This window comes from Geothrix sp. (assembly GCF_030219325.1).
GTDB lineage: Bacteria > Acidobacteriota > Holophagae > Holophagales > Holophagaceae > Geothrix.
Window position 1 is genome coordinate 1350694 of sequence record NZ_CP126625.1, and the last position, 446766, is coordinate 1797459.

Genomic DNA, 446766 nt, shown 5'->3' on the forward strand with positions numbered 1-446766 from the left:
GATGATGGCCAGCTTCCTCAACAAGCTGGGCATGGTGCCCTGGTTCAGCAAGACCATGGGCGGCATGGTGGCGGGCAAGGGCTGGATCGCCGCCTTCCTGGTGCTGGCCCTGGTGTACTTCTACAGCCACTATTTCTTCGCCAGCAACACGGCCCACGTGGCCTCGATGTACGCGGCCTTCCTCGGCGTGTCCATCGCGGCGGGGGCGCCGCCCGTGCTGGCCGCCCTGGTGCTCGCCTTCTTCAGCAACCTCTTCGCGGGCATGACCCACTACGGGACGGGCCCCGCGCCGGTGCTCTTCGGCACGGGCTACGTGGAGGTCGGCACCTGGTGGCGCCTGGGGCTGCTCGTCAGCCTCGTCAACATCGTCATCTGGGTGGGCATCGGCGGGCTGTGGTGGAAGGTGCTGGGCCTCTGGTAGCTTTTCTCACCTACGAAAAAGCCCCGCCATCTGGCGGGGCTTTCTGTTTCAGGACAGGCCTCAGGCGAAGAGCCTGGACAATCCGTAGGCGACCACAGTGGAGGTGCTCACGCCGATGAGGCCGGGGACCATGAAACTGTGGTTGAGGAGATACTTGCCGATCCGCGTGGTGCCGGTGCGGTCCATGTTGATGGCGGCGAGGTCGCTGGGGTAGAAGGCGAAGAAGAAGTAGGCGTAGCTGGCGGGGATCAGGCCCAGCAGCAGGGGCGTGGGCAGGCCCAGGGCGTAGCCGAAGGGCAGCATGATGGTGAGCGTGGCGGCCTGGCTCTTCACGAAGGCGGACACGCAGAACATGGCGATGGCGAAGGTCCAGGGGGCGTGCTGCACCATGGCCTTGATGTTGGCGATGAGGTAGCCCTCGTTGGCCTTGATGAAGGTCTCGCTCATCCACGCGATGCCGAAGATGGAGACGACGGCGATCATGCCCGCGATGAACACGCTGGAACGGGCGATGTCGGGCGCCTTCACCTTGGTGGCGAAGAGGATGAACGACCCGAAGGCCAGCATGATGATCTGCACCACCGTGGTCATGGGCACGGGCTTGCCGCCCACCAGAGGCAGCAGGCCGGGCTTGAGCGCGATGATCACGATGCTGATGACGCCCGCGAAGAACAGAGCCACGGAGAGCTTGGCCGTGAAGGGGATCTCCATGCCCAGGGTGCTCACGTTGGCGTCGAGCGCCTTGGCGAAGTCGGGATCCTTCATGCGCTCGAGGAACTCGGGATCCTGGTCCAGCTCCTTGCCGCGGTTGTAGCTCCAGGCCGCGGCGGCCAGCACGCCGATGATGCCGGCGGGGAGGGTGATGCGGATGATCTCGAAGAGGCCCACGGGGTGGCCGTTCTTGGCGGCCATGGCCAGGAAGGTGGTGACGGCGGCGGCCACGGGGCTGGCGGTGATGCCCATCTGCGAGGCCACGCTGGAAATCGCCATGGGGCGCTCGGGCCGAATGCGGGTCTTCAGGGCCACGTCCGAGATGACCGGCAGCAGCGCATACACCGCATGGCCGGTGCCCACGCAGACCGTGAGCAGGAAGGTGGACAGGGGCGCCAGGATGGTGACCTGCTTGGGGTGCGCCCGGAGCACGCGCTCCGTGAGCTGCACCAGGTAGTCCAGTCCGCCCGCCACCTGCAGGGTGGCCGAGGCAGTCACCACCGCGAGGATGATGAGCATCACGTCGATGGGGGGCACGCCCGGCGCCACGCGGAAGCCGAGCACCAGCACGGCCACGCCCAGGCCGCCGATGAGGCCGAGGGCGACGCCGCCCTTGCGGATGCCGATGAGGATGGCGCCCAGCACGAGCACGAATTGGATCCAGAACATCAAGGCGGGGGACATGGCCGGTTCTCCTGTTTTCATGCGCTCGTGGTCTGACCACTGACGCCGGACTGTGAAAAGCGTAGCAGATATCGTGGTAATGAATGAGTCGGGGGTGGTTTTTTAAGTTGCTTTAAGGTCCTGCCCCACCCCGGGCCGGGCGCCTGTCCATGAGTCGTCCCGGCGCAGGGCCCCATGCCAGGATAGGATGGCCCCTTCTGGATGCCACCCGTGAGCCCCCTTCCTTTCCACCTCGTGACGCTCACCCACCCCGAGTGGGAGCAGGCCCTGGCCTGCGGGCGGCGCCTGGGCGACGACGCCCTGCCCGAGCTGAGACTGGACCTCTTTCCGGAGGCGGACCCCGAGGCCCTGGTGGATGCCCTGAAGCGCCGCTGCCTGGTGACCTGCCGCCGGGTCTCCGAGGGCGGGCGCTGGCCCGATGACGACGAAGCCGGGCGCCTCGCGCGGCTGGTGAAGGCCCTCAAGGGCAGGCCGCACTGGCTGGACCTGGAGTGGGACCTTCCGGTTCCCCCCGAGATCCAGGCGGCCCGCACCCACGTGCGCCTGCTGCGCTCCATCCATGTGGCACCGGGCGTCTTCGACCTGGAGGCGCGGCTCCGGGACCTGCCCGACGGCGAGGCCTTCAAGTGGGTGGGCTGGGCGGGGCGTCTGGGCGACAGCGGCCGGCTGCGGGCACCCCTGGCCTGGGCCCGGGATCACGGCTTGCGCCTCGCGGCCTTCCTCATGGGCCCCAAGGGCCTGCCCAGCCGCGTGCTGCAAGCCGCCTGGGGCGGGGCCTTCACCTACGCAGCGCCGGACGACGGCCCCCCGGCCGCCCCGGGGCAGCTGCCCCTGGCCACCCTGCGGGACTGGCGCAGCGCCAGGCTGCATCCGGGTCATGGCCTCTGCGGCGTCATCGGCGATCCCGTCCTGCACTCCCGCGGGCCGGCCTTCCACAACCCACGCTTCCAGTACGCCTTCAAGGACCTCGTGTACCTGCCCCTCGTCTGCGGCGAGGCGGAGGAGGCCGTCGAGGCCCTGGACGCCCTCGGCATCCTGGGCCTCAGCATCACCGCACCGCTGAAGCTGGCCCTGCCCCGGGCCCTCGGCCTGGCGGGCCCACTGAATACCCTCTGGCGCCGGGCGCCCGGCGCCCCCTGGCAGGGCGCCAACACGGATGCCGAGGCCTTCGGACAGTCCCTGTCGAACCTGGCGCTGGGGCCCGTGCTGCTCCTCGGGGAAGGTGGCGTGGGCGCCACCAGCCGAGCCGTATTGGAAGCCGCGGGGCGGCCCGTGCTCCAGGCCTCCCGCCGCGCCCCGGTGACGCCGGAGGCGGTGGCCGCTTTCGCGCCCGCGGGCCTCGTCCAGGCCACCAGCCTGGGCATGGCCCCCGATGATTCCGCGCCCTTTCCGGAGCTGCTGGAGGCGGCCCGCCCGAGCGCCCGCTGGGCCGTGGAGTGGATCTACAAGGAGGACACCGCCTTCGCCCTCTGGGCGCGGGAGGCGGGACTGTCGCTGGTGGCGGGCGCGGCCCTCTTCGAGGCCCAGGCCGAGGCCCAGAGCCGGCGCTTCATCGAGGGCTGCGGCGGCGCCAGTTGAACCCGGATAGCTGCTAATTTCAACGCATGGACCTCCTGCTGGTCGAGGACAAGGACAGCTTCCGGCGCCTGCTGAGCCAGGCTCTGGCGGGCTCGCTCTGGAAGGTCGAGGCCGTGGCCGATCCCCAGGCGGCGCTGCGGGCCCTGGAGGCCCGGCCCTTCCAGGTGCTGGTCACGGACCTGCGGCTGCCGGGCATGAGCGGCCTCGAGCTGATCCGCCGGGCCCGGCGCCTGCACCCCGCCCTGCGCGTGGTGCTCATGTCGGCATTCGGCGAACCGAAGGACATCGTCGAGGCCATGCGATTGGGCGCCGACGACTTCCTGCCCAAGCCCTTTGATCTCGACGCCTTCCTGGCCCTGCTGGACCGCCTGCGGGCCCTGGTGGGGGCGCCGCCGCCGGATCCAGCCGAACCCTGGATCGCGCACAGCCCCGCCATGCAGGCCCTGGACGCGACCCTGCGCCAGGCCGCCGCCGCCCGGCTGCCCGTGGTGTTCCGGGGCCCGCGCGGGACCGGCCGCGAGCGCAGCGCCCGCCGCCTCCACACCCTCCGCCACCCGGCCGCGCCCTACCTGAGCCTGCCCGCGGCCACCCTGGGTCCCGAGGGGCCGGATCTCCCCACGCTGCAGCTCCTCGAAGGCGGCAGCCTCTTCCTGGGTGGGCTCGAGCACCTGGCCCCGGCCGCCGCCGGTCCCCTCGCCCGGACCATGGATGGCAACGCGGGGCGCCGCATCGACTGGATGGGGAGCATCGAGGCCGATGGGGTCCTGGCGCCCGAGGTCGCCCAGCGCCTGGGTTCGCTGGAGCTGCGGGTGCCGGCCCTGGTGGAACGCCGCGAGGACCTGCTGGCCCTCACCCGGCTGCTGCTGGACCAGGCCGCCCGGCGGGAGGGACGCCCGACCCCGTGGCTGGAGCGTAGCGCCGAGCGCCAGCTGCTGGAGCACGCCTGGCCGGGCCACGTCCGCGAGCTGGAGGTGCTGGTGGGGCGGACCCTCCTGTTCTCCGAAGGCCGCGCCATCCGGACCTTCCCGGGCCTGGGCCTCGGGCTGGAGGCGCCCCTCTGCCTGGCCTGGCCCGAGCCGGGCGGGCTCGAGGCCATGCTCAAGACCGTGACCCGCTCCGCCGAGGCCCAGCTCCTGCTGCGGGCCATGGATCAGGGCGGCGGGGACCTGCCCCGGGCGGCCGAGGCCCTGGGGCTGACGGTGCGGACCCTGGCCCAGCGCTTGCGGGAGCACGCCATTCCTCTGGAAGATGGAGGCACCACCTCCGCGAGTCCGATCCTTGGCGAAGGCACGCCGTCCCGGAAGGCCCCATGACCCAAGCCCCGCCCATCCTCATCCCCCCGGTCCGCAGCGCGGAGGGGATCCGTCCGGCCGCCCGGGCCGGCCTGACGGCCCTGCAGGCCGTGGTGGTGGGCAAGGAGGCCCAGGTGCGGCGCGCCTTCGCGGCCATGCTGGCCGGCGGCCACGTCCTGCTGGAGGACCTGCCTGGCGTGGGCAAGACCACCCTGGCCAAGGGCCTCTCCCGCATCCTGGGCGGCACCTTCCAGCGGGTGCAGGGCACCAACGACCTGCTGCCCTCGGACCTGCTGGGCGTGCACCTCTGGGATGCGAAGGAGCAGGGCTTCCGCTTCCAGCCCGGCCCCGTGTTCTGCCACGTGCTGCTGCTGGACGAGCTGAACCGCATCGGCCCCAAGACCCAGAGCGCCATGCTCGAGGCCATGGTCGAAGGCCAGGTCACCCTGGATCGCAGCACCCACAAGCTGCCCGAGCCCTTCTTCGTCATCGCCACCCAGAATCCGCTGGATCACGCCGGCACCTTCCCCCTGCCCGAGAGCCAGCTGGATCGCTTCTCATGCACCATCCACCTGGGCTATCCGGATCGCGCGGCGGAGCGGCGCATCCTCACCGGGGAGGCCGGGGCCGAGCGGCTGGACACCCTGTTCCCCGTGCTCGACCTGGAGGGCTGGCGCCAGGCCCGCGCCGCGGTGCGGGCCGTGAAGGTGGCCGAGGCCGTGCTCGACTACGTGGAGCGCATGGTGGAGCGCATCCGCGCCGGGGGGGGCTTCTGCTCCACCCGCGCCGCCAAGCACTGGCTGGGCCTGGCCCAGGCCGAGGCCTGGCTGGACGGCCGCGACTTCATCACGCCGGACGACCTGCAGCGCACCCTCGCCGACACCATGGCGCATCGTGGCAGCCTGGATGACCGCCGCCTCAACCGCGGCGACCGGCGCGAGCAGCTGGCCCGCCTGCTCAAGGAACTGCCCGTGGGGTGGTCCTGATGCGGGAGGACGGGTCCGTCGGCCAGCTCATCCGCGAGGCCCGCGAAGCCCGGGGCCTGAGCCTCGAGGCCCTGGCCAAGGAACTCAAGCTGCCGGTGCGCCACCTGGAGGCCATCGAGGCCGACGACTGGGTGGCCCTGCCGCCCGGCCGCCCCCGGCCCCTGGCCCGGCAGCTGGCCGAGCGGCTCGGCGTGGACCTGGAGTTCCACACCGGGGCTTTCCAGATCGTGCCGGGCGTGCAGGAACTGGAACCGCCGGACCCCCGGCGCGAGCGGCTCGAGCGCATCGTGATGGGCGCGCTCACCGGAACTTCGGTGATCGTGGTCCTGTGGCTGGTGGTGCCGGGGCCCAGCCTGGGCCACAAGCCCCCGCCCAGCTACCTCGTGGCGCTCAGCAGGCCCTCCCTGCCGCCCCCCCCGGCGCCCTCCGCCTCGCCCTATCCCGTCCTGGGGGAGCTCCTGCCCGAGGCGCCCGTGAACGAACAGGGTCTGCTGGTGAGCCTGCGGGCCATGGACACCGCCGACATCCGCATCGAGCCCCAGACCCCGGAAGGCGGCCTGCCCATGGTGCGCACCCTGCGCGTCTCGGAGGCCTGGCGGTTCCGGGTGAAGGGGGCCTTTCTCATCCGTGTCGAGAATGCCGGCGTGGTGAGCGTCGAGGTGGCCGGCCGCCGCATCCCCCATGGCCAGAGCGTCGGCGAGGGCTGGATTGGCACTTTCGACGGCGAGGGCCGCTGGCTCCGGCCGACCCAGCCTGAACTCCCGGACGAGCCCGTCGTTCCCGATGAAGATGAGGAAGTCACCCGGCCATGAGCATGCATCCCATCGTTGAACGGTTCCTCCAGGGCGGTCTGCCCGAGCCCATGGCCATGGCCCTGGTGGGGGGCAGCCTCCCCGTGCCGACCGCAGACCTGCTGCAGGCCCTGGCCCACGCCTGCCTGAGGGAGACCAATTACACCCAGCGGGGCCTGGACTTCTTCGCGACCATGCCCGAGTCCCTCCTGACCGGCGTGATGGTCGAGCGGGTGGATCCGCCCGCGCCCCTGCAGCTGGTGCTCTGCCACCGCAAGGAACCCGCCCTGCTGGAGACCACCCTACTGAACCCGGCGCTCACCGCGGCCATCGTGGAGGCCTCGGTGCCCAGCCTGCCCGGCTCGGTGCTCGAGATCGTGCTGAACAACCAGGTGCTCTGGATGGAGCGCCACCGGATCCTGGATCTGCTGGAGGAGCACCCCGAAGGCGAATACGTCATCAAGCGCCGTGTCAACGAGTTCCGCTTCGACGTGCTGCGCCTCATTCCCGAAGAGGTGAAGCGCCAGCGGCTGGAGATCATCGACGAGGTCGAGGCCGGCCACCTGGACCGCTCCTGGTCCGAGCTGCCCCTGCCCAGGGAGAAGTCGAAGGAGGAGGCCGAGGCCGAGGTCGAGACCGAGGAGATGGCCGCGGAGCGCCGCCTGCTGGCCCAGAAACCCATCCTGGACGACGAGGGCAACGAGATCACCCTCACCCTCACCCAGCGCATGATGAAGCTCACCACCAACCAGAAGATCATGCTGGCCATCAAGGGTGGCAAGGAGGAGCGCACCTTCCTCATCCGCGAGGCCAACCGCCTGATCCAGGTGAACGTGATCCGCAATGGCCGCATCACCGAGGGCGAGGTGGCCTACATCGCCAACATGCGCACCGTGAACGAGGAGGTGCTGCGGATCATCTCCAACAGCCGCGAGTGGATGAAGAAGTACCCCATCACCAAGTCGCTGGTCATGAACCCCCGCACCCCGCTGCCCGTGGCCATGACCCACTTCAAGCGACTCTACGAGAGCGACATGAAGCTGCTCATGAAGGACCGCAACGTGGCCGAGCTGCTCCGCCGCGAGGCCAAGCGGCTGGTGGAGATGAAGGCCCACGGCAAGGGCTAGGGATCCTTGGGGGCTAGCCGTTCAGAATCGTGATGTGGACGGGCTCATTCCGGTCCAGGGCCGCCTGCACCTTGGTCTTCAGGGCGACCAGCGCGCCGGTGGACGTGCTGCCGGCGATGGTGTCCCCGGCCAGCCTGCTCCCCACGAGGATGCAGCCATGCGTGTCGGCATCCGTGTTGCCACTGTGGATGAGGATCCCGTCGAAGAAGGGCACGTCCAGCAGGCGCATCATGGGTTTGCCCAGGCGCGGGCTCATGTTGATGATCACCTGGTAGGTGCCGGGCGGGATGGCGGTTTCATCCTGCACCTTACCCGCGCCCGTGGGGCCCAGGTCGCGGACCAGGTCCTCCAGGGTGTAGCACTCGAACTGGCCATCCACCGTGAGCGTGCCCGTGGTGGCGTGGGCGCTGGAGGGGTTGCGCTGCAGGCGGAGCTCCATGGATTACCTCGCGGGTCTGGCTGGATGTCTGGACGTGGACTGGTGGAACAGCCTAGCGAAAGGGGGCCTGTCCGTCCCGAAAAACCTGTCTGAAACCCCAAGTGATGTCCGGACATCCATTTCTTCTGATGGTCCCTTCAGACAGAGCGGATCCACTGCCGGGGGAAGACCTCAGCGGGGGAGCCGCTCGAGCAGGATGCCGGCTCCCGGGGACTCGGGCCGGTAGTAGGCGAGGCGCCCGGGAAGGCAGGACAGGACGGCGCCGGAGCTGTGCAGGCAGATGGCCTGGAGCGCCTCGGCGAGGGGCAGTTCCCGGCCGTCGAGCTTCAGTCCGGCCACCATCACATGGCAGGTGGGGCCGGCCCCCTTGGCTTTGAGCAGCTTCTCCAGCTCGGCGGGGTAGTCCTGGTGGCTGGGGACCAGGGTGCCCAGGGCGGATTGGTAGGGCAGGTCTCGGCCAAGGCGAGCCAGGATCTCGTGGCGGCGCTTGGCGCTGGCCAGGAACTGGGTCCACCGCGCCTGTTTTTCCGATCGGAGGAAGGCCTTCACGAACGGCCCTTCGTGATCCGTGGGGCCCTCTCCGGTGATGGGATCGGGCCTCAAGGCCGCCGCCGCTTGAAGTGGTTGCGGCTGTAGACCGCGAAGGGCTTGTCGGGCTGGGCGAGCTCGAAGGTCTCAGTGAACTCGTCGGCGGAGATCCAGTCATAGGTCTCCCGTGCCTTCCAGGTGCTGGGGATGTTCTCGACCTGCTCGCTGTCGAACACGCTGCGGGTGGGCGTGCTCAGGGCCGGGTTGAGGGCGTAGGTGACGACGAAGCCCTCCTGGTGGAACTGCCGGAACAGGAGCGTCTTCCGCTTCTTGTCGTAGCTGAACAGGCTCCAATGCTCGTGGACTTCGCCGGTCTTGTTCTTCTCCTGGGGCGGGAAGGTCGAGGTGTTGCGCTCGTGGAGGAAGCGGCCGTTCAGGACGAACTCGTAGCGCCGTGCCGCCGTGCCCGTCCCCGGCTCGCCCGAGGCCGCGCCCTGCCACTCGCCGGCCAGGGGCCGAAGGGGCGCCCAGGGATCTGGCTTCGCCTCCGGCGCCTGGGCCAGGAGGGTGGCGCCGAGGAGGCAGAACAGGGCCGCGGCGGGTCGGGTCATGGCGTTCCTTCCGGAGGGGATCAGGGCTGGGTGGGGCCGTCGATGGCCATGATTCTAACCCGCAGCGAGGTCTCGACCCTCGCGGCGCGGGTGATGCCGATGCTCAGGGTGTAGCGGTAGAGCCTGCGGGAGGCGGACTCCACCGTCCAGGTCTCGAGGGTGGCCTCCGACTCCTGGTCGTCAGGCCTCAGCCTTCTTTCGATGACGACCTGGCTGACCCGGCTGAAGCGATCCTGAGGGAACCGGGCGTCGTGGAAGGCCCTGATGCCGTAGTAGAGCTCCGGAAGGCAGCCTTCGCCCCGGGCGATCGACTGGAATGCGCCCTCGGGCGGCAGCTGGAGGGGCTGGCAGCCCAGGAGCAGCAGGGGCAGGAGCAGGACGGCCTTCACGGGGCGGGGATCAGGGACAACCCCAGGAACCGCGCCCCGGGGACGGGGTTCGGGCGATAGGGCGGGATGTCGCGGAAACCGAAGGCCAGGTACAGGCCCTGGGCCTCGGCCATGCTGGGCAGGGTGTCCAGGACGAGCTCCGCATAGCCGGCGGCCCGGGCCTCGTTGATGAGGCGGGTGACGAGCCGCCGGCCCAGTCCCAGCCCCCGGCCCTGGGGCCGGACGAAGAGTCGCTTCATCTCACCTCGGATGGGACTGAGGCCCCGGAGCGCGATGCAGCCCACGGGCCGGCCATCCTGCTTCGCGAGGAGCAGCCGCCCCGCGGGCGGTGCGTAGTCGCCGGGCAGGCGCCTCACCTCCTCGTCGAAGGACTGGAACCCGAGGTCGATGCCCAGGCCCGCCTGGTATTCCAGGAACAGCCCCCGGACCGCCTCGAGGTCCTGGCTGCATCCGGCGGGGTCGATGCTGAGCATGGAAAGGCTCCGGTCGCGGCTGGGAGTCAGCCGGGGCCGCCGGCGGAGGGCGGCACCTCGGCGCGGTAGACGAGGAAGTCGGTGGCGGGGGCGGGGCTTCCGAGCCGGCGGAGCATGGCGGCGAGCTGGCCGCGGTGGTAGGTCGAGTGGTTGGCGGCGTGGACGAGGAGGTCCCGCAGCGCGTGCGAGGCCGCCTTGCCGCTGAGCAGGGTGAACGCGCAGGTGGCCCCCAGGTCCGCCTCGGAGAGTCCCGCGAGGAAGGCGTCCCGCTCCGCTTCGACCTCCTTCAGTTGCCCCACCAGCTGGGCCAGGTCCGCGGACGCGACCCAGCCGGGCGCCGCCGTGGGATGGCTGCCCCGCCAGCGCTCCAGCCACAGCCACTCGGCGGAGACGATGTGGGCGAAAGTGGTGCGCAGGGTGGGGAAGCTGCCCCCGAGATCCTGGGCGGCCGCCTCCGGTGGGAGCTGCAGGATGGCCGAGGCGAGGCGCGCGTTGGCCCAGGCGTCGTAGCGGAAGAGGTCGAGGAGGTCGGCGGGGGTCATGGTGGCTCCGGATGGCGCATCGCCGGATGGAAGGGATCAAGCATAAGCGAAGGCGCGGGGGCCCGATGGGTGGGCCGGCTTCTTTTCCTGCGTGCCTACCTGGTGCCCGACCGCTGGTTCTGGGCCACTGCGGCTTGGATCAGATCTTTGAACGCCCCGGCATCCAGTGACTCGCCTTCGCGAAGGTCAATGGCCCGGCGCGTGCTCCCCTCCAGGCTGGAGTTGAAGAGGTGTCGAGGGTCATCCAAGGAAGCACCCCGGGCGAAGGTCAGCTTGACGACCTGCTTGTAGGCCTCTCCCGTGCAGACGATCCCGGCGCGGGACCAGGTGGGAACACCCAGGGGATTGGTGGGTTTGATCCATTTGCAGTCCTCCTCGATCTCCGGAACCGCCTCGTGGATGAGGCGGCGGATCTCCGCCAGGGTTCCGGCCCGCCAGCCGCCGAGAGACTGGATCTTCGCGTCAATTTGAGCAGAGGTGATGGGTGCCTGCTGAGAGGATGCGCCGGGCCGGGCCTCTGCCTTCACCCCTGGCCCGTTGCGCTTGGATGGGATCGCCACAGATCATCCTCCGATGGCTTGTGATGCCCGATGGGAGCAGTCCCGTGGCTCGGCCCGCACCGGGGAGACGGGCAGCCGGGATGGCAGGAAGGTGAGAGAGAGCGGAGGGTTGGGCCGAACGGTTTCATGTGAGTACCGCGAGCAACCCAAAGAGAAGAAGGAATACCCCAAGGAACCGGACTCCGAGAACCGTTGTGGGGTAGATGACCAATGCCCGGCGCTTGTTGATTTCGGCGAGTTGACCAGGCCACACCTGATGCGCGAGGCCTATGAGAACCACCACGATGCCGATGAGATGTTGTTGCGTTTGCTTGTCCATCGAGCGGTACCTGCTTGGTGAGGCCTAACGATGTGGCTAACTGGCCGCGTCTGCACTGAGGCGATGAGCGAAGCCGAGAACGCGAAATGACGAGAGAGAGCGGAAGGCAATGCAGGCGGGGACTGCGTTGAGCGGAAGGTTAGGGCGACGGGAAGCCCATGGCTTTTGACACACGCTCCATTGCTGCTCTCATTTCCTGAGCTTCTGACTCCAACAGGTGATCCGATATCTGATTCAATCTGTGATTCTCGCTGAATAGAATCATCAAAATAATTTCCATTGATTTGCGTGACATTTTGAATTTGTCATTCCAGGCACCACCGCAATCTCGAGTAAAGTAGACCTCACCGCGTTGAACTTCATTATCAAATTCATCCATATGATTCTTCCTGGCTTCATGGTCTCCCCATTTCCAGTAGTCACCGAATAAAGAATTGAATTTCTTGTACAACTCCCAGAACTGCTCATCCGTGTAAGCTGGCTGAAACGGCATGAAACTTCCTCCTGGATGTGATGAGCCCTAACGATGTGGTGTGTTTGAAAGCAGGGTACTGGAAACTTTTCTTGCGCGGGCAAATGATCGCACGGCCCCAGTGCGGGCCAAGGGCGCAATGGCTGCGCTGTGACCGTCACATCCATGGCGGCCCCGCGGGGCTTTGTCCCGCGCTGTGTACTACTGGTGGGCTCCTCTGTGCAGGAAAAGCTGGGCGTCAGGCTGGCTAGCTGAATAGGGTTTGTCCTGGATGAGGACGACCCGCATGACCAGGACCAGTTTCCTCATGAGACCGCCGACCGATCTACCGCCACGCCACCACCAGCTGATACTCCTTCTGATACGGCGGACTCCAGGCGGACTCCACGTGAAAATTCGGGGCGCTTTTCAGCACTTACGAACGCCTGCGATCACTCAAAAATGGCCCGAAACCAGGACAAGCGAAAGCCCCGAAACCTAGTGGTGACGGGGCTTTGCGGGTGGAGCGGGCGACCAGGATTGAACTGGCGACATTCAGCTTGGGAAGCTGACGTTCTACCACTGAACTACGCCCGCGGCAGGGGTCCATGCTAGCGCAAGTGGCGGCCTTGGGGCCAGTCCTGGTCAGCCCAGGTAGGCGGCGATGACGCGCTCGTTGCGGGCCAGCTCGGCGGGGGTGCCTTCCACGGCGATGCGGCCGCGCTCCATGACGTAGGCGTAGTCGGCCACTTCGAGGGCGCTCTTGGCGAACTGCTCCACCAGCAGGAGGGTGATGCCTTCCTCTTTCAGGCGCCGGATGGTGCGGAAGACCTCCTGCACGATGACCGGGGCGAGGCCCATGGAGGGCTCGTCCAGCAGCATGACCTTGGGCCGGGCCATGAGGGCGCGGCCGATGGCCAGCATCTGCTGCTCGCCGCCGGACAGGGTGCCCGCGGCCTGCTTCATCCGCTCCTTCAGCTTGGGGAACAGCTCGTAGACGCGGTCCAGGTCGGCCTGGGCCTTGGCGCGGAAGCCCAGGAAGCGGGGCAGGCGGCTGTAGGCGCCCAGCAGGAGGTTGTCCTCCACCGAGAGCGGCCCGAAGACCTTGCGGCCCTCGGGCGAGTGCGCCAGGCCCAGGCGCGCGATGCGCGAGGCATCGAGGCCCTGCACCTCATGGCCATCCAGCAGGACCCTGCCGCGGCTGGGCTTGAGGCCGCCGGAGATGGCCCGCATGGTGGTGGTCTTGCCAGCACCGTTGGCGCCGATGAGGGCCACCAGGGTGCCCTGCTTCACGGTCAGCGTGGTGCCCGTCAGCACCTCGCTGGCGCCGTAGCCTGCATGGAGATCTTCCACTTGAAGCATGGATGCCTCCTAGGCCGGCTGCGGCGAGGGTTCGCCGGGGAGATCGGTTTGCGGGGGCTGGCCCAGGTAGGCCTCCACCACCTTGGGATGGCGCTTCACCTCGTCAGGCGTGCCCTCGGCGATGACTTTGCCGCCGTCCAGCACGGTCACGGTGTCGCAGAGCTCGCTCACCACGTCCATGTGGTGCTCGATGAGGAGGATGCTGATGCCGCGCCTGTGGACCCGCTTGATGATCTCGATGAGCTGGACCACGTCCGGGTGGGCCAGGCCCGCGGCGGGCTCGTCGAGGATGAGCAGGTCGGGCTTGCGGGCCAGGGCGCGGGCCACTTCCAGGAAGCGCTGGGCGCCATAGGTCAGGTCCTTGGCCTTGGTGAGGGCCTGGTCCTTCAGCCCGATGCGGTCCAGCAGGCAGAGCGCGTCGGCCTGGGCCTGGCGTTCTTCTTTGCGGGCCAGGCCCAGCAGCACCAGGGGCAGGGGGCTGCGGTACACGCCCTTCAGCGCCACCATGACGTTCTCCAGGGCCGTGAGCTCGGCGAAGAGCTGCAGGTTCTGGAAGGTCCGCGCCACGCCGGACTTGGACACCTGGTAGAGGCTGCCCGAGGGCAGGACCGAGCCCCGGAGCAGGATGCGCCCGGCGCTGGGCGTGTAGAGCCCGGAGATGACGTTCACCACGGTGCTCTTGCCGGAGCCGTTGGGTCCGATGAGGCCGTGGATGGCGCCGGACTTGATCGTCATGGAGAGGCCGTCCACAGCCTTCACACCGCCGAAGTACCGCTTGAGGTCCTCGATGACCAGCAGGGGCGCGCCATCGGCGCTGCGGGGCGGCAGGATGGCCTCGATGTCCGAGGCTTCGGGCAGGGGCGCGTGGGGCACCCGGAACAGCTTCGCCAGGAAGAGGGACAGGAAGCCCATGAGACCCTCGGGCAGGCCCACCACCACGGAGAAGAGCATCAGGGCGAAGATGGCCTTGCGCCAATCCTCGGTGTTCTCCACGAAGAGGCCGCCCACCACCAGCAGTCCCATGGCCACGACGGGGGCCAGGGCCTGGAAGGGCCGCGTGGTCTTCTTCACCAGGCCGCGCAGGCCCGCCGCCAGGGCCATGGCGAAGCCCAGGCCGGAGAAGATCTGGAAGAGGTGGCGATTCGACAGCAGGTTGGGCAGCAGCACGATGACCGTGGCGCCCACGAAGGCGCCCCACAGGCTCTTGCGGCCGCCCAGCACCACGCCCAGCAGCAGGATGATCATCAGGTCATAGGTGAAGCTCTGGGGCTGCAGGTACTGGAAGTTGAAGGCGTAGAGCCCGCCCGCCAGGCCGCCGAGACTCGAGCCCAGGGCGAAGGCGGCCACCTTGTGCCGGTAGGTGCCCACGCCCATGGCGTCCGTGGCGATGGGGCTGTCCCGCAGGGCCTCGAAGGCCCGGCCCCACTGCGAGGCCAGCAGGTTGCGCATCACCATCCACACCAGGGCCAGCAGGGCCAGGCAGAGCCAGAAGAACAGGGGCGGGGTGAGCGCGTGCCCCCAGACCGGCGGCCGGCTGAGGCTCAGGCCCTGGGCGCCGCCCGTGAGGCTCTCCAGCTCGTTCAGCGCCGTGGTGCTGAGGGCGGCGAAGCTGAGGGTGGCCAGGGCGAACTGGGGGCCTTCCAGGCGCAGCGCGGGCAGGGCCAGCAGACCACCCAGCAGCAGGCCCACGGCCATGGCCGCCAGCAGGGCCGGAGCCATGCCCAGGCCGAACTTGGTGACGGTGAGGCCGGCCGCGTAGGCGCCCAGGCCCAGGAAGGCCACGTGGGCGAGGTTCACCTGGCCCAGGTAGCCCACGGTGACGTCCAGGCCGATGAGGAGGATGCCGTAGATGGCCAGCAGGGTGAGCAGGCCCAGGGCGTAGGGATTCACCACCAGGAGCGGGATGGTGGCCAGGAAGGCGAAGACGATGAGCTCGGCACCGCGGAGGAGGAGGATGCGCTTCATCTCACACCTTCCGGATGATGGCTTTGCCGAACACGCCCGTGGGCCGCACGGCCAGGGCGAGGATCAGCAGCACCAGGCCCGGCGCCTCGCGCCAGCCGCTGCCCAGGTAGAAGCTGGCCAGGCTTTCCAGCGCCCCCAGGAACATGCCGATGAGCACCACGCCGAAGCCCGAATCCAGGCCCGCCACCACGGCCACGGAGAAGGCCTTGAGGATGAGCGCCGAAGCCATGGTGGGGCCCACGGTGGTGATGGGCGAGACCAGGATGCCCGCCAGGGCCGCCACGGCGCCCGACAGGGCGTAGGACAGCATGACGGTGCGGGTGGCCGAGATGCCCATGAGCTCGGCGGCGTCGCGGTCCGCGGACACGGCCTCGAAGGCCTTGCCCAGCAGGGTGCGGCGCTTGAACAGTTCGATGGCGCCCATGATGGCCAGCACGCCCACGGCCACGGACAGCTCGAGCCGGGTCACGTCCACGCCCAGCACGTGGATGGGATCGGCGGAGATGGGGGTGGGGAAGGGGCGGTCGTCCCGGCCCCAGAGGTTCTCGGCGGCGGAGAAGAAGAAGAGGCCGATGATGATCGTGAGCAGGATCCAGCCTTCGCTCTTCTGCTCCAGCGCCAGCCGCACGCCGGCGCGCTCGACCACCAGGCCCATGATGGCGCCGAAGAGCAGGCCGCCGGGAATCATGGCCCAGTAGGGCACGCCAAGGTTGAGCAGGGTGAGGCTGAAGAAGGCCGAGACCATCACCAGCTCGCCCTGGCCGAAGTTGATGCTCTTGCTGGTGGCGAAGGTCAGCTGGAAGCCGTAGGCGATGAGGGCGTAGACCAGCCCCATCAAGGCGCCGCTGACGGCCATCTGCCCAATGATCGATGCATTCATGCGCGGCCTGTCCGGGGGAAAAAGCGGGGGGCCGAAGCCCCCCGGGTTCACGGGTTGGGAAAGCTACTTCTTCTTGCCCTTGATCTTGGCGGGCGTGGCGCTCAGCGCGGACTTGCGGAGGCGCTCGCGGTCGGCGTCGTTGCCGAAGACCACGTGGCCGTCCTTCACCATGCCCATGACCGTCTGCTCGCGGCGGAAGGCCTCGTGGGTGGTCACGTCGGCGGGATCCCACTTGGTGTAGGGGTGGTTCCAGGTGGCGATGACGCCCTGCACGGGCTCCTTCAGGTCCTCCAGGGCCTCCTTGACCTTCTTCGTGTCGGTGCTGCCGGCCTGCTTCACGGCGGCGGCCATGAGGTAGACGGCGTCATAGCCCTGGGCGGCGGCCACGGGGGAGGGGATGCGGCCCACCTTGAAGGTCTTGTGGTAGCCGTCGATGAAGGCCTTGGCCTTGGGGGTGATGGGCTCTTCGATGAAGGTCTGCGGCATCAGCGTGCCGTTGCCGTTCTTGCCGGCGTTGTCGATGTAGTTGGACATGGAGAGCGTCCAGCCGCCGATGAGCGGGGCCTTCATGCCGATCTTGGCCATGCCGTTGGAAATGGCGGCCAGCTCGGGCCCGATGCCCCAGATGAGGATGGCCTGGGCGCCGGCGGACTTGGCCCGCAGCAGCTGGGCGGTCATGTCCTTGTCGCCGATGTTGAACTTCTCCTGGGCCACGACCTCCAGCTTGCTGCCCTGCTTCTTGATCTGGTCCAGCATGTCGTCGCGGCCGGAGACGCCGTAGTTGGTGGAATCGAAGACCACCGCCACCTTGGTGAACTTGCGGTTGATGGCCTCCTCCACCACCATGGCCGCCTGGATGCCGTCATGGGCGGCGAAGCGGAAGATGGAGCAGTCCTTCACGCCGGCCTTGCTCCACTGCGTCATGGAGGCCGAGCCCGCGGCGGGGCAGATGATCTTGGTGATGCCCTTCTCCTGCAGGTGCTTGTCGCCGGCCATGCAGACGCCGGTGTTCACGGTGCCGATGACGCCCGTCAGGTCGCTCATGGCGGCCAGCTCCTGGGCGATGAGGGCGCCGCGCTCGTTCTTGGCCTCGTCATCGCGCTCGACGATCTCGATCTTCATCTTCTTGCCGCCCACCAGGATGCCGCCGGCGGCGTTGATCTCGGCGATGGCGAGCTTGGAGCCGTCCCGCGCGGAGGTGCCCATGGGGGCGGAGCCGCCGCTGAAGGGTCCCGTGAGGGCGATCTTCACGGTGTCTCCGGCCGTGAGGCCGAGGGCCGTGAGCAGGAGCGATCCCTGGACGATCTGCTTGAACATCGTGTCCTCCTCAGAGGCGGTGGATTGGGTGGATGGATGGGCGCAAGCATAGCGGCCCTGGGCCCTTCCGGGAAGGTGGGCCTGTTCCTTCCAAGCTTCGAAATCAGATCAATCGGGCCAGCACCCAGGCGAGCAATGACTCGCCGCCGGCCACCCGCTGCTCCGCCACGAGGAGGGGCAGGTCCAGGGCCCGCGCATGGTCGGGGCCGAGCTTCACCGCGTCCTTCTCGGTGCAGACCAGCCAGGCGGCGCCTTCGGCCCGGGCCTGCGCCTGCAGCCGGCGCAGGTCCGCCGGCGAGGGGCCCCGGTGGTCCGGGAAGCTGCGCGAGCCGGTCCAGGCATGCCCGGCCAGCAGCAGGTCGGCGTAGAAGGCCTCGGGGTGGCCCAGGCCGCACCAGGCGAAGGCCGGGCCCTGGACCTCGGCCGCCGGCAGCTCCGCCGGCCAGCGGCGCAGGCCGCCCAGGGCGAAGTCCACCCAGAAGACGGGGCCACCCGAACCGTGGCGGGCCCACCAGGCTTCGATCTCAGGGCGGTCCTGCACCCGCGCGGCGCGGGTTACCACCAGGGCCTGGGCGCGGCGGGCGCTGTCCACGGGCTCGCGCAGGTCACCCAGGGGCAGCATCCGCCCGTCGCCCCAGCGGCGCACGCCATCGAGCACCAGCAGGTCCAGGTCGCGGTGCAGGGCCCGGTGCTGGAAGCCGTCGTCCAGCAGCAGGCAGCGGAGGCCCGGCCGCTGGGATTGGGCCCGCATGGCCGCCGCCTCGCGCTTCCGGCCCACCACCACGCGGCGGGCGCCCAGGCGCCGGGCCATGAGCAGGGGCTCGTCGCCGGTCTGCCGGGGATCGGAGTCGGCCTCGACGCTCATGGGATCCACGTTCCGCCGCCCGCCGTAGCCACGCGAGAGCACGGCATTGGTCCAGCCGGCGGCCTCCAGCCCTTCGGCCAGGAACAGGGTGAGGGGCGTCTTGCCGGTGCCCCCGGCGCTGAGGTTGCCGATGGAGATCACGGGGACCGTGGCATGGGCGACCCGCTCGGGGTGGGCGTCGAAGCCCCGGTTGCGGGCGCGCACCACGGCCCCGTAGAGGGGTGCCAGCGGGGCAGCCAGGAGGCGCAGGAGGGACATGCACCCAGGGTAGCGGAGGTCGGCGGCGGGAATGGATTTCGTCCCGGGTCCCGAGGGGAGGTTTCCATCCGACCCTGGCCCTGGGTTAAGCTAGGGGCCTCCCCGGGACCTGCATGGCTGAACCCAGCTTCATCGACCAAAGCAAGCTGCGCTTCCGCGAAGGCGAGCTGATCTTCCGCAAGGGGGAGATGGCCCAGCAGATGTACATCATCCTGTCGGGCAAGGTGCGCCTGTATGTCTCAGAGGAGGCGCAGGGGGAGTGGGCCGAGGAGCTCGCCAAGGGGGATTTCTTCGGGGAAGGCAGTCTGCTGGAGGCTTTGCCGCGCCAGCACACGGCCCTGGCCCTGGAGGATTCGGACCTCATCGCCATCAACCGCGGCACCTTCATGCGGATGATCCGGCAGAACCCCGAAGTCTCCGTGAAGATGATGCAGCGCCTGGCCCAGCGGCACCGCGAAGTCGGCGAGCGGCTGGAGTCCATGGACGCCAACCGCCCCGCCAAGGTCGTCACGGCCCCGGTGGCCAACCTGGTGTCCGTGCTGAGCGGCAAGCCCCACCCGATCCTGTCGCACGGTTCGCTCATCGGGCGCTTCGATCCCACCACGGGCGTCCACCCCGACATCGACCTGACGGACGAGGACCACAACCTCAGCGTGTCCCGGCGCCATGCCCGCATCCTCTGCGAGCACGGCCGCTACTTCCTGCTGGAGGAACCCGGCGTGGCCAACGGCACCTTCGTGCGCGGCGAGCGCATCCAGCCGGGCGAGCCCCGGGAGCTGAAGCACGGCGACCGCGTGGGCTTCGGCATGGTGGTGCTGTTCTTCGAAAAGACGTAACCTTCCGGCGGGCAGGAGACGGGAGGCGCTCATGGGGACGGATCTGCTGGTCGAGTTGTGGCGGGATGAGCACGGCGTCATCCGGGAATTGGTGCAGTTCGGGCTGGATGAGGTGGGCGGGGCCTGCATCATCCGCGAGCGCAACAGCCTGGATGCCCTCGATGGCGACGCGAACGAAGGGGACATGGTGATCGCCCGTTTCGGCGATCCTGAAGATGCGCGGGATTTCCTTCGGGATGAGGGCTTCGAGCCACTGTGACCGTCTGGCGGGACGATCCGGATTATCGTGGAAGCCATAGGCTCTCGGAGGTTCCCATGCATTCGCTGTTCGTTCCCGCCGACCGGGATGCCCTGGCCCGGCGGTTCGCGGAGCTGGAGCCGGGTGCACAGCGCCAGTGGGGGAAGATGGACGCGGCCCAGATGCTGAGGCACTGCTCCATCGCCCTGGGCGATCTCCTGGGGGATCGTCCGGTGAAGCAACTCTTCCTGGGGAAGCTGATCACACCTTTGATCCGGGGCCAGATCTTCGGGGAGAAACCCTTCCGTCGCAACTCCCCCACCGATCCCATCTACGTGGTGTCCGATCCCCGGGATTTTGAGACTGAGCGCACGCAGCTGGCCACCTTCATCGACCGCGTGGTCCAGCGTGGCACCGCCAAGACCGAGGGCATGGTCCACCCCTTCTTCGGCCGCCTGAGTGGCGAGCAGTGGGGACGCCTGATCTACAAGCACTTCGACCATCACCTGAGGCAATTCGGCGTTTGAGCCTTCTCATATCTGCAAAATGGCCCGGCGACTGCCGGGCCATTTTGCAGCAGGGAAGGGCGGCTAGTTCGAGCCGATACCCAGCGCCTTGGCGGCCTTGGTGAGTTCGGGAACGACCTCGAACAGGTCGCCCACTATCCCGTAGTTCGCCAGCTTGAAGATGGGCGCCTCGGGATCCTTGTTGATGGCGACGATGAACTTCGAGCCGCTCATGCCGGCGATGTGCTGGATGGCGCCGCTGATGCCACAGGCGATGTAGAGGGTGGGGCTCACGACCTTGCCGGTCTGGCCCACCTGCATGCTGTGGGGCAGGCCCCAGCCCGCGTCCACGGCCGCCCGGGAGGCGCCCACGACGCCGCCGATGGCGTCCGCCAGCTCTTCGAGGATCTTGAAGTTGGCGCCGTCCTTCATGCCGCGGCCGCCGCTCACGATGACGTTGGCTTCGCTCAGGTCCACCTTGCCGCTGGCCTTGGCCAGAATCTCCTTCACCACGGACTTGAAGTCCCCGGCGGGAGCGGCGAGGGATTCCATCGTGCCGGCGCCGGCCTTCTCGGCGGCGGCGAACACGTTGGGCCGGGTGGTGGCCACCTGGATGGCACTGGCGAAGCTGGTGGTGGCAAAGGCCTTCCCGGCGTAGACGGGGCGGACAGCCTGGAGCTTGCCATCCACGATGGAGAGCCCGGTGACGTCCGACGCGTAGCCGGCACCCAGACGGGCGGCGGCCCGGGGGGCCATGTCCTTGCCCACGGCGGTCGCCGCGGCGAGCAGCACGGTGGCGCCCTTGGCCTTCATGGCCTCGGCAATGACGGCGGCGAAAGCGTCACTGGAGTAGGAGGCCAGCGTGGCGCCTTCGGCGGTGAGGATCAGGTCGGCGCCGTACTTGGCGGCCTCGGCGGCACCCGCGCAGGAGGCGCCGGCGAAGAGCGCGCCCAGCTGCCTGCCCGCGGCATCCGCGAGGCGGCGGCCTTCGCTCAGGGCTTCGGCGCTGGGCTTGCGGATCTGGCCATCCTTCAGTTCACAGAACACGAGAATCATGGAGTCGTCCTTTCGAATCGGAATCGGCGGGGAGCGGCCTAGAAGACCTTGGCTTCGTCCTTGAGGGCCTGGATCAGGGCCTGGGCCTGGGCGGCGGCATCGCCTTCCAGCTTGCGGCCGGCGGGGCGCTCGGGCGGCAGGGCCAGGGCGATGGTTTGGGTGCCGACCGTCGCGGGCACCGCGTCCACTTCCTCGATGGTCTTCTTCTTGGCGGCCATGATGCCCTTGAGGCTGGCGTAGCGGGGCTCGTTGAGGCCCTTCTGGGCGGTGATCACGGCGGGCAGCTGGCCCTCCACGATCTCGGAGCCGCCTTCGATCTCGCGCTCGGCCTTGAAGGTGCCTTCACCCAGTTCCAGCATCACGATCACGTTGGCCTGGGCGACGCCCAGCAGCTCCGCGAGCATCGGTCCCATGGCGGCATTGTCGCCGCCGAGGCCCTTGTTGCCGCAGAGGATCAGGTCGAAGCCCTTGTCCTTGGCGTAGCCGGCGATGATCTGTGCCACGGCGAAGGCGTCGCCCTGGCCATCGCCCCGGAGCAGCACGGCGCTGTCGGCGCCGAGGGCCAGCGCGTTCTTCAGCACGTCCTTGGCGCTGTCGCCGCCCACGGAGAGGGCCACCACCTCGGCGCCCTTGCCCTCCTTGGTGCGGATGGCCTCTTCCAGCGCGTACTCGTCATAGGGGCTGGTGATCCACTTGACGTCGGCCGGGTCGAGGGACCGGCCATCGGCGGCGACTTTGATCTTGGTTTCGGTGTCGGGTACCTGCTTGAGGGCGACGAGGATCTTCATGGGCGCTCCCTGATGCGTCTTGGACAGGCCGGCGGATAGCCGACCCAAAGGAAGAGTTTAGCCTGAGGAAGTCCAGATCCCATCGGGGTTTCGCAGGTTTTTGGAGGTCATCACGCCTGCCTCAGGGTAGGTTGGAACACTCCGGTGAGGTGGACGGTACATGCGCGACGCGACGCCGAATTTCCAGGATGCGCTGGTCCTTACGGGGGGCGGCACGGGTGGCCACTACTTTCCGGCCATCGCCCTGGCGGAGGGGGCCCGGGCCCGGTGGTCTGACCGTCTGATCACTTTCGTGGGCGCGCAGCGTGGCATCGAGGCGAGAGAGCTGCCCGCCACCACCTGGCCCCACCTGCTGCTGGACGTGGAGGGTTTCCTCGGCCGCTCGCCTTTGCGGGCCGCGCGGTCGACCTGGAAACTCGGGCGCGCCGTCTTCCGCCTGAAGGCCCTCTGGCGCCGGGAGCGGCCCTGGGCCGTGATCGGCACCGGCGGCTACGGTGCCGCGCCCGCGCTGCTGGCCGCCCGCTCACTGGGCATCCCCTTCTTCCTGCACGAGAGCAACGCCGCGCCGGGCGCCCTGGTGAAGCTGGTGGCGCCGAAGGCCCGGCGCGTGTGGTGCGGCATGGAGGCCGTGCGTCCGCTGCTGCCGGGCGCCGACTGCCGCGTGGTGGGGACGCCGGTGCGGGGGGCCTTCCTGCGCACCTTCCGGCCCGTCGCAGAGCTGGCGCCACCCTTCCGCGTGCTGGTGCTGGGCGGCAGTGGCGGGGCCCGCGCCCTCAATGAGGCGCTGCTGGAACTGGCGTCAGCGCTGCTGGAGCGCCAGCCCGACTGGGAGATCCTGCACCAGACGGGGCCGGCGGAACTGGAGCGCCTGAAGGCGCGGCCGCGCCATCCGCGCCACGCGCTGGTGCCCTTCATCGCCCGCATGGACGAGGCCATGGAAGCTGCGAGCCTGGTGGTGGGCCGCTCCGGCGCCAGCACCTGCGCCGAGCTGAAGGCCGCCGGGCGCGGCGGGCTCCTGATCCCCCTGCCCACCAGCGCGAACGACCATCAGCGCAGGAACGCCCTGGCCCTGGCGGCGGAGGGGCGGGCCCTCGTCCTCGAACAGGGGCCGGAGTTCATCCCGCGGCTCGAGGCGGCCCTCCTGCCGTTGCTGGAGGATCCCTTGGCGCGACAATCACTGTCCAGCGAGCCCGAATCCAACCGGGCGGTGCAGCTCTGCCTGGATGATCTGGGCGCCTGTCTCGGCTGAGAGCTGTCGGGGCTACCTGGGCTGGCGGGGTTCGGCGAGCCAGGCTACGGCGACGGAGATGAAGTAGAGGCCCAGCAGCACGATGCTGAAGAAGATGGTCGTGACCACCACGTCGCCGGGCGTGAAGAAGGCGCTGAAGATCAGGATGACCATGGTGGCGTGGCGCCAGTACTTCAGCATCCACCGGGCGGTCACGATGCGGAACCGGGCCAGGAAGAAGAACAGCACCGGCAGCTCGAACATGATGCCGGTGATGAGGGTGGTCGAGATGAACAGGTCGAGGTAGTCCGAGGCGTGCAGGTTCGCCCGCAGGCCGGCGGCGGCGGCTTCCTGGAAGAGGATGTCGCCCAGGAACTTGAAGGCCTGGGTGTAGGCGAAGGCGGAGCCAAGGAGGAAACAGCCTGAAGTCACCACCACGAAGGGGATGACGAGGCGGCGTTCCTTGGGCAGCAGGCCGGGCCGGATGAAGGCCCATAGCTGGTAGAACAGGAAGGGTGCCGCAACGAAGGCGGCCGCCCACAGCGAGAGCCGCATCATGCTGAAGAACGGCTCGGTGAGATCCGTGAAGGCGAAGGGTTGCAGCTCCGAGATGGGCTTGTGGGTCTGGGCCGCCATGGCCTCCATGAAGGGCTTCTGGGCCCAGGCCCAGAGCTTGAAGCGGAGGGGGGGGATGTCCCGGTAGCCGAACGGGAAGCCGTACGTGAAGGCGAAGGCGCCCGCCACGATGAGCAGGGAGCGCACGATGCGCACCCGCAGCTCCTGCAGGTGCTCCCAGAAGCTCATTTTCTCGGGCGGGGTGGCCGGAATCGCCATGGGCCTCAGTCAGGAAAAGAGCCCGGCCCCCCGCGGGGAGGCCGGGCTGTGGGGATTCAGCAGGCTACTTCTTGTCCTTGTCGGCCGTGACGTCTTCCTTCACGGAATCGGTGAGCTCGCGGCTGGCCTTCTTGAACTCCTGGATGCCCTTGCCCAGGCTCTTGCCCAGTTCCGGCAACCGCGAAGGCCCGAAGAAGATCAGCAGCGCGATGCCGATCAGCAGGATTTCCATCATTCCCAGGTTGCCCATGGTGTGCTCCAGTTGCGGTGCTGCGGGTTCAGGGTCGCAGATCGGCCAGCGACACGTCGCCCGGCAGGTCCAGTTCCATTCTAAGCAGGGCCTGCCCGTGAGTCTTGCCCTGGGCGTCGGTTTTCACGCTTTCGCTGCCGCCCCCGCCGAGGGAGTCGTGCAGGATGAAATTGATGGCCTTGAGGTTAGGAACTTCGAATCGATCAACACCACCTTTGCATATGCTTGAAAAGTGATGCTTCACGCGCTCGGCCGTGAGCTCCCGCTGCAGGAGGCGGAACCCCGCCTCGGTGTAGGCGATGATGCCCACGTTGGAGCCGTCGCCCTTGTCGCCGCTGCGGGCGTGGGCGATGTCTTCCAGCCTGATCCTGGTCATTTCGCTTCCACGGCGCGGCGACCCAGGGAGTGGTAGGTCCAGCCCTTGGCCTCCATGGCCTCGGGACGGAACAGGTTGCGGCCGTCGAAGATGCGGCGGGCCTTGAGGGCCTTGGCCACGGCCTCCAGGTCGGCCTCGCGGTACTGGGCCCACTCGGTGGCGATGAGGAGGGCATCGGCACCCTCGCAGGCCGCCAGGGGGGACTCCGCATAGCGCACCTTGTCGCCGATCCTGGCCCGCACGGCCTCCATGGCGGCGAAGTCGTGGACCACCACCTCGGCGCCCAGGTTCACCAGGCCTTCGATGAGCTCCAGGGCCATGCTTTCCCGGATGTCGTCCGTATCGGCCTTGAAGGCCAGGCCCCAGAGGGCGAAGCGCCTGTTCTTCAGCGGAGCCGGCACGCCGGACTTCACGCCGAAGTGGGCCTTCACCTTCCGGAGGAGCACCTGCTTCTGGTGGCGGTTGGCTTCCACGGTGGCGGCGAGCGTCATGAGCGGGTGACCCTGCTCTCGGCCCACCTTCAGGAGCGCCTGCAGGTCCTTGGGGAAGCAGGAGCCGCCGAAGCCGGGGCCGGGGTTGAGGAAGGCGGGGCCGATGCGGTGGTCCGCGCCGATGGCGGTCTTCACGTGGTCCACGTCCGCACCCACGGACTCGGCCAGGTTGGCGATCTCGTTGATGAAGCTGATGCGCAGGGCCAGCATGGCGTTGGCCGCGTACTTGGTCAGCTCGGCGCTGGGCGGATCCATGCGGAACCACTTGCCGCCGCTGCGGTCCAGGAAGGGCTGGTAGAGGGCCTTCATGACGGTCTCGGCATGATCCGAGCGGCAGCCCACCACCACGCGGTCGGGCTCCAGGAAGTCGCCGATGGCCGAGCCTTCGCGCAGGAACTCGGGGTTGCTCACGACCTCGAAGGCGCGGTCCGTGTGCACGGCGATCTCCGCGTGGACTCGGGCCGCCGTGCCCACGGGCACCGTGCTCTTGTCCACCACGATGAGGGGTTTGGCGTCCGTGGCGCGCAGGGCCATGGCGTCACCCAGCTGGCCGGCCACGGCCAGCACGTACTTCATGTCGGCGCTGCCGTCTTCGCTCTGGGGGGTGCCCACGCAGATGAAGGCGGCATCCGCCTCGGCGATGCCCGCCTTGAGGTCGGTGGTGAAGCGCAGGGCGCCGGAGGCCAGGTGCTTGGTGAGCAGGTCGTCCAGGCCCGGCTCGAAGATGGGGGACTCGCCCCGGGAGAGGGTGGCCACCTTGGCCGCGTCCACGTCCACGCCGAGGATGCGGTGACCCGCCTCCGCGAAGCAGGCGGCGGCGACCAGCCCCACGTAACCTGAACCGATGACCAGCACCTGCATGACAGCCTCGCGCAAAGCAACCAGTGTAGCTTGCTATCATTCGGGAGAGGAGGCGGCATGGTGATCCTGATGGCACCCACGGGCAGCGAGGTCAATCTGCTGGAGGTCATGCTCCATGCGGGGCCGGTCTCCAAGTCGGTGCTCGTGATCCTGGCGGCGTTCTCCCTCCTCAGCTGGGTGGTGATCCTGCGCAAGGGCCTGCTCTACCACCGCAGCCGCACCGTCTCCGAGGCGTTCCGGGGCGCGTTCAAGCGGGCCACGGACTGGCGCGAGTTCAAGCAGCAGGTGGAGAAGTTCTCCCTCAGCCCCCTGGTGGGCCTCTTCGTGGCCGGCTACGGTGAGGTGACCTACCAGCTGCGGCAGGTGGGCCAGGACGGCAGGCCCCAGCTGCGCAGCATGGAAGCCGTGGAGCGCAGCCTCCAGCGGGCCAGCGTGGTGGAGATGGGCCGGCTGGAGCGCTCCCTCGGAAGCCTGGCCACCGTGGCGGCCGTGAGCCCCTTCATCGGGCTCTTCGGCACCGTGTGGGGCATCATCGACGCCTTCCGCGGCATCGGTGCGACCGGCAACGCCAACCTTGCCACCGTGGCCCCCGGCATCTCGGAGGCCCTGGTGGCCACGGCCATCGGCCTGGTGGCGGCCATCCCCGCGCTCATGGCCTACAACTTCTTCCAGGGCCAGCTGAAGCAGTTCCAGACGGAGCTGGACGACTTCTCCCTGGAGTTCATCAGTCTTTCCGAACGGAACTTCACCTGAGCAAACGACTGCCCCTCTCCCTGGATTGGGAGGACTGGTTCCAGCTCTGCTGCCCGCCCTACGACCAGCCTGAGGCCCTGGACCGCTTCGAGTGCCGGCTGCCCCTGGCCACGGAGCACTCCCTGGCGCTCTGCGCGGACCTGGGCGCCACGGCCACCTGGTTCTGCCTGGGCGACCAGGCCCGGCGCCACCCCGCGCTGCTGCACCGCATCGCCGGCGCCGGCCACGCCATCGGCCTGCACGGGTTGACGCACCGGCGGGCCTTCGAGATGGACCGCGGGGCCTGGCGGGCTTCATTGCGCGACGGCAAGGCCCTGCTGGAGGACCTCAGCGGGCAACCCGTGGTGGGCTACCGGGCCCCGGAGTGGAGCCTGCGCGGAGTTGCCGCCGACTGGTGGCGGGACCTGCCCGAGCTGGGCTTCCGCTACGACTCCAGCCGCGTGCCCCTCGCCGTGATCGGAAACCCTGCCGCCCCGCGCCGCCCCCACCTGCTGACCGAAGGCCTGTGGGAGCTGCCGCCGCCCGTGCTCTGGTCCGGGCCGGTGCGCATGCCGCTCTGGGGCTGGGGCCCGCGCGTCATGCCCTTCAGCCTGGTGCGCCGGGCCCTGGAGACCCTGGCCCTGGAGGACGCGGGCACGCCCCTGGTGCTGCACCCCTGGGAACTGGACGCGGAGCAGCCGCGCCTGCCGGGCCTGTCCCTGGGGCATCGCTACACCCACAGCATCGGGCTCCGGGGCTACGGGGGCCGGCTCCGGGAGCTCCTCGACGGCTTCCGGCTCACGAGCCTCGAGGCCTGGGTGGACGCGCAATGACGGCCGTCCCGCTCATCCTGCTGGCCCCCTCCGAGGAGAAGGCCTCCGGCGGCGTTCCGGGCCGCCTGATGGAAACCCCCGCCCAGCGCTGGGCCCGGGAGCAGCTGGTGGCCCTGGCGAAGCAGGGCTCGCCCGAGGCCCTGCGGAAGGCCTTCGACGTGAAGGACCTGGCCCTGGACAAGGCCCGCAGCGAGGCGCTGGCGCTCTCGGGCCGGGTGCCGCTGCTGCCGGCCCTCTCGCGCTATGCGGGCGTGGCCTTCCAGGCACTGGCGGCGGCCTCGCTCCCGCCGGCGGCCTGGACCCAGGTCTACATCCTCTCCAACCTCCGCGGCCTGGTGCGCGGCGATGAGGCCGTCCCGCCCTACAAGCTGAAGCTCGGGGCGATCCCCGGCCTCAAGGCCCATTGGCGGAAGGCCCTCCGGACGCAGCTGGCGGCCCTGCCCGAGGGGCCCGTGTGGGAGCTGCTGCCGGGCGATGCCGCCGACCTGCTGAAGGGGTGGGCGCGGCCGCGGCACACCGTGGAGATCTTCGACGCGCAGGGCCGGGCCATCAGCCACTTCTCGAAGTTGTACCGGGGCCTGGTGGCCCACTGGATCCTGAAACATCAGCAGGGCGATCCCCGGCGGGTGCTGAAGGGCCGGCTGCCCGGATGCCAGTGGGCGGGCGTCGCCGAGAACGATCGCGGCGGGCTTTGCCTGCGCCTGGTGGTGGAACGGTGAGCGACGACTGCAACCGCACCCCCTTCTGGCAGCGCCAGCCGCGGCTCCCCCTGGAGATCCACCGCTTCCTGCAGGACCGCACGGAGGCGGCGCTCCAGGATCCCGAGGACCGCCAGGCGCTCGTGTGGCCCACCATCCTCGCGGCACCGGGGCTGCGGCGGGCCCACCCTGCGGGCCTTCCGCAGCCTGAGCTGCTGGGGCATGCCACGCGCATGCTGGGGGCCCTGGGCCACCACGATCCGGCCGACGCCTGGCGCACGCATCGCACGGCCTGGCCGGACACGGCCGAGGGCGACGCGGCAGGCTGGCGGCCCGCATCCGCCTGGGGTGCCTGGGGCCCCCTCGTGAGCCTGCGCTGCGGCTGGCAGCTGGCGGCGCTCACTCCGCTGCCCCTGGGTGAGCCCTACCCGCTGGCCTGTGGCGTGTCGCTCTTCAATCACGGTCTCTACCACGAGTGCCACGATGCCCTGGAACCACTATGGGCGCGGGCGGAGGGGGACCTGAAGCAGGGGCTGCAAGGCCTCATCCTCCTGGCGGGCGGCTATCACCACCTCCAGCAGCACAACCTGGCCGGCCTGCTGTCCCTGTGGGAGGAGGCCCTGGTCCGTCTGGGGCCTGGCGGCGGGCGCGTGGGCACGCCCTGGGGCGAGGTGTGCGCGGAGTCGGCCCTGGACCTGACGGCACGGAGGCTGGACCATGGAAGGTGCATGACCGAGGACGCAGACGATGATGCGGTATTCGGGCCCCTCTGGGCCCTGGACCGCCCCACCTGGGAGCTGGCATGAGCCACACGGTTGACCTGCTGGTCCTGGGCGCGGGCATCGCCGGGTGTTCCGCGGCCCTGCGTGCGGCGGACCTGGGCGCCTCGGTGGTGCTGGTGGCCAAGGACGAGCTGGGCGGCACCAACACCTCCTGGGCCCAGGGCGGCATCATCGGGCTGGCGCCCCCCGAGGAGGGGGATTCCCCCGACCTGCTGGCCGCGGACATCGAGGGGGCCGGCGGCGGACTCTGCCGGCATGAGGCGGTGCGGCTGCTCGCCGAGGAGGGGCCGAAGCTCTGCCGGAGCTTCCTCTGGGAGCGCCTGGGCGTGCCCTTCGACCTGGGGGAGAACGGCACACCGGATCCCACGGCCGAGGCGGCTCACAGTGCCCGGCGCATCTACCACGCCAAGGACGCCACGGGGCTCGCGATCCAGTCGGCCCTCAGCGAGGCCGTCCGGCAGCACCCGAACATCGAGGTCCGCGAGCGGCTCTGCCTGGTGGACCTGATCACGAGCCCCCACCACTGCCTCAGCCCGGTGCGGGTGTACGATCCCATCCGCGTCCATGGCGCCTTCCTCTTCGATCCCGCCACCGGCCAGGTGGAGGGGGCCCTGGCCCGGCGCACGCTCCTGGCCACCGGCGGCCTCGGCTACCTGTACCTGCACACCACCAACCCGCCCAGCGCCACCGGAGACGGGCTCGCCGCCGCCTACCGGGCCAGCGCGCGCATCGTGAACTGCGAGTACATCCAGTTCCATCCCACGGCGCTCTACGTGCCGGGCAAGCCGCGGACGCTGCTCACCGAGGCGCTGCGCGGCGAAGGCGCCCACCTGGTGAACCGCAAGGGCGAGCGCTTCATGGCCAAGTACGAGCCGGAGCACATGGAGCTGGCGCCCCGCGACGTGGTGAGCCGGGCCATCTTCCAGGAGATGGCAGCCAGCGGCGAGGCCAGCGTCTACCTGGACCTGGCGCCCCTGGCCGCGAAGCTGGACCTGGACGAGCACTTCCCCACGGTGATGGCAGCCTGCCGCGCCGAGGGCCTGGATCCCAGCCGCCAGCGCATCCCCGTGGTGCCCGCGGCCCACTACTTCTGCGGCGGCGTGCTGGTGGACCTGGATGGGCACACCTCCCTGCCGGGGCTCTTCGCCGCGGGCGAGGTGGCCTGCACCGGGCTGCACGGCGCCAACCGGCTGGCCTCCACCAGCCTGCTGGAAGGCCTGCTATGGGGCTTCCGCGGGGCGGAGGCCGCGGTGCGCGAGCTGGCCGATGGCAACCTCCCCGACCCGGGTGACCTGGCCCAGTGGCGGATGCCCGAGGCCCCAGAACCCACCGATCCCCTGCTCATCGACCAGGACTGGGGGCTCATCCGCAGCACGCTCTGGAACTACGCCGGCATCGTGCGCACCGGGGACCGCCTGCAGCGCGCCAAGGCGGACCTGCACTACCTGGCCCACCGCATTGAGCGCTTCTACCATGAGTCTTCCCTGAGCCGGGAGCTGCTGGAGCTGCGCAGCGGCATCCTCTGCGCCCGCCTGATCCTCAACGCCGCCCTGCAGAACCCCGAAAGCCGGGGCTGCCACTACCGGGTGGACTGAGCGGGGAAGGGCGGGGACGCCGACCGCCCGTCATCCGAAGAGCGCCGGAACCCGGGTCCGGAGAAGGGCCAGCGCCGCCTCCTGCGCAGAGGCCGACGCTGCGATGGACGCCTCCGTCCCGGGTTCCCGCCAGTCGAAGCGGGGATCCGGCCCCACTGCGGCCAGGGGCCTGGGCGTCCCTTCCGCGCCACTCCGGTGCAGGTTCTCGAGGCCCTGGTAGAGGATCGCCTGGGCCACCAGCACCCGCCAGAGCACCGGCAGCCGGGCGGGATGGAAGGGCCGGAAGAATTCCTCCCACGCCTGCAGGAGGGCGTGGTCGTCCTTTCCCGACTTGTCGCCCTTGCGGAAGTGCTTGTCGAATTCGCCGTAGCTGACGAGCTGGAGCCGCCCCTTACCGTCCTCGCGGATCAGGAGGTCCAGCGAGCGTTCCAGGTCGCCATGGGCCCAGCCCTGCCAGCGGTAGATCGCCGGGGCCGCGGCAACCTGCTCTCGGGTGGGTTCGGAGTGGGGATCGTAGGCGAGCTTCGGTTCGCAGCCGGCCAGTTCGAAATCCCGCGTGAACATCCCGGCCGCCTCCTTCAGCAGGGCGTAGTGGGTCCCGATGGCGGGCTCCAGGCTGAGGTCCAGCCAGGTCATGCGGGACCGCAGCAGGCGGAACACGGCCATGGGCGCCAGCAGGTAGTAGATGGTGGATCGCAGGTAGTAGGGATCGATCTCCAGCCAGCTGCCCTCGCCGGGTTTCAGCCGCCCCTGGGCGGCCGTCCTGGCCAGGCTGGCGATGCGGTCTCTGGCCTTTGCCGCGGCTTCCGTGGCCTGGAAGAGGAGTGGCTCGCATTCCTCGTAGATCCGCTTCCTGGCTTCATATTCATAGTCCCGCCGCGCATCCCGCTCCTTGGCCGCGCTCTGGAGCCGGTCCTTCAGCGTCTCGAGCTCCCGGTCCGTCTCCCGCTTGTGCCGGGCGGCCAGCACCGCGCTCACGACGCTCACCAGCAGGGAGGCGCCCGCAGCGATGAGCGAACCCGTGAGCTTGGCCTCCCCCTCCAGAATCCACACGCCGCACCTCCCGGGTTTGGTTGTCGGAACAGCCAGGATTGTGGCCCCGATGCTCCGGCCTGGATAGTCCCGGCGGGGCCCCTTGGCGCATCCCGAGGGGGCTCCGGTAGACTGCACCATGCCCCTTTCCGGAGAGCTGATGCGACGATCCGCCCTGTTCCTCTTCGTCTCCGGCCTGCTGGTCGGGCAATCCACGGGCCTGGATGACGGCCGCCTGGATCCTGCGTGGTTCGGCGCCGGTGTGGTCTTCCAACCTTCCAAGGCCCTCGGCTTCCAGTGGCTCAAGCCCAACCTGGACCTGCGCAACCGCAGCCTCCGCCTCCGGGCCTGGGAACCGGCCGCCTGGGTGCAGGGCCCACGGGTCGGAAAGGACCAGGCCTTCCTGTCGCGGGTGGCGCCGGGACTTCCGGCCGACCTGGAGCGGGGCCTCAAGCGGGGCCTCAAGGGCGCCCTGCCAGTGTCCACCACCCTCGGGGACGTGGTCCTCGTGGGAAGGGTGGCGGACGCGCTCGGCAGCGACGATGACTACATGTCCGTCCGGCCCATGACCCTCTCCTTCGACCTCAAGCTCGTCGATGGCGATTCGGGGGAGGTGCTCGCGGCCTTCCACGACACGCTCACGGGGCCGAACACCGAGGCGATCTCCTACCACTTCGGCCGATGGTGCGAGGCGATGGGCCGGGCCCTCGCCCCGGCTGCCGCCGCTCCGGTGTTGGCCGCGCCGGCCGCCGCCAAGCCGCTTCCTGTGCCATCGAAGCCGGCCTTCGACCTGGAGGGCGCGCTCCGGCGCATCGATGCCCTTGGGCGCGATGGCCTGCTCAGCGAAGCGGAATGCGAAGCGCTGCGCAAGAAGGCCCGCGCCAAAGCCCAGTGATCAGAGAGGCCAGGGGCCGGCGCCTTCGCGCACCAGGAGGGGCTCGTCGCCGCTGAGGTCCACGATGGTGCTGTGGATGCCCAGGGGCTGGCCGCAGTCCACGACCAGGTCCAGGGCATGGCCCTGTTCCTCCTCGATCTCCCAGGCGGTGTTGAGCACGGGCTGGTCGGGCAGGGCGACGCTGGTGGTGATGATGGGCTCACCGAGCAGGGCCACCAAGGCGTGGCAGAAGGGCTGGCTGGGGATGCGGAGGCCCACCACCTGCTTGTTCTGGAGGTAGCGGGGCACCTCGCGGCTGGCGGGCAGCAGCACGGTGTAGGGCCCGGGCAGCATCTGCTTGAGGAGGCGGAAGGTGGGGGTGTCCAGGTGCCGGGTGTAGCGGCAGAACATCTCCATGTCCGAGCAGAGGATGGACATGGGCTTCTTGGGGTCGCGCCCCTTGATCTGCTGGATCCGGTCCACGGCCTTCTTGCGGGAGGCGAGGCAGCCCAGTCCGAAGAGGGTGTCGGTCGGATAGGCGATGACGCCATCGCGCTGCAGCAGCTCGACGATGCGCTCGAGATGGCGCACCTGGGGCGTCTCGGGGTGCAGGGTGAGGATCATGGCGCGCCCAGCTCCCCCCAGCGGGCCCGCCCGGCCGAGGGCCGCTCGGCGGGCCGCTGAAAGAAGCGCTCCGCCAGGGCGGCGTCCAGCTCGGCAGACATGCCGGAGCGCCGGGCCTGAAGGGCCAGCAGGGCGACGGTGGTGAGGCCGTCGGTGATCTCGCCACCCAGTACGCGCCGGAGGCAGTCCCGGAAGGGCTCGCGGTGGACCAGCAGCTCCTCGTCCTCCTCGGCGTGGTGTCCGTCCACCGGACTCAGGCCTGTGGCCAGGAACAGGAAGGCCTCCTCATCCGTGGAGGAATTGCTGGGATGGAAGAAGCAGAGCGGCTCCCAGACCCGCGCGCTGAGCCCCGCCTCCTCGGCCAGCTCCCGCCGGATGGCCTCGAAGGGGCTCTCCGTGGCGTCGCCACCGCCCTCCGGAAGCTCCCAGGAGTAGGTTTCCAGCGGATAGCGCCACTGGCCCACCAGGACCACGCGGTCCTCCTCGTCCAGCGCCACGACGCCACAGGCGGTGCGGTGGAAGCCGCAGACTGCGTAGCGGCCCTCGGCGCCCTTCCGGTGCCTGAAGCGGTCCTCGCGGACGCGGATCCAGGGCGAGTCGTACACCAGCCGCCGGTCCAGGACCGTGTAGGGGTCCGGGTGAGCGGGCTGGGGCAGGGGCTTCAATTGCATGCTTTAAACATAACAAAATGCCCGCTTTCGCGGGCATTTTGCAGGGATGGGGGACGGTCTACCGACGGAGGCCCAGGCGCTCGATCAGGGTCGCGTAGCGATCCTTGTTCTTCTTCTTGAGGTAGTCGAGCAGGCGGCGGCGCTGGCCGACCATGATCATGAGGCCGCGGCGGCTGTGGTAGTCCTTGGTGTGGGTCTTGAAGTGCTCGGTCAGGTCGTTGATGCGCTTGGTGAGGATCGCGACCTGCACCTCGGGCGAACCCGTGTCCGACTCGTGCTGCTTGTAGTCGTCGATGATGATCTTCTTCTGTTCAACGTTGAGGGCCATGGTGGCTCCTGTTCGGGGGATCGCCCGTCACCCGTTCTTCAGTCCCGTACCGAAGGTGGGTCGAACCTGGTGAAGGCCAGGTGCCTTTATCAATTTTGCTTTTGGCTACCATTTTCTTGCCGGCGCAGCCGGTGAGAAAATGGTGCGGATAGAGGGACTCGAACCCCCACGTCTTGTGAACACTAGTACCTGAAACTAGCGCGTCTACCAATTCCGCCATATCCGCTTGAAAGATCGGTTCGGGCCCCGCGGGATCCGAAACAGCCGAACTCCAAGCCTAGCAAAGTGCGCCGTTAGAGGCAACACCGTTTCTCACCACTCGCGGTAGGGGATGCCGTTCATCCCCGTGCCCTGGGAGAGGGTGTAGACGTCGTAGACATGCCCGCCCCCCCAGCTGGTGCTGTTGGCGTCATCGCTGGTGTTCCGGAGCCCCCACTCGGCCTTGCCGGTCATGGGATCCACCGGGATGCGCCGGAGGAAGCGGATCTTCTTGCTGAGGGACCCGGTGGCGGGGGCCCCCTCCACCAGGAGCTCGAGGCTCTCGGGATAGAAATTCGCCTCCGGGGGGGGCGCCTTGATCTTCTGCTGTTCCGCCTGCTTCTTGTACTCGTCGATGGCGGTGCGGATCTCCCGCAGCGAGCGCCGCAGCTCCAGCTCCTGCTGCCGCTTCAGGCCGTTGCGGGCCAGGGGCACCGTCACCGAGGCCAGGATCATCAGCACCGTGGCCGTGACGACCAGCTCGAGGAGGGTGAAGCCGCGCTGCCGGCTCACTGCACCGTCACGAGGGCGTTGGACCAGCGCCCGGAGATCGGGGCGGTGCCGACGAGGAACTGCCCGCTCTGGATCAGGACCGGGGCGTTGCCGGCGGTGAGGCCCTCCAGGTCCAGGGTGACGAAGGGACCGGCATCGGTGCCGGCGGGGTTCCGCCGGAAGACCAGCTTCAGGAGTCCGTCCTTGCCCGGAAACTGTTCGAGACTGCCGCCCTCGCCGGTGATGAACTCGCCGGGGGACACGGCCTGGAGGCGCAGTCCCGGGGGCAGGCGCAGTTCCAGGGTGCCGGAGCTGAGGCCGCCACCGCCGCTTACGGTGAGGCTGATGCGCACCTTCTCCCCGACCTTGATTTCCGAGGCCACGGGGGACATGAAGATGACCAGGTCGGAGGGGGCGGGGGGCGGGTCGCTGGGGGCCGCGGGCTTCTTGTCCTGGATGGCGTCCGGCGCTGCAGGCGGCGTGGCGGGGGGAGGAACCGGGGCCGGCGCGACCGGAGAAACCGGCACGGGCGCGGGCTGGGACACGGGCGGGGCGATCACCGGGGCGGCCGGCTTGGGGGCCGGAGCCGGGGCCTTTTTCACGGGTTCCGGGGCGAAGGGGCCGGCCTTGGCCGTGGCGTCCTCGGGGTTGAAGGGGGCCATGTCCTGCTCCGTCATGACGGGCTTGCGGACCAGGACCGCCCGGATGGTGAGGATGACGTCGGTCTTCGCCTTGCTGTTGCGGGTGTTGCCGATCAGCCGGCCGATGAGGGGGATGTCGGAGAGGCCCCACACGCCCTGCAGGCTCTTCTGCTCCTCGTCCTTCAGCAGGCCGCCGAAGATGGCGGTCTCGCCATCCCGGAGGCGGGCGGAGGTCTTGATTTCGCGCTTGCCGAGGTCGGGGCGGCCGGGCGTGGAGCCCGACTTGAGGGTGGTGACGAGGCTGTCGATCTTCAGGGTGATCTCGCCGTTGTTGTGGACCCGTGGCTCCACCTTGATCTTCACGCCCACGTCCTCGTAGGAGAACGAGGTCTGGGCCGCGCCTGCCAGCAGGGACGAGGCCGCGGTGTTGGTGCCGGTGGCGCCGCCGAGCCCGGAGATCTGGCTCTGGGTGGTGGAGATCTTCTCGCCGATGTTGACTTCGCCGGTCTCGCCGGAAACCACCCGCACGTTGGGGCTGGCCACCAGGCGGGCGTCGCCGTTGCTCTTGAGGAAGTCCAGGGCGAGGTTCGGGAACAGGACGCGGATGTCGGCGGTGTGGATCTTGGTGAAGCCCGAGTTGGTGTTCATGCCGGACGTGTTGTTCACCGTGGTGGCGCCGAAGCGGTAGGTGCCGGACGTATCGGAGGCGTTCAGCACCGGCAGCAGGCCGATCTGCTCCAGACTGTTCTCGGTGACCTCCATCAGCTCGAGGTAGACCATGATCTCGGCCTTGCCCTTGTCCAGGGTGCGGATCACCTGGTCCACGATGGCCAGTTCCAGGGGCTTGGCCTTCACGATGAGGGCGTTGACCCGCTTGTCCGTGAAGACCCTCAGCTGCGGGTTGATGGTCGTGAGGGTGGAGCGCAGCTCGTTGGGGTCGGCGAAGGAGAGGTAGTAGGTCTTGATGATCTGGTTCTCGAAGGCCTCGCGGTTCTGCGGGGTGGCCTTGAACACCATGATGGTGTTCTTGTCGATGACCTTGTAGAACAGGTCGTTCTGGAGCATCAGCGTGTCCAGCACCCGCTGGAAGGACAGGCCCCGCAGGTCGATGGAGACGCTCTGATCCTGGTACGAGGTGTGGGCGATGATGTTCACGCCCGAGGCCTTGCTCAGGGTCGCGAAGATCTCCCGCAGGCTGGTCTTGCGGCTGAAGTTCAGGTCGATGCCTTCGAGGGAGCGCGGGTTGAGCTGGACGACGTTCACGCTGTCGGCCTTGGCCTTCATCACTTCGAGATCATCCACGGCGTCGGCCTCGGCCTTGTCCCTGGCCGCTTTGGTCTCCAGCTTGATGAGCCAGTCCTGGGCGATCTGGTTGTCCGGATCCAGCACCAGGGCCTTGCGGACCTCCAGGAGCACCGTGTCGGTGAAGCCCCGCGCCTCCGCCTGGCGGGCCAGGGAGAGGTGGGCCTCCGCGGCCCGCTGGGAGGCGCGCTTGATGCCGATCCTCGCCTTGGTGTTGTTGGGATCGCTGCGGAGGGCGGCCCGGTACTCGGCCACGGCCTCGTCGTAGCGGCCCTCGTCGAAGGCCTTGTTGGCCTTGTGGAGGCTGCAGCCGATGGCCAGCAGCAGCACGGCGGTGATCAGCAGGAGCTTGCGGACCGGGGCGAAGGAGGGAATCGGCATCGGGGGCATCCTTCGGATCAGAACTGGTTCACGGGCGCGCCGCCGGAGGCCTCGCGGACCTCCAGGACGAGCCGCATCTTGGGATACTTGGTGTTCTGGAACTCCGCCTTGGTGTCCAGGATGGACACCAGCTTCCAGCGCTCCTTGAGCACGGTCCCCGAGGTCAAGGTGACGGGTTCTTCGCCCTTCATGAAGGCGCCCACGGCGCCGGACGGGGCCCCCTTGAAGAACCCGAGGTAGCGCAGGTCCTGGGGACGGCCCGCGTACTCCCGGGCCTCCTCTTCCTGCTTCCGCTTGGCCTCGAGCTCTTCGGCGGTGGGCTGCGGCGGAGGTGGCAACGGCTTCTGCGGAGGGGGGGGCGGAGGCGGGGCTTCGAACATGAAGAGGTCGCGCTGGACCTTCGCGGCGGGCGGCAGCTCGCCGGCCTTGCCCAGGGCGGCGAGGTCGGGAAGGCGACGCAGGCCCTGGAGCTGCCGCGGATCCAGGTTCGATCCGGTCCTGGCCGCGACGGTCTTCCTCCCGCCCTTGGGTGAATCAGGGGAGAAGAAGGTGTAGAGGGCGTAGATCATGACAAGGGCGAAGGCCGCCAGCGCGATCTGGGTCCTGGGGTTGGCCCGCAGCTCCTGGCGCATGGCCTGGAAGTCGAAGTTCGAGGAGGCTGCGTTCATGCCTCGCCCTCCTCTCGTTCAGGCGCGCCGGCCTTGCGGAAGGCCCGGAGCACGATGTTGAGCCGGGCCCCTTCGGGGCTTTCCTCCAGCCGCCCGTCCCGCACGGCGAAGGGGAGGCCGGAGCCCTCGAGGTCGCGCATGAAGGCCTTGTGGTTGGCGTAGACGCCCAAGGCGACGAACTCCACTTCGACCGCCTCGAGATCCGTGCCCTTGGCGCCTTCGCGGCTGGGCAGGCCGTACTTCACGCTCTGCAGCCTCAGGCCATGCTTCTGGGCCATGGCATGAAGGGTCTTGCTGAGGCTCCACTGGAGCTCTCCGGCTGAGCCCTTGGGCAGGCGGCTCTCCAGGTCGGCCAGGGTGTCCTGGCCCCGGCGGATGCGATCCGCCAGCTGCTGGAGTTCCTGGAGCCGCTGCACCTGCTGATTCCGGCTGAGCTCCGCCTCCCGCTTGGCCCGCTGCTTCTGGGCCAGCTGCTGCGAGGCGTCCGGGAGGAGGAAGAAGGCCACGCCGAGGCCCGCCGCCATGCCCAGGATGCCGAGGGCCAAGCGGAGGCGGCTGGCGCGAAGGGGGCTGCTCATTGGGGGACCCTCGGATCGGTCGGGCGCGCACGGGCGGGGCGTCGACGGCGGCTGCCCTGCTCGTCGTCGTCCGCGGGTGGCGGGACCGGCGCCGGCCGGGCCTGTACGCCCAGGGGCGCGGGCTTCACGGGCGCTGCAGGATGCGTGGGCGGGGGCGGGGCGATCGCGGGGCGCGCGGCTGCCGTGGCGATGGGCCGTCCGGGGACCGCGACCGGGGGGCGGACCGGGGTGCCCGCTTTGATCGGGGTGGCCGGTCCCTGCTTGATGGGCTTCACGCGGAAGGGGGGTGGCACCGCCGCGGCAGGCAGGCTGATCTCGAAGTCCCAGCCCCCGCCGACCCGCTCGACCTCCCGTTCCAGCACGACCTGGGCGAAGACAGGGGTGATCCGCAGAGCCTCCACGAATTCAGCCTCCGCCTGCCGGGTACGCGCCTCGCCCTTGAGCTTTAGTACCACCTGCTGGGCACTGCTGCGGGCCCGCTGGATGCCCTTCAGCCGCATGTCGGGCACCATGCACTGCTCGAGCTCCGCCGTCAGCCGGGACCAGGGCAGGCTGCGCTCCTGGAGGATCCGCTCCGCGAGCTTCCACCGGGACTGCTCCCGGCTGGCGTCCATGTCCTGCAGTGAGGTCTGGAGCTGCTGCTCCTGCCGGCCCGCGCGCCGGGCCTCTTCGGTGAGGCTCACGGCGTCGCGCCCCGCCCGGTTCGCCTGGTGATAGGCGCGCCAGGTCATCCCGATGGCGGCCGCCAGGAAGAGCCCGCCGAGGCCCAGGGCGATCCAGCCCAGGAGCGCATGGCGCTGGCGCCACAGGCTGGGACGGGGGGCCAGGTTGAGGTGGAGGACCGGCACGGCCATCAGCGCGCCTCCCCGAACACGGAGCGGTCATCCAGGATGCGCGTGGGCAGGCTGCTCTCGGGCCAGGCGGCGGCCCCCCAGACGTAGAGCTGCTGGGGGGTGCGGGATTCCCGCTGGAGGAAGGCGGCGCTGGGGGCGATGCGCTCTTCGAGCCAGGCCTCCGGCGTCAGGGGCTCGGACCACTGGCGCAACAGGCAGAGGGTGCGTCCCCAGGCCACGAGGGTGCCGGCGTACCGCCCGGAGTCCATGGGGCTGAGGGAGAGCAGCATGCCGGGGAGGTCGAGCGAGGGGGCCAGCAGGTTGTAGAGGTGCAGCCACCGGGGGGTGAGGTTGTGGAGGTTGCGCTCAAGGCGCAGGCCCAGCTGGAGAAGGGTCTCCCGCAGCTCCTCGGGGATGCCGGAAGCCAGCCAGACGCCGGGATCGATTTCCATGGCCTGGACGAAGTGGGGAACCTCCAGGGCCAGGGCCTGCATGAAGCGCCAGCGGAAGAAGGCCTCCTGGGCCTCAGCCCCCTTGGGCAGCTCGGTCAAGTCGCGGAGCAGGATCGAGGGCGTCCAGAGGTCTTCCACGACCCAGCGCGTGGGTCCGAGGGGCAGGGCGGCCAGGGCCTGGGCCAGCTGATCGTCGGTGGGGGGCGCGCTCAGGGGACGCCGGTGGGTGCCTGCGACGACCCGGTGGGCTTCCAGCCAGAGCAGGGAGGCATCCGGTGGAGCCAGGAGGGGGAGTTTCACGATCGGTCCCCTGCCTCGGGGCGGCTTTTCCCGCATGCGATGCCGCCGGCTCCTGGCCGGTCAGGTGCCGCCAAGTCGCGCGGGGGGGCTGGAAAAGGCTGCACAGGTGACTCCTGACTGGCCTGGGGAAACCCGAGTCTACCGGGCTTCCGGCCGTTTCCCAAGGGGGCCATCCGCAAGCAGAGCTCGGTTCTTACGCGTCATGTGGAATGATGGGGGGAGATGTTCCCATCCGCCTGACCCGGAGCGCTGACAGCGTGCGCCTGATCTCCCTCGAACTCCATGGATTCAAGTCCTTCGCCGACGCCCAGAAGCTGAGCTTCCCGGGCGGGATGACGGCGGTGGTGGGGCCGAACGGCTGCGGCAAGTCGAACATCTCCGACAGCCTGGCCTGGGTGCTGGGGGAGCAGCGGGCCTCCATGATGCGCGGCTCCGAGATGGCCGACGTGATCTTCGCGGGCACGGCCCAGCGACGTCCCATGGGCCTCTCCGAGGTGAAGCTGATCCTCGAGATGCCCGATCCCGCCCTGCCCGGGGCCTCGCGCGAGGTGGCCATCTCGCGCCGCCTCTACCGGGACACCGGCAGCGAGTACCGCATCAACGGCCGCGAGGCCCGGCTCAAGGACGTCCAGGACCTGCTGCTCGACACGGGCATGGGCACGCGGGCCTACAGCTTCATCCAGCAGGGGCAGATCGACCTCATCCTGAGCAGCAAGCCGAAGGACCGGCGCCTGCTGCTGGAGGAGGCTGCCGGCATCACGCGCTACAAGCTTCGCCGCACCGATGCGGAGAAACGGCTCGAAGAGACCAAGGCCAACCTCCAGCGGCTCGATGACATCCTCTTCGAACTGAACAAGCAGATGGATTCGCTGCGGCGCCAGGCCTCACGGGCCCGCAAGGCCAAGGAGCTCGACGCGGAGATCAAGTCCACCCAGCGCATCCTCCTCGCCGGGAAGGCCGTGGAACTGGAGGCGGCCAAGCTCCGCATCCTCGACCAGCTGGACCAGACCGAGCGCCGCGTGGCGGAGCTCACGGCCCAGGTCTCCGAGAAGGCCTCCGAGGTCGAGGCCCTGCGACTGTCCGTGGACGAGCAGCAGCAGGCCCAGGCCAAGCGGGCCAGCGCGATGCTGGCCCTGGATCAGCGCCTCCAGCTGGCGGACCAGGAACGGGGGTTCCAGGAGGAACGCCGGAGCGAGGCCGAGGGACAGCGGAGCCGCCTGCAGGAGCGCATCCAGGCCCTCTCCGACCGGCTGGCCGAATCCGGTGATTCCTTCTCGGCGCTGGAGGCCCTGCTGAAGGAGGCGTCGGATCGCCTCGCCAGTTGGGAGGCCCAGCTGGCCAAAGCCGAGGAGACCGTGGCCCTGGCCCAGGGCGCCCTCCGCCACATGGAAACGGAACTCCACGCCCTCCGGGAGCGCAAGGCCGAGAGCCAGAAGGAGGCCCTGGCCCGCCAGAAGCAGAGGCTGGCCTTCCAGAGCCAGATCGCCCAGCTCGAGGGGCGCCTCGATGCGCTGAACCACGAGGAATCCGTCCGCGCCCCGCGCCTGGAGAGCCTGCAGGCGGAAGCGACCCAGGTGAACCGCTCCCTGGAGGGGCATCTGGCCCAGCTGGCCCAGGCCGAGGAGGCCGCCTTCGACCAGCGCCGGCGCACCGAGGCCCTGGAGGAGGCCCAGCGGACGCTGGCCCAGGACCACCATCGCGCTGAGGCGGAACTGGATGCCGCCGAGCGGCGCCTCCGCCAGATCTCCGACCTGCTCGCCCAGAGCTTCGGTGACGAGGAACTGCGCAAGGGGCTCACCTGGCTGCGCGAGCAGGGAGTCCGCCCCAACGCCCTGGTGGAGCTGCTGACCGTGGACGAGGCCCTGCGGCCGGACCTGGAGCGGCTGCTCGGGGTGTGGCTCCAGGCCCTTTCCGCCGACCCGGAACTGGCGCTCCGGGCCGCAGAAGCTCCGGGCCACCTGCTGCTGGCCCTGGAAGGCGAGGTGCCCGTGCCACCCACGCCGGCTGATTGCGAGCCGTTGCGGAACCACGTGCGCTGGACCTCCACCGACCGGCCGCTCCAGGCCCTCCTGGACCGCTCGTTCCGGTGTGCCGACGAGGCCCTGCCCCAGCTCGCGGTCCTGCACCCGGATCTGGCCTTCGTCTCCCCGGGCTTCATCCGGCTGCCCTTCGGCCCCCTGCAGCTGGGCATCTCCGCGCCCGCCGCCTCTCCCATCAAGCTGCGGGCCGAGCAGGAGGAGGCCAGGGCCACCCGCGAGGCGCTGCTGGATCGGCTGGAGGAGCTGGAGGCCCAGCGCGGACGCGGCGGCGACGATGCCCGGGCCGCGAGGGCGCGGTCCCTGGAGATCGACGAGGACCTCCGCTCCCTCCGCCGGCGGGCGGACAGCCTCAAATCCCAGCAGACATCGCTCGCGGCGCAGCTGTCGGAGATCCGCGCTGCGAGCGAGCGGGCCGACGCCCTCTGGGAGCAGATCGAAACGGAGATCAAGCGGCTGCAGGGCCTGCTGCGCGAATTGGATGAGCATCCCGAGGAGGCCGGTGATGTGGCCCTGGACCAGGCCGTCCTGGAGGCCGAGAACCAGGTCCGCGAGGCCCGCCAGCGCCTGGACGAGCGCCGCGAGGAGCGCCTGGAGGCCGCGCGGGGGCGCGATGCTGCGTGGGCCGAGCGGGACGGCCATGAGCGCCATCTCCAGCTGGCCCAGCGGGGCCGCTTCGACCTGGAGGCCGAACGGCAGCGGCTGGGGGGCGAAGCCACCGAGCAGGCGGAACGCATGGAGGCCTGCCAGCGGCGCCTCGCCGAACTGGAATCGGAAGCCCAGGTCCTGCTGCTGGAGCGGGAGGGCGTGCAGACCCAGGCCCGCGAGGCCCAGCCCCGGCTCGAGCTGGATCAGGAGACCCTGCGGGTCCAGGAGCGCTCGGCCCGTGAATTCCAGGAGGCCCTGGAGAACGCCCGCGCCCAGCACCAGGAGGTGCTCCTCCACGGCGCGCAGGTGCAGGGCAGCCAGGAGGCCCTGGCCAAGGAAGTGGAGCTCGCACTGGGGCTGGAGGTGCCCGCCTTCCTGAACGGGCTCAGCGAGCCGGAGCGGGAGGCTTGGGAAGAGGGCGAGTTGGTCCACCAGACGCGCCTGAATGAGCTGCAGGGTCGGCGCATGGATCTGGGGGGCGTGAATCCCCTGGCCATCCAGGAGCTCGAGGAGGCCGAGACGCGCATGGCCTTCATGAATGAGCAGCGTGCCGACGTCACGGCGGCCATCGGCAACCTCGAGGCCACCATCCAGGAGATCAACGCCACCAGCGAGGAGCGGTTCCGCGAGGCCTTCGATTTCGTGAACAGCCGCTTCCAGGAGGTCTTCCGGGAGGCCTTCGGCGGCGGCAGCGCCCACCTCAGCCTCGAGGATCCCAAGAACCTGCTGGAGTGCGGCATCGAGATCACCGCCCAGCCGCCCGGCAAGACCGCCAAGGCCCTGACCCTGCTGAGCGGCGGCGAGAAGGCGCTCACCGCCATCTCCCTGCTCTTCGCCATCTTCCACTTCAAGCCCAGCCCCTTCTGCGTGCTGGACGAGGTGGACGCGCCGCTGGACGAGGCGAACGTGGGCCGCTTCGCCGCCATGGTGCAGAAGATGAAGGCCGACACCCAGTTCATCGTCATCACCCACCAGAAGCCGACCATGGTCGCGGCCGATACCCTCTACGGCGTCACCATGGAGGAAGCCGGTTGCTCACGCCTGGTGAGCGTCCAATTGCGGGAAGCGGAAGCCCTGGTTTGAAGGCGGTCCGGCCGTATAGTCGGTGTAACTAAAAAGGGTTGACAGGCTGGTTTTCGCCTCTTCCCCCAAGGGGTCCAAGGCCTTTTTCGTGTCAATGCGAAAGAAAGCGGAAAATGTGGAAAACCCCGAAGTCCGGCCATTCGGCAGATTCTGCTGGCGTCGTCAATTTAAAGATTGATATTAAACGATTAACATTGATGGGAATTTACCCTGCTTATGTTAGGAAATCTGTATCCGGACAGGGTTTAGCACCGGTCCAGGGGGTCAATCCGCAGGCTTTTCCACAGGGACTTTTGCCCTCAGCGTAACTGGCTGGAAACGCTCAGGTGACGAATCTGTGACCGGAGGATCAGACTTCAGATTCGGCCAGGAACCCCGGTCGCAGCCACTCGCGGATGGTGTCGTCGTCGATGCCGAGATTCGCGAGGTGCTCAGTGGCCATCTTCAGGCTCTGGTCCTCGTCGCGGCAGATGAGAAGGCGCTGTTTCCAGGCCTCGGTCGCCCGGGCCCGCAGGCTGGGCTCGCCGCCATTCATCCGCTTCTCGAGGACGAAGCCGAGGTTGTTGGCGGCTTTGCGATGGTGCGGCTCGAGGGCGAGGGCCTTCTCGTAGGCCTCGGTGGCCTCCTGCCAGCGGTTGGTGACCTCGAGGGCGACGCCCCTGGCGTTCCAGACGTCGGCGTCCTGGGGGGCCAGGGCCATGGCCTGCTCGACCATGCTCATCTGGTCTTCGCGCCGGTTGGCGAAGCGGTACACCTCGGAGAGGCCCAGGTAGGCGCTGTATTCGCCGGGATCCAGCTCCAGGGCCTGGAGGAAGGCCTGCTCGGCGGCGGTGCCCTGGTGGGTCTCCACGAGGACGTAGCCGAGCTGGACCTGGAGGTCCGCGGCATCGGGCTCGCGCATCAGGGCTTCGCGGTAGCAGCGCAGGGCATCGTCCCAGCGGCACTCTTCGCGGGCCATGTCACCCAGGGCCGCCCAGGGATTCGCAGCATCGGGATCGGTTTCGGCGGCAAGGCTGAAGTAGGACAGCGCGCCGTCCCGATCGCCCATATCCCGCTTGAGTTCACCCAGCAGGGCCTGCGCCTCGGCCAGCACCGGGGCGGGGGGCGCCAGCAGCATGAGCGTGTGGAGCTGGCCCTGGGCCAGTTCCAGGTGGCCCTGCTCGCTGAAGATCTCGGCGAGGATGAAGTAGCTGGTGGGATCGCAGACGTGGAGGCTGCGGGCCCGCTGGATGCAGCGCAGGCCCTCCGCGAGTTCTCCGCGCTTCAGGAGCAGCTCGCCCAGGGCGTGCCAGCCCCAGTAGTAGGTCTCTTCGGCGTGGAGGGCCGCCATGAGCTGGGCTTCCGCACCGCAGAGGTCCCCCAGCTGCTCCATGGCGATGGCCAGCAGGCGCAGGGTGCGCGGGTCCTTCGGGTTGAGGCTGAGGGCCTTCAGCAGCCAGGCCTTCGCGTCGGAAGGCTGGTTCAGGTGCAGCTGCACGAGGCCCGCCAGCTCCAGGGCCTTCGGATCCTGGCCGTTCAGGGCCAGGGCCTGCTGCAGCGTGAGCTCCGCCCCGTCGAGATCCTGCATGAGGAGCCGCAGGTAGCCCAGGTTGCGGAGATGACCTCCCGTGGCGGGGTGCTCATCGCGGAGGGACTCCAGCTGCCCCATCAGCTCCAGGCCCTCCTCGTCTCCCGTGTGGTTGCTGAAGCAGAGCAGGCGTTCGAACCAGGCCTCGGCGTTCGAGCGGTCCTCGGCCAGCAGCTGGTCCAGGACCTCCCGGGCCTCCTCGTGGCGGGCGCGGACGTTGTAGGCGCGGGCCAGGGCCAGGCGGCCTTCGAAGGTGGTACTGGCGGCGGTCTTGAGCGCCGTCAGGCCGGGGTCCAGCAGCTTGAGCCAGGGGCGTGCCATGGGATGCCTCGTGAGGGAGTCCAGGGTATCACCCAAGGGCGGCGGCGAGTCCGTCGCATAGCAGGCCGGCCATCGCCGCGCGCGTTTCCACGGTGGCGGATCCGAGGTGGGGCAGGAGCACGGCGCGGGGCGCCTGCAGCCAGCGAGGGTTGACTTCCGGTTCCCTGTCGTAGACATCCAGCCCCACGCCGCCGAGCCGTCCCGCCCCCAGCAGATCGATGGCGGCGTGCTCATCCAGGATGCCGCCGCGGGCGGTGTTGATGATCACGGCTCCATCCGGCAGCCGCTCCAGGGCCGCGCGATCCAGCAGGCCGCGGGTCTGATCCGTCAGGGGGCAGTGGAGGGAGACCACGGCGCTGCGGGACAGCAGGTCGGGCAGGATCATGCGCGGGGCGCGGCCGGGGCCGAAGTCCACGTCGCCTCCCTGGCCATCGCGGTCCCAGAAGACCGGGGCCATGCCCAGCGCCCAGGTGCGCCGCGCGAAGGCCTGGCCGATGGGGCCGCTGCCGAGGATGCCGCAGGTCTTGCCGGCAAGGCCGGTGCCCAGGAGCTGGTCCGGCGCCCAGCCCTTCCATGCGCCGGAGCGCACCAGGGCTTCGCCCTCGGCCACGCGCCGGGTCAGGGCCAGCAGCAGCGCCAAGGCCGTGTCGGCGGTGGCGTCCGTCAGCACGCCGGGGGTGTTCACCACTGTGATGCCGCGGGCCTGGCAGGCTTTCAGGGGCAGGTGGTTCACGCCCACGGAGTAGGTGCCGAGGGCCTTCAGGTTCGGCGCGGCGTCCAGATCCGCCTCGGTGATGGGCTCGGACACCATGGCCACCAGCACCTCGGTCTCACTCAGGGCCGTGGTCCATTCCGCCGAGCGGAAGGGGGCCAGGAGCAGGTCCGGGAACCGCGCGCCGAGGTCGGCCAGGGCCGGGCCCACGAGGGGGGAGGTGGCGAGAATGCGGACGCTCATCGCTGCAGGGCCTTCAGGGCCTGGCGGATGGCCTCGGCCAGGGGCGGCTTCGCGGCGCGGAGCTCGGCCACCACGGGCAGCACCGCATCCTCCCTGAAGCCCAGGTTCGTGAGGGCGGAGCGCAGGCTCTCCTCCCAGGGATCGCCCGAAGATCCGCCGGAAAGCCCGTCCAGCCCCGAAAGCCCGCCCATCTTCTCCGACAGCTCGAAGCACATCTTCTCGGCGGTCTTCCTGCCCACGCCGGGAATGCGCGTGAGGGCCTTGACGTCCCGTCCGCGGATGGCCTGCACCAGATCCTCCAGGGACAGCGCGCCCAGGGCCGCCAGGGCCATCTTCGGGCCCACGCCATCCACCTTGATCAGCATGCGGTAGAGCTCCCGTTCCTGGGTCGCGTAGAAACCGAGCAGCGAAATCTCGTTCTCGCGCACCAGGAGTTCCGTATGCAGCACCACCATGGCACCCACCTCCGGCAGCAGCCCGTAGGTCGAGAGGCTGATGGCCGCGGCGTAGCCCACCCCCCCGCACTCGACGAGCGCCAGGTTCGGCAGCTTCTGGATGAGTTCCCCGCGCAGTCGTCCGATCATCCTTCGAGGATAGCGGAAGCTCAGAACCAGTAGCGGAGCAGGGAGTCCAACAGGCGGTCCACCACGTCCCGGTTGCGGCGGGCGCGCTCCTCTCGGCCCGGGAACTCGGGATAGGCCGGCACCGGATCGTGAAGGGTGTGGCCGACCTCAGGCCCGAGCAGGTGCTTCCAGCGCACCAGCCAATCCGCGGGCAGGTCCTCCGGGATGGGGAGGTCCATCAGGGTGAGGTAGAGGATCGTCCAGACCCGGGCCACCACCTGGGCCTCGTAGCCGCCGCCCAGCGTGAACAGCACCCGACCCTGGGTGTGCTCGCCGGCCAGGGCGAGGATCCTGCGGTAGAGCGTCTCGAAGGCCTGGGTGGTGAGGGCGAGGTCCCCCAGGGGATCGGCGAAATGCGCATCCGCCCCGGCCTGGATCACCAGGACGTGGGGCGAGAACTGCTCCAGGGCCCGCGGCACCACGGCCTCGAAGGCCTCCAGGTAGCTCTCGGATTCCGTGAAGGGCTCCAGGGGGACGTTCAGGCTGAGGCCCCGCGCCGCACCGGTGCCCAGCTCATGGATGTGGCCGGTGCCCGGGTAGAGGTAGTGCCCCGTCTCGTGGAGGCTGAGGGTGAGCACCCGGTCCTGGTCGTAGAACAGGTTCTGCACGCCGTCGCCGTGGTGGAGGTCGATGTCCAGGTAGGCCACGCGCCACCCGTGATCCACGAAGGCGCGGATGGCCACGGCCAGGTCGTTGTACAGGCAGAAGCCCGCGGCCCGGTCCTTCTGGGCGTGGTGCAACCCGCCGCCCAGCTGGAGCACGCGCGTCTCCGCCCCCTCCATCAGCAGCCGGGCCCCGTGGAGGGCCCCACCCGCCAGCCACCGGCCGGCGAGATCCATGCCCGGGAAGATGGGGTTGTCCTGCGTGCCCAGGCCGAAGCGTCCGGCCTCCGGCTGGGACTCGCCCCGGTCGAGGGCTTCGACCGTCGCCACGAAGGCCTCGTCGTGGACCGAGAGGATGTCCTCCCGGGTTGCGGCGGGCGCTGCGACGGTGGGGGCCCCGTGGCCCAGGCTCCGGATGAGGTCCAGGAGCATGGCGAGCCGGGCGGGCGTGAAGGGATGCTCCGGACCGAAGTCGTACCCGGCGTACTCCGGGCGGTGGATCAGGGTTGCCATGGCTTGGACGTCAAGTGCAGCTGGGAGCTCTTGGGAATGGGCCAGAGGATCGTGAACCCGGCGCCGCGGAGCTCCTCCGCCAGGGGGCGGATCTGGTTCGAGTCCACCCGCAGCACCGTGCGCACCGTGGCGTCGGGCGTGGGGTAGGTGAGGATGGAGTGGATGTTCACGTGGCGCTCGGCGAGGAAGGTCGTGAGGCGGGCCAGCTCGCCCGGCTGGTCCCTGAGGGCCACTTCGAGCCGGGAGGAGGGCTTGGTCACGCCCGTGAGCGTCATCAGGGCGTCGAGCAGGTCCATGCCCGTGAGGATGCCCACCAGTTCGCCGCCGTCCAGGACGGGCAGGCAGCCTATTTTGTTTTCCCGCATGATCCGGGCGGCGTCCTCCACCGGGTCCAGCGGATCCGCCGTCAGCGGGGGGCTGCTCATGGCGAGGGTGACGGAATCCCCTCCACTGCGTGGCGTCGGGCTGAGGCTGCTGGTGGCGAACCGGATGTCCCGGTCGGTGAGGATGCCCACCAGCCGTCCCTGGTCCACCACGGGCAGGTGGCGGAAGCCGCGGGAGTGGAGGAGCTGATCAGCCTCGCCGAGGGTGGCCCCGACCGCGATCACCGTCACCGGCTTCCGCATCATTTCCTTCACGAGCATGGGGCCTCCACAGGTCGGGATGGGCGTTCAGGGCTTGCGGGAACCGGACTGGCTGAAGGTCAGGCGCAGGCCCGGCGATAGCGGCAGCGGGCCGCCGGCCTCGGCTTCGCCACGGATGGCCACCGTGGCCTCCAGGGTGTGCAGCCAGGGCAGCTCTTCCACGAGTTGTGTCAGGCGGCCCAGGGTCTCGCCCAGCCCGCTGCCCGGACGCAGGCGCATGCGCTCGAGGACCTCGGCGATGTCGAGGTCCGTCAGCGGCGTGAGGCGGAGGATGGAGTCCACCCCCTGGCGGTGGAAGCGCCAGATGGGCCCGAAGTCCGGGTCCGACGACAAGTGGAGCGAGACCTGCGGTCCCTTCCGGTTCGAAGGTTCCACCGTCTCGGCGATGGGAATGCCGAAGGCCCCCAGGAGCTCCCGGGTCTCCACCTCCGAGAAAGGCGCGGGCGCGGGGCTGGGCAGCGCCTCGACGAGCTGCTCCACGCGCCGGCGGGCCTCGCCGCCATTGAGGTCCGCGTAGCCCAGGATGCGCCCCGGCGGCAGCTGGCGGAACCGCGCGTACTCCACCACCTTGGAGAGGGCCAGGGCCGCGGATTCCGGGAAGCGGTACGAGGGGAAGGTGCGGTGCCTGCCCCCGCTCTCGGCCAGGGCGGCCGAGCCCACGGGCACGGCGCCGCTCATGCCCATGAGGGAGAGCAGGGTCGGCTTGGCGATGCCCGTGGTCTGCTCGGCCCGCACCGCGGCCCGGCGGATGGCCCGGGCCACCACGGTGGGATCGCAGGTTCCGAGACAGGCGAAGGAGGCGATGAGGGCGTCCACCTGGGGATGCTCCAGGGCTTCGCGGCAGGCCTGCTCATAGTGCTCGGGCGTGGCCATGGCATGCAGGTTCACCACGCCGGTGCCGGAGATCTCCATGCCGTGCGTTTCGCAGGCGTCCGCGCAGATGGTCGCCACTCCGCCGGAGTTGCTCACGATGGCCACGCGGTTCCCCCGGGGCAGGGGCTGGTGGGCCAGGAGCAGCGCGATGTCGAACAGATCCTCCAGGGTGTCGGCGCGGATCACGCCCGCCTGGTGGAACAGGGCCTCCACTTCCGCATCGTCCCGGGGGGCCGCCGCGATGTGGGCCAGGGCCACGCGCCGTCCGGCATGGCTCCGGGCGCTCTTGACGCAGAGGATGGGCTTGCGCCGCGAGATCCGGCGGGCCAGCCGGGCGAAGCGCCGCGGGTTGCCGAAGGTTTCCAGGTAGAGCAGGGCCAGGTCCGTGTCCGGGTCCTCGTCCCAGTACTGCAGCAGGTCGTTGCCGGAGACGTCGGCCCGGTTCCCCGCGGAGACGAAGGTGGAGAAGCCCAGGCCGCGCTCGGCCGCGTACTGCAGGATGACCACGCCCAGGGCCGCCGAGTGGCTGAAGAAGCCCACCCGACCCCGCGGCGGCATGGCCGTGGCCAGGCTGGCATTGAGCTGGACCGCCTCGTGGGTGTTCAGCAGTCCCAGGCAGTTGGGGCCCACCAGCCGCGCGCCGTGGCTGCGGGTGAGGCGCAGCAGGCGCTCCTGCCGCCGGGCGCCCTCGGGCCCTGTCTCGGCGAACCCGGCCGCGAGGACCAGGAGGCCCCGGGCGCCCCGCTCCAGGGCCCGCTTGGCGAGGGCGGAAACCTTGGTCGCCGGCACCGCGAGGATGACCAGGTCCGGGGTCTCCGGCAGGGCCGCCAGGGACTGGTAGGCCTGCACCCCTTCGATGGAGGTGGCCTTGGGATTGACGGGATAGACCGAGCCCTGGAACCGGCTCTGGAGGATGTTCCGGAAGATGGCGTTGCCGACGGAACCGGGATCCCGGGAGGCCCCGGCCACCGCCACGACGCGGGGGCGCAGGAGCGGTACCAGGGAGTTGGCGGTGGCCACGCGCTCGCGCAGGTCCGTGCGCTCGCGCAGGGCCTCGGGGGCGCTCAGGGGGAACTGCACGTGGATGACGCCGTCCTCCAGGGCGCGCCGGGTCTCGAAGCCCGTGTCCATGAAGACGTTCCCCATCTTCTTGTTGCCCGTGAGGTGCTCCGCCTCGAAGCCCAGGTAGCCGACCCCCGCCGCCAGTCCCGCCAGGCGCTCGAGGATCAGGGTGCCGATGCCCCGGCCCTGGTGAGCGTCGCCGATCATGAAGGCCACCTCGGCCACGGGTCCGCCGCCACCGATGTAGTTGCCCAGCCCCAGCACCTGCTCATCCTCGCCTTCCCCCTCCACGGCCAGCAGGCAGGCCTGCAGGCGGAGGTTGGGCGTGCAGAGCTCCTCCACGAACTTGCGGGAGACGCTGGCCACGCCGCCCATGAAGCGCATGGCCAGGCTCTCCCGGGACAGGCCCCGGATGAAGGCCTCCACCCGGTCGATGTCCTCGGCGAAGGCGATGCGTAGCAGCACGCCCCGCCCGTCCTTGAGCAGGACGAATTCCCGGTAGGCGGCCCCCTCTGGGATGATGCTGAACACCTTGTGCCTCGCACGGTTGCTATGTTGCGACCACCCTACCACGACCCCGCGGGAGGTCGGTCCGTGCTGAAAGTCATGATTCCCCTGTCGGCCGGGTTTGGTTCTGGACGCTCCCTGGGCAGCGCTATAGATTGGCCTCATCACTCAATCAACCAGGGGGCGTCATGACCGCACGCGAGGCTTTCCTCCAGGCCCGGGACTTCCTTGTCGAGCGACGGGACGACTACGCTGGAGCCCGCCGGGATTTCCGCTGGCCGGTCCTGGATGACTTCAACTGGGCCCTGGATCACTTCGATGCCTACGCCAGGGGCAACGCCCGTCCGGCCCTCTGGATCGTGGAGGAAGGTGGCACCGAAACGAAGGTCAGCTTCCAGGATCTGTCCACCCGCAGCAACCAGGTTGCCAACGCCCTGCGGGCCCTGGGCGTCCGCCGGGGCGAGGGCGTGCTCATCATGCTGGACAACGTCCTCCCGCTCTGGGAGGTGATGCTGGCCTGCATGAAGCTGGGGGCCATCCTGGTGCCTTCCACCCTGCTGCTCTCCCAGGCGGATCTGCTGGATCGCATCGAGCGGGGCGGCATCCGGCACCTGGTGGTGGACGCCGCCCAGACAGGCAAGTTCGAGACCATGGACCCGAGCCTCACCCGCATCTGCGTCGGGGGCGAGGCTCCGGGTTGGCGGGGCATGGCCTCGCTCTATGAAGGCAGCCCCTCGTACGAACCCGATGCCGTGACCCGCGCCACCGATCCCATGCTGCTCTACTTCACGTCGGGCACCACGGCGAAGCCCAAGCTGGTGCTCCACACCCACCAGTCCTACCCGGTGGGGCACCTCAGCACGATGTACTGGGTGGGTCTGCGCGAGGGCGACGTCCACTACAACATCAGCTCGCCCGGCTGGGCGAAGCACGCCTGGAGCAGCTTCTTCGCGCCCTGGAACGCCGGGGCCTGCATCTTCGTTTACCGCGCCGCCCGGTTCAGCGCCGCCGCCACGCTGCAGGCGATCGTGGACAAGGGCGTCACCACCCTCTGCGCCCCCCCCACGGTGTGGCGCCTGTTCATCCAGGAGGACCTCGCCGCCTACCCGGTGAAGCTGCGGGAGCTGGTGGGAGCCGGCGAGCCCCTGAACCCCGAGGTCATCAGCCAGGTCCAGAAGGCCTGGGGCCTCACCATCCGCGATGGCTACGGCCAGACCGAGACCACGGCCCAGGTGGGCAACCCGCCCGGGCAGCCGGTGAAGGCCGGATCCATGGGCCGCTCCCTCCCCGGCTACGAGGTGGTGCTGCTGGATGCCGATGGCCGCGAAGCGCAGGAGGGCGAGATCTCCCTGAAGCTGAACCCCAGGCCGCTGGGCCTCATGGCGGGCTACAAGGACGATCCCTCGAAGATGGCGAAGGCCGAGGCCGAGGGCTTCTACCGCACGGGCGACGTGGCGACGCGCGACGAGGATGGCTACCTGTTCTTCGTGGGCCGGGCGGACGATGTCTTCAAGAGCTCCGACTACCGCATCAGCCCCTTCGAGCTGGAGTCCTTCCTCATCGAGCACGAGTCCGTGGCCGAGGCGGCGGTGGTGCCCAGCCCCGATCCCCTGAAGCTCACGGTGCCCAAGGCCTACGTCATCCTCCGCGCCGGGTGGGAGCCGAACCGCGAGACGGCCCTGGCCCTCTTCCGATTCATCCGCGAGCGGCTGTCGCCCTACAAGCGCATCCGCATCCTGGAGTTCGGCGATCTGCCGAAGACCATCTCCGGCAAGATCCGGCGCGTGGAGCTCCGCAAGCGGGCCGCGGAGCAGACCCAATCCCCCACGGAATTCCGGGAAGAGCAGTTTCCTGAACTGAAGTAACCCGAGCACGACGACGCCTCCGGGCCGAAACTGGTCCCTGGCGACGCCACCCCTGATGGCCAGATGGAGGTCCCATGAAGTACCTCGACGATGATCGCGACATCCGCTTCAACCTCTTCGAGTGGCTGGACCTGGATCCGCTGCTGAAATCGGGGCCCTACGGGGAGATCGACCGGGACCAGCTGGGCATGGTGCTGGACGAGGCCCTGAAGGTGGCCCGGGGCAGCATCGCCGCCTGCAACGAGACGGGGGATCGCGTCGGCGCCCGCTTCGACCACGGCAAGGTGGAACTGCCCGAGGGTTTTGCCGGGGCCTTCCACGATCTGGCCGAGGGCGGCTGGATCAGCGCCACCATGAGTCCCGAGTTTGGCGGCATGGGCCTGCCGGAGTCCGTGGGGGCCGGCATCAGCGAGTTCCTCATGGGCGCCAACACGGCGCTGGGCCTCAAGGCCCTGCTTACCCGCGGCGCCGCGCACCTCATCGAGACCTTCGGCAGCGACGAGCTCAAGGGCACCTTCTGCGAGCGGATGTACTCCGGCGAGTGGACCGGCACCATGTGTCTCACCGAGGCCGGGGCCGGCAGCGACCTGGGGGCCCTCAACACCAAGGCCGTGCCTCAGGCCGACGGCACCTACCTGATCACCGGCGAGAAGATCTTCATCACCAGCGGGGATCACGAGCTGACCTCGAACATCATCCACGCGGTGCTGGCCCGGACGCCGGGCGCACCTGCCGGGCCCAAGGGCATCAGCCTATTCGTCGTGCCCAAGGTGCGGGTGAAGCCGGACGGCTCCCTGGGCGAGGCCAACGACGTCGTCTGCGCGGGCATCGAGCACAAGCTGGGCATCCACGGCTCGCCCACGTGCAGTCTGGTGTTCGGCACCACGACTGGCAGCCAGGGCTTCCTGCTGGGCGAGGAGAACCAGGGGCTCGCCCACATGTTCCAGATGATGAACGCCGCGCGCTGGGAGGTGGGGGTCCAGGGGCTCAGCAATGCCTCGGCGGCCCACCAGGCCGCGCTGGCCTACGCGAAGGAGCGCCTGCAGGGCCGAGGCCCCAGCGCGGGCAAGAGCTCCAGCCAATCCCTGATCATCGAGCACCCGGATATCCGGCGCTCGCTCCTGCTGCAGTCAGCCTACGTGCAGGCCATGCGGGCTCTGGTGACCTACACGGCCTGGTGCATGGACATGGCCCACGTGTCGGAGGGCGACGAACGGGATCGCTGGCAGGGCCTGGTGGAACTCCTCACGCCCATCAGCAAGGCCTGGTGCTCGGACTGGGGTTTCCGCGTCACGGAGTGGGCCCTCCAGGTGTACGGCGGGTATGGCTACACCATGGACTACCCGGCCGAGCAGTACCTGCGGGACTGCAAGATCGCCTCGATCTACGAAGGCACCAACGGCATCCAGGCCCTCGACCTCGTAGGGCGGAAGTTCCGGATGCAGGAGGGGCGGCCGGTGAAAGCCCTGCTGAAGCTGGCGGCCGACGCGGCCCAGACCCTGGTGGAAGACCCCGTGCTCGGCGCCTCCGCCCGGCAGTTGGGCGAGGCCGTGAAGGCCATGGGTGCCGTCCTGACCCAGATCCCGGCGCGCGAGAACGCCCTGCAGCTGACCCTCCTGAACGCCGTGCCCATCCTCGACATGCTCGGGCACGTGGTGGGGGGCTACCTCCTCCTGCAGCAGGCCGAGGTGGCCAAGGGCAGGGCCCAGGCGCTCCTGGTCGAACGCGGGGTGGACCCGGCCGACCCCGCCGCCGTCCGTGCCCATCTGGCCGGGAGCAGGGAGGCGGCCTTCTACCAGAACAAGGTGCAGGCTGCGATCCACTTCGCCCACCGGGGCCTGCCCCTGGTCGCCGCCCACGCCGTGGGCCTGCTGGCCGGCGAGACGGCGCCCATGGAGGCGGTGTTCTAGGCGGGTTAACAAGATAAAGAGTGCCTGTGGCAACGAAGAAGACCATAGCAGACATGCATAACCTGGCCAGTCAGCACCCTGGCGGAGAGTGTATTTCCCCTCAGTACCTGGGTGATACCGGGAAGCTTCAATGGCGATGTGAGCATGGCCATGGCTTCCTTATGGCCCCAGGAAAGGTAAAAGCAGGCCAATGGTGCCCTCGATGTCGCGGGATGTATTCAACCATCGAAGACATGAAAGCCCTTGCCCGGCTTCACCCAGGTGGGGAATGTCTTTCAACCGAATTCCGGGGTAACAAAGTCCCCCTGATGTGGCGATGCGAAAAGGGCCATGAATGGGACATGCCCCCCGAATATGTGAAATCAGGGTGCTGGTGTCCACATTGCCAAGGTCGAAGGGCCACCATTGAAAAGTTGCAGAAGTGTGCGCTCGAACGAGGTGGGAAGTGCCTTTCTCCCGAATACCTTGGAACCCAGGCTCATCACCTTTGGGAGTGCTCATCAGGCCACTCATGGCGAGCGACTGCCAGCAATGTTCTTCGGGGTAGTTGGTGCCCGGTATGCAGCAGAACCGTGCGAAAAACCATTGATGAAATGAAGAACTTGGCAAAGGCGCGAGGGGGAGAATGCCTCTCGGAGGTCTACAAGAACAAGGATGCCAAACTCCGCTGGAAATGTTCTGAAGGGCATGAATGGGAGACCAGCTCTGCACCGGTTAGAAAGGGATCGTGGTGCCCCCACTGTGCAGGGACAGCTCGAAAATCTATGCAGGACATGCATGATCTCGCGAGTCTCCATCCAGGCGGGGAATGTATCTCTACTGAATATTTGGGTGACACTGGGAAATTGTGGTGGCGGTGTGAGAAGGGCCACGAATGGGACATGGCCCCAGGAGCGGTAAAGGCTGGGCACTGGTGCCCGCTTTGTCGTGGCAAACGAGCAAATATTGAGAAGCTCCAACTCCTAGCCGCCGAAAGAGGAGGGCGCTGCCTTTCACCAAAGTATCTAGGTGCTCTGAGCCATCACCTCTGGGAGTGCAACAAGGGTCATTCCTGGAGCGCCGCCGTCAACAATATTGTAACTGGCTACTGGTGTCCGGAGTGTGCAGGGAACCGCCGTTTGACCATTGAAATGGTTCGTGCTTTTGCCCGCGAGAAGGGCGGTGAGTGCCTCTCCGACTCATATCAGAACAACTCAGATCATCTTAGCTGGCGATGTAACGAAGGCCATGAATGGAGCACAGGCTTTGGCAGCATTCAGCAGGGATCTTGGTGTCCAAAGTGCTCTGGAGTGGGCAGAATCACCATCGAGGAGCTTAAGGATCTCGCACGACTGAGAGGCGGAGAGTGCCTTTCGGATCAAGTCGAATCTGGTGATAGACACCTTCGTTGGAGGTGCTCTGACGGACACGAATGGATGGCTAGTCCATTCTCGATCAAGAGGGGGTCTTGGTGTCCAGAATGTTCAGCAGGCATTTCTGAACGCGCTTGCCGAGCAATATTGGAACAATTGTTAAATGTCCCTTTCAAAAAATCTCCGCTTGGCAGAATTCCATGGCTGAAAAATAGCCGTGGGAAAGCCATGGAACTTGACGGGTATTCTTCCCAACTAGCGCTTGCATTTGAGTACCACGGAAGACAGCACTACGAGTTTCTCCCTCACTTCCATCGCAATGAGAACGCTCTACAACGCCGAAAGGAGGATGACGAAACCAAACTGGCTCTCTGCGAACAGCACGGAGTTCGACTAATTGTTGTTCCCTACTGGATCGAACTTGAGGAAATGGAACTCTTCCTTCGGAGGGTTCTCGAAGAACTAGGGATTTACTGTGCCCCAGGCCCTCCCATCTCGATCGAATCAATAAGTGAAGCCATCTACTCTCGAAATCGAATCGAGGGCCTCCGGAAGCTAGCTCAAGAGCGGGGAGGGACTCTGCTTTCCGAGACCTATCTTGGCTTCACCCGAAATCACCGCTTTCGGTGCGCTCAGGGTCATGAATGGTCAACTTCCCCAGCGACCTTGAAAACCGGGGCCTGGTGCAAACGATGCAGCCAAGGTCAAGCTTGGAGCCGTCGAAGGATCGAGAAGGCCCGCCTAGCTCCAGGCGACCAACCTCGACTATTAGAAGAAGAGCCCCTGTAGCGGCCACAGGCTCTATCGGCCAAGAGATCCTATAAAGGTGAAATTCTGTTAGGCAGGCAACATGCTATTGTTGTAATAGTAAGAATTGCTATGGATTAAATTGTAAATGACCGCTCAGCTCGCCAAATGGATAGCCCAGGTCTATGGGGCTACAGGCTATCTACAGCGCCTATACAAGGGACTCAAAGACCCATTACAGAGAGAACGAGCTGAAGCTGCTGGTGCATAGCCCATCCCATGACAGCCATATGAACCCACAGTAAGAGCGTCCTCCTACTGTCTACCTGCAATCGAGCGACCTGGTGGAGAGCGCCTCACCACGCCAGATCGCCAGGTTTGTATTACAGGTTGTATTACAGGGTCGCCACCGCCGAATTCCCTTAGTCTGGCTTAACCTTCTCTTGAATTAGCGTATTACACCCACTTGAAATTGATTAATTATTGGTTCGTTAAATAAATACAAAAATACCTCTAGATGTTTGAATCTAGAGGCATTTAAGTTGGTGGACCTGATCAGGATCGAACTGACGACCTCTGCATTGCGAACGCAGCGCTCTCCCAGCTGAGCTACAGGCCCATGAAGTCTCAGTTTACCGTGCCTGCAATAACCGTCAATCCTTGGGGCTGTACCAAACTGCCGCCCGTGCGGGCGGCAGCAGGAACGGGCGCTCGTTCGATTACATGAGGCTCTGCATGATCTCCTCCAGCACGGCCGGGCTGGGCTTCACCTGGGCTTCGGTCAGGGTGGCCAGGGGCTGGTCCACCAAGTTCAGCACCTGGGGCAGGGGGGGCTGGGTGGGGTTGATGTAGAGCAGGCCCGTGAGGAACTCGCCCTTGGCCATGGACTCGTGGATGGCCTTCATGGCGCCGAAGCGGTCCGTGGGGTCGTAGTCCTCGTGGATGGCCTTGATGGCGACCTTGGAACCATCGGGGAAGGTGACGACCTCGGTCGCGCCGGCGGCGATGTCCATGTCCTCCACTTCGGAGTACTGGACGAAGCCCAGGTCATGGAGGGGGAAGTCGTGGTCCTTGACGTGCTTGTAGGAGCGGGTGGAGGCGTCGTGGTTGTTGAAGGTGACGCAGGGGCTGATGATGTCCAGCACCACGGTGCCGTCATAGGCGAAGGCGGCCTTGAGGATGGCATTCAGCTGCTTGGGGTTGCCCGAGAAGCAGCGGGCCACGAAGCCGCAGCCCAGCTCGATGGCCAGGGTGCAGGGGTCGATGGGTGGCAGGTCATTCTTGGCGCCGCTCTTGAGGAAGGAACCCTTGTCGGCGGTGGCGGAGAACTGGCCCTTGGTGAGGCCGTAAACGCCGTTGTCCTCGATGATGTAGATCATGGGAATGTTGCGGCGGACGGCGTGGACGAACTGGCCCATGCCGATGGACATGGAATCGCCGTCGCCCGAGACGCCGATGTTGATGAGGTTCCGGTTGGCCAGGGACGCGCCCGTGGCGATGGCCGGCATGCGCCCGTGGACGCTGTTGAAGCCCCAGCCCTGGTTGATGAAGTAGGCCGGCGTCTTCGATGAACAGCCGATGCCGGAGTACTTGGTGACGAGGTGCCCCTCGATGTTGGACTCGAAGGCGGCGTTGATGATCTGCGCCGTGATGGCGTCATGGCCGCAGCCGGCACAGAGGGTGGACTTGGAGCCCACGTAGTCCTGCTTCGTGAAGCCGAGCCTGTTGGTGGGAGCGGAAGGTGTCGCGGTGGTCATGGTCGGCTTCTCCTACTTCTGCTCGAAGGCGGTGATCTGGTCCACGATGCACTTGGCGTCGATGGCGTGGCCGTTGTAGTGGAGGACGCTCTTGAACTTGGCGGCGTGCTCCGGGTAGGTCTCGCGGAACAGGTTCGCCATCTGGCCATCGCGGTTCTGCTCCACCACGTAGACCACCTGCTTCTCCCTCACGAAGGCATCCACCTCGGCGGTGAAGGGCAGGGCGCGGAGGCGCAGGTAGTCGGTCTTCAGGCCGCCCTCAGCGAGGAGATCCTGGGCCTCGATGACGGCGGGATCGCTGGAGCCGAAGGCCAGGACGCCCTTGGCGGAGCCGAGGTTGCGGAAGACGGGCGTGGGCACGTGGGTTTTGGCGGTCTCGTACTTCCGGCGGAGGCGGTCCACCACCTCGACGTAGTCCTCGGGCTTCTCGGAATACTGGGCGTAGGCGTTGTGGCCGGACCCACGGGTGAAGTAGGACCCCTTGCCGCCGGCGGTGCCGGGCAGGGAGCGGTAGCAGATGCCGTCGCCATCCACGTCCTTGTAGCGGCCCCAGTCCTTGGCCTCGGCCAGCTGCTGCTGGTTGAGGACCTTGCCGCGGTCGTAGGCCTTGGCGGGATAGGTGAAGGGCTTCGAGGACCAGTTCTGCATGCCCAGGTCGAGGTCGGTGACCACGAAGATGGGCGTCTGGAAGCGCTCAGCCAGGTCGAAGGCATCATAGGCGAACTGGAAGCACTCCTCCATGGTCCCTGGGTAGAGGTTGATGTGCTGGGTGTCGCCGTGGCTGCACTTGGCGCAGAGTTCCACGTCGGACTGCTGGGTGCGGGTGGGCAGGCCCGTGCTGGGCCCGGTGCGCGCCACGTTGAAGAAGACGCCGGGCGCCTCCACGTAATAGCCGAGGCCGATGAACTCGCTCATCAGCGACACGCCGGGGCCGGCGGTGGAGGTCATGGAGCGGGCGCCGGCCCAGCCGGCGGCGAGCACCACGCCGGCGGAGGCCAGTTCGTCCTCCATCTGCACGATGGCCACGGTGGACTTGCCGGTGGCCGGATCCTTTCGGTATTCCTCGGCGTATTCGATGAAGGTCTCGACCAGGCTGGAGGCGGGGGTGATGGGATACCAGCCCACCACGGTGACGCCGGCGAAGAGGGCGCCCAGGGCGCAGGCCTCGTTGCCGTCCACGATGATCAGGCCGTTGGTCTTGTTGTCGCGCACGACCTTGATGTGGTCCTGGTCCTGGAGGTTCTCCATGGCCCAGTCGTAGCCCGCCACGGCCGCGGCCTGGTTGATCTCGATGGCCTTGGCCTTGCCCTTCAGCTGCTTGGTGATGGCCTTCTTCACCTCTTCCATGTCCACGCCCAGCAGACGCGCCGCCACACCGACGTAGATCATGTTCTTCACCAGCTTGTGCAGCTTGGGCTCGGGACAGGAGGCCGTCACGAGCTTCTGGAAGGGCACGGGGATGTAGGCGAGGTCAGCGCGGAGCTTGTCCAGCTGCAGGGGTTCGTCGTAGATCACCAGGGCACCGGCATCGGCTTTCGCGATGTCCTCCTTGGCGGTCTCGGCATTCATGAGGATCAGCATCTCGTTGCTGGCCTTGCGGGCCACGTAGCCCTTGGCACTGGCGCGGATGGTGAACCAGGTGGGCAGACCCGCGATGTTCGAGGGGAAGAGGTTCTTGCCACTGACGAAGACGCCCATCTGGAAGATGGCGCGCAACAGCACCGTGTTCGCCGTCTGGGAACCCGACCCGTTGACCGTGGCCACCTGGATGGAAAAATCATTGATCCGGGTTTTCGCCCCCACAGGCGCAGAGGGGGCGGCAAGGCTGGCAGTCATGGAGACTCCTTTCTCATCGGGGCACAGGCAACGAGTGGGGCCAAAAGAGGACGAGAAGGGCGTAAATACTTGACCCTCAAGGCCGTCGATCAGTATGACATAGGTCACAGGTGGGTTCCACGGAGGGTCCGGAACCGGGCCCGATCCGGGATCTTAAATAAAGCGAAAAAAAAGGGATTGACGACCTGCGCCTCAACTCTTACCTTGAAGCCCATGAAAGCCAGCGATCTCACCAAACGCCAGCAGGCCGTGCTGAAGTTCATCCGCACCTTCGTGCAGAGCGAAGGGCGAAGCCCAACCCTGGCTGAAATTGCCAAGGGGGTGGGTTCCAGCGCAGTGTCCACCATCCACAAGCACGTCCAGCACCTCATGGACAAGGGCTTCCTCGTCCGCAGCCATGGCAAGGGCAACAACCTGGTCGTGGCGACGGGAACGGAGGACGATCCGTCCTCCACCCGCGCCGCACGCAGCGATGCCCGTCCGGAGGGGGCACCCGCGGTGCGGATCTTCCCCTTCTGCGGTGACGTCGCCGCGGGCTCGCCGATCCTGCCGGAGAGCCGCGCCCTGCCCATCGAGGTGCCCAACAGCATCCACCGCCAGCGCGACGAGTTGTTCGTGCTGCGCGTGCGGGGTGACTCCATGGTTGATGACGCCATCCTCGACGGGGACCTGGTGGTGTTGCAGCGCAAGGGCGAGTACCGGAATGGCGACCGCGTGGTGGCCCTAATCGACCGGGAGGAGGTCACCCTCAAGGAGTTCCGCCGGGACGCCAAGGGTGTGTGGCTCATCCCCCACAACCCCGCGCTGCAGCCCCGCTGCTACCCGCCCCAGCTCATCGACATCCAGGGCATCCTCGTGGGCGTCATGCGCAGCTGCTGAAAACGAATAACAAGAACCGCGAAAGACACCAAAGGGGCGCGAAAGGAAAGACAAGCAATCTCCTTTCGCGCGCCCGAAGGGCGATTTCGCGAATTTCGCGGTTCCTGTTTTTCGATGGCCTCAGCTGGGCAATCGATCCCGGATGGCCTTGCCCATGGCCGTCGTGCTGAGTGTGCCGCCGAGATCGCTTGTTTTCGCACCGGCGGCCAGGGCGCCTGATACCGCAGCCTCCAAGGTTTTGGCCTCGGGTTCCCACCCCAAATGCCGGAACAGCAGGGCCGTGCTGAGCATCATGCCCACGGGATTGGCCAATCCCTTCCCGGCGATGTCCGGTGCGGAGCCGTGCACGGGCTCGGCCAGGGCCGTGCAGCGGAAGGGACGGTGGGGGGCCCAGCTGAGGGAGGGCGCCACACCCATGCCGCCGATGAAGGCGGCGCAGAGGTCGCTGATGAGGTCGCCCAGGTAGTTGTCGGCCGCGATCACGCCGAAGGAGGCCGGATCCTGCACCAGCGCGCAGAGCAGCGCATCGGCATGCATGCCGCGGGCGGCCACGCGCGGATGCAGCGGCTTCAGGTCTTCAAACACCCGCATCCATAGACCATGTCCGTGCTTGAGCACGTTGGCCTTGTGGGCCAGGGTGAGGGGGCGGTCCAGGGCCTCGGCCCGCTGGAACGCGGCAGTCAGCAGCCGACCGACGGCGGACTCCGTGTGGATCGCCAGGTCCACCGCACGACCCGGTTCGGTGGAACCCTGCAGACAGTAGGGGCCCTCGGTGTTCTCCCGGAAGACTTCCAGGTCCAGGTCGGGACCCGCTCCCGGCACCCAGGCCCGGCAGGGCCTGAAGTTCACCGTCAGGTCCAGGTCCTGCCTCAGCCGCAGCAGGATGGCCTCCGCGTGGCGCCCGTCGGGAATCCGGGGATCGCCCACTGCGCCGAAGAGGATGGCGTCGCAACCGTCCCTGATCGCCGTGAAGGCGGTTTCGGGCAGGGTCTCCCCCGTGGTCAGGTAGTGCCCGGCTCCATAGGGGAGCTGGAGGGTCTCCAGAACGTGGCCGCGGGAACGGGCCCAGGTCAGGCAGGGAAGAACCTCTGCCATGACTTCGGTTCCGACGCCGTCGCCGGGGATGAGGGCGATGCGAATCGGTTTGTCCAAGTCTCCGGCTCCTCCTCAAGAGCCGATGGTGCCACACTCCAGGATCTTTCCGGAGGACCACATGAGTCGGAACTGGAGGGTGGGCATGGGCATCATGGCAACGCTGGGATTGGCCTCGGCCGCAGACATCACCGAAGGCACCAAGGCCCCGGCCTTTGAAGCGCAGGATCAGAACGGAGCCACGATCCGCCTGGCGGATTTCCAAGGCAAGTCCGTCGTGGTGCTCTACTTCTATCCCAAGGACGACACGCCGGGCTGCACTGCCGAGGCCTGCAGCCTGCGGGACGGTTTCGCAGAACTCAAGGCCGCGGGCGCCGTGGTCCTGGGCGTCAGCGCGGACAGCACCCAGAGCCACAAGGCTTTCGCGGAGAAGTTCCACCTGCCCTTCAGCATCCTGGCCGACCCCGACAAGCGCATCATCGAGGCCTATGGCGTGAAAATGCCCCTGCTGGGGTTTGCCAAACGGGTCACCTTCCTCATCGATCGGCAGGGCATCGTGAGGAAGGTCCTCACCGATGTCCAGACCCGGGCGCATGACCAGCAGGTGCTCGCCCTCCTGAAGGGAATCTCCTAAGGAATTCCTGCATTTGCATTGAGCAGGGGGCGCTTTCCAAGCTAGACTTCGTGACAGCACACGAGGTTATGGAATGGTGTTCTTCAACCACGCCACCCGGCAGATGACGGCGAAAATCGTCTACTACGGCCCGGGCCTGTGCGGGAAGACCACCAACCTGAACACCATCTATGGCAAGACGAGCCAGAAGGCCCGCGGCGAGATGGTGAGCCTGAACACCGAGACCGACCGCACGCTCTTCTTCGACCTGCTGCCCATGGACGTGGGCATGGTGGGCGGCTTCAAGACCAAGCTCCAGCTCTACACGGTGCCCGGCCAGGTGTTCTACAACAGCACCCGCAAGCTGGTGCTGAAGGGCGTGGACGGCATCGTCTTCGTGGTGGACAGCCAGACGCCCATGCTGGATGCCTGCAAAGAGAGCTACCAGAACCTCGAGGAGAACCTCCGCGAACTCGGCCTGATCCTGGGGGACATCCCCACCGTCTTCCAGTGGAACAAGCGCGACCTCCGGAACGTGGTCCCCGTGGACGAGCTTGAGGCGGTCTTCAATCCCAAGGGCGTGCCCAGCTTCCAGTCCGTGGCCTCCGATGGCTCAGGCGTTTTCGAGACGCTGCGCGGCATCACCAAGCTCTCCCTCTCCCACATCAAGGCCCATGTCCTGGGCGAGTCCCAGGTGGCGGCCCCGGCGCCCCCGGCCGACGTGCGGCCGGCCCGTCCGGAGATCGAGGCCCTCACCCTGTCGGACCTTCCCTCCGTCACCGACCTGCTGGATCTGGAGGGCTCGGCCCCCGCCGGACCCTCGGCCGGTTCCACGCCCCTGCCGGACGAGGACGACGACAGCGGGTTCTTCATCGAGGCGCCGGTGCTCCCGGAGCATCCCGGGATGGCCGCAGACGACATCGCCTTCCTGATGGACGAGGGGGAATCCCTGCCTCCGGCGGCCCTGCCCGAGGTTGAAGAGCTTCCCGTTCCAGCCTTCGAGCCTGAGCCTGTGCAGGCGTCTGAACTGGTCCCACCTCCAGCCGAGGTCGCCCCGGAGGTGGCGGAGGAGCCGGAACCGGCAATTCCCGTTGAAGTCCATACAACTCCGCGTCCCGCCAAGGTCGGCGTGAAGATGGACCCGCTGGCCGCCCTGGCCTCCCTGAATGTGGAGACCAAGCGCCTCCCCGCCAAGCCCAAGGCCGTGGACCACAAGGATGCGATCAACTCCCTCATGGGCGAGCTGACTCTGGTGGGACGATCCGGTGCCCCTTCGGTCCTGCGCCTGGAGGTCCCCCCGGAAGTGGATGGGCATGAGATCGAGGTCGTGGTCCAGCTTCGGCACCAGGGTCAGGTTCTGGTGGAAGGCCAAGTCCGCCGTCCGGCGCCCGGGAAGGGCAGCACGGCCAAGCTCAGCGTCGAGATGAAGCGGAGCTGAGGTGCGCCTGCCCATCCTGATCTGGCTGGCGGTGTCCCCGTGCTTCGCGTCCATGCCCGGCTGGTGGACCACCTTCACCAGGATGCCCTCCCTGGAGAGCCGCTTCCGGCAGGAGAGCGACAGCCTGGTGTTCGGCAAGCTGGCCCGTCAGGGGCGCCTGGCCCTGGCCCGGGGCGGGCGGCTGCGGGTCACCTACGAGGGCGGGCTCACCGTCACCTGTGATGGGCGCCATCTGGTGCAGTACGACCCGGATACGCGGACGGCCCAGCGGGTGGAGCTGGCCCGGGCGGTGCGCGATTTTCCCCTGCTGGGCATCCTCCTGGATCCGGCCCGCCTCGACCGGCTGTACAAGGCGGAGTCCCTCGGTGGCGAGGCCGTGAAGCTCTCGCCCAGGGAGCCGGGCCTGCCCGAACTGAACCTCACGGGGCGCAAGGGTCTCCTGCATTCCCTGGCCTGGACCGATCCCTCCGGGGCGCGCCAGACCCTGGAGCTGCTCGATCCGAAGTCGCCGGCCCCCTTGGCGCCGGACGCATTCAAGCTACAGGTTCCGGCGGGCACCCGCTGGTCTACTCCGAACGGCTGAAGGCGTCGAAGCGCTCGGGCTGCGGAAAGCGGATCCGGAGCCAGGCATCGAGGTCGGCGACCGTGTCGAAGATCCTGGCGGCCCCGGCCCTGGTCAGTTCTTCGCGGCTGCCGTAGCCCCAGCCCACGCCGATGGCCTCCAGGCCATGATCCAGGGCGGCCACCATGTCCAGGCCCCGGTCGCCGATGAAGACGCCCCCGGGCCAGATGGTGCCCCGCTCCGCCAGACCTCCCAGCACCTCGGTCTTGGGCTGCCAGCGGCCTTTCAAGGTGCTGCCGAAGATGTCGTCGAAGATCAGGTTCAGGTCGAACTGGTAGGCGATGCGCCGGGCGAAGAGGCTGGGCTTGGCGGATACGACGTAGATGCGGTGGCCCTGGCGCTTCAGGCGGTGCAGCAGGTGGAAGACGCCTGGGTAGAGCTCGTGCTCGAAGACCCCGTCCTGCCGGTAGCGCTCCCAGTAGAAGTCGAGGGCCGCCTCCAGCCGCTCGGGGTCCTCGAGGCCCCGGAGGGAAGCCAGGGACTCCCGCATGCCCAAGCCGATCCAGCCCCGGATGGTGGCCTCGTCCGGCAGCTGCAGGTCGAAGGCCTCGCAGGTCTTCGCAAGGCAGTTTTGCACGCCGAGCAGGGGATCCACGAGGGTCCCGTCGAGGTCGAAGCAGACGAGCCCGGGAGTCGCCGCGGTCATGCAGCCCTACTTCTTCTGCTGCTGCTTGGTGTAATTCTCGATGGAAGCTCGCACGAAGGCGTGGGCCTCGTCCTTGCCGCCCCAGCCGTCGCTGGAGACGCTCTTCCGCTCGAGATCCTTGTAGGTGAGGAAGAAGTGCTCCACCTCGAGGAGGAAGTGCGGCGGCAGGTCGCTGCGCGACGTCACGTGGGCGTAGGTGGGGTCGTCCGTGGCCACGGCGAGGATCTTGGCGTCATGGCCCTTGTCGTCGGTCATGCGCAGCAGGCCGATGGGCCGGGCGCGGATCACCACGCCGGGGTAGGTGGAGCCGTTGATGAGCACGAGGATGTCGGCCGGATCGCCATCATCCGCGAGGGTGCCCGGAATGAACCCGTACTCGGCCGGGTAGTGGAAGGGCGAGAAGAGCACGCGGTCCACGTGCACCAGGCCCGTGTGGTGGTCGATTTCGTACTTGATGCGCGATCCGGTCGGGATTTCGATGATCGCGTTGACGATTTCGGGCGCCTGGTTGCCGGGGTGGAGATGGATGAAGGACATGGGCGCTCCGCGAGGGATCGATGTTCGCATGGTCCACGACCGGCGTCACGCGCGGGAGGCCGCCGCCAGCCGCAGGTGCACCGTGGTTCCGCGGCCCATCTGGCTTTCGATGAAGAGCAGGCCGCCGTGGGCCACGATGATGCGGTGGCAGACGGCGAGCCCCAGTCCGGTGCCGCCTCCGAAGGTGCTGAAGAAGGGATCGAACACCTTCGCCAGGGCCTCCTCCGGGATGCCGCAGCCGTTGTCGGTGAGCGTCAGGTGCCAGCAGGGCTGGCCCTCCAGCCGCTCCTCGACGGCGGACAGGATGATGCGCGGGGCCTCGGCATCCTCGAGCGCGCGGATGGCGTTCTGGAGCAGGTTCTGGGCGACCTGGCGCAGGAGGTCGGGATCGCCGAGCCAGGTGGCCTGCTCGGGGATCTGGTTCTCCCAGGGGACGGCTTCGGCCAGCGTCGCGCTGCGCAGCGTCTCCTCCCAGAAGCTCCGCAGGGGCAGGGTGCCCTCCTTGGGGTGCAGGTCCCGGGTGAAGGCCAGGGTGTTGCCGACCACGCTGTTCAGCCGGCCCACGCCCTCCTGCATCTTCCGGGCGAGCTCCAGCGGGCCGGCCTGCTCCGCGAGATCCTCCACGAGCATCCCGGAGAAGAGGGCCAGGCTGCCCAGGGGATTCCGGATCTCGTGGGCCAGCTCCGCGGCCATGCGGCCCATGGCGGCCAGGCGGTCTTCGCGGGTGGCCTGCTGGGCGCGCAGCACGGCCTCCGTGACGTCCCGCAGCGTGACGATGGTGCCACCGTGGGGGGCGGACCGCCGCTCCTCCTCGAAGATCAGCTCGCGCCCTTCCGCGGTCTGGACCCGGCGCTGGCCACCTGGGCTGCCGGCTTCCCAGGGCGCAGGTCCCTGCAGGAAGCGGCCCTCCAGGCCCTGGGGCCGGTTGGTGAACCGCAGGGAGCCGTCTTCGGCCAGCACCCAGATGGCGAAGGGGACCGCTTCGAGGACGGTCTGCAACTCGCCCTGGAGCTGCCCCAGCTGGGACTGGAGGGCCTCGTAGCGGGTCTGGAGGTGTTCGGAGGCCGCCGTGAAGGCCTCGAAGGCTTCGAGCAGCTGGCGGGGATCGGGATGGGTCTGGGCCCCCGTCACGGCTGCACCGGGCGGTCCAGCAGGCGACGCATGACCTCGCGATCTTCGCCCTTGGATTCGCCTTCCACGGCCTTCCTCAGGGCCGCAAGGGCATCCGGCGTGCCCAGGGCGGCCAGGGCCTTCGCGGCGGCCAACCGGATGGGCTGCGATTCGCCACCGCCGAAGAAGCCCTTGCGGCGCAGGCACTCCAGGAGGACCGGCAGGGACTTCGCGGAGGCGATGTGGCCGAGGGTGTCCAGGGCCTGGATGCGCAGCTTCTCGATGATGCGTTTGTCCTGGGCCAGCTCCGTGACCTGGGGCAGGCTGCCCTCCGATCTCAGCTGCCCCAGGGCGAAGAGGATCTCCTGCATGGTCTCCAGGTCGGTGTCCTTCATCTGGGCGACCAGGTGCGGTTCGGCCACGGGACCGCCCAGCTTCCAGAGGGCGCGCACCGCCGTGCGGCGCACCCTGGGCTCGGGGTGGCGGAGCAGGGGGAGGATGGCGGGGACGCAGCCGGCATCGCCGAGGTCCGAGAGGAGCATGAGGGCGTTCCGCACCAGGAACCAGGCCGGCGCGGTCAGGGCGTGCATCAGGGCGGGCAGGGCCATGGGTCCCATGCTCCGGACCGACTCGACCAGGCGGCCGCGCCGCGTGCGGTCGTTCTCCTCTCCGAGCCGGGCCACCAGGTGCCGGGCCATGGGATCGCCGATGAATTCGAAGTAGGGATGGACCTCGAGGATCATCTGATCCCGTTCCAGGGCGAAGGCCCGGGCGATGGCCGCGTCGAGCAGGGGGGGGCGCTGGAGGGAGGTCCGGAGCCGGGCGAGGGCATCGTTCCGCCAGGGATGCTGCTCCTCCAGGAAGGCGCAGAGCCCCTCGAGTTCGTGGAGATCGGAAAGCACCGGGGCGAGCTCTCCACGCTGGACCAGGGCCGCGAGCAGGGACTCCAGGGCCTCGGTGGACCAGCGGTGGACCGGGGGCTCCGGTTCCCAGGCGAAGTGGGCCCTCAGCCCTTCTGCGAGGGGGCCCTCGCCTTCCGGTGGCAGGCCCGGATCGTGGGCCCAGCGGGTCACGCCGTTGAGGGTCTGGATGGCCTTGAGGCGGAGCTCCGACTGGTCACTGCGGAGGGTCTCCAGGAGCACTTCCTGGATGCGGACGAAGTCGTCGAAGCGCCGCAGGTCCAGCAGCTCGCGCAGGAGGGCCAGGCGCTCCTCCAGGCTCAGCTCGAACAGATGGCCCTGCTCGAGCACCTTGAGCAGCTTGGCCTCCAGGCTGAGGGCCTCCCACTCCAGGTGACGCAGGATGGCCTCGGCCTGGGTGGGGTCCTGTCCGGCCAGGCGCAGGTGCGAGGACAGGGTGCGGACGAGCCGCTCCCGGTCGGCGATGGGTCGGAGGATGTCCTGGAGGGGGCCCCGCAGCTGGGCCCAGGTGGTTCCCTGGGCCAGGACCGTGCTGGTGGCCACGGCGAGGACCTCACCCGCCAGGGCCTTCACCCCCAGGGCCAGCCCCGCGGGATGTTCGGGGAGGCTGCCCAGGCCGGCCAGGAGGCCCAGCTGGGCTTCCGGGCTGAGTCCCATCAGCACCTGGCGCAGGGTCCCGAGCTGGCCGGGGGTCGGCATGCCCTCGCCGAGCCCGAGCTCCCGTCCCAGGGGGCCGAGGCCGCTCAGGTCCGAGGGGCCGAAGCCGGCCAGGGGCCCGGAGCCCCCATCGTCGAAGAGACCCCCGATGGATCCGCTGTCCCCGCCCAGGGTGCCGCTGCTGGTTCCTCCCGCCGCAGGGCCGAACGATGAGGCTCCGGTCGCCCGTTGGGTCGAGCCGCTCGTGGAGGTGGCCCCTTTGGCGATGGAGCTCAGCATGGCGTCCCGGATGAACTTGACGAGGTTCTCCGGTGAGGGGGAGGGCGCGACCGGCGGGGCCGGTGACAGGGCCGGCGCCTTCTCCGAGCCGAAGTCCTCCCCTTCGGAAATCTCCTGGTAGCGGGTCTGGGAAACCTTGATGTTCACCACGCCCGAGGATCGGAGCAGGGCCTCGAAGCCACCCTGCTCCTCCAGCTTCGGGGGCTTGGTGGCCAGGCCCTCGAGGAAGGTGAGCAGCTCGTCCGGCCGGACGCCCCGCTCGAAGACGAAGCCGCTGATGCCCCGCTCGGAGACCAGCCTCACGAGGGCAGCGACGTGGGGGCTGCGGGTGTCCTGCACCTGCCCGTCCACGAAGGCCTTGGTGCCGGACACCACGAACTGCAGGCGCCCCGGCTGGAGCAGCCACCGCTCGAAGGCGGCATGGGCTCCGGCGAGGCCCTCCTGGGCCCGGGGGTGCTGGGCGGTGTACATCTGCAGCGCCTTGAGGGCCACGGCCAGACTCTGGGCGAGCTGCAGGAAGTCGCTCATGGGGGCGTCATCTCCGCAGGGTCGGACCACTCGCGCCGGAGCTGGGCGTAGTGGGCTTCGAGGAAGGCGAGGCGGCGCCGGCCCTCCTCCCGGGCCGGTTCGGTGTTGAAGCTGGTGGTGATGCTCCGGGCCAGATCCAGCCAGGCCGTGCCGCGGCGGAGGATCTCCGCCGTGGTGATGGGCTGGAAGGCCCCGCTGATGCAGCCGAAGTGGATGAGGCTGGCCGCGCCGATCTTGCTGAGCTTGTCGCAGTCCCAGAGACAGGCCGTCTCGAGGGGCTCCAGCCGCTTCGTGAGCTTGAGGCCGACGTGGTGCTCGATGGCATGGCGCACGGCGGGGATCTTTTCCGCCGGGAAGTCGGTCCCGGCCAGGATCTCCGCCACCTTGGCGGAGGCGTCCTGGGCATGCGAATCCTTCGCGTGGGGATCCTTCAGGCGCTTGGCCACGTCGTGCAGCCAGGCCGCGCACTCCACCACTTCGGCATCGGCCCCCGTGGCGGGGGCCAGCCAGCGCGCCAGCAGCACGGCTGCGTAGGTGTGCTCGAAACGGTAGTTGAAGATGGGTTGGTAGGTGCCTTCCACTTCATGGCCGATGCCCCAGAACCGGATCGAGTCCGCGTCTGAGAAACGCCGCAGCGCTTGTTCGCAGGCGCTCCGCCAGGGAGTGGGCTGGGTCATGGTTGGGCTGCCTCATAGGCGCAGAGGGCGCCGAGGGTTTTGTTGATCTCCTCAAACATGACCCGGTCGGCCCAGGGTGCGCAAGCCTCGGATAGGCGGTCCATCAAAGGCTGCAGGCCCTTGGCCGGGGCCAGGCCGATGATGCGGAGGCCCTCCAGGGCCATGCGGGCCTCGATGGCCAGCACCTGCTCCAGGGCATCCACGGCCCGCAGCAGCTTGCGGGCTGCGATGGGGCCCATGCTCACATGGTCCTCCTTGCCGGCGCTGGTGGGGATGGTGTCCACGCAGGCCGGGTGGGCCAGGCCCTTCATCTCGCTGACCAAGGCGGCCGAGGTGACGTGGGCCATCATGAACCCGGATTCCAGACCGCCGTTCTGGGTGAGGAAGGCAGGCAGGTCCGAGTAGGCCGGGTTCACCAGGCGCTCCTGGCGCCGCTCGGAGATGCTGGCGAGATCGGCCGCCGCGATGGCGAGCACGTCGCAGGCGAAGGCGGGGTACTGGCCGTGGAAGTTGCCGCCGGAGCGGGATTCCTGGGTATCCGTGAAGATCATGGGATTGTCGGTGGCACTGTTGAGTTCCCGCTCAAGAATGGCACCGGCAAATTGAAGCGCATCGCGGGTGACGCCGTGCACCTGGGGGATGCAGCGCAGGCTGTAGGCGTCCTGCACGCGGTGGCAGTCCTGGTGGCTGTCGGCGATGGCGCTGGTGGTGCCGAGGATGCTGCGCATGTGCTCGGCCACGGCGATCTGGCCGGGGTGGGGACGGGCGGCGTGGATGCGCGGATCGAAGGCGGCGCGGGTGCCCCGCAGGGCCTCCAGGCTGAGGGCGGCGATCTCGTCCGCCAGTCCCGCCAGGCGCGTGAACTTCTCCACCGCCAGGTTGCCCAGCGACGTGATGAGCTGGGTGCCGTTGATGAGGGCCAGGCCCTCCTTGGCCTGCAGCGTCACAGGCTGAAGGCCGGCCTGGGCCAGGGCTGCTCCACCGGGAACCTGCTTTTCACCAGACCAGGCCAAGCCTTCACCGACCAGCAGCAGGGCCATGTGGGCCAGGGGGGCCAGGTCGCCGCTGGCGCCGACGCTGCCCTGGCTGGGCACCACGGGCACCACGTCGCGGTTTAGGCACTCCGTGAGCAGGCGGATGGGCTCGGGGCGGATGCCGCTGTGGGCCTTCAGCAGGCAGTTGATGCGGGCGGCCATGAGGGCGCGGGTCTGGTGCCTGGGCAGGGGCTCACCCACGCCGGCGGCGTGGCTGCGGATGAGGTTGAGCTGCAGCTGCTGCAGCTGGTCCGGCGCGATGACCACGGTGGCGAACTGGCCAAAGCCGGTGTTGATGCCATAGACCGTGCGGCCCTCAGCCACGATGCGGTCCACCACGGCGCGGTTCTCGGCGACGAGGGCGAGCGCGCCCTCGTCGAGCGTGACGCCTTCTCCGGCGGCGATGCGCGCCAACAGGGGCGCGGTCAGTGAGTGGCCATCGAGGTGGATCATCGGGATTCCTTGGGGGAGAGCGTCAGTGCCAGTGCGAGGGCCAGGCCCAGGGTGAGTCCGGCGACGGTGTAGGTGGTCTGGCCGCCCCAGCGGGCGAAGGTGAAGGTGCCCACCGCGGGGCCGATGATGCGGCCCATGCCGGTCATGGCGTTGAGCACGCCGAAGAGCGCGCCCTGGTCCTCGGGGGGCGTCAGCTGGCTGGCCAGGGCCGAGCCCGCCGTATTGCCCATGCCGCTGCCCCAGGAGAGGGGGATGAAGAGCAGCACGAAGGGCCACATCCAGGGGGCCATGGGCATCAGGGGCAGGGCGATGCCCATGAGCAGCAGGCCGGTGATGAGGGCCGCGCGCTCCGGGAAGCGCTTGGCCACGAGCCGGACGAGGCCACCCTGGTAGATCACCATCAGGATGCCGATGCCCGCGAAGAGGAAACCCACCTCCCGCTGGTGGAAGTCGAAGCGCTGGTGGACCAGCAGGGCGAAGGTGCCCTCCATCATGGCGAAGCCGGCCATGGCCAGCAGGGACACCATGAGCAGCTGCGCCATGCCTGGGATCTTCATCGCCTTCACCAGGGCGTGGCCGCGGCTTTCGTGGGCGCGGGCGCGGGCGCGGACCTCGGGCGTGAGGGTCTCCGGCAGCCAGAACAACACCATGAGCGAGGCCAGCAGGGAGAGCCCCGCCGCCACGAAGAAGGGCAGGTGCCAGCCGCGGGTCTGCAGGAGCTGCATGCCGAAGTGGCTGCCGCTCAGGACCCCTGCCATGGCAGGCCCGAGCACGAAGCCGAGGCCGAAGGCGGCGCCGATCATGCCAAGGACTTTGGAGCGCTCTTCCGGTGTCGAGGTGTCCGCCATGGCCGCCTGGGCCACGGAGATGTTGCCGCCGGTGATGCCGTCCAGGATGCGGGCCGCGAGCATCCACTCGAAGCGGCTGGTGAGGGCGAGCATCAGGTAGCCGAGGGCGGAGCCCACGAGGCTGATCCAGAGCACGGGCTTGCGTCCCACCTTGTCCGAGGCGCGGCCCAGGATCGGCGATGCGATGAACTGCATGACGCTGAAGCTGAGGAAGCCCACGCCGGCCCAGAAGGCGCCGGGGGTGGTGCCCGTGCCACCGAGTCCCAGGAAGTGGTTGACGCTGGCCATCCAGGCACTGGGATGGTCGGCGATGGCCTGCGCATAGAGCGGGAGGATGGGAATGACGATGCCGAAGCCCAGGAGGTCGACGAAGACCGTGAGAAAGATGGCCGTCCGGGCGCGTTTGGTCGACTGCATGAGGCTCTCCAGCCCCCAGTGTAGCCCGGCTGCAGGGCCGGCTCCTCAGCCCCCCAGCACTCGCTGCAGCAGCAGGCGGAGTTCCTTGATCTGATAGGGCTTCTGCATGAATCCGGCGGGTCCCTGCCCGGAGAGGGTCTGCAGGGAGTCCCCTTCCGTGAAGCCGCTGCTCAGCACGATGGGCACGGTGGGGTCCAGGTCGTGCATGGCGCCGAAGGCCTCCCGGCCATCCATCCGGGGCATGGTCAGGTCCATGAGGACCAGGTCAGGCCGCGGATCGGCGTCCCTGAACCGCTCCAGGGCCTCCAGTCCATCCCGGGCCATGGTGACCTCCAGGCCGATGGCCTGCAGGGCGGCGCCGATGGTCTGGAGGATGAGGTCCTCGTCGTCCACGAGCAGGACCCGCCCGTGGAGCCTGGGGGCGACGGTCTTCTCGCGGGCTGGATCCGTCGCGGCCACCGCCTCGCCCGAGGCCGGGAAGCACAGGCGGAACGAGCTGCCGCGCCCCACCTCGCTCTGGATCCTGAGCCCCGCCCCGTGGCCCCGCAGGATGCCCAGCATGGCGGACAGCCCGAGGCCCCGACCCGAGGCCTTGGTGGTGAAGAAGGGATCGAAGATCCGCGCGAGCACATCCGGCGGCATGCCAATGCCGGTATCCACGACCTCGAGCAGCACGTAGCGGCCCGGGGGCAGGGAGTCGATGGTGTAGGCGGAGTGCAGGTCCTGCTCGTCGAGCAGGGCCGAGGAGGTGGTGAGATGGATGGCGCCCTCCCGGTCTCCGATGGCGTCGGCGGCGTTGGTCACCAGGTTCATGACCACCTGCTGTATCTGGGCGGCATCGGCCTGGATGGCGGGCAGTCCTGGCTCGAGGTCGAACCGCAGGCGGATCTTCTTGGGGATGGACACTTCCAGGAGGTGCGTGACCTCCTGCACGACCTCGTTGAGGTCATGGGGTTTCACCAGGAAGTGGCCGCGTCCGGAATAGGCCAGCATCTGCTTGGTCAGCTCGGTGGCCCGCAGTACCGTCGCCTCCATCCTGGCCAGGTAGGGCTGGGCCGGGGCGGTTTCCGCCAGGTTCATCTGGGCGAGGTTCAGGTTGCCAAGGACCACCGTGAGCAGGTTGTTGAAGTCGTGGGCGATGCCGCCGGCGAGAATGCCCAGGCTCTCCAGCTTCTGGGACTGCCGGAGGGCCTCCTCCACCTGGAGGCGGTCCGTGATGTCCAGCATGTAGCCGAGGTAGTAGGAGGCGTTGGTTTCCGGGCTGGCCTGGGCCGTGAAATCCTGGAACCAGCGGTACTCGCCGGCCGCATTCCGGAGGCGGTATCGCTGTTCGAAGTGGCTGACACCCTTGCGCCGAAGGCTCTCGGATTCCCGATGGACGCGGTCCCGGTCCTCGGGGTGGACCAGGTCGTCGAACATGATCCGTCCGGAGGTCAGCTCGACCGGGGCGTAACCAAGGAGCTTCTCCACGTTGGGGCTGATGTAGTCCACGGGCCAGGGCGGGGCGGCGCCCCACCGAATGACCATCACCGGCCCGCCCACGAAGAGCCCACGCTCTGCCCGGAGGGCCTCCTCCACCCGTTGGCGTTCCGTCACGTCCGTGGCGATGCCGATGACGCTATCGACCTGCCCCTGGTCGTTGAAGACGGGGGTCAGGAAGTTGTCGAACAGGCGCTCTCCCACCGGGGTGATCTGACGTGAGGCCTCCCCACCCAGGGCCGCCCGGATCTGGTCCACCGTCTGGAGGTCGCCCTGGTAGAGGTCGAGGGCGTTCATGCCCACCATCTGGCCGGGCGCGAGGCCCAGGTGGGCCAGGCCGAGCCCCTCGGAGAGCATGAACCGGCCTTCGGGATCCAGCTGGTAGATCACGGCCTCAGAGTTGGCCAGCACGGTCCTGAGGCGCTGCTCCGCGGCCCGCAGCGCCGACTCGGCGAGCTTCCGGTCCGTGATGTCGCGGGTGACGGACAGGAGACAGGGGACGCCGCCCACCTCCATGACCTTCCCGGACATCTGGCCGGTGATGATGCGGCCATCCTTCCGGCGGAAGGCGATCTCTAGTCCCGTGTACTCACCGTGATTCCGGATGAGCTCCACGGCCCGCTCGCGGTCCTTCGGATCCACCCAGATGTTCAGCTCCAGGGCTGTGCGGCCGATGGCCTCTTCGCGGGTCCAGCCGCTGATCTTCTCGAAGCCCTCGCTGACTTCGAAGTAGGTCCCGTCGCTCAGCCGCGTGAGGTTGATGGCATCGGGGCTGGCGTGGAAGGCCCGGGTGAACTTGTCCTCGTTGTAGCGGATGGCGGCTTCCGCCTCCTTGCGCTCCGTGATGTCCCGGGTGACGCTGAGCAGGCAGGTCTCCCCGCCCACCTGGATGAAGGCGCCGGAGACGAGCCCGGTCCGGAGTGAGCCGTCCTTCATGCGGAAGGGCGCCTCCAGGTCGCTGAAACGGCCCTCGGCCTGGAGCAGGCGCCGCATCCGCTCGCGGTCCTCCGGGTCGGCCCAGAGGCCCAGTTCCAGGGTGGTCCGGCCGAGGTACTCCTCGCGGGTCCAGCCGCTCATGCGGGTGAAGGCGGGGTTGGCGTCCAGGTAGGTGCCATCCAGCCGGTTGATGTTGATGGCGTCCGGGCTGGCCTGGAAGGCCTTGGAGAACTTGTCCTCGCTGGCGCGCAGGGCCTCCTCGGCAGCCCTCCTCTCCGTCATGTCACGGACGTGGGTGAACGCTACCTCCTGGCCCTCGACGGTCAGGAAAGTGCTGCTGATGTCGACCGGGAAGACGGAACCATCCTTGCGCTGGTGCCAGGTCTCCTCCCGGTTGGACCCGCGGGACCGGAGCCGCTCCCAGCGGAGGGGCCACTGGTCTGGAAGGACCTTGGGGTCCACGTCCCACACGTGCCTGCCGAGGAGCTCCTCCCGGGAATAGCCCAGCGAGGCGCTGGCCGCCTGGTTGACGAAGACGAAGCCCCCCCATTCATCCGAGCCGAATACCGGATCGATGGCGCTGTCCATGGCGGCCTTCAGGACGCGCTGCTCGGACTGGGCCCTGGTCCGCTCCACGGCCAGGGCCACCTGGGTCGAGACGAAGACCAGCAGGTCCCGCTCCTCGGCGCTGTAGCGGTGTCCTCCTTCGTAGCTCTGGATGACCAGGGCGCCGAACACCCCGGCCTTCCCCTTGAGGGGGACGCCCAGCCAATCCAGGGACAGGGTGCCGAGGGGCTCCACCTCGCCGGCGGCCTCGAGGGCAAGCAGGGCCTCCTGGTCCACCAGCAGGGGCAGGCCCCGGCGCAGGACCCAGGCCGTCAGGCCGCGGCCGAGGCGGTGCGGGGGGGGCGCCGGATCCGACTGATCGATCCAGTAGGGGAAGGACACCATCTCGGACACCGGGTCCCAGAGGGCGAAGTAGAGGTTCTCCGCGGGCATCAGGTCCCGGACGATGGCGTGGACGCGGGGGAACAGGTCCGCGGTGTGCCTGGACTCCAGGGCCGCCTCAGCGATGCGATAGGTGGCCTTCTGGGTCATCTCCGCCCGCTTCCGGGCCGAGATGTCCTGGGCGACCGCGATGACCACGGGCCGCCCCAGGTGCAGGCCCGGGTAGAGCCGCACCTCCTTCGGGAAGACAGTGCCATCCTGCTTCCGGCCCCAGTACTCGAACTGCTGCGGCACGCCCTGCAGGGCCCTGCCGAAGGCCCCGGCCACGGCGTCCATGTCGTTCCGCCCCGGGGCGGAAAGCACCTCCGGCGTCTTCCCGAGGAAGAAGTCCCGCGGGTAGCCGTACATCCTCGCGGCCCCCTCGTTCACGTCGACGAATCGCCCTTCGGCATCCTGGATGTAGATGGCCTCCGAGATCGCATCCAGCATGCCCTGGGTGCTTTCGAGGCGGGCCTGCAGGCCCTCGGCCCGCTGTCGGAGGATCTCGAGCGACTCCTGGGGCATCCCTGCTGGCGGGCCTGAGGTCATGCCCCCATCATCGGCCCGGAACAGGCCGGGGCAAAGTCCTGTGGATCAGGCCCAGCGGAAGCGCCGGACGGCCAGCACGAAGGCCGCCAGGCCCCAGGCGAGGACGATGACCAGGCCCACGCCGTGACCCGCCAGTCCGGCGCCGTCGTTGAACACGGCCCGCAGGGCCCGGATGAAGGGCGCGAGGGGCATCCCGGCCACCAGGTGCTGCAGCCAGGCGGGGGCGGAATCCAGGGTGAAGTAGACGCCGCTCAGCATCATGAGGGGGAAGAAGACCAGGTTCGAGATGGCCGCATAGCCTTCGGAGGTCTCGGCGAAGCCGCTCAGGGCGAAGCCGAAGGCCATGAAGCAGCCGGTCCCCAGGGTCATGACGAGCAGCAGGTCGAGGAAGGAGCCCTGGTTCTGGATGCCGAAGACCACCCGTCCGACCAGCAGCAGGATGGCGGCCTGGACCACGGTCACCGTCAGGCGGTGCAGCACCTGGCCCAGAAGGAAGATCCACTTGGGCAGCGGCGTGACGGCCAGGCGCCGGAACTTGCCCTTCTCGCGGTAGGACACGTTCACCATGCCCACGCTGAAGAGGCCCATGCTGACGAGGTTCAGGCCCAGCAGGCCCGGCAGCAGGAACGAGGCGTAGTTGGTGGAGCGCTTGTGGCCGGGGCTCTCCACCTGCACGGGAATCCGCTGGGGTTCCGGGGCGCCGCTCAGGCGGGCCTGGGCCACCAGCCAGGCCTGGTTCGCCAGCCCTGCCGTGGCGCCCGCCTGGGCCATGAGGTAGCTGTTCAGGCGCAGGCGGTAGCCCGCGCCATCGGGCTCCAGCTGCGCGGCGGTCTCGCCCCGGGACCAGCGTGCTTCGGCCTCAGCCTTGGGGAGGGACTGGACCTGGAGGTGGAGGTCCTTCAGGGCCTGGTCGAGGGCCTCGTCCCGGGGCGTGGGGACGGGGGACTGCACGCGCACCACGGAGAGCTTCGGGCCCCCGCCATCCCGGAAGATCGTCCCGAAGCCCAGCAGCAGGACCACCGGGAAGGCGAAGGTCCAGAACATGGCCACGCGGTCCCGGCTGTAGAGCCGCCACTCCATCACGAACTGCCGCCAGATCATCATGGCTACTCCCTCAGGCTCCGGCCCGTGCGATGCAGGAACACGTCCTCCAGGGTGGCCCGGCGGATGTGGACCTGCTGGAAGGGGACGGCGGTCGATTCAGCGGCTTCCAGCAGCCGGGGCAGCAGGGCCTTGGGGTCCGGCGTGGGGATCTCCCAGAGGTCGGCCCGAGGCTCCACGGCCTGGCCCAGCCGGGTCGCGAAGGCGGCGGGATCCGGAGCGGCCCCCTCGAAGGTGAGCTCCACCACGCTGGGGAGCTCCAGATCCGCGATCAGCGAGGCGGGCGTGCCCGTGGCGATGACCTTGCCGTGGTCCATGATGGACAGCCGGTCGCAGAGGGCTTCGGCCTCGTCCATGTAGTGCGTGGTCAGCACCACGGTGCGGCCCTCGCCCTTCATGCGGCGCACCACGTCCCAGAGGCTGCGCCGGGCCTGGGGATCGAGGCCCGTGGTGGGCTCATCGAGAAACACCATCTCCGGATCGTTGACCAGGGCCAGGGCCAGGGCCAGTCGCTGCTGCTGCCCGCCGCTGAGGGTGATGTGGTAGGCGTCGGCCTTGTCCTCGAGCTGCACGAGCTCCAGCAGATCCTTGGAGGTCCGGCACTTGGGGTAGTAGCTCCCGTAGAGATCCAGGGCCTCCCGGGGGGTGATCTTGTTGAAGAGGCTGGTGCTCTGCAGCTGGACGCCGATGCGGGACCGGATCTCCTGTCCGTCCCTCTCCCAGGTCAGGCCCAGGATCTCGATCTCGCCGGCATCTGAGCTGGTGAGGCCCTCGATGATCTCCAGCGTCGTGGTCTTCCCCGCGCCGTTGGGCCCCAGCAGCCCGAAGACTTCGCCCCGGGCGACCTCCAGGTCCACGCCGTCCACGGCGACCACCTTGGGGAAGGCCTTGCGGAGACCGCGGATGCGAAGGGCCGGAACTGACATGGAAACCTCGGATGTCACAGATACCACAGGGAATGGCTGTCGGGACAGGGTCAGAGCGTCCAGACGCGCCAGGCCCTGTGGAAGGAGCGCAGGGACTCGGCGGCGGCATCCCGGCGGCCGATCGAATCGTATCGGGCCGCCCAGCAGCTGCCGGAGCCGCAGAGCAGGGGTTCGCCGCCGCTGGCGCGCAGGGCATCGCGCACCGCGCTCAGGGGTGGGCAGACCCGCAGGGCCGCCTCGGTCAGGTCGTTGCGCCAGGGCGGCGGGGCGCCCTCCGGCAGGGAGGACAGCGGCTCGGGATCGGGGTACCCCACCTCCTGCAGGGCCCGGTACACGGCCGGGGTGCTGACGTGCAGACCGGGATGGGCGATCAGGATCGGCTCCAGGGGCGCGGGGCGGAGCGGGAAGACCCGCTCGCCGCGGTCCAGCCCCAGAACGGTTCCGCCCAGGAGGAAGAGGGGGACGTCGCTGCCGAGTTCGCTGGCCAGGATCAGGAGGGCCTGGTCTTCCAGCCCCAGGTCGAACAGACGGTTGCCCAGGCGCAGGGCGGCGGCGGCGTCACTGCTGCCCCCGCCGAGCCCGGCGCCATGGGGGATGTGCTTCTCCAGCTTCAGCAGGGCGGGCAGGGGACGGTCTGCCACGCGCTCCAGCTGGCGCCAGGCCCGGAGGACCAGGTTGGATTCGTCGGCCGTCAGGCCGTGTCCGGCGGGGCCGGAGATCTGCAGCGAAAGGCTGGCCGCAGGTTCCCCGGACAGCAGGTCCGTGAGCCCCGGCACGCCCGCCAGCACCGTGGTCACCAGCTCCAGGTCGTGGAAGCCGTCGGCCCGCCGTCCGAGCACGGCGAGGAAGCGGTTGAGCTTGGCGGGGGCCTGGACCTTGAGCGCCATGGCTCCTACAGCCCGTCTTCCAGCTCGAACTCGGGATCCGGGATGCTCAGAATCTCCGGACCGTTCCGGGTGATGGCGATGTCGTGCTCGAACTGGGCGGAGAGGCCGCCGTCCTTGGTGCGCACGGTCCAGCCGTCGGATTCCACCAGGCACTTGTGGCTGCCGGTGTTGAGGATCGGCTCGATGGTGATGGTCATGCCCGGTTCCATGCGGAAGCCCGTGCCGACCTTCTGCTCGGCGAACACCACCTGGGGGTCCTCGTGCAGATCGCGGCCGAGGCCGTGGCCGATGTACTCGCGCACCACGGAATAGCCCCGCTCCTCGGCGAAGGACTGCACGGCGGTGGCCATGTCGCCCAGGCGCAGGCCGGGCCGGCAGTGCTCGATGCCCACGAACATGGCCAGCTGCGCCGTCTGGATGAGCATCCGGGCTTCTTCGGTGATCTTCCCCACCCCCACCGTAAGGCAGGTGTCGCCGTGGAAGCCATCCAGCTTGGCCCCGCAGTCGATGGCGATGATGTCGCCCTCCTGCAGCACGTATTTGGAGGGGATGCCATGCACGACCTTGTCGTTCACGGACGTGCAGAGGGTGCCGGGGAAGCCGTGGTAGCCCTTGAAGCTGGGGGTGGCGCCCTGCTGGCGGATGTAGGTCTCGGCGATCTTGTCCAGCTCCAGGAGGCTCACGCCGGGTCGGGCGGCCCGGGCGGCGATGCGCAGGGCATTGGCTGCCAGCCGGCAGGATTCCCTGAGCTTGTCGATCTCCTTCTTGCTCTTGTAGCGGATCTGTTCGCGGATCAGGGCGGCGCCCTCCTCCCGTCCAGTCTAACGGGTAGAATGTCGGCATGGCGCGACCTTCGATGATTCCAGTGATGACAGCGGTTCTGGCGGGGCTCCTCCTCGGTTGCCGCGGCATTCCCGCCCGGCCCGCCTCGGTGCCGCCTGAGGCCGCCTGGGGGGGCGAGGGGCCCCGGGGCGTCTTCCTGAAGGTCGATGGGCACCAGGGCACGCTTTGGCAGCTGCAGGTCTGGGACCGGAAGGGCCAGCCGCTGGGCTCGGGATCGTTCCGGCTCCGGGGCTTTGCCAAGGCGCGGATCATCCCTGAAGAGGTACTCGGCTGGGAGCAGGGGGCGCTGCACCTGAAGGACGGCACCTGGCTCGTGCCCGAAGCGCCGGCCTCGAAGTGACCGCCTATACCCGCGAGGAGAAGGACTGGCTGGAGCGCGAGTGGGCCTTCCGGGCCTGGGGCCGGGCCGGACTGCTCTCCACCGACGACTACCGGCAGGTGCTGGCCTGGGAGGCGGAGGCCGTGCCCATGGACCTGGTGGTGGCCGCGCTCAACACCTTCTTCGACCGCCGGGAGAAGCGCGAAAAGCTGCGCACCTTCGTGGCCCTCAAGCACCTGGACCGGGACGTGGCCAAGGCCGTGAAGCTGCGCGAATCCCTGCTGCGCGCGGGACCCGCCATGGATGCCGGCAAAGAGTGGGCCCAGGTCAAGGCGCCCCTGCGGGACGACCCCGCCGCCAAGGCGGCCTTCGAGGTCTGGCAGCGCCTCCAGGCCTCGGCCCCTTCGCCGGAGGCCGCGGGCTACCTGGCTCACCACGACCAGGAGCGCGAAGCCCGTGCCACCCTGCTGGGCCTGGCCGAGGCCGCCCTGGGCCCGGCCGCCGAGGCCCTGCGGGAAGAACTCCGCCAGCGGCTCGAGGCTGCGGACATGAAGGAGGGCAGCCTCGTCTGGAAGCGGGCCTGGAACCACCACTGGGCCCGGCTGGTGGCTTCGGCCTGGGGACTGCCGCTGGGGGGCGCGTGAACACGGAATCGACGTGGATCCAGGAACTCGAGACGCCTTCCGAGGCCTTCTTCACGGCCTTCGCTGAGCGCGTGGCCGCCCCAGATGGCCAGCGGGACCTCCTGCGCGAGGCCTTGAAGACCCTCATCCCCCGCATCGACTGGGAGGCCTACCAGCCCCATGTCCCCCATGGCCTGCTGGGCCTGCGGGCCGTGCTGCGGCTCCAGCCCCTGCTCGGAGAGCACAGCTTCCTCCGGGCCCTGGCCATCCAGCTGCACATGGCGGCCACGGAGGGAAGGCGCGCGGCCCCGGCGGCCGCCCAGGTCCTGGCGGCCAAGGGCAGCGGCAGCTGGCGCAACCTGGAGGGTTTCATCCAGTCCCGCCGACCGGGCCTGGCCTACGCCGAGGCCCAGGGCTTCGAGCTGCCGGGCCCGGAGGACTTCCAGCGGCTGGGGCGGCTGACGGAACTGGATATGGCCAATGTCGGGCACAAGGCCGTCGTCTGTGATCACTTCGCGGATCTGCACGAGCGGCTGGAGCGCCCGAAGGCCACGGGCCGGCGCTTGTTCGGCCTCGCGGCCTGGCTGGCGGGCACGCCGGAGGACACCTTCTGGGCCCGCCGGGCCGCGAAGCGGCTGGTGGGTTCAGAGGCATCGGTGCCCTGGACCGATGCCAGCCTCGGCGCCGACGCCCTCGAAGGCCAGGTGCGCGACCTCTGCGACCTGGGCCTGGTGGCCCTGCTGGATCGCTTCGCGGAGCGCCTGAAGGCCGGGCAGGGGGCCGGGGACACCCTGGCCGCCCTGGTCCTGGCCGCCGCGGAGAAGCAGCTGGATGCGCGGCGTGATCTCGAAGGCAAGACCGCCTGGACCTTCGCCTACCTGGCCACCCTCGCCCGCACCCGTCCCGCCGATCCCCGCGTCTGGTGCCAGGCCGCGGCCCTGGTGAACCTCTTCCCCACGGACGAGCCCGAGGACCGGGTGCAGCCGGGGCTGGTGCCTGCCGTCGCGCCGGAAGCCCTGCTGGAGGCCATCCTGGACAGCGAGGCCGCGCTGGCCATGGGCCAGGCCCAGAGCCTCATGCGGGGCGGCAAGGCCGAGGCCGTGCTGGCGACCCTGGCCGAAGCCGCCACCCGCAACGACCCCACCTTCAACCACGCCCACCAGCTGATCGCCGTGGCCGCCGCCGCGGACCTGGCGCCGCACCTGCCGACCATGGCGAGCGAGGCCATGCTGGTGGCCCTGGCCAAGAGCCTGGCCAACAGCCAGGGCAGCGGGGATCTGGGCCGCCTGGCGGACCGGGCGCTGGATGCCCGGGGCGCATCATGAGCCGCACCTTCGCCTTCCTGCGGGCCATCAACGTCGGTGGCCACACCGTGACCATGGCGCAGCTGAAGGACCTGTTCGAGGCGCTGGGCCTGAAGCGGGTGGAGACCTTCATCGCCAGCGGCAACGTCGTCTTCGATGGACCGACGTCCAGCGAGGCGGCCCTGCGCAAGCGCATCGAAGGCCACCTGGAGAAGGCCCTGGGCTATGAGGTGGCCACCTTCCTCCGGTCGGACCGGGAGCTGGCCGCCCTGGTGAAGGGCTGTCCCTTCAGCCCTGCCGAGGTGGCCGAGGCCCAGGCCCTGAACGTGGCCTTCCTCCAGGAGCCCCTGACGACCACGGCCGAGGCGCGGCTCCAGGGGCTGCGCACGGAGCTGGATGCCTTCCGCACCCGGGGCCGTGAAGTGTGGTGGCTCTGCCAGGCGAAGCAGAGCGAGTCCACCTTCTCCAACAAGGTCTTCGAGAAGGCCCTGGGCGTGAAGGCCACCTTCCGCGGGTTCTCCACCCTGCAGCGCCTGGCGGCGAAATACCTGGAACCCTGACCGGCGGCTTCGAAGGGAGGTACCCATGACGATGCACGGTATCCGACGGCTTCGCGCCCTCATCCTGGCGTTGGCTGGTCTGTGGGTCTCGGCCCAGGCACCGGCACCGGAGTCCCAACCCAGGACCGCCGTCTACGGCCCGGAGCTGGAGGGCTTCGACTACCCCTTCCCGGTGCGGCGCTTCGAGTTCACCTCCCAGGGGGTGAAGCTCCGCATGGCCTTCATGGAGGTGGCGCCCGAGAAACCGAATGGCCAGACCGTGGTGCTGCTCCACGGGAAGAACTTCACGGCCGCCACCTGGGAGCGCAGCATCCGCGTCCTCGCGCAGGCCGGGTACCGGGTGGTGGCCCCGGATCAGATCGGGTTCGGCAAGTCCACCAAGCCGGCCCACTACCAGTACAGCTTCCAGCAGCTGGCCTCGAACACCCGGGCCCTGCTGGCCTCCCTCGGCATCGAGCGCGCCATCCTGGTGGGGCACTCCACGGGCGGGATGCTGGCCGTGCGTCATGCCCTGATGTATCCGCAGCAGGTGGACCAGCTCGTCCTGGTGAACCCCATCGGGCTGGAGGACTGGAAGGCCGAGGGCGTGCCGTCCCTCACGGTGGACCAGTGGTACCAGCGCGAGCTGGGCGTCACGGCCCAGCGGATCCGCGCCTACGAGCAGGCCACCTACTACGCCGGCCAGTGGCGGCCCGAGTTCGAGGCGCCGGTGCAGATGCTGGCCGGCCTGTTCCAGGGGCCGGGCAGGGAGCTCGTGGCCTGGAACTCGGCCCTCCTCTACGACATGATCTGCACCCAGCCCGTGGTCTACGAGTTCGAGCGCCTGAAGGTGCCGACCCTGCTGCTCATCGGCCAGCGCGACACCACGGCCATCGGCAAGGACCTGGCGCCGCCCGAGGTGGCGGCGCGGCTCGGCCACTACCCGGAGCTGGGCCGGCGGGCCGCCCAGCGCATTCCCGGGGCCAAGCTGGTGGAGTTCCCCAGCCTCGGCCACGCGCCGCAGATCCAGGATCCCGAGGCCTTCCACGCGGTGCTCCTGAAGGGGCTGGTGCACTAGACCGGGCAAAGGCTCTGGAGCCTTGACGCGAAGCCGTGGAACAATCGCGGATCGAATTCGAGGTCATGCATGGGCAAGAATCGGCTCGAGGCCTTCAGCGACGGCGTGCTGGCCATCATCCTCACCATCATGGTGCTGGAGCTGAAGGTGCCCCACGGCGACTCGTTCGCGGCTCTGGGCGCGCTGCTGCCCACCTTCGTGAGCTACGCGCTGAGCTTCATCTACATCGCCATCTACTGGAACAACCACCACCACCTGCTCCACGCCGTGAAGAAGGTGAACGGGCCCATCCTCTGGGCCAACACCCACCTGCTGTTCTGGTTGTCGCTCGTTCCCTTCGCCACGGCCTGGATGGGTGAGAACCACTTCGCGGCCCGGCCCGTGGCGCTCTACGGCGGTGTGCTGCTCATGGCAGGGCTGGCCTACTACCTGCTGAGCCAGTGCCTCATCCACTACCACAGGGAGGGCTCGCTCCTGGGCACCGCCGTGGGCAGCGACTTCAAGGGCAAGGTCTCCATCGCCATCTACGCCGCGGCCATCCTGCTGTCCTTCGCCAATCGCTGGCTGGGCTTCGGCCTCTACTGGGTGGTGGCCCTGATCTGGCTGGTGCCGGATCGGCGCATCGAGCGCGTCATTTCTGAATAAACCCGCCTACTGCAGCTCAATGGTAACGGCCGCCGCCATGGCCTTGGCGTTGGAGCGGGCTTCTTCCAGGGTTGCGGCGGCGGCGATGGCCACTGCCAGGCGGCGGTGGCCCCTGCATTCGGGCTTGCCGAACAGCCGCAGCTGACTGTCCGGAATCTCCAGGGCCTTTTCCAGGCCATGGAAACTCGGGACACCTTCGCCGTGCCCCAGCAAGGGCACGCTGGCGGCGGGAGACGACAACCGGATGGAGGGAACCGGCAGGCCCAGGATGGCGCGGGCGTGCAGGGCGAATTCGCTCATGTTCTGGCTGCCCAAGGTCACCAGGCCCGTGTCGTGGGGGCGGGGGCTCACCTCGCTGAAGATGACCTCCTCCCCGCGGATGAAGAGCTCCACCCCGAAGATGCCGTAGCCGCCGAGGCCCTTCACGACCTTCCGGGCGATGGTCTGGGCCTTGTCCCAGGTGGCTTCGCTCATGGGCATGGGCTGCCAGCTCTCGCGGTAATCGCCGTCGATCTGGATGTGCCCGATGGGAGGGCAGCACTGGATGCCGTTCACGGCGGATACCGTCAGGGCCGTGATTTCGTAGTCGAAGGGAATGAATCCCTCCACGATGCAGCGTCCGGCTCCGGTGCGGCCGCCCTCCTGAGCGTAGGCCCAGGCCTGGTCGATCTGGTCCTCGGCCTTGATGACACTCTGCCCTTTGCCGGAGCTGGACATGATGGGCTTCACCACGCAGGGCAGGCCCAGGGCCTCCACCGCCTCGCGCAGCTCGGCCTCCGTGGAGACGAACCGGTAGGGAGATGTGGGCAAGCCCAGTTCTTCCGCGGCGAACCGCCGGATGCCCTCGCGGTTCATGGTGAGGTTCGCGGCGCGAGCCGAGGGGATCACGGTGTGTCCCTCGGCCTCCAGCTTCAGCAGCTCCTGGGTGGCGATGGCCTCGATCTCCGGCACGATGAGGTGCGGTTTCTCCAAATCCACGATCCGGCGAAGCTCAGCGGCGTCCAGCATGGAGAACACATGGCTCCGGTGGGCTACCTGCATGGCGGGGGCGTTGGCGTAGCGGTCGCAGGCGATCACTTCGCAGCCCAGCCGCTGGAGCTCGATGGCGACTTCCTTGCCGAGCTCGCCGGAGCCGAGGAGCAGGACGCGCGTGGCGGAGGGGGACAGGGGCGTGCCGAGGGTGGTCATGGCGATTCCCGAAAGGCCCCATTCTGCCCTGGAATCCACGGCTTGAGGCTGTCGCCAGCGCCCCGCGGTCAGCGGCCAGCGGCCCGGTAATTCGGCATCACCTTGCCCTTGGCGCACTCGAAGATGAGGCTGGTCTGGATGTGGGCCACTTCGGGGCGGGTGGTGAAGGCGTCCAGGGCCAGGTCGCGCAGGTGGTGGGCGTCGCGCACGGCCACGTGGACCTGGAAGTCGTGGGTGCCCGCCACATGGAAGACGGTGAGGACTTCCGGCAAGCCGAGCACGTGCTTCCAGAAGGCCTTCACCTGGGCCCGGCTGTGCTGGCGGAGCTGCACGGCGATGAGGGCCTGGAGGCCCACGCCGAGAGCGTCCGGATCCACTTCGGCGTGGGCCCCCTTCAGCACCCCCTCGCTGCGCAGGCGCTGCACCCGGGCCAGGCAGGAGGAGGGCGCCAGACCCACGGCCGAGGCGAGTTCCTTGTTGGAGAGCCGAGCATCATTCTGCAAATGCTCGATCAATTCGCAGTCAATTCGGTCAAGTTCCATATTTGGCATTGTTTCACGAAATCAATTCGGCGGATCGCCGAATTGATCGAACCTACATTGGGGACATAGGAGTCCTGTCATGGCCCACCCCGCCCGTCCCCAGTCGCTGGAAACCCAGGCCGTCCACGCGGGCCGTGAGGTGCTGCACGAGCAGGGCATCCACGCCATGCCCATCGACCTCAGCAGCACCTATCCCGTGCAGGATCTGGATGAGGGCGGCCGCAGCCTCGAAGCCATGGCCATGGGTGGCCTGCCCATCGGCAGCCCGGTCTACGCCCGCCTCTACAACCCCACCGTGGCCCGTTACGAGCAGGCCCTGGCCCAGCTGGAAGGCGCGGAGGAGTGCGTGGCCTTCGGTTCTGGCATGGCCGCGGTGACCGCCAGCCTCATGGCCGCCAAGCAGCGCGGCAACCACATCGTGGCCGTGCGTCCCCTTTACGGTGGCACGGACCACCTGCTGGCCTCGGGCATGCTGGGCCTGGAGGTGACCTGGGCCGAGGCCGATGGCATCGCGGCGGCGATTCGTCCCGACACGGCCATGGTGATCGTGGAAACCCCTGCGAATCCGACCCTGGCCTTGCTGGACCTCGAGGACGTGGTGCGCCAGGCGGGCAAGGTGCCCGTGCTGGTGGACAACACCTTCGCCACGCCCGTGCTGCAGAACCCCATCCAGCAGGGCGCCACCCTGGTCCTCCACAGCGCCACGAAGTTCCTGGGCGGCCATGGCGACGTGCTGGCGGGCCTGGTGGCCACCAACAACGACTGGGCCACGGAGCTGCGCAAGGTCCGCGTCATCACCGGCAACGTCCTGCACCCGCTGGCGGCCTACCTGCTGCACCGCAGCCTGCCCACGCTACCCCTGCGCGTGCGCAGCCAGCAGGCGGGCGCCCAGATCCTCGCCGAGCGCCTGGCCAAGCATCCGGCCGTATCCGCCGTGCACTTCCCCGGCCTCACGGGCCAGGATCCCAAGGGCCTGCTGGGCCGCCAGATGAAGGGCCCCGGCTCGCTGATGGCCTTCGAGCTGGTGGGCGGCTTCGAGGCCGCCTCGGTGGTGATGTCCGAGGTGAAGCTCATGACGCCGGCCGTGTCGCTGGGCAGCGTGGACACGCTGATCCAGCATCCCGCCGCCCTCACGCACCGCGTGGTGAATGCCGATGCCCGCGAGCACGCCGGCGTGTCCCAGTCCCTCATGCGGATGTCCGTGGGCCTCGAGAGCCCCGAGGACCTCTGGGCCGATCTGGAGCAGGCCCTGGTGAAGGCCATGGCCCGCACCGCTGCGCACGTCTAGCCCGGTTCCTTCCGCGTAACCTTTCGGGGCCACCCTGGGCACGGGGTGGCCCCGGTCGTATGCTGGGGGCCCCTTCCCGGACAAGAGGAGACCCCATGGCGGACAAACCCGTGCCCACCGGCTTCGGCGCCTTCTGCTGGAGCCAGGTGAACGCCAGCGGTGCGGTGACGGACCCCACGGGCGGAACCTTCACCTTGTTCAAGGGCCTGGCGTGACCCGTCCTTCCCAGGGGCTGATCCACCTGCACTGTGGCGATGCCGCCGCGGCGGTCCACCGGAAGTCCGGGCTTCCGGGCGAGCTTCGCATCTGGCGGGATTCCCCGGCGGTGGGTCCCTGGACGGCGGCGGAGGACGGTCTGATCCCGCTGCGGGCCACCTGGTGGGGCCTTGTCCCGGTCGACATGGGCGACATCCCCCACCTCCGGGATCTGGCACGGTCCACGGAGCCGGTGCTGTGGTTCGGCCCGGATCCCTGGGAACAGGCCTGCCTGCTCTGGGTGCTGGGGGCCCTGCCGGAAGGCACCCTGCCGGATCTCGTCCCCCTCGGGATCGGGGTCGGCCGGATGGCCCCCGGTGCGCTGCCCCGCTGCTTCGCCGAGAGGAACCTCCTCGAGGCCGACACCCTCGCGGAGGCCAGGCTTCTCTGGCACGCCTTCCTGCAGGGTGGCTGGGGCGCCCTGGCCGGTGCCGGCCAGGCGGCGCTGCCCTGGCTGGGCCCGGCCCTGGCCCGGCTCGCGGAAGACCACCCGGCCGTCGGCCCCGGGCGGACGCGGCTCCAGATCCAGGGGCTGGTGGATGCCGGTGTGCGGGACCTCCCCGGACTCATGAAGGGCCTGGGAGAGTTGGAGCATCCCGCCCACGGGGCCTGGTACGGGGACCTCTTCGTCGCCCGGATGGTGGAGGCCATGGGGGTGCGGATAGGCTGAGTCAGCTGCCATGTCGCTCGCTCCGCTCCCCCTCTCATCCAAGGTCACGGTCCTCCGGGGCCTGGGACCGGCGCGGGCCGCGGCGCTGCAGGAGGCGGGCATCGACACGCTCCAGGACCTGCTCTGGAGCCTGCCCTACCGCTACGTGGACCGGGGCAGCCTGCGCTCCCTGGGCAGTCTGGAGATGCGGGGCTTCGAGGCCCAGGAACCGGGTCTGGTTACGGTGCTGGGAACCATCCAGGACCTGCGCCAGAGCACGACGCGGGTGCAGCGCATGGCCCTCACGGAGGTGCTGCTGGCGGACGGCACCGGCACCCTGCGCCTGCTCTGGTTCAACCAGCCCTACCTGGGTCGCAGCTTGAAGGTGGGCGACCGGCTGCTGGTGTTCGGAACCCTCGCGGGGGGGCGGCACGGGGTCGAGATGCGCGGCCCGCAGTTCGAGGTGATGGAGCGCAGTGGGGACGTCGGCTGGGTGCAGCGCCACCTCCCCCTCTACCGGAAGCTGGGGCCCCTCCCGGGCCGGGTGCGCCAGAAGCTCGTGGCCGAGGCCCTGGGCCGGGTCCACCTCGGCGAGGACTGGCTGCCCCTGGAGCTCTCCAAGGATCTGCCGGACACCCTCACGGCCCTGCGCCTGTTGCACGATCCTCCGGACCAGAGCGAGGCGCGGGACCTGGAGGAGGGGACGACGCCGGCCCACCGGCGCCTGGCCTCGGAGGAACTCTTCGCCTTCTCCCTGGGGGTGGCGCTCCGGCGAGCGGGGCGCCTGCAGAGGCCGGGACAGAAGGTCCCCACCTCTCCGGAACTGCGGGAGCGCCTCCGCTCCTTCCTGCCCTTCCACCTCACCGGCGCCCAGCGGCGCTCCTTCAAGGAGATCGTGGGGGATCTCACCTCGGGCCGGGTGATGAACCGCCTCCTGCAGGGCGACGTGGGCAGCGGCAAGACCCTGGTGGCCCTGCTCGCCATGGCCATGGTGGCCGAGACGGGCGGGCAGGGCGCGCTCCTGGTGCCCACGGAAGTCCTGGCGCGCCAGCATGCCGCCAGCTTCCGCCGCTACCTGGGTGACGAGGCGGGCGCCCTCCAGCTGCTGCTGGGCGGCATGAAGGCCGCGGAGAAGCGCGCCGCCCTGGCCCGCATCGCCAGCGGCGAGGCGCGCTACGTGATCGGAACCCACGCCCTGTTCCAGGAGTCGGTGGCCTTCCACCGGCTCCAGCTGGTGGTGGTGGATGAGCAGCACCGCTTCGGGGTGAAGCAGCGCGAGGCCCTGAAGGAGAAGGGCGGGGATCCCCACTGGCTGGTCATGAGTGCCACGCCCATCCCCCGTTCGCTGGCCCTGGCGGTCTTCGGCGACCTGGACCAGAGCGTGCTGGACGAGCTGCCGCCAGGCCGCCAGCCCATCACCTCCAAGCTGTATTCCACCGGAACGGCGGGCCGGGCCTGGGAGCAGGTGCGCCGGGAACTGGCCGAGGGCCGCCAGGCCTTCGTGGTGAGCCCGAGCATCGACCCTTCGGACGAAGGCAAGGTGCAGCTCCGCGACATTCAGGCCATGGAGGCCCTGCTGCGGGGCGTCTTCCCGGACGAGGCCATCGAGGTGGTCCATGGCCGCCTGAAGGCTGATGACATGGCCGCGCGCATGGGCCGCTTCGTGGCCGGCGGGGCGAAGATCCTCCTCGCCACCACGGTGATCGAGGTGGGCGTGGACGTGCCCAATGCCACGGTGATGGTGGTGGACCACGCCGAGCGCTTCGGCCTGAGCCAGCTGCACCAGCTGCGCGGCCGCGTGGGTCGTGGCGAATACCGCAGCCACTTCCTCATGATTAGTGATTCGGAGAGCGAGCGTCTGCAGACCCTCGTCGAGACGCAGGACGGTTTCCGCATCGCCCAGCGGGACCTCGAACTGCGCGGGCCCGGCGAGTTCTTCGGCGTCCGGCAGGCGGGGTTGCCGCAGTTCCAGGTGGCGGATCTCGTCCGGGACCGGGATCTCCTGCTGCGCTGCCGCGAGGCCGCGGGCCGAGCCCTGGCCATCGGTCTCAGCGAGGCCCAGGCTGGATGGCTGAAGCGGGAGCAGGTCCGGCTGAAGCTGGCGGACGTGAGCTGAGGCCGGGGCGGCCGTTCATGAAATTGGTGCGGGTTCCACCGGATGGGACCCTGAGGCCTGGCTGGACTGCGGGCCGCCGCAGGGCAGATGCAGGGTGAAGGTCGTGCCCTTGCCCGGCTCGGACTGCAGGGTGAGGCTCCCGCCCAGCAGATCCGTGAACTTCTTCACGAGCGTGAGCCCCAGGCCGGTGCCGCCGTACTTCCGGGTGGTGCTCTCATCGGCCTGCACGAACTCCTCGAACACCTTGGCCTGCTGGGGCTGCGTCATCCCGATGCCATCGTCCTGGACCATCACCATGAGGTGGTCCCCCTCGGACCAGGCCTTCAGGAGGACCAGCCCCCCGGTCGTGAACTTGGCCGAGTTGCTGAGGAGGTTGACGAGGATCTGTCGCAGGCGGGTGGGATCCGAATGGATGCTCACGGGAACGTCCAGGATCTCCAGCGCGAAGCGGTTGCCCTTCTTCTCGACCAGGGGCCGGATGGTGGCATCCAGGTCATGCAGGAAGGGGCGGAGCTCGATCTCCTGGAGCTCCAGGCGCAGGCGGCCCGCTTCGATCTTCGACATGTCCAGGATGTCGTCGATGAGGCCCAGCAGGTGCTGGCCGGCACTCTGGATCTTGCCGGCGTCCTGCCTGAGTCCACCGAGGGCGGGATCCTTCATGTCCTCCTGCAGGATCTCCGAATAGAGCAGGATGGCGTTGAGGGGCGTGCGCAGCTCGTGGCTCATGTTGGCCAGGAATGCGCTCTTCGCCTTGGAGGCCGCCACCAGGGCGGAGGTCTGCCGGGCCACCTCGTCGATGAGCTCCCGGTTGCGCTGCTCCAGCTGGGCCTGGCGGACTTTCACGAGGATGAGGACCAGACCCGCCAGCCCGAAGACTCCCAGCACGCGGACCCACCAGCGCTCCCACCAGGCCGGGCGCACCCGGAAGTGGAACCGGGTCACGGGACCAAGGACGCCTTCCCGGGTCTGGCCGCGAAGTTCAAGGACGTGGGGACCGGCAGGCAGCCCGACATAGCGGAGGTAGGGAGTCTCCGGGCGGGTCCAGCTGGCATCCACGCCGGACAGCCTGGCCTCGTAGATCAGGGCATCCTGGATCTGGTAGTTGGGGACCATGAACAGCACTTCGAGTTCGTTGCGATCCCGGGGCAGCTCCGGGTCGGGATCGAGCAGGTTCAGGTCGCGGGAGGCCACGCGGACCGAGAGGATGACCGGTGGCCGCAGCTGCTGCGGTGAGGAGAGGGAGCCCGGGTTGTAGCTCATCAGGCCGGATGGCGTGCCGATCCAGACCCGGCCTGATTCCACCAGCAGGGCGCCCTGGTTGCATTCGGGGTGGATGATGCGGTCCTCGGACCCGAGGAGGCGCATCCGCCTCGGATCCCTGCCGTCCACGAAGCCCAACCCGAGCCCCGTGCCGACCCAGATCCGCCCATCGGTGTCCAGGCCCAGGGAATAGATGACCAGGTTCTTCTGGCTGGCCGCAAAGTCGAGCACTTCGGTGCGGGTGAGGGCTTCGCCCCGCAGGTGGTGCAGGGTGAGCGCCGGGCGGGTCTTGTAGCCGAGAACGACCCTGCCGTCCGGACCCGCGGCGGCGATGTAGGGCAATTCAGGCAGCACGTCCGGGACGACCTGCCAGGCTCCGTGGCGGAAGAGGGCCGCGGACTGGTCGTACAGCACCAGGACCTCCCCGCCGGACAGGGTGGTAAGGGTCCGCAGTTCCCGGATGGGTGGCCCCGGCAACGGCATGGGTTCCCAATCCCATCCCCGGCTGGTCGGGTTGCCCCGCACCACGCCGCCGTACTCGTTGGCGACCCAGGGGCGGCCCTCCCCGTCGATGGTCAATCCGGCGGTGATGCGCGTGGCCGGAAGGGCCTCGATGCGGAAGGTCCTGATGGCGAGGGTCCTCGTGTCCACCAGGTGGACGGTGCCCCCCGGACTTCCCGTCGCCCATACGGTGTCGCCTTTGCCGACGCAGAGATTCAGGATCCGGCCCGGCAGCATGCGCTTGAACCGGCGGCCCTGTTCGACCCACAGGCCCTTGTCCGTGCCCACCCAGAGCCGGTTCCGGCGATCCCGGATCATCTGCCAGGTCGTGTCGAGCGGGAGTCCGTCCGGGGGGCTGTAGAGGTTCCACTGGGTGTGGCCCAGCACACGCAGGACCCCCTTGTCCGTGCGGAACCAGAAGCCCCCCTCCTGGTCCACCATGCCGCCCCGCGCATCGTCCTGGGCGTGGCCGAACTGCACGCGGCGATTGCCTTTGAGGCGCCAGAGCCCTTCCGTGTTGTCCACCCAGACCCAGCCTTCCGCGTCCCGGCTGAGCTTGGACAGGTGGCTGTACCCGCCGGCCATCTGGATGCTGGACCAGGCGCGGGGGCCTTCGGCCGGCAGCCGCCAGACGGCACTGTTGGTGCGCACCCAGAGGTTCCTGTTCCCGTCCACGGCGATGTCGCGCAGGGTATCCCCGGGGGCGATGCGGGGTGAATCCACGCGGACCCAGCCATCCTGCTCCCAGTGCCAGATGGTCCGCGAGGTGGTCACCCAGGCGCCGGGCAACGAGGGATCGGCGAACAGATGGGTCGGCACTTCCTGGCCCGGCCAGGGCGTCGGGGCGACGAAGCCGCCCGGGGCCTGCTCCACCCGGATGCCCGCGGAAGTGAGCACCCAGAGGTGGCCCTCGGAGTCCCGGAAGGCGTCCTGGACGGGGCCCCGGGGGACCCCGTCGGCTTCGCCGAAGACGCGGGACTGGAGGTGGTTGATGCGGGCCAGGCCGCCATCCGTGCCGACCCAGAGGGACCCATCCCGATCGATCGAGAGGCTCTGGACGAACCCCGTGGGCAAGGGCCCCGCGAAGGGCGAGAAGCGGCTTCCATCGAAGAAGCAGAGGCCGCCCTCGGTGCCGACCCACAATCGGCCCTCATGGTCCTGGACCATGGCGGTCACCACCTCGCTGCCCAGGCCCTGGTCGGTCCCGTAACGGCGGACAGGGAAGTTGCCCTCCACCTGGGCCGCCAGGGGGAGGGCCAGGAGCAGGCAGAGCAGCCAGAGGGTGCGTGAGAGGTGGAGCAGCATCTTGCTTGGGATATCGGTTGATCGGGCTGGCCGCTTCAATTTCCGGCTCCGTGGCGGAGGCAGCCCCCTACTTGGCCAGCCGGCGGGCCACGCGCTCCCGGAGGGCCTCAGGCACCAGCTCGGAGAGGTTGCCCCCCATGGTGCCGATCTCGCGGACCAGGCGGCTGCTGACGGCGCTGTACTTCTCCTTGGGCATGAGGAAGACGGTCTCCAGCTCCGGGGCCAGCTTGCGGTTCATGAGAGCCATCTGGAACTCGTACTCGAAGTCGCTGAAGGCCCGCACGCCGCGGACGATGAACTGGGCGTTCTGGGCCTTGGCGAAATCCACGAGCAGGCCGTGGAAGGTGGTGATCTCCACGTTCGGCAGGGAGGTCGTCAGCTCCTCGAGCATGGCCGCCCGCTCTTCGACGGTGAAGGCGGGCGTCTTGGCGGGGTTGTGCAGCACGGCCACCACCAGACGGTCCACGAGCTTGGCCGCCCGCTGGATGAGGTCCCAGTGGCCGAGGGTCACGGGATCGAAAGAGCCTGGATAGATGGCCGACCGCACGGTTGCTCCGAAGGTAGGCCCTCAGCCTAGCGCATCGGCCGCGCGCGGGTGTCAAAGTACCTGGGGTTCGGAGTACAGTGGACGCATGCACAAGACCCTGAGCATCGGCCTCCTCTTCGGCGGGGAATCCCCCGAGCACGAAGTCTCCATCGTCACGGCCCGGGCCATCGCGGAGCACCTGGATCCGGCCCGCTTCACCGTGCGTCCCATGGGCATCGCGCGGAACGGCGTGTGGGTGGTGACCGGCGATCCCTTCGCGCGCCTGGCCGCGGGTGAGCTGCCACGGCGCAGCGACCACCCCTTCCTGCCATTGGAACAGGGGGCGGAAGCGGCGCCCCTGCCGGACCTCTTCTTCAATGCGCTCCATGGGGCCGGCGGCGAGGACGGGCAGATCCAGGGCTACCTGGAGCTGCTGCACCGCCCCTACACCGGCGCGGGTCTGCTGGCCATGGCGGCGGGCATGGACAAGTGGATCACCAAGCGCCTGTGGGAATCCGAAGGGCTGCCCGTGGTGCCCTACGTGGGCCTCACCGAGGAACGCTGGACCCGCGAACGGGCCGTCTGCCTCGCGGACTGCGGGAAGCTGGGCCTGCCGCTGTTCGTGAAGCCCGCCAACCTGGGCAGCAGCATCGGCGTCGAGAAGGTGAAGCAGGCCGGAGACCTGGCCCCAGCCCTCGACCGGGCCTTCACCTTCGACCGCCGGGTGCTGGTGGAGCAGGGGCTGGACATCCGCGAAATCGAGGTAGCGGTGCTGGGCGGGGACGAGCCCCTGGTCTCCCAGCCCGGCGAAGTGATCGTGGCCGACGAGTTCTACACCTTCGAGGACAAGTACCTCCACGGCAAGAGCCGCACGGAGATCCCGGCCCAGATCCCCGAGGAGCTGGCCGACCTGGTCCGCAAGCTGGCCGCCCGGGCCTTCGCGGCCTCGGATGGCCACGGCATGGCCCGGGTGGACTTCTTCCTCGAGCGGCTGACGGGACGGATTTTCCTCAATGAGCTGAACTTCATCCCCGGATTCACCAGCATCTCCATGTATCCGAAAATGATGGCGGCCAGCGGCGTGCCCTACGGGGAGCTGCTGACCCGGCTCATCCAGCTCGCCCAGGACCGGCATGCCCAGATGGCGGCCAAGCAGAAGGGTTTCCAGTCCGGCAGCAACTGGTTCCAGGGATCTAAGAAGGCCTGATGAAAAACCGTCAAGTCCTACCCGGAGGCAGCCGATAGGTTCCTCATGGACGTCGTCGGCATCGCACTCTCCGGTCTCCGCGCCTCGGGCGCAGGGCTGGCCGTGCAGGCCAGCAACGTGGCCAACCAGCTGTCGGACGGATACAAGGCCAAGCGCGTCGACCTGGTGGCTGAAGCCTCGGGGGGGGTGCGGGTGTCAGGGGTCTCTGCGGACCCCTCACCCGCCGGCCCCGCCCCCTCGAACGTCGATCTCGCCACTGAAGCCGTGCAGGGCATGGGCTTCGAGCTGATGTACAAGGCCAACCTCAAGGTCCTCAAGACCGCGGACGAGCTGGCCCAGGCCACCCTGGACCTGAAGGCGTAGGTCCTACCCGGACTCGACTCGATAGCCGACGGCCCCAGGGCCGTTTCCTCGTACACTGTCCGCATGCACGCGCGCACCTGGCTCTCGGTCCTGTCGCTCCCCCTGGTGGCGGCCTTCACCCTGCCGGTGGTGCAGCAGGGCAATCCGCCGAAGCCCCAGCCGAAGGCCGGCGCGAAGGCCGCGCCCCAGGATCCCCTCGCCGGGCTCTCGGACATCCAGGACGTGCTGTCGCTGGTGCAGCAGAACTACGTGGACCCCCCCGACATGGAGAAGGTCGTCTCGGGTGGCGTCCAGGCGGTCCTGGAACGCTCCCATCCCCTGAATGCCTACCTGACCGCCGAGGACGTGCGGCTGCCCGACCCGGGCCCGGCCGAGGCCGGCCTCATCGTCGTGAAACGCGGGATCTATGGCACGGTCGTCGCCGTGACGCCCGGGGGACCCGCTGCCAAGGCGGGGCTCCAGGCCGGTGACGTCATCCGCAAGGTGGATGGCGACTCCGTGGGTCGGCTCAGCGCCTGGGCCCTGGAGCGCAAGCTGCGCGGCCCCGAAGGATCCTCCCTCGATCTCTACCGCTACAACGCCACCGGGGACCTCACCAAGACGACCATCACGCGGCAGCGGCTGGCCCCCGGCGCCCTGACCCTCAAGCAGGGGCAGGGATCGCTGCTCCTGTCCCTGCCGGACCTTGGGCCTGGACGGGCTGAAGAAGTCCGGAAGACCCTCGCCACTGCGGATCATGGACAGACCCTGGTGCTGGATCTGCGCCAGTGCCAGAAGGGCTCCGTGGAGGAAGCCGCCTCGCTGGCCGGCCTGCTGGGCATGAAGGGCACCTTCGCCACGCTCCAGGAGGCCGGCAAGCCTGAGCGGAGCCTTGCGGTGGCAGGCTCCGGCACGCCCTTCGTCCGCCTGGCCCTCCTTGTGGGGCGCTCCACCCTCGGAGCCTCGGAGGTCCTCGCCTCCTGTCTGAAGAAGGCGGGGGTCCGCAGCTTCGGTGAGCGCACGCCGGGCCTGGGCGTGGAACGCATGCGCTTCGCCCTCAAGCAGGGCGGGGCGGTCGAACTGGTCTCCCGGCGCTGGGTGGGCCTGGGGGGCGAGAAGCTGGATCGCCAGGGCATCGTCCCGGACCAGGTGCTTCGCATGGCCGATACGGAGGATGCGCTGGCCCGCGTCATGGCGGCCCTCCAGGCCCCCCCCGCGGCACCGCCCGCCGCCGTGAAGGCCTCCTAGCTTGGCCCGAGCCAAGGGCCGGCGCACGTCCACCCTGGCCCTGGTGGGATGGGCCCTGCTCATGCTCGCCCTTGGGCTGGGTGCAGGATTGCTGCTGGGACAACAGGGCTGCAACCGTCGGGAGGCTCCGGCCAAGCGCGAGGGACCCAAACCCGCCGTCAAGAAACCCGAGCTCAGACAGGCCGAACCGAAACCCGCTGAGCCGAAGGCGAAGCCTCCGAGTCCGGAACCGGAACGCCCGCTGCCCCGCCTGGCCCTCGTCATCGATGACCTCGGCTACATCCAGCCGGAGCTGGTCACGCGCCTGTGCAGCCAGCCCGTGCCCTTCAGCGTGGCGGTCCTGCCCTACCAGGAGCACACCCGCGAGAGCGCCGACATCGCCCATCGTCTCGGCAAGGAGGTGATGCTCCACCTGCCCATGGAGCCCATCGGCTATCCTGGGCCGGGCCGCGATCCGGGCCCCAACGCAATCCTCTACAACCTGACCGAATCCGAAGTCCGCCGCCGGGTGCGCATGGCCCTGGACGACATCCCCCACCGCACCGGCGTGAACAACCACATGGGCAGCCGCATCACGCCCGACCGGACGCGCATGGGCTGGGTCCTCCAGGAGGTCAAGGCCCGGAAGTATTTCTTCGTGGACAGCCGCACGGAGAAGGACAGCGTGGCCTACGACCTGGCGGAGGAGCTGGGCGTTCCCGCCGTGCAGCGCCGGGTCTTCCTCGATGACGACAAGGCCTTCCCGGAAATGGAGAAGCAGTGGGAGCGGGCCCTCAAGCTGGCCGAGAAGGAAGGGGCGGCGCTGATCATCGGGCACATCTATCCTGAGACGGTGGAGGCCCTGGAGAAGCTCGTGCCCCGCAGCAAGGGGCGGGTGCGCTTCGTGAGGGCAGGGGAGCTGGTGAAATGACACACGCATGGCTGGATCCGCTGGCTGGGGAGGCACCCCGATGAATCCGGCACCGGCCCTGGCCGTGGGCATCGGCGCGGCGCTGGGCGCTTGGCTGCGGTGGGGCTTCGGGGCCTGGCTGAACGCCCATTTCCCCACGCTGCCCCTGGGCACCCTTTCGGCGAACCTGGTCGGGGGCTATCTGGTGGGCCTGGCCGTGGCCTTCTTCTCGCAGCACCCGGGGCTTTCCCCGGAGCTGCGCCTGTTCGTGATCACGGGCTTCCTCGGCGGATTGACCACCTTTTCCACCTTCTCCGCCGAAGCCGTGAGCCTGCTGGGCCGCGGGGAATATGGCTGGGCCCTGGCGCACGTGTCATCCCACCTGGCGGGATCGCTGCTGCTGACCTTCCTGGGCATGGCGACCGTCAAGGCTGTCCTGAGAGGCTGAGGGAGGTGCCATGCAGGGAATCTGCCTGAAGTTCTACGTCCAGGAAGACCGGAAGCACCACCATGTCCTGGTCTACGAGTGGCTGCTGGAGCAGGCGCGGCAGCTGGGCCTGAACGGCGGTTCGGCGTTCAAGGCCATGGCAGGCTTCGGCCGCCACGGCCTGCTGCACGAGGATCATTTCTTCGAACTGGCCGGGAAGCTGCCGATGGTGGTGGAGTTCATCGTGACCGAGGCGGAGGCGGATCGGCTCCTGACCCGGGTCCAGGCCGAGGAGGTCACGCTCTTCTACGCCAAGACGGTCGTGGAATTCGGCTGGGTGAAGGGCCCGAAAGCCTGAGGCTCCGCGGCTAGTGTCCGCAGCCGCAGCCGCCCGTGAAGGCGGCGCTGCGGGCCGCCTTCACCATGCCGAGGCCCTCCTTGCCGATGAGCAGGGCGAGGCCCAGGGCCGCCGCCGCATCCACCCACCACAGCGCGGGCAGGAGCAGGAACAGCAGACTGCCGGCGAAGAGCACGGCCGAAAGCTGGATGCAGGCCAGGCTGCAGGCGGCGTCGGCTTCCAGGGTGGCACTGTCCAGGGCCCTGGCGGCTGCCCGCTTGGCGCGCCACAGGAAGAACATGCAGGAGAGGGACAGGGCCGAGATGACCAGGCCTGGAGCGGTGGTGGGCGGATGGCGCCGGGCCGCCATCTGCAGGATCGCGCCCCCGGCGATGCCCATGGCCAGGGCGAGGAAGAGCCAGCCGATGCCCAGGGTGGCCTTCCGTTCGCGGGCGAGGTTGCCGTGGTCCAGTAGCTTCCAGAGCACCAGCAGGGCCGAGGCCACCTCGATGAAGCTGTCGGCGCCGAAGCCGAAGAGGGCGATGGAGTCGTCGGCCCAGCCGAAGGCCATGGAGACGAGCCCCTCGACGAGGTTGTAGGCGATGGTCAGGGCGCAGAGCCAGAGGGCCCGCCGGCGCCACTGGTCAGGATTCACGGATGGGGCTCGCGCACCTTGCGCGCCTTCACCAGCACGAGGGTGGAGCCTTCGGGCCGGCGCTCCATGTGAACCTCGTCCATCACCTGGCGCATGAAGAAGACGCCGCGGCCGCCGGGTTTGAGCAGGTTCTCCGGCAGGTTCGGGTCCGGCAGGGCCTCCAGGTCAACGCCCGGCCCCCGGTCCTCGATGCGGATCTCGAAGCGGTCCACCCGGGGCGTGAAGGTGACCTTCACGGGCTTGTCCTTCTGCAGCTTGTTCCCGTGGCGCATGGCGTTGGCGATGCCCTCCTGGATGGCCAGCCAGAGGCGCTCACCGTCCTCCTGGGTGAAGCTGAGGTGCTTGAGGAACTCCGCACCCACCACCTGGATCAGGTCAATGAAGCGCAGGTCTGTGTTGCACGTGAGGACGACGGGCAGAAGGGCGGGGTGGGCCATGGACGCGGATTCCCTTTCACAGACCAGAAGAGCCAAGCCCAAGGTACTTGGAATCCCGGCGATTGGGCAGGGGTTTTGCCAGAAGGGCCCGCCCCGGGGAGGGGGCGTGCGTGTCCTGGATCACAATTAAGAATAGTTGGTCTTAAATATGGAAAATCATGAAACACTGCTTTCCGGCGAGCAGATCCGCCCTGATGGAGGTTCCAATGAAGGCAAGGTGGTGGCTGGTATTGCTGGTGCTCCTGGCAGGCTTCGGCGTGCTGGGATTGGGTGGGCGGCAGATTGCCCAGAACGCACCGCCGATTCCGCAGCGGGTGGTGGCCGAGGATGGCACCCTGCTCGTGGGGCCAGGCCAGATCCTCGAGGGCCAGGTCAGCTACCTGGGCCATGGCGGCCAGCACATCGGTTCCATCTGGGGCCACGGAGCCTACCTGGCGCCCGACTGGACGGCCAAGGCCCTGCATCAGTGGGCCTCCCACACCCTCGATGGCGTGAAGGCCCAGGGCGGATCGGTCGCGGACGCCAAGGCCGGCACCATTTCCTTATTTCAGAATAATAGGTATGAATCATCTACCGGCACCCTCACCCTGGGCGCCGCCCAGGCGGTTGCCTACCTGAAGACCCGTGGTGAGTTGGCTAAGATCGCGGTGGAAGGGGACAAGGGCGCCGCCATCCCGGCCCGCTGGATTCCCACGCTGCAGGAAGGCGAGCGCGTGGCCGATTTCTGGCTCTGGACCGCCTGGACCGCAGCGGCCCGCCGGCCCGGCGCCGACCACAGCTTCACCCAGAACTGGCCCCAGGAACCGCTCGTGGGCAACACCATCACGCCCATCAGCCACTTGTGGAGCATCCTCTCGATCATCCTGCTGATCCTGGGCGTGGGCCTCATGATCTGGCACCACGCCAGCCAGCCTGCGGAGGAATTCCCCGCGCCCCAGGCCATTCCCGCGGCACCTGCCACTCCCAGCCAGCGCTGGTCGGCCATCTATTTCGCCGTGGCCATGGCCTTGTTCCTGGTGCAGATCGGCATGGGCGTCCTGACGGCCCACGACGCGGTGGAAGGCAACGGCCTCTACGGCGTGGACCTCTCCCACATCCTGCCCTACGCGGCCTCCCGCACCTGGCACCTGCAGCTGGCCGTGTTCTGGATCGCCACCTGCTGGCTGGCCACGGGCCTCTACTTGGGCCCCAAGCTCAGCGCCAAGGAGCCCAAGGGCCAGTGGCTGGGCGTGGCGGGCCTGCTGGCAGCGCTCGTGGTGGTCGTGGTCGGGGCCCTGACCGGCGCGCACCAGGCCATCGTGGGCAAGCTCTCCGGCTCCTTCATGCTGGGCCACCAGGGCTATGAATACGTGGAACTGGGCCGCCTCTGGCAGATCCTGCTGACGGTCGGCATGCTCATCTGGCTGGTGCTGGTGGTGCGCGCCCTGATTCCGGCCCTGAAGGGCGAGAAGGGCCGCCTGGGTTTGCTCAAGCTCTTCGTGCTGTCGGCCATCGCCATCCCGCTCTTCTACTCCGCGGGCTTCATGTACACCCGCGAGACCCACGTCGCCCTCGCCGAATACTGGCGCTGGTGGGTGGTCCACCTCTGGGTGGAAGGGTTCTTCGAAGTCTTCGCCACCGTCGCCATCGCGCTGCTCTCCACCCGCATGGGCCTGCTGCGCGAAAGCACCGCGCTGCGTGCCGTGAGCACCTCCATGGGCCTCTTCCTGGGCAGCGGCGTCATCGGCACCTTCCACCACCTCTACTACACCGGTTCCCCGGCCTCCATCTCGGCCCTGGGTTCCGTGTTCAGTGCCCTGGAGATCGTGCCCCTCACCATCGTGGGCTTCGAGATCGCCCAGAGCCTGAAAGCCGGCAAGGCCATCGGCAGCGGCTACGAGTGGCCCTTCAAGTTCTTCGCGGCGGTCTGCTTCTGGAACCTCATCGGCGCGGGCGTCTTCGGCATGCTCATCAACCCGCCCTCGGTGCTCTACTTCGGCCAGGGCCTCAACACCACACCCATCCACAGCCATGCCGCGCTCTTCGGCGTCTACGGCTTCCTCGCCATCTCGCTCATGCTCTTCGCCCTGCGCGGCATGACGCCGGACAAGGCCTGGGATGAGAAGTGGCTGAAGGTGGGCTTCTGGGGCCTGAACATCGGCCTCGTGCTGATGCTGGTGTTCTCGCTGATCCCCAGCGGCTTCTATCAGATCGCCCAGAGCCTCGAACACGGCACCTGGTATGCGCGCAGCGCCGAGGTGGTGCAGAGCCCCCTCATGCGCACCTTCACCTGGCTGCGCATGCCTGGCGACGTCCTCTTCGGCATCGGCGCCCTCGCCGTCATCCTCTTCACCTTCAAGGCGGTCATCGGCGCCTGGGGCTGGAGGACGGCGGAGGAGATCGAGCCCGCCAAGGAACACCTGCCCGTGGCTCCCGCCTTTGCGGTGGCCGAGGACTGAAGCTATTTGGACTAAGGAAGGGGTCCCTGCCGGAAGGTGGGGGCCTCGTTCTGTCAGCCGCTGTTGCGGAGACCCGCGGCGATGCCATTGATGGTGAGCAGGATGCCGCGCGCGGTGCGGTCGTCGCCATCCCCGGAGCGGTAGCGGCGGAGCAATTCCACCTGAAGGTGGTTCAGGGGATCCAGGTAGGGGAAGCGATGCTGGATGGACCGCCGGAGGGTCGCATTGTCCTCCAGGAGATCGGCCTGGCCGGTGATGGCCTTCAGGGCCGCGATGGAAGCCTCGCACTCTTCCTGCAGGCGGCCGAAGATCCGGTCGCGCAGCGCCGGGTCGCGCACCAGATCCGCATAGCGGGAGGCGATGGCCAGGTCCACCTTGGCGAGCACCATGTCCATGTTGGAGAGCAGGCTCCGGAAATAGGGCCAGCGGGCGTGCATCTCCTTCAGCAGAACCAGGCCGTCCTCGCCACGCTCCCGCCGGAAGGCGCGGACCGCCGCGCCGAACCCGTACCAGCCCGGCAGCATCAGGCGGCACTGGCTCCAGCTGAACACCCAGGGGATGGCCCGCAGGTCCGTGATGGCGCGCCCGGCCTTCCGGCTGGCGGGCCGCGAGCCGATGTTGAGCTGGGCGATCTCGGCGATGGGGGTGGATTCCCAGAAGAAGCGCTCGAAGTCCGGGGTGCCGTATACGAGGTCCCGGTAGGCCCCGCAGGCGTGATCCGACAGGGCATCCATGACCTGCAGGAAGCGTGGATCCGGTCCTGCGCTGCTTCCGGCCGGGAGGCTGGCCTCCAGGGCGGCCGCCACCAGCACCTCGAGGTTGCGCCGCCCCACGGCCGGGTGGCCGTACTTGGCGGCGACGACCTCGCCCTGCTCGGTCAGGCGGATCTGGCCCTGCACGGCCCCGGGCGGTTGGGCGAGGATGGCTTCGTAACTGGGGCCGCCACCGCGGCCCACGGATCCGCCACGGCCGTGGAACAGGCGCAACCGGATGCCATGGCGCTGCGCCACCGCCACCAGGTTCAGCTCGGCCTTGTAGAGTTCCCAGCGCGAGGTGAGGAATCCCCCGTCCTTGTTGCTGTCCGAATAGCCCAACATGACTTCCTGAATGCCATCGCGGCCATCCAACATGCGCCGGTAGAGGGGAACGCGCAGCAGGCCATCCATGATGTCGCCGCAGCGCTGGAGGTCCTCGATGGTCTCGAAGAGCGGGATGAGGTTGAGGTCCAGGCGGGCCTCGGCCGGGCGCAGGATCCCCGCCTCCCGCAGCATCACGGCCGCCTCGAGCAGGTCGGAGACGCCTTCGGTGTGGCTGATGATGCAGCTGGGCAGGGCCTCGGTCCCCAGGCGCTGCTGGGCCTCTGCGGCCGTCCGGAACAGGGCCAGCTCCTGGCGGGTCTCCTCGCCGTAGGGGAGGTAGGGCGAGGCCAGGGGGCGCGGGCTTTCCAGCTCGGCCGCCAGCAGGTCGATCTTCTGCGGCTCATCCAGCGAGAGGTAGCCTGTGCCCGGGCGGACCGCCTCCAGCAGCTCGGCCACCACGCGGCCGTGGACTTCCGAAGCCTGCCGCAGGTCCACGGGGGCCATGTGGAAGCCGAAGACCGACACCGCGCGCCGCAGCCCCCGCAGGCGCCCCCGGGCCAGCCGCCGTCCTCCATGTTTGCGGAGGGAATCATCCAGCGTGTCCAGGTCGGCCTTCAGGTCCTCCGGGGTCTGGTACGGTGCCAGTCCCCGGGGGCCGGTGGGTTCGGGATCGGATACTCCCTGCCGGGTCGCGGCCAGCCGTCCCGAGATCAGGGTCAGGGCGAGACGGTAGGTTTCGTCGGCCCGCTGGGGGGACGGGTCCGGGGCGCGCGCCGCGAGGTCCAGCACCGCCTGGGAGGCGCGGGACACCTGGAGACTGAGGGAGAGTTCCGAGGCCAGCGCCTGCAGTTCCTGCAGCAGGAAGTCCAGGACGGTCCGGGACTGGGTGCGCAGGGTCTGTTCCAGCACCTCGGCGGTGACGAAGGGGTGGCCATCCCGGTCACCGCCGATCCAGCTGCCCAGCCGGAAGAAGGGTGGCAGCTCGGCGTCACCCCAGGCGGGGTCCAGCGCGAGTCGGTCCTCCAGGTCTGCGTAGAGGGCCGGGATCTCCCGCAGGAAGGTGCGGTCGAAGTAGGAGAGGGCGCTGGCGACTTCGTCGGCGACGGCGGGTCGCTGGGGGCGCAGCATGCGGGTCTGCCACAGCAGCAGCACCTGGCGCTGGAGGTGCTCGTCGCGGAGCGCGGTTTCCCGGGGCGTCGAGGCGCTGCGGTCCCGCTCGTCCAGCAGGCGGGCGATCTCCATCTGCGCGTTGAGGATGCTCTTGCGCTGCACTTCGGTGGGGTGGGCGGTGAGCACCGGGCGCACCTGGGCGCTGGCAAAGAAGGTGCGCAGGTCCGCCGCGTTCCACCCCGCCTCGCCGGCCCGGAGCAGGGCATGGCCCAGGGAGCTGGGCCGGGGCAGGGCGTTCCCCATGCGGTGGGCCCGGGAGCGCCGGATGTGGTGCTGGTCTTCGGCCAGATTGGCCAGCTGGGAGAAGTAACTGAAGGCACGGACCACCAGGATGGCGCGGCCGGGGCTGAGTGCCTTCAGGATGCTCCGGAGCTCATCGCCCGCGCCGGAGTCCTGGGCCCGGCGGAAGCGCACGGCGCTCTGCCGGATCCGCTCGATGAGCTGGAAGGTCTCGTCGCCCTCCTGCTCCCGCACCGTATCTCCCAGCACCCGGCCCAGGAGGCGGATGTCCTCCTTCAGGGGCAGGTCCTTGTCGGGGGGGGCAGGGTCCATGGAGCCTCTCTGGGGTGGAGGGGGCGGTGGGTTCCAGAGTAGTGGATGCCTGGGCCCCCAGGCTTCTTGGATGTTGAGACAGCTAGACCCGGCCCGGTCCATCGCTCCGTGCGTCGACGCCCTGCTGGCGGTATGATAAGTAACCTGACAAACCTGGTCAGGATTGTGGAGTCGGGATGAAGGTCATCGTCGCCAAGACCGCGGGGTTCTGCTGGGGCGTCAAGCGCGCCATGGACGCGGTGCTGGAGGCCTCGGTGCGCAACGACGGCCGCGTCGTGCAGACGCTGGGCCCGCTCATCCACAATCCCCAGGCCCTGGACCTCATCGGGAAGCGGGGCGTGGCCGTGGCGGAGGCGCCGGACAAGGTGCAGAACGGCACGGTGGTGATCCGGGCCCACGGCATCCCCATCCAGGACCTGCGGGGCCTCAAGGAACGGCAGGCCAGGGGCGAGCTGAAGATCGTGAACGCCACCTGCCCCGAGGTGGCCAAGGTCCACCACAAGATCAAGAAGTGGAGCCCCAAGGGCTACTTCACGGTGATCCTGGGCAGTCACGGCCATGCCGAGAGCGTGGCCCACCGCAGCTTCGCGGAGAGTGGTTCGGTGATCGTCTCGAACCTGGCCGAAGCCGAGGCCCTGACGGACGAGCAGCTGCGGAAAGTTCTGGTGGTGGCCCAGACCACCTTCACGGTGAAGGATTACCACGTCATCAGCGACTACATCCGGAACCGCGCGGGCGAGGCGGTCCTGGAGAACACCATCTGCGAGGACACCTGGATGCGCCAGGACGAGGCCGGGGAACTGGCCCGGACCGTGGACGTGGTGATCGTCGTGGGCGGCAAGGCCTCCAGCAACACCAAGCACCTGGCCGAGCTGGCCCAGCACTACGGCAAGCCCGTCCAGTACGTGGAGACCGCCTCGGAGCTGGATCTGGGCGGCTTCACCGGCCAGGAGACCGTGGGCGTGCTGGCGGGAGCCTCCACGCCCACCTGGCTGGTGGACGAGGTGGTGGACGTGCTCGAGCAGCTGGGCGACGGTCCCAGCCGGTGGCGCAGCTTCCTGCAGGGAGCCTACGGCAGTTCCTCCCTGATGGCCGTGGGGGCCGGGCTGATGACCCTGGGCGTCCACCGCTGGCTCGGCCTGCCCCTGGGCTGGCGCTATCCCGTCCTGACGGCGGCCTACGTGGTGGCCATGTACCTGCTCAGCCCCTTCCTGGACCCGCTCGGCCTCGGAGCCAAAGGCCCGGCGCGGGCCCGGTTTCTCGAGCGCCACCGGAACGTCCTGCTGATCTCCGCCACCGCGGCGCTGGTGATCACCCTGGGGCTGGCCGCCAGCCTGGGCGTGAAGGTGCTGACGGTCGTCCTGGGGGCAAGTCTGGTGGGAGCGGCCTACAAGCGGCGTTTCCGCGTGGGCCACCGGGAGATCAGCCTGCGGAGCATCCCCGGATCCAAGGATGTGGTGGTGTCCCTGGCCCTGGCCACGGTGGCCGTCATCACCCCGGTCTGGCAGGAGGGGCGGACCTGGGACCTGCGGGCCTTCGCGGCGGTCTTCCTGGTGGGGGTCCTGGCCTTCGTGCGCACGGTGATCTATGAATTCCGCGACATGCAGAACGATCAGATCGTGGGCAAGGAGACCCTGCCGATCCTGCTGGGCAAGCGCGCCACCAAGGTCGTGCTCATCGCCCTGCTGGGGACCCTGCTGGCGGGCACCCTCTGGCTGACCTACGAAAACCGGAGCCAGGGCCATCCGCTGGCCGTGGCCCTGGTGCTGGTCACCTGTGCCGCCTACCCGGTGCTCTACCTGTGGCTCTACCATGAGCGCTTCACGACCGGGAAGAACCGCTTTGAACTGAGCGTGGACTTCAGCTTCTACCTGGTGGGGCTGCTGGCCCTGGTCTGAGGCCAGAGCCATGGCTGCAAACGGGGCGCCAACGGCGCCCCGTTTGCAGGATGTGAAAGGATGGACGGATGCGCCACTGGGTCCTCATCACGGGCTGTTCCACGGGCATCGGGCGGGCTCTGGTGCCGCTCTGCCGCGAGGCGGGCTGGGGCGTGGTGGCCACAGCCAGGAACCCAGATTCCCTGGCGGAGCTGCCGCCGGGAGAGGACCTGCGCGTCCTGCCGCTGGACGTGACCGATGCCGCCAGCATCGCCGCGGCGGCCGCTGCCTGCGCGGACCTGCCGCTCAAGGCCCTGGTGAACAACGCCGGGTACGCCCAGGTGGGTCCCCTGGAACTCATCCGTCCGGAGGAACTCCGGGCGCAGTTCGAGACCAATGTCGTTGGCCTGCACATGGTGACCAACGCCTTCCTGCCCCTGCTGCGCCGCGAGCCCGGCGCGCGGATCCTGCAGGTGGCCTCCATGCTCGGGCGCCTGTCCATCCCCCTGGCCGGGCCCTACAACGCCTCGAAGCATGCCGTGGTGGCCCTGACGGAAAGCCTGCGGCTGGAGGTGGGCCGCGAGGTGGCCGTGGTGCTGGTGGAGCCGGGGGCCGTCCGGACCGCGTTCCGCGACACCCTGGCCAGGGCCTGGGGGGACCTGCCGGAGCGGGCCCGGGGCACGCGGTACGAGGCCGTCCTCGCCCACTACCTGCAAGGGCGGAACCGGCAGGCGGAGCGCTATGGCATGGACGCGGAGGCCTGCGCGCGCAAGCTGCTCCGCGCCCTCGATGCCGAACGACCGCCGCGCCGGGTAACGGTGGGCTGGGATGCCTTCTGGGTTGGCAAGCTGAAGGCCCTGCTGCCGGCGGCCTGGTGGGAGAAGGTGATGCGCCGCTTCTACGGCCTGGCTTGAGCTACTTGTAGATGCCGCAGCCCACCATCCAGCCGTCCAGGGACTCCACGTACGAGGTCTTGGCCTCGATCTTCCCGCTCTTGGGGTTGGGGTACTTGTAGTCCACCCAGCCGCTGCCCTTGGTCTTGGCGAGGTTGATCATCTCCTGGAGGAAGAGCTTCCCGTCCGGGTCCTTCACGCCCCAGCGGTTCACGCCCACCATCTGGCTCTGGAAGCCGATGGCCTGGCAGACGCCCGCCATGTCGTAGATGAAGATGTAGAGGTCATCGCCGCTCTTCACGTGGAAGCGTCCCTGGCCTTGGTTGGTCTCCTTCAGGAGGGCGTCCTTGCCGTTCTTCTTGGCGAAGGCCACGGCCTCCTTGACGAGGGCCTGGGCCTTCGGCTTCTGATCCTGGGCCTGAAGGGTGCCGGCCAGGCAGATGGTGGCGATGGTCAGGATGGATCGCAGGTTCATGGCGGACTCCCCCAGGTAGGTGGTGCGCCAACCGTATCGTCCAGGCGGCCGGGGGGCTTGATTTCCGGCCCGCCCTGCCAGACTGGAGACATGTCCGAAGACCGCCTCTACCTGATCGATACCTTCGCCTTCATTTTTCGGGCCTACTTCGCCAATCCACGGCTGAAGAACGGGGCGGCGTACACGTTCACGCGGCTGGTGCTGCAGCTGCTGGAGAAGCACAAGCCGACGCACATCGCCTGCGTGTTCGACACGCCGGAACCCACCTTCCGGCACGAGATCTATCCGGAGTACAAGGCCAACCGGGATGCCATGCCCGAGGACCTGCGCCCGCAGATCCCGATGATCCGGCAGCTGGTGGAGGCCCTGAACATCCCCATCGTGGAGCTGCACGGCTACGAGGCCGACGACGTCATGGGCACATTGGCGCGGGAATCCGCAGCCATGGGCCTGCCGGCCGTCATCGTCAGTCCGGACAAGGACCTGCTGCAGCTGGTGGACGATGACCTCCGCATCCAAGTGCTGAACACCAAGGACGGCGAGGTCTGGCACGACCGCGAGGGCGTGAAGGCCCGCATGGGCGTGTGGCCTGAGCAGGTGGTGGACTTCCTCAGCCTGGTGGGCGACGCCTCCGACAACGTGAAGGGCGTGCCCGGCATCGGCGAGAAGGGCGCCGCGCTCCTGCTGGAAAAGTTCCACAGCCTCGACGGGGTGATCGCCTCCAAGGCGGAGCTGAAGCCCAAGCAGCGCGAAGGGCTCGAAACCGCTTCCGAGTGGCTGGACCTCACGAAGCGCCTCGTCACCGTGGTGACGGACCTCAACCTCGCCCTGCATCCCAAAGACCTGGCCTATCCCGGCGTGGACGAGGCCAAGGCCCGCGAAACCTTCAAGGAGCTGGGCTTCCAATCCCTCACCAAGGAGTTCACCCAGAGCGCCGAGCAGGCGGGCAGCGCGCGGAAATACCGGTCGGCGGCCACCCTCGGCGATCTCGAAGCGGCCGTGGCCGCCTGCCGGGCCGCCGGCCGGTTCGGCCTGGATACCGAAACCACCAGCATCGATCCCACGCGGGGCCACCTCGTGGGTCTGAGTTTGGCCTGGGCGCCCAATGAGGGGCTCTACGTGCCCCTGGCCCACCTCAAGCCCGCGACGGCGGATACGGAGGGTTCGCTGCCCGGGCTGCTGCCCGACAGCGGCCTGCCGGAGGCCCTGCTCGACCTTCGGGGCGATGCGGCGGCCTTCTTCGCGGAGCTGGCGCCCCACCTGGATTCCCGGAACCTTCCCTTTGCGGAGGCCCGGCGCATCCTGGCCCCCCTGCTGGCGGACCCCGCCGTCGGGAAGTGCGGCCAGAACCTCAAGTACGACCTCCAGGTCCTGGCCCGTCACGGTCTGCCGGTGGTTGGCCTGGCCGATGACAGCATGATCCTGAGCTTCCTGCTGGAGAGCGGCGTCCGCCACAACCTGGATGATCTGTCCGTCCGCCTGCTGGACGTGAAGCCCATCGCCTTCGAGGAGGTGGTGGGCAAGGGCAAGGCCCAGAAGCGCTTCGACGAAGCCGACTTCGACCACGCCGTGCAGTACGCCGCCGAGGATGCCGACCTCGCCCTGCAGCTCTGCGACAAGCTGCGGGCGACCTTCCCCGATGACCAGCTGAAGCGGCTCTACGAGGAGGTGGATCTGCCCCTGGTGGAGGTCCTCGCGGCCCTGGAAGGGCACGGAGTCAGGCTCGACCTTGAGGTCCTCTCCAAGCTCGGCGTGCAGATGAACGGTGAGCGGAAGCGGGCCGAAGCCCGGGTTCTCGAACTCGCCGGCGAGCCCTTCAACCTCAACAGCCCCACCCAGCTGGGGGCCATCCTCTTTGGCAAGCTGGGCTACCAGCCCGTGAAGTACACGGGCAAGACCAAGGTGCCCAGCACCGACGAGGAGACCCTGGAGGAGCTGGCCACCAGGCACGACGCCGAGATCGCCCGGGAGCTGCTGCGCCACCGCCAGATGGTGAAGCTGCTGGGCACCTACGTGGAGGCCCTGCCGCAGATGGTGAATCCCGTGACGGGTCGTGTGCACACCAAGCTGCACCAGGCGGTGGTGGCCTCGGGCCGCCTCGCCTCCAACGATCCGAACCTGCAGAACATTCCCATCCGCACGGAGGAGGGCCGCGCCATCCGCGGCGCCTTCGTGCCCGAGCCTGGCTGGGTGCTGCTGGACGCGGACTACAGCCAGATCGAGCTGCGGGTGGTGGCGGCCGTGGCGGAGGACCCCGTGCTGCTGGGCGCCTTCGAGGCCGGCGAGGATATCCACCGCCGCACCGCCTCGGAAGTCTTCAACGTCCCCATGGACCAGGTCACCTCGGACCAGCGCAGCGCCTCCAAGGCGGTCAATTTCGGCCTGCTCTACGGCCAGGGGGCCTTCGCCCTCGCCGCCAACATCGGCGTCAGTCAGAAGGAGGCCAAGGCCTTCATCGAGCGCTATTTCGAGCGCATGCCCAAGGTGGCGGAGTGGATCGAGACCACCAAGGCCCGGGCCATCGCCGAAGGCCTGGTCCGCACCCACTGGGGCCGCATCCGCCGCATCCCGGAGCTGCAGAGCAGTGACAAGCGCTTCCAGGCCGGGGGCCTGCGAGAAGCGGTGAACACCGTCATCCAGGGCACCGCGGCGGACTTGATGCGCCGGGCCATGGTGCGCCTGCATCGCAGCCTCCAGGCCGCAGGCCTGAAGGCGCGGCTGCTGCTGCAGGTTCACGACGAGCTGCTGATGGAGGCCCCGCCGGAGGAAGTGGAGCGTGCTTCGGCCCTGCTGAAGGAGGCCATGGAGGGCGCCGACGACCTCGGAGCCCTGGGCGTGAAGCTGGCCGCCGAGGTCAGGACTGGAGACAGCTGGCTGGCCTGCAAGTGATTTGACACTTTGTCGGGCAGGCTCCCCGGATCATGCGATTTCGGGGGGTTTTGTGATGGCTGTCCGGGTCCGAATTTAACGGGGAGGTCATCATTGGCGGGTCCGGTGCTTTGGCGCACCGCAGCCCCAGTCCCCTTCTGCAGGAGCCCAACATGAGCCAGTTCAACATCGCGTGGTTGCCCGGTGACGGCGTCGGCGTCGAAGTCATGGAGGCGGCCAAGATCTGCCTCGATGCCCTGAAGTTCGATGCCAAGTACACCCATGGCGACATCGGCTGGGAGTTCTGGTGCAAGGAGGGCGAGTCCTTCCCTCAGCGCACCATCGACCTGCTCCACAGCAGCCACGCCGCCATGTTCGGCGCCATCACCTCCAAGCCCGTGAAAGACGCCGAGGCCGAGTTGGTGCCCGAGCTCAAGGGCAAGGGCCTCATCTACCGCAGCCCCATCGTCCGCATGCGCCAGATGTTCGACCTTTTCACCTGCCTGCGGCCCTGCAAGGCCTACCCCGGCAATCCCCTGAACTACAAGGAAGGCATCGACATGGTGGTGTTCCGCGAGAACACCGAGGATCTCTACGCCGGCGTGGAATTCAGCCCCGTGCCCGACGAGCTGAAGGAGAGCCTGCGGAAGCTCAGCAAGCCCTTCGGCCACTTCGCCGACATCCCCGGCGACCAGTTCGCCATCACCTGCAAGGTGAACACGCAGAAGGGCTGCGACCGCATCATCCGCGCCGCCTTCGAATACGCGAAGACGTTCGGCTATCCCAAGGTCACGGTCATCCACAAGGCCAACGTGGTGCGCGCCACCGAGGGCATGTTCCTGGAGACCGGCAAGCGCATCGCCAAGGAATATCCGGGCATCGAGATGGACGACGCCAACGTCGATGCCATCACCATGTGGATGCTGAAGAACCCCAAGAACTACGGCGTGATGGTGGCCACCAACCTCTTCGGCGACATCATCAGCGACCTGGCGGCCCAGATGGTGGGCGGCCTGGGCTTCGGCTGCTCCGGCAACATCGGCGAGAAGCTGGCCGTGTTCGAACCGAGCCACGGCAGCGCGCCGAAGTACGCCGGCCAGTACAAGGTGAACCCCATCGCCACCATCCTGGCCGCCAAGATGATGCTGGACTGGCTGGGCGAGACCGAGAAGGGCGCCCGCCTCGAAGCCGCCACTGCCGCCGTCATCGCCGAGGGCAAGGTCCGCACCTACGACATGGGCGGCAGCGCCACCACGCTCGACATGGGCGAAGCGATTGCCCGAAAGCTATAAATTGAAACCGCAGATGATGCAGATTTCGCAGATGCAGTTCTGAAGTTTTTATCTGCGCCATCTGCGTCATCTGCGGTTAAAGAAAAGAGTCCGCTTATGAAGCAGATCCTCATCCACGAAGTCGGTCCCCGCGATGGCCTCCAGGCCGAATCCGCCGTGGTGCCGACGGAGGTCAAGCTCGACTGGATCCGCCGCGTGGCGGCATCCGGCGTGGACATCGTCCAGGTGGGCTCCTTCGTGCGGGGCGACAAGATGCCCCAGATGGCGGACACGGACGAGCTGTTCCGCATTCTCTCGAAGGAAACCCACCGGGCCATGCTGTCGGGTCTGGTGCTCAACGAGAAGGGGCTCGAACGGGCCCTGGAGGTGGGCGTCCATCTCATCTGCATGGGCGTGTCGGCCTCTGACACCCACAGCCGCAAGAACACGGGCATGAGCACCGAGGATGCCACCCGCCGCATCGTCGCCACGGCTCTCGAGGCGAAGAAGGTCGGCCGCAAGGTGCAGGTGAGCGTGCAGAGCGCCTTTGGCTGCGGTTTCGAAGGCGCCATCGATGAGGCTCGCGTGCTGGCCATCGTGGCCGCCTATCTGGAGGCAGGGTTGACCTCCATCAGCCTGGCGGACACGGCGGGCCACGCCCATCCCGCCCAGGTTCGGCGCTACGTGCAGAAGGTGCTGGAGCTGGATCCGGCCGCCGAGATCACGGCCCACATCCACGATACCTATGGCCTGGGCATGGCCAGCGTCTATGCGGCCATGGAGGCCGGAGCCAAGGCCATCGAGACCAGCTTCGGCGGCCTCGGTGGCTGCCCCTTTACGAAGGTCGCCGCGGGTAACGTCGCCACCGAGGATCTGGTGCACGGCCTCCAGCGCACCGGGCAGCGCCTGGACATCGACCTGGCGGCGCTGGTGGGCATCACCAGGGATGTGGCCCGGCACTTCGGTCGTGAACTGCCCGGCTGCGTCTACAAGACCGGTCCCATTCAAGCGAAGGTCACCGCATGAGCAGGAAGATTCTCGAAGGCATCAAGGTCCTGGACCTCACGAACGTCTTGTCCGGCCCCTTCACGACGCTCCACATGGCGCTGCTCGGCGCCGAGGTCATCAAGGTGGAGAACCCCAAGGATGGGGACCTGGCCCGCAAGCTGGGCATCGTGCCTGGGCTGAACAAGCAGCTCATGGGCACCAGCTTCCTGGCCCAGAACTGCAACAAGCTGTCCATCACGCTCAACACCAAGTCGTCGGAGGGCAAGGAGCTCTTCCGCAAGCTGGTGAAGGACGCCGATGTGGTGGTGGAGAACTTCCGCCCCGGCGTCATGGATCGGCTGGGCCTGGGCTACAGGACCTTGGCTGAGATCAATCCGAAGCTCATCTACTGCGCCATTTCGGGATTCGGCCAGACGGGCCCCGATGCCCTCAAGCCCGCCTACGACCAGATCATCCAGGGCCTGTCGGGTGAGATGGCGGTGAACGGCGACGAGCGTCTGAATCCCCTCCGCACGGGCTTTCCCGTCTGCGACACGGTGGGCGGTCTCAACGCGGCCTTCGCCGTGATGGCGGCCCTCTTCCACCGCGAGCGCACAGGCGAAGGCCAGTTCATCGACGTGGCGCTGCTGGACAGCATCATGCCCCTCATGGGCTGGGTGGCGGCCAACCTGCTCATCGGCGGCGAGCAGCCGGTGCTCATGGGCAACGACAACTTCACGGCGGCGCCCAGCGGCACCTTCCGCACTCAGGACGGCCACATCAACATTGCGGCCAACAAGCAGGAGCAGTGGGAGGCGGTCTGCGACGTGTTGGAGGTCCCCGAGCTGAAGACGGATCCCCGGTTCCAGGAGCGCGACACTCGCAAGAAGAATCGCAAGGCCCTTACGCCACTGCTGGAGGCCAAGCTGGCCCAGCGGCCCACCGCGCACTGGGTGGAGGCACTGAACGCCAAGGATGTGCCCAGCGGCGACATCCTCAGCCTGGAGGACGCCCTGCGCCAGCCCCAGGTGCAGCACCGGCAGGTGCTCCAGAAGGTGACCGTGGCGGGCGTGGGCGACGTGGAGGTCTTCGGGCTCACGGCGCTGTTCGAGAAGACGCCGGGCTCGGTGGATGCGCCGCCGCCGACCCTGGGCGAGCACAATGCGAGGATCTTCGGGGCCCTGGGCCTGTCGGAAGCAGAGCAAGCTGAACTGAAAGCCAAAGGCGTCATCTAGGAGGTTCCCATGGGCATGACAGTTGTTGAAAAGATCCTGGCCCGCGCAGCGGGACAGGCATCCGTGAAGGTCGGCGACGTGGTGGAGCCCAAGGTGGACCTCGCCATGTCCCATGAGAACGCGGCGCTGGTGATCAACCAGTTCCAGGAGGTGTTCCAGGGCACGGGGATCGAACCCAAGGTGTGGGACCCCTCCCGCATCGCCATCATCTTCGACCACCGCGTCCCGGCGGAATCGCCGAAGACCGCCACCAACCACAAGAAGATCCGCGGCTTCGTGGCGGCCAACGGCATCACCAAGTTCCACGACGTGCGCGGCGACGTGGGGGGCATCTGCCACCAGATCCTCCCCGAGTACGGCTACGTGCGGCCAGGCTTCGTGGTGCTGGGCACGGACTCCCACACCACCAGCCACGGCGCCCTGGGCGCCTTCAGCTTCGGGGTGGGCGCCACGGAGATGGCCTCGGCCTGGAGCCTGGGCATCGCCGTGAACATCGAAGTGCCCGCCACCATCAAGGTGGTGGTGAAGGGCGCGTTCCCGCCCATGGTGGGCCCCAAGGACCTGATCCTGCACCTCATCGGCAAGCTCACGGCCCAGGGTGCCAACTTCAAGGTGCTGGAGTTCCACGGCGAGACCATCCGCAACATGAGCACCAGCGGCCGCATCGCCATCTGCAACATGAGCGTGGAAGCCGGTGCCACCTCGGGCATCGTGCCCGGCGACGAGGAGACGGTCCGCTACCTTCGCGAAGAGGCGGGCGTCACGGAAGCCATCCCCTGCGTCACGCCGGATGCGGATGCCACCTACGTGCAGACCGTGGAGATCGACGTGTCAGCCCTGGCCCCCCAGATCGCCTGCCCGCACATGGTGGACAACGTGAAGTCCATCGAGCACGTGGTCGGCACCAAGGTCCAGCAGATCGTCATCGGCAGCTGCACCAACGGCCGCCTGGACGATCTGGCGGATGCTGCCGCCATCCTGCGGGGCAAGAAGGTCGCGGAAGGCACCCGCATGCTGGTGTTCCCGGCGTCGAGCAAGATCTTCGCGAAGGCCCTGGACATGGGCTACATCCACGACTTCATGAAGGCCGGCGCCGTGGTGATGAACTCCGGCTGTGGCCCCTGCCTCGGCGTCCACGAGGGCGCCCTGGGCGATAACGAGGTGGCGCTCAGCACCACGAACCGCAACTTCAAGGGCCGCATGGGCAACCCCACGGGCGAGGTCTACCTCTGCAGCCCCGTGGTGGCCGCGGCCTCTGCCATCACCGGCGTCATCACCGATCCGCGAAAGGGCTGAACCATGTCCAAGGTCATCATCAAGCTCGAGAACGACATCAGCACGGATGACATCTATCCGGGCCGCTTCATGGCCACGGTGCTGCCCACGGAGACGCCCCAGTTCGCCTTCTTCGACCGCACGGAGTTCAATGCTCAGCTCAAGGCCAAGGCCTTCCCCGCGGGCTCCATCATCGTGGGCGGCGAGAACTTCGGCTGCGGCTCCAGCCGCGAGCAGGCCTGCTCCACGCTGAAGGGCCACGAGGTGGCCGTGGTGGCGAAGAGCATCTCGCGCATCTTCCTGCAGAACAGCATCAACCTGGGCCTGCAGGTCGTGATCTGCCCCAGCATCGAGGCCAGCGAAGGCGACGAGCTGGAGATCACCGCGGATCAGGTGCTCAACAAGACCACGGGCAAGGCCTTCGAGCAGGTGAAGCTGCCCGCCGCCCGCAAGGGCATCATGGATGCGGGGGGGCTGATTCCCTACACCCGCGCCCGGCTGATGGCCAGGGCCTGAGCGACCCAGAACAGGAAGAGGGCCGGTGGGATCACCGGCCATCTTCCTCTATTCGGAGCTCTCAAGCGCGTCTTCGGGACAGGGGTGGTGCCGGTTCCGGATGGCGTGGATGGCCAGGTCGTAGTCTGGTTCCCGGGTGAGCTCCGACACCAGCTCCGTGTGCACCACCGTTCCGTTCTCGTCCAGGGCCACCACGGCCCGGGCAAGGAGGCCGCGCATGGGGCCATCAATGAGGGTGACGCCGAAGGCCGTGCCGAAGTCGAGATGCCGGAAGGCGGAGGCGGGCACGACCCGCTCCAGGTGCTCAGCCCCGCAGAACTGGGACTGGGCGAAGGGCAGGTCCATGGATACGCACAGCATCACCGCGTCCTGGAGGTCGGCCGTCAGGTGGTTGAACTTCCGGACACTCTCCGCGCAGGTGGAAGTGTCCAGGCTGGGGAAGATGCTGAGGATCACCCGCTGGCCCGCCAGATCCACACTGCTGACTTCACTCAGGTCCTTGCGGGTGAGGGTGAAGGAGGGGGTGGCATGGCCGACGAGCGGCAGCTCTCCGCAGGTGTGGGTGGGGTTACCGTTCAGGGTGATGGTGGCCATGTGGAACCTCCCGGCGGGGCCATGCTACTCCCAAGACCGCCGTGATGGGAGGCATTCCTGACCCAGGTATCCGCTCGACCTGCGGGTCACCCCCCGGAACCCTCGCCTCGCCCCTGGATCGCTGGTGGGAACCCGTTCACTCATCTAGGCTTTGGGGTATGGAACGAGTGCAACCGAAGTGGGGGTGGTATTGGGGCATCTGGGCCCTGATGGGGCTCTACATGGCCAGCTGGGACCTGGCCATGTACCCCTCGGCTTCGATTTTCCGCATGCTGGTGCTGAACCTGCTCCAGAACGGAACCTGGGGCCTGCTGGGCCTCTTCCTGCTCTGGCTCGCCAACCGAAGGCCCATCGAGACCCTGGCCTGGTCCCATTGGCGGGTCTGGGCGCTCCACCTGCTGGCCAGCGTGGCCGTGGCCGCCCTGGGCCTCTTCCTCGCCTACCTGATCTCCCTGTGGGTGCAGTCCGACGAATGGAAGAAGCCCCTGGACCTGGCCATGGTGTTGAAGGGCCTGCCCCGCTTCTACCGGGCCTACTTCCACACGAACCTGCTCTTCATGTGGGCGGTGGTGGCGGCCTTCCACGGCCTGAGGATCTACCGGAAGTACAAGGCCCGGGAGGTGGAGGCCGCCCGCCTGGAGACCCGCTTCGCAGAGGCCCAGAACCTGGCCCTCCGCATGCAGCTGCAACCCCACTTCCTCTTCAACACGCTCAACTCCATCTCGGCCCTGGTCCACTCGAATCCCGATGGGGCGGATGAGATGATCAGCCGCCTGGGGGACTTCCTCCGGACCACCCTGGACGCCCCGCACGAGCAGCTGCTGACGCTCCGGCGGGAGCTGGCCTTCATCCAGGACTACCTGGCCATCGAGCAGATCCGCTTCCAGGACCGGCTCCGGGTCGAGGTCCAGATTCCGGCCGACCTGATGGAACTCCGGGTCCCGAGCTTCATCCTCCAGCCCCTGGTGGAGAACGCCCTGAAACACGGACTGGCCGATCGGCCGCAAGGCGGGACCCTGACGATCCGGGGCCGCCGGGAGCCCGGCAGCCTGGTCCTGGAAGTCCAGGACGATGGCGAGGGCTTCGTGCCGGGCCGGGAAGGCGTCGGCCTGGCCAACGTGAGATCCCGCCTGGGCCTGCTCTACAAGGGCAGGGGGCAGCTGGACCTTCTCGGCGCCGCCGGCCGGGGAACCCTGGTCGTCCTGCGCCTGCCCATCGATCCGCCCGGTGGTGACCTTTGAACCTCCGGGCCCTGGTGGTGGATGACGAACCGTTGGCCCGGCAGCGGATCCGGCATCTGCTGCGCAGGGCCACGGACATCGACGTGGCGGGGGAATGTGGCAATGGCCTCGAGGCGGTGAAGGCCATCGAGGACCTCAAGCCGGACCTGGTGTTCCTGGACATCCAGATGCCCGAGCTCGATGGCTTCGGGGTGGTGGAGGCCGTGGGCGCCGAGGCCATGCCGCCCACCCTCTTCATCACCGCCTACGACCAGCATGCCCTCCGCGCCTTCGAGGTCCATGCCCTCGACTACCTCCTGAAGCCCTTCTCGGTGGAGCGCTTCCACCAGGCCCTGGAGCGGGCCCGCCGCTGGTGCATCCACCAGAAGGATGGGACCGGCCCCAACCTGGAGGCTCTCATCGATGGCCTCCGCCAGGAGCGGCCCTGGGTGGACCGCCTGCTGGTGAAGCAGGGCGACCGGCACGTCCTGGTCCGGACCGCCGCCATCCAGTGGATCGAGGCCGAGGACAACTACGTGCGCCTGCACGTGGAGGGCACCTCCCACCTGCTCCGCCAGACCATGACGGGGGTCCTGGGTCGTCTGGATCCGGCCCAGTTCCGCCGCATCCACCGCTCCGCCATCGTGAACCTGGACTGCATCAAGGAATTCCAGCCCTGGTCCGGCGGGGACCACCTGGTGATCATGCGGGACGGCACCAAGCTGACCCTGAGCCGCACCTTCCGGGACCAGTTCGGGGAGTGGCTCTGAACCACCAAAAAAGCCCGGCGGCGCCGGGCTTTTTCTTTGATGGCTGGCGGTCATTCGGCGGCGCGCACCGAGACGGTGGCCATGCCCTCCCGCCGCAGGACCAGGCTGGCCTTCTCGCTGGCCTTGGGATCCGGCAGGATCACGTCCACGGTGCCGATGAGCCGGTCCGTGACGAGGATCTGGCCCTCGGTGCCGTCGCCCACGCTGAAGACGGCCCCCTGCTTCAGGGCCACGGGCGTGGTGCCGATGGCGGGCACACCCCGGCTTGCCAGGTGGTTCACGGCCACCGTCGCGGCGAAGGAACCGTCACGGAAATAGCGGTCTCCGGGCATGAGGACGAGGTAGTCGGCCTTCTGGTTGGCCAGGAGGAGGGCCGCGGCGCCGGACTGGTCCGCCGTGCGGGCGTCCACCACGGTGATGAGGGCGCCCTCTCCGGCAGCCCTGGCCAGGGCCCACACCTGGGCTTCGTTCGCCCGGTAGTTGCAGATCACGCCGATGTGGCGCTTCTCGGGCCAGGTGGCCTGGGTGGTCTTCATCAGCGGCTGGAAATCCTCCGCGGAAAGGGCGAGGCTGGCCAGCGCGAGGGCGGCCACACTGAGCGACATGGAAAGGCGGTTCATGGTGCCTCCGGACTGTGGGCCACCGGCATCCCCTTCGGCGGCTGGATAGGATGGGGCCCGGAGCGGCGATCCGACGGGCGGGGGATGACGCCCACCAGGATGGGGAGGGGCTGGCCCCCCAGCCAGGATCCTGGGGCGGGGCGACGCCCGGCACGGCAAGAGGAGCGTCCATTGGGGTGAGCCGTCCGGGGCATTCGGACCCCGGCCACCGTCTGGCTCGGCGATACTGGAAGCCCCAGGAGGTTCCATGAAGATCCTGCTCCTCGGCTCCGGCGGCCGGGAATACGCACTGGCCCTGAAGCTCAGGGCCTCGGCGACGCCCGTGGAGCTGGTCTCGGCGCCAGGCAGCGATGCCCTGGCCGAGCTGGGCCAGCGAGTGGAGCTGGACCTCGAGCAGCCCGCCAGCGTCGCCGAGTGGTGCGCGCTCCACCACCCGGATCTGGTCGTGGCCGGGCCCGAGGTTCCGCTCGTCGCCGGGGTCGCGGACGCGGTCCGGGCGCTCGGGATCCCCTGTTTCGGCCACGATGCGGCCACGGCGAGGCTGGAGGGCAGCAAGGCCTTTGCCAAGGATTTCATGTCAAGGCATGGCATCCCCTGCGCCGCCAGCCACACCGTATCCGACCTGGCCACCGGCGAGGCGCTGATCGGCTCCTGGTCCCACGGCTTCCCCATCGTGCTGAAGGCCGATGGCCTGGCTGCGGGCAAGGGCGTGGTGCTGGCCCAGAGCGAGGCCGAGGCGCTGGACACCTTCCGCGCCTTCATGGCCGGGCAGTTCGGGGACGCCAGCCGCACGGTGGTCTTCGAAGCGCCCCTGGTGGGCATGGAGCTGTCCCTGCACGTGCTGGTGGACGTGGACGCCGACCATGCCGCCTACGCCCTGCTCCCCGCCTGCCAGGATCACAAGCGCATCTTCGAACAGGACCGGGGACCCAACACCGGCGGCATGGGTGCCTTCGGACCGCTGCCCTTCCTGCACTCCGGTGACATCGAGCGCATGCGCGTGGACCTGGTGCAACCCACGGTGCGAGGCCTCCAGAAAGATGGCCTGACCGGGCGCGGCGTTCTGTTCCTGGGCGTCATGTGGACGGCCAAGGGCCCCGAGCTGCTCGAATACAACGTCCGCTTCGGCGATCCCGAAACCCAGGTGCTCATGCAGCTGCTGGACGAGGACCTGGCGGCCCTGCTGCTGGAGGTGGCCGAGGGCCGACTCGCTTCCCGGGACCTGAAGCTCAAGCCCCACACCGCCATCGCCGTGGTGCTGGCGGCGGAGGATTATCCCGAGGGCGCCAGGAAGGGCGTGTCCATCACCATCGGGAATCCCCAAGCCACGCTCATCCATGCGGGCACCCGGAAGCAGGATGGACAGTGGCTCACGAACGGGGGCCGGGTGCTGAACCTGGCCACCTCGGCGCCGGACCTGGCCGCGGCCCGCGCCGTGATCGAGGCCTCCCTGCCCGAGGTCCACTGGCCCGGCATGCAGGTCCGCCGCGACATCGGCCTCAAGGCCCTAAGGCACGCGGAGGCGGGCAGGACCGTTCAAGACCCCTGGTGAACTCGCCTAGGTCCGGTTGCGAAGCAGCCACACGAGGGTGGTCAAGGCCAACCCGATCAGGGTCAAGGCGCCCATGGTCCGGTGGACGCGGGGATAGACCGTTTGAGTGCTGCGCGCTTCCCGCCAGGCCAGGGCCTTCCGGCCGAGGAGGAGCGTGGTGCCGGCCAGACCGAGGGTCGCGAGCCAGAGGGCGAAGTGCTGGGGCCTGAGTGCGCGGGGATGGAGCAGGACGCGCAGGCCGATGAAGGTGAACGCGGCCGTCATCAGGTGGCCATGCAGCCGATGCTCACCCCGGCGGACGGCTCCCAGGGCGAACGCCAGCAGCAGGGCGGCGGGGATCAGCAGGAGGTCGAGCATGCCGCCAGCCTACCCGGAGTGGGTCAAAGAGGCATGGCCTCCTGGCGCTTCTCGCCCTCCCAGCGGTAGAACCCCGAGCCGGTCTTGCGTCCCAGCCGGCCGGAGGCGACCAGCTGCCGGAGTAGGGCGGGCGCCTTGAACCGCGGCTCGCCGAAGGCCTCGAACAGCACCTCGGCCACGCTCTGCATGGTGTCGAGGCCGATGAAGTCGCTGAGGTGGAGGGGCCCCATGGGGTGCCCGCAGCCCAGCTTCATGCCGGTGTCGATGTCCTCCACGCTGGCCAGCCGCTGCTCGGCGCAGCGCATGGCGTCCAGCAGGTAGGGCACCAGCAGGCGGTTCACGATGAACCCGGGCGCATCTGGGGCCATGACGGCAGTCTTGCCGAGCTGCTGGACGAAGGTCCGCAGGGAGGCGAGGGTGTTCTCCTCCGTGGCGAGGGTGCGGATGACCTCCACCAGGGGCATGGCCGGCACGGGGTTGAAGAAGTGCAGTCCGGCGAGGCGGGGCAGGCGGTGGGGCGCCAGGACGGGGCTGAGCTGGGCCACGGAGAGGCTGGAGGTGTTCGTGCAGAGGAGGGCCGAGGCGCCCAGCACGCGGTCGAGCTCGGCGAAGGTCTGCAGCTTGAGGTCGAGCCGCTCCGGGATGGCCTCCACCACCAGGTCGCAGGTGGCCAGGTCCGGGAAGGCGAGGGTGCCTCGCAAGTTCCCGGTCCAGGTGTCCCGTTGCGCATCCGTCGCCTTGCCCTTGGCCACGGCCCGGTCCCAGGCGCCGTGGACGCGGGCCAGGCCCCGGGTCAGCAGGGCCTCGTCGGCCTCCTTCACCCAGACTTCGCACCCGGATTCTGCCGCGCACTGGGCGATGCCCGAGCCCATGAGTCCGCAGCCGACGACGCCGACGCGATGGATGTCCATTCGTTCCTCCAGGTGGCTGTAGGGGATGACCTGGGCCCATTGTCCGGGAAATCCCGGATCCCCGGGGGTATGACCTCCGGTAGAATCCGCCCAGCGATGGGGGGACCATGATCGGCCCGCTGAAGGACCTGCTCGGCCACCACGCCTGGGCGGACGCGATGTTCTTCCGGGCCTGGGAGGGTTCCGCGTTGTTGGAGGATGAGGAGCTGCGGACCCGGACCGACCATCTGGTGACCACCCAGGAGGCCTTCCTGAAGGTCCTGAAGGGGGACCCCGTACTCTTCCCCGAGCGGCCCCTGCCGGACTTCCAGCAGCTGAAGGGCCGGTGCGAGGTCGTCCACCAGGTCTTCAAGGCCCTGGGCCACGGGCTGGATGCGGACTCGCTGGCCCGCACCGTCCGGGTGCCCTGGTTTCCGGATCCCCCCTGCGTGGTCTCGGTCTCCGATGCGCTCCTGCAGGTCTGCCTGCACAGCCAGCACCACCGTGGCCAGAACATGGCCCGGCTGAAGGCCCTGGGCGCCGTGCCCAAGAATGTGGACTACATCATCTGGCTCTGGAAGCAGAAGCCCGAGGCGCGCTGGACCCGGTGAATCAGATCTCCAGATAGGTGTGCAGGTTCCGCTCCTCGGTGAGAAGGGTGCGGAGGGCCTCGGCGGCGTCGTTCTTGACGCTGGCCCGCCGCTTGGTCTGGGGGCCCTGGATCAGCACGTCGGGATCGTAGTGGACGCTGCGCAGGACGTGGTCCACCGTGTCGCCCTTGACGATGTGCTGGACCTTGAACGTGTCGTCCTCGTGGACCATGATGTGCGCCTCGTTGGGCGCCCCGAACAGGTTGTGCCGCATGCCCAGGATGTCCTGGTACGCGCCGGTCAGGAAGAAGGCCACGTAGTAGGATTCGCCGCCCCGGGGCTCGTGGAGCGGGATCTCGTCGCGCACGTCCTTCAGGTCGATGAACTTCTCCATCTTGCCGTCGCTGTCGCAGGTGATGTCGCAGAGCGTGGCGGAGAGGCCCGGCTTCTCCTTCAGGCGGTGGATGGGCATCACCGGGAAGAGCTGTTCGATGGCCCAGTGGTCGGGCATGGACTGGAAGATGCTGAAGTTGGCGATGAGCTTGTCGGCCAGGCTCTTGTTGAGGTCCTGGAACTCCTCCGGCACGTATTTCAGGCTCTTGTTGCTGAGGATGCGCGAGAGCTTGCGGCAGACCTCCCAGAACAGTGTCTCGCCCTTGCTGCGGTCCTCCAGACCCAGGTAGCCCAGGTTGAAGAGCGTGAGCATCTCGTCCTTCTGGGTGATGGCGTCGTGGTACATCTCCGAGAAGTTCTTGATAGAGATGTTGTCCCGCGTGTAGGCCAGCTCCTTTAGGATCTGGGGTTCGTTGCCCGTGAGCGTCACGGTGTATTTCGTGTGCGTGGTGTCGATGAGGCCGATGATGTCCACCACCACCACCTGGTGGTAGGCCACGATGGCGCGGCCCGACTCGCTGAGCAGGTCCGGCATGGGCACCTGCTCCTGGGCGCAGATGTCCTTGGTGGTGTAGACCACGTCGGCGGCGTACTCGGAGATGGTGTAGTTCATGGAGCTGCTGAAGGTGGTCTTGGAGCCGTCGTAGTCCACGCCGAGGCCGCCGCCCACGTTGAGGTAGCGGATGGGCACGCCCATCTTGCGGAGCTTGGCGTAGATGCGGGTAGCCTCCTTCATGGCCGACTTGATCTTGCGGATGTCCGTGATCTGGCTGCCGATGTGGAAGTGCAGCTCGATGACGCTGTCCAGCAGGTCGCGCTTCTCCAGCACCTCGATGGCGTCGAGGATCTCGCGGGTGGTGAGGCCGAACTTGGCGTGGTCGCCGGCGCTGGTCTCCCACTTGCCCGAGCCCTGGGCGTTGAGCTTGGCCCGCAGGCCGATGAGGGGCTCGACCTTGAGTTCCTTGGCCACCTTGAGGATGAGAGGCAGCTCGGTCATCTTTTCGACCGTGATGACCACCTTGCGCCCGGCCTTGCGGGCCAGCAGGGCCATGCGGATGAAGGACTCGTCCTTGTAGCCGTTGCACAGCACCAGAGCCTCGGGGTGGAGGTCGAGGCTGAGCGCGATCATCAGTTCGGGCTTGGAGCCCGCCTCCAGGCCGTAGTGGTACTTGTTCCCGGCCCGGATGATCTCCTCGACCACTTCCTTGGTCTGGTTGGTCTTCACCGGGTAGACGCCCTGGTAGCCACCCTCGTAGCCGAACTCGATGATGGCGTGGCGGAAGGCCTCGTTCACTTCGATCACCCGGTGGGCCAGGACCTGGGGGAAGCGGAGGTTCACGGGAGTGCGGATGCCCTTCTTCTTGAGGTGCTGGACGATCTCGTAGACGTCGCAACTCAGGGACTCGTCCTTGGTGGGGGTGATCTCCAGATGGCCCTTGGCGTTGATGCCGAAGTAGCCGTTTCCCCACTCGCGGATGCCGTACAGGCTCGCGGCGTCCTGGACCGTCCAGTGCTTCATGGGCATCCGAGGGGCCTCCTCAAACCGGGGCGGCCACCTTTGGCCGGAAGTTCGTTTATATGGGCAAAAGCCAAACACTTCCAATGAAAAATCACGGGCCGAGGATCCGAGTCAGGGTGGCCCGCCAGTGGCGGTCCCGCACGCGCCTCAGGGCGGTCCGCCGGGTGAGCTTCCGCCACTGGGCGGCGCCTCGGGGCAATTCATCCGCAGAACGGGTGTGGAGCGGGCTCGGACCGCCCCAGAGGGCCGGGTCGCCCCAGACCGGCGCCCGGTTCCAGGGGCAGGCCTCCTGGCAGGCATCGCAGCCGGCGGCCCAGCGGCTGTGGGCCAGGGCGGCAACCACCCCGGCGGGTGGCTCCGCCTCGGTTTCGATGGTGTAGGTGGTGAGGCAGCGGGCCGGATCCAGGAGGAAGGGCTCCAGGGCCCCGGAGGGGCAGGCCTCCAGGCAGGCCGTGCAGGTGCCGCAGAATTCGGTGGCCACGGGCTCGTCCGGAGGCAGGTCCACCGACAGCAGCAGCACGCCGAGGAAACCCCAGGAGCCGTCCTTGCCGGCGATGAGCAGGGTGTGCTTGCCCTGCCAGCCCAGCCCGGCCCGGGCCGCCAGCTGGCGCTCGAGCAGGGGGGCCGTGTCCACGCACACGCGGCCCTCGAGCCCGGGCCAGCGGGCCTGGGCCGCCTCCAGCAAGCGGGTCAGCCGGGGCTTCAGGAGCATGTGATAGTCGGGGCCCCAGAGGTAGCGGCTCAGCTTGAGGCTGCCCGGGACCGAGCCCGGGATGGCCTCGGGCCGGGCGTAGGGGAAGAAACCCACCAGGGCGGTGCGGGCCAGGGGCCAGAGGGCCCTGGGCTCCAAAAGGGTTGTCGGATCCAAGTAAGGCAGGAGGGTGCCGCGGCCCTCCTGGAACCAGGCCTGGAGCCGCGCCTCCTCCGCCTGGAACGCCTCGCAGGCCGCGAAGCCGACCCGCGCCAAGCCCGCGGACAGGGCCTCGGATCGAAGCCAGGCCTTGAACGCCAGCGGATCCAGGTGTTCAACTGGCACGAGAAGGCCACCTCCCATGGATATCCTCACCCTCGAGCTGCTTGATGTCACGGTCTTCCAGGCCCTCCTCGAGCTGCGGGGCCTGCTGGCAGACCACCCGGGCGAAGCCATGCTCATCCGGGGCGAGGACGACCTCCTCCGCGTGAACGTCACGGGATTTCTCGAGAAACAGGGGCGGGCGGTCCGGGTGGTCCGCCAGGGCGCGCTGTGGGAGCTGCAGGTGGCCCAGGCTTCCCGGCCGGTGCCCCTGGTGTCGCCCGCGGCTCCGACGGTTCGGCCCGTGCTGCTGCTGCGCTCCGCCTTCGCCCCCGGCGACCGTGCCCTGGGCCGACGCCTGCTGTTGGAGACCCTCGAACAGCTTGAGCCGGGTACGCCCTGGCTCTGCCTGGCCCACCAGGCGGTGGAGCTGCTGGACGATCCCGGCGCGGTGGGCATCCTGGAGGGCCTGAGGGCCCGGGGCATCCCGGTCCACCTTTCCGCCGCGAGCCTGGCCCATGGCGGACAGGAGGCTGGCGGGTTCGACCAGGTCCCGGACGGCGGCTGGCAGAAGCTCCTGGCGCGCGGCGGGGTGACCGTCCTGTAAAAGGCGTTAGGCTGGAAGCGGAGTCGATCCCCACCCCATGAACCTGCCGAACCTGCTCTCGCTCGCACGCATCCTGATGGTTCCCGTCCTGGTCGTGGTGCTCATGACCAAGGTGACGAACCATGAGGTCATCGGCGTGGTGGTGTTCTGGGTGGCCTCGATCACCGACTGGCTGGACGGCTACCTGGCCCGCCGCTGGAAGCAGGTGACGACCCTGGGCAAGCTGCTGGATCCGCTGGCGGACAAGCTGCTGGTGGCCGGCGCCCTGATCTCCCTGGTGGAACTGAACCTGGCCCCGGCGTGGATGACCTTCATCATCCTCTCCCGGGAATTCGCGATCACCGGGCTGCGCGGCATCGCCAGCGAGGAGGGCCTGACCATCCCCGCGGGCACCATCGGGAAGTGGAAGATGGGCTTCCAGGTGGCGGCCATCTCCTGCCTCATCCTCGGTCCGCGTCTCGACTACTGGCTCTATGACTGGACCCAGCGGGAGATCTTCCACTTCTTCATCCAGCTGAACCGCCCCTACAGCTTCTTCTGGGGCATGGGCGTCCTGCTCCTGTGGGGTGCCGTGATCCTGGCGATCTGGAGCGCCATCTCCTACTTCCACGGCTTCTGGAAGGTGGTGGGGCCGCGCATCATGGCCGAGAACAGCCACCTGACCGGGCCAAAGGATTCCTGATGCTCCGCAAGTATCTCCTCGCCGGCCTGTTCACTCTGCTGCCCCTGGTGGTGACGCTCTGGATCCTCAAGGCAATCTTCGAGGCCCTGGTGGGCATCTTCCGGGGTCCCCTGACCTGGATGGCCCATCAGATCCACGTGCCGGATCCGCCGACCTGGGGCCTGGCCCTGTTCTCGGCCCTGACCACGATCCTGCTGCTGCTCCTGGTGGGGGCCCTGGTGGGCAACTTCATCGGGCGCCAGGTCCTGTCCTGGCTCGACGAGCTGATGCTCCACGTGCCGGTCGTGAAATCCATCTACGGCGCCACCCGCCAGCTCATGGGCGCCATCCAGTCGGGGCAGGGTGGCAGCTTCAAGGATGTGGTCCTGGTGGAGTGGCCGCACGCAGGGGCCTTCACCCTGGGTTTCGTGGCCAGCCGGGATTGTTCCTGGGCCGTCCCCGGCGGGGAGGGCATGATCGCGGTCTACGTCCCGACCTCGCCCAATCCCACCTCCGGCTACGTGATCATGCTCGAGGCCTCCAAAGTGCGGCCCGTGGACCTCAACGCGGACCAGGCCCTGACCTGGGCCGTCAGCGGCGGGGTCGTGGTGCCGGACGTCCTCCGCGGGCGATGAGAGCCGGATTACGGGTTTCCCCCCGGATTCCCGTGCAGATTCCCTAGACTGAAGCAGGCGTTCATCACCGGAGGGGCCCGATGAGCATGGTGATCTGGAATCCGGCCTGGGAGACGGGCATTCCGCTCATCGACCAGCAGCACCAGGCGTTGCTGGCCCAGTTCGAGGCGCTTCTGGTCGCGATCCACGAGAACCATCCGGATGACCGGATTCCGCCCCTGCTCCAGTTCCTGGCCGACTACGTGGAGACGCACTTCGCCCTGGAGGAGGGCTTGATGCAGGTGGCAGACTACCCGGGCTTCGCGGGCCACAAGGCGATCCATGACCGCATGCGCGCCCGGGTGGGACAGCTGGTGGAGGCGGCCAGAGGCAATCCCGCCACCCTGACCGAGGAGGTCATCGACTTCCTGACGGACTGGCTGCTGCGCCACATCAACGAGGAGGACCGGCGCATGGCCCAGCATGTCCACCATGCCGGCGGCACCCAGGCAAGGCCAGAATCCGGGATCGTGCCGTGACCTCGCTGGCCGGCAAGCGGATCCTGGTGACGGGCGCAGGGAGCGGCATCGGGCGGGCCGCGGTCCGGATGTTCCGGGACCACGGCGCGGAGCTGATCCTGGTCGGACGCCGGCTGGCCGCGCTGCAGGAGTCCCTCCCGGACGCCGAGCATGTGGTGCTGGATCACACGCTGGATGCTGCCGTGGCCGCCTTTGCCGATCATTGCGGGGCCCTGGATGGCATGTTCCTCGCGGCTGGTGCGCTGAAGACGGGTTCGGTGGCGGGCACCTCCACCTCCGATTTCGAGGCCATGCTGGCCGCCAACCTGACGGGGACCTGGCTGATGGCCCACCATCTGGGGCCGCGGCTCAAGGACGCGGCCAGCGTCGTGCTCGTGGGTTCCAACATCGGCCTCCGCGCCATCCCCGACAGCGCGGCCTACAGCGTGGCCAAGGCCGGCGTCCACATGCTGGCAAAGGTGCTGGCCCTGGAGTGGGCTCCCCGGGGGATCCGCTGCAACGCCATCGCCCCGGGGCCCATCCACACCCCGATGGTGGATGCCCGCCTGGCGGCCAGTGCCGATCCCGCGGGGGAGCTGGCAAGGCTGTCCGGCGTGAACCCACTCAGGCGACTCGGGACGACCCAGGAGGTTGCCGCCCTGGCCGTCCACCTGCTGAGTGATGAGAGCACCTGGACGACAGGGACGGTGATGACGCTCGACGGCGGAGCCGACGCCGTCTTCTAGGGCCACGGCGTCGGCCTTACCGCTGTCAGGGCGGAGCAGGCGCTCAGCCGGTGGTGACCTTGATGTCCACCGGGTTGCGCAGGGTGTCGTAGATGGGGGATGTCCTCAGCACCTGGGCATGGAGCTCCTCGATCTGCTTGGGGGTTCCGTTGCAGGCGAGGTTGACCTTGACGCGGATCTGGGAGAGTCCGGGGCGGACATCCTTGTCCAGTTCCATGAAGCCCCGCAGGTCCGTGTCGGTCTCCAGCTCGAAGCTGAGGCTGGAGATGTCGATGCCCATGGCGGCGGCCGTGTAGGCATAGGTCACGCTCATGCAGGAGCTGAGCGCATGCAGCGCTGCTTCGCCCGCGTTGGGCGCCAAATCGGTTCCGAGGAGCGCCGCGGGTTCGTCGCACTCCTGGAAGAGGGGGGTGGCCCGCTTGTGGTTCACCCCCACGCCGTAGAGGGAATCGAAGGTGCTCTGGGAGTGGGCCCGGTTGATCCACCTGGCTTTGGAGCGGAACTGGAACTTGCCGAGGGCCGGGTTCGCCTTGACCCGGGACACGAGGGCGCCGAGTTCCTCGACGTTCACGCCGTTGTGCATGGTTGCGGTGTTGCCCATGGTTCCTCCTTTGGAAAGCACGCTTCCTGGCGCAGGACGACCCATCGACAGGTCGCCGCGGGGGAAGCGCTGGGTCGGCATCCACAGAGCCCCCTCGCGGTTGGCGCAGGGTGCCTTGGATGAAGATCCCCAACATGGGGCGTTTTGATCCTGAATCAAGGTTGCAAGATTCAAACCAGGCGCCCGGTCAATCCACCTCGAGGAAGTCCAGGTCCTTCGCGTGGGTCTCCTCCATGCCCCAGAGGCTGAGGGCCGCGAAAGCCAGGCAGCACAAACCGATGAAGAGGGCGGAGTGGACGATGCCCCAGTGCGCCTTCAGGGCCAGGAAGCTGGTGGTGATGGGGACGACGGCCCCCCGCACGAAGTTGGGCACCGTGACCGTGACGGTGGCCCGCATGTTGGTGCCGAACTGTTCGCTGGCGATGGTGACGAACACCGCCCAGTAGCCGGCGGAGAAGCCGAGCGCCACGCACAGGAGGTAGTAGGTCTGGGCGGAGACGCCGCGGCTGAAGAGCGTGATCAGGACGGTCACCAGTGTGAGGGCCTGGAACAGCAGGACAGTCTTCTTCCGGCTGGCGATCCACTGGCTGATGAAGCCCGAGCCGAGGTCGCCGACGGCCAGCCCCAGGTAGCACGAGGCGATGGCATGGCCCGGGTTCACGGCGCCCACGACGCCCAGGCTCCTGGAAAGCTCCGGCGAGGAGGCCACCAGGATCGCCACCACGTACCAGATGGGAACGCCGATGAGGATGGCGCGCAGGTAGCGGACGAACCGGGCGCGGTTGGTGAAGAGCATCCGGAAGTCGCCCTTGGCCACGTTTTGGTGGGCCAGCTGCTTGAACATGCCCGAGTCCGTCACCTTGATGCGGAGGACCAGCAGCATCAGGCCCATCACGCCGCCCGTGATGAAGGCCCCCCGCCAGCCGAGCTTGTTCCCCACGAGATCGGCCACGAGGGCCCCGGTGATGCCCAGGCTCGCCACCACTGCCGTGCCGTAGCTGCGCACCTCCTTGGGCAGGACCTCGCTCACCAGGGTGATGGCGGCGCCGAGCTCGCCCGAGAGCCCCAGGCCCGCCAGGAAGCGCATGGCCGCGTAGGCGGGGATGGTGGTCACGAAGGCGTTGGCGATGTTGGCCAGGGAGTAGAGCGTGATGCTGCCGAAGAGCACCGACATGCGGCCCTTCTTGTCGCCCAGGACACCCCAGAGCACGCCGCCCACGAGCATGCCGATCATCTGGAAATTGAACAGGTAGACGAAGGTGGGGAGGATCCGGTCCGGGGCCACGCCCAGGTCCGACAGGCTGGCCGTCCGCACGATGGGGAAGAGGATCAGGTCGAAGATGTCGACGAAGTACCCCAGCGCACCGACGATCACGGTCAGGTTGATGATGGCCTTCCAGGGGTGTTTCAAGGGCTGCTCCGATGCTGGGGAGGATGAATCCATGGTTCATGCGAATGCATCTACAGACAAGAGGCGGCGCCGGGGCAGACGACAGGGGGGGCTCCGCTCGGGCACACTGGGCCGAGGAGGAGCCCGTGCCCGAGACCGCCTGGCCCGCACCACCTGAAGGCCTCTGCACGCTGCCCCGGACCCTGGATGCCGACATCGCCATCCTAGGTGCGGGGATCCACGGCGCAGCCCTGGCGAGGGAGCTGACCCTGCGTGGCGTGTCCTGCGCCCTGGTGGACCGGGGCGAGGTCGGGGGCGGCACCAGCCAGTGGTCGAGCCAGCTCCTGCACGGTGGCATCCGCTACATGCTCACGGGCGACATCGCCCAGATGCGGGAGGGCCTGGCCGAGCGTGCCAACTGGGCCCGCATCGCGCCCCGCCGCTGCCGCTGGGAGGCCTTCTGGATGCCCCACCGGTTCTGGGGAGAGGGCCTGGCCCACCGGTTCGGCATCGGGCTCTACGACCACTGGGGCGCCGATCGGCCAGACTGGCCCCCGCACCTGACCCTGGGCAAGGTGCCGCGCGCCGCATTCGAGGCCGATCCCCGTGGGGCGCGGAGCCCTTTCCGGGGCGCCACGGCCTACGCCGACCTCATTACCTGGGATCGTGAGCTGACCCGGGACCTGGCGGCCTCCAGCCAGGCCCTCCGCCTGGATTTCCATGAGCCGGAGGCCTTCGGGGATGCGGGTGGCGAGTTGAAGACCCTGCGCCTCCGGGATCGCCGGGATGGTTCGACCCGCGCCCTCTCCGCCCGGCGCTGGGTGGTTGCCCTGGGGCCCTGGACGGATGGGGCCTTGGGCCAGTGGTTCGGCGAGACGCGGAAGCGCCTGCGCCTGTCCTCGGGCATCCACCTCTGGTTCGACGCCGTACCCGGTTGCGACCGGCCCTGGGCCATCCGCCGCCCCAAGGGGCGCATCCTCTTCGTCATCCCCCGGGACGGTCTGCTCCAGGTGGGAACCACCGAGCGCGAGGTCGAGGATGGCTGGGTGCCCATCGTCGCCTCCGAGCGGGCGGAGCTGTTCGAGGCCCTCGAAGCCAACCTGCCGGCCATCCCCTGGCGCCAGCTGCCCGTGCGTGCCGAGGAACTGGGTGTGCGCCCCCTGGTCGCGGCGGACGGCCAGACCACCCACCTCAGCCGCGAGGCTGTCCTCGAACGGCACGCCCGCTTCGCGAACCTCACCCTGGTGCTCGGTGGCAAGCTGACCACCGCCCGGGCCCTCATGGACCGCCTGGCCACGGACCTCACCGGCCTCCACTGCCCGGCCTCTACCACCGAGCCCCTCAGCCTTTGGGATGGACAGCCCGCGCAGATCCGGTAGAATCATTCTTTCAATGCGGTCCCGTAGCTCAGCTGGATAGAGCATCAGACTACGAATCTGAGGGTCGGGCGTTCGAGTCGCTCCGGGACCACCACTCAAGCCCCTGATCATTCAGGGGCTTTTTAGTGTCTAAGCCTTGAAGTCGAAGCCCCCGGCAGGGGTGAACGGCTTCTCGGCCGGTTTGGCGCTCGGGGGCGGCTGGGAAGCTGCCAGCCTCCGGACGGCTGCTGGATCTCCGCTCGCGGCCTCGATCCGAGTCACGGCCGGTGACTCATTGGCTTCTTCTTTGATGGCCGCCGCCGCAGAGGCCGCCGCGGATACACCCTGAATTCCACTCATAGCATCCTCCATGATGGGAAGCGGGGGGCGTCTTTGCCTCCGACAGGTATTCTTCGGGTTGGCGCGATAGATACATGAATTTTATTTTATGGCCCCGACCCGAGCGAATTGCAACCAGGTCTCAAACCCTGTCCACTGGCGGGCCCGGAAAGGGGACCACGCCATCACGGAATGACCAAAGCTGGGCCAGAGGATGATTCAGCCGATAGGACTCGGGTGAGCCCTCCGGCCAGCGGCTCGCGATCCAACCGAGGCTCTCCAGCGCGCGTGCAATGCCCGGCCAGAGGGATGCACCATGGCAAGTCCAGCACCCATCCAGATCCTGTTGGTCGAAGATTCGGAAGAGGATGCCCTGCTGCTCCAGACTCACCTGAAGGGGGAGGGGCTGGCCTGCGAGGTGGTCCGGGTCGAGGAGATGGAACCGCTCCGGGCCGCCCTCACGACCCGTACCTGGGACCTCCTGCTCACGGATTTCGCCCTGCCCACCCTCGATGGATTCGATGTGCTGAAGGAGGCCAGGCGGCTGGTTCCCGGGCTGCCCTGCATCGTCGTCTCGGGCCGCATCGGCGAGGAGGCGGCGGTCGAGGCGCTGCGGGCGGGGGCCAAGGATTTCGTGAGCAAATTCAGGCTGGCCCGCCTCATGCCCGCCATCCAACGCGAACTGTCCGAGAGCCAGGTGCGAGCCGGCGCAGTCGAGGCCAGGACCGAGCTGAAGGCGACGGAAGACCGCTTCCGGGCCATCACGGGGGCAGCCCTGGATGGCATCGTGATGATGGACCCGAGGGGACGGGTGTCCTTCTGGAACCAGTCTGCTGAGCGCATCTTCGGATTCAATGAGCAGGAGGCCATGGGGCGGGACCTCCACGAGCTCATCGCCCCCGTCCGCTTCCATGTGGCCTTCCGCAGGGCCTTCGCGACGTTCAGCGCCAACGGGCGGGGCAGTGCGATCGGCAAGGTGACGGAGCTGATCGCCCAGCGCCAGGACGGCGAGGAGTTCCCGGTGGAGTTCAGCCTCTCGGCGCTCCAGGAAGGCGACGCGTGGTCCGCCGTGGGCGTCGTCCGGGACATCAGCGAGCGGAAGGCGCTCGAGCGGGAGCAGTTCGAGAACCTCCAGTTCCTCCGCACGCTCATCGAGACCCTGCCGAACCCGCTCTATTACGAGGATCCGAACGGCCTCATCCTGGGCTGCAACCAGGCCTTCCAGGATTTCCTGGGCCGGCCCACCCGCGAGATCCTCGGACTGGCGGCGCGGGATGTGCTCCCCGAAGCGGAGCTCCAGGGGACCGACGGCTCTGGCCTCCTTGAGGCCTCCTTCAGGCGGACGCTGCCCAATGGGGCCGTCCACCACGCGATCTTCCGCAAGGCGCCGTTCTTCCAGGCGGATGGGGACATTGCCGGGTACGTGGCGACCTTCCTCGACATCACCCGGCTGAAGGAGACGGAGGAAGCCCTGCGGCAGAACGAGTCGTTGTTCTCGGCCATCCACCGCCACGTGGTGGACTTGATCGCCATCATCGACAGCGAAGGGCGGCGACTCTACAACAGCCCCTCCTACCAGTTCGTACTCGGCTATTCAGAGCAGGAAATGCTGTCGCTGTCCTCCATGGACCTGCTCCACCCCGATGACCTCGACCGCGTGTCCCAGGCCATCCGGGACCTGATGAACGGGTACCTGACCCAGGGGCTGGAATACCGCCTGAGGCACAAGGATGGCCGCTGGCTCCACTTCGAGAGCACCGCCGCGATCATCCCCGACCAGGACACCGGCAACGTCCGGGCGCTGGTGGTCGCGCGGAACGTGACCGAGCGCAAGGAGGCCGAGCAGAACCGGGCGGCCATGGAAGTCCAGCTGCGGCAGTCCCAGAAACTGGAGGCCATCGGTCAGCTGGCGGCTGGCATCGCCCACGAGATCAACACCCCCACGCAGTACATCGGTGACAATGCCACGTTCCTGCGGGACTCCTTTGATGAGGCCTTCTCCCTGATGGGCCGCCTGATGGCCCACCTCATGGAGATCCGGGTCATGGGCGGGAGCGCGGGCGAAGCCGCGGGGAAGGCGTTGGACGACCTGGCAGGCACGGATCTGGACTACCTCGGGACCGAGATTCCAAAGGCCATCCAGCAGAGCCTGGATGGTGTGTCGCGGATCTCGAAGATCGTCAGCGCCATGAAGGATTTCTCCCACCCCGGCAGCGAATCCAAGGTGATGGCTGATCTGCATAGGGCCATCGAGAGCACCATCACAGTGTCCAGGAATGAATGGAAGTACGTGGCGGAACTGGATATGAAATTCGATGAGGCGGTTCCCATGGTGCCCTGCTTCCCCGGGGAGCTGAACCAGGTGGTGCTCAACCTCATCGTCAACGCGGCCCATGCCATCGAGGCCTCGAAGGAGCGGCGCCCAGCCGGCGGGCTGGGGAAGATCACCGTGAGGACCGCCCTCCATTCAGGGGAAGTCGAAGTATCCGTGTCGGACGATGGGACCGGCATTCCGGAGGAGATCCAGCAACGGATCTTCGAACCCTTCTTCACCACCAAGCCCGTGGGGAAGGGCACTGGCCAGGGCCTGGCCATCGCCTACAAGGTCATCGTGGACAAGCATGGAGGAAGGATCCTCGTGGACTCCACCCCGGGCCGGGGGACCACCTTCCGGCTGTTCCTGCCCCTCCCCCAGCCGGGCACCTGAGGCCCCGATGCTGAAACAGCAGATCCTCTTCGTGGATGACGAGCCCATGGTGCTCCAGGGGCTCCAGCGGATCCTCCGGCCCCTGCGGGGCGAATGGGACATGGTCTTCGCGGAAAGCGGGGGCAGGGCCCTGGAGCTGATGGCCGGCCATCCCTTCGATGTGATCGTCTCGGACATGCGGATGCCCGGCATGAACGGCGCCGAGCTGCTGCGGGAGGTCATGCGGCGCCATCCGACCACGGTCCGGATGGTGTTGTCCGGCCATGCCGACAAGGACCTGGTGACCCAGTGCGTGGGCGTGGCCCACCAGTACATTTCGAAGCCCTGCGACCCCGAGCAGCTCAAGGCCATGGTCAGGAACGCCTGCGCCCTGGCGGGCAAGCTCGTGGATGACGAGGTGAAGCGGGTGATCGGTGCCATCGACCGGCTCCCCAATGTCCCGGAAGTCTACGTCGAGCTGAAGCAGGCCCTCTCCCGGGAGGAATCCGATCCCAGGGTTCTCGGGGAGATCATCCAGAAGGATCCCGGGATGACCGCGAAGATCCTGAAGCTCGTCAACAGCGCCTTCTTCGGGCTGCGGAGGACCATCAACCACCCCCAGGAGGCCGTGGCCTACCTGGGCATCGACATCGTCAAGACCCTGGTGCTCTCCAACAGCATCTTCCAGCAGTCCCAGCCCTTCCAGACGCGGACCTTCGGCATTTCCGACGTCTGGCACCACAGCATGGCCGTGGCCGCCGGAGCCAAGGCCATCGCGCAGGCCGAGGGCCTGGACCGCGTGCTCCAGGAGGAGGCCTTCGTCGGCGGGATCCTCCATGACGTCGGCGTGCTGATCCTTGCCTCGAATTTTCCGGACCTGTACAACCGGGCCGTCGAGCTCGTCACGGAAGAGCATGTCCTGCTGCCTACGGCGGAGCAGGAGATGTTCGGCGTCACCCACGCGGAAGTCGGCGCCTATCTGCTGGGGCTGTGGGGGCTGCCCGCCGGCATCCTCAAGATCGTGAGCCTCCACCATCGGCCCCACGCCTTCGAGAGCGAGGGCATGTGCTCGGCCATGGCGGTCCATGCGGCCGACGTGATCTGCGGCGCGAAGGGGGGGCAGGCCCTGTTCGAATCGGGCCGTTTCAACCAGGAGTCCCTGGAGCGCGCAGGGCTTGCCGGGCACCAGGACGCGTGGGCCGCTGCCTGCGCATCCGCGTCGGAAAAGGAGCTTCCATGACCCACAGAACCCTGCTGGTGGACGACGACCGGAACATCCTGAGCGGCTATCAGCGCGTGCTGCGCAAGAACATCATCCTCGACGTGGCCCAGGGGGGGCAGGAGGCCCTCCGGATGCTTCTCGAGCAGGGGCCCTACGGCGTGGTGGTGGCCGACATGCAGATGCCGGGGATGTCCGGGCTGGAGCTGCTGGCCAAGGCCCAATTCGCCTGCCCGGACACGGTGCGCATCATGCTCACCGGGAACACGGACCAGAAGACCGCGGCGGATGCCGTGAATCAGGGCCAGGTCTTCCGGTTCCTCACCAAGCCCTGCTCTCCCCAGGATCTCGAGCTGGCGATCCACGCGGGGCAGCGGCAGTACGACCTGGTCCGGGCGGAACGGGAACTGCTGGAGGGCACCCTCACGGGGGCCATCGAAGTGCTGGCGGAGCTGCTCGCCAGCGTGGACCCCGCCGCCTTCAGCCTCGGCCTGTCCGTGCGTGGCCGGTGCGGCGAAGTGGCCCGGGCCCTTGGATCCGGCGATGTCTGGGCCATCGAGGTGGCCGCCATGCTGGCCCCCATCGGCAGGATCGCGCTCCCGAGGGAGGTGCTGAAAGCCGAGGCCTACAAGCCCGAGACCCAGGCCATCCTCATCCGGGTCCCCGAGCTGGGGGCGAGCATGATCCAGACGATCCCGCGCCTGGAGTCGGTGGCCGACATCATCCGGTATCAGGCCAAGGGATTCGACGGGTCGGGCATTCCCGAAGAGGGCCTGACGGGAGAGGACATTCCGCTCGGGGCGCGGATCCTCAAGGCGGTGCAGGATTTCACCACCCTCGAGACCCAACGCCACAGCGGGGCGGTCGCCCTCGAGGAGTTGAAGCTCCATGGGAAGGCCTACGATCCGGCGGTCCTGAAGGCCATGGAGCAGTGCTTCGGCAACTCCGTCCGGACCAGGCCGGCGCCCAGGCTGGTGCGGCGGGAGGACCTCGTCCCGGGGCTGATCCTGGCCGGTGACCTCCATACCACCGCGGGGCAGCTGGTGCTGGGGCAGGGGCTCCGCCTCGGCCATGGCCACCTCGAGCTGCTGAGGAACCTGGTGGACATCCTGGGGATTCCGGACCGGATCCCGGTCCTCGACGGCCCGGCCCAGGGGTAGCCCATGAAGCCGAAGATCCTGCTGGTGGATGACGAGGCGAATGTCCTTCAGGCCTACGCCCGGGTTCTGCGCGGGCGGTTCGCCCTCGACACGGCTCTGGGGGGGGAAGCGGCGCTGGAGTGCATGGCGGACCGCGGGCCCTACGCGGTGGTCGTGTCTGATATGCGGATGCCGGGAATGGATGGCGTGACCTTCCTCGCCTGGTCCATGGCCCAGCATCCTGACACGGTCCGCATCATGCTTACGGGCAACGCCGACCAGGGCACGGCCATGGAAGCCGTGAACCGCGGCTCGATCTTCCGCTTTCTCACCAAGCCCTGCGACTCGGAGCTGCTCAGCCAGACCCTGGATCTGGCCGTGCGCCAGCATCAGCTGATCACGGCCGAGAAGTCCCTGGTGGAGGACACGCTCAAGGGCGCCATCCGGATGCTGGTGGAACTGCTCTCGTGCCTCGACCCCATCTCCTTCGGCCGGGCCCAGGCCATGGCTGCCCATGCGGAGGCCATCGCGCGGGAGATGAGCATGGAGAATCCCTGGGTGCTGGGCATCGCGTCGATCCTGTCCCAGATCGGCATCCTCACGGTGCCCGAGGGCGTGGCCACCAAGCTTCAGACCGGGACCTTCCTCACCAGCGCCGAGAGGGATCTCGCCAATCGGATCCCCGAGATCGGTGCGGACCTCATCCGGAACATCCCCCGCCTTGAGGAAGTGGCCGAGGCCGTGCTCTACATGAACAAGAACCTGAACGGGACCGGCTACCCCCCCGACGACAAGAAGGATCAGGACATCCCCCTGGGCGGCCGCATCCTCCGGGTGGTCTGGGACTACGAGCGCCTGCTTCCGAAGTTCAGCGGTCCCCTCTCGGCCCTCCGCGACATGGAGGGCCGGACGACCTGGTACGACCTGGATGTCCTGCGCGCCTTCAAGCGCTGCCTGGAGCGCGAGGACACGGAGGCCCCGTCCACGCCCACCCAGCGGATTGGCCTCCATGAACTCAGGATCGGCCACGTGCTCCTGGCAGGCATCGAGACCGTGGATGGCCTGCTCGTGGTTCCCGAAGCCACGGTGATCGGACTGGCCCACCTCCAGAAACTCCGCAATTTCGCCCGTCTTTCCGGAATCCGGGAACCGCTGATCGTGAAGGGGGAACCGGCATGACGCGGCCCCGCCCCTGCCGGCGGTACCGGGTGGCTTCGTCTGCAATGCAGGCGAGGGTGCGGGAGCCCGGAGAACCCCAGGCCGGGCTGCGGGAAGAGGAAAGGATCTACCAGGACCTCGTCAGGGCCCTGCCTTCGGGGATTTACCGCCTTCGAGTGGAACCGAGCCGGGCCATGACGGCCAGCGAGTGGGAGGACATCTGCCGCTCCACCTACACCATCGAATTCGTCAGCGACCGGTTCTGCGAGATTTCCGGCCTCGGCCGGGAAGCCTTCCAGGCCTCGCCGGGCCTGATCCTGGACCACATCCACCCCGAGGACCGGGCGAATTTCAGCGAGCGCAACGCGGAGGCCCTGACCCGGATGTCGCCGTTCCAGTGGGAGGGGCGCATGGGGTTTGGCCGGGACTGGCGATGGGTCCGGTTCGAGTCCCAGCCCCGGGTCCTTCCAGATGGCGCGTCACTGTGGACGGGCGTCCTGACGGACCTCACGGAACGCCGGAAGAGCAGCAGCGACTACCGCCGGATGCACCGGCTGCTGCGCCAGGCGGAATCCATCGCCAAGGTGGGAGGGTGGGAGATCGATCTGGAGGCGGGCACCCTCTACTGGTCCGAAGAGGTCTTCCGCATCCACGAACTGGACCCTGCCACCTACGCACCCACGGTCGAGACCTCGATCCAGTTCTATGCCCCGGAATGGCGGCCGGTCATCACCCGGGCGGTTCAGCTGGCCATCGACCGGGGTGAGAACTTCGATCTGGACTTGGAGCTCCTCACTGCCACCGGCCGGCGCATCTGGATCCATGCCACGAGCCAGGTCGTCATGAGGGACGGCCAGGTGGTGAAGGTGGTGGGCGCCTTCCGGGACATCGCCGAGGAGCGCCTGGCCGCCGAGACCCTGGCCAAGAACCACGCGGTGCTGGCAAGCATCATGGAGAGCGCCGAGGGGCCGATCTTCTCACTGGATCGCGAATACCGCTACACCAGCTTCAACCGGGCCCACGCCGCGGCCATGAAGCTCCTGTACGGCGCTGAGATCAGCCTCGGCTCCTGCCTTCTCGATTACCAGACCGCCCCGGCGGACCGTGCCGTCGCGAAGGCCAACCTGGATCGGGCGCTGGATGGGGAATCCTTCGTGGAAGAGGGCATGTCCGGCGCGGAAGATCATGCGCGGCGCTACTTCGAAGTGTGGCATACCCCCACCCGTAACGATGGTGGCGAAGTCATCGGCGTGGCGGTCACCGCGCGCGATACCACCCGGCGCCGGAGGTCAGAGGAGGCTCTCCGTGAGAGCGAACAGCGCTACCACACGCTCTTCGACAACAACCACGCGATCAAGATGCTCATCGATCCGTCGGATGGCAGCATCGTGGACGCGAATCCGGCCGCCATCCGCTTCTACGGCTGGTCGCGGGATCAGCTCCAGGGGATGAACATCAATGAGATCAACACCCTGCCTTCGGACCAGCTTCAGAGTGCCATCGGCTCCGCGGCAGGAATATTCCAGGACTACTTCGAGTTCGTCCATCGCCGGGCCGACGGGTCGCTGAGGAACGTGGATGTCTACAGCGGTCCGATCGTCATCGAAGGCCGGACGCTGCTCTACTCCATCATCCATGACACCACTGACCGGGTGCGCGCCGTGGAGGCCAATGCCCGCCTCCTCCACATCCTGGAGTCCAGCTTCAACGAGATCTACATCTTCAACCGGGAAAACCTGCATTTCGAGTACGTCAACCGCGCGGCGCTCGGGAACCTCGGCTATTCGGCCGGGGACATTGGCACGATGACCCCCCTGGACCTGAAGCCGGAGTTCACCGAAGCGGCCTTCAGGGCAGTCCTGACTCCTCTGCTGCGGCATGAACAGAAGCTGGTCTCCTTCGAGACCATGCATCGCCGGGCGGACGGGTCCCTCTACCCGGTCGAGGTCCATGTCCAGCTGGCCGGTCCGGGTGGCCTGGAGGTCTTCCTGGCCGTGGTCCTGGACATCTCGGAGCGCCGTGCCGCCGAACTGGCGTTGCACAGCCGGGTGAGCCAACTCCAGGTCATGCTCGACCTGGCCTCGCTCCCCGACAGCCATTCGGGCAAGGACCTGCTGAAGGAAGGGCTCGAGTGCATCGCCAGGATCTCGGGCAGCCGGGTGGGGTTCCTCCATCTGCTCCTGGAAGATCAGGAGACCCTCGAACTCACGGCCTGGACCGCCGACACCATGAAGCACTGCACGGCCAGCTTCGATACCCACTATCCCGTGGCCATGGCCGGGATCTGGGCCGATGCGGTCAGGCTGAGGAAACCGGTGATCCACAACGACTATGCGGAGCGGACGGATCGGAAGGGCATGCCCGAGGGGCACTTCCCCCTGACCCGGGAAGTGGTGGTGCCCGTCGTGGAATCCGGCAAGGTCCGGATGATCGTGGGTGTGGGTAACAAGCCGACCGACTATGACGACTTGGACGTGGGTCAGCTCGAGGTGGTGGCGGGGGACCTCTGGAATGCCTATGCCCGGCAGATGGTGGTCAAGCAGTTGATGTCCAGCGAGGCGAGCCTGAGGGCTACCTTCGATCAGGCCCTCGTGGGCATCGTCCACCTCGGCTTCGATGGGAGGATCCTGAGGGCGAACAAGCGGTTCGCGGACATCCTGGGACTCGACCCGCAGGACCTGGCCGGCATGGAGATCTCCCGGATCACCCATCCCGGGGATCAGCTGCCCGACGGCGTCATGTTCCAGGACATCCTGCAGGACATGGGGGGCAGTTTCATCCAGGAGAAGCGCTACCTGGGTTCGGGTGGCGCGATCGTCTGGGTCCAGCTGCTGGCTTCCCTCGTCGCCCCGAGCGAGAACGAAGCCGGGTACATCCTGAACGTGGTGGAGGACATCACGGAACGCAAGCGAATGGAATCGGAGATCCAGCACCTGAACCGAGACCTGGAGCACCGGGTGGAGGTGAGGACGCACCAGCTCGAGTCGGCAAACCAGGAACTGGAGGCCTTCGCCTACAGCGTGTCGCACGATCTGCGGGCCCCCCTCAGGACCATCAGCGGATTCAGCGAAGCCCTGAGCCGGGACGGGGACTCCGTGCTGTCATCCGAGGGCCTTGGCCACCTGAATCGGATCCAGGGAGGCGCCATCCGGATGGCCCAGCTCATCGAGGATCTGCTGCAGCTGTCCCGCGTCGGGCGGGATGACTTCGTTGCGATGCCACTGGACCTTGGCGGCCTGGCCGAGCAGGTGCTGGCCAAACTCAAGGAAGCGGACCCGGGCCGCCCAGTGATCTGGCAAGTGGAGCGCCCCATCCTCGTGAAGGGGGATCCGAGGCTGCTTCGGATCCTCCTGGAGAATCTGCTGGGCAATGCCTGGAAGTTCACCTCCCACACGCCGGATCCACGCATCTGGGTGGCGGCCCATTCCGTGAACGGCAGCTCCGTGGAGGTGGCCATCCGCGACAATGGCGTCGGTTTCGTGTCCTCCCAGGCCAACCGGCTGTTCACCCCGTTCCAGCGCCTCCACAAGGCTGAGGAGTTCCCGGGGACGGGCATCGGGTTGGCCATCGTCAAGCGCATCGTGAACCGCCATGGGGGATGGATCGCGGCCAAAGGGGAATTGGGTCATGGCGCCACCCTGTCCTTCACGCTGCCCAAGCCTGAGGGGGGCCTGCTATGAAGCGCCCGGTCGTGCTCATCGTGGAGGATTGTCCGAACGACCTGGCCCTGCTCATGCTGGCCATCGAGAAGGCCGGTGTCCCCTTCGAGACCGCGGTGGCCACGGACGGGCAGGAGGCCCTGGACTGGCTGTTCCGGAAGGGGGCCCACGAGGATCGGGACGAGGAGGTCTATCCGGCCCTGGTCCTGATGGACCTGAAACTCCCCCGCCTGAGTGGCCTGGACGTGCTTCGGGCGCTCCGGCAGGAGCCCAGGGGGTGGCTGACTCCCGTGGTGGCCATGACAACCTCCGAAATGCCCTCCGACATCCAGAAGGCCTATGCGTTCGGAGCCAACGCTTACGTCCAGAAGCCCATGGACTTCAACGGGCTGGTGCGTCTGGTGGAAGCCCTCCGGGCCTTCTGGCTCTCGTTCAATGTCATCCATCCCATGATGAGGTGAACGATGAATTCCGCCCTCCGTCTGCTTCTGGTTGAAGACTCCCTGGAGGATGCCGAGCTGATCCTGATGCACCTGAGAAGCCACGGGATCGCGTTTACCAGCTTCCAGGTGGATTCCATGGAGGGTTTTGCCGCCGCGCTCGGGACGGAACCCTGGGATCTGGTCCTGTCCGACTTCAGCCTGCCCGGGACTGATGGCCTGAAAATCCTGGCCTGCCTGCGGGAGAGGGATCCCGACCTGCCCTTCATCCTCCTGTCCGGCGTGCTTGACGAGGAGGCCGCCGTCGAAGCCATGCGGAACGGGGCCAATGACTTCCTGCTCAAGGGCAACCTGTCGCGCCTGGTTCCCGCCATCGAGCGCGAGATGAAGGACGCGGACCTGCGCCGGAAGCAGCGCGGGTTCGAGGAGGAGCTGAGGCTGCTGCACACGGCCATGGAGCAGACGCCCGACATGGTGGTCATCACGGATCGCGACGGCGTGATGCTCTACGCCAACGCTGCGGCCTCGGCGGTCACGGGCTTCTCCCGCGCGGAACTCATCGGCCAGAACCCGCGGATCTTCAAGAGCGGCCAGCATGAGATGGCCTTCTACCACAGCATGTGGGAGGCCCTTCTCAGCGGTGAGACCTGGAGGGGCCACATCGTGAACCGCCGGAAGGACGGAACCCCCTGGGATGCCGAGGCGGTGATCGCCCCGGTGTTCAGTACCAGCGGAGATCTGCAGAACTACCTGTGCACCGCCCGGGACATCACCCTGGAACGGCAGCTGCAGGGCTTCCTGGAGCAGACGCAGCGGCTGGAGACCATCGGCACCCTCACCAGCGGCATCGCCCACGACTTCAACAACATCCTGATGCCGATTCTCGGTCACGCCGAACTCGGCCTGACCCGTGCCGTGGGGGACCCGAAGCTCAAGCATGACCTGGAGATCATCCAGGCCTCGACCTACCGGGCCCGGGATCTGGTTCGCCAGATCCTCACGTTCAGCCGGAAAAGCGAGGAAGAAGAGGCGCCCATCGAAGTCCAGGGCCTGCTCTCGGAGTCCCTCAAGCTGCTGCGGGCCACCGTGCCCAGCTCCATCCGGTTCGAGGTGGGCCTCGACGCGAAGGGGGCCTTCGCCAAGGTGGATCCGACCAAGCTGCACCAGATCATCCTCAACCTCTGCACCAACGCCAGCCACGCCATGCGGGGCATCGCCGGCAAGCTCATCGTGCAACTCAGGCGGGAACGGCTCCCGGCCACCGACTGCGCCATGAATGTCCAGCTCGAAGCAGGCGAGTATCTCCATCTGGAGGTGACCGATACGGGCCGGGGCATTCCTCCCGAGCATCTGGACAAGGTCTTCCTGCCCTTCTTCACCACCAAGCCACCGCGCGAGGGCACGGGCCTCGGCTTGTCGGTGACCCACGGCATCGTGTGCGCTGCGGGAGGCGGGATCAAGGTCACCAGCCAGCCAGGCGCCGGGGCCTCCTTCAGCGTGTATCTGCCTCTCTCGGTCAAGGCCTCCGATCAGCCTTCCCCGAGCGAGGACGGATCGGTGCGGGGCCAGGGCCACATCCTCCTGGTGGATGATGAATCGGCTCTGGTGGAGGCCGTGTGCGCCAACCTGATCCAGATGGGGTTCGAGGTCTCGCCCTTCACCGACCCAGAGCTGGCCTTGCGTACGTTCGCGGCGCACCCCCGGGCATTCCAGATGGTCCTCACGGACCAGGTCATGCCTGGCCTGTCTGGGCTCCAGCTGGCCAAGGCCCTCTGGACCATCCGGCCCGATGTCCCGATCATCCTGCTGTCCGGAGATCCCGACATGGGGGTGCTCACGCCCCGCATCGAGCAGGCCGGTTTCAAGGCCTGTCTCACCAAGCCCATGTCGACCAGGGAGATCGCCAAGGCCATCCTGCGGGTGCTTCCCGAACTGACCCGAACCCCCCTGGAGACGCCTCGATGATCCCGGGGTGACTCCCACCATGCCCCTCTGGATTCCCGGGGGGCGCCACGCACGCGTAACGGAGAAGGGAGCTGGCGATGAAGATCAGGCACCTTGTCGCAGGCGCACTGGCAGTGGCAGTGGGGGGCATGGCGCTGGTGGGCTGGGCCGCCGACGTCGTCGTCCTGAAGAGCCTCCTCCCGGGCTGGGTAAGCATGAAGCCGAACACGGCCCTTGCGTTCCTGCTGATGGGAAGCGCGATGCTGCTGTCTTCCCCCCAGGCGCCGTCGCCCAGCCCTCGGAAACCATCCGCAGTCTTCTATCTCTCACAGGCCTGCGCCCTGCTTGCCGGTCTGATCGGTCTGCTGACCTTGTGCGAGTACGCCCTCGGCTGGAATCCGGGCTTTGATCAGTGGCTGTTCAAGGAACCGGCCGGGGCGGTGGGGACGTCCAATCCAGGCCGAATGGCGCCGGACACGGCCGTGAGTTTCCTTCTCCTTGCAGCGGCCCGGCTCGCCGAAGGCTGGCACGCCATGCGGAGGGCCCGGGTCTTCTCCGTCATCGTCGGGTCCCTGGTGACGACGCTGGCGCTGGTGGAGATCTTCTCGTATTTCACGCCGGTCCTCCGGACCTATGGCTGGGGCGGTCTGACGATGATGGCGCTTCCCACCGCGACGCTGTTCGCAGTGCTGGGCCTTGCCATCATCCAGGCCTCCTGGCGGGAGGCCCTGAGTCCACGGCTGGCCGAATTCTCCAATTACCTCTGGTGGCTGTCGGGTTCTTTCGGCGCCCTGGCCGTATCCTTCGCGCTGTACGTCCGGGCGGAGAATCAGGTCGACCGGTCCAATACTCTGCGCCTGCAGTCCATGCTCATGGCCGATGAGCTGCGCCAGTCCACGGACGATCTCACACGGATGGCGAGGACCTACGTGATGACCGGTGATGCTGCCTACAAGCGTCATTTCCGGGACATCCTGGCCATCCGGGAGGGGGAGAAACCCCGGCCCGAGCACTATCAGAGGCCCTATTGGGATCTGGTGCTTGGGGATGGCCCGGCGCCGCGCGGCGATGGACAGGCTGTGCCACTGCTGGAGTCGATGCGGAAGACCGGGTTCACCCGCGAGGAATTCCGCTTGTTGCTGGAGGCCAAGGCCAACTCGGACAAGACCGCCACCCTGGAATCCGAGGCGATGGCCCTGGCCGAGTCCTCAGGGCCAGGGGCGGACGCTGACCGGGCGAAGGCCCGCAGGATGCTGTATGACGCCCGGTACCACGAGGCCAAAGCGGCCACCATGGTGCCGATCCTCGACTTTCTGAACCTGGTGGACAAGCGCACCCTTGCCCATGTCCAGGCGGCGGAGAACACCGCGACAATCTTCCGTTACCTCCTGGCGGCGTTCGGCTTCGGCTTGGCCTTCGTGCTCTGGCGCACCTACCGGGCCCTGGGCGACATCCTCGGGGGTGCGGTGGACGAGGTGTATCGGCAGATCGCCACCCTCGGAGCCGGGGACTTCTCGAAAGACATCCCGGTGCGGGCGGGCCTGGAGAACAGCGTACTGGGCTGGTTGTCGGAAACGCAGACCAAGCTGAAGGGAAGTGAACAGGAGCGTCAGCAGGCCGAAGCAGCCTTGCGTGCGAGCGAGGAGCGGTTCCGGATGGCCGCCGAGACTGCCAACGACGTGGTCTATGAATGGGACCTGAAGCAGAACGTCGAATGGTTCGGGAACATTGATGCGCTGCTCGGCTATGACCCGGGAGAGTTCCCCCGGACCTTGGACGGATGGACGTCATCCCTCCACCCACAGGACCTGGGCCGGACGATGGCGGCGATCCAGGCCCGCCTGGAGGGCTGCTCACCCTATATCGTCGAATACCGCGTCAGGCGGAAGGACGGAAGCTACCGGTGGTGGTCCGCCCGGGGCGCGGCTGCCAGGAACGCGGAAGGAGTCCCGATCCGATGGATCGGTTCGGTCACCGACATCACCGAGCGGAAGCTGGCCGAGGCCGAGATCCTCGCCTTCAACAAGGACCTGGAACACCGCGTCCAGGAGCGCACGGCGAAGCTGAACGACCTCAACGCCTACAACCGCAGCCTTCTGGAAGCCAGCCTTGATTCCCTGGTCACCATCGGCCTGGATGGCCGGATCCAGGATGTCAACGAGGCGACGGTGAAGGCCACGGGGGCCTCCCGCGCCGAGCTCGTCGGCTCCGATTTCTCCGACTACTTCACCGATCCGGACAAGGCAAAGGCAGGCTACGAAGCCGTCTTCCGGGATGGGTTCGTGCGGGACTATCCCCTCGCCCTCAGGCACCGGGTGGGAGAGACCCGGCAGGTCCTCTACAACGCCTCGGTGTACCGGAACAAGGAAGGTCAAGTGGCCGGGGTCTTCGCTGCCGCCCGGGACGTGACGGACATGAAGAGGATCGAGGGGGAGCTCAGGGAGGCTCTCGAGCTCAATCAGAAGATCATTTCCGCCTCGCCCCTGGGCATGTTCGCCTGCCGGGCGGATGGGCCCTGCGTGTTCGCCAATGAGGCCATCGCCCGGATCTCCGGGGCCTCCCTCGAGACGATGCAGAGCCTCAACTTCCACGATCTCGCCTCCTGGCATGAGAACGGACTCATGGAGAAGGTCAACGGGGTGCTCTCCACCGGTGCGGACGCGGGTGAGACTGTCAGACTGGTCACCACCTTCGGCCGCGAGATCTGGATGAAATATCAGATCACCAGGTTCATCCGGGACAACTTCCCCCATTTCCTCATGGTCTCGGAGGACGTGACCGCGCAGAAGAAGGCCGAGGAGGCGATCCAGGCCTTCAGTGCCTACAACCGCAGCCTCCTCGAGGCCAGCCTCGATCCCCTGGTCACCATCGCGGCGGATGGCAGGATCCAGGATGTCAACGATGCGACCGTCAGGGCCACTGGTGTCTCGCGTGAGGGCCTGATCGGGTCGGACTTCACGAGCTACTTCACCGAGCCTGGCAAGGCCAGGGCAGGCTACGAAAAGGTCTTCGAAGAGGGAATGGTCAGGGACTACGAGCTCTCCATCAAGCACCGGGACGGTGGTGTCATGGCGGTTCTCTACAACGCCTCGCTCTACCGGAACAAGGATGGCCAGATCGGGGGCATCTTCGCAGCGGCCCGCGACATCACGGAACGGCGGCAGGCTGAACGCGCCATGGCCAGGACCACCGCGATCCTGGATGAAGCGGGGCGGTTGGCCCGGATTGGCGGCTGGGAGATCGACCTCGGCACCCGCGAATTGACCTGGACGGAAACGACCTATGCCATCCATGAAATCGGAACCGACTACAAGCCGACGGTGGAAGAGGGGTTCCGGTTCTATGCTCCGGAATCTGCTCCCATCATTTCGGAGGCCGTGAGATCGGCCATGGAGGACGGGACGCCCTTCGATGAGGAACTGGAGTTCATAACTGCGAAACAGAACCGCATTTGGGTAAGGGCCATCGGGAAGGGCTACCGGGAGAACGGGAGGATTGCCCGGGTGGGCGGGGTCTTCCAGGACATCACAGCCCGGAAGAGAAGCGAGGCCATCAAGACCATCCAGAGCGACCTGGTGCAGCTTCTGGGGGGCCACACCGACCTCATGGGCGCCTACTCCGCCTTCCTGGATGCGGCGATCGAAATTTCCGGCCTGGATTGCGGAGGCATCTACGCCGTGGATGAGGCGGCAGAGTGCCTCGAGCTCTTGATCGCCAAGGACCTTCCCGAGGATTTCATCAAGAGCTCCTCCCCGTTCGAGCGGCCTTCGCTGGACGCCAGCCTGGTGTTGGCCGGCCGGCCTGCGTACGTCACACTCCCGGCTCCCCCCGGAAGCGGCGAGGCCGGCCCTGGCCACTTGAAGGCCCTGGCCGTCGTTCCCCTTCGCGCCTCACAAACCGTCCTGGGCTGCCTGAGTGCGGGCTCCTTCACGCTGCCATCGGTGCCGGAGACCACGAGGGAGGCCCTCGAGACGCTCGCCTCCAGGGCTGCTCCGGTCATCGCGCGCATCAAAGCAGACATGGCCAACCTTGCGCTGAACCGGGAACTGTCCGTCAAGACGGTGCAGCTCGAAGCCGCCAACAAGGAGCTTGAGGCCTTTTCCTACAGCGTCTCCCACGATTTGAGGGCACCCTTGCGGCACATGACGGGCTTTGTGGAGTTGCTTGGAAAGAGGGAAATGGATGGGCTGGACGAGAAGAGCCGGCACTACCTGAAAGTCGTGTCGGATTCCGCCCAGAAGATGGGCTGCCTGATCGACGACCTGCTCTCCTTCTCGCGGATGGGACGCGCGGAGATGATGAAGCAGAGCGTCGACCTGAAACGGCTCGCCCAGGAGGCCATCGAAGAGCTCTCCAGGGACCTGCCGGCGGAAAGAGCCATCCAATGGCGCGTCGGCGACCTGCCGGTGGTCACCGGAGACCGCGCGATGCTGCGCCAGGTCTTCGCCAACCTGTTTTCCAACGCGGTGAAATACTCCAGGCATGTGGAAACCGCCCTGATCGAAGTGGATGCACGGACCTCCCAGGACAACAACGGATGGACCGTGAGCGTCCGGGACAATGGCGCCGGATTCGACATGAAATACGTGGACAAGTTGTTCGGCCTGTTCCAGCGTCTTCATGCCATCGAGGAATACGAAGGGACGGGGGTGGGCCTGGCCAATGTGCGCCGCATCGTCGCCCGGCATGGCGGCAGGACCTGGGCCGAAGGAGAACTCGGCAGGGGGGCGGCCATCTACTTCACGTTGCCATGCGACAAGGAGGCGGGGACATGAGAATCGACCTCAAGAAGATCCTTCTGGTGGAAGACAATCCACATGACGCCGAACTGACCTTGGAGGCCCTCGGGGAGAGGAACCTGGCCAACGAGGTGATCTGGCTGAAGGACGGCCAGGAGGCCCTGGATTTTCTGTACTGCAGGGACGCCTACGCCGGTCGTGATCCGGTCAACCCGGTCCTGGTCCTCCTGGATATCAAGATGCCCCGCGTGGACGGCCTGGAGGTGCTGAGGATCGTCAAGTCGGATCCCAGGCTCCATACCATCCCCATGGTCATCCTCACCTCGTCGCGGGAGGAGACCGACCTCATCGAAAGCTACAACCATGGCGTGAACGCCTTCGTGGTGAAGCCCGTGAACTTCGCAGACTTCGTGCATGCGGTGTCCTCCCTGGGCGCCTTCTGGGCGGTGGTGAACGAGGCGCCGCCGATCAGGCTGTGAACCGGAACGAGGCCTAGGACTCGGATCCAGCCTCCCCGATGAGGGCGGCCACCGCCGTGTTGAGGTCCACGGGGCTGATGGGCTTGTGCAGGACGGCGTGCACGCCGAGCTTCTCCATGCGGTGTTCCAGGTCCTCATTCCGGTGGGCCGTGAGCATCATGACCTTCACCGTGGAAAGGAGGTCATCTTCGAAGCAGGCCCGGACCAGGCTGGAACCTGAGAAGGTGGGCATCTGCTGGTCGAGCACCAGGAGCTCCGGCCTCAGGTCTCGCAGGGACTCCAGCACCTGGCCGAGGCTGACGGGCTCGATTTCAGCGACCTCGTGCCCGGTCTGCTTCAGTGAGGCGGCCACGAAGGACCTCGCCAGCCTGCTGTCGTCCACGATCGCAATGACTGCCACGGGTCGGGCTCCTGCTCGAAGTATGGGCCGACTGGCAAGAGATCCAAGGTCCTACCGGGTATTGAGGTGTGTGACGAGTCTGCGGTCCACCTCGCGGATGTGATGCTCGAGCCAGTCTTTCAGGAAGGCCATCACGGTCAGGGAAAGCGTCATGGATCCGGCAGCGTGCTTCTCTTCCAGCTCCTTGACCTGGCGGACCAGGTCGTCGTGTTCGGCCGTGTGCGCCACCACCCCCGGGTAGTCCGTGTCCCGCATGAAGGTTTCCTCCGTCTGGAAATGCTCGACGGTGTAGGTCCGCAGAAACGCCAGGATGCCGGCGAGCTCATGGCGCGAGCTTCCGAGGCGCAGCGCCTCATGGAGCTGGTTCACGGCCTCGAACAGGGCGGCGTGCTGGCCGTCGATCCGCTCATGGCCGAGCCGGAGGTCCTCCGTGAATGTGGCAAAGGGCATGGCCGCCTCCCCAGATCCCATGAGCGCGGATGCATCCCACTCTTCGGGCGCGCCTGATCTCCCTCTCGTTATCGGGGGCAGGAACGGCGAACTGAATAATAGGGAGCAGATACTTCGCGGCGGGGAAAGGAGCGGAAAGCCGGGCTTCTAACACCGGTGGGTCGGCCAGCCGATGAAGCACTCCAGGAACCCCCTCAGCGACCCTCCTCCACGCCGGAGAACGCCGGTGTCCAACGCCTCGGAACGCCCCGCGCCGCCTCCCGACACCGGGGATGGAATCCTCATCGTGGAGGACGACCCCCATTTTTCGGACCTGCTGGCGGGGTTCCTGTCACCCAAGGCGGGCTTCGGCGAGATCAAGCGGGCCAAGACCCTCGCACAGGCCCTGGAATTCTTGGAGGCAGGGGGGTTCGCCCTGGTCTTCCTGGACCTCCACCTGAGGGACTCCCGTGGCCTGGATACCCTGATCGCCGTGCAGGCCAAGGCCAGGGACGCGAACGTGCTGGTGATGACCAGCGTGGCGGATGAGGAATTGGGCCTCCAGGCCATGCGGGAGGGGGCCCATGACTATTTCATGAAGGGCCGGATCCCTCCGGATGGGATGCGGCGCATGGCCCGCTATGCCATCGAGCGGCGCTCGGCGGGCCTGGCTCTGAAAAAGTCCCAGGCCGCCATGGAGATCCAGCTGCGCCATGCCCAGAAGATGGAGGCCATCGGCCAGCTGGCCGCGGGGATCGCCCACGAGATCAACACGCCCATCCAGTTCATCGGGGACAACTGCCAGTTCCTGGGACAGGGTTTCACCGAGCTGATCGCCTTCTTCGAAGGTTTCGCGGCGGGGCGGGTCCCGGCGCCCGAGGACCTGCAGCGGCGGCTGGAGGCTCTGGATCTCGACTACCTCAGCCTCGAGATCCCGAAGGCCATCCAGCAATCCCTCGACGGCGTCGCCCGGGTCTCCAAGATCGTGTCGGCCATGAAGGACTTCTCGCATCCAGGCAACGCGATCCGCCAGGCCGTGGATCTCAACAAGGCCATCGAGAGCACCCTCACGGTCTCCAACAACGCCTGGAAATACTGCGCGGTCCTGGAGACCCACTTCGCGACGGACCTTCCCCTGGTGCCCTGCTTCCAGGGGGAGTTCAACCAAGTGATCCTCAACCTGGTCGTGAACGCCGCCCATGCCATTGAGGAGTCGCGGTCGAAGAGAGGCGAGGCCACCCCGGGACGCATCGTCATCCGGACGCAGCGGATCGGGGACGAGGTGGTCGTGGAGGTCTCCGACAACGGTGCGGGGATGCCCCCCGATATCCAGGCCCGGATCTTCGATCCCTTCTTCACGACGAAGGAGGTCGGCAAAGGCACCGGCCAGGGGCTCTCCATCGCCCGTGCGGTGATGGTCGATCAGCACAAGGGGCGCATCAGCGTCCAATCCAGGCCCGGCGAGGGGACCACATTCACGCTGGGGCTGCCGCTGCATCCAGTCACCTGAGAAGCGCCCAGGTGGCGATCTCCACCTTCCGCCAGAACAGCCGCCATCGGAGTAACCTGATGGGCATGCCCACCCGTGTCCCCACGCAGACCCGAATGCCGGAGCTCAGGCGCCCGGGTCTCGTCTGCTCCTGGACCTGCACGGGGCATTGCCCGACCTGCCAGGCTGAGCGGGGAGACCACCGCGTGTCTCATCCGACCCCAGACCCCCGGTCGACCCGTCATCCTGCCCCGGATGCCACTCTTCACCCTCCCGTGAACGGCTTCCGATAGGCGGGTTACCTGCTGGCTCAGCAGGGGCCCGAACCTGGCCCAGTGAAGATCAGGCTGTGGCCCGTCCGAAGGGAGCGCGCCGATGACTGCCGGACCCCGAAACATCCCCACGCCCCGAGCCGGGGGCATGCATGTGCCTGAGATCATCGATGCCTTCGCCCACCGGATGATGTACTCGATCGCCAAGGACTCGCACACGGCGTCCGACTTCGATGTCTACCAGGGGCTGGCCTTCGCCGTCCGCGATCGCCTCATGGAGCGCTGGTTCGGCACCCAGAGTGCCTACTACCGCCAGGACGCCAAGCGGGTCTACTACCTGTCGCTGGAGTTCCTCATGGGGCGGGCGCTCCTCAACAACGTGGTGAACCTCGGTGCCGGGGATGCCTACAGCCAGGCCATGGGGGAGCTCGGCTTCCGGCTCGAGGACATCACGGAGCAGGAGTGGGACGCGGGGCTGGGCAACGGGGGCCTCGGCCGCCTGGCCGCCTGCATCCTGGATGCCGCGGCCACGCTTGAGCTGCCCTTCTACGGCTACGGGATCCGCTACGAGTACGGGATCTTCTACCAGAAGATCATCGACGGCCAGCAGACGGAGTTCCCGGACGGGTGGCTCCGCTACGGGAATCCCTGGGAGATCCAGCGCCCGGACGCCATCTTTCCGGTGCGTTTCTACGGCCGGACCCAGGGCCACTTCGACGCCGATGGTCGCTACCGGGTGGAGTGGCTGGATACCCAGGATGTCTGGGCCATGGCCTACGACACGCCCATCGCGGGGTACCGCAACGGCACGGTCAACACCCTGCGGCTCTGGTCCGCCAAGTCCAGCCGCGAGTTCGACCTGGCGCGGTTCAATTCGGGTCAGTACGTCCGGGCCGTGGAGGACAAGACCATCTCCGAGAACATCTCGAAGGTGCTCTATCCCGCGGACGATCAGAGCGCCGGGAAGGAGCTGCGCCTGAAGCAGCAGTACTTCTTCGTGTCGGCCACCCTTCAGGACGTGGTGCGCCGGTTCAAGAAGCGGCCCAGCTGGCGCTGGGAGGACCTGCCGGACAAGGTGGCCGTCCAGATGAACGACACCCATCCGGCGCTGGTGGTCCCGGAGCTGATGCGCGTGCTCCTGGACCAGGAGGGCCTCGAGTGGGACCTGGCCTGGGGCCTCACCCAGCAGGTGTGCGCCTACACCAACCACACCATCCTGCCGGAGGCCATGGAGGTCTGGCCCATGGAGCTGTGGCGCAACCTGCTGCCCCGCCATGCGGAGATCGTCGAGGAGGTTGATCGCCGCTTCCGGTTGACGGTGCGGGAGCGCTACCCCTTCGACGATGCCAAGCTCCAGCGCCTGGCCATCGTCGACAATGGCCACAGCGTGCGCATGGCCAACCTGGCCATCGTGGGCAGCCACTCCGTCAACGGTGTGGCCCAGCTCCACACGGACATCCTGAAGGCCTCCACCTTTGCCGAGATGAACGAGCTCTTTCCCGGCCGCCTCAACAACAAGACCAACGGCATCACCCCCCGGCGCTGGCTGCTCAAGTGCAACCCCGGCCTGGCCAGCCTGGTGACGGAGGCCATCGGTGAAGGCTGGACCCGCGACTTGGATGCCCTGCGGGGCCTGGAGCGCTTCGCCGGTGATGCGGCCTTCCAGGAGCGCTGGACCCAGGTCAAGCGGGCCAACAAGGAGGCACTGGCCACCTGGGCCGGGCAGACCCTGGAATCGGGCCTGGATCCGGCCTTCCTGTTCGATGTCCAGGTGAAGCGGATCCATGAATACAAGCGGCAGCTGCTGAACCTCCTGCACGTCGCGACGCTCTGGAACCGCCTGCGGGACGGCGGCGACGCCGGGGTGCCCAGGGCGGTCATGATCGGTGGGAAGGCCGCCCCGGCCTACTGGGTGGCCAAGCAGATCATCCACCTGACGAATGCCATGGCCCAGGCGATCCAGGCCGACCCGGCCACCCGGGGCCGCCTCAGCCTCGCCTTCCTGCCGAACTACCGGGTGACTCTGGCCGAGCTGATCTTCCCGGCGGCGGAGCTTTCCGAGCAGATCTCCACGGCCGGCACCGAGGCCTCGGGCACCGGCAACATGAAAGCGGCCCTCAACGGCGCCCTCACCATCGGCACGCTGGACGGCGCCAACATCGAGATCAAGGAAGAGGTGGGCGAAGCCAACATCTTCATCTTCGGGCACACGGCGGAAGGCATCGTCCGGCTGCGGGACTCGGGCCACCGGCCCGGGAACTGGATCCAGGCCAACCCTGAGCTGCGGCGGGCCATCGACACCATCTCGACCCTGGACGGGGGGCGCTTCCAGTCCCTGGGCCAGATCCTGCTGGATTCGGACCACTACTTCCACTGCGCGGACTACGCCTCGTACCTGGAAGGCCAGGAGCAGGTCTCGGCCACCTATGCGGATCCCCGGGAGTGGGCCCGCAGATCCATCCTGAACGTGGCCGGAATGGGGAAGTTCTCCATCGACCGCACCGTCCGGGAATACGCCCGGGACATCTGGAAGGCCGCGGCCGTTCCCGTCCCGCTGCCCTAGCCCGATCCACCCCTCAAAACCTCATCCAGGAAGTGCCGCCATGTCCAATCCCATCCGACGCATCGCCATCTGCACCGGAGGCGGCGACGCCCCTGGCCTCAACGCCGTCATCCGCGCCGTGGTCATCGCCGCCTCCAACCGCGGCTGGGAGTGCTATGGCATCCGGGAGGGCTTCAACGGCATCCTCTTTCCCGAACGCTTTCCGGAAGGGGGCGTGTTCCGCCTGACGCGGGATCGCGTGCGGGGCATCGGCCATCTGGGGGGCACGATCCTCGGCACCACCAACAAGGGCAACCCGCTGCACTTCCCCATGAAGATGCCGGACGGCTCGGTGAAGGACGTGGACCGGACGGACGAGATCCTGGAGTGCTTCGCGCGCAAGGAATTGGATGCCCTGATCTCCATCGGAGGGGATGGCTCCCTCACCATTGCCCATGCCCTCTTCCAGAAGGGGCTGCGGGTGGTGGGTGTCCCGAAGACCATCGACAACGACCTCGACAAGACCTACACCACCTTCGGTTTCGATACGGCCGTGGGATTCGCCACGGAATGCCTGGACCGCCTGCATAGCACCGCCGAGAGCCACCAGCGGGTGTTCGTGGTGGAGATGATGGGGCGCTACGCGGGCTGGATCGCCCTGAATTCGGGCATCTCCGGCAGCGCCCACGCCATCCTGATTCCCGAAATCCCCTTCGACCTGGACAAGGTCGCCGCCAAGATCCGGGCGCGCGACCAGGTGGGGCGCATGTACTCACTGGTGGTGGTGGCCGAGGGCGCCACCCCCGCGCACGGCCACCGCTCGGTGCTGGAGCAGGCCGAGGTCGGACACGCCGAGCGCCTGGGCGGCATCGGCGAGTGGGTCGCCAAGGAACTGCAGGCCCGCACGGGCAAGGAGTCCAGGGTGGTGGTCCTGGGGCATCTGCTGCGCGGCGGCCGCCCCACCAGCTTCGACAGACTCGCGGCCCTGCGCTTCGGCACGGCCGCCGTGCGGGCCCTGGAGGAGGGCCAGAACGGCATCATGGTGGCCCTGGCCCTCGCGGGTGTGAACTACGTGCCGCTCGAGGAGGTCGCGGGCCGCATGAAGGCCGTGCCGCTGGACTGCGACACCCTGCAGACCGGGCGGGACCTGGGGATCGCCTTCGGCGATTAGCGGGTTTTTTCATGTCGAATCAGGACCAGGGGTTCTGCAACCAGTCCGGATCCTTGTGGATGCAGATTTTTTTCCAAGGCGATGACGAAAATGAACTCAGTGCCGACAGAGATTTAGCGGTCGATTGATTTGTTTGGGCATCAATTCGTAACATCCTTGTTTCCACGAATTCACCGGGACCTGGATACCCTTTTGTGCGTTGCATCACAAGGGTGGGAACCTTCAGGGTTTTTTGATGGACGCCATCCTGAGGCCCGTTTAGCTTGAACTCGACAGTTCCCCCTAAGGCAGATTGGTCCGTTGGTCAGACCGCCCTTTGCCTGCTCCTCCCCTCGCCCCCCAACCCTCCCTCTAAGGAGAACACCTATGAAGATCTCCCGCATCGCCGGCATCGCCGCGCTGCTCACCGCCGGGTTCGCCTCGGCCCAGACCCCCACCATCAAGCTGGATGGCGTCCTCCTCGAGTTCTGGGCCACCCAGATGATGGACAACAACCTGCGCATGAATGCCACAGCCGCACCTGGGGCCGGGAATACCTCCAAGTACTACGCGCTCGACTCCCGTTTCCAGGAGAACACTTTCGCCGTCAAGCGCTCTGAGGTCTACCTGAGCGGCACGGTCACGGACACGATCAGCTGGAACATCATGTTCGACCCGAACAATTCCAACGCCGCCGCCCCTGGTGCCCCCAACAACGTCCTGCAGGACTTCGTGCTGACCTGGGCCTTCGCCCCCGGCTTCAACGTCAAGGCCGGCCAGTTCAAGATGCCCACCTCCTATGAGGCCACCCTCGTCGCCGCGCGCGAGATCCTCTTCTTCGAGCGCAACCAGATCAACCGCCGCTTCGCCGATGCCCGCGACCGCGGCCTCTGGTTCAGCTACACCTACGGCGATGCGAAGGCCTTCCAGGGCAAGCTGAACCTCGCCATCTCCAACGGCACCACCGATGACGGCGCCGGCGGCAAGAACAACGAGAACACCGTGGCCGGTTCCGGCAACGCCCAGAAGGACTTCACCCTCCGCTTCGAGAGCACCTTCCTGTCCCAGCACAAGGCTGGTGCCTACTACCGCGAGGGCGTGACGAACCTGAAGGACTCCACCATGTCGGCGGCCGCTGTTCCGGCCTCCTGGACCGTCGGAGCCCCTTCCGCCACCCAGATCAAGGACAACAAGGACAAGACCACCCTCGAGGGCGTGTACTACGCCTTCAACTGCCCCACCTGGCAGGTGAGCGCTGAGTACGCCACGGGCCTGCTGGGCCGCCGCTACCCCACCCTCTTCACCGCCGCCGGCACTGCGCCCCTGCGCGAGCACCTGGACCAGAAGTTCACCGGCTACGTGGTGGACGGCGCCCTCAAGTTCGGCAACCACTGGATCACCGGCCGCTACGACATGCTGAACTACAACTCCGGGGACAACTGGTATACCGCCTTCAACCCCTACAAGAACACGACCGCTGGCGTGGCGACTGGCAACGACTACAGCCCGAAGTACACCGAAATCACCGTGGGCTACAACTACGTGTTCATCCCCACCAAGCAGTCCGCGGGCAAGATCAAGCTCGACTACGTCATGCGCAGCAAGAACTTCCTGGCTCCTCGCGCCGGCCAGACCGGCGAGCAGGGCGGCAACAGCCTCGTCGCCTCCCTGATGTGGTCCTACTGAGTCAGTTCTCCTAGCTGAATTCCTTCAGCCCTGAAAACCACGGAGCCCCTGGGTTGCCACCCATGGGCTCCGTGGTTTTTTTTGCCAACGGGTGTAGAATTCCCAATACCACCCATCCATATCTTCTTTGTTCAGGAGCAGCCATGCGCAAGCACCTCTTGGCCTTTGGCGTCACTTTGGCGCTGTCACCGTGCCTGCTGGCACAGAAGATCGGTGTCATCAACTCCATGAGCGGGCCCGAGGCGCCCATCGGCGAGAACATCACCAACGGCATCAAGCTGGCGGAGGAGGATCTCAAGAAGAAGGGCATCAACTTCCAGCTCGTGTGGGAGGACGACACGGGCAAGCCCCAGATTTCCATGAGCGCCATGGAGAAGCTGGCCACGCGGGACAACGTGGTCGGCGTGGTGGGCCCCTACACGTCGGCCTGTTCCAACGCCGTGGCGAAGCTGGCCGAGAAGTACAAGGTGTCGCTGCTCATCCCGGCTGCCGCCAAGGAGGAGATCACGCGCCAGGGACTGAAGTACGTCTTCCGCATGAACGCGCCGGCCGACAAGTACGCCTCCAGCCTCATCGATGCGGCATTGTCACTGGGCAAGCCGAAGTCCATCGCCTTCGTCTACGAGAACACGGATTTCGGCACGTCCACCTCGAAGACCGCGAAGGACTACGTGGCCTCCAAGGGCATCCAGGTGGTATCGGACGTCTCCTATCCCAAGGGTTCGGCGGACTACCGGTCCACCCTGGCCCAGATCAAGTCGAAGAATCCGGATCTGGTCTTCATGGTCTCCTACGTGGCCGACGCCATCCTGCTGATGCGGCAGTCGAAGGAAGTGGGGCTTCAGCCCCAGGCCTTCCTCGGCGCCGGCGCGGGCTTCACGACCGCCGAGTTCGCCAGGGAGAAGGCCATCTCCGAGAGCGTCATCTCCTGCACCCAGTGGACCGATGACGTGACCTGGCCCGGCGCGAAGGATTTTGGCGCCCGGTACAAGGCCAAGTTCGGCAAGGAGCCCACCTACCACGCAGCCTGTGCCTACGCATCGATGATGATCATGGCGGAGACCGCGAAGCACACCGGGGGCGATCGGGCCAAGACCCGCGACGCGCTCAAGGCCGGCAAGTGGAACGGCGTGATGGGTGAAGTGCAGTTCGCGGACTACGAGGGCTTCACGAACCAGAACAACCACCAGATGCTCGTGCAGCAGATCATCGCCGGGAACTACGAGACGATCCTGCCCGCCAAGTTCGCCACGAAGAAGCCGGTCTACCCCTTCCCCAAGTGGAAGTGATGGCGGATCTGCCCGGAAAATCCGTGCTGCGCGCACGTTCCCGGGCCCCCGCGCAAGCATTCGGCTGAGCTGGACTTTTGTTTCATTCCTGGAGGTCAAGCCCCCATGGCCGTCTTCATGCAGTCCCTCATCAGCGGCATCCTGATCGGCGGAGTGTACGCGCTCATCGGCATCGGCCTCACGCTGATCTTCGGGGTGATGCGGGTCATCAACTTCGCCCACGGAGACATCCTGATGGTCGGGATGTACCTCACCTACATCATCTTCACGATGCTGGGCATCGACCCCTTCGTCTCGGTGCTGATCACGTTCCCTCTCATGTTCCTCTTCGGGGGCTTCCTCCAGAAGGTGTTCATCAACCGGGTGCTCAATGCGCTGGCCCAGAACCAGATCCTCCTGACCATCGGCCTCGGGCTCATCATGAGCAACACGGTGATGCTGATCTTCACGTCGGACTACAAGATCCTCACCACGACCTACTCCTCGTCCACGATTCAGGTGGGCGGCGGCGTCTCGGTGTCCACGCCCCTGCTGATCTCCTTCCTGATTACCTCGGCCATCACGGCGGCGCTGTACTGGTTCCTCCTGAAGACCGATACGGGGCAGGCCATCCGCGCCACGGCCCAGGACCGGGATGCGGCCCAGCTCATGGGCATCAACGTCAAGCGCATGTCGATCATCGCGTTCGGTCTCGGGTCGGCCCTTGCGGGCACGGCGGGCGCGCTGATCTCGCCGACCTATTACATCTTCCCCCAGGTGGGCGGGGTCTTCACGCTCAAGGCCTTCGTCATCACGGTGCTGGGCGGCATGGGAAGCGTGGTGGGCGCCACGCTGGGTGGAATCCTGATCGGTGTCACCGAATCCATGAGCGCGGTCTACATCTCCTCGGGATGGAAGGATGTGATCGTCTTTGTGCTCTTCCTGCTGGTACTCCTCTTCAAGCCTTCGGGCCTGATGGGCAAGTCGCGGACCTAGGAGACCACCGTGAACAAGACCATCCTCAAGGCCATTGCCATTCTCGCGGTCCTCGGCGGCCTCCTGATCATTCCGAGGTTCGTGGACAGCCCCTATGCGCTCCACATGATGATCCTGCTGTTCATGAGCGTGATGATGGGGCAGAGCTGGAACATCCTCGGCGGCTATGCCGGACAGCATTCCGTCGGTCATGCGGCCTACTTCGGCGTGGGTGCCTACACCACCATGATGCTCATGCACACCAGGCAGATCGCCCCCTGGTTCGGGGTGTGGGCCGGCATGGCCCTGGTGATCGTGGTGGCGCTGGCCATTGGCAGCATCTGCTTCCGTCTGCGAGGCCCCTACTTCGTGCTGGCCTCCATCGCCGTGGCGGAGATCCTCCGGCTGTCGGCCATCAACCTGACCACCCTGACCAACGGCGCCGAGGGCATCCTGGCCACTGAACTTCCTGCCTTCAAGATTGGCGGGACCATCGTCACAGACTTCGCCACCAAGGTGCCGTTCTACTACATCGGCCTCTTCCTGGTGGCGCTCACCATCGCCGTCACTTACCTGGTCCAGCATTCCAAGTTGGGGTACTTCTTTCAGGCCATCCGCGAGGACCAGGATGCGGCCCACTCGCTGGGCATCTCCATCTCCCTCTACAAGAACATCGCGCTCGTCATCTCGGCGGTGCTCACCTCCCTGGCGGGCAGCTTCTACGGCATCTACGTGGGGTTCGTGGATCCACCGACGGTGCTCGGCCTGGATGTCTCGGTCCAGATCATGCTCATCTGCATCATCGGCGGCATGGGGACGCTCTGGGGACCTGTGCTCGGATCCCTGGTCCTGGTACCGCTCTCCGAGGCCCTGCGCAGCAACATGATCACCGAGGCGCTCGTGAAGGTCGGCCTGGTGAACGCGGAATCGAAACTCGGGATCTTCCTGAAGGACAACCTGTCCCACGCCCACGTCCTGCTCTACGGCATCCTCGTGGTCGTGGTCATCCTCTTCATGCCGGACGGGCTCATGGGGTTCATCAAGAAGCTGGCCAGGCGCCGGCAGCCGGAGGCGGTCTGATGGCCATCCTGGAGATCAAGAACGTCAGCAAGTTCTTCGGGGGTCTGGCGGCCAACTCGAACGTCTCCTTCTCCGTGGAGGAGGGGATGATCATGGGCCTCATCGGGCCCAACGGCGCCGGCAAGACGACCCTCTTCAACTGCATCACCGGCTACTACCCGCCCTCGAAGGGGGAAATCATCTTCGATGGCCGGCGCATGAACGGACTGGATCCGGACAAGGTCTGCATGCTGGGTATGGTGCGGACCTGGCAGAAGGTGCGGCCCCTGGCCAAGCTGTCCGTGCTGGACAACGTCATGGTGGGCGCCCTGGCGCGCACGTCGTCCCTGAAGGTCGCCCGGGAACTGGCCATGGAACAGATCAAGGTGGTCCGCATGGAGCACCGGGCGGATTTCATCGCCGGCGGTCTGCCCATCGGCGAACGGAAGAAGCTGGAAGTGGCCCGCGCCCTGGCCACCCAGCCCAAGCTGCTGCTGCTGGACGAGGTGATGGGCGGTCTGAACCCGGCCGAGAGCGAGGAGATCATCCAGCTCATCCTCGACATCAAGAAGCGCGGTCTCACCCAGATGGTCATCGAGCACGACATGAAGGCCATCATGCGCATCTCCGACCGGATCGTCGTCCTGACCTCCGGCGAGAAGCTCACGGAGGGATCCCCCCAGGAGGTCGTCAGCAACCCCGAAGTGATCAGCGCCTACCTGGGTGAAGCCCATGCTTAAGATCGAGAAGCTCAATTTCGCCTACGGCGACCTCAAGGTGCTCTGGGACGTCGACCTGGTGGTGAGCCAGGGGGAGATCGTCACCGTCGTCGGCGCCAATGGCGCCGGCAAGTCCACGACCCTCAAGAACATCTCCCGGCTGGTCAAGCCGAGCTCGGGCACCATCACCTTCATGGGCAAGGATCTGGGCAAGATGCAGTCCCATCATGTGGTCGAGGCGGGACTGGTCCAGGTGCCTGAAGGCCGGCGCATCTTCCCCGAGATGACCGTGATGGAGAACCTCCGCATGGGGTCCTACGTCAAGGCGACCCGGGCCGACCGGCAGAAGAACATCGACTGGGTCTTCGATCTGTTCCCCAGGCTCAAGGAGCGCGAAAAGCAGCTGGGCGGCACCATGTCGGGCGGCGAACAGCAGATGCTGGCCATCGCCCGGGGCCTCATGGCCAACCCGAAGATCCTGCTGCTGGATGAGCCGTCCCTCGGTCTTTCCCCACTGCTGGTGAAGAACATCTTCGACATCATCACCGGCATCAACAAGGAGGGGGTTACCATTCTCCTGGTGGAGCAGAACGTCTACCAGTCCCTCCGCATCTCTCACCGGGCCTATGTCATGGAAACCGGCCGGGTGGTGCTCACGGGGAAAGGTGACGAACTGCTCAACAACGATCATATTAAGAAGGCCTTCCTGGGCATGTAAGGAGCAGACGATGACTTCCGTCGAAAAGTGGATGACCAAGAACCCCATCACCATCGATCAGGACGCCTCGATCATCGAAGCCATCCACCTCATGAAGGAGAAGGGCATCCGCCGCCTTCCCGTCATGGCCAAGGGCCGGTTCACCGGACTGATCACGGAGCGGATGATCAAGGACTACACACCCGGGAAGGCCACCTCCCTGGATACCTGGGAAGTCCACTACCTGCTCTCGAAGACCCCGGTCAAGGACGTGATGAACCCCTCGCCTCGGACCATCACGCCTGAAGAGGACCTCGCCACCGCGGCCCAGGCCATCCTGGACCACAAGCTCTACGGCCTCTGCGTGGTGGATGGCAAGGGCGAGCTCGTGGGCATCATGTCCGTCGGCGACATGCTCCGCGCCGTCGTGGAGTTCGCGAAATCAGGCAGGTAAGGACCATCAGGCGGGGCGGGTGGGTTGACCCTGCCTCCGGTTCCCCGGGAAGATCGAAGGGCAATCCCCTGCTCCTGGAGGAACCTTGAGTCCAGCTCAGCGCCTGCGCGACATCCGCGAAGGATTTGAACGACCCTTCTGGGTGGCGAACGTCAGCGAGCTCTTCGAGCGCCTCTCGTACTACGCGGCCTTCGCCTCCCTGGCTCGCTACCTGAACGAGTCGCTCGGATTTCCGACGCAGGATGCCAGCAGCCTGGCCGGCCTCTTCGGAGGGCTGGTCTGGTTCCTGGCGGCCTTCGGGGGTGCCATCGCAGACCGCCTCGGCTTCCGCCGGGCGCTCTCCCTGGCGTACCTGATCCTCAGCTGCTCCTATTTCCTGCTGGGGTCGCTGGGTTCCTCGTGGATGCTGCCGATCCGAGGCCTGGTGCCTCTCGGCGTGCTGGTCGCGTTCCTGCTCATGCTGCCGGCCCTGGGCATCGCGCTGGTGAAACCGGCCGTGGTCGGGACCACGGCGCGGGCCTCGAAGGACAACGTCCGCTCCATCGGCTATTCGATCTACTACACGCTGGTGAACATCGGCGGCGCGGCCGGCCCCTTCGTCGCGTCCTACGTCCACCGGCACATGAGCGTGGAGAACGTCTTCCGCGTGGCCGCGGTCAGCGTGTTCGTGATGTTCTTCGCGGTGCTGATGATGTTCAAGGAGCCGCGCAAGGAGGGCGATGCGCCACCGCCTTCCCTGGCGGAAACCGGCAGGAACTTCGCCACCGTGATCTCGAACCCGAAGTTCATGCTGTTCCTGCTGATCTTCACGGGGTACTGGGTGGTGTACTGGCAGGAGTTCATCACGCTGCCCCTGTACGTCGCGAAGTACATCGACCCGAAGGCGGACACGGAGCTCCTGCTGATGACCGGTCCCCTGGCGGTGATCTCGCTGACGGTCCTGATCAACCTGGCCACGCAGAAGATCGCGTCCGTGAAGGCCGTCACGCTGGGAACCCTGATGTCCTCCCTGGCCTGGATCGTGCTGATCTTCATGCCGACCGTGACCGGCGTGATCATCACGCTCGTCTGCGTCGCGCTCGGGGAGATCGTGCAGTCGCCGCGCTACTACGAGTACATCTCGCGTCTGGCCCCCCCGGGGCAGCAGGGCACCTACATGGGCTTCGCTTTCCTTCCGATCGGCCTCGGTTCGCTGATCGGCGGCTGGTTCGGCGGGAAGCTGATGCACCACTTCGGAGAAGTGAGACACCAGCCGACCGGCATGCTCTGGACGATCATCGGGGTGGGCGTGCTCACGGCCGCGCTGCTGTGGGCGTACGACCGCATGCTGCCTGCGAAGGCGGACTAGAGATACCTGGAGATGAAGTCCCAGCGGGCACGGACGATGTCCCAATTCTGCCAGGGCCTGCCGAAGGCGCTCACGTGGTCGGCGCCCGGGTAGAGGCGCAGGTCGAAGTCCTTGCCGGCCTTCTGCAGGGCGTCGATGAGCATCACGGTGTTCTGGGGATGCACGTTGTCGTCCAGGGTGCCGTGCAGGATGAGGAGCCGCCCTGAGAGGTCCTTGGCGGCCTTCACCACGGAACTGGCCTCGTAGCCGGCTTTATTTTCGGCAGGAAGCCCCATGTAGCGCTCGGTGTAGATGCTGTCGTAGAGGGACCAGTCCACCACGGGGGCGCCGGCGATGCCCAGCTTCCAGCCCTTGCTGTGGGTGAGGGCGAAGGCGGTCATGAAGCCGCCGTAGCTCCAGCCATCCAGGCAGATGCGGTCCATGTCCGCCCAGCCCTGGGACTTGAGCCAGGCATGGCCGTCCAGCAGATCCTGCAGCTCCTGGACGCCCAGGTTCCGGTGGACGCCGTAGGCGCTGGCCAAGCCCTTGGCGGAGGCGCTGCGGTTGTCGCAGATCCAGGTGGCAATGCCCTGCTGGGCCAGGAACTGGAACCAGAGCATGTCCCGGCTCCAGGCGTTGCGCACGGTGGGCGCCGCCGGGCCGCTGTAGGTGTGCTGGAAGACCGGGTATTTCTTCGACGGATCGAAGTCCACTGGGAGCACGAGCATCGTCTCCATGGGGAAGCCGTCCCGGGTCTTCACCTGCTGGAACCGGACCTCGCCCAGCTTCAGGTTCTTCAGGTTCTCGCTGGGGTTGGCGTCGATGAGGCGCACCTGCTTCCCGGCACCATCATGCAGTGACTGCTGCGCGGGGGTATGGATGTCGCTCCAGGTGTCCAGGAAGGCGGTCCGGGTTGCATTGAACCTCACCCGGTGCGTGCCGGGCTGGGCCGTCAATCGCGTCAGGCCCTTGCCATCCAGGCCGATGCGGTAGACGTCCAGGCCGATGGGGCTGCGCTCGGTGGCGTCGAAGTAGAGCAGGCGACCCTTGGCATCCACGCCATGGATCTTCCTGACGTCCCAGTCGCCCGCAGTGACCGCGCCGAGCAGGCGCCCGCCCTGGTCGTAGCGGTAGACGTGGTGGTGGCCTGTCCGCTCGGACTCCCAGAGGAAGGTGCCGTCGGGAAGGAACAGGGGCAGGGGCAGGCGCTCCTGCCAGGCCTTCCGCTCCTCCCGGATCAGCACCGAGGAGGCGGGGCCCTCGTAGCGGCGGAGATCCAGCCAGGACTGCACCCGGTCCTGATGGGCGGCGAGCAGGCGGCCGGTCGGATCCCAGCCCACCTGCACGATGAGGGTCTCCCGTTCCGCGTAGGCATCCTCCAGCCACGCGGTGTGGCCATCCAGGTCCACCACGCCCAGGCGGGCGGTGGGGTTGGGATCGCCGGCCTTGGGATAGCGGGCCTTCACGAACTGCTGGGGCTGGGTGCGATCGTCCACGAGGGTGAAGACCGGGACCTTGGTCTCGTCGAGGCTCAGGTAGGCCAGCCGCCTCGAGTCCGGCGACCACCAGAAGGCCCGGAAGCTGCCGCGGCCATAGACCTCTTCCTGGTACACCCAGTCCAGTCGGCCATTGAAGACGGTCTCGCTGCCCCCGCTGGTCAGGCGGGTCTCCCTGGCTGTGGCCACGTCCACGCGGTAGAGATCGTTTCCGCGCAGGTAGGCCACCTGGGTGCCGTCGGGGCTGAAGGTGGGCTCGTCGGGCTTGCCGCCCGCCAGGCGCCTGGCGGTGGAGGCCTTCACATCCACATGGAAGAGCGTCTCGGCCACGGAGATCAGGAAGGCGTTGCGGCCGTCGTTCCAGGTGAGGTTCCCCCGGCCGAGGGCGGTCCGGGCATCCGCGTCGGTGGCCCCCGCGGCCACCAGGGCCGCCTGCAGCGGAGCCGCCTCGATCAGCGGCTTGGATTCCCAGGTGGCGGGGTCCAGTCGGAGGAGGGTGACCTGGTCGCCCTCCCGTCGGGTCTGCATCAGCCCTCCATCGGGAAGCCACTCCAGCCGGGTGGCTGGCGTCCCCACGAAGGTCTTCTTGAGGGTGGGGTGGGCGATGGCCTCGAGGGTGAGGCGCTCCGTCCCCTGGCCGAGCAGGCAGGGCACAAGGATCAGGCAGGCCAAGCTGGCGCGGAAGGACATGGCGCTCTCCGAAGGGGACCTTATATATATCGCATATTGAGGCCTCCATGGGCCTCGCGCAGGTCTCTGCCGACCGGCCTAGAGGGGCAGGTGGGGCCGGGTGAGGTTGCGGTGCCCATCGGCGGTCACCAGAAGGTTGTCCTCGATCCGGATGCCGCCACAGGGGGTGAGCTCGTCGATGAGGGTCCAGTCGAACTTGGCCTTGTGCTCGTTCTCGCGGAAGGGGCGGAGCAGCATGGGGATGAAGTAGAGGCCCGGCTCCACCGTGAAGACCTGATCCGCGTCGATGGCGCGCGTGGTGCGCAGCGTGGGGTGCTGGGGCGGGGGCGGGGCCGGCGTCCCGTCCGGCGTGCCCTGGCGGCCGGCCACGTCGTGGACCTGGATCCCCAGGTGGTGGCCCAGGCCGTGGGGGAAGAAGGGCCGGCTGAGGCCCTTTTCCACGGCCTCCTCAGGCGTGGCGTGGAGGATGCCGCTCTCCTTCAGCAGGCCCGCGATGAGCAGGTGCCCCTGGTGGTGGAGGTCGCCATAGGGCATCTTCGGCTTCACCAGATCGCAGAGCTGCAGCTCGATCTTCTCCATGCCCGCGACGAGGGCCGCGAAGCGACTGTCGCAGCGGGGCGCGGCTACCGTGCGGGTGATGTCGGCGGCGTAGCCGCGCACCTGGGCGCCGGCATCGATGAGCAGCACGGCGCCGTTCCCCACCTTGCGCTTGCCCTCGTAGTGCAGGATGGCGCCCTTCTCGTTGAGGGCCACGATGCTGCCGTAGGGCATCTCATGGTCCACGATGCCCACCGCCTGCACGTAGGCGTGGTGGACCTCCAGCTCGCTGGCTCCCGCCAGGAAGGCGGCCCGGGCGGCGTCGTGGCCCCTGGCCGCCAGCACCGTGGCCTCCTCGATGCACTGGACCTCGTAGGCCGATTTCGTGGTGCGGTGCCAGTCCAGGTGGGCCGTCAGTGGGGCGGGGTTCAGCTCGAGGCCTGCGGTCTCGGCCCGGTCCGTCTCGGGGCCGATGTAGGCGGTGCGGCTCAGGGTGCCCAGCCGGCTCCAGACCTCGTCGATGTTCCCGGCCTCTTCGATCTCGAATGCCGAGGCCCAGAAGGGGTTCCCCAGGGGGGCCTGCTCGTACCAGAAGTCTTCGGGGGCGAACCGGATCAGTTTTGGACGGTGACCGGGGCGGATCACGAGGACGTGGTGGGGGCCGGCCACTGGGCACCAGTGGGCGAAGTGGGGCGTGGGGTGGAAGGGGGCTTCTTGGTCGTCGGCAAAGTGGGTGTAGGCCTTGCCGCTGGAGATGACCAGGGCTTCGTATCCGGTCCGGGCCAGGGCCTCGGCCGTGGTGCGCTGGCGCTCGGCGATGTGCGCGGGGAAGAGGGCGGCAAGGTCGGTCATGTGAGGTGTCCAGGTGGGGGGTTCAGGGGATCAGAGGAACCGCAGGGGCTTCATGTCGGGGGCGAAGCCATGGCGGACGGCCTTCTCGAAGAATAGGGCCAAACTCTCCCGTTCGGCCTCGCCCAGGGTGTAGCTGATGTTCTCGGTCAGGTACTCGTGCAGCTCGATCTTGGTCCAGCCGATGGTGCGCCGGGCCTCCTCGACGATGGCCGGCAGCTGGGCCAGGCCGATCTCCAGGCTCTTGTGGAAGAAGGGGGCCACGCCGCCCGGTACGGGCAGCTCCGCAGCATCCTTCCGGACCAGCCACAGGGCGAAGACGAAGGGCAGGCCGGTCCAGGCGTGCCATTCCTCCGCCAGGTCCAGGACAAAGAGACCCTGTTTGGGCGCCCGCATGGCGGCGTCGCCGATCATGAGGGCCGCATCGTTCGCCTCCAGCATGGCGGGCAGATCGGGTCCCATGTCCACCACCGCGGGGGTCACGCCGTAGCGCTCGCGCAGCAGCAGCTGGGCCAGGACCACGCTGGTGCGGCTGGAGGTGTCCAGGGCCAGGCTGCGGATCTGCTCGGGCGGCACCTTGGACAGGATCAGCACGCTCCGCACGCGCTTGGGCGAGGCGATGCAGAGCCCCGGCACGATGCGCAGATCCGGGATCCTCAGGTATTCGATGGAGCTCACGATGCCGGCGTCGACCTCGCCATCCCGCAGCCGGTCGGCGCAGGCGGAGGGATAGTGGAATTTCAGGTGGAAGTGCTCCCAGCCCAGCCCGTGCTTGAAACCGTGGTTCAGGGGGGCGGCGTTGAGGTAGTCGATGATGGACAGGCGGAAGGGTGCGGCAGTCATATCCTCAGTATGCGATGATTCACGCATGATCCTCTGGCACTACGAGTTGAACACTCCGATGGGGCCCATGCGGGCCGCCTTTGATGGCCGGGGGCGGCTTCTGGAGCTGGTGCTGGAAGGCTTCGACCCCCGCAAGACCAGTCCCCTCCCGCCCAGGGAACAGCGGGAGGCCAAGCGGTTCCTGGATCGCCAGATCGATGCCTACCTGGCCGGCACCCTCCGCACCTTCACGGTTCCGCTCGACCCCCAGGGCAGGCCCTCCCACCTGCGGATCTGGGACACGGTGCGCACCATCCCCTACGGCCAGACCCGGCAACCCTCGGATTTCGCAGCCTGGCTGGGACTCGACGAGGAGGTGGTGGTGATGGCCTGTGCCAGCAATCCCATCGCCCTCCTGATCCCCGCCCACAGGGTGGTCCTGCCGGGCGAGGGCCCCCTGCCCAAGGCCCTGCGGGACCTCGAATCGGGCCTGGGCTGGCGCAAGCCCGGGGCGTGATGGGCACCCCCGATTTGCCGCCCAGGCTGACTCGTCATCCCAAAAAACCGCGATTCTGACATGCTTGGTTCCATGCCTGGTTCCTTCCATCCCATCGTTTCACCCGTCGGGGACCTGGGAGCCGTCTTTGATGACGAAGGGAAGCTGCTCCAGCTCATCCGGTTCCATGGGGCGCCACCCCCGGAACCTCCGGGCCCGGCCCCGAAGTGCCTCCCCTTCCTGAAGCGCCAGCTGGAGTCCTATTTCTCCGGCAACCTCCGGGACTTCAACATCCCCACCCACGTGGAGGGCACCGACTTCCAGCGGCGGGTCTGGAAGGAACTCCTGAAAATCCCCTACGGCCAGGCGATCTCCTACCTGGAACTGGCCCGCCGCCTGGGCGATGAGAAGTGCATCCGCGCCGCTGCCCGGGCCAACGGCGCCAACCCCATCTCCATCCTGATCCCCTGCCATCGCGTCATCGGCTCGGATGGTTCCCTCGTGGGCTATGGTGGTGGCCTGGACATGAAGGAGTTCCTCCTCCGCCTCGAAGGCGTGCTGCCGAAGTCCCCCCCCCAGCCGCGGCTGCCCCTCACCTGGGATTGAAAAAATTCCGGCGCCGCCCAGCGGAGGACGGCCCTGGCGTGAGCCCGTAGCATGAAGCCATGCGCTGGTCGGATGAGCACCTCTACGAACGGATCCTGGCGAAGGACGCCTCCTTCAACGGCAGGGTCCTGACGGGCGTCCTCACCACCGGGATCTACTGCCTGCCCTCCTGCCCCGCCCGGAAACCCCTGGCCATCAACGTGCGGTTCTTTCCGGACGAACCGGCCGCCCAGGCTGCGGGGCTCCGTCCCTGCAAGCGCTGCCGCCCCGATGCCTTCTACCGGGGCGAGGATGCTGACCTGGCCCGACTGGAATCCGCCCTGGCCCAGGCCGTGGCGGACCCGGCCGCCTTTCCCGAGGTCGAGGCCCTGGCCGAGGCGGCCGGCGTGGGCGTCACGAAGCTGAAGGACCTGTTCCGCGATCATGTCCACCTCCAGCCCGCGGCATTCCTCCAGCGCATCCGAATCCAGTCGGCCTGCGTCCGGCTCGCGGCGGGGCAGGGCGAGCTGACGGACCTGGCCATGGACTCCGGCTACGAAAGCGCGTCGGGGTTCCACGAGGCCTTCCGCCGGCAGACGGGACTGAGCCCCGGCGCCTTCCGCACCATGCTGGGTTCGGACCACTTCACCTTGTCCATGCCCGCAGGCCTGCGGGTGCAGGACGTGCTGGCCTTCCACGGTCGCGATGGCCAGAGCGTGTCCGAGCGTGTGGACGGGAAGCGACTGCACAAGGCCTTCCTCTGCGAAGGCAAGCCTTCCGTGCTCAGCCTGGCCTTTCAGGAAGAGGCCGTGGACGTGTCCCTGCAGGGGGCGACGGGTCCCGCCGCCATGGCGACGGCCCATGGTGCGGCCCTCCGCCTGCTGGGCTGGCAGGGCGATCCCTCCGCCTTCGAAACGGCCCATCCCCGACTGGCGCGGGGCCGTGAGGGACTGCGCGTGTTGCTCACGCTGGATCCCTTCGAGGCCCTGGTGTGGGCGATCCTGGGGCAGCAGGTGAACCTGGCCTTCGCCTACGCCCTGCGCCGTGACCTGATCCGGCTGGCGGGCGACCCAGTAGAAGGCGGCCTCTTCGCCCATCCTGATGCGGCCCGGATCGCCGGGTTGCAGGTCGAGGAGCTCCTGGCCCTGCGCTTCTCCCGCCGCAAGGCCGAGTACCTGCTGCATGCCGCCGCCGAGGTGGCCTCGGGCCGGCTGCTCCTGGAAGGGCGGACCACGGCCACGGGCCTGGCCCGAGACCTGCTCGCCCTGCGGGGCTGCGGGCCCTGGACGGCGCAGTACGCGCTGATGCGGGGCTTCGGTTTCCGCGATTGCGTGCCCGTGGGGGATGCGGGCCTCACTCTGGCCCTGCAGCGCTGGTTCAAGCTCGACACGCGCCCGGATGCCGCGGAGACGCTGCGCCTGATGGCGCCCTTCGCGCCCCACCGCAGCCTCGCCACCTTCCACCTCTGGTCCAGCTTGAAAGGAACTCCCGCATGAATGGCATCCGCTTGATCGATACCTCCCTCGGCCCCGTGCAGGCGGCCTTCGACGCCGAGGGCGCCGTGATCTACCTGGGCTTTGCGGATCACGAATTCCGGGAGGCCCTGCTGGCGAAGGTGGCCCGACTGGGCCCCGCATCCCGACTGGATGCCGCCGTGGTGGATCGCCTCCACGAGCAGCTGGAAGCCTATGTCTCGGGAGGGCGCAAGGCCTTCGACATCCTCTTCCGCCTGCACGGCAGTCCCTTCGAACAGCGGGTGTGGGCGGGCCTCCAGCGCATCCCCTTCGGCGAGACCCGCAGCTACGGTCAGCTGGCGGCCGAGCTGGGCGATCCGAACCTCAGCCGCGCCGTGGGTCGGGCCAACGGCGCCAACCCCGTGTCCATCCTGGTGCCCTGCCACCGGGTGATCGGTGCCAATGGCACCCTCACGGGCTACGCAGGCGGACTGGCCATGAAGGAGCGGTTGCTGCGGCTGGAAGGCGCGCTCAGACCCGGACTGTTCCCAGGGGACCGCGCTCCAGTTCGAGCCGGGTCTCTGCGGTAGCGCCGAAAGCCTGCTTCAGCACCGCCAAGCCCCGGTCCATGTCCACCTTGCCGCAGCTGAAGAAATCCACGGCGGCGAAACCGTGTTCGGGCCAGGTGTGGATGGCCAGGTGGCTCTCGGCGATGATCACGGCGCCGCTCACGCCATGGGGGCTGAAGTGGTGGAAGCTGTGGGTGACGATGGTGGCGCCGGAGGCTTCCGCAGCCTGGAGCATGGCGGAGGTGACCCGTTCCAGGTCCGCCAGCGAGGCGGCGTCGCAGCCGGTGAACTCGGCCAGCAGGTGATGGCCCAGGGCCGTCATGGGCGCTTCGTCATCAGGGCCACGCACTCCACGAGGCTGGTGAGGGGGAAGAGATCGAGCACGGCCAGCTGATCGAGGCTCCAGGCCCCGGACAGGCGCTTCACGTCGCGGCAGAAGGCCGCGCCATCGCAGCCCACCAGCACCAGGGTGCCGGCGCCCGCGGTGGCGAGGCGGTCGCAGAGGGTTGCTTCGAGCCCCGCCCGTGGCGGGTCCAGGAGGATCACATCCTCCGGAACGCCCAGGCCTTCGGGCACCCAGGCCGCCACATCCGCCACCAGGCATTCGGCGGGAAGCCCTGCGGCCTCCAGGTTGCGCCGGGCCCAGGCCACGGCCGTTTCGCCGGATTCGACCAGGACCCGATGGCTGAAGCGGTCGCCCAGCATGGCCGAGAAGAGGCCGACTCCGCCGTAGAGGTCATACAGGGTGTGCCCCTTCACCTCCCAGGACTTCAGGAGGCCACCGAAGGCCTCCGCGGCCCAGGGCGGGCTGACCTGGAAGAAGGCGCCGGGCTCATGCTGCAAGGTGGCGTCACCCAGGCGGTGGCGGATGGGCTCGGCGTTGCGGTGCCAGCCATCCGGCTCCAGGATCCAGGTGCGTCCCCGCTCGTCGGTGGCCCACACGGTGTCGGCGGGAGTGCCCGTGGACAGCTCCCAGCGGCCGGGGCGGGCGGGCAGGGCGCGGCCATCCAGTGCGGCCAGGAGCCGCGGAATCGCATGCGACAGGGGCTGGGCCGCGGCGGGACATTCCGTGACCGGGACCAGGGCGTGGCTATGCCGCTTGAAGTAGCCCAGCTCCGCGCCGTCCCAGTGGAGCTGGATGCGATGGCGGCGGGCCGTGTCCGGGGCCGGGTGCCAGGTCCAGGGCACGCCCTCTCCCACCTGGCGGCGCAGCAGGTCAGCGACCATCTGGCGCTTTAGCTCCGAGGTGTGCCGGCCCGCCTCCCACAGCTCGCAGCCGCCGCAGGACTCCGCGACGGGGCAGGTGGCCTGGGCCCGGCGGGGATCCCGGGTGACCCAGTGGGTGATGCGGCCTTCGCCGTGCCGGGCCTTCCAGATGACCTCGGCCTCGACGACCTCGCCCGGGAAGAGGGCCAGGGGTGCCTCCAGCAGCAGCAGGCGGCCATCCTCGGAACGGCCCACGCCCATGCCGCCCCAGGCCAGCCGTTCGATGGGGCCCCGCCAGGCTTCCTTGCGGGAAGGGGAATTCCGATATGCTGGCGGCACCTTCTTCGTCCCAGAGCCTGCATCGACCTTTCTGGAGCCTGATTCCGCCTTGCGCTTCACCGTCGCCATCCCCCCAGAGCACCGTAACACCCTCCTGGATTGCGTTGCCGGGGAGATGCGCGGGGCCCTGGTCTTCGTGGATGAGGCCCCGGCGGACGTGGTGCTCGGCCTGGCGGGAGACGGGCAGTTCGCGGGCTGCGGGACCTGGCCCGGGGCCGAGGCGGCCCTGGCCCTCACGAAGGCGGGCTGGGAGCGGGCCAAGGATCGGCAATCCATGGAGCGGCTCCACGAGGTGGGCCGGGCCCTGGTCTCAGAGCAGAACCTGGACCGGCTGCTGGACCTCATCCTCACCAAGGCCCGGGAACTGCTCAAGGCCGAGGCCGGCTCCATCTACCTCCTCTCGGGAGAAGGGGAGCGGCGAGACCTGCTCTTCGCCCACACGCAGAACGCCCGGGTGAAGCTGCCCTTCCACCGCATCGTGATGCCGGTCTCCGATCGGACCCTGGCCGGCTTCGTCGCCCTGACCCGCGAGAGCCTGAACATCCGGGACGTCTATCACATCCCGGAGGAAGCCCCCTACCGGTTCAACGACAGCTTCGACCGGCAGGCGGGCTACCGCACGACCTCGGTGCTGGTGGTGCCCATGCTGGACACCGGGGGTCAGGTGCTGGGCATCCTCCAGCTGCTGAACCGCCTGGACGACGATTCCGCAGGCGCCGGAACCTTCTCCTCCGAAGACCAGAACCTGGCCCAGAGTCTGGCCGGCCAGGCCGCCGTGGCCGTGAAGAACGCCCAGCTGCGCCTGGAGATCGAGCAGCTCTTCGAGGGCTTCGTGGCGGCTTCGGTGACGGCCATCGAGGCCCGCGATCCAGTCACCAGTGGCCACTCGGGCCGCGTGGCGGACCTGACCGTGGGCCTGGCCGAGGCGGTCAACGCCACGCCCAACGGGACCTACGGCGAGCTGCTGTTCACAGACCGCCAGCTCCGGGAGATCCGGTACGCCAGCCTGCTCCACGATTTCGGCAAAGTGGGCGTGCGCGAGCAGGTGCTGGTGAAGGCCAAGAAGCTGGACCCCAGCCAGCTGGAGCTCATCCTCCAGCGTCTGCGGCAGCGGGAGCTGGAGGAGGCCCTGGACCTGCTGTCCCAGTCCTGGCGGGTGGGTCATTCCTTCGATGGCGACCGATGGGAGCAGATCATCCGCGACCGCCAGGTGGAGACCGAGCGGCTCATGCACCTCATCCGGCAGAGCAACGAGCCCACGGTCATGGCGCAGGAGGTGGCCGAGGGCCTGGGCCTGCTGGAGACCCTCACCTTCACCCACTGGAGTGGCGAGCGCCGGGAGGTGGTGGAGCCGGAGTCCATGGCCAGCCTGCGGATCCGGCGGGGCAGCCTTTCCGAGGCCGAGCGGCTCGAGATCGAGAGCCACGTCACCCACACCTTCCGGTTCCTGGAGCGCATCCCCTGGACCAAGGACCTGGCGGGCGTGCCGGAGATCGCCTATGCCCACCACGAGCGCCTGAGCGGCCGGGGCTATCCCCGTCAACTCGGGGCCGCCGGAATCCCGGTCCAGAGCCGCGCCATGGCCATCGCCGACGTGTTCGACGCCTTGACCGCCCGGGACCGGCCCTACAAGGGTGCCGTGCCCCTGGAGCGCAGCCTGGCCATCCTGGACGAGGAGGCCCGCGAGGGGGCCCTCGACCGGCCCCTGCTGGACTTGTTCATGGAAGCCAAAGTGTTTGAACGGACTGTGCCTCGGGGCTAAGGCTGGAGGCAGGAGGCCGGAGACGGTAGGCTAGAGAATTGGAGTGTCCATGTCTGAACGCGAACCACGCACAATCGATCTGCAGGGGATCATGGACCTGCTGCCCCACCGCTATCCGATCCTCCTGGTGGACCGGATCCTGGACTTCGAGCCCAAGGCGTGGATCCGGGGCCTGAAGAACGTCAGCTTCAACGAGGCGGTCTTCCAGGGGCACTTCCCCAGCCGGCCGGTGTTCCCGGGCGTCTACATCGTGGAGGCCATGGCTCAGACCGGCGGTTGTCTCCTCATGCAGGAATACGAGGATCGCGCCCGCAAGGTGATCTATTTCATGGGCATCGACGCGGTGAAATTCCGGAAACCCGTGCTCCCCGGCGATCAGCTGGTCATGGAAGTGAAGGTGGTCCAGTTCAAGGGCCGCATCTGCAAGATGCGGGGCGAGGCTTTCGTGGACGGCCAGAAGGTCGCCGAGGCCGAATTCATGTCCATGCTGATGGACCTGGCGGAGGGAGAGGGACAATGAGCGCACAGATCCATCCGAGCAGCGTGGTGAGCCCGGAGGCCCGACTGGGCGAGGGGGTCGTCGTGGGCCCCTTCTGTGTCATCGAGGGCAATGCCGTCATCGGTGCCCGTACCCTGCTGCGCAGCCACGTCGTCATCGGCCCCCATACCGAGATCGGTGAGGACAACGACATCTATCCCCATGCCACGCTGGGCATGGGCCCCCAGGACCTGAAGTTCAAGGGTGCCCCCACGCGCCTGCAGGTGGGGAACCGCAACGTGATCCGCGAGGGCTGCACCCTCCACCGGGGCACCGAGGGCGGCGGCGGGCTGACCACCATGGGCGATGACAACTTCCTGATGACGGGCTCGCACGTCGCCCACGACTGCCATGTGGGCCACAAGAACATCTTCGCCAACTGCGCCACGCTGGCGGGGCACGTGGAGGTGGGCGACGGCTGCAACATCGGCGCCTTCTCGGCGGTGCACCAGTTCTGCCGGGTGGGCCACCATGCCTTCATGGGCGGCTTCACCGTGGCCACCCAGGACGTGCTGCCCTTCATGAAGACGGCCGGCGCCCGGGATACCAAGAGCTACGGCGTGAACACCATCGGCCTGCAGCGGAAGGGCTTCCCCGTCGAGGTGGTCGAAGGCCTGAAGAAGGCCCACCGCCTGCTCTTCCACGCGGGGCTCCTGCGGGAAGAGGCCATGGCCCAGACCGAGAAGGAAGTGGGCCACATCGCCGAGGTCGTCTACCTGCTGACCTTCATCCGAGAGGCCAAGCGGGGCGTGCACCGTGGCTGAGCCCACGCGCCGCCACGCGACCCTCGCCATCATCGGCCTTCCCAACGCCGGCAAGTCCACCCTGCTGAACGCCCTGCTGGGCCAGAAGCTGGCGGCCACCAGCCAGATCCCCCAGACCACCCGGACCCGCGTCCTCGGTGTCGTGGATCGCGGTGACGTGCAGCTGGCCTTCCTGGACACCCCCGGCATCCACCTGCCCAAGCACGCCCTCAACGAGCGCATGATGGCCCACGTGGAGCAGGCCCTCGAAGAGGCTGACCTCCTGCTGTGGGTCGTGGACGCGGACGACTACCTGGGCACCGGCGAGCATGCCCTGGCCAAGCGCCTCCGGAAGCTGGGCCGCCCCACCTACCTGCTGCTGAACAAGATCGACCTGTTGTCCAAGGGCCGCCTGCTGGAGAAGATCGCCACTTACAAGGACCTGCTCCCCTTCAAGGAGATCGTCCCCATCGGCGCCAAGATGGGCCTGAACCTGGACCCCCTCTGGACCATCCTGGAGCGGGATGCGACCCAGCCCGGCTGGCTCCACGACGAGGAGGTCTTCACGGACCAGACCGAGCGCTCCCTGGCCTCCGAGTTCATCCGGGAGAAGGTGCTCCGCAAGACCCGCGAGGAAGTGCCCCACGGCGTGGCGGTGCTCATCGAGCAGTGGCTGGAGCCGGGCCATGAGGACTATCCCGAGGATCTCGGCCCCGAGGGCGTCCTCATCGCGGCCCAGATCCTGGTGGATCGGGATGGCCACCGCAAGATCCTCCTGGGCAGCGGCGGCGAGATGATCAAGGACATCCGCCAGAGCGCCCAGCGCGAGCTGAAGAAGCTGCTCCAGCGTCCCGTGCGCCTGGAGCTCTTCGTGAAGGTGGACGAGGGCTGGCGAGACCGGCCGGAACGGCTGGACCGATTGTCCATCTAGCCCGACGGCGGCATAGCCTCCTCGCCGGAGCCTCGCTGCGCTGGCCAGCCCCGCAGGCCGCTTCGCGATCCGGCGGTCGGCTAAATCGAGAGATCCGTCGCCCGGTGTTCCTCGTTCAGCGGGGCGAGGCCCTCCGTGCCGGTGACCGAGACGTATTGCCCACGCCCGGGATCGAAGGCGAAGACTTCCCCGGTCTCGATCTTGTAGTACCAGGCGTGGAGATGCAGCATGCCGTTCGCCATGGCCTTGGCCACCGCGGGGTGTCGGCGCAGGTTCTCCAGCTGGACGAGGACGTTCTCCTCCACCGTGGCGTGGAGCAGCTCGTTGCCCTTGAGGTGCCCGTAGCTCTCCCAGATGATGCGTTCGGTGGTCCGGGCATGGGCCAGCCAAGCCTTGGTGGCCGGCAGCTCGCCCACCGTCTCGGGTTCCAGCAGGGCCTTCATGGCCCCGCAGTTGGAGTGGCCGCAGATGATGATGTCCTTCACCTGGAGGCTGGCCACGGCGAACTCGATGCCGGCCGCCATGCCGCCCATGCTTTCGTAGGGCGGGATCAGGTTCCCCACGTTGCGGAGAATGAAGAGCTCCCCGGGCTGGGTCTGCGTGATCAGGTTCGGACTGATGCGCGAGTCCGAGCAGGTGATGAACAGCGTCTCGGGGGTCTGGTCCTGGTCCAGACGCTCGAACAGCTCTTTGTGGGAGCTGAAGATCTGGGTCTGGAAGTGGTGGATGCCTTGGACGAGCTTCTGCATCCGAAGATTCTACCGGAGGTCAGGTCCTGTCATCACGCCTATAGGCTCAGGTTGGCCAGGTGCTCTTCGGGGGTGATCGGGGTGTTCGGCTCATCGTGGATGATCTTGCCGTCGCGCAGCTTCACGATGCGGTGGGCATGGCGGGCGATGTCCTCCTCGTGGGTCACGAGGATGATGGTGTTGCCCTTCTGGTACAACTCCTCGAACAAGGCCATGATCTCGATGCTGGTCTTGGAGTCCAGGGCGCCCGTGGGCTCGTCCGCCAGGAGGATGGAGGGGTCGTTCACCAGGGCCCGGGCGATGGCCACGCGCTGGCGCTGACCACCGGAGAGCTGGTTGGGCATGTGGTCGCTGCGGGTGCCGAGGCCCACGTTCTCCAGGGCCTTCTGGGCCATCTCGTGCCGCTCGGCGGGGGTCTTGCCCGCGTAGATCAGGGGCAGCTCCACGTTCTGCAGCGAGGTGGTGCGGGCCAGGAGGTTGAAGGTCTGGAAGACGAAGCCGATCTCCTCGTTGCGGATCTGGGCCAGGTTGTCGTCCGTCATGGCCGAGGCCAGCTTGCCATTCAGCTCATAGGTGCCATCGGTGGGGGTGTCCAGGCAGCCGATGACGTTCATCATCGTGGATTTGCCGGAGCCCGAGGGCCCCATGATGGCCACGTACTCCCCACGGGCGATCTCCATGGACACACCGTCCAGGGCCCGCACTTCCATATCACCCATCTGATAGACCTTGGTGATGTTAGTGAGTCGGATCAGGGGGGCGTCGGACATGAAGACCTCAAGGGGCCGCGCAGGAGCCCCATCTATCTTCGCAGATGTGTGCGAACCCGTTTAGGGCTTGGAAATAATTCCCGCTACAATCCTGGATTCCTCCGTTTTCCGGTAGGCAGGTCCTGATTCCCGATGATTGCATTCCTGATCCGAGCCCTGGGTCGGCCGCTGTTGCGGCTGCGCTACCGAATCCACCGGGAGGGCGGCGACCCACCCCCCTGCGGGGGCGGGAAGGGCATCCTCTTTCTGGCCAGCCATCCGACCCTGGTGGACCCCTTCCTCCTCAGCTCCGAGCTGCACCATCGGTATGCTCCCACCCTGGTTGCCGGGCGGGATCACGCCGCACCGGCGCCCCTGAGGTGGTTGGCGCGCCTGATGGGTGCAAGGGCTCTGCCCGATCCCGTCACGCATGGGGATCGCTGCCGTGAGGTCCTGGACCGCGAACTGACCTCCCTGGCCGGGTGTCTCGATTCCGGACAGAACCTGCTGCTGTTTCCCGGGGGGCGCCTGGCCCGCCAGAAGACCGAGGACCTGTCCGACAACAGCGTGGTGAACTCCATCCTTCGGCAGGCGCCCGGAACAAGGGTGGTCATCGTCCGGCTCCAGGGCCTCTGGGGCAGCCGGCTCAGCGCCGCCTCGGGGCGCCGGCCCGCGTTGGGGCTTGAACTGGTCAAGAGTCTTGGCTACCTCTTCGCCAACGGCGTCTTCTTCATGCCCCGCCGGGAAGTCCGGCTGGTCCTGGAGGAGGTGTTCGGATTGCCGGTCGAAGAGGGGCGCGCCTCCCTGAATCAGGCCCTGGAAGCCCGCCTGAACCGGGAGGCCACGCCCCGGACCTTCGTGCCCTACCTGGTGTGGAAGGACCATGCCCCCCGCACCCTGCCGGAACCGCCGAGGCCCCGGGTCGAAGGCAATCCCCGCAACGTGCCGCCGACCGTGCGGGATGCCGTGCGCCGGCACCTTCAGGCCGTGACGGGCCAAGCCGACATCCAGGAACCCCACTCGCTGGTCCGGGATCTCGGCTTGGACGCCCTGGGCCATCGGGAACTGGAGCTCTGGATCCAGCGGGCCTACGGGTACGCCTGCAGCGATCCGGCCTCGCTCCAGAGCGTCTCCGACGTGATGCTGGCCGCCACCGGGGCCGCCGTTTCTTTGCGACAGGGCGAGCTCAAGGCCGTTCCCCACGCCTGGTTCCACTCCCGCACGGACCTCCCCATCGAGATGCCGGACGGCGACACCATTCCGGAAGTGTTCCTCAAGCAGGCCAGGCGGGATCCCCGCCGCGTGGTGCTTGCGGACCAGACCGGCGGGGTGAAGACCTACCGCGACGTCATCACCGCCATCATGGTCCTGAAGCCCATCTTCGAGACCCTGGATGGCTCCCACGTGGGGCTGATGCTGCCCGCCTCGGGCGGCGCCAGCATCCTCTACCTGGCCCTGCTCTTCGCCGGGAAGACGCCGGTGCTGGTGAACTGGACCGCCGGTGCCAGGAGCATGGGCTACGGGCTGGACCTGGTGGGTGTCAAGCACGTCATCACGGTCTCCACGCTCGTGAACCGGCTGGATGCGCAGGGGGTCGATCTCGGGGCCGTCAAGGGCCGCCTGCTGCTGCTGGATGAGGTTGGCAAGAAGATCACCCTGCCGACCAAGCTGGCCGCGGCCTTCCGGGCCCGGTTCAATTGGGTCTCCCTCCTGGCCGCCAAGCCCCCGGAGACCGCTGCGGTGCTCTTCACCAGCGGCAGCGAGAGCCTGCCCAAGGCTGTGCCGCTGAGCCACGGGAACATCCTGGCCAACATCCGGGACTCGGCCCAGGCCCTGAACTTCCGCGAGGACGAGCGGGTGATGGGCTGCCTGCCGCCCTTCCACGCCTTCGGCCTGACCACCACGACCATCCTGCCGCTCCTGGTGGGACTGCGCGTGGTCTACCACCCCAATCCCACGGAGGGCCGGATGCTGGCCCGCCTCATCGAGGCTTACCATGCGACGCTGCTGGTCGGCACGCCCACCTTCCTGGGGGGCATCCTCCGCATGGCCGAGGACCGGCACCTGGAGTCCCTGCGCATCGTCGTGTCCGGCGCGGAGAAGTGCCCCGAGCAGGTCTACGCCACCCTGGCGCGGCGGTGGCCGAAGACCACCGTGCTGGAAGGCTATGGCATCACGGAATGCTCTCCCGTGGTGGCAGTGAATCGGGACGATGATCCCCGGACCGGCACCATCGGGAAACCGCTGCTTTCCGTGGAGTGGGCCATCGTCGATCTGGAGTCCGGCCGGAGGGTCGAACCCGGGCAGCCTGGCATGCTCCTGGTGCGCGGACCCAGCATTTTTTCCGGCTACCTCAACCCGGATGTGGAATCACCGTTCGAGACCTTCGAGGGGCGCCAGTGGTATCGCACGGGTGACCTCGTCTTCCAGGACCGCGGTGTGCTCGTGTTCTCGGGACGCCTGAAGCGCTTCGTGAAGCTCGGCGGCGAGATGGTTTCCCTGCCGGCCATCGAGGAGGCCCTGTCCCGGCGCTTCCAGGGGGAGGAGGAGACGGAGCCGTTGCTGGCGGTCGAGTCCTCGGCGGAGGAGCTGAATCCCGACTTGATCCTCTTCTCGGTGTCCGGCATCGCCCGGGATGAAGCCAATGCGGCTATCCGGGCCGCCGGGCTCTCCTCACTGCACAACATCCGGGTGGTCCGCCAGGTCGATCAGATCCCCACCCTGGGCACCGGCAAGACCGACTACCGGGCGCTGAAGGCTCTGCTGGCCGAGGCGGCAGTCTAGGCTTCGGTTTCGATCAGCAGAGCCAGCCCCAGCCCCCCTCCGATGCCGAGGGTGGCGATGCCCAGCCCGCCGCCGCGCTGCCGCAGCTGGTGGACCAGTGTGCAGACGATGCGAGCGCCGGTGGCACCGATGGGGTGGCCCAGGGCCACGCCGCCGCCCGCCACGTTCAACCGCTCGGCTGGAATCGAGAGCTGTCGCTGGCAGACGAGCAATTGGGCGGAGAAGGCCTCGTTCAGCTCCCATAGATCGATGTCGCCCACTGTCATCCCATGGTCGGTGAGCAGGCGCTGAACGGCTGGTACGGGGGCCTCGCCCATGTCCAGGGGATCCACGCCCGCTTCGCTCCAGCCCAGGATCCGGGCGAGGGGCCTGGCATCGCCCGCCTGCTCCCGGCGGGCCAGCAGAAGCGCCGCGGCGCCGTCGGAGAGGGCCGAGGCATTGCCCGGCGTGACTTGGCCGGCGGGGTCGAAGGCAGGTGCCAGACGGGCCAGCGAGGCCTCCGAGACCTCTGAGCGGATGCACTCGTCGTGATCGAGCTTGGGGTGCGGCAGGCGCTCGGCGCGCGTGTCTCCGAGCCGGGCGCGACGGTGGCTCTCCGCGGCCCAGGTGTCTGCGTCCAGGCGCGTGATGCCGCGTTTCCTGGCCAGCAGCTCGATGGTCTCTCCCATCAGCAGGCCCGTGACGGGGCAGCGGAGGCCGTCCTGGTGCATCACGTCCGGAAGCTGGCGGTGGCCCATGCGGAAGCCCCAGCGGAGCCCCGGGACCAGATGGGGCGTGTCGGACATGGCCTCACTCCCGCCGACCAGCACGGGATTGCCGTCGCCCGCCAGGCGCTGGACTCCGAGGATGAGGGCCTGGAGGCTGGAGCCGCAGGCCATGTTGAGGGTGAAGGCGGGGGTGTCGTGGGGCAATCCAGCCTTCAGGGCCAGGGTCCGGGCCGGGTTCATGCCCTGGGTGTGGCTGCGGGCCATGCCCCACAGCAGGCTGCGGGGTTGCGGGAGGGCGGCGTTCCCGGTAATTCCCTCCACCACGGTCAGTCCGAGGCTGGTCGCGCCGAGGCCGGCGAGGGTTCCCCCGTAGCGCCCCTGAGGCAGCCTCCGGGCCTCGAGGATGACCCCATCGCGCGCTCCCTTCATCGGACGGGATCCCAGTCGTCCGGGGTGGGTTCCCGGGGGCCGAGCCGGGCGTCCGGGGGGAACCAGGCGTCCCACAGGGCCAGATGCCGCGCGATGTATTCCCGGGTCCAGAACCGGAACCTGGAAGCCCAGGGGCGGTCGTCCGTCCTGGCGGGGACGCCCCAGGCCATGAGCCCCATGTGATCCGCCAAATACAAGGCCCTCGGCAGGTGGAAATCCGACGTCACGATCACGACCTGACGCTGTCCGAACACCACCTGGGCCCGCCGCAGGCTGTCCCAGGTGCGCAGCCCCGCGTAGTCGCTGACGATGTGGGTGGGTGGAACGCCTTGCTTGACCAGCCAGCGCCGCATGGCCTGGGGTTCGTTGTAGGTGGGGTGGCGGTTGTCGCCGGAGACCAGGAACCACCGCACCCGGCCACTCCGGTAGAGGTCCAGGGCCGTCCGGAGCCGGCCCTCCAGGATCGACGTGGGTTCCCCATCGCCGTAGACACCGGCCCCGAGCACCAGGACCGCCCCACCCACCACGGGCATGCGGTCTGCGGGGAAGATCTGGAGGCGATGCATGGTGGGGAACCTTCCCAGGGTCCACAGCAAATCTCCCAGGAGGGCCAGCGTCGGGACCAGGATCAGGGGCCACCGGCGTTGCCAGCAGCGATGAAGGAAGGCGGAGATCGGCATCGTGAGTTAGCATAGACCTTTCGTCCGCCCAGACCCATGGACCTCCGCTTCCTGCGAGATCGATTGATGAACATGAGCCCTGCTTCCGCTGCCACCCCCCTCCGGGACCTCCGTCCGCTCCATCGACGGATCCTGGTGCCCCTCGCCCTGCTGGTCTCGGCCGGAGGGATGGGGTGCTTCAGGGCCACCGGTGTGGCCCGTCCCGCCGTGGCCGTGGAGGAAATCCCCGCCATCGGTGGTGACCGAATTCTGGGCCTGAAGGCGACGGCAGGACCTGGCGATTTCTACCTGGGCAATGACTCCATCCAGTTGGCCGTCGATGGGGCAGCCTTCGGCGACCGGGAGGGCCAGTTCGGGGCCGCCTCGGGCGGGGCCGTGCTCGATGTGGGCTCCATCGCCCTGGACCAGAGCTTCCACCGAGTGTCGATGCCCACGGACCTGCTTGAGCGCCTCGGCCCGGTGGCCAACCAGGATCCCGACCTGCCCCTGGTGTTCGACCGGTACGTCCCGGGCACCGACGTCAATTCAGTCCACCTCGACATGCAGGGCTACCTGCTGGACCCCAAGGGGAAACTCGGCGTGGTCACGGACCTGCAGGGACGCGTGGCTGGAGTCTCCGTGCTCCACAGGATCACCCTCAACAAGGGGGAGCTTTTCTTTACCCTGGAGACGACCCTGACGCCAGCCAGCGGGACGACCCTGCCCGTGCAGAGCGTGGGCGACTTCCTGTCCCAGCGCGGAGGCGGATTCCGCTTCAACGTGCCCGCGAAGTTTGCCTTCGATGGCACGACCCCGATCAACACCTGGGGCGTCGAAATCCCGGGATCCGATTTCGCCGACCCCCTGCACACCAGCGTCCACGCCTCCATGGTGGCGCTCATGGGGGCCGAGTCGGCCGGGAATACGGAGGATTTCCACGCCTCTCTCGGCATCCTTCCTCTCAACGATGAAGGCTCGGCGCTGGTGGCATCCGATCCCCAGCATGCCCTGACAGAATGCCGGCCGCAATTCCCGGCCCGCCTGGTCGTTGGCAGCCCCGCAAAAGCCGGATTGGGCGCTGGAGAACCCATCACCTATCGTCGCCGCCTCTACATCCTGGGCGGACCGAGTTATTCCACGGTCGCGCCCGCGCAGGGGACCGCCGTATTCAGTCTGATGACCCAGGCCCGGGCGGGCTTCCGCAACGAAGATGTGGGCTACCTCGCCTATAGCGCCTTCGGAACCGCCCTTCGCAACGGCCCCCTCCAGACCGAGATCAAGTTCGAGAGATACACCTACGACTGGAAGAAGGACCCTACGGTCGATCCCAACAACCCGCCCAAATTCGACCCCACAGACCCGACCAATCCCACGAGAAACCCCAACAATTGGCAGTTGGAACGTGTCGACTGGCGGGAGCCGACGGACATACCAGCTGGTCAGGATGCCATTGGGATGTTCCTTCCGGTGATCTACCCTACCGATCCTACTTTCTCCTTCCCGTACCGCATCACCGCCCGCAATGCCAACCAGGTGAGCGACCCGCTCTATTTCGGCACCAATGCGAGCGATACCACGAGGTTCATCCTCCCTACTCCCATCACTCTCTCCAAGACACAGCTTTGGCGTCTGGCTGAAGCCATTAGCCCGGAGCGTGGGGAGGTGCTTGATGCGGCCGGGAATATCATAAAGTACAAGCAAACCGCCCACGGGTTCTCCGCGAGGCAATCTGGGACGCTTGAATATGCAGGCCTCACTCCGTTGCGGATCACCTTCCTGGGGGTGGGGGTTGCGGATCCCAAGATGCAGAGGATTCGGGGACTCTCAAGCAGCTACAGCGAAATCTATAAATCGAAGTTCGGGGTCGGACGGAATTACGGGGCCTATCAATACACTGCCGGGAATCAGATTTTCGGCACCGCATTCGGATCCACCGCCGCGACGGCTGTCATGTTCTTCCCGCCTGGTGACTATCTGGCCTACGCCACACGCGGCCCCATGTCCCACCTCGATTCATTGCCAGTCAAGGCCTTCGATGGTCAACAGAACATCGCCCACGGCTTTGTGGTGAGCCCTCCCACCCTGCCGACCGATTGGACCAGCTTCGATGTTCCGGCTCCGACCCAGGTGACGACCGGAGGTTTCAATCCCGGCGAACTGCTGAGTTCCTCGGTGGCAGAAGGCATCCAGGTGGTGGCCCGCACGGAGGAGGATGTCCTCACGGATCCCACCGCCCTGCGGACGGAGTTCAGGGCCGAGATCGACATTGCCGCCGTGACCGACGCCCAGCGCGTACCCCTTGGATTGGATCCCTTCGTGGTGGGCGCCCGCAGCGCATCCCTCGGGGACGGTTTCGTAACGGCGCTCTTCACGCCCGCGCCCAACACCGACCGCAATGGCGGGGCCCGACCCTCCAAGGGCTGGAACCTGGCGGAGTTCATCACCCAGGCCGAGGGTGGCTATACCGTCATCCATCAACCCAGAGGTGCGAAGGGTCTGTTCACCGTGCGCGGATTCGACCGGACCGTGCCGCTCGGAACGGGCGTCAACGCCTGGTGGACCCAGACCGGTCCCTCTTCTCTCGGGAAGCGGGTGGGCGACTTCGACGCCCTCGAATTGCTGCGGGCCGAAGGCTGCGATCCCGTGGACCCCTCAGTCTGGTACGCCGAATTCAGCACCGTCCGGAATGACTGGTTCGCCATCCTGAACCAGCAGACCCCCGCGGCCTTCACGAAGGGGCTCGGGTTGTCCGCGGCCCGCTACAGCCTGGACACCCCTGTGGGGCTGGCCCGAACCTACCTGAAGCTCGCTCCTTCCACCACGCTCAGTCAGACCGCCCTGGACCCCGTCCTGACGGCTCTCCGCGCCGGCGCCGCCGTCGCCTCCACAGGGCCGCTGCTGGACGTGTCGGTGGGTGCCATCGGGCCCGGCGGGCTCGTCACCGGCACCAACACGACAGTGACCGTGACCATCTCGCTCTACGCCCCCGACTGGGTCCCCGTGGACGAAGTGCGCCTCGTAGTGAACGGTTCGGCACCCATTCCCGTGCCCCTGGCCAGTTTCACGGCCTCCGCCACGGACCCCCGGCTCAGGACCGCCACGGTCAACCTGCCCATGCCCACGGGCAAGGATGCCTGGTTTGTCGCCGAGGCCGGGGTGGCGCGGAACCAGTCCGGGCCCTACCGGGTCGGCACCCCCTGGAACAAGATCATGCGGGGGATTTATCCCATTGCCGTGACCAACCCCATCTTTGTGGATGTGGATGGCGGCGGCTACACTCCTCCAGGACTCTGATTCGGGAGTGGTGATGGCGGACTGGCTTCCGGAACGGCTTCCGGAGGATATCGACGCGGAGCGGTCCTTCCTGGCGACCTGCTGTGCTCCCGGGGCCGGTTTCGTGGCCAGCGAGGCGGTATTCACGCTGGCCGAGGAGGACTTCGTCCACCCTTCGCACCGAGCGGTGTTCCGGGCCCTGAAGACCCTCATCGAGGCCCAGGTCGAGGTCAACTCCCTCACCCTGAAGGATGCCCTGGACCAGGACGACAGCCTGAACAAAGTGGGCGGTTATCCTGGGCTGGTCGAGCTCCTGGCGGGAGAGGACGTGGAGCGGCCCCAGGTGCTGGCGGACGTGATCCGTCGCAAGGCCAAGCTCCGGCGGCTGGTGCATCTGGGCGCCCAGCTGGTGCGCCAGGCCGCCGAAGAGGACGAGGCGCCTGAAGTGCTGGTCGACCAGACGGCCCAGAGCCTCTTCCACCTGGCTCAGGGCGACGCCAAGGCCCGGGGCCTGCTCAGCATCCAGGCCGTTGCCGATGACACGATGGAGCGGCTGTCGGACCGGATGGAGGGTCGTCTGTCCCCGGGTGTACGCGTGGGATTCGCCCGTTTCGATGAGCTCACCCAGGGCTTCCAGCCTGGCAACCTCATCGTCCTGGCGGCGAGACCGGGCATCGGCAAGACCGCCCTGGCCCTGAACTGGATCCTGCGGGCGGCCCAGGATCGGGATGGCCGCCCGGGGCATTGTGGCGCTTTCTTCAGCCTGGAGATGAGCCACGAGGAGGTCTTCATGCGCCTGCTCGCCGCCAAGAGCCAGACCAACATGAAGGACCTCCAATCCGGTCGCGCCACCGGCCGCATGAACGACGTGATGAAGGCGCGGGACGAGCTGACCCAGATGCCCCTGTTCATCTGCGATCGGGCCTCGATCACGGTGCCGCAGATCCAGAACATGATCGTGAAACAGGGCAGCCAGAGCAACCGGCGGGTGGAGTTCGTCATCATAGACTACCTGCAGCTGCTCAGCAGCCCGGAGGGGAGCCGCGGCGCCAAGCAGAACGAGGCCGTCCGCATCGGCGAGATCAGCCGTGGCCTCAAGCTCATGGCCAAGGACTTCGGCATCCCCGTGGTGGTGCTGTCCCAGCTGAACCGCGAGGTCGAACACCGCACCGGCGGGCGCCCCCAGCTCAGCGACCTCCGGGATTCCGGCGCCATCGAGCAGGACGCGGACATGGTGGCTTTCATCCACCGGAAGATGATGCCCTCGGCCACCGAGGAGCCGGACCCATCGGCGGAACTCATCGTGGCCAAGCACCGCAACGGCCCCACCGCCATCATCCAGCTGCACTTCCAGGGCGAGTACGCCATGTACCGGGAGATGGTGCGGGAAACCGCATCCTACGGATAGCAGAACGGCGGCTATTCGAGGCCGAAAGTCGAAGTCTCCAGCTCCTTCTTCTCGGTATCACCCCCTGGCGGGGGCGATACGCGAGACCTCTCCTTCAGGCTTTGAGACGACGCTTAGCTCCTACTCCAACCCGAAGGTCGAAGTCTCCAGCTCCATCATCTCGGTATCACCCCCTGGCGGGGGCGATACGCGAGACTTCTCCTTCGGGCTTTGAGACGACGCTTAGGTCCTACTCCAACCCGAAAGTCGAAGTCTCCAGCTCCTTCTTCACAAAAGCCATGAAGAGGTCGCCGGTGGCGCCGTCGATGATCCGGTGATCGAAGCCCAGGCTGCTGAACATCATCTGGCGGATGGCGATGAAGTCGGTGCCGTCGGGGCCAGTGATGACCACGGGACGCTTCACGATGGCGCCCACGCCCTGGATGGCCACCTGGGGCTGGTTGATGATGGGCAAACCGAAGGTGTCGCCGTAGACGCCGGGGTTGGTGATGGTGAAGGTACCGCCGCTGATCTCGTCGGGCTTCAACTGCTTGGTGCGGGCGCGCTCGGCCAGATCGTTGAGGCTGCGGGCCAGGCCCCCCAGGTTCATCATGTCGGCGTTCTTGACCACGGGCACGATGAGGCCCCAGTCCAGGCTCACGGCGATGCCCAGGTTGATGTCCTGCTTGTAGACGATGTTGTCGCCGTCCACGGAGGCATTGGCCACGGGATAGGCGCGCAGGGCCTTGCAGGCGGCCATCATCACGAAGGGCATGAAGCTGAGCTTGGTGCCGAACTGGGATCCGAAGGCCTGCTTGTGCTTGTTGCGCAGCTGGGCCACGTGCGTCATGTCGATCTCGAAGACCGTGTAGACGTGGGCCGAGGTGCGCTTGCTGGCCACCATGCCGTCGGCGATGATCTTCCGCATGCGGCTCATGGGCTCGACCTTGACCCGCTCGCCTGGTGCAAAGGCCGGGGCCACGGGAGTGGGTGGGACGGCCAGGGCCGGGGTGATCCCCATGGTCGGCGCGGAGGGGTCATGGACTGCCGGCAGGGCGGGGGCGATGGACGGAGCCGGCGCTGCAGGGCTCTTGGCGAGGAAGGCCTCGAGGTCCTCCTTGGTGACGCGACCGGCTTGGCCGGTTCCCTGGACCTTCGCGAGATCCACGCCATGCTGTTTGGCCATCTCACGGACCAGGGGGCTGCTCTTGGCTTTCAGGCGGCCCTCGAGGCTGTTCTCATCCTCCAGGGGTGCCTGGATGATGGCTGCGGCTGCGACCTGTTCCACCGGAGTGGCCGGGGGGAGCAAAGCCGGGGCGCCCGCCGGCTTTTCCGAGGCATCGCCGATGCGGGCGACCACGGTGCCCACGGGAACGGTGACGTTCACGTCCACGAGGATTTCCAGCAAGGTGCCGGCGGCGGGAGCCGGGATCTCCGCGTCCACCTTGTCCGTGCTGATCTCGTAGAGGGTGTCGTCCTTGGCGATCGCCTCTCCCACCTGCTTGTGCCACTTCAGCACAGTGGCTTCGGCGATGCTCTCGCCCATCTGGGGCATGACGACGTCAAAGGCCATGGTTCGCTCCTATGCGGAAAGGGGGGGGGGGATCTCGAGGTGGTGGGTGGTGAGCAGCTGGAAGGCGTGGGCCGTCTCAAGCAGCATGACATCCGAGAAAGCGGGTCCGATGAGTTGGATGCCGGCCGGCAGCCCCGCGGTGAATCCTGCGGGCATGGACAGGCAGGGTAGCCCAGCCAGGGGAGCGGTCACCGTGAAGGCATCCGCGAGGTACATGGCCATGGGGTCCTCTGTCTTGACTCCGAAAGGGAAGGCCACCCCGGGGCTGACCGGGGTGGCAAGCACGTCCACCGACTCGAAGACCTGCTCGAAGTCCCTGGCGATGAGGGTCCGGGCCTTCATGGCCTTGAGGTAGAAGGCGTCGTAGTAGCCCTTGGAAAGGCAGAACGCCCCGAGCAGGATGCGGCGCTTGACCTCGGCGCCCAGGCCCTCGTCCCGGGTCTCGGCGATCATCTCCCGCAGGTTCCCGCCCTTGGCGCGGTGACCATAGCGGACCCCATCGAAGCGGCTGAGGTTGCTGGAGACTTCGCTGGTGCAGATTAGGTAATAGGTATCGATGGCGTACCGGGTGTGGGGAAGGCTCACTTCCCGGATCTCGGCCCCCTGGTCGGCGTACACGCGCAGCGCCCCCTCGAGGAGGCTGCGCACGCCAGCCTCCAGACCATCCCCGAAGTATTCCCTGGGGAGTCCGATGCGGAGCCCCTTGAGGTCCTTCGGTCGGAAGGAGGCCAAGCGTTCCGCGCCAGGAAGGTCGGAAGATGTGCTGTCCAGGGGGTCCCGGCCGACCATGGCGCCCAGGGCCAGAGCCAGGTCCGCGGCCGTGGCGGCGATCGGCCCGACCTGATCCAGGCTGGAGGCCATGGCCGTCAGGCCGAATCGACTCAGGACGCCATAGGTCGGGCGCAGGGCGGTGACATTGCAGAAGCTGGCCGGCAGGCGGACGGAACCCCCGGTGTCGCTTCCGAGAGCCAGGGGGGCATAGCCCGCTGCCACGGCGACCACCGAACCGCTGCTGCTGCCTCCGGGGACCCGCGTTGTGTCCCAGGGATTGCGGGCCGGCCCGAAGGCGCTGTATTCGCCACTGGAACCCATGGCGAACTCATCCATGTTGGCCTTGGCCACGGGTACCGCCCCGGCCTGGAGGAGGCGATCCACGACCGTGGCGTCGTACGGCGTCATGTAGCCGTCGAGCACCCGGGAGCCGCAGGAAACCGGGAGCCCCCTCCAGTTCAGGTTGTCCTTGAGCACGATGGGCAGACCCAGCACGGGAGAGCGTTCTCCGGCCCGCAGCCGCGCATCGGCGGCCCGGGCGAGCTGGAGGCTGCGTTCTTCATTCACGGCGAGGATCGCGCCGAGGAGCGGGTCCAGCCTGCGGATGCGCTCGAAGGCTGTCTTGACCAGGATTTCGGAGGACACGTCGCCGGCATCGAGGCCTTCGCGCCAATCCACCGCCGTGCCTGCCGCCATGCCTGCGCCTCCGGAGCCTTCTACTGTGCCATCGAGCCTGAGGCACTGCCAGCCTCGTGACGGGGGCCCGCGGCCCATCTCACGAAGCGAATCCCCCCCGTTTCGAAGCTCAGGAACTGCGCTCAGGATGGAAATAGGCTACCATCCTCTGCTCAAGCCCTGTCCTTCCATCCCGTTCGGTTCGCTGGTGGCTTGCCTCCCTGGAAACTCATGAATCCCTTCAATGTCCTGGAAATTTCGCCCGACGCCTCGCCCGAGGACATCAAGGCCGCGTACCACCGGCTTGCCAAGCGCTGGCACCCGGATCGCTATGTCGGGGCCGAGAAGGAGGAGGCCGAATCGAAGTTCCGCGAACTGGCCGAGGCATTCAGCATCCTAAAGGATCCGGCCAAACGGCTGGGGCTGCAGCAGCAGATGCCGAAACCCCAATCTCCCGTCACCGCGGAACGGGAACCCGAGTCCGCGCAGGAACGGACCCCCGAAGACTGGGCCTCCCTGGCGAAGGCTGCCTTCGAAGAGGGGAATGTCGATCAGGCGCGCGCGCTCATCCACTACGCGATCCGCTTGGACGATGAGAAGGCGCACTATCACTCCCTGCTCGCCTCCATCCTCGAGCGGGAAGGGGGGGATCTCCGCGCCGTGGTGAAGGCGCTCGAGACGGCCGTGCGCCTCGCGCCCCGCGACGTGGACAGCCACATCCGCCTTGCCCACCATTTCCAGACCCTGGGCATGGAGGCCCGGGCTCAGCGCCACCTCCAGACGGCCCGCGAGATCTCCCCCAATCACCCGAAGCTGCGCATGCCGGCCCCCAAAGGGCCAAAAGGTGGCCAGGGAGCCAAGGGGAGGCCCGCCCCGGGCCAGAAGGCCAAGGGATCTGCACCGCCCAAGGGCCTCCTCGATCAACTAAAGGACCTGTGGGGCCGACTGACGGGAAAGGGTTGATCATGGGGATCCGCGCCGCGGGCGTTACCGATGTGGGTTGTGTCCGGAAACACAACGAAGACAGTTTCCTTTCGGATCCGGGCCTGGGGCTCTTCATCGTGGCCGATGGCCTGGGCGGTCATGCCGCCGGTGAAGTCGCCAGCCAGATCGTGGTGGAGACCGTGGCCCGCTTCGTCGGGGAGACGCTCGAGAAGGATCGGACCTGGCCCGTGGAGTACGATCCAACCCTTTCCTACGACGGCAACCGGTTGAAGGTGGCGCTGCTCCTGTCGGATCAGGCCATCGCCGACGACATCCGGCGCAACCCCGAACGGGAGACCATGGGATCGACCGTGGTGGCCGGCCTCTTCCATGGTCCGAAGGTCACCCTGGCCCATGTGGGGGACAGTCGCGCCTATGTGCTCGGGCCGGAAGGCATCCGTCAGGTGACCCGCGACCACAGCTGGGTGGCCGAGCAGGTGGCCAATGGGATCCTGACCCCCTCCGAGGCGAGGGTCCATCCCTTCCGGAACGTGATCACCCAGGCCCTGGGCAATGGCGGGGAGCTGGATGTGGAACTGCAGGATCTGGAACTTTCCAAATCGGAGCGACTTTTGCTTTGCTCCGATGGCCTGTCAGGAATGATCGGCGACAAACAGATCTGGGACATCGTGGAGCAATCCAATGATATCCAACATGCTGTTGAATCATTGATTTCAGCGGCCAGGGAACACGGAGGCGAGGACAATATCACAGCCGTCCTGGTGGGCTGGGAATCCGAGGAAGCCTAACGCAAGCATAGTTAACCTTGACCTAATCCATTCTGGCGGTACTCTTTCCTTTACCTAATTTCTCCAAGTGAGGCATCCGGTGGGTCTTTTCGGAAGCAAAACCAAAAGTCTTGTCGGCTTGGATATTGGTTCCAGCTCTGTGAAAGTCTGTGAACTTCAACAGATGGGGAAGGGAAGCAACATCCGCTATCGGCTCCAGAAACTGGGGCAGGTGGCTCTGCCGGCTGATGCCATCGTGGACGGCGACATCATGGATAGCAACGCTGTGGCGTCGGCTATCCGCCAGGCCCTCGCAGAACAGAAAATCAAAGCCAAGGAAGTGGCCATTTCCGTGTCAGGCCAGCAGGTGATGGTCAAAAAAGTGACATTTCCCCTGATGAGCCAAGCCGAATTGGCCGAATCCGTCCGCTGGGAGGCCGAGAGCTTCTTCCCGGCCGGGCAGGGATTGGATTCCTACGCCCTCGATTACTACCTGATCGAGGAGCGGGCCGGCGAAGGCAACATGGATGTGGTCCTTGTCGCCTGTCGGAAAGACAAGCTCGAAGCCTACGTCAGCTGCGTGGCCCAGGCCGGCTGCAGCCCGAAGGTCGTGGACGTGGATGTCTTTGCCGTCCAGAACGCCTATGAAATCAATACGATGGGGGCCGGACGGGACGAGGTCGTCGCCCTGGTGAACATGGGTGCGACATTCACCAACCTCACCATGATGGTGGGGGGCAAGTCCGTGTTCTGGCGGGACATGGCCTGGGGAAGCGGCCGATATTCCGAGAAGCTCTCCGAGGACTGGGGCGTGAGTCGCGAGGCCGCCGAGCGTCTGAAGCGGAACCAGGCTTCCGAGGGCCGGGAGCCCGAGGAAGTGCAGCCCTCCATCAATGCGGTCTCGGATGCCTTCGCCGACGAGCTGACGCGGACCCTGGACTTCTTCAAGAGCAGCTTCAAGGTGGACCGCCTCGACCGGGTGCTGGTCTGTGGCGGCGGCTCCATGATTCACGGCCTGATGGATGTGCTGAGCGATCGGCTCCGCGTGTCTGTGGACCGGTTCAATCCCTTCCAGCTCATCGAAGTCGATGGTCGCACCGAGGATCCCGTGACGGTCCGTGAGATCGGCGGCGGCGCCGCCGTCGTCGTCGGGCTGGCCATGCGCCAAGTGGGGGACCGATGATCAAGATCAACCTGCTCGGTGATGCGCTGGCCCAGGCCGGGGCGAAAAAGGGCGGTGACAAGGCCTCGGCCGAACCCGTCCAGGTGTATACGGGCGAGGGCGGTAGCCGGGCCAGCCTGCCCATCGCCGGCGTGGTGGTGGGTCTCATTTTCGCGGCCCTCGGGGGCGTCTACTACCTCTGGCTGAACAGTGAGGCCACCAAGGCCGAGAAGAAGAAGGCCGACCTCGACCGCGACAAGAAGGTGTACGAGCCCTACATCGCCCAGGAGAAGAAATACCGGGAGAAGAAGGAAGCGCTGCAGAAGAAGGAAGAGGTCATGACCGCCCTGAAGCGCCAGCAGGCCCTGCCGGTGCATTTCATCGAGGAACTGGCCAACAGCCTTCCGGACGACGTCTGGTTCAAGAAGATCGCCCAGAAGGGAATGATCATCACCATCGAAGGAGAGGGCCGGAACTTCGAGTCCATCAACGCCTTCTACGGGAACCTCCAGTCCCGGACCCGGTGGTTCAAGAAGATCAATTATCCCGGTGCCAAGCGCGGCACCAGCGGGGCCTTCGAATTCACCATCTCCTTCGAACTCCAGAACGCCGTCTGAGGTAGGCCATGAATCCCCAACTTCAGAAACAAATTGGTGTGGGTGCGCTGGTCGGCATCGTCCTGGCCGGATTGGTCTACTTCCTCCTCGGCGGCAAGCGCTCCGACCTCGAAGCCACGAACGAAAGCGTGAAGATCCTCCAGGCTGAGGTGGACAAGGGCAAGCTGCTCAAGGCCAGCTACGAGAAGCTGCGCGAAGAGGTCGCCAAGCAGGACAAGCGGATCGAGGAACTGATCAAGATCATGCCTTCCGAGACGGACTACGGCGAGATCCCCTACCGCATCAAGAAGATCGCCGACGATGCGGGCATCGACCAGGTGTCCTTCTCGCTCAAGCCTGAGCGCAGGGATTCCTACTACACCGAGAAGCCGGTGGAATTCGAATTCCGCGTGGGGTTCCATTCCTTCGGCCAGTTCGCATCGCTGGTTTCCGGATACGACAAGATCATCAACATCTCGAACATCGAGTTCACCCGGAAAACCGATAACCGCAGTGTCTACCCTGCTTCCGTCAAGTGCACCATCAGTGCCTTCATCTACAATCCCGAGCCCCCTCCGGCTGACCCCGTGAAGAAGCCGGTCGCCGCCGCCCCCAAGGCCGGCGCCAAAGAGGATTGAGGTTCCACCATGACCTGTCGACTTCTCGCCCTTCCGCTCCTGTCAGCCGTCGCGCTCCTGGCCCAGGCACCTGCCAAGCCGGCACCTGCCCCGGCGCCCGCTCAGGCGGCCCCGATCGAGGATGTGGCCCTCATCAAGGCGACCCCCTACAAGCCGGCCATTCAGCGTGACCCCTTCTCTGCTCCGAGAGATGAGCGGCCTGCGGATGCCCTGGACGTCCTCGATGACATCGCCGTGAAGGGGATGATCAAGAAGGATGGCAAGAATTTCGCAATCGTCTCCGACAGCCGGGGAAATGTCCGCTGGCTTCCCGTCGGACACCGGTTCAAAGACGGCGAGATCACCGCCATCACTGACAAGGCCGTGACCTTCCATCAGTGGGAATTGAATACCACCAACCGTTCCATATTCCGAACCATCACGAAGACGTTCAAGCGTGAGGAGGGTAAACGATGAATGCTCGCCTGAGTTCCTTGCTGGTTGCAGGGGGCGTGGTCCTGGCGGGGATCCACACCGGGTCCCTCCACGCGTCACCTGCTCTTGAAGCCGCGGCGCGGAAGGCCGTCCTGGTGTCCACGTCCATGGAAGCCGACGGTCCAGGTGCCAAGGTGTTCCTCAGGGTGACCGGGATGACCTCCCAGCCCGGAGTGCAGGTCCTGGCCAATCCCCACCGGGTGGTACTGGACCTTCATGGCGTGGATCGTGGCACCACGGTCACCCGGAAGGACCTTGCCCAGCTGGCTCACCCCCTGATCCTGAAGACCCGCCTCGCCCAGTTCGCCACGGATCCCAAGCCGGTGACCCGCCTGGTCCTGGAAGTCGCTCCCGGGACCCAGGTCCTGGTCGGATCCAGCCCCGAAGGGGTGCAGCTCCACCTGACGCCGGGTGAAGGCCGTGTCCAGGCCCGTTTCGACGGGGCCATCCAGCCGATCCTCCTCCCTGCGGCCGCAGTGGAGCTCGCTGCCATGACGACGGCTCCCGCCGCGGCCATCGCTCCGCTGCCCGAGAAGGCCGCGCCCCGCCCCCTGGCCGCGCTGCCCGCAGTGGGCGGATCGTTCCAGCTGCTGCCCCAGCTTGCGGTCTCGACCGCGCTGCCCGTCGCGAGCCCCGAGGCCGTCCAGACCCCCGAGGCCGAGAAGCCCCATGCCCAGGCGCCGGCTCCCAGCCGGGCCGGCGGGCGGACCCTCGGCGAGGGCCTTACCAAGTATTCCGGTTCCAAGATCACCATCGACCTCCAGAACACCGAAATCCGCGACTTCCTCCGGATCCTGGCCGATACCGGCAAGCTCAACCTGGTCATGGACCCTGACGTGCAGGGCAACTTCGGCTTCAAGTTCACGGACACCCCCTGGGACCAGGTCCTGGATGTGGTCCTGAAGAATGCGGGGCTCGGCAAGGAGATCCAGAACGGCGTGCTGCGGGTCGCCAAGGTCGACAAGCTCCAGAAGGAAGAGGAAGAGCGCAAGAAGCTGGATGAGACCAAGGCCCTGGCCGGCGAGCTCCAGACCATCACGCGCCCCCTCTCCTATGCGAAGGTTTCGGAGGTCCAGAAGATCCTCAAGGACATGCTCACGAAGCGTGGCTCCGCGATCCTGGACGACCGCACCAACACCCTGATCATCACGGATCTCCCCCGCAACATCTCCGTCATCGACGACCTGCTCCAGACCCTGGACGTCCAGATCCAGCAGGTCCAGATCGAGGCCCGCGTGGTGGAGGCCAACAAGAACTGGCAGCGGGAATTCGGCGTCAAGTGGCCCCAGTCCAACAACGGATCGGTCGCCATCACCAGCGGTTCGACCTCCACGGGCACACCCTGGGTGGGAAGCTCCTCACCCTTCTGGAATGGCGTCCAGGGCTTCAACCGCCCAGCTTCCGGGCAGGATGCCTCCATCGCCTGGTCTCCTGGCAAGGACGGCGCCACCTCCATCACCGCTCCGGCGGGCGAACTGTGGCTCTCCTTCCTCAGCAACCGCTTCAGCATCAACGCGGTCCTGCAGGCCATGGAGAAGGATGGCACGCTCAAGATCGTCTCCTCCCCCAAGGTTGTCACCCAGAACAACAAGAAGGCCACCATCCTCAGTGGCCAGAAGATTCCCTACCCGACTCAGCAGGGCGGTGCCCAGGGCGGTGCCATCACGGTGGCCTTCATCGACGCGAACCTCCAGCTGGATGTGACGCCGCAGATCACCAGCGAAGGCACGATCATCATGGATCTGAAGATTGAGAAGGCGGAGGCCGATTTCACCCGGACGGTGCAAGGCACGCCGACCATCCTCCGCAAGGCCATCGAGACTCAGGTCCTGGTCAGGGATGGCGGCACTGCCGTGCTGGGCGGTGTCTACATCACCAGCACTTCAACGGGGACGACCGGCGTGCCCTTCCTGTCGAAGATCCCCCTCATCGGCTTCCTCTTCCGGAACGACACCAAGCAGGACCAGAACGTGGAATTGCTGATCTTCATCACGCCCCGCGTGTTGCGCCAGTAGTCTCACCCGCCCACAGAGAAACGGCCCCGAACGGGGCCGTTTCTCATGATGGGGAAGAAGCTACTTGGCGATCGGCAGGGTCCGCACCAGGCGCTTGCAGCTGTTGCACAGGATGGTGAAGTTGTCGGCCTGCTCGAAGTGGTACTTGAAGCCGGGATCTTCGTCGACCTTTTCCATCCGGCCGAAGTGGTATTCGGCGATGCGGACGCTCTGGGGTGCGGTCAGGTCGGCGCCGCAGTGGGTGCAGGAGATGGCGGCCATGCTGGCTCCTCGGGAATCGGGATTCAGGAGTGGAAGAATTTCCAGAGCCCCCAGCTTAGCAGAGCCAGTGCGGCGAGGCCGATGAAGACCCGCAGCAGAAGCTTGCCGATCCGATATGCGACATAGATCACGAGGAAGATCAGCGCTCCGCAGAAGACCAGCCAAGGGGTCGTCATGATCGTCTCCGGGTTGCCGTCCAGGCGTGGAAGCCCTGCCCGCCTTTCAGGCCCGTGTGCCCGGCGGCCACCTTGGCCTGAAGGAGTCCCGGCGGCTGGAACCGCTCCTCACCGCTGGCGAGCAGCCCCTCGGCGATGCGAAGGCGCAGATCCAGGCCGATCCGATCGGACAGCTCGAGGGGACCGACGGGATGCCCATAGCCGAGGGTCATGAGGGCGTCCAGGTCCTCGGCGGAGGCCACCCCGGACTCCACCAGCCGGATGGCCTCCAGCCCCTGGGCCAGGGCCATCCTGGCCGCGGCAAAGCCCGGCTGGTCGCGGACCTGCACCACCCGCTTCCGAAGGTCCGCCCCCAGGGATCTGGCCCGGTCCACCCAGGATGGGAGCGTCCCCTCCGGCACGGCCATTTCGACCACGGCCATCCGGGGCACCGGCACGAACAGGTGGAACCCCACCAGGCGGCCCATGACCCCGGCCCTGCGGGCCAGATCCGTGATGGGGAGGGCGGATGTGCCCGCAAGGACCAGCAGCTCAGGGGAACCCCACGTGCTGGCCGCCGACAGGGCCGGGGCCTTGAGGTCCGGGGCCTCGGGCAGTGCCTCGAGGAATGCAGAAGCACCCTCCAGGGCCGATGCGCAGAACGCCGCGGCCGAGAGCCTTTCCATGCAGCGGTCCCTCGTCTCAGGGCTCATCCGGTCTTTGGAGATGGCGCGGTCCCAGCGACGGTGGATCTCCCTGAGGCCCACCTCGGCGTGCCCCCGGTCTCTTCCCAGCAGCCTGGTCTCCAGTCCGCATTCAGCGGCCCACTGGGCGGTGGACAGGCCCAGGACACCCGGGCCCAGGATGGCGAGCGTGGCGCTCAAGGCCTGCTCCCGGGTCCCGTGGAGGGGAGGCCGAGAAGTTCCGATCCAAGGGGTCCTTCAGTCATGGAATCGCGCCTCCACCCGCTATGATGAACGGAAAGGGCCGCCCGTACGCCACCGCAACCCCGCCCACCCCTGTCAGGGCCATCTATCCTCATGCTCATCGACTACGCCGCCATCACGCATCCGGGCAAGGTCCGGAAGAACAACGAAGATGCCTACCTGCTGAGCGCACTCGATGGCGATGAGCCCATCATCAATAGACCTGCGCGATCCCTCAAGGTGGGGGAGTCCGGGCTCCTGGTGGCCGTGGCCGATGGCATGGGCGGAGCTGCGGCCGGCGAGGTGGCGAGCCGTGAGGGATTGGCTGCGGTATCCCTGTTCCTCTTCGGCCATTGGGGGCGCCTCGCTGCAGCCAAGGACCGAGAGAGTGAACTGCTCGGAGCCCTCGAAACGGCCGTGGAGGAAGCCAGCGATGCGGTCCTGCGCTACTCGGATGACGACCGGACGGCGCGGGGGATGGGCTCCACGCTGACGGCTGCGGTCATCTGGAACGGTTGCGCCTACGTGGCCCAGATCGGCGACTCGAGGGCCTACCTGCTGAGGCAGGGATTGCTGCACCAGATCACCGAGGATCAGACCCTGGTGAATGATCTGGTGGCCCAGGGCAGCCTCACGCGTGAGCAGGCCCGCACCCATCCACAGCGCAACATGATCACCCAGGCGCTCGGGTCGCCCCAGCCACTCCGGGTGGTCCTCTCGCGGCTCGCGCTCCGGCGGGGCGACCGCTTGCTCTGCTGTTCTGACGGCCTGCACGGGGAAGTCCCCGATGCGCAGATCCAGGAAGTGCTGAACCAGGGGCTCAGTCCCCGGCGCAGCCTGGAGCTGCTGGTGGACGAGGCCCTCGCGCACGGGGGCCGCGACAACATCACGGGCGTGATTCTCACCCTCAACGACCCCGGCCTGCCGCTGCCCAAGCCCGGCGAGGCGATCGATCTGGTCCATCCCGGCCTGAACCATCGCGGGCGGGGGCTCTGGGATCGGTTCCGCAGGTTTTTCGGAGGCGGTGCCCCATGAGCATCCTTCAGGGGACCGTGTCCCTCAAACGCTTTCTGGTGCTCGGCCCCGTGCCCGACGAGAAGGACCTCCAGGCCGGCTTGGAGCAGGACCAGTTCCGCCCCTTCCAGGATGGGCTCGAGGAGGAGCGCATGGGCTGGTGCGATTGGCGGAACCCGCTCATCACCCCGCCGGACGAGGACTGGGTGGGCCAGGAGCGCTTCGCGGTATTCGGTCTGCGCATCGACACCCGACGCGTGCCGCCATCCCTGCTGAAGGCCCACGTGGACCTGCGGCTGCAGAGCCTGCAGAAGGAGAAGGACCTGGCCTTCATCGGCAAGGAGGCGCGGATCTCCCTGGCGGACGAGGTGAAGGTCGAGCTGCTGCGCAAGGTGCTGCCCACGCCCAAGGTGGTGGAAGTGGCCTGGGATCTCAAGGGCGGCATCCTCTGGACCACGGCCTCGTCCAGCAAGGCCCAGGGCGCGCTGACGACCCTGTTCATCAAGTCCTTCGGCTGCGAGATCCACCCCCTGGCGCCCCTGGTGCTGTCGGGCCGGCTCTGTCCGGACCTGTCCGTGGAAGCCCTGATGGCGCTGGATCCCCTGGATCTCGAACTCGAGGAGGCCTGAGGTGAAGCCTCTTGAACTCATGGAACAAGGGCGCTTCCTCGGAGAGGAATTCCTGCTCTGGCTCTGGATGCGCAGCATGACCGAAGGCGGCGCCAGCGGCGAGGATGGCGATGGCTCCGGCTGCTTCGTGGATGACGCCATCCAGCTCGTCTCCGAGCGCGGCGAAGTGAAGGAGATCTCCCTCCGCAAGGGCAACCCGTCCGAATGTCGCGAGGCCTTCGAGGCCCTCGGCCGGGGCATGCGGCCCGCGAAGGTGAAGCTGCGCATCCTGTCCGGCGACCTGGAGTGGGTGTTCACCCTCAATGCCGCCACCCTGGACATGGGCACCCTGAAGCTGCCGCCCAGCACCGGCAAGGCACCCCACGAGCGGCTCCACGACCGCATCTTCCTGCTGGAGGAGGGCGCAGGCCACCTGGAGCGTCGTCTGAAACGATTCCTGCATGAGCGCGCCGGTGATTCGGAGGGGTTGCAGGAGGCCATGCGCGCCTGGGTCCGTGCCGGCCGCACCGGCGAGGCATTGCCCACGGGCGAGGCCCCGTGGGAGGCCTGAGGTCCCTCCGGCCGATGGGCCTGGCGGGCCTGCTGCTGGCCGTGCCTGCCGTCCTCGCGGCGCAGGACCCCGCACCCGTGCTGTCCCATGCGCGCACGCCGGATGGCCGGGCCATCCTGTTGCGCCTGCAGTTCCGGAGAGGCCTCAGCGTGGAGGGGAAGGCGCTGCCCCGCGCCTTTCTGGGCAAGGGCGCGGATCCCGGCGGCTGGGTGCCCTTCGAAGGCCTCAGCCCCGAGGGCAAGCGCTGGGCCCTGGCCGCGCTGTTTCCCGAGGACCAGTGGCGTCAGGATGAGGTCCGGCACCGGATCCGCCACCCCGACGTGGAATCCGTCTGGACCATGGCCGCGCTGTTCACGGGCCACGGGCAGAACTACGACAAGGTGATGGCGGCGAACCCCGACCTGCCGGAGAAGCTCCGGGAGGGCGACACCTGGCGCATCCCCAAGGCCCTGCTGTCGGTGGACCTGGGTGGTGCGGGGAAGGGACCCGACCGCACCCAGCCCGAGGACGACCTGGACGACGAGGCGCGCGTGGCGGCCTACCGCGCCCTGCTGTCCTTTGGCGAGGACGCCCAGGGGAAGTACGCGGCCTACCGCATGCGTAAGGGGGAGGCGCTGTACTCCAGCGTCGTGATCCGCTACACGGACCGCGTGGACCCCAAGGGCGTGAACGAGCTGGCGGACCGCATCGCCAAGCGCACCGGCATCACCGACGTGCGGGGCATCCAGCCGGGCCAGCTCATCAAGATCCCCGTGGCCTTCCTGGCGGATCCCTTCCAGTCCGAAGGCAGCTCGGCGCTGGCGGAGGAGCGCGAAGTGCGCGCCGAGGTGCGCCGCACGGTGCGTGTCGAGGCGGGGCCCAAGCTCAAGGGCGTGCGCATCATCCTCGACGCGGGCCATGGCGGCGTGGATTCCGGCGCCCAGGCCAACGGCATCTGGGAATCCGACTTCGTCTACGACATCGCCATGCGCGTGCGTCGCCTCCTCGAGCAGGAGACCGACGCCCAGGTGAGCAGCACCATCCGCTACCCGGGTCTGGGCTTCAAGAGCCGTGAGGAGATCCGCACCCCCAGCCGCGCCGCGGAGATCCTCACCACGCCCCCCTTCGCGGTGGATGGCGAAAGCCCTTCGGCCGTGAGCGTCCACCTCCGCTGGGTGCTGGCCAACGACCTCTTCGCCGCCTTCCGCAAGGGGAAAGGGGACGCGCAGAAGACGCTGTTCCTGAGCTTCCACGCGGACAGCCTGCATCCCTCGGCCCGGGGCTCCATGGTCTACGTCCCTAGTGCAACCCTGGTGCCCAGCACCTTCGCTCTGGGCGGCGCCAAGACCGGCCATGTGGCCGAGGCCAAACGCTCCACACGCGTGGCCTTCAGCGGCAAGGAGAAGCTGCAGGGCGAGGCCCGCAGCCGGCAGTTCTCCGAAGGTCTGCTGAAGGCACTCCAGAAGGACCGCATCCCCGTCCACGCCAACCGGCCCATCCGCAATGTCATCTACCGTGGCGGCGGGAAGTGGGTGCCGGCGGTCCTCCGCTACAGCAGCAGCGCCACCAAGGCTCTCATCGAAGTGGCCAACCTCACCAACGAGGACGATGCCGCCAACCTGCGCGATCCCGATTTCCGTGAGCGGTACGCCGTGGCGGTGGTGAATGCCATCCGGGCGTACTACCGGAAATAAGGGGTCCACCCATGAGGCGGCCCCGCGGCACAAAGGTGCCCTTTGTACCGTTGGGAGAAGCCATGGAGTGGGATCACACTGGGAACGGGAGGCCTCATGCGGGTTCTGCTGGTGGTAATGCTCCTGCTTGCCGGCTTCGGTTGCCGCAGACCTGAGCCCGCGCCGCCGCCCCAGGCCCGGCTCATCGTGCGGTTCCTGGACCGGGACGCGGTGCTGGAGCTGGCCGCCGCGCCTGCCGAGGGCCCCTGGCGCCTCATGAACGCGGGCCTGTGGGAACCCCTCGACATCCGCTGGAAGCCAGGCCCACTGCCCATCGGCGCCGCCGTGGTGGGTCGCACCGCCCCGGACTGGGTGCTGCTGGAGGATCCCGCCCGGGATACCCACCGCGTCGTCATGCGTGGTCCCGGTCCCGAGGAGCTCGCCCTCCGGAATGAGCGCATGGACCCCACCGAACGCGACGCCCTCGCCCTGCTGGGCGTGCTGTGGGTGCTGAGCTGGGTGAGGCGCTGAGGGCCTTCGCCAGGAGAGGCCCCCTCCGCTAGAATGGCCCTTCCCTGATCCGTTCCCATTGCACTTCCCCGAGGCATCCATGACGACGACTCCCCTGGTGGGCATCCTGATGGGCTCCAAGAACGACTGGGAGACCATGCAGCACACGGCGCTGACGCTGAAGGCCCTGGGCATTCCCTGCGAGGCCCACGTGGCCAGCGCGCACCGGACGCCGGAGAAGGTGGTCGAGTTCTGCAAGGGCGCCGAAGGGCGGGGCATGAAGGTGATCATCGCGGCGGCCGGCGGGGCGGCCCACCTGGCGGGCGTCTGCGCCAGCAAGACGCACCTGCCGGTGCTGGGCGTGCCCATGAAGGGCTGGGCCACGGAGGGCATGGATGCGCTGCTCTCCACGGTGCAGATGCCCTCGGGCATCCCGGTGGGCACCCTGGCCATCGGCAAGGCCGGCGCCATCAATGCCGCGCTGCTGGCCACGTCCATCCTCGCCCTGGGCGACGCCGCCATCCGCGAGCGGTACCTCGCCTACCGCCAGGCCCAGACCGAGAAGGCCCTGGCTGACGATGATCTCGTGATGCCCTGACATGGAGCGCGTGCACCTCATCACCCTGTCGGACCGCGCCTCCCGGGGCGAGTACCAGGATCAGTCCACACCGATGCTGACCTCCTGGCTGAAGGGGCAGGGCGTGAAGGCCGTGACCGCCTCGCTGATGCCGGACGAGCCGCACCTGCTGGAACAGGACCTTCATGGCGCCGTGGCAGACGGTGCGCCCCTGGTCCTCACCTGCGGGGGTACGGGCTTCGGGTCCCGGGACACGACGCCGGAAGCCACCCGCCGCGTCATCGAGCGCGAGGCCCCGGGCATCTGCGAACTGATCCGCGCCAAGGGCGGCCATCCGCTGGCCTTCGCCAGCCGGGCCGTGTGCGGCATCGCCGGGAGGACCGTGATCCTGAACCTGTCGGGCCGACCCGCCGCGGCCCTGGAGCAGATCCAGCTGGCCTGGCCCCTGCTGATCCACGCGGTGGCCGTCCTCCGCAAGGAGGGCGAGGCCGGAGGACCATGCACATGAAGGTCTGGGCCCGCATCAACCACGTGGGCTGGGTCCACCTCTGGCGCCTGCGCGAGGACTATGACTCGGCGCAGCCCTCTGCCCATTTCCTGAACGGGCGGACCGATCCAAGGTGGCTTGAGGCGGCGCTGACGGCCGGGCAGCGGGCGGGGCTGGAGGCGGGTGAGCTGGTCGAAATCGAGGACCCCGGCTACTTCCCTGACGAGGTGTAAAGGGCCGGGCGCTGGCCTTCCATGACCAGCACCCCAGCGGGTGGTCTGTGAGATCGTGGAGGGGTACCCCTCACGAGGCCACGGAATGATTGGAATCCAGCCGACCCTGCACACCCTGAGCCGCCTGGTCGGTCGCACCCCCCTTTTGGCCCTGGACCTGCGGTACAAGGGCGAGCTGCGGCGGATCTACGCCAAGGCCGAGAATTTCAACTTCACGGGGAGCATCAAGGACCGCATGGCCCTGCACATCCTGCGGCAGGCCCACGAAAGTGGCGCCCTCAAGCCGGGAGCGCCCATCGCCGAGGCCACCAGCGGCAACACCGGCATCTCCTTTTCGGCCCTGGGCCGGGCCCTTGGACACCCCGTCACCATCTTCATGCCCGACTGGATGAGCCAGGAGCGGAAGGATCTGATCCGGTCCTTCGGAGCGGAGGTCCGCCTGGTGAGCCATGGCGAGGGTGGTTTCCTCGGATCCATCCGGCTCAGCGAGGCCTGGGCCGAGGCGATGCCCGACGCCTTCCTGCCCTGCCAGTTCGCCAACGATGCCAATGTGGAGGCCCACGCCACCACCACCGGCCCCGAGATCTGGGCCCAGCTGGCCTCGGTGGGGCTGCAGCCCCACGCCTTCGTGGCGGGCGTAGGCACCGGCGGCACGGTCATGGGCGTGGCCCGGTTTCTCAAGGGCATGGATGCCGCCATCCGGATCCATCCGGTCGAGCCCGCCAACTCCCCGACGCTGCACACGGGGCACAAGGTCGGCAAGCACCGCATCCAGGGCATCTCCGATGAGTTCATCCCCGCCATCGTGAAGCTGGACCAGCTGGACGACATCCTGGCCGTGGATGACGGGGACGCCATCCTCATGGCCCAGAAGCTGGCGAGCCGGGGCCTCGGGGTGGGCATCAGCAGCGGCGCGAACCTCCTGGCCGCGCTCCAGGCCCAGGACCGCCTCGGCCAGGACGCGGTGGTGGTGACGGTCTTCAGCGACAGCAACAAGAAGTACCTGTCCACGGACCTCATGAAGGAAGAGCCCGTCAAGGAAGGCTTCCTCAGTCCCCAGGTCGAACTGCTGGGGATCGGGCAGGCCATCCGCGTCTGCGAAGTCTGTGTCCAGGGCGGGGTCGTCCCCCCCGGCTGCGGCTGCTGAGCCTCAGGCGCCCGCCGGGGGTTGGACGGAGGCCTCCAGCCGCTGGTACAGCGCCAGCAGGGCGCAGCTGAGCCAGAGGTTGAGGAGCCCGCCTGTCAGATTGAAGAACCAGAAAGCGGGATGTTTCAGGCGCAGGACCGCCGGCAGAACCTTCTCGGGGTCAGCGGCAGGGATGAAGAGGTTCATGACCCAGCCGACCAGGCCGAGGTAGACCATGACCACCAGCAGCATCGCCAGCACAGCCTGGATGATCCTGGGCCAGTGGCGGGCCATCGCAGCCTGACTCCACTTCAGGGCCGAAAGGAAGCTGTCTCCCCGGAGGAGCATGCGCGTGGGCGCCCAGCCGACCAGCGTCATGAGCACGATGGTCGGTACCAGAATGAGCATCAGGCCGATGCCGATCGGCAGGCCGAGACCGAGGGCGATGCCGAGGCCGGTGACCAAGAAGAGGCCGAGGACCAGGCCGATGCCTAGTCTGGCCAGGAAGGCCGGGAGCCATCGTCCATCAAAGGCAGGGCCCCAGGACGCGAGTGGGTTCAAGGGGCTGTTGAGACCTTCCGCGTCCAGTTGGGCTTGAAGGCGAGGGATGAAATACATCTCCAATGGCAGCAGACCGACGAATCCGAAAATGGTCTGGAAGAGAGGGTTCGGCCCCGCCCCCGCGGCCAGCTCCAGGGCCGGGCCCAGCTGGGACAGGAGCATCGCCAGGACAGCGAGGCCGAGGACCTGCCAGGGATGGCGCTGGAGCAGCCTGAGCCCTTTCGGAAGGGCACCCAGGTGGGAAGGCGGGGGCGTACGCATCCCTCCAGCCTAGCTGGTGCGCTCGGCTATCATCATCGGCATCATGTCGTATGAAGCTCCCTGTCTCCTGGTGGCCAGCCCCGCGCTCCTGGATCCGAACTTCCTGCACAGCGTGGTGCTGATCGTGGAGCACGACGAGGAGGGGGCCCTGGGCCTGATCCTCAACCGGCCGTTGCCGCTGGCCCTGGCGCAGGTCTGTGCCGAGGGTGACATGGCCTTCCTCGGCTCCGAGGAAGCCACAGCCTGGCGCGGGGGGCCGGTCGATCCCCAGCGCGGCATCCTCCTGGTGCAGGGGGGGCTGCCCGAGGAAGAGGACACGGTGGTGGACCTCACCCACTTCGTGAGCCATCGCAAAGATCTGCTGGTGGCCCTGCTGGGGGATCCGATGGCCCGGTACCGCCTCTTCCTGGGCTATGCCGGGTGGAGCCCCGGCCAGCTGGACCAGGAGCTGGAGATGGGTGCCTGGACGCGCCGACCGGTGGTCTCCGAATGGCTCATGCATCCCGATCCCACGGGGCTGTGGCAGGTGGCGCTGGGCAGCGAAGCCAGCGGGTGACGGCAGTTATGGGTCCATCAGAAATCTAAATGGGTGGGGCATAACTGAGGCGTCGAATCGGGCCTTCCGGATAGGATTTTTTTATAGCCCGACCGCCCGTTGGATTCACGAGCCCTTTTCCGGAGGACCCGATGACCTGGAAGCGCATCCTCTCGCTCACCCTGATGCTTGGCGCGGGGCTTCCCCTCTGCGCCCAGGGGACCGGTCCCGTGAACGATTCCGGGGCCACCGCCTGGATGCTCACCTCCACCACCCTGGTGCTGCTGATGGTGCCGGGCCTGGCGATGTTCTACGGTGGCCTGGTGCGCACGAAGAACGTGCTGGGCACGATGATGCACTCCTACGCGGCCATGGCCGTGGTGGGCGTCCTTTGGACCGTGGTGGGCTACGCGCTGAGCTTCGGGCCCAACGCCCTGGGCGGTCTCATCGGCTGGAGCCGCGGCCTGGTGCTGCTGCGCAGCATTGACCACACCATCCTGCCGGCCGGCGTGCCGGAATATGCCTTCGCCATGTTCCAGGGCAAGTTCGCCATCATCACGCCGGCCCTCATCGCCGGAGCCGTGGCGGAACGGATCTCCTTCCGCGGCTGGGTGGCCTTCATCACGCTCTGGGTGTTGTTCGTCTACTGCCCGCTCTGCCACTGGGTCTGGGCGTCGGACGGCTACTTCTTCAACCTGGGCGCCAAGGGCGCCATCGACTTCGCCGGCGGCACGGTGGTGCACATCTCCTCCGGCGCTGCGGGCCTGGCCCTCGCGCTGTTCCTCGGGGCGCGCCACGGCTATCCGAAGACGGCCATGGCCCCCAACAACCTCACCTTCACCCTCATCGGCGCGGGCCTGCTGTGGGTGGGCTGGTTCGGCTTCAACGCCGGATCGTCCATCGCCTCCAACCTGGAGACGGCGCGGGCCCTCACGGTCACCCAGGTGGCCGCGGCCTCCGGCGCCCTCACCTGGGTGCTGATCGAAACCATCCGGGACGACAAGCCCACCAGCCTGGGCATGGCCTCGGGCATCTTGGCGGGTCTGGTGGTCATCACCCCCGCCGCCGGCGTCGTGCAGGTGGGCGGCGCCATCGTGCTGGGCGCCATCGCCGCCTGCGCCTGCTTCGGCATGATCCTGCTGAAGAACCGCCTGGGCTATGACGACTCTCTTGATGCCTTCGGCATCCACGGCACCGGAGGCATCGTCGGCGCCCTGGGCCTCACCTTCTTCATCCGCGATTCCTGGTGGGCGGAGGCCGCGGCCAAGTCCCCAGGTTGGGGCCTCTTCGCCCAGCTGAAGGTGCAGGCCTTCGCCGCGGGCGCCACGATCCTCTTCTCGGTCTGCATGACGCTGCTCATCGCCCTGCTGGTGGAGAAGCTCGTGGGCTTCCGCGTGGCCGAGGCAGTGGAGAAGACCGGGCTCGACCACGAGATCCACGGCGAACGGGCCTACGGCCTGAACAACTTGAACTAAGGAGCTCCCATGAAGCTCATCACCGCCATCATTCCCGAAGAGAAGCTCGACGAGGTCCGCGAGGCCCTGATCGAGGCGGAGATCGAACGCATCACCGTCCTGCGCGTCAGCGGCCACGGCCGCCAGCAGGAGATCGTGGTGCAGCGGGGCAAGAAGGTCGTGCCCAACCTCATCCCCAAGGTGCAGATCACCATCGCCTGCAACGATGCCTTCGAAGACATCACCGTGGACACCATCATCCGCACGGCCCGCCACGGCGGGGGCGAGGTGGGCGACGGGAAGATCTTCGTCCAGGACCTGAAGGAGTGCATCCGCATCCGCACCGGCGAGCGGGGCGGCCAGGCCATCTGAGGGCCTCCCCCTTCCCATCGCGGCGAGGGCTTTGAGTTCAAATCGCCCCCCGGAAGGAGTATCTTCGCCTGGAGACCGGAGCCCGCATGCTGTTTCCTGGAGATTGGGTGGAGGTGCTGTCGGCGGCGCAGATCCTGGCCACCCTCGACATGGACTCCACCCTCGAAGCGCTTCCCTTCATGCCTGAAATGCTGGCCTTCTGCGGCCTGGTCTTCCAGGTCCAGGTCCGGGCGGATCGGACCTGCGTCCGCGCCCTGCCGCCTGGAGAGCCCGAGCCCATCCGGGCCCTTCGGGACTGCGTCGTGCTGGCGGGGCTGCGCTGCGACGGTGCCGCCCACGGGGGCTGCCAGCTGGGCTGCATGTTCTTCTGGAAGGAACGCTGGCTGAGGAAGGTCGAGGGCCCGCGCCCCCGCCTGGCGGGAACTCCGCCGCCAGCCGCGTCCCCGGTTGCCCTGTCCTCGTCCAGGGGGGCGGACCCCGCCGTCTTCTTCTGCCAGGGCACGGACCTGGGCCGGGCGACCCGGCGCGGCCACTCGAAGTGGAATCCCGTCGAGTACTTCCACCTGGTGAGGGCGGGCACCTTCACGGTCCCCGGGGTGATCCGGATGCTCCACCATGCCGGAGTCCGCAAGGTTGAACTGCTGCTCCTCACCCGGCTGCCCTTCCTGCGGGCCGCCCGGAATCCGGCCCCCGAACCCCTGGGGTTGCGGGCTGGCGAGTGGGTGGAGGTCAAGAGCATGAAGGAGGTCCTTCAGACCCTGGACCTTCACGGATGCCACAAGGGGCTGGCCTTCAGCAACGACATGTACGGCTTCTGCGGCCAACGCCTGCTGGTCCAGAGCCGCGTCCAGACCATTCTCGCCGAGGAGACCGGCCGGGTCCGCACGGTCCAGGACACCGTCATCCTGGCGGGAACGACCTGCCGGAAGTACATGGGCTGCGCCCGGCAGATGCCCCTCCTCTGGCGGGAGGCCTGGCTGAAGCGAGTCGACTCGCCCTTTCCCTGACGGGATCCCCTGTGCGGGGGACCGGCCAGTCCAGGTTTCCCCGACCTTCGCAGCAGATGGGACAGGGTAGGCTTCGAGGCATGCGATCCATCGTCTGGTTCCGGGGCAAGGACCTCCGCTTGGCGGAGCACGCACCGCTGACCGGGGCCGCGGCAGCGGGCGAGGTGATCCCGCTCTTCGTGCTGGATCCCTTCTTCTTCGCGCCGGAGCGGGCCCGGGAGCTGCCCCACCGCATGCAGTTCCTGCTGGATTCGCTGCGGGCGCTGGAGGCCGATCTCGCGCACCTGGGCTCGCGCCTGGTGGTGGTGTCTGGGCGCAGCGGGGAGGTGCTGCCCCGACTGGCGGCGCAGTGGAAGGTGGACCAGGTGCTGGTCCATCGCTGGGTGGAGCCCTTTGGTCGCGAGCGCGATCGTCGGATCGCCGAGACCCTGGATCGGGAGCGCATCGCCTTCCGGCTCTTCGAAGGGGAGACCCTGCTGCCACCGGGTTCCGTGCGGAACGGACAGGGCGCCATGTTCCGGGTGTTCACGCCCTTCGCGAGGGCCGCCGGAGCGAGGCTGGATCTGGATCGGGCGCTGCCAGCGCCCCGCTCGCTGCCGCCCCTGCCGGAGGGACTCGCCATCGAGACGGCGCCGATCCCGACGCTGGCGGACCTTGGTCTGCCTCTGAAACCGAATCTGCAGACCGGTGGCGAAAAGGCCGCGTGGGCCCGGTTGAAGGCCTTTGTGAGCGGCCCCATCGCCGACTACGGGACCGACCGCGACCGAATGGATCGCCCGGGCACGTCACGGCTCAGCGCCGACCTGAAGTTCGGCACCCTGTCCGCCCGCGCAGTCTGGCAGGCTGCCGCGGCAGCCGGAGCCGGCGAATCCGGGCGGCGCTTCCTCAACGAGCTGCTGTGGCGGGAGTTCAGCCATCACCTGCTCTGGGAGTGGCCGGAGCTGCTGAAAGCCCCCTTCCGTGCGGATTTCACAGGCTTCCCCTGGCGCGAAGATGAAGCCGACTGGCGTGCCTGGAGCGAAGGCCGCACGGGGTACCCCGTGGTGGACGCCGCCGCCCGGCAGCTGCTGGCCGAGGGCTTCGTCCACAACCGCGCCCGCATGGTGGCCGCCAGCTTCCTCACGAAGCACCTGCTGCTGGATTACCGCCTGGGCGAGGCCCACTACCTGAAGTGGCTCACGGATGGCGACTGGGCCCAGAACAGCGCCGGCTGGCAATGGAGCGCGGGCTGCGGCTGCGACGCCCAGCCCTGGTTCCGCATCTTCAATCCCGTGGCCCAGGGGCTGAAGTTCGATCCGGAGGGCGCCTACGTGAAGCGCTGGGTGCCTGAACTGGGCGGCTGCCCTGTGGCCTTCATCCACGAACCCTGGAAGCTGCCCCGGGGCCAGCGGGCCCATCTCGACTACCCCGAACCCATCGTGGATCACGCCCTGGCTCGGGAGCGGTTCCTGGCCACGGCGAAAGGGCATCTGGGCCGGATTAAGGAATGAGCAGGACTTTGCCGGTCGTGGTTCTGGATTCCAAGAGCCGATGGGCCTCGGCCCCCTGGGCCAGGGGAACCCGGGCGGCAATGTGCACCTTCAAGTGACCGCGGCGCACCCAATCAAACAGCTCGTCCGCTCGCATGAGGCGATCTTCCCGGGTGCGGAGCACGTTCCAGAGGTCGCCGCCGGTGAGGCTCTTGCTCGTGTCCATCAGGTAGCGTGGATCCACGGGCACGGGATCGCCTCCGGCCATGCCGAAGAACACCACGTGGCCACCGGTCCGGGCCGCCTCCAGGCTCATTTGCAGGGTGGAACCCACGCTGTCGTAGACCACGTCCACACCCTCGCTGAGCACCATGCCCGTCTCGTCAACCCTGCTTCGGAAATCCCGGGAGGCCTGCGGCCAATCCGCGCCGAAGAGGACCACTTCCTTCGCTCCCGCAGCCAGGACCGGCTGGATTTTCGATTCCTTCGACACGATGCCCATGACTTCGGCCCCCAGCAGGGTGGCCATCTGCACGAGCAGCAGGCCCACGCCCCCGGCAGCTGCGTGGACGAGCACGCTGTCGCCTTCCCGGATGGCGTGGCTGTCCCGGACGAGGTACTGGGCGGTGAGCCCTTGCAGGAGCAGGGCCGCCGCGGTTTCGAACGGGATGTCGTCCGGGAGGGGGATGAGCTTGGCGAGGGGGACGATCACCCGTTCGGCATGGGCGAAGGGGGAGTCCGCAAAGGCGACCCGGTCGCCCACCTTGAACCCGGTCACGCCCGGGCCCAGAGCTTCCACCTCGCCCGCCGCCTCATAGCCCGCGATCCAGGGGGCTTCGCCCTTCTGGTGGTAGCGGCCCTGGCGGCGGTAGCAGTCCGCAAAGTTCATCCCGATGGCCCGGGTGCGCACGCAAACCTCGCCGCCTCCGGGCACGGGATCGGGGAGGTCGCGCCATTCCATGACTTCCGGGCCACCATAGTGGCTGAAGGTGAGGGCTTTCATATGGGGCCTCCTGACGTCCCGGGCCGCGTAGGGGAACCTCGACCGGAACCATCTCCTGGATCAGGTTAGTCCCATCTCCAAGCAATCCCGGGGGTCCGCAGTCGGGGGGGCGCCCTGATAGAGTAATGAGTAAGCGGTTTTTTATTCCTTCTGCGTTAATGACTTACGGGTAACCCATGCACACCATCCGATTCGACGGCAAGACGCCTGGTGCCGCGGAATGCGACCGGGAGACGGCGCTCCTCGCCGCCAGCGCCAAGGCGAACGTGCCGCTGAACCACCGGTGCGGGGGCCATGCCCGCTGCGGCACCTGCCTCGTCACGGTGGTGGAGGGCGCCGAGCACCTCAGCGAGAAGGGCGCGGCGGAAACGCGCGTGCTCCTCGCCCTCAAGGCCGACCCCGACCAGCGCCTCGCCTGCCAGACCTGGGCCCGGGGCGACGTCAGCGTGAAGTACTAAGTACCGACGACCCGCCGCCCTTCCATGGCGCGATCCAAGGTGAGTTCGTCGGCGTATTCGAGGTCGCTGCCGATGGGCAGGCCCAGCCCGATGCGGGTGGTGCGGATGCCGATGGGTTCCAGCAGGCGGGCCAGCCAGCTGGCGGTGGCCTCGCCATCCACCGTGGGGTTGGTGGCCAGGATGACCTCCTGGATGGCCTGATCCTCCAGGCGCTTCAGCAGCTCGCGGATGCGCAGCTGATCCGGGCCCACGCCCCGCAGGGGGGAGATGAGGCCGCCCAGCACGTGGTAGCGGCCCCGGAAGTGGCCGCTACGCTCGAAGCTGAGCACGTTGGAGGCTTCGGCCACGATGACCAGGCTGGCGGGATCCCGGCGGGGATCCAGGCAGATGGGGCAGGTGGGCTGGTCCGTGAAGGCTCCACAGGTCCCGCAGAAGCCCACCTTCTCGGCGGCCTGCTGCAGCTGGTGGGCCAGGTGGGCCATGGCCTCCGGCCCCTCCTTCAGCAGGTGCAGGGCCATGCGCTGGGCGGACTTCGAGCCCACCCCCGGCAGCTTCTGGAGGCTCTCGACCACGGCCTCGAGGGGCGGCGGCAGCTTCATCCCGTTACAGCCCCAGGCCGGGCAGGTTGAGGCCGGCGCCCATGCCGCCCATCTGCTTCTTCATGGTCTCGTCGACCTTGGTGGTGGCATCGCGGAAGGCGGCCAGCAGCAGGTCTTCGAGCATGGAGGGATCCTCGGGATCCAGGGCGTCCTTGGCGATGGAGAGGCCCATCAGCTCCTTGGAGCCATTGAGGGTGACCTTCACCAGCTCGCCGCCGGCGGTGCCTTCGACGCGCAGGTTGGCCTGGGTCTCGGCCAGCTTCGCCTGCATCTGCTGGGCCTGTTTCATCAGAAAGCGCATGTCCATGGGATCAGCCTCCGGGGGGGACGTCGTGGGGTGGGCAGGATGCGTGGTGCAGGTGGGGCCAATGGATCCGGCGCAGCCGCCTGGCCAGCCAGAGCATGAAGAAGTATCCGATGGGCAGGGCGAGAACGGTGCAGATGAAGCCGCCGATGAGGTAGGACTTGAGGATCGGGCGCAGCATGGTGGTCATGGCGTCGAAACCGTCCCAGGTCAGGAAGCTCCGCCAGCCGATCTCATGCCACTGGACCCGGGCCAGGTTGGCGCTGCTGAAGCGGCCGCGCACCAGGTTGCCCACCCAGGTGCTGGCGGTGGCGATGGGCACCATGGTCCAGGGGTTGTTGATCAGCATGGCCATGATCATCAGGGGCCGGTGGAGCCGCCGGAAGATGAGGCAGAACGCGAACACCATGCCGGTGTGGAGTCCCAGCAGGGGGTTCCAGGCGATGGAGAGCCCCAGGCAGAAGCTCCAGGCCACCTGTTCGGGGCTCAATTCCGGATGGAGGATGTGCGCCTTCAGGCGGCCCCAGACCCCCCTGGGGGGTGGCGCGGGAACGGGCATGGGCGAGGGCGGCGCTGCGGCATCAGTCATGGGGCGAAGTGGTCGAATCCAAGGTCCGGCAAGGCGCGCGGCGCCCCTCCATCATAGACGAGAAGGGGCGCCGGGCCCCTCGGGACGGCCCGGCCCACCGGGATCAGTGCCAGGCCCAGCCTGGCCTCCAGCTCGGCCTGGGGCAGGGAAGTGCCGAAGCAGCGGGCATAGTCCTCGCCGCCGCGCAGGGCATCCTCGTCCAGATCCTGGTCCACGACGATGCTGAGACCCGAGGCCTCCGCCAGATTCCGCAGATCCCGGCTGAGGCCATCGGACAGGTCCAGGCAGGCGTGGACTTCCGGCATCGCGCCCAGACGAACCCCCAGGCCCAGGCGGGGCCTGGGCGCCAGATGGACCGCCAGGTCGGGGTCGGGGTTTACTGGATCCCAGCGCCACCCGGCCTGGAGCTTGCGCAGGCCCCGCAGGCTGGCGCCGGGCCGCTGGTCCACGAAGATCCGGTCACCGGATTCCAGGCCATCCCGCCGGAGCCACCGGGGCGCGAAGCCGAAGGCCGTCAGGCCGAGCCCCAGGCCCGCAGGTCGCCCCACGGTGTCGCCCCCCAGGACCCGCACCTCGGCCTCCCGGCTGGCGGCGGCCAGACCTGCCAGGAAGGTGTCGAGCCAGGGCGCCTCCACCTCCGGCCCCAGGGCGAGGGTCAGGGTGTAGCCGAAGGGGCGGGCCCCGGAGGCGTCCAGGTCCGACAGGTTCACCGCCAGCAGCTTCCGCGCCAGCAGGTCGGGCGGATGCCAGTCGAGACGGAAGTGCTGGCCCGACTCCATCAGGTCCGTCGTCACCAGCAAGGTCTGGCCGGGTGGCGTGGCGGGGAGGGCCCCGCAGTCGTCCAGGAGGTCCCCACCGCCGGGCAGCAGGTCCCGGATCCGGGCAAGAATTCCCGTCTCCATCAGGGGCATGAAAGGACCTCCGTCACACTTCCAGTCTCCCACGGCCCAGGAGGCCAGGCGATGCTTGGTCCCGGGCCTTGGCGATGCTAGGTTGGTTGGGTCCGCCCATGCAGGGCCCCCTATATGAATCGCGAGGAGACGACCATGGCCATCACCAAAGTCTGGATCGAAGAAGGCTGCATCGTATGCAACGCCTGCGAGGCCGAGTGCCCCGACGTGTTCCACGTCACCGACACCAGCTGCAACATCAACGGCTCGGTCCGCAAGGATGGCGTGGACAGCGAGAACCGCGACGAGATGAGCGAGCTGAACGATGACGTCCAGACCGCCCAGGAGGCCGCCATCGAGGCCGCCGCCGCCAGCTGCCCCGTGGAAGTCATCAAGTTCGACAAGGTCTAAGCCCCAAGGCTGAAACGGCTCCGCCGTTTCAGATACGAAAAGGGCGCCTCGCGGCGCCCTTTTCGTTGTTCCGGTGGCCTATTCCTTCAGCCCCACGTTGACTTCGAACTCGCCGAACTCCGTCTTGAAGGGGATGGCGATGCAGGGGACGTCGCCGCTGCGGCTGATCTTGTGCCCCTTGCCGACCACGACGGTGGGCACGGAGATGTTGAGGCTGAAGCCGTCCTGGATCAGCAGGCGGCGGGCGTCGCCCACCACGATGTTGCCGATCTCGCCAACGGCATCCTCCACGCTCTGGTCCAGGGTGGCGATCTCCTCCATGAGCATGTTGCTGGCGATGCGGCAGGCCAGGGAGGCCGGGAAGCTCAGGATGATGGAGCCGGACGTGTCCCCCGTGATGCCGATGATGGCCGAGATGTCGTAGGTGGTGATGAGGTCCTCTTTGACCGACAGGCCGATCTTCTCGGCCGCGATGCTGGCCATCATCTCGAGGCTGCGGAGGGTGGATTCGATGAAGGGATTGATGAAGGCGACGTTCATGGGACCCCGGTCGGTTTGACTTTCCCTTGTTTCGGTCAAGGTTCCGGGGGGCATGACTTCTGGCATTGAGGGGGATGGGCACTGGGGTCACCATGGAGAATTCCAGGAGTTGCCCATGCTCATCCGCCTGCAGGCCGATCTGAAGACCGCCATGCTGGCCCGGGATGCGGCGCGCACCCAGGTGCTCCGCATGGCCCTGGCCGCCTACAAGAACGAGGCGGTGGCCAAGGGCCTGGGCCCCCAGGGGACCCTGCCCGAGGCGGAGGCCATCGCCGTGTTCAAGCGCCTGGTGAAGTCCCGGGAGGACAGCGTCGCCCAGTTCGAGAAAGTGGGGCAGGCGGAGCGGGCCGCCCAGGAGCGGCAGGAGATCGAACTGCTGAAACCCTATCTGCCGGCCATGATCGAGGGACCGGCCCTGGAGGCGGCCGTGAAGGAGGCCATCGCCAGCAGCGGGGCGAGCTCCAAAAAGGACATGGGGCTGGTGATGAAGGCCCTGCAGGCGGCCCATGGCACCGCCTACGATGGCAAGGCCGCCTCGATCCTGGTGCAGTCGCTCCTCGCCTGAGGCTCGTGCCAGCTTCATGGGTTAGACTCGAAGGTTCGAGGACCCCATGAAGCAGTCGAAGCTCCTGATCCAGACCCTGCGCGAGACGCCGCGCGATGCCGATGTCGTGAGCCAGCAGCTCATGATGCGGGCTGGCATGATCCAGAAGGTGGCGGCCGGGATCTACAGCTACCTGCCCCTGGCCTTCCGGAGCATCCGCAAGTTCGAGGAGATCGTCCGCGAGGAGCTGGCCAAGGATGGCTGCCAGGAGCTGCTCATGCCGGCCGTGCTGCCGGCCGAGCTGTGGCAGGAGAGCGGGCGCTGGAAGTTCTACGGCGACGAGCTGCTCCGCTTCTGCGACCGCAAGGCCAAGGCCGAGGTGGCCGAGCGCCGCGCCCGTGGCGAGAAACCCGACGAGCGGGACTTCTACAACTTCTGCCTGGGGCCCACCCACGAGGAAGTGATCACCGACATCGTCCGCAAGAACGTGCGCAGCTACAAGCAGCTGCCCATGAACCTCTTCCAGATCCAGACCAAGTTCCGGGACGAGCGCCGCCCGCGCTTCGGCCTCATGCGGGGCCGCGAGTTCACCATGAAGGACGGCTACTCCTTCCATCCCGACGATGCCTGCGCCGACCGGGAATACTGGGCCATGTTCAACGCCTACAAGCGGATCTTCTCGCGCCTGGGCGTGAAGTTCCGCCCCGTGGAGGCCGACAGCGGCGCCATCGGCGGCAGCTTCACCCACGAGTTCCACGTGCTGGCGGGCAGCGGTGAGGACGCCATCCTGAGCTGCGACGGGTGCGATTACACGTCGAACATCGAGAAGACGGAGGCTCCGGCGCTGGGCGCCGGAGAGAATGGAACCGCCTTTGAGCTGAAGCGGGATCACTTCGCCACGCCCGGCGTGGTGGGCCAGGTGGAGCAGGCGGCGGGGATGAAGGATGCCGAGCACGATGGCATGCCCATCGAGCAGACCAGCAAGTTCTTCCTCTACCGCGTCACGTTCGGCGATGGCGCCACCAAGCTGGTGGGTGCCGTCCTGCGGGGCGACCATGAGGTCAATCCCGTCAAGGTGAAGAACTTCACCGGGGCCGCGGAAATGGAGCTCCTACCCCTGGAGGAGGCCGAGGCCTTCACCGGCGCCAAGACTGGCTTCATGGGGCCCGTGGGGCTCAAGGACGTCCAGGTCCTGGTGGACGCCAGCCTGAAGGGCGCCGTGAACCTCACCTGCGGCGCGAACCGGACGGACTACCACCACTTCGGCCTGGACCCCGTCCGTGATCTGCCCGGCTGCACCTTCACGGACCTGCGCATGGCCGCCGAAGGGGACACCTGCACCCGCTGTGGGAAGGGGCGGTACCAGCCCTTCCGCGGCATCGAGGTGGGCCAGGTCTTCAAGCTCGGCATCAAGTATTCCAAGTCCATGGGCTGCACCTTCCTGGATGAGCAGGGCAAGGAAAATCCGATGGTGATGGGCTGCTATGGCATCGGCATCACGCGCACGGTGGCCGCCGCCGTGGAACAGAACTACGACGCCGACGGCATCATCTGGCCCTGGCCCATCGCGCCCTACCAGGTGCACCTGCTCTGTCTGGATCCGGCCAGCGCCGACGTGGCCGGTGTGGCCACGCAGGTGGAGAAGGATCTCGAGGCCGCCGGTTTCGAGGTGCTCCATGACGACCGGGAGGGCATGAGCCCCGGCGCCAAGTTCAAGGATGCCGACCTGCTGGGTTTCCCCCTGCGCATCACCGTGGGCGCCAAGGGCCTGAAGGACGGCATCGTGGAGCTGCGCGACCGCCGCACCAAGGACGTGATCAAGCTCAAGCCCGAAGCGGCCGTGGCGGAAGTCTCCGCGGCCCGGGATCGCATCATGCTGGAGCTGGAAACCGCAGGAGGGCGCTGATGGCAGAAGGCCGGGTCCACCTCACCACATTCATCGAAGGGGTGCTGGTCCACGGCCAGCAGACGCCCTTCGTCCTGCTCGTGCCTTCACCGCACAGCCCCCATCGGGGCCTGCTCATGCCCGCCCAGATCCCCTGGTCGCCGGGCTTCCTCCCCACCTCGCTCCTCAACGCGCAGATCGAGGCCGCCTGGGGCATCCCCTTCCGATTCGTGGACAGCTCGGTGCTGCCGGTGGTGTTCGATGAGCGCACCAGCCGCCTGCCCACCCCCTGGCTCCTGCGCCTGGAGGGTCTCGAGGGCCAGCAGCGCCTCTACCTCAGCCACCTCCTCCGCACCAAGGCGCCCGACGACCTGCTGCCGCCGCCGCCCGCCGGCGGACAGTGGTTCAGCGACAAGGGCCTGCTGAACGCGGATCTGCTGCCCGGTGTCCGGCGCCTCTGCCAGTCGGCCCTGCAGGCGGTGGCGGAGGGCTGAGGTTCCAATCACCTTCTGTTCAAACGAAAATCGGCGCCGACGGCGCCGATTTTCGCAGGGGCTGCGCCTGAGAGTTCAGTGCTGCTCGAACGCATTGAAGAAGTAGCCCACCTCGAACTTCGCGCTCTCGGGCTTGTCGCTGCCATGGGTGGCGTTGCGGCCGATGTTGGCGCCGAAGCGCTTGCGGAGGGTGCCTTCGGCGGCATTGGCGGGATTGGTGGCGCCCATGAGGTCGCGCCAGCGGAGGATGGCGTTCTCGCCCTCGAGCACCATGATCGCCACGGGGCCCTCAGTCATGAAGGCCTCGAGCTCGGGGTAGAAGCCCTTGCCCACGTGCTCGTGGTAGAAGCCCTGGCAGATGGCGGGGGTGAGCCGGGTCAGCTTCAGGCCCACGATCTTCAGGCCGCTCTGCTCGATGGCGGTGATGATCTCGCCGACGTGGCCGTCCTTGACGGCGTCGGGCTTGACGATGGCAAAGGTGCGCTCTAGGGCCATGGTGCCTCCGGAATCCAAACGATCAGTGTGCCCTGAAGGGGTAACTTCGGCAACCACGAAGGCTTGAGGGCAGTCACGGGCGCTGGGAAATGGCGACTCATCGCGCTACAATCGATGGTTTACGCGACTGGACGGCTCCATGCTCGATAACTTTCTCAAGAAACTCATCGGCTCCAAGAACGACCGGGAGCTGAAGCGCCTCTGGGCCAAGGTCCAGGCCATCAACGTCCTCGAGCCGGAGATCTCGGCGCTGAGCGACGAGGCCCTGAAGGCCAAGACCCCCTATCTCAAGGAGAAGCTGGCGAACGGCGCCACCCTGGAGGACATCCTCCCCGAAGCCTTCGCCGTAGCCCGCGAGGCCAGCAAGCGCGTCCTCAAGATGCGGCACTTCGACGTGCAGCTGGTGGGCGGCATGGCCCTGCACGAGGGCAAGGTCGCCGAGATGCGCACGGGTGAGGGCAAGACGCTCACGGCCACGCTGCCGCTCTACCTGAACGCCCTGGCAGGCAAGGGCGCTCACCTGGTCACGGTGAACGACTACCTGGCCCGCCGCGACGCCGAGTGGATGGGCCGCCTCTACACCTGGCTGGGCCTGAGCGTCGGCATCATCCAGCACGGCCTCGACGACCAGCAGCGGCGGGACGCCTACGGCTCCGACATCACCTACGCCACCAACAACGAGCTGGGCTTCGACTACCTCCGCGACAACATGAAGTGGGACCTGGAGGACTTCACCCAGCGCGGCTTCAACTTTGCCATCGTGGACGAAGTGGACAGCATCCTCATCGACGAGGCCCGGACGCCGCTCATCATCGCCGGCAGCAGCGAGGAGGACACCTCCAAGTACTTCCGCATCGATGCCATCGTTCCCAAGCTCAAGAAGGACACCCACTACAAGGTGGATGAGAAGGACCGCCAGGTGATGCTGACGGATGACGGCATCCACTACGCCGAGCAGCTGCTGGGCGTGACGAACCTCTACGATCCGACCAGCATCGAGACCCTGCACGGGTTGAACCAGGCCCTCCTGGCCCACAACCTCTACCGCCTGGACGTGGACTACATGGTCCGCCCCAAGGAGGATGGCAAGGGCATGGAAGTGGTCATCGTGGACGAGTTCACGGGCCGCCTCATGCCGGGCCGCCGCTGGTCCAACGGCCTGCACCAGGCCATCGAGGCCAAGGAGGGCGTGGAGGTCAACGCCGAGAACCAGACCCTCGCCACCGTCACCTTCCAGAACTTCTTCCGCATGTACAAGACGCTGGCCGGCATGACCGGCACGGCCGAGACGGAGGCCACGGAGCTCCACTCCATCTACAAGCTGGACGTGATCGTGGTGCCCACCAACATGCCCATGGTCCGCAAGGACTTTGCCGATACGGTCTATTCCACCCGGAGCGGCAAGAAGAAGGCCATCGTGGAGGAGATCAAGGACCTGCACACCAAGGGCCAGCCCATGCTGGTGGGCACGGCCAGCATCGAAAGCAGCGAGGACCTGTCCGACGCCCTCAAGGCGGCCCGCATCCCCCACGTGGTGCTGAACGCGAAGCACCACGAGCGGGAGGCCGAGATCGTGGCCCAGGCCGGCCGCAAGGGCGCCGTCACCATCGCCACCAACATGGCAGGCCGCGGCACCGACATCATCCTGGGCGGCAATCCGGAAGGCCTAGCCCGGCTTGAAGCCAAGAAGAAGAACATCGCCCTCTACGATGAGGAGGGCTTCGAAACGCCCGAGTTCTCCGCCCTGGTGGAGCAGATGCGCCTGCAGACCGCGGCCGAGCACGAGGAAGTGGTGTCCCTGGGTGGCCTGCACATCCTCGGCACCGAGCGCCACGAGAGCCGCCGCATCGACAATCAGCTCCGCGGCCGCGCCGGCCGCCAGGGCGATCCCGGTTCGAGCCGTTTCTACCTGTCCCTCGAGGACGACCTGATGCGGATCTTCGGCGGCGACCGCATCAAGAACCTCATGGGCGCCATGGGCATGAATGATGACGAGCCCATCGAGGCGGGCATGGTCACGCGCGCCATCGAGCGCAGCCAGAAGCGCGTCGAGACCCACAACTTCGAGATCCGCAAGCACCTGCTCGAATACGACGACGTCATGAACAAGCAGCGCATCTTCTTCTACGGGCTGCGCACCGAGATCCTCAAGGGCAACACCAAGGACTACGTCCTCCGCGTCGCCGCCGAGATCGCCGAAGGCATCGCCAACGACTTCCTGCCCGACAAGGGCGAGCGCGACCTCGCGGGCTTCCGGGAACGCGTCGAGCAGCTGTTCACGCTGACCGGTGAGGAAGTGGATGCCGTGGGCCAGATGCCCCAGGCCCAGGCCAGCGAAGCCCTGGGCGCGCTGGTCCAGCGCTACTACGAAGGCAAGGACGAGCGCCTGGGCGGCGAAGGCATGCGCAGCTACGAGCGCTGGTCGATCCTGCAGATCATCGACGCGGCCTGGAAGCGCCACCTGCTGGTCATGGATCACCTGAAGGAGGCCATCGGCTTCCGGGGTTACGGCCAGAAGGATCCGCTGGTGGAATACAAGCGCGAGAGCTACGAGTACTTCGAGCAGATGCGCTTCGGCTACGAGGACGAGATCATCTCGTACCTCTTCCGCGTGGAGCCCCAGCCGGCCTACGTTCCGGATGAGGACTTCTTCCGCGGCCCCTCGGAGACCTTCGAGCTGGGTCCCGACGAGCAGGGCAATCCCCCGGATGGCATCCAGCGGGTCCTCCGCTTCACCGCCGGCGGGCTGGAAGATTGATCCTCATTGCCTTCCCATTGAGAAAATCGCAGGGGGCCATCCGGCCCCCTGCGATTTTCTTAGGCAGGGCCTCCGGCCCTGTTTCACACTAGGGGCATGGAACTCATCGTTGTCACGGGACTCTCCGGTGCTGGCCGCCACTCGGTGCTCGGGGCGTTGGAGGACACGGGCTGCACGGCCCTGGACAACGTTCCCCCCAGGCTGCTGGAGCCCCTGATCGAACTGGAAGCCAAGCTGCAGCCCAACCGGGAGCGGCTGGTCGTGGGCATGGACAGCCGCCAGGCGGATTTCGCGGAGGAGTTCGGCCCGCTGCTGGAGCGACTCCACCTCGGCGACGTGCCCGTGCAGGTGGTCTTCTGTGAGGCCTCGGAGGAGGTCCTGCTGCGCCGCTTCTCGGAGACCCGCCGCCCCCACCACCTCGCGCTGCTGGGCACGGCGGGCGAAGGCATCCAGCGTGAGCGGGAGCTGCTGGCCCCCATCCGGGCCCTGGCCACGACCATCCTCGACACCAGCCAGCTCACCCTCTCGGAGCTGCGCCTGCGCATCGCGGCCCTGGTGCCCCAGGTGCCCACGAGAAGTACCGCGGTGCGTCTGCTCAGCTTCGGGTTCAAGCGGGGGGTCCCGCCGGATGCGGACGTGATCCTCGATGCGCGGTTCCTCCCCAACCCCTTCTACGTCGAGGCCCTCAAACCCCTCACGGGCCGGGACTGGCCCGTGCAGCAGTACCTGCTGGAATCCCACGAATTCAGGGAATTCCTGGAACGCGCGGAGTCCTGGCTGCGCTGGTCCCTCCCGCTCGTGCAGCAGGAGGGCCGCGCCTACCACACGCTGGCCATCGGGTGCACCGGGGGCCAGCACCGCTCCGTCGCCCTGGTGGAGATGCTGGCCCACCGGCTCAGGGCCGATGTGGCGGCCCTGACCGTGCGGCACCGCGAACTGGAAGGCTGAGGTTCAGGCTCAGCCCTCGGTGAACACCACGCCCCGCTTGGCCATGTCCTCGCGGATGAAGGTCCAGGCGCCGGGCTCCTGGCCCACGAACTCCGGGGGGCTGATGCCCTTGCGGCTGAATCCGCCCTTGGCCAGCAGCCGCACGGCCGCCGTGCAGGTGTAGCCCGTGGTGCGGGCCATGGAGGTGGTCTTCGTGGCCCGATCGTAGCGGTCGAGCAGGTTCAGCTGGTGGCGCACGGGGCGCCCATCCTTCTCTCCCTCCACCGTGACCCTCATGACGGTGAAGTCCTCGTCGCCCTCCTCCATGAACCACATGGGGAAGAGCAGGGCCGTGGTCAGGTCGAGGGGGCTGATCTCCACACCGGCCACCCGGATCTTCTCCTTGTTGAAGAAGCCCGATTCCCGCAGCATGCGCATCTTCTCGATGTGGCCGGGGTAGCGCAGGGTCTTCTCCTTCATGTCGGGGATGCCGGGGAAGCTCTTGATGAGGCTCCGGAGGCCGTCGGTGTTGAAGGATTCCAGGGTGCCCAGGCCGGGGAAGTCGAGGAGTTCCGGCTCCGAGAGGGCGGGAAAGACCACGACCTTGCCGTCCTTCACGTAGCGGGTGGGCCGGGTGTACTCCTCGATGACGTCGATGGGGCTGAAGCCGGCCTTGTACTCGTAGGGCCAGGTGCGGATCGCGGGGAGCCCGCCCACCAGAGTCTCGAAGGAGGTGATGCGATCCCACTGGCGGGAGAGGTCGCCCAGGATGATGTTGTGGCATCCCGGCGCGATGCCGCAGTCCACGATGGCCGTCAGCCCCTGGGCCTTGGCCAGCGCGTCCAGCTCGAAGCAGTCCTCATCGAAGAAGGAGATGTCCACCAGGGGCTTGCCCGCCTCCAGCACGGCCTTGGCCGTGGCGAAGCCCATGAAGCCCGGCACCGATCCCACCACCAGATCCGCGCCCGCCACGGCGGTCTTCACGCCCTCAGGGGTGGACAGGTCGGCGGCCAGGGTGGTGAGGCCTGCGGCCTGCATGCGGGCCAGGGCGGCTTCGGAGCGATCCGCGACCGTGACCTTGAAATCGGGGGCCAGGTCCTTGGCCATGGCCCCGCCCACGCGGCCGGCTCCGAGAACGACGACATGCTTCATGGCAGTCCCCCTGTGAGGTGTAGGTATGTAGGTGCTTGCCGGATTATCCCCGGGATGTCGGCCACTCCCAGGCCGATCCCCTACTTTCTTGACAGATTGTCCAGAGCGGTGGGGAGGCTCGGCCTACTCGGCGGCTGCGACCCGGGGCTTCACCGCGAGGTAGACGGGCCAGCCCAGGGCCACCAGGATCAGGCCCGGCCAGGAGTAGCTGGGCCGGTGGATGAAGAGGGCGCCGACGATGGCGCAGGCGCCCACCAGGTAGAGGGCGGGCACCACTGGATAGCCCCAGACGCGCACGGGGCGCTCCAGATCCGGCCGGCGCCAGCGCAGCAGGAAGACGCCACCCACGGTGAAGACGTAGAAGAGGATCGTGGGCAGCATGACGAAATCCAGCAGCTGGCCATAGGTGCCCGTGAGGGTGAGCAGGCAGGTCCAGAGGGCCTGGATCCAGAGTCCGAAGGCCGGAACACCGTGGGCATTCAGCGATGCGGCGCTGGGGTAGAACAGGCCGTCCTCGGCCATGCGCTGGTAGACACGGGCTCCCGACAGCACCAGACCGTTCAGGCAGCCGAACATGGAGATGAGGATGCTGCCTGCCATGATGAGGCCGCCGCCGGAGCCCAGCAGGGCCTGCAGGGCGGCACTGCCCACGCGATCCTGGGGGGCATTGGCGATGCCGGTGGGACCCAGCACCTTCAGGTAGGCGGCATTGGCCAGCACGTAGAGACCGCAGACCAGGGTGGTGCCGATGAGCAGGGAGTAGGGGATGGTCCGCTCGGGCTCTTTTACTTCGCCGGCAATGAAGGTGATGGCATTCCAGGCATCCGCCGAGAACATGCTGCCGGTCTGCACCACCAGCAGGGCCGTCAGGAAGGGCAGGGCGGCGGAGCCATCCAATGGGAGGAACGGGGTCTGGGCGGCGGCCACCGGGGGCTTCAGGAACAGGCCCAGGAGGATGAGCGCCGCCAGCCCGCCGATCTTGGCGACGGTGAACAGGTTCTGGATGCGGGCGCCCAGCTTGACGCCGTAGAGGTTCACGGCACTGAGGAACACCACCACGGCGATGGCCGAGAGCCGGGAGGGCGTCAGGCCCAGGTGGTAAGGCCCCACCGCGATGCTCTGCGTGACCTGCCACAGGGGCACGTCCAGGTGGGGCCCGAGCCACGCGGTGTCCGTGACCGCCGGGAAGAAGGTCCCGAGATACTTCCCGAAGCCCACGGCCACGGCGGCGATGGTGCCGCACTCGATGACCACGAAGAAGGTCCAGCCATAGAGGAAGCCGGTCATGGCGCCGTAGGTCTCGCGGAGGTAGGTGTACTGGCCGCCGGCCTGCGGGAACATGCCCGCCAGCTCACCGTAGCTCAGGGCCGCGAAGAGCGTCAGCACCGCCGTGAGGCCCCAGGCGGCCAGCAGGAAGCCGCCCGAGTGCCCGGTGCGCACCATGTCGGCCGCGACGATGAACACGCCGGATCCGATCATGGACCCGGCGATGAGCATCGTGGCCGAGAACAGGCCGAGGTGACGGCGGTAGCCGGTGGCGTTCATAGGTTCCTTGGGTAGATCGAACCACGCTACCACGGCATCCTGGAGGGATGGCGCGTTCCCCCATCTCCCTCCGGCTCTCCGTGGCCATCCTCGTCCTGGCCGCCCTGCCGGTGCTCGGCGGGTGGTGGGCCTGGAAAGGGCAGGGGCCGCTGCAGCAGGAGGCCACGGTCCTGGTGAAGAAGGGCACGAGCATCAACCAGATGGCGGACCAGCTGGAACGCGAGGGCGTGATCCGCTCCGCCTCGCTGTTCAAGCTCTGGGCCCGGGCCCGCAAGCTGCAGCTCATCCGCGGCGAGTACACCTTCAGCTCCCAGGCCAGCCTTTCGGACGTGGCGGGCAAGCTGCGGCGGGCGGAGATCCACTACACCACCGTCTCCATTCCCGAAGGCGCCCATGCCTGGTCGGTGCAGAAGCGCCTGAAGGACTTCGTGCCTGAAGAGGTTTTCTGGACCCTCTGGAAGAGCCCGCGGCTGGCCCGGACCGCCGGCTTCGAGGGGGCCGAGAGCCTGGAGGGCCTGACGGCCCCGGCCACCTACAAGCTGCACCACGCCATGGAACCCGAGGAGGTCATGCTCATGCTGGTGGAGGCCTTCCGCGACCAGGTGCGACCGAAGCTCGAAGGCGGCGTGCTTCCGCCCTACGAGACGCTGATCCTGGCGAGCCTGGTGGAGAAGGAGACCAAGCTGGCGGAGGAGCAGCCGAAGGTGGCCGGGGTCTACAAGAAGCGCCTGGACCTCGGCATGCGCCTGCAGTGCGACCCCACCAGCCTCTACGCACGCTGGATCAGCGGTGATCTGCGGTTCACCGCCCCGCTGGTGGCGGACATCCGGCGCTCCCATCGGTTCAACACCTACGCCGTGGCCGGCCTGCCGCCCACGCCCATCGCCATCCCCAGTCCCACCGCCATCGAGGCCGCCAAGGCCCCTCTGGCCGGGAAGGACCTCTACTTCGTGGCCACCGGCAAAGGGGGGCACAGCTTCGCGCCCAGCCTGAAGGACCACAACAAGAACGTGGGCGTATACCGCAAGGAAATCGCCCGCCAGAAGAAAGTGGCCCGTGGCTAAGCTGCGCCTGGATCTGCTGCTGGTACAGCTGGGCCTGTGCGAAACCCGCGCCCGGGCCCAGGCCCGCATCCTCGCGGGGGATGTCCTGGTGGAGGATCGCCCCGTCACCAAGGCCGGTACCGCCGTGGACGAGGCCGCGACCATCCGTCTGCGCGGGGAGGCACTGCCCTTCGTGAGCCGGGGTGGCCTCAAGCTGGCCGGTGCGCTCGATCTGTGGGGCATCGATCCGGCGGGACTCACCTGCTTCGATGCCGGTTCGAGCACCGGCGGCTTCACCGACTGCCTGCTCCAGCGCGGCGCGGCCAAGGTCTACGCGGTGGACGTGGGCACCAACCAGCTGCACTGGAAGCTCCGCAGCGATCCCCGCGTGGTCTCCATGGAGCAGGTGAACCTGCGCACCTGGGATCCGGCCTGCATTCCGGAACGCTGCCACCTGCTGGTGGCGGACCTGAGCTTCATCTCGCTGCGCCTGGCCATCCCGCCGGTGCTGCCCAGCCTCGTGCCGGGGGCCGAGGCGGTGCTGCTGGTGAAGCCACAATTCGAAGCCGGGAGGGAGGATGTGGGTTCCGGCGGCATCGTGCGCGATCCGGCGGTCCACCGGCGCGTCCTGGTCGACACCTGGACCTTCTTCGCTGCAACGGAGCTTCGCCCTCAGGCCCTGGGCGTGAGCCCCATCAAGGGCGGCGAGGGCAACATCGAATTCCTGCTGCGTCTCAACCTGGGCGGGGCGCCCGGGGATTTGGGCGCCGCCCTGGCAGGGCTGGATCTTTGATCTGCCGGAACTGGGCCTAGAGGCTGTCCCAGTCGGTCTTGAGGGCGCTCGCCACGGGTTCCGGAGGTTTGGTCGCGGTGATCGGAGCCCACCCACCCTGGCCCTGCACGGACATCCACCGGGTGAACCCGTCGAGGACCGGCTGACAGCCCGAGTGGGTGCCGTGGCCGGTGAAGGACAACAGGGCGGTCCGGTCATCGAGGGTGGTGTTGACGCGGGCGATGTCCGTCCGGCCCGCCCGCTGGAACAGCTCGATGGGAGCGGATTCCCGAGTGTAGAGGCTGATCGTGGCGCCCGACGTGGAGTCGGCGATCCAACCCAGGGCTTCGCCCAGGTCCTGGAAGGTGCACAGGTTCACCGTGGGGCCCGTCACCTGGTGGCGGAACAGCCCCATGTCGGCGGTCACGCCCTCCCAGACGCAGGGCTGCATGTAGACGCCATGGGAGATCTCGCCCTTCACCTGGGCCGTGCGGTTGGCCTCGGTCCACTGGGCGCCGCCGGTGAGCAGCGTTGCGCCCTGGGCCAGGCCCAGGTCCCAGTGCTCGCGGAACGCCGTGGCCGCGCGGGCGTTGATCATGGGGCCGTAAGCCACGTCCGGATGCGTCAGGGGGTTGCCCACCTCCAGGGTGGCGACGCGATCCAGGAGGCGCTGTCGGAACACCGCCGCGCAGGCCTCGTGCACAAGGAGGTTGACCAAGCCGATGGGGCGCTGGCCGGCCTGGCCGAAGGCGGCCTGGACGGCATCGTCCGCCGCCCGGTCCAGGTCGGCGTCCGGCAGGATCACCAGGCTGCCTTTCCCCACCAGGTCCAGGCTTGGCAGGATGAGGTTCCGGCCGCAGGCCTCCCCCACGATGCGTCCCAGGGAGGCCGAGCCCACGAAGCTGAAGGACTGGAAGTGACCCTTGTCGATGCCCGCCAGGAAGTGCTTGCCGCAGCCGGCCCGGCCCCGGCCGTTGACCGTATTCACCACGCCTGGAGGGAGGCCCGCCTCCATCATGGCCCGGAGGAGCAGGTAGGCAGCGGTGGGGGCGTTGTCGCTGGGCTTCCAGACGACGGTGTTGCCGCAGAGGATGGCGGGCAGGATCTTGCAGGCGGGGGCCGCCAGGGGAGAACTGCCCGTGGCGAGGACGCCACAGACGCCCACGGGCCGGCGACGCGGGCCGGCACCTGCCGGAAGCTCCTGGGCCCCGACGGCGGCCGCGAAGAAGGCGCAGGCGTCGATGGCCTCCTGGACATCCCCCAGGGCCTCCCGGGGGGTCATGCCGACTTCGCGGGTGATGATGCGGGCCAGCTTGTCCCGGTGGGCGGTCAGGATGCCGGCCGCGCGGAGCACGATGGCCTCCCGGGCCGGGAAGGGGGTTCCGGACCAGGCGGGGAAGGCGTCCGCGGCGGCCTTGGCGGCCCGGGCCACATCCTTCTCGCCGCTGTCGGGGAACATGCCCACCAGATCCCGGCTGTCCACGGCGGACTTGGACTGGATCAGGGAGAGGTCGCCCTCGACCTCCTTGCCATTGATCAGGTTGAACCCAATGACGCTCTTTCCCGCGGCAGCGGCATGGGGCGAGTTGGCTTTCACATACATGCCTGGCTCCGGATCGAGGGATAAGCATAACCAGAGCCAGCACTGCCTCTGCATGCCATCCCTCGGTTCATCGGCCTCCGCCCTGTACACTGGAATATTGCCGGAGTCCGGGTGTTCGATAGCATCTCCATCCCCACCATCCTCGTCAGCTATGTGGCCCTGCTGTTCAGCCTCAGCGTCCACGAGGCCAGCCATGCCACCGTGGCCTACTGGCTGGAGGACGACACCGCCGCCCGCTTGGGGCGCATGACGCTGAATCCGCTGGCCCATATCGATCCCCTCGGCACGGTGGTCTTCCCCCTTCTGGGCATGGCCACGGGGTTTCCCTTCATCGGCTGGGCCAAGCCCGTGCCCGTGGACCCCCGGAATTTGACCCGTCGCTTCACCCAGAGGGGTGGCATGGCCATCGTGTCCGCGGCCGGGCCTGCCTCGAATTTGGTGCTGGCCGTGATCTTCCTGTCCCTCCTTCTGATCCTGGTAAAGCTCGTGGCACCGCCCCGGGAGCTTGAGCTGCGCCTCTTTGTCCATGCCTTGTTCGCACGGAAGGTTGAGAACCTGCAGGCCCTGGAACTGGGCACCGGAATGACGCTGGCCCTGGCCATGACTGGCCGTCTGGTGCTCATCAACATCGGGCTCGCCCTGTTCAACCTGCTTCCCATGGGACCTCTGGATGGTTCTGGAATCCTGCGGGGCCTGTTGCCCTGGCGTTGGCTTCCGAAATACGACCGCGTCCAGCCCTGGATGGGTGGGGCCTTGATCGTACTGGCCCTTACGGGTCTGCTGGGTTACGTCATCGGCCCTGTCTTCGGGTTGATTCTTTCGGGCATCGAAGCTGTCGCCCGCGTTTTTCTTGGAGCCTGATCCATGCAGCACCGCGTCCTCTCCGGCATCCAGCCTTCGGGCTCCCAGCACATCGGCCACCTGGTGGGGGCCCTGGACAACTTCACCCGCCTACAGGGCCAGGGCGAGGCCTTCTACATGATCGCGGACTGGCACGCGCTGACTTCGAAGTACGAGTCCGTCGAGGAGATCTGGCCGGCCACCCTCGAGCTGACGGCGACCTTCCTGGCGGCGGGCCTGGATCCGAACCAGGCCACCTTGTTCGTGCAGAGCCTGGTGAAGGAGCACGCTGAGCTGCACCTGCTGCTCTCCATGGTGACGCCGCTCTCCTGGCTGGAGCGGGTGCCCACCTACAAGGAGAAGCTGCAGAACGCCGTGGCGGACCTGGGCAGCTACGGCTTCCTGGGCTACCCCCTGCTCCAGACCGCCGACATCATCATCTACAAGGCCCACAAGGTGCCCGTGGGCGAGGACCAGCTCTTCCACCTGGAACTGGCCCGGGAGGTGGTGCGCCGCTTCAACTTCCTCTTCCAGCGGGAGGTCTTCCCCGAGCCCGAGGCCGTGCTCACCAAGACGCCCAAGGTGCCCGGCCTGGACGGCCGGAAGATGTCGAAGAGCTACGGGAACTGCATCTACCTGCGCGACACCAACGCCGAGATCCTGGAGAAGTGCACCCGCCAGATGGCCTCAGACCCCGCGCGGGTCCGGAAGACGGATGTGGGCAACCCCGACATCTGCCCAGTCTTCGAGTTCCACAAGCTGTTCAGCGATGACGACACCATCCAGCTGGTGAATACGGAATGCCGTCGGGCGGGCATCGGCTGCTTTGACTGCAAGAAGCGAGTGGCCGAGGCCATGACCCGCCGCATCGAGCCCGTGCGGGAGAAGATCGAGGGCCACTTGGCCCACCCCGGGGACATCGAAGCCGTGCTGCGGGACGGGAGTGCCAGGGCACGGTCCGTGGCCGCCGAGACCATGGCCGACGTCCGGGATGCCATGAAGATGCCGGTGCTCTGAGGGCCTCCCACGGACCCCAGGATACGGTGCAGAACCGGGTCTTGCGTTCCGGGGCGGCCCTGGTAAACTTTTCTTCTCGTGGTCCCTTAGCTCAGCTGGTTAGAGCATCTGACTCTTAATCAGAGGGTCCCCGGTTCGAGTCCGGGAGGGACCACCAGACCAGGAGCCCGCAGACTAAACATCTGCGGGCTTTTTCGTGCTGTCTCTCCCGTCACATCTCGTTCTCCTGGGCGCGTTGTGGATGAGGGTGGCCGCTATAATTCCTGATTGAGGAAGCCGATCCCCGAGGGGGATCCGGGCTTGAAAAGCAGGGTTGCCGGGAGGAACACCGTGGATCTGAAACGCGCCATCATCGACCTCATGCCCGGCCCCCTGGTCCGGACCTTCGCCGCCCCGTACATCTCGGGCAAGGGCATCGCCAGCGGAGTCACCAAGGCCGACGAGTTGCACGCGAAGCTGGGCATCTCGTCCACGGTGGATCTGCTGGCCGAGGAGGTCTTCAGCCGCGAGGACGTGGAAGCGACGGTGCAGGTCTACCTGCGCATGGTCGAGGCCCTGAAGGACCGCCCCTTCGCCAGCATCAGCCTCAAGCCGACCTCGCTGGGCATCAACGAGAGCGAGGAGTACTGCCAGGCCAACCTGCGGCGCATCGTGTCCGCTGCCGCCGTTCACGGCATGCACATCACCCTCGACATGGAAGACCGGCACTTCACGGACGTGACGCTGCGGATGTTCAAGGCGATCCGCGACGAGTTCGACAACTTCGGGATCGTCCTCCAGAGCCGCCTGTTCCGCACCGCCGAGGACATCAAGAACCTCCATGCGAAGCGCTGCAAGGTGCGCATCTGCATCGGCATCTACAAGGAGCCCGCCGACGTGGCACTCCAGGAGAAGCCGGACATGAAGGACAGGCTCTTCGAGCTCGTGCAGCTCCTGCTGGAGCACGGCCACTATCCCGAGATCGCCACCCATGACGAGCCGCTGGTCCGGCGCTGCATGGCGTACCTCGACCAGCAGGGCGTGGCGAAGGATGCCTACGAGTTCCAGATGCTGCTGGGCGTGCCCCGCACGGAACTGCAGCAGGAGATCGTCAAGCGCGGCCAGATCGTGCGCCTCTACGTGCCCTTCGCGGAGGACTGGAAGTACGCGGTCCACTACCTCAAGCGCCGCCTCGCCGCCAACCCCGCCATGGCGCTCATGGTCATGAAGAACATGTTCGGCAGCTGAACGGGATTTTGCTGTTGGGAAAGCCGATTTTCGGGAGTATGGTGCTCCCGTGGGATCGTGTCCCACCCATCCGGAGGATTCCATGAAGAAGTTCCTGGCGCTGGCCCTGGTCAGCTCGTTCGCCTTCGTCGCCTTCGCGTCCGAGGAGAAGAAGCCCGAGGCGAAGAAGAAGCCCGCCTGCGGCATGGCCTGCTGCGAGAAGAACAAGGTCGCCTCCTGCAAGGACTGCCCCGACTGCGGCAAGAAGAAGGAAGCCCCCAAGAAGGGCTGAAACCAGCCACCGCACCCGTCAAAAGACCCCGGGGCCCGGCCCCGGGGTCTTTTGCGTTCCGGGCCCATTCGTGATTGTCTGGATCCATGAAGATTCGCCCCTGGATTCCCGCCCTGGTCCTGCTTCTCCTGGCCGCCGTGGCGACCGGCGGATGGCTGTGGACGCGCGAGGCCCTGGCCCCGGCGTCCCAGGAGGCCACTGCCCACGAAAGACCCGGGCCTGCGGCCCGCCGCGGCCTTCGGCGCGTGGCGCCGGTGCAGGAGCGGCTGGTGGACCAGTCCCCGCTGCTGACCGCCCGCAGCCTGATGCCCCTGGCCGTCACCCAGGAGGAGAAGCAGCTGGCGCTGCAGGCGGAACGGCTCGGCAACCACTCGGTGGACCTGGCCTTTTCCGATGCACTGCGCCGGGCGGCCACCGCGCAGCCACCCCAGACGCCCGAGATCAAGGACCTGATCGAGGCGAAGGCCAAGGCCCAGGCCGCGGTGGATGCAGACCAGCAGCTCGTCCAGCGGCTCGCCCGGCAGCTCGCCGGGGCCCCGGAATCGCGCAAGGACGCCCTGGAAGACCAGACGGAGGTCGCCAAGGCCCAGCTGGAACTGGATAAGGACGAACTCGAGGCTGCGGCCAACGACCTCGCCAATGCCGGGGGTGATCCCCAGGCCAAGATCAAGCGCCTGAAGGAGGCCCACGAGGCCGCCGACCGCGAATCTTCCCAGGCCATGGCAGCCGCCAGGCCCGCCTCGGTGTTCCAGCCGGGAAGCCTCGTGGGCCGGATCCTGGAGTGGCGGTCCCAGCGCGCCAAGTGCATCCGCCTGGAGCAGGCCCGGCTGGAAGCCGAGACCAAGAGCCAGACTCTGGCGAAGCGCCGCTCGGAGATCGAAGCCCAGGCCCAGAAGGAGAAGGAGGACCGCGAGGCCGCGAAGTTCTGGGCTGCGAACCTGGTCAAGGAATCCGCCGCGTCGGGGGGTGGGCCCGGGCGGGATCAGGCCCGCTCTGCCGTGACCTACCTCAAGCAGTACGGCGACGTGCAGCACCGGCTCTCCACCATGGCCCGCCGGGTCCAGGACCAGCAGGCCCTGACGGAGACCTACGGCGCGTGGCTGGCCCTGGCCGACGGGTACCGCAACGGGGCCCTGCACCGGGTGCTCACCCAGGCCCTGGTGATCCTCGGGCTGGTCGTGGTGGCCTACGCCCTGGGTGTGCTCCTCGGGCGGAGCTTCCACCGGGTCCATGACGAGGACCGCGTCTCGGTGGCGGCCCACAAGTCGGTGCTGAAAGTGATTCTCCGGGTGGTGGTGGCGCTCGCCATCCTCCTGCTCATCCTGGGCATCCCGCCTCAGGCCACCACCGTGTTCGGCCTGGCCGGCGCGGGCCTCACGGTGGCGCTCAAGGACTTCATCGTGGCTTTCTTCGGCTGGTTCATCCTCATGGGGAAGAATGGCATCCGGGTGGGCGACTGGGTGGAGATCCGCGGCGTGGGCGGCGAAGTGGTCGAACTCGGGCTGCTCCGGACGGTGATCCTCGAGACCGGCAGCTGGAGCGATGCGGGCCACCCCACGGGCCGCCGGGTCGCCTTCGTGAACAATTTCGCCATCGAGGGCCATTTCTTCAATTTCTCCACCTCCGGCAAGTGGATGTGGGATGAGCTCAACCTGGTCATCCCCCAGGGCCAGGATCCGTACCTGGTCATTGACGGCGTGCAGCGTCTGGTGGAGCAGCAGACCCAGCTCAACGCCAAGCTGGCGGAGGCGGAATGGCAGCAGACCGCAGCCCGCTACCGGGTGAAGGCCTTTTCGGCGGTGCCAGGCGTCCAGGTGGTGCCGGGCCCGAGCGGCATGGAGGTCCGCGCCCGCTACCTCACCCGCGCCTTCGAGCGCCATGAGACCCGGCTGCGGCTGAACCAGGCCGTGGTGGAGCTCATGCATGGTCCCCGTGGGGACGCGGAAGCACCCACCGTGAAAGCCGAGGCCTGATGATTTCGTTTTCCAATGTCAGCAAGCAGTACGGCCGGCAGATCCTCTTCATCGAGGCGGACTTCCAGCTGAACCCCGGCGAGAAGGTGGGGTTGGTGGGACCGAACGGGGCGGGCAAGTCGACCCTGTTCCGCATGATCATGGGCGAGGAATCACCGGACGACGGCTCCGTCACCCTGCCCAAGAAGCTCACCCTCGGCTACTTCCGGCAGGAGGTGGACGAGATGGCCGGCCGGCCCGTGCTGGACGAGGCCATCGCCGGCAGCGGCCGCCTGGGCGACCTCCACCACGAGCTGATGGATCTTGAACATGCCATGTCCGATCCCGACACATCTGACTTCGAGGCGGTGCTGGAGCGCTTCGGCCACGTGCAGGAGGAGTACCAGCACCTGGGGGGCTACGAGCTGGAAGCCAAGGCCCGGGCCTGCCTCCACGGCCTCGGCTTCGAGGATACGCAGATCGACGGCGATGTCGGCGCCCTCTCCGGCGGATGGAAGATGCGCGTGTCCATGGCCAAGGTGCTGCTCGGAAACTTCGACGTGCTGCTCATGGACGAGCCCACCAACCACCTGGACATCGAGTCCATCCTTTGGCTGGAGACCTACCTGAAGAACGTGCCGGCCACGCTGCTCATGACGAGCCACGACAAGGACTTCATGAACCGGGTGGTCACCAAGGTGCTGGAGATCGAGGGTGGTGACATCGTCACCTACAACGGCAACTATGACTTCTACGTGAAGGAGCGCGAGCAGCGCGACGCCAACCAGGAGGCCGCCTACGCCCGCCAGCAGGCCAAGCTGGCCAAGGAGCGGCGCTTCATCGAGCGGTTCTCGGCCCATGCCGCCAAGGCCGCGCAGGTGCAGAGCCGAGTGAAGGCCCTGGACAAGATCGAGCGCATCGAGCCACCGAAGCAGCGGCGGGTGGTCAAGTGGGACTTCCGCAGCCCGGGCCGCTCGGGCGATGACGTGGTCATGCTGGACGGCGTGTGCAAGGCCTACGGCTCCCGGAAGCTCTACGAGCAGTTCGCCTTCCACATCCGCCGCGGCGAGCGCTGGTGCGTCATGGGCAAGAACGGCGCCGGCAAGTCCACGCTGCTGAAGATGGTGGCGGGCGCGATCCAGCCGGACTCGGGCATCGTGAAGCTGGGCGCCAGTCTGAGCCTGGGCTACTTCTCCCAGCAGGCCCTGGATCTGCTGGATCCCGAGCTCACGGTGATCGAGCAGATGCAGAAGGACTTCCCCATGGAAGGCCTGGGCGTGCTGCGCAACCTGCTGGGCGCCTTCCAGTTTTCCGGGGACGACGTGGACAAGAAGGTCAGGGCGCTGTCGGGTGGCGAGAAATCACGGCTGGTCATGGGCCGGATGCTGTTCAATCCCCCGAACTTCCTGGTGCTGGACGAACCCACCAACCACCTGGATCTGGCCACCAAGGAGATGCTCATCGAGGCGCTGAAGGACTTCGAAGGCACCATGCTCTTCGTGTCCCACGACCGCACCTTCCTGCGGGGTCTCGCCAATCGCGTGCTGGAGCTGGGGGGCGAGGAACACGCTGGGCCCCTGGTCTTCGGGGGCACCTACCCTGAATATGTCGAACGCATGGGCCGCGAAGCGCCGGGCGTGCACAACTAGCGAGAGGTTCTAAGCGACGGCGGTGGCGGGCAGGTAAGCTCGAGTCGCTCGCCCGTGCGCGGATGGTTCAGCTCCAGGCGGTGGGCATGGAGCAGGTAGCCCGGGTCGCCGGGCAGGGCCTGGGTTCCTTCAAGGGGGGTGCCGCCGGGGCCGTAAAGCGGGTCGCCCACCAGGGGATGCCCCGCCCAGGCCAGGTGGATGCGGATCTGGTGGGGGCGGCCGGTCCTGATCTCCACATCGAGAAGGGTGCAGTCCTCTCTGCGATCCAGGACGGTCACCCGGCTGAAGGAGGAGCGTCCCTCGGGATGGAAGGCGTGGAGCCTGCCGAGGGGGGCGTAGGGGACCTCGCCGATGGGGGCCGTGATCTCGAAGGCATCGCTTGCAGGATGCCCGCTGCACAGGGCGCGGTAGACCTTGCGGGTGCCGGGGGCCTGGAAGGCGGCCTGAAGGGGTTTCCCGGAAGCGGCATCGGGCGCGAACAGCACCACGCCGGATGTGCAGCGGCCCAGGCGATGCATGGGATTGGCCTCGGGATGGCGCCGCCGCACCAGGTTCAGGAGGGTGTGCTCGAGGAACTCCCCGCCACCGGGCAGGGTGGGCAGGCCACTGGGCTTGGCCACGGCGAGCAGATCCTGATCTTCGTACAGGATCGCCGTTGCCAGGGGGACTTCGGGCTCGATCCACGGGGGGCGGATCCAGGCGAGCCGCTGCCCGGCCCGGAGCGGGTCATTCGGGCCGGCGGGGTGCTCATCGAGGAGGACCTGCCCCGAGTCGATGCGCTGCAGCCACTCGTCCGCAGAAGCGAGTGGGTAGCGGGACGCCAGGTAGGCAACCACCGTCCGGCCCGAATCGGCGGTTCCGATCTGGTCGAGGTGGCGATGGCCTCCGTTCGGGGCGCGCATGCTACTCCTGAGGCCACCCGGGAGATCCGAGTGGCCCAGGATTATCGCAGCTTGAACCGCTGCACGGTTTCCTTGAGGGTCTCCGCCACGCGGGACAGCTCGTCCGATGTGCGGGCCACCTCATGCACGGTGGCTGCCAGCTGGTGGGTGGCCGTGGCGTTCTGATCCAGTCGCGAAGCGGTCTGGTTCATCAATCGGCCCACCTCCTGGCTGGTCTGGGCCTGGCCCTGGCTGAGGCTGCCGATGTCGTGGATGCTCCCGGACACCTCGGAGATCCGGTCCCGGATGGCCTCGAGGTGGTGGAGGGTGACGTCCACGCTGGAGGTACCTTCATGGACCGCATCCTGCATGGCGTGGATGGTCTCCTCGATCTCCTTGGCGCTCTGCCCGCTGCGCTCGGCGAGGATGCGCACCTCCTCGGCCACGACGGCGAAGCCCTTGCCCTGGGCCCCGGCCTTGGCCGCCTCGATGGCGGCGTTGAGGGAGAGCAGGTTGGTCTGGCGGGCCAGGCCCTGGATCACCTTCACGGCCTGGACGATGCGCGAGGTGGCCTGCTGGATGGCCTGCATCCCCTGGGCGGTGCCCCGGCCCGTTTCGGCCCCCCGGTCCGTATCCTTCACGGCCTCGTCGGTCTTGGCCCCGGTCTGGCGGGTGTGATCGCCCATGGATTCCACGTTGGCGTCCAGCTGGCGGAGGGCCTGCAGGACCTCGCGTCCGGCCTCGCGCAGATCCTCGCCCACCCGGGCCGTCTCCTGGACGGTCTGGCTCATCTGCTCCGCGCTGGCGGCGAGTTCCGTGCTGCCGGAGGCCACCTGCTCCGAGGCCTGGCCCATGTTCCCGAGGGCGCGGTTGAGGTCGGAGACCATGCCGTTGAACGTGGTGGCCAGCTTGGCAAGCTCATCCTCGCTTTCCACCGGGGCCTTCACGGTCATGTCCCCGGTCGCCACCCGGCCGATGGCCTTCGAGAGGTGCTCCAGGGGAGTCAGGATGGTGGTCTTCACCCGGTGGGTCATGATGGCGCTGATGAGGCCCAGCAGGGCCAAGCCGGCCACGATCGACAGGATGCGGATGTTGCGTTGCGTCCGGTAGAGCTCAGCGGTGGACATGGACACGCCGAAGGAGGCGACCAGTTCCCCCGCCTTCCGGGACTTGAAGGCCTCGATCCCGAAGGCGCCATGGCAGGTGATGCAGGAATCCTTCAGCCGACCCTGGCTCAGCACGTAGATCCGGGGATCCCCGCTGGCGTTCCGGAACTGCCCCACCTTGTATTCCAGGGCCGGATTGGCCTCGAACAGAGTCATGCTTCCACGCTCGAAGGCCGCCTCAGCCGAATCTTCGGAATACCGGCCCTGGGCGACTCGGTGGAAGGTCATGCCGCGGGTGCGGCAATAGTCCTCGGCATCGGCATGGAACATGGAGCGCGAAGCCACCGCCAGCGAGGTCAGGTGCTCCTCGAAGGCCTTTTCGGCCTGCGAGATCTGGTAGGCGCTGACACCCCAGATGACCAGACCGAGGAGCGCTGCCAAGGCCAGAGAGACAGGCAGGAAGAACTTCAGGGCCAAGCCTTTGCGATTCATGGAAGGGTACCCCTGGCAAAAAAGAGAGAATTCGAACAGTTTCTTTTCGGCCCGGGTGGAGCGGGGTTGAATAACGATCGAGGGCTCTGGCCCATATGACGAAATCTCAAGCGCGGGGCGAAGGTGGTCGCTAAGCAGATCGAACCCCAGAGAGGGGCCCAACCCTGCAAGGAGCACATCATGCGCAAGACTTGGATCATCCTGGCGGCGTCGGCCATGGCAGCCGCGTCCCTGACGGCCCAGACCCGCGACCAGGCGAAATCATTCGTGAAGCAGGCCGTCGAATTCGCCAAGAAGAACCCAAAAGAGAAGTTCCTGGAAGAGGTCTCGGGCGTGAAGGGCCAGTTCCACTTCAACAAGGGCCAGAACAACGACCTCTACATCTTCGTCTACGACCTGGAGGGCAAGGTGCTGGCCCACGGGGTTCGGCGCGAGCTGGTGGGCGTGGTCCGCTGGACGGCCAAGGATCCGGATGGCAAGCCCTGGATCCAGGACTGGACCAAGCTCGTGAAGGAGAAGGGCAACGGCTGGATCGAGTACAAGGAGCTGAATCCCGCCCAGGGCAACAAGGTCATGAAGAAGGCCTCCTTCGTGGAGCTCTTCAACGGCATGGTCGTCGGGGCCGGCATCTACGAGTAGGCCCTTGGCGACGACGGAAAACGGGGGCCTGGCGGCCCCCGTTTCCACGTCCGATGTAGGCTGGATCCAACGCCCGGAGATCCCGCATGCCACTGCCCGTTCCCGCCCCCCGGCGGTTGCCCTCGTTGCCCTATCGCAAACCTCAGGAGGGCCGGGACTACTGGATCGTGGATGGCATCCTGCCGGAGGCCGAGACCGTGGCATCACGGTTCCAGGCCCTGGAGGAATGGGAGCTGGGTTTCCCCCACACCCGCGAGACCTGGCCGGGCATGCGCTCCAGGAATGCCCTGACTCCTGCCGAACTGGAGCGGCTGGAGGCCAAGGTCCGCGAGCTGACCGGGGCCCGGCGGCTCTGGTCCGAGACCGCTCCCGACGGCGCCTACCTCAACCACAACGTGGTGCAGGTGGTGGGCGAAAGGGAATCAGGGCCGCGGCCCCACACGGATTCGCGGAAGCTCTGTCGCTTCGCGGCCGTCATCTACCTCACGCCGAAGGCGCCCGCGAAAGCAGGCACCACCTTCTACCGCCTGCGCTATCCCAACGGGACCCTCAGCGGAAATGTCTGCCCGCCGCCCCACACCAACCTGCGCGAGGCCCTGGGCGTGACCGGGCTGCCCCTGCAGGCCTGGCACCCCGAGCTGTCGATTCCCAACGTGTTCAACCGCCTGCTGCTGTACCGCGCGGACCTCGTCCATTCCGCCACGGGCTACTGCGGTTACGACCTCGCGACCAAGCGGATGACCGCACTGTTCTTCTGGATGGCCGAGTAGGCGCTACTTCTTGGCCTTGTTGAGGCGGTCCAGCAGCTTCTGGTCGATGTAGGCCGTCACCTCGGCGAGCTTTGCCGTGGCCTGGGCCAGCAGGTCCGCGCACTGGGCCTGCATGTCGGCCACGTAGGCCCCATCCGTGATGTCCTTGAGGTTGATGACCACGTTCCAGATGCCGCCGCGCACGCCCGCGAAGGCCATCTGGGCGCCCACGGCCGCGTCGGTGATGGACGCCACCTTGCCCAGCTTCGAGGCTTCCCCCGCCAGCTCCAGGGCCGCGTAGCTGGCCTTGGCGGTGTCCAGGGGCACGTCAATGGCCACCTTGAGGCCGGCCTGCATGGCGGCCTGGCGGGCGGCCTTCTGCTCGGGCGTAGCGTCGGGGAGGCGGCGCGCATCCATGAAGGCATTGAAGGCGTTGGTATCGGCGTCCACGGCCACCATGAGGCGGTCCTTGAGCACCTGGGCCTGCTCGGCCACGGCGATGAGCTTGGCATCCTTCTCCGCATCAGGCCCGCCCTGGGCCAGGTTGGCCACCATGCTGGCCAGAGCGGCACCCAGGCTGCCGGCCAGGGCCGCGATGGAACCGCCGCCGGGGGCCGGCGTGTCGCGGCTCACTTCATCGGTGAAGGCGTGAACCTGCATGGAGACCAGTGCTTTGGGGTCGTAGGTGGGCAGGCCCAGCACCTTCTTTTCGATCTCGAAGGGCGCCACGTCGCCGAGGCCCATGGAGAAGACCGCCGTCTGCAGGATGTCAACCGTGGGCACCCCCGTGGACTTGCCCATGGCCTTCAGGTAGTGCCGGCCCGAAGCCAGCAGGCACTGGAAGGGCACCAGGCCCACGATCTCGCTGCCCGTGACCACCAGCCCGCGCTCGGCGGCCAGGCTGCGGGCCTCCTCCAGCACGGTGTGCGGCGCGGTCTGCTTGTAGTCCGTGAGGTTCACGCTGATCTGGGCGCGGCGGTAGGTATCGACGTACCAGCCGATGGCCTTGCAGTGGCTGAAGATGCCGCGACGGCGGACCTTCTGGCCCACGGGGTTCCCGGGGTCCACGTCGTTCATGCGCATGAGGGCCGGCAGGTCGTAGCCGTGGGCCTTCGCACAGTGGTCCACCGTCTCCTGGAACGTGGCGCCGGTGAAATCGCAGTTGCCGCAGGGGAAGGAGCCCTCGGCGTAGAAGATCAGCTCGCCGGCCTGGTAGTAGGGCTTCACGCGGCCGCGGCGCGCCACACGACCCTTCTCGCGCAGTTCGAAGGCGATGTCCGTCGCGTGGTCCTTGCTGCCGGAGTTCAGCGTCACGTTGTAGGCCACCAGGAACTCCCGGGCCCCCATGATGGTGGCCCCGGCCTGGGCGTTGTAGGCGGCGGAGAAATCAGGCTGCCACTGGGGATCCTGCAGCTTCTTCTGCAGCCCCTCGTATTCGCCACGGCGGACTTCGGCCAGATTCCGTCGCTCCGGGCGCGAGGCGGCGGCCTCGTAGAGGTAGACGGGAATGGCCAGTTCACGGGCCACGCGCTCGCCCAGGCGGCGAGCCAGTTCGGCGCAGTCTTCCATGGACACGCCCTCCACCGGCACGAAGGGCACCACGTCCGTGGCCCCCATGCGGGGATGGGCGCCGTGGTGCTGGCGCATGTCGATGAGCCTGGCGGCCTCCCGGATGCAGACGAAGGCACCCTCCAGCACGGCTTCGGGCTCGCCCACGAAGGTGATCACCGTCCGGTTGGTGTCCGCCCCCGGATCCACGTCCAGCAGTTCCACGCCGGCCACCGCGGCGATGGCGTCCGTCACCTGCTTGATCTTCGCGGCATCCCGGCCCTCCGAGATGTTCGGCACGCACTCCACCAGCTTGCGGGACATGGTTCCTCCGTTCGTTCCAGTCTAGCCGTGCGGCTCCAGGGGTGGGCCGCGGGGCAGCCCGCCCCTGGAGTAGGGTTAACGACTTGTTAAAGGGGAGGCTTTCCCCGGACTCGGAACGCGCAGCGTCCCGGGCCTACCGGGGCCCTTCTCCGGACTCCCCCACCTCATTCTTCACGCCGCTCACCACGTGACCCGTGGGCCCCACGCGGGAGGCGGTATCGCAGTAGCCGGTCTGGTCGTCGAAGAAGAAGTCCGGCTCGAATTCCCGCAGGAAGTCGGCCTTCTCCAGGCCGCCGAGGAACATGGCCTCGTCCACCTGGATGTTCCAGGCCATGAGGGTGCGGATGGCGCGCTCGTGGGCCGGAGCGCTGCGGGCGGTGACCAGGGCGGTGCGGACGCGCATGGGCGCGCCCGCGGCCATGTCCTGGAGGGGACGCAGGGCCTCCAGCAGGGGCTTGAAGGGCCCCGGGGGCAGGGGGACGGCGGCCCGCTCGATCTCGTGGGCCTGGAAGGCCGCCAGGCCGTCCTTGGCATAGACGCGCTCGGCTTCATCGCTGAACAGCACGGCGTCGCCGTCGAAGGCGATGCGGATCTCGTCGGGATGACGGTCCGCCGCCACGGCGCTGTCGGGATAGACCCGGGCGGCGGCGAAACCGGCGTTGAGGGCGGCCCGCACATCGTCCTCCTTCGCCGAGAGGAACAGGTTCGCACCCAGGGAGGTGAGGTAGGGATAGGGATTCCGGCCCCGGGTGAAGACGCCGCGCTCCAGCTGGAGCTTCGATTCCTGCGCGCTGCGGAAGACCCGCAGGCCGCTCACGGGGTCGTTGCGGGAGAGGATCACCACGGCCACGCGCGTCTCGTCTCCCGTGTTGAAGGCCAGCAGCTTCTTCACCAGCGGGTACGCCACGCCTGGCTTGGCGGGCACGTCCAGGCGCGACAGCTGGAGGTCCATGTAGGCCCGGTCATCGGTCTCTTCGAAGACCCGGTTCTCCTCCTCGAAGTCGAAGAGGGCGCGGGAGGAGATGGCGACGACGAGCTTGCCTTCCAGGGTTTTGGCCATGGCCTCAGGGTACATTGGTCCCATGCCGCGCCTCTACTTCGATGCCAACGCCAGTGCGCCGCCCCACCCGGAGGCGGTGGAGGCGGTTCGGCGGGCCATGGCCGAGGACTGGGCCAATCCCACCAGCACACACCGGGAGGGGCAGCGGGCGCGGTTCCGCCTCGAGGAGGCCCGGCGGGAGCTCGCCGCCTCCCTGAGCGTGGCGCCGGGGGAGCTGGTCTTCTGCGCCAGTGCCACGGAGGCCCTGTTCCTGCTCATCCGCGGTCTGCAGCCGGCCCTGGGGGATCGCCCCGCGGCGGCCTTCCCAGGGGAGCACAGCGCCTGCCTGAACCCCCTGCGCGACTGGTCACGGCTGGCCTGGCTGCCGGAGCTTCCGCCGGACTGCGCCACCGTGGTGCAGATGGCGGCCAACAACGAGACGGGCCTCCTCTACGCCATGCCCGCCCTGCTCGACGCGGTGCGCATCAAGGACTGCTGTCAGGCCTGGGGCAAGGTGCCGGTGGAGCTCTCCGACTGCGACGCCGCCGTGTTCAGCGGCCACAAGATGGGTGGTCCCCGGGGCGCCGCCCTGCTCTGGCTGCGGCCCGGCCTGCCCTGGGAAATCGTGATGGAGGGGCCGCAGGAGCGCCGGAGGCGCGGCGGCACCGAGGACCTGCCGGCCATCCTGGGCCTGGCGGCGGCCGCGCGGCACTTGACGGAGCGTCAAGAGATGAACGCGGCGCTGGCGCCGTTGCGGGATGCCTTCGAGACGGAGGTCACATCCCGGGGCGGTGACATCGCGGTCATCGGCCAGGGGTCGCCGCGCCTGCCGAACACCAGCTGCATCCTGTTCAAGGGCAGGAATGGCGAGGCTCTGCACGCCTCCCTGGACCTGGCGGGATTCGCCGTGAGCACCGGCAGCGCCTGCCACAGCGGGTCGGTGAAACCCAGTCATGCAATTACTACCTTGGGGTATAGTTTGGATGATGCGCGTTCGGTCCTTCGTTTCTCGATGCTTCCGGATGCGCAGCCCAGCGAGGTGGAGGCCCTGGCGGCGGCCATCAAGCGGTTGACATGAAGCCCGGTGGCGTCGACCCCGATGCGGAGCAGGCATGATCGAGCAGGTCCTCTTCTTCTTCGCGCACAACCCCCTCCTGATGCTGTTCGCGGTGGTGGCGCTGGGCTATCCCATCAGCAAGCTCCGCATCGCTGGCGCCTCCTTCGGCATCGCCAGCATCCTCTTCGCGGGCATCGCCCTGGGTGCCCTGGTGATGGCACCGGGCCTGGATCCGGGCCTCAAGAAGGACATCTCCAAAGAGATGAAGCTGGTCTACGAGCTGGGCCTGGCGGTGTTCGTGTACGCCATGGGGCTGTCCATCTCCCACAGCTTCTGGGCGGCCTTCAGCCGCGAGGGCATGAAGAAGAACGCCGTGGTGCTGCTGGTGATGCTGACCTCCACGGCCTTCGTGGTGGTACTGGCCAAGGCCATGGGCTTCAATTCCCGCTACGCCGCCGGCCTGCTCACGGGCAGCTTCACGAACATGCCGGCCCTGGCCGGCGTCATCGAGCGGGTGAAGACCATGACGGGCGTGGGCCCGGTGGAGCTGGCCCAGCCCACGGTGGCCTCCGCCATCGCCTATCCCATCGGCGTGCTGGTCCCCATGCTGATCATCCTCGTCAGCGCGAAGGTCTTCCGGGTGAACCTGCGGGAGGAGGCCGATGGCCTCAAGGACTATCAGACCGGCCACCAGAAACTGGAGGTCTGGACCCTGCGGGTGACCCAGCCGGATGCGGTGGCCATGACCAAGCGGGACATCCGCGCGCCCCAGGGCCTGCACGTGGTCTTCGGCCGCGTGCTGCGCAAGGCGGAATTGCTGATCCCGGGACCGGATTTCCGCCTCCAGCTGGAGGACCTCGTCACGGTGGTGGGCTCCCCTGAGGACCTGGCCAAGGTCGAATCGCTCATCGGCCAGCGGAGCCACGTGGAGCTGGACCGCGATCAGAGTGCCCTCGACGCCACGCGGGTCTTCGTGTCCAGCCGGGACGTGGTGGGGGTTCCCCTGGGCAGGCTCGACCTCATCAACAAGCACGCGGCCATCATCACCCGGGTGCGTCGGGGGGACCTCTGGTTCGTTCCCGATGGCGACACGGTGCTGGAACTCGGCGATCGCGTGCGCGTCACCACGCGGCGGGACAACATCGAGGCCATCGAGGAGTTCTTCGGCGACAGCTACCGCGACCTCAGCGAAGTGAGCTTCCTCACCTTCGCCATGGGGCTCGCCGCGGGCCTGGCCCTGGGCCAGCTGCCCATCCCGCTGAGCCACGGCATCATCTTCAAGCTGGGCTTCGCGGGCGGGCCCCTGGCCGTGGCGCTGATCCTGGGCCGCTTCCACCGCATCGGCCCTCTGGTCTGGAACTTCCCCTACAGCGCCAACCACACCATCCGCCAGTTCGGGCTGGTGCTGTTCGCGGCGGGCATCGGCGTCATCTCGGGCGAGGGCTTCCGGGCCATCGTCTCCCAGAACGTCTCGGTGCTGCCGCTCTTCCTGGGCGCGGCCTTCCTCGTCTGCTTCGTGGCGGATTCCCTCACCATGCTGCTGGGGCACAAGCTCTTCGGCATCCCCCTGAACATCATGTTCGGCATCCTGGCCGGCACCCACACCCAGCCCGTGGTGCTGGGCTACGCGAACCACCACACGGGCAACGACCTGCCCAACGTGGGCTTCGCCACCGTCTATCCCCTGGCCACCATCCTCAAGATCGTCCTGGCCCAGGTGCTGCTGGCCATCATCCGGTAGCGGCTAAATCGCCCGCCCTGCTTCCCGTAGCCCACCTCATGGTCGGGAGGCGCCATGGGCGGCTGGAGAACCTGGGGACTGACTCTGATCTGCCTGGCGGGGCTGGCCAGGGAGCTTCCACCGTCCCTGCGGGTGCCCTTCCTGGCTCAGGCGCCGAAGATCGACGGTGCGCTGGATGCGGAGCTGGCGGATCTGCCGGCCTTCCTCCTCCAGGCTCCTGATGCGAACGGCGAGGTCCGGGCCCGGGTGGCCTATGGGGCCGATTTCCTTTACGTGCAGGTGGAGGCCGCGCAGGACTCGGTGCGCTGCCGGGACCGGGCCTACCAGAACGGGGACGGCCTGCTGCTGGCGGTGGCCACGGCATTGCCTGGCGGCGATCCTGCCGATGAGTTCCGGGTGCTGGGCTTCTCGCCCCAGCTCGAAGGCCAGCGCACCTGGCAGTACGCCTTCACCTGGTACCGGGACCGCGCCCTGGAGATGGCGCCTCTGCCGGGCGCCCGCTTCGCCTGGAGCAGCGGCGGGGGTCGGGTCTCCTTCGAGCTCCTCGTGCCCTGGTCCTCAATTCCGCCGTACCACCCCTGGTTGCGGGGGCCGGGCTCCATTGGGCTGAACCTCGCCTATGTGCAGGCGGAGGCTGGGTCCGGCAAGACCCGCCATGCCCTCGTGGAGGATCCGCGCCTGGGCTCCGAGAACAGCCCGCGGCGCTACCTTCCGCTGAGCTTCGAGGCTCCTGGTGCGAAGGCTGGCCTGGCCTGGGCCGCGGAGCCCCTGCGGGCGAACCTGCGCGGGGGGGAATCCCTCGGCCTGCGGGTGGCCGCCGTGGGATCGGCCGGGGCGGGCCTGCCGCTGTCGGTGCGGATCCTCAACGGGGAGGGTGAGGTCCTGGTCCGCAGGCGGGTGGAGACCCCCGCGGGTCCAGCCCCGTACCCCACGGAGTTGGACCTGGCCCTGCGCCTGCCCGTGGGTGGCTATCAGCTCGAAGTGGAGGGGCCCGGCTCCACCGTCCTCCGGCGGGGGGTCACGGTGCTTCCCGGCGTGGATGGCCCGGCGTGTAGATCCATGCTGGAGGTCGCCAAGACCCTGGCCCAGGGCAGCCGGAGCACCCTCGCCTTCCGTCTGGCGGAGGCCGAAGCTGCGCTGGCCGGACTGAAGCCCCATGAGACTGCAGGGCGCCTGCGGGCCTCCCTCGAGGAGCTGGACCGCGACCTGCGGGCCGCGGCCTCGGGCCAGGATCCGGTGGCCAGCCGGACCGGCATCCAGCGCCGGGCCTACCGCTCGGCTCTGGACGGCACGCTTCAGCCCTACACCGTGCGGATCCCCCAAGGCTTGAAGCCGGGCCTCCGGGTGCCGCTGCTGGTCTACCTCCACGGTAGCGGTGACGACGACCGGGGGATGCTCGATCGGAGCCGCGCGCCGGAAGGCTGGATCCAGCTGGCTCCGCGGGGGCGGGGCACCTCCAACTGCTACAGCGCGGACCTGGCCCAGGACGATCTGCGCGAGGCCGTGGCCGATGTCCTCGCCCACTATCCCGTGGATCCGGAGCGGGTGTTTCTGGCGGGCTTCAGCATGGGCGGCTATGGCGTCTACCGCACGGCCCTGGCCCAGCCGGGGCGGTTCCGGGGCCTGGCGGTCCTGGCCGGGCAGCCCGACCTCGGTCCCCAGTGGCTGGGCGGGGGCCATCCGGATGCCCTCGATCCGGCGAACCTCGCGCGGCTGAAGGGCGAGACCTTCTTCATCGTCCATGGCATGGAGGACCGCAACTGCCCCTACGCCAAAACGGTCCAGATGGTCGAAGGATTGAAGGCCGCCGGGGCCAAGGTCACCTTCCTGGCCGAGCCGGGTCGGGGGCACGACGGCCCCAGCGCCGTAGGCGAGGCCCGCTACCTGGATTGGCTGCGGGAGCTCGCCAACTAGTGACTTCCGACCAGGACGGGAACGGGGCTTCCATCCGGCGGCCTGAGCCACTGGATGTCCAGCCAGGAGGCCATGGTGGGGGCCAGGTCCCAGAGGGCCACGGGGCCGAGGGAGCCGTGGCCGGCGCCCAGGACCACGAGCCAGGTGCGCATGGTCCTGGTGTCGGCGGTGTAGGCATGGGCACCGCGACGGCCGTGCAGCTCTTCAGCCTCCTCGCGGCTGGAGCGTGCCTTGGACAGCCACTGGCCTTCCCTGGCAAGGATCACCAGGTCGCCGACCCGGTCATTGCCCGCCAGGTGGAGTCTGCCGGGGACCTCATCCCGCCTCCAGGCCCTCAGTCCCGCGCGACGGAGGCGCGACAGGGCCTTCTCCGCATCCTGCGGGTGCTGGAGGTAGACGTAGGCGCTGCCGCCATGGGTCAGCAGATCGCAACCGATGCCGTCCAGCAGGCTGGGCAGGTGGATGCGGCGGCGCATGGGCGCCATGCCATGGTCCGCCGCGAGGATCACCTTCAGGCCCGGATGCGCGGCCAGCATGCGCTGGAGCCAGGGCGCCAGCTCGTCGTCCATCTGTCTCAGCTTGGTGGCGGTCTCGGCGCTGCGGGGGCCCTTCAGGTGGCCCTCCTCGTCGGTTCCGGAGAGGTAGGTCATGACCAGGCCCGCGCCATCCCGGAGCGCGGCCTCGCTGAAGGCCAGGGCCTCCGAATCCGGCCGGCCGAGGCGGAAGACCTCCAGGCGCCAGGGGCTCACGCCTTCCCAGGGGCCGGTGGCACCCACCCACTGGAAGACGGCGGTGCGGATGCCGCTGCGGGTGGCTGCGGCCCAGAGGGGTTCCCGTTGCACGTCCTCCGCGCGGGAGGCGACCGGCACCAGGGCCTTCGTGGCAGGATCCACATAGCCATTGGCCACCACGCCGTGGTGCTCCGGCCAGCAGCCCGTGGCCATGGTCACGTGGCCGTTGAAGGTGGTGGCGGGGAAGGGGGGGAGGCCCTGGCCGCGGCGGCCCTGCTCCGACAGCGCCCAGAGCTTGGGCATGGAGCGGGATGTGAACTGGTCCGCGCCCAGGCCATCCGCGCTGAGCAGGAGCACGGGCGGGGCGGCCTGGAGGGCAAGGGCGACCAGCAGAGGGAAAAAGGCGGCACGACGCATGGTCCCAGGGTAACAAGCTACCCTTGATTCATGACCACCCCCCGTTGGCCCTATCCCCTGCTCCGCCTCAAACCGGGCAAAGAGGCGTTGATCTCCAAGCGGCACCCCTGGGTGTTCTCGGGGGCGCTGGCCAAGCCCTCCGACGCGGCCCTGGTGCGGTTGGCGGACGATTCCGGCTGCGTGCTGGGCATCGGCACGGCCAGTCCGACGAATCCCCTGGCGGCTCGGATCTTCCGTTTCGAGGACGCGCCCCTGGACGAGGCCTTCTTCCGCGAGCGGTTCGAATCGGCCCTGGCCCTGAGGAAGGAGCTGGGCCTGTGGGATCCCGAAGGCGGCTGCCGCTGGATCTTCGGCGAGGGCGATGGCCTGCCGGGCCTGGTGGTCGATCGTTATGCCTCGGCCCTGGTGCTGCAGGTGGGCACGGCGGGCCTGGAGCTTCTGCGGGAGACCTGGTGGCCCATTCTCTTCGAGCTCGGCAAGCGCGAGGGCATCACGGCCTTCGTGGAGCGCAGCCAGTCCGGCCGCCGCGACGAGGGCCTGGATCCCGTGAACCGCCTGCTCAAGGGCAGCCTCGCGGGCCCGGTCACGGTTCGCGAAGGCGACGCCAAGCTCACCGTGGACCTGCTGCGCGGCCAGAAGACCGGCTTCTTCCTGGATCAGCGGGAGCATCGCCTGCAGCTGGGCCGGGTGTCGCAGGGCAAGCGCGTGCTCAACGCCTTCGGCTACACCGGTGGCTTCAGCATCCACGCTGGGTTGGGGGGCGCTGTGGAAGTCGCAACGCTGGACATCAGCGCCCCGGCCCTGGACCAGGCGGAGCGGGACTGGGCCGCCAACGGCCTGGATCCGGCCTCGCACATCCGCATGGAGGGTGATGCCTTCGAGCTCATGCGGCAGCTGGAGCCCCTGGGTTGGGACCGCGTCATCGTGGATCCGCCCGCCTTCGCCAAACAGCGCAAGGACGTGGACAAGGCCTTCAAGGCCTACAAGGACGTCTTCCGCCTGGGCGCCCGCGCCACCGCGCCCGGCGGCATGCTCTGGTGCTTCTCCTGCAGCCAGCACCTGGACCGCACCCGCTTCCAGGAAGCCGTGTGGACCGCGCTGCTCGAAGCCGGCCGCGAAGCCCGCGTGCTGGCACACCTGGGTCAGCCGTCGGATCATCCCTACGCCCTGAACCATCCCGAGGGGTTCTACCTCAAGGGGTTGTGGCTGAGCGTGGGTTAGCCCAAGCGCTCCACGGCCTCATCCACGCCCTTGGCATGCAGGGCGCCCAGGTTCAAGTCGAGCAGGTGGCTCAGCTTCACGTTGCCCATGGCGCCGAGCATGGAGGCCTTCAGCCGCGGGATGCTGCCTTCCATGGAGCCAATGAGTTCCTTCACCTGCTTGCGGCGGCTCTCGAGGCTGGAGCAGCCGCAGAGGGGGCAGCCGCAGGGCACGATGGGGAAGCCCCGCAGCCAGGCGTAGCGCTGCAGATCCTTCTCCTCGCAGGTGCCCAGGGGACGGATGACGGTGTTGGCGCCGTCGTCGCTCACGAGGCGCAGAGGCATGGTGCTGAGGCGCCCCTCGAAGAACAGGTTGATGAGCAGCGTCTCGATCAGGTCGTCCAGGTGGTGGCCCAGGGCGATCTTGGTGTAGCCGTGCTGCTTGGCGAAGGAGTAGAGCACCCCGCGCCGCAGCCGCGAACAGATGATGCAGGGCAGCTCCTCGGGCTTGCTGCGCACCATCTTGTCGATGGGGGCGGGGATCACGTGGTGGGGCACGCCCAGGCGTTCACAGACCTCGGCGATGGGATCGGGGTTGAACTGGGGGAAGCCCGGATCCACCGTGGCGGCTTCCACGGCGAAGGTCACGGGAGCCCGCTTCCGCAGCCGCTCCAGCACGTCCAGCAGGGCCCAGGAGTCCTTGCCGCCGCTGACGGCCACGAGGATGCGGTCGCCGTCCTCGATCAGGTTGTAGGCAGCGTTGGTTTCGCCGAGGCGCCGCGCGAGCTTCCGCTCCAGCTTGGGCAGGGTCTTGAGGTCAGCCTCGGTGGGTGGCAGGGCCAGGCTGGGCAGGGCGCAGGGATTGCTCACATCACGCCGCAGGCTTTGCGCTCACCCCGTACAATCTGGCCCTGGACGTCCTTCACGTATTCGGGGCAGGTGCAGTCGGGGCAGGTGTTGCTGGAGGTCTCGGAACACAGGTCCGCGAAGGTGACCTTCTCCATGAAGGCGGAGATGTGGTCGTTCAGCCGGTTCCAGAGCAGCTTGCTCATGCGTTCGTCGGCCAACAGCGTCTTGTTGGCGGTCCTGGGATCTTCCTTGGCGGCGGCATAGAAGCTGCTGTCCGTGAGGCGCAGCACCTCGCCCACGCTCACCTGGTTGCAGGGCCGCGTGAGGATGTAGCCGCCCTTGGGGCCACGGACGCTGGCGACGACACCGGCCTTCTTGAGCTTGTTGAAGATCTGTTCGAGGAAGGGCAGGGAGAGCTTCTGGCGCTCGGCGATCACGTGCAGGGGCACCGGCTGGCCGTGGCTGTGGTGAGCCAGGTCGAACAGGGCCTGCATGCTGTACCTGCCTCGGGCCGAGATCTTCACGAAGGGTGCTCCAGACTCCAGGCTAGTATTCCTGAGTGAATGAGTCAAGTTTATGAGCCTGGCTAGACTCGATTCCGGAGATCCCCATGAGAGCCGTCGTTCTGGCCTTGGCCACTTCCGTTCTGCTGGCACGGCAGCCGGCCGTCGTGGCGGCTCCTCCGCCCGGGGCGCTCCCCGCGGGACCCCTGCTGGATACCCGCGACGGCCAGCCGCTGCTGCTCGGCGAGACGACGGCCAAGGCCATCCTGGCCCACCGGGCGGCGTACCGCGACAACCTGGCCAAGGTGAAGGTGAACGCCAAGGTGAAGGCCCGCTGGCTGGCCGTCCGGCATCCTTTCACGCTGGTGGTGGCGTTCGGCTCCTGGTGCGCCGACAGCCAATACCACCTGCCGTACCTGCTGGCCCTGGAGGCGGACCCGAACCCCTTCATCGAGGTGTGCTACCTCGGCGTGAACCGGGACAAGAAGCTGGACCCCGGCGCCTGGCCGAAGGGTGTGGAACCCCAGGCTTTGCACCGTGTGCCGACCTTCTACCTGTTCGCCACCCAGCCCGGTGGCGCCCAGAAGCTGATGGGAACCGTGGTGGAGAACCCTCCCCGCGAGGGGCAGAGCATGGCCGAGGCACTGGTGGAGCTGGTGGAGGCGGCCACAAAGGCGCTTTAGCCCAGTATTCACGGGGAACGGCAGGCAACCGATGAAGTGGGCACCATGCGTTGGCGCTCCTTCATCCTGGCATTCAGCCTGCTCTCGGGCCTGTGGTCCGGGGACAGGGTCCTTGTGGGGGTGGACGAATGGACCACGCTGAACCCCCTGCTGGCAGGCCAGGATTCCGATTTCGAAGCGCTGGATCTCCTCTTCGATCGCCTGGTGACCATTGATGCCAAGGGGAACTACATACCTGAGCTGCTGGAGTCCTGGGTCATTCTCAGGGGCGGGCGGGAGGTGGTCCTCAAGCTCCGGCCCGGCATGACCTGGCACGATGGGAAACCCATCGAAGCCGCAGACGTGGTGTTCACATGGACGGCACTCCGGCTGCCCCGCGTGAGGCAGATCGCCGACACGGCCGGTGGCGTGACGAGCCTCGACAGCCTGACCGCCGAGGGTCCATTGACGGTGAGAATCAGGCTGAAGCGCCCCCGGGGCACCCTGCTGAACGACCTGTACAACTTCATCCCTGTTCCCAGGCATCTCTACCAGGTGGGCGCCAAGCCGAAGGATGCCCCCGTGAACTTCCAGCCGGTGGGGTCCGGGCCCTACCGGCTGGTGGGCACCGCCACGACCAAGCGGTTTGCCATGGTGCGCTGGGACGGCTACCACGGGGTCCACCCGGGCAAGGCCCTTTCATTCGAATACTGGGATGCCCCGAGAGACAAGACGCTCCTTCCCAACTTCGAAGCGGAGAAGGTCCACTACTCGAAAGCCAGCCAGCTTCCCCACTACCTGGTGCGCAAAGGCGCCCAGGGTAGCGGCCTGGTGCAGCCGATCTCGGTGCCCTATGCCTCCATCGGCGCCTACTTCCTGAACTGCGACCCCAAGCGCAGCCTGCTCGGTGATCTGGCCCTGAGACAGGTCATCGGGGAGCTCTCACCCTGGCGGGACCTGGCGCGGGCCAGGCGCTTCTTCCCGAGCCGACTCGCCAAGGGCTTCTGGCCGCCGGAAAGCTGGGCCCACGATCCGGAGCCGCGTCCCTTGCCCCAGGTGGATCGGGCCATGGCCATCCTGGATGCGGGCGGATGGAGGCCGGGGCCGGATGGCGTCCGCCGGGATGCGAAGGGCCGGCGTCTCGACCTGGTGCTCTACGAGCCCATCTCCCCCGTCCGTCCGAGTGCGGCTCATCTGCTGGCGGCGCAGGCGGCCCGGGTGGGGATGCACATCGAGGTCCGGACCATTTCGTTCGCGGACTTGACCGACAAGGCTTCGAACCATGACGGGGACATCTGGAACTTCGGATGGACCCTGGCCCTGGACCCCGACGTGGACAGCCCCCTGTTCACGCTCGAGGGATACCGGACCCGCGCGAACGTGAGCAGCTACCTGAACCCGGAGATCGATCGCCTGTTTGATGCCGGACGGCACACCCTCGATCCGGAGGCCCGGAAGCGCGTCTATCGGGAGATCTCACGCCTGATCGATCGGGACAAGCCCATCATCCCGATCGACTATTCGCAGACCCGGGTGCTGGTCCACCGGCGTCTCCAGGGGGTCACCTTCAACCTGCTGGGCCAGAGCTACGGCTTCTGGCCAGGACGGCGCGGCTGGATGCTGGAAGGCTCCTGATGCGCGGACTGCTGGCCTGTCTCTTCGCGGCGCTCTCCCTGGGGGCGCAGCCCATCTCGGTGGCGCTGGACAAGCCGGTCATGAGCCTGAATCCCCTCCTGCTCTCCCGTGAGGTCGAGGTCCAGGTGGTGGATCTGGTCTTCGACCGGCTGGTGGCCTTGGATGAACGCGGCGAGTTCGTCCCCCAGCTGCTCGAGGGGTGGGAGATCTCAAAGGATGGGCGGAATGTCCTGCTGAAGCTCCGCCCCGGCCTGACCTGGCAGGATGGCTCTCCCATCGAGGCCGAAGACCTGGTGGCAACCTGGCGCATGCTGTCGCTGCCCCAGGTGCGGAAGGTCAACGACCTGGTCGGCGTCCGCACCCTGGATAGCCTGGTGGCCGAAGGGCCGCATCGGGTGAGGATCCGCCTGAAGGCGGCCCGCGCCTCCCTGCTGTCGGATCTGTACAACTTCCAGCCCGTTCCCCGCCGGCGCTATGCGCAGGGCTCCGAAGAGCTGAAGCACCCCTTGAACTACGCACCCATCGGATCGGGGCCCTACCGCGTCCTGCCCGGCGCCCATGCGACGGAGATCCAGCTCCAGCTGTGGAGCGGCTACCACGGATCGCATCCTGGCCGCTGGGATGCATTCCGCTTCCGGGTCCAGCCACAGGACAAGGCCGAGTACGGAAGGCAGCTCCGGGCGCGGGAGTACCACTTCGGCGAGCTCGACTGGTTCCGCCACTACCTGCTTCGACGGGGCGCCTTTGGCGATGGCAGCCTCATCGCCCAATCCACGCCGTTGTCCTCGTTCAACACGTTCTGGTTCAACTGCAATCCCGAACGGAGCCTCCTGGGCGACGTGCGGCTGCGGAGGGCGCTCGCGGAGGCCCTGCCCTGGGAGTTCCTCAAGGCCCAGCGGAGGCTCCGGGCCGAGCGGCTGGCATCGAGCCTCTGGCCGCCCCAGAGCTGGGCCTTCGATCAGGCGGTGGCACCCCTCCCTCGGGCGGAACGGGCGGCGGCCATGCTGGAAGCGGCCGGCTGGAGGCTGGGTCCGGACGGGGTCCGCCGGGACGCCAAGGGGCGCCTGCTCCATCTCGTCATGTTCTCCGCCTGGGGCTACTCGGGACGGGACCATGCCGATGCCTTCTGCGATGCCCTCCGCAAGGTCGGAGTCGAGATCGATCTGCGGCGCACGCCCGTCGATGAGCCCTACACCATGTCCACCAAGGGGGAGGGGGACATCTGGGACTACGCCTGGAACACCGGTCTGGATCCGGACAATGAAAGCCCGCTGTTCTCGTCGGACGGCATTGCCAGCGGCAGCAATGTCACTGGATACCGGAACCCGGAGGTGGACCGCCTGTTCGAGAGGGGACGGCACGAACTGGACCCGGTTCGGCGACGGAGCCTCTACCTGAAGATCAACGAGCTCATCCAGAATGACCAGCCGTTGCTTCAGCTGACCTACGGCGTGGCCTACCTGGTCCTGGACCGGCGCCTGCGTGGCGTCGGATTCAATCCGCTCGGGCAGACCTACGGCTACGTGCCCGGTCGGCGGGGCTGGTGGCTGGATGGGTGATGGCGCCCGGTGTCAGAGCCGGTCGAAGCGGATGATCTCCACCTTGCCGGGCTTGGACTTGGGGGCCTCATCGCGCTCGCGTTCGGGGCGGGCTTCCCGCTCAGGACGGGCTTCCCGTTCCGGGCGGGCCTCGCGATGGGGGCGGGCCTCATGGCGGCGGGGCTGCTCGGGTGGGGGCTCCGGCCGGGGGGCGGCCTTGGGTGCTGCAGGCATGGGGGCCTGGCGTTCCCGGCCGGCCCAGACGGCACCCACCTGTTTGATGCGATCCACGAGCCGGGCCGGCTCCAGCACCTGGATGCCGTCGCCGAACTGCATGGCCCAGCGCGCGATGGCCCGGAGGTCCGTGGCGGAGAAGGTGACCAGGGCCTGGCCATCACCCTGATCCTCCAGCTTGAAGCTGGGGAAGGCGGGAGGCGCCTGTTTCACGGCGAAGACCCACTGCTTCGCCAGGCTGGCCTTCACGGCGATGGGTTCTCCACCCAGCCAGCCACCGATCTGGTTGGCGGGCGTGCCCTCGGCGTAGGGGCCCTGGGCCGCGCGGCCGACGCCCTCGACGGCATTGACCTCCGCCAGCAGGTCGACGCAGTGATGGCGCTCGGCGTTGTAGCGGCGGTCCCAGCCCCAGGCGTACCAGGCCTGGCTGAGGGCGTCGAAGGTGAGGTGCCGGGGTTCGAAGGTGCGGGGCGCATTGGCCTCGGCATCCGCGAAGATGAATTCCACGGCCCGGCCTTCGCAGATCGCGGTCAGGATGGCCTGGGCCAGGGGGGTCAGGACGGGAGAGGCCGGCGCCTTCACCACGGCTGGCTTGGGCTCGGGAGCAGGCTGGGCGGGGACCTCAGCGCTGGTTTCAACGGTCTTGGCCGCAGCCTTGGACGCCTTGGTTTTCGAAGGCGCCTTGGCAGCGGGCTTGGCCTTCGGCTCAGCGGCCTTGGTCTCGGCAACCTCGGTTTCGGCCACCTTGGGCTCGACGATCTTGGCTTCGGCCTTCTTGGCAGCGGCCTTTTTGGCCGGGGCGGCCTTGCTCTTGGGGACGGCTTCCTCCACCTTCTCGGTGGTGCTCACGGGCTTCTTGCGGGGGGTCTTGGTCACGGCCATGGGTGTCAGGCTCCTGGCCCATCATCACCCATTCCCGCCGGCAGGGTCCACCTCGCAATTCGGCCGCGGAGGTTCTCAGCCGCCGGAGCGCGGGTGCAGCTGGTCGTAGAGGGCGCGCAGGCGGGCCTGATGGACGTGGGTGTAGATCTGGGTCGTGCTGATGTCGGCGTGGCCGAGCATGGCCTGGACGGCGCGGAGGTCGGCGCCGTGATCCAGCAGGTGGGTGGCGAAGGCATGGCGGAGCACGTGGGGGCTCACGGCCGCGGCGCGGAGTCCTGCGGTACGCGCATAGCCTTTGAGCAGGCGCCAGAGGTGCTGGCGGGTGAGACCCTCGCCGCGCTGGCCCACGAAGAGCTCGCCACCCTTGGGCTTGAAGCCGGGCCGCAGGGTGAGCCAGGTCCGGATCCAGCGCTCCGCACCGGTGCCGAAGGGGATGAGCCGCTCCTTGCGGCCCTTGCCCGTCACCTTCAGGAAGCCCTCATCGAGGAACACGGACAAGGCCGGAAGCCCCGCCAGCTCGGAGACGCGCAGGCCCGAGGCGTAGAGGAGCTCCAGCCAGGCACGGTCCCGCACCCCCAGTGCCGTGGTCGTATCCGGGGCGTTGAGCAGGGCCTCGACCTGGCTTTCCCCCAGGGTGCGGGGCAGGATCCTTGGCGGTCGGGGCGGTTTCACGATGGCCTCGGGCCCCGCCCCGCCACCGCCCTCCATGCGGAGGAAGGTCAGGAAGGCCCGGAGGCTCGAACTCATCCGGGCGAGGCTGCGGGGCGCCTTGCCCGTGGCCTGCTGGGAAACGAGGAACGCCGTGAGCTGGTCGCGGGTGAGGGCCTCGGCAGGAACCTCCTGATCGCAGGCCCAGGCCGCCAGGTGGTTCAGGTCCGAGATGTAGCCCGACGTGGTATTGCCGGACAGGCCCCGCTCCACGGCCAGGTAGGTACGGAATTCCAGCAGGCTGGCGCTCCAGCCGAGGGGCCAGCCGTGTTCGGGTTCCTCGACAGTCCGGGGACGGGGCATGCCTCCATCCTCCATGGCTGGCAGGCAGGCGCAATCCATCTGTTCTTCAGGATTTGGAATCGGTGCTTTACCCAGGGTTTGGAAAATCGGCCCGGGGTGTGTTAGGGTTTCCAGGTTCGTTTGGAGGAGCCCCCGATGGCTGATGTGCGCAAGAAGGTCATTGCTATTATCGCTGAGCAGCTGGCCAAGCCCGAAGATTCCATTTCCGAATCCAGCCACTTCGTGGACGATCTCGGCGCCGACAGTCTCGATACCGTCGAGATCATCATGGCGATCGAGGAGGCCTTCAGCCTCGAGATCCCCGAGAGCGAGCAGGAGAAGATCCGCACCGTGGGCGATGCGATCTCCTACATCGAGAAGCACGCGAAGGCTTGATCCTTACGCGTATTGACGTGCCGCAGCGCCCCCCATGGCCCTGCGGCACGTTTGTTTTCCCGAGCCTACCCGAGGTGAACCCATGACCAGGACCGTCCAACGCCGCCGCGTCGTCATCACCGGCATGGGGACCGTGAACCCCTGCGGCCTCACTGTGCCCGAGACCTGGGACAACCTGCTGGCCGGCAGGAGCGGCATCGCCACCATCGACCGCTTCGACGTCACCGATTTCGCCTGCAAGATCGCGGGCCAGGTGAAGGGTTTCAACCCCGATCTGTTCATCGACAAGAAGGAACAGAAGAAGATGGACATCTTCATCCACTACGCCCTGGGCGCGGCCCATGAGGCCTGGGTGGATGCGGGCTTCGACCAGGTCGAGCTCACCAAGGCCGAGCGCGAGGTGTTCGGCACCTACATCGGCAGCGGCATCGGCGGCCTCAGCACCATCTGGGACGAGGCCAACGGCTACCGCGGTCCCCGCCGCACCAGCCCCTTCTTCATCCCCAGCCTCATCGTGAATCTCGCCAGTGGCCAGGCCAGCATCAAGTACGGCCTGCAGGGCCCCAACAGCGCCGTGGCCACCGCCTGCGCCACGGGCGCCCACGCCATCGGCGACGCGGCGCGGCTCATCGCCTTCGGCTACGCGGACCGCATGATGGCTGGGGGCAGCGACTCCGTGGTGAACCAGCTGGGCGTGGGCGGCTTCGCCGCCATGCGCGCCCTCAGCACCCGCAATGATGAGCCCGAGCGCGCCTCCCGGCCCTTCGACGTGGATCGCGACGGCTTCGTCATGGGTGAAGGCGCAGGCATCGTGATCCTCGAAGAGTACGAACTGGCCAAGGCCCGGGGCGCCAAGATCTACGCCGAAGTGGCCGGCTACGGCATGAGTGGCGACGCCAACCACATCACGACGCCCGCCCCCGAGGGCGAGGGCGGCCAGCGCGTCATGCGCGCGGCCATCAAGGATGCGGACATCGCTCCCGAGCAGGTGGGGTACGTCAACATGCACGGCACCAGCACCCCCGTGGGCGACAAGCTGGAGTGCCTGGCCATCCAGAGGGTCTTCGGCGACCACGCGAAGCAGATCAAGGTGAGCAGCTCCAAGTCCATGCACGGCCACCTGCTGGGTGCCGCCGGCGGGCTGGAGACCATCGTGGCCGTCATGGCCGTCAAGACCGGGAAGATCCCCCCCACCATCAACGTGGACAACCAGGACCCCGAGTGCGACCTGGACGTCACGCCGAACGTGGCCGGCACCTTCGACTCCGAATACGCCATGAACAATGGTTTCGGCTTCGGCGGCACCAATGGATGCCTGATCCTGCGAAAGGTCTGAGGGGTCGGCCTGGGATACGAATGAAAGGCGAAAATAGTCCTTCCTGTCCCCGGGCCTTGGTGGTTTTCTAGTCTCCCATGGCCAAGGCGATTCCCTTCAAGCTCGTCGCGCCCTACTCACCTGCGGGTGACCAGCCGGAGGCCATCGCGCAGCTGGTGGAGGGGCTGCAGCGCGGGGACCGATGCCAGACCCTGCTGGGGGTGACGGGTTCGGGGAAGACCTACACCATGGCCAGCACCATCGCGCGGGCCGGGCGGCCGGCGCTGATCTTCGCGCCCAACAAGACCCTGGCGGCCCAGCTCTTCAGCGAGTTCAAGCAGTTCTTCCCCGAGAATGCCGTCGAGTACTTCGTCAGCTACTACGACTACTACCAGCCCGAGGCCTACGTGCCCGAGCGGGACCTGTTCATCGACAAGGACGCCAAGATCAACGAGGAGCTGGAGAAGCTCCGCCTCAGCGCCACCCGATGCCTGCTGGAGCGCCGCGACACCATCGTGATCGCCTCCGTGAGCTGCATCTACGGCCTGGGCGATCCCAGCTCGTACCTGAACCTGTCCGTGACGCTGAAGCAGGGCCAGTCCATCGACCGGGCCATGCTCCTGCGGGATCTGGTGGCCATCCAGTACCAGCGCAACCACCTCAGCTTCGAGCCGGGCATCTTCCGAGTGCGGGGCGACGTGGTGGAGGTCTACCCCGCCTACGAAGACGTGGCCTACCGGATCGAGCTGTGGGGCGACGAGGTGGAGCGCCTGTCCAAGATCGACCCCCTGCGCGGCGTGGTGATCGAGAAGCTGGACGACCTCACCATCTGGCCCAAGACCCACTACGTGACCCCCGAGGAGAAGCTCAAGGCCGCCATCCGTGACATCAAGGTGGAGCTGGAGGAACAGGAGAACGAGTTCCGGGCGCAGGGCAAGATCGTCGAGCTGCAGCGGCTCCACCAGCGCGTCATCTACGACGTGGAAATGATGAAGGAGATGGGCGTCTGCAGCGGCATCGAGAACTACAGCCGCTTCCTGGACGGCCGCCAGCCGGGCCAGCCGCCGCACACGCTGCTGGACTACTTCCCCGAGGACTTCATCGTCTTCATGGACGAGAGCCACGTGGCCACGGGCCAGCTCCACGGCATGTACAACGGGGACCGCTCCCGGAAGACGACCCTCGTTGACTACGGGTTCCGACTCCCATCAGCGCTCGATAACCGCCCTCTCAAATTCGAAGAATTTGAGAGCAGGGTCAAACAGGTGGTTTATGTCTCCGCCACCCCGGGCGACTACGAGCTGCAGCAGAGCGGAGGGGCTTTCGTGGAGCAGGTGGTGCGCCCCACCGGGCTGGTGGACCCGATGGTGGAGGTGCGGCCCGTGGGCACCCAGGTGGACGACCTGCTGGAGGAGATCCGGAAGGTGGTGGCCCGGGACGAGCGGGTGCTGGTGACGGTGCTCACCAAGAAGCTGGCGGAGCAGCTCACGGCCTACTACCAGGAGCTGGGCGTGAAGGCCGAGTACCTGCACAGCGAGATCGACACCCTGGAGCGGGTGGAGCTGCTGAAGAACCTGCGTCGCGGCGTGTTCGACGTGCTCGTGGGCATCAACCTCCTGCGGGAGGGACTGGACCTGCCCGAAGTGAGCCTGGTGGCCATCCTGGACGCCGACAAGGAGGGCTTCCTCCGCAACACCCGCAGCCTCATCCAGACCATCGGCCGGGCGGCCCGCAACGTCGCGGGGAAGGCCATCCTCTATGCCGACGTCATGACCGGCTCCATGAAGCAGGCCATCGGCGAGACCGAGCGGCGCCGCAACAAGCAGCTGGCCCACAATCTGGAACATGGCATCACCCCCGAAACCGTGAAGCGCAACCTGGACGATGTCATGGGCGAGGCCCTGGCCCGGGAGTTCATCAACGTCACCAAGGAGGAGAGGGCCGCCGAGGAGCCGCTGCTCTACCTCGAAGACAAGCACTTCGAGCGCGAAGTCGCCAAGCTCGAAAAGCGCATGAAGGAGCTGGCGTCACAGATGAAGTTTGAGGATGCGGCGGAATTACGCGACCGGATCCTGCGTGCCCGGCGCGAACGGCTGCTGGACATCTCTGGTGTGGCAGCCACGGGACCGGAAAGCTGAGGCGGCAGGGGACCCTGCGGCTCTTTTTTGGGTGCGCCTAGCGCAGGTGGCGCTCGAGCCAGAGGGCGGCCTTCGACCAGGCTTCGTCCCAATCGGCCGGGTCCATGGTGTGGCCGCCTTGGTAATCCAGGCAGGTGAACCTGGAAGCGGAGCCGAACCGGGAAGCGAGGTCATGGGTGAAGCGCTTCATCGGCCCCGGGGGCACCACCTCATCCCCAGCCGCCACGACCGCGAGCAGGGCCGTGCGCTCCCAGGCATCCGGGTGGAGGTGGGGCGACTCCGGGTGGTCATCCCAGTGGGGATCCGCCAGGAAGGCCAGCAAGGCGCCAACCCTGGGGTCCCGCTGGGGCGCCGCCAGGGCGGCGAAGCCCCCCATGGAGATCCCGGCGACCACGAACCGGGAGGCTCCGGATCGGCTCAGGTGGTCCACCAGGGATCGCGTTTCCCCTGCACTCTCCGCCACCAGATCGAGGAACAGGGATCGGGCCTCCGACGCCGTGGCGACGGCCATGCCATCGAGGAACCCGTCCGCCCGGAGCCCATGATGGGGTGCCTCGGGAATCAGCACGGCATAACCGGCGCCGGCCAGGTGCACCGCCTCCGGCCACTGCACGGCCATGGTGCCGCTGAGCCCGTAATGGAGGATGACCGCAGCCTTGGCGGACGCGCAGTCGCCGAGCGTCAGGGCCGGGATCGGGCCATGCGGGCCCGGGATGGTGATGGGGAGTGGCGGGGGACGCATGGGCCCGGCCTCCAGTCGCAACATGCGGACGATCTTGGCAGGGCCGGGTTCTGGTTGACCCATCCACGGGTCCGGGGGTTGCCCCGGTTTCCTCACGGGTGGTCCCTGATTCCCCCGTTCCATGGACGCGAAAGTGGCAACCTGGAACCCACCCCCGGAGCTGCCATGTGGTTTCGAACGATTCAGGTCGGCGTGATGTTCATCTGCCTCTGGGCAGGGCTCTCGGGGCAGACGAAAGCCGGCCCGTACCTGGGGCTGACCCTGCCGGGGTCCGAGGCCGCGCCCTTTGCGCCCGGGGTCCTGAACAGCGGCCTCGCCACGCGCGACATCACGCTGATGCCTGACGGGTCGCAGATCTATGTGGGCCTCTTCCTGCCGGGTTTCCGCAAGGCCGTGATCATCGAGACCCACCAGGAGGGGGATCGCTGGACCGCACCGGAAGTGGCCGCCTTCTCCCGGGATCCGCGCTGGCGTTGTCTGGAACCCTGCATCAGCCCGGACGGGCGGCGCTTCTTCTTCGTGTCGGATCGCCCGGCCGATCCCAGGGCTGACAAGCCCGGGCCATTCGGGATCTGGGTGATGGACTGGACCGGTACGGGATGGTCCGAAGCCCGCCGCCTCCCCATCGGGGTGAACGGCACCGGAAACGCCTTCTACCCCTCCATCACCCGGGAGGGCGTGCTGCACTTCCTCCAGGAGGAGGGGCAGGGCGGCTGGTTGATGCGTTCCGCGTGGAAGGATGGCGCCTGGACGGTGGCGGAGAAACTGCCGCCACCCTTCAATGCAGATCCTCGCCAGGCCAACCCGCGCGTGGACCCGGATGGCCGTTTCATCCTCGTGCCGCTGATGGGCCGCTCGGATTCCCTGGGTGGAGCCGACTACTACGGCTACTTCCGCCGGGATGACGGCACCTGGACCGGGCCGGTCCACCTGGGGCCGACGGTGAACAGTGCCGCTGGCGATGAGTACTCCATCAGCCTCAGCCCGGACGGCAAGGTGGTGTTCTTCGGCAGCAATCGGGCCCTCCCCCGGCTGGACGGGAAACCCCTGCGTTGGGCCGACATCCTTGCCGAGCGAACGCAGCCCGGGAACGGCCAGACCACGCTCTGGTGGGTGGATGCGGGATTCCTGTGGGAGATCCGAGCCAAGGCCCTGGCGTCCCCCGCGAAGTAATCAGGTGGTTCCCGCCGGGCCCGTCCCGTGAGGGAATGGACGCGATCCTTTGATCGGAGGACGGAGTCGCCCATGAAACCCTGGCTGGCGTGGTTCACTGCGGCGCTCTTGGCCGTGGGTCTTCCCTGGTGGACGGCGCCCTACAACCGCTTCACCCTGGCCCACCCGCTGTCGATCCTCGGCTGCCTCGCCTTCGTCTGCATCGCGGCCTGGGTGGCCGGATGGACGCCGCTCGGGCTGAGTCGCGGCGGTCTGGTCGTGGGTGCCGCGGTGCCCTGTGCCGTGATGGCCCGGGTGGTGGTGGACGGGATGAAGGATGCGACCTCCCACAACCTGTGGCCCTTCGAAGTGGTCTTTGCGGCGGCCTTCGGTTTCGCGCTGGCCTACGCCGCCGGACTCCTCGGCCTGCTGTGCAGACGGATGCTGCGGACGGATTGACGCACGGAACCCCGGCTTCCAACCCAGGATCCTGGATAATCGGGTGACACCAAGGAAGGGCCCCGATGAAATCTCCGCTCTGCGTTCTGATGGCCCTCAGCCTCGGGGCGGCGGCACCGCCCGTCGAACAGCACCGCGTGGCCGGTCTGAATGCCCCCGTGGAGCTGCGCCTGGACCGCTGGGGCGTGCCGCACATCTATGCGAAGAGCCGGGAGGACGCCTTCTTCGCCCAGGGCTTCAATGCGGCCCGGGACCGGCTGTGGCAGATCGACCTCTGGCGCAAGCGGGGGCTGGGTCTGTTATCCCGGGACCTGGGGCCCGAATGCCTGGAGCAGGATCGCGCCGCGCGGTTGTTCCTCTACCGCGGCGACCTGGATGCGGAATGGAAGGCCTATGGCCCCGAGGCGCACGCCATCGTGAAGGCTTTCGTCTCGGGCATCAACGCCTACGTGGGCCTGGTCCTGGCGGGGAAGGCGCCCCTTCCCGTGGAATTCCACGTCCTGCATGCGAGGCCGTCGTACTGGGCCCCTGAAGACGTGGTCCGGGTCCGCGCGCACGGACTCTTCGGGAACCTGGCCCAGGAAGTGGCGCGGGCACTGACCTACTGCCTTGGCGGCCCGGAGGCCGACGCCTTCCGCAAGCGGCTGTCCCCCCCCTGGGTGCCCATCGTCCCCGAGGGGCTGGACCTCTGCACCATCCCCCCGGAAGTCCTGCGGCCCTACGTTCTCGCCAAGGCGGACCCGATCTTCCCCGCGGCGGGTCGTGCCGTGGCGCGAATGGATCCCGTCGAAGCGGCCCTCGCCCTGCCCACCACCGCCAGCAACACCTTCGCGGTGTCCGGTTCGCACACCACCACCGGACGGCCCATCCTGGCCAACGATCCCCACCGGGAGCACCAGGTCCCCTCCCTGCGTTACCTGGCGCATCTGGTGGCACCGGGCCTGGACATCATCGGAGCGGGGGAGCCGGCCATGCCCGGCGTCTCCCTGGGCCACAACCAGCGTATTGCCGTGGGCCTCACCTACCACGCCCTGGACCAGGAGGATCTCTACGTCTACGAGACGAAGCCGGGCGACGCCGGGAGCTACCGGTACGGCTCCGGCTGGGAACCCTTCAAGGTCGTCCACGAGTCGATTCCCGTGCAGGGGCAGGCGGCGCGGGTCGCCACCCTCAAGTTCACCCGGCACGGCCCCGTGTTGTTCGAGGATCCCGGTGCCCGGCGGGCCTACGCCCTGCGGGCCGCCTGGCTGGAGCCCGGCATGGTGCCCTACCTCTCCAGCCTCCGCTACATGCGCGCCCAGACCTGGAAGGCCTTCCTGGAGGTCATGGGCCAGCACGGCCTGCCGGGGCTCAATTACCTCTACGCCGACACCCGGGGCAACATCGGGCTCGCACCCAGTGGGCTCTTCCCCAGGCGAAGCACCTGGGACGGCCTCCTGCCGGTGCCGGGGGACGGCCGCTACGAGTGGGAGGGCTGGCGCCATGGCGACCAGCTGCCTCGCTGGTTCAACCCCGCCCAGGGCTGGCTGGGTTCTGCCAATGAGATGAACCTGCCCCCGGACTACCCCTACCGGGAGCGCCGCCCCGGCTTCGAGTGGGGGGACCTGTTCCGGTACGACCGGATCCGGGAGGTGCTATCCGCGGACCGGAAGGTCTCCGTGCTGGACCTGCAGGCCCTGCAGACCGACAGCCTCAGCCTTCCGGCCCGGCGTCTCGTGCGCCTGCTCGACCCGGTATCCAGGGAGGCCGGCGATCGCCTCTCGGACGCCGTTCGCCGTTTGAAGGCCTGGGATGGGCGGGTGGACGTGGATTCTGTACCGGCCACCCTCTTTGAAGTCTGGCTGCACAAGCACCTGCGGCCCGCCGTCGTGGCCCGTGTGCTGCCCGAGCGGGTCCGGCGGCTGGCCGGAGACGGCGATCTGGGCCTCATCGTGGATCTTCTGGAGCATCCGGACGCCAGCCTCGGCAAAGATCCCGAGGCCGCCCGGCGGGACCTGCTGCAGTCCAGCCTGTCGAAGGCCGTGAAGGAGTTGGAAGAACGGCTGGGTCCAGAGGCCGACACCTGGACCTGGGGGCGCTTGCACCGGGTCCACCTCCTGCACCCTCTGTCGGACAGACTGGATGCCATCCAACGGGGGCGAATGAACCCCGAGGTGCTGCCGGTTGCCGGCAGCCACGAGACCGTGGGCAGGGCCTCGTTCCGGAACAGCACCTTCGACCTGACCGCCGGGGCCTCCGTGCGCCTGGTCATGGACGTGGGGTCCTGGGACAACTCCATGGCCACCAATGCCCCGGGTCAATCGGGCGATCCCGGCAGTCCCCACTATCAGGACCTGCTCCGGCCGTGGTCCAAGGGCCAGTACTTCCCCCTGGTGTACAGCCGGAAGGCCGTCGAGCGGGCCACCGAGCGGATCATCTGGATCCTGCCGAAGTAAGGCAAGCCACCGGTAGCGCAGGACCTCTCCCAGGCCCATGCTTCACTACCCCTGGTAAACGGGGGAGGAGCTGGGCCGTAGACCCGCCAACCCCGTCCTTCCTTTCGTCGTTCTGCTATGGCCCCGTGCGGGCCCCTTGACCCAGGCTCCCATGGACACCCAGACCGAACCGGATCTGCCGACCCTTCCCGCCGAATCCCTCGCCCCTCTGCGCGAGGAGGAGCGCATCCAGGCCCTCGACGTGGTGCGCGGCTTCGCGCTCATCGGGATCTTCCTGATGAACGTCGAGTGGTTCAACCGGGCCTCAGGGGAAATGAACCTGGGACTGCCCACGGGACTGACCGGGGCGAACTGGTGGGCCAGCCGGCTCATCTACGTGTTCGTGCAGGGCAAGTTCTGGACGATGTTCTCTCTGCTGTTCGGCATGGGCTTCGCCGTGATGCTGATGCGGGCGGAGCGGGCCGGGCGCAACTTCGTGCGGCCCTACCTGCGCCGGATCGCGGCCCTGGCGGTGTTCGGGGCGGCGCACCACATCCTCCTCTGGAGCGGGGACATCCTCTTCAGCTATGCCGTGGCCGCCCTGGCCCTCCTCGTGCTGCTCTATGGAAACTGGAAATACGTCATCGGCGGACTGGTGGTCTTCACGGGGCTGGGGTTCATCCCCAAGTGCAGCCCACTCTGGGCCGTGGCCGGAAGCCTGGCCTACGTGGGCGTGGTGGCGCTGTTCCTGCGCGGGGAGAAGCGCCTGACCATCCGGGGGCGGAGCCTGCCGCTGTTCTCCTTCATCCTCCTGGTGCTGGGGGGCCTGGCTGCGGTGGCGGCGGGGGTCTTCTGGGCGCTGCCCCATGGGCCAAAGGAGCCGCGGATTCCCGTGACCATCATCAGCCTGGCGGTTCTGACCCTGGGCGTCCTGTCCGCCCGGTTCCACCAGCCTGTGGAGGCGCGCATGCGCCGGCTGGGGATGACGATCTACCTGCTGCCGTTCCTGATGACGGTGGTCTTCGGCGTGGTGCAGCGCTTCACGCCGCCGCCTCCCCCCCTTGTGGCCTCTCCTTCGGTGGCGCAGGAGCAGCCGGCCGCCGCGAAGCCCGGGGAGAAGAAGGCCAGGAAGTCCGAGGCGGAGAAGCGCGCCGAGGAGGAGGTGGAGCGTGCCAAGCGGATCAGGGAATTCCGCGCGGAGATCCAGGAGGAGACCCGGGTCCACGCGAAGGGTCGGTACTGGGAGGCCGTCAAGTTCCGGGCCGCGCAGTTCGCCAAGAACGCCCCGGGCGAGGCGGGCTTCGCCACCATCGTCATCGGCATGTTCCTGCTGGGCGCCTGGTTCGTCCGGTCCGGCGTGATGACGGATACCCGCGGGCACCTGCCGCTGTTCCGGAAGCTGGCCCTGATCGCCCTGCCGGTGGGGGTGGGGCTGGGGCTCCTGGGCAGCGCCATCGCGACCTCCCATACCCCCGGTGACCAGCGGGACGGCTTCCAGCTGGCCATCGGTCTCCAGATGATCGGCAACCTGCCGGCCTGCCTGGGCTACGTGGGGGCCCTCGTGCTGATGCTCCACAGCGACACGGCCTTTTCGAAGATCAGGATTCTGGCCCCGGTGGGCCGGATGGCCCTCACCAACTACCTCATGCAGTCCGTCATCAGCACCACGTTCTTCTTCGGCCATGGATTCGGCCGGTGGGGCATGGGTCGCGCCTGGCAGGTGGTGTTCGTGGCGATGGTGTTCTCCCTTCAGATCGCCTGGTCCCACTGGTGGCTGGGCCGGTTCCGCTTCGGACCCATGGAATGGCTCTGGCGCGCCATCACCTACTGGCAGATCCCACCCATGCGCCTGGCACCAGCCGGTACGGAGGGCCCCTTGCGGCCCATCCAGGCGCCGATGTGACCGGCCTCGGCGCGGGCCCAGGGCCTACTTCGCGTACTGCCGGATCACCCGTTCGATGGCGGCCCGGCAGGCGGCGCAGAAGCCCGCATCGTTCCGGGTGAACATGAGGCAGTCCTCCTGGCTGCGGAAGTAGCCTTTGGCTTCGTAGTTGGCGCCCTCGAAGGCGCCCACCTTGCCGCTGTGGGCATCGGTGCCCAGCAGCTTCGTCTCGAAGACCTTCTCGCGGGCGAAGAGGGCATCCATCTCGGCTTCCGGCTTGTTCGCGGCGCGGATGGCGCGGCGCTCCTTCTGGTACGCGTGGCTGTGGGCCTCGAACTCATCCTTCTTCCAGGGGGTGGGCAGGGGCGTGCCGGGGCTCAGCAGGCTCGCCCATTTGGGATGCTTGGGGTCCACCGTGGCGTTGGGTTCCCAGGGTTCGGGCCGGGCGGCGCTGTTGGTGACGGCCACGTCGGACGTGTAGTACTCGTCGGCCAGGCCCGCGAAGTGGTGGCCGAACTCGTGCACGAAGAGGTACCCGATGGTGCTGTTGCCCGCGGATGCGGTGCTGTAGAGGTTGTGGATGCCGCCGCCGCCATAGGTCTCGGAGTTCGTGAGGATCTCCACGAACTCGTAGGGCGCCTGGGCGGCAATGTCCCGGAAGGCGCGGTTGTCGAAGGTGAGCACGTAGCGCTCGCTGCCGAAGGCGTCGTAGGTGGTGCCCAGGGGCGTGCGCTTGTGGACGCCGGTGGAGGGTCGGGAGATGCCGCTCTCCTTTGAGGGTGGGCAGAGGGCCCAGACATTGAAGTCCTTCCGGTGCTCCTTGAAGGGCGTCTGTTCGAAGAGCAGCTCCATGACCCTGCGGGCCTGGGCTTCGAACTTGCCCCGCTCGGCGGCGGTGTACCCATCGCCGAGGATGAGGAAGTCCACCTTCTCGGCGGAGTCGCCGCTCTTCTGCAGCGCGATGAGGCCGCCGACCTCCGGGGCGGGGGTCTGCTCGATGAGCGGGTCCTTGGGATCGAGCTCGAAGGTCCAGACGGCCTGGAAGGCGTTCTGCGCGTCCCGCTTCTTCACGGTGATGCGGACGGGCGCGTCGGGTCGGGGGAAGCGCAGGGATTCGCTGAAGCTGCGGCTCAGATCCCTGGCCTCGTCGGTGGTTTCCCACTCACCGTAGATGCTGGCGAAGCCCCGGGAATAGAGCAGCTTGCCGGTGGCCTTGTCCGCCACCTCGAAACAGTACTTCCCGAGGTTGCTGGTGTCGATGGCCTTCGAGAGGTCCCCGGGCCAGGGCAGCGGTTCCAGCACGACCCGGTCGACGCCGAAGCGTTCCGCGGCGGCGTTTCCGGTATGGCCGTAGTCCACCCGCAGGGTGCGGGGCGGCGCGGCGAGACAGGCCAGGGTGGTGAAAGCGAGCAGCAGGGGGCGGATCATGGGGCACCTCGCCAACGAGGATAAACTGGTCGGATACGGAGATCCGATGCTCACCTCGAAACAGCGCCAATTTCTCAAAGCCCAGGCCCACAAGCTCAAACCCGTCATGCACGTGGGGAAGGGGGGCGTCACGCCCGCCCAGGCCGCCGAGCTGGATGTGATGGTGGACAGCCTGGAACTTGTGAAGGTCAAGATCAACCCCAACAGCTTCGAGGACGAGGACACGGCCGCCAAGGCGCTGTGTGCCTCCGTTTCCGGCCTGGAGCATGTCTGGACCATCGGCCACACCATGCTCTTCTTCCGGCCCAGCCGGACCCACGACACGCGGTATCCTTTGCCGGTCTGATTCAACACCAGCCGACATCTGCCGAAACGGTGTGGGTGGAGGTCCGATGGCGTATTTGTCCTGGCTGGAGGGGACTCAGCTCATGCGGCATGCCGTTCATGAGGCATGCCAGCTGGGACGCGACCCCCTTGCCTGTGCGGTGGCCCAGCCGACGCTGAACGGGGTGTCCCGGGTGCATGCGAGCATCGACCGCATCGGCGGCATCTGGTGGGTGAAGGACCTGGAATCGCTCAATGGCACCTTCCTGAATGGGGCCCCCCTGAACCAACCCAGCGGGACCGCGCTCCAGGACGGAGACGAACTGGCGCTGGGGGACTGGCGCCTCACCTTCACGGAGGGTTTCCCGGGACTGGACGGGATCACCTTCGCAGAGCGGGTCGGAGACCTCTTCTATGAGGTCAGGCCCGAACCGGCCCAGGCGATGGTGCTGATCCGCTGCATGGAACTGCTGCAGCGGTCCACGGAGAAGCTCCTGCGCCAGGTCGACTCGGACGCCATGGTCAAGGGCCTGCTGGAGGAATCGCTGCATCTGCTGCACGGGGACCGGGGCTTCCTGGTCATGACGGCCAAGGAAGGCGGGTGGCGCACGGCCCACCGGGTGGGTGACGTGCAGGAGGGCATCGGCCTCTCACGGTCGGTCCTGGACTACGTGGCGCGGGAACACACGGCGGTGTTGTCCAACAGTCCCCTCGGCGATCCCCGCTTCGGCGGCATGAGCCTCGTGGAATTGCACCGGGGCTCGCTGCTCTGCGCGCCCATGGAGGACGAGGGCGACATCCATGGAGCTCTGTACCTGGACCGGGAGTCCGAGGGCCGTCCCTTCAGCCGCTTCGATCTGGCCGTGTTCCAGGCCTTCGTGCGCCTGGGTTCCATGGCCCTCCGCCAGGCCACGCTCAACCGGCGGGCCCTGAGCCAGGCCGAGCAGCAGGGTGAGCTCCTGCGGCTGCGAACCGGGTTCCAGCGCGAGGCGGACCGTCATGGTGAGCTGCTGGCGGCCATGGCAGCCCCGATCCGCAGGCTGCAGAGCTGGGCGGAAGACCTGCCGCACGCGGCTGGGGCCGCCATCCGCACGCAGCTGGACCAGCTGACGGCGCTGCTCGATTCCGGAAGCCGGGAGGACATGCCCGACCATGCTCCGCTGGCGGGCCATCCCCTGACCCTGGCGGCCCTCCAGGACGAACTGGTCATCCGCTGGGAGTCCCTGCTGAACCTCCGCAAGGCCCGCCTGTGTGTGGCGGAGGTGCCCTCTGCATCGATCTGGATGTCCGGCGGCCCCCTCGTGGTGGCGCTGGCCGGGCTGGTCGAACCCATGCTCATGCAGCTGGCAGCGGGGACCGTGGTCTCCACCCGCTGGGACCAGGAGCGCAGCTTCCGGATCCTGCGTCTGAGCCTCCCCGCGGGCCTGCATGCGCCCATACCGGATCCCTGGACCCAGCGGATGCTGCAGGATGCCGGCGTGCGGTGGCACTGGGCGGACCAGGCCCTGGACCTGTTCCTGCCGGAAGGCCCGGACGCCATGCCCGAGGAGCCCGCCCGCCCCCTGCTGGGGCTGGTGAGCGACGAACTCGACCTGCTGGGGCTCTTCCAGACCGTGGCCGAGGCGGGCAACTTGTGGCTGCACCCCCTGGAGCAGGAACCGCCGCCGCCGCCGGTTCCCAAGTTCCGCTTCCTGGTGGTGGATGCCCGCGGCACCAAGGACCTGGAAGGCTGCATCCGCGCCTATCGCCACCACCCCTCCTTCGCCACCACGCCCATCCTGGTGGTGCGCTCCACGGAGGAGGAGACGCCCCGGCTCATCGAGGCCGGCGCCACGGACTGGCTGGCCGAGGGCTTCCGCTGGGAGGCGCTCCACCACCGCCTTCAGGTGCTGCGCGGCCACACGGAGCTGCAGCAGCGGGCCCTGGCGGCCGAGCGGCTGGATTCCTTCCGGCAGATGGCCGGCACGCTCAAGCACGAGATCAACAATCCCCTGGCGATCATCTCGATGCAGGTGGAGATGCTGCAGCGGAAGTACCCCGAGGAGGTCAAGCTCGGCAAGATCGGCGAGATGGTGGACCGCATCCGGGCCCTGGTCCAGGTGCTCCAGAAGATGCGCGAGACGCCGACCGAGGACTATGCGGACGGCTCGAGCATCCTGAAGCTGGGCTGAAGGAAGGCTTCAGGCTTCAGGCCTCAGGAAACGAAGACCACGCTCGCTCAGGAGGGCCTGGACGGGCCAGTCGTGGGGCTCTACGGGTACGGGCAGGTGCATCTGGGTTTCAAAACCCAGGCCCACGGTGAGCACATCTTCCGGGAGCTTCGCCAGCAGGGCATCGTAGAAGCCCCGGCCGTAGCCGATGCGGTAGCCCTCCTCGTCGAAGGCGAGGCCGGGCACCAGCAGCACCTGCACCGGCGGGAGGAAGTGCTGTGCCAGGGCGGGCTCCATGAGTCCCCACTGGCCCTTTTCCAGGGGCTCGGTGCCCCAGGCCAATCGGGGGGGATGGGTCGAGGCCACCCTGGGGAAGAACCAGAGCCAGGCCGGGTGGGCGGCAATGGCTGGACGCAGGTCCACCTCCGAGCCGAAGGGCCAGAAGGCGCCGATGCGGGTGTAGTGGCGGTCCCGGCAGAGGCGGTCGAGATGGGTGCCGATGGCCGTCGACGACGCCTCGCGGGTGGGTGCGGGTAGCGCATCCCGGCGGGCCTTCAGGTGGGCGCGGAACTCGGCCTTGGTGTCCATGCGATCAGATCAACAGGGGAGGCGGGGTGGCGTCAACGGAGTATCCTCGCGGGTGGAGTGACCCCATGAACCTGCGTTTCCCGCTGCTGATCCTGATGGCCTGCGCGAGCCTCGGCGCCCAATCCCCGGTCACCCGCCTGGTGCAGTCCATCCCAGCGGAGACTGACCTTGCGGACCCCGAGCTGCCCTTCGCCAAGGATGTGTGGGTGGAGATGATCCAGGGGGCGAAGGCATCGATCGACGCCGCGGAATTCTACGTCACCAGCCGACCGGGGAGTGCCCTGGAGCCGGTGCTGTCCGAACTGGAGAAGGCTGGCGCCAGGGGCGTGAAGGTGCGCTTCCTGCTTTCGTCGAAGATGCTCGACCAGGATCCGGTCTCCGTGGCGCGGCTCAGGCGCATTCCCGGGGCCGACGTGCGCGCCTTCGATCTGACGGGTGTCTCGAAGGGCATCCTCCACGCCAAGTACTTCGTGGTGGATGGTCGCGAAGCCTTCCTGGGCAGCCAGAACTTCGACTGGCGGGCCCTGGAGCACATCCACGAGCTGGGTGTGCGCACCACCGAGCCCGTGATCGTCTCCAGGCTCGCGAGGCTCTTCACCCTCGACTGGGCCTTCGTGGAGGGTCGCAAGCTGCCTGACTTTCCACCCCAACCACCCATGTCCGCGCGCTCGCAGGTGGAGCTGGTGGCCAGCCCTCCCTTCCTGACGCCCAGGGACGTCCGGCCCTCCATCGAGGCCCTGGTGGACCTCCTGGAGCAGGCGAAGCAGACCGTGCGCGTGCAGCTGCTCACCTACTCGCCCATCTCGGGGCAGGACCACTATTGGCCGAGGCTGGACAACGCCCTGCGCGCCGCGGCGGTACGGGGCGTGAAGGTGAAGCTGCTGGTATCGGATTGGGTGCTGGGGGGCCGGGCCCTGCCACACCTGAAGGCCCTGGCACTCATCCCGAACCTGGAAGTGAAGGTGGCGTCCATTCCGGAAGCCAAGGAAGGGCACATCCCCTTCTCCCGCACCGTCCACAGCAAATACCTGGTGGTGGACGAGGCCCATCTGGCCCTGGGCACCAGCAACTGGGAGGAGAGCTACTTCACGGAGTCGCGCAACATCGAGCTGATCTTCCGCGACTCGCCCCTGGCGGCCCAGGCAACGGGCATCTTCGAACGCTTGTGGGGCAGTCGGTACGCCTTCGCGCTCGACCCTGCCAAGGTCTACGAAAGGCGCAAGGTGGATTAGACCGCGGCGTAGACGTTGTAGAGGTTGTCCCGCTCCAGGGCCTCGAAGCCGGCCTCGCGGATGAGGCGGACCAGCTCGTCCTGCTGCAGGCCCTGGGGGCTCTTGGCGCCGGCCAGGTGGGCGATCTCCTCGGCGATGACGGTGCCGTCCAGGTCGTCGGCGCCGTAGCTCAGGCCCGCCTGCGCGAGACCCGGCGAGATCATCACCCAGTAGGCCTTGATGTGCGGGATGTTGTCGAGCAGCAGGCGGGCCACGGCGATCTCCCGCAGGTCCTGCGTGCCCGTGGTCTCGTGGATCACGTGCGTGGCGCTCAGCTCGTTGTCCTCGTTCTGGTAGGCCAGGGGGATGTAGGCGAGAAAGCCCGTGTAGCCCGCGGCCAGGGATTCATCCTGCAGCTTGCGCAGGCGGAGCAGGTGGTCCACCCGGTGCTTCGCCTCTTCGATGTGGCCGTAGAGCATGGTGCAGTTGGTGGGCAGCCCCTTGCGATGGCAGATGGCCGCAGTATCCAGCCAGACCTGGGCGTCCTTCTTGCCGATGCAGATCTTCTCGCGCAGCGCTTCGTCGAAGATCTCCGCGCCGCCGCCGGGGCAGCTCTCCAGGCCCGCGGCCATGCAGCGGTCCAGGAAGGCGTCGGTGCTGAGGCCGGAGATCCGGGCATAGTAGTCCATCTCGATCATGGTGAAGACCTTGAGGTGGATGGTCGGGAAGCGGGTCTTGATCTTCGTGAACAGATCCACGAAGTAGTCGACCTTCAGCTTGGGGTTGTGCCCCGAGGTCATGTGCAGCTCGCGGACCCCTGCGTTCTCTGGCTTTTCCAGCTCCCTGATGATGTCCTCGGCCGACAGGGAATAGGCCCGGGGATCGCCGGGCTTGGCCTGGAAGGCGCAGAACTGGCAGTGGGTGTAGCAGACGTTCGTGTACGAGAGGCGGCGGCTCACCACGTAGTAGGCGGCGTGGCCATGCTTCCGGAGCCGTACCTGGTGGGCCATGGCGCCCACGCCGTTGAGGTCGGGCGTCTCATAGAGCAGCAGGCCGTCCTCGAAGCTCAGGCGTTCGCCGCGTAGCACCTTGTCCGCCAGGGGCAGCAGGCGCGGGTCGCGGATCCTCGATTGCAGTGACAACATCGATACCTCGGTCCACCAGTGTAACGCCCCCGGAAGGGCCACCAGAAGTCGTCGGAAACCAGCACTTGCCCGCCAGCTCCGGGACGTCAGGTGTCCTCGGCGGCATAGGGCAGCCGGACCTGGAAGGTGGTTCCCCGGCCGGCGCGGCTGACGAACCGGATGGAGCCTCCGGCCTTCTCCAGCAGGGATTTCACGGAGGCGAGGCCAAGCCCGGTTCCGATGCCGGGGGCCTTGGTGGTGAAGAAGGGCTTGAATACCTGGGCCTGCAACTCCTCGGGGATGCCGGTGCCGGTGTCCTCGATCTCGAGGAGGGGACCCACCGGGCCCTCCTCGGGGCTGGGAGCACGGCCCCTAAGCATGATGACGCCCCCGGAGGGCATGGCGTCCCGGGCATTGCCGACGAGGTTCACCAGGATCTGCTCCAGCATGCCGCGTGTGCCATGGAAGGGCATGGGGCCGGAGCCGTCCAGGCGGAGGGTCAGGCCCCGGGGCAGCAGCACCTGGAGCAGGGGCTGGATCGCCCGCAGTTCCTCGCCCAGATCCAGGAGGCGCGGGGGTTCGGAGTCCTGGCGGCCCAGGGCCATCAACCGGCCGCTCAGGGCAGCCGCCAGCTGGGTGGCCTCCTGGACCCGGAGCATGTCCTTGCGGTTCGGAAGTTTGCCCTCATCCAGGTCCATGATGACGAGCTCCGCCCGGCTCTGGATGGCGCTCAACATGTTGTTCATGTCGTGGGCCAGCCCTGCGCCGAGCGTGGCGAGCGAGTTCATGCGCTCCGTGCGCAGGAGCAGGGCCTGGGCCTGCTCCAGGGCTCGGGTCCGCTCGGCGACCCGGCTCTCGAGCTGCTGGGAGAGGGTGAGGAAATCCTTGAGCGCCAGGTATTGCCGGATGAGCAGGACCAGGACGAGGCCAAGGGCGAGCCAGACCAGGACGAGCCGGTGCCCGGGGCCCGTTCCGGTGACCAGGAGCCAGATGCCCAGCACCGTCGCTCCCAGGACCGGGACATAGGGCAGGATGTGGACCGCCGGTGCCTGATCCGGGGGCCGCGTGGCGGGGCCCACTGGCGCGGGCGACAGAACTGCACCGAGGTAGACCAGGGGAATGAGGAAGATGAAGGGTCCTGCGGGGAAATGGAACACGGGGTTCCCGGAAAGCACATCCAGCAGCCACTTGAAGTTGTGCAGGGCGGCCAGGAGGAAGGCCACCGCCAGCCAGCCCAGGGGGCCCCGGAAGCGGGAGGGATCGGTGAGGCCGAAGAACACGGCCAGGCCGAGCAGCAGGTCATAGACGAGAAAGGTCGTCAGCCAGATGAAACGGTCCGCGATCGGGAACCGGTCACCCAGGAAGACCGGCCCCAGCACCAGCCCCCACAGGATGAAGAAGACCGCGATGGCGAACAGGAGGCCATCCAGGCCGTGGCGGATGCGATCGAAGCGCGTCTTGGGGGACAGGTGCCAGCTCAGCAGGGTCCAGAAGAGGAGGAGCGACCCGACCACCTGCAGGAGGATGGACACGTTCTGCATCACCTTGGGCAGGGGATGGCCGGTGAAGCTGAGGATCCGGACCGCCTGGATGAGCGTGTTGCTGAGCAGGGAAAGCGACAGCAGCCTCCAGCCCAGGGCTTCGTGCCCCCCTCTCCTGGCGCGCAGGGCGGACAGGGTGAGGGCCAGGATGGAGAGGACCACCAGGCAGGTCTGGAAGAGGACGGTCCGGGCATTGCCGGAAAGCCCGAATTGGCCCACCGCACCGAGGAGCAGGGAGGCTCCGATCGCGGATCCCAGAATGGTTCTTCGCCATTCGAGGAGGGTGCCTTGCGCCTTGCTTGCCGTCATGGGAGCCAGTATAGGGTGCGGTTGGGAGGGAAAGGCAGGATCCGCAGGGAGGGCCCGTGAAGGGTCAGCGGCTGATGGCGCTCCGGATCAGGCCGGCGTGGATGCGGTCCACCAGGGCCGGTCCCTCGAAGATCAGGGCGCTGTACACCTGGGCCAGGGCAGCGCCATCGTCCAGGGCGCCGCGCACGTCCTCGGCGGAGCCCAGGCCGCCGCAGGCCACCAGGGGCATGCGTCCGCGCAGGGCCGCGAGGATCCGGCGGCGCACCTCGCGGGCCTTGGGCTTGAGCGGGACGCCACTGAGTCCGCCGGCGCCCTTGGACTCCACGAGGGGCCGCAGAGATTCCGCCACCACACCCCGATCCAGGGTCGTGTTGGTGGCGATGAGGCCCGAGATGCCCGAGGCCACGGCCACCTCCACGATGGCGTCGAGGTCCTCGGTGGCCAGGTCCGGGGCCAGTTTCAGCAGCAGGGGCTGGCGCTCCAGGCCCATCTCCTTGCGCAGGTCCAGCATGCCCGCCAGCAGGGGCTTGAGGGCCTCGGGCGCCTGCAGGTTTCGCAGGCCCGGCGTGTTCGGGCTGCTCACGTTCAGGGCCGTGTAGTCCACCTGCGGGGCGATGAGGCGATAGGCGGCGCGGTAGTCGTCCAGGGCGGCGGCCTCGGGCGTCTCCTTGTTCTTGCCGAGGTTGCCGCCGACGATGAGGCCCGCGGGGCGGCGCCGCAGCCGGGTCGCGACGACCTCGGCGCCCTCGCTGTTGAAGCCCATGCGGTTGAGGATCAGGCCCGCCTCGGGAAAGCGGAACAGGCGGGGCCTCGGATTCCCTGGCTGGGGCCGCGGCGTCACCGTGCCGATCTCCACGTGGCCGAAGCCCAGGGACTTCCACAGCGGCAGCAGGGTGGCGCCCTTGTCCAGGCCGGCGGCCAGGCCCAGAGGCGTGGGGAAGTCCAGGCCGAGGACGTTCCTGCGCAGGGCCGGAGCGTGATCCGGCTCGGGCAGGTTGGGCCAGGCTGCGGCCCGGGCGCCCAGCCAGAAGGCCAGGTTGTGGGCGGTTTCGGGATCGAGGCGGAAGATCAGCGGGCGCAGGGCGCCGTACAGATCCATCACTTCACCGTCACGGTGGCCGTGGCGGTGACTCCCGGGAAATCCTCGCGCCGCACTTCCACGTGGAAGGTGCCGGGCACCTCGGGGGCTGTGTAGAGGCCGGTGGCGGTGATGGTGCCGCCTTCGGGCTCCACCACGCGCCAACCGACGGGCTGCCGCAGGTAGCGCATGCCCTCGGGGTAGTTGATCTCCGCCTGGAAACCCTGGGTGGCGCCGCGGGCGAGGCTCACGGCCACGGGACGGAGGGCCAGCCTGGCGACGAAGGGTTCGGCGGGCTTGGGCGGCACGGTGGTCCCGGGAGCAGTGCAGGCGAAGGCCAGCAGAAGAGAGGCGGCGGACAGCGTTCGGATCAGCATGGCACCCTCAGACCCCCACCATCTCGGTCACGCGGTCCATCACCAGCGGGGGTTCCGTCCTGGCCTGGACGTCTTCGCGGGTCACGCCCGGTGCCACCTCCACCAGCCGCAGGCCCTCGCGGCCCGGCACCACGTCGATGACGGCCAGGTCCGTGATGATGCGGTGCACGCAGCGCTGGCCCGTGAGGGGCAGGTTGCACTCGCGCAGGATCTTGAACTCGCCGTCCTTGTTGGTGTGCTCCATGACCACCACCACGCGCTTGGCGGCGGCGACCAGGTCCATGGCGCCGCCCATGCCCTTCACCATCTTGCCGGGGATCATCCAGTTGGCGAGGTTGCCCTCCATGTCCACCTGCATGGCGCCCAGGAAGCACAGGTCGATCTTGCCCCCGCGGATCATGCCGAAGCTGTCGGCGCTGCTGAAGAAGCTGGCCCCGGGCGCCGCGGTGACGGTCTGCTTGCCCGCGTTGATGAGGTCCGGATCCACCTCTTCGTCCGTGGGGAAGGGGCCGATGCCCAGCAGGCCGTTCTCGCTCTGCAGGATCACGTCCATCCCCGCGGGGATGGCGTTGGCGATGAGGGTGGGGATGCCGATGCCCAGGTTCACGTAGAAGCCGTCGCGCAGTTCCTGCGCCGCGCGGCGGACCAGCTGATCTCGGGACAGCGCCATTCGGACCTCGTCAGGGAGTTCCAGGATAGCGCAGGCCGGAGGCCCCCCGTTCGCCCCGCATCCCGCGCGCTTCGCCCCTCGCGGGGGGACGCCTCCGGATGGAGCAGGCAGCATGGCGGGATCCGAGGTCCCCATGCGCCGTGTCCTTCCCCTCCTCCTTCCGGTCATGCTGGGGGCCATGTCCCCCGCCGATCGCACCCCAGAGCAGCGCCAGTTCGATTTCTGGGTGGGCGACTGGGAAGTGCGGGACGCCAAGGGGCAGCGCCTTGGCCACAACCGCGTGGTGGCCCTGCTGGACGGGGCTGTGCTGCAGGAGCACTGGCAGGGCAGCCAGGGGGGATCGGGCACGAGCCTCAACGCCTACCTGCCGGCCCGCAAGGCCTGGCGGCAGTGCTGGGTTGATGCCAAGGGGGGAAGCCTGGACCTCATGGGCGGCCTGGAGGGCGCCTCCATGGTGCTTCGGGGCACGACGGAGGGTCCCAAGGGCCGCCTGCTGGAGCGCATCACCTGGACCCCGCTGCCGGATGGCCGCGTGCGCCAGCTCTGGGAGCAGAGTCCGGACAGCGGCGCCACCTGGACCGTCTCCTTCGATGGCTACTACAGCCGCGTGAAGCCTTAGAACACCCGGAAGGCCTGGAAGGCGGCCAAGCTCCAGCCCCAGCGGGCCGGCGCGCCGGGCCACTCATTGCACCGCGTGGCGATGGCAGCGCCGGCCCGGCCCGTGGGCGTGCGCCACTGGGCCTCGCCCTGGAGAAACCAGGAGGCCGCACCCGAGGGCTGATCCAGAGGGGCCGTGGCCCGCACGGCCCGGAGGCGGCCCTGGCCCTCCAGGAAGAGCGGCAGACCCAGCTCCACGGTGCGGGTGGTGGTTTCGCGTCCGAAGGCGGGGCCCAGCGGATCGCCGTGGGTCGAGAACCCGGCGAGGTGGCTGAGTTCGGTGGTCGAGACGGTAGCCCGGGGCGCCGCGCCCGCGTATTCCAGACCCAGGTCCCAGCCCTCCCACACCAGTTGCAGTCCGCCAAGGTTCCGGGCCGGCGTCCACGCGAGGGACCGGCCCTCCGGCGCGGCACTGCGGCTGAGGGTGGCCGAGGCGCCCCGGGCCCGCAGGAGCCGTGCGAGCTCCGGGAGCCGCAGCCGCAACTCCGCCAGCGTCATGGTGCGGGCCGCAGTGGAAGGGGCGGTGTGGCCCTCGGCATCACGGCCGCCCTCCATGGTCACGGCCCCGAAGCCCGTCTCCACCCGGGAGCCAAAGGCGGTCCGCACCAGGCCACCCCAGAGGAGGGGCCGCTGCAGGTCGAGACCCGCGGCCCGGGCCTCGAGGCGCGCGTCACGATCTGGCAGCCAAGCGGGAATCATGCGGTCCCGCTCCAGGCGCCCCGCGAAGGCCTCCAGGCGCCAGCGGCCCAGGGGCAGGGCGGCCTCCGGCGTGGCCAGGGAGAGGCGCGGAAAGCTCCTGGACGCGTCACCCAGCAGGTCACCGCCGTTCAGACCCGCGCCCCAGGCGAAGGGGGCCTGCTCCAGGGCCACGCGCCAGCCGGATTCCGTCTGGTAGGCGAGGGCCGTCCGCTGGAGCACGCCGAGGGTGTGGCCCTGGTCGCGCAGGGCCAGGGCCGTGGCGGAAAAGGACCAGCCGTTGCGCACGTAGCGGCCCTGCATGCCCAGCCCCCAGCCCCGGGTGCCCTGGCCGAGGCCTTCGCCGCCCACCAGCGGCGCATAGGCACCTTCGGACGAAGCGCCGCCCCAGCCCACCTCGAAGGAGGGCATGGAGGAGGGTCCCAGCGGCTCCTGCCCCAGCGTCCAGTCCAGCCGCGCCTGCCGCAGGGCCGCGGCCCCGTCCTGCAGCATGGGGGCCTGGGCTGAGGCGAAGGGAGCCGCGAATAAGATGAAAAACAGGAACCGCGAATGACGCGAATGGGCGCGAATGAGAAGGGAGTATGGGCCTGCGGGTTTGGAAGCGGAGGTTCGGCCTTGTATCCATTCGCGCGCCCGCAGGGCGATTCGCGTCATTCGCGGTTCGGGGCTTTTCACGGTTCGAGCACCTTGATGGATTCGATCTTCGCGCCCAGTTCCAGGTCATCGAGGATCTTCATGGCGCGGTCCAGGTCCTCCACCTCACCCATGCGCGTGTACTTGCCCGTGAGGTGGGGCGTGGCGTTGGTGGTGATGAAGAACTGGCTGCCGCCCGTGTCCTTGCCCGACAGCGCCATGCCCACGCTGCCCGGGCCGTACCAGGTCAGCGAGTTCTCGCAGCGCACCGTGTAGCCCGGCCCGCCGTCCATGGTGTCGTAGGGCGAGCCCATCTGAACCACGAAGTCCGGCACCACGCGGGGCACCAGCCGCCCGTTGAAGTAGCCCTTCTTTGTGAGCAGCACCAGGTTGGCGACGTTCATGGGGGCCAGCGTGGGATCGAGCCGCAGTGTCACGCTGCGCGTGCCGCTGAAGGAAATACGCACCCGCACCGGCTTGCCGAGCTCCGCCAGCCGCGTGGCCTCCTTCAAGATGGCCGCATCCGTCTTCGTGGGTTTCGGCGCCCCGGGCCAGGCGGTCGCCGGATCCAGCTTCACCAGGGCCTGGTAGGCCTCCCAGCGGCAGGCCCAGTCCGGGTGCTGCAGCCAGGGTCGCAGTTGGGCCTTCTGGTCTTCCGGCGTCATCTTCCAGCGGGCGTAGCTCTGGATGAGCGTTTGCTGCGCTTCGAACTGCGTATCAGCCCAGGTACGCTGGGTGAGGGTGGCGAGGTCGGCGGGGGCGGAGGGCAGGTCTTCGATGGCGGCGGCGCGGGCTGTGGCATCGTCTCCAGCGAGGAGACGAGACCGAAGCAAGTCAGCCCGTTCGGGGGCCTGGTGCCGGAGGGCGGGGAGCAGCGAGCCAAGTAGCAGGGGATTCGATACGCCAAGGGGTGACTCCTGCTTCAAAGCTGGCTCGAGGAAGGGCAGAGGCGTCTCCATTTTGGCCAGGGCCTGAAATCCGTACCACTGGACCAGGGGTTGGGTCGCGCAGGGCCAAGGGGCACCGCCCACCTGGAAGGCCTCGGCCGGAGCAGGGCTGGGCACGCCCTCTGCCAGCCGGGAGAGGATGCCCACACAGGCCTGCTCGAGGGTCTGCGGCCCTGGGCGCTGGAGACCCAGGCTGGGCCAGGCCGGGGATTCGGGCTTGAGCGCCTGGAAGGCGCCGAGGGCCAGGTCCCGTCGCCGGGCCCATGGCGCCCGGTTCCACGCATCCATCAACGCCAGCACGCTTCCCGGCGTGGCCGGCACCAGCGGCAGCAGCTCCTTCTCCTTCCCCGCCATCACCAGCCGCAGCCGCGCGGCCTGGGCTCGGACGGGATCGACCTTGCCGGCCTTCTGTCGCGCGTCGAGGAAGGATTGCAGGGCAGGGGACACCTCGGCGCCGTTCAGTCGCGCCGCGGCGATCGACGCTTCCAGCTGCAGGTGCTTCGGCCAGGTGGCGGCGTCGGTGGCGGAAAGGCCGTCCAGCGCCGTGAGGGCCTTCGGGCTTTTCAGGCGGTTCAGCATGAACAAGGCGGTGAAGCGCTCCTGGGGGGTGTGGGCCTCCTTGGCCTTGGCCTCCCAGATCTCCAGCGTGGGCTTCTCCAGCTCCGGCGGCAGCAGGGCGGGGGCCCCCGGCGCCCCGATCCGCATGAGGGTCCGCTCCAGCCGCGCCCGGTCCGCAGGGGGGAGGGCGGCCTTCTGGGCCTCGGTCCAGGTCATCGGCTGGCGGGCCCACTCGGCTTGGATGGCGTCGCGGACCGTGAAGTGGGGGCCCTGGCCCAGCAGAGGAAGGCTCAGGAGCAGGAGGAGGCGGCGCATGGGGACCTCGGGATGCTTCATGCTAGCCCATGCCATCAGGGCGCTTCGGGCACAATGGGGCGTGGAGGTGCGGTGGTGGGTCAGGTGAAGCCGGGGCATGAGCGCTTGCGGGAGCTGCTCCCGGCCTTCGAGCAACCCGAGGTCTGGATCCGCTTTCCGCGCCAGCTGGGGGACGTGATCTTCTCGATTCCCTTCTTCTTCGCCCTGCAGCGCAGCTGGAACGCCGTGGCCGAGGCCCAGGGCAAGAAGATCCGCTGGGTGGCCGTGGGCCACGCCATCGGCGCCGCCATCTTCAGCGAGGCCCACCCCGACTTCATCGCCGAGAGCGTCATCGAGGCGGGCCGGGACCAGAAGCCTGATCCCTGGGCCCTCGTGGCCCGCTGGCGCACCCGCCCCCCGGTGGCCTTCGTGAACCTGAGCCAGTCCGCGCGCCTGGCCTTCGCCGCCTGGCTGGCCCGGGTGCCGATCCGCGCCGGCGACACCGACAACCACCTGGGTTTCCTCTACCACCACACCTTCACCTACCGGGACCTTCCCATCCACATCGTGCGGCGCTACGAGCCGCTGCTGGCCCAGCTCACGGGCAGCTCGCGCCTCGAATGGACGCCCATGCGGCCCGCGCAGTTCGGCGGCCAGGGCGGCTTTGAGTTGCTGCGCCAGGCCGGGTGGAAAGGTGGCCCCTACGTCACGCTCTCCTTCGGCACCCGCGGCTACAACAAGCGCTGGTTCCCGGAGCTCCCCCAGTGGACCGGCTTCGCGCGCCTGGCCCAGGCGGCCGGTCTCGAGGTGGTGTGGCTCGGCGGGCCTGACGAGGTGGAGCTGGGGGGCCAGCTGGCCGCCCAGGTGTCCGGCAGCCTGAACCTCACGGGACGCACCTCCATTCCCCAGGCCTGCGCCATCCAGAGCGAGGCCTGGGGCAACGTGGCCGTGGACACGGGCCTGGCCCACACGGCGGCCGGCACGGGACGGCCCACGCTCACCGTCAACGGCGCCTCCCCCGAGGAGCTCATCAATCCCCTGGGTCCCTTTGCGCTCTCGGTGCGTGGCCCTTGCATCGACGCCGGTGAATCCCGCACCACGGGCCTGAAGGTGGAACTGGACAGCACGGCCTTCCGGGTCTCGCCGCTGCGCGTCTGGAACCTGCTCCAGGGCCTGGTCGCCGAGCACGACGGGGGCCGGAAGCTCCCCGCAGAACTGCCGGAGGCCCTTCGTGAGCGTGCCTGAGGGGGCCCTCTGGGTCCGCCTGCCACGCTTCATCGGCGACGCGGTGATGATCACCCAGGCCGTGGCGCCCCTGCAGGCCCTGGGCCACGGGCTGGTGGCCTGGGGACCGGCCCCGGTGGTGGAGCTCTTCGAGGGCGCCGCTCCCTATGCCTCTGTGGTGGCCGACCCGGTCGGTAAGCAGGGCGCCTCCGCCATGGCCGGCCTGCTGAAGGGGCACCAGGCCGCGGGCGTGGTGAACCTGCCCCGGAGCCTGCGGGCCACCCTGGCCGCGCGGCAGGCCGGCCTGCCGCTGCGGGTGGGCTGGTCGCCCTGGCTGACGGGCTTCCTGGCCACGCACCGCCTGGACTACGGGCGCCTCGAGGGCCATCAGCTGGACCGCTACCAGAAGCTGCTGAGGATGGCCTTCCCGGCGCTGGACACCTCGGGGCACCTGTCCTTCCGCCCGAGGGCCGCCGCGCAGCTGCAGGCGCAGGAGCTGCTCAAGGCGAGCCTCGGTTCCCGACCCTACGCCGTGCTGGCGTTGGGGGCCATGAGCTGGAACAAGAAGCTGGGCGCCGGGCCCTTCGCCGCGGCGGCCTGCCACCTGCAGGGTCTGGGGCTCCAGGTGGTGCTCCTGGGGGCTCCGGGCGAGGACCAGGTCCACGCCGCCCTGGTGGCGGCCCAGGCCCCGGGCGTGGTGGATCTGTCCGGTCAGGCGCCCCTCTCGGTGGCGGCGGGCATCCTGGCGGGGGCACGCGTCGCCCTGGGCAACGACTCGGCCCTGAGCCACCTGGCGGCGGCCTGCGGTGTGCCCGTGGTCGTGGCTTTCGGCCCCACGGATCCCGCCCTGACCTGTCCCCGCGGACCCTGGGTGCGCGCGGTGCGCGATGAGCGCCTGTCCTGCCTGGTCTGCCAGCGGGGGGACTGCAGGACGGAGGGCCATCCCTGCATGCAAAGCCTGGACGCTGGGCTGATCTGCCGCGCCCTGGACGAAGGACTCGCCGCTTCTCATGCGTGAGGGGCGGGCTGTGGCGGACTAGCCCTTGCTGGCAGAAGCCAGGGCGCCCTGCATCCATGCCACGGTCCGCCGCAGGCCCTCATCGAGCCGGGTGGGGGCCTGCCAGCCGAAGCGCTCCAGGGCCCGGGAGGTATCCAGCTGGCGCCGGGGCTGGCCATCCGGGTAGGCGGGGTTGAATCGGAGCTCCCCTTCGAAGCCCGTGAGGGTCTGGATCTTCAGGGCCAGGTCGCGGATCGTGATCTCCTCGCCGGTGCCGAGGTTGACCGGGTCCCCGCCTTCGTAGCGCGACAGACCCTCGACGATGCCGTGGGCGGCGTCCTCGACGAAGAGGAACTCTCGGCTGGGGCTCCCGGTGCCCCAGAGCTCGACATGATCGTGGCCCTGGGTTTTGGCCTCGATGAACTTGCGGATGAGGGCGGGGATGACGTGGTTGGTGGCCAGGTCCAGATGGTCGCCGGGGCCGTAGAGGTTCACGGGGATGAGGAAGATCCCCCGGGTGCCGTACTCCTGGCGGTAGGCCTGCAGCTGCACCAGCAGGGCCTTCTTGGCGACGCCGTACGGCGCGTTGGTCTCCTCGGGGTAGCCGTTCCAGATGTCGTCCTCGTGGAAGGGCACGGGGCAGAACTTCGGATAGGCGCAGACGGTGCCGAGCACCAGCACCTTCTCGATGGCCTCGGCGCGGCAGGCCTCGATGAGGTGCAGGCCCATGGCCATGTTGGCGAAGAAGAAGGAACCCGGGTGGGCGCGGTTGGCACCGATCCCCCCGACCCGGGCGGCCAGATGCACGACGCCCGAGGGGCGGTGCTCCCGGATGAAGCGGGTCGCGGCGACGGGATCCAGCAAGTCCAGCTCGCTGGAGCGGGGGGCGAGGACCTCGGCACCACGCTCCCGGAGCTCAGCCACGACATGGCGACCCAGGAAGCCGTTGCCGCCGGTCACCCAGATGCGCTTGCCGGGCAGGGGGAAGGTGGTGGGGAGTGTCATGCGGGTGGACCTCGGGGGCAGGAGCGCCGGTCCGCCTGGCTCAGGCAGGACCGTCGGGCGCGATTCCAATAGGATGCCAGACCTCCCGCAGTCCCAGGCCCCCAAGTGTCGAGTGCCGCGGCGCCCGGCCTTCGGCCTAGCGGGGCTCCCGCACGGCGTGGCGCTCGGCCCGGGTGGTCTTTCGGCGGTGGGGCAGGAACGCCATGAGGCGGTCGCGCCAGCGCTGGCCGGGCGTGACTTCGCCAGCCCGGCGCGCCACGACGAACTGGTCGTACCAGAAAATCGCCTTGGTGATCGCGGTGACTTCGAAGCCGGCCCGCGCCAGGATTTCGCGGATGGCGCCCGCGGTGTAGAGGTAAAGGTGGTCTCCGGGCAGGAACATGGGCCAGTCCACCCCCTCCCCCCGGTAGCAGGGGAGCTGGAGGAGGAGCGCCCCGCCCGGTGCGAGGGCGCCGAGCATGGCCTGGGCCGTGGCCAAGGGTGTGCTGAGGTGCTCGAAGAGATCGAAGGCCGCGATGACGTCGTAGCTCCAGCGCGGCAGGTCCACGGCCGGGAAGAAGCCCGGCTGCACATGGGGCAGGTCGAAGCGTTCCCGGGCAAAAGCGCAGGTCTCCGGGCTCACCTCCACGCCGACCACTTCCGCGATCCCATGGCTGCGGCAGTAGGCGAGGAAGCCGCCGTGCGAGCAGCCGATTTCCAGGACCGACTGGCAGGTGGGCTGGTAGCGCCGGAGAATGCGGTACCACACGGGAATGCGGTCGCCGAAATCCTGGCGGGCGCGAACCTCGATGGGGGGCAGGTTCAGCTGGCGGGCCCGGTCATGCCAGTAGGCGTCGAGGTGGTAGTGATCCTGGAGGCCCTCCGTGCTGAGGATCTCCTGCGCGACCTGGGTGCCGCAGCGGAGGCAGCTGAAGTAGGCGGGATGGGGCGAGGGGCCCAGCGCGCCGCCGCACCAGCAGGTGGCCGCGGAGGTGCTCTCCTGCTTCTCAGCAGGTCCGCTGGCCACGGGTCTTCCTCACCGGTAGCCTCCGCGGGGGGCCTCTTCGTGGCCCGCCTTCCGGAGCACCAGCTCCCGCTCGGCCAGGCGGAGGTCGCATTCCACCATCATCCGGGCCAGGGTGGCGACATCGGTGCGGGGCTCCCAGCCGAGCAGCTTGCGGGCCTTGGCGGGGTCACCCTCGAGGTGATCGACCTCGGCGGGCCGGAAGTAGCGGGGATCGGTCTCCACATACTGCTTCCAGTCCAGGTCGAGCTGTTCGAAGACCAGGGCCAGGAAGTCCTGGATGGAGATGGACACGCCCGTGGCCACCACGTAGTCATCGGGCCGCTCCTGCTGGAGCATCCGCCACATGGCTTCCACGTAGTCGCCGGCGAAGCCCCAGTCCCGCTTGGCCTGGGTGTTGCCCAGGAAGAGCTTGTCCTGCAGGCCCAGCTTGATGCGGGTGGCGGCCCGGGTGATCTTGCGGGTGACGAAGGTCTCGCCGCGGCGGGGGCTCTCGTGGTTGAAGAGGATGCCGTTGGCCACGAACATGCCGTAGCTCTCGCGGTGGTTCACGCCCTGGTAGTGGGCATAGACCTTGGCGCAGGCGTAGGGGCTGCGGGGCTCGAAGCGAGTGCCTTCATGCTGGCGGGGCTTGGCGGAGCCGAACATCTCAGAGCTGCCCGCCTGGTAGAGGCGCACCTGGTTCCCGGTGGCGTCCTGGTAGGCCCGCACGGCCTCCAGCAGGCGCAGCACGCCGAGGCCCACGACATCGGCCGTGAACTCCGGCTGGTCGAAGCTCACCCGCACGTGGCTCTGGGCCCCCAGGTTGTAGACCTCGGTGGGCTTGACCTGGTCGAGGAGACGGCGCAGGGCGCCGCCATCCGTGAGGTCGCCGTAGTGAAGATGCAGCTTCGGGGACTGGTGGGGGTCGATGTAGAGGTGGTCAATGCGGTCGGTGTTGAAGTTGGAGGCCCGGCGGATGACGCCGTGGACTTCGTAGCCCTTGGCGAGCAGGAGCTCGGCTAGGTAGCTGCCGTCCTGCCCGGTGATGCCGGTGATGAGGGCGATGGGGGATTGGGGCAAGGGGCACCTGGAAGGTAGAAGGGTCGCGGGTTTGTGTGTAGCGGCCCCAGTATGCCATGGGCCTTCAGGAGGCCGGCCGGGGGACTGCCGGCACTCCTACGAGTGTCGCGGAACCCGGGTGGTCCGCCACGATTGCCGCGCCGGCCCCAACGCGCGTGTCCGGGCCGAGGGTCACCCTCGGACGCACGCAGCTACCTACGCCGAGATCACACCTGTTCCCCAGGGTCACCCAGCCAGCTAGCCGTACGCCAGGGCCCAGGCTGCAGCAGGCACCGAGGCTGCCGTTGTGGGCGATGGAACTCCCCACGTTGAGCAGTGCGTGCTCGCCGACTTTCACATGAGTCTCCAAGACTGCCTGGGCCATGAGGACTGAGCCCTCGCCCACGCTGCAGGCCGGGCCGATGATGGCGCTGGGATGGATCAGGGTGGCGAACCGGAACCCCTTCGAGGCATAGACCTGGGCCACCTTTTCGCGAAGAGATGGCTCGCCGAGGCCCAGTACGATCAGGGCTGACGAGGCGGGTGGAGCCGCGAGGAAGGTCGATTCGTCCTGAACCTCCAGACCCTCTGGATTGAACTCAAGACTTCCGTTGATCACCAGGAAGCCGCGGACCTTCCAGGGCTGCGGACCGGCCGCCTCCATGGCCCGGGCCACCGCCCAGACCTCGAGGGCCGCCCCGCTGCCGCCGACGATCCAGAGATCCTGCATCAGCGTTCCAGGCCTGACGTGATCGCCTGGCAAATGCGGTCGAGGTCCGCGTCCCCCAGGGCGGTGTAGGTGGGCAGGTTGATGCCGGTGTCCCCCAGCTCTTCGGCCACGGGTAGCGGCCGGTCCTGCCGGAAGGACGGATCGGAGTACATCGGAAGCCGGTGCATGGGCGGGAAGAAGGGGCGGGTCTCGATGTGATGTTCTGCCAGGAAGGCCATCAGGGGATCCCGCTTGACCGCGGGAACCCGGATGCAGGAGAGCCAGTGGACGGAACTGGCCCAGGGGGCCTCGCTGGCGAGCTGGAGGCCCAGATGCTCGGCGTGCGGCGCCAGGCGTTCGCGGTAGCCCTGGGCGATCCGCAGGCGGTGCGCGATCAGTTCCTCCGCGCGTTCCAGCTGGGCGCAGCCCAGGGCCGCGGCGAGGTTGGTCAGGCGGTAGTTGTAGCCCACCATTGGGAACCAGTAGCGGCGCTCGGGATCCATGCCCTGGCCGCGGAGCTGGCGGAGGCGGGCGGCCAGGGCATCGTCATCCGTCGTGACCATGCCGCCCTCGCCGGTGGTGAGGATCTTGTTGCCGTAGAAGCTGAAGGTGGCCGCCAGGCCGAGGCCGCCGACCGTCTTCCCCTCTACCTTGGCGCCGTGGGCCTCGGCGGCGTCCTCGATGACCGGGATGCCGTGGCGGCGGCCGATCTCAAGCAGTCTCGCCATGGGGGCGGGGTGCCCGTACAGGTGGACGGCCATGATGGCCTTGGTGCGCGGGGTGATGGCCGCTTCCACCTTGGCCGGGTCCAGGTTCCACGTGATGGCTTCCGAATCCACGAGGACCGGGCGGGCGCCGGTGTAGGTCACGGCATTGGCGGAGGCCACATAGGTGAAGGAGGGGACGATGACCTCGTCCCCGGGGCCGATGCCCATGCCGAGGAGCAGGAGGTGGATGGCCACGGTGCCGTTGGCGCAGGCCAGGGCGTGGCGGACGCCGCAGAACCGGGCGAAGTCGGCCTCGAAGCGGGTGAGGAAGCGGCCGGTGGAGGAGATCCAGCCCTCCTGGATGGCCTGGGAGACATAGGCGAGCTCGTTGCCGCCAAGGTCCGGCTGGGCCACGGGGAGGTGGGGGTGGGTCACGGTGCCGCTCCTGGTTTCAAGGAATGCACGAGGATACGGCCCCCGGCGCCCTCCCGGCAAGCCGCCGGGCTCTGGCTAGAACAGGGGTGGAGCCGCCAGGAGCTGCTGGTCCTCCGCGCTCAGGGCGCGCCCAGCCGTACGGCGGTAGTGGGCCCGGAACAGCTTTGCCGTGCGATCCCAGGAGAATCGGGCCACATTCTCCGTCCCCCGGGCCACCAGCCCCGTCCGCAATTCCGCATCAGTCCAGAGCCGCTTGATGGCCTCTGCCAGGGCGGGCACATCCTCGGCGGGGAAGAGCAGGGCCGCATCGCCGGCCTGGGCCGGGAGTGACGTGGTGGTGGCACAGGCGGCGGCACGGCCCGCCTGGAAGGCCTCCCACAGGGGGAAGCTCGCCGCTTCGAAGCGGCTGGGGATCACGACGCAGCGGCACAGCGCATACAGCGCCTGCAGCGTTTCGTGGTTCACGAAGCCCAGGAACTGGACCTGCCCGGCCAGTCCCAGCTCCCGGATCCGCCGCTCCAGGATCGGGAAATAGTCCCCTTTGCGGCCGGAGGAGACGAAGGGGACGCGGAGCCCGTCCCGGTCCCGCAGCAGGGCCAGCGCCTCCAGCAAGGCGAGGTGGTTCTTGTGCGGCCAGGTCTGCGCGGCGTAGAACACGAAGCCTTCGGGGGGAAGTCCCAGTTCCCGGGCCAGCACCTCCCGGCGGCCGGGGGCCAGGGGCGCGATGGCCGCATTGAAGGGTGCGAGGTTCACCACGGGCACCTTCTCGGGCGGAAGGCCGAACTGCGCCTCCAGGTCCCGCTGCACCCACTCGGAGGCCACCGGCACGAGGGCCGCCTGCCCGCAGAAGGTGCGGTAGAGGGTCTCCCGCCGGTGGATCTCGCTGGCGGTGAAGAGCTCCGGGAGGTGGACGTGCTGGAGGTCGTGGGGGTGGTAGAGACTCGGCACCTTCGTGAGGAAGGCGCTCTGGAGCGGGAAATGGACCAGGTCCATGCCGGCGGCCTCGAGGGTGCCGTCGGATCGCGGAACCTTCACCTCGGCTCGATCCTTGGACGGGAACCAGGACCGGAGCCGATGCCGGAGGGCCCGCTCGAAGGCCTTCAGGGGCGAGGGCTGCTTCACGGCCTGCGTGCTCTGCAGCAGGCGGCAGGCCCCGCCGAGATGGGGTTCCAGCCAGGGCTGCGGGCCGGCGAAGATGAGGAAGTGGTAGACCTCGTCGCCGGGGTCGAGCCGGCTGAGCCCATGGGCCAGACCCAGGATCACGGACTCCACGCCACCGGCCTTGCCGGGATCCAGACGGGCATCGATGGCGATGTTCAGCGTCCCCATGGGCCTCTCCAATCTGCGTGAGGACGCTATCATCCCATGTCCTCAGCCCCGCCACCGATGCTCCGATTCCGGGAAACCAGCCGCCCATGCCCGTTCCGTTCCAGCTCCTGATGCCCTCCTACAACCAGGCCCACTTCATCCGCGAAGCGGTGGAGAGCGTGCTGAAGCAGGAGGACCCCGACTGGGAGCTCTGGATCCTCGACAACTCATCGGATGAGACGCCACAGGTGATGGAGGCCTTCACCGATCCCCGGATCCACTTCATCCACGAGCCGCGGCGCATGGACCCCGGCACCTGCCTGAACCTGATGCTGGACAAGGCCAAGGGCAGGGGACGGGACTTCTCCTACATCCACACCGACAACCGGCTGCTGCCCTGTTTCGTCGGGGATCATCGCCTGGCGCTGGCCCAGCACCCCTTGAGCCTGGCGGCCTGCGACTACTGGGAGATGGACGAGCAGGGCCGGCGGACCAAGGTGCGGCGTCGGCCCGAGCCCTTCCCCCTGGGGCGCCTGTTCAGCGTGGATTCCATCGGCGTGCCCTTCGCCGCGACCCTCGAGTTGGCGGAGCGACTGGGCGGGTTCTCCTCCGATGACCTCGCCGACGACGTGCTGTTCGTGTTGCGGGCGGATGCCATCGGCCCGAGGGTCCATCTGCACAAGCCGCAGATGGAGTACCGCGTGCATGGGGGGTCGAGGTTCCTCTCGGGTGGGCACCTCCGCGTCCACCGCGCCATCCACAAGAGCGTGCTCAAGGCCTATGCCGAGCGCCCGGCGGGCGTGGCTGATCCCTTCGCAGGGGGCTTCGAGCGCGCCCGGGCCTTCACCGACCGGGCCGCCCGCATGGCCCAGACCCACCTGGCCCTCGGGACGGACCCCGAACCCGGCGTCTGGATCGAAGGCACCGGACCGGCCTCCTTCTGGCTCGCCTGGGCCTTCGGGGACGCCGGCGCCCCCGTCGCCGGGTTCATCGGGCAGGAGTTTGAATCCCTGTTGGGGGTCCCCGTCCAGCCCGCGGCGCCTGAGGGGGCGCGGTTGGTCCGGCCGAGGCTGAGGGGCGCCGCGGGTCTGGAGCAGGCCGTCCGCTGGCTGCTCCAGGGCCTGCCGCCGCTCGACCATGCCCTGAAGCGGCTGCCCGGGGACGTGATGGCGGGTCTCCTCGTGCCCTTCCAGCTGCAGGAACCCGGGGCCACCCGCGTGAAGATCCGGGGTGAGGGCCCCCTGGCCGCCTACCTCGCCTATGCGGCCGAGTATCTGGGCGCCCTGCAGGTGGCGGGCTTCGCTGGGCCCAGTCCCTGGCCGCAGCTGCCCTCCTTCTCGACGGAGGACGTCACCACCTGGGATCTGGACCGGCCCGCCTGAGCTTCCGTCGGAAAAGTCGATGACGGCCGAGGGCGGTCCAGGCCACCATGGCTGGATGCTCTTCGATTCACCCTCCTCCTTCGGCCGGGCCTTCCGCATCGTCACCTTCGGCGAGAGCCACGGGGCCGCCGTGGGCGTCGTCATGGATGGCGTGAAGCCCGGGCTGCCCTTCGATCTGGCGGCCATCCAGCAGGAGATGGACCGGCGGCGGCCAGGGCAGTCGGACCTGGTGACCCCCCGCAGCGAGGGGGACCGGGTGCAGGTCCTGAGCGGCGTCTTCGAGGGGCGGACCACGGGCCACCCCATCGCGATGGTGGTCTTCAACGAGAACCAGAAGAGCGGCGACTACAAGGCCATCTCTGACCTGTTCCGGCCGGGCCACGCGGACCTGACCTACGACCGCAAGTACGGCATCCGCGATCCCCGGGGAGGGGGGCGCAGCAGCGGGCGGGAAACGCTCTCCCGCGTGGCCGCTGGCGCCTGGGCCAAGCAGCAGCTGGCGACTTTGGGCGTGACCGTGCGCGGCTTCAACCGGGAGATCGCGGGCATCGAAGGAAGGACCATTGACTGGAGCTTCGTGGAGAAGAATCCCCTGCGGGTGGCGGACCCATCCGCCTTCGAGGCCCAGAAGGCGGCCGTGGAGGCCGCCCGGGCCGAGGGCGACAGCGTGGGCGGCGTCTGCGAGGTGTGGCTCGAGGGGCTGCCCATCGGGTTGGGTGATCCGGCTTTCGGCAAGCTGGATGGCCTGCTGGCCCTGGCCTGCATGTCCATCGGGGCGGTGAAGGGCGTCGAGCTGGGCGCAGGCTTCGCCAGCGCGCGGCGGCGGGGCAGCGAGAACAACGACCCGCTGGGGCCGGAAGGCCCGGAGAAGAACGACGCCGGGGGCACCCTGGGTGGCATCAGCACCGGGGCGCCGGTGGTGGTGCGCCTGGCCGTGAAGCCCACCAGCTCCATCTCGAAGAGCCAGCGCACCATCGACCGCGAAGGCCACGCGGCGGACATCATCACCCACGGGCGCCACGACCCCTGCATCGCGCCCCGCATCGTACCCGTGGCCGAGGCCATGTGCGCCCTGGTGGTCTATGACGCCTGGCTGACCCAGCAGGAACTGCGGGAGGACAACCTGCCCGGCCTGGGGGAATGGGACTGGGAGGCCATCGAGGCTCTGGTTCAGCCCCTGCGCGGAAATCGGATGTGATGACCGCCACTTTCGCGGGGGCATGACGAAGCGATGACGGAGCCGCCCCATCCCGAACCGATGATGAGATCCGATATGGAACCCGTCCTCATCAGCTTTCATGCGCCTGTCCACGACCTGGACCTGGTGGCGCAGCATGTGGTCAGGGACGGTCTTCCGACCCACCTGAGGGACTGGCAGAAGCGTTCCGGCGCCCGGGAGATCGTCTACCTAGCCACCTGCCAGCGGGTGCTCTGGATGGTGTGGGGGGGCGAGGCCGGGGCCATCGATCCCGGTCCCGGGTTCCGCCGCTACGAGGGCGAAGAGGCCTGGGCGCACCTGCTGGCCATGTCGGCCGGCCTGGAATCCGCCAACCTGGGGGATCGCGAGATCCCGGGCCAGCTGAAGGATGCCCTGGTGCAGGCCCGGCAGGTGGGCGTGGCCGGAGACGAGGCCCAGACAGTCGTGGAGGACATCATCCGCGAAGGGCAGCGCCTGCGCGCGCGACTCGGGCTCGCGGACGGCAATGTCAGCGTCGCCACGGTGGCCCTGAAGCACCTGACCGAGGGGCTGCCCCCGGATGCCTCCGTGGCCCTCGTGGGTGTGGGCCCCATGACCCAGTACCTGGCGGAGCGTCTGCCGGAACGCGGCTTCCGGGTGGCCGTGGCCAACCGGACCCGCAGCAAGGCCCACGATCTGGCGGATCCCCTGGGCCTTCCCATCGTGGATCTGGCGCAGCTCCAGCATGATCCGGCGGGCTTCGATGCCATCGTCACGGCCACCGCCGCCCCGGAACCCCTGTTCACCCTGGATGCCTGGCAGTCCCTGAAGCGGCCCATCCTGCGGATTCTGGACCTGGCCCTGCCGCCGGACTCCGAGCCCGGACTGGAGCAGCTCCCCTGGGTGCATCGGATCGACCTCAACGCCTTCCTGGCCCAGACCACCACGGCCCGGGCCCAGCGGGCCGAGGCGGCCCTCAAGGCGGAACCCTACCTGGTGGGCGCCGCTGGCCGGCTGCGGCACCGGGCCGTGGCCCGGGCCCGCAAGCGCCACCTGGTCTCAGCCCAGGAACGGCTGGATGCGGCCTGGGGCGCCCTGGAAGAGGAAGTGAAGACCCTCGAGGATTCCATGGCGGGCCTGGACGAGGCCCAGCGCGAGGCCCTCAAGGAGATCCTGAATCGGGGCCGCACGCTGGCCTTCCGGGCCCTCATCCAGACCCAACCCAAGCCCAATGCAGACGGAGAGGCGGTCAATCCATGAGCAGGAAGCACGTCACAGTCGCCACGCGGGGATCCGCTCTGGCCGTGGGTCAGGCCGAGCCCATGGTGCGGTTCCTCGAGGCCCGGGGCTATGAAGTCTCCTGGCGCAAGTTCTCCACCTCCGGCGACCAGTGGCTGCAGGGCCCCCTCGACAAGCAGGTGGGCGGCGGCTTCTTCACCAAGGAACTGGAGGACGCCATGGCCGCGGGCGCCGCGGACCTGCTCATCCACAGCCTCAAGGACGTGTCCCTGGAGCGCCCGGCGGGCATTGTCCCGGCCTGCATCCCCCTCCGCGAGGACCCCTCGGACTGGATGGTGATCCGTCCGGATGCCCCCGAGGATCTGGTCATCGGCACCAGCGCCGTGCGCCGCGAGCGTGTGCTCAGCCAGCTCTTCCCCAGGGCCCGCTTCACCTGGATCCGCGGCAACGTGCAGACGCGCCTGCAGCGCGTGCGGGACGGCGTCCTCCGGGACGAGCCCGTGCACGCCACCCTGCTGGCGGCCGCGGGCCTGAAGCGGCTCGGGCTGGATCTCTCGGGGCTCACTGTGCGTCCGCTGACGCCGGAGGAGCTGCCCTCCGCGCCGGGGCAGGGGGCCCTGCTGGCCGAGGCGAGGGCGGACCGTCCAGACCTCATCGAGGCGCTCTCGGACATGCATGACGCCATGACGGCCCGCTGCGTCACCCTGGAGCGCCAGGTACTGGCCGGCATCGGGGGCGGATGTCAGCAGCCCCTGGGTGCCCTGGCCACACCCCAGGCCGACGGGACCCTGCTGCTCCAGGCGGCCTATGCCCCGGACGGCGACCTCCGCCGGGCCGAGGCTCGCGGCACGGACGACAAGGTCCTGCTGGCGGCGGTCCTCAAGGGCATCGGCCTGTCATGACACCCGCCTCCCACCATCCCCGCTTGGCGCTCGCCCGGCCCGCCCAGCATCCGCTGGCGGACATCGTGCGCAAGGCCGGTTGGCGGCCGGTCCCCTATTCCTTCACCTCCCTGCGCGTCACCGGCGCGGCCCCACCCATGCTGCTGAACCGTGTCCAGGCTCTGCTGATCCTGAGCCCTTCCGGGGCCAAGGTGGCGGCACCGGTCCTTCCCGCGGGGATGACCTGCCTGGTTCAGGGGGCCGGCACGGCCGACGCCCTGGGGCGCGAGGACCTGGATGTCCAGCTTCCCGTCGAGGCCCGGGCCGAGGCCTTGTGGGAGCTGTTGCAGAGGCGCTTCCCGCAGGGTGGAGAGTTCATCCTGGTCCGCGGCGAGCGCAGCCGTGAATACCTGGAAGTGGCCGCGCGGGGCTCCGCCTGGCGCCTCCACCCCTGGGTCACCCACCGCGAGGCGGCCCGGGAACCCTTCCCGGCCCTGCCGAAGGTGGAGGGTGTCCTGGCCCTGAGCCCCACCCAGGCCGAGATCCTCGCACCGCTCTCGCAGGGCGTGCAGCGCTTCGCCTGGGGCGAGGCCACGGCCGAGGCCTTCGCCCGGGCCGGCGCCCCGGTCGACGCGTACTGTGAACCGAAGCCCAGCCTTCTGTGGGCCATGCTCGCCCAGCACCTGGCATCTCAAGAGAACCCGAAGGAGGAGTCCCCATGCTGAACCGCTCCCGCCGCCTCCGCACCAGCGCCGCCATGCGCAACCTGGTGGCCGAGACCGATCTCCGGCCCCGGCATCTCATCCAGCCCTACTTCGTGCAGCCCCAGGCGGGTCGAAGCGAGATCTCCAGCCTGCCGGGCATCGACCGGGCCGGCGTCGAGGAGACCGTCCGCCAGGTGGAGAAGGACCTGAAGAAGGGCCTCGCCAGCGTGCTGCTCTTCGGCGTGCCCGATGCTGAATCCAAGACTCCGGACGGCCGCTACGCCTGCGACCACACCGGCGTGGTGCCCGTGGCCGTGCGGGCCCTGAAGAAGGCCTTCGGCTCCGACCTCATCGTCATGACCGACGTCTGCCTCTGCGGCTGCACCAGCCATGGCCACTGCGGCGTGGTGGACGAGAACGGCGTGGTGAGGAACGACGAGACCCTGCCCATCCTCGCCGAGATGGCCCTGCGCCACGCCGAGGCCGGCGCGGACGTGGCCGCCCCCAGCGACATGATGGACGGCCGCGTGTCGGCCATCCGCGACGTGCTCGATGCGAACGGTTTCACCCAGACCAGCATCCTGAGCTACGCCATCAAGCATGCGGGCGCCTACTACGGGCCCTTCCGCGAGGCTGCCGACAGCAGCCCCAAATTCGGTGACCGCAAGACCTACCAGATGGATCCCCGCAATGCCCGCGAGGGCCTGAACGATGCGCTGCTCGACGTGGACGAGGGTGCGGACATGCTCATGGTGAAGCCGGCCCTGCCGAACCTCGACCTCATCTGGCGTCTCCGCGAAGCCCAGTTGGCGCCCATCTGCGCCTACCATGTGTCCAGCGAGTTCAGCAGCGTGAAGGCGGCGGATCGCCTGGGCTGGGTGAACGGCGACCAGCTGATGTACGAGCACCTCATCGCCATCCGGCGCGCCGGCGCCGACATGATCGTCACCTACGCCGGTCGCGAGGCCGTCGAAAAGGGTTGGATCTCCTGAATTTGAAACCGCAGATGACGCAGATGGCGCAGATAAATCAGCCATCTTCATCTGCGAAATCGGCGTCATCTGCGGTTAATCCTTTTGAGGTTTTCATGAGCAACGAATCCATGTTTCAAGAAGCGCTCACCCACTTCCCCGGAGGCGTCTCCAGCCCGGTGCGGGCCTTCCGGGCGGTGGGCGGCACGCCGAAGTTCTTCAAGAAGGCCAGTGGCGCCTGGTTCGAAGACGAGGACGGCCAGCGCTTCCTCGACCTCTGCATGTCCTGGGGCCCCCTCATCCTGGGGCACGCCCACCCTGACATCCTGGCCGCGGTGAACGAGGCCATGCAGGAGGGCCTCACCTTCGGCGCCCCCAGCCGCCGCGAGCTGGCGCTGGCCCGTCGCATCAAGGAGATGGTGCCCTTCATCGAGAAGATGCGCTTCGTGTCTTCGGGTACCGAAGCCGTCATGTCGGCCCTGCGTGCCGCCCGCGGCTTCACGGGCCGCGAGCGCATTCTGAAGTTCGAAGGCTGCTACCACGGCCACAGTGATGGACTGCTGGTGAAGGCCGGCTCCGGCCTCGTCACCTTCGGCGCCCCCACCAGCGCCGGCGTGCCCAAGGCCATCGCCGAGCTGACTTCCGTCGTGACGCTCGATGACCTGGAGACCCTGGAGCGCACCTTTGCCGAGATCGGGAACGAGCTCGCCGCGGCCATCATCGAACCCATCCCCGCCAACAACGGCCTGCTGCTGCAGCGTCCCGAGTTCCTCAAGCGGCTCCGCGAGCTCTGCACGAAGCACGGCGTGGTCCTCATCTTCGACGAAGTCATCAGCGGTTTCCGCGTGGCTCCGGGCGGTGCGGCCGAGCGCCTGGGCATCACGCCGGACATGGGCACCTACGGCAAGATCATCGGCGGCGGCATGCCCGTGGGCCTCTACGGCGGCCGCAAGGACATCATGGGCGTGGTCGCGCCCGACGGCCCGGTCTACCAGGCCGGCACGCTGTCCGGCAATCCCGTGGCCATGGCCGCGGGTCTCGCCACCATGGAAAAGCTCACCCCGGCCTTCTACGCGGGCCTGGAAGCCAATGCCGAGAAGTGGGCCGCGGCCTTCGAGACCATCCCCGGCCTCCACTGCCCCCGCTACGGCAGCCTGCTCTGGCCCCTGTTCCAGGATGGCGTCCGCCGCAGTGATGCCGTGAAGGGCGAGGCCATCGGCACCTTCAACCGCCTCCACAAGGCGCTGCTGGGCCAGGGCGTCTATCTGCCCCCCAGTGGCTACGAAGTGGCCTTCCTCGGTTCCGCCCACGGCGAGCCCGAGCTGGCCCACTTCAAGCAGGCCGTGGCTGCTGTGGCCAAGGACTTTGTTTGAAACCGCAGATGGCGCAGATGCTGACGCGCCAACCTTGATTCCTTTCATCTGCGAAATCTGCGCCATCTGCGGTTAAAGATCTGGAGTTCCCATGCAGCCCCTTCTTCATGTGCTCAACGGCAACACCCTCGACAAGCCCCCGGTCTGGTTCATGCGCCAGGCGGGGCGCTTCCTGCCGGAGTACCGCGAGGTGCGGGCCAAGGTCACCTTCGAGCAGCTGCTCAACGACTCAGACCTGGCGGCGGAAGTGACGCTGCAGCCCATCCGCCGCTTTCCGCAGATCGACGGCGCCATCATCTTCAGCGACATCCTCGTGATCCTGGATGCGCTGGGTTGCGAAGTCACCATTCCCGAAGGCGGGCCCCGCATCGGCAAGACGCTGGACCAGATCGACATCAACCGGCCCCTCGACGAGAAGGTCTTCGAGCCGGTCTGCAACGCCATCCGCAAGGTGAAGGCGGCTCTGCCGCCCAAGGTGACCATGCTGGGCTTCGCGGGCGCGCCCTGGACCCTTCTGGCCTACGGCATCGAAGGGAAGGGCAGCAAGAGCTGGGCGAAGGCGAAGGCCTTCATCCACCAGAATCCCGTACTGGCCCAGAAGTGGATGGACAAGCTGGCGGACGCCGCCGCCCGCCTGCTGAATCTGCACATCGAGGCCGGTGCCCAGGGCGTGCAGCTCTTCGACACCTGGGCGGGCGAATTGGATGCGGACGACTACGCGACCTTCGCGCTGCCCTCCGTGAAGCGCACCCTGTCTCAGGTGACCGCGGCACCGACCCTCTTCTTCGCCCGCACAGGCTACCTGCCGGATTCCTTGAACGATCTGCCCTGCAAGGGGCTGGCGGTGCCCTGGCAGGTGCCCATCTCCGAGGCCCGGCGCCGCTTTCCCAAGATGGTGCTCCAGGGCAACCTCGATCCCGTCGCATTGTTGGCCGGCAAGGAAACCGCCACCCGGAAGGCCCGCGCCATCGTGGACGCCATGAAGGGGCACCCCCACGTCTTCAACCTCGGCCACGGCCTGACGCCCGAAACCGACCCCGCCGTGGTGGGGGCTGTGCTTGATGAGGTGAAGGCATGAACCAGCTCGCCGATCTCATCCGCCGCTATGACCGGCCCGGGCCCCGCTACACGGGCTACCCCATGCCGCCGGCCTGGAGCGACGACTTCCCGGAGCCCGAGATCCTCGCGGCCCTGGATCGTGCCGACGCCCGCAAGGACGAGGCCCTGTCGCTCTACCTGCACATCCCCTTCTGCCCCCGGCGCTGCGCCTATTGCGGCTGCAACGTGGTGGTGAGCCCCCAGTACGACCCCGTGGAGGCCTACCTCGAGGCCGTCACCAAGGAACTCGATCTGGTCTGCTCCCACCTGAAGGACCGCCGCAAGGCCCTGCAGCTGCACTGGGGCGGCGGCACGCCCACCTACCTGAACGCGGCCGATCTCAAGCGCACCTTCCAGCTCTTCAAGGACCGCTTCGAGTTCCTGCCGGGCGCGGAGATCGCCATCGAGGTGGATCCCACGTATCTGGAACCGGATCAGCTGCCCGCGCTGCGCGAGCTGGGCTTCAACCGCGTCTCCTTCGGCGTGCAGGACCTGGACGAGAACGTGCAGGCCCTCATCACCCGGGGCCAGACCTGGGAGCACACCCTCACGGCCATGCGCCAGTGCCGGGAGCTGGGCTTCGAGGGCGTGAACCTGGACCTGGTCTACGGCCTGCCGGGCCAGACCATGGACACCTTCCGCCGCACGCTGGAATCCACCCTGGAGCTGTCGCCGGACCGCATGGCCATCTACGGCTTCGCCTACCTGCCCAGCATCATGCCCTTCCAGCGCAGCATCCCCGCCGAGACCCTGCCCTCGCCGGAGTTACGGCTGGACCTGCTGCTCATGGCCTCCGACATCCTCGAGAAATCCGGCTACGTGCCCATCGGCATGGATCACTTCGCCCATCCCGATGACCCCATGGCCAAGGCCGTGCAGGAGGGGAAGCTCATCCGCAACTTCATGGGCTACGCCGTGAAGGCGGGCTCGGACCTGCTGGGCTTCGGCCCCAGCGCCATCTCCAACGTGGCGGGTGTCTACGCCCAGAACGAGAAGATCCTCTCCAAGTGGGAACACAGCATCCGGGATGGCCATCTGGCCATCCACAAGGGGCACCGCCTCTCAGAGGACGACGAGCTGCGCCGCTGGGTGATCCATCACCTCATGGGGCACTTCGAGCTGCGCTGGTCGGAGCTGCAGGAGAAGTTCGGCGTGGACGGGCCCGTCCTCTTCGCGGATGCGGTCGTGCAGCTGCTGGAGGAAGTCCCCCAGGGCACCGTGGAGGTGCGCCCCGAGGGCATCTTCATCACCCACCTGGGCCGGCGCTTCGTGCGCAACCTGGTGCAGCCCTTCGACGCCTACCTGGCCAAGCTCAGCGCCAAGACGCCTTTTTCCAGGACCGTATAAGCCGGTCCATTGAATAGCTGACCCAAAGGCCTACATTGGAGGTGTGGAGACCCGCCCGTTGGGACCAGGGCTCCCAGCTGCGGCCCCATCGGTGGTCTCCGCGAACCAGCCTGGCGAGCCAGGCGATGTCGCGGAGGGTTCCATGTCTCGGACTCTGTTCCTCCTGCTTCCGGCCCTGGTGCTCACGGCCCAGGATTCGGCCGTCCCGGGCGCCACGGAGGTGCGCCCCGGGGTCTTTGTGCTGCGCGGCGCCCCTGACAGTCAGACCTGTGCAGCCATCAAGAAACAGCACATCACGCACGTGATCGACCTGCGCCGGGACGGGGAAACCAACCTGAACTGCGAATCGGAGTCGGTCCGCATGCAGGAGCTGGGCGTGCAGTACGTGCGGTACGCCATCGGGAAGGCACCGCCGGCAGGAGACTTCGACTTCCTGCGGACCCTCCTCCGGGATCTGCCTCGGGGGGCCAAGGTGCTGCTCCACTGCAGCAACGGCAACCGGGCCGCGGCCGCGATCTGCCCCTGGCTGGTCCTCGACAAGGGCATGCCCGTGGAAGAGGCGCTGCGGATCGCGAAACTCGCGGGCCTGCAACTGCCCGAGACCGAGGCGGCCGTGCGTGGCTACATCGGGAGCAGGGCGAAGGCCTAGAGTTTCAAGGGGGACAGGACCATCCAGACCCCCACGACCAGTGTGAAGGCCAGGGCCAGGACCAGGCTCATCCACACAAGGCGGGCCTGGATCCCCGGCAGGCTCGAGGCGAGGCTCCGGCATCGGCGGAACGGGGCGAGGGCTCCCACGCCGAGGCCGGCGATGGTGCCGCCGAGCAGCGTTCCATAGATCGGGTAGCCCACGAACCCGTATTCCCGCTGGAGCAGGCAGAAGGGGCAGTGGTGGGTCGGCAGCTCGTAGATGTAGAGGCAGAAGAAGGAGAGCAGGGCGGCCACCGCCACACCGAGGAAGGCGAGGCTGAACAGGGAGAAGGCGGCCGCGCCTCGCCTCGTGCGCAGGAAGGCCCCCCCGCCCGCCAGCAGGGCCGCGAAGGTGGCCCAGAAGACCGGCCGCATGAGGCCGGGAGACAGGCTCGCCAGCTCGGAGGCGAAGCCCTGGCGCCCCTGGCCGAAGAGGCTCCCGCAGCACGAGGTCATCACATCGGCTTTCAGGCCCAGGAGGTAGCTGGTCTGGAGCCAGGTCTCCGCCAGGACCAGCGGCACGATGACCAGGAGCAGCGCGTACTTGGGGCGGATGAGGGGATAGTCGTGCCCCTGGGTGTCCGCCCGCTGGAGGATCAGCCAGACCCCGGCGACCAGGCAGGTGGCGATCTTCACCAGAAGGGTCGGATAGCCGTAGCCGTTCACCGCCAGGGAACCGGCCGCGCACATGGCCCCCACGAACTGGGTATGCAGGCCGTCCGCCGTGTAGATGAAGAGGAAGAGCGAGAGGATCTGGATCGCGAGGGCGGTGGTGACCAGGGTCGAGACCAGGTAGGTCCTGCGTTCCAGGTCGAGCTGACCCTCGCTGCCGCTCTGCAGGTCCCACCCGCGGAGGATCCGCAGGCCCTGCCAGCCTGCGGCCACGAGCAGCAGGCTGACCATGCCCGAGGCGAGCAGGAGCGCGAGGATGCCCGGGTGCTGGATCATGCGCGGGCCACGATCCGCCCATCGCGCATCTCCACCACGCGGTCCGCCAGGGGGGAGTCGTACACGATCGGATCGTGGCTGGTGATGAGGAGGGTCTTGCCCGCGGCCTTGAACTGGCCCATGAGGGCCATGAAGTCCTCCGAGAGGCGGGAGTCGAGGTGGGCGGTGGGTTCGTCGGCGATGATCACGAGGGGATCGTTGATGAGGGCCCGGGCGATGGCCACGCGCTGGGCCTCGCCTCCGGAGAGACGATCGACGGAGGCGCGCAGGTGCCGGGCCAGTCCCAGGCCCTCCAGCCGCTGGATGGCGCGGGCCTCCAGCTGGTCGTGGTCACCACCCGCGGGATAGGTCGGGAGCAGGACGTTCTCGAGCACGGAGATGCCGCGGATCAGGTTGAACTGCTGGAAGATGAACCCGAAGGTCCGCCGGCGGATGGCCGTGAGGAAGCGCTCGGGAAGGCTGGTGATCTCGAGGGAGTCTCCTTCGGAGTGGCCGGGCAGCGTCCCGGCCGGAAGACCATGGAGGTGGATGCGTCCGGAAGTGGGGCGGGCCATGCAGCCGATCAGGGTCAGGAGGGTCGTCTTGCCGGACCCGCTGGGGCCCTTGAGCACGGTGAGCCCACCCCCGGAGATGGTGAGGCTGACGTCGTCCACCGCGGTGAACGGCGTGGCCAATCCGGCCGCGTAGGTCTTGGTGACGCCCGACAGCTCGATCATCAGGACCTCATCGCCGCGTCCGGGTCCACCGTGGCGGCCCGCCAGATGGGCACCAGGGTGGCCGCGGTGTAGGGCAGCACGGTGAGGAAGAACAGGACCGTGAGCTGGTAGGCGTCGAGGGCGGGCAGCAGCCGGTAGCGCGGGAAGAGCACGGACCAGCCCTTCAGCGCGTGCTCAAAGAGGGAGGCGGAGAAGAAGAAGACGTGGGCATAGCCCAGCAGGACGCCGCTCAGGAAAGCGGTCAGCGAAATCACGGCCCCCTCCCAGACCTTCAAGAGCAGCACGTCAGCGCTCTCCCAGCCGATGGATTTGAGGATGCCGATCTCCCTGCGTTCTTCGGCCGAGAGGCCCGTGGCCTTGTCCCAGGCGAAGATGATGAAAGCCAGGATCGCCGAAGCCAGCACCACGACCATGAGGCCGCCCCGCCAGTCGAAGATGGCCTCGTAGGTCCGGAGGATCTCGGATTTCAGGATGGGTCGCGTATCGGGGAACCGCTCGACGATCTTGGCGGCGATGGTGGGCAGCTCCCGCGGATTTCCCGCGGTGATCGCGAGGTCGGTGGCGAGGCCCTCGGGGAAGTTGAAGAGGGCCCGGACATCCCCGGGTGACATGAGGACCAGGTCCGAGGACACCAGCTCCGAGTCTTCCGGCAGGACCTTCTGGACCGCATAGAGGCTCGGCAGCCCTGCGTAGCTGCGCAGGCTGATGAGGTCGCCCTCCTTCACCCTCATGCTGCGGGCGACGCCCTGGCCGATCCACACCGCGTCGGCCGCCAGGGCCGGGTCCCCGGTGGCCATGACCGTGAGGTTCCCGCCGTAGACCGGATCATAGTAGTAGCCCCACAGCCTGGGCTGGACTTCCTCAACGCCGCGGATGGCGCGGATGGCCTCGGCCTGGATCACGGGGATGGGGTCGTGGCGGCCGGCGACCATGCGCTGCACCACCATGTCCGGTGCCTGCACCAGGAGCTCCCGCGCCTCGCGCTTGAGGGCCTGGACGAAGAAGATCAGCGAGGCGATGACGAACACGACCAGCGTGTAGACGCCAAGCAGGGCCAGATTCCGTCCCTTCCGCCGCAACAGCGAGGAGAGGGCGAAATCAAGGATGTTCCGATACCGCTGGAGAGGTGCGCGCATGGGGACTCGGGAAGGTCGGCGGAGCCACGAGGGAACCGGAGGGGAAGTGGTCCAGCCCCATGGGGTGGTCCTGGAAGGCGGCATGCCGGTCGGCCATGGCGGGATGCCGGGTATAGCGGGCTTCGGTGAAGAGGCAGAGATCCGTGAGGCCGAGGCTGCGCACCAGGACGGCGCTGGCCTGGCGCTGCCGCGCGGCGGGACCGGCCTGGGCCTTCGCATGGAGGAGCATGCCGAGGAACAACGCCGCTTGGACGCCGATCAGGGACAGGCAAAGGGTGGATTTGCGCATGGGCGGTAGGGCCATCGGGAACGGTCCCTCACAGGATAGCCGTCACTCCAGGGATTTCAGGGTGTCGGGCGTGACCTCCCGGAAGGTCAGGACCCTCACGCCGTGGTGGTCCCTGAGGAAGTCCCGCGCCGCGGACTCGGTGCCGAAGGGGACCAGTTCCCTGCCCATGGGGCCCATGACGTCACTGCCGATCACGAAGAAGGCCTGGCGCCCGTCGACGTGCTTCAGGCCGTAGTAGTCCTTCACCAGGATGAGGGTGATGTCCCCGACATTCCGCTTCGCCGCGTAGCGCTTCAGATCGAGCAGGTAGGTGAAAAGGTCCTTGGGGCCATCGAACCAGGCCTGGGCCCCATCCTTGAAGGAGATGACCGCGGCCCAGTCGGGGAAATTGGCCACATACATGCCGCAGACGGCGCAGTTCCCCTTGGGGACCGGTCCCTTGGCTTTCTGCGTGGGCTTGGGTCCCGCCCATAGCCCCAAGGGCAGTCCGGTCAGCAGGAGGGCCAGAAGCGTGCACCTGAGTCGGATCTTCATGGGTTCCTTTGGGCGTTCCCATGGATTCTATCCAGCTCCGGGGGCGCAGCGGGCGTGAGACGGGAGGCAGGAGCCGGGAGGAATCCGCTCTGATCAGGGCTTTCACCTACTCGCTGCGAGGGGAACCCTGTATTTCCCCTCCTGAAAGACCCTAGTCAAGACCTGCCCATCATCGTTAGGCTGTGACCTCAAGCTCACTCGGACCGAGGAAGACCATGGCCGCGGAACAGAAACACAGGCTGGTCATCGCGGAGGACCACACGATCCTCCGTGAGGGGCTGAAAGCGCTGCTGGCTGCCCGGCCGGAACTGGAAGTGGTCGGGGAGGCCACGGATGGCCGGGACGCGATCCGCTGCGCCGAGGAACTGACGCCCGACCTGATGCTGCTGGATCTCTCCATGCCCCGCTCCAACGGGCTGGAGGCCTTGAAGGAGATCAAGCGGCTCAGCCCGAACACGAAGGTCCTGGTGCTCACGGTCCACAAGACCGAGGACTACGTCTTCACCGCCCTTCAGAACGGCGCGGATGGTTACGTGCTGAAGGACTCCTCCTCTTCCGAGCTGACCATGGCCGTGCGCAGCGTCCTGAACGGAGAGCGCTACCTCAGCCCCGCGATCGCCACCACGGTGGTGTCCGGCTACCTCAGCTCCAAGGACGGCATCTCCCTGAAACCCGGCTTCGACGATCTGTCGAGCCGAGAGCGGGAGGTGCTGAAGCTCATTGCGGAGGGCTACCGCACCAAGGACATCGCCGAGTACCTCTGCATCAGTCCGAAGACGGTGGAGAAGCACCGCGCGAACCTGATGGACCGGCTCAACCTGCACTCCGTGTCCGCCCTGACGGCCTATGCCATCGAAAAGGGCTTGGTCACGAAGTAGATTCCTCCGGCAGGGGCCACCGGGCGATGACCATCGTGCCCTCGCCCGGGGACGACGTGAGGATGAGGGAGCCGCCGAAGAGTTCGGCCCGCTCCCGCATGGAGGCGAGTCCGAACCCGCCGGCGGAAGTGTGCCGGCGCACTTCTCCCGGATTGAAGCCCACGCCGTTGTCCCCCACCACGAGCTGGAGGTCGCCCAGCACTTGCCGCAAGGCCACGGTGACCCTCGTGGCCTGGCTGTACTTGGCCGCGTTGTTCATGGCCTCCTGCATGATCCGGAAGATGTTCGTCTTGAGGATCTCGGGAACTTCGAACTCCTCGACCTCGATCAGGCGCTCCACGTCCATGTGGGGATAGGTGGTCTGGAATTCCCGGGTGAACCAGGCGATGGTGGCGAGGAGCCCGAGATCATCGAGGGTCGTCGGCCGCAGGGCCATGGAAATGCGCCGGACCTCTTCCACCGAGGACTGGATCACGGGGACCACGGCCCGGAGGCTCCTGGTCTGCGGGCTTTCGGGGCCGGAGGCGGCCTGCTCGTCGAGGGCCCGTTCCACCATGAACTTCACGGCGCTCAGGGACTGGCCGATGCTGTCGTGGAGTTCCCGCGCCACGCGCTGGCGCTCGCTTTCCTGCGCGGACATGAGCCGGGCGGAGAGGCGGTGCAGGGTCTCGCGGGAATCCCTCAGGGCCTGTTCGGCCTTGTGGCGCTCTGTGATGTCCTGGATGTTCCCGAGGAGGGCGAACTCCCCCCCGTACCGGATCAGAGCCGTCCTGCCGCTGATCCAGCGGGTTTCGCCGCCCGAGTGGAGGATGCGGCATTCGTAGTCCTGGGAGGCGCCGGTGCCGGCCAGGCGCCGCCGCCACATCTCCCGCACCATGGCCCAGTCCTCGGGGTGGATGATGTCGGCCACGTCCATGGCCGCGAGGTCGGGCTGGGACCGGCCCACCATCTGGAAGAACCGCTGGTTGGCGAACTCCAGGCGTCCGTTCCGGTAGATGAAGATCCCCGTGGGCGAGTTCTCGACGACGGTGCTGTACTTCTCCTCGGAATCCCTGATGGCGGCCTCGGCCGATTTCCGTTCTGTGATGTCCATGAAGGTGTAGACGAACCCGGCCACGGATCCGTCGCCGCGCCAGATGGTCGAGCAGGTCAGGTAGGCGGGAAAGGAGGAGCCATCGCGGCGGATCGCCTTCACCTCGCCGGTCCAGCCCTTCACCGCCCCGAACCCGGAGAGCCCGCTGCGGGCCGCCTCCGACGTGAATCCGGTCACTTTGGCGAGCGTCTGGTTCCGGACTTCATCCTCGGTCCAGCCGAACATCCACTCGGCGAACCGGTTCCAGTAGAGGATGACCCCGCCCTTGCCGGTGGCGACCACGGCCTGCTGGACCACGGCGAGGATTCGCGCCTGGAACTGGATGCGCGCATCGGCCTTGGTGCGCTCGAGGGCCTCGGCCCGGATCCGCTCTTCCGCATCCAGGCGGAGGAACTCGTTGGAGGCCCGGACTTCAGTCAGCGCCCGTTCGGCCTCGGCCTTGGCGAAGAGGTCGCGGACCATGGGCTTGATGAGGAGGAAGTAGATGGACGGGAAGCAGACGAGGATGAGCGTCGCTGAATCCACGAAGGCCATGGTCAGGTGGTCCTCCCCGAAGACGGGTTCCAGCAGGACCATGATCGTGAGCTCGGTGATGACGATGATCGCGCAGACCGTCAGGAAGGCACGCAGCAGCTTCCCAGGGCGGAAGGAGGCCGGCGGGTCCCGCTCCGGCGCAAGGGGCCGGATGGGGATCGGGGCCTTCGATGGGCGAGGGGCGGTCAGGGATCACCTCGAGGGTCTGGGGACCCGCGGACTATCGGATGTCGAGGAGTTCCAGCTCGAAAATCAGGGTGGACCCGGGGGGGATGTCCTGGCCCAGTTCCCGGGGGGAATAGCCGAGGCTGGGGGGGACCCGGAGCAACCTCCTGCCGCCCTTCTTCATGGTGGCCAGTCCTTCCTCCCAGCCCTTGATCACCCGCCCGCCACCCAGCGGGAAGGTGTCGGGGAAGCCCCGTTTCCGCGTATCCAGGAAGGACCTGCCCTTGGCGCCGCCCTCCTCGATCCAGCCCTGGGCCTCCACGTTGCAGGTCTGGCCGATTCTGGGAGAAGGCCCCTGTCCCGGTGCGAGATCCAGCACGCCGAGCCCACTGGGAAGGGTGGTCCAGGCCGCGGCGCCGGTCTGAGGGGACCTGCAGCCGAAACCAAGGAAGGAGATCAGGACGATGGAAAGGGCTGCACGGAAGCGCAAGGCGGTCCTCCATATGACTTGATGGACCGTCAAGGCTACCAGAATCTGAGTTTGGCGGGGACTGGGATCAGCCCTTGGGTTCGCCGTACATCGCCTCGATCCGGTCGGCGTACATCTGGTTCACCACGCGGCGCTTCACCTTCAGGGAAGGGGTCAGCTGCCCCCCCTCGAGGGTCATCTCGTGGTCCAGCAGGATGAACTTCTTGATGCGTTCATAGTTCGACAGGTGCTCGTTGACGCGCTCCAGGCGGCTGCCGACCTTGGCGAGGACCATCGGATCCTGGATGAGCTCCGAATGGGACGCGAAGTGGAGCTTCTTGTAGCCCGCCCAGCGCACCAGGCTGTCGAAATTCGGCACGATCAGCGCGCTGATGAAGTTCCGCTGGTCGCCGATGAGGACGGCCTGGGAGATGTACTTGTCGCCCTTGAGCAGGTTTTCGATGGGCTGGGGGGCGACCTTCTTCCCGCCGCTGGTGACGATGAGCTCCTTCTTGCGGTCCGTGATGTAGAGACGGCCCTGGTCATCCTGGTGGCCGATGTCGCCCGTGTGGAAATACCCATCCGAATCGATGGCCTCACGGGTGGCCTGCTCATTGTTCCAGTAGCCCGCCATGATGTTCGGGCCCTGGCAGAGGATCTCGCCATCCTCGGCGATCTTCACGAAGGGGCGGCCGTTGCATTCCCTGTAGAGGGGCCGCCCGACGCAGCCCGGAAGCACCTCGCCGGGCCGGTTGATGGTGATGACGGGGCTGGTTTCCGTGAGGCCGTAGCCTTCGAGGATCGGCACGCCCACGATCCAGAAGAACTCCATGATCTTGCCCCCCAGGGGCGCGCCGCCGCTGACGGCCAGGCGCAGCCGCCCGCCGAGTCGGGCTGAGATCTTGTCGAAGACCAGCTTGCGCGCGATGCCATAGCAGAAGCCGTTCCATCCGCCTGGGGTCCTGCCCTGGTAGAGCTGGGACACGATCCGCCGGCCCGCCACCATGGACCAGTGGAAGATCAGGCGCTTGACGAGGCTGGCTGAGGCCACGCCATCGTAGATGCGGCCATACACCTTCTCGTAGATCCGGGGCACCGAGGCCAGGACTGTGGGCCGTACCTCCAGGAGATCGGCAGGGACTGTGTTGACGCTCTCGGCGTAGTAGATCGAGGCGCCGATGTGGAGCATGAGGAACTGGCCGGCCATGCGCTCGAAGATGTGCGTGAGGGGCAGGAAGCTGAGGCAGCGATGACCTTCCTCCATCTTCACGGCCTCGAGGGAGGCCACGACGTTCGATGCCAGGTTGCCATGCGTGAGCACCGCGCCCTTGGGGTCGCCCGTCGTCCCGGAGGTGTAGATGAGCGTCAGGGTGTCCGAGGGCTTCCGCTGATCGGCCCACCCTCTCACCTCGGGCCGGCGGGCCTCCATGGCCTGGCCCTCCTCCATCAGGGTGGCCCAGCTCACGAGGCTGCGGCTGGTTCCTTCAGGCAGGTCGCCATCGAAGAGCACGGCCGCCTCAAGCAGCGGCAGCTGGTCCCACTGGGCCAGGACCTTGTCCAGCTGGGCCCGGTCGGAGCAGAGCACCCAGCGGGACTGGCTGTCCTTCAGGATGAAGCCTGCCTGCGGAGCGTTCAGGGTGGCATAGATGGTGACGTCCGGAAGGCCCTGGAGGGCGCAGGCGAAGTCGGCGATGGCCCATTCCGGACGGTTCTCGGAGAGGATGGCCACCCGGTCGCCAGCCTTGAGCCCGCGGGCGGCCATGGCCAGGGAGATGCGCTCGACCTGGGCCACCAGTTCGGCATGGGAAACAGGTACATAGCTCCCATTCCGCTTGAATGCCAGCGCGTCGGGCAGGTCCCGCTGGACTGCCTGATAGAAAAGCTGGGCAATCGTTTCGATGGGCTGCGCCACAATGACTCCGGACATGAGGGGATGTGACGGCATGGTAGCAGGGAAGGGAGTCGCGACGCTGAGCGGGGAGGTCCGGGCGTTCCACCTCGAACAGCGCGCGAGGGGGGTTTCGCCGCACACAGCCCGGGCTCAGCAGGGTGACCTGGAGAAGCTTCTCGAGCACGCGGCACGGGCCCGCTGGGACGCATGGGACGTGACCCCACGGACGCTGCGGGGCTTCGCCCTGGAGCTGGGCGATCGCGGCCTGGATCCGGCGAGCCAGGCGCGCATCCTCTCGACCATCCGCGGCTTCTTCAAGTGGCTGTGGGAGACCCGACGGATCGAGAAGAACCCCGCCTCCGGCCTTCGGAACCCCAAGCAGCCGAAGCGGCTGCCGGCCTTCCTCACGGAGGGCGAGAGCCGGGCACTCCTGGACCTTCCCCCGTCGGCGGATTTCCCCAGCGCGCGCCTCGCCTGCCTGCTGGAGCTGCTCTACGCTTCGGGTCTACGCGTGTCCGAGCTGGTGGGACTGGATCTGCAGGACATTCTTTCAGACCAGCGCACCCTGCGAGTGCTGGGCAAGGGCCGCAAGGAACGGCTGGTCCCCTATCACCTCCAGGCAGCCGAAGTGCTCGAGGCCTACCTGGGCTTCCGCTCGGGTCTCCTGGTGGCGAAGGCCCTGCCACCCAGTCCGGCCCTGTTCCTGAACCTGCGCGGGGGGCGTCTCACGCCCACCAGCGTGCGGGCCATGCTCCGCGGAGCTCTGGAGGCGGCCGCGGTCCGGTCCAGGGTGAGCCCCCACGCGCTTCGGCACAGCTTCGCCACCCACCTGCTCAACCGCGGCATGGACCTCCGGGCCATCCAGGAGCTGCTGGGCCATGCGAGCCTGAGCACGACCCAGCGCTACACTCACCTGGGGCTGGAGGAACTGGCCCGGACCTACGAGAAGGCCCATCCGCGGGCCAAGAGCTGAACCCAGACCCACAGGAGTGCCCCATGGATGCGGTCGTTCCCGTTCCCGCAGTGCCCGCCCTTCCCATCGAGGGGACTGGCCAGGTCTTTCCGGTGCGCCGGATCTACTGCATCGGACGCAACTACGCGGACCATGCCCGCGAAATGGGCATGGATCCCGAACGCGAACCGCCGTTCTTCTTCGGCAAGCCCCACGACACGGTGGTTCCAGGCGGAGGTGACATCGCCTATCCGCCCGCCACATCGAATCTCCACTACGAGGTCGAGCTGGTGGTGGCCCTGGCGAAGGGTGGCCGGGACATCCCGGCTTCCGAGGCCCTCGGCCACGTCTACGGGCATGCCGTGGGCATCGACCTGACCCGCCGGGACCTGCAGGCGAAGGCGAAGGACAAGGGCCAGCCCTGGGACACGGCCAAGGGTTTCGACCAGTCGGCGCCGATCTCCCGGATCCTCCCCGTGGCGGCCGGAGGGCACTTCGGCCGTGGTGCGATCTGGCTGTCGGTGAACGGCGTGGAGAAGCAGCGGGGCGACCTGTCCCAGATGATCTGGTCGGTTCCCGAGATCATCGCCCACGTCTCCAGGTTCGTGGCGCTCGCGCCGGGCGATCTCATCTTCACCGGCACCCCCGCCGGAGTGGGCCCCATCGTCCGCGGCGACCGGGTCCGCTGTGGGATCGAGGGGCTGGGCGAGCTGGAGATCGTGCTGGTGTAGAAGCGGGACTCAGCTCCCGCCAGCCAGCTTGAACTGGGCGATGATGTCGTCGACGCTGTCCTTGCGGCTGTCGGCCTCCAGGCTGGTATCGAAGATGCGGTCCTGGGTGGCGACCTTCCGCTCCGAGAAGCCCTGGCCATCTCCCAGCGCCGCGGTGTGGATGTTGAAGATCACCAGCAACCGGTTCAGGCCCCCCTGGAACTGCTTGAGGAGGATGACCACCTTCTCGATCTTCTGACGCGTGATGTCCTGGAACTGGAGGACGTTCAGGATCTCGAAAGCCTCGTCGCTGACCTTCTGCAGCATGGCCTTGGTCGGACCGAGGTCCACTTCCTGGGGCGGGGCCGCCACCTGATGGGCGAAGAGGTACTCCAGCACCTCCTGGGCCAGGGCGTTCTGCTCCTCTCCGGCGGCGGCACGATCGAGGAACCCGGCGATGGCGGCATGGAGGGCGGCCTGGTGCTGGTTCTGGCGCCCGATCCCATCCTGGCAGGCCTGTACGGCCCGCGTGGCGTCGTCGGAGGCGGCCATGAGGGTGTCCAGGCGGTTCATGACGCTCTGGGTGGCCTCCTCGGTGTCGGAGGTGATGGCGTCCAGCTGGGCGGCGAGTTCCGGGACCTGGGTGCTCTGGTGTTTCACCGAGGCGTCCAGCTGCTGCAGATTCAGGAGGGTCTGGTTGATGCTGGAGACCAGGGCCCCGAGTTCCCCCTTGGCCTCGATGTCGATCTTCTGGTAGACCCTGCCGTTGGCCATGTCCTGGGCGGCTTCGGCCAGCCGGTGGAGGCTGGCCTGTGAGTCCCCCTGCAGCTCGCTGCGCAGGTCGGCGATGAGCTGCTCCAGGCTCAGGAGGCGCTGGTCGAGACGCTCCCGCCGGGTCTGGAATTCCGCCACCAGGCCTTCCGGGGTGCCTTCCTGCGGCTGATCTTCAGGCGTTTCATTCATGGCGACTCCAGGGGTGCCCTCAGGGCGCGGGCCTCACTTTGACATGGGATCCTTCGGCCAGCCCCCAGGCCTGCATGAGTTCCCGGGGGATGGCCACCTGCTTGTCGGCGAGGCCGGTCACGAACTCGACCCGTTCCACGGCGGGTCCCTTGGGCCAGATGACCCGGATGTTCTGGATGCCGTGGCGGTAGGGGCCGAGGGCGGTCCACCAGCCTTCCATGGCTCTGGGCAGCTCCAGATGGCCGCCCTTCTTGAAGAGGCTCGTCTTCAACTGGACGACGGTCACGTGGGCGTCGGGTTCCAGCACCTCCAGCCGTCCCGCGTCCTTCAGGATGGCCGCGGACTGGAGCACGGCCACATCGTGCTGACCCGAGGCGGACATGACGTCCTGGAAGTCGCGGTAGCCATCGAAGAAGGGCAGGATCTTGCGCTCCTCGGCGAAGAGCTTGAGGCCCTCGAGCAGTTGCGGTGCGGGGAGGGTGGGCCAGGGCACGGCCGTCAGCCGGGGGAAGATCGTGTGCAGGCGCTTGCGGCTGTCCTGGAGGCGGGCGGAATCCATGAGCAGGTCGGGGACCGTGCGCCGGATGGTGGCGGGGGTCTGGACCTGGGTGGTGAGGAACTCGAAGTGGCCGGAGTCCCATTCCAGGATTTCGAAGGCGGCCATCTCCCCGCGGGCCGACAGGGTTTCCGCGTGGATGACCTCGCCGCTGGAGAAGTACAGCACGCCGCTGATCCTGCCGGAGCTCACCTGGAGCATGCCCGTCTTCCGGTTGACGTGGAGCAGCTGGGCCACGTCGGTGAGGGAGATGCTCTCCAGGGTGCCGCGGAGGTTGCTCATGCCTGGCGCTCCGGAGTGAGGAGCTCTTCAAGCAGCACCTTGATCCGCGCACGGTTCACCGGCTTGACCAGGAAGATGTCGGCGCCGCTTCGAAGACCCTGCGACCAGGCCCGCTCGCCGTCGAATCCGGTGAGGAGGATCACCTTCATGCCCTGGCACTCCGGGTCGTCCTTGATGGAATGGCAGAGGGCCGTCCCGCTCTCCCCGGGCATCAGCACATCCAGGAAGATCAGGTCCACGCGTTCCTGCGCCAGGGCCTTCCGGGCGAAGCTCGAATCGGCCGCCTCGAGCACCCGGTGGCCCTCCAGCTCGACGAATTCCCGCAGGACCTGGCGAACGGCGGGGTCGTCATCCACGATCAGCACGGTGCTCATGGGCGGACCTCCCCCATGGCCGTGAGCATTTCCTCGACGGCCCGGTCCAGCCCCACGAGGACGGCCCTTCCGATGAGGCTGTGGCCGATGTTGAGCTCTTCGAGTTCCGGGATGGCGGCCACCGGGCCCACGTTCTGGAGGTTGAGGCCATGTCCTGCGAGTGCGCGGAGGCCCAGGCGGCTGGCCAGTCGCGCCGCATCCCGGAGGCGGCCCAGTTCCAGGGAGGGGTCGGAATCCATGGGCAGGTCGCTGTAGGTGCCCGTGTTCAGTTCCACGGCGTCCGCCTCCAGCTTGGCGGCCATCTTCACCTGGTCGAGCACGGGATCGACGAAGAGGCTGACGTGGATGCCCGCGCCGCGCAGCTCGCGGACCACGGGCTTGAGCATCCCCTGGAGGAAGATGGCGTCGAGGCCGCCCTGGGTGGTGAGTTCCTCGCGGCTCTCGGGGACCAGGGTCACCCAGGAGGGTTTGATGGGGATGACGGCTTCCAGCGCTTCAGGCGTCGCCGCGCACTCCACGTTCAGCGGCACGGCGAGGACCTCCTTCAGCACCCGGAGATCCCGCTCCTGGATGTGCCTGCGATCGCCGCGGATGTGGACCGTGATGCCGTGGGCCCCGGCGCTCTGGGCCAGGAGCGCTGCGGCCACCGGCTCAGGCTCATGACCTCCGCGGGCCTGGCGGAGGGTGGCCACATGATCGACGTTGACGCCAAGCCTGAGATTCAATGCGGGCTCCGGGGATGACTTGTAGCTTACCCACTGCCGGATCCCGGTCGCCATGAAGGTTGGAAGGGGGGAACGTCAAAAAAAGAGTTGAAACACGCATTTTGATGAATGATCATGGAACCATGAGCGCGACACCCCTCCCCTCCGTGTTTCTGGCCCATGGCTCCCCCATGCTCGCCCTGGATGGAGAGGCCTGGGGTGAGGCGGTCTCGGCCCTGGGCCGGCGCCTGCCACCCCTTCGCGCCATCCTCGTCTGCTCGGCCCACTGGGAGGCAGCCGGTCCGTTCCGGCTGTCCTCGGCCGCGACTCCCGGCATCATGCATGATTTCGGCGGCTTTCCGGAGGCCCTGTACGGGCTGGACTACCCGGCACCCGGATCTCCAGAGCTGGCCGGCGAGGCAGCCGGATTGCTGCGGGAGGCGGGCCTGGAGGCGGTGCTGGATGCCCAGCGCCCCCTGGACCACGGGGCCTGGGTGCCCCTCCGCTACCTGAGTCCGGCTGCCGCCGTCCCGGTGGTGCAGCTGTCCCTGCCCCGTCCCCGCACACCGGAGCTGCTGCTGGCCGCGGGCCGGGCCCTGGCGCCGCTCCGCAGCCGCGGAGTGCTGATCCTGGGGAGCGGCGGGATCGTCCACAACCTCGGCCGCCTGGACTGGCAGGGGGCCGCGGAACCCCGGCCCTGGGCCGTGGCCTTCCAGCACTGGGTCCACGAGCGGCTGGCCGCCGGGGACCTGGCGGCCTTGGCGGATTGGCGACAGGCCCCGGGCGCCGCGGAATCCGTACCCACCTCCGAGCACCTGGACCCGCTCTTCGTGGCGGCGGCCGGGGGAACTTCCCCGGAAGCCATCTTCGAGGGCTGGCAGCTGGGCAGCCTCAGCCTGACGAGCTACGAGTTTCCCTAGGCTTCGGCCCGCTTCATGCTCCGGATGGCCACGGTCCAGATGATGCCGGTGAGGGCCAGCAGCTTCAGGACCTCGGGCCAGAAGGCTTCGAGGCCCACGCCGCGCAGCACGATGGCCCGGATGATGATGATGAAATGGGTGAGCGGCATGAGCTCACCGATCAGGTAGAAGGGCAGGGGCATGCCTTCGCGGGGGAAGATGTACCCGCTGAGGAAGATGAAGGGCAGGATCGTCAGCATGCTCATCTGGCCACTCTGGGCCTGGGTCTGGGCGATGGTGGAGATGCGGATCCCGATGCCCAGCATGGGGATGATGAACAGTCCGGCCATGGCATAGAGGAGCAGGACCGAGCCGGCCACGGGCACCTTGAAGAAGAGATGGGCGGTGCCGAAGAGGACGGTCATCTGGGCATAGGCCATGCCCACGACGGGAATGACCTTGCCGGCGAAGAGCTCCAGGGGCGTCACCGGCGTCACCAGGACCTGGTCCAGCGTCCCGCGCTCCTTCTCCCGCACGATGGCGCCGGACGCGAACATGACGCACGTCATGGAGAGGATGACGCCCACAAGGCCCGGGACAATGAAGGTGGGGCTGCGCAGGTCCGGGTTGTACCAGGGGCGGATCCGGACCTCGACCGGCATCACGGGCTTGGCCGCGCCGCCATAGCCCATGCGGTCGAAGAGCAGCTGGGTGTTCCGGAGCTGGCCTACGCCCGAGGCGGTCGCCATGGCGCTGGAAGCCGTCGTGGGGCTGGAGCCGTCCACGATGATCATCACTTCCCCGGTCTGGCCGGAGCGGATGCGGCGGGCGTAGTCGGGGGGGAACCAGACGCCGACCTGGGCCCTGCCGCGGTCGATGGCGTTCCGGAGGTCCGTCTCGGAACGCACCTCGACCTTCACGTCGAAGTACTGGGTGGCCACCAGGCCGTCCACGAAGCTGCGGCTCTCCTGGCTCTGGGATTCGTCCAGGACCACGGCGGGCATGTGCTTGACGTCGTAGTTGATGGCGAGCCCGAAGATGACGAGCTGCATGAGCGGCATGCCCAGGGTGAAGGCGAGGGTCAGGCGGTCCCGCCGGAGCTGCAGGAACTCTTTCCAGACCAGGGCCTTGATGCGGTTCCACATGGCGTACCTCAAGCGACTCGGGAGCGCTGGACCAGATCCACGAACAGGTCTTCCAGCGAGGGCGGTTCGGGGGGAAGGGCTTCGAAGGCGAACCCTTCGAGTCGCAGCCGATCCAGCAGGCCTGCGGGTTCCAGCCCGGCGGGCAGGGAGAGGCGGACGCTGCGGCCCAGCAGCTCGGCGGCCAGCACCTCCGGGTGGGTCCGGGCGGCCGCCTGGAGGGGCCGGAACTGCTCGGTCCGGAGTTCGAGGACCTGGCGGCCCAGTGCCTCCTTCAAGGCACGGGGTCTCCCGTAGGCCATGAGCCTGCCGCCCAGGATGAAGGCCAGCCGGTCGCACTGGTCGGCCTCGCCGAGGTTGTGGGTGGTGACGAGGATGCTCATACCCTCGGCCACGAGCTCGTCCATGGCCTCCCAGAACAGGCGCCGGCGCAGGGGGTCCACGCCGCTGGTGGGCTCGTCCAGGAAGAGGATCCGGGGGCGGTGCAGGGTGGCGGAGGCCAGGGCCACCCGCTGCCGCACGCCGGTGGAGAGGGTCGACACCAGCAGGTCCCGGTGTTCCCAGACCTGCATCTCGCGCAGCCGGAATTCCACTTCGGAGGCCAGGACCCGGCCCCCGAGCCCGTACAGGCCTCCGAAGAACCGGAGGTTCTCGGCCACCGTGAGGTCGGTGAGGAGGCTGGATTTCTGGCTCATGTAGCCCATGTGGGCGCGCACCTGGTCGGCTTCGGTGAACAGGTCCCGGCCCAGTGCGCGGGCCTGGCCGGCGCTGGGGGCGAGCACGCCGCAGAGCATCCGGATGGCGGTGCTCTTGCCGGCACCGTTGGGCCCCAGGAAGCCGAAGATCTCACCGCCCTGGACCTCGAAGCTGAGGTCGGAGACGGCCGTGAACGCACCGAATCTCCGCGTCAGGCCCTGGACTTCCAGCACGGGCTCAGCCATGGCCGCCTCCATCCGCGAGCGCGTGCAGGAAGACATCCTCCAGGTTCGCCTCCGCCAGGCGCACCTGCTCCACGCCAGGCAGGGCCGCCAGGCGGGCCAGGAGGGGCCCCGGCTCCTGCCCGGGAAAGCGGACGCGGAGGATGTCGCCTTCCGCGAACAGGTCCAGGGGTTCAAGGGCGACGAGGGCCTTCTGCACCTCGCGCCGGCGGGAACTCACCAGCCGGAACACCAGGCCCGGCAGGTTCCGGCGCAGGGCCGTCAGGTCGCCCTCCTCCAGGATGCGCCCCTCGTTCATCAGCAGCATCCGGTGGGCGTACTCAGCCTCGTCCATGTAGGGCGTGGAGAAGAGGACGGCCACGCCCTGGTCGTGGACCGCATGGATGAGTTCCCAGAACTCCCTGCGGCTGACGGGATCGACGCCCGTGGTGGGCTCGTCGAGCAGCAGCAGGCGGGGCTGGGTGAGCAGGGCGGCGCAGAGGGCGAGCTTCTGCTTCATTCCGCCGGACAGGGCCCCCGACAGCCGGTCCCGGAACGCCGCCAGATCCACAGATTCGAGCAGCCTGGTCATCCGTGAGCCCAGGTCCGGCAGCCCGTAGAGGCCCCCCTGGAAGCGGAGGTTCTCCTCGACGGTGAGGTCCGGGGCGAGGCTGAAGGTCTGGGGGACATAGCTGATGCCATCCCGGCCCAGGTGCCGGTGCAGTTCCCCGCCCGTGGGCCGCTGCAGGCCGGCGAACATGCGGAAGGTGGTCGTCTTGCCCGCGCCATCGGGCCCGATGAGGCCGACCAGCTCGCCTTCGGCCAGGGTGATGTCCAGGTCCCGGACGGCCACCTTCGGGCCGAAGTGGCAGCTGAGCGCGCGGGCCTCCAGCAGGATCATCGCGAAGGGCTGCCCAGGCGCACGTCCACGGCCGCGCCGGGAACCAGGCCCTTGTCCCAGCCCTGGGGCAGGTTCACGCGGGCGGGATAGACCAGGTTCACGCGTTCCTCCCGGCTCTCCACCATCTTCGGAGTGAACTCGGATTCGGAGCTGATCTCGTCAAGGGAGGCCTCCAGGAGGCGCTGGTCCGCCGTCATCACCGTCACCGGGGCGCCCAGGCGCACCTGGCCCAGGAGGGGCTGAGGCAGGTACACCCGCACCCAGAGCTGGTCGAGGCGGGCCAGGGTGAGCACTGGCTGGCCCGCGGCGATCACGCTGCCGGGCTCCCTCAGGCGGTGGGTCACCACGCCATCGAAGGGGGCGCGCACCTCGGTGAAGCCCGCCTGGAGCCGACTCTGCTGGAGGATGGCCCGGGCCTTGCGCGCCTCGGCACCGCCAGCCTGGCGCTGCTCAATGCGGGCCCCGGCCCGGAGCTCCACCAGCGCCTTGGCCTGGAGGGACAGGTTGGCGTCGGCACGGTCGCGGCTGGCCAGGGCGTTGTCGAGGTCCGCCTGGGACATCACCTTTTCACCGAAGAGGCGCCGCGCGCGGACCAGGCTGTCCTCAGCCAACCTCAGGGCCGCCCCGGCGTCCTGCACCCGGGCTTCGCCTTGGGCGATGTCTTCCGCGCGGCTCCCCCGGTCCAGCTCCAGGCGCTTGGCATCCGCGCTGTCAAAGCCGGCCTGGTCCCGCTGCACGGCGGCCTCCAGCTCCTCGGCGGAAACCCGGGCCAGCAGGTCTCCAGCCTTCACGCGCTGTCCTTCGCGGACGGTCAATTCCACCAGACGACCACCTGATCGCGGTCCCAGGTCCGTGAGGTACCCCTCCACCCGGCCATTGAGCAGGGGCCGGTCGTCTCGCCGGCAGCCGGCGAGGATGACCAGAGACACGGGAAGCAGAAGAAGCGGGAACTTGCGCATGGGCCCCTCTCAGTGGTCCGGGTCGGGCAGGGGAGGCAGGGGGACGGCGGGATGCCGGGCGACCCCGCGCCAGAACAGGTCGAACCAGGCCCGCATGCCACCGGCCAGGTCCAGCTGGGAGGCGGGGCCCGCGAGCCGGGGCAGGAGGGCCGGGAGCAGGTCGAGGATCTCGATCTGCATCCGCACCAGGAAGAAGGTGGCCAGCAGGGGCTGAAGGTCAGGGCGCAGGTCGCCCCGGGCGATGCCCTGGTCGAAGATGGCGCGGACGGCCATCACGATGGGGCGGATCCGGGCCTCGATCAGGTCTGTCAGGCCCTCGGCGCCCCGGACGATCTCCCCGCGGATCATGGACCGCAGACCCGGGTCATCCCTCAGGTGGCGGTGATAGACCAGCAGCACCGCCCAGAGCCGTTCCGCCGTGGGGCGGAGGTCGCCAGGATCGGCCAGCTGCTCCATCTCCCGGAGCACCCGGGGGAACCGGCGGGCCAGAAGGGCCGCGAAGAGCGCCTCCTTGCTGTCGAAGTGGTAGTAGATCAGGGCAGGATCGCAGCCCGCATGACGGGCGATGGCCCGAAGGCTGGCGGCGCGCAAGCCCTCCTGTGCAAACACGGCCTGCGCCGCGTCCAGCAGCTGGTCCGGATCCATCTTGGTGGGCTTGGGACCTCGGGTACGCGGCTGGCGGGTCGGGGGCATGAGTGTCCAATTCAACGAGTGTTGAATTGTGTCGCGCGTCCACCGCTGGCGCAAGGGACAATGTCATTGAGTGTGGAAATGGCGTCGGGGCATGAAAAAGCCCCCGCTGGCGGGGGCTCTCCAGGGGTGACCTCGGGGTCATTCGCCTGAGATGGGAACCACCGTGGTGTCTTCGATGGTGAGGATTTCGGCCTCCTCGAAGGCGATGCGGTTCTCCTCGACCTCGGCCACCGCCACCTGGCCCCAGAAGGAGGCGAGCTTGGGGGCATCCTGGGCCTGGCCGTGCTTGTTGACGGGCACGACAACCTCGACCTTGGGGAAGGCGCCGCGCTGGAGCTGCTCGCAGCGCTTGCCCGCGATGACGACGAAGCGGTACTTGTTGGCGATTTCTTCCGGGACACGAACAATGGTGCGCTGGGTCATGGGCCACTCCGAACCTGGAAGCATAGCATCTGAAAGGTGTTCCGGCAACGGATTGGGGGGGAGCCTAGGGTAGGATGGGCTCCCGGAGTCGACCTCATGCAGATCATCCTCGGCATCACTGGCGGCGTCGCCGCCTACAAGTCCGCTGAGCTGGCCCGGTTGCTGGCCAACCAGGGCCACCGGGTGCGCTGCATCCTGACCGAGGCCGGTTCCCGGTTCATCACGCCGCTGACCCTCACGAGCCTGACGGGCGAGCCCTGCTACGGCGCCAACCCGGACCAGGGCGAGTGGCGGGCCAACCCCAGCATCGAGCACATCGAACTGGCCCGCTGGGCGGACCTGGTGGCCGTGGTGCCCGCCACCGCGAACATCCTGGGCAAGGCCGCCAACGGCCTGGCCAGCGACCTGCTCAGCACGGTCCTGCTGGCCACCCGGGCCCCGGTGCTGTGGGCGCCGGCCATGAACACCGGCATGTGGGAGCACCCCGCGGTGCAGGCCAACCTGCAGCGGCTCCGCAGCTTCGGCCACGCGGTGGTGGACCCGGGCGAAGGTGTCCTGGCCTGCGGCGAGGAAGGCTCGGGGAAGCTGGCGGACGTCGCCTCCATCGCCGAGGCCATCCAGGTCCACGGCACTCCCAAACTGGGGAGCCTGAACGGGCGTCGAGTGCTCCTCACCGCAGGTCCCACCCGGGAGGATCTGGATCCGGTCCGCACCCTCACCAACCGCAGCACCGGGGCCATGGGCATCGAGCTGGCGAGGGCTTTCCGGGACGTGGGCGCCCAGGTGCAGCTGGTGCTCGGCGGCGACCTGCCGGCGCCCTGGGGCGTGGAGACGACGCGGGTCCGCAGCGCCCGGCAGATGCTGGAGGCCTGCGAGGCGCGCTGGGCCGACTCGGATGGGCTCGTGGCCGCGGCCGCCGTGGCCGACCAGCGCCCCGAAGCCGCGTCCAAGGAGAAGGTGAAGAAGACCGATGGCACCGAGGCCCTGGCCCTGGTGCGCACCCCGGACATCCTGGCCACCCTGGCCGCGGTCCGGCGACCGGATCAGTGGGTGGTCGGCTTCGCCGCCGAGAGTGAGAAGCATCTGGAGCATGCGGGCGAAAAGCTGAGGAAGAAGCACCTGGACGCCATCCTCGTCAATGATGTCCAGGCCGGACGCGGCTTTGGGGCCCAGGCGAACGTGCTCACCCCCCTCACCGCCCAGGGGCCGCACCCGGTCCTGGGCCCCCTGCCGAAGGACCAACTGGCCCGGGCTGTCGTGCAATGGTGGGGCCAGCGGCTTGAGGGCGGGCGGAACTGACTCAGAGTGCCGGGTCCATCCAGGGCAGCACGTCGCTGGGGCGGCCGGGCACATTGCCCACGCGGACAGCGACCACCACGATCCAGCCCTGGGGCCGCTGCAGGGACTTCAGATCCATAAGGAGGGCCGAGCCGGGCCCCGGCAGGTCCGGGCGCCGCCGCTCCAGGACCACCTCCCCGCGGCTGAAGACATCCTCCGGCGTGGGCTTGGTGAGCCCGAGGGGCAGGTAGAGCACCCGCACCACCTCCACGCCCACGAGGGGGCCGCCCTTCACGTCGGTCGAGGGCAGGATCAGCCTGACCTGGCGGAGCCCCTCAAGGCGCACCTCCATGGCCTGGGCCGCCGCGCGGGGCCTGGGGATGGGGTCACCTTTGCGGCCGCACCCGATTATCAGGACGCAAAGGGTGATGGAGAGGAGTGGGTTTGCTAGTCTGAAAGAAATCATCGCCATCCATCATGCCCGAATCCGAGGCCCTCCCATGTCTGTGACCAAGATCCTGATTGCGAACCGCGGCGAAATAGCGATCCGCGTGATCCGTACCTGCCGCGAGATGCGAGGTCCCCTCCGCGATCCCGCAAAGCGGGGAGCGGGAGCGAAGCGATCGGGGACCGGTATCTCGCCATGGGCGTGACCGGGGCGCCAGTCCAGAAGGAATCTTAAGGAAGGATGACCAGATGTCTGTGACCAAGATCCTGATTGCGAACCGCGGCGAAATAGCGATCCGCTTGATCCGTACCTGCCGCGAGATGCGAGGTCCCCTCCGCGATCCCGCAAAGCGGGGAGCGGGAGCGAAGCGATCGGGGACCGGTATCTCGCCACGGGCGTGACCGGGGCGCCAGTCCAGAAGGAATCTTAAGGAAGGATGACCAAGATGCCTGTGACCAAGATCCTGATTGCGAACCGCGGCGAAATAGCGATCCGCGTGATCCGTACTTGCCGCGAGATGCGAGGTCCCCTCCGCGATCCCGCAAAGCGGGGAGCGGGAGCGAAGCGATCGGGGACCGGTATCTCGCCACGGGCGTGACCGGGGCGCCAGTCCAGAAGGAATCTTAAGGAAGGATGACCAAGATGCCTGTGACCAAGATCCTGATTGCGAACCGCGGCGAAATAGCGATCCGCGTGATCCGTACCTGCCGCGAGATGGGCATCCCCACCGTGGCGGTGTACTCGGAGGCAGACCGCGCCGCCCTGCACGTGCGCATGGCGGACGAGGCCTACTTCATCGGGCCCGCCGCCGCCCGGGAGAGCTACCTGGTGGTGGAGAAGATCCTCGACGTCTGCAGGCGCAGCGGTGCCGACGCCGTCCACCCGGGTTACGGCTTCCTTTCCGAGAATGCCGGTGCGGCGCGGGCCTTCGCGGCCGCGGGCATCACCTTCATCGGGCCCCGGCCCGAATCCATCGAGAGCATGGGCTCCAAGACCGCGGCCAGGGTCGTGGCCCTCCAGGCAGGATGTCCCGTGGTGCCGGGCATCCAGGAGACCATGGCCGACGAGGCCCTGCTGGCCGCCTCCCAGAAGATCGGCTTCCCCGTGATGCTCAAGGCCGCCATGGGCGGTGGCGGCAAGGGCATGCGGCTCGTGCACAAGGCCGATGAATTCACCGCCTCCCTGGCCCGAGCCCGCGGCGAAGCGCTCTCCTCCTTCGGCGATGACAGCGTCTACGTGGAGAAGGCCATCGTCCAGCCCCGCCACATCGAGATCCAGATCTTCGGAGACACCCACGGCAACCGCGTCTATCTGCACGAACGGGAATGCTCGGTGCAGCGGCGCCACCAGAAGGTGATCGAGGAGGCGCCGAGTCCGCACGTGACGCCAGAGATGCGCAAGGCCATGGGCGAGGCGGCCCTGAAGGTGGCCAAGGCCGTGGATTACGTCGGCGCGGGCACCGTCGAGTTCCTGGCGGACGCCGACCGCAACTTCTATTTCCTGGAGCTGAACACCCGCTTGCAGGTGGAGCACCCCGTCACGGAGTGGATCACGGGGCTGGATCTTGTGAAGTGGCAGATCCTGGTGGCCCGGGGCGAGAAGCTGCCCATGGCGCAGGAGGAGATCCCCCTCAACGGCTGGGCCATGGAGTGCCGGGTCTATGCGGAGGATCCCGACAAGAACTTCATGCCGAGCCCGGGGCGCATCACCTACCTGCGCACGCCCAGCGGACGCAACGTGCGCGACGACAGCGGCGTCTACGAAGGAGCCGAGGTGCCGATGTTCTACGACCCCATGATCAGCAAGCTGAGCACCTGGGGGCCCACGCGCCTGGAAGCCATCGAGCGCATGCGCGCGGCACTGGGTGAGTACCGCATCGGGGGCATCCGCCACAACATCGCCTTCCACGAGGCGCTCATGGAGCACGAGCCCTTCCGCTCCGGCGCGCTGCACACGGGCATGCTCGACAAGCCATTCTGGAAGCGGAAGGAGCAGGGGCCCGATCTCAAATTCGCGGTGGCCGCAGCCCTGCTGCACGAGCTCGAAACAGAACAGCGCCGTGCCGTGCAACCTGCGTCGGGTGGTGAAGGCAGGCCCGATGCCTGGAAACACTGGGGCCGGTTCAACCGGTTATAGCTGAGGAGAAGCAGATGAAACGTTCACTAATCCTCGGCAAAGACACGCAGGATGTGGAACTCACCCACCAGGACGGCATGACCACACTGGTCTGGGAAGGGGAGGGCCACCCCATCGACATTCTCGAACTGGAGCCCGGCTGCTATTCGATCCTCATGGATGGCCGTTCCGTGGAGGTCCGCCTGGACCAGGCCAAGTCCCCCGATCCCGAAGCCCACGCCTACCGCGCCATGCTCTACGACGGAGCCTACGAGTTCTCCCTGGTGGATCCCCGCCGCACCCTGCTGTCCGGCACCGGTGGAGCAGGCGCCGGAGGCGGGCTGCTGGCCTCCCCCATGCCCGGCAAGATCGTGAAGCTGCTCGTGAAAGCCGGGGACCAGGTCCAGGAAGGACAAACCCTCCTCGTCATGGAGGCGATGAAGATGCAGAACGAGCTGAAGACCAGCACCACCGGAACCGTCGCGACCGTGCATGTCCAGGAGGGCGCCACCGTGGAAACTGGAGCGGCTCTTATTACCGTGGTGGCGCCCGAAGTCTGAGCGGGAGGCCTTGCGTATCGGCGCAGGTGATACCAAGAGGATGCAGAACGAGCTGAAGACCAGCACCGGGAAGCTAGGTCGATCACGCACGGGAATTCAAGTGATTAGGGGAATTCTCCAATTTTCAGTCAGACTACCGATGAGGATTGGGTGCGGAATTGCGCGGGACAGGAGTCCCGCCTTTGCGGGAGGCAGCCATGAGGAATCTTTTCTTTCTGGTACTGGCAGGAGCGACTCTGGTGGTCCAGGCACAGGAGGGCCAATCCTGGGTCACTGGCCACCTTGGCCAGACTCGATTCGGGAACGGGTCGATCCTCAAGGACCAGGTGCACCTCGGGGCCGGGGTCGGGCACTGGTACACGGACCTCTTCGGTCTGGATCTCCGCGTGCTGCGCACGGACATCCAGCCCAAGAATGCCCCGGGGTCTTCCAAGAGCCAGGAGGTTCACCTGATGGCCTCTGGGCTCATCAACCTCTATCCAGGTGCCAGCAACTGGTACCCCTATCTGTCCGCGGGGCTGGGAGCGACGAACGTCGGGTCCCCCTACTCCGGGAAAAGTGATGGCACCACCCTGATCAATTACCACGGCGGCATCGGAATCATGGGGAAGTTGACGGATGGTTTGATGCTTGATCTCAGTGCCAAGGGGATCCGGGTCGGTCCGCACTGGGATGCCAGGACTGAATACCTGGCCACGCTGGGCCTGGGCTACACCTGGGGTGGCAGGAAGGCCGCGCCAGTGCCGGCTCCCGCTCCTGCACCCGAACCCATGCCGGAACCCAAGCCTGAGCCCGTGGCGCCGCCCCCACCGCCTCCTCCGCCCCCGGCCCCCGAACCGCCGAAGGAGGTCGTCAAGCCCGTGCCGCCTCCGCCACCCCCGCCTCCACCGGCCAAGATCGTGCTGGACGAGGCCGTGCTGCACTTTGCCAACGGCAAGGCCGAGCTGGGTCCGGATGCCAAGGCCGCCATCCAGAAGGTGGCGGATGGTCTCAAGGCCTACCCGGGCGACTACTCCCTGGTGGTGAGCGGGCACACGTCCTCCATCGGCGGCAAGGCCCTGAACAAGTCCCTCTCCAAGCTGCGGGCCGATGCGGTGGCCAACATCCTGATCGAATCCGGCGTGGTCGCCTCCCGGGTGTCCACCGTGGGCGTTGGTCCCGACAAGCCCATTGCCGACAACAAGACCAAGGAAGGCCAGGCCAAGAACCGGCGCGTGGAGATCGACGTCAAGGTCAAGGATGGCAAGACGGAAGTCCGCAAGACCGAAACCGGCGTGGTGGAGGCGACCTTGCCCGCCCCCACGCCCCGGAAACCCATCAAGAAGGCCGGGAAATAGGAAGGTCGGATGCTTTGAAGGGGGGCAGGGATCTCCTGGCCCCCCTGATTCGTCTTGGTCTCTCCCGGAGGCCACTCCAACCTGACGGGCTTTTGTAAGATCCCAAAGACGCCGACTAGCCCAGGTTCAAAACCTGCTGGTGGTACCAGGCATGAACCGGCAGTCGATTGTCATGACGGTTGAAAAAATGCCAATGGTTTTCAGGTGCATCAGGGGTTTTGGAAGAAGTCCTGGAAGGTAAAGTGCGTGTTTCCATTTGAACCAGCCCGACTGCGAGGCTAGTGTGTGATGGAGGTCACACCTCGCCATTGGAGGACTAGATGAAAAAAACCTTGCTGTTCCTGCTCGCCGGGACTGCCTTGACACTTTCCGCCCAGCAGGGGACCGCCTGGGTCGCTGGCTACCTGGGGCAGACTTCTTTCGATTCTGATGCCAAGTGGAATGGGTACAAGTTCAAGGATCAATTTCACTATGGTCTTGGCGTGGGGCACTGGTACACCAATCGTTGGGGCCTGGATGTCCGCGCCTTGAAGAACGACCTCGAGAGCAAAGGGCCCTCCGCCCCCAAAGGGGATGAAGCTCACCTGCTTGTCTCGGGGCTTTACAACCTGCGTCCCGGAGCCGAGGACTGGTATCCCTATCTCGCTGCAGGCGTGGGCGGTTCGACGGTGAGCAGCGGCTACTCGCCCAGCGGGCAGCTCACCACCCGATTCAATTACCACGCCGGGGTGGGTCTCATGACCCGGCCTGCGGAGAGTTTCCTGCTGGATCTGAGTGCCAAAGCCGTCCGGGTGGAACTGCCCAAATCCAGGACGGAGTACCTGGCCACGCTGGGCCTGGGCTACACCTGGGGTGGCAGGAAGGCCGCGCCAGTGCCGGCTCCCGCTCCTGCACCCGAACCCATGCCGGAACCCAAGCCTGAGCCCGTGGCGCCGCCCCCACCGCCTCCTCCGCCCCCGGCCCCCGAACCGCCGAAGGAGGTCGCCAAGCCCGTGCCGCCTCCGCCACCCCCGCCTCCACCGGCCAAGATCGTGCTGGACGAGGCCGTGCTGCACTTCGCCAACGGCAAGGCCGAGCTGGGTCCGGATGCCAAGGCCGCCATCCAGAAGGTGGCGGATGGTCTCAAGGCCTACCCGGGCGACTACTCCCTGGTGGTGAGCGGGCACACGTCCTCCATCGGCGGCAAGGCCCTGAACAAGTCCCTCTCCAAGCTGCGGGCCGATGCGGTGGCCAACATCCTGATTGAATCGGGGGTGGTCGCCTCCCGGGTGTCCACCGTGGGCGTTGGTCCCGACAAGCCCATTGCCGACAACAAGACCAAGGAAGGCCAGGCCAAGAACCGGCGCGTGGAGATCGACGTCAAGGTCAAGGACGGCAAGACGGAAGTCCGCAAGACCGAAACCGGCGTGGTGGAGGCGACCCCTCCCGCTGCGACGTCCAAGAAAACCGCGAAGAAGGCCACCAAGTAGGTTGGATGACCCAGCGGCGGGGGTTCCGGCCCCCGCCGTCCTTTCCGGAGGGACGCCATGTCCATGAAAGACGAATTCAAGGCCTTCATCATGAAGGGCAACGTCATCGATCTGGCCGTGGCCGTGGTCGTGGGCGGCGCCTTCGGCAAGATCGTCACTGCCTTCGTGGATGGCATGGTCATGCCTCTGGTGACCTACGTGCTGCCCGCGAACATCAAATGGGAAGAGTGGGTCTTCGGCAAGTTCCGCATCGGTGCCGTCCTGGGTGCAACGATCAACTTCCTGATCATCGCCCTGGTGATCTTCCTGGTGCTGATCAAGCTCCTGGGCCGCTTCATCAAGAAGGAAGAAGCCCCGGCAGCCGCGCCGGACACCAAGGAATGCCCAGCCTGTCTGGAGCAGGTGCCCCTCAAGGCCACCCGCTGCAAGCACTGCACCAGCCAGCTCTGAGCCGCCCTCGACTCCCTGAAAGGGCCCGGTCATCCGGGCCCTTTCCCTTGTGAGCGCAAGGGTTTCCGTGGTGAACTGGAAGATCAACCCCGGGGCGCTTGGGTGCGCCCCCCGACGCACGAGGGCGCCGATGAGCGAGCAAGCTCCGGTTAAGAAATATTCCGTTTTTCTTCCGAAAACGGACTTCCCCATGAAGGCCGACCTGCCGCAGCGTGAGCCCAAGCGGCTGGAGCGCTGGAAGGCCGAAAGCCTGTACCGCCGCATCGAGGCCAGGCGCAAGGCCGATAACGCGGCGGGGAAGGGGAAGGGCCGCGAGGTTCTGCATGACGGCCCCCCCTACGCCAACGGCGCCATCCACATGGGCCACGCGCTGAACAAGATCCTCAAGGACGTGGTGGTGAAGTCCCGCTGGATGGAGGGCTACGAGTCGCCCTACGTGCCGGGCTGGGACTGCCACGGCCTGCCCATCGAGCATGCCGTCGAGAAGGATCTGGGGCCCAAGCGCCGCGAGATGAGCCGCGCCGACTTCCTCCAGCGCTGCCGGGCCTACGCGCAGAAGTGGATCGACACGCAGCGTACGGCCTTCCAGCGCCTGGGCGTGCTGGGCGCCTGGGAGCAGCCCTACGTGACCATGGATCCCGCCTATGAGGCCGAGACCGTGCGCCACCTGGCCCGGCTCTTCGACAGCGGCAGCGTCACCCGCAAGCTGAAGGTCGTGCATTGGAGCTATGGCGCCCGCACGGCCCTGGCCGAGGCGGAAGTCGAATACGCAGACAAGACTAGCCCGGCCATCACCGTGGCCTTCCCGGTCACGGACGCCGAGGCCCGGCGCCTGGAACTGCCCACGCCGCTCTTCGTGCCCATCTGGACCACCACGCCCTGGACGCTGCCCAGCAACCTGGCGGTGGCCATGCATCCGGATCTCGAGTACGCCGTCGTCCGCGCCCGCGTGGGTGACACTGACCGCCACTACATCGTGGCCGTCACCCTGCGCGAGGACTTCGGGAAGAAGCTCGGCGTCGAGCTGCACACTGTGGAGATCCGCAAGGGCAAGGAGTTCCAGACCCTCGTGGCACGGCATCCCTGGATCGACCGGCAGAGCCCGGTTCTGCTGGCGGACTATGTCGTCGCCGACACGGGCACGGGCCTGGTCCACACCGCGCCCGATCACGGAGTGGATGACTTCAACCTGGCCCACCACCTGGGCCTGCTCCAGCTGGTGGGGCCCGACGGCAAGTTCCTGCCCGCCGTGGATGATCCTGAGCTGGAGGGGAAGAACATCTTCGAGTGCAACCCGCTGGTGGTGGACAAGCTCCGGCGCATCGGTGCGCTGCTCCACGAGGAGTCCCTCACCCACAGCTATCCCCACTGCTGGCGCACCAAGACACCCATCCTCTTCCGCGCCACGGAGCAGTGGTTCATCACCATGGACTCGGAGCTGGCCGGGAAGGGCCGCAGTCTTCGGGAACTGGGCATCGAAGGTGTCGAACAGACCCAGTGGATCCCCGCCCAGGGCCAGAACCGCATCCACGCCATGATCGCGGGTCGCCCCGACTGGTGCATCAGCCGCCAGCGGGCCTGGGGCACGCCCATCACCGTGCTGCGCTGCGAAGCCTGTGGCGAGCCGCTGGTGGCCGCCTCCATCTTCGAAACCGCCGCCGCCGCCATCGAGAAGGGCGGCATCGAAGCCTGGGCCGAACTTCCGGTGGAACAGCTGCTGCCAGCAGGGGCCAAGTGCCGCTGCGGTTGCGGGGCCTTCCTCAAGGAGACGGACATCCTCGACGTGTGGATCGACTCCGGCGTCAGCGCCTCGGTCGTCTGCGAATCCCACCCAGAGCTGAGCCGCTCCGACTACAGCCAGTTCATCTACCTGGAAGGCTCGGACCAGCACCGGGGCTGGTTCCACAGCTCGCTGCTCTTCAACCTCGCCGCCACGGGCACCAAGCCCTACAAGCAGGTCGTCACCCACGGCTTCGTGCTGGACGGCAAGGGCCAGAAGATGTCCAAGAGCCTGGGCAACGTCATCACGCCCGAGGAGATCCTCAAGACCCTGGGCGCCGACATCCTGCGCTGGTGGGCCGCCAGCTGCGACTACAGCGAGGACATCCGAATCTCCAAGGAGATCCTCGACCGCAGCGCCGATGCCTACCGCAAGATCCGCAACACCCTGCGTTTCCTGTTGGGGGCCCTGGCGGATTTCGATCCCGCCAAAGATGTCGTCGCGCCCGCGGACCTCGCACCGCTGGACCGCTGGGTGCTGGACGCCTTCGCCCGCACCACGGTGGAAGCCCGGGACGCCTACACGCGCTTCGAGTTCCACCGCGCCACCCAGGCCATCCACGGCTTCTGCCAGCTGGAGCTCTCCGGTCGCTACTTCGAGATCATCAAGGACCGGCTCTACTGCGACGCCCTGGATTCCGCCCGCCGCCGCAGCTGCCGCCACACCTGCTGGGAGCTGGCCAAGGGCCTCTGCACCCTGCTGGCCCCGGTCATGAGCTTCACCGCCGACGAAGCCTGGGAGCAGATCCCGGGTTGCGAAGGAAGTGTTCACGAGCAGAGGTTCCCCTCGCTCAACGGCGCCGCGGCTGAGCCGAAGTGGGAAAAGCTCTGGGAGGTGCGTGAAGCTGTCCAGGCGGCCATGGAGCCCCATCGGGCCGCCAAGACCATCGGCACCAGCCTGGATGCGGCCGTTCAGATCACGCTGAAGGATCAGGCGGATTGGGACCTGCTTGAAACCCTCGGCGAATCCCTGGACGACCTGCTCGTGGTTTCCTCCATCGTGCGAAGCGCAGCTTCGAGCGCCGACAGCGGCCCCATCGTCGCGGTCACCACCCACGACGGGCAGAAGTGCCCCCGCTGCTGGAACCACAAGGGCGGCCACGGAACCGGCGAGGATGCCGCCCTCTGTGCCCGCTGTGCCAAGGTGGTGGGCTAGTGCGCCGACTCTGCTGGTTGCTCCTGCCGGTCTCGGCGCTCGTCGCCGATCTCGGCTCCAAGGCCTGGGTCCTGCGGACCATCGGGGAGGGGGAATCCCTGCCCGTCATCAAGGGCTTCTTCTACCTGACGCTGGGCTTCAACCGGGGGGCCATCTTCGGCAGCCTGACCTGGCTTCCCGCCTCGGCGCGGTACCTGCTCTTCGCCCTGGCGGGGCTGGCCGCGCTCATCTATTTCGGCCGGCTCTTCCTGGCGAAGGAGACCTCAGCCTGGGAGCGCCTGGCGCTGGGGCTCATCCTGGGCGGAGCCCTGGGGAACGGCATCGACCGCCTCTACCGCGGCGCTGTAGTGGACTTCCTCGACTTCGTGTTCGGCACCTGGCACTACTGGACCTTCAACCTCGCCGACAGCTTCATCCTCGTGGGGGCCATCCTCTATGCCCTGCGGATGATCCTGGCCTCCAAGGGCGACCACCCCACACCGGCAACCTGAAGCCCAGGGGGGAGACGGGTATTCAACCACAGATGAACACGGATGAACGCAGATAAGGATCTTCCTTTTTATCCGCGTTTATCTGTGTTCATCCGTGGCAAACCCTACGTTTGCTACTGAGCTTCGATGGCTTTGAGCAGGGCCGCATCCTTGGGCAGCTGGTCCACGTCGGCGAGCCTTGGCACGAGGCGCTTCCAGAAGGGTTCCGCGGCGAAGACCTGCTTGAAGAGGGGCAGGGCCTCGTTGAGCTTGCCGCTGGAGGCCAGGACCACGGCCTGCCAGAAGGGCATCTCCCAGATGCCGGGGGCCAGCTTCGCGGCCGCCTCATAGGCGGCCTTGGCCTCGGCCCACTTGCTGGCGGTGACGAAGCCATCGCCCTCATCCATGAGCCGGTAGGCCCGGCGCAGCTGGATGAGGCGGCCCAGTTCCTTCAGCGGATCCGAACTGTCCTCCACCCGCAGGTCGAAGAGGCGATCGTTCCAGGGCTGGCCTGAGGGTTTGCCTTTCACGATGAGGATGGCGGCGCTTTGTTTCCCGCGGATGTCACCGCCTTCGGCCTGGGCCGCGCGGAGGGCCGCCAGCAGACGATCCGCGAGGTCGCCCTTGGTGCTGCGGAAAGCCTTGGCCATGGCGGGCCAGACGCTGGCCTGGTCCATGAGATTGGCTTCGACCGTGAAGCCTTCGCCCACTTCGTGGCCCGCAGCCTGGATGCACTTGGCGCCGGTGTGCGCCGCGGCGCGGCCCTGGGCGTCCACCATGGCCACCTGGCGCACCTCCCGATCCGCGTCGGCCGAGAGCAGGGCCTTCATGGCCTCGGGCGCGGACTTGCCCGCCTTCATGAGCGCGAGCCCCAGGGGGCCATAGCTGGGTTCGGTGAAGCTCTGCGTGGCCACGGCACCCACACCCGGCTCCGCCCAGGGCACGGCCGAACCGACCGAGAACCAGTGGCTCTGCACCGCCACGCCCAGATCCCCGGTCACGGAATCCCGGGCGACGATGGAATAGGTGTGGACGGGGCGGCGGGGGGCCTCCCCCGCGCTTCCATCCAGCGCGAAGAAGACCAACAGGAACAAGGCGGGGCATCGCATGGGGACTCCAGTTGTGATCGGGACCTGGGTCATCCTAGATGCTTCTGGGGCATCTGGCCCAGTCCGGGCTGGTACGATGGTCTCCATGAATCGATGGCCCGCACTCCTCCTCTTCAGCACCCTGGGTCTGTCGGCCCAGACGCCGGAAGGCTACGTCCAGTCCGTGGACGCCTGGCACGCGGCACGCGAGGCCCGGCTGATGGCCGAGGATGGCTGGCTCACCCTCATCGGCCGGGACTGGCTGAACCAGGGCGAGAACACGCTCGGCTCTGCCCCCGGCTCCACCGTGCTCCTGCCCGAGTGGGCCGCACCGGCCAGGGCGGGCCTGTTCGTCCTGGAAGGCACGGCGGTGCGGTTCAAGCCCCTCCCTGGCGGTGGCCTGCTCCTCAACGGCAAGCCTGCGACCGAAACCGTGCTGAAGTCGGACGCCGACGGGACGCCGGATGTGTTCACGGCCGGGCGGGTGAAGTTCTACCTGATCCGCCGCGGAACCCGGCTGGGCGTTCGCGTCAAGGATTCCGAGAACCCCGCGCGCAAGGCCTTCCACGGCGTGCCCCGCTATCCCGTGGATGCGGCCTGGCGCGTGGAGGCGGAGTTCATCCCCTACGCCACGCCCCAGACCCGGGCCATTCCCACGGTGTTGGGCACCACGGAACCCATGACCGCTCCCGGTCTCCTCAAGTTCAAGGTGGGCGGCCGCGAGGTCACGCTCGAGCCCATGCTCGAGGAGGGTGAGCATCCTGAGCTCTTCATCATCTTCAAGGACGCCACCAGCGCCCACGGCACCTACCCGGCCGGGCGCTTCCTGTATGCCGACATGCCGAAGGGCGGCAAGGTCATCCTGGATTTCAACCGGGCCATCAATCCGCCCTGTGCCTTCACGCTGTTCGCCACCTGTCCTCTGCCGCCCAGACAGAACCAGCTGGGCTTTGAGGTCCGTGCCGGCGAGAAGGAGCCCGAGGGTCACTGAGCCGGCCCGTGCCTGCACCTGGCCTCGGGCTGGGATCCGTGATTGTTTCCACTCCCCACCCGCGGTCAGGTCCGGGTGTTTGTCTGGCGAATGGATGATGTCCGACTTCCGATGGTTGCTGAAGGTGGCGGGCCTCGCCTGGGCCGGGTGTGCCCTCTGCGTGGGCCGCACGGTGGATAACGCGCCCCGGCCCAAGGGCGTGGAGGGCGGGACGAAGGGCCTCGAGCCCATGGAGGGTTTCCAGGCGGTCCTGACCCGCCAGGCCGCCGAGATGGGGGACCCCCGCGCCCAGTTCAACCTCGGCTGGTGCCATGCCACGGGGCAGGGTGCGCCCCGGGACGATGCCCAGGCGGCGGCCTGGTACGGCAAGGCGGCGGCACAGGGGCTGCCCGAAGCCCAGTTCAACCTCGGATTGATGCTGCTCATGGGCTCGGGGATCCCCAAGGACGAGACCCGGGCCGTGGCCTGGTTCCGGAAGGCCGCGGAGCAGGGCCTTGCTCCAGCGCAGTACCACCTCGGGCTCTGCCTCAGCCTCGGACGGGGCGTGGAGAAGGACCTCATCCAGTCCGACGAACAGCTGCTGAAGGCGGCCGAGCAGGGGTACGCCCTGGCACAGTTCCTCCACGCTGCGAACTGTCTCGACGGGAAGGGGCGTCCGCGGGACCTGGGCCAGGGGGCGGCCTTCTCGCGGAAGGCGGCGGAGCAGGGCGTGGCGAAGGGGCAGTGGCAATGGGGCGTATGCCTTTCCGAGGGGCTGGGCGTGCCCAGGGATGAGGTCGAGGGCCTCCGCTGGATCCAGAAGGCCGCGGCCCAGGGCGACCTTTCCGCCATGGTCTCCCTGGGGCTGGCCCACGGTCTTGGCCGGGGCGTGCCGAAGGACCCCCAGGAGGCCCTCGTGTGGTTCAGGAAGGCTGCCGACCTGGGAGACGCCTCCGCGCGCTACCACCTCGGCATGTGCCACAGCAACGGGCTCGGCGTGCCGGTGGATGGCCGTGAGGCCGTCCGCTGGTTCACGGCGGCGGCGGAGCAGGGCGACGCGCGCGCCCAGGCGGCCCTTGGGGTCGCCTACCACACGGGGCGTGGCGTGCCGAAGGACGATGCCGAGTCCTTCCTCTGGACCTGGAGGGCCGCCGAGCAGGGGCATCCGTTGGGGAGCTTCAATCTGGGCCTGTCCTATGAGTTCGGCTGGGGCGTGCCGGTCAACGACAGCTCGGCCACATGGTGGTACCGCAAGGCGGCCGAGATGGGGGACGCCAGGGCCCAGTTCAACCTGGCCCTCCGGCTGGAGCAGGGCAAGGGGGTTCGCCGGGATCTCCCCCAGGCCGTGGCCTTCTACCGGAAAGCGGCCGGGCAGGGCCTCGCGGCGGCCCAGCTCAACCTGGGCGTATGCCTATCCACGGGACGGGGCGTGGGCCTCGATGCCGCGGAGGCGGTGCGCTGGTACCAGAAAGCCGCGGATCAAGGTGTTCCCGATGCCTGGTTCAACCTCGGTCTGGCCCATGTCTCCGGCGCCAGGGCCACCTGGAGGCCGCAGCAGGCCGAGCCGCTGTTCCGGAAGGCGGCCCTTCACGGGCTGGCCAGGGCCCAGGTGGCCCTGGGGAACCTCTACGCCGAAGGCCTGCTGGGCACGAAGAACCTGGTTGAAGCCCATGCCTGGCTCAGCCTCGGTGCCGCCCAGCCAGGAGAGGCGCAGATCCGGGCGCGGCGGTTCCTGGACAAGGCGGCGCGCCGCATGACGACGGATCAGATCACCCGGGCCCGGCACCGCCTGGACCAGCTGCGGCTGGAGGTGGCCGCGGTGCAGGCAGAGGCCGCCCGCCACGCAGCGGCATCCTGACTTCCCGGACCCTGCTCTGAGTCCAGCATCTGCAAATGGAAAGGCCTGTTCCAGGATCGTCAGGAGGCGGGGAGCTCCAGCATGAAGACGCTCCCCTGCGGAGGGTTCTCCTCCACCCAGATCCGCCCCTGGTGGGCTTCGGCCACCAGCTGGCAAAAGGCCAGGCCCAGGCCCGAGCTGGACCGGGTGCCGGGTTGCCCCTCTTCAAGGCGCACGAATTTCTGGAAGATCTGCTCGCGCATGTGCTCGGGAATGCCCCTGCCCTGATCGCGGACTTCGAGACGGACGCCGCCCTCCGTGCGCTGGGCCTCGAGCCGGGTGCAACAGCCCCGGGGCGAGTACTTCAGGGCATTGTCGAGGAGGTTCAGCAGGAGCCGCCGGAGGAACTCCTGATCGGCTTCGACCTCGAGGTCGGAAGGGCATTCCCAAACGAGGTCGTGCCCACGGGACTGGGCCAGGGACTCCACCTCCTTGAGCAGGCAGGGAATCCATTGGCGAAGCGGGATCCGTGTCTTGCGGAGCTCCAGGCCGACCTGTTCGGCGCGGCCGATGTCGAGGATGTTCTGGATCATCCGCCCCATGTACTGGGAGGTATCCCGCAGCCGGCGGAGTTGAGTCCGCGAAGCGGTGCCGCCGTCCTCCCGCTCATCCAGCAGCTGCAGCCCAGCCTGGATGGCCGAGAGGGGATTCTTCAGGTCATGGACGATGAACTCGAAGAGCTGCTCCCGCTGCTTCTGGAGGTCGAGCAGGTTGTCCCGCTCCGCCTGGATCTCGGCCTGGAGCCGCTTGAGCCGCATGAGGCTGCGGATCCTGACGACCAGCTCGGCCGAGAGGACGGGCTTGCGCAGGAAGTCGTCCCCCTTGACCTGGAAGGCCAGGGAGTGGATGTCCTGCCGCTCATCCCCGGTCAGGAAGATGATGGGGAGCAGGTCGCCGTTCGGCAACTCGCGGATCCGCCGGCAGACCTCCAGTCCATCCATGTCGGGCATCTGGATGTCCAGGAGGATCAGGTCCGGCTTATAGGACGAAAGCAGCCCCAGCGCGTCGACACCACCCTCAGCGGTTTCCACCTGGTAGTAGGCCCGCTCCAGCATGGCCCGGAGGCTGCGGCGCGTCAGGGCGTCGTCATCGACCACCAGGATGCGGGCCCCGTGATCGGCCCGGCGGATGAAGATGGGTCCTGCTTCCATGGCTTGCCCTCAAGGCTTTCCTCGGAAGGCAGCCGGTGTTCCTTGAATTTTCACGCCTTGCCCATGAAAAAGACGGGTGGGTGAAAAATGACCACCTCGCCGCCGGGGGCGGCAGGACGGCTTCGGTTACTTGGGGCCTGGATGGGAGAAATCGGCCCCGTTATTCCTTTACGACACCATCGACATACATCCAGCGCCCGTTCTCGCGGGCGAAGGTGCTGGTCTCGATGTGGAGGGTGCGGCGCCCGTTGGACTGGAGGCTGGCATGGAAGGTCACGATGCCCGTGTCGTCGTCCTTGCCCCCCTTCTCCTTCCCGACGATCTTGAGCCCCACGGCCTGGACGGACTTGCAGTAGGCGGCCAGCTCCTCGCGGTTCTCCTCCGCCCGCTTGGCTTCGGGGCGGGTGGCGATGAGGTAGTCCGCCTTGCCCAGCGCGTAGGCGGAGAAACGAGACCGCATCAGCTGCTCGGCGGTATCGGGAAACTTGCCCCCGGAATGGTAGGGGCCGCAACAGCGGTCATAGGGTTGCTTGGAGGTGCAGGGACAGGGACGGGACATGGTCAACCCTTCATGGGGATGTGCAACCCGATGGTCTCGGCATGCTCGCGGGCGGATTCGTAGCCGGCGTCGGCGTGGCGGAAGACGCCCATGGCGGGGTCGTTCCAGAGGACGCGGGCGATGCAGCGGTCGGCCCGCTCGGTGCCGTCGGCCACGATGACCACGCCGCTGTGCTGGCTGTAGCCCATGCCCACGCCGCCGCCATGGTGGAAGCTCACCCAGGAGGCCCCGCCACCCACGGCGGTCATGGCATTGAGCAGGGGCCAGTCGCTGACGGCGTCGGAGCCGTCCTTCATGGCCTCGGTCTCGCGGTTGGGGCTGGCCACGCTGCCGCTGTCCAGGTGGTCGCGGCCGATGACGATGGGGGCCTTCACCTTGCCGGTGCGCACCAGCTCGTTGAACTTCAGGCCCGCCAGGTGGCGCTCCCCGGCGCCGATCCAGCAGATGCGGGCGGGCAGACCCTGGAAGGCGATCTTCTCCTGGGCGGCCTTGATCCAGCGGACCATGCCTTCGTTTTCCGGGAACAGCTCCATCATGGCGGCGTCCGTGACGGCGATGTCCGCGGGATCGCCCGAGAGCGCGGCCCAGCGGAAGGGGCCGATGCCCTTGCAGAACAGGGGCCGGATGAAGGCCGGCACGAAGCCCGGGAAGGCGAAGGCGTTCTCGCAGCCGGCCCGCTGGGCCTGGGCACGGATGTTGTTGCCGTAGTCGAAGGTGACCGAACCGAGGCGCTGAAACTCGATCATGGCCTCGACGTGGGTCCGCATGGAAGCGAGGGCCCGCTGCACATAGGCTTCGGGCTCATCCTTGCGCATGACGGCGGCCTGTTCCAGCGTCATGCCGGCGGGGATGTAGCCGTTGTATTCGTCGTGGGCCGAGGTCTGGTCCGTGACGAGCTGGGGGATGTAGCCGCGCTTGAGGATTTCGGGCAGCAGCTCGGCGGCATTGCCCAGCAGGCCGATGCTGCGGGCCTCGTGGGCATCCACGTACTGATCGACCAGGGCCAGGGCCGTGTCCAGGTTATCGGTCCACTCATCGAGGTAGCGGGTGTCGATGCGCTTCTGGATACGGGTCTGGTCCACCTCGATGCAGAGGGCCACGCCGCCGTTCATGGTGACGGCCAGGGGCTGGGCGCCGCCCATGCCGCCCAGGCCGGCGGTGAGGGTCCAGGTGCCGGCCAGAGTGCCATTGAAGTGCTGACGGGCGGCCTCGGCGAAGGTCTCGTAGGTGCCCTGCACGATGCCCTGGCTGCCGATGTAGATCCAGCTGCCGGCGGTCATCTGGCCGTACATCATCAGGCCCTTCTGATCCAGCTCGCGGAAGTGCTCCCAGGTGGCCCACTTGGGCACCAGGTTGGAGTTGGCGATGAGCACGCGGGGGGCGTCGGCATGGGTCTTCACCACGCCCACGGGCTTGCCGCTCTGCACCAGCAGGGTCTCGTCGTCGTTCAGGTGCTTGAGCTCCTTCACGATGGCGTGGAAGCAGTCCCAGTTGCGGGCCGCCTTGCCCAGGCCGCCGTAGACCACCAGATCCTCGGGCCGCTCGGCCACCTCGGGATCCAGGTTGTTCATGAGCATGCGCAGCGCCGCCTCCTGCACCCAGCCCTTGCAGTGCAGATGGGTGCCGCGGGGCGCGGTGATGACGGGGGACTCGGAAGCGGTGGACATGGGGGCTCCAGCGGAACCCCCAAGTTTCCCACGGCTTCGCTTGGACGGCGATCAAGAGCTCCTGAGCTGGGCGATGGCCCGCTCCAGGTCGCGCCGCATGGCCTCCGGGCTTTCCGCTTTGTGAAGAAAGCCATGGCCGGGGAGCACCCAGCTGAAATCGAAGGCCAGCAGCTTCTCCAGGCTGGCCAGCTGTTGCTCCCAGGAGTGCCAGTTGTAGGCGCGGGAAGCGGAGAGGTGGCCCTTGTCCGGGTTCCACCAGAGGTGATCCCCCGTGAAGAGGAAGCCCTGGTGGAGAAGGCAGACGCTTCCCGCCGTGTGGCCGGGCGTGGGAATCAGCAGCAGATCTTTGGCGAGGGGGATGGGCTCCTCTCCGTCCACCAGCCGCTCGAGGCCGGTCATCCGGTCGGCGCGATGCATGATCCGCTCGCATCCGAAGCGTTCGTGATAGGTCGCATGATCCGCCACATCGTCCTGGTGGCTGAGGACCATCATCGCCACGCCGCCCAGGGCCGCCAGGTTCTTCATGAGCGGCTCGGCGGCTCGGGGCGAATCCATGAGGACATTGCCCGCCGGGCGCCGGATCAGGTAGCTCCAGGCGCCAAAACTCTTCTCGCTGGCATAGCCGCAGAAATAGACGCCCTCTGCCAAGGCGTGGGGGAAGGCCTGGCTGGCCCTGGCCACATCGGCCTTGTCATCGGTGCCGATGGAGCCCACGGGGCAGGCCACCAGGGCCATGGAGGCCCTGAGCCGCAGGCCGGCATCTGCAGGCTGGGCATGGACGCGCGCGTGGTCGCCACCGTCCTGGAAGGTCTCGGGGGCGAACTGGTAGCAGGTGCCGCAGTCGATGCAGGTCCGGTCCACGAAGAAGGGGCCGGGGACGTTGTCGGCATGGGCTTCCGTTCGGCGGGCCATGGACTCTCCCGGGCTTTAGATGCTACCGGTTCACCATGTGCATCATCGCCTCGGGATAGCGGGTGCCCGCGGCCGCTCCCGGCGGGAACAGGCCGCCCAGTTCCTCCAGCTCGCCGGGACAGAGCACCTGTTCCAGCGCGCCCAGATTCTCGTCCAGGCGCTCCCGGCGCTTGGTGCCGGGAATGGGGGCCAGGTCGCCACCCTGGCCGAGCACCCAGGCCAGGGCCAGCTGGGAGGCCGTGCAACCGCGGGCGATGGCCATGTCCTGGATGCGGGCCACGAGGGCGAGGTTCTTCTGGAAGTTCTCGCCCTGGAAACGGGGGGAGTTGCGCCGGTAGTCACCGGGCTCGAAATCCTCGAAGCGCTTGATCTGGCCCGTGAGGAAGCCGCGGCCCAGGGGGCTGTAGGGCACGAAGCCCACGCCCAGTTCGCGACAGGCCTGCAGCAGGCCTTCTTCGGGGTCACGGGTCCAGAGGGAATATTCGGACTGGACGGCGCTGATGGGATGCACGGCGAAGGCCCGGCGCAGGGTGGCGGGGCTGCACTCTGAAAGCCCCAGGAATCGGACCTTGCCGGCCCTTGCGAGGTCGGCCATGGCGCCCACGGTGTCCTCGATGGGCACTTCGGGATCGACCCGGTGCTGGTAGTAGAGGTCGATGGTCTCCACGCCCAGGCGCTTGAGGCTGGCCTCGCAGGCGGTGCGCACGTAGTCTGGGCGCCCACAGACGCCGCGCACGGTCGGGTTCGCCGGATCACGGACGATGCCGAATTTCGTGGCGATCACCACCTTGCTGCGCACGCCGGCCAGTGCCTTGCCCACCAGGATCTCGTTGAGATGGGGTCCGTACATGTCGGCGGTGTCGAAGAAGGTGATGCCCCGCGCCACGGCGTGGTGGATCGTGGCCGTGGATTCCGCATCGTCGCGCTGGCCGTAGAAATCCGACATGCCCATGCAGCCCAGGCCGAGGCCCGATACGGTGAGTCCCTGGGTTCCGAGGGCGCGGGTCAGCATGGGGGCCTCCATCTCATCCAACCAAGTATGAGGCCCGGGAGTGGCGAGTGCCGACTCCCGGGCCTGGACTGGCACCACGATCAGCGGTGATCGATGACGTCCTTGGCTTCGAAGCGCACCTTGGGGGCGGTGGCGTACTTGTCATCGTCCGCGCGGTAGCCGACAGGGCAGGCGCTGACGGTGGCGTAGCCGGTGCCCTTGAGGCCCAGGATCTCGTCGTACTTGGCCGGCTCGATGCCTTCGAAGGGGCAGGCGTCGATGCCCAGCAGGGCCGCCGAGGTGAGCAGGTTGCCCATGGCGATGTAGGTCTGACGGGCGGCCCACTCGTGGATGACGGCGTGGCGGGCGCCGTTGACGAGGTCGCCCATCATGAAGCCCTTGTAGCCGGCGAGGCTCTCCACGGTGGTGCCGCGCACCTCGGCCGTGCGGGCGATGAAGCGGTCCAGGTCGGCCTCGGTGACGTCCTGCTTGGCGGCGAAGACCACCAGGTGGCTGCAGTCCTCCACCTGGGCCTGGTTCCAGGAGGCGGGCCGCAGCCTGGCCTTGAGGGCGGGGTCCGTGACCACGATGAACTTCCAGGGCTGAAGGCCATAGCTGGAGGCCGTGAGGATCAGGGCTTCCTCTAGCACGGTCCAGTCAGCGGCGGAGAGCTTCTTCGTGGCATCGAATTTCTTGGTGGCGTAGCGCCAGTTCAGCTGTTGGAGCAGGCTCTCGCCTGGGATGGAGCTCATGGGTTCCTCAGAGTTGAAGGTGAAGCGTTCAGATGGCCTGCTGGATGCGGGTCCGGAGCTGGTCGATGGGCAGGGAGCCCACGATCCGATCCGTGGGTTCGCCATTCTTGAAGATCACCAGGGTGGGCATGCTCAGGACGTCGTACTGCTCGGAAAGCGGGGTGTAGTCATCTACGTTCAGCTTGGCGAAGGAGGCCTTGCCCTTGAATTCCGCAGCCAGGAGCTCTGTGATCGGGGCGATCTCGCGGCAGGGGGCGCACCATGGTGCCCAGAAATCCACGATGGTGGTGCCATTGGCCACGGCTTCAGCGAAGGTCTTGTCGGTCAAATGGGGAATGAGGTCAGACATGCCGGGACTCCTGTTTCAGAGGTCCAGATTAACGGAATCGGGCCGTTTCTCCGTCATGACAATCTCCCGGGTCGTGGATGCCAAGGTCAGGAAACCCTGGCCCAGCGCGCACTGGCGGTGGCGATGCGCTGGCCGAGGCGCTCGGCGCTCTTGCGGTCGGCCTCGTTGGGTTCGACCTCAGGGGCCACCTGGCCCGCCTGGGCCATGACGCCGCTGAAGCTGCCGAGGCGGTTGGTCCCTTCGTCGTTCTGGGGCAGGTCTGCGAGGCCGACCCAGACCATGCCGTGCTGCATGGCGAAGATTATGAGGGTCTGCAGGGTGTTCAGCTTGTCGCCGCTGGGGCTGCCGCTGATGGTGAAGCCCGCCGCCAGCTTGTCCTTCCACTTCCGCTCGTACCAGGGCTTGGAGCTGGCATCCATGAAGGTCTTGAAGGGGCCGCTCACGCTGCCCATGTAGGTGGGGCTGCCGAAGACGATGGCGTCCGCGCCCTCCAGGTCCGCCCAGTGGGCCTCGACCTCCTCGACGGGGATGAGGTTCGCCTGGGTGCCAGGCACGGATTCGGCGCCGGCCTTCACCCGTTCCGCCACCACCTTGGTGTGGCCGAAGCCGCTGTGGAACACGATGGCGATCTTGGTCATGCTGCCTCCTTATCGGGCACTTGCATTCGGTTGGCCCGTGACCCAAACTTTAGGTGCTTACGATCGAAAAGAAAGTAGGCACTATTTTGGAAGGTAGGCACCCAATGGTTCGTAAAGCCTGTTCTCTCGAGCCCAACGTCTTCAGCGCCCAGTGCCCCACGCGCCAGGCCCTGGATCTCATCGCCGACAAGTGGACCACCCTGCTGATCTACCTCCTCTCCCGGGGCAAGCAGCGCTATGGCGACCTGCACCGGCAGGTGGGCGGCATCAGCCAGAAGATGCTCACCCAGACCCTGCGCAAGCTGGAGCGCGATGGCCTGGTCACCCGCCACGTCTACCCCGAGGTGCCGCCCCGCACCGAGTACGAACTGACGAAGCTGGGGCACACGCTCATCGAGCCCATGGGCGCCCTCTGCGAGTGGGCCGGCACCCACCTGTCCGAGCTGGAGCAGGCCCGCAAGCGGTACGACCACCTGCAGAAGAAGGCCACCCTCAGCGCGTGAACCGCAGGTCTTCCGGCGTGTCGAGATCCCAGGTCCCCTCGGGGAAGGGGATGGTCGGGGCGTTCTCCCGGAGGAGGATGGGCTTGGCGCCCCGGTCACCCGCCAGGCCCAGCAGTTCCGGGAAGAGCCGGGCTGGAAAGATTGCCGGGATGCCGGGGCGGCCTCCGTAGGCACACGCGACGGGGGCCGTGCCCTCCTGCGCGCCGTGCAGCTGGAGGAGCCGCCCGAGCAGGGGGGGATCCACGGCCGGCTGGTCGATGGCGAGGAGGAGGACGGCAGCCGTGGAACCGGGCAGGGCGGCGATGCCCGCCCGGATGGAGCTGGCCATGCCTTCAGCGGCTTCGGCGTTCCGGACCACGCGCACCGACGGATCCAGCGCGCCGGGGTCCCAGTCGCCCACCACGGCGAGCACAGGCGTGCAGCCGGCCGCCTGGGCGATCCTCACCGTCCGCTGGAGCAGCGTCTCGCCGTCGAGCACGAGCAGGGCCTTCGGACCACCCATGCGCCGGCCGGATCCGGCGGCCAGGATGAGCGCGGGGATCACGGCATGACCCGGGTCCGGGTCCCGCCCAGCGACGACCCCGAGCGCTCCGTGGCGAAGGCCTGGACCTCGGCGAGGATGGCCAGGGCGATGCCTTCGGGATCCGTCGCCCCGAGATCGAGGCCAACGGGTGTGTGGAGTCGCGCATCGGGATGCAGGCCCTCTGCCGCCAGCTCCCCGAGGAGCTTGGCGCCCCGGGCGCGGCTGCCCATGAGGCCCAGGTAGCCGGCCTTCGAAGGCAGGAGCAGGCGCAGGGCTTCCAGGTCCTTGGCGTAGTGGTGCGTCATGAGGACCACCGCGCTGCGGGCGTCCAGGGGCAGGGTGGGCAGCACCTGGGCGGGATGGCCCGAACGCACCGCGTCCGCCTCCGGAAAGCGCGCGGGCTGGGCGAAGGCCGGCCGGTGGTCCACCACGCCCACGAACCAGCCCAGCGCCTTCGCCAGGTGGACGAGGGGGCGGCTGTCGTCGCTGGCGCCGAGAATCCAGAGTGCCAGGGGGGGATGGATGATCTCCGTGAAGCCGGGACCCGGGTCTCCCGCCTGGGCGAGGAGGCAGCGCTGGCCCAGGCCATCGGGATCCAGGTCGGTGTGGAGGACGATGCCGGTCCGGGAAGCCCAGGCCTGCTCGATCCAGGTCATCCACTGGGGGAAGCCGGGCAGCGGCTCGATCAGGATGTCGAGCACGCCCTCGCAGCCGCTGCCGCTGCCCCAGACCAGGTCGAGCTCACCGCGGAGGTCGTACTGCACCAGCTTCGGCCTGCCCTGGGCCAGCGCTTCCAGCGCCCGCGCCTGAACATCGCCTTCGAGGCAGCCGCCGCTGAGGGAGCCCCGCAGGGGCCCGCTGGCATCCAGCAGCAGCCTTGCCCCGGTCCGGCGGTAGCTCGCCCCCTCGGCTCGCACCAGGGTCGCGAGTGCCAGGGGACCCGGGCGTTCGCGGACCAGGCGCAGGATGTCCTGAAGCTCTTTCACTTGAAAGTGTCGGCGCCGACCGGCACCCGGCGGATCCGTTTGCCGGTGGCCGCGAAGACGGCGTTCAGCACCGCGGGGATGGCGAGGGGCACGGGCGGCTCACCCATGCCGGAAGGCGCTTCGGTGCTGGCGACGATGACGGTCTCGATGGCGGGCATGTCGGCGAGGCGCAGCACGGGGAAGTCGTGGTACCCCGTCTCCACCGTGCGTCCCTTGTCCCAGGTGATCTGGCTGAAGAGCGCCGACAGGCCGAAGGCGATGCCGCCTTCCACCTGGGCCTCCAGCCCGGCCGGGTTCACCACGAAGCCGCAGTCCACGGCGCAGGTGATCTTGTGGACGCGCAGCTGGCCCTTCTCCACCGAGACCTCGGCCACCTCGGCGGCGTAGGTGCGGCCGTCGTAGGCATGGCAGGCCAGCCCCAGCCCCCGGCCCGCGGGCAGCTTGCGGCCCCAGCCGGCCTTCTCGGCAGCCACCTGGAGCACCTTCTTCAGGCGCCGGATGTCCGCCTCGTCCCGCCCGAACTTGACGATGCCCTGGTTGCCCATCAGGTCGAGCCGCAGCTGGAGGGGATCCCTGCCGGTGGCATGGGCCACTTCATCCAGGAAGCATTCGCGGGCGAAGACATTGGGCACGATCTCGATGCCGCGCCACCAGCCGAGTGGTGTGGGGGCCTCCACTTCGGCGTAGTCCACCCGGATGGCGGGGATGGCGTAGGGGATGTCCAGGGCGCCGCTGGCCTCGGCGGAGGCCATGGCCGGCGACTTCTGGCCGCCCATCCAGGACCGCAGGATGGAGGGCCCGGCGATGCGGTGCGCCCAGGCCGACAGACCGCCAGAAGCGTCCAGGCCCGCCCGCAGCCGATGCAGGGTGGCGGGGTGGTGCAGGTCATGGCGGAGGTCATCCTCCCGGTCCCACACCACCTGGACCGGCCCGCCCCCCAGAGCCTTGGCCACCTGCGCGGCCTCGGTGCTGAAGTCGGTACCGAGGCGGCGTCCGAAGCCACCGCCGATGAGGGCCACATTCAGCTTCACCTGTTCGGGCTTGAGGCCCAGGGCGGCCGCGGCGGTGTTCTGGGCCCGGTTCGGAGACTGCGTTCCGGTCCAGAGCTCCGCACCTTCGGCCTGGAGCTGGACTGTGGCGTTCATGGGCTCCACCGTGGCGTGGGCCTGGTAAGGGAAGGCGTATTCGGCCTCCATCACTTTGGCGGCGCTGGCGAGGGCCTTCTCGGCGTCGCCGGCCTTCCAGGCCTCGTCGCCGGGTCCGGTCAGGGCCGTCCGCATCTTGGCTTCCAGCGCGGCGGAGTTGAAATCCTTCCCGGCGCCCTCGTCCCAGGTGGTGCTGGCGGCCAGGGCCTCGCGGCCCTTGAAGGCGGCCCAAGTGCTGTCGGCGACCACCGCCAGACCCGTGGGCACCTTCACCACGGCCTTCACGCCCTTCACGGCCTTCGCCTTGGCCTCGTCCCAGGCCTTGGGCTGGCCGCCGGGAACCTGGCAGCGCAGCACGGCCGCGAAGCGCTGGCCGGGGCGGCGCACGTCCAGTCCAAACACCGCCTTGCCGGTGACGATGGCCGGGCCATCGAAGCGGGGCATGCGCTTCCCCAGCAGCCGGTACTCGCTGGCCTTCTTGAGGGGCGGATCCTTGGGCACCGGCAGCTTGGCGGCGGCTTCCGCCAGGTCGCCGTAGCCGAGCTTGCGGCCGCCGGGGCCCAGCACGAAGCCGTTCCTGGTGGAGCACACCTGCGCGTCGACCTTCCACTGCGCTGCGGCGGCGGCCACCAGCATCTGGCGCGCGGCCGCACCGGCCTTGCGGAGCGGATTCCAGGTGCTGCTGACGCTCGTGCTGCCGCCGGTCTGCATGGACTTGAAGTCCGGTCCGGGGTTCGCGTTGACGACCTCGATCCGGGACCAGTCGAGGTCCAGTTCTTCCGCCAGCGCCATGGGCAGGGCCGTGCGGACCCCCTGGCCCATCTCGGTCTTGGGGACGGTGATCCGCACCGTGCCATCCGGCTTCAGGGCCAGGAAGGCATTGGGCCTGAACTCGACCTTGGCAGCCTCGCCGGGCTTGGGTTTGGCCTCCAGATGCAGGCCCAGGATGAGGCCGGTCCCGGTGGCCCCCGTCACCTTGAGGAACTCCCGGCGGCTGGTCATTTCACACCTCCCGCGGCGCGCAGCACGGCTTTCCGGACGCGCGAATAGGTGCCGCAGCGGCACACGTGATCTGCGAAGGCCTCGTCGATGTCGCCATCGGTGGGATGAGCCTTGTGCTTGAGGAGGGCCGCGGCGGTCATGATCATGCCAGGCTGGCAGTAGCCGCACTGGGCCACGTCCTCGGCAAGCCAGGCCTGCTGCACCGGGTGGGTGCCATCCTTCGAGAGCCCCTCCACGGTGACGACGGTGTGGCCGGCTGCCTCCTTCAGGCTCGTCTGGCAGGACTTCACGGCCTTGCCATCCAGGTGGATGGTGCAGGATCCGCAGACGCCCTGGCCGCAGCCGAACTTGGTGCCGGTGAGGCCGAGGGTGTCCCGGAGGATCCAGAGCAGCGGAGTGTCGGCCTCGGCGTCCACGGTGCGGACGCGGCCATTCACGGTGAGCTGGAAGGAAGGCATGGCAGCTCCTGGAAACCTCAAGTGATGAGGCTTCCACCCTACGCCCAGGGAGACTCCGCCGCAACGGTGCTAGGGTGTGGTCACGTTCCCGGGGGTGCCATGTCGAGAGCCTGGACCGTCCTGCCGTGTCTCGTTGCCGGTGTGGGACCCGCCTTCGCCCAGGCGCCGAGCCTGGAGCCGGTGCTCCGGGCCGAGCTGGCCTTCGCCCGCATGGCCGATGAGAAGGGCATCCGCACGGCCTTCCTGACTTGGCTGACCGAGGATGCGAGCGTCTTCTCGCCTCGCATGACCAACCGGAAGGAGCAGTACGGGCCCGAGCCCGGCGATCCCGGCCACCTGGTCTGGTACCCGGAGGCCATGGGCCTCGCCGCCTCGGGCGACCTGGCCTGGAGCCTCGGTCCCTGGACCTACGCAGTGAAGAAGGGCGGGGCGGTCCTCGTGCATGGCCATTTCCTCTCTGTCTGGCGGAAGCAGGCCGGCGGTGGCTGGAAGGCCGTGGCCGACATCGGTGTCCCCCACGCGGCACCGGAGCGCCCCGTGGAGCCGTTCGCCATCTGGGACGCTGCACCCATGAAGCGGCTGACCCAGTCGAAGGGGTCCGATGCCACGCCGGTGTTGCTGCGGAAGGAGGCTGACCTCGCGGCGGCCTGGGTGGAGAAGGGCGGGCTGGCCCTGCTGCCGGAGCTGGCGAAGGCGGGCCGGGTGCTGCGTCCGCGGCGGATGCCCCTGCGGGATCCTGCCGAGATCGAGAAGGCCCTGGAGGCCGACCGGCCCGGCGCACGCTGGGAACCGGCCAGGATCCAGGTGGCGGCTGGCGGTGATCTGGCCTGGACTTGCGGCGAGTCCGGTCCTGATGACCGGGGCGCCACGGCCAGCTTCCTCCGGATCTGGACGCTCGAAGGGGGGGACTGGAAGGTGCTGTTCGATGTGCGCCTGCCGCATCCGGCCCCGCCGAAATAGCCCTGGCATCCCTCTCGCCCTTCTCCCGTGTTGTGTCGGGAGTTTGTCGTGCTGCGACGGTGGGTGCTTTTCCTTGGATTGGCGGCGGGCCTGGGTCTTGGGGCCCAGGCTCAGGGGCGGCCCGCCCCCCCGCCCACGGCTTCGGAAAAGGAACTGCAGGCTCCCTTGACGCTGGAGGACGGAAAACCGACGCCCGGTCAGGCTGCGGAGGCACCCCCCTCGGGCCTGCGGGCCTTCGGATCGCTGGTGCTGGTGCTGGGGCTGGCGGGCGCCAGCCTGTGGGCCCTCAAGAAATACGGCCGCGGCCGGATCCCCGGCGGGGGCGGCCACAAGCTGCGGGTGGAGGAGACCCTGGCCCTGGGCGACCGGCGCTTCGTGTCGATTCTGGACGTGGAAGGCGAGCGGTTCCTCATTGCTCTGGCGCCCCAGGGCATCAGCCTGCTTTCGCGGCTGGATCCTGGTGACCGGGGCGAGCCGGGCACCTTCGATGACGCCCTGAACCGCCAGGTGGATCTGGGCCGTCCCGTCCCCGTGAAGGAGATGGAAGCGATGCTCAGGCAGGGTGGGGGCGGACAGTGAACCGGTTGATGCGCTGGCTTCCCACGCTCCTCCTGCTGACGGCGGGCCTGAGCCTCTGCGCGCAGCAGGCGGCGCCCCTGCCGTCCGTCACCGTGGATTTCGGCAAGGCACCTACGGGCCCGGCCCTCAGCTCCAGCCTGCAGGCCATGCTGCTGCTGACGATCCTGACCCTGGCCCCGACCATCCTCATGACCGCCACCAGCTTCACGCGCATCGTGGTGGTGATGCACTTCCTCCGCCAGGGCCTGGGCACTCAGCAGACGCCCTCGAACCAGGTGCTCATCAGCCTCTCGCTGGTGCTCACCTTCTTCATCATGGCGCCCACGGCGCGGGAAATTAACAGTACCGTCCTCCAGCCCCTGCAGCGCAATGAGCTGACCACGGACCAGGCCCTGGACCGCACGGCGGCGCCCATGAAGGTGTTCATGCTGCGTCACACGCGGAAGAAGGACCTGTCGCTGTTCCTCAAGATCGCCAAGGCCCCGGCGCCCAGGACCAAGGCCGACGTGCCCATGGAATGCCTGCTTCCGGCCTTTCTCATCAGCGAGCTGAAGACCGCCTTCGAGATCGGCTTCATGATCTTCCTGCCCTTCCTGGTGGTGGACATGGTGGTGGCCAGCATCCTGCTCAGCATGGGCATGATGATGCTGCCGCCGGTGGTGATCTCGCTGCCCTTCAAGGTGCTGCTCTTCGTGCTTGTGGACGGCTGGTACCTGATCGTCGGCTCCCTGGTGAGGGGGTACACCGGATGAACGAGCTGCTGATCGCCCAGATCGGAAAGGAAGCCCTCAAGACCGCGCTGCTGGTGGCTGGACCGGCCCTGCTGGTGTCGCTCGTGGTGGGTCTGATCGTCTCCGTGTTCCAGGTGGTGACGAGCCTCCAGGACCAGACCATCGCCTTCGTGCCCAAGGTCATCGCCGTGATGGTGGTGGTGGCCATCAGCTTCCCCTGGATGATGCAGGTGATGCTCCGGTTCACCACGCGCATGTTCACCGACTTCAATGCCGTCGTACGACAGCTGACCTGAGGCGGTCGTGACCCCCACGCTCATGAACACCTCCGTCTGGGCCATCACGGGCGCCAAGGCGGTGCTGTGGGTGCTGGTGCTCACGCGCATGACGGGCCTGCTGGCGACCCTGCCGATCCTGGGCTCCGAACAGGTGCCGCTGCAGCTCCGGGCGGCCCTGGGCGCGCTGCTGACGACGGTGCTGCTGCCGGTCGTCCCCGTTCCGGCCAACCTCCCCTCGGGGCTGCCCGAGCTGGTGGGGCTGATGGCCTCGGAGCTGGCGATCGGCCTCCTCCTGGGGAGCGTGGTGGCCTGGATCCTCGAGGCGGTGTCCTTCGCCGGGACCCTCATGGATACCCAGATGGGCTTCTCCTTCGTCCAGTTCCTGGATCCCGCCACCTCCCAGAGCACCTCGATCTCCGGCTCCCTGATGATGCAGATCTCCGCCCTCCTGGTCTTCCTCACGGGGCTGCACCATCAGATGATCCTGGCGCTGGTGGACAGCTACCGCATCGCGCCCATGGGGCAGGGGGTGCCGCTCCAGGCCTTCGGCCTGATCACCCTGATCGGGCAGATGCTGGCCAAGGGCTTCCAGCTGGCCTTCCCCGTGCTGGCCGTGCTGTTCCTGATCGACCTGATCCTGGGCATCTCCGGGAAGTTCATGCCCCAGCTGCAGCTGCTGCAGCTTAGTTTCCCGCTGAAGATCGCCCTGGGCATGACGGTGCTGGGCCTGGTCCTCCGGGAGCTGGGTCCCTGGCTCTCCCCGCTCCTGGCCTCTGCGCCGAAGCTCGCCCTGAAGCTGCTGGGAGGTTGAGGTGGCGCACGATCCCGGCAAGACCGAGAAGGCCACCCCCAAACGACGGCAAAAGGCCCGGGAGGAGGGCTCCGTCCCGCGCAGCGCCGACTTCGACGGCGCCATCCTGCTCTGGGGGAACTTCTTCCTCTTCCTGGGGCTGGGCGGGGCCACCATGGCCCTGCTGACCAGGCAGGTCGCCCATTTCCTCGAGAGAGCCAGGCCCGGGGCCCTGGCGGATGCGGGCCAGGTGACGCTGCTCGGCGATGTCTTCATGATTCTGGGACGGCTCCTGCTGCCCTTCCTGCTCATCAATCTGCTGGTGGCGCTGATCACCGGGTTCTCCCAGCGCGGATTCACCATCAGCGCGAAACCGCTCCTGCCGAAATTCGAGAAGCTGGACCCGGCCAAGGGGTTCCAGCGCCTCTTCTCCTCGAAGGCCCTGGTGGATCTTCTCAAGAGCCTGGCCAAGTTCGCCCTGCTGGCCTGGGTGGCCTATGGTGTGCTGGCGCCGCGGATTCCGGCGCTCCTCGGCACCCTGAAACTGCCCCTGGGGCAGTCCCTGAACCTGTTCCAGGGGACGGTTTTCGCGCTCTACCGCAACGTGATGTTGGCCATGCTGGTGCTTGCCGTCGCTGATTTCATCTGGCAGCGCACCTCCTGGGAGAAGAGCATCCGGATGACCAAGCAGGAAGTGAAGGACGAGTTCAAGGACGCCGACGGCAGCCCCGAGATCAAACAGCGGCAGAAGTCCATCATGATGGCGGCGGCCCGCCGCCGCATGCTGTCCGAAGTGCCCAAGGCCACGGTGGTGGTGACCAATCCCACCCACGTGGCCGTGGCCCTGCGCTACGACGAGAAGACCCTCGCCCCGGTCTGCGTGGCCAAGGGGCTCGACCACCTGGCGCTGAAGATCAGGGAGAAGGCCAAGGAATCCGGCGTGCCCATCCTCGAGCGCCCCGAGGTGGCGCGGGCCCTCTACCGCTCGGTGGAGGTCAGCAAGCCCATCCCCCGCGACCTCTACCAGGCCGTCGCCCAGGTGCTGGCCTTCGTGTACCGGCTCCGGGGGGCCGCATGAGGTCCGCGCTGGAGTTCCCAATCCAACGGGCCGAAAGGGTATCGTTAGACCAGCCTGAGGATGTCCCTTGACCCGGCCCATCGTTCCGCCCCACCTCCCCGCCCCCAGCCTCCTGCTGGTGGACGATGACCCCATGCCCCGGGAGACGCTCTCGACGCTGCTCTCGGCCGAGGGATTCCAGGTGGTGACCGCCTCCACGGGCGAAGAGGCCGAGGGGAAGCTCAAGGCTGAGCAGCCGCCCTTCGACCTGGTCATCACGGACCTGGTCATGCCCGGCAAGACCGGGATGGACGTGCTGAAGTGCGCCCTGAACCGGAATCCCAGCTGCACGGTGCTGGTCCTCACCGGATTCGGAAGCGTCCGCGAGGCCACCGAGGCCATGGAGCTCGGCGCCTTCGACTTCGTCACCAAACCGATGCAGATCGACCAGTTCCGGAACACCCTGCGGCGGCTCATGGAGCGGCGGACGCTCACTCATGAGCGGGACGAACTTCGGGACAAGGTGAAGGCCCTGACCGAACGCGCTGAGCGGCTGGAAACCACCCTTGGGCGCATGGAGATCCTGGCCAACCAGATGGCCCCGACCAGTGGACCCGCCCGCCCGGACGCCCTGGCGGACCTGGAGCGCCTCGCCGCGCTGAAGTCCAAGGGGCTCCTCTCGGATGAGGAGTTCGAGCAGGGGAAGAAGAACCTCCTGGCCCGGTGGCTCGCATGAGACGCCGCGGGGACCGCGCGGTCTGGCTCTTCCTGCTGGTCGCCTTCCCCCTGCTGGCCCAGCATGCGGCACCCGCCAAGGCCGAGCCGCACGCGCCCGCGGCGAAGGCACCCACCGGGCGGATGACGGATGCCGACGTGGCGGAGCTGGCCAAGGGTGCCCTGACCGCCGAGAATCTGACCTCCATCCGGGCCGCCCTCGGTCGGCTCAAGGCACACACCTTCAAGTCCAGCAAAGTCCCCGAACGGGAACTGGTCCTCTATGCCCAGGGCGTCCTCGAAGCGCGGCTGGGCAACCTTCCCGGCGCCACGGTGGCGCTGAAGAAGCTCGAGCGGCAGTGGCCGAAGTCGCCCTTCATGGGGGAGGCCCACACGATTCTCGCCGAGGATGCGCTCGTCCATCGAAGGTACAAGGAGGCCGAGGGGCGGCTCCACCAGGCCCTGGCCGCGGACATCCCCTCTGAGCTGAAGCGGAAACCCCAGGAACTCCTGATCTGGGCCCTGGTCGAGCAGGAGCGCCCCCAGGAGGCCCTGCCCATCGTGCAGTCCCTGCGGCCCCTCGAAGGGAGGGAGAAGCCCAGCGAGCGGGGCCTGGCAGCCATTGTGGAGGTCCTGTGCGCGACCGGTGAGCGGGAACAGGCCCAGGGCGCCCGCAAGGATTTCCAGAACCTCTACCCCAAGAGCGAGCTGATGCCCCGGGTGGACCTGGTGTGGGGCCGCCTGCTGGGCCGGTCCGGCGAAGCCCAGGAATCCGCCCAGGTCCTCCGGAAGCTCATCAAGGATTATCCGGGCTCGAGCCAGGCCGACGATGCGCGCCTGGCGCTCGCGAACCTGCTGACGGACGGGAGCCTCCCGGATACCAAGGACCTGCCCAGCGCCGAGGCCCTGCTGGCCGAGGTGCGGAAGGCGGGCAAGGGCCTTCCGAAGCGGACCGCCCAGGTCGTGGAGTTGCGCCTGTTGGTCGGGAAGCTGCTCTGGGAGGACGCTCTGAACCTGGTGGACCGCATGGACCCCGCGACCCGGGAGACGGTGCCCGAGGTGAAGAAGCTCTGGACCGAAGCCTGGAACGCCTGGGTGGGCCAGCGCCTCGAAAAGGGTTTTCCAGGTGAGTTGCTGGCCCGGCTGAAGGCCGGGACCTTCGCTGCGCTTGAGCCGGCCTTCCGCAAGGGCGTCGTTGAGCTGCTCGCCGCCCAGGGCCTGCTCGAGCTGATCCCCCGTCTTCTGCCGGAAGCCCCGGCGGCGGAGCGGGGCGGCCTCCGGAAGGCCGCCCTGGCCAAGGTGCAACCGGAAGCCCAACCGCAGGCCATCCTCCGCCTGCTGCCCGCCAAAGCTGAAACCCCCGATGAGGCCCTCCTGAGGGCGCGCGCAGAGGGCGCGCTGGAGCACTGGGCTCCGCTGCGTGCGGCCCTGGGACGCGCCAGACCTGGACCGGAGCGCATGGCCGGAGTCCTTCGCCTGCTGCAACGGCCCGTGGCCGCTCCGGAAACCGGGGCCCAGCGGCTCCAGGAGGCCGAAGGCTGGCTGAGGCGGGCCACCGAAAAACCGGAGGTAAGAGAACCCCTGGCGATCCTGGTGGCGGATCTGCGCTTCCAGCACGGCGATGTCCGCGGGGCCCTGGCCCTCTATCCCGCCAAACCCGTGGCCCCGGAGCAGCGGGGCTGGGTGGCCCTCATGCGGACCCAGGCCCTGATCAAGCTGGGGCAGCGGGACCAGGCCAAGGGGCTCATCAAGGCGGCCCGGGACGAGCAGGGCTTCAAGGGTCAGCGGGACGCCCTCGCCAAGAGCCTGGGAGCCTACTAGGCCTGAATGCGGTACAGGTATGCTGGGACTTCCCCCCGGAGATCCTGATGCGTCCCCTGATCGCCGCCCTTCTGTTCATCGCCGTGTTCGATCTCAGCGCCGCACCCAAGCCGAAGGTCAAGCTCACCACGAGCATGGGCGTCATCGTGATGGAACTGGAGCCCGAGGTGGCGCCGAAGACCGTGGAGAACTTCCTCAAATACGTGAAGAAGGGCCAGTATAAAGGGACCATCTTCCACCGCGTCATTTCGGGGTTCATGATCCAGGGCGGCGGCTATGTGGACTACCTGGGTAAGAAGCGCACCGATGCGGCGATCCCCAATGAGGCCGACCGCTCCGCCGCCGCGGGTCTGAAGAACAAGCGTGGGACCCTGGCCATGGCCAGGACAGCTGATCCCCACAGCGCCGCCGCGGAGTTCTTCATCAACGTGGTGGACAACCCCTTCCTGGATTTCAAGGGCAAGGCCAACGACAAGACCTGGGGCTACTGCGTGTTCGGCAAAGTGACCCAGGGCATGGATGTGGTCGACCGCATCAAGGCCGTCAAGACCAGTAACAAGCGCAGCGACTTTCCTTCCCTGCCCGTGAAGCCCGTGCTCATCACGGATGCGGTGCAGCTCCCATGACCGCGAAGGCCTCGGCCGGGGCGCCGAGCTTGCGGAGGCTGCGTTCGAGCCGGGTCCGGTAGCGGGGCCAGAGATCGGGCCCGGCGTGCTCGAAGCGGGCCCGGTCCCAGTCGAGCAGCAGGGCGCCTCCCGAAGGCGGCAGGATCACGTTGGTGGCGTTCAGATCGGGTGACCAGAGGCCCCATTCGCAGAGCGATCCGATGAGGCGCCGGATGTCGGCGCCGCGTTCCGCGCTGAGATCCCAGCGGCGCGGCCAGGGCTCTCCCTGGGCCAGACGGGTGATCAGCACGCCCTCGACGCCGAGGGCCCTGGGACGCCACGCGTAGCCGACGGGCTCGACGGTGGGAAAGCCCGCCTCCCACAAGCCGCGATGGATGGCATGCTCTGCGGCGAAGCGGAGGTGGGTGCGGTAAGTCCGCTCGTTGACGTGGCGCAGCAGGCCGCCCCGGCGGTAGGGCCGGAGGACGAGGTCGCCCACGCGGAGAACGCCGCCGCGGCCGAAGGCGCCCGCCAGCGGAACGGGCTCGCCAGTGGGGACCGCGCCGCCCGGCGTGCAAACCCGCCAGCCGCCGCCGAGACCCGGCAGCTCCAGGTTCAGGCGGCATCCAAGCGGACGGAGGGCCATGCCGGGTTCGAAGGGCCACTGGGGCGGGAGCGGGGGGATGATGTAGGGATCGTGGATCATGGCGTTGGAGTACAGCTTGCCGTGCCATCGTCCGGAACGCAAAAGAAGGAAGCTGGAACGAACCCACGAGCACTTGTCAACCGGGAGATGTTCCGCACGCCTGCCACCAAATGTGGGCAGAGACCCAAGTGGCTTGTGCTGAAAGGAATTCTCGGGGTTCACCCGGTGACTTCCCACAGTGGATGTGGAAATCGCCGGCGAGCCGGGTTGTCCATCCGGAGCTTCGCCTCGGTTTCTGCAGATCTGGAGAGGCGGGTTCTTGTCCCAACCCCGCAGTGGACCACTATGCTGAAGACGTGAGCAACCGAGCGAGCCATCCCGCCATTCCGGCCGAAGCACTGGCGCGGAGGAGCCGTCTGCAGGCCGCGCTGAGGAGCATGGAAGCCGTCGCACCCAGCCGGGAACCAGCCTGTCTGCAGGCGCTGCGGGCCCTGCTGTCAGGCCCCCCCACCGCCGCGATGGACGCCATGGTCGAGGCGATCAGCACCGCCGAGCTGGCGGAGGAGGCCAGCGAGCGGATCCGATCACTGCGCCCTGATGCGGGAAACGCCGAGGTGGCCAAGGCTCTCGCCCTCCGGCTCGCTCCGCTCGCCGCGGCCGCCCAGCAGCGGCGGGCCGCACGTTGGCAGCTGGATACCCGCCGCACTCTGATCCGCTTCACTTATGCGAAGGAACCAGGCGCCCTCGACTACGACGATGGGGATCTCCATGCCCTGTTCCTGCAGGCCTTCCGCCTCGAGGGGCTGGGCCTGGCCCTGGATCTCGGCAAACGGCCGCGACCGCTTCTGACCGTTGGACTTCCACTCTCCGCAGGCATCGGGAGCCGAGGCGAGTCCATGGACGCAGTCCTGAAGCGCGAACCGGCGGAAGATCCAACGGAGCTGATGACCAGGCTGAACCTGCGTCTTCCCCAAGGATTGAGGATCGATCGGTGGATTCCCCTGCCGGGATATGCGACCGCGCCCTCCGATCTGGCCCGGCTGTCGCACTGGGTCTGGAGGGTGGATCCGGCACTTCGAGCTCAGCTGGAAGCGGGGGTGGCGATCTTCCTGGGGGCGAGCACCTGGCCCTGGGAACGGGGACCCGCGAAATCCGAGACACCACTGGACCTTCGGATGATCCTCTCCGGATTGCAGTGGACCGACGAAGGGCTCCGCTTCGACACCTGCATGGGGCCCCACCAGGCGGTCAATCCACTCAAGCTGCTCGGCGCAGTCCTCGGGCTGGAACCATCCGACATCACGGGGCTCGTCCGCACCGGCGTGGAGTTCGATCCTGATCCGCGGCTCGGCCAGGCCGACCGTTTCGAGCCCAAGCTGAAGAACATGTACGAGGATGCCGTGCTGCTGGGCGGCGGCTCGAACATCGTGCTGGTGGACGAGGACGACGACGAGCCCACGATCCTAGGCTGAGACGTCCTTGCTGATGGAGAGCAGCAAGCCGAGGCAGATCAGGCTGGTGATGAGGCTGTTCGGGCCGAAGGAGATGAAGGGCAGGGGGATGCCCTTGTTCGGCGCCAGCGAGAGCACCACGCTCATGTTCATGAGGGCCTGCACCACCAGCAGCAGCACGAAGCCCATGGCGCACAGCTTCAGGTAGCCGTCGCCCACCCGCCGGGCGATGCGGTAGCCGCGCCAGAGGATGGCGATGAAGAGGGCCAGGATGGCCACCGTTCCTATGAGGCCCGCCTCCTCGGCGATGACGGCATAGATGAAGTCCGTGTGGGCTTCCGGCAGGAAGAAGAGCTTCTGTTTTCCGCCACCGAGCCCCACGCCCATGAAGCCGCCGTTACCCACGGCAACGAGGCTCTGCAGGGCCTGGTGCCCCTTACCGAGGGGATCGGCCTCGGGGTTGAGGAAGCTGGTGACGCGGGCCAGGCGATAGGGCGAGAGCACCACGAAGGCCGTGCCGAGCACGCCCAGGATGGGAATGGCCACGGCAAAGATCCACTTCGGCGCCCCCCCCAGGAAGACCACCATCAAGGCCACGAAGACGATGAGGAAGGTGGTGCCGAAGTCGGGTTCGCGGAGGATGAGGGCCAGGGGGATCAGCAGAATGCCCGCCAACCCCAGCAGCTTGGGCAGCGCGTCCCGGTGGTGCGTCCAGGCCTCGCGGTTGCGGATCATCCAGGAGGCGGCGATGAGCACCGAGAGGGGCTTGAAGAACTCCGAAGGCTGGAGGCTCACGGGACCCAGCCGGATCCATCGGTGGGCGCCGTTGATCTTGGGGCCTAGGAAGAGCACGGCCACGAGGAGCCCGATCAGGACGAAGTAGGCCACCATCAGCGGGCGAGGGTGATCCTGCAGGGTTGCGAGGTCCACCTGGGAGAGGGCCAGCATGAACGTGATGCCGATGCCTCCACCCAGGAGCTGGCGCGTGAGGAAGGCCGTGGCTGCCGCGTGGTTCTGGGAGGCCTTGATGGCCGAGGCGGAGTAGATCCAGACCATGCCCACGGCCACCAGGGCCAGGGCGAAGAGCACCAGCCAGCGGTCGACGGGACGGCGGACGTCGGGGGCCATGTCAGGCGATGGTCAGGTCGCGGCGGGCCGCGGCTTCGAGTTCATGGAGGGCCTGATCCACCCAGGCGGACTCCTGGGCCTCCACCATGAGGCGGAGCTTGGGTTCGGTGCCGGACCAGCGGATCACCTGGCGGACGCCATCGCCCCAGCGGGCGTCGATGACGGCCATGGCGGCGGCCAGCGCGTCGCAGGCCTCGACGGCCTTCCGGTCTCGGGCCACCAGATTGACGAGCCGCTGGGGCCAGGGCCTGAAGGTCCAGTCCCAGCGGTGTTCCGGGGCGCGGTGGAGCAGGGCGCGGAGGATGGACAACCCCGCCGCGAGTCCGTCGCCGCTGGGCCCCACGCGTTTCTGGATGAGGTGGCCCGAGGCCTCCGCGGCCAGATCCCAGCCGCGCCTTGCCATCTCGCGCAGCAGGTACTTGTCCCCGACAGCGGTGCGGACGAAGGGGACGCCCGCATGGTGCAGGACCTGGGCCAGACCGCCATTGGTCATCAGCGTGCCGACCACACCCGGGGGGGCGTCGCCGCAGGCCAGGCGATCCTGGGCAAGGAGCCAGAGCATCTGGTCGCCATCCACCACGCGACCCGCGCCGTTCACCATCAGGCAGCGATCCCCATCGCCGTCGAAGGCGATGCCCAGGTCGGCGCTCCGGGCCACCACGGCGGCCGCCAGGGCATCCAGGTGCGTGGAACCGACGCCCACGTTGATGTTCGGTCCATCCGCGGGGACGCCGAGCCAGTGGAGGTCGCCACCGCGGAAGAGTTCCAGGGCGGCCTCCGCCGTGGCGCCGTGGGCGCAGTCGATGACCACGCGGAAGTCGGGGGGAAGGGTGATGCCTTCGAGGTGGTCCAGGTAGGGCTTCAGCTCCAGGCGGGCCGGTGGCGCGGAGATCGTCGTGGGTTCGGCCAGCTCGCCGAAGGCCGCCTCGATGGCCCGCTCCTGGTCCTCCTCCAGTTTCTCGCCAAGCTCGTTGAAGCCCTTGAGGCCGTTGTCCTCCGGGGGATTGTGGCTGGCGGAGATCATGAGGCCCCAGGTCTTCTCGCCTTCGGCGCTCAACCTTGCCACGTTCCAGGCCACCGCGGGCGTCGGGGCCATGCCCAGCGCCAGTACCTTGAGGCCCAGGCCCACGCCCAGGATGAAGGCCTCGGACATGGGGCCCGAGCTGGAGCGGGGATCCCATCCGACCACCAGCCGCCGGACGCCTGCCATGCGCGCCACCTGGGCCCAGGCGGCACCCCAGCGGGTCACCTCCTCCAGCGTGAGCGGAGAGCGCAGGGCGACCCCTCGAATGCCATCAGTGCCGAAGTAACGGAGGCTCACGCGGCACCTCCTGTGCCGCGCCCGTCATTCGGCCCATCCTGGGCCTCATCCCTGCGGGACCGGACTTTCGTCCGGTGGCGCTCGGCTCCTGCCTCGCGCTCGGGGTTCGGCTTCGCCAAATTGGCACTTCGCTCGTGCTTCATGCTCATGAGGCAAGGTTACCCGATGGCGTGGGTTCTGAAGACCCTGTAGTCCCACCGCCGCGCCTCGGCGTGGGCATCTGCCGTGAGCCCATCGCGCTGGCCTGGTGGCAGGCCGGGCGCTCCGGCCCGGGCGGCCAGGAAGCGCTTGCGCGAGATGCCGAGGCAGAACCGTTCCACCGGCCAGGTCAGGGCTTCCGGAAGGCGGGGCAGGGCCTGCCACAGGGCCAGGTCCTCCCGGAAGGTGGTGCCGAAGCCGAACCCCGGATCGAGGAGGATCCTGGTCCCGAAGACGCCCGCCTGCAGGAGGCGGTCACGGACGGCGCACAGCTCCCGGATGGCCGCCTCGGCATCCCTCGGAGTGGGATCGTCGTAGGGCGGCATGTGGAAGCCCGCGCCCTCCCGGCGGCTGCGCATGGCAATGAGGCCACAGCTCGATCCGCCGGCCAGATCCAGCATGGCGGGGTCGGAGAAGCCGGTGACGTCGTTGAGCACGGCGACGCCCGCAGCCAGACCGCGGGCTGCCACGCCCGCGTGACGGGTGTCCAGGCTGAGGGGGATGGCGGGGAGCTGCTCGCCCAGGGCGGCCAGGACGGGCTCCAGACGCTCCCACTCGGTGGTTGCGGAGACGGGCGCAGCGCCGGGCCGCGTGCTCTCCGCACCCAGGTCCAGCATCCCAGCCCCGGCCGCCACCAGGGCGCGGGCCTGCGCCAGGGCCGCTTCCGGCGCCAGGAACCGGCCGCCATCGCTGAAGGAGTCGGGGGTCAGATTGAGGATGCCGATGAAAAGGGGACCGCCCTTCAGGAGCGGTCCCCAATCAAACGGGAGCATGGTCACGCGGGCTTGAGGGCCGGGTTGAGTCCGGGGTCCGTGGAGTGGCCTTCCTCCACCGTGGCGGGTGCCGTGGGCGTGCTGCCGGCCTTGGGCGGGGGCAGGGTGCCCCCCTTCATCAGGATCTCGATGTCGTTGCCGTCGAGCGTTTCACGCACCAGCAGGGCCTCGGCGATGGCCACCAGCTGCTCACGGTGGCTCTCGATGGCGGCCTTGGCCTTGCGGTAGTTGCGCATGACGAACTCATGGACTTCGGAGTCGATCATGCGGGCCGTGTCCTCCGAGATCTCGCGGTGCTGGGTGAAATCACGCCCCAGGAAGATCTCGTGCTGGCCGCCGCCGAAGTTCAGCGGGCCCAGCTTGTCGCTCATGCCGTATTCCATGACCATGGACTTGGCCATGTCGGTCGCCTGCTGGATGTCGTTCGAGGCGCCGGTGCTCAGCTGGTTGAAGAAGAGCTCCTCGGCGATGCGCCCGCCCATGGCGATGGCGATGCGGCTCTCCATGTACTCGCGGGTGGTGTTGTAGCGGTCCTTCAGGGGGAGCTGCCAGGTGACGCCCAGGGCACGGCCCCGGGGGATGATGGTCACCTTGTGCAGCGGATCGCTCTGGGGCACCACGGCGGCGACGACCGTGTGGCCGGCCTCGTGGTAGGCGGTGATGCGCTTGTCCTCGTCGGTCATGACGAGGCTGCGGCGCTCGGTGCCCATGTAGACCTTGTCCTTGGCCTGCTCGAAGTCATGCATCTCCACCCACTTCTTGTTGCCACGGGCGGCGGTGAGGGCGGCCTCGTTGCAGAGGTTGGCCAGGTCGGCACCGGCGAAGCCGGGTGTGCCGCGCGCCAGGACCTCCAGGTCCACGTCGGGGCTGAGGGGAATCTTGTCGGCGGTGTGGACCTTGAGGATCTCGAAGCGGCCCTTCACGTCCGGCCGGTCCACCACCACGCGGCGATCGAAGCGGCCGGGGCGGAGCAGGGCGGGATCCAGCACGTCGGGGCGGTTGGTGGCGGCGACGAGGATGACGCCCTCGTTGCCCTCGAAGCCGTCCATTTCGACCAGCAGCTGGTTCAGGGTCTGTTCGCGCTCGTCGTGGCCACCGCCCAGGCCGGCGCCGCGATGGCGGCCCACGGCATCGATCTCATCGATGAACACGATGCAGGGGGCGCTCTTCTTGGCCTGCTCGAAGAGGTCGCGCACGCGGCTGGCGCCCACGCCCACGAACATCTCCACGAAATCGGAGCCGGAGATGGAGAAGAACTGGACCTTGGCTTCGCCCGCAATGGCCCGGGCCAGCAGGGTCTTGCCGGTCCCCGGAGGACCCATGAGCAGCACGCCCTTGGGGATCTTGCCGCCCAGTTTCAGGAACTTGGCGGGATCCTTCAGGAACTCGACGATCTCCTTCAGTTCCTCCTTGGCCTCGTCGCAGCCGGCGACATCGGCAAAGGTGGTGCGCTTGGCGGTGCCGGAGAGGCCCTTGGCCCTGGCCTTGCCGAAGCTCATGGCCTTGTTGCCGCCCATCTGGGCCTGGCGCATGAAGACGAACCACAACACCACGAAGACCAGCAGCGGCGCCCAGAACATCAACACGTAGGCGAAGTTGTTCTCGCTGGGCTTGGCGGCCTTGAACTCCTCGATCTGGCCCTCGGTCTTCCAGCTAAGGATGACCTTGCCCAGGTCCTGCATGGGCGGGGCCACGGTGCGGAACTTCTCGATGACTTCGCCGGTCTTGGCGTTCTTCTCGGGCTGCTTGTAGGTGCCTTCAATGTCGAACCCGGAAAGTGTCACGGATTTGTACTTGCCCGCCACGCCCTCGGTGTAGAAGGTCGAGAAGGCGACTTCGATCTGCTTGCTGTTCTGGGGGATCTGGCGGAAGGCCAGCACCAACAGGGCGATGATGCCCAACCAGACCAGCACGCTTTTCATCATGGAATTCAAAGGGTCACTCCTTGGGGCCGGAGCCCAGGTGGCCCTCCAGTTTACTAGGTCCGGGAAGGCAGCGGACCTTGTCTTAGATGCAGATACCCACCGCCAGGTTCAGGGTTTAGGTGGAAATTCCCCCAGGATGAGGGTTGGCGGCCATGGGCGAGGCGCTCGGCCAGCCAGGGCGTGAGGTTCCGCAGCAGACCGGCTTCCCTCGTCCAGCCCAGGCGACGGAAGGCTGACTCCAGCGTCCATCGGAGTTCCGCCTCGTCCCAGTCGCCCTTTTCGAAGGCGATGCCTCCATCCGCGATGGACCAGCGGGAGCCCTCCCGGGTCAGGATGAAGCCTCGCGCCAGCCGCTCGGCCTCCTCTGCCTGCCGATGCGTTTCGAACAGGTGGCGGTCCAGGTCGGGGGCCTCCTGTCTCAGATCCACGAGCAGCCGCCGCCAGCGGTTGCGCGGGGTGAAGGGTTCACCGTTGCTCGTGTCCTCCCGCCAGGGGATCTTCCGTGCGGCCAGGTAGATGCGCAGGTCCTCACGCCGGACCTCCGCCAGGGGGGACCAGCGCAGGTCCTGGCGCGGCGCCAGGGGATGCAGGCAGCCCAGCCCGCCGCCCCGCGCGAGGCGGATGAAGACGGTCTCGGTGTGGTCGTCCAGCGTGTGCCCCGTGGCGACCGCCGCGGCACCGCCCTGTTCGGCTTCCTGGCGCAGCCAATCCCAGCGCAGCTCCCGGGCGGCCATCTCCAGGCCAAGGCCCTGGTCTCGCGCGTGGGTCCTGACACCGAGGCTCGCCTCGGCCAGATCCAGATCCAGAGCCCGGCAGAGCTGGCGGACGAAGTCCGCATCCTCCGCAGATTCCGGCCGCAGGCCGTGATCGGCATGGGCCACCGACAAGTCCAGCCCCAGGCTCTTGCGGAGCGTCCAGAGCAGGAGCAGCAGGGCCACGGAATCGCCGCCGCCCGAGCAGGCCACCAGCACGCGACCGCTCACGCCATCGCCCCGGCGCTGGATCTGCGCGAGGAGGTCAGACTCGAAGCGGTTCACGCAGGCTCTTCCAGGCGGGCGAGAAGATCGGTCAGGGCCTTTGGAACGGGGCGTTCACACCACAGGGCCTCGGCCCAGTCGCACATGCGCAGGGAGCCCCAGTGCATGGCGCGGCCGAGGACCCCGCGGCGGAAGGCGGGATGCGCGATGCGCGTGACGGGCTGCGACGGATCCTGATCGAACTGACTGCCGAAGGCATCGAAGGCGGCCATGCGGCGAGCCCACACGGCACTGACATCCACCAGCAGATCGGGCTGGCCGGGATTCTCGCCGCCCACCCAGGCCAAGGCCTCGGGCCGGAATGGGGAGCCGGGACAGGGGTAGTTCTTCAAACCCGTATAGTAGGCCGCTTCCCGGGCGAGGCGGTGGGCACGGCGGTGGTCGGGATGGCGGTCCTCCGGTGCGGGCAGGATCAGGACCCGGGGCCGGAGCCGGCGGAGCTCGGCCATGAGACGCAAGCGGTAGGCCTCGTCTTCGGTGAAGCGGCCATCTGGGAAATCCAGCACGAATCGTGGAACACCGAGAATCCCCGCGGCTTCCTGGGCTTCGATCCGGCGGGTCTCCGCCGTGCCGCGCGTTCCGAGATCGCCGCTGGTGAGGTCGAGGATGGCGGCCTTCAGGCCCCGATCCGAAGCCAGGGCCAGGATCCCGCCCACGTGGACCTCGACATCGTCCGGGTGGGCCCCGATGGCCAGGAGGTCGCACCCGTCGTGGGGGGCAGTGGGGCTCATGGTTCCTCCACCAGGATGACGGGGCGGGTCCCGTCCATGCGATCCAGGATGGCATCGAGCAGGGCACCGGACCTCAGCCACGGGAGACCCGGAATCACCCGCTCCTGGGGCCGCCCGAAGGGGAAGAGGGTCTGCCTGAGAAACTCCGGATCGCCGCCCAGCATCCGGCCGGCCGCCTCCCGGTGGAGGCGCCGGTCCAGCTTGCCGAGCCGCTCCCGGCTGCGGGCCTGCTCGCGGCGGAAGCGCTCCTGGATGGCCATGGGCCAGGCTGAGTCCGGCTGAATCTCCTGCACCATTCCGGTCGGGAAGACGCCGGCCCACGGCCCAAGGTTGTCCCAGGCTCCCAGGCGGAGCGCGTCCATCTGGTCTGGAGCGATGCGGTACCCGGAAGGCATGACGAAGACACTGGGACGCGGCAGGATCCTCGGCGCGGGCAGACCCACCCGATCCCACAGCGGCTCGCAGAGCCGCCAGTAGGCCCGCTCGGAGGGCCCCAGCACCACGGCCGCGACCGGCAGCAGCAGGGACTGCATCAGGGGGCGGATGGCAGCGCCCGGGCTCAGCCAGAGCCCCTTGGCGAGGACCTCGCCGGGCTCCAGCCGTTGCCGCCGGCCCGTCCCGGGATCCAGGGAGAACCAGGCGGCCTGGACTCGCGGGTCCAGCGGCAGGGGGGCACCCTGGGCGATCAGACGATCGGCCTGCTGGACGAGTCCGGCCTGCAAATCCAGACTGCGCCAGCGTTCCAACTCGGCCTGGATGGGGTCGCGCACCTCAGGGTTCGTGGGCGAGAAGGGGCGAAGGCCACGCTCCCACAGAGGCCGGCCCAGAGCCAGGACATGCCCGCGCAGCGTGGGGGCCTCTGGCTCGGGCAGTGGTCCCCAGAGCTTCGTGGCCTCGGCCTGGTGCTGGGGCGACCAGGGCAGCCAGCCCGTGGCGGTGCCGGGGCGGGTGTCGAAGCGGAACCGGTGGCGCACCAGCCGGGATCCGTCCCAGCCCACCACGGAGGCCACCTCGGCGTGGTCGTGGTCTTCATCGGCCAGCCAGTACACGGCCTCGGCGCCGGTGCGGCGCGCCTCGGCCAGAGCCGCCAGGGCCTTGGCGATGGACAGGGCAGGGCTCCATCCCGCGCCGATCTGCTGGCCGGTGGCGATGACGGGCCTGGGGCTCATGGACATCCCCCGGAGGACGGATCCAATCGGGGCAGCAGCCGCTCGGTACACATGGGCCCCAGCCTACCCGATATGCGATGCTCGACGGGATGCTGAGCGTCGAACCCTGGATCCCCCCCGCTTCGCCCGATCTCGCGATCCTCGCCATGGAGGCCGCGGATGAGGCGGGTCTGGCCTCGCTCCGCGCCTGGCCCAGCGTGAGCAAGGGTGGTGTCAGTTTCGGGCAGCTGCCGCCCTTCCTCTGCTGGCGGGGACAAGTGGATGAAGCCTGGCACCTGGTCCTGCTCCAGGCCCGGGAGGTGGGGGCCCTGGTCCACGGGGCCAAGACGGCCCCGCTGCCAACAGGTTGGCTGGAGGCTCTCGATCTGGAGGCCCTGGCCCGCCCCCTGGCCCGCCACCCGGCTTTTCCTGGGGGAACCTCAGTTCATGTGGTTCAGCTACCCGGGACGGAGGCCTTCCGGGTTCGCACCTTCGGAACGCCGGCGCCAGATCTGGTCGCCGAGGTTCTGAAACGCACCAGTCACATCCAAATCTGGCACCTGGCCGATTAACCAGGGCAAGGGGACCACCATGCTCAGCCTGGACCTGTCCACCCTCAAGGAAGCCGCCATGGCCGTGGCGCTGGGCCTGATGATGGGCCTTGAGCGCGAGCGGAGCGGCTTCGAGCGCCGTCAGGAAGGGCCCGACCACCCCTTCAACCGGCGTGCTGGCGATCCGGCCGAGGAAACGCACGGCAGCCTGGGCGCACGGACCTTCTCGCTGCTCACACTGCTGGGCTGGATCTCGGTGAAGGTTGGCGGCGAGAGCCTGGCCATGCCCATCGCGGTCATGGCCTTCGCGGCGCTGATGATCGGGCTCTTCTACTTTGAGACCAGTTCGTCTGATCGCGGTCTCACCACGGAGATCGCGGCCCTCTCGGCGCCCCTGCTGGGGATGCTGCTCACGCGGGACGCGCTGCTCGCGGTGGCCGTGGCCGTGATCGTCACCCTGCTGCTGCTGTCCAAGCCCTGGATCAGGGCGTGGATCCCAAGGCTGCACCGCGAAGACCTGACGGCCTCCATCCAGCTGCTCATCGTCTTCGCGATCCTGCTGCCGATGTTGCCGGAACGCACCCTCGATCCCTGGGGCGTCCTTTCACCCCGCAAGGTGGGGTGGATGGTCGCGCTGATCGCCGCCGTGGACTTCCTCGGCTACGCGCTGAACCGGCTGCTGGGCGCCCGGCGCGGGGCCCTGATGACCGGCCTGGTGGGAGGGCTGGTCAGCTCCACCGTGGTGACGGTCTCCATGTCCCGGCAGGCCCGCGAGGATCCGTCGCTGAGGGATCCCGGCCAGGTGGCGGTGCTGCTGGCCTGCTCCGTGATGGGTTTGCGGGTGGCCATCCTCGCGGGAGTGGTGGGCGGGCCAACCCTGGTCAGACCCTTGCTGCTGCCCATGGCGGCCATGGTGCTGGTGCTGCTCGGGGCCAGTGGGTGGATCTATCGCACTGGGGCCATGAAGCCCGCAGGAGAGGAGGTGGCCGTCCGGAACCCCTTCCACTTGAAGCGGGCCACGGCATGGGGTCTGGCGCTGGCTGGCGTCCTGCTGGCCTCGGCTGCGGCCCGGGCCTGGTTCGGGGACCGGGGCCTCCTCATGGCCGCCGGGCTCTCGGGTCTGGCCGATGTGGATGCCATCACCCTGGCGGTCAGCAGCCAGGTCCGGGGCGTGGGGCTGCCTGCGTCCACCGCCGTGCTGGCCATCATCCTGGCCATCGGCACAAACACATTGGCCAAAGCCGGATTTGCCTGGATTTCAGGCGGACGAGCCTTCGGCCTGCGTCTGGCCGCGCTGCTCGGGGGATCCCTCGCGGCGGCCCTGCTTGTGGCCTGGATCCAGGCCTGAGTGCGCTGAGTTATTTCCCGCGGTTGCTCATGCGGGTGTGCGCCACACCACTCTTGCCTTGGGGCTTGGTGGACGCCCTGACCGTGGGCTTGGGGCCCGCGGTCGCCTTGGGCTTCCCGGCCGAGGCCGTGGAGGCGGGCTTGTCCGCGGCCTGAACGGACTTCAGGAGGTCGGCGGGGACGAGCGGCTTGGTCATGGGGGACTCCTGTCGACAGTCTAGCCGCTTCCGGGCGCGAGACCGCGTTCCGCATGATGTGACGGGGTTCCTGGGAGGTCGCGCGGAACGGTGGATATGCTGGAAGGAGCCGGAGATGCCGGCGGATCTTGATGGTGAACCATGGGCGCAGACGGATGGGAGAGGCTGGCAGAGAACGCGCTGCTGGCCTTCGGCATGTGGTCCGGCACCTCGAGGCTCGTCCGAAGACGCCTGCTGGAGGCTTGGCTGGAGGCATTGGCGCCGGTGCGCGAGCTGCTGGCCCAGGAGATGACCCGGGAAACCGGGAAGCCCATCACCCTGGCCCGGGGTGAGGTCGGGCGCGCCGAGGCGACCCTGAAGGCCACCTTTGAGGCCGTGGCCTCGTTCGGCGAAGAGAGCGTCCCCTACGATCTGATGGCCGGGGCGGATGGCTGCCGGGCCACCTTCCGCCGTTTCCCGTTGGGGCCCGTGCTGGCCATCACGCCCTTCAACTTCCCCGTGAACCTGGCCATGCACAAGCTGGCCCCGGCGCTCAGTGTGGGCTGCAGCGTCATCTGGAAGCCCTGCCCCCAGGCGCCCCGCACCTCGCAGCTGCTCTGGGAGAGCTTCGAGGCGGCGCGGCTGCGCGTCGCGGCTCCCGACCACCTGCTGCAGCTGGCCGGCTCGGATCCCGTCCGGGCCGAGGCTCTGGCCCGGGATCCCCGCATCGCCGGCGTGAGCTTCACCGGCTCGGAGCGGGTGGGCCGGCACCTGGAACAGGTCCTGGCCGGGAAACGCCTGCTGCTGGAACTGGGCGGCAACGGGGCCGTGGTCGTGGACGAGGGCGTGGATGCCACGGCGGTGGCCGGACACCTGGCGCCGGCCGCGGTGGCCGGGGCCGGACAGAGCTGTTCCAAGGCCCAGCGGATCTATGTGCACGGCCGTCTCTGGGACGCCTTCGTGCCAGCCTTCGTCGCCGCCGTGAAGGCACTGCCCGTGGGGGACCCCTTGGATCCCGCGACGGCGGTGGGACCCGTCATCGACGAGGCCACGGCCATCCGGATGGATGCCAGCCTGGATCGCGCGGTGGCGGCGGGGGCCGAGGTTCTGCTTCGGGGTGTCCGTCAGGGCGCCCTGCTGCCGCCAGCCATCCTGACGGGCGTGCCCGAGGACGACCCGCTGCAGTGCGAGGAGGCCTTCGCCCCCGTGACGGTGCTGACCCGCGTCGACACCTTCGAGACGGGCCTCGACCGGGCTGCGGCCACGCGCTTCGGGCTGCGGGCCAGCGCCTACAGCCGCGATCTGCGGCACCTCCATCTGGCGGAATCGAAGCTGAGGGCCGGCGGTGTGCTCTTGAACCTGCCCCCCACCTTCCGGCTGGATGCCGCGCCCTTCGGCGGCGTCGCCGCCAGCGGCAACGGTTTCGAGGGGCCCCGCTGGGCCATGGAGGGCTTCACGGAAGGCCGCCTCATCGTCCAAGGCCCCGCCCTTTAAGATCCGCCCCGGAGTCCTGACATGCCCCTGACCATGCCCTTCGAACCCGGCGATCTGGTGGTGGTGGTGCTCCAGTCGCCCCGGGAGCGCATCTGGGGCGCCCTGCTCGGGCTGGATGCGGCCGGCATCGCCATCCGGGGTCTCGACCTGACCCCCTGGGAAGAGGTGCTCTCGCTGGTGCGGACTGGCGAATCCGATCAGGTGGCCCTCGGTACCCGCTTCCTGCCCATGCACCGCGTGGAGGCGATGTACCTCGACGAGGCCAGTTCCGGTGCGCCGAGCCTGGCCGTGACCTTCAAGAACCGCACGGGCCAGGAGGCCCGCGCCTTCCTCGTTCCCACCCAGTCACCGACGGCCTGACCCCCCACGGAGGATTCCATGTCCCACGCCAACCACACCCTCTGGATGGAGCGCTTCCGGGCCCGCGCCAAGGAACTGCAGCGTCACATCGTGCTGCCGGAGGGCCGTGAGGATCGCACGCTGCAGGCCGCCCAGCTGCTGCTGGACCAGGGCCTCTGCCGCCTCACCCTGCTGGGCGATCCCGCCGCCATGACGGCGCGGGGCGCGGCCCTGGGCCTCTCCCTGAAGGGCGCCATGCTGGTGGATCCCGCCACGAGCCCGCTGCTCCAGGAACTTGCCGGAGCCTACTACGAGCGCCGCAAGGCCAAGGGCATCACCGAAGCCCAGGCGCTGGAAGGCGTCCACAACCCGCTGTGGTTCGGGGCCATGCTCGTGCAGTGTGGCCACTGCGACGGCATGGTCGCCGGCGCCCTGAACACCACCGCCGAAACCGTACGGGCCTGCCTCCAGGCCATCGGCGCCGCCAAGGGGATCAAGACCGTCTCCAGCTTCTTCATGATGATCCACCCTGACGCCTCCTATGGCGAACAGGGCGCGGTGATCTTCGCTGACTGCGCGGTGGTGCCTGATCCCACCCCGGAACAGCTGGCAGACATCGCCATCGCCGCCGGGGAGAACGCCCGCAGCGTCATGGGCGTGGAACCCCGCGTGGCCCTGCTCAGCTTCTCCACCCGCGGCTCTGCCGAGCACCCCTGCGTGGACAAGGTCCGCGCGGCCCTGGCCATCATCAAGGACAAGGCGCCGGACCTGGCGGTGGATGGCGAGCTGCAGGCCGATGCCGCCCTGCTGCCTTCCGTGGGCCAGCGCAAGGCGCCCGGCTCGAATGTGGCGGGACGCGCCAATGTGCTGGTCTTCCCCGACCTCAACGCCGGGAACATCTCGTACAAGATCGCCGAGCGCATGGGCGGGGCCGCGGCCATCGGGCCCTTCCTCCAGGGCCTCGCCAAGCCGGCCAATGACCTCAGCCGGGGCTGCAGCGCCCAGGACATCGCCGACACGGTGGTGCTCACGGCCCTCCAGTGAAGCGGCTCGCCCTCTTCATCTCCGGCGCCGGCGGCAACGCCCTGAACCTGCTCAGGGCCTGCCGGGAGGGCCGGGTGGCCGGCCTGCCGGTGTTGGGGTTGGCCTCCACGGCCAAGGCCGGCGGTCTCGCGCTGCTGGAGGCTGAAGGGTTGGGTACGGTGGTGGTGGTCCGCAAGGACTTCGGGTCGGACGAGGCCTTTTCGGAGGCCTGCTACCAGGCGGCGGAGGCAGCCGGGGCCGAGGTCATCTGCCTCTGTGGGTGGCTCAAGAAACTGACGGTTCCGACGCGCTGGGCGGGTCGCATCCTCAACATCCATCCGGGCCTCCTGCCCCAGTACGGGGGGCCGGGCATGTACGGCATGCACGTCCACCGCGCCGTCATTGATGCAGGAGAAGCCGAATCCGGCGCCACCGTGCACCTGGTGGATGACGAATACGACCGCGGGCGGATCCTCGACCAGCTGCGGGTTCCCGTCCTGGCTGGGGATACTCCCGAGGATCTCCAAAAGCGGGTCTATGCTGCCGAGATGGAGCTGTTCCCCAGGGCGCTGGCGGCATATCTTTCGGAACGGGCCTAAACTGTTCGCATGAGAACGAAGCAGAGGCGGAGTTCCACTTTGGCGAAGCCGAAGCCCGGAGGGCGCGGCACAGGAGGTGCCGCGTGATTCCTCTACTTACCGCCGACGAGATGCGGGCTGCGGAACGCCAGGCCATTGAGGGCTGGGGCGTTCCGTCGCTGACCCTCCAGGAGCATGCCGCCCTCGGGGCCTTGGCCCTGCTGCCACCGGGTGAGCCCATCCATGTCCTGGCCGGCCCCGGCAACAACGGTGGGGATGCCCTGGCCTTGGCGCGCCTGGCTCGATTGCAGGGACGGACGGTCCAGGTCTGGGCACCCAGCATCTGGGCTGAATGGCGAGGGGATGCCGCGATCCAGGCCCGGTTGTGGAAGGGACTCGGCGGCGAGGTCCAGACCGCGGCAGATCCGGCCGAACTCATGAGGACCTGGCGCGGCTGGGTGGTCGATGGGCTCTTCGGCCTCGGCACCACGCGCCCCCTGGAGGGGACGACCTTGACCTGGGTGCGGGCCCTGAATGCCAGCGGTTTGCCGGTGCTCGCCCTGGACCTCCCTTCGGGACTGGATCCCAACACGGCCGAGCTCTCTGGCGAGGCCGTCCGCGCCACCCGGACCGCCTGCTTCGGGGCCCTCAAGGTCTGCCATGGGCTGCTCCCGGCGCGGGATCTTTGTGGGGAGATCTCGGTCGTCCCCATTCCCCTGGACCGGGCGCCCAGGGCGGCCATGCAGCTGCTCGAGCGCCCGGCGCTTCCGGCCCGCGAATGGAACGCCCACAAGGGCAGCTTCGGCCATGTGGTCATCCGGGCGGGCAGCCTCGGCATGAGCGGCGCTGCCGTGCTGGCGGCCCTGGGCGCCCTGCGGGTGGGGGCGGGCCTGGTGACGGTGCTTTCCGAACCGGAGGTCCGGGCTGAGATCGCGGCCCAGGTGCCCGAGGCCATGGTGCGGGCCTGGCAGGGATCGGTTCCCGCGGAGGCCGATGTCCTCCTGGTGGGCCCGGGCGGCATCAGCCAGGTGCCCGACTGGGATGGCCCGCTGGTGGTGGATGCCTCGGCCCTCAAGGAAGGCGAGGGGCGGCGGTGGATGGATCGTCCGGGCACGGCCATCACACCCCATCCGGGCGAGTTCGCCCGCCTCTTCCGCTTGTCCCGCCCCCTCCTGATGGATGAGCGCCTCGCGCAGGCCCGCCAAGTGGCGGCCGGGCGCCCCGGTGTCCTGCTCCTCAAGGGCGCCCAGAGCGTCATCGCCGGCGGCGCGCGGGAGGAGCTCTGGATCAATCCCACGGGCCACCCGGGCATGGCCACCGGTGGCAGCGGCGACCTGCTGGCCGGCATGGTGGCGGGCTTCCGGGCCCAGGGTCTGCCCATGCGCGAGGCGGTGGCCGCCGCGGCCTGGTTCCATGGTGCCGCCGGGGATCGCCTGCCCGGGGCCGGCCTGCTCCCCACGGATCTCGCGGGGCTCCTGCCGGAGCTCCTGCGTGCCTGAGCTGTTCCTGGCCGATGAAGAGGCCACCGAGGCCCTGGGCGAAGCCCTGGCCCGGCTGACGCCTCCCGGCGGCACTTGGCTTCTGAAGGGCGAGCTGGGCGCCGGCAAGACCACTTGGACCCGCGGCTTCCTGCGGGGGCTTGGCGGCGATCCAGAGGAAGTGGCCTCGCCCACCTATGCGGTCCTGCACCGCTACGGCTGTGCCGGAGGGCGCCTGTTCCACCTGGACCTCTTCCGCACGGGGCCCGAGGGCGCCTGGTCGCTGGGCCTCGAAGAGAGCCTCGGCGCCGAAGACCGGCTGGTGGTGGAGTGGGCCGGGGGAGGTGGGCCCTGGCCCACGGACTGGGTGGCCCGTCTGGAGCTCAGGGCGCGGGAAGCGGGACGGCAGGCCGATTGGACACTGCCTGACGAGCCGGCCGCGCGATGATGGACGCATGAGCCTCGCCCTCGTCCTTTCCGTTCTCACCTTCCTCCTGGCTGCCGTGGCGGCCTGGGCCAGCCTGCGCCGGCCCACCGCGGATCCCGCCCCCTTTGACGCCCTGCGGCGCCATGCGGAGGAACTGGCCTCGCGGGATCGGACGGAATCCCACCAGGCTCTGGTGTCCCAGCTTCAGCCCCTGGTGGCTGAGCTGGGCGGGATCCGCACCGCCCAGGCCGAAAAGCTGGCCGAGGGCTTCCGGCTGCTCGTCACGACCACCCAGGAGGCCCTGAAGTCCTCCCGGGACGAGCAGGCCGCGCAGCTGAACCAGGTACAGCAGCAGGTGGAGAAGCGCCTGGCGGCCATCCAGACCTCGACGGAAGAACGCCTGGAGCAGATGCGGCGCACGGTGGACGAGAAGCTGCACGAGGCCCTGGAGAAGCGCCTGGGCGAGAGCTTCAACCTGGTGGCCCAGCGCCTCGAGCAGGTGCAGAAGGGACTGGGCGAGATGCAGTCCCTGGCCCAGGACGTGGGCGGTCTGAAGCGGGCGCTTACCAACGTGAAGACCCGCGGCGTGCTGGGCGAGGCCCAGCTCGGGGCGTTGCTGGAGCAGTTCCTTTCGCCCGGGCAGTACGCCGCCAACGTGAAGATCCGGCCCCGCTCGCCGGAGATCGTCGAGTTCGCCGTGAAGCTGCCGGGGGCCGAGGAGGGTGGCACGGTCTGGCTGCCCATCGACGCGAAGTTCCCCCTGGAGGACTACCAGCGGCTCATGGAGGCCTACGAACTGGGCGACCTCCCCGCCGTGGAGGCCGCCGGCCGGGCGTTGGAGGTCCGGCTGCTGTCCCAGGCCCGGGACATCCGCGACAAGTACATCGCCCCCCCCAACAGCACGGACTTCGCGCTGCTGTTCCTGCCCTTCGAAGGCCTCTATGCCGAGGCCCTGCGGCGGCCGGGCCTGCTGGAGCGGATCCAGCGGGAATGCAAGGTCACCTTCGTGGGCCCCACCACGCTGACGGCCTTCCTCAACAGCCTGCAGGTGGGCTTCAAGACCCTGGCCATCAGCAAGCAGAGCGGCGAGGTCTGGAAGGTGCTCGGGCAGGTGAAGACCGAATTCGGGAAATTCGGGGAGTCCCTGGCCTCGGTCCAGAAGAAGCTCGACGAGGCCAGCACCAAGCTGGGCGAAGTGTCCAAAGGCAAGGAACGCATGGAGAAGCGTCTGGCGGGGGTGGAGGCCCTGCCGGAAGTGGAGGTCCAGGGCACGCTGCCGGGCCCGTACCGGGGGGAATAATTCACTTCACAATCCCAGGGAATGCCTTAGGATTCGGGCAAACACCGGGGGGGTGATGCTGAAGGGACGCGAACGCCACGGGGCCGGCGATGTCATCGCCGTGGACCGGAACTATGTCCCCATGCAGGAAGTCAGCCGCCGCCGGGCCCTCTGCGCGGTCGTTTCAGGGCGGGCCCATGTCCTGAACCCCGCCACCTTCGAGCGCCACGGCGACCTGGCGGGGCGGCTGGAGCTGATCATCTTCCCCCACGCCCAGGCCTGCAGCGATTCCAAGCTGCTGCTGGGGAGGCTGGAGCGCCGGGTCCTCCGCCGCGACCACTTCCTCTGCCAATACGAGGGTTGCGCGAAGAAGGCCACTACCGTGGACCACGTGGTCCCGCTCTGCCAGGGCGGCTCCACCACCTGGCAGAACCTGGTGGGCTGCTGCCTCACCTGCAATCAGACCAAGGGCGGGCGCACGCCGGAGCAGGCGGGCATGGTGCTGAAGCGCCAGCCCAAGGGGCCCAGGGCCCATCTCTTCGAGCGCTTCGAGGAACTCCTGAAGCGAGCCAGCGCCGCCTGATCAGCCCGTGATCGCCCGGGTCTTCAGGTGCAGCTCGGCCCATTCCCGGGCCGGATCGCTGCGCCGGGTGATGCCGCCACCCGTCCAGTAGGTCAGCTGTTCCCCCTGGATCTGGGCGGTGCGGATGGGCAGGGCCAGGTCCAGGTCCCCTTTGGGGGAGATCCAGCCGACCGCCCCGCAGTAGAACCCCCTGGCCCCCGCCTCGGCCTGTGCCAGGTGGCCGCAGACGGCATGTTTGGGGGCGCCGGTGACGCTTCCACCGGGCAGCACGGCCCGCAGGAGCTCAGCCAATCCCAGATCGGGCCGGGCGGTGGCCTCCACGGTGCTGACCAGGTGCTGGACCGTGGGGTAGGTCTCCACCGCCATGGGGTTGACCACCTGGACGGATCCCGCCACGGCCACCCGTCCCAGGTCGTTGCGTACGAGATCCAGGATCATGGTGTGCTCCGCCCGTTCCTTGGGATCGGCAGCGAGGGCTTCGGCCGCCGCGCGATCACGCCCCGGATCCCCGGTCAGCGGGGCACTGCCCTTGATGGGCTGGGAGCGGAGCAGGGCCCCCCGGCGGGACAGCAGGCGCTCCATGCTGAGGCTCAGCAGCTGGATTCCCCTGAGATCCAGGAGGGCGCCAAAGGGTGGTCGCGCCCGCCCGAATGCCATGAGCGCCTGGGCCACGGGATCCCCGGAGAGCCGCCCCTTGAAGGGGACGCAGAGATTCGCGACATAGAAGCCTCCGTCCAGGATGCAGGTCTGGATCTGCTCCACCGCCGCCTTGTGCTGTGCTTCGGTCCAGAGCGGCACCAGATCCACGGATGCGCGGCCCAGGTCAGGGGCCGGAGCCAGCCGATCCCTCCAGTGATCGGGATCGGCGGGGGAATCGGCCCAGGACCAGAGCTCCGCCTCGCCGTCCTTCACGTGCAGGGCTTCCGCCACGGGGGCCCAGTGCTGGCCGAGGGTACCAATCTCCAAGGGCTTCCGGGGAAGCCCCGCCTCGTCACAGGCCAGTTCGAAGGTGGCGGCGCCGATCCAGGGAAATGGCTGGCGGGCCACGGCGGTGGCCAGGGCCTCCCAGGGCGAGCCGGGCCATGGCGTTTCGCCGAGCTGGGTATCCCAGTGGCGGCCATCCCAGCGGGAAACCAGGGCAGGTCCGGGCAGGCCCAGGAGGCTTTCCCCGGTATCACCGGTGTGCAGCCAGGCGGCGCCCTGCTGGAGCAGCCCCTGGGCGCAGGCCGGCCAGGGGCCGGGAAGCGGGAGGGGCTGGCGGTATCGGGGAGCGAGGTCCATGGGACATGATCCCATCGGAAACTGCAACTGGCTCAGGCGACTAGCGTTTGAAAAGTGGCCGTTAACAAATTGCAGGACTGTGACAATTAAAGAGCGGAAAATGAACTTTCCTTTTTTACCGAATCGATCTAGCCTCGTTTTCCAGGAGGAACTCCCATGCCTTCAGTGGATATCAGCTCTCAGACTGGTAAGGATTTCGCCGGAGACGCCTTGATCGTTCCGGTGTTTTCCGGGCGTGAACGCCACCGTCTGCCGCTTGCCATCAGCAAGGTCGCCCGCCAGGTGATGGATGAAGAGGATTTCAAGGCGGACTATCTTGAAGTTGTGCCGCTCCACCACCCCAATGGCGTGAAGGAAAGCCGGTGGATGGTGCTGGTGGGCCTCGGCGATGAAGAGAAGGTGACGCTCAACAAGATCCGCAAGGCCGTGGGCACCGCCGGACGCTTCTGCCTCAAGAAGAAGTGGAAGAAGATCGGGATCCTCTCTCCCTCCACCTCCACCATCGACCATGACGCCGTGCAGGTGGCCGTGACTGAGGGCGCGCTGCTCGCGAATTATGATTTCGTTTCCTTCAAAGGCGGAAAGCCGGAAGCAAAACAGTTTTCCTCCATCGAGATCTTCACCAACGGCGACGATACCCGCAAGGCCCGGCGCAAGCTGCCCGCGGTCGAGGCCGGCGTGGCCGCCTGCCACCGCGTCCGCGACCTTGCCAACACGCCGGCCGGGGACCTCTACCCCGAAGTTTTCGCCGATATGGCCGTGAAGCTCGCGAAGCAGCACAAGCTCCACTGCGAGGTGCTGGATGTCCCGGCCCTCGAGAAGGGCGGCTTCCGGTCCGTGCTGGCCGTCGGCCAGGGCAGCGTCAGGCCGCCCCGGGTCGTCAAGCTGGAGTACAAGCCCAAGGAGAAGCCGAAGAAGCACGTGGTCCTCGTGGGCAAGGGTGTCTGCTTCGATTCCGGCGGCCTCTCCCTCAAGGATGCCTCGGGCATGGAGACCATGAAGGACGACATGACCGGCGCGGCCATCGTCCTGGCCACGCTGGTGGCCTGTGCCCAGCTGGAGGTGCCGGTCCAGGTCACGGGCCTGCTGGGGCTGGTGGAGAACATGCCCTCGGGTTCCAGCTACAAGCCCGGTGATGTGCTCCGCAGCCGCAGCGGCAAGACCATCGAGGTGCTCAACACGGACGCCGAGGGGCGCCTGGTGCTGGCCGACCTGCTCCACCACGCCGGTGAGCTGGGCGCGGACCACGTGGTGGACCTCGCCACGCTGACCGGCGCCGCCCTCATCGCCATGGGCGATGGGGTCTCCGCGGTGATGGGCACGGATCAGAAGCTGGTGGACCGCCTCATGGATGCGGGCGGCTCCGTCGGCGAGTATCTCTGGCAGCTGCCCCTGGTGGAGGAGTACACCGACCTGCTCAAGAGCCCCCTGGCCGACCTGAAGAACATCACGGGCATCCGCTGGGGCGGGACCATCACGGCTGGCCTGTTCCTGCGCGAGTTCGTGGGCCAGGCCTCCTGGGCCCACGTGGACCTGTCCGGCAGCTGGTCCGGCAAGGAACGGGATTACCGGACCCACGGGGGGAGTGGCGAAGGCCCCCGCTTCCTGCTCGAGTGGCTCATGGACTGAGGGACCCGCCGGTCCTCTTCAAAGAGGGGGCTTCGGCCCCCTTTTTTTCAAATGGATGAAGATGTCCCTCTTGACCGCGGGGCTCGGATGGGGATTTATTGAGGACTGCCCTCACGTCACCTAAGCCCCCTCACCCCTCGGAGTTCCCATGGAAGCGATGGAGACCCTCACCAAGGCCGACCTCTCCCGACACTTGATGGAGCGGCTCGAACTGGGGAAGAAAGATGCCGATCTCCTGGTGAATACGTTCCTGGAGAGCATCATTGAATCCCTCAAGACCGGGGAAGGCGTTGAGTTGCGCGGCTTCGGCAGCTTCCGTCTGCGGGACCGCCGGGCCCGGCAGGGACGCAATCCGCGCAGCGGCGAGAGCATCCAGGTGCCGCCCAAGCGCGTGGTGTATTTCAAGCTGGGCAAGGAGCTGCGCAGCAAGCTCATCGACGACTGACCCCCTGTTTTCGACCGGAGTCCCCATGCGCCTTCGCAAGCTGATCCTCTCCCTCCTGGCCGTTTTCGCCATCGCCGCACCCGTCTTCGCCCAGAAGAAGATGTCCAAGGAGGAGAAGGCCAAGCTGCCCCGCCTGGCCATCCTCGACTTCAAGGCGGCCCCCGATTGTTGGCACGGCTGGCGCCACGGCGGCTGGGGCAACCAGATGGGCACCATCTCCAACCAGCTGCGGGATCTCTTCACCACCGAGATCATGGACAAGGCCAACGGGAAGATCCGGCTCATCGAGCGGGAGCGCCTCCAGGACATCCGGTCCGAGCTGAACTTCCAGCAGAGCGGTGAAGTGGATACCGCCACCGTGCAGAAGATCGGCAAGCTGCTGGGCGTGAAATACGTGATGACCGGCAAGGTCACCCGCTTCGCCTACAAGGAATCCGGCTTCAGCTCCGGCTGGGGCGTGGGCGCCCTGGTGGGCAAGCTCACCAAGGACGGTACGGCCGGTGCCGTGGCCGGCAGCGTGAACATCAAGAAGGCCTCCTTCACGGGCCGGCTCGACATCCGGCTCATCGAAGTGGAGACGGGCGAGATCCTGTTCGCCAAGGGGGATGACGGCAAGGTGGACGACACCAGCGTGAAGGTCGCCGGAACCGGCGCCGAGGTCTCCTACGACGAGGAGCTGGTGAACAAGGTCTTCGAGCCCATCGTCCAGCGCCTCGCCCCCAAGCTGATCCGCGCCACGGGCCAGGCCCACGAAGAGGAGTAGGCCCGCCTCTCAGCGGACGGGAAGGGGCCTCTCGGGGCCCCTTCCCGCGTCCAGGGGAAACCACTCGTCGACCGCCGAACGGATCGCGGTCGTGTAGGCGGGGCCCAGGATCTCGGCGCAGTGGAGGTGCCAGGTGGGCACCTCGACCACGTGGCTGTGCTGGAACCGGGCCGACAGGTACCTTTGGACCTCTGGCGGCGCCAGCCGGTCCTGGGTCGCCAGAAAACATAGACTGGGGGTCGCCAACCGCATGCCATCCGTGCGGCGGAGCAGGTCCGTGTCCGCAGGCGCGTAGCCGCCCATGCGTCCCGCGGCGAAGGCGGCCGCGGCCCCGATGGGCGGAGCGAGCACATGCCACCAGCGGTCCTCGGGTCCACGCACCAGACGCTCCGCGAAGCTGCGGCTGCTGGCCGGGGCGCCCTCCCAGATGAGGCCAGCCAGGGGGCCCCGGCCTTCGCGTTCCAGGTCCGCCAGGGCCAGCAGGCCCACCGAGGCGCCCAGGCTTCGCCCGAGCAGCAGGATCCGGCGGCGTTCGATGCCAGAGGCCTCCAGGTGATGAACCATCCGGACGACATCCCTGGATTCCATGGCTCCGAAAGTGACGGCGGGGGCGGGCCTGCCTCTCCGCAAGGCATCATCCCGCCGGCGGTAGGTGAAGATGGCCGCATCGAGACGGGGAAACCACTTGAGGGCGGGGCTGGTGCCCCAGCGATCGTCGCCAAAGCCGTGGAGCAGGAGCACGACGCCCGGAGATGGGGTGGGGCGGGTGAAGCGCCAGAGCTGCAGGCCATCCACCTCCTCGCTGCGCCACGTGCCTCCTGGATCGCCGTCCCGGCCCTCGGCCAGTTCCCGGTAGGTCGCCTCCACCCGGGCCAGGGGCTGGGGCCGGTAGAAGGGGGGATCCACCAGTTCGCAGGCCACCGCGCGGGTCTTCCAGGCCATGAACCCGCCAAGGCCCAGCAATGGGAGCAGGCTCAGGGATAGCCAGCCTCCCCGCCTCACCAGTAGCCCGTGGTGAAGAGGAGGTCGGCCTCCCCGGCCGGCACCTGGAGCTGGCAGCTGAGGCGCTGATCCGGTCCGGCAGCGTTCCTCGCCAGGACCTCGGCCTCATGTGCATCAGCCGGGTCGAGCAGGTCCGAACCTTGCAGGAGCGTGATCACGCACTTGCCGCAGGCACCCCGGCCAGAGCAGGCGGAGGCCACCGGCAGGCCCGCGGCCAGGCAACGGGCCATGAGGGTCCCCCGGCCATGGAGCAGGTGGTCCCGTGTCCGGGTCCGGGCCACCGCCACCATGGCTACTTGAGGAGGACGGCCGTCACGCCCGGGAGCCCCTCGGCGGGCGGGAGGGGATCGGGCTTGCCGTAGAGGACGGAATCGAGCTTCTGGGAGAGGGTGACCTGGTAGAGGCCCTTGTCGGCGGGCAGGTCCAGTTCGCCCATGTCCGGGCTGAAGGTCTCGCGCTGGCTGGTCAGGAAGTAGCGGTGCTTGCCGGGAGTCAGACCCTTCACCTGGAGGCTGATGGCGCCCTTGGGGGACTGCTGCACGGGGATGCGGGCCCCGTCGAGCGAGAGCTCCACAGGACCGCGGACGACGCGGGTGAACCGGAAGACCACTGAACCCGCGGGGACCGGCGTCCTGGGCGTCAGGGGCACCTTGCTGCACCCCAGGAACAGCGTGGCGCCCAACAGCACCATGGCGGGAAGAACGGCGTGGAACTTCATGAATCCTCCGGAACTCCCATCATATGCGATGAAGGGAGCAGAGGTCCCGCGTTCATGACCGCTGGAGCAGGACGACCGCCTGGGCGGCCAGACCCTCGCCGCGGCCCGTGAAGCCGAGTTGTTCCGTGGTGGTGGCCTTCACGTTCACCGCCTCGGGTGGGAGCCCGAGGAGGAGCGCCGCCCGGTCCCGCATCTGCTGGCGATGGGGGCCGATCTTCGGCCGCTCGCCGATGAGGCAGACGTCCGCGTTCACCACCTGCCAGCCCCGCTCCGCCAGGTCGCCCATGACCCGGGCGAGAAGCCCGGCGGAGTCTGCGCCCTTGTAGGCGGCATCCGTGTCGGGGAAGTGCTGGCCGATGTCCCCGAGTCCCGCGGCGCCCAGGAGGGCGTCCATGAGGGCATGCAGCATCACGTCGGCATCGCTGTGCCCGGCCAGGCCCCGGTCATGGGGGATCACGCAGCCCATCAGGATCAGGGGACGGCCCTCTCCGGGCGCCGCGAACCGGTGGACGTCGAAACCCTGGCCGACCCGGATGGCCGTCACGCGCCCTCCGTCCCCAGGGCCCGGTGGTTTCCCGTGGATTCGTCCGAGACCTTGAAGGTGCCGGTGATGGGGTGCTCGGGCAGGGTGATGATCACCTCGGTCCCCCGACCCTCTTCGCTGAGGAATTCCAGGGTGCCGCCGTGCTCCTCGACGATCTTCTTCACGGTGGCCATGCCGAGCCCGGTGCCCTTCTTCTTCCCGTAGCTGAAGAAGGGCTCGAAGATGCGCTTGATCACCTTCCGCGGAATGCCGTGGCCCCGGTCCTTCACGCGGACCTGGACGCCCCCCGTCACCTGGGTCCAGGACACGAGCACTTCCCCGCTCATGTCCGTGGTCGCGTCGAGGGCATTGGCCATGATGTTCTCCATGACCCGCGTGAAGCGTCCCGGATCGATCTTCACCAGGCACATGGGGCCTTCCGCCCGGAGCTGGACGCCCAGTTCCGCCGCGCGCGGCACCATGGGTTCGAGAATGGCCTCGAGGAAGGCCCGCAGATCCACGGTCTCGCGCTTGGGCTCACGCACTTTGGCGAAGTCGAGGACGTCCTGGCTGAGGTGCGTCAGCCGGTCCACGCACTCCAGGATCTTCCGGCAGTGGTGGCGGATCTTGTGATCCTCCGTGGACAGCTCCAGCAGATCGGCGTGGCCGCGCAGCACGAACAATCCGTTCTTGAAGTCGTGGACGATGGAACTGGCCACCTGGCCCACGGTGGCGAGCACGTGGGTGCGGAGGTTCTCCTCCGAGAGGCGTGTCCGTTCGATGGCGATGGCGCACAAGGCGACGATGGCTTCGAAGGTCTCCCGGTCTGGTGGCTCGGTGATGGGCCGGCGGCTGTCGAGGTAGACCACGCCCAGCCGCCGGCCCTGCAGCAGCAGAGGCAGGCAGAGGATGGTCTTCAGTTCGAGGCGCTGGATGGAGTGCTGGTTGAGCAGGTGGTGCTCATCGGCCACGTTCAGGATCCAGATGGGATCGCCGGTTTCGAACACCTTGTGGACGCTGGAGAGCGAGAGCTGGATGGATCCCTCGAGTTCGTGCCCCAGGTTGCGCTGCACCCGGGTCTCGAGCTCCCCGTTTTCGAGCAGCATCAGGAAGCCCCGGTCCGTGCCCGAGATGGACAGGAGCTTGTCCATGGACTGCTCGAGCAGGTCCTCGAGGTCCACCTCCTCCGCGAGGAGCTGGGCCGTTTCGAGGATGGCCTGGAGGTGCAGCTCGGAACTGGACTGGTCGAGGCTCAGCAAGGTGAGGGTGTAGGCGCCGTCCGCCAGGCGGAGGGGCGTGCCGGCCTCCCACGCCACCCTACCGAGCTGCTGGTCCTTGTAGAAGCTGCCGTGGGTGGTCTGCAGGTCCTCGGCCCACCAGATGTCGTCGCGGAGCTCCATCCGCAGGTGGTTGCGGCTGATCATGCTGTCCGACAGGACCACGTCGCAAAGGCTCTGCCGCCCCAGGGTGACGGAGCGGGAGAGCGGCACGGTGCGCTCAAAGCCATGGCGATCTCGGATCAGGAGCTGGTAGCGCTGGGCCACAGCACCTCCCGGGTGGTGGAGGGGGAAGGCGGGGTTGGACTGCGTGAACCAAGATTATCCGTCCATCGGCTGGACACAAGTGGAAGTCCCGTGAGGGAATAGGAGCCATGCATCGACATCCCGACCTTGATCCCACCGGCGGCGCCGAGGACCCTGCCGAATACTCCCTGAGGCCGCAGAGGCTCCAGGAATATATCGGCCAGGACAAGGTGAAGGCCCGCCTGGAGATCGCGCTGAAGGCCGCCACCAAGCGCGGCGAGGTCCTCGACCACGTGCTGCTCTTCGGTCCCCCGGGCCTCGGCAAGACCACCCTGGCCCACGTCCTGGCCAACGAGATGGGCGCCCCCTGCAAGGTCATCCAGGCCCCGGCCCTGGAGAAGAAGGGGGATCTGGCGGCCATCCTCACGAACCTCGAGGAAGGCGAATTCCTCTTCATCGACGAGATCCACCGCCTGTCGGCGCCCATCGAAGAGCTGCTGTACTCGGCCATGGAGGACCGGAAGCTGGACATCCTCATCGGCCAGGGACCCAGCGCCCAGACCCTGAAGGTGGACCTGCGCCCCTTCACCCTGGTGGGTGCCACCACGCGCGCCGGGCTGATCTCCAAGCCCCTCCATGACCGGTTCGGCATGGTGCATCGCCTGGAGTTCTACACCCGCGTGGATCTGGCCATCATCGCCAACCGCTCGGCGGCGCTCCTGGGCATCCACCTGGCCACGGAGGGCGCCGAGGCCATCGCCCGGCGGAGCCGTGGCACGCCGCGCATCTGCAACCGGCTGCTCCGGCGCTGCCGCGACTATGCGGAAGTGAAGGGGGACGGCACCATCACCGAGGCCTCAGCGGATGCCTGCCTGAAGCTGCATGAGGTGGATGATCTCGGCCTGGATGCCCTGGACCGGGAATATCTCCAGGCCATCTGCCACAAGCATCGCGGCGGGCCCGTGGGGCTCAGGACCCTCGCTGCGGCCCTGGGCGAGGATGAGGGTGCCCTTGAGGATCTGGTGGAACCCTACCTCATGCAGGTGGGCTTCCTGGATCGCACGCCCCAGGGGCGCAAGGCCACCGATGCCGCCTATGCCTACCTGGGCGTGAAGTCGGACCCCGGGCCGCTGTTCCGCTGACCTGGGTGCCCTAGCGCTTGATGTCGGCCTTCTTGGCCTCGGGGTCCGCCTGCTTGGCTGCGGGCAGGGAGCCGCCCTTGGCCGCAGCATGGGATTCGGCCTGGTCCTTGCGGACGCAGACGCCCTGGAGCGTGCCTCCTTCATCCACCACCAGCGAACCCACCTCCACGTCGCCTTCCACGTAGCCGGTGCCATGGATTTCCAGACAGTCGGTGATCTTCATGATGCCTTCGGCCCGGCCGGTGACGACCAGGTGCTTGGCGAAGATGGTTCCCTTCACGAGGCCACCGGGCGCGATGGAGACTTCGCCCGTGGAGTGGATGGTGCCTTCCACCACGCCCTCCACCCGGAAGCTGCGGGAGTTCGTGTGGACCTCGCCCTTGAACAGCACGTCCTTGCCGAGCAGGGAGTGGATGGCGGGTGCGGGCTCGGGCTTGGGCTTGTTGCTGCGGAAGACGGCCATGGGTCACTCCTCGAGTCAGGACTGCTTGCCAAGGGCGCGGAGCCACTGGCGTTGGAGCCGCAGGTAGGGCTGGGGATTCACGGGTTTCCCGTTCCGGCGGACCTCGTAGTGGAGGTGGACGCCCGTTGCGTTTCCCGAGCGTCCCATGGCCCCCAGAATATCCCCGCGTGAAACCTTCTGGCCCACTTTCGCGTCCAGCCGGTTCAGGTGGGCGTACAGGGTTTCCTGGTCGTCGGTGTGGCGGACACGCACGCCCCAGCCGTAGCGGTCCATCCAACCCGCTTCCACGACTTCGCCATCGGCCGTGGCCTGCACGGGGGTGTCGATGGCGTTGCTGATGTCGATGCCCGTGTGGTACCCGAGCAGGCCATCACCTTCCTCATTGGATCTGGAGAAGGGGCTCACCCTGACGCCAAAACCCGAGCTGAGGTAGCCGGCGGTGGGCGGGATCGAGGGCGTGTGGGACCAGGCCCGAATCACCGGCTCCATGCGCGCACGCACCACGGCGGCCTGTTTCGAGGTGTAGTCGAGGTCCTGCCGCAGGCGCGAGAGGCGTTCCTGGGTTCCCGGTGGAAGGGGAGTGGCGTTCGGCTGGCCCGGCAGGGCGGGAAGGGGGGATCCGGCCGGGGCCTTGGGATCCAGCAGCTTCAACAGTTCCGTGTGCTGCTTGCGCAGGGTGGCCACTTCGCTTTCGAGGGCCTGGGCCTGGTCCAGTGAGGAACGCAGCTGCTCCTGCTGCTCCTGGGTCTCCTTGGCCAGACGGCCGAAGCTCATGATCTTCTTCGTGGCCCACAGGCCGTAGCCTGACCCGATCATGGCCAGGGCCCAGAAGCCCACGACGCCGCCCAGGACCCAGAGCATCAGCCGGCGGGTGAGGGACCAGCGGAAAGTCCGGTCGCTGAAGACCACCATCACCGTGAGCCAGCGCCCGGAATCAGGGCGGCTGGAGCGCAGGGCGCGGCGGCGTTCAGGCTGATGCGAGGACATGGCCCCCCAGCATACCTGGGAACAGTGACACAGGCGAATCGTCTTCTTACAACCAATGGTCTAGAGAGGTGCCAGCAACGACCTCGACAGCCAGTATTCCAATGCGTGCCCTGCGAAAAAGACGAGACCGATCAGGCTGTTCAAAGTGAAGAAGGCCTGGTCGATGTGGGTCAGGTCCCCGCTCCGCACAAGCCATTGTTCCCGGGCCAGCATGGCCGCGACCGCGCCCCATCCGGCCCAGGACCACAGGTGGCCACCCATCTGGTGGTTGAACAGGCCCCAGCAGACCAGGGCCCCGATGTGCAGGGCGCGGGACAGGAAGAGGGCCCCGCGGGTGCCCAGCTTCGAGGGGATCGAGTGGAGGCCCCTCGACCGGTCGAAGGCCTCGTCCTGCAATGAGTAGAGGATGTCGAAGCCCGCCGTCCAGGCCAGCACGCCCGCGGATAGCCACAGGGCCGGTGCTTCGACCCGCCCTGAAACGGCGATCCAGGCACCGAGGGGCGCGCCGGACAGGGACAACCCCAGCACCAGATGGGCCCAGGCCGTGAAGCGCTTGCAGAGCGAGTAGCCCAGGATGATGACCAGGGCCAGGGGGGAGAGGGCCCAGGTGAGGGGCCCGAGGGCTCCCGCGGCCAGGCCGAAGAGGACGATGCCAACGCCCAGGAGGGCCATGGCCGCCGCCTTCGACACCCGGCCGGCCGGCAAAGCGCGGCTGGCCGTACGCGGATTCTCGGCGTCCACATCCATGTCCACCAGACGGTTGAAGGTCATGGCGGCCGTGCGCGCGCCCACCATGGCCGCCAGGATCCACAGTGCCGTGCGCAGGGGGGGGAGCCCCTGCGCCGCTCCGATGGCTCCCAGCAGGGCGAAGGGCAGCGCGAACACCGTGTGCTCGAACTTGATCATGTCGAGCAGCTCTGGCAGCGACCGGAGCCCGGATCTGCTGGAATGGACGGGCTGATTGGATTCCCCCGGGCGTGGGGAGGCTGGATGGTCCGCCGGGTCGGCGGGCGGGGCCTGGGGGGCCTGGACTTGCTGCAGGTCGGGTTCAGAAGGTTCCATCGCCTCTCATGATCGGATGAAACCCTGCGTTTGTCTCCGAGGGTAGGGCCGACGCCGGTCCACCCCGAGTTCAGGTCTTCCGCAACATCAGCAGCGTGCGGTCATCCGGGTAGGGTGCCCCCTGGGTGAACCGGTCCAGCTCCCCGAGCAGGCCGGCGTCCAGGGCCGGGAGTGGTTCGCCGCGCCGGGCCCGCACGAAGGTGGTGAGGGCCTCGACGCCGAATTCCTCCTCCTGGGGATCGGTGGCTTCCGTGATGCCATCGGTGTACACCACCAGCAGATCGCCGGATTCCAGCTGGATCGTGGCCTCTTCGTACGGGTTGCCCGGCAGCATGGCCAGGGGCAGGCCCTGGGCTTCCAGGTTCCGGATCGTGCCACCCGGGCAGAGGAAGAGCGCGGGATTGTGGCCCGCGTTGGTGTAGGTGAGCGCGCCCGTCCGGGGATCAAGCAGGGCGAGGAAGGCGGTTACGAAGCGCCGGCCGTCGGTGTGGCGCGCCAGCATCCGGGAAAGCTGGAAGGCCAGGTCCGCCGTGGAGAGGTCGCGCTCGGTCCACGCCTCCAGAGTGGCCTGGAGCGAGGCCATCAGCAGGCCCGGACCCAAGCCCTTGCCGCTCACGTCCGCCAGACAGAAGAGCCAGCGTCCATCGCTCCGTGGCCACCAGCCGAAGAGATCCCCCGAGACCTGGCGGCTGGGCAGGTTGTTGCCATGGATTTCATAGCCTGCGATGTCCGGCGGGAAGCCCGGCAGCAGACCCTGCTGGATGTGGCGGGCCAGATCCAGTTCCTGATCCACCTTCTTGCGGGCCATGGCCTCCTCGCGCATGCGGCCCTGTTCCAGCTTGGCCGTGGCCAGATGAGCCAGGATGCTGGCCAGACGAAGATCCTCCTCGTTGAAGGGCGGGCGGGGAGGATGGGAGTCCAGGTAGAGCAGACCTTTCACGACGCCCTGGTGCTCCAGGGGGGTGACCATGGCCGAGGTGACCCCGCTGAGCATGAGGGAGGGCGAAGCAAGGCCCTGGTTGTCCCCGAAGTCGTTGAAGAGCACGGACTCCTTGCGCTCGAGGGCGGCGTCCACGAGGCTGCGTGCCAGCAGGATGGGCTGGTTGCCTTCAGGCCCACGGGAGGCCACGGTATGGAGCCCGGCCCGGTTGTCCTGGATCAGGACGGCAGCCCGCCAGGGTCTCAGCAGGGTCCAGAGGCGATCCAGGAGATGGGAGAGCAGCTGCTCGGGCGGGCTGTCCTCCAGCAGTTCCAGCGAGAGGGCCTGGATCTCGCGGATCACTTCCCGCAGGCGCAGGGTCTCCGGCGCCTCGCTGCGCCGATCCGGACCGGCCCGGAGGCGATCCAGCGGCAGCACGATGGAGCCCGCGGAAGAGGACGCATCCGATTCCGCGCCGATCCGGACGCGGGGCCCCTGCGAGGGGGAGCCCAGTCGGATGGGCACCTGGCCCAGCCGGATCTCGTCCTCCTCCCGCAGGGGATGGGGCACCGTGATGCGCTCACCGTTCAGGGACGTCCCGTTCAGAGAACCGAGATCCTCGAGGTAGGGAATCCCGTCCTTCAGGCTGATGCGAGCGTGGTGGCGGCTCAGGCTGGCATCGGGGATGGCCACGTCATTCTGTGAAGAGCGGCCCAGCGTCCAGGCCTTCGCCTCTCCCTCCAGCGGGATGGGTGGTCGACCGGGAATGTGCAGCACGAGCGGCTTCATGAGGCCTTCGAGGTCAAGAATGGGCTGGATCCGACTGGTGAATTACAGGCAAGGTACACCACCTTGCGCCAGCACGGTTGACCTATGATGAGGACGATCCCAAGGAAACCATGTCCCTACAGCCAGGTATCCATCTTGGCCCCTACGAGATCCTTTCACCCCTTGGTGCGGGTGGCATGGGTGAGGTGTGGAAGGCCAAGGACACTCGGCTGGATCGCTTCGTGGCCGTGAAGGTGCTTCCGGAACACCTGGCGAAGCATCCCGAATCGCTGGCCCGCTTCGAGCGGGAAGCCAAGGCCGTGGCTGCGCTGAACCATCCGAACATCACGGGGATCTTCGACCTCGGCACCACCGGGGGCACGGCCTACGTGGCGATGGAGCTGCTCGAGGGCGAGTCGCTGCGGACGCGGCTGGAGAGCGGTCCGCTCTCGCCGAAGAGGGCCACGGAGCTGGCCATCCAGCTGGCGCAAGGATTGGCGGCGGCCCACGAGAAGGGCGTGGTGCACCGCGACCTCAAGCCCGACAATCTGTGGATCACGAAGGATGGCCGCCTCAAGATCCTGGATTTCGGCCTGGCCAAGCAGCTCCCGGGCATCGGTCAGGGTTCGGATTCCTACCTGCCTACGGCGGCCATCCAGGCGGAACACCACACCGAGAAGGGCATGATCCTGGGCACGCTGGGCTACATGTCGCCGGAGCAGGTGCGGGGTGAGGCGGTGGATGCCCGCGCGGATCTGTTCAGCTTCGGCGTGGTGCTGTTCGAGATGCTGACGGGCAGGAGGGCCTTCGCCCGGGACACGGCCAGCGACACCATGGCGGCGATCCTGCGCGACGATCCGCCAGAGCTTGAAGGCACCAGCCGGCCCATTCCCATGGCCCTCCGCCGCATCATCGACCACTGCCTGGAGAAGGCGCCGGCGCGGCGGTTCCGCGATGCCCACGATGTGGCCTTCGCCCTGGAAAACCTGTCTTCGCCCGAGGGCCCGGCGCCCATCACGGCCCCCTTCGCGCCGCAGAACCGTCGGGCCACGCAGGCGTGGGCCCTGATCGCCGGGGCCGCCATGCTCGGCGCGGGCCTCGCGGGGTGGCTACTGCGCGGCGGCGCTCCGGCCCCGCCAACCTTCCAGCCGCTCACCAATGAGCGGGGCACCCTCAGCGCCGCTCGTTTCATCCCCAACACGTCCGAGGTCCTCTACAGTGCGCGCTGGGGAGTCCAACCCGAGCAGTGGTACACGCGCAAGCTCGAGCAGCCTGGGGTGCAGGCCGTTCCGGGCGGCGAGGGGCCCATCCTCTCCGTGACCCGGGATGGGGAAGTGTTGGCACTCACCCAGGCCTATCTCACGCACGGTCAGCTCTCCGGCCGCCTCTTCAGCCTGCCCGTCGTGGGCGGAAGCCCGAGGGAGTGGGCCGAGGGCACCTGGGGCTGCGACCAGGGGGAACGCAGCGGGGACATGGCTTGCATCCTCGGTTCCTACGGTGCGGAGATCCGCATCGAGTGGCCCCTGGGACACACCGTCTACCGCTGCCTGAATACCCTGCGGTCGCTGCGCATCCGGGGCGACCAGCTCGTGGTGTTCCAGGAAAAGCAGGGGAACGTGGAAGAGGGCGTGCTGCTCCTGCTGGACAGGAAGGGGCTGGTGCGGGAGCTCTGCAGCCTGAGGGGCTTCACGGGGCTGGCCTGGGGGCCCCGGGCCGATGAGATCTGGGTGTCGACCTATCACCGGGGCGAGAGCCGGATCCTGGCCCTGGACCTGGCGGGCAAGTCGCGAGTCCTCCTCCATCACGCCGGACGTTTGGAGATCCAGGATGTGGATGGGCGGGGCCGGGTGCTCGCGGCCCTCCACACCTACCAGCGCCACACCTTCGCCCACCTCGAAGGGGAGCCATCGGATCGGGATCTGGGGTGGCTCGACGCCCAGGCGACCATGGGCATGACGTCGGATGCAAGGACGGTCCTGCTGGCGAACCTCGGGGAGTGGTCCACCACCGAGGGCGCCCTGTACCTGCGGCCCATCGCCGGGGGCCCGGCCCAGCGGATGGGCATGGCCGGAAGCAGCCAGCCGACGCTCTCCTTGAACGGGAAATGGGTGGGCAGCTTCACGCGCGACCCGGAGTTCAGCCTGATCGTGACGCCCACGGGGCAAGGCATCGCCCGGAAGGTGCCCTTGCCGGAAATGCGGGATGGAGACATTTCCGCAAACGTCTTCAACGACGGGCGGCAAGCCTTCGTCTGGGGCAGCCTCAACCGGGGCCCCTTCGGCGGGTTCTCGCTGGACCTGGCGTCGGGTTCGATCCGCAAGGTCACCCGGGACGGCCTGTCCCCCTTCCTCTTCGAGTCTCCGTGCTCCCCCGATGGCCAGTGGCTGGCACTCATCGATGGCAACAAGACGGAGAAGGGCGCCAACCCGATCGTCATCATCCATCCAGACGGGACGGGAGAGCGCATCTACACCTGGCTGAAGCCGGGTGAGGCCATTTCCAGCTGGGGAGCGGATTCCGCCAGCCTCATCGTGTGGGACCGCAACCGCCTGCCCGCCGTGGTGGAGCGACTGGACCTCGCCACCGGGCGGCGCACGCGCATGGCCCAGATCACGCCCCCCGATCCCGCCGGCGTGCCGGGCATCCAGGGGGTCTTCCTCTCCCCGACCGGCACCCGCTACGCCTACAACTTCGTGCGAAGACTCTCGCAGCTCTACACCATCGAGGGGCTGAAATGATTCCGGCCTCTTTGCCCGGCCACCCTTGAGGAGATCCCTTTCGATGATCCGATCAGCCGCCCTAGCCATTCTCTGGTCCGCCCTCCTGGCAGCCCAGGCCGACCCTGCGCTGCTGCATGCCCGGAAGCTGCTCAAGTCCACCGTCCTCGTGGACGGACACAACGACCTGCCCTGGACGATCCGCGAGGACCCGAAGGCGCCCCGGGACGTGGAGGCCTACGACCTGCGCAAGAGGACCACCAGTGAGGTGGACCTGGCCCGACTGAAGCAGGGGCTCCTGGGTGCCCAGTTCTGGTCGATCTATGTGCCCGGGGAAACCAAGGAGGGCTTCGCCAAGGTCCAGCTGGAGCAGTTCGACATCGCCCGCCGCATGATCGCGAAATATCACGAGGCCCTGGAGCTGGCCTTGTCCACCTCGGACATCCGCCGCATCCGCGCCAAGGGCAAGCTGGCCTCCCTGCTGGGCATGGAGGGGGGGCACGTGCTGGAGAACTCCCTGGGGGCGCTTCGCACTTACCACGACCTCGGGGCGCGCTACCTGACGCTCACCCACAACGTGACCCTGGACTGGGCGGACGCGGCCATGGACAAGCCGACCCACGGCGGCTTGACGCCCTTCGGCAAGGAGGTGGTCCGCGAGATGAACCGCCTGGGCATGCTGGTGGACATCAGCCACGTGAACCCGGACGTCATGCGGGACGTGCTCGACACCAGCGAGGCCCCCGTCATTTTCTCGCACAGCTGTGCCAGGGCCCTGGTGGACCACCCCCGCAACGTGCCCGATGGCATCCTGCAGCGCATGGCCGGCAATGGCGGCGTGGTGATGGTGACCTTCATCCCGCCCTTCGTGAACCGGGCCTCCAGAGCGTGGGAGGCAGGCCTGGAGAAGGCGGCCAAGGGCATGAGCTACGACGAGGCGGGCTACAAGAAGCTCGAAGCCGACTACATCCAGGCCCAGGGCCCCTCGCCGAAAGCGTCGCTGAAGGACGTGGCGGACCACATCGACCATGTGGCCAAGGTCGCCGGCCATGACCACGTGGGCATCGCCTCTGACTTCTGGGGCGGCACGACGCCGGTGGGCCTGGAGGATGTCTCCAAATATCCCGACCTCTTCGCCGAGCTCATCCGCCGCGGCTGGAGCGACCGCGACTTGCGGAAGCTCGCCGGGGAGAACCTGCTGCGGGCCTTCGCCAAGGCCGAGGGAATTGCCAGGCGGCTGCAGAAACAACGCCCGGCCAGCACCGCCACCATCGAAGGTCTGGACCGCAAAAAGTAGGGTGGATCACCACCCCTCGACCCCTCCCCCGTCTGCCTCTGATGGACCCAACCCCACAAGGAACCATGTCCCTGCAAACTGGCACCAAGCTCGGCCCCTACGAGATCCTCGCGCCCCTGGGGGCTGGAGGCATGGGCGAGGTGTACAAAGCCAAGGACACGCGGCTCGATCGCCTGGTGGCCGTGAAGGTGCTGCCCGAGCACCTGGCGAAGAGTCCCGAGGCCCTGGCCCGCTTCGAGCGGGAGGCCAAAGCCGTGGCGGCCCTGAATCACCCCAACATCACGGGCATCTTCGACCTCGGGAACTCGGATGGCAAGGCCTACGTGGCGATGGAACTCCTCGAGGGCGAGTCGCTACGCACGCGCCTGGAGCAAGGTCCGCTCACGCCGCGAAAGGCTACCGAGCTGGCGATCCAGATGGCGCAGGGACTGGCTGCGGCGCACGAGAAGGGCGTGGTCCACCGCGACCTCAAGCCCGACAACCTGTGGGTCACGAAGGAAGGTCGCCTCAAGATCCTCGACTTCGGCCTGGCCAAGCAACTCCCGGGCATCGGCCAGGGCTCGGATTCCTACCTGCCCACGGCGGCCATCCAGCCGGAGCACCGCACCGAAGAGGGCATGATCCTGGGCACGCTCGGCTACATGTCGCCCGAGCAGGTGCGCGGTGAGGCTGTGGATGCCCGTGCGGATCTGTTCAGCTTCGGCGTGGTGCTGTTCGAGCTGCTCACGGGCAAGCGGGCCTTCGCCCGTGGTACGCCCAGCGACACCATGGCGGCCATCCTGCGGGACGACCCGCCCGATCTGGAGGGCCACAGCAAGCCGATCCCCCTGGCCCTGCGCCGCATCATTGACCACTGCCTGGAGAAGGCGCCTGCCCGGCGCTTCCGCGACGCCCACGACGTGGCCTTCGCCCTGGAGAACCTGTCCTCGTCCGACGGCACTGCGCCCATCACGGCGCCCTTCGCTCCCCAGAACCTGCGGGCCACGCGCATCTGGGCCGCCATGGGCCTCCTGCTTCTGCTGGCTGCAGGGGGCGGGGGTTGGGCCCTTGGCACCTGGCTCCAGGCGGGGCGCGGCCCCGTGCCCACGCCCGTGGCCCTGCGCCTTCTCACCACCAGCGGTCACGACACCTCCCCCGCCGTCAGTCCCGACGGCCGGACCATCGCCTTCAGCTCGGACCGGGATGGCCGATCGCGCATCTGGCTGAAGCAGCTCCGGGGCGGCGGGGAAGTGGCCCTCACGGAAGGGCGCGACGACTACCCGCGCTTCTCACCCGACGGCTCCTCCGTGCTGTTCATCCGGACCGAGGGGCGGAAGAGCTCCCTGCACCGCGCCGCGCTCCTCGGCGCGGACCCCCGGAAGGTGGCGGACAACGCCCTCTACGGGGACTGGTCCCCCGACGGCAGCCGCATCGCCTTCCTCCGGGAGCAGGTCGAGGGCGCCCGGACCATCACCCAGCTCCTGCTGGTCGACGTGAGTGGGGGCGGCGAGAAGGAACTGGCCCGCTTCTCGAACGAGCTGCTCTCCCATCCCCGCTGGAGTCCGGACGGCCGGCACATCGGCCTGAACAGCAGCCAGGGCACCTCGGGGGGCGCCATCGGCAATGCCTGGGTGGTGGACGTCAAGAGCGGGGCGATCCGGCAGTTCCCCTTCGCCAGCAAGTTCGGCGTGGGCTCGGCCCTGGCCTGGGTCACCTCCGAGGATTTCCTCTACTTCCAGTCGGAGTCCGTGGCCGGCAACGGCGTCTCGGTCAGCTCTTCCAAGGCCTACCGCCAGAGCCTCCGGGGCGGCCCGGCGCAGCCCCTCTTCTGGGCCCCCACGGCCGCACAGTGCGTGGACCTGCTGCCCGATGGCCGGGTGGTCTTCGACGGCATGTCCGGCCGGCAGAACCTCCGGGAATACACCCTCGCCGGGAAGGTGCCTCCGCGCTGGCTCACCCGGGGGAACATCAACGACCGGCAGCCGGTCTTCTCCCCGGACGGCGAGTGGGTGGTGTTCTCCTCCAACCGCTCCGGCAATCTGGATCTGTGGATGGTGTCCACGCGCACCGGCGCCCTCAAGAGCATCACGGAGGACGCCGCGGAAGACTGGGACCCTGGGTTCACGGCGGATGGTCGGCACCTGCTCTGGAGCTCGAACCGGAGCGGCGCCTTCGAGATCTGGAAGGCCGCCCTGGACGGGACCGGGGCGCACCAGGTGAGCCAGGATGGCGAGGACGCGGAGAACCCCACCGAGACCAGGGATGGAAAGTGGGTGGTCTTCACGTCTGCGAACCGGAACAAGCAGGGCCTCTGGAAGGTCCATCCAGACGGCAGCGGCGCGCAGCTGCTGGTCTCGGGTACCACGATCCTGCTGCCGGAGGTCTCGCCCGACGGTCAACATGTGCTGTACCAGAAGCAGGCCAACTCGCTGGACGTGACGCTCCACGTGTGCCGGGTGGAGGACGGTGCCGAAGTCCCCTTCACCATCCACATCCAGGGCCAGCGGAAGTCCGTCATCACCCTTGGCCGGGCCCGCTGGACCCCCGACGGACGCCGCATCGTCTTCACGGCACAGGACCAGCGCGGCCTGGACGGCGTCTGCATCCAGGACTTCGTGCCCGGCCGGGACACCACCGCCACCCGCCGCAACCTCGCTGGCTTCGACCCCGACTGGATCACCGAGTCCCTGGGCCTCTCCCCGGATGGGAAGCGGCTGGTGCTCTCAGAATCCGAGCGGGTGTTCAGCGTCATGGTCGCCGAGGGCGCCACGAGCCTCGTCCCCCAGCGCAGGGTGGCGAAATGAGGCTGACGGGCGCGGGGCCGGGGGTCGCTGGATGAGCGAAGGCATTGAAGGCGCCCGCGACCTCGTCCCGGACCCGTCCCGGGCCGAGACCCTGGCGGATCAGACCGACCGGCCCTCCGATCCCAACCTGTCGCAGGCGGAGACCTATGCGGGCGACTCCTCCGCATTCGAGGGGCCACCGCGTCCCCGCCCCGGGAAGGAGCCCGACTTCCCCGTGAAAGACTGGGACCGGTACGAGTTCCTGGGCTTCCTGGGCCAGGGTGGCATGGGCATGGTCTTCCTCGCCCGGGATCGCAAGCTCGGGCGCGAGGTGGCCATCAAGTTCGTGCGCCTGGAGGATGAGCGACACCTGCAGCGCTTCATGGTGGAAGCCCGCGCCCAGGCACGGGTGGACCACGAGCATGTCTGCAAGGTCTTCGAAGTCGGCGAGGTCGAGGGCCGGGTCTTCATCACCATGCAGCGCATCACTGGCGACTCTCTGGATGTGGCGACTTCGGGCCTGTCCCTGGAACAGAAGGTCATCGCCCTGCGGGACGCGGCCCGGGGCGTGCACGAGGCCCACCGCGTGGGCATCATCCACCGGGATCTGAAACCGTCGAACATCATGGTCGAGCGGGGGGAGGATGGCGCGCTGCGGACCTTCGTCATGGACTTCGGCCTGGCCCGCGAGTGGAACCAGGACGTCACGGAGACCGGCTCGGTGCTCGGCACACCCGCCTACATGTCGCCGGAGCAGGCCCGGGGCGAGCTCGACCTGCTGGACCGGCGTACGGACATCTACAGCCTGGGCGCCACGCTCTACCAGGTGACCACCGGCCGCCCGCCCGTCCCGGGCGCCAACGCGCTGGAGATCCTCAGCGCCATCGGCTCGGTGGACATCCAGCCCATGCGGGTCCACAGCCTGGACATCCCCAGGGACCTGGAGGCCATCACCCTCAAGTGCCTGGAGAAGGACCGCGCTCGGCGCTATGACTCCGCCAAGGCCCTGGCCGATGACCTGGACCGGTTTCTCGCGGGTGAGTCCGTCGTGGCGCGGCATGCCGGCCTCATCTACCGCACGCATCGCCGGTTCATGCGCCACAAGGCACTGGCCATCACTGGCACCGTGGCCGTGGTCCTGGTGCTCCTGGCCCTGGGCCTGGCCCTCAAGACCCGCCGGGACGCGGCCCGCCGGGAGCGCCTGGCCCAGCAGTTCATGGAGTCCATGGCCCGCATCGAATCACTGGCGAGGTATTCGGCCCTTTCCCCCCTGCATGACATCCGGCCCGACCTGCAGACCGTCCGGGCCCACATGACCCAGCTGCAGGAAGACATGCGACGGGCGGGTGCCCTGGCCAACGGACCCGGCCACTATGCCCTGGGCCGCGGGTACCTGACGCTGGACGACCAGGAGAAGGCCCGAGAGCATCTCCAGATGGCCTGGGACGCCGGGTATCGCGAGCCGCGAGTGGCTTTCGCGTTGGCCCTGGTACTGGGCCACCAGTACCAGGAAAAGCTCCTGGAAGCGGAGCGCATGCCATCGGCGGATCAGCGCGAGGCGCGAACGCGGCAGATCGACGCCACCCTGCGCACCCCGACCCTCGGCTTCCTTCGGCAGGCCCGGGGGGCGGACGTGCCTTCGCCCGCCTACCTGGAAGCGCTCATGGCGTTCTACGAAGGGCGGCTCGATGAGGCGCTGGCGCGGCTGAAGGCACTGGGAAGCGAACTGCCCTGGTTCTTCGAGGCCCCGCTGCTCCGGGGCTCGCTCCTGCAGGCCCGGGCCTGGACTTGGTGGAACCAGGGAAAGCCAGAGGCCGCGCTCGCGGACTTCGAGACCGGCCGTCGCGACCTGGCCGCTGCCGCGGCCAGTGGGCGCAGCGCACCGGCCGCCTACGCGGCGCTCGCGGAGCTGGAGCTCAACGCGCTGATCATGGAGAAGTACGGCCAGGGCCAAGTGCGGCCCGCCTTCGAGCGGGGCATGGCGGCCGTGAGGCAGGCCCTGGCGGCGCAACCCGACCATGTGGCCTCGCTGATTCTCCAGGCCGCCCTCCTTGGGCAGTACGCCGACTCCCTGACGACGCGCGGCGAGAACGCCGACGCCCTGGTGCAGGAGGCGGTGGCGGTGGCCTGGCAGGCGCAGCGCGCAGGCCCAGCCCGGGTGGACGCCTGGGTGGCCCTCGGCAAGGCCTACTACCAATGGGGCAATGCCCGGCAGGAGAAGAACCTGGATCCCACGGAGCAGCTGGAGAAAGGGCTGAAGGCGCTCGAATCCCTGTCTCTGGAGAAACGGGATTACACGGTGGAGAACCACCTCGGCCTCATCCACCAGACCTGGTCAGATTACGAGGACCAGCAGGGCAGGGACCCCTCGGGCCACCTGAGCGGCGCCATCGCGGCCTATGAGCGGGCCACGCAGATGGAGCCGCACCTGCTGCCGGCCTGGATCAACCTGGGTACGTGCCTCCAGCAGCGGGCTGGGCTGCCGCGGGCGGCCGACCCGGAGGCCGACCTGCAGACGGCCCTCCAGGTGCTGGCGCAGGCCCACACCCTGAACCCCAGGCATTTCGTCCCCTACTACGTGCAGGGGAAGGTGCTGTTCAGCTTGGCGCTGCGCAAACAGGAGCGGGGCGAGAACCCGGAACCTGACCTGCTGCAGTCGGTGGACGCGAACCGCCGGGGGCTGGCCATCAACGCGGGCATTCCCCACCTGCACAATGGCGTGGGGGTGGCCCAGCTGCTCCTGGCGCGCCAGGCCTGGGATACCGGACGCGATCCGAAACCCTTCCTCGCCGGTGCTGATCGCGCGTTCCGCAAGGCCATCGAGGTGGCTCCGAAGCAGGTGCTCGGCTACATCAACCTGGGTGACCTGCTCATCTGGAAGGCCCGGCATGGCCAGGGGGCCATCGACCTCCAGGCGGCCCTGGAGGCCGAGACCATGCTGCGCAGAGGCCTGGCCGTGTCTCCTGGCGATCAGGGCTCTCTGGTGAACCTGGGACGGCTGGCGGCCGTCCGCGTCGAAGGGAGCCTCCGGCATGGCGGTGAGTTCGCTTCGTTCCAGGCTGGCGGGGAGGCGGTCCTGGCCAAGGTGCTGACCCGCGATCCCCGGCACCGCGACGCCCTCGAGTATCTGGGCGAGCTGCGGACCGCCGCTGCCATGGCGAAGGCCCGCCGGGGTCAGGCCCAGGCGAAGGATTTCGAAGTGGCCGACCAGATCCTGGCCAGGGCCCTGGAGATCCTTCCGGATTCACAGGAATCCTGGCTGCAGCGGGCCCGCCTCTGTCTGGCCCGCGCGGAGTGGGAGCGGAGCACGGCCCGGGATCCGGCTCCCAGCCTGGCGTCCGGGGAAGCCTGCCTGGCCCGCGTCCTGAAGGTCCGGCCGAAGCTGGGCGAGGCCATCGCCCTGCAGGGGGCCCTGAAACTGGAGGAGGCCAGGAGCCTTTCCGCATCCTCCAGGACGCGACGAGTCGAGGAGGCCCAGCAGGCCTTCCGCGAGGCCTTTTCCCTCAACCGGAACCTGATGGGGGAGTGGAAATCCCTGGCGGACTCCACCCAGTCCCTGGCGCGGCCAGCCTCGTGATCAGGGTTCCGCGGAGAGCCGGGGCTTGGTCAGCCCGTCACCTTGATGGTGCCCGTGCCGCCGGTCGTTGCCTTCGGCATGATGGACAGACTGGCCTCGAGGGCGGCCTGGGCCTGCTCCGGGCTGGGCTCCGGCGCGGGGTTCTCCGGTTCCTCGTGGGTGGGCTTGGGAGACATGGGAACCTCCTGATGGAAAGGGGAGAAGGGTCCAGGATTCTGAGACTCAAATCCTGGTGGAGTTGGAACTGGGCCAAGCCTAGTCGCTTCATGGAGAAAACCAAAGGATTTTGTCGGGACAGCTTTCCGGGGGATAGAAGTTGATGCTGACTCAGACGAGGGTGGAACCTATCCTGATGGTTTGACCGAAAGAGGTGACCATGACCCGCGTGCTCTTCCAGACCGACAAGGGCGACATCAACCTGGACCTGTTCCCGAAGGAGGCGCCGGGCACTGTGGCGAACTTCGTGAAGCTCATCGAAGCGGGCTTCTACGATGGCCTGGCCTTCCACCGCGTGATCCCCGACTTCGTCATCCAGGGTGGCTGCCCCAACACCAAGGCCGGCGCCTCGGGCATGCCCGGTACTGGCGGCCCCGGCTGGAAGATCAAGTGCGAGACGGCCGGCAATCCCCACAAGCACAAGCTGGGCGCCCTCTCCATGGCCCACGCGGGCCCGAACACGGGCGGCAGCCAGTTCTTCATCTGCAACGGCAGCGCCCCCAGCCACCTCGATGGCGTCCACACGGTCTTCGGCCAGTGCGCCTCTGAGGCAGACGTCAAGGTCGTCCAGGCCATCAAGGCCAACGACCGGATCGTCAAAGCGACGGTGGTGGAAGCGTAGAAGGTCCCAACTCGCGCAGAATCGGGCGGCACAGCCGCCCGATTCTGCGTTAAGAACGGCAATGGGAGGAACCGATGCCTGAACGGTGCGGCTGGTGCGGTACCGATCCGCTCTACATCGCCTACCACGACGAGGAGTGGGGCGTTCCCCAGCACGATGACCGCCGGCTCTTGGAGAAGCTGGTCCTCGAAGGGGCCCAGGCGGGATTGAGTTGGATCACCATCCTGCGCAAGCGGGCGGCCTACAGGAGGGCTTTCCACGGGTTCGACCCCGTGAAGGTCGCGGCCATGACGGATGCAGACTTGGAGGCCGTCCTGCTGGATCCGGGCATCGTGCGGAACCGGCTGAAGGTCTTCTCGGCCCGGAAGAACGCCCTGGCCTTCCTGGCCGTCCAGCGGGAGTTCGGCAGCTTCGACGCCTTTCTCTGGGCTTTCGTGGGAGGCCGGCCGCAGGTGAACCATCCGAAGGCGCTGAAGGACGTTCCCGCGGTGACGCCCGAAGCCGAGGCGTTGAGCAAGGCCCTCAAGAAGCGCGGTTTCACCTTCGTGGGGCCCACGATCATGTACGCCTACATGCAGTCCATGGGCCTGGTGGATGATCACCTCACCACCTGCTGGCGCAAGGCACTCTAGAACTCTTTTCGCGAACGCGAAAAGAGTTAGGAAACGCTAGACTGAAGGATCCGGAGTCCCTGTGTCCAAGCCCTTCTACGTCACCACGCCCATCTACTACGTGAACGACCGGCCCCACATCGGCCACACCTACACCACAGTGTTGGCCGACGTCATCGCGCGGTTCCATCGCATGCGCGGCGAACAGGTGTTCTTCCTCACGGGCACCGACGAGCACGGCCAGAAAGTGGAAAAGGCCGCCGCGGCCCGGGGCATCACGCCCAAGCAACTGGCGGACGAGGTGGTGGCCAACTACACCGAGCTATGGAAGCAGATGGGTATGACCCACTTCCGGTTCATCCGCACCACCGACCAGGACCACAAAGACCAGGTGCAGCGCCTCTTCAAGCGCCTGCTGGACAAGGGCGACATCTACAAGGCCACCTACAAGGGCCTCTACTCCGTCAGCGACGAGGCCTACGTTACCGAGACCCAGGCCAAGGAGCTGCAGGCCCAGGGCTTGGCCCACCAGCTGGTGGAACTGGAGGAGGAGACCTACTTCTTCCGGCTCAGCGCCTATCAGGACCGTCTCCTGAAGCTCTACGAGGAGCGGCCCGACTTCGTGCAGCCGGACTTCCGCTTCAACGAGGTGAAGCGCTTCGTGGAGGGCGGCCTCCAGGACCTCTCCATCAGCCGCACCAGCATCAGCTGGGGCATCCCGGTGCCGGGCGACGAGAAACACGTCATCTACGTCTGGTTCGATGCCCTGCTGAACTACCTGACGGGCTGCCCCGCCAACAGCTGGCCGCCCGATCTGCAGATCGTCGGCAAGGACATCCTCCGCTTCCACGCCGTCTACTGGCCCGCCTTCCTCATGGCCGCGGGCATGTTCCAGCCCACGACCATCCTGGCCCACGGCTGGTGGCTCATGGGCGAGGACAAGATGTCCAAGAGCAAGGGCAACGTGGTGCGCCCGGACACGCTGCTGCGCTTCGGCAACGACGCCCTGCGCTTCTACTTCATGCGCGACATGCAGGTGGGTCACGACCGGGGCTTCAGCTACGAGGGCTTCATGGACCGGCTCAACGCCGACCTGGCCAACGGCCTGGGCAACCTGGCCTCCCGCACGCTGAGCATGATTCAGCGCTACCGGGATGGCATCGTCCCCACCCCTGTCGTGATGGACGCATTGGATCAGGAGATGGCCACGCAGCTGCTGGCGGTCTTCCCCGAGTACCTCGAAAAGGCCCGGGCCAATGACTTCCACGCAGCCCTGAACGCACTCTGGACCTACCTGCGGACTTTGGATGGCTACATCGTCAAGGCCGAGCCGTGGAAGCTGGCCAAGGACCCGGCCAACGATCCCAAGCTGGATGCCGTGCTGGCGAACCTCTACCGGGCCTTGCGCGCGACCGCCCTGCTGGTGGCGCCGGTGATGCCGGAGATCGCGCAGACCCTCTGGGAATCTCTGGGGCACAGCACCAGGGTGGCTGAGACCACCTTCCACGGCTTCGCCCTGGACGGCCCGGCCATCGGTCCCATCGGCGATCCGAAACCCCTGTTCCAGCGCATCGACAAGGAGAAGGAATTGAGCGAATTGGAAGCCACCGCAGCACCTGCCGCTGACGCCAAGCCCACCCTGGATGTGCCGGAGATCCGCGAAGTCGTGGATGCCGACACCTTCTTCAAGGTGGATCTGCGCGTCGGAAAGATCCTCGAGGCCGAGCGCGTCCCCAAGAGCGACAAGCTCATCAAGATGAAGGTCGACATCGGCCTGGAGCAGCGCACCATCGTGGGCGGCATCGGCAAGGCCTACGAACCGGCGGATCTGCTTGAAAAGCTGGTGGTCGTGGTAGCCAACCTGGCGCCCCGGAAGCTCATGGGCATCGAAAGCCACGGCATGCTGCTGGCCGCCAGCGACAACGCCAGCAAGCCCTACCTGGTGGCGCCTCCAAACGACGCCCAGCCCGGGTTCCTGGTGAAGTGAAGCGTCCCGTCTTCGCCTTCGAGGCAGAACTTCTCACCGATGCGCCCTTCGACCACATCGCCGGGCGGCTCCGACGCGAAGGACCGCAGGCCTTCAAGAGTCTCGGCGCGTTGAGCGCCTGGGCCATACCGGAAGACGACTCCGGGCGGTTGGTGTGCCGCTGGGAGCGGATGATTGGGGGCGCAGAAGAGTCCGGTTCACTCACCCTCGCCCCGGACGCCAAAGGCGCCCACCTGCGCCTGGAGGGCCGCATGAGGGGCTGGCCCGCCTTCCTGCTCTTCGGGTTGCTGCGCTGGCGGACGGACCGGCTGCTGGATCGCTTCGTGGAGGAGCTGTGACGGCCGTGCTCTGGATGAAGTCGAGTTGTACCACCTGCCGCAACGCCAAGGCGAAACTGGCGGAGCTGGGCATCGCAGTCGAGATCCGCGACTACTTCAAGCAGCCCCTGGAGGCTGCAGAGCTGGACCGCCTGCTGCCGGCCGACCCCAGTCCCATGCTGGGCACCAAGAGCCCCAGGTACAAGGAACTCGGCCTGAAGGACCGCAAGCTCAGCAAAGCCGAGGCCATCAGCCTGATGGTCGCCGACAACAACCTGCTCAAGCGGCCCATCCTGGTGCACCCCAAGGGTGTGATCATTGGATTCGATGCGGGTGCCTATGCCACCCTGGTCTCCTGAAGGAGGTCCCATGCGCTTCTACAGCTGGAATGTAAACGGCTTCCGCTCAGTCCTGAAGAAGGGCTTCATGGATTGGCTGGAGGAGACGGAGCCGGATGCACTCTCGCTCCAGGAGATCCGCTCCGAGTGGGAAGAGGTGGACCTCGGCGTGCGCCGGCAGCTGGAGAGCGCCTACGACGTGTGCTGGTTCCCCGCCACCAGCAAGAAGGGCTACGCGGGGTCGGCCACGCTCACGAAGAAGGACCTGGGCTTCAAGCACACCAAGGGATTGGGCATCGAGGGCTACGACGCCGAAGGGCGCATGATCGTCTCCCGGAAGGACAAGCTGGTCTTCATCGCGGGCTATTTCCCGAACGCCTCGCAGGGACTGGTGCGGCTGCCCTTCAAGCGCCAGTTCGCCAAGGATCTCGCGGCCATCGTGGCGAAGCATCACAAGGCGGGGGATCAGGTGATCCTCACCGGCGACATGAACGTGGCCCCGGAGGAGATCGATCTGGCCCGGCCCAAGGACAACACCAAGAACCCGGGCTTCACGCCGGAGGAACGCGAGGACTTCAAGCTCTACCTGGGCGCCGGTCTGGCGGACGTGCTGCGGGAGCGGAACCCGACCACACCCGGCCTCTACACCTGGTGGACGGCCCGCGGCGGGGCGCGGGAGCGGAACGTGGGCTGGAGGATCGACCTCTTCCTGGCCAGCCGCGACCTGATGAAGCAGGTGAAGGACGTCCGCATCCATGCCGATGTGCTGGGTTCGGATCACTGCCCCATCAGCCTCGAACTGGCATGAGAAAGGGCCCCGGTCGGGGCCCTTTCCCGGAGCGTCATCCGCCTACTTGATGTTCTTGAGGGAGGGATCCTTCAGCATGTCCTTGGCGGTGGCGGCGTTCTTCCCGTTGGGAGCCAGTTCCACGTACTTCTGCAGGTTGTGCTTGGTGCCTTTGAGGTTGTTCTCGCCGAACTCGACCATGGCCAGGAGGAAGTGCGCCTCGGCATACTTCGGGTCGACTTCGAGGGCCTTGGTCAGGTGGGCCTTGGCCTCCTTGGTCTTCCCCGCATTGAAGGCCTCCACGCCCTTGTTGTAGATCAGGTCCGGGTTCGGCCCCTGGAGGGTCTCGAGCAGGGTGGTGTACTTCTGCTCGGCAGCCTTGTCGGCCTTGGCCTTGCTGGTCTCGATGAGGCCGAGGATCACTCGCTCGTCCTTGGGATTGCGCTCCAGCGCCTTCAGGAGGTAGGGCTCAGCCTCCTCCTTCTTGGAACCGGCCTGGGCGATGCAGATGCCCAGCACGCGTTCGATCTTGAGGAGTTCGGGGGCGAGGTCGGCCTTGGCCTGATCGTCCTTCAACTTGTCCTTGGCTTCCGTGAGCGTCTTGAACGCCTTGTCGACCAGTGGGAGGGCTTCCTCGTACTTCCCCTCGTTGTAGAGCGGAATGGCCGAGTTGAAGGCATCTCGGCCTGCGATATCCAGAGACGCACCAGGATCCTCGGAGCTGGCCTGCTGGCCTCCAGCCGTGAGGGCCTGTGTTCTGGCCTCCGCAGGCGTCAGGAGGGTGATGTTCTTGACGATGACATCTGCGAGCGGAATCTTCACAGGCGATTCCGTGTAGGTGACATAGCCTTCAGCCGTGACCGTCATGGTGAAGTCCTTGGGTTCCAGGCCCACCTGCAGGAAGTTGCCATTCTTGTCCGGAATGAGGTCCTTGCTCCAGTTGCGGTCGACCCGCTTGAGGTTGACCTTGGAACCGGGGATGGGCTTGCCCTCCTTGTTGAGGACCTTTCCGGAAATCCGGCCGGTCTGTTCTGCGTGGACCGATAGGCAAATGGCGGGGAGCATAAGCGCGAGAGCGAGGCGTCGCATGGGTCTTCCTCCAACCCCATCATCGTTCCACAGGGCTGCGTTTATACCGAGTGCTTTTCGTCAAAAATAGCCCTCACCAGAGACGATAGGCCCGGGAAGGGGCGCGAATCCGGGCCGGATGCAGGAAAATTCGGGCTGTGGTAGGCTTCCCCGCAGACAAGTCCTGAAAGTGTTCGAGGTAGCCCATGACTCCAGCGGTGCCGGAAGCCTCCTTGACGGCCCTGATGCACCTTCTGACCGAACAGGCTCTGCTGTCGATGGGCGTTCCACATCCGATGGTGAAGGAGGCCCCTCCTGCGAACCCTGCGGTGGCAAGGTTCTACGTCGACCTTCTCAGCGTGCTGAAGGAGAAGACGGAGGGATCGCGGTCGGAAGCTGAAACCGCCCAGCTGGAGGAAATCCTCTACCAGCTGCGCATGCGCGTGATGGATCTCAAACCTGCGGCGGACACGCCCGCGGCCCCGAAGTCATGAGCGGCAGGAGGATCAGCATGGGATTCTTGCAGGCCTTCCGGACGGCTCTCCTGTTGGCCACCATGGTCGCGTCTCTCGCTGCGGCGCCTTCGGTTCCGGCGGCCCGACCCGTGCCGCTGGCCCCCCCCCTGGCATCTTCCGTGAACGACCCGGTGCCGGCCATCGCGCTCAGCCACCGGGCACGGCATCTGATGGCCGCCCTCGCCAAGGGCGATGCGGAGGCTGTCCGTGCGGCGCAGCTGGAAGTCGAGGCCCTCCGCCGGACCTACTCCACGCTGGATGTGGCCCCCCTGGTCGAGGCCATGGCCCTCTGGGCCCGCAAACAGGGCATGGATGGAAACGTGGCCCTGGGGCTGGAGGGACTGCAAGCCGTCGAGCGCTGGGCCCCGGAACACCCGACCCTGCTGGGTACGCGCATCACCCTCATGAGGCAGCAGGGGATCCAGGGCTGGCTCTGGAGTTTCCCCGACCTCCTGAGGCTGACCCGGCATCGCATGGAACACCCAGCCCATCGTTGGCTCTGGATGGTCCAGCACCTCGGCATGCTCCGTCTCGCCGCGACCCTGCTCCTCTGGGGCTGGGCCCTGACCATGGGCCTCCGGTACCGCAACGTCCTCCGGCACCTGTGGGAGGAACCTCTCAAGCGCCGGGGCGTTTCCCCGATCCTAGCCGCCCTCCTGGGGGCCCTGATCCTGACCGCGCCCGTCATCCTGGGCCTGGACCCGATGGTGGCGGCCATCCTCTGGCTCTTCCTGCTCGCCCCCTTCCTGCTCGCCGCCGAGGTGAAGGTGACGGCCTTCATCCTGGTGCTGCAGCTGGTCCATCCGGCCCTGGCCGCCCTCGAACCCTGGGCCGCCCGGGAACCCCAGCCCAGCCTCATGACGCTGCAACTGCAGCCCCAGGTCCAGCCGATCTCCCCATCGACCCTCCGGCTGCTTCCGCCCTCCGACCAGGCCTTCCTGGCCGGCTGGAGCCAGCTGCAGAACCAGGACTGGAAAGCTGCAGAGACCACCTTCCAGGGCTTGGTAGGTCGGCACCCCGACCAGGCCGCCGTACTCAACAACCTCGGTGTGGCCAAGTGCCAGTCGGGCGATGGGCCCGGCGCCGACAAGGCCTTCGAGATGGCGCTCCTGGCCGGGCCGAAGATGGAGGTCCTGCTGAACCAGAGCATCCTCGCCTTCAACCGGTTGGATACCGCCCAGGGGGCCTCCAAGCGGGATGATGCCCAGGCGGCCGCACCTGAGGCCTACGCGCTTCTGATCGCGCTGAACGACGCGCAGAAGGAAGTCCGGACCTATCCGATCCCCCTTCCGGACACGCCGGAGCGGGTGCAGGCCCTGGCGGAAGCCGCCGGGGGAAGCCGGGGGGTCGAGGCCTTCCGCCTCACGGAACGAGCCTTCCTGTTCGCCCTGCTGCTGCCCATCCTCGGCCTCATCGCCTTCCTCGCGCGAGTCAGGGCCAGCGTCCGCATGGCGCATCCGACCCAGTGCGTCCGCTGCGGCGAGCCGTTCCACACCACGGACAGCCCTGATACCGAGGTCTGCCAGAAATGCCACCACCTCTTCGTCCTGCGGGACGGCCTCCACGCGGAGAACCGCCGGAAGAAGCTCGACGAGGTGGCGGGCCACCAGCAGGCCACGCGCTGGATGCACAAGTCGCTCATCGTCCTGCTGCCCGGTTGCGACCTCTCCTTCCTGGGAGAGACCCGCGAAGGGCTGGTCGAGTTCCTGCCCTTCTGCCTGGCGGTGGGGATGGTTCTCGCCACAGGCCGCTCGGTGCGCTATCCCGGTGAGATCCTGGCGGATCCCACCTCCACCTGGCTGGCCGTGGGTGCCGCCCTCGTGGCCCTCTACTACGTCCGCTCCTGGCTGAAGCTCGTCTTGAGGAGGGTCTGACATGGCGCTGGAAGGATCCCTCCGGGACTTCGACCTCTTCTCCCTGTTCAACATGATCAAGATCCAGGGGAAGAACGGCACCCTGGTGCTCTCTCAGGGCCAGGAGTTCGTCAAAGTCTTCTTCGAGAACGGCGAGATCGTGGGTTGCGATTCGAACCAGGTCCGCATGGAAGACCGGCTCGGCACCATGCTGGTCCGCCTTGGGCGCCTGACGGGTGAGGAACTCCTGGGCATGGTCCAGGTCCAGCGTCAGACCCTCAAGCGCATGGGAACCCTCCTGCTGGAAAGCGGCAAGGTCACGCCTTCGGATCTGCAGGACGCCCTGTTCAACCAGGCCACGTCGATCCTCCATCGCACCTTCCGGTGGGTGGAGGGCGACTACCGCTTCGATTCCATGCTGCCGCCGGACCTCGACCGCGACCATTTCGTCCCGATCCCGGTGGACACCGTGCTGATGGAGGCGGCCCGGATCCAGGACGAGTGGCCGGAGGTGGAGCGGCGCCTGCCCGGCATGGACGTGCCACTTGGCAAGTCTCCGCGCGCCCAGTCCCTCCACCTCGACATCGACCGGGACGTGTCGTCCGTTCTGGACGGCAAGGGGCAGATGCAGCACGGAACCTCCGGGCTCACCCATGAGCAGGAGATGGTGCTCTCGTATTTCGACCATGCCCAGGCCATCAAGGATGTGGTCCAGGTCAGCCGCTACGAGGAACTGGATACTTGCAAGGCCATCGCCGACCTCATCGAAGCCGGATTGCTGGAACCCATCACCGGCGACGCCCCGAAGGTGGTGCGCCCCTGGGTGGTGGATGGCCATCCCGATCTGGTGCCCGGGGAATGGGAGGCCAGCCGCTTCCTCTGGCCCATCGTGGCCCTGGCGTTCGTGGTGCCTCTCGCCCTGTATGTTCCCCACCATCGCGGTTCCATGAACATGGGACTCGCCAGCCTCCAGCCCGTGGACGTGCGGGTGGTGCCCGAGGGGCCGACGCGGCTCCGGCAGGCCTGGGCCCTGCGGTTGGCCTCGCCGAAGGACGGTGGTGTCATGCTGGCCAAGGCCCTGGGACGCCCCCTGGATGGAATGAACCCCGTCCCGGACCTCTCGAAATTCCCGGATCCCATGGCCCAGCCGGTCGCGCCGCCTCCGGAACCTGCCCCCACCCCCAAGAAGTAAGGATTTCCGATGTTCGTGCACCAGCGCCAGGGTTCCCTGGAGGTGATCTGCGGTCCCATGTTCTCCGGCAAGTCCGAGGAACTCATCCGGCGCATCAAGCGGGCCATCATCGGCAAGCAGAAGGTCCAGGTCTTCAAGCCGGCCCTGGACGACCGCTACGATGCCTCCGCCATCGCGAGCCACAGCCAGCGCAAGCACGAGGCCATCCCGGTGAAGGACACCGTGGAACTGGCCCGCCTTCTCGATCCCGAGGCGCAGGTGGTGGCTCTGGACGAGGTGCAGTTCATGGACGAGGGGCTCATCCCCATCATCGAGGACCTGGCCAACCGCGGCGTGCGCGTCATTGCCGGGGGGCTCGACCAGGACTCGAACGGCGAACCCTTCGGCATCATGCCGCTGCTGCTGGCAAAGGCGGAGTATGTCACCAAGCTGCAGGCCATCTGCATGGTCTGCGGAGCCCTTGCCGGCCGCACCCAGCGCATGGTGCACACCGGCGGCCAGGTGCTGGTGGGTGCCGCGGAAGCCTACGAGGCCCGCTGCCGCCACTGCCACGAAGTGCCCCACGCCACCGGGGACCGGCTGCTCGAGGATCTTACCCAGAGGTCGTGATTTTCCAGATCGTCAAGCTGATCGCCGACATGACAGGCATCCTCCCCGTGGAACGGGATGGGCCCCTGGCCTGGCTTTGACGCAGCGGTAGACTGGCTCCGGCGCGCTGCTGCAGCGCTGTTTCCACCCATCCATCGCCCGAGGCTTCAGGGCACACCAGGAGGTCCCCATGGCTGGCGCCTACGCCACCTTCACCCACATCACCGACTACATGGGCTTCGAGGGCCTGCTCACCGACGAGGAGCGGATGATCCGCGAGTCGGCCCGCAAGTTCATCAACGCTGAAGTCCTGCCCATCATCGAGCAGCACGCCCAGGCCCAGACCTTCCCCAAGCACCTCATCCCCATGATGGGTGAGTTGGGCTTCTACGGTCCCTCGCTGCCGGAGGAATACGGCTGCATGGGTGTCTCCAACGTGGCCTATGGCCTCCTGATGTACGAGCTGGAGCGCGGTGACTCTGGCCTGCGCTCCTTCGCTTCGGTGCAGGGCAGCCTGGTCATGTGGCCCATCTACGCCTACGGCAGCGAGGAGCAGCGGAAGCACTGGCTGCCCAAGTTGGCGACTGGCGAGAAGGTCGGCTGCTTTGGCCTCACCGAGCCCGACTTCGGCTCAAACCCTGGCGGCATGCTCACCAAGGCCGTGCGCGAGCCCGGCGGCAAGTGGCGCATCAACGGCACCAAGATGTGGATCACCAATGGGACCGTCGCCGACGTGGCCGTGGTCTGGGCCCAGACTGAGGATGGCATCCGCGGCTTCCTGGTCGAGAAGGGCACTCCCGGCTTCAGCGCCCCCGAGATGAAGGGCAAGTGGAGCCTGCGGGCCAGCACCACGTCGGAGCTCGTCCTCGAGGACGTGATCGTGGACGAGGCCAAGTCCCTGCTGCCCAACGTGAAGGGCCTTAAGGGCCCCCTGGGCTGCCTCACCCAGGCCCGCTACGGCATCGCCTGGGGCGCCCTGGGCGCCGCGGACGCCTGCTACCAGTGCGCGCTCGATTACGCGAAGAGCCGCATCCAGTTCGACAAGCCCATCGCCAGCTACCAGCTGCAGCAGGAAAAGCTGGCCTGGATGGTCACCGAGCTCACCAAGGGACAGCTGCTGGTCCACCAGCTGGGCCGCCTCAAGGACGCCAAGACCTACACCACCGCCCAGGTCTCCATGGCGAAGATGAACAACGTGAACGTGTCTCTCGAGATCTGCCGCAAGGCCCGCACCATCCTCGGCGCCAACGGCATCCTGGACGAGTACCCCATCATGCGCCACATGGCCAACCTCGAAAGCGTCTACACCTACGAGGGCACGCACGACATGCACACCCTCATCATCGGCCAGGAGGTCACGGGGATTCCGGCTTACCGCTAAAGGTTTGTTCTGACGCAGAAAAGCGGGCCATCCGGCCCGCTTTTCTGCGCAAGGGTGGAGACGGTTTAGTCAATTCGCCTTCTCCGTTCGCACCACCAGCACGTCGCAGGGCGCCAGGCGCACCACCCGGGCGGCGGTGCTGCCGAAGAGCAGGCGCTCCAGGGTGGAGTGGCCCACCTGGGCCACCACCAGCAGGGTCTTCGGATCGGCCTCGGAGACCAGCTCCTCCGCCGGGCCACCCCATTTCACGATGACGGAGGCCCCGGGGAAGGGCTTGACCCAGCCCTCCAGCTGCTCCCGGGCGTGGTCCTCCATGGTGTGCAGCCAGGCGGGGTCGGGCAGGGCGATCTGGGCCTCAGGCAGCATGGGCGCCGGGGGCTGAAGGACGTGCATGGCCACCAGGGGCACGCCGCACTGGGCGGCCCAGCTGCCGGCCCGCTCCAGGGCCTGCTTCGAGGCCTCGGAGAAATCCACCCCCACCAGCACCCGCGTGATCATGGCGACCTCCCGTCGGACACCCCAAAGATAAGTCATGGGTCTTCAATGAACCTGGATTTTTTCAACCCGGGGCTTGAAATACGAGTTGCAACACCTATACTGGAATCCGGGAGGCACCATGATCACGCTTCGACCCGCCGAATCCCGGGGCCACATCGATTTCGGATGGCTGGACACACACCACACCTTCTCTTTTGGCGACTACTTTGACCCCGAGCACACCCAGTTCCGGGCCCTGCGGGTCCTGAACGAGGACCGTGTCCAGCCCGGCAGGGGCTTCGGCACCCACAGCCACCGGGACATGGAGATCCTGACCTGGGTGCTCTCCGGGGCCCTGGAACACCGGGACAGCCTGGGCACCCACGGCGTCATCCGGCCCGGTGAAGCCCAGGTCATGAGCGCGGGCACCGGCATCCGCCACAGCGAGTTCAATGCCTCGGCCGCGGAGCCGGTCCACTTCCTCCAGATCTGGATCCTGCCGGAGCGGCAGGGCCTGGCGCCCCGCTATGACCAGGTGGCCTTCCAGGAAGCGGATCTGCGCAACCACCTGCACTTGATCGCCAGTCCCGATGGCGCCGATGGCTCCGTCCGGCTGTTCCAGGACGTGAAGGTCTTCGCCGCCCGCCTGGATGCGGGGCGCGAGATCGAGGCCACGATCCCACCAGGTCGGGCGGGCTTCCTCCAAGTGGCCGCCGGGTCCGTCACGCTCCAGGGGCGGACCCTGAACGCCGGGGACGCCGCGCGCATCGAAGGTGAGCCCTCTCTTGCCGTGGTGGCCGGAGTGCCCGCCGAGATCCTGTTCTTCGACCTTGCCTGAGGAGCCATCCATGAGCCCCAAACCCGTTGCCTCCCTTGTGACCGGACTGCCCACGCAGGACGGGAACCGCGTGCCCCTGGTCCGTCTGGTGCCCGGCCGGGGCCAGCATGGCACCGAGGCTTTCCGCGCCATGGACCCCTTCCTGCTCATGGACCACTTCGGACCCATGGTGCTGCCGCCGGGCACGGATGCGGGCTTCCCGCCCCACCCCCACCGGGGCTTCCAGACCCTCACCTACCTGATCCAGGGCGCGTTCAAACACCGGGACAGCACAGGCGGCTCCGGCCTGCTGCGGCCCGGTGGCGCCCAGCTCATGAATGCGGGCGCAGGCATCGTCCACGAGGAGATGCCGGTGCCTGAGCACCTGGAGACGGGCGGGCCCATCGAGGGCGTCCAGCTCTGGATCAACCTGCCGAAGGCGGACAAATGGAGCCAGCCCGGCTACACGGACCTGCAGCCCGAGAGCATGCCCTGGACGGTCCTTCCGGGCGGCCGCATCCGCGTGTTGGCGGGCTCTTGGGCCGGCGTCACCGGCCCGGCCCGCACTCCCGCCCGGATCGCCTACGCGCACCTGGAGCTGGCGGCTGGCGGGCGCTTCCAGCAGACCATTCCGGAAGGCTGGACGGCGGCCGTGGTGCCCCTGCACGGTTCGGTCCGCCTAGAAGGCACTGAGGTGCCTGCGGACACCGTGGCCCTGCTGGGGAACGGCGAATCCCTGGCGCTGGAGGCCCTCACGCCCGTGAGCCTCATGCTGCTGGCGGGCGAGCCGCTCCGCGAGCCCATCGCCCACTACGGCCCCTTCGTGATGAACACCCGGGAGGAACTTGAGCAGGCGGTCCTGGACTACCAGCAGGGACGCATGGGCCACCTGGACTGAACTTCAGAGCTGCGCCGCCCCGCCGATAGGAGGGCATCCACGGAAAGGCCAGGCATGTCCGAGTCCGCCCCGAGATCCGCTTTGGCTGGCTTCGCGGCAGGCGATGGGGAGCAGCTCAACCGGGACCTAGCCGGACTGGAGAAGGTGATCAACAAGTCCGCCGCCGGCGCCGCCAGGACCTCGGTCCGGGTGCAGACCCTGGCGCGGGAGATCGATCAGATCCTCGCCAGCACCCGCACCATGCAGGAGACCCTGGACAACCTGGGGGGGAACATCTCGCTGTCTGCGATCGCCACGGAGGAGGCCGCCGAGTCCACCCGTCGCATGGCGGACCAGACGCAGAAGGGCCGCCAGGAGAGCGACCAGGCCGTGGCCACGGTGCGGCAGCTCCAGCAGCAGACGACGGTGACCTCCGAGCGCCTGGAGTCGCTGCTGGGCCACATCCTGAAGGTCAACGAGGTATCCCAGGTCATCGGCGAGATCGCGGATCGCACGGGCATGCTCAGCCTCAACGCCGCCATCGAGGCGGCCCATGCCGGCGCCGCTGGCCGGGGGTTCGCCGTGGTGGCCGAGGAGGTCCGGAAGCTGGCGGATCGGACCTCGCTGCAGACCCAGGAGATCGCGGCCCTGCTGGAGGCCATCCGGAAGGATCTGGATCCGGCCCGGGAGGCCATGGAGCAGAGCCTGGGGCTGGCAGCCACGACGCGCGTCCAGGTCGAGGCCGTCGAGCAGCGTCTGTCGGACATCGCGGATCTGGCGGAATCCACCGCCGGGAACGTGTCCAGCCTCGCGGGGACCGCCACGGAGGAGCAGGAGGCGGCCCAGAGCCTGATGGAGGCCTCCGGGAGGCTGCTGGAGTCCACCGGAACCTTGAAGTCCGCAGCCGAGGCCGTGGCCCAGGACGCCTTCGCCGTGACCTCGCTCACGGAGGAGGGCCACCGGCATTTGGCGGCCTACGACACGGGCTCCCTCTTCCATCGCGCCCTTGGCCTGGCCAGGGATCTGGCCACCACCAGCGCCACCATCCTCGAAGGCCCTGTCCGGGAAGGACGCATCAGCGCCGAGCAGCTGCTGGCCCTCGACTACACTGAGATCCGGGGTCCCGAGATCCAGAGCCTGTCCCGGTTCTTCAACGTCCTGCACGTGCCCCAGGAAGGGTTCACTCCGCCCAAGTTCCGCACGGCCTACGACGGCCTGGTGGACCGGACCCTGCAGGAGGCCTTCGACCGCGTCCTGGAGCAGGAGCCGCGGCTGACCTTCGCCCTGATCATCGACCTGAACTCCTATGGGCCCTCGCACAACAAGGCCTTCGCCAAGGACTGGACCGGACAGCCGGACAGGGACCTGGCCGGCAACCGCGTGAAGCGCTTCTTCACGGACAACCGGGTGCTGGTCCGGGGTGCGCGGCATGGGCTGGGCGAAGCGGCCGAGGCCCTGCCGGATCGGGTGGATCGGACCGCCTTCCAGCGAGTGGCCGATCTCGGTGAGAAGGCCGCCAGTCGCGAGGAGTTCCTGGTGCAGACCTACGCCCGGGACACCGGTGCCATCATCACCGTCCTCACCGTGCCGCTCTTCGTCCGGGGCCAGCGCTACGGCGTCAGCCTCCTGGGCTGGAGCAGCGACGACTGAAGGCTAGGCGAGGGGTTTCGCTTCGAGCCTGCGCAGAAGCGTGAAGCGCCCCGAGGCCAGCTTGCCCAGGGCCCGGGCCAGGGCCTCCCGGCTGCAACCCAGTGCCTCGCTCCAGGCTTCCAGCGGGAGCTCGCCGCCCTCGGGGTGGGCGTCGACCCAGCTCTGCCACAGCGAAGCCAGGGCCGCAGCCTCCGGTTCCTGGCGGTCCCGCCAGCTGCGCTCCTGGGGCCGCCTGGGCTCGTAGAAGGCGGTGCCACGCAGCTTGTCCGGCAGGAAGGTCTGCTCGCGGTCGTAGTCATCGTGGGAGTAGTGGTAGCCCGCGCCCCGTCCGGCCTTGCGGGCCGTGGCCGTGTGGGCATCGCGGATGGCCTCGGGAATCGGCGCGTCCTCCGCCGCCAGGGCGGCGTCCACGGCCAGGATGGTGGCGTTGCTCTTGGGGGCGTTGGCCACGTAGATGATGGCCTGGGCCAGGGGGATGCGGGCCTCGGGCCAGCCGATCTGCTCCACGGCGCGGCTGGCGGCCTCGCAGAGGATGAAGGCCTGGGGGTCGGCGTTGCCCACGTCCTCGGCGGCGCAGACCATGAGGCGCCGGGCGATGAAGCGGGGATCCTCGCCGCCCCGGATCATGCGGCTCAGGTAGTAGAGGGCGGCGTCGGCGTCTGAGCCCCGCAGGCTCTTCTGGAAGGCGCTGGCCAGGTCGTAGTGGCCGTCCGCCCGGTCGAACATCATGCGGCCACCCAGGGCGCCCTGCAGCGACTCCAGATCCGGCTCGGGCATCTCCAGCCAGGTCTCCAGTCCCGAGAGGGCCGAGCGCAGGTCGCCACCGGCCCAGTTCGAGAGCCATTCGAAGACCTGCGCCGGCTCGGGCTCGGCGTCCCGCTCCTTGGCCCAGGCCCGCTTGAGCACAACCAGGATGTGGGCCGGTTCCAGGGGCTTCAGGGCAATGAGCTGGCAGCGGCTGCGCAGCGCCGGGTTCAGGTAGAAGGCCGGGTTCTCGGTGGTGGCGCCGACGAGGATGGCCTCACCGCGCTCAAGATAGGGCAGGAGAATGTCCTGCTGGGCCCGGTTGAAGCGGTGGATTTCGTCCAGGAACACCACGGGCGGCACCGTGCGGAACAGCGGCATCTCGCGGCTGTCCGCCAGGAACTTCTTCAGCTCCGCGGCACTGCCGCTGACACCCGAGAACTCGATGAAACCGTGCCCGGTGGCCTCGGCCAGGATGCGGGCCAGGGTGGTCTTGCCCGTGCCCGGCGGGCCCCACATCACCATGGAGGGCAGGCGGCCCCCCGCCGTGAGCCGCGTCAACGCGCCCCTGGGGCCGAGCAGGTGCGCCTGCCCCACTACCTCGTCGAGGGTGGCCGGGCGGAGGCGTTCTGGGAGGGGGATGTGGGACATGGCGACCCCTCCAGCCTATCAGCCCGCCTGTGCTAGGCTCCCCGCATGCCCACGCTGCCCGCCTACGAACGCGACCCCTTCGCCACCTCCCTGGAGACCCGCATCCTGCGCGTGGGCGAGGAAACGGGAAGACCCTTCGCCATCCTGGAGGACACGGTCTTCTACCCGGAAGGCGGTGGCCAGCCCTGCGACCTCGGCACCCTGAACGGTGCGGCCGTGGTGGATGTCCAGAAGCGCGATGGCGAGATCCGGCACTACCTGGATTCGGTCCAGGAGGCTGGCCCGGCCTCGCTGCGGCTGGATTGGACCCGCCGCTTCGACCACATGCAGCAGCACACGGGTCAGCACCTGCTCACGGCCGTGGCCCAGGATCAGTTCAAATGGGAGACCACGGCCTTCCACCTGGGGGCGTCGGTCTGCGACATCGAATTGGATGCACCCTCGGTTTCCCCGGCCGAGATGGCCCGCCTCGAAGAGGCTGTGGCCGCCGAGATCCGCGCCCGGCGGGAGGTCACGGCCCGCTGGGTGAGTGCCGAGGCCTACGGCCGCGAGGCCGTGCGCTCCCGAGGCCTTCCGGAAGGTCACAGCGGTGACATCCGTCTGGTGCAGATCGCGGGGGTGGACCTGAACACCTGCGGCGGTACGCATCTGCGCCACACGGGCGAGATCGAGGTCCTCAAGCTGCTGGGCACCGAGTCCATCCGGGGTGGCACGCGCCTCTTCTACGTGGCCGGAAGGCGGGCCAGGCTGCGCCTGGGCGCGCATGAACAGCGCAATGCGGGGCTGCGCGCCCTGCTGGGTGCACCCGACGAGGAACTCGTCGCCGCCCTCCAGATCAAGCTGGACCAGCTGCTGGCCCTGGAGCGCCGCAGCCGGAAGCTGGAGGAGGACCTGGCCGAGTACCAGGCGGCGGCCCTCGCCGCCCAGCCGGGCGTCTTCGCGGAGGTCCATGTCGAAGGCCGGGACATGGCTTTCCTGCAGAAGCTGGCCCGGGGGATCCTCGCCATCGATCCCGCCAAGGCCGTGTTCGTGACGGCCGACCTGGGCGGGCAGGGGATCTTCCTGCTGAGCGCGGGGGAGGGTTCGGCGCTGGACGTCCCGGCCGCCGGCAAGGCGGTGGCGGCCATCCTGGGGGCCAAGGGCGGCGGTTCGGGGAAGAGCTTCCAGGGCAAGGCGTCGACACTGGCGGCCCGGGAGCAGGCGGTGGCCCTCCTGCGAGAGATGGGACAATAGCTCTGCCATGGACCTGATTTACCTCGACCACAACGCCACGACGGCGCTCGACTCCGAGGCCTTCGAGGCCATGCGGCCCTGGTTCACGGAGCGCTTCGGCAATGCCAGCGCGGCCTATGCGCTGGGACACCTGTCGGATGGCGCGGTGGTGGCGGCGCGGGAGCAGGCGGCGGCCCTGGTGGGCTGCACGCCGGCCGAGGTCGTCTTCACCAGTGGTGGTACCGAGAGCCTGAACCATGCGGTGAAGGGGGTCTGGGAGGCCCTTCCCGCGAAGCGGCACCTGGTCACCACCGCCGTGGAGCACCCTGCGCTGCGGGCCCTGGTGGTGTGGTGGAAGGGGCAGGGCGGCGAGATCACGGATGTGGGCGTGGATGGTGAGGGCCGACTCGACTTGGCTGCCCTGGAGGCCGCTGTGCGGCCGGACACCGCCCTGGTGGCCATCATGGCCGCCAACAACGAGACCGGCGTGTTGTTTCCCGTGGCGGAGGCGGCCCGCATCGCCAAGGCCCGGGGGGCGCTCTTCCTGGTGGATGCGACGCAGGCCGCCGGGAAGATCCCGGTGGATGCCGTGGCCTGGGGCGCGGACCTGCTCTGCCTCAGCGGCCACAAGTTCCACGGGCCCAAGGGTACGGGGCTGCTCATGATCCGCCGCGGCGTGCGACTGAAGCCGCTGATGCTGGGTGGCTCTCAGGAGCGTGGGCGCCGGGGCGGCACCGAGAACGTGCCGGGCATCGTGGGGCTCGGCAAGGCAGCCGAACGGGCTCGCCTCGGCCTGCCACGCATGGAGCGGGTCCGCCAGCTGCGGGATGGCCTGGAAGCGCGCCTGGGAGAGGACATCCCGGAGCTCCGGATCCACGGCGGAGGCGCGTCCCGTCTGCCCAATACCAGCCTGGTGGGGTTCGCGGGCCTCGAAGGCGAGGCCCTCCAGCTCAGGCTCGGGGAACACGGCATCTGCGTGTCCACTGGCAGCGCCTGCAGTACCGGCATGCGTGAACCCAGCCACGTGCTCCGGGCCATGCAGGTGCCGGAGGCCTATGCCATCGGCACCGTGCGTTTCAGCCTGGGACGCGACACCACGGAGGGGGAACTGGCCATGGTCCTCGACCTTCTGCCGGGACTGGTCCTCGCGCTCCGGGAAAACTGGAGTTTCAAGGGACATAGACGGTAATTGCCCAGTATGATCCAGGAAGCGATTGCTTTTTTGGATCTTCCAGGGCGGTTATTTCCCGGGCCACTTGCCTTGGGAATAAAGCTCCGTAGTCGTCGGCGGAAGGGGAATGTCATGGCCATCGAACGCCTGAGGCGCTTCGCGCAAAGCCTCCGCCCAGGCAGGTCCAAGGCGATGACACCCTGGCGCACACCCGTGACGCTGGATCGGGGCAGCATCGGGGAGGCCTGCATGGCCCTGGACGGACATGGCCTCGGGGCGGCGCTGTGGGAGAGCAGCGGCCGACTCTGGACCATGCCCATCGGCCCCCAGTCCGCTCCGGCGCTGGTACGGCTCCCCTTGGGTGCGGGCACGACCCCGCGGATCCTCCTGAACCCGGAAGGGCGCGGGCTCGCCCTCTGGCAGGCTTTGGCGGGGGAGGAGCGGCAGCTCCTCGGCAAGATCCTGGGCGGTGGTGAAGGGGAATCCCATGTCCTGTTCAGGACCGCGGGCCTGGTCTACCACCTCCAGGCTGCCGTGGACCGGCGCGGCAATGCCCTGGTGGTGTGGCTCCTGGAGACGGACGGGCGCTACGAGGTGATGGCGCAATCCTTCGATACCCGCGGCCAAGTCTGGGAACAGGCCCCGACGATCTTGGGCATTCCCAACGCCGCGATGGTGGAACCCCGCCTGGCCGTGAACCACCGCGAGCACGCCATGGTGCTCTGGGAAGTCGAAGGAAGTGGCCAGGAGGGGCTTGTGGCCAGCCACTACTGGCCCTCCGACCGCATCTGGTCCGACCGCCCCGTGTCCGTGGTATCCCATGCCACCCGCCATCACCAGGTGGTCATGGACAACCTGGGGAATGCCCTGGCGCTCTGGATCCATGCCCCCCGCGGTCAGCGGAGCAGCCTCGAGGCCAGCTACTACGACGGACAACGCTGTGAATGGGGGGCGCCCGAGGTCCTCAGCACGGCCCAGACCTTCACCCATCCAAGGCTCGTGATGAACGGCGAGGGGGAGGCGCTGGCCGCATGGTGCCAGGCGGAGGGCCACGGCGCCTCGCGCCTGATCAGCAAGGCCTTTGCTAGGGGAAACTGGGAGACAGGGGTGGAGTGCCTGGAACTGGGCCATGCCCCTGTGCGGGAATTCAGCGTCGACTTGGGGCCCGAAGGACAGGCCGGACTGATCGCCGTGCATCATGGGACCAATGGCGACTGGGTTTCCGCGCGGTTGCGCCATGGTTCCTGGGGAGAGGCCTTCACCCTGGCGCCCGCATCCGCTCAGCTCTGCGCCCTTCCCCAGATCCGGCTCTGTCCGCAGGGGGCCTCCGCGATCTGGGTCCAGGGCACGGGTCGGGAGGGGAACCTGATGCTGGTGGAAACGTGGTGATCCGGTTCCCTCTGGACGCTAGCCCAGGAGCTGCCGAGCGTAGTGCTCGACGGCGTAGGGGAGCCACCGGTGCCCCGGCACGTCGCGGCTGAGATAGCCCATGTGGCCGCCATGGGCCTCGAGGTGGAGATGCACGTGGCTGGAGGGTCCCGGTTCGAGGGCGTGCCGCCAGGGGATGAAGGGATCGTCCTTGGCCATGAGGATCACCGTGGGCACGGTGATCTTCGGCAAGTGGGGCCGCGCCGAGCAGCGGGCGTAGTAGTCATCGGCGTTTAGGAAGCCGCCCGCCTTGGTCGTGTAGGCCTCGTCGAATTCGCGGAGGCTCATGAGAGGCCAGGTCCGGTAGGCAGCGGGGATGAGGCCATCCTCCACACGCTGCTGGATGGCCTGGCGGCAGCGCCGGATGAAGCGGAGTTCGTAGAGGCGGCTCAGGCCGCCGTGGATGGACTCCGCACAGGCGCCCAGGTCCACGGGCGGGTTCACGGCGATGGCGGCATCGGGGGCCGCGGCTGGTTGCGGCAGGCCCCCGCCCAGGTTCAGCAGCAGGGCATTGGCGGAGAGGGAGTAGCCGATGGCCAGCTGACGCAGGCCAGGGTGACGCTGGCGGGCCGCGGCGAAAACGGCGCCCAGATCGTCGCCGGAGCCGCTGTGGTAGGGTCTCCGGGCCAGGCCGCGGCCCGCGCCACAGCCCCGGTGGTTCACGGTCCAGACGTGGTGGCCCAGATGGCGGGCCAGGGCCACTGTGCGTCGCACGTAGTGGGCTTGGTCGTCTCCCCCCAGGCCATGGAAGACCAGCGTCAGGATCGGCTCCTCGCCGGGGTAGTGGCGTGCCGCGAGCTGGTCCCCGTCCGGCAGTGCGATGTGCAGTGGCACGGAGGGATGGTTGGGCGATTCCCCCGGCAGGTAGTTGCCCAGGATCGTCTGCAGGTGGCCCGAGGCCGCCCACCAGGGGGGGCGGCAGGGCAGGGGCGGTGGGGCGAGCTGGAGCATCCTTCCAGTGTGCCCCACGCGGCGGTCACTCCTTGCGCTTGTAGACGAGCTTGTAGCTGAACGGATTGTCCAGTTTGGGATGGGTGTAGGTCACCTGCAGGGCCAGGGAGCTTCCGTCCTTCCGCATGGAATAGACATGCTTCAGCACGTAGCTCTCCCCGGCGAGGGTCTGGACGAGGGTCGGCCCCTGGCCGCTGAGCGAGACCTTGAATGCCTCGCCATCGCTGCGCTTCCAGGATTCCTCGGTGCCGTCGAAGGGCGTGTCGATGGAGCGTTCCTTGTCCAGGGTCACGGAGAAGGTGCTCCCGGCCAGGATGTCGAGTTGGCCATAGCTGCGGCAGGCGGACTGGAGCTTCTTCTTCCAGACCAGCTTGAGGGCGAAGTTCAGGTCCTTGAGGTGGGTCTCGATCTGCTCGTCGATCTTGTCACTTTGTGAAGCATGCAAGGTCCATTCACCGTCCCAGTCAACCTTGCCTTCCTTGGCGGTCTCGACCTTGGCGGGCGCCGGTCTGGCCTTCTGGGCGCAGACGGGAAGGGCCAGGAGACAAGGCAGCAGCAGGGTCAGGGCGCGCATGGGGACCTCCAGAAGGAGCCTACGCCCGCCCACGTACTTCTGGAAGTTTTGAAACCATTCCATGTGATCGGCGCAACAAAGAGGCTGATTGATGACCTTCCAGGGAAGATCGCGTGATGCGAGGTGTAAGCTGATGGCGTTCAGCCCACAGACAGGGCACTCAAACCAAGGAGTGTGGCCATGAAGAAACAGGAAGCCCTCGATTACCATTCGATGGGACGGAAGGGGAAGATCGAGGTCATCGCCACGAAGCCCTGCTCCACCGCCCGCGATCTCTCCCTGGCCTATTCCCCCGGCGTGGCGGAGCCCTGCCTGGCCATCGAGAAGGACCCGGAGCTGGCCTATGAGTACACCGCCAAGGGCAATCTGGTGGCCGTGCTCTCCAACGGCACGGCCGTGCTGGGCCTCGGCAACCTCGGAGCCCTGGCGGGCAAGCCCGTCATGGAAGGCAAGGGCGTGCTGTTCAAGCGCTTCGCCGACATCGACGTGTTCGACATCGAAGTGGATGAGACCGACATCGATCGCTTCTGCCAGGTGGCCCGCGCCCTCGAACCCACCTTCGGTGGCATCAACCTTGAGGACATCAAGGCCCCTGAGTGCTTCGAGATCGAGACCCGCCTGAAGAAGGAAATGAACATCCCCGTCTTCCATGACGACCAGCACGGCACGGCCATCATCAGCACCGCCGCGCTGATGAACGCCTGCGAGATCACCGGCAAGAAGATGCCCGACTTGAAGGTGGTGTTCTCCGGCGCCGGCGCTTCCGCCATCGCCTGCGCGAACATGATGATCGAGGCCGGCGTCAAGCTGGAGAACCTCTGGCTCTGCGACACCAAGGGCCTGGTCTACACCGGCCGGACGGAAGGCAACAACAAGTACAAGGACAAGTTCGCCAAGCCCAGCGAGTGGCGCACCCTGGCCGACACCATCAAGGATGCGGACGTGTTCGTGGGCTGCTCCAGCAAGGGCGCCCTGACGCCCGAGATGCTGCTGAGCATGGCCAAGAACCCCATCGTCTTCGCCCTGGCGAACCCCGATCCCGAGATCGACTATCCCACCGCCATGGCCACCCGGAAGGACATCATCCTGGCCACGGGCCGCAGCGACTACCCGAATCAGGTGAATAACGTCCTGGGCTTCCCCTTCATCTTCCGCGGGGCGCTCGACGTGCGCGCCTCCGAGATCAACGAGCCCATGAAGATCGCCGCTGCCAAGGCCCTGGCCGCCCTGGCCCGGCAGGAAGTCCCTGAAAGTGTGTCGCGGGCCTATGCGGGCCAGAAGTTCAGCTTCGGCCCCGAATACATCATTCCCAAGCCCTTCGATCCCCGCGTGCTGCTGTGGGTGGCTCCCGCCGTGGCCCAGGCGGCCATGGATACGGGCGTGGCCCGGAAGCCCATCGCCGACATGAAGGCCTACATCGAGCGCCTCGAGGGCCTCCAGGGCCGCAGCAAGGACGTGATCCGCAGCGTGGTCCACCGCGCCAAGGAGAACCCCAAGCGCGTGGTCTTCCCCGAGGGCGATCACCCGCTGATCCTCCAGGCCGTCTCCCAGATGGTGGACGAGGGCATCTGCATCCCCATCCTGCTGGGCGAGCCCGCCAAGATCCAGGCCGTGGCCGCCGATCACGGCATCGGCATCGAAGGCATCGAGATCCTCGATCCCGGCACCGTGGCCTGGCGCCAGGAAGCCGAAGAGGCCTTCTTCGACCTGCGGAAGCGCCGCGGCGTCACCCGCACGGAAGCCAAGCGCCAGATCCGCCGCCGCATCTACTTCGGCGCCATGATGTGCCGCATGGGCAAGGCCGATGGCATGATCGCCGGGCTCACGATGTACTATCCCGACACCATCCGCCCCTGCCTCGAAGTCATCGGCACCCGCAAGGGCGTGAAGAAGGTGTGCGGCGTCTACACCATGGTGCTGAAGAACCGCGTGCTGTTCTTCTCCGACACCACCATGAACATCGAGCCCACGGGCGAGGAACTGGCCGAGATCGCCATGCTCACCTCGGACCTGGTGAAGGACACCTTCAACATGGAACCCAAGGTGGCCATGCTCTCCTTCTCCAGCTTCGGCAGCGTGGAACATCCCCTGGTCCGCAAGGTCCAGAAGGCCGTCGAGATCGTGAAGGCCACCCGCCCCGAGCTGAAGTGCGATGGCGAGATGCAGGCTGACACGGCTCTGGGCGAAGGCATCCTGGCCGAGAACTACCCCTGGGTGGACCTGCCGGGCGGCCCGAACGTGCTGATCTTCCCAGACCTCACCAGCGGCAACATCGGCTACAAGCTGGTGCAGCGGCTGGCGGGCGCCGAGGTGATCGGCCCCATCACCTGCGGCATGGCCGCTCCGGTGCACGTCCTGCAGCGGCACAGCGACCTGAATGACATCATCCACCTCACGGCGCTTACCGTCGTCGAGGCGCAGCAGAAGCAGAAGTAGGCCGTTGGAATACCTGCAGCGGGGGCCGGTGGCCCCCGCTGCTCGTTCAGGGCCGTGCGGGGAGTGGCTGCAGCAGCTGGTGCACCGCCGCTTCGATGCTGAGGGGCCGGCCATCGGAACCCTTCTCCCGGTGGTCCAGGTTCGCCTCCCCCTGCCAGACCTGAAGACCGGATCTGCGGTCCTGGATCTGCACGATGACCACAAAGTTCCCCTTGGATCCTCCGTCCCGTCCGCCGGCGGGGTCGCCGCCGCCGTCCGGCCCCCCCCTGCCGCCTCCGCGGTGCCCTTCGCCTCCTCCGGACCGGGGAGAGCCCTTGGCGCCGTGGTTCCCGCCACCGTCCGGGCGACCGCCGGTCAGGACATAGACGGCCACCCAGAGGTCGGCTTCCGCCGCCGGGGCGGACCGGTACTTCCTGCCCTCCAACTCGGCGCACACGGCGCGGAGGTGGAGCTCGGGATTCAGCGGCCGCATCCCTTCACGGATGAGGATCCGATCCTTCCGGGGATCGGGGGCCATGGTCGCGTAGGACCTGGCCTGGAAGGCAGGGTCCACGTCATAGGCGAACTTGGGTGAGGCACATCCCAGGGCGGCCATGGCCATGAGGATGGGTAAGCTCCAGGGCATCAGGGATCGCATGCCTGAAGGATGCCTCAACGGGGGGCGGCGTTCCTCAGGATTGTTCGATCTGCGCGAGCCAGGCCTGGATTTCGGGATCGGGGTCGGGGCTCAGACGCAGGGCCTCCCGGAGGTCCAGCAGGGCCGGTCCCGGCTCGTCGCGCTGGAGGTGGATGAAGGCCCGTTCCTTGTGGGCCCTGGGATTCCCGGGGTCGAGCAGGATGAGGTGGGTGGCCGTCCACAGCGCCTCCTCCCAGTCCTCGGCATGCATGAACCGCAGGTGGAGGTTCCGCACCAGTCGGACGAGGGTGGCGCGGTTGGTGGCGGGGTGGAGCATGTCCCGGTGGAAGGCCACTCGGCCTGCCGTGGCCGACTGCACCAGCTCGGCACCGCGCTCTTCGCCCACGGCGCGGCCCTTGTGGAACGGATCGAAGCAGAGCAGTCCGAAGTCCGTGCGCAGGGCGGCGATGTAGTGTCCGGGCAGGCCCACGCCCACGGCATCGAAACCCATGCGACGGGCCAGGTCCACCCACAGGATGGAGAGGGAGATGGGCAGCCCCTTCCGGCGGGCGATGACCGCGGGCAACAGGGCGTTGAGCGGGTCATCGTAGGTGTCGCGGTCCCCGTCGAAGCCCAGCTCCTCGAACAGCAGGTGGTTCAGGGCGTCGATGGCCTTGTGCGTGTTCCAGGGCAGGGGCATGCGCCCAGCGAGGGTGAAGGCCCACTCGTTGAGCTGCATGGACACCTGGTCGGGGTCCGGGTCGTCGAGGGCAGGAGCCACCGCATGCACGGCCCCTTCGGCCAGGTTCCGGCAATCCGGATCCTCACGGAGGTAGTCGAGCAGCGACATCAGGCGCGCCGGCGGATCACCGAGCGCCCCACCAGCGCCAGGGCCACGAGGCCGAGGGCACCCCAGACCCAGCCCTGCCAGGAACTGGTTGCAGCCTGGATCTTGCGCGCCTCTTCAACCTTGCGGGCGTTCTCCTCGATGGACAGCTTGGATTGGGCCTCCCGGGCCTCCTTCACAGCCTTGTCCGCGGATTCCCGGGAGGCCTTGAGCTCCTTGGCCGCCGCCTCCTGCTCCTCTTCCGCTCCCAGGACGGCCACCTTCTTGGGCGGAACGGCCGGTGGACCGAAACTCGCCGGAACGGCCTCGCCTTCATCCTGGTAGTCCGCCGGAGACTGGCTGTTCTCGATGGATTCCGTGAGTGCCTGGATGTCCTCGCGCAGCCCCAGCAGCACCTGATTCTGACGGTGGAGCTGGGCGCCCTGGATCCAGAGCAGCCCCAACTGGAGGGCCAGGAAGGTGGGGATGATCCATCGGAGAGAAGAGCGCTTCATCAGGCCTCCCTCCCTAGGATAAACAGGGTCCGGTCATCGCGGTTCTGGGTATCGAAGGCGGCGACGTCATGGAAGACCGCCTCGCAGGCGGCGCGGGGGCTTCCCGTCCCCCACAACCGCCGCAGCTGGGAACTGAGCCGGCCCAGGCCGTAGAGTTCGCCCTCCCGATTCATGGCTTCGGATAGCCCGTCACTGTAGAGCACCATCCACCCCCTGGGGGGGAGTACCCCTTCGATGACCTGCCAGTCGCCAGGCCCGGCGGGCCGCAGCCCCAGGCCGCGGCCGTGGGGAAGCACCTCGCGGGGGCCCTCTTCGCCCGATTCCTCGAGCACCAGAGCTCCCGGATGGCCGGCCCGGGCGAGCCGATAGTTCCCGGCCTCGTCCCATTCCAGCAGGATGAGCGTGAGGAACCCCCGGTGGCCGAGCAGCTGCCTCAGGGTGAGGTCAAGCGAACAAAGGATCTCCTCCAGTTTCTGATTTTCCGTCTGAGCGGCCTGTTCGAGCAGGGCCGTGGCCTGGGCCATGTAGAGGGCGGCGGCGAGGCCCTTGCCGCAGATGTCGCCCACGGCAGCGAGCCAGGTGCCGCTGGGTCGGCGCTTGACGAAGAGCAGGTCCCCGCCGGTCTCCAGGGCCGGCTCGAGGCGCAGGGCCACGTGGAAGCCCGGGATGGGCGGCACGTGGGAGGTGACCAGGCCCTCCTGGATGCGGCGGGCCGTCTCCAGCTCCTGGCTCAGGCGCTCCTGGACCACCAGCCGCTGGTGCATCACGGCGGTCTCGAGGACCTGCCCCGCAGCCAGGGCCACTTCGCGCAGCAACTCGCGATCCTCCCGGCCGTAGTTCAGCTCGGCGTATTTCCCCCCCAGGAGCACGACGCTGTGGGGCGTGTCACCGGCGAGGATGAGCAGCAGCAGCTGGGCTTCGAGGGCATCCACGTGGGCCCGGGCCGTGCCGCCCTGGTCGCGGATCCAGTCCGCCTCCTCGCTGCCGAGGCCCAGCACCAGCTCGCGGTTCTCCCGGGCCAGACGGAGGAGGCCCGGGGGGATCCGGAGGGGTTGGGGGGGGAAGTAGATCCGGCGATCCTCCCGATCCGAGGCCTCGGCCGCAGGCAGCAGGATCTGGCGATCCTCGATGCGCAGGATCTCGAGCAGCTGGGGCTGGAAGGCTTCGCCGAGGGCCCGGCGGAGGGACTTGACCAGGGCCTCCTCGCTGAAGCGCTTCCTGGGTTCGCGTACCGCGCTGAGGGCGATGTCCCGGGTGCTGGAGAAGTCGCGCCGGAAGCGGCGGCGGATGCCCTTCAGCAGGCGCCGCAGGGCCCAGCCGAGGGGCAGGGCGAGGATGCCGATGAGGGCCCCGGCCCAGCCTGGGGGGATGGCGGAGAGGTGCGAGAAGGCCCAGGCCAGGCCACCGAGGTAGGCGGCCACCGTGAGGGCCAGGATGGCCATGTAGCTCACCCAGCGCAGCAGCACCTTCTGCACGTCGAAGAGCCCGTGGCGGAAGATGGCGTAGGCGAAGCTGATGGGAATGAGCGGGGCCGGCAGGATGAAGATGAAGATCTGCCGGCGGAAGAGGAGGCTGTTCCCGTACTTGGCCTGGAGGATCGTCCAGGCCAGCAGGTCGAGGCAGATGGCCGCCGTCACGATCAGGGAGGGCAGGAGGGCCCTCCGGAGCCGCTCGGGTGCCTTGAACGCCCCCGCGATGAAGAACCCGAGGCCGGTGAGCGCAGCGGCAATGTAGAGAGGGGTGGCCACGATCCCGAAGGCATTGAGCAGCAGCTTCAGCAGACCGTCCGGCGGCGTGCCGGCAACGGTTTTCAGGACGCCATCACCGGCGATCGCCCAGAAGCGGACCAGCACCTGTACCAGGGCCAGCAGGGCGAAGGTCCCGTAGACGGCCTGGAGGACGCGTCGGTGCCTCCGCCATTCCGAAGGGTGCGGGAAGCGCAGGAAGAAGTGGATCCAGAGCGGGGGCAGGAGTGCCGAGGCGATCCCGGCCATGAGCGTCACCAGCACCAGCATGACCAGGGGCGGGTTGCCGGAGATGGCCGCTCCCGACATCAGCAGGGCCGTGGCCGCCAGGTAGAAGAAGTGGCGCGAGGATTTCCGTTCCGGGGCGGAGAGCACCACCAGCAGGCTCACGGCCCAGGCGAGGATGCCGTTCGCCAGGAGGGCCAGCTGCACCCAGTCCAGGGGCTTCACCAATCGCACCGGCAGGAGGATCTGGCGCCCCTGGCGTTTCACCGTGTAGATGAGGATCGCCCCTTCGGGCTTTCCGTTGATGAAGCGCTGGGCCCTCAGGGTGCCCTCCAGGGTGGCCTCGTAGGCCCGGCCCTGGATCTTCACCAGCTCATCGCCCTCCAGCAGCCCCGCCTCCTCAGCCACGCCGTCCGGCAGGATCTCGCGGATGACGATCTTCCCCTTCTCCACGACCCAGGAGCACTGGTCGTCCGAACCCGCATAGACCCACTGGTTGAGGGCGAAGGAGCCCAGGGCCAAGGTCAGGCACGCGAAGCTGATCCACAGCAGGCGCCATCGGATGCGTTTCAGATAGGGGTTCATGAAGCCTTTGTGGAAGAATGCCCAGATGGAGCGGAATTCTGGGAATGACAGGGCCTGCTGGGTTCTGGTCGGGGGAAGGCGGCGGCTGGGCCGGGCCTTGGCGGAAGATCTGGCCCGGGATCACGACCTGGTGCTGACCAGCTCAGAGCCCTGGACCGGGGAAGCCTGGGTGGATGGCTTGTCGAAGACGGGAAGGATCCGGACGCTCCAGTGGGATGCCGAGAGCCCGGACCTGGTTTCCCGCATGATGGCAGATCTGGACACGTTGGAGACGCAGGGCTGGGTTATTTCAGGAGCCGTGATTCTCGCCGGATCCTTCCCCGAGAACCCCTTCGGAACCTGGACAGCAGAGGCCCTGGAAGCCACCTGGCGCCTGAACCTGGGCTTCCCCTTCCTCTGCGCCCAGGCCCTCGCCCCGCGGATGTCGGAAGGCTCGTGCCTCCAGATTCTGCTCGACACCTCGATCCACCGCCCCTGGCTGCAGCGGCTGCCCTACAGCGCTGCCAAGGCCGGCCTGGCCAGCCTCGTGCCGGGCCTGGCCCAGCTGCTGGCGCCCGAGGTGCGGGTGGTGGGCCACGCCCTGGGCGTGCTGCTTCCCCAGGAGGGCAGCGATGCCGCCTGGCTGGGCAGCCGCACCCTGCTGAACCGCATCGGCGACCCTGCCGACCTCTGCCGGGCCGTGCGGTTCGCTGCCGACAGTCCCTTCCTGACTGGCGAAATCCTGACCCAGGACGGCGGAAGGCGCTGGGTGGACCGATGAAATTCAAGGTCAATGAGGTGTTCCACAGCATCCAGGGGGAAGGCGCCCGGATCGGACGCCCCTGCCTCTTCATCCGCCTCACCGGCTGCCCCCTGCGCTGCGTCTACTGCGACACCGAGTACGCGTTCTACGACGGGACCATGCGGGAACTGGATGACCTCCTCACCGACGTGCGTCAGCGCCTGGGCCCCCCAGGCCATGGCCCCAACGCCCCCTTCGTAGAACTCACGGGCGGTGAGCCCCTGGCCCATCCCCAGGCTCCGGAGCTGCTGCGGGCGCTGCTGGACCTCGGCTATGAGGTGGCCCTGGAGACCGCGGGCAGTCACGATCTGGCCCCGGTGCCCCGCGAGGTGATCAAGATCGTGGACCGCAAGACCCCGGGGAGCGGCGAAGGCCACCGCTGGCTCGAAGCCAACCTGGACCACATGGTGCCCGGCCAGGACGAGCTGAAGTTCGTGCTCTGCGATGAAGCCGACTACGCCTGGGCCAGGGCCTGGTGCGCCGAGCGCGCCGTCTGGGACCGCCTGGAAGTGCTGTTCAGCCCCGTCTGGGGAGGCCTCGACCCCGCCTGGCTCGCGAGGCAAGTCGTGGCCGATGGCCTGCCCGTGCGGGTCCAGGTGCAGCTGCACAAGGTCATCTGGGGGGCGCAGCAGAAGGGCGTCTGACGGATCCGAAGATTCGCGGGATCTCGAGGAACCACGCTGGTCACAGGAGGGGATCGGATCCGTCGCGTCGCCTTCACGGCGGATCGCTACTCTGTCCCGTCGCACGGGTCCCACGGCCCGGACTCCGGTCGAAACTGGGCCGGGTCCACTCTCCCTATTCCCTTCAATCATTCCCGCGAATCACCCCACGAGGCATGCGATGACTGGCGTGGATTCCCTGATCGTCCGGACGGCCACGGTCGAACCCATCCCCTCCCTGGAGACTGTTTCCACTGGCCTCGTGCCGGGGACGGCGGTGGGGCGATTGTTCCGGGTGTTCTCCGGCATCCTTCGGTACAACCGGCTGGCCGCACGGTGCGAGGCGCTCCACGGCGGACACCTCCCGTCGAGTGAGCTGCGGACCTTCCTGACGGGGTGGTCCAGCGAGGTGCTGCCCTTGCTGAACCTGGAGGTGCGGCGCCTGGGGAGGATCGAGCCCCTCCAGACTCCCGCCCTCTTCGTGGGCAACCACATGAGCTACCTGGATATCCCCCTGCTCATGAGCCAGGTTCCCGTGGTGTTCCTGGGCAAGCAGGAGATCGCCAAGTGGCCTGTCCTGGGGGCCGCGGGACGGCGCGCCGGCATGGTGTTCGTCAAGCGCGAATCGGATGGTTCCCGGCGCCAGGCCGTCCGGGCCATCGCCGAATGCCTGCAGGCCAGGGGTATGAGCCTGGGGCTCTTCCCCTCGGGCACGACCTCCCTGGATGAAGCCCGGCCCTGGCGCACCGGCGCCTTCCGGATTGCCAGGGAATTGGGCTTCCCCATCCAGCCCTTCCGGCTGACCTACGAGCCGATCGGGCGGGCCGCCTTCGTCGGCGAGGATCTCCTCCTGCCGCACCTGTACCGTCTGCTGCAGGCAGGGCGCATCTCGGCCCGGATCGAGTTCGGCGAGCCCAGGATGATCGGGGATCCGGAGGCCGATGCCCGCGAGCTGTGGGCCTGGAGCCGGGAGCTGGTCCTGGATTGAGGCCCGGCTCAGTCCGGGAGATGCCTGTGGACGGTCTTCACTTCGCCGTCGAACCGGGTGTGCAGGGTGTCGTCCTGGCTGTCGCGGAAGGTTTGTACGCTGCCGTGGCTGCGGGCGCGGTCCAGGGTCGCCAGGTCGAGGTCGGCGACGATCACTTGTTCCACATTGGCCGCCGCCTCGGTGGCGATGCCGTCCATGGGGAAGGCGAAGTCCGCCGGGCTGTAGATGCCGCTCTGGGCGTACTGGCTGGTGAGATCCGTCATCAGGGGCAGGCTCCCCACCATGCCGGCAGTGACCGTGAAGATCTGGTTCTCGATGGCCCGGGCGCGGGCGCAGGTCGTCACCCGGCAGGTGCCGCGCCGGTCGTCCGTCATGTAGGGGACCACGAGCAGCTCGACGCCGTGATGGTTGCAGAGGATCTTCACCAGCTCCGGGAACTGGACGTCGTAGCAGATGGCCACGGCGAACTTGCCGAAGTCGGTGTCGATGACCAGCAGGTCCCGTCCCGGAGAGAACTTCCAGATCTTCCGCTCGGCTGGGGTCAGGTGGAGCTTCGCCTGATGAAGCGGGTCGGCCCCGGGGAAGTACACGGAGGCCACGTTCAGCAGCCGGTCCCCCTCGAGGCGGGGCATGGTCCCGCCGACGATGATCCGCTCATAGTCCGTGGCCAGCCGCTTGAAGAGCCCGTCGAAGGCCTCTGCATGCTCGCCGGCGAGGTGCCGCATGGCCTCGGCGGGTTCGCCAGCGCCATTGTTGAGTCCCATGAGCTGCACCCCGAGCAGCTCGGGGAACACGATGAGATCCGCGTCGTAGTCATCGGCCACGTCCACGAAGGTCTCCACGTGGTCGGCGAATTCCTGGAAGCTGCTGATCGTCCGGAGGGCGTACTGGACCGCGCAGACCCGGATGGGGCGGGACATCACGGGTTTGGGGGCCGAGAAGCGCATCAGAGTTCCATGGAGATGAGGGCGGCACAGTCGGAGCTTTCGGGATCCGAGATGTAGTTCCGCAACAGCCCCCGGACCCGGAAACCCAGCCGCAGCTGCTTCGATAGCGTGGGGTCGTAGATGAGCCCCCGCTCCACCAGGGCCAGGTAGGCGTCCGGTGGAAGCAGGTCCGCCGCAAAGTGGTACCCGGGCATCCTGGCCCCAGCCACGAAGGAGCGGCAACCCAGGCGGAGGGCGAGTGCGATGCGCGCCGCATACAGGTGGTGGGCCAGCCCCATGCCCTGGAATTCCGGATCGACGGCCAGGTCCACTCCGTAGAAGGTGTCACCCTGCGGATCATGGGAGGCCAGAGATCCCCGCTCCGTGATCTCGGACCAGCGATGGGGCCGCAGTGCCCGCTCCGCCGACACCATCATGGATGTCGAATCGGCGATCAGGCGGCCCTGTCCATCCAGGATCGACAGCTGACCCTCGGGGAACACTTCGAAGTGCCGCAGCAGGGTCTGGGCGGGCCAGACGGCTTCGGGGCCGTGGGGTTCGGCATAGACCCGGCGCATGAGTTCGATGACGTCCGGGATGTCCTCCGGTCGGCGCGGCCGGAGGACCCACTCATCGGGAAGGGAACGGAGGATCGAGGTGGCTGCAATCAGGGCCGGCGTCATGGCCAATCCTTCCTGGGATTCCATTGCACCCTCTCGGTGAGCCGCGAGTGTGACCACGGCGTAAAAGGAACGGTCTGAGTGGGGTCACCCTGGTTCGTGGCGCCTCTGGCCAGGCGAGGAAACCAGGCGGATACGTTCGGAAGCGGACTGAAGCGGGTCAGAACGGTCTGGATGAGCCCTGATGGGACCAGTGCCGGGACCACCGCGAAAGCTGAAGGGCCAGCAGCTCGATGGCACCCCAGATCAGGGCCCCTCCCAGGGCCAGGATGGCGATCAGTCGGGTTCGCATGGACAGGGTTCGCATGGGATTCCTTCACAAGGTGGCCGGGTGCGGCACAGGTCCGCGGCGTTTGGCCAGACGGCGGGAGTGGAAGAAACCAGGAACTGCGGGCCGATGGCGGCAAGAGGCACTGAACGTCAATGTAATCCGCCGGATGCCGTGGCCATGTCGGCGGTGTGACGATTGCGTGAATCGGAACATTGAGTGGTGGTCCTGGCTCCGTGGCGGGCTATGCTTCGGGCTCTTCCTCCCCCTTCTCTGACCGTGCCCATGCTGCGCCTGCAACTCCTCGACGACCTTGCCAGGTGCATCGACACCGGTGGCGCCCACTTCGAGACGCGCACGCTGTGCGAGGTGACCTGCCAGGGCCAGCGCCTGCCCGTACAGGCGGTCATGGTGGGCAACCCGGACCTCCGCGTTCCCGCGGTGGGGTTCTTCGGTGGTGTCCATGGGCTGGAGCGGATCGGGGCGGAAGTGGTCCTGGCCTTCCTGCAGAATCTGGCCGGACGCCTGCGATGGGACACCACCTTGAATGCCCTGCTGGAGTCGGTTCGCATCGTGTTCGTGCCCCTGGTCAATCCGGGCGGCATCCTGACCGGAACGCGCGCGAATCCCAACGGCGTGGACCTGATGCGGAATGCGCCCGTGGATTCACTGGAGCGGGTTCCCTGGCTGATCGGCGGGCAACGCCTCAGCCCCAGGCTGCCCTGGTTCCGGGGTGAGCCGGACCAGCCCATGGAAGCGGAGAGCCGCGCCGTGTGCGAGGTCGTCACCAGCGAGCTGTTCACCCACTCCTTCTGCATCGCCGTGGATTGCCACTCGGGCTTCGGCATGGCCGACCGGATCTGGTTCCCCTATGCGCACACCCGGGTTCCCATCAGCCACCTCGCGGAGATGCACGCCCTCAAGGACCTGCTCCAGGAGACGCTCTGCAACTACCGGTACGTGTTCGAACCGCAGAGCGGGCAGTACCTCACCCACGGCGATCTCTGGGACCACCTTTACCTGGCCTCCCTGCAGCGGCCGGAACGGGTCTTCCTGCCCTTGACCCTGGAGATGGGCTCCTGGAGTTGGGTGAAGAAGAACCCCCGGCAGTTCTTCTCACTCCTGGGCAACTTCAATCCCCTGATCGAGCACCGCCAGCAGCGGGTGCTGAGGCGGCACGTCCCCTTGCTGGAATTCTTCGCACGGGCCGCCTGCAGCCATGACCGCTGGCAGCCGTCCGGCAGCGAACGGGCGCGGCACCGGGCGCTGGCCATGGCGCACTGGTACCCGGAGTTGGCAGGCGGAGAGGGGACATGAATACTTGGATTCTGCTCCGGGGGCTGACCCGTGAAAACCGGCACTGGGGGGCGTTTCCCGAGAGGCTCGCGAAGGCGCTTCCGGAAGCCCGCGTGGTCCTGCTGGAACTTCCGGGAAACGGAGAACGCAATGGCGAGGCCAGTCCCTGGACCATCACCGAGGCGGCGCAGCAGTGCCGGACCGACTTGAAGAAACTCGGCCTTCCACCCCCCTACCACCTGCTGGCGATGTCGCTGGGGGGGATGGTGGCCACGGCCTGGGCCGCCGGCCATCCGGAGGAGATTGCGGCCTGTGTCCTGGTCAACACCAGCTTCGGTTCCGTCAGTCCACTCCACCACCGCCTGCGCCCCCGGGCCTGGCCCACCCTGCTGCGGCTCCTGATCTCGGGTCGACCGGAGGCCCGCGAGCGCCACATCTTCCAGCTCACCACCTGCCTCGCGGCGGCCTCGGACGAGCTCATCCGGGAATGGACCGCCATCCGTCAATCGCGGCCTGTCCGCGTGGGCAATGCCTGGCGGCAGCTGATCGCCGCCGCGCGATTCCGACCACCCCAGGCGCCGCCGGTGCCCACCCTGGTATTGGCTGGAGGCGGAGACCGCCTGGTCGATCCACGGTGCTCGGCTGAGATCGCCCGTCGGTGGCGCTGTCCCCTGGTGATCCATCCGACGGCGGGGCACGACCTTCCCCTGGATGACGGGGGCTGGGTCGCCCGCCAGGTGGCGGAGTGGTGCCCGGCCAACGCCGAGCCGTGCTGATCCGGCCACGGATCCGCCAGGACCGTCAGGCGGGGCTGGGGATCGTCCGGGCTGGGGGCAGCCGGCGTTCGAGAAAGCAGGAACAGCCGGCCTCCCGCTTGGCCATCTTCTTGGCTCCGCTCGCTGCGGAAGCCACTTCATGGACATTGGCGTAGGCGCCAGGCTGGGCGCACACCACGCCCACGGACATGGTCACGAGAGGGTGGAATTCGAGCTGCCCCTTGCGGTCCTCAGAGGCATAACCTCCGGCTTCGATGTCCTCCTGATTGAAGAACGAGGACCGATCCGTCCCGAAGCGGCCGAGCAGGCCGTGGACCCTCTCCTCCCAGCCGACCTCCGGCAGGACCGTGATGAAGTCGTCCCCGCCCACATGCCCGATGAAATCGTCCGTTCCGGTGAACACGTCCTGGAGGAGCTTCCCGGTCCACTGGATCAGCTCATCCCCCCGCCGGTAGCCGTACACGTCGTTGTAGGGCTTGAAGTGATCCAGATCCCAGTAGCAGACCACGAAGGATTCCTGGGCATCCAGGCGCGCGTTGAGGTGGTCCTGGATGGGCACGTTGCCGGGCAGCTGAGTGAGCGGGTTGGCATAGCGGGCGGCGGCCAGCTGCATCTGGGTGATCTCCCGGATGAGATCGTGGCCAGAGCCCATGCCGATGTAGCGGCCGCTCCTGGTCAGGATGAAGCCGTGCAGGATGTGGCGTGGATCCGATTCCACCACCCGCTCGCTGAGGGCATGGATGGTGAGGTTCTGATCCACGACCAGGAAGTCCCGCTCCATGAACTGAGTGCAGGGCCGCTTGCCGTACAGCTCGGGGCTGTAGGGGCGCGACATCATGTCCGTGAAGGCGTAGCGGTTCAGGAGCCCCAGAGGAATGCCATCCAGGACGACCGGCAGGGACTGGAGCTCGGGCTGGCTGATGAAGCGGGCCAGGACCTCCTGGTTGCTGACCTCGGGGGAGACGGGAAGGGTCGGCACCAGCAGGCGTTCAGCCGTGGCCCGGCTGGAGGTCTCGAGCGTCCGGGACGCGGGCCTCTCCTTGCTGGGGCGCAGGCGGCGCACGAGGGAAGGGGACTGCCGGGAGTTGGGCTGGGGCGCGGGACGGCCGAGGAGGAAGCCCTGCCCGAAATCGATGCCCAGTTCCTGGATGACGGCCAGATCACCGTCCGTCTCGATGCCCTCGGCGATGACGCGAGCACCGGTCCGATTCGCCAGCTCATGGATGGATCTCAGGAAGTGGAGCTTCACGGGGTCCGAGCCCACTCCCTGCACGAAGTGCTTGTCCACTTTGATGAATTCGGGGCGGAGCTCGGACCAGAGGCGAAGGCTCGAGAAGCCCTCGCCCAGGTCATCCAGGGCGATGGTGAAGCCGAGCGCCCGCAGGTATTCGGCAGCCTCCAGCAGCGGGCCGTACTCGAAGGTGGGCTGGCTCTCTGTGAGCTCGATCACCACGTTCCCCGGCAGCAGGCCCAGCTGCTCCACCAGGTGGGTTCCGTTGGTGGCCCGGCCCTTGGCGTCGAGCAGCGCGCTGGGGCTCAGGTTGACGAAGATCCGGTAGTGCTGGGGCGCCTTGGCCCAGGTGCCCAGGATGGCCTCGATGCAGGACCGCTCCAGCTCCGGCAGGAGCCCGCCCTGACGGGCCGCGCCCAGGAGGTTCAGCGGCGCATGCAGGATGGAGTCGCTGGGCCCTCGGATGAGTCCTTCGAACCCGTACAGCTCCCCGATCCGCAGGTCCAGGATGGGCTGGAAATGGGGGGTCAGCGCCTTCCGGTCCAGGATGGCCCGCAGCTCCGCAAGGTAGCCGGTCGGCTCCACGGCGGGGTCGCAGTCGGCGTGGGTGCACTGGTCCATGAACTCGACCTCCCTGGAATTCGTGGAGAGAGGAAAACACCATCAATGTCCACTATTCGTTCCATCAGGGACCTGACTCGATGGTCCAGGGGTGAATAGCCTGTAACAAACTCGGGTCGCCTCCCGAAGCCGCAGTGAGAGCGCCCCACGACCCCAAGAAGGGGCCGGTCATGAGCTGCCGAGGCTGGTCCTATGCACCCGATGGACTTATCTTCTGCCAGCAGTTCCCGTTGGCCTTCATTGGCCGGTTCTGGGTGGCCTCCCGGGCAGGGCTGGGGTGCTTTCCGGGAGTGGGACAGCCGCGAAGAAATGGCTGGGAATCATGTCATTACAGCAAGTTGACGAAAACAGGTCTGGATGAGCATCTGGAGGATCCGTGCGCCAGTCAATTCTCGATCGAATCTCCGTTCGCGCGAAGCTCTGGCTGCTGGCGGGAAGCCTCATGCTGGCTGCCCTGACGCTGGGCATCGCCGGGTTCTGGGTGGCCTACCGGCTCACGGTCCAGTCCACCGAACTGGCGGACACCATGCTGAAACTGGCCCAGGCCGGGGATCTGGCGCGAGAGGCACAGAACGATTTCAAGACCCAGGTCCAGGAATGGAAGAACATCCTCGTCCGGGGGCACGATCCGGCGCAGATGACCAAGTACCGGACGGCGTTCGACACGAGCGAGAAGGAAGTGGAAGCCGATCTGGGCAGGCTCAAGGTGGCGCTGAAAGATCTGGACATCCCGACTCAGCCGCTCGACAAGACCCTGCAGGAACTCCACGCGCTGGGGGCGAAGTACCGGGAGGCGCTCGGCACCTGGAAGGACAAGGACCCCCTGGCCTATCGGGCGGTGGATGCCCAGCTGAAGGGCATCGACCGGCCCATGAATGAAGCCATCAAGGCCCTGGCCGAGACCACCTTCACGGAAGCGAAGAAGATCGAGGCCAGGGAGAAGGCGGAGATGGCTGCCGTGGTGCGGCAGGGGGCGATCCTCAAGGGCGCCATCCTGGTGATCAGCCTGGCCTTCGGCATCGTCATCTCGAGGGCCATCATGGGGCGCATCCTGCGCTCCCTGAAAGAGGCGACCGATGGCATGGAGCGCATGGTGGCGGGGGACTTCACCAGGGGCGTCGAAGTCCGGTCAGAGGATGAGCTCGGACGCATGGCAACGGACTTCAATGCCATGCTGACGCGCTTCCAGGAGCTCTTCAGCCAGTTGCGGAACGCGAGCACCCGCGTGGCCGAGGGCTCGACGGAGCTGAGTGCCACGGCCGGCGAGGTGGCCCGAGCCACGGGGGAGATCGCCCAGTTCGCCGAGGGGCAGCGGATCGCCTCCGAGCGCACCGCCGCGGCCATGACCGAGTTCGCGGCCTCCATCCAGCAGGTCGCCGGGAACGCGAAGACAAGCCACGCCCGCACCGAGACCATGGTGAAAGCCGCGGCGGAAGGAGCCCGGCAGGGCGAGGCCACCGTGATGGCCATGCAGGCCATCCGGGAATCCACCCAGCAGATGGTGAAGGCCGTCCAGGTGATCCAGGACCTGGCACGGCAGACGAACCTGCTCGCCCTGAACGCGGCCATCGAGTCGGCCAAGGCGGGCGTGCACGGCAAGGGCTTCGCGGTGGTGGCCGAGGAGGTCCGCAAGCTGGCCGAACACAGCGCCGGTGCCGCCAAGCAGATCGGCGACCTCATCCACAAGACCGAGGAGGCCATGCAGGAAGGCATCCGGACCGTCGAGGCCACGGACGCCACCATCCGGACCATCGAGGAGAACATCTCCGCGGTGGTGAATGCCGCCCGGGAGATCGGAGCCGCCACCGAGGAGCAGGAGCGTACCTCGGATGAGGTGGCCCGGCAGGTCGAGGAATCCGCACAGTCCACCGAGCGCAGCGCCGCGGCTTCCACCGAGCTGGCCCAGACCGTGGAGGAGGTGAACCGCACCGCGGAGCACCTGGCCCGGATCGCCGAGGACTTGTCGGCTTCACTGGCAAGGTTCAAGACTTCCTGAAGCCCCCGGGCGGGAGTCGAAGTTACGGCTGCGTCACCCAAGAGACACGCTGGTGTTGAACGCCCGCCCGATAAGTGGGGTGGAGCCGCTCATGCCGTCACGCCCCCATTTCCTCACCAGACTTCGACGGAAGGAGCTGGGAATCGCGATCCTGGTCTGCCTGCTCCCGACGGCCCTCACAGCTCAGGGGGTTCCCGTGGAGGAGGCGGCCAAGTTCCTCCTGATCCTGGCCAACAGCGCGGGGTCGGAAGGCCGGGTCGCCTGCAAGGAACTGGACATGGTCATGCAGCTGAAGAAGTCGGAGATTTCTGTCGACGCCAAGGCCAATGTCGCCTGGTCCTTCACACCGGAGCAGACGAAGTTCTACGCAGGCCAGGGGAAGCTGGTGGTCTGCAGCAGCCGGAAGCTGTTCGCCGAGGGTGGGGTCATCGCCTTCGAGCGCATCAATGGCCGCCTGACCATCTTCGTCCACCAGGCGAATCTGGGGCGAAGCGGGGTCACGCTTCCGGATTCCTTCCTGCGGATCGCGGTGAAGCAGTAGCCGCGGCAGGACAGTCGGCTACTTCCAGGTGGCCAGTTCCTTCACCAGGTTGTCCGTGTATTCCTTCGGAGCTCCGCCGGGCTTCGACAGGTCGATGGCTTTCTGGAGGTGGGCAAGCGCCTCGGGCATCCGCTTCGCTTCCTTGTAGATTCGCGCGGCGGTCTCATGGTTCCAGAAGCTCTCGCCGATTTTCAGGCTCTTTTCGATCCAGGCCAGGGCCTTCTGGGGCTCGATGGCCTGGTCCTGGCAGTACTTGGCGGCCTGGTACCAGGGCACCCAGTCGGTCTCGGGGGCCTGCTTCAGCTTGTCCTCGAGGTGGCTCCAGTAGATGGCCCTGGTGTCGAAGGCCACGGGGAAGCTCACGCGCACCTTCTCCCAGCCCAGTTCCACCACGGCACCATCCAGGCCCGTGGGCAGCACGCGGTATTCCAGGTACTCCTGGTGGGGGACCGCCATGGGCGTGACCTCCCAGCGCATCACGTCCTCTTCCTTCTTGTATTCGTAGGCGCCCCACTGCTTGGCCTTCCTGTTGAGGATCAGGGTCCAGGTCTTTTCACTGGGGATCACGAAGAAGCCGTAGCTCCCGGCAGGCACGTCCTTGCCCGCGACCTTGGCGGCGTGGCTGAGGGTGATCACCGTGGCGCTGTTGGCACCGGCCCGCCAGACCTGGCCGAAGGGCACCACCTCGCCCCAGATCTTCCGGCCCTTCACGGCTGGACGGGCGAAGGTGAGGTCGATCTTGCTGATGCCGATCTCCTGCGACAGCGTGCTGGCGGGGCTCACGCGCAGGGGCGTCAACCGCACTGGCGCCGGCTTGTCCTGGGCGGCCAGCGAGCAGACGACGAGGGCGGGGAGCAGCAGGTTACGCATGGGGATCTCCTGGGTGGGGGGATTCGAGGGTAGCACCGGTGGCTGGGGGCAGGAGGAACCGCCCGGGCTGGCGGTTGAAGGCACGGAGGATGTTCCACCAGAGGTGGCGGCTGGCACGGCCACTGAGCCCGCGGGCGCGGAGGGCGGTCCAGAGGGCCAGGGCGAAGGACACGGCGAAGTTCATGGCGCCGATGAGGGCGACGCCCAGCAGGCCCCAGAGCACATCCGCCCAGGGCAGGGCGCCCTGGGCCCAGAGGCTCGCCGAGGCCAGGGCCAGGGCCGCGGACTGGAGCGTCACGTGGCGCACCTCCAGGTGGATGCCGGCGAACGCGAAGGCCATGGGCACGAAGACCAGCAGGCCACCAAGGACGGCATAGCCCACGAACCCGGATATGTGACGGTGGACGAAGCGGCCAAGGGCGGTGGCCCGGTCCGCGCCGAGGAGGGCCCGGATCCGATGGCTCTGGGCCAGGGCCTCGGGCAGCCGGCGATAGGCGCTCCAGTTGGCGGCCCAGCCGGAGGCCAGGCTGGACAGCCACAGCAGCACGCCCGTGGCGGCGGCGAAGACCAGCGTCCAGCCATGGAAGGGATGGTTGCCGTGAAGGCTGTGCAGGGCGGTATCCAGGTTGAGGGGGCCGTGTCCACTCAGCCAGATCCACAGAGCGGAGATGCCCAGGGCGGCGGGGATGGCGGCGAAGACATTGCCCAGGGTGGCGATGACCTGGGTGCGCGTGATGGCCGCGACGAGATCGATTTCGCGGGTCTGGTCCTCGTCGGCCTCCAGGGCCCTGGCGAGGGCCGCCGCAGTCATGGCCGGCTGCTTCGAGGCCAGGCTGAACCCCAGCAGCTGCATGAGGCAGAAACTCGCGGCGTAGTTGAAGCTGAGGGAGAGGCCCAGCAGCAGGGGCGCCAGGGGCAGGGCGGAGAGACCGTACTTGAACAGGGCCGTGCCGGCGGTGAGGACCCCGCCCCCCGCGGCGGACCAGCCCATGAGTCGCCATTCCCTGCGGTCGCGGGCGATGTAGTGCTCGCCCGTCTCGCCGGTGTGCTCGACGACCTTCCGGGCCAGGCGCTTGACGGTGGTGCGGAGCAGGGCCATGAAGCCATGCTGGGAAGCGCTTCCGCGCACCAGCTCCACGGTGAAGGCCGGGCCATCACCATCACCCGAGACGAAGGCCAGCAGCTGGGCGATGCGCTCCAGCTGGGCCTGCAGCAGCTCGAGACGGAAGACCAGGTCGGTGGATACGCCCTTCTCCTCGATCCGATCGTGGGCCTGGTCCAGGGCTCTGGCGCATTCAGCCCGGCAGTGCTCCCAGGCCAGGCGCGCTTCGGGATCCTGCGGTCGTTCGCCGCGCTCTCTCACCGCCCTGGTCAGGTTGAAGAAGGGGGAATCCGCATCGCTGCCAGCGGGATCCAGGCTGAGCAGATCCCTGGACAATCCCACGGCCGCGGCCCGGTGGGCGAGCAGCCGCGCGGCATGCACCCAGATGTCCGTCGGCGGCCGCACCAGGCTGGCCCAGGCCGTCCGCAGATCCTCGGGCAGCCCCTCGATCCAGACGGCATCGGCGTCATCCAGATCCAGCCGGTCCAGCAGGGCGTAGAGGTCACCCTCGGCATCAAGGCGGGGGATGATCCGATCCACCAGCCGGAGGAAACCCTCGCCCAGCAGGGAGGTCCGGTCCGGCAGGCCGGTCTCCGCCAGGAGCCGGATGGCCGAGGCATGGTTCCACTCCTCGGCCAGGACGGCGGCCAGCTCCCGCTCGTCCAGAGCCCCCTGCAGCCTCCGCAGGCGGCTCGTGCGACGGGCCTCGCCATCCACGGAAGCCACCGGGGAGGCCTCCAGCAGCCAGCGGAGCAGAGGCTCCAGCTTGGGCCCCTTTCCGCTGAGCAGACTGTCCAACCTGGGGTCTGGCAGGGCCATCGGCGCTCCGGAGGTCCTCCAGAGTGCCATGAACCTAGGAGGCGGCTCCGAAGCGTCTGATCCCGCTGCGCGAGCGGTCCAGGAAGCGCTGGACGGCGGCGGGATCCACCGTGGCGGGCGTGCCGGACCAGGCCTGGGAGGGCTTCAGCATGCCCAGCATGTCCTCGGGGCAGCCCACCTGCTCGTAGAGCCGCTCCACCCGCGCGGCCAGCTGGGCGGCGGTGGTCTCCGTGGCCAGCGCCTCGCGCAGGAGCGCCTCGCGCCAGCGGTCCTGGGCCTGGGACCAGCGGGAGCTGCCGGGCCGCGGGGTCTTCCCCACCGCCTCGGTGCAGGCGGCCCACAGGTGCGCCTCGAAATGCTTGAGGGCGGATCCTTCCAGGGCCCGCAACCGCTGGACAGCCGGACCTTCGCCGGGTGCCGCGATCTGGATCTCCAGGGAGGTGAGGAAGCCGAAATCGTAGCCCGTGACCAGGTCATCCCAGGTCAGGGGGCCGATGTGCTGGAGGAAGGCGTCGATGGGGGAACCGGTGGGCATCATGGCGACCTCAGGCGAGCAGGTGGAGGGCGAGGTGGACGGCGACGCGGGCGCTGGCTTCGGCGCCGTCGAGCGTGGGGGCCAGCTCCATGAGGTCGGCTCCGACCCACGGTTCAGGCCACAACCGGGCCGCGTGGATGAGGCGCAGGGTTTCGGCCAGGCTCAGCCCGCCTGGCACGGGTTCAGCCACGGCGGGTACGAGGATGGGATCGAGGGCGTCCAGGTCCAGGCTCAGGTAGGCCGGCCCACGGCCCACGGCCGCGAGATCCTCCTTCAGGCGGAGCGACATCAGGGGGTCGCGCAGATCCGCCGGCGTCCACATGCGCACGCCGACGCCCTGCAGGAAGGCCAACTCCTCATCGTCGAAGCGGGGGGCCCGGAGGCCGGCCTGCATCACGCGCTCAGGGTCCAGCAGCCCCTCCTCGAGGGCCTGCCGCAGCCAGGTGCCGTGGTGGATGTCCGTGCCCCAGGCCGCGCCATCGGCGGCGTCGGGGTGGGCGTCCAGGTGCAGGAGGCCCAGGGGCCCGTGCTGGCGGGCCAGGGCGCGGAGGGCGCCGAGGGTGAGCGAGTGGTCGCCGCCGAGCATCAGGGTGCGGCTGCCGGTCATGGCCCAGGCGCCCACGGTGGCCTGCACCGTTTCGAGCGCTTCACTCAGCGAGAAGGGCAGGGTGGGGATGTTCCCTCCGTCGAGCCAGCCCCCGGCAGCCGAGGGACCGAGCTCGGGACGGCCTTCCCGCAGCCGCTCGGGCATGGGATGGGAGCCGACGCCCATGGAGGCGGCCCGCATGGCCCAGGGGCCGAGCCGTGCGCCAGGCCGGTTGATCACGCCCGCATCGCAGGGCACGCCCAGCACCACGCCCGTGGCGGGTCGGGGATCGATGCACAGGGGCAGCCCGAGGAAGGGCGTCAGTCCCGTACGGAGGCCCTGCATGAGGGTTTCAGCGGACATCGGAACTCCGGGGGGCGAGGGCGGACCTGAAGGCGGCGATCCAGGACGTGGGATCACAGAAATCGGCGGGGTAGAGCGTCTCCTCAGCCGCGACGGTGACCCGGGTGCGGGTGCCGAAGAGGGTCCGGAGGTGGGGCAGGAGCGTTTCGCTGCCGGTCCAGGGGTAGTGCGGCGCGGGACTGGAGATCCGCAGCGGCTGGGCGGGCAGGCCCAGGTCGAAGGCCGCCCGCAGGCCGCCCTCATAGAAGCCGGCCAGGCGATCACCGCGGGTGGTGGTGCCTTCGGGGAACAGCAGCATGTCGCGGCCGCCATGGAGGGAGGCCGCGAAGCTGGCTAGGGCCGCGGCGCGGCTGGTGGCGTCCTCCCGCTCGACGAAGTGGATGCCGGATTTCTGCGCCCAGCGACCGATGAAGGGGTAGCCGGCGACCTCGCCCTTGGCGATGGTGCCCATGGGCCGGAGGCTCATGAGGATCACGGGGTCCACCCAGCTCAGGTGGTTCGATACCCAGAGTTGGATGTCGGACCGGGGGTTCCCGATGACTTCCAGGTCCACACCGAGGGCCGGCACCATGCGCCGCGCCCAGCGGTGCATGCCGGACTGCGGCTCCGCGCCTGCCGCCAGATGCGGCAGGATGGCGAAGGTGGGCCAGAGGACCCCGGTCCAGCTCATTACGAAACCAATTTCAGCCGGGTGTACCGGGCCCGCACGCGCTCGAGGTCATCCTTGGTGATGGCTGACCAGAGGCGCGTGTCGCCAGGGCCGTAGAAGTCCTGGACCTCTTCCACCACGCGGGCCCCGAGGGCGTTGTGGACGCTGCGGGCGTCGTTGTTACCGGGCTCCACCAGGAAGCGGCATTCTTCGACGTTCTCGTTGAGGAGCTTGGACACCATGGCGCGGATGAGCAGGTAGTTGACCCGGCCCTTCTGGTATTCGGGGTGCACGGCCAACGTCGCGCAGTAGACCGTGGTGCCGGCCACGAAGTTCAGCACGTAGCCCACCGGGCGCTCGCCGTCGAAGGCGAGGAAGCACCAGTCGCGGTACAGCTCGGTGCAGAGCCGCAGGTAGTGGGGGCAGAGCTCGCCAGCGCCGTCGCCGGACCAGATCTCGGCCTCCAGACGGCGGAGGTGGACATAGTCTGCGCTGCCCAACGCGCGGACGGTGTAGCGCGCACCTTCTGGATGCTGGGTGAGGGTCTCGATCGTCATGGTCGTGCCTCCCTGGGTTCAGGACCAGGATCGGCTTCGGCGGTGACGGCGGCATGGCGGCCGCGCCAACATCACGGAAATACGGTGAGACCAAGCGGTGACGGGCATCCGCAGCGCAGGGAAGGCAAGTGTCGGGCGGTGGTGTGACGGGAGGATGTTCCCTCCGCCACATTCCGGGAATATCCGCTCAGAAGTAGGGCGCCACCAGCTTGAGGAAACCGGCTGCCAGAAGGGCACTGATGGGAATGGTCAGGACCCAGGCCACCACGATGTTCCCGGCCACGCCCCAGCGCACGGCACTGGCGTTCATGGTCGCGCCGACGCCCATGATGGCGCCGGTGATGCTGTGGGTCGTGCTGACGGGAATGCCGAAGTGCGCGGTGGTGAAGAGGACGGCCGCCGCGGCGGTCTCGGCGGCAAATCCGTGGATGGGCCTGAGCTTCACGATCTTCGAACCCATGGTCTTGATGATCTTCCAGCCGCCGGAGGCGGTACCCAGCGCCATGAAGCTGGCGCTGCCGATCTTCACCCACAGCGGGACGATCACTTTCAGCTTCGCGTCCAGGGGCAGGTGGAACTTGTAGGCGATCAGGGCCAGGCAGATGATCCCCATGGCCTTCTGGGCATCGTTCTGGCCGTGGGTGAATGACATGGCCGCGGCGCTGACCAGCTGCGCCTTCCGGAACACCACGTTGACCCTGTGGCCGGATCTGCGCCGCACGATCCACAGGATGATCAAGATGAGCAGCATGCCCACCACGAATCCCATGGCCGGGGAGATGATGATGAAGGCCCCGATCTCCTTGAGCTTCTTCATGTGCAGGGCGTCGAAGCCCGCGTGGGCCACCACGGCGCCAGCGAGCCCGCCCAGCAGGGTGTGGCTGGTACTGGAGGGGATGCCGAACCACCAGGTGAGGAGGTCCCAGGTGATGGCGGCCATCAGGGCGGCGGCGATGACTGCCGGGACCACGTGGTTGCTGTCGGCGATGCCCTTGGCGATGGTGGTGGCGACGGAGGTTCCGGCCAGGGCGCCAGCGAAGTTCAAGGTCGCGGACATCACCAGCGCGTACTTGGCGGGCAGCACGCCCGTGCTCACGACCGTGGCGATGGAGTTGGCAGTGTCGTGGAACCCGTTGATGTAGTCGATGCCCCAGGACAGCAGCACCAGCACCGCCAGGGATGGGATGAGGAAGACTTCGATCATGAATGCCTCAAGCGTTCTTCATGACCGTGGAGCCCACCACCTTGGCTACGAGCTCGATCCTGTCCGTCGCCTCCTCGATGCGGTTGAGAAGTTCCTTCCACTTGATGATCTCGATGGCGTCCTTGGGATCCTCGAAGACCTGGGCCAGA

The 446766-nt window shown here is 67.9% G+C and carries 419 protein-coding genes, 5 tRNA genes and 1 pseudogene (2 of these 425 cut by a window edge); 230 read left to right on the forward strand and 195 right to left on the reverse strand.

All coding sequences use genetic code 11. The features are described 5' to 3' along the window. Positions 1–421: the final stretch of an anion permease gene (locus tag QOZ81_RS06050; RefSeq protein WP_291200087.1), read on the forward strand. 1331 nt of this gene lie to the left of the window's left edge; the window shows 421 of its 1752 coding nt (coding positions 1332–1752); its start codon lies beyond the left edge, outside the window; it ends in the stop codon at positions 419–421. A 60-nt stretch (positions 422–481) separates the two neighbouring features. Here the strand turns inward: QOZ81_RS06050 and QOZ81_RS06055 are convergent, their stop codons facing one another. Beyond that, entirely contained in the window at positions 482–1816 is a 1335-nt protein-coding gene (locus tag QOZ81_RS06055) for an anaerobic C4-dicarboxylate transporter (protein WP_291200084.1), read from the reverse strand. A 210-nt stretch (positions 1817–2026) separates the two neighbouring features. On the opposite strand from QOZ81_RS06055, the gene QOZ81_RS06060 reads away from it, so the two are divergent. Genes QOZ81_RS06060 through QOZ81_RS06080 form a run of 5 tightly spaced genes read left to right on the forward strand, consistent with a single transcriptional unit; the run spans position 2027 to position 7590 of the window. Continuing rightward, entirely contained in the window at positions 2027–3394 is a 1368-nt protein-coding gene (locus QOZ81_RS06060) for a bifunctional type I 3-dehydroquinate dehydratase/shikimate dehydrogenase (protein ID WP_291200081.1), read from the forward strand. 26 nt (positions 3395–3420) lie between these two features. Continuing rightward, positions 3421–4707 (forward strand): sigma-54-dependent transcriptional regulator, encoded by a 1287-nt coding sequence (locus tag QOZ81_RS06065; RefSeq protein ID WP_291200078.1) that lies wholly within the window; start codon positions 3421–3423, stop codon positions 4705–4707. Then, complete coding sequence (locus QOZ81_RS06070) at positions 4704–5672, forward strand: AAA family ATPase (RefSeq protein WP_291200073.1); 969 nt, start codon at positions 4704–4706, stop codon at positions 5670–5672. The genes QOZ81_RS06065 and QOZ81_RS06070 overlap by 4 nt, the downstream gene beginning before the upstream one ends. Continuing rightward, the gene (locus QOZ81_RS06075) at positions 5672–6484 is read left to right on the forward strand and encodes a helix-turn-helix domain-containing protein (protein ID WP_291200070.1); all 813 of its coding nucleotides are present in this window, start codon (positions 5672–5674) and stop codon (positions 6482–6484) included. The genes QOZ81_RS06070 and QOZ81_RS06075 overlap by 1 nt, the downstream gene beginning before the upstream one ends. Further along, on the forward strand, positions 6481–7590 hold the full coding sequence (locus QOZ81_RS06080; protein ID WP_291200067.1) for a hypothetical protein: 1110 nt from the start codon (positions 6481–6483) through the stop codon (positions 7588–7590). The genes QOZ81_RS06075 and QOZ81_RS06080 overlap by 4 nt, the downstream gene beginning before the upstream one ends. A 13-nt stretch (positions 7591–7603) precedes the next feature. Here QOZ81_RS06080 and QOZ81_RS06085 read toward each other — a convergent pair whose 3' ends face one another. The 14 genes from QOZ81_RS06085 to lpxK all read right to left on the reverse strand — a co-directional run bounded on the left by QOZ81_RS06085 (position 7604) and on the right by lpxK (position 18549). Next, complete coding sequence (locus QOZ81_RS06085) at positions 7604–8029, reverse strand: DUF5675 family protein (protein WP_291200064.1); 426 nt, start codon at positions 8027–8029, stop codon at positions 7604–7606. A 171-nt stretch (positions 8030–8200) separates the two neighbouring features. Beyond that, entirely contained in the window at positions 8201–8632 is a 432-nt protein-coding gene (locus QOZ81_RS06090; RefSeq protein ID WP_291200061.1) for a hypothetical protein, read from the reverse strand. Next, positions 8629–9168, reverse strand: a complete 540-nt coding sequence (locus QOZ81_RS06095; RefSeq protein WP_291200058.1) for a hypothetical protein — start codon at positions 9166–9168, stop codon at positions 8629–8631. The genes QOZ81_RS06090 and QOZ81_RS06095 overlap by 4 nt, the downstream gene beginning before the upstream one ends. A 20-nt stretch (positions 9169–9188) precedes the next feature. Beyond that, on the reverse strand, positions 9189–9557 hold the full coding sequence (locus tag QOZ81_RS06100; RefSeq protein ID WP_291200055.1) for a hypothetical protein: 369 nt from the start codon (positions 9555–9557) through the stop codon (positions 9189–9191). Beyond that, positions 9554–10030, reverse strand: a complete 477-nt coding sequence (locus tag QOZ81_RS06105) for a GNAT family N-acetyltransferase (RefSeq protein ID WP_291200052.1) — start codon at positions 10028–10030, stop codon at positions 9554–9556. Before QOZ81_RS06105 ends, QOZ81_RS06100 begins: the two co-directional genes overlap by 4 nt. A gap of 26 nt (positions 10031–10056) precedes the next feature. Next, the gene (locus QOZ81_RS06110; protein WP_291200049.1) at positions 10057–10572 is read right to left on the reverse strand and encodes a DinB family protein; all 516 of its coding nucleotides are present in this window, start codon (positions 10570–10572) and stop codon (positions 10057–10059) included. Between the two features lie 95 nt (positions 10573–10667). After that, on the reverse strand, positions 10668–11132 hold the full coding sequence (locus tag QOZ81_RS06115; protein ID WP_291200046.1) for a DUF1801 domain-containing protein: 465 nt from the start codon (positions 11130–11132) through the stop codon (positions 10668–10670). A 458-nt stretch (positions 11133–11590) separates the two neighbouring features. Then, positions 11591–11944: a hypothetical protein gene (locus QOZ81_RS06120; RefSeq protein ID WP_291200043.1), complete on the reverse strand. Its 354-nt coding sequence runs from the start codon at positions 11942–11944 to the stop codon at positions 11591–11593. A 480-nt stretch (positions 11945–12424) separates the two neighbouring features. Continuing rightward, positions 12425–12499, reverse strand: a tRNA-Gly gene (locus QOZ81_RS06125). A gap of 48 nt (positions 12500–12547) precedes the next feature. Further along, complete coding sequence (locus QOZ81_RS06130) at positions 12548–13264, reverse strand: ABC transporter ATP-binding protein (protein WP_291200038.1); 717 nt, start codon at positions 13262–13264, stop codon at positions 12548–12550. A gap of 9 nt (positions 13265–13273) precedes the next feature. After that, positions 13274–15229 carry a branched-chain amino acid ABC transporter ATP-binding protein/permease gene (locus QOZ81_RS06135; RefSeq protein WP_291200035.1) on the reverse strand — a complete coding sequence of 652 codons (1956 nt, stop codon included), beginning with the start codon at positions 15227–15229 and terminating at the stop codon, positions 13274–13276. A gap of 1 nt (position 15230) precedes the next feature. Further along, positions 15231–16109, reverse strand: a complete 879-nt coding sequence (locus tag QOZ81_RS06140; protein ID WP_291200032.1) for a branched-chain amino acid ABC transporter permease — start codon at positions 16107–16109, stop codon at positions 15231–15233. 63 nt (positions 16110–16172) lie between these two features. Continuing rightward, a complete protein-coding gene (locus QOZ81_RS06145; RefSeq protein WP_291200029.1) occupies positions 16173–17426 on the reverse strand; it encodes an ABC transporter substrate-binding protein in 1254 nt (417 codons plus the stop codon). A gap of 103 nt (positions 17427–17529) precedes the next feature. Beyond that, entirely contained in the window at positions 17530–18549 is a 1020-nt protein-coding gene (gene lpxK / locus QOZ81_RS06150) for a tetraacyldisaccharide 4'-kinase (RefSeq protein WP_291200026.1), read from the reverse strand. 113 nt (positions 18550–18662) lie between these two features. Between lpxK and QOZ81_RS06155 the strand changes: the two genes are divergently transcribed. Genes QOZ81_RS06155 through QOZ81_RS06165 form a run of 3 tightly spaced genes read left to right on the forward strand, consistent with a single transcriptional unit; the run spans position 18663 to position 20150 of the window. Then, positions 18663–19385 carry a cyclic nucleotide-binding domain-containing protein gene (locus QOZ81_RS06155; protein ID WP_291200023.1) on the forward strand — a complete coding sequence of 241 codons (723 nt, stop codon included), beginning with the start codon at positions 18663–18665 and terminating at the stop codon, positions 19383–19385. 31 nt (positions 19386–19416) lie between these two features. After that, positions 19417–19644, forward strand: coding sequence for a hypothetical protein (locus QOZ81_RS06160; protein WP_291200020.1), 228 nt, complete (start codon positions 19417–19419; stop codon positions 19642–19644). Positions 19645–19700: 56 nt separating this feature from the next. Beyond that, complete coding sequence (locus QOZ81_RS06165; RefSeq protein WP_291200018.1) at positions 19701–20150, forward strand: DUF1569 domain-containing protein; 450 nt, start codon at positions 19701–19703, stop codon at positions 20148–20150. Between the two features lie 63 nt (positions 20151–20213). Here QOZ81_RS06165 and QOZ81_RS06170 read toward each other — a convergent pair whose 3' ends face one another. Together QOZ81_RS06170 and QOZ81_RS06175 are read right to left on the reverse strand one after the other, a co-directional pair. Further along, positions 20214–21185, reverse strand: coding sequence for an electron transfer flavoprotein subunit alpha/FixB family protein (locus tag QOZ81_RS06170; RefSeq protein ID WP_291200015.1), 972 nt, complete (start codon positions 21183–21185; stop codon positions 20214–20216). Between the two features lie 38 nt (positions 21186–21223). Continuing rightward, positions 21224–21973, reverse strand: coding sequence for an electron transfer flavoprotein subunit beta/FixA family protein (locus tag QOZ81_RS06175; protein WP_291200013.1), 750 nt, complete (start codon positions 21971–21973; stop codon positions 21224–21226). 160 nt (positions 21974–22133) lie between these two features. Between QOZ81_RS06175 and QOZ81_RS06180 the strand changes: the two genes are divergently transcribed. Then, a complete protein-coding gene (locus tag QOZ81_RS06180; protein WP_291200011.1) occupies positions 22134–23222 on the forward strand; it encodes a UDP-N-acetylglucosamine--N-acetylmuramyl-(pentapeptide) pyrophosphoryl-undecaprenol N-acetylglucosamine transferase in 1089 nt (362 codons plus the stop codon). A gap of 12 nt (positions 23223–23234) precedes the next feature. Here QOZ81_RS06180 and tatC read toward each other — a convergent pair whose 3' ends face one another. From tatC to QOZ81_RS06200, 4 genes are all read right to left on the reverse strand, one after another. Next, positions 23235–24035 (reverse strand): twin-arginine translocase subunit TatC, encoded by an 801-nt coding sequence (gene tatC / locus QOZ81_RS06185; RefSeq protein ID WP_291200008.1) that lies wholly within the window; start codon positions 24033–24035, stop codon positions 23235–23237. Positions 24036–24099: 64 nt separating this feature from the next. Beyond that, on the reverse strand, positions 24100–24285 hold the full coding sequence (gene tatA, locus QOZ81_RS06190) for a twin-arginine translocase TatA/TatE family subunit (protein WP_291200005.1): 186 nt from the start codon (positions 24283–24285) through the stop codon (positions 24100–24102). Positions 24286–24313: 28 nt separating this feature from the next. Then, positions 24314–24661 carry an AtuA-related protein gene (locus tag QOZ81_RS06195; protein ID WP_291200002.1) on the reverse strand — a complete coding sequence of 116 codons (348 nt, stop codon included), beginning with the start codon at positions 24659–24661 and terminating at the stop codon, positions 24314–24316. Continuing rightward, the gene (locus tag QOZ81_RS06200; RefSeq protein ID WP_291199999.1) at positions 24658–26013 is read right to left on the reverse strand and encodes a UDP-glucose dehydrogenase family protein; all 1356 of its coding nucleotides are present in this window, start codon (positions 26011–26013) and stop codon (positions 24658–24660) included. The genes QOZ81_RS06195 and QOZ81_RS06200 overlap by 4 nt, the downstream gene beginning before the upstream one ends. Before the next feature lie 57 nt (positions 26014–26070). Here QOZ81_RS06200 and QOZ81_RS06205 point away from each other — a divergent pair, with 57 nt between their 5' ends. From QOZ81_RS06205 to nadB, 5 genes are all read left to right on the forward strand, one after another. Next, on the forward strand, positions 26071–26766 hold the full coding sequence (locus QOZ81_RS06205; protein WP_291199998.1) for a MotA/TolQ/ExbB proton channel family protein: 696 nt from the start codon (positions 26071–26073) through the stop codon (positions 26764–26766). Between the two features lie 104 nt (positions 26767–26870). Next, entirely contained in the window at positions 26871–27578 is a 708-nt protein-coding gene (locus QOZ81_RS06210; protein ID WP_441316723.1) for a DUF3473 domain-containing protein, read from the forward strand. Continuing rightward, positions 27575–28297 (forward strand): peroxide stress protein YaaA, encoded by a 723-nt coding sequence (gene yaaA / locus QOZ81_RS06215; RefSeq protein WP_291199995.1) that lies wholly within the window; start codon positions 27575–27577, stop codon positions 28295–28297. Before QOZ81_RS06210 ends, yaaA begins: the two co-directional genes overlap by 4 nt. Continuing rightward, entirely contained in the window at positions 28294–29082 is a 789-nt protein-coding gene (locus QOZ81_RS06220) for a DUF309 domain-containing protein (protein WP_291199993.1), read from the forward strand. Before yaaA ends, QOZ81_RS06220 begins: the two co-directional genes overlap by 4 nt. Further along, entirely contained in the window at positions 29079–30653 is a 1575-nt protein-coding gene (gene nadB / locus QOZ81_RS06225; RefSeq protein WP_291199990.1) for an L-aspartate oxidase, read from the forward strand. The genes QOZ81_RS06220 and nadB overlap by 4 nt, the downstream gene beginning before the upstream one ends. A 30-nt stretch (positions 30654–30683) precedes the next feature. Here nadB and QOZ81_RS06230 read toward each other — a convergent pair whose 3' ends face one another. Beyond that, positions 30684–31706, reverse strand: coding sequence for a hypothetical protein (locus tag QOZ81_RS06230; RefSeq protein WP_291199988.1), 1023 nt, complete (start codon positions 31704–31706; stop codon positions 30684–30686). Between the two features lie 139 nt (positions 31707–31845). Between QOZ81_RS06230 and QOZ81_RS06235 the strand changes: the two genes are divergently transcribed. Next, positions 31846–32580: a hypothetical protein gene (locus QOZ81_RS06235; protein WP_291199986.1), complete on the forward strand. Its 735-nt coding sequence runs from the start codon at positions 31846–31848 to the stop codon at positions 32578–32580. Here QOZ81_RS06235 and QOZ81_RS06240 read toward each other — a convergent pair whose 3' ends face one another. The 10 genes from QOZ81_RS06240 to QOZ81_RS06285 form a co-directional block, all read right to left on the reverse strand. Continuing rightward, on the reverse strand, positions 32581–33183 hold the full coding sequence (locus QOZ81_RS06240) for an L-threonylcarbamoyladenylate synthase (RefSeq protein WP_291199983.1): 603 nt from the start codon (positions 33181–33183) through the stop codon (positions 32581–32583). Next, positions 33180–33854, reverse strand: a complete 675-nt coding sequence (locus tag QOZ81_RS06245) for an NUDIX domain-containing protein (RefSeq protein ID WP_291199980.1) — start codon at positions 33852–33854, stop codon at positions 33180–33182. Before QOZ81_RS06245 ends, QOZ81_RS06240 begins: the two co-directional genes overlap by 4 nt. Before the next feature lie 58 nt (positions 33855–33912). Then, positions 33913–34182 carry a 30S ribosomal protein S15 gene (gene rpsO, locus QOZ81_RS06250; protein ID WP_291199976.1) on the reverse strand — a complete coding sequence of 90 codons (270 nt, stop codon included), beginning with the start codon at positions 34180–34182 and terminating at the stop codon, positions 33913–33915. Positions 34183–34322: 140 nt separating this feature from the next. Continuing rightward, positions 34323–34408: transfer RNA gene (locus tag QOZ81_RS06255), tRNA-Leu, on the reverse strand. Between the two features lie 86 nt (positions 34409–34494). Then, positions 34495–34953 (reverse strand): type II secretion system protein, encoded by a 459-nt coding sequence (locus QOZ81_RS06260; RefSeq protein ID WP_291199973.1) that lies wholly within the window; start codon positions 34951–34953, stop codon positions 34495–34497. Continuing rightward, on the reverse strand, positions 34950–37256 hold the full coding sequence (locus QOZ81_RS06265) for a secretin N-terminal domain-containing protein (RefSeq protein ID WP_300715362.1): 2307 nt from the start codon (positions 37254–37256) through the stop codon (positions 34950–34952). The genes QOZ81_RS06260 and QOZ81_RS06265 overlap by 4 nt, the downstream gene beginning before the upstream one ends. A gap of 17 nt (positions 37257–37273) precedes the next feature. Further along, entirely contained in the window at positions 37274–37924 is a 651-nt protein-coding gene (locus QOZ81_RS06270) for a hypothetical protein (RefSeq protein ID WP_291199965.1), read from the reverse strand. Further along, positions 37921–38502, reverse strand: a complete 582-nt coding sequence (locus QOZ81_RS06275; protein WP_291199962.1) for a hypothetical protein — start codon at positions 38500–38502, stop codon at positions 37921–37923. The genes QOZ81_RS06270 and QOZ81_RS06275 overlap by 4 nt, the downstream gene beginning before the upstream one ends. Beyond that, complete coding sequence (locus tag QOZ81_RS06280) at positions 38499–39356, reverse strand: PilN domain-containing protein (RefSeq protein ID WP_291199959.1); 858 nt, start codon at positions 39354–39356, stop codon at positions 38499–38501. The genes QOZ81_RS06275 and QOZ81_RS06280 overlap by 4 nt, the downstream gene beginning before the upstream one ends. Next, positions 39356–40087 carry a hypothetical protein gene (locus QOZ81_RS06285; protein ID WP_291199956.1) on the reverse strand — a complete coding sequence of 244 codons (732 nt, stop codon included), beginning with the start codon at positions 40085–40087 and terminating at the stop codon, positions 39356–39358. Before QOZ81_RS06285 ends, QOZ81_RS06280 begins: the two co-directional genes overlap by 1 nt. Before the next feature lie 257 nt (positions 40088–40344). Between QOZ81_RS06285 and smc the strand changes: the two genes are divergently transcribed. Next, entirely contained in the window at positions 40345–43854 is a 3510-nt protein-coding gene (gene smc, locus QOZ81_RS06290) for a chromosome segregation protein SMC (protein WP_291199953.1), read from the forward strand. A 349-nt stretch (positions 43855–44203) separates the two neighbouring features. Here the strand turns inward: smc and QOZ81_RS06295 are convergent, their stop codons facing one another. The 6 genes from QOZ81_RS06295 to QOZ81_RS06320 are packed head-to-tail and all read right to left on the reverse strand — an operon-like array spanning position 44204 to position 51545. Further along, entirely contained in the window at positions 44204–45742 is a 1539-nt protein-coding gene (locus QOZ81_RS06295; RefSeq protein ID WP_291199950.1) for a tetratricopeptide repeat protein, read from the reverse strand. Between the two features lie 28 nt (positions 45743–45770). Beyond that, positions 45771–46697: an NAD(P)-dependent oxidoreductase gene (locus tag QOZ81_RS06300; protein WP_291199947.1), complete on the reverse strand. Its 927-nt coding sequence runs from the start codon at positions 46695–46697 to the stop codon at positions 45771–45773. Beyond that, positions 46694–47281, reverse strand: a complete 588-nt coding sequence (gene ruvA, locus QOZ81_RS06305) for a Holliday junction branch migration protein RuvA (protein WP_291199944.1) — start codon at positions 47279–47281, stop codon at positions 46694–46696. The genes QOZ81_RS06300 and ruvA overlap by 4 nt, the downstream gene beginning before the upstream one ends. A 20-nt stretch (positions 47282–47301) precedes the next feature. Then, on the reverse strand, positions 47302–48435 hold the full coding sequence (locus QOZ81_RS06310) for an acetoin utilization protein AcuC (RefSeq protein ID WP_291199942.1): 1134 nt from the start codon (positions 48433–48435) through the stop codon (positions 47302–47304). Next, positions 48423–49079 carry a CBS and ACT domain-containing protein gene (locus QOZ81_RS06315; protein WP_291199939.1) on the reverse strand — a complete coding sequence of 219 codons (657 nt, stop codon included), beginning with the start codon at positions 49077–49079 and terminating at the stop codon, positions 48423–48425. Before QOZ81_RS06315 ends, QOZ81_RS06310 begins: the two co-directional genes overlap by 13 nt. Positions 49080–49106: 27 nt before the next feature. After that, positions 49107–51545, reverse strand: a complete 2439-nt coding sequence (locus QOZ81_RS06320) for a CoA-binding protein (protein WP_291199936.1) — start codon at positions 51543–51545, stop codon at positions 49107–49109. 164 nt (positions 51546–51709) lie between these two features. Between QOZ81_RS06320 and QOZ81_RS06325 the strand changes: the two genes are divergently transcribed. From QOZ81_RS06325 to QOZ81_RS16745, 3 genes are all read left to right on the forward strand, one after another. Beyond that, positions 51710–53386, forward strand: coding sequence for an AMP-binding protein (locus tag QOZ81_RS06325; RefSeq protein ID WP_291199934.1), 1677 nt, complete (start codon positions 51710–51712; stop codon positions 53384–53386). Positions 53387–53460: 74 nt separating this feature from the next. Then, positions 53461–55296: an acyl-CoA dehydrogenase gene (locus tag QOZ81_RS06330; RefSeq protein WP_291199931.1), complete on the forward strand. Its 1836-nt coding sequence runs from the start codon at positions 53461–53463 to the stop codon at positions 55294–55296. A 773-nt stretch (positions 55297–56069) separates the two neighbouring features. Then, the gene (locus QOZ81_RS16745; RefSeq protein ID WP_441316724.1) at positions 56070–57437 is read left to right on the forward strand and encodes a zinc-ribbon domain-containing protein; all 1368 of its coding nucleotides are present in this window, start codon (positions 56070–56072) and stop codon (positions 57435–57437) included. A gap of 501 nt (positions 57438–57938) precedes the next feature. Here the strand turns inward: QOZ81_RS16745 and QOZ81_RS06335 are convergent. From QOZ81_RS06335 to QOZ81_RS06345, 3 genes are all read right to left on the reverse strand, one after another. Beyond that, positions 57939–58014 (reverse strand) — tRNA-Ala (locus QOZ81_RS06335). Between the two features lie 100 nt (positions 58015–58114). Further along, complete coding sequence (locus QOZ81_RS06340; protein ID WP_291199928.1) at positions 58115–59152, reverse strand: 2-oxoacid:ferredoxin oxidoreductase subunit beta; 1038 nt, start codon at positions 59150–59152, stop codon at positions 58115–58117. A gap of 12 nt (positions 59153–59164) precedes the next feature. Beyond that, the gene (locus tag QOZ81_RS06345) at positions 59165–60988 is read right to left on the reverse strand and encodes a 2-oxoacid:acceptor oxidoreductase subunit alpha (protein WP_300715363.1); all 1824 of its coding nucleotides are present in this window, start codon (positions 60986–60988) and stop codon (positions 59165–59167) included. A 213-nt stretch (positions 60989–61201) separates the two neighbouring features. Between QOZ81_RS06345 and lexA the strand changes: the two genes are divergently transcribed. Continuing rightward, positions 61202–61867, forward strand: coding sequence for a transcriptional repressor LexA (gene lexA, locus QOZ81_RS06350; protein WP_291199922.1), 666 nt, complete (start codon positions 61202–61204; stop codon positions 61865–61867). Between the two features lie 120 nt (positions 61868–61987). On the opposite strand, the gene QOZ81_RS06355 is transcribed toward lexA, so the two are convergent. Further along, positions 61988–63019 (reverse strand): isocitrate/isopropylmalate dehydrogenase family protein, encoded by a 1032-nt coding sequence (locus QOZ81_RS06355; protein ID WP_291199919.1) that lies wholly within the window; start codon positions 63017–63019, stop codon positions 61988–61990. Between the two features lie 61 nt (positions 63020–63080). Here QOZ81_RS06355 and QOZ81_RS06360 point away from each other — a divergent pair, with 61 nt between their 5' ends. The 3 genes and pseudogenes from QOZ81_RS06360 to QOZ81_RS06370 all read left to right on the forward strand — a co-directional run bounded on the left by QOZ81_RS06360 (position 63081) and on the right by QOZ81_RS06370 (position 65593). Then, positions 63081–63593 (forward strand): peroxiredoxin, encoded by a 513-nt coding sequence (locus QOZ81_RS06360; RefSeq protein WP_291199915.1) that lies wholly within the window; start codon positions 63081–63083, stop codon positions 63591–63593. A gap of 73 nt (positions 63594–63666) precedes the next feature. Continuing rightward, positions 63667–64242 (forward strand): annotated as a pseudogene (locus QOZ81_RS16750) (GTP-binding protein); the annotation flags it as partial. A 769-nt stretch (positions 64243–65011) separates the two neighbouring features. After that, positions 65012–65593 (forward strand): LolA family protein, encoded by a 582-nt coding sequence (locus tag QOZ81_RS06370; RefSeq protein WP_291199909.1) that lies wholly within the window; start codon positions 65012–65014, stop codon positions 65591–65593. On the opposite strand, the gene QOZ81_RS06375 is transcribed toward QOZ81_RS06370, so the two are convergent. From QOZ81_RS06375 to map, 12 genes are all read right to left on the reverse strand, one after another. After that, complete coding sequence (locus QOZ81_RS06375; RefSeq protein ID WP_291199906.1) at positions 65577–66278, reverse strand: HAD hydrolase-like protein; 702 nt, start codon at positions 66276–66278, stop codon at positions 65577–65579. The two genes, QOZ81_RS06370 and QOZ81_RS06375, sit on opposite strands and share 17 nt — an antisense overlap. Positions 66279–66284: 6 nt before the next feature. Beyond that, the gene (locus QOZ81_RS06380) at positions 66285–66815 is read right to left on the reverse strand and encodes an inorganic diphosphatase (protein WP_291199903.1); all 531 of its coding nucleotides are present in this window, start codon (positions 66813–66815) and stop codon (positions 66285–66287) included. A 45-nt stretch (positions 66816–66860) separates the two neighbouring features. After that, positions 66861–67946, reverse strand: a complete 1086-nt coding sequence (locus tag QOZ81_RS06385; RefSeq protein WP_291199900.1) for a sensor histidine kinase — start codon at positions 67944–67946, stop codon at positions 66861–66863. Continuing rightward, complete coding sequence (locus QOZ81_RS06390) at positions 67943–70309, reverse strand: HEAT repeat domain-containing protein (RefSeq protein WP_291199897.1); 2367 nt, start codon at positions 70307–70309, stop codon at positions 67943–67945. The genes QOZ81_RS06385 and QOZ81_RS06390 overlap by 4 nt, the downstream gene beginning before the upstream one ends. Continuing rightward, positions 70306–70986, reverse strand: a complete 681-nt coding sequence (locus tag QOZ81_RS06395; RefSeq protein WP_291199894.1) for an HD domain-containing protein — start codon at positions 70984–70986, stop codon at positions 70306–70308. Before QOZ81_RS06395 ends, QOZ81_RS06390 begins: the two co-directional genes overlap by 4 nt. Further along, entirely contained in the window at positions 70983–72473 is a 1491-nt protein-coding gene (gene hutH, locus QOZ81_RS06400; protein ID WP_291199891.1) for a histidine ammonia-lyase, read from the reverse strand. Before hutH ends, QOZ81_RS06395 begins: the two co-directional genes overlap by 4 nt. Continuing rightward, entirely contained in the window at positions 72470–73738 is a 1269-nt protein-coding gene (locus tag QOZ81_RS06405) for an MFS transporter (RefSeq protein ID WP_291199888.1), read from the reverse strand. The genes hutH and QOZ81_RS06405 overlap by 4 nt, the downstream gene beginning before the upstream one ends. 45 nt (positions 73739–73783) lie before the next feature. Then, positions 73784–77665 (reverse strand): PAS domain S-box protein, encoded by a 3882-nt coding sequence (locus QOZ81_RS06410; protein WP_300715365.1) that lies wholly within the window; start codon positions 77663–77665, stop codon positions 73784–73786. A 69-nt stretch (positions 77666–77734) separates the two neighbouring features. Next, positions 77735–78793 (reverse strand): ABC transporter permease, encoded by a 1059-nt coding sequence (locus tag QOZ81_RS06415; protein ID WP_291199882.1) that lies wholly within the window; start codon positions 78791–78793, stop codon positions 77735–77737. A gap of 2 nt (positions 78794–78795) precedes the next feature. Next, positions 78796–79716, reverse strand: coding sequence for an ABC transporter ATP-binding protein (locus tag QOZ81_RS06420; protein ID WP_291199879.1), 921 nt, complete (start codon positions 79714–79716; stop codon positions 78796–78798). 50 nt (positions 79717–79766) lie between these two features. Further along, entirely contained in the window at positions 79767–80603 is an 837-nt protein-coding gene (ispE, locus tag QOZ81_RS06425) for a 4-(cytidine 5'-diphospho)-2-C-methyl-D-erythritol kinase (RefSeq protein ID WP_291199876.1), read from the reverse strand. Positions 80604–80608: 5 nt separating this feature from the next. Further along, positions 80609–81400: a type I methionyl aminopeptidase gene (map, locus tag QOZ81_RS06430; RefSeq protein WP_341849996.1), complete on the reverse strand. Its 792-nt coding sequence runs from the start codon at positions 81398–81400 to the stop codon at positions 80609–80611. 71 nt (positions 81401–81471) lie between these two features. Between map and QOZ81_RS06435 the strand changes: the two genes are divergently transcribed. The 6 genes from QOZ81_RS06435 to QOZ81_RS06460 all read left to right on the forward strand — a co-directional run bounded on the left by QOZ81_RS06435 (position 81472) and on the right by QOZ81_RS06460 (position 85954). Further along, a complete protein-coding gene (locus tag QOZ81_RS06435) occupies positions 81472–81786 on the forward strand; it encodes a hypothetical protein (RefSeq protein WP_291199873.1) in 315 nt (104 codons plus the stop codon). Then, positions 81783–82409, forward strand: coding sequence for a hypothetical protein (locus QOZ81_RS06440; RefSeq protein ID WP_291199870.1), 627 nt, complete (start codon positions 81783–81785; stop codon positions 82407–82409). Before QOZ81_RS06435 ends, QOZ81_RS06440 begins: the two co-directional genes overlap by 4 nt. Continuing rightward, positions 82406–83713: a hypothetical protein gene (locus QOZ81_RS06445; protein WP_291199868.1), complete on the forward strand. Its 1308-nt coding sequence runs from the start codon at positions 82406–82408 to the stop codon at positions 83711–83713. Before QOZ81_RS06440 ends, QOZ81_RS06445 begins: the two co-directional genes overlap by 4 nt. Beyond that, positions 83710–84252 carry a DUF1697 domain-containing protein gene (locus tag QOZ81_RS06450; RefSeq protein WP_291199866.1) on the forward strand — a complete coding sequence of 181 codons (543 nt, stop codon included), beginning with the start codon at positions 83710–83712 and terminating at the stop codon, positions 84250–84252. The genes QOZ81_RS06445 and QOZ81_RS06450 overlap by 4 nt, the downstream gene beginning before the upstream one ends. A gap of 31 nt (positions 84253–84283) precedes the next feature. Continuing rightward, the gene (locus QOZ81_RS06455) at positions 84284–85309 is read left to right on the forward strand and encodes an alpha/beta fold hydrolase (protein WP_441316725.1); all 1026 of its coding nucleotides are present in this window, start codon (positions 84284–84286) and stop codon (positions 85307–85309) included. A gap of 69 nt (positions 85310–85378) precedes the next feature. Next, positions 85379–85954, forward strand: a complete 576-nt coding sequence (locus tag QOZ81_RS06460; protein WP_291199862.1) for a TMEM175 family protein — start codon at positions 85379–85381, stop codon at positions 85952–85954. Between the two features lie 6 nt (positions 85955–85960). On the opposite strand, the gene purT is transcribed toward QOZ81_RS06460, so the two are convergent. Both purT and QOZ81_RS06470 read right to left on the reverse strand, forming a co-directional pair. Then, positions 85961–87142, reverse strand: coding sequence for a formate-dependent phosphoribosylglycinamide formyltransferase (gene purT / locus QOZ81_RS06465; RefSeq protein WP_291199859.1), 1182 nt, complete (start codon positions 87140–87142; stop codon positions 85961–85963). Between the two features lie 68 nt (positions 87143–87210). Further along, positions 87211–87693 carry an Lrp/AsnC family transcriptional regulator gene (locus tag QOZ81_RS06470; protein WP_341849993.1) on the reverse strand — a complete coding sequence of 161 codons (483 nt, stop codon included), beginning with the start codon at positions 87691–87693 and terminating at the stop codon, positions 87211–87213. A gap of 70 nt (positions 87694–87763) precedes the next feature. Between QOZ81_RS06470 and QOZ81_RS06475 the strand changes: the two genes are divergently transcribed. The 3 genes from QOZ81_RS06475 (at position 87764) to recG (ending at position 91992) form a co-directional block, all read left to right on the forward strand. Then, complete coding sequence (locus QOZ81_RS06475) at positions 87764–88972, forward strand: trans-sulfuration enzyme family protein (RefSeq protein WP_291199853.1); 1209 nt, start codon at positions 87764–87766, stop codon at positions 88970–88972. Positions 88973–89183: 211 nt separating this feature from the next. Continuing rightward, entirely contained in the window at positions 89184–89897 is a 714-nt protein-coding gene (locus tag QOZ81_RS06480; RefSeq protein ID WP_291199850.1) for a hypothetical protein, read from the forward strand. Positions 89898–89907: 10 nt separating this feature from the next. After that, positions 89908–91992 carry an ATP-dependent DNA helicase RecG gene (gene recG / locus QOZ81_RS06485; protein WP_291199847.1) on the forward strand — a complete coding sequence of 695 codons (2085 nt, stop codon included), beginning with the start codon at positions 89908–89910 and terminating at the stop codon, positions 91990–91992. A 15-nt stretch (positions 91993–92007) separates the two neighbouring features. Here recG and QOZ81_RS06490 read toward each other — a convergent pair whose 3' ends face one another. Continuing rightward, the gene (locus QOZ81_RS06490) at positions 92008–95058 is read right to left on the reverse strand and encodes a sensor histidine kinase (protein WP_291199844.1); all 3051 of its coding nucleotides are present in this window, start codon (positions 95056–95058) and stop codon (positions 92008–92010) included. 67 nt (positions 95059–95125) lie between these two features. Beyond that, positions 95126–95605: a pantetheine-phosphate adenylyltransferase gene (gene coaD, locus QOZ81_RS06495; protein ID WP_291199841.1), complete on the reverse strand. Its 480-nt coding sequence runs from the start codon at positions 95603–95605 to the stop codon at positions 95126–95128. Between the two features lie 85 nt (positions 95606–95690). Here coaD and QOZ81_RS06500 point away from each other — a divergent pair, with 85 nt between their 5' ends. From QOZ81_RS06500 to QOZ81_RS06525, 6 genes are all read left to right on the forward strand, one after another. After that, entirely contained in the window at positions 95691–96791 is a 1101-nt protein-coding gene (locus tag QOZ81_RS06500) for a D-alanine--D-alanine ligase family protein (protein WP_291199838.1), read from the forward strand. A gap of 45 nt (positions 96792–96836) precedes the next feature. Further along, positions 96837–97154: a flagellar basal body rod protein FlgC gene (locus tag QOZ81_RS06505; RefSeq protein WP_291199835.1), complete on the forward strand. Its 318-nt coding sequence runs from the start codon at positions 96837–96839 to the stop codon at positions 97152–97154. 63 nt (positions 97155–97217) lie between these two features. After that, on the forward strand, positions 97218–98381 hold the full coding sequence (locus tag QOZ81_RS06510; protein ID WP_291199832.1) for a S41 family peptidase: 1164 nt from the start codon (positions 97218–97220) through the stop codon (positions 98379–98381). Between the two features lies 1 nt (position 98382). Further along, positions 98383–99291: a divergent polysaccharide deacetylase family protein gene (locus QOZ81_RS06515; protein ID WP_291199829.1), complete on the forward strand. Its 909-nt coding sequence runs from the start codon at positions 98383–98385 to the stop codon at positions 99289–99291. 40 nt (positions 99292–99331) lie between these two features. Then, the gene (gene crcB, locus QOZ81_RS06520) at positions 99332–99718 is read left to right on the forward strand and encodes a fluoride efflux transporter CrcB (RefSeq protein ID WP_291199826.1); all 387 of its coding nucleotides are present in this window, start codon (positions 99332–99334) and stop codon (positions 99716–99718) included. 10 nt (positions 99719–99728) lie between these two features. Then, entirely contained in the window at positions 99729–100055 is a 327-nt protein-coding gene (locus QOZ81_RS06525) for a DUF190 domain-containing protein (protein WP_291199823.1), read from the forward strand. A 10-nt stretch (positions 100056–100065) separates the two neighbouring features. Here the strand turns inward: QOZ81_RS06525 and QOZ81_RS06530 are convergent, their stop codons facing one another. Continuing rightward, positions 100066–100689 carry a cation transporter gene (locus QOZ81_RS06530; RefSeq protein WP_291199820.1) on the reverse strand — a complete coding sequence of 208 codons (624 nt, stop codon included), beginning with the start codon at positions 100687–100689 and terminating at the stop codon, positions 100066–100068. After that, a complete protein-coding gene (locus QOZ81_RS06535) occupies positions 100686–101126 on the reverse strand; it encodes an ATP-binding protein (protein WP_291199817.1) in 441 nt (146 codons plus the stop codon). The genes QOZ81_RS06530 and QOZ81_RS06535 overlap by 4 nt, the downstream gene beginning before the upstream one ends. A gap of 206 nt (positions 101127–101332) precedes the next feature. On the opposite strand from QOZ81_RS06535, the gene QOZ81_RS06540 reads away from it, so the two are divergent. Then, on the forward strand, positions 101333–103564 hold the full coding sequence (locus QOZ81_RS06540) for a nitric-oxide reductase large subunit (protein ID WP_291199814.1): 2232 nt from the start codon (positions 101333–101335) through the stop codon (positions 103562–103564). A gap of 53 nt (positions 103565–103617) precedes the next feature. Here the strand turns inward: QOZ81_RS06540 and ppc are convergent, their stop codons facing one another. Continuing rightward, positions 103618–106365 carry a phosphoenolpyruvate carboxylase gene (gene ppc / locus QOZ81_RS06545; RefSeq protein WP_291199811.1) on the reverse strand — a complete coding sequence of 916 codons (2748 nt, stop codon included), beginning with the start codon at positions 106363–106365 and terminating at the stop codon, positions 103618–103620. Between the two features lie 176 nt (positions 106366–106541). On the opposite strand from ppc, the gene ispH reads away from it, so the two are divergent. Beyond that, positions 106542–108263 (forward strand): 4-hydroxy-3-methylbut-2-enyl diphosphate reductase, encoded by a 1722-nt coding sequence (ispH, locus tag QOZ81_RS06550; protein WP_291199807.1) that lies wholly within the window; start codon positions 106542–106544, stop codon positions 108261–108263. Between the two features lie 68 nt (positions 108264–108331). Beyond that, a complete protein-coding gene (locus QOZ81_RS06555) occupies positions 108332–109156 on the forward strand; it encodes an SDR family oxidoreductase (RefSeq protein ID WP_291199804.1) in 825 nt (274 codons plus the stop codon). Position 109157: 1 nt separating this feature from the next. On the opposite strand, the gene QOZ81_RS06560 is transcribed toward QOZ81_RS06555, so the two are convergent. Beyond that, a complete protein-coding gene (locus QOZ81_RS06560; protein ID WP_291199801.1) occupies positions 109158–109610 on the reverse strand; it encodes a cache domain-containing protein in 453 nt (150 codons plus the stop codon). Between the two features lie 90 nt (positions 109611–109700). Here QOZ81_RS06560 and polA point away from each other — a divergent pair, with 90 nt between their 5' ends. From polA to QOZ81_RS06590, 6 genes are all read left to right on the forward strand, one after another. Further along, entirely contained in the window at positions 109701–112499 is a 2799-nt protein-coding gene (gene polA, locus QOZ81_RS06565; protein ID WP_291199798.1) for a DNA polymerase I, read from the forward strand. A gap of 152 nt (positions 112500–112651) precedes the next feature. Next, positions 112652–113770 (forward strand): isocitrate/isopropylmalate dehydrogenase family protein, encoded by a 1119-nt coding sequence (locus QOZ81_RS06570; protein ID WP_291199796.1) that lies wholly within the window; start codon positions 112652–112654, stop codon positions 113768–113770. 96 nt (positions 113771–113866) lie between these two features. Beyond that, positions 113867–114775: a hydroxymethylglutaryl-CoA lyase gene (locus QOZ81_RS06575; protein ID WP_291199794.1), complete on the forward strand. Its 909-nt coding sequence runs from the start codon at positions 113867–113869 to the stop codon at positions 114773–114775. Then, positions 114772–115971, forward strand: coding sequence for a CaiB/BaiF CoA transferase family protein (locus tag QOZ81_RS06580; protein WP_291199791.1), 1200 nt, complete (start codon positions 114772–114774; stop codon positions 115969–115971). The genes QOZ81_RS06575 and QOZ81_RS06580 overlap by 4 nt, the downstream gene beginning before the upstream one ends. Before the next feature lie 15 nt (positions 115972–115986). Beyond that, complete coding sequence (locus QOZ81_RS06585) at positions 115987–117267, forward strand: 3-isopropylmalate dehydratase large subunit (RefSeq protein ID WP_291199788.1); 1281 nt, start codon at positions 115987–115989, stop codon at positions 117265–117267. Positions 117268–117270: 3 nt separating this feature from the next. After that, a complete protein-coding gene (locus QOZ81_RS06590) occupies positions 117271–117762 on the forward strand; it encodes a 3-isopropylmalate dehydratase (protein WP_291199785.1) in 492 nt (163 codons plus the stop codon). A 48-nt stretch (positions 117763–117810) separates the two neighbouring features. Here the strand turns inward: QOZ81_RS06590 and tpx are convergent, their stop codons facing one another. Continuing rightward, complete coding sequence (gene tpx, locus QOZ81_RS06595) at positions 117811–118356, reverse strand: thiol peroxidase (protein ID WP_291199782.1); 546 nt, start codon at positions 118354–118356, stop codon at positions 117811–117813. Between the two features lie 221 nt (positions 118357–118577). Between tpx and QOZ81_RS06600 the strand changes: the two genes are divergently transcribed. Continuing rightward, positions 118578–119597 (forward strand): sensor histidine kinase, encoded by a 1020-nt coding sequence (locus tag QOZ81_RS06600; protein ID WP_291199779.1) that lies wholly within the window; start codon positions 118578–118580, stop codon positions 119595–119597. Then, positions 119594–120346, forward strand: coding sequence for a LytR/AlgR family response regulator transcription factor (locus tag QOZ81_RS06605; RefSeq protein WP_291199776.1), 753 nt, complete (start codon positions 119594–119596; stop codon positions 120344–120346). Before QOZ81_RS06600 ends, QOZ81_RS06605 begins: the two co-directional genes overlap by 4 nt. 50 nt (positions 120347–120396) lie before the next feature. Here QOZ81_RS06605 and QOZ81_RS06610 read toward each other — a convergent pair whose 3' ends face one another. Next, positions 120397–120966 (reverse strand): hypothetical protein, encoded by a 570-nt coding sequence (locus tag QOZ81_RS06610; RefSeq protein ID WP_291199773.1) that lies wholly within the window; start codon positions 120964–120966, stop codon positions 120397–120399. Between the two features lie 247 nt (positions 120967–121213). Here QOZ81_RS06610 and purD point away from each other — a divergent pair, with 247 nt between their 5' ends. Continuing rightward, the gene (gene purD, locus QOZ81_RS06615) at positions 121214–122518 is read left to right on the forward strand and encodes a phosphoribosylamine--glycine ligase (protein ID WP_291199770.1); all 1305 of its coding nucleotides are present in this window, start codon (positions 121214–121216) and stop codon (positions 122516–122518) included. Positions 122519–122524: 6 nt separating this feature from the next. On the opposite strand, the gene QOZ81_RS06620 is transcribed toward purD, so the two are convergent. Further along, entirely contained in the window at positions 122525–122875 is a 351-nt protein-coding gene (locus QOZ81_RS06620) for a hypothetical protein (RefSeq protein ID WP_291199767.1), read from the reverse strand. A gap of 23 nt (positions 122876–122898) precedes the next feature. Next, the gene (locus QOZ81_RS06625; protein WP_291199764.1) at positions 122899–123786 is read right to left on the reverse strand and encodes a 3-hydroxyacyl-CoA dehydrogenase family protein; all 888 of its coding nucleotides are present in this window, start codon (positions 123784–123786) and stop codon (positions 122899–122901) included. A 107-nt stretch (positions 123787–123893) separates the two neighbouring features. On the opposite strand from QOZ81_RS06625, the gene QOZ81_RS06630 reads away from it, so the two are divergent. Further along, on the forward strand, positions 123894–124376 hold the full coding sequence (locus tag QOZ81_RS06630) for a DinB family protein (RefSeq protein ID WP_291199761.1): 483 nt from the start codon (positions 123894–123896) through the stop codon (positions 124374–124376). 1 nt (position 124377) lies between these two features. On the opposite strand, the gene speA is transcribed toward QOZ81_RS06630, so the two are convergent. Both speA and QOZ81_RS06640 read right to left on the reverse strand, forming a co-directional pair. Continuing rightward, a complete protein-coding gene (gene speA / locus QOZ81_RS06635) occupies positions 124378–126267 on the reverse strand; it encodes a biosynthetic arginine decarboxylase (protein WP_291199758.1) in 1890 nt (629 codons plus the stop codon). Positions 126268–126358: 91 nt separating this feature from the next. After that, the gene (locus QOZ81_RS06640) at positions 126359–127303 is read right to left on the reverse strand and encodes an epoxyqueuosine reductase (RefSeq protein WP_300715366.1); all 945 of its coding nucleotides are present in this window, start codon (positions 127301–127303) and stop codon (positions 126359–126361) included. 16 nt (positions 127304–127319) lie between these two features. On the opposite strand from QOZ81_RS06640, the gene QOZ81_RS06645 reads away from it, so the two are divergent. From QOZ81_RS06645 to QOZ81_RS06665, 5 genes are all read left to right on the forward strand, one after another. Further along, positions 127320–127886 (forward strand): hypothetical protein, encoded by a 567-nt coding sequence (locus tag QOZ81_RS06645; protein ID WP_291199752.1) that lies wholly within the window; start codon positions 127320–127322, stop codon positions 127884–127886. Between the two features lie 37 nt (positions 127887–127923). Next, positions 127924–128568, forward strand: coding sequence for a CDP-diacylglycerol--glycerol-3-phosphate 3-phosphatidyltransferase (gene pgsA / locus QOZ81_RS06650; protein ID WP_291199749.1), 645 nt, complete (start codon positions 127924–127926; stop codon positions 128566–128568). After that, positions 128568–129182, forward strand: a complete 615-nt coding sequence (locus QOZ81_RS06655) for a DUF502 domain-containing protein (protein ID WP_291199746.1) — start codon at positions 128568–128570, stop codon at positions 129180–129182. The genes pgsA and QOZ81_RS06655 overlap by 1 nt, the downstream gene beginning before the upstream one ends. Before the next feature lie 80 nt (positions 129183–129262). After that, positions 129263–129700 carry a bacteriohemerythrin gene (locus tag QOZ81_RS06660; RefSeq protein ID WP_291199743.1) on the forward strand — a complete coding sequence of 146 codons (438 nt, stop codon included), beginning with the start codon at positions 129263–129265 and terminating at the stop codon, positions 129698–129700. Beyond that, positions 129697–130425 carry an SDR family NAD(P)-dependent oxidoreductase gene (locus QOZ81_RS06665; protein WP_291199740.1) on the forward strand — a complete coding sequence of 243 codons (729 nt, stop codon included), beginning with the start codon at positions 129697–129699 and terminating at the stop codon, positions 130423–130425. Before QOZ81_RS06660 ends, QOZ81_RS06665 begins: the two co-directional genes overlap by 4 nt. A 43-nt stretch (positions 130426–130468) precedes the next feature. On the opposite strand, the gene QOZ81_RS06670 is transcribed toward QOZ81_RS06665, so the two are convergent. After that, positions 130469–131026 carry an OsmC family protein gene (locus QOZ81_RS06670; RefSeq protein WP_291199737.1) on the reverse strand — a complete coding sequence of 186 codons (558 nt, stop codon included), beginning with the start codon at positions 131024–131026 and terminating at the stop codon, positions 130469–130471. A gap of 187 nt (positions 131027–131213) precedes the next feature. Then, a complete protein-coding gene (locus QOZ81_RS06675; protein WP_291199734.1) occupies positions 131214–132437 on the reverse strand; it encodes an MFS transporter in 1224 nt (407 codons plus the stop codon). A 125-nt stretch (positions 132438–132562) separates the two neighbouring features. On the opposite strand from QOZ81_RS06675, the gene QOZ81_RS06680 reads away from it, so the two are divergent. The 11 genes from QOZ81_RS06680 (at position 132563) to QOZ81_RS06730 (ending at position 151576) form a co-directional block, all read left to right on the forward strand. Continuing rightward, positions 132563–133795, forward strand: a complete 1233-nt coding sequence (locus tag QOZ81_RS06680) for an FAD-dependent oxidoreductase (RefSeq protein WP_291199729.1) — start codon at positions 132563–132565, stop codon at positions 133793–133795. Between the two features lie 17 nt (positions 133796–133812). Further along, positions 133813–133889 (forward strand) — tRNA-Arg (locus QOZ81_RS06685). Between the two features lie 540 nt (positions 133890–134429). Continuing rightward, a complete protein-coding gene (locus QOZ81_RS06690) occupies positions 134430–136820 on the forward strand; it encodes a PAS domain S-box protein (RefSeq protein ID WP_291199726.1) in 2391 nt (796 codons plus the stop codon). 7 nt (positions 136821–136827) lie between these two features. Continuing rightward, positions 136828–138039: a response regulator gene (locus QOZ81_RS06695; protein WP_291199723.1), complete on the forward strand. Its 1212-nt coding sequence runs from the start codon at positions 136828–136830 to the stop codon at positions 138037–138039. Then, entirely contained in the window at positions 138036–139178 is a 1143-nt protein-coding gene (locus QOZ81_RS06700; protein ID WP_291199720.1) for an HD domain-containing phosphohydrolase, read from the forward strand. The genes QOZ81_RS06695 and QOZ81_RS06700 overlap by 4 nt, the downstream gene beginning before the upstream one ends. Positions 139179–139181: 3 nt before the next feature. Continuing rightward, positions 139182–140336 carry an HD domain-containing phosphohydrolase gene (locus QOZ81_RS06705; RefSeq protein ID WP_291199717.1) on the forward strand — a complete coding sequence of 385 codons (1155 nt, stop codon included), beginning with the start codon at positions 139182–139184 and terminating at the stop codon, positions 140334–140336. After that, positions 140333–143995 (forward strand): PAS domain S-box protein, encoded by a 3663-nt coding sequence (locus QOZ81_RS06710; protein WP_291199714.1) that lies wholly within the window; start codon positions 140333–140335, stop codon positions 143993–143995. The genes QOZ81_RS06705 and QOZ81_RS06710 overlap by 4 nt, the downstream gene beginning before the upstream one ends. Further along, positions 143992–144435 carry a response regulator gene (locus tag QOZ81_RS06715; RefSeq protein ID WP_291199711.1) on the forward strand — a complete coding sequence of 148 codons (444 nt, stop codon included), beginning with the start codon at positions 143992–143994 and terminating at the stop codon, positions 144433–144435. The genes QOZ81_RS06710 and QOZ81_RS06715 overlap by 4 nt, the downstream gene beginning before the upstream one ends. Positions 144436–144438: 3 nt before the next feature. Next, positions 144439–146379: a hybrid sensor histidine kinase/response regulator gene (locus tag QOZ81_RS06720; protein WP_291199708.1), complete on the forward strand. Its 1941-nt coding sequence runs from the start codon at positions 144439–144441 to the stop codon at positions 146377–146379. A 77-nt stretch (positions 146380–146456) separates the two neighbouring features. Further along, positions 146457–151133: a PAS domain S-box protein gene (locus tag QOZ81_RS06725; RefSeq protein WP_291199705.1), complete on the forward strand. Its 4677-nt coding sequence runs from the start codon at positions 146457–146459 to the stop codon at positions 151131–151133. Continuing rightward, on the forward strand, positions 151130–151576 hold the full coding sequence (locus tag QOZ81_RS06730) for a response regulator (RefSeq protein ID WP_291199702.1): 447 nt from the start codon (positions 151130–151132) through the stop codon (positions 151574–151576). The genes QOZ81_RS06725 and QOZ81_RS06730 overlap by 4 nt, the downstream gene beginning before the upstream one ends. 13 nt (positions 151577–151589) lie before the next feature. Here the strand turns inward: QOZ81_RS06730 and QOZ81_RS06735 are convergent, their stop codons facing one another. Both QOZ81_RS06735 and QOZ81_RS06740 read right to left on the reverse strand, forming a co-directional pair. Then, positions 151590–151976, reverse strand: a complete 387-nt coding sequence (locus tag QOZ81_RS06735; protein ID WP_291199699.1) for a response regulator — start codon at positions 151974–151976, stop codon at positions 151590–151592. A gap of 51 nt (positions 151977–152027) precedes the next feature. After that, on the reverse strand, positions 152028–152426 hold the full coding sequence (locus tag QOZ81_RS06740) for a bacteriohemerythrin (protein WP_291199696.1): 399 nt from the start codon (positions 152424–152426) through the stop codon (positions 152028–152030). Positions 152427–152652: 226 nt separating this feature from the next. On the opposite strand from QOZ81_RS06740, the gene QOZ81_RS06745 reads away from it, so the two are divergent. From QOZ81_RS06745 to QOZ81_RS06795, 11 genes are all read left to right on the forward strand, one after another. After that, positions 152653–153915 (forward strand): hybrid sensor histidine kinase/response regulator, encoded by a 1263-nt coding sequence (locus QOZ81_RS06745; RefSeq protein WP_291199693.1) that lies wholly within the window; start codon positions 152653–152655, stop codon positions 153913–153915. Between the two features lie 354 nt (positions 153916–154269). Continuing rightward, entirely contained in the window at positions 154270–156729 is a 2460-nt protein-coding gene (locus QOZ81_RS06750) for a glycogen/starch/alpha-glucan phosphorylase (RefSeq protein WP_291199690.1), read from the forward strand. A gap of 40 nt (positions 156730–156769) precedes the next feature. Further along, entirely contained in the window at positions 156770–157879 is a 1110-nt protein-coding gene (locus QOZ81_RS06755; protein ID WP_291199687.1) for a 6-phosphofructokinase, read from the forward strand. 366 nt (positions 157880–158245) lie between these two features. After that, entirely contained in the window at positions 158246–159544 is a 1299-nt protein-coding gene (locus QOZ81_RS06760; protein ID WP_291199684.1) for a hypothetical protein, read from the forward strand. 143 nt (positions 159545–159687) lie between these two features. After that, positions 159688–160833 carry an ABC transporter substrate-binding protein gene (locus tag QOZ81_RS06765; protein ID WP_291199681.1) on the forward strand — a complete coding sequence of 382 codons (1146 nt, stop codon included), beginning with the start codon at positions 159688–159690 and terminating at the stop codon, positions 160831–160833. Between the two features lie 105 nt (positions 160834–160938). Continuing rightward, complete coding sequence (locus tag QOZ81_RS06770; RefSeq protein WP_291199678.1) at positions 160939–161808, forward strand: branched-chain amino acid ABC transporter permease; 870 nt, start codon at positions 160939–160941, stop codon at positions 161806–161808. 9 nt (positions 161809–161817) lie between these two features. Then, positions 161818–162867: a branched-chain amino acid ABC transporter permease gene (locus QOZ81_RS06775; RefSeq protein WP_291199675.1), complete on the forward strand. Its 1050-nt coding sequence runs from the start codon at positions 161818–161820 to the stop codon at positions 162865–162867. Then, positions 162867–163586, forward strand: coding sequence for an ABC transporter ATP-binding protein (locus QOZ81_RS06780; RefSeq protein ID WP_291199672.1), 720 nt, complete (start codon positions 162867–162869; stop codon positions 163584–163586). The genes QOZ81_RS06775 and QOZ81_RS06780 overlap by 1 nt, the downstream gene beginning before the upstream one ends. Further along, on the forward strand, positions 163579–164283 hold the full coding sequence (locus QOZ81_RS06785) for an ABC transporter ATP-binding protein (RefSeq protein ID WP_291199669.1): 705 nt from the start codon (positions 163579–163581) through the stop codon (positions 164281–164283). Before QOZ81_RS06780 ends, QOZ81_RS06785 begins: the two co-directional genes overlap by 8 nt. Before the next feature lie 10 nt (positions 164284–164293). Next, complete coding sequence (locus QOZ81_RS06790) at positions 164294–164716, forward strand: CBS domain-containing protein (protein ID WP_291199666.1); 423 nt, start codon at positions 164294–164296, stop codon at positions 164714–164716. An 85-nt stretch (positions 164717–164801) separates the two neighbouring features. After that, positions 164802–166064 (forward strand): MFS transporter, encoded by a 1263-nt coding sequence (locus QOZ81_RS06795; protein WP_291199663.1) that lies wholly within the window; start codon positions 164802–164804, stop codon positions 166062–166064. Here the strand turns inward: QOZ81_RS06795 and QOZ81_RS06800 are convergent. The 3 genes from QOZ81_RS06800 to QOZ81_RS06810 form a co-directional block, all read right to left on the reverse strand. After that, positions 166061–168229 (reverse strand): S9 family peptidase, encoded by a 2169-nt coding sequence (locus QOZ81_RS06800; RefSeq protein WP_291199660.1) that lies wholly within the window; start codon positions 168227–168229, stop codon positions 166061–166063. The genes QOZ81_RS06795 and QOZ81_RS06800 overlap by 4 nt on opposite strands. A gap of 78 nt (positions 168230–168307) precedes the next feature. After that, complete coding sequence (gene pepQ / locus QOZ81_RS06805; protein WP_291199658.1) at positions 168308–169618, reverse strand: Xaa-Pro dipeptidase; 1311 nt, start codon at positions 169616–169618, stop codon at positions 168308–168310. A gap of 30 nt (positions 169619–169648) precedes the next feature. Continuing rightward, positions 169649–170458, reverse strand: coding sequence for a menaquinone biosynthetic enzyme MqnA/MqnD family protein (locus QOZ81_RS06810; RefSeq protein WP_291199655.1), 810 nt, complete (start codon positions 170456–170458; stop codon positions 169649–169651). Between the two features lie 25 nt (positions 170459–170483). Between QOZ81_RS06810 and QOZ81_RS06815 the strand changes: the two genes are divergently transcribed. The 4 genes from QOZ81_RS06815 (at position 170484) to QOZ81_RS06830 (ending at position 173562) form a co-directional block, all read left to right on the forward strand. Further along, positions 170484–170954 carry a methylated-DNA--[protein]-cysteine S-methyltransferase gene (locus QOZ81_RS06815; protein WP_291199652.1) on the forward strand — a complete coding sequence of 157 codons (471 nt, stop codon included), beginning with the start codon at positions 170484–170486 and terminating at the stop codon, positions 170952–170954. Positions 170955–171026: 72 nt separating this feature from the next. After that, positions 171027–171539: a methylated-DNA--[protein]-cysteine S-methyltransferase gene (locus QOZ81_RS06820; protein ID WP_291199649.1), complete on the forward strand. Its 513-nt coding sequence runs from the start codon at positions 171027–171029 to the stop codon at positions 171537–171539. Positions 171540–171598: 59 nt separating this feature from the next. Beyond that, positions 171599–173014: a DNA-3-methyladenine glycosylase 2 gene (locus QOZ81_RS06825; protein WP_291199646.1), complete on the forward strand. Its 1416-nt coding sequence runs from the start codon at positions 171599–171601 to the stop codon at positions 173012–173014. Continuing rightward, positions 173011–173562 carry a methylated-DNA--[protein]-cysteine S-methyltransferase gene (locus tag QOZ81_RS06830; RefSeq protein ID WP_291199643.1) on the forward strand — a complete coding sequence of 184 codons (552 nt, stop codon included), beginning with the start codon at positions 173011–173013 and terminating at the stop codon, positions 173560–173562. The genes QOZ81_RS06825 and QOZ81_RS06830 overlap by 4 nt, the downstream gene beginning before the upstream one ends. Here QOZ81_RS06830 and speD read toward each other — a convergent pair. Then, complete coding sequence (gene speD / locus QOZ81_RS06835; protein ID WP_291199640.1) at positions 173504–173863, reverse strand: adenosylmethionine decarboxylase; 360 nt, start codon at positions 173861–173863, stop codon at positions 173504–173506. The two genes, QOZ81_RS06830 and speD, sit on opposite strands and share 59 nt — an antisense overlap. After that, on the reverse strand, positions 173860–175155 hold the full coding sequence (locus QOZ81_RS06840; RefSeq protein WP_291199638.1) for a class I SAM-dependent RNA methyltransferase: 1296 nt from the start codon (positions 175153–175155) through the stop codon (positions 173860–173862). The genes speD and QOZ81_RS06840 overlap by 4 nt, the downstream gene beginning before the upstream one ends. Between QOZ81_RS06840 and QOZ81_RS06845 the strand changes: the two genes are divergently transcribed. From QOZ81_RS06845 to era, 4 genes are read left to right on the forward strand one after another with little or no spacing between them, the layout of a single operon-like run. Beyond that, a complete protein-coding gene (locus QOZ81_RS06845) occupies positions 175136–176848 on the forward strand; it encodes an HD domain-containing phosphohydrolase (protein WP_291199635.1) in 1713 nt (570 codons plus the stop codon). The genes QOZ81_RS06840 and QOZ81_RS06845 overlap by 20 nt on opposite strands. Before the next feature lie 49 nt (positions 176849–176897). Continuing rightward, positions 176898–177368 (forward strand): 3-hydroxyacyl-ACP dehydratase FabZ, encoded by a 471-nt coding sequence (fabZ, locus tag QOZ81_RS06850; protein WP_291199632.1) that lies wholly within the window; start codon positions 176898–176900, stop codon positions 177366–177368. Next, positions 177365–178150, forward strand: a complete 786-nt coding sequence (gene lpxA, locus QOZ81_RS06855) for an acyl-ACP--UDP-N-acetylglucosamine O-acyltransferase (RefSeq protein ID WP_291199629.1) — start codon at positions 177365–177367, stop codon at positions 178148–178150. Before fabZ ends, lpxA begins: the two co-directional genes overlap by 4 nt. Further along, positions 178143–179060 carry a GTPase Era gene (gene era, locus QOZ81_RS06860; RefSeq protein WP_291199626.1) on the forward strand — a complete coding sequence of 306 codons (918 nt, stop codon included), beginning with the start codon at positions 178143–178145 and terminating at the stop codon, positions 179058–179060. The genes lpxA and era overlap by 8 nt, the downstream gene beginning before the upstream one ends. A gap of 80 nt (positions 179061–179140) precedes the next feature. On the opposite strand, the gene QOZ81_RS06865 is transcribed toward era, so the two are convergent. Together QOZ81_RS06865 and QOZ81_RS06870 are read right to left on the reverse strand one after the other, a co-directional pair. Continuing rightward, positions 179141–179809 carry a carbonic anhydrase gene (locus QOZ81_RS06865; protein WP_291199623.1) on the reverse strand — a complete coding sequence of 223 codons (669 nt, stop codon included), beginning with the start codon at positions 179807–179809 and terminating at the stop codon, positions 179141–179143. A 38-nt stretch (positions 179810–179847) separates the two neighbouring features. Next, positions 179848–180579 carry an ABC transporter ATP-binding protein gene (locus QOZ81_RS06870; RefSeq protein WP_291199620.1) on the reverse strand — a complete coding sequence of 244 codons (732 nt, stop codon included), beginning with the start codon at positions 180577–180579 and terminating at the stop codon, positions 179848–179850. A 132-nt stretch (positions 180580–180711) separates the two neighbouring features. On the opposite strand from QOZ81_RS06870, the gene QOZ81_RS06875 reads away from it, so the two are divergent. Further along, positions 180712–183342, forward strand: coding sequence for an AMP-binding protein (locus tag QOZ81_RS06875; protein ID WP_300715367.1), 2631 nt, complete (start codon positions 180712–180714; stop codon positions 183340–183342). Here the strand turns inward: QOZ81_RS06875 and QOZ81_RS06880 are convergent. Both QOZ81_RS06880 and QOZ81_RS06885 read right to left on the reverse strand, forming a co-directional pair. Beyond that, complete coding sequence (locus QOZ81_RS06880; RefSeq protein ID WP_291199614.1) at positions 183339–184478, reverse strand: thiolase family protein; 1140 nt, start codon at positions 184476–184478, stop codon at positions 183339–183341. The two genes, QOZ81_RS06875 and QOZ81_RS06880, sit on opposite strands and share 4 nt — an antisense overlap. Then, the gene (locus QOZ81_RS06885) at positions 184475–185044 is read right to left on the reverse strand and encodes a SanA/YdcF family protein (RefSeq protein ID WP_291199611.1); all 570 of its coding nucleotides are present in this window, start codon (positions 185042–185044) and stop codon (positions 184475–184477) included. Before QOZ81_RS06885 ends, QOZ81_RS06880 begins: the two co-directional genes overlap by 4 nt. Before the next feature lie 186 nt (positions 185045–185230). Between QOZ81_RS06885 and QOZ81_RS06890 the strand changes: the two genes are divergently transcribed. Both QOZ81_RS06890 and QOZ81_RS06895 read left to right on the forward strand, forming a co-directional pair. Further along, positions 185231–188431, forward strand: a complete 3201-nt coding sequence (locus QOZ81_RS06890; RefSeq protein ID WP_291199608.1) for a hypothetical protein — start codon at positions 185231–185233, stop codon at positions 188429–188431. Between the two features lie 13 nt (positions 188432–188444). After that, entirely contained in the window at positions 188445–189818 is a 1374-nt protein-coding gene (locus QOZ81_RS06895; RefSeq protein ID WP_291199605.1) for a replicative DNA helicase, read from the forward strand. Between the two features lie 229 nt (positions 189819–190047). On the opposite strand, the gene QOZ81_RS06900 is transcribed toward QOZ81_RS06895, so the two are convergent. Then, on the reverse strand, positions 190048–191370 hold the full coding sequence (locus QOZ81_RS06900; RefSeq protein ID WP_291199602.1) for a dihydrolipoamide acetyltransferase family protein: 1323 nt from the start codon (positions 191368–191370) through the stop codon (positions 190048–190050). 9 nt (positions 191371–191379) lie between these two features. Next, on the reverse strand, positions 191380–192837 hold the full coding sequence (gatA, locus tag QOZ81_RS06905; protein WP_291199599.1) for an Asp-tRNA(Asn)/Glu-tRNA(Gln) amidotransferase subunit GatA: 1458 nt from the start codon (positions 192835–192837) through the stop codon (positions 191380–191382). Positions 192838–193047: 210 nt separating this feature from the next. On the opposite strand from gatA, the gene QOZ81_RS06910 reads away from it, so the two are divergent. From QOZ81_RS06910 to pilQ, 7 genes are all read left to right on the forward strand, one after another. Then, positions 193048–193779: a DnaJ domain-containing protein gene (locus QOZ81_RS06910; protein WP_291199596.1), complete on the forward strand. Its 732-nt coding sequence runs from the start codon at positions 193048–193050 to the stop codon at positions 193777–193779. Between the two features lie 2 nt (positions 193780–193781). After that, a complete protein-coding gene (locus QOZ81_RS06915; RefSeq protein ID WP_291199593.1) occupies positions 193782–194549 on the forward strand; it encodes a Stp1/IreP family PP2C-type Ser/Thr phosphatase in 768 nt (255 codons plus the stop codon). 79 nt (positions 194550–194628) lie between these two features. Then, complete coding sequence (pilM, locus tag QOZ81_RS06920; RefSeq protein ID WP_291199589.1) at positions 194629–195711, forward strand: type IV pilus assembly protein PilM; 1083 nt, start codon at positions 194629–194631, stop codon at positions 195709–195711. Continuing rightward, positions 195708–196307: a PilN domain-containing protein gene (locus QOZ81_RS06925; protein WP_291199586.1), complete on the forward strand. Its 600-nt coding sequence runs from the start codon at positions 195708–195710 to the stop codon at positions 196305–196307. Before pilM ends, QOZ81_RS06925 begins: the two co-directional genes overlap by 4 nt. 8 nt (positions 196308–196315) lie before the next feature. Further along, the gene (locus QOZ81_RS06930; RefSeq protein ID WP_291199583.1) at positions 196316–196924 is read left to right on the forward strand and encodes a type 4a pilus biogenesis protein PilO; all 609 of its coding nucleotides are present in this window, start codon (positions 196316–196318) and stop codon (positions 196922–196924) included. 9 nt (positions 196925–196933) lie between these two features. Next, complete coding sequence (locus QOZ81_RS06935) at positions 196934–197380, forward strand: hypothetical protein (protein WP_291199579.1); 447 nt, start codon at positions 196934–196936, stop codon at positions 197378–197380. Continuing rightward, a complete protein-coding gene (gene pilQ, locus QOZ81_RS06940) occupies positions 197377–199413 on the forward strand; it encodes a type IV pilus secretin PilQ (protein ID WP_291199576.1) in 2037 nt (678 codons plus the stop codon). The genes QOZ81_RS06935 and pilQ overlap by 4 nt, the downstream gene beginning before the upstream one ends. Positions 199414–199473: 60 nt before the next feature. On the opposite strand, the gene QOZ81_RS06945 is transcribed toward pilQ, so the two are convergent. From QOZ81_RS06945 to QOZ81_RS06955, 3 genes are read right to left on the reverse strand one after another with little or no spacing between them, the layout of a single operon-like run. Next, on the reverse strand, positions 199474–199674 hold the full coding sequence (locus QOZ81_RS06945) for a hypothetical protein (protein WP_291199573.1): 201 nt from the start codon (positions 199672–199674) through the stop codon (positions 199474–199476). 23 nt (positions 199675–199697) lie between these two features. Continuing rightward, positions 199698–199850, reverse strand: coding sequence for a hypothetical protein (locus tag QOZ81_RS06950; RefSeq protein ID WP_291199570.1), 153 nt, complete (start codon positions 199848–199850; stop codon positions 199698–199700). After that, positions 199847–200713 carry a 3-hydroxyacyl-CoA dehydrogenase family protein gene (locus QOZ81_RS06955; RefSeq protein ID WP_291199567.1) on the reverse strand — a complete coding sequence of 289 codons (867 nt, stop codon included), beginning with the start codon at positions 200711–200713 and terminating at the stop codon, positions 199847–199849. Before QOZ81_RS06955 ends, QOZ81_RS06950 begins: the two co-directional genes overlap by 4 nt. A 156-nt stretch (positions 200714–200869) precedes the next feature. Between QOZ81_RS06955 and QOZ81_RS06960 the strand changes: the two genes are divergently transcribed. From QOZ81_RS06960 to QOZ81_RS07000, 9 genes are all read left to right on the forward strand, one after another. Beyond that, positions 200870–201790: a PP2C family protein-serine/threonine phosphatase gene (locus QOZ81_RS06960; protein ID WP_291199564.1), complete on the forward strand. Its 921-nt coding sequence runs from the start codon at positions 200870–200872 to the stop codon at positions 201788–201790. Then, positions 201787–202398: a recombination-associated protein RdgC gene (gene rdgC / locus QOZ81_RS06965; protein ID WP_291199561.1), complete on the forward strand. Its 612-nt coding sequence runs from the start codon at positions 201787–201789 to the stop codon at positions 202396–202398. Before QOZ81_RS06960 ends, rdgC begins: the two co-directional genes overlap by 4 nt. A 1-nt stretch (position 202399) precedes the next feature. After that, positions 202400–202948 (forward strand): hypothetical protein, encoded by a 549-nt coding sequence (locus tag QOZ81_RS06970; protein ID WP_291199558.1) that lies wholly within the window; start codon positions 202400–202402, stop codon positions 202946–202948. Next, positions 202936–204621, forward strand: coding sequence for an N-acetylmuramoyl-L-alanine amidase family protein (locus tag QOZ81_RS06975; RefSeq protein ID WP_291199555.1), 1686 nt, complete (start codon positions 202936–202938; stop codon positions 204619–204621). The genes QOZ81_RS06970 and QOZ81_RS06975 overlap by 13 nt, the downstream gene beginning before the upstream one ends. Before the next feature lie 96 nt (positions 204622–204717). Next, complete coding sequence (locus tag QOZ81_RS06980) at positions 204718–205131, forward strand: hypothetical protein (RefSeq protein ID WP_291199552.1); 414 nt, start codon at positions 204718–204720, stop codon at positions 205129–205131. A gap of 79 nt (positions 205132–205210) precedes the next feature. Further along, positions 205211–205708: a 5-(carboxyamino)imidazole ribonucleotide mutase gene (gene purE, locus QOZ81_RS06985; RefSeq protein WP_291199549.1), complete on the forward strand. Its 498-nt coding sequence runs from the start codon at positions 205211–205213 to the stop codon at positions 205706–205708. A gap of 10 nt (positions 205709–205718) precedes the next feature. Next, entirely contained in the window at positions 205719–206195 is a 477-nt protein-coding gene (locus QOZ81_RS06990; protein ID WP_291199546.1) for a MogA/MoaB family molybdenum cofactor biosynthesis protein, read from the forward strand. Then, positions 206186–206407: a hypothetical protein gene (locus QOZ81_RS06995; RefSeq protein WP_291199542.1), complete on the forward strand. Its 222-nt coding sequence runs from the start codon at positions 206186–206188 to the stop codon at positions 206405–206407. The genes QOZ81_RS06990 and QOZ81_RS06995 overlap by 10 nt, the downstream gene beginning before the upstream one ends. An 85-nt stretch (positions 206408–206492) precedes the next feature. Then, positions 206493–207554: a PLP-dependent cysteine synthase family protein gene (locus QOZ81_RS07000; RefSeq protein ID WP_291199539.1), complete on the forward strand. Its 1062-nt coding sequence runs from the start codon at positions 206493–206495 to the stop codon at positions 207552–207554. Between the two features lie 3 nt (positions 207555–207557). Here QOZ81_RS07000 and QOZ81_RS07005 read toward each other — a convergent pair whose 3' ends face one another. Then, on the reverse strand, positions 207558–208355 hold the full coding sequence (locus QOZ81_RS07005) for a hypothetical protein (protein ID WP_291199537.1): 798 nt from the start codon (positions 208353–208355) through the stop codon (positions 207558–207560). 43 nt (positions 208356–208398) lie between these two features. Here QOZ81_RS07005 and QOZ81_RS07010 point away from each other — a divergent pair, with 43 nt between their 5' ends. From QOZ81_RS07010 to QOZ81_RS07030, 5 genes are all read left to right on the forward strand, one after another. Beyond that, entirely contained in the window at positions 208399–208911 is a 513-nt protein-coding gene (locus QOZ81_RS07010) for a YqgE/AlgH family protein (protein WP_291199534.1), read from the forward strand. Between the two features lie 131 nt (positions 208912–209042). Continuing rightward, the gene (locus QOZ81_RS07015; RefSeq protein ID WP_291199531.1) at positions 209043–210365 is read left to right on the forward strand and encodes an ammonium transporter; all 1323 of its coding nucleotides are present in this window, start codon (positions 209043–209045) and stop codon (positions 210363–210365) included. A gap of 9 nt (positions 210366–210374) precedes the next feature. Then, the gene (locus QOZ81_RS07020; protein ID WP_291199528.1) at positions 210375–210716 is read left to right on the forward strand and encodes a P-II family nitrogen regulator; all 342 of its coding nucleotides are present in this window, start codon (positions 210375–210377) and stop codon (positions 210714–210716) included. 86 nt (positions 210717–210802) lie between these two features. Beyond that, entirely contained in the window at positions 210803–211723 is a 921-nt protein-coding gene (locus QOZ81_RS07025; protein ID WP_291199525.1) for a hypothetical protein, read from the forward strand. Between the two features lie 80 nt (positions 211724–211803). Further along, positions 211804–213213: a cryptochrome/photolyase family protein gene (locus QOZ81_RS07030; RefSeq protein WP_291199522.1), complete on the forward strand. Its 1410-nt coding sequence runs from the start codon at positions 211804–211806 to the stop codon at positions 213211–213213. Here the strand turns inward: QOZ81_RS07030 and QOZ81_RS07035 are convergent. Next, positions 213203–214195, reverse strand: coding sequence for a quinone oxidoreductase family protein (locus QOZ81_RS07035; protein ID WP_291199520.1), 993 nt, complete (start codon positions 214193–214195; stop codon positions 213203–213205). The genes QOZ81_RS07030 and QOZ81_RS07035 overlap by 11 nt on opposite strands. Before the next feature lie 176 nt (positions 214196–214371). On the opposite strand from QOZ81_RS07035, the gene QOZ81_RS07040 reads away from it, so the two are divergent. Continuing rightward, the gene (locus tag QOZ81_RS07040; RefSeq protein WP_291199517.1) at positions 214372–214653 is read left to right on the forward strand and encodes a 2Fe-2S iron-sulfur cluster-binding protein; all 282 of its coding nucleotides are present in this window, start codon (positions 214372–214374) and stop codon (positions 214651–214653) included. Here QOZ81_RS07040 and recR read toward each other — a convergent pair. From recR to QOZ81_RS07060, 4 genes are read right to left on the reverse strand one after another with little or no spacing between them, the layout of a single operon-like run. Beyond that, positions 214650–215252 (reverse strand): recombination mediator RecR, encoded by a 603-nt coding sequence (recR, locus tag QOZ81_RS07045; protein ID WP_291199515.1) that lies wholly within the window; start codon positions 215250–215252, stop codon positions 214650–214652. The genes QOZ81_RS07040 and recR overlap by 4 nt on opposite strands. Before the next feature lie 4 nt (positions 215253–215256). Beyond that, positions 215257–215559, reverse strand: coding sequence for a YbaB/EbfC family nucleoid-associated protein (locus QOZ81_RS07050; RefSeq protein ID WP_291199512.1), 303 nt, complete (start codon positions 215557–215559; stop codon positions 215257–215259). A gap of 4 nt (positions 215560–215563) precedes the next feature. Beyond that, complete coding sequence (locus QOZ81_RS07055) at positions 215564–216145, reverse strand: DUF2062 domain-containing protein (protein ID WP_291199508.1); 582 nt, start codon at positions 216143–216145, stop codon at positions 215564–215566. Then, positions 216142–217056, reverse strand: coding sequence for a thiamine-phosphate kinase (locus QOZ81_RS07060; RefSeq protein ID WP_291199505.1), 915 nt, complete (start codon positions 217054–217056; stop codon positions 216142–216144). Before QOZ81_RS07060 ends, QOZ81_RS07055 begins: the two co-directional genes overlap by 4 nt. Before the next feature lie 135 nt (positions 217057–217191). On the opposite strand from QOZ81_RS07060, the gene QOZ81_RS07065 reads away from it, so the two are divergent. Then, positions 217192–217446 carry a ferredoxin gene (locus tag QOZ81_RS07065; RefSeq protein ID WP_291199502.1) on the forward strand — a complete coding sequence of 85 codons (255 nt, stop codon included), beginning with the start codon at positions 217192–217194 and terminating at the stop codon, positions 217444–217446. A 78-nt stretch (positions 217447–217524) separates the two neighbouring features. Here QOZ81_RS07065 and QOZ81_RS07070 read toward each other — a convergent pair whose 3' ends face one another. Continuing rightward, the gene (locus QOZ81_RS07070; protein WP_291199499.1) at positions 217525–217986 is read right to left on the reverse strand and encodes a chemotaxis protein CheX; all 462 of its coding nucleotides are present in this window, start codon (positions 217984–217986) and stop codon (positions 217525–217527) included. Between the two features lie 115 nt (positions 217987–218101). On the opposite strand from QOZ81_RS07070, the gene QOZ81_RS07075 reads away from it, so the two are divergent. Genes QOZ81_RS07075 through QOZ81_RS07085 form a run of 3 tightly spaced genes read left to right on the forward strand, consistent with a single transcriptional unit; the run spans position 218102 to position 220909 of the window. After that, entirely contained in the window at positions 218102–218551 is a 450-nt protein-coding gene (locus QOZ81_RS07075; RefSeq protein WP_291199495.1) for a GatB/YqeY domain-containing protein, read from the forward strand. A 46-nt stretch (positions 218552–218597) separates the two neighbouring features. Continuing rightward, positions 218598–220436: a proline--tRNA ligase gene (gene proS / locus QOZ81_RS07080; protein WP_291199493.1), complete on the forward strand. Its 1839-nt coding sequence runs from the start codon at positions 218598–218600 to the stop codon at positions 220434–220436. Then, on the forward strand, positions 220436–220909 hold the full coding sequence (locus QOZ81_RS07085; RefSeq protein ID WP_291199490.1) for a hypothetical protein: 474 nt from the start codon (positions 220436–220438) through the stop codon (positions 220907–220909). Before proS ends, QOZ81_RS07085 begins: the two co-directional genes overlap by 1 nt. Positions 220910–220984: 75 nt before the next feature. Here the strand turns inward: QOZ81_RS07085 and ndk are convergent, their stop codons facing one another. After that, positions 220985–221404: a nucleoside-diphosphate kinase gene (gene ndk, locus QOZ81_RS07090; protein WP_291199487.1), complete on the reverse strand. Its 420-nt coding sequence runs from the start codon at positions 221402–221404 to the stop codon at positions 220985–220987. 139 nt (positions 221405–221543) lie between these two features. Here ndk and secA point away from each other — a divergent pair, with 139 nt between their 5' ends. Continuing rightward, positions 221544–224162 carry a preprotein translocase subunit SecA gene (gene secA / locus QOZ81_RS07095; protein WP_291199484.1) on the forward strand — a complete coding sequence of 873 codons (2619 nt, stop codon included), beginning with the start codon at positions 221544–221546 and terminating at the stop codon, positions 224160–224162. A gap of 96 nt (positions 224163–224258) precedes the next feature. Next, positions 224259–225110, forward strand: a complete 852-nt coding sequence (gene rapZ / locus QOZ81_RS07100) for an RNase adapter RapZ (protein ID WP_291199481.1) — start codon at positions 224259–224261, stop codon at positions 225108–225110. 9 nt (positions 225111–225119) lie between these two features. Here the strand turns inward: rapZ and QOZ81_RS07105 are convergent, their stop codons facing one another. Further along, positions 225120–226241, reverse strand: coding sequence for a saccharopine dehydrogenase family protein (locus QOZ81_RS07105; protein ID WP_291199478.1), 1122 nt, complete (start codon positions 226239–226241; stop codon positions 225120–225122). 123 nt (positions 226242–226364) lie between these two features. Next, positions 226365–227786 carry an APC family permease gene (locus tag QOZ81_RS07110; protein ID WP_291199475.1) on the reverse strand — a complete coding sequence of 474 codons (1422 nt, stop codon included), beginning with the start codon at positions 227784–227786 and terminating at the stop codon, positions 226365–226367. Positions 227787–227833: 47 nt separating this feature from the next. Here QOZ81_RS07110 and mltG point away from each other — a divergent pair, with 47 nt between their 5' ends. Both mltG and QOZ81_RS07120 read left to right on the forward strand, forming a co-directional pair. After that, complete coding sequence (gene mltG / locus QOZ81_RS07115; protein ID WP_291199472.1) at positions 227834–228850, forward strand: endolytic transglycosylase MltG; 1017 nt, start codon at positions 227834–227836, stop codon at positions 228848–228850. Continuing rightward, the gene (locus QOZ81_RS07120) at positions 228843–229622 is read left to right on the forward strand and encodes a TlyA family RNA methyltransferase (protein WP_291199469.1); all 780 of its coding nucleotides are present in this window, start codon (positions 228843–228845) and stop codon (positions 229620–229622) included. Before mltG ends, QOZ81_RS07120 begins: the two co-directional genes overlap by 8 nt. Before the next feature lie 16 nt (positions 229623–229638). On the opposite strand, the gene QOZ81_RS07125 is transcribed toward QOZ81_RS07120, so the two are convergent. Beyond that, positions 229639–231204, reverse strand: a complete 1566-nt coding sequence (locus QOZ81_RS07125) for an aldehyde dehydrogenase family protein (RefSeq protein ID WP_291199466.1) — start codon at positions 231202–231204, stop codon at positions 229639–229641. 111 nt (positions 231205–231315) lie between these two features. Between QOZ81_RS07125 and QOZ81_RS07130 the strand changes: the two genes are divergently transcribed. The 7 genes from QOZ81_RS07130 (at position 231316) to QOZ81_RS07160 (ending at position 238160) form a co-directional block, all read left to right on the forward strand. Next, positions 231316–232065, forward strand: coding sequence for a site-2 protease family protein (locus QOZ81_RS07130; protein WP_291199463.1), 750 nt, complete (start codon positions 231316–231318; stop codon positions 232063–232065). A gap of 3 nt (positions 232066–232068) precedes the next feature. Further along, entirely contained in the window at positions 232069–233061 is a 993-nt protein-coding gene (gene trpS, locus QOZ81_RS07135) for a tryptophan--tRNA ligase (RefSeq protein WP_291199461.1), read from the forward strand. Positions 233062–233141: 80 nt separating this feature from the next. Further along, a tRNA-Lys gene (locus QOZ81_RS07140) sits at positions 233142–233218 on the forward strand. A 173-nt stretch (positions 233219–233391) separates the two neighbouring features. Continuing rightward, positions 233392–234288, forward strand: coding sequence for a proline dehydrogenase family protein (locus tag QOZ81_RS07145; RefSeq protein WP_291199458.1), 897 nt, complete (start codon positions 233392–233394; stop codon positions 234286–234288). Between the two features lie 82 nt (positions 234289–234370). Beyond that, positions 234371–234559, forward strand: coding sequence for a hypothetical protein (locus QOZ81_RS07150; RefSeq protein ID WP_291199455.1), 189 nt, complete (start codon positions 234371–234373; stop codon positions 234557–234559). 86 nt (positions 234560–234645) lie between these two features. Next, positions 234646–236532, forward strand: coding sequence for a mechanosensitive ion channel family protein (locus QOZ81_RS07155; protein WP_291199452.1), 1887 nt, complete (start codon positions 234646–234648; stop codon positions 236530–236532). Beyond that, positions 236532–238160 (forward strand): ABC-F family ATP-binding cassette domain-containing protein, encoded by a 1629-nt coding sequence (locus QOZ81_RS07160; RefSeq protein WP_291199449.1) that lies wholly within the window; start codon positions 236532–236534, stop codon positions 238158–238160. The genes QOZ81_RS07155 and QOZ81_RS07160 overlap by 1 nt, the downstream gene beginning before the upstream one ends. Here QOZ81_RS07160 and QOZ81_RS07165 read toward each other — a convergent pair. Both QOZ81_RS07165 and QOZ81_RS07170 read right to left on the reverse strand, forming a co-directional pair. Beyond that, positions 238157–239062 carry an RluA family pseudouridine synthase gene (locus QOZ81_RS07165; protein WP_291199446.1) on the reverse strand — a complete coding sequence of 302 codons (906 nt, stop codon included), beginning with the start codon at positions 239060–239062 and terminating at the stop codon, positions 238157–238159. The genes QOZ81_RS07160 and QOZ81_RS07165 overlap by 4 nt on opposite strands. Positions 239063–239103: 41 nt before the next feature. Further along, entirely contained in the window at positions 239104–240639 is a 1536-nt protein-coding gene (locus QOZ81_RS07170) for a methyl-accepting chemotaxis protein (protein ID WP_291199444.1), read from the reverse strand. A gap of 180 nt (positions 240640–240819) precedes the next feature. On the opposite strand from QOZ81_RS07170, the gene QOZ81_RS07175 reads away from it, so the two are divergent. Together QOZ81_RS07175 and QOZ81_RS07180 are read left to right on the forward strand one after the other, a co-directional pair. After that, positions 240820–241278: a cache domain-containing protein gene (locus QOZ81_RS07175; protein ID WP_291199441.1), complete on the forward strand. Its 459-nt coding sequence runs from the start codon at positions 240820–240822 to the stop codon at positions 241276–241278. 86 nt (positions 241279–241364) lie between these two features. Then, positions 241365–242048 carry a DUF6445 family protein gene (locus QOZ81_RS07180; RefSeq protein WP_291199438.1) on the forward strand — a complete coding sequence of 228 codons (684 nt, stop codon included), beginning with the start codon at positions 241365–241367 and terminating at the stop codon, positions 242046–242048. Positions 242049–242051: 3 nt separating this feature from the next. On the opposite strand, the gene ftcD is transcribed toward QOZ81_RS07180, so the two are convergent. Both ftcD and QOZ81_RS07190 read right to left on the reverse strand, forming a co-directional pair. Next, positions 242052–243899 carry a glutamate formimidoyltransferase gene (ftcD, locus tag QOZ81_RS07185; RefSeq protein WP_291199435.1) on the reverse strand — a complete coding sequence of 616 codons (1848 nt, stop codon included), beginning with the start codon at positions 243897–243899 and terminating at the stop codon, positions 242052–242054. A 133-nt stretch (positions 243900–244032) separates the two neighbouring features. Beyond that, complete coding sequence (locus tag QOZ81_RS07190) at positions 244033–244959, reverse strand: 5'-nucleotidase (protein WP_291199432.1); 927 nt, start codon at positions 244957–244959, stop codon at positions 244033–244035. 22 nt (positions 244960–244981) lie between these two features. Here QOZ81_RS07190 and QOZ81_RS07195 point away from each other — a divergent pair, with 22 nt between their 5' ends. The 3 genes from QOZ81_RS07195 to QOZ81_RS07205 are packed head-to-tail and all read left to right on the forward strand — an operon-like array spanning position 244982 to position 249650. Further along, on the forward strand, positions 244982–246016 hold the full coding sequence (locus QOZ81_RS07195) for a cysteine desulfurase family protein (protein WP_291199429.1): 1035 nt from the start codon (positions 244982–244984) through the stop codon (positions 246014–246016). A gap of 34 nt (positions 246017–246050) precedes the next feature. After that, positions 246051–247736, forward strand: coding sequence for an aspartate:alanine exchanger family transporter (locus QOZ81_RS07200; RefSeq protein ID WP_291199426.1), 1686 nt, complete (start codon positions 246051–246053; stop codon positions 247734–247736). Between the two features lie 54 nt (positions 247737–247790). Next, positions 247791–249650 carry a prolyl oligopeptidase family serine peptidase gene (locus tag QOZ81_RS07205; RefSeq protein WP_291199423.1) on the forward strand — a complete coding sequence of 620 codons (1860 nt, stop codon included), beginning with the start codon at positions 247791–247793 and terminating at the stop codon, positions 249648–249650. Here the strand turns inward: QOZ81_RS07205 and QOZ81_RS07210 are convergent. Then, positions 249647–250798 carry an alkaline phosphatase family protein gene (locus QOZ81_RS07210; protein ID WP_291199420.1) on the reverse strand — a complete coding sequence of 384 codons (1152 nt, stop codon included), beginning with the start codon at positions 250796–250798 and terminating at the stop codon, positions 249647–249649. The genes QOZ81_RS07205 and QOZ81_RS07210 overlap by 4 nt on opposite strands. Before the next feature lie 30 nt (positions 250799–250828). Here QOZ81_RS07210 and QOZ81_RS07215 point away from each other — a divergent pair, with 30 nt between their 5' ends. Then, the gene (locus QOZ81_RS07215) at positions 250829–252019 is read left to right on the forward strand and encodes a class I SAM-dependent rRNA methyltransferase (RefSeq protein WP_291199417.1); all 1191 of its coding nucleotides are present in this window, start codon (positions 250829–250831) and stop codon (positions 252017–252019) included. Here the strand turns inward: QOZ81_RS07215 and ttcA are convergent. Both ttcA and QOZ81_RS07225 read right to left on the reverse strand, forming a co-directional pair. Then, positions 252016–252867 (reverse strand): tRNA 2-thiocytidine(32) synthetase TtcA, encoded by an 852-nt coding sequence (gene ttcA / locus QOZ81_RS07220; RefSeq protein WP_291199414.1) that lies wholly within the window; start codon positions 252865–252867, stop codon positions 252016–252018. The genes QOZ81_RS07215 and ttcA overlap by 4 nt on opposite strands. Continuing rightward, positions 252864–253370: an Rrf2 family transcriptional regulator gene (locus tag QOZ81_RS07225; RefSeq protein ID WP_291199411.1), complete on the reverse strand. Its 507-nt coding sequence runs from the start codon at positions 253368–253370 to the stop codon at positions 252864–252866. Before QOZ81_RS07225 ends, ttcA begins: the two co-directional genes overlap by 4 nt. A gap of 86 nt (positions 253371–253456) precedes the next feature. Between QOZ81_RS07225 and QOZ81_RS07230 the strand changes: the two genes are divergently transcribed. From QOZ81_RS07230 to QOZ81_RS07240, 3 genes are read left to right on the forward strand one after another with little or no spacing between them, the layout of a single operon-like run. Further along, positions 253457–254032, forward strand: a complete 576-nt coding sequence (locus tag QOZ81_RS07230) for a thioredoxin family protein (protein ID WP_291199408.1) — start codon at positions 253457–253459, stop codon at positions 254030–254032. Between the two features lie 45 nt (positions 254033–254077). Then, a complete protein-coding gene (locus tag QOZ81_RS07235; protein ID WP_291199405.1) occupies positions 254078–255646 on the forward strand; it encodes an ABC transporter substrate-binding protein in 1569 nt (522 codons plus the stop codon). Continuing rightward, a complete protein-coding gene (locus QOZ81_RS07240; protein WP_291199402.1) occupies positions 255646–257205 on the forward strand; it encodes an ABC transporter substrate-binding protein in 1560 nt (519 codons plus the stop codon). Before QOZ81_RS07235 ends, QOZ81_RS07240 begins: the two co-directional genes overlap by 1 nt. A gap of 12 nt (positions 257206–257217) precedes the next feature. On the opposite strand, the gene QOZ81_RS07245 is transcribed toward QOZ81_RS07240, so the two are convergent. Continuing rightward, on the reverse strand, positions 257218–258300 hold the full coding sequence (locus tag QOZ81_RS07245) for a helix-turn-helix transcriptional regulator (RefSeq protein WP_291199399.1): 1083 nt from the start codon (positions 258298–258300) through the stop codon (positions 257218–257220). Between the two features lie 75 nt (positions 258301–258375). Then, positions 258376–259311, reverse strand: a complete 936-nt coding sequence (locus QOZ81_RS07250) for a tyrosine recombinase (RefSeq protein WP_291199397.1) — start codon at positions 259309–259311, stop codon at positions 258376–258378. Between the two features lie 135 nt (positions 259312–259446). Here QOZ81_RS07250 and acpP point away from each other — a divergent pair, with 135 nt between their 5' ends. The 3 genes from acpP to uvrB all read left to right on the forward strand — a co-directional run bounded on the left by acpP (position 259447) and on the right by uvrB (position 263139). Continuing rightward, positions 259447–259686: an acyl carrier protein gene (gene acpP, locus QOZ81_RS07255; protein WP_291199395.1), complete on the forward strand. Its 240-nt coding sequence runs from the start codon at positions 259447–259449 to the stop codon at positions 259684–259686. A gap of 82 nt (positions 259687–259768) precedes the next feature. Continuing rightward, a complete protein-coding gene (gene fabF / locus QOZ81_RS07260) occupies positions 259769–261022 on the forward strand; it encodes a beta-ketoacyl-ACP synthase II (RefSeq protein ID WP_291199392.1) in 1254 nt (417 codons plus the stop codon). 77 nt (positions 261023–261099) lie between these two features. After that, positions 261100–263139: an excinuclease ABC subunit UvrB gene (gene uvrB / locus QOZ81_RS07265; RefSeq protein ID WP_291199389.1), complete on the forward strand. Its 2040-nt coding sequence runs from the start codon at positions 261100–261102 to the stop codon at positions 263137–263139. A 37-nt stretch (positions 263140–263176) separates the two neighbouring features. On the opposite strand, the gene QOZ81_RS07270 is transcribed toward uvrB, so the two are convergent. Next, positions 263177–263881 carry an alpha/beta hydrolase family protein gene (locus QOZ81_RS07270; protein ID WP_291199386.1) on the reverse strand — a complete coding sequence of 235 codons (705 nt, stop codon included), beginning with the start codon at positions 263879–263881 and terminating at the stop codon, positions 263177–263179. Between the two features lie 165 nt (positions 263882–264046). Between QOZ81_RS07270 and QOZ81_RS07275 the strand changes: the two genes are divergently transcribed. From QOZ81_RS07275 to QOZ81_RS07290, 4 genes are all read left to right on the forward strand, one after another. Then, positions 264047–265054 (forward strand): hypothetical protein, encoded by a 1008-nt coding sequence (locus QOZ81_RS07275; protein WP_291199383.1) that lies wholly within the window; start codon positions 264047–264049, stop codon positions 265052–265054. Positions 265055–265126: 72 nt separating this feature from the next. Beyond that, a complete protein-coding gene (locus QOZ81_RS07280; protein WP_291199380.1) occupies positions 265127–265492 on the forward strand; it encodes a hypothetical protein in 366 nt (121 codons plus the stop codon). A 65-nt stretch (positions 265493–265557) separates the two neighbouring features. Beyond that, on the forward strand, positions 265558–267927 hold the full coding sequence (locus QOZ81_RS07285) for a penicillin acylase family protein (protein ID WP_291199377.1): 2370 nt from the start codon (positions 265558–265560) through the stop codon (positions 267925–267927). 151 nt (positions 267928–268078) lie between these two features. Next, positions 268079–269809 (forward strand): DUF418 domain-containing protein, encoded by a 1731-nt coding sequence (locus QOZ81_RS07290; RefSeq protein ID WP_291199374.1) that lies wholly within the window; start codon positions 268079–268081, stop codon positions 269807–269809. Between the two features lie 24 nt (positions 269810–269833). Here QOZ81_RS07290 and QOZ81_RS07295 read toward each other — a convergent pair whose 3' ends face one another. Continuing rightward, positions 269834–271216, reverse strand: coding sequence for an IgA Peptidase M64 (locus QOZ81_RS07295; protein ID WP_291199371.1), 1383 nt, complete (start codon positions 271214–271216; stop codon positions 269834–269836). Between the two features lie 46 nt (positions 271217–271262). Here QOZ81_RS07295 and QOZ81_RS07300 point away from each other — a divergent pair, with 46 nt between their 5' ends. Both QOZ81_RS07300 and QOZ81_RS07305 read left to right on the forward strand, forming a co-directional pair. Beyond that, positions 271263–271562 (forward strand): YhbY family RNA-binding protein, encoded by a 300-nt coding sequence (locus tag QOZ81_RS07300; protein ID WP_291199367.1) that lies wholly within the window; start codon positions 271263–271265, stop codon positions 271560–271562. A 46-nt stretch (positions 271563–271608) separates the two neighbouring features. Next, entirely contained in the window at positions 271609–273711 is a 2103-nt protein-coding gene (locus QOZ81_RS07305) for an FHA domain-containing protein (RefSeq protein ID WP_291199364.1), read from the forward strand. Between the two features lie 9 nt (positions 273712–273720). On the opposite strand, the gene QOZ81_RS07310 is transcribed toward QOZ81_RS07305, so the two are convergent. After that, positions 273721–274278 (reverse strand): 5-formyltetrahydrofolate cyclo-ligase, encoded by a 558-nt coding sequence (locus QOZ81_RS07310; RefSeq protein WP_291199361.1) that lies wholly within the window; start codon positions 274276–274278, stop codon positions 273721–273723. Between the two features lie 65 nt (positions 274279–274343). Here QOZ81_RS07310 and QOZ81_RS07315 point away from each other — a divergent pair, with 65 nt between their 5' ends. Then, on the forward strand, positions 274344–275510 hold the full coding sequence (locus QOZ81_RS07315) for a phospholipase D-like domain-containing protein (RefSeq protein ID WP_291199358.1): 1167 nt from the start codon (positions 274344–274346) through the stop codon (positions 275508–275510). Here QOZ81_RS07315 and mqnE read toward each other — a convergent pair. From mqnE to QOZ81_RS07340, 5 genes are all read right to left on the reverse strand, one after another. Then, the gene (gene mqnE, locus QOZ81_RS07320; protein WP_291199356.1) at positions 275507–276634 is read right to left on the reverse strand and encodes an aminofutalosine synthase MqnE; all 1128 of its coding nucleotides are present in this window, start codon (positions 276632–276634) and stop codon (positions 275507–275509) included. The genes QOZ81_RS07315 and mqnE overlap by 4 nt on opposite strands. 86 nt (positions 276635–276720) lie before the next feature. Continuing rightward, positions 276721–278373 (reverse strand): sensor histidine kinase, encoded by a 1653-nt coding sequence (locus QOZ81_RS07325; protein WP_291199354.1) that lies wholly within the window; start codon positions 278371–278373, stop codon positions 276721–276723. 154 nt (positions 278374–278527) lie between these two features. Continuing rightward, complete coding sequence (locus QOZ81_RS07330; RefSeq protein ID WP_291199352.1) at positions 278528–279562, reverse strand: quinone-dependent dihydroorotate dehydrogenase; 1035 nt, start codon at positions 279560–279562, stop codon at positions 278528–278530. Then, entirely contained in the window at positions 279562–279918 is a 357-nt protein-coding gene (locus QOZ81_RS07335) for a hypothetical protein (protein ID WP_291199350.1), read from the reverse strand. The genes QOZ81_RS07330 and QOZ81_RS07335 overlap by 1 nt, the downstream gene beginning before the upstream one ends. Before the next feature lie 7 nt (positions 279919–279925). Further along, a complete protein-coding gene (locus QOZ81_RS07340; RefSeq protein ID WP_291199348.1) occupies positions 279926–280588 on the reverse strand; it encodes a 3-oxoacid CoA-transferase subunit B in 663 nt (220 codons plus the stop codon). A 133-nt stretch (positions 280589–280721) separates the two neighbouring features. Here QOZ81_RS07340 and QOZ81_RS07345 point away from each other — a divergent pair, with 133 nt between their 5' ends. Further along, positions 280722–281207 carry a hypothetical protein gene (locus tag QOZ81_RS07345; protein WP_291199346.1) on the forward strand — a complete coding sequence of 162 codons (486 nt, stop codon included), beginning with the start codon at positions 280722–280724 and terminating at the stop codon, positions 281205–281207. On the opposite strand, the gene QOZ81_RS07350 is transcribed toward QOZ81_RS07345, so the two are convergent. Beyond that, positions 281204–282433: a hypothetical protein gene (locus QOZ81_RS07350; RefSeq protein WP_291199344.1), complete on the reverse strand. Its 1230-nt coding sequence runs from the start codon at positions 282431–282433 to the stop codon at positions 281204–281206. The genes QOZ81_RS07345 and QOZ81_RS07350 overlap by 4 nt on opposite strands. Positions 282434–282612: 179 nt before the next feature. Beyond that, the gene (locus QOZ81_RS07355; protein ID WP_291199342.1) at positions 282613–284394 is read right to left on the reverse strand and encodes a peptidylprolyl isomerase; all 1782 of its coding nucleotides are present in this window, start codon (positions 284392–284394) and stop codon (positions 282613–282615) included. A 75-nt stretch (positions 284395–284469) separates the two neighbouring features. Between QOZ81_RS07355 and QOZ81_RS07360 the strand changes: the two genes are divergently transcribed. After that, positions 284470–285618 carry a glycosyltransferase family 9 protein gene (locus tag QOZ81_RS07360; RefSeq protein WP_291199341.1) on the forward strand — a complete coding sequence of 383 codons (1149 nt, stop codon included), beginning with the start codon at positions 284470–284472 and terminating at the stop codon, positions 285616–285618. After that, a complete protein-coding gene (locus QOZ81_RS07365) occupies positions 285605–286615 on the forward strand; it encodes a glycosyltransferase family 9 protein (RefSeq protein ID WP_291199339.1) in 1011 nt (336 codons plus the stop codon). Before QOZ81_RS07360 ends, QOZ81_RS07365 begins: the two co-directional genes overlap by 14 nt. A gap of 18 nt (positions 286616–286633) precedes the next feature. Here the strand turns inward: QOZ81_RS07365 and QOZ81_RS07370 are convergent, their stop codons facing one another. From QOZ81_RS07370 to QOZ81_RS07395, 6 genes are all read right to left on the reverse strand, one after another. After that, entirely contained in the window at positions 286634–287599 is a 966-nt protein-coding gene (locus QOZ81_RS07370; protein ID WP_291199337.1) for a GDP-L-fucose synthase family protein, read from the reverse strand. Positions 287600–287735: 136 nt separating this feature from the next. Then, on the reverse strand, positions 287736–288605 hold the full coding sequence (locus QOZ81_RS07375) for a class I SAM-dependent methyltransferase (protein ID WP_291199335.1): 870 nt from the start codon (positions 288603–288605) through the stop codon (positions 287736–287738). A 9-nt stretch (positions 288606–288614) separates the two neighbouring features. Further along, positions 288615–289664 carry a GDP-mannose 4,6-dehydratase gene (gene gmd, locus QOZ81_RS07380; RefSeq protein WP_291199333.1) on the reverse strand — a complete coding sequence of 350 codons (1050 nt, stop codon included), beginning with the start codon at positions 289662–289664 and terminating at the stop codon, positions 288615–288617. Between the two features lie 64 nt (positions 289665–289728). After that, positions 289729–290373 carry an acetyltransferase gene (locus QOZ81_RS07385; protein WP_291199331.1) on the reverse strand — a complete coding sequence of 215 codons (645 nt, stop codon included), beginning with the start codon at positions 290371–290373 and terminating at the stop codon, positions 289729–289731. Then, positions 290373–291494, reverse strand: a complete 1122-nt coding sequence (locus tag QOZ81_RS07390) for a DegT/DnrJ/EryC1/StrS family aminotransferase (RefSeq protein ID WP_291199329.1) — start codon at positions 291492–291494, stop codon at positions 290373–290375. Before QOZ81_RS07390 ends, QOZ81_RS07385 begins: the two co-directional genes overlap by 1 nt. Before the next feature lie 75 nt (positions 291495–291569). After that, entirely contained in the window at positions 291570–292823 is a 1254-nt protein-coding gene (locus QOZ81_RS07395) for a glycosyltransferase family 4 protein (protein WP_291199327.1), read from the reverse strand. 86 nt (positions 292824–292909) lie between these two features. Between QOZ81_RS07395 and QOZ81_RS07400 the strand changes: the two genes are divergently transcribed. The 10 genes from QOZ81_RS07400 (at position 292910) to QOZ81_RS07445 (ending at position 303623) form a co-directional block, all read left to right on the forward strand. Beyond that, entirely contained in the window at positions 292910–294184 is a 1275-nt protein-coding gene (locus QOZ81_RS07400) for a glycosyltransferase family 2 protein (protein WP_291199325.1), read from the forward strand. A 19-nt stretch (positions 294185–294203) separates the two neighbouring features. After that, positions 294204–295382 carry a chorismate synthase gene (gene aroC, locus QOZ81_RS07405; protein WP_291199323.1) on the forward strand — a complete coding sequence of 393 codons (1179 nt, stop codon included), beginning with the start codon at positions 294204–294206 and terminating at the stop codon, positions 295380–295382. Positions 295383–295457: 75 nt separating this feature from the next. Then, positions 295458–296621, forward strand: coding sequence for an NAD(P)-binding domain-containing protein (locus QOZ81_RS07410; RefSeq protein WP_291199321.1), 1164 nt, complete (start codon positions 295458–295460; stop codon positions 296619–296621). Next, a complete protein-coding gene (gene hemC, locus QOZ81_RS07415; protein WP_291199319.1) occupies positions 296618–297502 on the forward strand; it encodes a hydroxymethylbilane synthase in 885 nt (294 codons plus the stop codon). Before QOZ81_RS07410 ends, hemC begins: the two co-directional genes overlap by 4 nt. Next, positions 297499–298206: a uroporphyrinogen-III synthase gene (locus tag QOZ81_RS07420; RefSeq protein WP_291199317.1), complete on the forward strand. Its 708-nt coding sequence runs from the start codon at positions 297499–297501 to the stop codon at positions 298204–298206. The genes hemC and QOZ81_RS07420 overlap by 4 nt, the downstream gene beginning before the upstream one ends. After that, a complete protein-coding gene (gene hemB / locus QOZ81_RS07425) occupies positions 298200–299177 on the forward strand; it encodes a porphobilinogen synthase (RefSeq protein WP_291199315.1) in 978 nt (325 codons plus the stop codon). Before QOZ81_RS07420 ends, hemB begins: the two co-directional genes overlap by 7 nt. 95 nt (positions 299178–299272) lie before the next feature. Then, the gene (hemL, locus tag QOZ81_RS07430; RefSeq protein WP_291199313.1) at positions 299273–300529 is read left to right on the forward strand and encodes a glutamate-1-semialdehyde 2,1-aminomutase; all 1257 of its coding nucleotides are present in this window, start codon (positions 299273–299275) and stop codon (positions 300527–300529) included. Between the two features lie 91 nt (positions 300530–300620). Beyond that, the gene (gene hemE / locus QOZ81_RS07435) at positions 300621–301607 is read left to right on the forward strand and encodes a uroporphyrinogen decarboxylase (protein WP_291199311.1); all 987 of its coding nucleotides are present in this window, start codon (positions 300621–300623) and stop codon (positions 301605–301607) included. Next, positions 301604–302974 (forward strand): oxygen-independent coproporphyrinogen III oxidase, encoded by a 1371-nt coding sequence (gene hemN / locus QOZ81_RS07440; RefSeq protein ID WP_291199309.1) that lies wholly within the window; start codon positions 301604–301606, stop codon positions 302972–302974. Before hemE ends, hemN begins: the two co-directional genes overlap by 4 nt. Before the next feature lie 142 nt (positions 302975–303116). Beyond that, the gene (locus QOZ81_RS07445) at positions 303117–303623 is read left to right on the forward strand and encodes a hypothetical protein (protein ID WP_291199307.1); all 507 of its coding nucleotides are present in this window, start codon (positions 303117–303119) and stop codon (positions 303621–303623) included. On the opposite strand, the gene QOZ81_RS07450 is transcribed toward QOZ81_RS07445, so the two are convergent. Genes QOZ81_RS07450 through QOZ81_RS07470 form a run of 5 tightly spaced genes read right to left on the reverse strand, consistent with a single transcriptional unit; the run spans position 303620 to position 307287 of the window. Next, the gene (locus QOZ81_RS07450) at positions 303620–304612 is read right to left on the reverse strand and encodes a hypothetical protein (protein WP_291199305.1); all 993 of its coding nucleotides are present in this window, start codon (positions 304610–304612) and stop codon (positions 303620–303622) included. The two genes, QOZ81_RS07445 and QOZ81_RS07450, sit on opposite strands and share 4 nt — an antisense overlap. Further along, the gene (locus QOZ81_RS07455) at positions 304609–305328 is read right to left on the reverse strand and encodes an ABC transporter ATP-binding protein (protein ID WP_291199303.1); all 720 of its coding nucleotides are present in this window, start codon (positions 305326–305328) and stop codon (positions 304609–304611) included. Before QOZ81_RS07455 ends, QOZ81_RS07450 begins: the two co-directional genes overlap by 4 nt. Beyond that, the gene (locus QOZ81_RS07460; RefSeq protein ID WP_291199301.1) at positions 305328–306464 is read right to left on the reverse strand and encodes an ABC transporter permease; all 1137 of its coding nucleotides are present in this window, start codon (positions 306462–306464) and stop codon (positions 305328–305330) included. The genes QOZ81_RS07455 and QOZ81_RS07460 overlap by 1 nt, the downstream gene beginning before the upstream one ends. Next, positions 306427–306753: a hypothetical protein gene (locus QOZ81_RS07465; RefSeq protein ID WP_291199299.1), complete on the reverse strand. Its 327-nt coding sequence runs from the start codon at positions 306751–306753 to the stop codon at positions 306427–306429. The genes QOZ81_RS07460 and QOZ81_RS07465 overlap by 38 nt, the downstream gene beginning before the upstream one ends. Positions 306754–306795: 42 nt before the next feature. Next, positions 306796–307287: a nitrous oxide reductase accessory protein NosL gene (locus QOZ81_RS07470; protein WP_291199297.1), complete on the reverse strand. Its 492-nt coding sequence runs from the start codon at positions 307285–307287 to the stop codon at positions 306796–306798. A 215-nt stretch (positions 307288–307502) separates the two neighbouring features. On the opposite strand from QOZ81_RS07470, the gene QOZ81_RS07475 reads away from it, so the two are divergent. Beyond that, positions 307503–308165 carry a response regulator gene (locus QOZ81_RS07475; protein WP_291199296.1) on the forward strand — a complete coding sequence of 221 codons (663 nt, stop codon included), beginning with the start codon at positions 307503–307505 and terminating at the stop codon, positions 308163–308165. On the opposite strand, the gene QOZ81_RS07480 is transcribed toward QOZ81_RS07475, so the two are convergent. The 3 genes from QOZ81_RS07480 to QOZ81_RS07490 all read right to left on the reverse strand — a co-directional run bounded on the left by QOZ81_RS07480 (position 308155) and on the right by QOZ81_RS07490 (position 312338). Continuing rightward, positions 308155–309834 (reverse strand): PAS domain-containing sensor histidine kinase, encoded by a 1680-nt coding sequence (locus QOZ81_RS07480; protein WP_291199294.1) that lies wholly within the window; start codon positions 309832–309834, stop codon positions 308155–308157. The two genes, QOZ81_RS07475 and QOZ81_RS07480, sit on opposite strands and share 11 nt — an antisense overlap. Before the next feature lie 178 nt (positions 309835–310012). Beyond that, positions 310013–310447, reverse strand: a complete 435-nt coding sequence (locus tag QOZ81_RS07485) for an FKBP-type peptidyl-prolyl cis-trans isomerase (RefSeq protein ID WP_291199292.1) — start codon at positions 310445–310447, stop codon at positions 310013–310015. A gap of 67 nt (positions 310448–310514) precedes the next feature. Further along, the gene (locus tag QOZ81_RS07490; RefSeq protein ID WP_291199290.1) at positions 310515–312338 is read right to left on the reverse strand and encodes an AMP-dependent synthetase/ligase; all 1824 of its coding nucleotides are present in this window, start codon (positions 312336–312338) and stop codon (positions 310515–310517) included. 31 nt (positions 312339–312369) lie between these two features. On the opposite strand from QOZ81_RS07490, the gene QOZ81_RS07495 reads away from it, so the two are divergent. Then, positions 312370–313290 (forward strand): tyrosine-type recombinase/integrase, encoded by a 921-nt coding sequence (locus QOZ81_RS07495; protein ID WP_291199288.1) that lies wholly within the window; start codon positions 312370–312372, stop codon positions 313288–313290. A 23-nt stretch (positions 313291–313313) separates the two neighbouring features. Further along, positions 313314–314000: a fumarylacetoacetate hydrolase family protein gene (locus QOZ81_RS07500; RefSeq protein ID WP_291199286.1), complete on the forward strand. Its 687-nt coding sequence runs from the start codon at positions 313314–313316 to the stop codon at positions 313998–314000. Between the two features lie 9 nt (positions 314001–314009). On the opposite strand, the gene QOZ81_RS07505 is transcribed toward QOZ81_RS07500, so the two are convergent. The 4 genes from QOZ81_RS07505 to QOZ81_RS07520 are packed head-to-tail and all read right to left on the reverse strand — an operon-like array spanning position 314010 to position 316879. Continuing rightward, a complete protein-coding gene (locus QOZ81_RS07505; RefSeq protein ID WP_291199284.1) occupies positions 314010–314942 on the reverse strand; it encodes a methyl-accepting chemotaxis protein in 933 nt (310 codons plus the stop codon). Positions 314943–314961: 19 nt separating this feature from the next. Then, positions 314962–315780, reverse strand: a complete 819-nt coding sequence (locus tag QOZ81_RS07510) for a DUF4388 domain-containing protein (protein ID WP_291199282.1) — start codon at positions 315778–315780, stop codon at positions 314962–314964. Then, positions 315777–316154, reverse strand: coding sequence for a response regulator (locus tag QOZ81_RS07515; RefSeq protein ID WP_291199280.1), 378 nt, complete (start codon positions 316152–316154; stop codon positions 315777–315779). Before QOZ81_RS07515 ends, QOZ81_RS07510 begins: the two co-directional genes overlap by 4 nt. Then, positions 316151–316879 carry a pyridoxine 5'-phosphate synthase gene (locus QOZ81_RS07520; protein WP_291199278.1) on the reverse strand — a complete coding sequence of 243 codons (729 nt, stop codon included), beginning with the start codon at positions 316877–316879 and terminating at the stop codon, positions 316151–316153. The genes QOZ81_RS07515 and QOZ81_RS07520 overlap by 4 nt, the downstream gene beginning before the upstream one ends. A gap of 122 nt (positions 316880–317001) precedes the next feature. Here QOZ81_RS07520 and QOZ81_RS07525 point away from each other — a divergent pair, with 122 nt between their 5' ends. Then, entirely contained in the window at positions 317002–317778 is a 777-nt protein-coding gene (locus QOZ81_RS07525; RefSeq protein ID WP_291199276.1) for a DODA-type extradiol aromatic ring-opening family dioxygenase, read from the forward strand. On the opposite strand, the gene QOZ81_RS07530 is transcribed toward QOZ81_RS07525, so the two are convergent. From QOZ81_RS07530 to QOZ81_RS07555, 6 genes are all read right to left on the reverse strand, one after another. After that, a complete protein-coding gene (locus QOZ81_RS07530) occupies positions 317775–318902 on the reverse strand; it encodes an ABC transporter permease (RefSeq protein WP_291199274.1) in 1128 nt (375 codons plus the stop codon). The two genes, QOZ81_RS07525 and QOZ81_RS07530, sit on opposite strands and share 4 nt — an antisense overlap. An 8-nt stretch (positions 318903–318910) precedes the next feature. Beyond that, the gene (locus QOZ81_RS07535) at positions 318911–319840 is read right to left on the reverse strand and encodes an ABC transporter ATP-binding protein (protein WP_291199272.1); all 930 of its coding nucleotides are present in this window, start codon (positions 319838–319840) and stop codon (positions 318911–318913) included. After that, the gene (locus tag QOZ81_RS07540) at positions 319833–320717 is read right to left on the reverse strand and encodes an ABC transporter ATP-binding protein (protein WP_291199270.1); all 885 of its coding nucleotides are present in this window, start codon (positions 320715–320717) and stop codon (positions 319833–319835) included. Before QOZ81_RS07540 ends, QOZ81_RS07535 begins: the two co-directional genes overlap by 8 nt. Then, positions 320714–321676: an HlyD family secretion protein gene (locus QOZ81_RS07545; RefSeq protein ID WP_291199268.1), complete on the reverse strand. Its 963-nt coding sequence runs from the start codon at positions 321674–321676 to the stop codon at positions 320714–320716. The genes QOZ81_RS07540 and QOZ81_RS07545 overlap by 4 nt, the downstream gene beginning before the upstream one ends. 9 nt (positions 321677–321685) lie before the next feature. After that, on the reverse strand, positions 321686–322369 hold the full coding sequence (locus QOZ81_RS07550; RefSeq protein WP_291199266.1) for a TetR/AcrR family transcriptional regulator: 684 nt from the start codon (positions 322367–322369) through the stop codon (positions 321686–321688). Positions 322370–322507: 138 nt separating this feature from the next. Further along, positions 322508–322792: a DNA-directed RNA polymerase subunit omega gene (locus QOZ81_RS07555; protein ID WP_291199264.1), complete on the reverse strand. Its 285-nt coding sequence runs from the start codon at positions 322790–322792 to the stop codon at positions 322508–322510. 96 nt (positions 322793–322888) lie between these two features. On the opposite strand from QOZ81_RS07555, the gene coaBC reads away from it, so the two are divergent. Continuing rightward, entirely contained in the window at positions 322889–324091 is a 1203-nt protein-coding gene (gene coaBC, locus QOZ81_RS07560; RefSeq protein ID WP_291199262.1) for a bifunctional phosphopantothenoylcysteine decarboxylase/phosphopantothenate--cysteine ligase CoaBC, read from the forward strand. A 1-nt stretch (position 324092) separates the two neighbouring features. Here the strand turns inward: coaBC and QOZ81_RS07565 are convergent, their stop codons facing one another. Further along, entirely contained in the window at positions 324093–324422 is a 330-nt protein-coding gene (locus QOZ81_RS07565; protein ID WP_291199260.1) for a hypothetical protein, read from the reverse strand. 148 nt (positions 324423–324570) lie between these two features. Between QOZ81_RS07565 and QOZ81_RS16755 the strand changes: the two genes are divergently transcribed. The 10 genes from QOZ81_RS16755 to lspA all read left to right on the forward strand — a co-directional run bounded on the left by QOZ81_RS16755 (position 324571) and on the right by lspA (position 333875). Beyond that, a complete protein-coding gene (locus QOZ81_RS16755) occupies positions 324571–324723 on the forward strand; it encodes a biotin carboxylase N-terminal domain-containing protein (protein WP_441316715.1) in 153 nt (50 codons plus the stop codon). Positions 324724–324766: 43 nt separating this feature from the next. After that, positions 324767–324919, forward strand: a complete 153-nt coding sequence (locus tag QOZ81_RS16760; protein WP_441316716.1) for a biotin carboxylase N-terminal domain-containing protein — start codon at positions 324767–324769, stop codon at positions 324917–324919. 44 nt (positions 324920–324963) lie between these two features. Further along, positions 324964–325116, forward strand: coding sequence for a biotin carboxylase N-terminal domain-containing protein (locus QOZ81_RS16765; protein ID WP_441316726.1), 153 nt, complete (start codon positions 324964–324966; stop codon positions 325114–325116). Positions 325117–325160: 44 nt separating this feature from the next. Then, on the forward strand, positions 325161–326654 hold the full coding sequence (locus QOZ81_RS07570) for an acetyl-CoA carboxylase biotin carboxylase subunit (RefSeq protein WP_366082971.1): 1494 nt from the start codon (positions 325161–325163) through the stop codon (positions 326652–326654). A gap of 14 nt (positions 326655–326668) precedes the next feature. Next, positions 326669–327193 (forward strand): biotin/lipoyl-containing protein, encoded by a 525-nt coding sequence (locus QOZ81_RS07575; protein WP_291199256.1) that lies wholly within the window; start codon positions 326669–326671, stop codon positions 327191–327193. A gap of 197 nt (positions 327194–327390) precedes the next feature. Next, positions 327391–328530 carry an OmpA family protein gene (locus tag QOZ81_RS07580; RefSeq protein ID WP_300715369.1) on the forward strand — a complete coding sequence of 380 codons (1140 nt, stop codon included), beginning with the start codon at positions 327391–327393 and terminating at the stop codon, positions 328528–328530. Between the two features lie 320 nt (positions 328531–328850). Continuing rightward, positions 328851–329999, forward strand: a complete 1149-nt coding sequence (locus QOZ81_RS07585; RefSeq protein ID WP_300715370.1) for an OmpA family protein — start codon at positions 328851–328853, stop codon at positions 329997–329999. Positions 330000–330056: 57 nt separating this feature from the next. Next, positions 330057–330449 carry a large conductance mechanosensitive channel protein MscL gene (gene mscL, locus QOZ81_RS07590; RefSeq protein WP_291199252.1) on the forward strand — a complete coding sequence of 131 codons (393 nt, stop codon included), beginning with the start codon at positions 330057–330059 and terminating at the stop codon, positions 330447–330449. Positions 330450–330639: 190 nt separating this feature from the next. After that, positions 330640–333384 (forward strand): isoleucine--tRNA ligase, encoded by a 2745-nt coding sequence (ileS, locus tag QOZ81_RS07595; protein WP_291199250.1) that lies wholly within the window; start codon positions 330640–330642, stop codon positions 333382–333384. Further along, a complete protein-coding gene (lspA, locus tag QOZ81_RS07600; protein ID WP_291199248.1) occupies positions 333384–333875 on the forward strand; it encodes a signal peptidase II in 492 nt (163 codons plus the stop codon). The genes ileS and lspA overlap by 1 nt, the downstream gene beginning before the upstream one ends. Positions 333876–333988: 113 nt before the next feature. Here the strand turns inward: lspA and QOZ81_RS07605 are convergent, their stop codons facing one another. After that, positions 333989–334963 (reverse strand): DUF1028 domain-containing protein, encoded by a 975-nt coding sequence (locus QOZ81_RS07605; protein WP_291199246.1) that lies wholly within the window; start codon positions 334961–334963, stop codon positions 333989–333991. An 85-nt stretch (positions 334964–335048) separates the two neighbouring features. Here QOZ81_RS07605 and QOZ81_RS07610 point away from each other — a divergent pair, with 85 nt between their 5' ends. Together QOZ81_RS07610 and QOZ81_RS07615 are read left to right on the forward strand one after the other, a co-directional pair. Continuing rightward, positions 335049–335933, forward strand: coding sequence for a DUF1684 domain-containing protein (locus tag QOZ81_RS07610; protein WP_291199244.1), 885 nt, complete (start codon positions 335049–335051; stop codon positions 335931–335933). A gap of 97 nt (positions 335934–336030) precedes the next feature. Beyond that, positions 336031–337770, forward strand: coding sequence for an SEL1-like repeat protein (locus tag QOZ81_RS07615; protein WP_291199242.1), 1740 nt, complete (start codon positions 336031–336033; stop codon positions 337768–337770). 59 nt (positions 337771–337829) lie between these two features. On the opposite strand, the gene QOZ81_RS07620 is transcribed toward QOZ81_RS07615, so the two are convergent. The 8 genes from QOZ81_RS07620 to QOZ81_RS07655 all read right to left on the reverse strand — a co-directional run bounded on the left by QOZ81_RS07620 (position 337830) and on the right by QOZ81_RS07655 (position 344828). After that, positions 337830–338960 (reverse strand): hybrid sensor histidine kinase/response regulator, encoded by a 1131-nt coding sequence (locus QOZ81_RS07620; RefSeq protein ID WP_291199240.1) that lies wholly within the window; start codon positions 338958–338960, stop codon positions 337830–337832. A 160-nt stretch (positions 338961–339120) separates the two neighbouring features. Next, entirely contained in the window at positions 339121–339519 is a 399-nt protein-coding gene (locus QOZ81_RS07625) for a YchJ family protein (RefSeq protein WP_291199238.1), read from the reverse strand. A gap of 2 nt (positions 339520–339521) precedes the next feature. After that, complete coding sequence (gene hutU, locus QOZ81_RS07630) at positions 339522–341186, reverse strand: urocanate hydratase (protein WP_291199236.1); 1665 nt, start codon at positions 341184–341186, stop codon at positions 339522–339524. 51 nt (positions 341187–341237) lie between these two features. Continuing rightward, positions 341238–342098 (reverse strand): MBL fold metallo-hydrolase, encoded by an 861-nt coding sequence (locus QOZ81_RS07635; protein WP_291199234.1) that lies wholly within the window; start codon positions 342096–342098, stop codon positions 341238–341240. A 22-nt stretch (positions 342099–342120) separates the two neighbouring features. Continuing rightward, positions 342121–343110 carry an aldo/keto reductase gene (locus tag QOZ81_RS07640; protein WP_291199232.1) on the reverse strand — a complete coding sequence of 330 codons (990 nt, stop codon included), beginning with the start codon at positions 343108–343110 and terminating at the stop codon, positions 342121–342123. Between the two features lie 80 nt (positions 343111–343190). Continuing rightward, on the reverse strand, positions 343191–343841 hold the full coding sequence (locus QOZ81_RS07645) for an NAD(P)H-dependent oxidoreductase (protein ID WP_291199230.1): 651 nt from the start codon (positions 343839–343841) through the stop codon (positions 343191–343193). A 28-nt stretch (positions 343842–343869) separates the two neighbouring features. Next, positions 343870–344190 carry a thioredoxin gene (trxA, locus tag QOZ81_RS07650; RefSeq protein ID WP_291199228.1) on the reverse strand — a complete coding sequence of 107 codons (321 nt, stop codon included), beginning with the start codon at positions 344188–344190 and terminating at the stop codon, positions 343870–343872. Between the two features lie 86 nt (positions 344191–344276). After that, positions 344277–344828: a flavodoxin family protein gene (locus QOZ81_RS07655; protein ID WP_291199226.1), complete on the reverse strand. Its 552-nt coding sequence runs from the start codon at positions 344826–344828 to the stop codon at positions 344277–344279. Positions 344829–344932: 104 nt separating this feature from the next. Here QOZ81_RS07655 and QOZ81_RS07660 point away from each other — a divergent pair, with 104 nt between their 5' ends. Beyond that, positions 344933–345331: a winged helix-turn-helix transcriptional regulator gene (locus QOZ81_RS07660; protein ID WP_291199224.1), complete on the forward strand. Its 399-nt coding sequence runs from the start codon at positions 344933–344935 to the stop codon at positions 345329–345331. Here the strand turns inward: QOZ81_RS07660 and QOZ81_RS07665 are convergent. The 4 genes from QOZ81_RS07665 to QOZ81_RS07680 are packed head-to-tail and all read right to left on the reverse strand — an operon-like array spanning position 345321 to position 349445. Next, complete coding sequence (locus QOZ81_RS07665; RefSeq protein WP_291199220.1) at positions 345321–345875, reverse strand: nucleotidyltransferase family protein; 555 nt, start codon at positions 345873–345875, stop codon at positions 345321–345323. The genes QOZ81_RS07660 and QOZ81_RS07665 overlap by 11 nt on opposite strands. After that, a complete protein-coding gene (locus QOZ81_RS07670) occupies positions 345872–346840 on the reverse strand; it encodes an XdhC family protein (protein ID WP_291199218.1) in 969 nt (322 codons plus the stop codon). Before QOZ81_RS07670 ends, QOZ81_RS07665 begins: the two co-directional genes overlap by 4 nt. Further along, positions 346837–348987 carry a xanthine dehydrogenase family protein molybdopterin-binding subunit gene (locus QOZ81_RS07675; protein WP_291199216.1) on the reverse strand — a complete coding sequence of 717 codons (2151 nt, stop codon included), beginning with the start codon at positions 348985–348987 and terminating at the stop codon, positions 346837–346839. Before QOZ81_RS07675 ends, QOZ81_RS07670 begins: the two co-directional genes overlap by 4 nt. Next, a complete protein-coding gene (locus tag QOZ81_RS07680) occupies positions 348984–349445 on the reverse strand; it encodes a (2Fe-2S)-binding protein (RefSeq protein WP_291199214.1) in 462 nt (153 codons plus the stop codon). The genes QOZ81_RS07675 and QOZ81_RS07680 overlap by 4 nt, the downstream gene beginning before the upstream one ends. A 99-nt stretch (positions 349446–349544) precedes the next feature. Between QOZ81_RS07680 and QOZ81_RS07685 the strand changes: the two genes are divergently transcribed. The 9 genes from QOZ81_RS07685 to QOZ81_RS07725 all read left to right on the forward strand — a co-directional run bounded on the left by QOZ81_RS07685 (position 349545) and on the right by QOZ81_RS07725 (position 357001). Then, complete coding sequence (locus QOZ81_RS07685; protein ID WP_291199212.1) at positions 349545–350405, forward strand: hypothetical protein; 861 nt, start codon at positions 349545–349547, stop codon at positions 350403–350405. A gap of 48 nt (positions 350406–350453) precedes the next feature. Further along, complete coding sequence (locus tag QOZ81_RS07690) at positions 350454–350984, forward strand: FliO/MopB family protein (protein WP_291199210.1); 531 nt, start codon at positions 350454–350456, stop codon at positions 350982–350984. 8 nt (positions 350985–350992) lie between these two features. After that, a complete protein-coding gene (gene fliP, locus QOZ81_RS07695) occupies positions 350993–351736 on the forward strand; it encodes a flagellar type III secretion system pore protein FliP (protein WP_291199208.1) in 744 nt (247 codons plus the stop codon). Beyond that, entirely contained in the window at positions 351733–352011 is a 279-nt protein-coding gene (gene fliQ, locus QOZ81_RS07700; protein ID WP_291199206.1) for a flagellar biosynthesis protein FliQ, read from the forward strand. The genes fliP and fliQ overlap by 4 nt, the downstream gene beginning before the upstream one ends. A 7-nt stretch (positions 352012–352018) precedes the next feature. Then, entirely contained in the window at positions 352019–352804 is a 786-nt protein-coding gene (locus QOZ81_RS07705; protein ID WP_291199204.1) for a flagellar biosynthetic protein FliR, read from the forward strand. 1 nt (position 352805) lies between these two features. Beyond that, the gene (flhB, locus tag QOZ81_RS07710; RefSeq protein ID WP_291199202.1) at positions 352806–353861 is read left to right on the forward strand and encodes a flagellar biosynthesis protein FlhB; all 1056 of its coding nucleotides are present in this window, start codon (positions 352806–352808) and stop codon (positions 353859–353861) included. 67 nt (positions 353862–353928) lie between these two features. Further along, positions 353929–354576 carry a response regulator gene (locus QOZ81_RS07715; protein WP_291199200.1) on the forward strand — a complete coding sequence of 216 codons (648 nt, stop codon included), beginning with the start codon at positions 353929–353931 and terminating at the stop codon, positions 354574–354576. Continuing rightward, positions 354573–356375, forward strand: coding sequence for a tetratricopeptide repeat protein (locus QOZ81_RS07720; RefSeq protein WP_291199199.1), 1803 nt, complete (start codon positions 354573–354575; stop codon positions 356373–356375). The genes QOZ81_RS07715 and QOZ81_RS07720 overlap by 4 nt, the downstream gene beginning before the upstream one ends. Before the next feature lie 47 nt (positions 356376–356422). Further along, a complete protein-coding gene (locus tag QOZ81_RS07725; protein ID WP_291199198.1) occupies positions 356423–357001 on the forward strand; it encodes a peptidylprolyl isomerase in 579 nt (192 codons plus the stop codon). Here QOZ81_RS07725 and QOZ81_RS07730 read toward each other — a convergent pair. Continuing rightward, positions 356976–357728, reverse strand: a complete 753-nt coding sequence (locus QOZ81_RS07730; protein WP_291199196.1) for a lipopolysaccharide kinase InaA family protein — start codon at positions 357726–357728, stop codon at positions 356976–356978. The genes QOZ81_RS07725 and QOZ81_RS07730 overlap by 26 nt on opposite strands. A 335-nt stretch (positions 357729–358063) precedes the next feature. On the opposite strand from QOZ81_RS07730, the gene QOZ81_RS07735 reads away from it, so the two are divergent. Next, positions 358064–359098, forward strand: a complete 1035-nt coding sequence (locus QOZ81_RS07735) for a DUF2344 domain-containing protein (protein WP_291199194.1) — start codon at positions 358064–358066, stop codon at positions 359096–359098. Here the strand turns inward: QOZ81_RS07735 and ftsW are convergent. The 7 genes from ftsW to bshC all read right to left on the reverse strand — a co-directional run bounded on the left by ftsW (position 359090) and on the right by bshC (position 367359). Continuing rightward, on the reverse strand, positions 359090–360205 hold the full coding sequence (gene ftsW / locus QOZ81_RS07740; protein WP_291199192.1) for a putative lipid II flippase FtsW: 1116 nt from the start codon (positions 360203–360205) through the stop codon (positions 359090–359092). The genes QOZ81_RS07735 and ftsW overlap by 9 nt on opposite strands. Position 360206: 1 nt before the next feature. Next, the gene (gene glmM / locus QOZ81_RS07745) at positions 360207–361526 is read right to left on the reverse strand and encodes a hypothetical protein (RefSeq protein ID WP_291199190.1); all 1320 of its coding nucleotides are present in this window, start codon (positions 361524–361526) and stop codon (positions 360207–360209) included. 158 nt (positions 361527–361684) lie between these two features. Further along, complete coding sequence (gene folP / locus QOZ81_RS07750; RefSeq protein WP_291207548.1) at positions 361685–362497, reverse strand: dihydropteroate synthase; 813 nt, start codon at positions 362495–362497, stop codon at positions 361685–361687. 2 nt (positions 362498–362499) lie between these two features. Beyond that, entirely contained in the window at positions 362500–364419 is a 1920-nt protein-coding gene (gene ftsH, locus QOZ81_RS07755) for an ATP-dependent zinc metalloprotease FtsH (protein ID WP_291199188.1), read from the reverse strand. Between the two features lie 56 nt (positions 364420–364475). Beyond that, positions 364476–365459: a tRNA lysidine(34) synthetase TilS gene (gene tilS, locus QOZ81_RS07760; protein ID WP_291199186.1), complete on the reverse strand. Its 984-nt coding sequence runs from the start codon at positions 365457–365459 to the stop codon at positions 364476–364478. Continuing rightward, positions 365456–366190 (reverse strand): bacillithiol biosynthesis deacetylase BshB1, encoded by a 735-nt coding sequence (gene bshB1 / locus QOZ81_RS07765; RefSeq protein WP_291199184.1) that lies wholly within the window; start codon positions 366188–366190, stop codon positions 365456–365458. Before bshB1 ends, tilS begins: the two co-directional genes overlap by 4 nt. Continuing rightward, positions 366187–367359: a bacillithiol biosynthesis protein BshC gene (gene bshC, locus QOZ81_RS07770; protein WP_291199182.1), complete on the reverse strand. Its 1173-nt coding sequence runs from the start codon at positions 367357–367359 to the stop codon at positions 366187–366189. The genes bshB1 and bshC overlap by 4 nt, the downstream gene beginning before the upstream one ends. Positions 367360–367436: 77 nt before the next feature. Between bshC and QOZ81_RS07775 the strand changes: the two genes are divergently transcribed. Together QOZ81_RS07775 and QOZ81_RS07780 are read left to right on the forward strand one after the other, a co-directional pair. Further along, entirely contained in the window at positions 367437–367910 is a 474-nt protein-coding gene (locus QOZ81_RS07775) for a hypothetical protein (protein WP_291199180.1), read from the forward strand. 19 nt (positions 367911–367929) lie between these two features. Next, entirely contained in the window at positions 367930–369237 is a 1308-nt protein-coding gene (locus QOZ81_RS07780) for an MgtC/SapB family protein (protein ID WP_291199179.1), read from the forward strand. Positions 369238–369247: 10 nt separating this feature from the next. Here the strand turns inward: QOZ81_RS07780 and QOZ81_RS07785 are convergent, their stop codons facing one another. Next, on the reverse strand, positions 369248–369433 hold the full coding sequence (locus QOZ81_RS07785) for a hypothetical protein (RefSeq protein ID WP_291199177.1): 186 nt from the start codon (positions 369431–369433) through the stop codon (positions 369248–369250). 141 nt (positions 369434–369574) lie between these two features. Here QOZ81_RS07785 and QOZ81_RS07790 point away from each other — a divergent pair, with 141 nt between their 5' ends. From QOZ81_RS07790 to QOZ81_RS07825, 8 genes are all read left to right on the forward strand, one after another. After that, positions 369575–370906, forward strand: a complete 1332-nt coding sequence (locus QOZ81_RS07790; protein WP_291199175.1) for an aldehyde dehydrogenase family protein — start codon at positions 369575–369577, stop codon at positions 370904–370906. A 21-nt stretch (positions 370907–370927) separates the two neighbouring features. Next, on the forward strand, positions 370928–371266 hold the full coding sequence (locus QOZ81_RS07795) for a hypothetical protein (protein ID WP_291199173.1): 339 nt from the start codon (positions 370928–370930) through the stop codon (positions 371264–371266). An 18-nt stretch (positions 371267–371284) separates the two neighbouring features. After that, positions 371285–372289, forward strand: coding sequence for a phosphate acetyltransferase (gene pta / locus QOZ81_RS07800; RefSeq protein ID WP_291199172.1), 1005 nt, complete (start codon positions 371285–371287; stop codon positions 372287–372289). Further along, positions 372286–372867, forward strand: a complete 582-nt coding sequence (purN, locus tag QOZ81_RS07805) for a phosphoribosylglycinamide formyltransferase (RefSeq protein WP_291199170.1) — start codon at positions 372286–372288, stop codon at positions 372865–372867. The genes pta and purN overlap by 4 nt, the downstream gene beginning before the upstream one ends. 83 nt (positions 372868–372950) lie before the next feature. Beyond that, the gene (locus QOZ81_RS07810; RefSeq protein ID WP_291199168.1) at positions 372951–374345 is read left to right on the forward strand and encodes an NAD(P)H-hydrate dehydratase; all 1395 of its coding nucleotides are present in this window, start codon (positions 372951–372953) and stop codon (positions 374343–374345) included. Further along, entirely contained in the window at positions 374338–374772 is a 435-nt protein-coding gene (tsaE, locus tag QOZ81_RS07815; RefSeq protein ID WP_291199166.1) for a tRNA (adenosine(37)-N6)-threonylcarbamoyltransferase complex ATPase subunit type 1 TsaE, read from the forward strand. Before QOZ81_RS07810 ends, tsaE begins: the two co-directional genes overlap by 8 nt. 7 nt (positions 374773–374779) lie before the next feature. Beyond that, entirely contained in the window at positions 374780–376051 is a 1272-nt protein-coding gene (locus QOZ81_RS07820) for a DNA recombination protein RmuC (RefSeq protein ID WP_291199165.1), read from the forward strand. Between the two features lie 55 nt (positions 376052–376106). Next, positions 376107–376613 (forward strand): HNH endonuclease, encoded by a 507-nt coding sequence (locus QOZ81_RS07825; protein WP_291199164.1) that lies wholly within the window; start codon positions 376107–376109, stop codon positions 376611–376613. On the opposite strand, the gene QOZ81_RS07830 is transcribed toward QOZ81_RS07825, so the two are convergent. Continuing rightward, complete coding sequence (locus tag QOZ81_RS07830) at positions 376614–377894, reverse strand: anthranilate synthase component I family protein (RefSeq protein WP_291199163.1); 1281 nt, start codon at positions 377892–377894, stop codon at positions 376614–376616. Between the two features lie 156 nt (positions 377895–378050). On the opposite strand from QOZ81_RS07830, the gene QOZ81_RS07835 reads away from it, so the two are divergent. From QOZ81_RS07835 to QOZ81_RS07845, 3 genes are all read left to right on the forward strand, one after another. After that, positions 378051–379523 carry a leucyl aminopeptidase gene (locus QOZ81_RS07835; RefSeq protein ID WP_291199162.1) on the forward strand — a complete coding sequence of 491 codons (1473 nt, stop codon included), beginning with the start codon at positions 378051–378053 and terminating at the stop codon, positions 379521–379523. Positions 379524–379671: 148 nt separating this feature from the next. Then, positions 379672–379968 (forward strand): HU family DNA-binding protein, encoded by a 297-nt coding sequence (locus QOZ81_RS07840; protein WP_341849994.1) that lies wholly within the window; start codon positions 379672–379674, stop codon positions 379966–379968. 25 nt (positions 379969–379993) lie between these two features. Next, positions 379994–380731, forward strand: a complete 738-nt coding sequence (locus QOZ81_RS07845) for a CsgG/HfaB family protein (protein WP_291199160.1) — start codon at positions 379994–379996, stop codon at positions 380729–380731. A gap of 9 nt (positions 380732–380740) precedes the next feature. Here QOZ81_RS07845 and QOZ81_RS07850 read toward each other — a convergent pair whose 3' ends face one another. The 5 genes from QOZ81_RS07850 to QOZ81_RS07870 form a co-directional block, all read right to left on the reverse strand. Beyond that, complete coding sequence (locus tag QOZ81_RS07850) at positions 380741–381673, reverse strand: alpha/beta hydrolase (RefSeq protein ID WP_291199157.1); 933 nt, start codon at positions 381671–381673, stop codon at positions 380741–380743. A 56-nt stretch (positions 381674–381729) separates the two neighbouring features. Beyond that, a complete protein-coding gene (locus QOZ81_RS07855) occupies positions 381730–381963 on the reverse strand; it encodes a 2Fe-2S iron-sulfur cluster-binding protein (RefSeq protein WP_291199156.1) in 234 nt (77 codons plus the stop codon). A 62-nt stretch (positions 381964–382025) separates the two neighbouring features. After that, positions 382026–382451 carry a hypothetical protein gene (locus QOZ81_RS07860; RefSeq protein WP_291199154.1) on the reverse strand — a complete coding sequence of 142 codons (426 nt, stop codon included), beginning with the start codon at positions 382449–382451 and terminating at the stop codon, positions 382026–382028. 52 nt (positions 382452–382503) lie between these two features. Then, complete coding sequence (gene ispF / locus QOZ81_RS07865) at positions 382504–382986, reverse strand: 2-C-methyl-D-erythritol 2,4-cyclodiphosphate synthase (RefSeq protein WP_366082969.1); 483 nt, start codon at positions 382984–382986, stop codon at positions 382504–382506. 5 nt (positions 382987–382991) lie between these two features. Further along, on the reverse strand, positions 382992–384518 hold the full coding sequence (locus QOZ81_RS07870; RefSeq protein WP_291199150.1) for a sensor histidine kinase: 1527 nt from the start codon (positions 384516–384518) through the stop codon (positions 382992–382994). 107 nt (positions 384519–384625) lie between these two features. Here QOZ81_RS07870 and ruvB point away from each other — a divergent pair, with 107 nt between their 5' ends. Next, the gene (ruvB, locus tag QOZ81_RS07875; RefSeq protein WP_291199148.1) at positions 384626–385639 is read left to right on the forward strand and encodes a Holliday junction branch migration DNA helicase RuvB; all 1014 of its coding nucleotides are present in this window, start codon (positions 384626–384628) and stop codon (positions 385637–385639) included. Positions 385640–385649: 10 nt separating this feature from the next. Here the strand turns inward: ruvB and QOZ81_RS07880 are convergent, their stop codons facing one another. The 4 genes from QOZ81_RS07880 to QOZ81_RS07895 form a co-directional block, all read right to left on the reverse strand. Then, the gene (locus QOZ81_RS07880) at positions 385650–386102 is read right to left on the reverse strand and encodes a bactofilin family protein (protein WP_291199146.1); all 453 of its coding nucleotides are present in this window, start codon (positions 386100–386102) and stop codon (positions 385650–385652) included. A gap of 15 nt (positions 386103–386117) precedes the next feature. Next, the gene (locus QOZ81_RS07885) at positions 386118–387089 is read right to left on the reverse strand and encodes a M23 family metallopeptidase (protein WP_291199144.1); all 972 of its coding nucleotides are present in this window, start codon (positions 387087–387089) and stop codon (positions 386118–386120) included. Positions 387090–387149: 60 nt separating this feature from the next. Beyond that, positions 387150–388151, reverse strand: a complete 1002-nt coding sequence (locus QOZ81_RS07890; RefSeq protein WP_291199142.1) for a UbiA-like polyprenyltransferase — start codon at positions 388149–388151, stop codon at positions 387150–387152. 70 nt (positions 388152–388221) lie between these two features. After that, positions 388222–389859: a SpoIIE family protein phosphatase gene (locus QOZ81_RS07895; protein ID WP_291199141.1), complete on the reverse strand. Its 1638-nt coding sequence runs from the start codon at positions 389857–389859 to the stop codon at positions 388222–388224. A 110-nt stretch (positions 389860–389969) separates the two neighbouring features. On the opposite strand from QOZ81_RS07895, the gene QOZ81_RS07900 reads away from it, so the two are divergent. The 4 genes from QOZ81_RS07900 (at position 389970) to QOZ81_RS07915 (ending at position 400191) form a co-directional block, all read left to right on the forward strand. Further along, the gene (locus QOZ81_RS07900; RefSeq protein WP_291199140.1) at positions 389970–392576 is read left to right on the forward strand and encodes a serine/threonine-protein kinase; all 2607 of its coding nucleotides are present in this window, start codon (positions 389970–389972) and stop codon (positions 392574–392576) included. Between the two features lie 43 nt (positions 392577–392619). Continuing rightward, positions 392620–393852, forward strand: a complete 1233-nt coding sequence (locus tag QOZ81_RS07905; protein ID WP_291199139.1) for a dipeptidase — start codon at positions 392620–392622, stop codon at positions 393850–393852. A gap of 65 nt (positions 393853–393917) precedes the next feature. Beyond that, a complete protein-coding gene (locus tag QOZ81_RS07910) occupies positions 393918–396635 on the forward strand; it encodes a protein kinase domain-containing protein (RefSeq protein ID WP_291199138.1) in 2718 nt (905 codons plus the stop codon). Positions 396636–396666: 31 nt separating this feature from the next. Then, entirely contained in the window at positions 396667–400191 is a 3525-nt protein-coding gene (locus QOZ81_RS07915; protein ID WP_291199137.1) for a serine/threonine-protein kinase, read from the forward strand. A gap of 29 nt (positions 400192–400220) precedes the next feature. On the opposite strand, the gene QOZ81_RS07920 is transcribed toward QOZ81_RS07915, so the two are convergent. Continuing rightward, positions 400221–400367 (reverse strand): hypothetical protein, encoded by a 147-nt coding sequence (locus tag QOZ81_RS07920; protein WP_291199136.1) that lies wholly within the window; start codon positions 400365–400367, stop codon positions 400221–400223. A gap of 200 nt (positions 400368–400567) precedes the next feature. Here QOZ81_RS07920 and QOZ81_RS07925 point away from each other — a divergent pair, with 200 nt between their 5' ends. The 6 genes from QOZ81_RS07925 to QOZ81_RS07950 all read left to right on the forward strand — a co-directional run bounded on the left by QOZ81_RS07925 (position 400568) and on the right by QOZ81_RS07950 (position 405090). Further along, positions 400568–401029: a peptidylprolyl isomerase gene (locus tag QOZ81_RS07925; protein ID WP_291199135.1), complete on the forward strand. Its 462-nt coding sequence runs from the start codon at positions 400568–400570 to the stop codon at positions 401027–401029. A 74-nt stretch (positions 401030–401103) separates the two neighbouring features. Beyond that, complete coding sequence (locus QOZ81_RS07930) at positions 401104–401661, forward strand: DNA-3-methyladenine glycosylase I (RefSeq protein WP_291199134.1); 558 nt, start codon at positions 401104–401106, stop codon at positions 401659–401661. A gap of 61 nt (positions 401662–401722) precedes the next feature. Continuing rightward, complete coding sequence (metG, locus tag QOZ81_RS07935) at positions 401723–403627, forward strand: methionine--tRNA ligase (protein WP_291199133.1); 1905 nt, start codon at positions 401723–401725, stop codon at positions 403625–403627. Further along, positions 403624–403965 (forward strand): hypothetical protein, encoded by a 342-nt coding sequence (locus tag QOZ81_RS07940; RefSeq protein WP_291199132.1) that lies wholly within the window; start codon positions 403624–403626, stop codon positions 403963–403965. The genes metG and QOZ81_RS07940 overlap by 4 nt, the downstream gene beginning before the upstream one ends. Continuing rightward, a complete protein-coding gene (locus tag QOZ81_RS07945) occupies positions 403962–404303 on the forward strand; it encodes an arsenate reductase family protein (protein WP_291199131.1) in 342 nt (113 codons plus the stop codon). Before QOZ81_RS07940 ends, QOZ81_RS07945 begins: the two co-directional genes overlap by 4 nt. Positions 404304–404313: 10 nt before the next feature. Beyond that, positions 404314–405090 carry an exodeoxyribonuclease III gene (locus QOZ81_RS07950; RefSeq protein WP_291199130.1) on the forward strand — a complete coding sequence of 259 codons (777 nt, stop codon included), beginning with the start codon at positions 404314–404316 and terminating at the stop codon, positions 405088–405090. 42 nt (positions 405091–405132) lie between these two features. Here the strand turns inward: QOZ81_RS07950 and QOZ81_RS07955 are convergent, their stop codons facing one another. Further along, on the reverse strand, positions 405133–406158 hold the full coding sequence (locus QOZ81_RS07955) for a carboxypeptidase regulatory-like domain-containing protein (protein ID WP_291199129.1): 1026 nt from the start codon (positions 406156–406158) through the stop codon (positions 405133–405135). A 185-nt stretch (positions 406159–406343) separates the two neighbouring features. Between QOZ81_RS07955 and QOZ81_RS07960 the strand changes: the two genes are divergently transcribed. The 5 genes from QOZ81_RS07960 (at position 406344) to QOZ81_RS07980 (ending at position 411666) form a co-directional block, all read left to right on the forward strand. Beyond that, a complete protein-coding gene (locus QOZ81_RS07960; protein ID WP_291199128.1) occupies positions 406344–406631 on the forward strand; it encodes a DUF1844 domain-containing protein in 288 nt (95 codons plus the stop codon). Between the two features lie 17 nt (positions 406632–406648). Then, positions 406649–408526 carry a tetratricopeptide repeat protein gene (locus QOZ81_RS07965; protein WP_291199127.1) on the forward strand — a complete coding sequence of 626 codons (1878 nt, stop codon included), beginning with the start codon at positions 406649–406651 and terminating at the stop codon, positions 408524–408526. A 1-nt stretch (position 408527) separates the two neighbouring features. Further along, entirely contained in the window at positions 408528–409697 is a 1170-nt protein-coding gene (locus tag QOZ81_RS07970; RefSeq protein ID WP_291199126.1) for a DUF4388 domain-containing protein, read from the forward strand. Positions 409698–409706: 9 nt separating this feature from the next. Next, positions 409707–410306, forward strand: a complete 600-nt coding sequence (locus QOZ81_RS07975) for a thymidine kinase (RefSeq protein WP_291199125.1) — start codon at positions 409707–409709, stop codon at positions 410304–410306. A 169-nt stretch (positions 410307–410475) separates the two neighbouring features. Next, positions 410476–411666, forward strand: a complete 1191-nt coding sequence (locus tag QOZ81_RS07980; RefSeq protein ID WP_291199122.1) for an acyl-CoA dehydrogenase family protein — start codon at positions 410476–410478, stop codon at positions 411664–411666. Positions 411667–411735: 69 nt separating this feature from the next. Here the strand turns inward: QOZ81_RS07980 and QOZ81_RS07985 are convergent, their stop codons facing one another. Further along, on the reverse strand, positions 411736–412164 hold the full coding sequence (locus QOZ81_RS07985; RefSeq protein ID WP_291199120.1) for a universal stress protein: 429 nt from the start codon (positions 412162–412164) through the stop codon (positions 411736–411738). Positions 412165–412282: 118 nt separating this feature from the next. Between QOZ81_RS07985 and QOZ81_RS07990 the strand changes: the two genes are divergently transcribed. From QOZ81_RS07990 to QOZ81_RS08000, 3 genes are read left to right on the forward strand one after another with little or no spacing between them, the layout of a single operon-like run. Further along, a complete protein-coding gene (locus QOZ81_RS07990) occupies positions 412283–412981 on the forward strand; it encodes a pirin family protein (protein WP_291199118.1) in 699 nt (232 codons plus the stop codon). A gap of 10 nt (positions 412982–412991) precedes the next feature. After that, positions 412992–413858 (forward strand): pirin family protein, encoded by an 867-nt coding sequence (locus QOZ81_RS07995; RefSeq protein WP_291199116.1) that lies wholly within the window; start codon positions 412992–412994, stop codon positions 413856–413858. 54 nt (positions 413859–413912) lie between these two features. Next, positions 413913–415487, forward strand: a complete 1575-nt coding sequence (locus QOZ81_RS08000) for a methyl-accepting chemotaxis protein (RefSeq protein WP_291199114.1) — start codon at positions 413913–413915, stop codon at positions 415485–415487. 3 nt (positions 415488–415490) lie between these two features. Here QOZ81_RS08000 and QOZ81_RS08005 read toward each other — a convergent pair whose 3' ends face one another. Beyond that, positions 415491–416882 carry a replication-associated recombination protein A gene (locus QOZ81_RS08005; RefSeq protein ID WP_291199112.1) on the reverse strand — a complete coding sequence of 464 codons (1392 nt, stop codon included), beginning with the start codon at positions 416880–416882 and terminating at the stop codon, positions 415491–415493. A 45-nt stretch (positions 416883–416927) separates the two neighbouring features. Here QOZ81_RS08005 and QOZ81_RS08010 point away from each other — a divergent pair, with 45 nt between their 5' ends. The 3 genes from QOZ81_RS08010 (at position 416928) to QOZ81_RS08020 (ending at position 420654) form a co-directional block, all read left to right on the forward strand. Then, a complete protein-coding gene (locus QOZ81_RS08010) occupies positions 416928–418115 on the forward strand; it encodes an alanyl-tRNA editing protein (protein ID WP_291199110.1) in 1188 nt (395 codons plus the stop codon). 7 nt (positions 418116–418122) lie between these two features. Beyond that, positions 418123–419283 carry a cysteine desulfurase family protein gene (locus QOZ81_RS08015; protein WP_291199108.1) on the forward strand — a complete coding sequence of 387 codons (1161 nt, stop codon included), beginning with the start codon at positions 418123–418125 and terminating at the stop codon, positions 419281–419283. A 114-nt stretch (positions 419284–419397) separates the two neighbouring features. Further along, positions 419398–420654 carry a hypothetical protein gene (locus QOZ81_RS08020; protein WP_291199106.1) on the forward strand — a complete coding sequence of 419 codons (1257 nt, stop codon included), beginning with the start codon at positions 419398–419400 and terminating at the stop codon, positions 420652–420654. An 18-nt stretch (positions 420655–420672) separates the two neighbouring features. On the opposite strand, the gene QOZ81_RS08025 is transcribed toward QOZ81_RS08020, so the two are convergent. Both QOZ81_RS08025 and QOZ81_RS08030 read right to left on the reverse strand, forming a co-directional pair. Then, positions 420673–421644 carry a YheT family hydrolase gene (locus QOZ81_RS08025; protein WP_291199104.1) on the reverse strand — a complete coding sequence of 324 codons (972 nt, stop codon included), beginning with the start codon at positions 421642–421644 and terminating at the stop codon, positions 420673–420675. A 25-nt stretch (positions 421645–421669) separates the two neighbouring features. Then, on the reverse strand, positions 421670–422218 hold the full coding sequence (locus QOZ81_RS08030; protein ID WP_291199102.1) for a hypothetical protein: 549 nt from the start codon (positions 422216–422218) through the stop codon (positions 421670–421672). A 180-nt stretch (positions 422219–422398) separates the two neighbouring features. Between QOZ81_RS08030 and QOZ81_RS08035 the strand changes: the two genes are divergently transcribed. Then, on the forward strand, positions 422399–424654 hold the full coding sequence (locus QOZ81_RS08035; protein ID WP_291199100.1) for an NADP-dependent malic enzyme: 2256 nt from the start codon (positions 422399–422401) through the stop codon (positions 424652–424654). Between the two features lie 46 nt (positions 424655–424700). Here the strand turns inward: QOZ81_RS08035 and QOZ81_RS08040 are convergent, their stop codons facing one another. The 4 genes from QOZ81_RS08040 to QOZ81_RS08055 are packed head-to-tail and all read right to left on the reverse strand — an operon-like array spanning position 424701 to position 429166. Beyond that, positions 424701–425279 carry a DUF4136 domain-containing protein gene (locus QOZ81_RS08040; RefSeq protein ID WP_291199098.1) on the reverse strand — a complete coding sequence of 193 codons (579 nt, stop codon included), beginning with the start codon at positions 425277–425279 and terminating at the stop codon, positions 424701–424703. Positions 425280–425325: 46 nt separating this feature from the next. Then, complete coding sequence (locus QOZ81_RS08045) at positions 425326–426120, reverse strand: SirB1 family protein (protein ID WP_291199096.1); 795 nt, start codon at positions 426118–426120, stop codon at positions 425326–425328. Continuing rightward, positions 426120–426611 carry a hypothetical protein gene (locus tag QOZ81_RS08050; protein ID WP_291199094.1) on the reverse strand — a complete coding sequence of 164 codons (492 nt, stop codon included), beginning with the start codon at positions 426609–426611 and terminating at the stop codon, positions 426120–426122. Before QOZ81_RS08050 ends, QOZ81_RS08045 begins: the two co-directional genes overlap by 1 nt. Next, positions 426611–429166, reverse strand: coding sequence for a SpoIIE family protein phosphatase (locus QOZ81_RS08055; RefSeq protein WP_291199093.1), 2556 nt, complete (start codon positions 429164–429166; stop codon positions 426611–426613). The genes QOZ81_RS08050 and QOZ81_RS08055 overlap by 1 nt, the downstream gene beginning before the upstream one ends. Before the next feature lie 25 nt (positions 429167–429191). On the opposite strand from QOZ81_RS08055, the gene QOZ81_RS08060 reads away from it, so the two are divergent. From QOZ81_RS08060 to QOZ81_RS08070, 3 genes are all read left to right on the forward strand, one after another. Further along, complete coding sequence (locus QOZ81_RS08060) at positions 429192–429926, forward strand: SDR family oxidoreductase (protein WP_291199091.1); 735 nt, start codon at positions 429192–429194, stop codon at positions 429924–429926. After that, positions 429923–430591: a radical SAM protein gene (locus QOZ81_RS08065; RefSeq protein ID WP_291199089.1), complete on the forward strand. Its 669-nt coding sequence runs from the start codon at positions 429923–429925 to the stop codon at positions 430589–430591. The genes QOZ81_RS08060 and QOZ81_RS08065 overlap by 4 nt, the downstream gene beginning before the upstream one ends. A 199-nt stretch (positions 430592–430790) precedes the next feature. After that, positions 430791–431597, forward strand: a complete 807-nt coding sequence (locus QOZ81_RS08070) for a lysophospholipid acyltransferase family protein (RefSeq protein ID WP_291199087.1) — start codon at positions 430791–430793, stop codon at positions 431595–431597. An 8-nt stretch (positions 431598–431605) separates the two neighbouring features. On the opposite strand, the gene QOZ81_RS08075 is transcribed toward QOZ81_RS08070, so the two are convergent. The 3 genes from QOZ81_RS08075 to QOZ81_RS08085 all read right to left on the reverse strand — a co-directional run bounded on the left by QOZ81_RS08075 (position 431606) and on the right by QOZ81_RS08085 (position 433510). After that, a complete protein-coding gene (locus QOZ81_RS08075) occupies positions 431606–432544 on the reverse strand; it encodes a carbon-nitrogen hydrolase family protein (protein ID WP_291199085.1) in 939 nt (312 codons plus the stop codon). Then, complete coding sequence (locus QOZ81_RS08080; RefSeq protein ID WP_291199083.1) at positions 432544–433206, reverse strand: GNAT family N-acetyltransferase; 663 nt, start codon at positions 433204–433206, stop codon at positions 432544–432546. Before QOZ81_RS08080 ends, QOZ81_RS08075 begins: the two co-directional genes overlap by 1 nt. 157 nt (positions 433207–433363) lie before the next feature. Further along, positions 433364–433510, reverse strand: coding sequence for a hypothetical protein (locus tag QOZ81_RS08085; RefSeq protein WP_291199080.1), 147 nt, complete (start codon positions 433508–433510; stop codon positions 433364–433366). Between the two features lie 246 nt (positions 433511–433756). Here QOZ81_RS08085 and QOZ81_RS08090 point away from each other — a divergent pair, with 246 nt between their 5' ends. Together QOZ81_RS08090 and QOZ81_RS08095 are read left to right on the forward strand one after the other, a co-directional pair. Further along, positions 433757–434788 carry a M14 family zinc carboxypeptidase gene (locus tag QOZ81_RS08090; protein ID WP_291199078.1) on the forward strand — a complete coding sequence of 344 codons (1032 nt, stop codon included), beginning with the start codon at positions 433757–433759 and terminating at the stop codon, positions 434786–434788. Then, entirely contained in the window at positions 434785–435543 is a 759-nt protein-coding gene (locus QOZ81_RS08095) for an alpha/beta fold hydrolase (protein ID WP_291199076.1), read from the forward strand. Before QOZ81_RS08090 ends, QOZ81_RS08095 begins: the two co-directional genes overlap by 4 nt. Positions 435544–435568: 25 nt before the next feature. Here QOZ81_RS08095 and QOZ81_RS08100 read toward each other — a convergent pair whose 3' ends face one another. Then, positions 435569–437395, reverse strand: a complete 1827-nt coding sequence (locus tag QOZ81_RS08100; RefSeq protein ID WP_291199074.1) for a GGDEF domain-containing protein — start codon at positions 437393–437395, stop codon at positions 435569–435571. 376 nt (positions 437396–437771) lie between these two features. On the opposite strand from QOZ81_RS08100, the gene QOZ81_RS08105 reads away from it, so the two are divergent. Then, on the forward strand, positions 437772–439391 hold the full coding sequence (locus QOZ81_RS08105; protein WP_291199072.1) for a methyl-accepting chemotaxis protein: 1620 nt from the start codon (positions 437772–437774) through the stop codon (positions 439389–439391). A 91-nt stretch (positions 439392–439482) separates the two neighbouring features. Continuing rightward, positions 439483–439932 carry a hypothetical protein gene (locus QOZ81_RS08110; RefSeq protein WP_291199070.1) on the forward strand — a complete coding sequence of 150 codons (450 nt, stop codon included), beginning with the start codon at positions 439483–439485 and terminating at the stop codon, positions 439930–439932. Between the two features lie 18 nt (positions 439933–439950). Here the strand turns inward: QOZ81_RS08110 and QOZ81_RS08115 are convergent, their stop codons facing one another. From QOZ81_RS08115 to QOZ81_RS08150, 8 genes are all read right to left on the reverse strand, one after another. Further along, positions 439951–440802 (reverse strand): DUF2911 domain-containing protein, encoded by an 852-nt coding sequence (locus QOZ81_RS08115; protein WP_291199068.1) that lies wholly within the window; start codon positions 440800–440802, stop codon positions 439951–439953. Further along, positions 440795–442723 (reverse strand): hypothetical protein, encoded by a 1929-nt coding sequence (locus QOZ81_RS08120; RefSeq protein ID WP_291199066.1) that lies wholly within the window; start codon positions 442721–442723, stop codon positions 440795–440797. Before QOZ81_RS08120 ends, QOZ81_RS08115 begins: the two co-directional genes overlap by 8 nt. A gap of 34 nt (positions 442724–442757) precedes the next feature. Beyond that, positions 442758–443261 (reverse strand): hypothetical protein, encoded by a 504-nt coding sequence (locus tag QOZ81_RS08125; protein WP_291199064.1) that lies wholly within the window; start codon positions 443259–443261, stop codon positions 442758–442760. Positions 443262–443268: 7 nt separating this feature from the next. Then, positions 443269–444207 carry an arginase family protein gene (locus QOZ81_RS08130; protein WP_291199062.1) on the reverse strand — a complete coding sequence of 313 codons (939 nt, stop codon included), beginning with the start codon at positions 444205–444207 and terminating at the stop codon, positions 443269–443271. Continuing rightward, positions 444197–444877, reverse strand: coding sequence for a lysophospholipid acyltransferase family protein (locus QOZ81_RS08135; RefSeq protein WP_291199060.1), 681 nt, complete (start codon positions 444875–444877; stop codon positions 444197–444199). The genes QOZ81_RS08130 and QOZ81_RS08135 overlap by 11 nt, the downstream gene beginning before the upstream one ends. Beyond that, complete coding sequence (locus QOZ81_RS08140; protein WP_291199058.1) at positions 444877–445413, reverse strand: GNAT family N-acetyltransferase; 537 nt, start codon at positions 445411–445413, stop codon at positions 444877–444879. Before QOZ81_RS08140 ends, QOZ81_RS08135 begins: the two co-directional genes overlap by 1 nt. 187 nt (positions 445414–445600) lie before the next feature. Then, a complete protein-coding gene (locus QOZ81_RS08145) occupies positions 445601–446617 on the reverse strand; it encodes an inorganic phosphate transporter (protein WP_291199056.1) in 1017 nt (338 codons plus the stop codon). Between the two features lie 7 nt (positions 446618–446624). Then, positions 446625–446766: the final stretch of a DUF47 domain-containing protein gene (locus tag QOZ81_RS08150; RefSeq protein ID WP_291199054.1), read on the reverse strand. 506 nt of this gene lie beyond the right edge of the window; the window shows 142 of its 648 coding nt (coding positions 507–648); the start codon falls outside the window, past its right edge; the stop codon is at positions 446625–446627.

What these genes read in the sequence shown, in the direction of transcription:
- ndk (WP_291199487.1), bottom strand. Translation starts at nt 221,404, where the DNA reads ATGGCCCTAGAGCGCACCTTTGCCATCGTCAAGCCCGACGCCGTCAAG.
- QOZ81_RS07635 (WP_291199234.1), bottom strand. Translation starts at nt 342,098, where the DNA reads ATGGCCCGCCGAACGGAAGCCCATGCCGACAACGTCCCCGGCCCCTTC.
- QOZ81_RS08025 (WP_291199104.1), bottom strand. Translation starts at nt 421,644, where the DNA reads ATGCTCCAGCTCGCCCCACCGCCCCTGCCCTGCCGCCCCCCCTGGTGG.
- QOZ81_RS06310 (WP_291199942.1), bottom strand. Translation starts at nt 48,435, where the DNA reads ATGGCAACCCTGATCCACCGCCCGGAGTACGCCGGGTACGACTTCGGT.
- QOZ81_RS07965 (WP_291199127.1), top strand. Translation starts at nt 406,649, where the DNA reads ATGGGATTCTTGCAGGCCTTCCGGACGGCTCTCCTGTTGGCCACCATG.
- QOZ81_RS07020 (WP_291199528.1), top strand. Translation starts at nt 210,375, where the DNA reads ATGAAGCTCATCACCGCCATCATTCCCGAAGAGAAGCTCGACGAGGTC.
- QOZ81_RS08110 (WP_291199070.1), top strand. Translation starts at nt 439,483, where the DNA reads ATGCCGTCACGCCCCCATTTCCTCACCAGACTTCGACGGAAGGAGCTG.
- QOZ81_RS07005 (WP_291199537.1), bottom strand. Translation starts at nt 208,355, where the DNA reads ATGCGTACGCCCCCGCCTTCCCACCTGGGTGCCCTTCCGAAAGGGCTC.
- QOZ81_RS08060 (WP_291199091.1), top strand. Translation starts at nt 429,192, where the DNA reads ATGGAGCGGAATTCTGGGAATGACAGGGCCTGCTGGGTTCTGGTCGGG.
- QOZ81_RS06840 (WP_291199638.1), bottom strand. Translation starts at nt 175,155, where the DNA reads ATGGCGACGGTGAAGCGCAAGGCGGAATCAGGCTCCAGAAAGGTCGAT.
- QOZ81_RS07790 (WP_291199175.1), top strand. Translation starts at nt 369,575, where the DNA reads ATGGGCGCAGACGGATGGGAGAGGCTGGCAGAGAACGCGCTGCTGGCC.
- QOZ81_RS07160 (WP_291199449.1), top strand. Translation starts at nt 236,532, where the DNA reads ATGATTTCGTTTTCCAATGTCAGCAAGCAGTACGGCCGGCAGATCCTC.
- QOZ81_RS06600 (WP_291199779.1), top strand. Translation starts at nt 118,578, where the DNA reads ATGGCCAGCTGGGACCTGGCCATGTACCCCTCGGCTTCGATTTTCCGC.
- QOZ81_RS06655 (WP_291199746.1), top strand. Translation starts at nt 128,568, where the DNA reads ATGCTCCGCAAGTATCTCCTCGCCGGCCTGTTCACTCTGCTGCCCCTG.
- QOZ81_RS06830 (WP_291199643.1), top strand. Translation starts at nt 173,011, where the DNA reads ATGAATGGCATCCGCTTGATCGATACCTCCCTCGGCCCCGTGCAGGCG.
- QOZ81_RS07795 (WP_291199173.1), top strand. Translation starts at nt 370,928, where the DNA reads ATGCCCCTGACCATGCCCTTCGAACCCGGCGATCTGGTGGTGGTGGTG.
- QOZ81_RS07105 (WP_291199478.1), bottom strand. Translation starts at nt 226,241, where the DNA reads ATGAAGCATGTCGTCGTTCTCGGAGCCGGCCGCGTGGGCGGGGCCATG.
- QOZ81_RS07470 (WP_291199297.1), bottom strand. Translation starts at nt 307,287, where the DNA reads ATGAAGATCCGACTCAGGTGCACGCTTCTGGCCCTCCTGCTGACCGGA.
- mscL (WP_291199252.1), top strand. Translation starts at nt 330,057, where the DNA reads ATGTCCATGAAAGACGAATTCAAGGCCTTCATCATGAAGGGCAACGTC.
- QOZ81_RS07170 (WP_291199444.1), bottom strand. Translation starts at nt 240,639, where the DNA reads ATGAATCGCAAAGGCTTGGCCCTGAAGTTCTTCCTGCCTGTCTCTCTG.
- QOZ81_RS06945 (WP_291199573.1), bottom strand. Translation starts at nt 199,674, where the DNA reads ATGGCCGCCATCTCCTGCACCCACTGCGGCGCCGACCTGACCGCACCC.
- QOZ81_RS07930 (WP_291199134.1), top strand. Translation starts at nt 401,104, where the DNA reads ATGCCTGAACGGTGCGGCTGGTGCGGTACCGATCCGCTCTACATCGCC.
- QOZ81_RS07725 (WP_291199198.1), top strand. Translation starts at nt 356,423, where the DNA reads ATGCGTCCCCTGATCGCCGCCCTTCTGTTCATCGCCGTGTTCGATCTC.
- QOZ81_RS07460 (WP_291199301.1), bottom strand. Translation starts at nt 306,464, where the DNA reads ATGCGCGCACCTCTCCAGCGGTATCGGAACATCCTTGATTTCGCCCTC.
- secA (WP_291199484.1), top strand. Translation starts at nt 221,544, where the DNA reads ATGCTCGATAACTTTCTCAAGAAACTCATCGGCTCCAAGAACGACCGG.
- tatA (WP_291200005.1), bottom strand. Translation starts at nt 24,285, where the DNA reads ATGGGCAACCTGGGAATGATGGAAATCCTGCTGATCGGCATCGCGCTG.
- QOZ81_RS06360 (WP_291199915.1), top strand. Translation starts at nt 63,081, where the DNA reads ATGAGTCGGAACTGGAGGGTGGGCATGGGCATCATGGCAACGCTGGGA.
- QOZ81_RS08030 (WP_291199102.1), bottom strand. Translation starts at nt 422,218, where the DNA reads ATGCGCGCCCTGACCCTGCTGCTGCCTTGTCTCCTGGCCCTTCCCGTC.
- ileS (WP_291199250.1), top strand. Translation starts at nt 330,640, where the DNA reads ATGAAGGCCGACCTGCCGCAGCGTGAGCCCAAGCGGCTGGAGCGCTGG.
- QOZ81_RS07295 (WP_291199371.1), bottom strand. Translation starts at nt 271,216, where the DNA reads ATGATCCGCCCCCTGCTGCTCGCTTTCACCACCCTGGCCTGTCTCGCC.
- QOZ81_RS07475 (WP_291199296.1), top strand. Translation starts at nt 307,503, where the DNA reads ATGGCCGCGGAACAGAAACACAGGCTGGTCATCGCGGAGGACCACACG.
- QOZ81_RS08100 (WP_291199074.1), bottom strand. Translation starts at nt 437,395, where the DNA reads ATGGACCAGTGCACCCACGCCGACTGCGACCCCGCCGTGGAGCCGACC.
- hemN (WP_291199309.1), top strand. Translation starts at nt 301,604, where the DNA reads ATGAACCAGCTCGCCGATCTCATCCGCCGCTATGACCGGCCCGGGCCC.
- aroC (WP_291199323.1), top strand. Translation starts at nt 294,204, where the DNA reads ATGACGGCCGAGGGCGGTCCAGGCCACCATGGCTGGATGCTCTTCGAT.
- QOZ81_RS08095 (WP_291199076.1), top strand. Translation starts at nt 434,785, where the DNA reads ATGAATACTTGGATTCTGCTCCGGGGGCTGACCCGTGAAAACCGGCAC.
- QOZ81_RS06580 (WP_291199791.1), top strand. Translation starts at nt 114,772, where the DNA reads ATGAGCAGGAAGATTCTCGAAGGCATCAAGGTCCTGGACCTCACGAAC.
- fabF (WP_291199392.1), top strand. Translation starts at nt 259,769, where the DNA reads ATGACCAGGACCGTCCAACGCCGCCGCGTCGTCATCACCGGCATGGGG.
- QOZ81_RS06670 (WP_291199737.1), bottom strand. Translation starts at nt 131,026, where the DNA reads ATGGGCAACACCGCAACCATGCACAACGGCGTGAACGTCGAGGAACTC.
- QOZ81_RS07370 (WP_291199337.1), bottom strand. Translation starts at nt 287,599, where the DNA reads ATGACACTCCCCACCACCTTCCCCCTGCCCGGCAAGCGCATCTGGGTG.
- QOZ81_RS07385 (WP_291199331.1), bottom strand. Translation starts at nt 290,373, where the DNA reads ATGCAGGATCTCTGGATCGTCGGCGGCAGCGGGGCGGCCCTCGAGGTC.
- QOZ81_RS06085 (WP_291200064.1), bottom strand. Translation starts at nt 8,029, where the DNA reads ATGGAGCTCCGCCTGCAGCGCAACCCCTCCAGCGCCCACGCCACCACG.
- QOZ81_RS07735 (WP_291199194.1), top strand. Translation starts at nt 358,064, where the DNA reads ATGGAAGCCGTCGCACCCAGCCGGGAACCAGCCTGTCTGCAGGCGCTG.
- QOZ81_RS07510 (WP_291199282.1), bottom strand. Translation starts at nt 315,780, where the DNA reads ATGAGCAACCTCCGCGGCACCCTGGAGAGCATCTCCCTCACCGACGTG.
- QOZ81_RS06740 (WP_291199696.1), bottom strand. Translation starts at nt 152,426, where the DNA reads ATGCCCTTTGCCACATTCACGGAGGACCTCCGGCTCGGCCATGAGCGG.
- bshC (WP_291199182.1), bottom strand. Translation starts at nt 367,359, where the DNA reads ATGAGCCCCAGGCCCGTCATCGCCACCGGCCAGCAGATCGGCGCGGGA.
- QOZ81_RS06915 (WP_291199593.1), top strand. Translation starts at nt 193,782, where the DNA reads ATGGGGATCCGCGCCGCGGGCGTTACCGATGTGGGTTGTGTCCGGAAA.
- QOZ81_RS08005 (WP_291199112.1), bottom strand. Translation starts at nt 416,882, where the DNA reads ATGTCCCACATCCCCCTCCCAGAACGCCTCCGCCCGGCCACCCTCGAC.
- QOZ81_RS06110 (WP_291200049.1), bottom strand. Translation starts at nt 10,572, where the DNA reads ATGACCCCCGCCGACCTCCTCGACCTCTTCCGCTACGACGCCTGGGCC.
- ftsH (WP_291199188.1), bottom strand. Translation starts at nt 364,419, where the DNA reads ATGAAAAGCGTGCTGGTCTGGTTGGGCATCATCGCCCTGTTGGTGCTG.
- QOZ81_RS08140 (WP_291199058.1), bottom strand. Translation starts at nt 445,413, where the DNA reads ATGACGATCGAGACCCTCACCCAGCATCCAGAAGGTGCGCGCTACACC.
- QOZ81_RS07015 (WP_291199531.1), top strand. Translation starts at nt 209,043, where the DNA reads ATGACCTGGAAGCGCATCCTCTCGCTCACCCTGATGCTTGGCGCGGGG.
- QOZ81_RS07070 (WP_291199499.1), bottom strand. Translation starts at nt 217,986, where the DNA reads ATGAACGTCGCCTTCATCAATCCCTTCATCGAATCCACCCTCCGCAGC.
- QOZ81_RS06300 (WP_291199947.1), bottom strand. Translation starts at nt 46,697, where the DNA reads ATGAGCGTCCGCATTCTCGCCACCTCCCCCCTCGTGGGCCCGGCCCTG.
- QOZ81_RS06065 (WP_291200078.1), top strand. Translation starts at nt 3,421, where the DNA reads ATGGACCTCCTGCTGGTCGAGGACAAGGACAGCTTCCGGCGCCTGCTG.
- QOZ81_RS07420 (WP_291199317.1), top strand. Translation starts at nt 297,499, where the DNA reads ATGACACCCGCCTCCCACCATCCCCGCTTGGCGCTCGCCCGGCCCGCC.
- QOZ81_RS06525 (WP_291199823.1), top strand. Translation starts at nt 99,729, where the DNA reads ATGCAGGGAATCTGCCTGAAGTTCTACGTCCAGGAAGACCGGAAGCAC.
- QOZ81_RS06750 (WP_291199690.1), top strand. Translation starts at nt 154,270, where the DNA reads ATGACTGCCGGACCCCGAAACATCCCCACGCCCCGAGCCGGGGGCATG.
- QOZ81_RS07660 (WP_291199224.1), top strand. Translation starts at nt 344,933, where the DNA reads ATGGTTCGTAAAGCCTGTTCTCTCGAGCCCAACGTCTTCAGCGCCCAG.
- QOZ81_RS08020 (WP_291199106.1), top strand. Translation starts at nt 419,398, where the DNA reads ATGGCCATCGAACGCCTGAGGCGCTTCGCGCAAAGCCTCCGCCCAGGC.
- QOZ81_RS06995 (WP_291199542.1), top strand. Translation starts at nt 206,186, where the DNA reads ATGCACATGAAGGTCTGGGCCCGCATCAACCACGTGGGCTGGGTCCAC.
- QOZ81_RS08070 (WP_291199087.1), top strand. Translation starts at nt 430,791, where the DNA reads ATGACTGGCGTGGATTCCCTGATCGTCCGGACGGCCACGGTCGAACCC.
- QOZ81_RS06475 (WP_291199853.1), top strand. Translation starts at nt 87,764, where the DNA reads ATGGCCCACCCCGCCCGTCCCCAGTCGCTGGAAACCCAGGCCGTCCAC.
- hemL (WP_291199313.1), top strand. Translation starts at nt 299,273, where the DNA reads ATGAGCAACGAATCCATGTTTCAAGAAGCGCTCACCCACTTCCCCGGA.
- QOZ81_RS08075 (WP_291199085.1), bottom strand. Translation starts at nt 432,544, where the DNA reads ATGCGCTTCTCGGCCCCCAAACCCGTGATGTCCCGCCCCATCCGGGTC.
- QOZ81_RS07240 (WP_291199402.1), top strand. Translation starts at nt 255,646, where the DNA reads ATGCGCGGACTGCTGGCCTGTCTCTTCGCGGCGCTCTCCCTGGGGGCG.
- QOZ81_RS07235 (WP_291199405.1), top strand. Translation starts at nt 254,078, where the DNA reads ATGCGTTGGCGCTCCTTCATCCTGGCATTCAGCCTGCTCTCGGGCCTG.
- QOZ81_RS16745 (WP_441316724.1), top strand. Translation starts at nt 56,070, where the DNA reads ATGCATGATCTCGCGAGTCTCCATCCAGGCGGGGAATGTATCTCTACT.
- QOZ81_RS06880 (WP_291199614.1), bottom strand. Translation starts at nt 184,478, where the DNA reads ATGAAGGGAGCGCGCGATGGGGTCATCCTCGAGGCCCGGAGGCTGCCT.
- fliP (WP_291199208.1), top strand. Translation starts at nt 350,993, where the DNA reads ATGCGCTGGCTTCCCACGCTCCTCCTGCTGACGGCGGGCCTGAGCCTC.
- QOZ81_RS06140 (WP_291200032.1), bottom strand. Translation starts at nt 16,109, where the DNA reads ATGAATGCATCGATCATTGGGCAGATGGCCGTCAGCGGCGCCTTGATG.
- QOZ81_RS07655 (WP_291199226.1), bottom strand. Translation starts at nt 344,828, where the DNA reads ATGACCAAGATCGCCATCGTGTTCCACAGCGGCTTCGGCCACACCAAG.
- QOZ81_RS07400 (WP_291199325.1), top strand. Translation starts at nt 292,910, where the DNA reads ATGCCCGTTCCGTTCCAGCTCCTGATGCCCTCCTACAACCAGGCCCAC.
- QOZ81_RS07410 (WP_291199321.1), top strand. Translation starts at nt 295,458, where the DNA reads ATGGAACCCGTCCTCATCAGCTTTCATGCGCCTGTCCACGACCTGGAC.
- QOZ81_RS06825 (WP_291199646.1), top strand. Translation starts at nt 171,599, where the DNA reads ATGCGCTGGTCGGATGAGCACCTCTACGAACGGATCCTGGCGAAGGAC.
- QOZ81_RS07575 (WP_291199256.1), top strand. Translation starts at nt 326,669, where the DNA reads ATGAAACGTTCACTAATCCTCGGCAAAGACACGCAGGATGTGGAACTC.
- gatA (WP_291199599.1), bottom strand. Translation starts at nt 192,837, where the DNA reads ATGGCGGCAGGCACGGCGGTGGATTGGCGCGAAGGCCTCGATGCCGGC.
- QOZ81_RS07895 (WP_291199141.1), bottom strand. Translation starts at nt 389,859, where the DNA reads ATGAAGCCGCTCGTGCTGCACATTCCCGGTCGACCACCCATCCCGCTG.
- QOZ81_RS07335 (WP_291199350.1), bottom strand. Translation starts at nt 279,918, where the DNA reads ATGCTGATCCGAACGCTGTCCGCCGCCTCTCTTCTGCTGGCCTTCGCC.
- QOZ81_RS06415 (WP_291199882.1), bottom strand. Translation starts at nt 78,793, where the DNA reads ATGATGATCTGGCGGCAGTTCGTGATGGAGTGGCGGCTCTACAGCCGG.
- QOZ81_RS07555 (WP_291199264.1), bottom strand. Translation starts at nt 322,792, where the DNA reads ATGACCCAGCGCACCATTGTTCGTGTCCCGGAAGAAATCGCCAACAAG.
- QOZ81_RS06715 (WP_291199711.1), top strand. Translation starts at nt 143,992, where the DNA reads ATGAAGCGCCCGGTCGTGCTCATCGTGGAGGATTGTCCGAACGACCTG.
- crcB (WP_291199826.1), top strand. Translation starts at nt 99,332, where the DNA reads ATGAATCCGGCACCGGCCCTGGCCGTGGGCATCGGCGCGGCGCTGGGC.
- QOZ81_RS07210 (WP_291199420.1), bottom strand. Translation starts at nt 250,798, where the DNA reads ATGCGTCGTGCCGCCTTTTTCCCTCTGCTGGTCGCCCTTGCCCTCCAG.
- QOZ81_RS07025 (WP_291199525.1), top strand. Translation starts at nt 210,803, where the DNA reads ATGCTGTTTCCTGGAGATTGGGTGGAGGTGCTGTCGGCGGCGCAGATC.
- QOZ81_RS07165 (WP_291199446.1), bottom strand. Translation starts at nt 239,062, where the DNA reads ATGCGCGCCCCGAACGGAGGCCATCGCCACCTCGACCAGATCGGAACC.
- QOZ81_RS07350 (WP_291199344.1), bottom strand. Translation starts at nt 282,433, where the DNA reads ATGCTGCAGGACGGGGCCGCGGCCCTGCGGCAGGCGCGGCTGGACTGG.
- QOZ81_RS07150 (WP_291199455.1), top strand. Translation starts at nt 234,371, where the DNA reads ATGAAGAAGTTCCTGGCGCTGGCCCTGGTCAGCTCGTTCGCCTTCGTC.
- QOZ81_RS07285 (WP_291199377.1), top strand. Translation starts at nt 265,558, where the DNA reads ATGAAATCTCCGCTCTGCGTTCTGATGGCCCTCAGCCTCGGGGCGGCG.
- QOZ81_RS06205 (WP_291199998.1), top strand. Translation starts at nt 26,071, where the DNA reads ATGGTGATCCTGATGGCACCCACGGGCAGCGAGGTCAATCTGCTGGAG.
- QOZ81_RS07910 (WP_291199138.1), top strand. Translation starts at nt 393,918, where the DNA reads ATGTCCCTGCAAACTGGCACCAAGCTCGGCCCCTACGAGATCCTCGCG.
- QOZ81_RS06080 (WP_291200067.1), top strand. Translation starts at nt 6,481, where the DNA reads ATGAGCATGCATCCCATCGTTGAACGGTTCCTCCAGGGCGGTCTGCCC.
- QOZ81_RS06695 (WP_291199723.1), top strand. Translation starts at nt 136,828, where the DNA reads ATGCTGAAACAGCAGATCCTCTTCGTGGATGACGAGCCCATGGTGCTC.
- QOZ81_RS06570 (WP_291199796.1), top strand. Translation starts at nt 112,652, where the DNA reads ATGAGCCAGTTCAACATCGCGTGGTTGCCCGGTGACGGCGTCGGCGTC.
- QOZ81_RS06765 (WP_291199681.1), top strand. Translation starts at nt 159,688, where the DNA reads ATGCGCAAGCACCTCTTGGCCTTTGGCGTCACTTTGGCGCTGTCACCG.
- QOZ81_RS07010 (WP_291199534.1), top strand. Translation starts at nt 208,399, where the DNA reads ATGTCGTATGAAGCTCCCTGTCTCCTGGTGGCCAGCCCCGCGCTCCTG.
- hutH (WP_291199891.1), bottom strand. Translation starts at nt 72,473, where the DNA reads ATGATCCACCTCGATGGCCACTCACTGACCGCGCCCCTGTTGGCGCGC.
- QOZ81_RS07290 (WP_291199374.1), top strand. Translation starts at nt 268,079, where the DNA reads ATGGACACCCAGACCGAACCGGATCTGCCGACCCTTCCCGCCGAATCC.
- QOZ81_RS07985 (WP_291199120.1), bottom strand. Translation starts at nt 412,164, where the DNA reads ATGATCACGCGGGTGCTGGTGGGGGTGGATTTCTCCGAGGCCTCGAAG.
- QOZ81_RS06055 (WP_291200084.1), bottom strand. Translation starts at nt 1,816, where the DNA reads ATGTCCCCCGCCTTGATGTTCTGGATCCAATTCGTGCTCGTGCTGGGC.
- purE (WP_291199549.1), top strand. Translation starts at nt 205,211, where the DNA reads ATGACGACGACTCCCCTGGTGGGCATCCTGATGGGCTCCAAGAACGAC.
- QOZ81_RS07905 (WP_291199139.1), top strand. Translation starts at nt 392,620, where the DNA reads ATGATCCGATCAGCCGCCCTAGCCATTCTCTGGTCCGCCCTCCTGGCA.
- ftsW (WP_291199192.1), bottom strand. Translation starts at nt 360,205, where the DNA reads ATGGCCCCCGACGTCCGCCGTCCCGTCGACCGCTGGCTGGTGCTCTTC.
- QOZ81_RS08085 (WP_291199080.1), bottom strand. Translation starts at nt 433,510, where the DNA reads ATGCGAACCCTGTCCATGCGAACCCGACTGATCGCCATCCTGGCCCTG.
- rapZ (WP_291199481.1), top strand. Translation starts at nt 224,259, where the DNA reads ATGGAACTCATCGTTGTCACGGGACTCTCCGGTGCTGGCCGCCACTCG.
- ispE (WP_291199876.1), bottom strand. Translation starts at nt 80,603, where the DNA reads ATGGCGCTCAAGGTCCAGGCCCCCGCCAAGCTCAACCGCTTCCTCGCC.
- QOZ81_RS07620 (WP_291199240.1), bottom strand. Translation starts at nt 338,960, where the DNA reads ATGGAAGCAGGACCCATCTTCATCCGCCGGGCCGATCACGGGGCCCGC.
- QOZ81_RS07950 (WP_291199130.1), top strand. Translation starts at nt 404,314, where the DNA reads ATGCGCTTCTACAGCTGGAATGTAAACGGCTTCCGCTCAGTCCTGAAG.
- QOZ81_RS07395 (WP_291199327.1), bottom strand. Translation starts at nt 292,823, where the DNA reads ATGGGGACGCTGAACATCGCCATCGATGCCCGTCTGGATCCCGGCAAG.
- QOZ81_RS07840 (WP_341849994.1), top strand. Translation starts at nt 379,672, where the DNA reads ATGGAAGCGATGGAGACCCTCACCAAGGCCGACCTCTCCCGACACTTG.
- QOZ81_RS06270 (WP_291199965.1), bottom strand. Translation starts at nt 37,924, where the DNA reads ATGAACGCAGCCTCCTCGAACTTCGACTTCCAGGCCATGCGCCAGGAG.
- QOZ81_RS06235 (WP_291199986.1), top strand. Translation starts at nt 31,846, where the DNA reads ATGCGACGATCCGCCCTGTTCCTCTTCGTCTCCGGCCTGCTGGTCGGG.
- mqnE (WP_291199356.1), bottom strand. Translation starts at nt 276,634, where the DNA reads ATGTTGTCACTGCAATCGAGGATCCGCGACCCGCGCCTGCTGCCCCTG.
- ruvB (WP_291199148.1), top strand. Translation starts at nt 384,626, where the DNA reads ATGCATCGACATCCCGACCTTGATCCCACCGGCGGCGCCGAGGACCCT.
- QOZ81_RS06620 (WP_291199767.1), bottom strand. Translation starts at nt 122,875, where the DNA reads ATGCTCGACCTCCTGCTGATCCCCGCCGCCCTGCTGCTGGCGTTCGCC.
- QOZ81_RS07505 (WP_291199284.1), bottom strand. Translation starts at nt 314,942, where the DNA reads ATGAATGAAACGCCTGAAGATCAGCCGCAGGAAGGCACCCCGGAAGGC.
- QOZ81_RS07060 (WP_291199505.1), bottom strand. Translation starts at nt 217,056, where the DNA reads ATGCCCCTGATGGAGACGGGAATTCTTGCCCGGATCCGGGACCTGCTG.
- QOZ81_RS06155 (WP_291200023.1), top strand. Translation starts at nt 18,663, where the DNA reads ATGGCTGAACCCAGCTTCATCGACCAAAGCAAGCTGCGCTTCCGCGAA.
- QOZ81_RS06705 (WP_291199717.1), top strand. Translation starts at nt 139,182, where the DNA reads ATGAAGCCGAAGATCCTGCTGGTGGATGACGAGGCGAATGTCCTTCAG.
- QOZ81_RS08055 (WP_291199093.1), bottom strand. Translation starts at nt 429,166, where the DNA reads ATGAACCCCTATCTGAAACGCATCCGATGGCGCCTGCTGTGGATCAGC.
- QOZ81_RS06575 (WP_291199794.1), top strand. Translation starts at nt 113,867, where the DNA reads ATGAAGCAGATCCTCATCCACGAAGTCGGTCCCCGCGATGGCCTCCAG.
- QOZ81_RS06165 (WP_291200018.1), top strand. Translation starts at nt 19,701, where the DNA reads ATGCATTCGCTGTTCGTTCCCGCCGACCGGGATGCCCTGGCCCGGCGG.
- QOZ81_RS06470 (WP_341849993.1), bottom strand. Translation starts at nt 87,693, where the DNA reads ATGCCAAATATGGAACTTGACCGAATTGACTGCGAATTGATCGAGCAT.
- QOZ81_RS07000 (WP_291199539.1), top strand. Translation starts at nt 206,493, where the DNA reads ATGATTGGAATCCAGCCGACCCTGCACACCCTGAGCCGCCTGGTCGGT.
- speA (WP_291199758.1), bottom strand. Translation starts at nt 126,267, where the DNA reads ATGAAGCACTGGACGGTCCAGGACGCCGCGAGCCTGTACGGCATCCGC.
- QOZ81_RS06755 (WP_291199687.1), top strand. Translation starts at nt 156,770, where the DNA reads ATGTCCAATCCCATCCGACGCATCGCCATCTGCACCGGAGGCGGCGAC.
- QOZ81_RS07445 (WP_291199307.1), top strand. Translation starts at nt 303,117, where the DNA reads ATGTCTCGGACTCTGTTCCTCCTGCTTCCGGCCCTGGTGCTCACGGCC.
- QOZ81_RS06180 (WP_291200011.1), top strand. Translation starts at nt 22,134, where the DNA reads ATGCGCGACGCGACGCCGAATTTCCAGGATGCGCTGGTCCTTACGGGG.
- QOZ81_RS07245 (WP_291199399.1), bottom strand. Translation starts at nt 258,300, where the DNA reads ATGGCCGTGACCAAGACCCCCCGCAAGAAGCCCGTGAGCACCACCGAG.
- QOZ81_RS06240 (WP_291199983.1), bottom strand. Translation starts at nt 33,183, where the DNA reads ATGATCCTCACCCTGCACCCCGAGACGCCCCAGGTGCGCCATCTCGAG.
- QOZ81_RS16760 (WP_441316716.1), top strand. Translation starts at nt 324,767, where the DNA reads ATGTCTGTGACCAAGATCCTGATTGCGAACCGCGGCGAAATAGCGATC.
- QOZ81_RS07125 (WP_291199466.1), bottom strand. Translation starts at nt 231,204, where the DNA reads ATGTATGTGAAAGCCAACTCGCCCCATGCCGCTGCCGCGGGAAAGAGC.
- QOZ81_RS06200 (WP_291199999.1), bottom strand. Translation starts at nt 26,013, where the DNA reads ATGCAGGTGCTGGTCATCGGTTCAGGTTACGTGGGGCTGGTCGCCGCC.
- QOZ81_RS06865 (WP_291199623.1), bottom strand. Translation starts at nt 179,809, where the DNA reads ATGCAGAAGCTCGTCCAAGGCATCCACCACTTCCAGACCCAGATCTTC.
- lpxA (WP_291199629.1), top strand. Translation starts at nt 177,365, where the DNA reads ATGAGCGCACAGATCCATCCGAGCAGCGTGGTGAGCCCGGAGGCCCGA.
- QOZ81_RS07175 (WP_291199441.1), top strand. Translation starts at nt 240,820, where the DNA reads ATGCGCAAGACTTGGATCATCCTGGCGGCGTCGGCCATGGCAGCCGCG.
- QOZ81_RS07050 (WP_291199512.1), bottom strand. Translation starts at nt 215,559, where the DNA reads ATGGACATGCGCTTTCTGATGAAACAGGCCCAGCAGATGCAGGCGAAG.
- QOZ81_RS06690 (WP_291199726.1), top strand. Translation starts at nt 134,430, where the DNA reads ATGGCAAGTCCAGCACCCATCCAGATCCTGTTGGTCGAAGATTCGGAA.
- speD (WP_291199640.1), bottom strand. Translation starts at nt 173,863, where the DNA reads ATGACGGCCCTGGGCCATCACCTGCTGGCCGAGTTCACCGGCTGCGAC.
- QOZ81_RS07340 (WP_291199348.1), bottom strand. Translation starts at nt 280,588, where the DNA reads ATGGCGCTGTCCCGAGATCAGCTGGTCCGCCGCGCGGCGCAGGAACTG.
- QOZ81_RS07270 (WP_291199386.1), bottom strand. Translation starts at nt 263,881, where the DNA reads ATGCGTCCCCCGCCACTCCCCATCACCATCCCGGGCCCGCATGGCCCG.
- QOZ81_RS07535 (WP_291199272.1), bottom strand. Translation starts at nt 319,840, where the DNA reads ATGGCTGAGCCCGTGCTGGAAGTCCAGGGCCTGACGCGGAGATTCGGT.
- QOZ81_RS06555 (WP_291199804.1), top strand. Translation starts at nt 108,332, where the DNA reads ATGCGCCACTGGGTCCTCATCACGGGCTGTTCCACGGGCATCGGGCGG.
- QOZ81_RS07065 (WP_291199502.1), top strand. Translation starts at nt 217,192, where the DNA reads ATGGCCATCACCAAAGTCTGGATCGAAGAAGGCTGCATCGTATGCAAC.
- QOZ81_RS07845 (WP_291199160.1), top strand. Translation starts at nt 379,994, where the DNA reads ATGCGCCTTCGCAAGCTGATCCTCTCCCTCCTGGCCGTTTTCGCCATC.
- QOZ81_RS06645 (WP_291199752.1), top strand. Translation starts at nt 127,320, where the DNA reads ATGGATATCCTCACCCTCGAGCTGCTTGATGTCACGGTCTTCCAGGCC.
- mltG (WP_291199472.1), top strand. Translation starts at nt 227,834, where the DNA reads ATGGCGCGTTCCCCCATCTCCCTCCGGCTCTCCGTGGCCATCCTCGTC.
- rdgC (WP_291199561.1), top strand. Translation starts at nt 201,787, where the DNA reads ATGAGCATCCTTCAGGGGACCGTGTCCCTCAAACGCTTTCTGGTGCTC.
- QOZ81_RS07280 (WP_291199380.1), top strand. Translation starts at nt 265,127, where the DNA reads ATGAAACCCTGGCTGGCGTGGTTCACTGCGGCGCTCTTGGCCGTGGGT.
- QOZ81_RS07540 (WP_291199270.1), bottom strand. Translation starts at nt 320,717, where the DNA reads ATGATCCTGCTGGAGGCCCGCGCGCTCAGCTGCCACTTCGGCCCGAAG.
- QOZ81_RS06160 (WP_291200020.1), top strand. Translation starts at nt 19,417, where the DNA reads ATGGGGACGGATCTGCTGGTCGAGTTGTGGCGGGATGAGCACGGCGTC.
- QOZ81_RS06130 (WP_291200038.1), bottom strand. Translation starts at nt 13,264, where the DNA reads ATGCTTCAAGTGGAAGATCTCCATGCAGGCTACGGCGCCAGCGAGGTG.
- QOZ81_RS07980 (WP_291199122.1), top strand. Translation starts at nt 410,476, where the DNA reads ATGGCTGGCGCCTACGCCACCTTCACCCACATCACCGACTACATGGGC.
- hemB (WP_291199315.1), top strand. Translation starts at nt 298,200, where the DNA reads ATGCTGAACCGCTCCCGCCGCCTCCGCACCAGCGCCGCCATGCGCAAC.
- QOZ81_RS07195 (WP_291199429.1), top strand. Translation starts at nt 244,982, where the DNA reads ATGCCGCGCCTCTACTTCGATGCCAACGCCAGTGCGCCGCCCCACCCG.
- QOZ81_RS06590 (WP_291199785.1), top strand. Translation starts at nt 117,271, where the DNA reads ATGTCCAAGGTCATCATCAAGCTCGAGAACGACATCAGCACGGATGAC.
- QOZ81_RS07495 (WP_291199288.1), top strand. Translation starts at nt 312,370, where the DNA reads ATGGTAGCAGGGAAGGGAGTCGCGACGCTGAGCGGGGAGGTCCGGGCG.
- pta (WP_291199172.1), top strand. Translation starts at nt 371,285, where the DNA reads ATGTCCCACGCCAACCACACCCTCTGGATGGAGCGCTTCCGGGCCCGC.
- QOZ81_RS07465 (WP_291199299.1), bottom strand. Translation starts at nt 306,753, where the DNA reads ATGCGCAAATCCACCCTTTGCCTGTCCCTGATCGGCGTCCAAGCGGCG.
- hemC (WP_291199319.1), top strand. Translation starts at nt 296,618, where the DNA reads ATGAGCAGGAAGCACGTCACAGTCGCCACGCGGGGATCCGCTCTGGCC.
- QOZ81_RS07345 (WP_291199346.1), top strand. Translation starts at nt 280,722, where the DNA reads ATGCGCCGTGTCCTTCCCCTCCTCCTTCCGGTCATGCTGGGGGCCATG.
- QOZ81_RS06490 (WP_291199844.1), bottom strand. Translation starts at nt 95,058, where the DNA reads ATGCTGCTCCACCTCTCACGCACCCTCTGGCTGCTCTGCCTGCTCCTG.
- QOZ81_RS07820 (WP_291199165.1), top strand. Translation starts at nt 374,780, where the DNA reads ATGAGCCTCGCCCTCGTCCTTTCCGTTCTCACCTTCCTCCTGGCTGCC.
- QOZ81_RS07640 (WP_291199232.1), bottom strand. Translation starts at nt 343,110, where the DNA reads ATGCTGACCCGCGCCCTCGGAACCCAGGGACTCACCGTATCGGGCCTC.
- QOZ81_RS07275 (WP_291199383.1), top strand. Translation starts at nt 264,047, where the DNA reads ATGTGGTTTCGAACGATTCAGGTCGGCGTGATGTTCATCTGCCTCTGG.
- QOZ81_RS08000 (WP_291199114.1), top strand. Translation starts at nt 413,913, where the DNA reads ATGTCCGAGTCCGCCCCGAGATCCGCTTTGGCTGGCTTCGCGGCAGGC.
- QOZ81_RS06070 (WP_291200073.1), top strand. Translation starts at nt 4,704, where the DNA reads ATGACCCAAGCCCCGCCCATCCTCATCCCCCCGGTCCGCAGCGCGGAG.
- QOZ81_RS07970 (WP_291199126.1), top strand. Translation starts at nt 408,528, where the DNA reads ATGGCGCTGGAAGGATCCCTCCGGGACTTCGACCTCTTCTCCCTGTTC.
- QOZ81_RS06175 (WP_291200013.1), bottom strand. Translation starts at nt 21,973, where the DNA reads ATGAAGATCCTCGTCGCCCTCAAGCAGGTACCCGACACCGAAACCAAG.
- QOZ81_RS06325 (WP_291199934.1), top strand. Translation starts at nt 51,710, where the DNA reads ATGACCGCACGCGAGGCTTTCCTCCAGGCCCGGGACTTCCTTGTCGAG.
- QOZ81_RS07545 (WP_291199268.1), bottom strand. Translation starts at nt 321,676, where the DNA reads ATGCGCAAGTTCCCGCTTCTTCTGCTTCCCGTGTCTCTGGTCATCCTC.
- purT (WP_291199859.1), bottom strand. Translation starts at nt 87,142, where the DNA reads ATGACCACCCTCGGCACGCCCCTGTCCCCCTCCGCCACGCGCGTCCTG.
- QOZ81_RS06935 (WP_291199579.1), top strand. Translation starts at nt 196,934, where the DNA reads ATGACCTGTCGACTTCTCGCCCTTCCGCTCCTGTCAGCCGTCGCGCTC.
- nadB (WP_291199990.1), top strand. Translation starts at nt 29,079, where the DNA reads ATGAGCCACACGGTTGACCTGCTGGTCCTGGGCGCGGGCATCGCCGGG.
- QOZ81_RS07900 (WP_291199140.1), top strand. Translation starts at nt 389,970, where the DNA reads ATGTCCCTACAGCCAGGTATCCATCTTGGCCCCTACGAGATCCTTTCA.
- QOZ81_RS06660 (WP_291199743.1), top strand. Translation starts at nt 129,263, where the DNA reads ATGAGCATGGTGATCTGGAATCCGGCCTGGGAGACGGGCATTCCGCTC.
- QOZ81_RS06345 (WP_300715363.1), bottom strand. Translation starts at nt 60,988, where the DNA reads ATGACTGCCAGCCTTGCCGCCCCCTCTGCGCCTGTGGGGGCGAAAACC.
- QOZ81_RS07850 (WP_291199157.1), bottom strand. Translation starts at nt 381,673, where the DNA reads ATGGCCTGGAAGACCCGCGCGGTGGCCTGCGAACTGGTGGATCCCCCC.
- QOZ81_RS07110 (WP_291199475.1), bottom strand. Translation starts at nt 227,786, where the DNA reads ATGAACGCCACCGGCTACCGCCGTCACCTCGGCCTGTTCTCGGCCACG.
- QOZ81_RS06610 (WP_291199773.1), bottom strand. Translation starts at nt 120,966, where the DNA reads ATGAACCGCCTTTCCATGTCGCTCAGTGTGGCCGCCCTCGCGCTGGCC.
- yaaA (WP_291199995.1), top strand. Translation starts at nt 27,575, where the DNA reads ATGACGGCCGTCCCGCTCATCCTGCTGGCCCCCTCCGAGGAGAAGGCC.
- QOZ81_RS07315 (WP_291199358.1), top strand. Translation starts at nt 274,344, where the DNA reads ATGAACCTGCGTTTCCCGCTGCTGATCCTGATGGCCTGCGCGAGCCTC.
- polA (WP_291199798.1), top strand. Translation starts at nt 109,701, where the DNA reads ATGTCCGAAGACCGCCTCTACCTGATCGATACCTTCGCCTTCATTTTT.
- QOZ81_RS08010 (WP_291199110.1), top strand. Translation starts at nt 416,928, where the DNA reads ATGCCCACGCTGCCCGCCTACGAACGCGACCCCTTCGCCACCTCCCTG.
- QOZ81_RS07355 (WP_291199342.1), bottom strand. Translation starts at nt 284,394, where the DNA reads ATGCGCCGCCTCCTCCTGCTCCTGAGCCTTCCTCTGCTGGGCCAGGGC.
- QOZ81_RS06625 (WP_291199764.1), bottom strand. Translation starts at nt 123,786, where the DNA reads ATGGACATCCATCGCGTCGGCGTCGTCGGCTGCGGACTCATGGGCTCG.
- QOZ81_RS06390 (WP_291199897.1), bottom strand. Translation starts at nt 70,309, where the DNA reads ATGAGCGACTTCCTGCAGCTCGCCCAGAGTCTGGCCGTGGCCCTCAAG.
- QOZ81_RS06730 (WP_291199702.1), top strand. Translation starts at nt 151,130, where the DNA reads ATGAGAATCGACCTCAAGAAGATCCTTCTGGTGGAAGACAATCCACAT.
- QOZ81_RS06725 (WP_291199705.1), top strand. Translation starts at nt 146,457, where the DNA reads ATGAAGATCAGGCACCTTGTCGCAGGCGCACTGGCAGTGGCAGTGGGG.
- QOZ81_RS07480 (WP_291199294.1), bottom strand. Translation starts at nt 309,834, where the DNA reads ATGGTCCTGCTGGAACCCGTCTTCGGGGAGGACCACCTGACCATGGCC.
- lexA (WP_291199922.1), top strand. Translation starts at nt 61,202, where the DNA reads ATGAAAGCCAGCGATCTCACCAAACGCCAGCAGGCCGTGCTGAAGTTC.
- QOZ81_RS06460 (WP_291199862.1), top strand. Translation starts at nt 85,379, where the DNA reads ATGGGCAAGAATCGGCTCGAGGCCTTCAGCGACGGCGTGCTGGCCATC.
- fabZ (WP_291199632.1), top strand. Translation starts at nt 176,898, where the DNA reads ATGTCTGAACGCGAACCACGCACAATCGATCTGCAGGGGATCATGGAC.
- QOZ81_RS07180 (WP_291199438.1), top strand. Translation starts at nt 241,365, where the DNA reads ATGCCACTGCCCGTTCCCGCCCCCCGGCGGTTGCCCTCGTTGCCCTAT.
- pgsA (WP_291199749.1), top strand. Translation starts at nt 127,924, where the DNA reads ATGAACCTGCCGAACCTGCTCTCGCTCGCACGCATCCTGATGGTTCCC.
- QOZ81_RS06770 (WP_291199678.1), top strand. Translation starts at nt 160,939, where the DNA reads ATGGCCGTCTTCATGCAGTCCCTCATCAGCGGCATCCTGATCGGCGGA.
- QOZ81_RS07230 (WP_291199408.1), top strand. Translation starts at nt 253,457, where the DNA reads ATGAGAGCCGTCGTTCTGGCCTTGGCCACTTCCGTTCTGCTGGCACGG.
- QOZ81_RS06375 (WP_291199906.1), bottom strand. Translation starts at nt 66,278, where the DNA reads ATGACCGCGGCGACTCCCGGGCTCGTCTGCTTCGACCTCGACGGGACC.
- ruvA (WP_291199944.1), bottom strand. Translation starts at nt 47,281, where the DNA reads ATGATCGGACGACTGCGCGGGGAACTCATCCAGAAGCTGCCGAACCTG.
- QOZ81_RS07075 (WP_291199495.1), top strand. Translation starts at nt 218,102, where the DNA reads ATGCTCATCCGCCTGCAGGCCGATCTGAAGACCGCCATGCTGGCCCGG.
- QOZ81_RS06895 (WP_291199605.1), top strand. Translation starts at nt 188,445, where the DNA reads ATGGCGGACTGGCTTCCGGAACGGCTTCCGGAGGATATCGACGCGGAG.
- QOZ81_RS06710 (WP_291199714.1), top strand. Translation starts at nt 140,333, where the DNA reads ATGACGCGGCCCCGCCCCTGCCGGCGGTACCGGGTGGCTTCGTCTGCA.
- QOZ81_RS08115 (WP_291199068.1), bottom strand. Translation starts at nt 440,802, where the DNA reads ATGCGTAACCTGCTGCTCCCCGCCCTCGTCGTCTGCTCGCTGGCCGCC.
- QOZ81_RS08015 (WP_291199108.1), top strand. Translation starts at nt 418,123, where the DNA reads ATGGACCTGATTTACCTCGACCACAACGCCACGACGGCGCTCGACTCC.
- recR (WP_291199515.1), bottom strand. Translation starts at nt 215,252, where the DNA reads ATGAAGCTGCCGCCGCCCCTCGAGGCCGTGGTCGAGAGCCTCCAGAAG.
- QOZ81_RS06875 (WP_300715367.1), top strand. Translation starts at nt 180,712, where the DNA reads ATGATTGCATTCCTGATCCGAGCCCTGGGTCGGCCGCTGTTGCGGCTG.
- QOZ81_RS07830 (WP_291199163.1), bottom strand. Translation starts at nt 377,894, where the DNA reads ATGGACCTCGCTCCCCGATACCGCCAGCCCCTCCCGCTTCCCGGCCCC.
- ftcD (WP_291199435.1), bottom strand. Translation starts at nt 243,899, where the DNA reads ATGTCCCGCAAGCTGGTGGAGTGCGTGCCGAACATCTCGGAGGGCCGG.
- QOZ81_RS06800 (WP_291199660.1), bottom strand. Translation starts at nt 168,229, where the DNA reads ATGTCCTTCCGCGCCAGCTTGGCCTGCCTGATCCTTGTGCCCTGCCTG.
- QOZ81_RS07605 (WP_291199246.1), bottom strand. Translation starts at nt 334,963, where the DNA reads ATGCGATGCCCCGCCTTGTTCCTGTTGGTCTTCTTCGCGCTGGATGGA.
- QOZ81_RS06585 (WP_291199788.1), top strand. Translation starts at nt 115,987, where the DNA reads ATGACAGTTGTTGAAAAGATCCTGGCCCGCGCAGCGGGACAGGCATCC.
- ispH (WP_291199807.1), top strand. Translation starts at nt 106,542, where the DNA reads ATGAAGGTCATCGTCGCCAAGACCGCGGGGTTCTGCTGGGGCGTCAAG.
- QOZ81_RS08040 (WP_291199098.1), bottom strand. Translation starts at nt 425,279, where the DNA reads ATGCCCTGGAGCTTACCCATCCTCATGGCCATGGCCGCCCTGGGATGT.
- QOZ81_RS08125 (WP_291199064.1), bottom strand. Translation starts at nt 443,261, where the DNA reads ATGATGCCCACCGGTTCCCCCATCGACGCCTTCCTCCAGCACATCGGC.
- QOZ81_RS07990 (WP_291199118.1), top strand. Translation starts at nt 412,283, where the DNA reads ATGATCACGCTTCGACCCGCCGAATCCCGGGGCCACATCGATTTCGGA.
- bshB1 (WP_291199184.1), bottom strand. Translation starts at nt 366,190, where the DNA reads ATGAGCCCCACTGCCCCCCACGACGGGTGCGACCTCCTGGCCATCGGG.
- QOZ81_RS07250 (WP_291199397.1), bottom strand. Translation starts at nt 259,311, where the DNA reads ATGCCCCGTCCCCGGACTGTCGAGGAACCCGAACACGGCTGGCCCCTC.
- QOZ81_RS08135 (WP_291199060.1), bottom strand. Translation starts at nt 444,877, where the DNA reads ATGAGCTGGACCGGGGTCCTCTGGCCCACCTTCGCCATCCTGCCGCAT.
- lpxK (WP_291200026.1), bottom strand. Translation starts at nt 18,549, where the DNA reads ATGTCCCTCCTGCGCCTCCTGGCTGCCCCGCTGGCACCCCTCTACGGG.
- QOZ81_RS06195 (WP_291200002.1), bottom strand. Translation starts at nt 24,661, where the DNA reads ATGACCAGGATCAGGCTGGAAGACATCGCCCACGCCCGCAGCGGCGAC.
- QOZ81_RS06340 (WP_291199928.1), bottom strand. Translation starts at nt 59,152, where the DNA reads ATGACCACCGCGACACCTTCCGCTCCCACCAACAGGCTCGGCTTCACG.
- QOZ81_RS08145 (WP_291199056.1), bottom strand. Translation starts at nt 446,617, where the DNA reads ATGATCGAAGTCTTCCTCATCCCATCCCTGGCGGTGCTGGTGCTGCTG.
- uvrB (WP_291199389.1), top strand. Translation starts at nt 261,100, where the DNA reads ATGGCCAAGGCGATTCCCTTCAAGCTCGTCGCGCCCTACTCACCTGCG.
- QOZ81_RS08080 (WP_291199083.1), bottom strand. Translation starts at nt 433,206, where the DNA reads ATGACGCCGGCCCTGATTGCAGCCACCTCGATCCTCCGTTCCCTTCCC.
- QOZ81_RS06720 (WP_291199708.1), top strand. Translation starts at nt 144,439, where the DNA reads ATGAATTCCGCCCTCCGTCTGCTTCTGGTTGAAGACTCCCTGGAGGAT.
- QOZ81_RS06405 (WP_291199888.1), bottom strand. Translation starts at nt 73,738, where the DNA reads ATGCAGTCGACCAAACGCGCCCGGACGGCCATCTTTCTCACGGTCTTC.
- QOZ81_RS06265 (WP_300715362.1), bottom strand. Translation starts at nt 37,256, where the DNA reads ATGCCGATTCCCTCCTTCGCCCCGGTCCGCAAGCTCCTGCTGATCACC.
- QOZ81_RS06145 (WP_291200029.1), bottom strand. Translation starts at nt 17,426, where the DNA reads ATGTTCAAGCAGATCGTCCAGGGATCGCTCCTGCTCACGGCCCTCGGC.
- QOZ81_RS06315 (WP_291199939.1), bottom strand. Translation starts at nt 49,079, where the DNA reads ATGCTCGTGAAGGAAATGATGCGGAAGCCGGTGACGGTGATCGCGGTC.
- QOZ81_RS06885 (WP_291199611.1), bottom strand. Translation starts at nt 185,044, where the DNA reads ATGCATCGCCTCCAGATCTTCCCCGCAGACCGCATGCCCGTGGTGGGT.
- QOZ81_RS06275 (WP_291199962.1), bottom strand. Translation starts at nt 38,502, where the DNA reads ATGAGCAGCCCCCTTCGCGCCAGCCGCCTCCGCTTGGCCCTCGGCATC.
- QOZ81_RS06105 (WP_291200052.1), bottom strand. Translation starts at nt 10,030, where the DNA reads ATGCTCAGCATCGACCCCGCCGGATGCAGCCAGGACCTCGAGGCGGTC.
- QOZ81_RS06960 (WP_291199564.1), top strand. Translation starts at nt 200,870, where the DNA reads ATGCTCATCGACTACGCCGCCATCACGCATCCGGGCAAGGTCCGGAAG.
- QOZ81_RS06435 (WP_291199873.1), top strand. Translation starts at nt 81,472, where the DNA reads ATGACAGCGGTTCTGGCGGGGCTCCTCCTCGGTTGCCGCGGCATTCCC.
- QOZ81_RS06450 (WP_291199866.1), top strand. Translation starts at nt 83,710, where the DNA reads ATGAGCCGCACCTTCGCCTTCCTGCGGGCCATCAACGTCGGTGGCCAC.
- QOZ81_RS07190 (WP_291199432.1), bottom strand. Translation starts at nt 244,959, where the DNA reads ATGGCCAAAACCCTGGAAGGCAAGCTCGTCGTCGCCATCTCCTCCCGC.
- QOZ81_RS07685 (WP_291199212.1), top strand. Translation starts at nt 349,545, where the DNA reads ATGTCGAGAGCCTGGACCGTCCTGCCGTGTCTCGTTGCCGGTGTGGGA.
- pilQ (WP_291199576.1), top strand. Translation starts at nt 197,377, where the DNA reads ATGAATGCTCGCCTGAGTTCCTTGCTGGTTGCAGGGGGCGTGGTCCTG.
- QOZ81_RS07720 (WP_291199199.1), top strand. Translation starts at nt 354,573, where the DNA reads ATGAGACGCCGCGGGGACCGCGCGGTCTGGCTCTTCCTGCTGGTCGCC.
- QOZ81_RS06280 (WP_291199959.1), bottom strand. Translation starts at nt 39,356, where the DNA reads ATGGCCGTGCCGGTCCTCCACCTCAACCTGGCCCCCCGTCCCAGCCTG.
- QOZ81_RS07625 (WP_291199238.1), bottom strand. Translation starts at nt 339,519, where the DNA reads ATGTCCCGTCCCTGTCCCTGCACCTCCAAGCAACCCTATGACCGCTGT.
- QOZ81_RS07675 (WP_291199216.1), bottom strand. Translation starts at nt 348,987, where the DNA reads ATGACCAGCCGCCGGGAGTTCCTCAAGGTGACGGGGGCCACCGGGACC.
- QOZ81_RS06510 (WP_291199832.1), top strand. Translation starts at nt 97,218, where the DNA reads ATGCACGCGCGCACCTGGCTCTCGGTCCTGTCGCTCCCCCTGGTGGCG.
- QOZ81_RS07035 (WP_291199520.1), bottom strand. Translation starts at nt 214,195, where the DNA reads ATGAAAGCCCTCACCTTCAGCCACTATGGTGGCCCGGAAGTCATGGAA.
- QOZ81_RS07550 (WP_291199266.1), bottom strand. Translation starts at nt 322,369, where the DNA reads ATGCCCCCGACCCGCCAGCCGCGTACCCGAGGTCCCAAGCCCACCAAG.
- QOZ81_RS06930 (WP_291199583.1), top strand. Translation starts at nt 196,316, where the DNA reads ATGAATCCCCAACTTCAGAAACAAATTGGTGTGGGTGCGCTGGTCGGC.
- QOZ81_RS06900 (WP_291199602.1), bottom strand. Translation starts at nt 191,370, where the DNA reads ATGGCCTTTGACGTCGTCATGCCCCAGATGGGCGAGAGCATCGCCGAA.
- QOZ81_RS07455 (WP_291199303.1), bottom strand. Translation starts at nt 305,328, where the DNA reads ATGATCGAGCTGTCGGGCGTCACCAAGACCTACGCGGCCGGATTGGCC.
- QOZ81_RS07995 (WP_291199116.1), top strand. Translation starts at nt 412,992, where the DNA reads ATGAGCCCCAAACCCGTTGCCTCCCTTGTGACCGGACTGCCCACGCAG.
- QOZ81_RS07960 (WP_291199128.1), top strand. Translation starts at nt 406,344, where the DNA reads ATGACTCCAGCGGTGCCGGAAGCCTCCTTGACGGCCCTGATGCACCTT.
- QOZ81_RS07835 (WP_291199162.1), top strand. Translation starts at nt 378,051, where the DNA reads ATGCCTTCAGTGGATATCAGCTCTCAGACTGGTAAGGATTTCGCCGGA.
- QOZ81_RS07680 (WP_291199214.1), bottom strand. Translation starts at nt 349,445, where the DNA reads ATGCCTTCCTTCCAGCTCACCGTGAATGGCCGCGTCCGCACCGTGGAC.
- folP (WP_291207548.1), bottom strand. Translation starts at nt 362,497, where the DNA reads ATGCTCCCGTTTGATTGGGGACCGCTCCTGAAGGGCGGTCCCCTTTTC.
- QOZ81_RS07775 (WP_291199180.1), top strand. Translation starts at nt 367,437, where the DNA reads ATGCTCGACGGGATGCTGAGCGTCGAACCCTGGATCCCCCCCGCTTCG.
- fliQ (WP_291199206.1), top strand. Translation starts at nt 351,733, where the DNA reads ATGAACGAGCTGCTGATCGCCCAGATCGGAAAGGAAGCCCTCAAGACC.
- QOZ81_RS07880 (WP_291199146.1), bottom strand. Translation starts at nt 386,102, where the DNA reads ATGGCCGTCTTCCGCAGCAACAAGCCCAAGCCCGAGCCCGCACCCGCC.
- QOZ81_RS06785 (WP_291199669.1), top strand. Translation starts at nt 163,579, where the DNA reads ATGCTTAAGATCGAGAAGCTCAATTTCGCCTACGGCGACCTCAAGGTG.
- QOZ81_RS07565 (WP_291199260.1), bottom strand. Translation starts at nt 324,422, where the DNA reads ATGGAGGTGCGCCTTGAGGGGCTCCGCCAGGTCAGGCTGATCCTGCCC.
- QOZ81_RS06810 (WP_291199655.1), bottom strand. Translation starts at nt 170,458, where the DNA reads ATGACTGCCGCACCCTTCCGCCTGTCCATCATCGACTACCTCAACGCC.
- QOZ81_RS08120 (WP_291199066.1), bottom strand. Translation starts at nt 442,723, where the DNA reads ATGGCCCTGCCAGACCCCAGGTTGGACAGTCTGCTCAGCGGAAAGGGG.
- QOZ81_RS06950 (WP_291199570.1), bottom strand. Translation starts at nt 199,850, where the DNA reads ATGACGACCCCTTGGCTGGTCTTCTGCGGAGCGCTGATCTTCCTCGTG.
- QOZ81_RS06170 (WP_291200015.1), bottom strand. Translation starts at nt 21,185, where the DNA reads ATGATTCTCGTGTTCTGTGAACTGAAGGATGGCCAGATCCGCAAGCCC.
- QOZ81_RS07860 (WP_291199154.1), bottom strand. Translation starts at nt 382,451, where the DNA reads ATGAAGTTCCACGCCGTTCTTCCCGCCATGGTGCTGTTGGGCGCCACG.
- QOZ81_RS08130 (WP_291199062.1), bottom strand. Translation starts at nt 444,207, where the DNA reads ATGTCCGCTGAAACCCTCATGCAGGGCCTCCGTACGGGACTGACGCCC.
- QOZ81_RS06910 (WP_291199596.1), top strand. Translation starts at nt 193,048, where the DNA reads ATGAATCCCTTCAATGTCCTGGAAATTTCGCCCGACGCCTCGCCCGAG.
- hutU (WP_291199236.1), bottom strand. Translation starts at nt 341,186, where the DNA reads ATGTCCACCGCTTCCGAGTCCCCCGTCATCACCGCGCCCCGCGGCACC.
- QOZ81_RS06535 (WP_291199817.1), bottom strand. Translation starts at nt 101,126, where the DNA reads ATGGCCCACCCCGCCCTTCTGCCCGTCGTCCTCACGTGCAACACAGAC.
- QOZ81_RS08090 (WP_291199078.1), top strand. Translation starts at nt 433,757, where the DNA reads ATGCTGCGCCTGCAACTCCTCGACGACCTTGCCAGGTGCATCGACACC.
- QOZ81_RS07855 (WP_291199156.1), bottom strand. Translation starts at nt 381,963, where the DNA reads ATGGCCCGTTGCCTGGCCGCGGGCCTGCCGGTGGCCTCCGCCTGCTCT.
- QOZ81_RS07780 (WP_291199179.1), top strand. Translation starts at nt 367,930, where the DNA reads ATGCTCAGCCTGGACCTGTCCACCCTCAAGGAAGCCGCCATGGCCGTG.
- QOZ81_RS06870 (WP_291199620.1), bottom strand. Translation starts at nt 180,579, where the DNA reads ATGTCCGACGCCCCCCTGATCCGACTCACTAACATCACCAAGGTCTAT.
- QOZ81_RS07030 (WP_291199522.1), top strand. Translation starts at nt 211,804, where the DNA reads ATGCGATCCATCGTCTGGTTCCGGGGCAAGGACCTCCGCTTGGCGGAG.
- QOZ81_RS07615 (WP_291199242.1), top strand. Translation starts at nt 336,031, where the DNA reads ATGTCCGACTTCCGATGGTTGCTGAAGGTGGCGGGCCTCGCCTGGGCC.
- QOZ81_RS06330 (WP_291199931.1), top strand. Translation starts at nt 53,461, where the DNA reads ATGAAGTACCTCGACGATGATCGCGACATCCGCTTCAACCTCTTCGAG.
- QOZ81_RS06410 (WP_300715365.1), bottom strand. Translation starts at nt 77,665, where the DNA reads ATGCCCCAGGAGTCGCTCGAGATCCTCCGACAGCGGGCCGAGGGCCTG.
- QOZ81_RS07975 (WP_291199125.1), top strand. Translation starts at nt 409,707, where the DNA reads ATGTTCGTGCACCAGCGCCAGGGTTCCCTGGAGGTGATCTGCGGTCCC.
- ppc (WP_291199811.1), bottom strand. Translation starts at nt 106,365, where the DNA reads ATGGACCCTGCCCCCCCCGACAAGGACCTGCCCCTGAAGGAGGACATC.
- QOZ81_RS06505 (WP_291199835.1), top strand. Translation starts at nt 96,837, where the DNA reads ATGGACGTCGTCGGCATCGCACTCTCCGGTCTCCGCGCCTCGGGCGCA.
- QOZ81_RS07450 (WP_291199305.1), bottom strand. Translation starts at nt 304,612, where the DNA reads ATGATCCAGCACCCGGGCATCCTCGCGCTCCTGCTCGCCTCGGGCATG.
- QOZ81_RS06630 (WP_291199761.1), top strand. Translation starts at nt 123,894, where the DNA reads ATGATCGGCCCGCTGAAGGACCTGCTCGGCCACCACGCCTGGGCGGAC.
- QOZ81_RS07525 (WP_291199276.1), top strand. Translation starts at nt 317,002, where the DNA reads ATGAGCGCGACACCCCTCCCCTCCGTGTTTCTGGCCCATGGCTCCCCC.
- QOZ81_RS07205 (WP_291199423.1), top strand. Translation starts at nt 247,791, where the DNA reads ATGGGCGGCTGGAGAACCTGGGGACTGACTCTGATCTGCCTGGCGGGG.
- QOZ81_RS06700 (WP_291199720.1), top strand. Translation starts at nt 138,036, where the DNA reads ATGACCCACAGAACCCTGCTGGTGGACGACGACCGGAACATCCTGAGC.
- QOZ81_RS06455 (WP_441316725.1), top strand. Translation starts at nt 84,284, where the DNA reads ATGCACGGTATCCGACGGCTTCGCGCCCTCATCCTGGCGTTGGCTGGT.
- QOZ81_RS06420 (WP_291199879.1), bottom strand. Translation starts at nt 79,716, where the DNA reads ATGTCAGTTCCGGCCCTTCGCATCCGCGGTCTCCGCAAGGCCTTCCCC.
- QOZ81_RS08035 (WP_291199100.1), top strand. Translation starts at nt 422,399, where the DNA reads ATGAAGAAACAGGAAGCCCTCGATTACCATTCGATGGGACGGAAGGGG.
- QOZ81_RS06095 (WP_291200058.1), bottom strand. Translation starts at nt 9,168, where the DNA reads ATGACCCGACCCGCCGCGGCCCTGTTCTGCCTCCTCGGCGCCACCCTC.
- QOZ81_RS06500 (WP_291199838.1), top strand. Translation starts at nt 95,691, where the DNA reads ATGCACAAGACCCTGAGCATCGGCCTCCTCTTCGGCGGGGAATCCCCC.
- QOZ81_RS06820 (WP_291199649.1), top strand. Translation starts at nt 171,027, where the DNA reads ATGCCTGGTTCCTTCCATCCCATCGTTTCACCCGTCGGGGACCTGGGA.
- QOZ81_RS06540 (WP_291199814.1), top strand. Translation starts at nt 101,333, where the DNA reads ATGAAGGCAAGGTGGTGGCTGGTATTGCTGGTGCTCCTGGCAGGCTTC.
- QOZ81_RS08045 (WP_291199096.1), bottom strand. Translation starts at nt 426,120, where the DNA reads ATGTCGCTGCTCGACTACCTCCGTGAGGATCCGGATTGCCGGAACCTG.
- QOZ81_RS07305 (WP_291199364.1), top strand. Translation starts at nt 271,609, where the DNA reads ATGGCGTATTTGTCCTGGCTGGAGGGGACTCAGCTCATGCGGCATGCC.
- QOZ81_RS08050 (WP_291199094.1), bottom strand. Translation starts at nt 426,611, where the DNA reads ATGAAGCGCTCTTCTCTCCGATGGATCATCCCCACCTTCCTGGCCCTC.
- QOZ81_RS07310 (WP_291199361.1), bottom strand. Translation starts at nt 274,278, where the DNA reads ATGGACACCAAGGCCGAGTTCCGCGCCCACCTGAAGGCCCGCCGGGAT.
- trpS (WP_291199461.1), top strand. Translation starts at nt 232,069, where the DNA reads ATGCAGCACCGCGTCCTCTCCGGCATCCAGCCTTCGGGCTCCCAGCAC.
- QOZ81_RS07040 (WP_291199517.1), top strand. Translation starts at nt 214,372, where the DNA reads ATGCACACCATCCGATTCGACGGCAAGACGCCTGGTGCCGCGGAATGC.
- coaBC (WP_291199262.1), top strand. Translation starts at nt 322,889, where the DNA reads ATGCAGATCATCCTCGGCATCACTGGCGGCGTCGCCGCCTACAAGTCC.
- rpsO (WP_291199976.1), bottom strand. Translation starts at nt 34,182, where the DNA reads ATGGCCCTCAACGTTGAACAGAAGAAGATCATCATCGACGACTACAAG.
- QOZ81_RS07500 (WP_291199286.1), top strand. Translation starts at nt 313,314, where the DNA reads ATGGATGCGGTCGTTCCCGTTCCCGCAGTGCCCGCCCTTCCCATCGAG.
- QOZ81_RS07215 (WP_291199417.1), top strand. Translation starts at nt 250,829, where the DNA reads ATGACCACCCCCCGTTGGCCCTATCCCCTGCTCCGCCTCAAACCGGGC.
- QOZ81_RS06135 (WP_291200035.1), bottom strand. Translation starts at nt 15,229, where the DNA reads ATGAAGCGCATCCTCCTCCTCCGCGGTGCCGAGCTCATCGTCTTCGCC.
- QOZ81_RS06395 (WP_291199894.1), bottom strand. Translation starts at nt 70,986, where the DNA reads ATGACCCAGCCCACTCCCTGGCGGAGCGCCTGCGAACAAGCGCTGCGG.
- QOZ81_RS07645 (WP_291199230.1), bottom strand. Translation starts at nt 343,841, where the DNA reads ATGAGCTCCATCCCAGGCGAGAGCCTGCTCCAACAGCTGAACTGGCGC.
- QOZ81_RS07515 (WP_291199280.1), bottom strand. Translation starts at nt 316,154, where the DNA reads ATGAGCACCGTGCTGATCGTGGATGACGACCCCGCCGTTCGCCAGGTC.
- QOZ81_RS07925 (WP_291199135.1), top strand. Translation starts at nt 400,568, where the DNA reads ATGACCCGCGTGCTCTTCCAGACCGACAAGGGCGACATCAACCTGGAC.
- QOZ81_RS06980 (WP_291199552.1), top strand. Translation starts at nt 204,718, where the DNA reads ATGCGGGTTCTGCTGGTGGTAATGCTCCTGCTTGCCGGCTTCGGTTGC.
- QOZ81_RS07885 (WP_291199144.1), bottom strand. Translation starts at nt 387,089, where the DNA reads ATGTCCTCGCATCAGCCTGAACGCCGCCGCGCCCTGCGCTCCAGCCGC.
- QOZ81_RS07585 (WP_300715370.1), top strand. Translation starts at nt 328,851, where the DNA reads ATGAAAAAAACCTTGCTGTTCCTGCTCGCCGGGACTGCCTTGACACTT.
- purD (WP_291199770.1), top strand. Translation starts at nt 121,214, where the DNA reads ATGAAGATCCTGCTCCTCGGCTCCGGCGGCCGGGAATACGCACTGGCC.
- QOZ81_RS07570 (WP_366082971.1), top strand. Translation starts at nt 325,161, where the DNA reads ATGCCTGTGACCAAGATCCTGATTGCGAACCGCGGCGAAATAGCGATC.
- QOZ81_RS06815 (WP_291199652.1), top strand. Translation starts at nt 170,484, where the DNA reads ATGATCCTCTGGCACTACGAGTTGAACACTCCGATGGGGCCCATGCGG.
- tpx (WP_291199782.1), bottom strand. Translation starts at nt 118,356, where the DNA reads ATGGCCACCATCACCCTGAACGGTAACCCCACCCACACCTGCGGAGAG.
- QOZ81_RS06075 (WP_291200070.1), top strand. Translation starts at nt 5,672, where the DNA reads ATGCGGGAGGACGGGTCCGTCGGCCAGCTCATCCGCGAGGCCCGCGAA.
- tatC (WP_291200008.1), bottom strand. Translation starts at nt 24,035, where the DNA reads ATGGCGATTCCGGCCACCCCGCCCGAGAAAATGAGCTTCTGGGAGCAC.
- QOZ81_RS07610 (WP_291199244.1), top strand. Translation starts at nt 335,049, where the DNA reads ATGAATCGATGGCCCGCACTCCTCCTCTTCAGCACCCTGGGTCTGTCG.
- QOZ81_RS06760 (WP_291199684.1), top strand. Translation starts at nt 158,246, where the DNA reads ATGAAGATCTCCCGCATCGCCGGCATCGCCGCGCTGCTCACCGCCGGG.
- recG (WP_291199847.1), top strand. Translation starts at nt 89,908, where the DNA reads ATGTCGCTCGCTCCGCTCCCCCTCTCATCCAAGGTCACGGTCCTCCGG.
- QOZ81_RS07915 (WP_291199137.1), top strand. Translation starts at nt 396,667, where the DNA reads ATGAGCGAAGGCATTGAAGGCGCCCGCGACCTCGTCCCGGACCCGTCC.
- QOZ81_RS07580 (WP_300715369.1), top strand. Translation starts at nt 327,391, where the DNA reads ATGAGGAATCTTTTCTTTCTGGTACTGGCAGGAGCGACTCTGGTGGTC.
- QOZ81_RS16765 (WP_441316726.1), top strand. Translation starts at nt 324,964, where the DNA reads ATGCCTGTGACCAAGATCCTGATTGCGAACCGCGGCGAAATAGCGATC.
- QOZ81_RS07920 (WP_291199136.1), bottom strand. Translation starts at nt 400,367, where the DNA reads ATGTCTCCCAAGCCCACCCACGAGGAACCGGAGAACCCCGCGCCGGAG.
- QOZ81_RS07530 (WP_291199274.1), bottom strand. Translation starts at nt 318,902, where the DNA reads ATGTGGAACCGCATCAAGGCCCTGGTCTGGAAAGAGTTCCTGCAGCTC.
- QOZ81_RS07200 (WP_291199426.1), top strand. Translation starts at nt 246,051, where the DNA reads ATGATCGAGCAGGTCCTCTTCTTCTTCGCGCACAACCCCCTCCTGATG.
- QOZ81_RS07825 (WP_291199164.1), top strand. Translation starts at nt 376,107, where the DNA reads ATGCTGAAGGGACGCGAACGCCACGGGGCCGGCGATGTCATCGCCGTG.
- QOZ81_RS06295 (WP_291199950.1), bottom strand. Translation starts at nt 45,742, where the DNA reads ATGGCACGCCCCTGGCTCAAGCTGCTGGACCCCGGCCTGACGGCGCTC.
- pepQ (WP_291199658.1), bottom strand. Translation starts at nt 169,618, where the DNA reads ATGACCGACCTTGCCGCCCTCTTCCCCGCGCACATCGCCGAGCGCCAG.
- QOZ81_RS06380 (WP_291199903.1), bottom strand. Translation starts at nt 66,815, where the DNA reads ATGTCCTTCATCCATCTCCACCCCGGCAACCAGGCGCCCGAAATCGTC.
- trxA (WP_291199228.1), bottom strand. Translation starts at nt 344,190, where the DNA reads ATGTCTGACCTCATTCCCCATTTGACCGACAAGACCTTCGCTGAAGCC.
- QOZ81_RS06245 (WP_291199980.1), bottom strand. Translation starts at nt 33,854, where the DNA reads ATGCAATTGAAGCCCCTGCCCCAGCCCGCTCACCCGGACCCCTACACG.
- QOZ81_RS07300 (WP_291199367.1), top strand. Translation starts at nt 271,263, where the DNA reads ATGCTCACCTCGAAACAGCGCCAATTTCTCAAAGCCCAGGCCCACAAG.
- QOZ81_RS07055 (WP_291199508.1), bottom strand. Translation starts at nt 216,145, where the DNA reads ATGACTGATGCCGCAGCGCCGCCCTCGCCCATGCCCGTTCCCGCGCCA.
- proS (WP_291199493.1), top strand. Translation starts at nt 218,598, where the DNA reads ATGAAGCAGTCGAAGCTCCTGATCCAGACCCTGCGCGAGACGCCGCGC.
- QOZ81_RS08065 (WP_291199089.1), top strand. Translation starts at nt 429,923, where the DNA reads ATGAAATTCAAGGTCAATGAGGTGTTCCACAGCATCCAGGGGGAAGGC.
- QOZ81_RS06925 (WP_291199586.1), top strand. Translation starts at nt 195,708, where the DNA reads ATGATCAAGATCAACCTGCTCGGTGATGCGCTGGCCCAGGCCGGGGCG.
- QOZ81_RS06790 (WP_291199666.1), top strand. Translation starts at nt 164,294, where the DNA reads ATGACTTCCGTCGAAAAGTGGATGACCAAGAACCCCATCACCATCGAT.
- QOZ81_RS07890 (WP_291199142.1), bottom strand. Translation starts at nt 388,151, where the DNA reads ATGGAACCTTCTGAACCCGACCTGCAGCAAGTCCAGGCCCCCCAGGCC.
- QOZ81_RS07330 (WP_291199352.1), bottom strand. Translation starts at nt 279,562, where the DNA reads ATGGATCTGTACGGCGCCCTGCGCCCGCTGATCTTCCGCCTCGATCCC.
- QOZ81_RS07955 (WP_291199129.1), bottom strand. Translation starts at nt 406,158, where the DNA reads ATGCGACGCCTCGCTCTCGCGCTTATGCTCCCCGCCATTTGCCTATCG.
- hemE (WP_291199311.1), top strand. Translation starts at nt 300,621, where the DNA reads ATGCAGCCCCTTCTTCATGTGCTCAACGGCAACACCCTCGACAAGCCC.
- QOZ81_RS06780 (WP_291199672.1), top strand. Translation starts at nt 162,867, where the DNA reads ATGGCCATCCTGGAGATCAAGAACGTCAGCAAGTTCTTCGGGGGTCTG.
- QOZ81_RS07785 (WP_291199177.1), bottom strand. Translation starts at nt 369,433, where the DNA reads ATGACCAAGCCGCTCGTCCCCGCCGACCTCCTGAAGTCCGTTCAGGCC.
- QOZ81_RS06560 (WP_291199801.1), bottom strand. Translation starts at nt 109,610, where the DNA reads ATGAACCTGCGATCCATCCTGACCATCGCCACCATCTGCCTGGCCGGC.
- QOZ81_RS06890 (WP_291199608.1), top strand. Translation starts at nt 185,231, where the DNA reads ATGAGCCCTGCTTCCGCTGCCACCCCCCTCCGGGACCTCCGTCCGCTC.
- QOZ81_RS07155 (WP_291199452.1), top strand. Translation starts at nt 234,646, where the DNA reads ATGAAGATTCGCCCCTGGATTCCCGCCCTGGTCCTGCTTCTCCTGGCC.
- acpP (WP_291199395.1), top strand. Translation starts at nt 259,447, where the DNA reads ATGGCTGATGTGCGCAAGAAGGTCATTGCTATTATCGCTGAGCAGCTG.
- QOZ81_RS16755 (WP_441316715.1), top strand. Translation starts at nt 324,571, where the DNA reads ATGTCTGTGACCAAGATCCTGATTGCGAACCGCGGCGAAATAGCGATC.
- QOZ81_RS07085 (WP_291199490.1), top strand. Translation starts at nt 220,436, where the DNA reads ATGGCAGAAGGCCGGGTCCACCTCACCACATTCATCGAAGGGGTGCTG.
- QOZ81_RS06120 (WP_291200043.1), bottom strand. Translation starts at nt 11,944, where the DNA reads ATGCCGTTTCAGCCAGCTTACACGGATGAGCAGTTCTGGGAGTTGTAC.